The following is a 461373-nucleotide window of genomic DNA, read 5'->3' as shown; positions in this document are numbered from 1 at the left end:
GCTTCCGGCTTTGAACCCTGCAAAAAAGACCAGCTCGCATTAATTACCGAGCTAAAAAGGCTTTCTTGCCACATGGCTGTGTATCTCGTTGTGGAATACGCTTCTAAAAATTTCAGGGCAAAGGTGGATGCCACTTGCAGCAACAAAATTACGACGAGAACTGCCATAAGAGCGCCAAGTTCATTTGGAATACTGAGCACAGACAAAATGCGGGAGATACCCCCCTGCAATGCGCCACCTGCCTCCCCGCTCGCGTGATCTATCCCCAACTGGGAGAGGAGAGGTACAAGCATCGACAATCCTATTCCCTCCAACATTGAGGACACAAGCATCACCAGAGCCAGCAATGGCAATTTCCATCCCAACAATGACCAAGCATCCAACAATGTTGTCTTATACATTCAAAAAAAACCTAACGTTACTCACTTTGTCAAAATTCATTTTCTAAAATTCGCTTACATCGATTTAAGCTGAAACTGTCCAGCAACCCACTCAGAGCCAAAAAACTTTTGATCCTTAATAAGACTAAATGCTTGTTCAATCTGCTTTGACCTAGCCATGACACTGTGCTGCTCCAAAACAAGCGCACGTCCTGAGTCAGCAATTTCCTGCGCTCTATCCAAGTTAGAACTAAGCCACCAGTGTGCATCCATGACTTCTTCCGGGCGGCAGACTACCGCACTGATACGGTCTTCGAATCCAAGACAATCAAAACCCTTCGGTTTGTCGCATACAAGCACTGAGCCGTTTACAGGCACCTCGAAAAACTTTCTAATTGGCCACCGAAGCACACTACCACAGGTGTACGTAAATTTGGCTGAGCGTAGAGCCCGTCGGAATCCACCTTGAATGGCGGAAAGAGTCCAGTATTTATTATACATATTGAACCCAACCTTACTCGCGAGCGCGAAAGCAAGTGGCATCCACCTTCCTGGTCGCTGAAATCCCTCGGCATCCAGTATCTTTCTTGCAATTACGCGAGCGTTGTAATCCGCTCCCAGACAGGCCCAATCCCGTGATCTGCGATGTAGCGGCAGATCGCTTCCCTCGTCACGAGCAACGAACTGCGGACATGAAATAATTGCTTGGGGATTTTGCTTTAGAAAATCTAAATAGTTATCTTCCCATTTAGAATAGATATCGGCGTCCACACCCCAGATTGGAATGTTTTCCGATTCCAAAGCATATTTAGAAAAAATGAACTCTTCGCCCCAGGTAATGAAGTAGTCGCCTAACTCCTGAAGTCTTTCGATATGAACATTCGTAAAATTATAATAATCCGATTGCATCAAGGCAATCACCCGCGCCCCTTGATATGCACTTAGAAATTCTCGCCATTTTACTGCCTCAATTAGTAAACTTCGATCAAATCGGCAAGCATGGTTGACGAACCGGTTAGAGCTTATGTCTTCCATATTGAAAGACTGTAATACATATTCGTCGGTTATTATTATATCATAAGGGCCGTTGCACGCGACGTAGTCATCAATCCCCTTGGACAATATAGATGCGCTGGTGAATCCAGGGCCGTAAACATCAAGATCACAAGAAAATGACAACACTTTTAATAATAGCTCTCGTGTCGGATCCATAAATTTGACATTAAATGTTAGGTATAATGCCTTTATGTTGTTTACTTCCTCTAAACTTTTCGCCGAATTCATATCGGTAATCATCTCATATATTGAATATAACTAATAAGTGTATTTGATAGACTGGATGCATGCAGCTATTCGAATAGCTGCTCTGCCATCACCAAACAGATCTTTTTGCGGACCGCTCGGAGCAGTCGCAGACAACACACGGTCAACCAATTTTTCTGGATAGCGGCCGATCAACTGGTTCCATCCAGTCAGAACAGTTTCAGTCCACTCTGTCTCATCTCTCAGAGTTATACATGGCCTCGCTAAAAGATACGCCTCTTTCTGTACCCCTCCGGAGTCCGTGACGATGACACGCGCACGGGACTGCAACGCAATAAATTTAGTATACGAAAGAGGCTCAAGCAAACTTACATTAGAACGCTTAATACGCTCAAGTAATCCTGTTTCGATTAATTTTTTCAGAGTCCGCGGGTGAACAGGAAAAATAACATCAATACTATTTGAAAGCTCTATAATACCATTCACAAGATATCTGAATACATCATCATCATCCGTACTTTCAGCCCTATGCAATGTAACAAGCACGTATTCTTTATCTGTTATCTCGTGAAACACATCTAAATTAATATTATTACTGAGAACTGACCGCAGGCCGTCGACCATTATATCCCCTACGTTACATACCAGAGGCCCTTTTTTCAAATTCCAGTCGATTCGGCCATTAATTTGGGCAAGTTCGGCACTATTTTCGTCACCAGCGATACCCTCTCGTTTGAGGTTTTCAACAGCCACGGCATTAGGACACAATAAAACTGATGCCATATGATCAGTTAGCTTGCGGTTGATTTCTTCAGGCATCTCAGCACGAAAACTTCTCAATCCCGCTTCCACGTGAACAATAGGCATGGATAGCTTCACAGCAGCAAGTGCCCCGGCTAGCGTGCTGTTCGTGTCGCCAAACACAACCACAGCGTCTGGCTTGACCTCGCAAAAAACCTGCTCCAATTGCTCAAGCATTCGCCCCGTCATCTGCCCGTGAGAGCCACTTCCAATTCCCAAAGAAAACCGTGGAATCGGCAAGCCCAATTCTGAAAAAAAATTGCCTGCCATGGCAGGATCGTAATGTTGTCCTGTATCGACAATATACTCTTCAATCCCTACCTTAGAAAATTCTTTAGAAAGAGGAGCAGCCTTAATGTATTGGGGACGCGCGCCAACAACTGTAAGTATCTTCATTTCTGCCCCCAGGAAGTCAGCCTTCCATATAACTCCACCTCTGCCGCGATTGACGCCTTTGGGCTGTAATCTTGATCGTACAACACCTTAAGCTTAGCACCCATTTTCGTGGCACGATCAAAATTACAAATTAGATCCACAATAGCATCACACCACGCCTGCGGGTCTGTTGCGACCACCACCCTTCCTGTGTCACCGTCACAAATCATTTCGCGATGCCATTCAACATCACTGGTGACAACCACCTTTCCAAGAGACGCAGCCTCAAGAAGAACAAAACCCGACATCGGTACTAACACAATTCCCGCACTATTTAGATAATCGTGAACTTTTTCTCTTTGAGTCCATCCCACGAACTTAACTTGGCTGCAATCTTTAAATAATTCCTCTCCGGCCTCTTTAAGTGGACCATCACCGCAAAAGACAATATTCCACCCTTTGACGTCCATCTGATTCTGGCTGAACAGGAGTTTTAGTGCATCAAAAATCACATCGGTAAATTTATATTTATTCAAAAAACCCACGATAACGATTTGCTTGTGCTCTCCCCACTTGCTCTCATACGCGGATTTTTTTGTCACCGGATCTGACAACCAAGGGATTCTGACGCACTTTGTTTCTGCGTTTCGACTTCCAATAATCTTTGATACATATCTTGCGGTATATATATTCGGGACAATGATAGAATTAGCCAACTTGAGAACTAGCCATTCGATCCCATAGGACAGAAAGCGATTATTGTAGTTGTATTGCTTATTCTTTTCTTGAACAATTCTATTATCACCCCCAAGTGACACTACGAATGGAACACCTCTCAACCTGGAAGCAATGCCAGCCATCAAACTTCCAAGGTAGGGCAACCTTCCACGAACGATGTCGACCTTTTCAGATTTTAAAATTTTCCAGAAACGATAGGTTGTTCTCAATGCCTTAAGCGGGGAAAGCCCTTCAACGCCATGAGAGTAAACCTCAATACCATAAGGTTCTAAAAAGCCGCGTAACTGTAAGTCCCGCTCATGCGGGGTGAAATGCAACACTCTCTGCCAAGCTCCTTGTGGATTGTACAGACGGCAAACAGACTGAAGTACCCCTTTTCGCTCCAGATCAACGAGGCTTGAGTCCATAACGTTCAACACGACGGGCTTTGTTGTAATGCTCATTGACTTTCACTTACCTCAACTTGGATCTTTCTGAGGTAATATCGCCCATTTTCTTCCAAGGAAAACAGAATTTAATGTAAAAACTTTCAGGGACCCGGCCAATTTTTGTAAGGATGTAGAACAAGGGGCGAAGTCTTTCAAAAGTTTTCTTGTAAGTTTTAAAATCTCTCCAGCTTTTGAGCGGCTGGCTCATCACCTTCTCAAATTCTGCTCCAGAGAAGCTAAGGCGCTTTTTTACCAGATCCAGGATTTCATCTTCAAGATGCGGAGGCTCTCTCAGCGCTGCCAGAGCGTCAACGCGAGACATTTGACCAGATCTCGCCAGCGCCGCGTACCCGTTTGCCCTTTGATCCACGCCAAACCGTTTCGGCATGAAGTAACTATGATAAAAAGCCGTAAATCTATTCTCTAAGTGATGCCCTCCGTACCACTCCCAACCATATCGCTCAGCAAGAAGCTTCTTTGTTTCCGACTTGTCGTAGTCCATGTAATATAGCGGTCGTACTCTTTTGATACCGCGGACGATCACCCAGCGCAGAAAACGAGAAAGAGTCATATTAGGGTAAGTTTTCATCGGTAGCTTGCCGAATGCTTTATGCACTGACTCTATATATTTACCGTCCATATATAGCCAACCAAGAGGAGAAACTCCCTCCGTCCGGAATGAGTGACCTTCGACAAGGTGTTTAATTCCGTGTTTTTCCGCGGCCAGATAAAGCGCAGAGATAAAGCCTATGTCTGTAGGCGCTTCAATATCCGCGACCCCAGCTGCCATAAATGCTCTGTAGATGTCATCGTATTCTTTGTTGTTAACAACGTATGTCGACAACTCTATGTCAAGCGCACTGACTATCTTGTGGATATTCTGAGTCGCTACCGGTGAATTCCAGGTATTATCAAAATGTACAGCTAATGGACGCACCCCTTCTCTGACAAGGACATGCAATAAATAACTTGAGTCACAGCCGCCCGAAACACCGACAACGCAGTCGAACTTCTTTCCCTTCCCGGCTTGTTTCATTTCTGAAATGAGTTTAGCCAGTTCCTCTTGACCTTTTGCGCCTTTGTTCGGGTATTGATCTTCGAGGGAATCATGCAACTTGCAGAAATTGCACACACCCTCTTTATCAAAAGTGATATTCGGAACGTGTTCGTCATATACACAACGCGTGCAGATCTTTACCTCTACCTCATGCGTTCTAGCTTCAGTCATACTTTCTCCAGCGGCTGTATTGTACTGATATCATACAAATAATATGCATCAGATTTCATCAGTAGCCTCTCGCCCTTCATCCGAAGTTCTTCAGGGGCAACATATCTACTATCCAGCAATAATCGATTGACCCCATCTTTGACATAGTAGCTTAGGTCCTTCTTCAATACGGGAAAGAACTGCTCCAGTCGGACATCGAACACATCGCTATGGGTCCCCCAATAGACACGTTTCTGCGTTTTGTATGCAACAAAATCACAAAGATGGACTGGAAAACACATGACGCACACCTCACCGTCTTCCGCAATCGTGTGGAGGATGTCTCTCAAACTGTTATCAGCAGCCCCTTCTGTCGCAAGGTTGCTGCGCTTCATATTGGTTCTAAGAATCAATAAGTATTGGCGGCAAGTTAAAATTGCACAGCAGATCGTGAGCCCGATTGCAAACGCAGAACTCTCCCCCGAAATCCCAATTGCACAACCACACAATGCAGGGAACAACGAAAACTTAAAATACTGCCGCCCTAAACCAATTCCTCGTAAACACTTAAAGAAATGCACAGAAAAACCTAAAATGTACACAGACGACACCCACGCCGACAAGAAATACAAGAAATATTGATTTTCTCCGTAATTTCCTTCTACGAAAATAACAATGAATGGAAATAGAAAGTAGTTCTGATGAAGGGTATTTTTCAAGAAACCTATGGCACCGGCTTCATTTTTTTGGTCATAAAAACTGGTCGAATTATGATTTCCGCCATAAACCGGCGATTGACGAACAATATGTGCTCCCAAATTTTTCCAGTTTCTAGCCCAAAATAAAACGATGTTCCAATGACCGACAACTATCCTACGGGCTCCAGACGGCCAAATCACAAAAGGCAAGCAGTATATCGCAAGAACAATTAAAATAAATTCAAACTCCATCGTCATGAAAGACACGACTGGTAGAGTAAACCACAATTGCTGTAGCGACAGTTTGTGACTAAAGAATAATAAAACGCACACCAATAACAATAGAAATAGCAGTATACTGTCATATTCTCCGCGGTAAACACCCGCATACGACAAGCACATCAATACGTTAAACAGCAAAAGACCAAATGGTCTTACATTCAGAGCCGAAAACTCGATTACAAGACCTGCCGAGATCCCGTACAATAGCGCGAACAACAACGCCAACGGCACTCCCGCACCAAAATGTACGGCCACACCATATAGTACGAGCGCGGAAACACAGTCCACGATATGATTAACCACCCAAAAGTATTTATTTAAAATCTTTTTGGGGATTAACGCGCATAATATTATGAATCCTGGTGGATACCACTGCTCCGGTCTTTCCAGGACAAACAACTCCGGCTCAACAACGATAGGCAGTTTCCAACTTTTCCGAAAAGCTTCTGCATTTAACAAGATATTATATGCGTCACAGCCTTGATACCTATCCCCCAAAATCGGTAACACCCTAAGCATAACAAACATAGGGACCAGTAGAACCACACCTATTACGAATTCAAACATCACTAGACACAATTCGACTTATAAACACGGCTTCAACAATGCCTCGATCTCGTTTCTTTCTGGAAAGTTAATTAAAACTCCGCGCTCTTTACCAGAAAAAACAAATAAGCTTCCCGCTGCAGAAGCAGACGCTGCGCATTCTGAGATAGGTAGCAACAAATCTTCCCGACATCCAGCACCACTACAGGCCACAACAGGAACATCCGTAGCGGCTGTTACCGCGGAAATTAGTTTCAAATCATACCCTATCATCTCGCCATCACGGTTTACGCTTTGAAGCAAGATTTCCCCTGCTCCGGCATCGGCCAATTGTCGCGCTCGTTGGTCTGGTGTGACGTTCATGGGCTTAGTCCCGCCTAAAAATACACACTCGTATCCACCAAACATTTTTTGCTTCGCGTCAATACTGCCAACAATACACTGGGAACCAAATTCCTTTGCTGCATCCCTAACGAAATCGATATTTTTTGCCGCCTCTGTGCCAAGCACCACCTTTTCCACACCGGCTCGAATTAGCTTCTCTATATGATTTAAACTTTTAATACCTCCACCATAGGTAAGAGGCACCCAACATTCTTCTGCTACTTGCTCGACCAACCCCACGTCAGGCTCACAATTTAACTTGGAAGCTGCAATATCTAGTAACACTAGTTCATCTACTTCAAATTTATTAAATAGATTTATCACGTTTACCGGATCACCGAGGTAAGTCTTTTTTTTGAACTTACGTGTTTTTACCATTCCCCCTTGATCGATCAAAAGGCATGGAATGATGCGTGGGATCAGCATCCCTCGCCTCCCGGAATTGAACTTCCTGTAGATACAAGTAACTTGTGTAACGTTTTTTTATCATCGACCAAAAAGGTTCGCCCCTCATTCAGCTGATATACTCTGCGGATATTCTCGTAAATCTCCTCAACAGGCGCCGCAGCGCCGTCAATGTATTGTATAGTTCCGGGGTCAAAGAACCATTCAGAAGGCGCAGCCCCACGCGCCAAAGTCAACAAGCGCTCTACGACCGCTTTGGGGCTGACAGTACCCCTAGTATATGCTTCTGCTTTATCCCTAAAGCTTAGACGTAGTTTCTCGTCGGTTATCAGAGTTTCCAATACGGCTGCCAACTCTTCCGGACGAGTTCGAACTGTAGGCGCCCGAGCCCACTCCGGCACATAACTATCAAGGTGCTCGAAGGCGTAACCTCCGACTACGACGACTTTTTTGGCAGCAAGCCCTTCTAGCGCAAAAATCCCGGCATAGTTGTCACTATACATTTCATCAACGATGATATCTGAGGCTAAAATTTCTTCGATAACTTGTTTGTTTGAAACTCCCTTAAGTTCCTTGTATTCGAAGCAATAACCTTTTGATTTCAAGTCCATGATTGCACGGCGGATTACGTCAGTTCCTTTCAATAATGGATCACTCGGTGCGTGCAGCAATCTCAATGGCCGTCCCTCTTCACCAGCAATTTTTCGGCCCTGAAACAGATCATCTGGTACCGGGTTAAAGATGACTTGCCTAAGGCAGCATCGCTTTGCATGCAGATGAGCAGATGAGGGGCTGTCGATAATTACATCAGCCAGTTCCTCATTTTTTAGTAAAATAGCCTTGAAGGCCTCTAGTTCATTGAGCTTCTCTTGATAGTTTTCCCGAGTGCTTGTGTATCCCAGATAAAATGGTCGCGAGTCTGAACCATGATAGCTGTATATGACTTTACGACCTAAAAGCTTCGCAAGCCGAAGCTCTAGCCTCGAGTTAGTCAGACATGCACCAGATTTTATTAAAAGCACATCAAAGCTAAGAGCTATCCAAACAGAAAGAAGGATCAATGCCGGCTTATAGAGCCATTTTCCAAGCCAGCTTTGGAAAAATGCGCCCCCATCGGCCTCGCAGTGTGCAAGGTCGTAAGCTCGCCGGAAAACACTTGGGATCAGAGCTGTGTGAGAGGATCCGTGTCGAAGATCCGTTCCTAAATTGAGAAAATAGGCTCGATGCCCTTGCATTAGAAGAGATTGCTCAATGCTACGATAAACACCACAAGTGTCTGTAAAACCCAAAAAGACTCTTATACGTTCATTTCGGAAACCCATAGCACATTCCAACCAAAAACAATCGGTTGCCTCTCGGCAATTATGTAGACCTTTAGATCGCTCTTGTTATTCATTCTCGCCGAGTTGGTTTTTGAAGCAGAACTTCATATAAAAGCTTTCGGGTACACGCCCTGCTCTGACTAACACGCTAAATAGGGGGCGCAGCAACTCAAAGTGCTTTTTATAAGTTGGAAAGTCTGTCCAAGTTTTTTTGGGCAAGGACATAACTCGATCAAACTCTTCGTCAGTCCAATTCATACGCTTTTTAACAAGGTCAATAAATTCCGGCGGACATACAACTTCGTTTTCCAAGAGTTGGAGCGCCTCTTCTTGGGTCAGCTGGCCCGATCTGCAAAGAGCCGCATGCCCCAAATAACGGAGGTCGTAATTCCATCTTTTCGGGAAAATGTACTGATGAGCAAAGGCAACAAACCTGTTTTCCAAATGATGACCACCGTACCATTCCCAACCATACTCTTTGGCAAGCATTTCTTTAACCTGCTCTTTTGGGTACGACATGTTGTAAAGCGGCCGCACGCGCTTGATGCCTTTTACCGCTGTCCAATAAATGAATTGAGATAGCGACATATTGGGAAATGTTTTACGCGGGAGACTACCAAACTTATCATGAATGGAAGTGATATAACGACCATCCATATACGCCCAATTCAAAGGGGCTATCCCTTCTGTACGGAACGAATGTCCCTCTACAATATACTTCAAACCGTGCTTAGCTGCGGCTGCATACATCACTGAAGCCAGGCCAATATCAGTTGCAGCATTTACATGATTAGTACCTGCAAGCATAAATGACTTCAAAATATCATCGAATTCTTTACTATTTACTACATATGTCTCCAAATCGACATTGAGACTGTCCAACACTTTATAAATGTTCTGAGTGGCAATTTCTGAGTTCCATGTATTATCAAAATGAACTGCTAATGGCTTGAGTCCAAGTTCAACCAGACGAACAATCAGATATGATGAATCACAGCCACCACTAACTCCGACTACGCAATCATATTTTTTTCCTTTCGCAGACTCCTTAATCTTTACGACAAGACTTTGCAAAGCCGCTTCGCCATCTTTTCCATCAGGATATTGTTTGCACAATTTGTCGTGAATTTCGCAATAGTTGCACAAACCGTCTTCATTGAACTTTATCAAAGGGACAGTTTCGTCGTATATACACCTTGAACAACGTTGAATATTTGAAAATTCCATAACTTCCTCTTGCATCTCGTAGAAATATTCACGGAACACAGCCCTGTGAACAGATGTTACAGGCTAAACATAATTCCGTTTTAGCATAAATAGCAGGTCACATTTAATCCGCAGCTAAATCATGCGTTTCTAAATCCAGTCGTCGACGGAGAAGTCGACAATATTACTAAGTTTAATCACATCATCATGAAACAAGCGACGAAGTTGGGCCTGTAATCGGTCCGGGATTACGTGCGCCTCTTCAGTAATGTTTTCTTTTAGGCGGCTTAGAGCTTCTTCTTCGCAACTATTTCTTACTATAGAAGAACAGTCAGAATTTCGCGCTCTCACATACCTAAGTACTTCTCCAAAACGATCGCCGAACACGCTTCGGCATTGCGATTGGATTTCCGGGCTAATCACATTAGGACTGTTAAACTGCGGCATTTTCTTTGGTAGAAATGAATTCTCTACTCCAAGGAAGTCGAAGACTTTCTTGAACCCGCCAGCGCTATCTGCTCTAAAATCTTCAGACTTTAACACCAACAGCTGTTCCCGCGGGAAAACACGCAGAAACGCTTCTATTTGCTTACCGTACATACTCCTACCAGTATAGTCGAAAGGCTTAATAGTCTTCCAACGACCTTGAGCACTCGAATTTCTCTTGGATTCATATCTGATTGCATCTTCAAAACTATAGGGCTCCAAACCGTTGAGGGCAGTAAAACGGTAATTTGCCCAAGCCCGTTCAACTGGATCACGCAGCATCACAATCAATTTCACACTGGGTACAGCGTTGATTATACGCCGAGCTACAACCTCGCCGCCATAAAGATAAGATGATGATTTTTCGCCTATTGCATTCTCCGCCCCGACCCCTGAAAACCACTCTTGGAGATAACTGCCGAAACCCTTCTCATATTCCCAGTCCTTCAAGAAAAAATGGGGCTCCGGAGTAGTTTTAACAGGCATAAAAATCTCGGGATGCTCAGATATGGAAGTGCTGAGATAGCTAGTTCCCGCTTGAGCAGCACCACATACCAAAAAGGTTGGTGACTTAGGCATCTCGCAAATATTTGCAGGCTCTTCTTTCATGTCAGGATATCGCCGACTGCAGACCGCTTACAACAAATTCAACGTCAACTTCTGTCATGCCCTTTACCAAGGGCAGAGTAAGGCTCTGGTTCTGTGCAAAATATGATTCCGACAAGTCTCCCGGCCTATACCCAAACTTCGAAAATGCGGGTTGTGCATGCATGGCGTAGGTGCCAAGCATCGTTTCGATCCCCATCTGCCGCATCCGGTCTATAACAGCGTTTCTATCGATGCTTTGTTCCAAAAGAATAACGAATGATTGAAAAGAGCATGCGCTTTCGTCATCTGATAGCGGAATACTGACGGCACTCATTGGAGCAAGCATGTCCATGTATATCTTAGATATTCTCTTCCGCTCAGCAACGATTTCCTGAATCTTCTGGAGCTGCGCTATGCCGAGCACAGCCTGCAACTCACTCATTCGATAGTTGAAGCCATGTTCAATGAACTCAAAACCAACGTCGAGCTTCTGGCCTCCATGGCTCCTGAGAACCATCAGCTTCTCAAATAGCTCGTCATTGTCTGTCGTGATCATCCCACCTTCGCCGGTAGTCAAAATTTTGCGGGGATGAAAGCTAAAGCATCCAGCTCCACCAATTGCGCCGCATCTCGTGCCGTTAGAGGTGGCCGTCACGGCACAAGCTGCATCCTCTAGCACCCACAGTCCTGTTTCCAGAGAAAAGGCGTTAAGTTCAACCGATGAAACCGGTTGTCCAAAAGGATGCACAACCATGATCGCTTTAGTCTTTGCAGAAACCTTTCTGCGCGCGTCATCCAAATCTAGATCGAAGCGCCCCGGAATGCAGTCAACCAGCACCGGCGTTGCTCCACACTGCGCAATGGCATTGCCCGAAGCGGGAAATGTAAAGTCTGAAACCAAGACTTCGTCGCCAACGGAAATCCCTCTGGCAACTAAACTCATATGCAAAGCCGTCGTAGCCGAAGTAGTCGTCAGCGCATATTTTACACCTATGTATTCAGCAAATTTCTCTTCAAATTCCCTCACAAACTTGCCTGAGGTGAGCATACCGCTTTCGAGTACATCTTTGATGTCACTTGCGACTTCGCTGAAATTGATATCTGGCTTAATGAGAGGAATCATCTGCTATTTCGTCCCCGGTACCAATCGAGGGTTTGTTCCAGGCCTTGCTCAAGGGCTGTGGTTCCTACGGCTCCAATTGCGGATCGAGCTTTGTCAACCCCGGCCAAATGGCGACGGACATCTGCTGATCTCGCTGGTTGCCATTCTATTTCACCTTTATAATTGAAATAGCGGCAGATTTGGGTCACGAGTTCCTTAATTGTAGTTTCTCTTCCGCTTGCCAAATTATAAATTTGACCTCTGGTAGTATCGCCAGAAATGGCAAAACGCATCAGTCCAGCGACCGTATCAGTCACATACACAAAATCTCGAGTTTGCAAACCATCACCCTGAATAATAGGAGGCTTTCCCTCCATCAGCCTTTTAGCTGTGATAGGGATAATCGCCGCCAACTGTCCGTCATTTTGCCTCGGACCATAATTGTTAAATGGTCTAACCGTTGTAATATTCAAATTATATTGGTTAACGTACGACGCTAAAGCGAGGTCGGCAGCTGCCTTCCCCGCCGCATAAGTTGTCTCAGCAAGTAGCGGGTGATTTTCTGACATCGGAACAGTCATTGCTGTTCCGTATACCTCTGATGTGGATACATGTATTAATCGCTGGTATCTTTCCAACCTAAGTAATTCTGCCAAATTAAGCGCAATATCTAAATTTACTCGGCAAGCCCCTGCTGGGTTGAAGAATGAATACAATAAGGCTTTCGTGGCGAGATTAAATACAACATCAGGCTTCACTTCTCTCATTACAGCGTCTAGCGCAGAGAATTCAGCTGCATCCTCTCGATAAAACCGGAATTTTTCGCCGTAATTCTGAGCTTGTTCTAAATTCTCTAATTTTCCTAAAAACAAATTGTCCACAACCGCAACCAGAGCGCAGTTTGCTTCTAATAAGGAGTCCACTAAATGACTTCCAATAAATCCGGCTCCACCGGTCACCAGAACACGCAGCCCTTCAAAATCCTTTTTCAGAAATTCGGTCATTTTTACCTACCGCACGTAATAATATTTTGCATTTTCCAAACAACTTTAAGCGCATCCAAAGCTTGGTGCCCCGATACAAAAGGCTCCAAATCATGATTAATGATGTCGACAAAATGACTGAGCTCTAACTGCAAAGGTTCCTGCCGACGGATTTGCACACTCTCCATCGAAATCCCTGACGCATACTGTCCGAATGGACTACCGTCTCCTCTGTCAATTGTGGATGTTTTCAGATAAACGTCGGCACTCTGATTCTGATAATCCACTTCAACTGCACCTCGATCAGTCGTGACGGTCAGTTTGCGAACAGGATTTTGGGACATTCTACTTGCAATGACTGTTGCTGATACTCCGGATTCAAACTCTAACAATCCGGTCACGTAATCCCCGCCCGAAGTTACATCTGTTTTAACTTCGGAGGCGTAAACCTTGCTAACCGGACTGCTTGCCAACGCTAGTACAATATCTAAATCGTGGACCATGAGGTCCATAACGACGTCGACATCCTTAATTCTCGCACTGACTGAACTAAGCCGCCGGGCTTCGATAGCTTGGATTTTGGCTCCCTGCTGTAGCATTGAGAACACTTGTTGAACAGCGGGATTGAAACGCTCAATATGACCAACCAGCAGTTTAACACCCGCCTTCTCTGCGGATCGGATCAATTCCTCACACTCGGTTTGTGAAGCAGCCAGCGGCTTCTCAATCAAACAATGCACACCATTGCTAAGAAAGAATTGCCCGTACACATGATGAGTAACGGAGGGGGTACAGATGCTAACGGCGTCAACCACTCCGACGATATCCGTCAACTCATCAAAGGAGACGCAGTTATAGTGTTGTGCGAGGGTCGATGCTTTGTGCTTATCGACATCATACAAACCAACTAGTTTTACGCCTTTTAATCCCTCATAGACACGTAAATGGTTCTGGCCCATGACGCCCGTACCAATGACAGCAACGTTTAAGATGCCTTCTGATAGTTGCTTTTTTTGCATAGGCGGCATGTCATCCAACTTGTTTGTCATTCAATTTTCGTGGTTCAGGAATGGTTTCCAGATCTTGCACGTATAGCCGTTGGCCACTTATTGTCACGTAGTCAACAATGCGTGCCGGACAGCCCATAACCAAGGCATGCGGAGGTACATTTGCAGTGACAACAGCTCCGGCAGCAATCATACAATGCCGCCCAAGCTTGATGCCACACACAATAGTGGCATTCGCACCGATACTCGCACCATCTTCGACGATAGTTTCCGACACTTTCCAATTTTGATTGTGGGCACGCGGTGTTAGGTCATTTGTAAATGAAACATTGGGACCAACAAAAACGTCAGATCCGATAGTTACACCGTTGTAAACTGATACACCATTTTGAATCTTCGTGCGATCACCTACTTCAGTATTGAAATCAATGTACACACCCTGTCCAATGTTAACTGCGGATCCAATTGTCGCTCCCTCCCGAACCTTGGTCCAGTTCCAGATCGACGAACCACTACCAATCGAGCTCTTTGGACTAACCTCTGCTGTCGGATGTATGTATGTGGGTACAGTCATGAACCACCAAAATAATTTTTAAAATGCTCAGCGCTACCTGGACGACAAGGTGTTCTTCAGTCCTGTCATGATCTGAGTTTGTGTTTCTTCAGTTAGATATGGATGCATCGGCAAGCTAAATACGCGTTCTTGAAGATATTCTGTGTTCCGCAACCCTGTTGGAGAACGAATTGCAGAAAGGTAGGGTGTTTGTAGGTGGTTAGGCTTCGGGTAGTAAACAGCTGTGGGAATACCAAGCTTCGACAAACCGTCCCGAATAGAATCTCTTTCCTCGCAAAACACCGTATATTGTGCCCACACCGACGAAGCGCCAGACATCACCACTTGTCGACCTAATTCTTCGGGTATTTGTTGCGAGTAAAAGTGCGCTACTTTGTCGCGATTAATGATTTCAGACGGAAAAATTTTAAGTTTTTCCAACAAAATTGCAGCTTGGATAGTGTCCAAACGACTGTTGAGACCCACTTTCACGTTATCGTATCGATCGATACCCTGCCCGTGGTTCCTCAGCGACCTAACTTCAGATGCAAGTTCTTCATCGTCGGTGAAAATTGCCCCACCATCCCCATAACACCCCAATGGCTTTGCGGGGAAAAAACTCGTGGTTGCAATATGCCCCAGCTGCCCAACATTCTTTCCCCTGTAGCTTGCACCAAAACTCTGCGCCGCATCAGCCACTACTTTTAAACTGTAGCGATCAGCCACCTGAAGGATTTCATCATAGTCGGCTGGTTGTCCAAATAAATCCACAGGGATGATCGCCTTTGGATGCAACTCACCATCTTGGACTATTTTGCCCACAGCCGCTGCCAAACTATCCGGACACATGTTGAAAGTCTTTTGATCCACATCCACAAATACCGGCTGTGCACCAACCAACCTCACTGCCTCTACGGTTGCCACAAACGTAAAAGACGGAGCAAATACAGCGTCACCCGGCCCTACACCGAGTGCCATCAAAGCCAACTGCAAAGCATCTGTGCCATTTGCACAGGAAAAGACATATTTCGAACCGCTAAAAGATGCCAAATTTTCTTCAAGTTTAGTCACCTCAGGGCCCATGACAAATTGTCCATGATCCAAGACTTTTGTAATCGCGACATCTATTTCTGACGAAATTTTCTGTCTTTGGCTTTGAAGATCAATAAATGGAATCACGAAACACACTCTTAAACTTGGCTATCTTTGTATTGCTTGCTGAGCAATACGATCAATATTCTCGGCCTGCTCAGGACTGGTTGTATGATGCACAACCGAAAAATTCACAGGTTTTTCCTTTTGCATGGTAGGCAGGCCATACCCAGAACAAAGCTGACATATGTCAATACTTCCCTGGTCCTTTAGAATTTTATTTCGGAATTCACGCGCACGCTTTCCATTAAAAACCGCATGAAGCCCTTCCTCGAATACATTACCTAAAATATGTTTCCCATTTGGGTCTCTACAACATGGAACGGCATCCCCATTCCAGTTTATCTGGAGAGAATTCCAAATCCATCCACATTCATTATCGGGCAAAACTTTTGGTTTTAGTGTTCCCTTTTCAAATTCGACTTCATCATAGAACCAGTACTTACGATTTTTCGGCAGATAAGCATATGCTTCCAGCATATTGCGAACACATGGATCCACTATGTTCGCAATATCAACACCTATATTTTTTGCCCAATCAAGGAACTCATCGACTTCATGTTCGTTATGACGCATAACGATAAAGCCGACCTCAATCTGAACATTCGATTCTGGATGTTTTTTACGCTCTTCGATGAGTTCCAAGAGCTTTTGCTGTGCAGCTGCCAAACTCGTGCCCACGCGATAGCGCTGGTGAGTTTCCTCTGTCATACCACCTAATTGAAAACTGATTTTGTTGATATCAGAATAAATGACGCCTTTTGCATCTACGAAATCGCCATTTGTGCAAGTCTCGACGTAAATATCCCGATCTCTTGCATATCGGATCATATCGTATGCATGCTTATGCAAAAAAGTCTCGCCCATAAAATAAAGGAGCAAAGAATTAGTGGTAGGTGCCACTTGATCAATAAAACGTTCATAAACATCTTTATCAAGCATACCTTTCCGGCGGGACATTTCATTTTTTCCCGTTTCGCAAACTGGACACTTGGCATTACAAGCGTTGGTAGGCTCAATCGACAAGTACACGGGTGACATGAGTGGCCAAGTTAAGCCCATTTGGGCCATACCTGTGTTCCATACATACGACTTCCACCCTTTTGGGTTTGCACGCGCGATTCTGTAAACTGTACGCGCCTTACTCAGAACACCCAACGGCTACCCTCCAAATTTCAATTATCTTGGCCACTTACTGTGGCTAGCCAAAACTTTACTTAGCACATCGGCCAACATATCTTTGAGCTCACTCTCAGAGCTTATGCCATGCAATGATTTCTGATGAAGTAAAACCATTTCACCATCACGTCGAGCAATTTTCACTTCGAGCTCACCACGCAAATTTCCATTTTCATCTGTAGTAGTTTCATCTGAAATACTCACTACAGGCGCAGCACGACCACCAAAGCTCTCTTGATTTATAAGCCCAAGTATTTCGGTTAGTACGTTTTCAATCTTCACAACCGGCTACCACCCTGGTTTGCGACCGCAACTCTCTTACCGTTTTCAAATATCAAAACGGGCTCGCCGTCAGCCATTTCTACATGCCCAATTTTTTTTGCGGGACTGCCACCAACAATTGTATTATCCGGAACGTCTCTATTTACAAAACTATTCGCTGAAATCACGCAGCGGTCACCAATAGTTACCCCAGCAGAAATAATTGATTGGCTCGCGATGTAGCAGCAATTTCCAATTTTGACAGCACCTCTACGTGGCTGACTTTTCCCGCCGGACAATGCCCATCCCAATGTATCATGAGTGTAGATATATACTCCTGAAGAAATCGAGCATGTACTACCGATCTCTATCCCTCCACCAGAACCATCCAGGATTACATATGGGCCAATCCAGGTCCCGGAGCCAACGGCAACGTCGCTAAAAACAACAGCACTATTATAGATGCTTACTCCCTCATCGAACCCCAGCCGCCTCGCTCGCTCCCAGCGATCATCCAAAGCGTCTTGGAGCGGCAAGCTTCTTTTGAATTCCTCAAGGAGCTCATTATCTCGCACCAAGTAGGCACGCATCAGATCATCTGAAAATCTCTTTTCCACAGATCAGCACCCTATTGTCACTGAGTTATGCTTATCGACAAACCGCACAAAGTTCTCGAACAGCGCCAACCCAAACCGGTGGCTTTTCTCCGGGTGGAATTGAACACCAAAAATGTTTCCTTTTCTTATTCCCGCGGCAAATCTCACACCATGCACCACTGACCCGCAATAGTAATCGTCACGTTCAGCAATAAAACAGTAAGAATGATCGAAATAAAACCTCGGCTCCGAACCCATATTGTCGTACAGCACATTGTTCTCGAACTGTTCGATAATATTCCACCCCATATGGGGCACCCTAACCGGCACGCCCTCCACACCCACTTTGGGAATTCGCTTGAGCTCCCCTGGTATCCAGCCGAAGCCGGGCTCATTGCCTTCTTCACTACCGCTCGCCAACAACTGCATCCCTAAACAAATACCCAAAATAGGAGTATTTTTTACTAAGGCATGCTCGTTCAATACATCAACAATTCCCGCTGATTTAAATCTGCGTATAGCTGCGTCATAGCTACCAACTCCCGGCAGTAAAATCGCGTCAGCAGATTCCATAACCTTTGGGTCATCACTGATAGTTGCAACGACCTTCGCCCGCTTTAACATGTTCGCGACAGAACGAACATTGCCTACGCCAGTGTTGACGATAACGTATTTCATTGTTCACGCATAATTTTGGGAATGAGGAACAGATATTTTGGATGTTTCGTTTTTCATAAAAATATCAATCCACTCTTCAAAATACAGGAGCGACCAAATTAGCAGTCGCCTATTTGCGCGGCCACGAAGGTGATCTTCGACCAATCCCTGCACCGTTCGTCGATCCAAATACTCGTAAATTCCAGCATGCGGGTTCAATAGTTTTTTCCGCACGTATTCAATGCTTTCGCCTTTATACCAGCTAGCATCTGGTGCTGAGAACCCTTGCTTTATATTCTGGGTTATATCGCTCGGGATATAGCGTTCCATCGCCTCTCTGAGCAACAATTTCCCATCCCGGGTTTTCTGAAAATACATTGATGTTTTTCGTCCAGGCTCATTTTCGTTTAACGAAACCACATCCCTTAGGTTCCCTAACTTCATCTCAACCGGTAAAGCCATTGCGAAATCGACCAAATCGTTATCTAGAAAAGGGACCCTCGTCTCCAAACTGTGCGCCATCGACAACTTATCCTCGACCACCAATAGCCCGTTCAAGAATGTCTTGGCTTCGAAATAGAGTGAGTGGTTTACGTAATCTTGGGGAGTTATCAAAGTCTCTGCGTGAGATTTAAAAACCCCTTCAAAAATTTCCCTGGGATCATCAACACCTTTCTCTCTGTCCATTGGAGCGAAAAATTCTGAAGCGACTTCATCTGGAATTAATCGCTTCCAATAGTTGAAGTATTTCCCCACATAATGTTGAAAATCGTCATTCACGACGGCTCGGTAATAACGCCACGGGTATCCACCGAATAATTCGTCGCCACCGGTCCCAGACAAGACCACTTTCCCAAATTTACCGGCTAGTTTTGCTGCATGAAAATTCGGATAGCTTTGGCCGACACGAGGCTCCTCTAGATGCCAGACAAGATCCTTCATACAACGCTCCATGTCGCCAGCCTTCAGAACCATTTCATAATGTTCTGTACCCAGCTTATACGACATAAACTCCGCCATCTCGCGCTCGTCTAAGGCAACTTCTATCCCCGAGGCAGAGTACTTGTCAAAGCCAATTGTAAAGGTACGCAGATTACCTATCTCTCTAGAGGCGATGGCTGTTATTGAGCCGGAATCCATTCCTCCTGACAAATAACTCCCGATATCAACATCACTGACAAGCTGTCTTGAAACAGCTTGGACGAACAAACGGTCAAGTTCTTCGAGATAGTCAGCACGAGAGGCTACTGATTGGGGTTGCTCAAAATGGTAGTCCCAATACTGAACTGGCGTTCCAATTTTCTCGGCGCTCGCTTTCGCATCCACCCAAACAAAATGCCCAGGAGGCAACAAGCTCACATCTTTAAATAAAGTCTTATCCGAAAATAGATTTTGAAAAGTAAAGTATTCTTTTAGTCCACTTTCATCCAGACACACTTCAAATGATGGGTGTGGAAAAAATGATTTGATTTCTGAGCCAAATAGAAATGCATCATCCACAAGTCCTAGGTACAGCGGCTTGACCCCATAGCGGTCTCTGGCAAGAAAAAGGCGCTGGTATTCATTGTCCCAGACTGCGAATGCAAACATCCCATTTATCTTTTTAACAACTTCTTGCCCCCAAAACTCAAAACCACGCAATAAAACTTCGGTATCTGAATGGGATACAAAAGATAACCCTTTGGACTGAAGTTCGGCACGCAGTTCTTGAAAATTATATATCTCTCCATTGTATACAACGGTATATCGATTACATGGAGACACCATCGGTTGATGACCCGCTGACGAGAGGTCAATGATGGACAACCTGCGATGGGCAAGCGCTATAGACCCTGAAACATAGACTCCTGAATCATCTGGACCACGATGGGCAATGTTTTGTGCCATTGCTTGGACAAGTCGCGCGGAGGCCGGACTACCATTTAGGTTCAAATATCCCGTAAGACCACACATGTTCTCATACTTTTCGCGCTATAATAGATATCCCAGCCATCTCAACATGCTCGCGCTCAATCACAAGCCCGGCTTCTTCGCACCACCCTCGCACTTCTTCAATCGAGTGCCTATGTGCGTTTTTGGGCGCATACCAATCAAAGTTGATATGTTGCATTTCATCGAAAGTCAGATCTGTGCGATACATAATTTTAAATACATGCCAATAAAACAATCTTTGGAGATTAATTTTACCAGCAGGAATATCCAAAACATCAATATCCTTGGGGACATCTATTTCAATATTCATCTCCCCAAGAGCTATACCAAGTTCAGTCAAAGGCTCAATGGCAGACCAAGCGTCATCGGGTGACATCGTCTGTAATTTTTCACGAATATAGTCATCAGTGAATTCGCGGATCGGACCCTTTTTTCGGTATACATAAAAAACCATACGCCCACCTGACTTCAGGTGAGGCAACAAAGACATAAAAGCTCGTTTTGTATCATCGGTATGATGCAAGACACCTTCGGAAAAGATTACATCGACCGAGTTTTTGGGGAGCGGAATGTTTTGTAGATCAGATTGCACAAATAGAGCCTGACTACCGATTTCTTCAAAGCGCTGCTTTGCCACGTCTACAGCTTCGGAAATATCTACACCAACATAGCGCATACGCTTCAAAGCCGGCTCAAACAACGCTAACGCAGAAAGAGCGGCACCACAGCCTGCATCCAATACAACTACTTGATCACCATAATCCTTAAAGTATTTTGTATTGGGGACATCTCCATACTTTTCAATCAGCCATTCCCGCATACGAGCAGGCAATCCACCTTCAAAAGTTTCCCGCTTTTTCCACTTGTAACCAAACACAGACTCAGTTTGTTTTTGAGAAACAGATGCCACGGAGGGATTACGAAGCAATCCTCGCGCCATTACCATATCAACGCCGTTGATCTGCTTACGCTCACCTTCTTGGATAGAGGCGGCCAAATGCAGCAATCTCGAATACCAATCATCCATCTTAAGAATTTCCGATACTCTTAATTGCACTAATAACCCGTTTATAGTCGTCTGATGACATCTTATTATGCAATGGGATCGCCATAGTATTTCGATCGCAATCTCTAGCACCTGGAAAATCGTCTGGATGAAGAGCGAAGCGGTCTCGGTAATAATTTAGCATGTGCACAGCATGTGTTCCTGGGCGCGTCGCAATCCCAAGCCCCTGCAAACGCTCCATAATATCATTTCTACTAAATGGTGCTTTTTCTGGATCCACATACAAAACGAATGCTTGCCATGCATGCCTGCCGCCATCTGGTTCGTTTGGCACTGAAAGCCACTCAATCTCCGACAATTCCTCTCGGTAATATTTTGCCCAAACTGAACGCTCTTTAATAAAACCATCTAATTTTGACAGCTGAACAATCCCGATCGCACCTTGGATATCGGTCATTCTGTAATTGAAACCAAGGATATTGAATTCAGGAAGCAAATAAGGACGCGGCCCTGCGTGCCGTTGCTCTTCACTTACAGAAGCACCATGATTTCGAAGCATTTCTGCAAGACTGGCAATTTCCGTATTGACAGAGGTGAACATACCGCCCTCACCGGTCGTGATCGACTTTCGAGGATGAAAGCTAAAAGCAGCTGCATCACCCAAGGTGCCAGCACTTCTCCCATTGTAGATTGCGCCAGCGGCACATGCTGCATCTTCGATCACCTTTACGTGACTTGGCAATCCCCGTCTGAGTTTATCGATATCAGCGCACAAACCAAACAAGTGCACTGGGATGACAGCCTTCGTTTTCTCGGTTACTTTTGCAATAGCATCTGCAACATCAATATTAAATGTGTCACGATTTACATCTGCAAAAACGGGTGTAGCCCCGCAGTATAAAACAACGTTCGCTGTTGCAACCCAGGTGAATGCAGGAACAATCACTTCATCTCCCGGCCCCACTCCGATTGCGACAAGAGCTAAATGAAGTGCCGTTGTACAGGATGTGGTAGCAAGTGCGTGCGCGACATTATGCTTCTCAGCAAAGAGGCTTTCAAACTCCGCGACCTTCGGTCCCTGAGTAAGCCAGCCCCCCAAAATCGGGGCTTTCACCGACTCCCATTCCTCCTCGCCCGTGCATGGTAAGGCGATTTGTATATTCGGCTTTGACACTTGTTTGGTCATTTTTCTGATCCCTCAAAGCGTCAGTCGCGACTACGCGAACGGCGTTTTGCAACTTCCGCAATGTGTTTGGCACGCCAATCAATCAACTCCTTCAGTCCTTCCATCAAATCGATAGAGTAGTCAAAGTCGATTTCCTGACTGGCCCGGACTGGACATCCGATGCGATTTCTAACCAGTGTTGCTTGGCTACGCTCTTTGTATTGAATAGGCTTATCACAACCAGTCAGCTCTACGAGCATCTCCGCAAGCTCCTTCAGCGATGTCCTGACACCTGTGCCAACATTGTAATAGCGGCCAACGGCATCGGATTTCATTGCGCACACATTAGCTTTGGCACAATCCCTAACCGCAACAAAGTCAAATGCTTCTGATCCGTCACCCAAAATCGTCGGGCCTTCGCCGTTATCAATAGCGTCCAACATTTTCATTATCACAGCAATATATGCGCCGTGATAGTCCTGTCGGGGGCCATAGACATTCATGTAGCGCAATCCAACCACAGGCAAGCCGTAGCGATAGTGAAAAGCTGTCGCCATTGCTTCGCCAGCAATCTTGGTTGCACCGTAGAAATTTCGGTTGTTGAATGGATGATCTTCGTTCATCGGCTCCATCAAAGCGTCGCCATAAACCGAAGCGGAGGAAGAATACACCAAACGCTTCACATTATTCTGCACAGCAGCTTCCAAGACATTGAAAGTACCTTCAATATTTACGTTGAAGGCAGACCGAGGATATTCATGGCATTGTAGAAGCCAAAGGGCTGCAAAATGAAATACTCCATCAGTCCCTTCAAATGCAGAGTTAAGTATGTCTTGCTGGCAGATATCTCCCCCAACTTCATAAATTTTGACTCTGGGATCTTTGAGTGCTTCTCGAAGGTTTTCTTCCGAACCTCTGGAAAGATTGTCGTACACAACAACCTCTGAAACGTCTTCTTTGATTAGTTCGTCGACCGTGTGAGACCCAATCAGCCCTGCACCACCGACCACGACAAACTTTTTGCCACGAATATCCACTATCTTTTCCTTACATATTTTCCCTTGCTTTGCCCGGAGAGCGAGCAAAGTTTATCAGTGTACTTTGAGAAGTTTCCCGCTAGGTAACAGCTCGTATTGGGTCCCGTCGATCGGGCAAACAAGGTCTGATCCGAGTTTTCCGCCAGCTGCCGACATCCATCCTATTTGCTTTGCGGGAACCCCCGCCATCAGAGCAAATGGTGGCACATCGTCGGTTATGACGGCACCTGCGGCGACAAAACAGTATTCTCCCAGCGTATGTCCGCATACGATGGTTGCATTCGCACCAATAGTCGCCCCCCTTTTAACCAAAGTTTTTCGAAACTCGTCCCTACGGATGATAGTCGCCCGTGGATTGTTCACGTTGGTAAACACGCAGGACGGCCCGCAAAACACCCCTTCTTCGAGTTCAACACCATCAAACAAGCTAACATTGTTTTGAATCTTACAATTGTCCCCGACCACCACGTTTGGACCGACGACAACGTTTTGGCCCAGTACACAATTTTTCCCGATCGAAACATTCGATAAGATATGTGAAAAATGCCAAATTTTGGTACCACGACCAATAATACTTGGCTCATCCACATAAGAACTTTCGTGCACGAACACAGCAACACCGGCGCTATCTTTAGCCATTATCCTATCTCCTTTGAACCAAAGGATGACGCTCGCCTAAATTCGGTGCCAGTTCACAGGAGCGAATACGAGAAACAAGATCGATTGATGGGCGAACATCTTCAACACCAAACCCATCACCTGCTATGATTTTCTCATAACTTTTTGTATGCAAATCCGTGAACCCGCCGGAAAATTCAATCTCTTCACCATCCACGGTAATTGAGCGGTAAGTTGGTTGCTTACCCTGCACATCTTCAGGAAGGTCTGACGCGTCAACAGACATGTACCAACGCACGCGGGCCTTTTCGAATTCCAAATACCCGGCAGCTCGGGAGGGCTCCCTTAGGTGCATAACCGAATTTTGCAATCTACCGAAAACAAACGAAAGCATATCAAAAAAGTGGACGCCAATATTGGTAGCCACCCCCCCTGACTTGTGTTCGTCACCCTTCCATGAAACGTGATACCACCCCCCTCGAGAGGTCACATACGTCAAATCGACCTCATGAATGACATCAGGGTAACTTTCAACCCGCTTCTTAATCGCCAAGATCGCTGGGTGCAATCGCAGCTGGAGAATTGAGTAAACCCTGCGCCCTGTACTTTCCTCAATCTCCTTTAGACCATCAAGATTCCAGGGATTTAAAACAAGTGGTTTCTCACAGATTGCATCTGCATTTGCACGCAATGCAAATCGCACATGGGCATCGTGCAGATAATTAGGCGAACATATACTTACGTAATCAATTTTCTCGCCTCGACGACGCAACTTGTCGACATGCCGATCAAACCTCTCAAATTCGACAAAGAAGCGCGCGTCCGGAAAGTAGCTATCAATAATTCCAACAGAGTCATTTGTGTCGACAGCAGCGACCAAATTCCCATGCAATTCCTTGATAGCTTTCATATGTCGTGGCGCAATATATCCTGCAGCACCAATCAGCGCGAAATTCAAACCTTTGATCATAACAACATTCCCTTAAACTCTTAAAATTCCACTCGCCGAAAAAAAATCAGTCAAGCGCAACATACTTCTGCAAGAAATAAAAACATTTACAAAATTGCATTTCACATAAAAACATCAAAAACACGCAATAAAATCGGCCAATAAATTATTCATTTTCAAGTTTTTCATTTCACTTTTTCTTAAACTGTCATTGAACAATAACAATCCCAAAGATTACTTGACAGATTTAGAGCGGAAGACCGCCAACGTCTCCTCGCTGACATGGTGTTCTATCCCCTCGGCGTCGAATTCTGCGATTTCGGGGTCAACGCCGATGGATACCAGGAAGTTATAGACGATCTGGTGGCGTTCGCGACACTTTTTAGCGAGTGCTTCGCCTTTTTCGGTCAGAAAAATTGCACGATAGGGGCGTGATGTGACGAAGCCGTCGCGCTCGAGGCGCTTGATGGTGTTGTTTACGGTTGCGGCCGTCACGCCGAAGCGTTCGGCAAGGGCGACCGAGCGGGCCTCGCCTTCCTCGGCGATAAGGTCGCCGATCATTTCAACGTAATCCTCGGTCACTTCCCTGGCATGCGCGTCGCGCAGGCGGGCGAAGACTTCGGCCTTGTTGTGACGCGGATTTACCACGGCTTTGTCGCCCATTGATCTCTCCAATTTCTGTCCCGCAACCTTCATAACAACTAAGTTGGCAAAAATCAATTTAGCCTTGACTAACTTTAAAAGTCCGCACATAAATAGTGGGTATTCGCTGGACTGATTTCAATTTGCTTTCGGGACATCTGATGAGCCTTTTCCGATCCTCACGCCCCATTTTGCTGAGCGCCCTTATCCTTGCAGCCGGTCTTTTGGCCGGTGCCGGTCATGCCATGGCAAAGCCGCTGAATGTTGTTGCCACCACTTCCATGATCGCCGATGCCGCGCGCCAGGTTGCTGGCGACCGGGCCGAGGTCAAGGCCTTGATGGGGCCCGGGGTTGACCCGCATTCCTATCGCCAGACCCGAAGCGACATCGCCGCCATGGCGCGTGCCGATCTTGTTTTGTGGCACGGACTGTATCTTGAAGCGCAGCTTGAGGAATTCTTCCTTGATCTGGAAAAGCGCCGCAATGTCGTCGCGGTTGGCGAGGCCATCGCCAAGGACAAGCTTCTGAGCCATGCCGAATACAAGGGCCGTTATGACCCGCATGTCTGGATGGACCCGCAATTGTGGGAAACCGTCGTTCTGGCCGTGCGCGATGCCCTGATCAAAACCGATCCCGAGGGTGAAGCCACATATCGCGCCAATGCGGACCACCATATTGCCGAGATCGCCAAGCTGATCGACTATATGAAAAAGGTCACGGTCACCGTCCCGGAGAAAAGCCGGGTTCTTTTGACCGCCCATGACGCATTCAGCTATTTCGGGCGCGGCTATGACTTTGACGTGCTGGGCATCCAGGGCATTTCAACGGAATCCGAAGCGGGCCTGCGCCGGGTCGAAGACCTGGTCAACACCATCGTTGATCGCAAAATCTCGGCGGTGTTTGTCGAAAGCTCGGTGCCTGAGCGCAATGTGCGCGCCCTGATCGAAGGCGCGGCTGCGCGGGGTCAGAATGTGGTGATTGGCGGCACCCTGTTTTCCGATGCGATGGGCGAACCGGGAACCTATGAAGGGACCTATATCGGCATGATCGACCATAACGTTACCCTGATCACCCGTGCCCTTGGCGGCACCGCCCCACAAGACGGGTTTCAGGGTAAACTTGCGGCCGGGTCCTGATCAGACAATATTTGATGCCAGCCAAGACAATGTACGCACAAGCGAACAAGGAAGCCCCCATGAGCAATGCCAAACTGGTTGCAGAGTCCGGCAAAATCGTTGATGTCGCGGCCAAGGACGCGCCACTGACCGTGCGCGGTCTGACCGTTTCCTATGGCAACAAGCCGGCGGTGTTTTCGGTTGATGCCTCGATCCCGGCCGGGTCCATGACCGCGATCATCGGTCCGAACGGGGCGGGAAAATCGACCTTTTTGAAAGGTGCGCTTGGTGTTGTGCCGCGCCTGTCGGGCGAGGTCCGCATTTTCGGCAAACTGTTTGCCGAGGCCCGCGACCGGGTTGCCTATGTGCCCCAGCGCGCTAGCGTTGACTGGGACTTTCCGGCCCGCGTCATTGATGTGGTCCTGATGGGGCTTTACGGATCGGTCGGGCTGTTCCGGCTCTGGCGATCGCGCCACCGCGAACAGGCGATGGACTGCCTTGAGCGGGTCGGCATGGCCGATTTCGCCCACCGTCAGATCGGCCAGCTTTCCGGCGGACAGCAACAGCGTGTCTTCCTGGCCCGCGCACTGGCCCAGAATGCGGAATTCTATTTGCTCGATGAGCCGTTTGCCGGGGTGGATGCCGCCACCGAACGCGCCATTGTATCGGTTCTGAAGGAACTGAAGGCCGAAGGCCGCACGGTTGTTTGCGTGCATCATGATCTGTCGACCGTGCCGGAATATTTCGACCGTGTGCTTCTGATCAATGTCCGGCGCATTGCCGAAGGCCCGGTTGAAACCACCTTTACCGCCGAGAACCTTCAGGAAACCTATGGCGGGCGTCTGGCCGCAACCCATATCGACGAATTGCATCTGGCATAGACGGGCAGCGACGGGCAAAGGCAGATATCGTCATGAGTTTTATCGAGTATTTCATAAGCGCCCTGTTTCTTCAGGCCGGATATAACAGCGCCCTGGTCGCGGTTGGCGCAGGGTTGCTTGGCCTGTCTGCGGGCAGTGCCGGGGCGTTTATTTTCCTGCGCAAACGCGCCCTTGTGTCTGATGCCATCAGCCATGCGACCCTTCCGGGTGTGGGTCTTGCCTTTATGATCATGGTCGCGTTTGGCAGCGACGGACGATGGCTTCCGGGTTTGATCATCGGGTCAGCCGTGTCATCGGCGATCGGGCTTTTGATGGTCGAATGGATCACGCGCAAAACCCGCCTGACCGAGGATGCGGCAATCGGTGCGGTACTGTCGGTGTTTTTCGGGTTTGGCATTGTCCTGTTGACCGTGATCCAGACCATGTCATCGGGCCGTCAGGCCGGACTTGAAAACTTCCTTTTGGGATCAACGGCCGGGATGCTGATTTCCGAGGCCATGACCATCGCCATTGCCGGCGCACTGGCCGCCGCATTCGTGTTTCTGTTGCGCCGCCCGATGACGCTTGTGGCCTTTGATCCGGAATATGCCGCGACCACGGGCGTCAATGTGCGCAATATCGATCTGGCGATGATGGGGCTGGCGCTGATTGTGACGGTGATCGGGCTCAAGATTGTCGGGCTGATCCTGATTGTTGCCCTGTTGATCATTCCACCGGTAACCGCACGGTTCTGGACCAATCAGGTTGGACCAATGATCGGCATTGCCGCCGCGGTTGGCGGGCTTTCGGGATATATCGGCGCTGTTCTTTCCGCAGCCGAGGCATCACTTCCGACCGGGCCGATCATTGTTTTGATTGCCTTTGGCTTTTTCCTGGTTTCTGCCCTGTTTTCGCCGTTGCGTGGCGGGTTGGCATCGGCACTTCGTCATCAACGTTTCCAGCGCCGGGTCCACCGTCGCCAGGGGTTGCTGTCACTTGCACGGCGTGAACCGATCTATGACGGATTGACCCTGCGTATCCTGCGGCGGTCGGGCATGATCCGGCGTGACGGGGTTGCCACTGCGCGCGGCCGGGTCGCGGCACAAAAAGCCGCCCGTGACGAGGCACGCTGGGCGGTTGCGCGGCGCATGCTGCCCGATGATTCCGCCATTGAACGCTATGACGGGTTGACCCCGATCGAACGCATGATGACCCCCGACCAGATTGACGAGATCGATCGCATCATCGCAGCCCAAAACGGAGCAAAGGCATGATCGACGATCTTATCACAGCCCTTGGCCCCGAGTTTGTCCAGCTGAGCCTGAGTCCGATTGTAATCGGCATTCTGGCAGCAGTTGCCTGTGCGCTTCCGGGGAATTTCCTGTTGCTGCGTCGCCAGGCACTGATTGGCGATGCGATCAGCCATGTGGTTCTGCCCGGTATTGTCGGGGCGTTTCTGGTGACCGGAACCATCACCGCGGTTCCGATGATGCTTGGTGCCGGTGTGGCGGCAATCATCGCGGTTGTGATGATCGAAATCGTCAAACGCCTTGGCCGGGTTGAACCGGGGGCGGCGATGGGGCTGGTTTTCACCACATTGTTCGCAGCAGGCGTTCTGTTTCTTGAAGTCACCGATACCAGTTCGGTTCATATCGATGTGCAACATGCGCTTCTGGGCAATCTGGAAAGCCTGATCTGGTTTGATGCCGAGGGATGGGGATCGCTGTTTGATCCAGCAGCCCTTGCGACATTGCCACCGCAATTGCCCCGTCTGGCGATTGTTCTGGTCGGCATCGGGTTGTTTATCCTGTTGTTCTGGAAGGAGCTCAAGATATCGACCTTTGACGCCGCCTTTGCCGAGGCAATCGGCATTCGCACCAGACTGCTCAGCTTTGCGCTTGTAGTGGCAACCGCAATTGCCGCTGTTGCGGCGTTTGATGCGGTCGGTTCGATCATTGTCATTGCGATGTTTGTCTGCCCGCCGGCCAGTGCGCGCCTGATGACCAATCAGCTCGGCCGACAGGTTGGCTGGTCGGTGGTGTTTGCGGTTATTTCCGCAGTGCTCGGATATGTCTTTGCCGGATACGGGCCGGGCTGGTTCGGATCGCCCTATGCGGTCAGTGCCGCGGGCATGATTGCCACCATTTCGGGGATCATCCTGATCCTGACCTGCCTGTTCGGGCCGCAACGCAAACGAACCGGTCAGCGCGCCGAAGCCTGAGACACCCGAAATCGGTTACAAAACATCAAATGTGACCGATTGCTATCGTATCAGCCGGTCAAAGCCCCCATAATGAAGGGATGATCAAACATCCCCCACATCCGGCACGCCCGACTGTCAGGGCATTTTTCAGGACCAGTTTTAGGATCACTTTCACGGCCATCCTGACTGTCCTGATCGTGCTTTGGTCTGGCGTCCCGTCCGCGGTCGCACAACAGATCGGTAACGCCCCGACGGATGGCGACATCCGTGACGAATTGCAGCGGTTTGGCAATATCGATCTGTTTGTTTTCAGGGATCGTGCGGCGTTTCTGGCGCGGATGGATGAGACACTGGGACTTGCCAATATCAAGGACCCAGACAAGACATTTGCCAAATTGCCGCGATCACCCTTTACCGTTACCGGTCAGCAAAATGGCCAACAGATTGCCACCTGTCAGATTTTTGTCCCGGAAAATGTCACCCCGCAAAGCGGCAACGAAATATTTGCCGAACTGATGCGTGGCTGGTTTGGGAAAAGATTGTCCTATGGCACGGATCCCGCCGTAACATATCGCTGGCTGATCTATCATGAGATCCGCCATTGCCAGCCCGATCATTTTGGCGGTGACGATATAGAAAGCCACCGCGACGAACGCGATGCCGATCTTTTCGCACTGGATCAAATTGCAACGGGTCAAAACCGTGACGGGCTGATCGCTGATATCATCGCATTTCGCATGATCACATCAGCCCTGTTTGCCGACCGGTCGCATATGACCGGCCTGTCGGTGCGCTATGCGCTGGACCCGACATCAGATGGCAAAAGCATCACGACAGATCAGGAAGTGGCAGCGTTTCTGGCAACACGTCGCATGATCGGCGCACATGCCAAGGCCATTGCCGCCAATGTCACGCCGACCAATCTTGAACTTGTCCGCGCGATTACCGAACTTCGCAGCGCCGCCGAGGCCGGGACACTTGCACCCGTCATCGCCCATGCGCCCGAAATCCTGATCGGTCTGGATGATGCGATTGCCCATTTCGCCCCCACCCTGCATGCCAGGGTGGCAACAAAACGTTAGGCCATATCGGTCAGGCCTGGTCGGTCTTGCGCCAGAATGTCATGGCCGTGCATTGATCACGCCCAAGGCCAAGTTCCTTGCGCCAGTAGGTGTGGATCGGCTTGTAATCGGCATTTTCCACACCGGCCCAGCAATAGATTGCACGACCATCACGCGGCACTTCGACAGCGCGAATTGCATCCTGAATCAGGCTGTGGGTGACTTCTTCGACACTGTCGCGCAGGATCCAGGTCACCTTGATCCCGCTTTTGGTGGCAAGCGGAATAATGTCATCCTTGCTGCCCACTTCGATCAGCGCATGGCCCGTCACATCGGCAGGCATTTCATTCAGATAACGCCCGATCGCCGGAAGGGCCGTTTCATCCCCGGCAAACAGCATCCAGTCAGAAGCCGGCAGGTCATTGCCAAGCGGCCCGGTCATCGCCACCAGATCGCCCGGACGCGCATGCAGGGCAAAGGCCGAACCCGGCCCGTTATCACCATGCATGACAAAATCGACATCCACCCAGCCGCCCGCAGCATCAATGTCGCGAATGGTATAGACCCGCTGTTCGACCAGATCATCACCGCTTGGCCAGACCGGCATGCCATTTTCAGCCAGCGTCGGCCATTTCGGCTGGGCCTTGCCACTTGGCGGGATCAGAAGACGGACATGAATGCCTTCCTGCTCATAGGCGCCCATATCGACCCCGTGCAGACGCAGGCGTCGCATATGGGGCGACAGATCGGTGATCGCGCCAACGGTCAATTCGCGAAAGTTCGGAAGTTTGCCGTTGCTTTGCCCTGCCCCCTTCCAGCGGCAGTCGAAACTGGTACCCGGTGCAGCACCCTGTTGAAGCAGTGAAATGATCGCGGCCTTCATCTGGACCACGCCGACCTCTGTCGTTGCCCCGACTTCCACATCAAGACCGTTTTCACGGCTGCACAATTTGATATGCCCGATCGATACCGAAATGCGCGTTGCGATGTCATCCCCCTGCACATCGCAATCATGACTTTTGTAATAGTCGGCAGTCTGCCGGATCAAAGCGGCACTTTCGGGCAAATTGATGCGGGTGGTTGCAGTCAGGATGGAGGACGGCATTGGGGCCTCGGCGCGATGGTGTTGGGATAAAACCACGGAGGCCTATTGATAATAAAAGTGATAGGCATTCTCAACAATATTTATCAGGATTTTTCCGCCACCGTGAAAGGCCGGGAACCAGTTGGTCCGCTTGGAATGGCTGCGTTCATGTTTGTGAAACCATGGTGATATCACGCCAAGCCTATTGGCATTCGCACAAGGGGTTTGACGTCGGCGTTTGCAAATATAAACTTCGATCGACCATTCAAACCAAATTAACCGGCCCTGCCCCGGCTCTGCCACTGGATGTTTATCCGACGATCCTGTAAAGGGACGGGCTTGTGACCCAGTTGATTATCGATCCGGAAGATTGAAGACATCGCCATGACAGACAAGATCCGCCGCCTGAAATCATTCGAATTCCCGCTGGCCGTTGAATGGGCCGCCAATGAGGGCTGGAATCCCGGACTTGCCGATGCCGAGGTGTTTTACAATACCGATCCTGACGGTTTCTGGAGTGCCTTTGACAAACAGGGCATGGCCGCGGTGATTTCCGCGGTTCAATACAGTTCCGATTTCGGCTTTGTCGGGTTTTACATCTGCCGCCCGGACCGGCGTGGATCGGGTCTTGGTTATAAATTGTGGCAGACGGTTCTTGATGACAGCGTCATGAAAACCATCGGGCTTGATGGTGTTGTCGATCAGCAGGACAATTACCGCAAGTCGGGCTTTGAATTTGCCCATCGCAATATCCGCTTTGGCGGGGTGGTCCATGCCAGTGCCCCGGCTGATGATGATCTGTTTGCCCTGGCGATTGATGACATCGCCGTTGTCGATGCCTTTGAGCAGACCTGCAATCTGTTTGCCGAAAGCCGGATCGAATTCCTGCGTGGCTGGATCGGCAATGACAACCATACGGCACTGGCCCTTAAAGGGCCGATGGGACTTCGTGGCTATGGCGTGATCCGCCCGTGTAAAGAAGGTCACAAGGTCGGGCCGCTTTTCGCAACCAATGCACAAGATGCCCGGACCCTGTTTGGCGCCCTTTTGCAAAACCGCGACAATCAGGACGGCAAGGTCTATCTTGATATTCCCGAACCCAACCAGGCGGCCCGCGAACTGGTCGATGACCATCAGATGATTGCCGAGTTCGAAACCGCGCGCATGTATAAGGGAGCAGCACCCAAGCTGAACCTTGATATGACGTTCGGCATTTCATCGTTCGAGCTGGGATAACCTGCCAGCCGGGTCATCATACAGCCGGGCAATTGGGCAATCGGGCAATAGGGCTGACAATAAAAACAGCCCCATCCAATCACGCGACCGCATGATCGCGGCGATACCGGCCATGCGCTGTTCAGGGCCGGTTTGCCAGACTGTGCCTACATCGCTTGATCAAGTCGGATTATCCTTACGGCGGGGTTGACCGCGCGGCGATTTCTGGCAACAAACATTTAATGCCAAAGGTATAGCATCCCCTAACCTAATGCCGTAATTTTACAATCGGGCGGCTCTTTTTGTTTGGTCCATTCCGCGCCGTAACGCAGGAAGTTATCGTTTGGTTCTGGAAAACAGGTTGTAGAAACCCAATTTTGAGGAGTGCAGCACCTAAAATCCTGCTTTTATGTAATGGGGTCAGTATGGACTTTAGAAATGCAACCGCACGGCAATTGAAATTTACGCCCGCTGCCGCGCGTTCTTTGCCAATTTTCATCAAGCACGCTTCGAAACAAAAGTTTTAACGCCGGATACAAATAACCGACATGGATATAGCTACACTCATTGGGATTATCGCCGGGGCTGGCGTTATTTTTGGCGCCATCATGATGGGCGGCAGCCTTGATTCTTTTGTTGATATTCCATCCGTCATGGTTGTGTTCGGCGGGACTGCGGCCGCGACCCTGATCAAGTTCCCGATGCGCGACGTCATAAAGTCGCTGAAAATCGGGGTGGGTATTGCATTCAAGAACCCCAAGGAAGACCCGCTTTCGATCTATGAAAAGGCCATCGAACTTGCCGGTCTGGTCCGCAAGAACGGTCTGCTGGGGCTCGAAAATGTTGAAGTCGAAAACGAAATCATGGCGCGCGGCATCCGCATGTGTGTGGATGGTCACAGCGGCGAAGTGATCAGAAGTTCGATTTCAAGCGAAGTGGAAAAATCGATCCAGAATGACGAGCTTGGCGAACTGATGTTCCGCGGGATCGGCGATACCGCACCGGCATTCGGCATGATCGGAACCCTGGTTGGTCTGGTGCAGATGCTGGCCAACCTTTCGGACCCGGATGCGATTGGCCCGGCAATGGCAATTGCTATGCTGACAACATTCTATGGCGCGGTTCTGGCCAACCTGATTGCGCTGCCGATTGCCGACAAGCTGGCCCTTAAGGTCGATCGCCTGCGCAACACCAAACAGCTGATCATTGAATCGGTCGTCCAGATCCAGGCAAGCCAGAGCCCGATGGTGATGAAAGAAATTCTTGGTCCATATCTTCCGGGTGGCGTGCCCGCTGATGCGGAAGACGGAGAATAAGAATGCTGTCATCTGATCTTCAGGTAGCGGTATAGACCCATGGCCAAGAAACCCGCAGCAGGCGCACCGGCTTGGATGGCGACGTTCGCCGATCTGATGTCATTGCTGCTTGTTCTGTTTGTTCTGTTGCTGACTTTTGCCGAGATGGATGTCATCCGCTACAAGCAGATCGCCGGATCGGTCAAAGCCGCATTCGGCTTTTCCAAACAGGACCAGTTGGCCGGGGTGATCGAACTGGACGGGTCGATTGTCGGCAAGTCGCTTAAGGCGCCAACCCCCGACAGTCCGCGCGTGGTTTCGGAAATTCCGCAGGCAGAAACCCCGAAAATCGAAATCGAGAAAACCGACACCAAGGAACAAAAGGCCGAGGCCCTTGAAGAAACGCTTGAAAGCGTTCTTGAGAATATGAGCCTGGAAGATCAGGTCGGCCTAGAACGCATTGACGGCGAAGTCGTGATCCGCTTTCCGAACGAGCTGGCCTTTCCGTCTGGATCATCGGGCATGACCGAAGAATTTGCCGCCATCCTCAATCGGCTGGCACCGGTCATCAACCAGACAGAGGGCGAAGTTCTGGTGGCGGGTCATACGGATAATATTCCGGTATCGTCTTCGTCTCCCTATATATCAAACTGGGACCTTTCCGCAGCACGTGCGACATCGGTTTTGCATTTTCTGATTGATCAGAACGGAACGGACCCCAGACGGATGGTTATTCAGGGCTATGGTGACAGCCGCCCGATCGCCAGCAACGACACCCCCGAAGGGCGGTCCGAAAACCGGCGTGTGGAAATCACCATCCAGATGGTCGAAACAAATGCACCCGATGGTGCAACAGGAAGCGGAGAAAGCGTAAACGATACTGATGCGACGGACTTTGATGCGCCCGATACCGGCAGTTCCGGTTCAGGAACCTTCAGCATCGACAATCCCGGTGCAGGCGGGGCGGGTAGCGGCACAGGCAACACCGCCGACACGCCGGGCTCCACATTGCCGCGGCGCTCGTTCAGCATTCCGTCCGCACAGTAACAATTACGCGCAAAAAGGCCGGACATTCCCGGGACAGGAACCGGCTTGCGAATAAGGGAAATCGCGGAACATGGCGAGCAAGGACAATAAAAACAAAACGATCCTGTATGCCGACTACAGTGAACGGAACATGCTTGCCGCCCGCGAAGCAATCGAACCGCTTGGCTTTGGCAATTTCATCCATTGCGACGACCGCGAAAAGACTGTCGAGCTGATCGGTGAAATGCACCCGGAGCTGGTTCTTGTCGGATTGTATCTTGATGGCATGCGCGGCATTTCGACCATTCGCGCCATTCGCGATTCCGGAAGCGACGAAAACCCGATCGGCCGCACGGTCCCGATCCTTCTTGGTGCGCCAAAACTTGACCGCCGCGGCATGCGCGATGCGGTCGATGCCGGGATCGAAGGAGTGTTTCGTCAGCCGATTGATCCCAAACGGCTGCGCAAGATCATTGAAACGGTCATGCGGTCACCGCGCCGTTTCGTTCTTAAGGAAAACTATTTCGGTCCGGCCCGGCCACAGGACATGATCCGGGCGGGTACCACCATGCCCAAAGCCCCGGCGACAAAGACCCCGTCACAGACCACCACCCCGGTCGAAGAAACCACCCCGGAAAATCCCGGCCGCCGCAAGCGTGACCGCATCAAGGCCGCAATGCTTGAAACCCCGCCTGTCGCCAGTGCAAGTCCTGCCCCCGCGCGTCGTCGGGCGGCGGTTGGCAAGCCGGCCACCGCCAAAAGCGCACAGCCCGTGGAAACCGTTGCCGATATCGGCGATGACAAATCCCCCCTGGCCGGAATGAGCGACACCATCGAAGTTGCCAATGTGCAGGCACGGCTGAATGGCAGCGGGCAGGTCTTTGATGACAGCGACCTTCCCGAAGTGCCGATCGCCCATGACCGCGATACCGGCCCCCAGAATATCGAAGCCGTACAGTCCGCACGCGAGGCATTGTCCCCGGTTATCGAACCGGCCACCGAAGAGCCCGAGACCGAAGAACCCGATGACGACCCGATCGAAACCGCAGCAGATGACGACAGCGAAGAGCTGGTTGAAATCGATCTGCATGAAGCCTTGATCAGTCACAAGCTTTGGGTTGATACCGGTGGCAAGGAAGGCACGGTCATGTCGATTGACCATGCCGATCTGCGTGAAGCCGAACTTGAAGGCATTGATCTGAGCCGCTGCGGCCTTCCCTTTGCCAGTTTCAAGCGCGCCAATTGCAAGGATGCGGTTCTTCGGCGCTGTAACCTGACCGGGGCCGATTTCATCGAAAGCAATCTTGATAGTGCCAATCTTGCGGCAAGCCGCCTTTCGGGGGCACGTTTCAATGATGCGATGCTGCGCAACACGGTATTTCTGGGATCGGATCTTTCGAATGCCAGTTTCCGGGGCCAGCATTTGCTTAATTGCGATCTGAGCGGCACCAATCTGGCCGGGACCGATTTTCGCGATGCGGATCTTACCGGCACGCGCGGACTGTTTGCCGAACAAATTCAGCGCGCGCGGGTCAATGCCAATACCCGCCTTCCCCGCAATCTTAAACTGCGTGATTAAGGCGGCCCCTATCGGCGGCCGAACATCTTTTCGATGTCATGAAGTTTCAGTTCGACATAGGTCGGGCGCCCGTGGTTGCACTGCCCGGAATGCGGGGTGGCTTCCATCTGGCGCAAAAGTGCATTCATTTCATCGGCATTGAGTTTGCGTCCCGAACGCACCGACCCGTGGCATGCCATGGTCGCGCAGACATACATCAGGCGGTCTTTTAGCGCCATGCCCTGCCCCAGTTCGGCGATCTCGTCGGCCATGTCACGGACCAGGGCGGCAACATCGACCTTGCCCAGCATGGCAGGGACTTCGCGCACCACGATGGCACCGGGGCCGAACGGTTCGATCACCAGTCCGAGTTCGGCGAATTCTTCGGCGCGGTCGGCAATGCGGTCAGCCGATGCTTCGTCCAGTTCGACCACTTCGGGCAGCAGCAATCCCTGACGCTTGACACCATTGGCGGCAAGATCGGCCTTCATCCGTTCATAGACAATGCGTTCATGGGCGGCGTGCTGATCGACAATCACCAGACCGTCGCGGGTCTGGGCAATGATGTAATTGGCATGGACCTGCCCGCGCGCAGCACCAAGCGGATGATCGACAAACTTGCCTTCATCGGCAATATGATCAATGCGGGCCGACGGTGCGGCACTGTCATAGCCGCCCGACAACGCCGCGGCCGCCGCCGCGGCAAAACCGTCACTGCCGGTATCGCGCGCATCATCCGGTGTCCCGGCAAAATCCCGCCCGCGATCAAACAGACCGCCATATCCCGCCCCGGAATCGACCGGGGACTGGGCGGCATAATTGCGTTCGACCGCCGCATGGCTTGGAATACTGGGTTGATACTGCCCGATGTTAAAGCCGCTGCCGCCACCGCTGCGTGCAGCCCCACCATACGGAAGTGAGGGTCCCTCACCTTCGCGGCGAACCGCCCCAAGTGCCATATCGGCAACCGTGGTCGAGGCCCGGTGCCCCGCCCCGGCCAATGCATGTTTGAGCGCCCCGACAATCAGACCACGGACAAGGCCCGGATCACGGAAACGGACTTCGGTCTTGCCGGGATGGACGTTGACGTCAACATCGCGCGGCGACAATTCAAAGAACAGCGCCAGCAACGGATGACGATCCCGCGCCAGGAAATCCTGATAGGCACCGCGCACCGCCCCCTGCAACAGCCGGTCTTTGACCGGGCGGCCATTGACAAACATGAACTGCATCTGGGCATTGCCACGGTTCAGGGTCGGCACACCGGCATAGCCGGTCAAACGGATGCCTTCGCGTTCGGCTTCGATCTGAAGGGCATTTTCCTGAAACTCGCGGCCCATGACAGCGCCAAGGCGTTTGAGGCGCGCATCAAACAGATCGCCTTCACAGGCCGGGTAATTCAGGATCGATTTATTACCATCGCCCGTCAGGGTAAAACCGACATCGGGCCGTGCCATGGCAAGGCGGTCCATAATTTCGCGCGCATACATCTGTTCGGTGCGCGCGGTCTTGAGGAATTTCAGACGCGCCGGGGTGGCATAGAAAAGATCGCGGACCTCGACCCGAGTGCCATAGGGATGGGCGGCCGGTTCCGGTTCGCCCTTTGCCCCGCCTTCAATGCTGAGCGACCAGGCATTTTCAGAGCCCCGCACCCGGCTGGTCAGGCGCATCCGCGATACAGAACCGATTGATGGCAATGCTTCGCCACGAAACCCCATGAACCCGATATTGAACAAATCATCATCGGGCAACTTTGACGTCGCATGACGTTCAACCGCAAGCGACAGTTCCTCGGGCGTCATGCCCTTGCCGTCATCAGTGATCGACAAAAGCGTCCGCCCACCATCACGCAGATTGACATCGACCCTGGTGGCCCCGGCATCAAGCGCGTTTTCAACCAGCTCCTTTAACGCCGCAGCCGGGCGTTCGACCACCTCACCGGCGGCAATCTGGTTGATCAGGTTCTGGGGCAGGACGCGCAGGGTCATGATGAAGGCAATGCTCGTGATGTTCGGATTGTTTATCTTGGTTGCCTTGAACCTATCAAAGCACAAAGCGCGGCGAAATCCCTTTCACCGCGCTTTGACATTTTTAGATGTGACTGACGGATCAGAAGGCCAGATCGCCTTCGGGTTTGCCAACCACGGTCACCGTCACATTGGCCGGGTCCATCAGTTCGGCGGCAACGCGGTTGACGTCATCAAGGGTGACGGCATCAACAAGGCTGTTGCGACGATCAAGGAAATCCATGCCAAGGTCTTCTTTCTGCATGCCGACCAGCATGCCCGACAGATTGCCAAGACTGGTAAAGCGCAGCGGGAAGGCCCCGGTCAGATAAGATTTGGCGTTATCGAGTTCTTCCTGGGTAACGCCCTTTTCCTTCATCTTGGTCCATTCGGTGCTGATCAAAGACAGGCTTTGGCCAATCGCGTCATTGCGCGTGGCAACCCCGCCCATCACCATTTCGGCATGGTCCAGATTGGCAAGGTAGCTATAAACCCCATAGGCAAGGCCACGCTTTTCACGCACTTCTTCGGTCAGGCGCGATGAAAAACCGCCCCCACCGAGAATGTAGTTCATGACATAGGCCGCATAGAAATCAGGATCGGTGCGTTTGATGCCCTTTTGCCCCCAGATTGCCTGGCTTTGCGGGATGTCCTGATCAACCACATCAAGACCACCAAAGGCCGGGGTCACATCAGGAGTTTCAGGAAGGTCACTGTGTTCAGGCAGACTGCCAAAGGCCTCGTCAAGCAGCGGGCCGAGTTCGTCGGCCGTGATATCACCGGCAACACCAATGATCAGATTGTCCTTTGCAAAGGCACGCCCGACGAAATTGCGGAAATCATTGGCATTGAGCGACGCAACCGTTTCAAAGGTGCCCGAAACCGGACGGGCATAGGGATGATCGCCAAAGATCGAGCTGAAGAATGTCCGGCTGGCAATGTCACCCGGATCATTTTCCGCCCGTTTCAGACCGGCAATGATTTGCGAACGGATACGCTCGACCGCCTCGTCATCGAAACGCGGTTCGGCCAAGGCCAGACGCAGAAGATCAATTGCGGTATCGCGTTCGCGGGTCAGCGTGGTCAGGGACCCGGAAACATCATCGCGACCGGCATCAAAGGTCAGGCTGATTGAACGGTTTTCCATCTCGCCGCGGAAAGTCTGACTGTCCATGGCGCCGGCCCCTTCGTCAATCAGGCCCGAAACCATATTGGCAAGACCAAGCTTGTCAGCCGGATCGGTTGCCGCCCCCGCACCGGTAAAGGCGATATCCATCGTCATCAGCGGGTTCATATGGTCTTCGATCAGCCAGGCGCGAATGCCGCCTTTGGAAATGACTTCCTGGACTTCGACCGCGTGGGCAGACTGGCTGATACCGACAAAGGTCAGGGCCGCAACGGCAAGACCGGCGGCGTGTTTCACGATCTGGTTCATATCAATGTACTCCTGCGCCGGAATCGATGGGCAGTGCCGGACCCCGGCCGGAAACCGGTCCGTCTTTTGGCGGCATCAGCCAGCCGGTGACAGATTGCTTGTCATTAAAGACGCGCTTGGCGGCGTCGTTGACCTGATCAACAGTGACCGCCGAAATCCGGTCCGGCCAGCTTTCGACCTGATCGACCGTCAGACCAACCGCAAGCGATTTGCCCAGAACACGTGCGCCTGCCGAAAGTGAATCACGGGCAAAGACCGCACTATCAAGCAACTTCTGCTTGGCGCGGGCCAGTTCGTCTTCGGTCACGCCATTGGCAATGACATCGGCAATCTGGTCATCGACCGCCTTTTCAAGATCGGCCAGTTCGACATCGTCACGCGGCACGGCATAGACACCAAAACTGGCAAGATCGACCGCAACCGGGTCATAGAAGGTCCCGACGCTGGTCGCGATGGCCTGATCAACGACAAGCGACTTGAAGAAACGGCTGGTGGTGCCAGACCCGATAATTTCACTGAGCACTTCAAGCGGGGCGGCATCAGCCGCATTGTCGCTGTGATAGGACGGCGCAAGGTAATAGCGCGACATCGATGCCTGACCAACGCGCGGATCATGCATGGTGACTTTGCGCGGGGCGTGCTGGACCGGTTCCTTGACCCGGTTGCGGGTCAGAACATCACCACGCGGAATTACGCCGTAATATTTTTCGGCCATGGGCAGCAATTCATCCATGGTGATGTCACCGGCCACAACCAGAATGGCGTTATTGGGTGCATACCATTTGCGATAGAAATCAAGCGCATCTTCGGTCGAAAGCTGTTCCATCTCGTTGCGCCAGCCAATAATCGACCGGCCATAGGGATGGGCCATGTAAAGACTTGCCCGCATCTGTTCGCCCAGAAGCGCACCGGGATTGTTATCAATCCGCGACCGGCGTTCTTCGATAATCACATCGCGTTCGGGCAGAACCACATCGTCAGACAGCTGAAGATTGGTCATGCGGTCGGCTTCCATCTTCATCACCAGATCAAGGCGGTCGCGTGCGATATTCTGGAAATACCCGGTATAGTCCCAGGTGGTAAAGGCATTGTCATTGCCGCCATTGCGCGCAACAATTTTCGAAAAGTCGCCCGGGGCAATGTCGTTGGTGCCCTTGAACATCAGATGTTCGAGAAAATGGGCAATGCCCGATACGCCAAGCGGCTCGTCGGCCGAACCGACCTTGTACCAGACCATCTGGGTCACGACAGGCGCCCGGTGGTTTTCCACCAGCACCACCTGCATGCCGTTATCAAGGGTCGCTGTCTGGGGGCTGAAGACCGCGGCTGCGGACATATTCGGGATCAATGCCACCATGACCGCTGCCAGCAAGCCGGCAACTGTATGGTCGCGCATCGAGATTACGGAAAGTCTTGGAATTCTCATTACGTCATCCCATTCGATATCAGGCGTCTATCCCGAATTTCTTAAAAAGCGAATATGACAGAACAAGGGCGCGAAATCTCCGCGCCCTTGTTCATTCTGTTCAAATTTTCGTATGTCGCTGCAAAGCGGCCGGTCCGATCACAATCAGATCAGAAAATGTCTTCCAGCCAGCCTTTTTGCTTGCGCTCGATCACCGGGGTCGACCCACCGCCCGAGACATTATCCCCCAATGCCTGCTGGTCGCGGATGCGCTTTGCCTCGGCAGCCGGATCAACAACGGAATTCGGATCCTGTTTTTCCTGCCAGAACAGCAGATCGTCGATCACGCTTTCGCTTTCGGAAATAAAGATCGAGGTTTCACGATCGACGGTCGAACGGATTTCCGGATCGGCATATTGCGCGCCCGATGCAGACAACAGCGCAACCTGGCCTTTGCTGCCGGTGCCGGAAATGTCGCGTTTGACCTTGGTCGGGTCATCGCCAACCAGAATGCGGCGCGCCTGATCGGTGGTCGAGCCGGTCTGCGGACGGGACGCACCCGGTTCAGGAACGCGCATGGTGAAATCAGGCGGCAGGCTGAGCGGCGCACGCGAAACGACCTGGAACTCGTCCGGGGACTGTTTGTTCAGGCCAAAGGTTTCACGGGTCGATTCACAACCGGAAACACCAAGTGCAAGTCCGCCAAGCAGCGCAATTCTGAAAATACTGGTCGTAAGCTTCCGGGCCATTTGTGCCTCTTTACCACTCCGGGACCGGGATCAGATCACCCGGCCAAAAATTCATCAGGCAGATTTTTTACCGCCAAAAAGGGAATCGATCAACAGTAGCGCGGCACCAACCGTAATTGCACTGTCAGCGACGTTGAAGACCGGCCAGTGATAACCGGCAACATGCAGATCGATAAAGTCGGTCACAGCCCCGTGGCGCAAGCGGTCGACAAGGTTGCCGATCGCACCGCCGACAATCATGGCCAGCGCCAGACGCAGCATGGAATCACGCGTCCGCCACATCCAGACACCAAACCCGATGGTGATCGCAGCAGTCACCGCAATCATCACCCAGGGGGCCTGCCCCTGGAACAGGCCGAACGACACGCCCGGGTTCCATGCCAGAACAAAATTCATGAATGGCGTGACTTCAATCACCCGAAACGGATTGGACAAGCCGTCAATGGCAAGGGCCTTGGTCCACTGGTCGACACCAAACACAATCGCAATGACGATCAGACCAAACACAAAGGCACGATGTTTCATTGATACTCTTTCTGACTTGCCGGTATCAGCCTGCACCAAGGCAGGGCTGATACCAGAAACCACAGACCTTACTGGTCCGCGGTAATTCCCATTTCATCAACGGCATCTGCACAGCGGTTACAGACGGTTTTATGTTCTGCGTGGCTGCCGACTTCCGGCAAGGTCTGCCAGCAACGTTCGCATTTTTCGCCATCTGCCAGCGCCGGAACAACACCAACACCTGCAACATCATCAAGGGTATAGGCACCATCCGGTGCGTCACCCGTGATCAGTTCGATGTCAGATGTAATGGCGATTTCGGCAAGATTAAGGCCGTCAAGTGCTTCGACATATTCAGCCGTTGCGTAAACCTTGGGCGCGGCATCGAGGCTGGCACCAATGCGTTTTTCCGCACGTTCAAGTTCCAGCGCACCGGTGACAACACGACGCAGCTTGCGGATCTTTGCCCATTTGGCAGCAAGAGCTTCGTCTTTCCAGCCATCCGATACCGTGTTGAAGGTTTCCGAATGGACCGAGCTTTCCGCACCATAACGTGCACGCCATGCCTCATCGGCGGTAAAGCACAGAACCGGTGCCAGCCAGCGCACAAGGCAATCAAACACGCGATCCATGACCGTGCGGGCCGCACGACGGCGCAGGCTGCTTGGCGCATCGCAATAAAGCGCGTCCTTGCGGATATCAAGATAGAAGGCCGACATGTCGAGCGCACAGAAGTTGTGCAGTTCGATGAACATGGTGTGGAAGTCGAAATCAGCCGTCGTCTTGCGCACCATATCGTCAAGGTGGCTCAGACGATGCAGGACCCAGCGTTCAAGTTCCGGCAGTTCGTTATCAGCAACTTTTTCCGCATCATCAAAGCCGGCAAGGTTCCCCAACAGGAAGCGCAGGGTGTTGCGCAGACGACGATAGATGTCGGAATGGCGCTGAATGATTTCGTGGCTGATGCGCAGATCATCGTGATAGTCGGAACTGACGACCCACAGACGCAGGATGTCGGCACCAAGCTTGTTGATGATGTCATTTGGCGCAATCACGTTGCCCAGCGACTTGGACATCTTGCGGCCTTCACCGTCCAGAACAAAGCCGTGGGTCAGAACTGCTTCATACGGCGCGCGACCGCGGGTTCCGCATGATTCCAGAAGCGAGCTGTGGAACCAGCCGCGATGCTGATCCGATCCTTCGAGATAAAGGTCCGCCGGCCATTTAAGGTCCTGGCGTTCTTCGAGCACGAAGGCATGGGTCGAACCGGAATCAAACCAGACGTCAAGAACGTCGGTGACCTGTTCATAGTTCGCCGCGTCGTATTTGTCGCCCAGGAAGTCCTGCGGATCGCGGGTGAACCATGCATCAGCACCTTCTTCGCAGAAGGCTTCATACACGCGATCCAGCACCCCCTGATCACGAAGCGGCTGACGGGTATTTTTATCAATGAATACCGTGATCGGCACCCCCCATGCGCGCTGACGCGATACGCACCAGTCCGGACGGTTGGCGATCATGGAATGCAGACGGTTGCGACCGGCTTCGGGCACAAAGCGGGTTTCATCAATCGCCTTGAGCGCCTTTTCACGGAGGTCGTTATCCTGCATGGAAATGAACCATTGCGGCGTGGTGCGATAGATGATCGGGGCCTTGGAACGCCAGGAGCACGGATAGGAGTGCTTGAGACGGCCACGCGACAGCAATGCGCCAACTTCGATCAGTTTGGCGATGACGGCTTCGTTGGCGTCGGCTTCCTTGCCGTTTTCATCATAGATGCGCTTGCCGGCAAACATCGGAACGGTCGGGTAATAGGCACCGTCACCATCCACCATTTCCGGAATTTCCAGACCGTATTTCAGACCGGTCTGGTAATCGTCAGGGCCGTGGGTCGGTGCAGTATGGACAAAGCCGGTACCGGTATCGGTCGTGACATAATCAGCTGCGAGAAGCGGCACGTCAAAGTCATAACCCTGCCCGCGGAACGGATGGGCCGCAACCGTGCCGTCAAGGTCTGCACCCTTGAAGGTGCCGACAACCTTGTGCCCGGTGATGCGACCGTTTTTGCACAAGTCTTCAAGAAGGTCGGTACAAACCGCCATTTTCTCGCCAACGGTGGCCCATGCTTCTTCAGCCGTTTCGGTGACTTCGATCACCGCATATTCGATTTCCGCACCATAGGAAATTGCGCGGTTGCCCGGAATGGTCCAGGGGGTGGTGGTCCAGATGACGATGGTGGCGTCTTTCAGGACATCAACCTTGGTCTCGGTGACCGGAAAACGCACATGAATGGTTTTGGAGGTATGGTCGTGATATTCGACTTCGGCCTCGGCAAGGGCGGTCTTTTCGACCACCGACCACATGACCGGCTTGGAGCCCATATAGAGCGACCCGTTCATCAGGAATTTGCCAAGTTCGCGGGCAATCGATGCCTCGGCCTTGTAATCCATGGTGACATAGGGATTGTCCCAGTCACCCATCACGCCAAGACGTTTGAATTCTTCGCGCTGGACATCAAGCCATTTCTGGGCGAACTCGCGGCATTCCTTGCGGAATTCGGCAATCGGAACATCATCCTTGTTCTTGCCCTTGGCGCGATACTGTTCTTCGATTTTCCATTCAATCGGAAGACCGTGGCAATCCCAACCCGGAACGTAAACTGCGTTCTTGCCCAGCATCTGCTGGGAACGGGTGATGACGTCTTTCAGGATTTTGTTCAGCGCATGACCGATATGCAGATGGCCGTTCGCATAGGGGGGGCCATCATGCAGGACAAACATTTCACGGTCGGCAGAAATACCGCGAATTTTGCCATAGAGGTCCTCTTTCTTCCACTGCTCGAGCAGGGTGGGCTCCATCTTTGGCAAACCCGCCCGCATCGGGAAATCGGTCTGGGGCAGGATAACGGTTTTCTTGTATTCGACACTCATCGTGACGGTCCTGTCGTCTTGAACAAATTAAAAGGGCGAACCCCCGGTGAATCCGCAAAAAGCGCGCGGATCATAGCGGGTTCGTCGACAAATTCAAATCTTGCCGAGAATCTCTTTGGCTGCAATCACATCAGCCGCAATCTGGGCCTTAAGGGCATCAAGCCCGTCGAACTTCTGTTCGCCCCGGATAAAGCCGTGCAAACGGACCCGCACGTGGCGATCATAGATGTCCTGATCGAAGTCAAACAGGTGTGCTTCGAGCCCGGCATCGTCATCGCCGCCAAAGCTTGGCCTTACACCAATATTGGCGACTCCGGGCACCCAGCGTTCAACCGTCTGGCCATCCGCATCAGAAATCAGGCCAAGCTCGATGGCATAAACCCCGAATTTCGGACGCAAGTGATCGCCAAGCGCGACATTGGCCGTCGGGAAGCCGATCGTCCGACCACGCGCATCACCATGGGCAACAATCCCGGCAATTTCCCACGGACGCCCCAGAAGGTGGGCGGCGTCTTCGGGGCGGCCTTCGCGCAGGGCCTGACGGATGGCGGTCGACGAATAAATGATCCCGTTATCGTGGGTCACAGCTTCGACCGCGGTCACGCCAAATCCGGATTTCTCGCCGATGGCACGCAACAGATCGACATTGCCTGCCCGGCCCTTGCCAAAGCAGAAATCCCAGCCGACCACCACATGTTTGACGCCAAGTCCCTTGACCAGAACGCGTTCGATGAATTCTTCGGCACTCATGGCGGCGAATTTGCGATTGAACTCGGCCTCGTAAAACAGATCGATATCGATGCTGCCCGCAGCGGTTTCGCGATCCTCGGCCGAGGTCAGGCGAAATGGCGGATCATCGGCACGGAACAACATGCGCGGATGGGGCTCGAATGTCAGGATCGCAAGCGGCACACCGAGATCGCGGGCAATTTTGCGTGCCTGATCCAGAAGCGTCTGATGCCCCAGATGCAAACCGTCAAAATTGCCGATCGCCACAACAGCGCCGCGCGCCTCATCGGTCAGGTTTTCAAAAGATCGAAAAACGCGCATCCGCGCCGGTCTCTCTTTGCTGCTTTTACCCATGTCAGCCGATCGCATATCGGCAAATCCAGCAGGCAGCTATAAAGGTCCCGCCCCCGGAGCGTAAAGACTTTTCCGCTAAAAAAGCGCAGCCCGTCCTGCATGGCTGATACGACAGCCGTCAAGATCATCCAGATAAGGAAGCGTCTTTGGGGCTGCAAGCGGCAGGCGAACAAACATCCGCCTGCGCCAGATCATCGGTTAACCGCGGCTTGGCACCATGACGGTTGCTTCGCCCGAAATCACGCAGCGATCCCCGACATAGCAATTGGTTTCAAGGATCGCGCGCTTTTTACCGGCAATGATTTCACGCACGATAACCTTGGCCGTGACGGTATCGCCGATCCGTACCGGTGCCTTGAATTGCAGGTTCTGTGACAGATAAATCGTGCCGGGCCCCGGCAGGCGCGTCCCAAGAACCGTGGAAATGAAGCCGGCCGACAACATCCCATGGGCAATGCGGCCTTCAAACATCGTGGTCCGGGCATATTCATCATTGAGATGGACCGGGTTGGTATCCCCCGACAGGCCGGCAAACATGACGATATCGGTTTCCGTCACGGTTTTGGCATAGCTTGCGGCCAGCCCCACCTCGAGATCTTCGAGATACAGCCCTTCCAGTCCGTTCAAATCTTTCATTTCCTCACCTTCCTTGCCTGTCATGGTCGGATTTGACCAACGCGTTATCGCGCTTATGGTTAATTTTGCATCGCAGCATTTGTAACTTTATTGCGCAATTTGAAATTTGGGCAATCCCTATTTCGTCGAATAGGCAAAACTGTTGGACTTGCAATAAATGAAATCAGCGACACATCAGGTACTTGGCTGATGTGTGGGGCATCCGTCATAACCACAAAAAAGATGCCGCCAACCGGCCGCCAGCCCGAAGGAAACAACACCCGATGAACATGACAATTGCCGATACCTATGAAATCGCAATGGGCCGATGGAGCCGCCGTTTGTCGCGCAGTTTCCTTGATTTTGTCGCGGCCCCGTCTTGCGGGGCGCTGGTGGATGTCGGGTGCGGTACCGGCAGTCTTACATTGGCCGCGGCCACCCGTTATCCCAAGGCCGACATTGTCGGGATTGACGTGATGCCCGACTATATGACCGACGCGCTGCGCAATTCCGCGCCGAACGTACGGTTCGAGACCGGGGATGCCACCGCCCTTCCCTTTGCGGATGACAGCTTTGACACAGCCTTTTCCCAGCTTCTGTTGAACGATCTTGACGGACCGGCTGGTGCAGTTGGCGAAATGGTCCGGGTCACCCGTGCCAAAGGCCGGATTGCCGCAACCGTCTGGGACCGTGTCGGGGGCCTGACATTCATCCGGCTGTTTCTGGATGTGGCGGCGCTGCTTGCCGATGGCGAAGGCGAAGAATTGCGCGCCAAGGTCTTTGATGTTCCCTATCAGGATGAAGACGATCTTTTTGATCTTTGGTCCGATGCGGGACTGGAAGATGTTTCGACAGCCACACTGGCCGTCAGGATGGATTTTATCGATTTCGACGATTACTGGCAGGCCCTGATGGGGGCACACAGCCTGATCCGGAATTTCTTTGCCAACCAGCCCGCCGATCTTGCCCATGAAATCCAGCAGGCCACCATGCGGGCCTATCTTGGTGGCAAACCGGACGGGCGGCGGTCCCTTGTGGCATCGGCCCTTGCGGTGCGCGGGATCGTGCCGGCCTGATTATGGCTGACGGAACGGCAACCACAACACGCCAAGCAAGCTTTGGCTGTTGCGGTCACGGAATTCTTCAAGCCCGATCTGCATGTCATGATCATTGGTCCGGGTGTGATCGGTATAGCTGACAAACAGCCGATCCCAGACCGACAGGATGTTTCCATAATTGCTGTTGGTTTCATCCATGACGCTGGAATGGTGCACCCGGTGCATGTCCGGTGTGACGATCAATAACCGCAACGCACGATCCAGACTTTTGGGCAGATGGACATTGCCATGATTGAACAGGGCAAAACCGCTTAGCATGCTTTCATAAATCACCACCGCCCACGGGTCGGCCCCGATCAGCAAAACGAAAAAGGATTTATAAAGCGCCGAGGCCACAATTTCGAACGGGTGAAAGCGCACGGCCGTTGTGACATCAAATTCGACATCACAATGATGCACGCGATGAAACCGCCACAAAATCGGGATCATATGGGCCAGGCGGTGCTGCCAATATATGGCGCAATCAAGCACGATGATCGTAATCACCCCGCCCAGAAGTGCCGGCATCCCCACCAGGTTGTTCAGTCCAAGCCCCTGTTGCTGTGCCCAGATGGCCGTCGCAATCATCACCGCACCAATGGTAAAGCGCGCAAGTGCCGCACTGACCAGCAGCAACCCGAAATTGGTCAGCCAGCGCATAGGCCGCCGCACCACTTCCTTGGGACGATAGGGGGCGATGGCTTCCCACAAGGCCATGACAGCAAGAATGGCCGCGAAAATCCCCAGTCTCAGCAATCCGTTCTGATCCATTCCAAAATGCCCTGGTCGTTGGTCCGCACAGCTGTTTGACAAGAATTTGCCACCCCGGCGGGTTTGATCACCATATAGGAATTGATAGCGATACCTGCCCTTACGAACAATATCTTGCGCGTCGCAGATGCATCACCTTTGTGTTAGATAATAAGTGTTTCGTGATAAATCGCAGTTTTAAACAGTTTGATAATAACAAGGAGGCCCCATGCCACACCCATCCGGACATTTACGGACACTTTTTCTGACCGTGTTCGCAACCCTGTCCCTTGGTGGTCTGGCAAAGGCAGATGGGCCGCCCTTTGATCTTCCGGTCGATTGCCCGAACAATACATGTGACATCGTCCATTATGTCGATCACGATCCTGGCCCGGAAATCCGTGATTATGCCTGTGGCACCACGACCTATGACGGTCATCGCGGCACCGATTTTTCCGTTCCCGACGAAGCCACCATGCTCGAAGGTATTTCTGTCCGGTCTGTTGCCGATGGCACGGTGGTTGCCCTGCGCGAAGGGGTCGAAGACATTGATTCAGGCCGACTTGCCAAAAACAGTCTGGATGGCATCGAATGTGGCAACGGGGTTTTGATCGACCATGCCGATGGCTGGCAAAGTCAGTATTGCCATTTGCGGCGCGGCTCGATCGCGGTCAAGAAAGGCGACCGGGTCACACGCGGACAGATGATTGCCGAAATCGGCATGTCCGGTCAGGCAACATTCCCGCATCTGCATTTCAACTTGCGCAAGGATGGCCAGCTTGTGGATCCGTTCAGCGGATCGGCAATGGGATCAAGCGACCGCAGCCAGTGTTCGGCCGATCAGGCTGTACTGTGGTCGTCATCGGCGCGTGCCCAGCTGACCTATCATGACATCACGCTTTACGGGCACGGCTTTTCAATGGCGCGCCCGAACGCATCCGATATCAAGCGCGGCTATGGCAAGGAAACCGAACTGCCCCGCACAAGCCCCGGACTTTATTTCTGGGCTTATCTGATCGGGGCCAATAATGGCGACGTCATCCGGCTGAGCTTGCAGACCCCGACCGGCAAGGGCGGGCATCGCGACTTTGTAATTGATCAGCCCAATGATCAGGGACCACGCGCCAAGTGGTTCTATATCAATATGGACCGGCCGGGTGCTGCATGGCCATCGGGCAACTATACCGGCGAAGTCATTTTCACCCGCCCAGGCAAACAGCCAAGGACAATCGGGCAAACCGATCTGACGATCCGCTAGGCCGTTATACTTCAACCCAAATCAGTCCCCCACCGCGCCCGGCCAGACCGGGCGCGATCCATTTGGTATGCGCAAAACGCAACCAAATGAACCGCCGGTATTTTACTGCGTGATCTGCAATTGATACGCAGCCGTAAAACAGTAAACGTGGAATTTTACTAAACAAATTCCGGTCCGAATTCCTGTATTCGCGAAAACAATTGCACGGACATTACATTATCATTTGCGTTGATTGTAATTCAGGAATTAAAATCAAATCAGCAAGCGGCCTTACGCATTGAAACCATTGAATAATGAAATTTATCGGCGTCTGAATGTATAGAATATATGACTGCCTAGCGACCCAGCATGACATTGTATTGGTTCTGGTTGCCATCGCAATCGGCCTGGGCGGAATTCATACGGCCTTTAACCTGTATGCGCGCGCCTGTATGGGGCGGTTGCAGCAACGGTTTGCATGGCTGTTTCTGACCGGCGTAGTCACCGGTGGCGGCATCTGGGCCACCCACTTTATCGCGATGCTGGCTTATGACCCGGTCTTGCCGGTCGGATATGAGCCCGTTCTGACCGCAACGTCGCTTGTGATTGCCATTGGCGCAACCATGTTCGGCTTTTCGATTGCATCGGTCGCCGGACCGCATTTGTTGCTGTCGCGGCTGGTCGGGGGCCTGGTTGTCGGTCTGGGCATTTCGGCGATGCATTTCACCGGCATGATGGCCATGAGCGTGCCGGGCGTCATCAGCTGGCATATGGATATCGTCATCGCAGCCATTCTGATGGGGGCGGTGTTCGGGATGATTTCGCTGTGGCTGGCCGGCCCGGCGCGGACGCCCAAACAAAAGCTTCTGGGCAAGGTCAATCTGACCGTTGCCGTTGCAACCATGCATTTCAGTGCGATGGGTGCCCTTATTGTTACCCCGGACCCGACGGTTCCGGTTCCGGCCCAGCTGATTTCGCAGCAATATCTGGCGATTGGCGTTGCGATTGTCGCTGCCCTTCTGATTGCGATCGGCTTTGTCACCGCACTGGTTGACCGCCAGATGCGCGCCCATATCAACAACCGCATGCACATCCTTGGCGATTCCGCGATCGAGGCCCTGGTCCTGACCCAGAACGGGCGGATCATTGATGTGAATGAAAGCTTCCTGCGCCTGACCGGGACCAAACAGCATGACGTTATCGATCAGGACTTCTTGGCGCGCTGGCTTCCGGAAACGCCATTGGCATTTCAGCAGGGCAACCTGAATTATGTCGAGACGTCCTTGCGGCTGGAAAACCAGAAAGAGCTTCCGGTTGAAGTCATTCGCCGTGAAATTCCGGCCGATGACATTGCCGATGACACCACCATTTTCGGTCTGCGCGACCTGCGTGAACGCTATGCGGCGGAAAAGCATATCCGGTTCCTGGCCGAACATGATTCACTGACCAAACTTCTGAACCGGACGACCTTTAACGACCGTCTGTCAGAGGCGCTTCAGGAATCAGACGAAACCGGCGTTCCGACCACCGTGATGTGTGTCGATTTCGACCATTTCAAGGAACTTAACGACAGTTTCGGCCATATCGCCGGGGACCATGCGCTGCGTGAACTTGGTGAACGGCTGGGCAAACTGATCAGTGATGAACTGACCATTGCCCGAGTTGGCGGTGACGAATTTGTGGTGTTGTTGCATCATCAGAACCGCACCAACCCCAACAGCATCAAGACCCATACCCAGGAAGTTGCACAGAAGATCCTCGATTGCATCGCACTTCCGATCTTTATCAATCAGGAAAACCGCGCCAAATTGTCGGCCAGCATCGGGGTTGCCCATTATCCGCAAGACGGTGCCGATGCCGAAAGCATCCTGTTCCATGCCGATCTTGCGATGTATCGGGTCAAGCAATCGGGCGGCAATGATGTGGTGTTCTATTCTTCCGAAATGGATGAAGAATACCGTTTCAAGCGCCAGCTGGCGTCCAATCTTCGGGTGGCACTCGAAAACGAGCAGCTTGAACTTTATTACCAGCCGCAATGCCATGCCGATGACAAGGAAATCCAGTCATTCGAAGCGTTGCTGCGCTGGAAGGATGCCGAACTTGGCCAGGTTCCGCCGGGCCGTTTCATTCCGATCGCCGAGGAAACCGGCCTGATCATTCCGCTGGGCGAATGGGTCTTGCGCACCGCCTGCTTTGAGGCGGCCGGCTGGGACAAGCCGCTTGGCATCGGGGTCAATCTTTCAGCAGTTCAGCTTCAGAAACATGAACTGCCCGAAGTGGTTGCCGCCATCCTTGAGGAAAGCGGTCTTGATCCCAAGCGTCTTGAGCTTGAAGTCACCGAAACCGCCCTGATCCACAACCCGGCACGTTCGATGAAGATCCTTTCCGACATCAAGAAACTTGGTGTGCGGATCGCCATGGATGATTTCGGGACCGGCTATTCATCGCTGGCGACCTTGCAGAACTTCCCGGTTGACCGCATCAAGATCGACCAGTCCTTTGTCACCAAGCTGGTGGGCAATGCCCAGGCCGGGGCGATTGTCCGGGCCGTCATAAATCTGAGCCGTGACCTGGCGCTTGATGTCATTGCCGAAGGTGTCGAAACCGATGAACAGGCCAACTTCCTGACCGATCACGATTGCCGGGCAGTTCAGGGATACATGTTTGGTCATCCGCGCCCGATCAGCGATTACGCCCATATCGTTCACCCCCAGATACCCGCGCCCGAACCAGCGCCGGAACCCGCCAAAAGCGGCAAAAAACCGGCGAATCGGCAAAGCGGCATCGAAACCGTTTAATCAGGTTGCGGGCGATTCCCCCTATCCTCGGGGGGATCGCACTGCAAAAAGCCGATTTGTGACAAATTCGACGAGAAAAAAGCGACCTTTTCCACGCAGTTGAAAGTTTTTTGACGTTTTTTGACTCACAAGCCTTGTATCGCGGCCATTGCCCTGCATATATTTGTCGAGTGCCCTGTTGGCACGAACAAGCTACCTGTCAGAAGACGGAGTGAATATGATGAATAAGCGCAAAGCCGTTGCTATCGCCGTTGCTCGTGAACAGCAAATTGCCCGTTCGATGGAAATCCTGTTCGCAGGCACCATTGTGGCCCTGATTGCATCGCTACTGGTTCTCTGATCCAGTTATCGCCTTCATCATCCTGTGATCTGTTTCAAACCAGCCGGTTCTGAAATCCACCCTGCTTAGATAGCTTCATGACCAACCGCCACATTTTCACTGCCATCATTACGCGAATTATCTGCCCGGTTGTCTAAGGACACCGGGACGTACCTGTTCGCCTGTTTGATGCACTGAAAATCCGTGAGCATTGTCATGACCAATCATGGTTTTGCGGCGTCCCAAGAAGACGCACGCACCCCAAAATCCGTTTATTGCTTTTCTGTTCATGCGGCTGCTGAACCCGATGTGATGCCGCGCGTTCTTGAACTGTTTGCCAAGCGCAATCTGGTCCCGGCCAGTTGGCATTCCACCGTTGCCGACGGCAATCGCGGTTTCGAAGAACTGCAGATCGACATTCAGGTCCAGCAGCTTGAAACCAAGGTGGCAGAACATATCGCGCGCTGTCTGCGTCAGGTTGTGCACGTCAACACGGTGCTGACATCGGAAAAAGGCTATTCCAATTCTGCACTGAGCGCGTAGGCTGTCGCGGTCGCAGCGCTGCCCCACCGGGCAGCGCGTTCCACCCGACAGGAGTCCCAATTGGCTTATCTTGTCCATATCAATGCCTGCAACAACGCCAACCTGTCGCGCTATGCGCGGTTTCGCATTGATGATCAGCCGGTCGGGGCCATTCGGTCGGACTTTGCCACGGCACTTACCGCACTTGGATCGGATTTCATCCGCGACGAGAATGGCGAATACGGCTTTGCCGCGCATATCGAAACGCCGGAACATCGCAACGAAGTCCTTGTCGATGCGACCCGCCGCCTGTGCGAACAGGGGGTGATCAAACGGCTTCACGGTGAAAAGTTCGACATCCGCAATCAGTTGTCCGATCCCCCACTTTGTCAGTTGGACCGGTTTGCAATGCCCTATTTCGGGTGCCGGTCGTGGGGCGTGCATATGAACGGCTTTGTGCGCAAATCCGACGGGATTCATATGTGGATTGCCCATCGCGCCAAGGACAAGCCGACCTATCCCGGGATGCTTGACAATATGGTTGCCGGTGGCCAGCCGACCGGGCTTGGTTTTCGCGAAAACATGATCAAGGAATGCGCCGAAGAAGCCGGCATTCCCGAAAGCCTGTCCCGCCATGTCCGCCCGATCGGGGCAGTTTCATATCTTTATGAGACTGCCGAAGGACTGAAACCCGATGTCATGATCAATTTCGATCTCGAACTGCCAGAAGATTTCATTCCACAATGTACCGACGGCGAAGTTGATCGGTTCGAATTGCTGCCCCTTGCCGAGGTCGCAGAAATTGTCCGGTCGGGTTTTGATTTCAAGTTCAATTGCGCACTGGTGGTGATTGATTTCCTGATCCGCCACGGCTATCTGACCGCAGACAATGAACCAAGCTATGGCGAACTTCTAAGCGGGCTGCATCGCCCGTTAAATGTCTGACAGTTTGTCCCAGGCGTTCTGTTCCGTTCCGTCCCGGTTTCTGACCTGCGATCCCTGCCCCACCGACAAAAAAGCACCCGTAACCGGGTGCCATATGCAAATCCGTATCGAAACAGGGCGGCATTGATGCGTGCCTGCCCGGTTAGCTTGGTTATTGGCGCGTATTGGGTCCGCCCATCAACGCCCCCACCGCCATCACGGTCAGTTTGGCACGCAAGTCGGGATCGAGCCGGTCTAGATCACCCTGCTTGCTGCGCAGGGCCTTTACCGCCTCGTTGATCAGTTCCTGACGGCGTTCATCGGCTTCGGTCGGGATTTTGCTTTTTTGTTTGCCAAGTTTGGCATCAGCCGCATTCAGGGCCTTCATGATTTCGGTGTGCGGGGTGTCTGACTGTTCTGTCAGGGTCTCGGCCAGGGCAAGGGCGCGTGCTTCTTCAAGCGACATGCCTTCATCCTGATGGGCAAGGGCACGGTCTTCGATGCGCCGCGCCTGACGGGCCTGGGCGGCCGCCTGTTCGGCGGTCGCCGGGTCACGGACCTGAAGGGATTGCGCATCGTTATAGGCACGAATGGCATCGCGGCCCTTCTTGCCGACAAAGACGCGCATCAGCGTTTCCTTGAGCAATCCCATCAATTGATCCTTCGATTATTTTTCCCGCACGGGGATTCAACCATTATGCACATAAAGGGTTTCGAAATCATTGCCCGGCTTCGTGCGCGAAACCGGCAATGATTTAAATATGTTGTGCAACACGGCCTTCTTCAACTGCCAGAATATAGGCAATCAGCGCTTCGCAATCGGCTGTCTGAAGATGTTCAAGATCACAGACAAAATCGACATTCGCACGCGCCGGATCATCCGAATGGCCAACAATGCCGAATTTGACATATTCCGCATCCATCGCATCAAGTGCCGAGATCAGATCGGCAACACTGACCCGGTCCGGGGATGTCATGGATGTTCGGATCAGCACCAGCATGTCGGCATCGCAATCAATAACCTGGCGGGCAATTGACTGGGCATCGGAATGCGGCGGGGCGACATCCACATCAAAACCGCCATCGGCAAACAGGGTGGCGACATGTTTGTGATGGGCCTGTTCCTCGGACGAGGCGGTGGCCAGAAGAAGCCTTGGATGACGGCCTTCTATTTCTGCAAATCTGGCAAGATTGGTCGCGAGTTGGGGAGACGTCATGATACCTCGCTTGGTTGTGCCCGCGATTGCCAAAAGCGACAAACGCGGGACATATCTTTGCGGTATGCCTTTGCCACAGTATCCCTTTGATCGCCGGGGCTGACAAGCCTTGCGCTGCGAGTGCCCCTACCAACCGGCCAATTCAAGCGGATTGACCCCGATCACATGGGCATGCCCGCCCAGAAGCACGGCATAAATCACACAACCAAGCAGCAGATCACGCCACCTGATCGCCCCTTTGAGCAGCCCGGACGGCGAAAACCGCCGAGTCCCTTGTAAAATTGCATCCCGACGGGCCGCAGACATGTCACGCAGGCGGATTTTCTCCATGCGCCAAAATCCGATCAGGGCAAAGACTGCACTGCCGCCAAAAAAGATCACTGCCACCAAATCGCCATTGGCAACGACATGGCCAGCCCCCCACAGCATCACGCCCAGCAACAAAGGATGACGGCAAAAAAGATTGATGCCCGGACGGTCCGGATCAAAGCCGGATCGACGCCCGATTGACAACGGACAGGGTTGAAGAATGGCGCAGGCCCACAAAATAGAAGCGGGTAACATGATGATAATCAACAGTTTTGCACGCACAGGATGAAAATCCCAAAGCCATGACGACTCTGCTGCGATCACCTCGTGAATGACCCATGCAAACAGGATGGTCGAAACAAGTGAGAAACCAACAACATAGGCCCGATACCCGATCAGACCGACGATTTTACCCCTGAGCAGACCGGGAATGATATGTGCCCCAAGGAAAACCGCGAGCGAGATGAAAAACCAGACCAAAGTGCGATCCCCTCTTTACATTGCTGCTTCAACATGCAAATTGCGCTGTTCTCGCATACGGGCCGGGGTGCGAATCTCCAAGACCCTTGCGTTACGAGATATTAGCGGATACCTCTGTATCCCTGTTTGACATCGGACAATAAGCAACTGCTGACGGGAATAAAACCGTCCGGCAGGCAACGGAACACGGAATATACTCGAAATGAGCTGGACGCCGGAAAAGATTGAATTGCTGACCTCGCTCTGGAATCAGGGCTGGACCACGGCACGCATCGGTGAAGAACTGGGTGTTGGCAAGAATGCCGTCGTAGGTAAGGCACACCGCCTTGGCCTGCCCAAACGCCCGTCTCCGATTCAGCGCCGTGCAGAGGAAGCTGAACAGAAGAAAGCCCCGGCCCCCAAACAACAGAGCAAAGGTATCTCGATCTTTGATCTTGGTGCTGGCATGTGCCGCTGGCCGTTTGGCGACCCGGGCGATGATGACTTCCACTTCTGTGGCAAGAAGATCGTCCCGAGCAAGCCCTATTGCGAAGAACATTGCGCACAGGCTTATCTGAACGGTAAGAACCCGCGTGAAGACAACCCGCCTGCACAGCAGGGTCAGGGTGGCAAAGGTCCGCAGGCCGCCAACAAGAAATAACATTTGATCGGGATAGAATGCCCGCCCGAATAAAAAAGCCGCCCGTTTCGCCGGGCGGCTTTTCTTATGGTGCATTGTTATGATGCGAAACAAGCAGACAGACTATTTGGTCTGCAGGACATATTTGGCAAAGCCGTCCTGATCCTCACCGATAAAGCTGATATTGTCCGGGGCATTGGCGGCCGCCGATGCCTTGGGGCTGGTGACAAAGGTCACCTTGGACGCATCGCCAATCGGGGCAAAGGTCCAGTTGCCATCGGCCTTGGGATCGATTTCCTTTTCAGTCAGGATATAGTTGGCAAGAACCGTGCGGTTTTCATCGGGGGCCTCGACAATGATGGTCGATCCGTCCAGTCCCGGGAAATTGCCGCCACCGCCAGCGCGATAGTTATTGGTCGCAACGACAAACTGCTGATCTGCGGTAACCGGTTTGCCATCAAAGCTCAGATTGACGATGCGGTGACTATCGGCATTCACCACTTCACCGGCCTTGTTATAGCGGGCAGGTTTGGTCACATCGATCTGATAGGTCACCCCGTCAATCACGTCATAGTTATAGGTCGGGAAATCAGGGTTGATCAGCGGCTGTTCATCGCTGTTGTTCGGGTCAATCTGATTGAACTGGCCCGCCGACATTTCAAGCCATTCACGGACCTGATCACCATTCAGCAGAACCGCACGCACCGTGTTGGGATAGATATAAAGATCAGCCACGTTTTTAAGCGCGATCTTGCCTTCGGGGATGTCGGTGAAATAGTCCGGACCACCACGCCCGCCGGCCTTGAACGGTGCCCCGGCCGACAGGATCGGAATGCCGTCATATTCCGATCCGTTCAGGATCTTTTCCAGATACCATTTCTGGGCATTGGTCACGATCTGGATCGAGGGATCATCGGCCACCAGCGCAAAGAAACTGTTGATCGGGGCCGATGTCGTACCCACACCTTCGCGCATATAGGCGATCGTTCCTTCGTGCTCTTCCTTGACCGCGGCGATGATTTCGGGATCGGCTTCAACCAGCGGGGTGATGGTACGGCCTTCGCGCTGATAGATCGGGCGGGCGTCTGACAGGCTGTCAACGACGGTCCATTCCCCCGCATCAGAAACATTGAGCGTCAGATCAATCACGCCAAGATGACTGCCCCAGAAGCCCGGCATTACCGCGGCAACACCATTGATCGTGCCTTTGGCGATATCGACACCTTCAAGATCGGAAAAGGCATCGGACGGGAAGACCGTATGGGCATGACCAAACAGGATGGCGTCAATGCCATCGACCTTTGACAGGTAATAGGTAGCGTTTTCTTCCATGCCGTGGCGTTCCATGGTCGAAAGACCGGAATGCGGAACGGCAATGACAATGTCAGCCCCCTTTTCACGCATTTCCGGGACATATTTTTCGGCCATTTCAACAATGTCCTTGGTAAAGACCTTACCTTCCAGATTGGCCTTGTCCCATTGCATGATCTGAGGCGGGACAAACCCGATCACCCCGACCTTTGCCTTGTGGCTTTTACCTTCGTCATCGACAAATTCGCGATCAAGCAGCACATAGGGCTGGAAATAGGGTTTGTCATTTTCGGCATTGCCATCACCATCATCAACAAAGATGTTAGCGCTAACATACGGGAAGTTTGCCCCGGCAATCGCGGTTTCAAGGAACTCCATCCCGTAATTGAATTCATGGTTCCCGAGATTGGCCGCGTCATAGCCCAGCAGGTTCATTGCCTTGTAGACCGGATGGGTTTCGCCCTTTTTCAGGCCGCGTTCCTTGGCCATGTAATCGCCAAGCGGATTGCCCTGGATCAGATCACCGTTATCAACAAAGACGACATTTTCTGCCTCGCCGCGTGCGGTCTTGAGCAAGGTCGCGACCTTTGCCAGACCGACCGTGTCCGATTCACCATCACGGTAATAATCATAATTGACCAGATGGGTGTGAATATCCGTGGTTTCGAGGATACGCAGCGAAACCGTGCTGTCGGCCAGTGCTGTGCCGCTGAGCAATGCCAGCGAAAGTCCGATCGCGGATGCGCCAGCGGTGCGAAGGCCTGCCTTGTGGATGAATGTCATGGGTCTTTTCCCTGTTCGAGTGCTCGGTCGATCAACTTTATTCTTGTTCAGATGGTCAGGTTTTGAAGATTTTGCGAAAAAGATGGGGCAAATACAAATGGAAACGCCCGCGCATCTGCACGGGCGTTTCCGGATTTGAAACAAAGCGCCAAAAAGGCCATTGAGATCAGGCAGGAACGGCATGCGGCGATTTGTAGCCCCGCACCACTTCGTTCCCAGGTTCCGGATCATGGGGCACATTAAGCGCAAGCACCAGCGACACAGCCGCCATCGCCGCACCGGCCAGGAACACCGCACTTGGCGAAAACAGCCACAACAATCCGAATGCCGCAGGAATGAAGACCGCTGCGATATGGTTGATCGTGAAGCTGACCCCTGCTGTTGACGAAATATCGGCCGGATCGGCGATCTTCTGGAAATAGGTCTTGATGGCGATTGCCATGGCAAAGAACAGATGATCGATCACATAAAGGCCACCGGCAACCACATGGTTGTCAACAAAGGCATAGGAGACGAACACGATGAACAGACCGATATATTCAAAGGTCAGGGCACGGCGTTCCCCCCATTTGCCGATCAGCTTGCCGATCTTGGGTGCGAGGAACATGTTGATCGCGTGGTTCAGTAGATACAGCAACGTGATGGTTGCCGCGTCATATCCGAACTTTTCAACCATCAGGAAGCCGGCAAACACGGTAAAGATCTGGCGTCGGGCGCCGCTCATGAAGGTCAGCGCATAATAAAGCCAGTAGCGTTTGCGCAAGATCAGCTTTTTGGTTTGCGGATGGGCATCGGAGAATTTCGGGAAAGCGCCCCAGACAAACAACGCCGCAATCACCGTCAGCGCGCCGCCAAACAGATAGACATAACGATAGTCGACATCGAAGATTTCCAGCATCAGCCAGACAACCCCGAACATCACAAGCGATGAAATCGACTTCGCCGAAAGCTGTTTGCCCATCACCATGGCGGTGCGTTCCTTTTTGACCCACTGCAAGGAAAGCGCCTGTTGCATGGTTTCAAAATAATGGAAGCCAATCGACATCAGAACCGTGGTGCAATACAGACCAATCACCGTCGGGAAATATCCCGAAATTGCCACCCCGACCCCTAGGACCAGCAAGGACAGCAACGCAAATGTCTGTTCGCGCAGTACCAGCAAGACAAAGATCGCGGTAAAGGCAAGGAACCCCGGAATTTCACGCAGGGACTGCAAAATTCCGATCTCACGTCCCGTAAAGTCCGCCATCTCGATCGAAAAGTTGTTCAAAAGCGCCATCCATGTCGAAAAGGACAATGGCATGGCTGCGGCCATCACAATCAGAAGAACTTCCGGATTGCGCCAGCCCTTATAGACCGGGACACCGGCCGCCGCCGCGTCGGACACCTCACCGATCGGGGCCGCGTGGTTGGAGGCTTCGGGTATGATTTCTTCCTTGGACATTTTGTCTCCCCGGACTGGGCCGCATTGGTGGCGGTTCCGCTGTCACGCATCGTATGTTTTGGAATGAAACCAAATTAAACCTATTGCAGTCCGTCTGTCTTACGATAATCTGCCATCATATATCGCAAAACAGACACACGAGGCGTTCCGATGGACCGTCCAACCCCGATTGACGAAGCCAACCATATCCGTCCGCGCCCCTATGCGTTGCCGCGCCCGATCTATGTCCGTATGAGCGACGTGCCCGCCGGGCACAGCATCGGCGCGCACAGCCATGACTGGTGCCAACTGATTTACGCATCCGAAGGGACGATGAAGGTCATTACCGAAGCCGGGATATGGATCGTGCCGCCACAACGCGCGGTCTGGGTGCCGCCCCATCTTGAACACGCCGTGACCCATGCGACCTTTACCCGTGCGCGCCATATCTATATTGACCGCACTGCGCCGGTGAACCTGCCTGATCGGTGCATGGTACTTGATGTCAGTCCGCTGTTGCGTGAACTGATCCGTGCGGCAACCGAAATTCCGATCGAATATGACGAAGATGGCGCAGAAGGCCGTTTGATGCGGGTTCTGCTTGATCAATTACGGGCGCCGGACCAGGAAAACCTGCATCTTCCGGCCCCGAAGGACGCGCGGCTTGGCAAGATTTGCGACGCGCTGCTTGAAAACCCGGCAGATAACCGCACCCTGGATGACTGGTCGCGCATCTGCGGGGCGTCATCACGCACATTGGCACGGCTGTTTCTGCGCGAAACCGGGATGCCGTTTCGCGATTGGCGCCAAAAACTGCGCCTGCTTTATGCACTTGAAAAACTGGCGAATGACCGCCCTGTCACCGAGATCGCGCTTGATCTTGGCTACGAAACGCCATCCGCCTTCATCGCCATGTTCCGTAAGGTTACCGGACGCACACCGGGCGGCTATTTCCGCTGATCATCCCGCGATGCCAGCCCGGAAAACCCGGCCCGCCATCCCGTGCAACGTCAATCGTTACTGAAATTGCGCAGCGGCGGAAAGATGTCATTGTCGGGTTCGGGATCGATGTCATATCGGCGGATGGCTTTGGCGTGGGCCTGTCCGGATTTGCGGTTCTGGGCACACAGATTGTGAATTTCAACCATCATGTCCGATGACCAGCAAAGGGCATTTGCCTTGCCTTCTGCCCGGGCTTTTTCAGAAGCCTTGTCAGATGCGCTGCCGGTTTTGTCTCGAAGGGCTTCTTCATGCAGACTTTCGCCATCACGACCAACAAGCATCCGATCAAGGGTCGGCATCACATCGGCAATGCTTTTGAGAACCGAGACACTTTCACCGATGGTGCGGATCATTGCCATGGCCATTGCCTCATACGGATCAGAGGGCGGCGGTCCATCGGCAATTTCCTTGCTGCTTTCGGCGATCAGATCAAAATTGGACCGCGACCGCGCCAGCAAGGCCACCGGACTGTTCCCGGCCTTGTAATTGGGTTCGTTAATGCGGCGACCTGGCACAATATGGCAGGCCGGCCCCCAGTCACGTCCCGGATCAGAGAAGTTGCGCTCTCCTTTCCGACGTGCCGGGTGTGAATCGACTGAATTCATGTTCTCCCCCAGAGAGAAATCTCAGCGTTGCCCCGAATGCCCCGCTGTTTCTTCAATCGACCGCAGAGCTTTATATTTTGATGCGCTTGTTTAGCACAGCTTGTGGTTGTCCAATGCACACGGCGTCCAAATCGCTTTGCATTGAGTCCAAAAATCATCGAAAAACCGCCTGTTCCGTAACGTCCATACCTTTGGACCCACCCTTGGGGATAGGCAAATTGACGCCCGCTATACCAAAGGTCTTTTGCACCGGATGGCGATTGGCTGTAGTTAAATTAGAAAAGCTGCAAATTAAAAATGCGGCAAAAACAATGACCGTCATCACACATGGTTTCCTGCAATACGCAGCGTCGGGTAACGCGACGTATCACCAAGTGATGATCACGATCAGGCACATCGATGTCGGGGGGAAAGGAGGCGATCGGGATGTGTCATAGCCAATTACGGCACAGACCATTAAATCAGAATAAACTAATTTAAATTATCCGAATTTAATAGCTTTACCTCATTCGTTAGTTTACTTAATCTCGACCTGTGGATAGGCAAGTACGCCTGACCCAATCCACACCGCATACATTCGTTGTAAGTGTCCGCCACGTAGGCAATTGGGGTAGCAAGATGCAACCGGATCAAGATTCTGCTGGAACCACCAGCACGTTCTTCACTGTCGACAATCTGCCGATGCAGGACCGTTTTCCGGTCTGGAAAGAGTCGATATCCTGTCTTTTCGATGTAGATGCCGAAAAACAGGTTCGGGAAGATGATTTCCGAACAACGATCCGATCCCATCTGTTTGGTTCCTTGATGTTGATGGAAGTTGAGTCCCGCCAGCAGCAATGGCGCCGTGGCTATCAACAGATTGTCGGCAATGGCATGGATCATTACGGCATCGGCGTCTATCAGCGTGGCGAGATCGAATGCGAAACATCGCGTGGGCATGACAGGCTTAAACCCGGCGGCATTCTTATTTATGACCTGACCCAGCCCTTCACGGCACAGACAAGCGATCATCTGACACTTAATCTTGTGATTCCGCGGGCCCTGCTTGAAGACCATTTGCAGCATCCCGATGACCATTGCATGCGCTTTTTGGCGCCCGATGACCCGATGGTGCAGATCATCCGTGACATGGTTCTGTCGCTTCAGCGCAATGTCTGTGAACTTGGCCATCAGCAAGCCCAAATATTTGAAAAGATGTTCCCCACCATGCTGGCGACCTGTTTGAATTCGGTCAGCAGCCAGACCGCCGATAGCAGCCATGAACGCCAGAACATCCTGAGCATGGTCAAGATGCGGCGTTATTTCCGTGAAAATCTGTGTTCGCCGGACCTCAATCCACGGCGGGCGGCCCAGGATTTGGGGGTATCACGGTCCAAGCTTTATAACTATTTCGCGCCCTATGGCGGGGTTTATACCTATGTCCGTGACATGCGGCTGCGTAAGGCAATATCGCTTTTGAATGATCCGCATTCTGCGCGGTCTTCGATTTATGACATTGCACTGGAATGCGGCTTTTCGAGTGACGCCAGCTTCATCCGGGCATTTCGCGACAAGTATGACGCCACACCGGGTGAAGTCCGGAACGGGGCCGCGATCCATTCCCGCAAAACCCAGTGCATTGCCGGGCTGGTCAACAAACAGTTTGAAAACTGGATACACGGTCTTGGCTAGTGACCTGGTGCGGTCTTTGCAAGGCAACAGCACGCACTGATCAGATACGAAACGCAATCGCGTCAGATTTTCCAGATACCGGTAATCTTGGTGTCGGATTTGCAGATGGCGTCGTGCCCGAACAATCCTTCGATCGCCAGAATTTCCACGTCTTCGGATTTGAAAAGCTTGATCATCCGCAAGCCGATATAGGCATTGGGCACCAGAATGATATCGGCCAGTCCAAGATACTGATCGATCAGGTGGTCCAGATTTTCCTGATTTTGTTCAAGGATCACGACGGGCCGCTGATTGCTGAATCGGCCATATACCAGTGGATCATCACGACGCACTTCAGATACGTTCTGCATTTGCCGGTCTTCCCTACTTGGTTGACGACCTGCACCAATGCGTCATGAAACGGTTTCATTGCCATTGGTACTATTCGTGATCTCCGACAGTTTGGACCATTCCCGGGCCTGTCACTATTCCAGCGGTCCATATTTATGCGCAAAGCGTCCAGAATTTGTAACAAGCAGTCGCGGCATCCCCATTACAATTTCGACATGTAAATTTTTATCAGCCCAGACATGAGAATTTGTCATTCATCGAATGTCGCCAAACTCCGCTATTGATTACATCAGCGCCCCCGGAGTTATCAGCAATGAACAGTGTTTGGACCGGCATAGGATTACGTCTGGCAGCAACCGGCTTGTTTGCCATCATGAGCCTGTTTGTCCGCATGGCGTCCCTTGAAGCGCCGGTCGGCCAGATCATGTTCTGGCGCAGCTCTGTCGCGATTGTGCCGATCGTGCTGTATCTGATGTGGCGCCATGAATTTCCGCGCGCGCTCAGAACCAAGCGGCCTTGGGGGCACCTCAAACGCAGCACATTTGGTGGCGTTTCGATGTTTCTTTCCTTTGTGTCGCTGGCATATCTTCCGCTGGCACTGGCCACCGCGCTGGGCTTTCTGGCCCCGCTTGTGGTGATCCCGGTTGCAATCATTGTGTTGCGTGAAAATCCGGGCTGGCTGGTTACGGGCGCGACCGTTGCCGGGTTTGCCGGGGTGTTTCTGATCCTGTGGCCGATGATTTCAACACCGGGGCTTGATCATGAAACGATGATCGGGATCGGGGCCGGAATTGCCTTTGCAATTACCACCGCCTTTGCCAAGACCCAGATCAAGGCCCTGACCACGACCGAACCATCGGGCACGATTGCCTTTTACTTTGCACTTGTCTGTTCGATTGGCGGACTTTTGACCATTCCGTTTGGCTGGGCACCGGTGTCATCGGGCAATCTGGTCTGGCTGATCGGGGCGGGACTGACCGGCGGGCTTGCCCATATCGCCATGACAGAAGCATTGGCACGTGCACCGGTTTCAACGCTTTCGGCATTTGAATACACCGCGATGATCTGGGCGATCGCGCTTGATCTTCTGGTATTTGGTGTGCTGCCGGCCCCCGTAAGCCTGATGGGGGCGGTCCTGATCGTTCTGGCCGCGGCCCTGGTGATGTTCAATGACCGGCTTGTCGATTTGGCCAAACGCCAGCTTGCCAAAACCGCACCGGTAGTTGATGCGGGGACACTTTCAGATGCGCCCCCGACCGCACCGGCCAAGACACCAGCTGAATAGCGGCCGAATAACGAGCACCATCACGCCGAAGACAAAAAAGGGTCCGAAGACCCTAGATCGCCTTTTTGCCTTCCTGAAGCTTGGTAAGGGCATACAAGGTCAGATTGGTCGGGGTCGGAATGCCAAGTTCCCGGCCCTTGCGCACGATATAGCCGTTAAGATAGTCAATCTCGCTGGGCTTTCCGCGCGCCAGATCCTGCGCGGTTGAGGAAAATTGTGCAGGCATGGTGGCGGCAATTTTTTCGATCGCTTCCCAGACATTGCCCGGCACGGTGACACCATCGGCCTTTGCCACGGCAAGACATTCATCAACCGCATTACGCATCACATCCCAGACACCGTCCCCTTCGACCAGTTTTCCATAAGGAAGCTGGGTAATGGCAGACAGCGCGTTATAGGCACAATTCAGGATCATCTTGGCCCACAGGGCGCCGGGGGCGTTTTCGGAAATCTCGACCGGGATACCGGCCGGACGCAGGGTATCCGCAACCAGCTGGCTTTGATCGGACGGTCCGAAAACCAGTTCCCCGCGCCCGTGATGCTTGACGTGACCAGCCCCCCCCATGCTGGTGGCAACATAGACCACCACGGGAATGACAGGCTGCCCCAGAACAGCACCAAGCCGTTCGGCATTATCGACACCGTTTTGCAAGCTTAGAACAATGGTATCGGGCGAAATGAACGGTTTGATCTGTTCGCCAGCCGATTGGGTATCGGTCGATTTGACGCAAAACAGAACGAGTTCCGCCCCGGCAATCGCTGCGGCATCACTGGCCGCTGTTACCGCGACATATTCCTGCGACGTCCCGAAATCGAGCAACAGGCCATCGCGGTTCATCGCCTCGACATGGTTGGGACGCCCGATCAGGGTGACGTCGTGACCTGCACGCGCCAGCATCGCCCCGTAATAACAGCCAACGGCCCCTGCCCCCATAACCGCGATTTTCATATTGCCCGCTCCTGCATTTATTGATGTCCCGGCAATGGCATGGATGACCGTGCCTATTACCGGAAAACTTTCCTTTGGCCCTTCATCGCGCAAAACCTGCGATCAGACAACCGGGATCGCAGGTTTTTCACATCGTGGGGATGATTCAGCTTTCGTAAAGCCCACCACATCAGGGCCTTGGTCAAACGCCGTCATCCATGTTTGTGCACAGAAACATGCGCTGCCGACCAGCCGCCCGGCCAGACTTCGGCATCACCGTTACGCAGGGACCGGATCAGCCCGACAGGAACGTCTTCTGCGATCAGAAGCGGCCCGTCCGCGCCATCATCGAAACCGGGTTCTGCCCGGGCAAACAGGCCGCTATGACCCAGTTGTGGTTCGCACGGGGTAAAGACCGAACATCCCGAATAGTTGGTCGGGTTGTTGGTTGTGTTGATCGCCGTTCCCGTCGTGCCGCAAGCCGCAACAACGGTCATCAGTTCAACCGCGCGCGCTTTTGCGCAACCGAACACCCGGTTATAGCCCGACGGCGTCATGGTCATCGACGGCACGAGCAAAACATCAATATCAAGCGGCGCAAGCAAACAGGACAAAGCCGGCATTTCGATATCAAGGCAAATCAGAACGGCAACCGTCAGACCGCGCCATTCAATCACATTGAATGCCTTGCCCGGTGTCAAAAACCAGTTTTCCGGTTCCTGTTCCCCCGGGGTCAGTGACAATTTGTCCTGAATGATCGCATCCCCTTCCGGGGTAAAGATCATCGCACTATTGGTTTGGCCGCCTGCCGGATTTTTAGGGTCGATGTGCCAGGGCATGCTGCCCGCTACCAGAAGCATGTCGTGCTTTTTGGCAAGCGCAGCGGCGTGTTTGCGGGCCTCGGGGGCAAGGTCGGCCATCCATGCGATTTCCTGACCGGTTTGCAGACCGTCGGGCTTGAAAGCCAGCCATTGTTCGCTGGCATATTCCGGCAGAACAAAGATCTTTGCCCCTTTGGCGGCGGCCGTTGCCATCTGGGCATCAACATGCGCGGCCCAGTCGGCCATATCCGTGACCTTGCGGCCAAGATTGGTCGCCCAAAGTGCCAAAGTCACATGTTCGGTAAGAGAAGCCGCAGCGGTCATGATCAGGGGTTCCTGCCAGTTCAATTCACATCGTGTATTCAAAATTATGATCCAGCCCGAACATTGCCCGGGCCGGATCATCAAGACCGGCTAAAACCGGACCTAGTTTTTAAGTTTGGTCCAGACACGGTTACGCAAATCGCGCGCCTTGACCGAGCAGTTCTGTGACGGGATCAGAAGATCTGCATATTCTTCTGGCATGTTCACAGCCGGATCGGAATTGAGCGACGGATCCATGAATTCGCCAGTCCCCTTGATCGAGTTCATGTAACCGGCATAATTCGAAGCCTCTGCCGCGTTTTCCGGTTTCATCATCCAGTTGATGAAGGTCTTGGCATTTTCCAGGTTCGGCGCACCGGTCGGAATGACAAAGTGGTCAGCCCAATAGGTCAGACCTTCCTTCGGATAGACAAAGACGGCCTCCGGGATGCTTTCCTTGGTCCGATGGGCAGCGCCATTCCACTGCATATGCATCTGGACTTCGCGGGCCGACATGCGGTCAATCGTGCCTTCGGAGCTGTAAACCGCGATATAGGGCTTTTGCTTGAGAAGGACATCAAGAACCTTCTGGGCTTCGGCCGGGTCTTCGGTGCATTTTTCAACGCCTGCGTAATAGGACGCGGCATTGAACATTTCGACCTCGTCGTTCAAGGCACCGATCTTGCCGCGGAATTCTTCGCGCGGTTCAAAGAATTCTTTCCAGCTTCGTTCAAGTTCGCCATCAACCACCGAACCGTCATAGGTAAAGCCGGTCGTTCCCCACAGATAGGTGACCGAATATTCGCGGTCGGTATCATATTTCATGGTGTCATGGGGCTTTGCGACATTCTTGAAATTCTCAAGCGACTTGGCATCAAACTTGGTCGCAAGGCCTTCCTTGATCATGACATCGACCATGTAGTCGGATGCCACGGCAATGTCATAGCCAGATGCACCAGCTTGCAGCTTTGCCAACATGGTTTCGTTGGAATCATACACATCAAGGGTCACCTTGATGCCGGTTTCCTTTTCGAACTTTTCCATCAATGCAGGCGGGAAATAGTTCGACCAGTTATATAAAAACAGTTCGCCATCCGCCTTTGCCGACCCAACCGACAAAACGGCCATTGCGGATGCTCCCAGAATTACGGAACGTAGTTTCATTGTGAGACTCCCAATTAAGGACGGTTCATTGCTTGTTGTTCGGATGCCCGACCCGTCCGGAAACCGGGCGTCCATTTTTCGATCAATACCGAATGCGATCTATCAGGAACGAGATGCTGACAAACACGATCGAGACAATCAGCATCATTGCGGAAACCGCGTTGACTTCCGGGGTGATACCGATGCGGATCATGCCGAAAATATAGATCGGAAGCGTTGTCGCCCCGGCTCCGCCGACGAAATAGGAAATGACGAAATCATCAAGCGAGATGATGAAGGACAACATCGCCCCCGACAAAATCCCGGGCCAAAGCAACGGCATGGTCACGCGCCTGAAGGCCTGCCATTCATTGGCATAAAGATCATTTGCCGCCTCGGCCAATGCGGGGTCCATCCCTTCGAGACGGGCACGGATCGGCAAATAGGCAAAGGGAATGCAAAAGACCGTATGCGCAATGATCACGGTAATCAGGCCAAGCTTGATGCCAAGTGCCACAAAGAACAGCAATGTGGCAATCGCGGTAACGATTTCGGGCACCAGCAACGGCAGAACCAGCATTGCCGATACGCCGACTTCCCCGCGGAACCGTCCGCGCGCCATACCCATTGCAGCAAAGGTCGCGGCAACGGTGGCAAGAATGGTCGCCGAAACGGCCACAATGATCGAATTTTTGGCCGCACGCAGCATATCGTCATTGGAAAGGGCCGTGACATACCAGTCGGTGGTAAAGCCCGTCCAGATCGTTGCCAGCTTGTTTTCATTAAACGACAGCGCCAGCAAAATGACGATTGGCAGATAAAGATAGGCAAAAAAGAACATTGCCGTGGATGTGATCCCGCGGAAACGCCAAAGCGGGTTGGAAACATCGACTTTCATCGGCTTTCCTCCGGCAATGATTTGAATTTAAGCGAATAGACCATCATCGCGATCAGAACCAGGGCGAGAAGGACAAAACCAAGCCCAGCACCAAGCGGCCAGTTGCGCGCAGCCCCGAACTGGCTGCCAATCAGATTGGCAATCATCATGAACTTGCCCCCGCCCAGCAATTCAGGCGTGACATAGGCCCCAAGGCACGGAATGAACACAAGAATGCACCCGGCCGCAATGCCCGGTGCCGCAAGCGGCAGGATCACCCGGCTCATCGCGCGGCGCTTGTCGGCCCCCAGATCAAAGGCTGCCTCGACCAGACGATGATCAAGCTTTTCAAGGCTGGCATAGATCGGCAACACCATGAATGGCAAATAGGTGTAGGTCAGACCAATCGAGACGGCATAGGGCGTATACAGGATATCAAGCCCGCCGGTTTCGATACCGATCCAGCCCAGCATACCGTCGACCAGACCGCCATTGCGCAGCAGCAGCATCCAGGCATAGTTGCGGACCAGAATGTTGGTCCAGAACGGAATGGTAACCAGAAAGATCAGGAAATTTCGCCGTCCCTGGGGTTGGGTCGAAATATAAAAGGCCGTCGGGAACCCGAGGATCAGCGCAAAGACCGTGGTCATGGCCGACAGCCCGAAGGACCGGGCGAAAACCTGAAGGTAATCGGTGTTGAGCACCAGATTATCCATCAGATCGCGTTCAAACAGGAAACTGACATAGGCGTCCATCGAAAACACGCCCCAGTTCACCCCGCCATAATCGCCCCGTTCAAGGATCGAGACATAGGCCATCTGCACCAGCGGCACGGCCATGAAGAAGCCGATATAAAGAACCGCAGGTGCAATCAGCCAGAACCGTTTGGATCGCAGCATTGCTTTCATGATCAGTCCACCAACACCCGGATGGCATCGGCAGGCACATGCACCCCGACCCGTTCACCCCGGCCGAAATCATCCATGGCGCCGGTGCCGTTCTGGGTACGCACCTTGACTGTCTGATCATTGCCCAGATCGATTTCATAGGTCGTGTCCGTGCCAAAATAGATCACGGATTTGACTGATCCCATCAGATGGGTCTGATCGGCAAGGTTTTCGGCCACCAGTCCAAGCCGTTCCGGACGGATCGAAATGGTAACATCGCCGGTTTTCTGGCCTGACCTTACGGATGGAAGTTCGATGACATGCTGATTGGCAAGCGTCAGCGCATGTTTGCCATCCGCGGCCGCGACAAGATTGCCGGGCAAAAAGTTACTGTCGCCGATAAAGTCGGCAACAAAACGATCAGTCGGTTCGTCATAAATTTCGCGCGGTGCACCGATCTGCTGGATCTTGCCAAATTGCATGACCGCGATCCGGTCAGACATCGCCAGCGCTTCTTCCTGATCATGTGTGACAAAGACAAAGGTAATGCCGGTTTCGGTCTGAAGACGTTTCAGTTCAACCTGCATTTCCTTGCGCAGTTTAAGATCCAGTGCTGAAAGCGGTTCATCAAGCAACAGCACCTTGGGGGCCGGTGCCAATGCACGCGCAAGGGCGATGCGTTGTTGCTGACCACCGGAAAGCTGGCTTGGCACTCGGTCACCATATTGGGCCAGTCGCACCAGTTCGAGCATCTCGTCAGCCCGGTGGTTGGCCTTGGCGCGATCAATGCCCTGCATTTCCAGCCCGAATGTGATGTTCTGGCGCACAGTCAGATGCGGAAACAGCGCATAGGACTGAAAAACCGTGTTAATCGGCCGTTTATAGGGCGGCAAATCATTCAGTTCATTGCCTTCGAGCAGAATTTTGCCCGAACTTGCTTCTTCAAAGCCGCCAATCAAGCGCAACAAAGTGGTTTTGCCACAGCCCGATGGACCAAGCATTGTGAAAAATTCGTTCTGAAAGATATCAACCGATACCGCATCCAACGCGGTAACCTTATCTGCACCCGAGCCAAAAATTTTACTGACTGAGCGTGCCGAAATTACAACTTCTGACATGCACATCCCCGATATGTATTTTTTAAAATGATATAAAATCTTCGGAGAGTTTCAAATGCGGGATAAGGAGAACACCGTAGATTGTATAAATTCCGCAGCATCCGCCGCGAATGGCCGCTTTAAGTGACTGCAATTGCGTCAGGGCGACCCTTTACAAAATAATGTGCAGCGCACCATTCAACCATAGGAAGGCGCATCACCGGATCCAACAATCCAAAGGTGTTGCGCCGTTCCATCCGAAAATTCCAGATCAGACAATTCCTGCGTCGCGCAGTTTGGCAATTTGATCGTCACTCAGGTCGGCGACCTTGCGCAGGATTTCGTCGCTATGCTGCCCCAGCATCGGCGGGGCTTTTTCATCCGCAATCGGCGTTTTGGAAAACCTGATCGGATTGCCAACCGTCGGCACGGTGCCGGCCGTCGGGTGATCAAGATGTTTGACCAGCCCACGATGTTTGACCTGCGGATTGTCAAAAACACGATCAAGGGTATTGATCGGCCCGCACGGCACATTGGCCTTTTCAAGGGCCGCGATCCATTCATCGGTGGTTTTCAAAACCATGGCCTGACGGATCAATGGCACCAACGTATCGCGGTTGGCGACACGATTGCGGTTGGTGGCATAGCGTTCATCAGCCGGTAAATCGTCCAGCCCCGCCACCGCACAGAAACTTTTGAATTGACTGTCATTGCCGACCGCCAGGATCAGATAGCCATCGGCACTCGGGAAGGCTTCATATGGCACGATATTGGGATGCGCATTACCCAGACGCCCCGGCGCATTGCCGGTTGTCAGGTAATTCATCGCCTGATTGGCAAGAACTGCGGCCTGCACATCAAGCAGGGCAAGATCAATATACTGGCCTTCGCCGGTTGCATCACGATGACGAAGTGCCGCCAAAATGCCGATCGTCGCATAAAGGCCGGTAAAGATATCGGCAACCGCCACACCGACCTTCATCGGTTGACCACCCGGGGCGCTATCGGGTGCACCGGTGATGCTCATCAGGCCGCCCATGCCCTGGATCATGAAATCATACCCCGGGCGATCCTTATAGGGGCCATCCTGACCAAATCCGGTGATCGAACAATAAACAAGCTTGGGATTGATTGCCGACAGGGTCGCGTAATCAAGACCGTATTTGGCAAGACCACCGACCTTGAAATTTTCCAGAACCACATCGCTTTGGGCCGCGATATTGCGAACGATTTCCTGACCTTCGGGCTTGGTGATGTCAATCGTCAGCGACTTTTTGCCACGGTTGGCCGTCAGATAATAGGCGGCCTCGGTGGTGTCATTTCCGTTGGCATCCTTGGCAAAGGGCGGTCCCCAGCCGCGCGTATCATCACCGGCACCGGGACGTTCGATCTTGATGACCTCGGCCCCCATATCGGCCAGGGTCTGGCTGGCCCATGGTCCGGCCAACACACGCGAAAGATCAAGAACACGAAGCCCGGAAAGTGCGCCAGTCATTTGAATATCCCGAAAGTCGATTTGGAAACATGTCGCAGAATCAATACGGGCGGCAACATTGCTGCTGCCGCCCGGTCAAAACTTGATCAGCCTTCGGCGGAGAAGGCCTGAATGCCGGTCTGTGCACGGCCCAGGATCAGGGCGTGAACATCGTGGGTACCTTCGTAGGTATTGACCGCTTCAAGGTTCATCGAATGACGGATGACATGGAATTCATCCGCAATACCGTTACCGCCATGCATGTCACGGGCAACACGGGCAATGTCGAGTGCCTTGCCACAGTTGTTACGCTTCATCAGCGAAATCGCTTCCGGTGCGCCTTTGCCTGCATCAAGCAGACGGCCCAGCTGAAGCGCGCCCTGAAGACCAAGGGTGATTTCGGTCTGCATGTTTGCCAGTTTCAGCTGAATCAGCTGATTGGCGGCAAGCGGACGACCAAATTGTTTGCGATCAAGGGTATATTGACGCGCCGCGTGCCAGCAGAATTCAGCCGCACCCATTGCACCCCATGCGATGCCATAACGGGCCTTGTTCAGGCAACCGAACGGACCGCCAAGGCCCTTGGCATTCGGCAGCATGTTTTCTTCGGGCACGAAGACATTGTCCATGACGATTTCGCCGGTGATCGACGCACGCAGCGAAAACTTGCCTTCGATTTTCGGAGCCGACAGGCCGTTCATATCCTTTTCAAGGATAAAGCCGCGAATGACGCCTTCGTCATCCTTGGCCCAGACGACAAAGACGTCGGCGATCGGGCTGTTGGTGATCCACATTTTCGACCCGGTCAGGGTGAAGCCACCCTCGGTCTTGCGGGCACGGGTTTTCATGCCACCCGGATCGGAACCATGGTCCGGCTCGGTCAGGCCAAAGCAGCCAACGAATTCACCGGTTGCCAGTTTCGGCAGATATTTCTTGCGCTGTTCTTCGCTGCCATAAGCAAAGATCGGATGCATCACCAGCGAGCTCTGAACCGACATTGCCGAACGATAGCCGGAATCAACGCGTTCGACTTCACGTGCAACCAGACCATAGGCCACGTGGTTTACACCCGGTCCGCCGTATTCCTCGGGGATGGTCGGGCCAAGCAGGCCAAGTTCACCCATCTCGGTCATGATTTCACGGTGGAAAATTTCATGACGGTTTGCTTCGAGAACGCGGGTTTGCAGGTTTTCCTGACAATATGCACGGGCCGCATCGCGGATCATGCGTTCCTCTTCGCTCAACTGCTCTTCAAGCAGGAGCGGATCTTCCCAATGAAACGGTGCGCGGCTTGCCATTTGCCTGATCCTTTTATGAATTTTTCGATAGAAAGCAGGGGCAGCGCCATAGAAGGGCGAGATGACGCTACCCCTGTAAGCTTATTTGCTTATGCCGTTAAGCTAGGAATTGGCAGACAAAGTTGCAAATGATAAAAGCGATGTAGTTTATGCAAAAAACTCATAAACTTTGAGATATCCAACAAGTCAAAGGTGACGATTGAGCCGTCGTATCCCCAGTCTCAAGGCGCTAAGTTGCTTTGAACAAACCGCCCGGTTCGGCAGTGCGTCACGCGCGGCTGATGAGTTATATCTGACCCAAAGCGCGGTCAGCCGGCAGATTCAGGGGCTTGAAAACTGGCTGGGATGCAAGCTTTTTGCCCGCGAGAAGCAACGTCTTGTCTTGACACCTGAAGGGGAAAGTTACCTGCAATCCATCCGCCCGGCCCTTGATCAGCTGGAAAGTGCGACCCTGACCGTTCTTTCGGGCGGATCGGAAAGCGGGGTTCTGACGGTGGCCGCCCCGCCAACATTCGGATCGCGGTGCCTTATTCCATTATTGCCGCAATTTCGCACCAAGCATCCGGAAATCGCGATCAATTTCATCTCACGGATCGGAATGCCCGATTTTGATCGCGAACAGATCGATATCGCGGTTCTGTTTGGTCAGGGCAGTTGGTCCGATCTAGAAGCCCATATCCTGCATGGCGAGGAAATGGTGCCGATTTGCGGACCGCAATTGATCGCCAATCTGGATCATCCGCCTTCTGCCGATGACCTGCGCCATTTTCCATTATTGCATATTGCCACCCGCCCGCGTGGCTGGGCCGACTGGCTTGATGCCAGCGGGTTGCGTGATATCGACGGCGAAAACGGCCCGAAATTCGAGCATTTCACCATGGCCATGCAGGCCGCAGCAGCCGGACTTGGCGTCGCCCTATTGCCGACATTCGCGATTGAGGATGAACTTAAATCGGGCCGGATCGTTGCCCCGTTTGGCCCGCCAAAGGCAAGCCCGTTTCATTATTACGCCTGCTGCCCGTCATCACGCGCGCGCCTTCCCAAGATCCGCGCCTTCATGAGCTGGCTTGATCAGCTTGATACGGCATCACAGTTGGCGGGAAAAACGGCGGGTACGAAAACCTGATGGATGGCAAAGGCAAGGATCAAACGATCAGCTTGCCTTTTGGCTGGTAAGAGCGCGAATGGCCGACATGCCGCGACGGCGCAAAACATCGGCGTCTTCAGGGCCATCAACGATTTCAAGCAACCGCACTGTTGCCATCAGATTGCGTTGTGCATTGGGGATTTCTTCGGGCGTCAAACGGCCCATACCGTCAACACCTGCACGCCCAATCTGATTGAGCTTTTTCTTAAGCTCAACCACCGCCTTGGCAGCCGAACTTTGTGCGGCCAGCACGTCCGAAATCCGGGCAGTTTCCGCGATTGCTTCGGCCGACTTTTCCGCGGCCAAGACTTTTTCATCGTCAAAATCCTGCGCAAACAACGGTCGCGCCAAGCCCTTCACGCCGGAACCGGGCCCCTGCCGGACTTCCATTTTGGGCAGTGCGTCAATCACGCGTTCCGGGGTTGCGCCAAACATCGTATCAGCCAGGGCGCGCGATACTCGACGGCGCGTTTCCAGAAGCTTTTCACCCCAACGGCCATCCTTGCGAATTTTGAATTCGCGGGTGATGCGGGTGAATTCGGATGCGTACCAGCGCGCCAGCGACAGGATATGTGCCTCATCCTTGCCGGTGACAACACCCTGTTCGATCTCGGTCACGGTTTCAGCCAGCAGATCAATGATCAGGTCGCCGGTCTCGGCCAGATTGGTCTTTTCAATCGTGCTGTCATCGGCCTTTGTCGACAAGACACGGATCAGTTTGAACAGTTCACTTGGACGGAGCAACCGGGCAAGTACGGCCAACAGGAACATCGGCTCGAACCCGGGTTTGTTTTTTGAAATTTCCACAAACCGGTCACGCAGCCAGGTAACGTCGTTGGCATCAAGCCCCCTGATCGGCGCCGACGGAAAACGCGCACGCACCTGGGCGATTTCTTCGCCCACATTCAAAATACGGCCGACTTCGGCAAAGGCCTTCAGATGGACGCGCGATCCAAGGCTCGTTGCAAGGGCGCGTTCTTCCTTTATCCCGCCGTGGGACCGGGCGATCTGATCTTCGATGATCCGTGCGCCTGCCTTCCACAGCTTGCTTTCAGCTGCGGCAAGGCTTGTTGTATCGCGCTTGCCCGCCGCCGCATCAATTTCCTTCATGGCCTCGGCAAATTCCGGATCATTCGCACCGGTGACCACCCGCCAGATCGGAATCAGGGATGAACGACTGATGCGGATGCTTTTTTCACTGGCCTCGCCCGACGTCAGAAGGTCTTCGAACGGATCGCAGAATTGACGCATCGGGGTTGGATAGCGTTCGGGTTTGAGCGAAGCAAGACGCGGACGCAGGATTTGCAAAATGGTTTCATGGGGGAGCGGCAATTTGGGGTCTGCGCGATCGCTTTCAATCGCACGGGTAAATCGTGCGATTTCAGAACCGCTTAAGGATTCAAACAGTTGCCCGAGTTGCGAAACACCAAGATTACCTGCGTCTTCAATCTTCATGCAGACTGTCTCCTGAAGCGTTCGAGACGATCCACCATATCGGCATCAATTTCCCCACTGCCCAACTTGCGCAATTCACCGGCCCACAGCATCTGGTTGACGCGAATATCGATCCAGAATTGCTGTTCTGCGGTCGTAATTTCCTCGACCGGGAGTACAGGTGCGAAACTTGCGACTTCTTCGATGATCTCGCGCTGCTTAACCCGATCTGCCACCGGTCTTTTATGCCACAGGTCGATCATTTCCTGCCAGCCATCAAGAAGCCACCACAATTTTTCGATGGTCTTGCCGATATCCTGCTTGGCCCGTTCCCAATCGGTCAGAACCTTGCCCAGTTCGCGGTTCCAGCTATCGACTTCCTCGACACATTTCAGGGCGTGCTTATAGGTCGCGGTTGTCGCACTGGAAATACGCCCGGCCATAAAGCGGAAATCGGATTGTTCGGAATTCGCCCATTCCTCGACGTCATTTGCAAATTTCGCAAGACCGTTGGTCAGTACTCGTAACGGCCCCTTGCAGCCATCAAGCTCAAGCCCGACCGGGGCGATCATTGTGCTCCATTCACCAAGGCTGTCGATGATGGTGTCATTGGCGACTTTATGTTCGGATGCAAAGCGGTTCAGGGCCTTGCGCGCGCGGACCTGACCTTCCATGGTCAGCAATTCTTCGCGCTGCATATCCTGAACGGCGCTTCCGCCAAGCTGGCGCAGGGCCTGATGCAGGACAGCCAGCTGGCCCAATTCACGCGATGACTTTTCCGACCCGCCGCGCTCAATCGCAGTTCTTGCCAGTTCGACCCCGCCAACGCCGGTTACCGCAACCGCACGTGCCTGCTCAAGAACGGTGCCCGGGCGAATGTCTTCTAGTTCCAGCAAACGGTCAAACAGCATGCGGTCATGCACGGAGAGATCAAAAACCTCGCGCAGGGTATCGAGTGGCAATTCATAAGTCCCCAGACCACCGGCAAGGCCGGGCAGCATGATCATGGATCGCCCGCCCTTGCCCGCCGCCACACGCGCATAGCGCAGGGTTTTGGTCGTAAACGGCGTCCGCACCCCGCGCGACAGAAAGGTGTTGGGCAAACATGCCAACGGATCTTCCGGCGCCTGGGACGGTTCAGGAGTTTTATGACTGACGGATTTGACGATCTTCTGTTTGGTCATTCTGGACTTTGGTCAACCTGTGCGGCGCTATTGATTTTCGCCATATGATAAGCGTGTTACAGCCAGACGGCAGACTGTCGGGTGCAGTGCAGACCGGCCTGTGTAAACACACAAATCCTACATTTGTTACTCAGCATAAATTAACCCGACAAGTTGACAATAACATTAACAACCTTTCGCAAGTTTTGCGGCATCCGACTGCCGACCGAGAGTGCCATTCCCCCATGGGCGGGATCAAGACCTTATAGGGTTTCCTGCGACTTTTCCCAGGTTTTGACATAGGCCTTCCATTCCGCACCATCAGGGATTGAGTCGTCCACCGCCAGGAAATCGTGACTATCGATCATGACGGCCACTTCATCTGTTTCGACCGGCGCCTTGATCATTTTTTCCTGATAGGATTTCGGATGCGGACCGTGCGGAAAGCCACTTGGATGGAATGTTGCCATGCCGGCCTTTATTTCCCCGCGGCTGAAGAATTCACCACGATGATAAAAGACAAATTCGTCCATATCCTCGTTGGAATGATAAAACGGCACACGCAACATGCCGGATTGGCCTTCACCGACCTTGGGCACAAAGGTACTGACTGAAAACGTGCTGGCAACAAAGGTACAATAAGCTGCTGGCGGGACCTTGTGCCCCGACCCATTTTGCCGCCTGAGATCACGCCAATTCAGTTTGACGACACACAGATCACCTTCCCAGCCGGCGGCATCAAGCGGGTTATAGGGATATGTCAGCGTTGACACCTGACCTTTGCGTTTGATGTGAATTTCCCAGAATGCATCATCCTGCTGGGCGCGAAATGTGTCATCAATGCGCGGCACGGTGAACATCATCGGGTCCAGTGGCGTGCCACCGGCCATGGTGCCGGGTTCAGGCAATCCAAACGCATCGGCCGTTGCCTCGATCAGCATGAACTCGCAATGACCGGCCGGTTCCACCCGCCAGGCGGTGCCGCGCGGCAGCAAAATGTAATCACCATCCCGATAGGGCAAATGCCCGTAATCGCAAAATAGCGCCCCCTCGCCATTATGGACGAACATCAGGGTATCACCATCGGCATTGCGTGACAGGGCATGCATTTTGGCATCGGTTTTCCAGTAACGAACTTCCATACTGTCACTGCGCAAAATGCGCCTTGCCTGTAACGGGCAGGCCGGACCGGGGGCGAGCTTTGCCAGATCAAAGGCCCGCGGACGCAATGGCCCTTCAAAGGTTGCCCAACCGACCGGGGGATGGCGATGATAGATCTGGGCTGATGGCCCTTGAAAACCCTTGCGTCCGATGTGCCTTTGATAGGTTGGCTGATCAGATCGCGTATCGGATTGCGGCGTGCAGGCACCTTCGCTGTTGGGAAGCCTGATCCAGTTTGTCATTGTTTCCTCCCGGCCCTGTATTATGGCATTGCGGCCCGTTATGTTCAGAGCAGTCGCACATAATATGGATATGAGAAGAAACCTGATGGCTTTCAAGCTATAGGCGTGAAGACCAGAACGGATCAAAATCCGCACATCAAGGCCTGAAAGGATGGTGCGCCCGACAGGATTCGAACCTGTGGCCCCCAGATTAGGAATCTGGTGCTCTATCCTGCTGAGCTACGGGCGCACACCACAAAAGAGGCCTTCAATTAGCAGCAATTCTGCCGGTGATCAATCCGGGAGGTTATCATATGACCGATCGCAGGAATGCTTGGCTCCCCTCATACCAATCGGTGATGAAGACCGCAAAAGCAACAAGAGCCTTGGGAAGAAGTTTCTCTTTCCAAGGCTCTTGCTGATTATTCCATTCGGTCTTTTCAGACTGACGCAATATGCGTTGATCAGTCAAAAAGGCGATCAATCGGGAAGGAATAGGTCAGAGAAAGGATTTCTGTACCCGGGTTTTCGTCGCCGATGCTGGCGTTCGAAATGTGGGCAATCCCGAGGCTGAGACGTTCGTGGCTGTCGAAGCGGAAGCCAAGTTCAAGACCGGAACGGAATTCGATCCAGTGTCCGAGGTCTTCGCCATTTCCCTGGTGGTAAGCACCGACCGAGGTATAGACGCTCGAGACGAAATGGTCGCCCCAAAGCACGTCAACCGCAAGCCCGCCATACCCATGAACCGCACCTTCCGACGTTACCATCACGCCGCCAATCGGGCGGGTTACGTCAAACATCGCGTGCTGGGCGCGGTAATTGATGCGGAATTCGGCAGCTTCTTCATCCTGAGTGATATCGACCATGCCGGTCGAAAATTCGAGAAGCCCGGAATCTTTGTCATTGCCAAGAATTTCTTGCGCAGATGCCGCGTTTACAAAGCCAAAAAAGACGCAAACTGCAAGCAGTTTCCCCAAAGTCATTTTCATTAATCAAGTCCCCACTGGATCAATACGTCGGACATACTAACCAAGCATGCGGCAAACTCAACCACACATTGGTGTAAATACATCAATTTCCCGCAAAATTTTTGCCATCGAATGAATCGGTTGCCCGGACAAGCTCGCGAACAATCCCCGGTTCACTGGCTGCATGCCCGGCATCGTCGACAATCACCATCCTTGATCCGGCCCATGCATTGTGCAGTTCAAATGCCGACATTGGCGGACACACAACGTCATAGCGCCCCTGCACAATGACAGCAGGCAAATGGGAAATCCGGTTCAAATTCCGAAGAAGCTGGTCAGGTTCGAAGAAGCAGCGATGGACAAAATAATGATGTTCAAGTTTTGCCAGCGCGAGTGCGATTTCATCGCCTTCGAAATCTTCGACCAGACCGTGATCCGGCAAAAGAGTACAGCAGGTAGCTTCATAGGCCGACCAGACACGTGCGGCATCAATCGCGGCGTCCTCGCCATCCTTGCCTGCGAAAATCTCGGCATAGCGGTCCAGCATTCGTTGCCAGCCGGGATGCGCGTCAAATCCGGCGGTTGCCAAGAAACTGCGTTCGACTTCGGGGAAAAAGCGCCCCATGCCATCCATAAACCAGGCAATTTCGGTTTCACGACCAAGGAAAATGCCGCGCAACACAAAGGCCAGGACGCGATCCGGGCATGCCTGGCCATAGGCCAGCGCCAATGTCGATCCCCAGGACCCGCCAAAGACCAGCCATTTATCAATCCCCCGACTTTCGCGCAGCGCTTCGATATCACCGATCAAGTGGTCGGTGGTGTTGTTTTCAAGGCTTCCGAACGGCTTTGATTTTCCGGAGCCGCGCTGATCAAACAGAATGACGCGATATTTTTCAGGGTCGAAAAATCGGCGACTATTGGGAGAAATCCCGGCCCCTGGCCCACCGTGAAGAAAGATGACCGGAATACCGTCGGGGGTGCCGACTTCTTCCCAATAGATTTCGTGACCATCGTCACGTGACAACATCCCCGTCATTCGGGGCGCAATTTCGGGATAGAGCACGCAGGAACCTCTTTGTGTCTGAGCGGAAATGAGAATGTGCAATTTGCTGGTGGCAACGCATATCTAGAAGTCTCATGACCGGGGGAACAAACACAAGCTTCTATTCCGGTTGAACACAAAGCCAGTCCGGATTTTCCAAAGAGACATAGGGGCCACCGCGACTTTCAATAACGCCGCGCACCCGGACTTTCCGCCCGGACCAGCGATCCATCACCTTTTCGAAGTTGTCACCCCCTGCGATGCTGCGCCGGACTGCATCATCCAGTGCAATGGTAAAATCACTGCGCCAATCGCCCCCGAAATTCAGGTAGCTGCGCCATTCCTGATGCTCGACCGAGCGAACGACCCCATCAACAACCACAAACCGGCCAATCGCATCCTCTACCGACGGGATACCCGATGGTTGCGCATCATCCACATCTGCATTTGCGGCAACAAAATAAGCATGACGGGCATCCCGGATTGACCAGATACCTGCCCTTTGCCGGATCGCGGTATCTTCGGCATCCATCAAAGATCCGACATCAGAACCGGTCTGCGGCAATGCCATCACCAGGCCGGCCAAAAGCAACCGTTGCGACCATGGCACACTGTTGTCGCCACCAAGCCCGCCAGAAGGCCTACTTGTGATCCATGCCGGTCGGCGCCTCAGAAAATCCGGATCATCCAGAAGCAAAAGCGCCTTGTCACTTTCGCGAGACGTCGCCTGAAGCCAGTTCAATGCCAGATCTTGGTATTCCGGGACAAATTCGACATCGGCCAGTCGAAACGTCACATCTGGCAAGTCGGAAGCCGCTAGTTGATCAACGTGGTGAATATCGATTTGGGATATTTCATGCCAGTTGCGATCGGCCTGATCAGACTGCACGGATTTTGCAATGTCATGATTTGCCGCAACACCGCATTGCCAATCCGGACCGGCATGACCATCAATGGGAAACAGGGTCCCAATGGTCATTATTGTTGCGAGCAGAAACCGGCAGGAAAAACCGGCCTTTGGCATGACCGTAAAATTTCCCCATTTTGGATGTCTGTTCGAAAACTGTGAATCTGTTGAATGATCTTGGAACACGCGCTACCAATTCCCACTTGGTTTCGCTGACAATGACCTGCAGCTTACGCGGCAGAGCGACATGAGGAAAGGTATCAATGAGCTGGTTTAAGTTCAGTCCCAACAAGCACCTGATGGCACTTCTGACTGCTGTTGCGCTCAGCACGGCACTTGCTGGCTGCTCGACCAACCGCGCAACAGGTGAGGACAGCTTCACCGCCTTTATGTCGCCTGACGAGGAAAAGAAAATCGGGTCGCAGGAACACCCGAAAATGGTCAAGGAGTTCGGTGGCCAATATACGGAAAAGGATCTGCAAAGCTATGTCACCGAAATCGGTGAAAAGCTGGTTGCCGTTTCCGAAACCCCGAATGAGAAATTCACCTTCACGGTTCTTGATTCCCCGGTGGTCAACGCATTCGCCCTGCCGGGCGGGTATGTCTATATCACGCGTGGTCTGGCCGCCCTTGCCACCAACGAAGCTGAACTGGCCGGCGTCATTGCCCATGAAATCGGTCACGTTGTCGCCCGCCATTCGGCACAGCGATACAGCCGTGGTGTCCTGACCCAGATTCTGGCCGGTGGCCTGTCAATTGCGATTGGCAACGGGGCTGGCGAACTGATCAATACCGGGGCGAGTGCCTATCTTAAATCGTTCTCGCGTGAGCATGAATTTGAAGCCGACATGCTTGGCGTACGCTATATCACGCGGGCCGGGTACGATCCGGATGCCATGGCGACATTCCTTGAAAAACTGCGCGCCCATTCGCGCTTGCAGGCGGTTCTTGCCGGGCGTTCGGCCGATGATGTTGACCAGTATGACTTTATGGCAACCCACCCGAGAACCCTTGACCGTATCGAGCAGGCCCATCAAAGCGCCAATGTCACCGCAGTTCAGAATCCCGAACTGGGCACGGTCCGCTACATGACAGCGATTGATGGTATCCTTTACGGGGATGGCCCGGATCAGGGCTATGTTCGTGGCCGGGAATTCGTCCATGTTCCCCTTGGCTTCCGGTTTGAAGTGCCCGAAGGCTTTACCATCAACAACCAGCCATCCGCCGTCATTGCGACCGACGGCAAAGGGGCCCAAATTGTCTTTGAAGGCGCACCAAAGGCCAAGGACACCCGACTGGACCGTTATCTTGAAAGCGGCTTCTCAAGCAAGATTTCGCTTCGCGATGTCGAGATGATCGATATTAACGGGCTGGAAGCTGCCACCGGCAGCACGGATGTGTCCCTGCGATCGGGATCGGCAAGATTGCGCGTGGTGGTCATCCGCCATGGCGATTCCGCCTATCAGTTCCTGTTCATCACCCCGCTTGATCAAACCGAAAGTTATAACCTGCCCCTGCGGCATACGACCTATAGCTTCCGGTCGCTGAGCACGAACGAGAAGAAGATCTATACCCCGCTTCGGATCAAGGTCCGTGCTGTGAACCCGGAATATAGCTTGCAGACATTTATCGACGACATGCAGGTTGACCGCGCACCGGCGGAAACCTTTGCCACCATTAACGGATTGCGCGAGGGCGAAGCCCCTGAAACCGGATCCCTGGTCAAGGTTGTCCGTCACTAGACGCAAGCAGGCCAAAACAGCAAAAGGCAGCATGAAAATGCTGCCTTTTTTGGTCGAAACAGACCAGAGATCCGGGCGCACGATCAGGCGTCGCTTGTAACCTGTTCGATGATTTTGCCCTGACCATCAAGGGCCAGCGCGATCAGTACACCGCCCCGCCCGGCACCACCATCCACCGACAGGGTAAATTCACGTTCCTGAAGCCCGGTCTGCGAAAGTGATGCACCGCGGACAATACGCGCGCAGTCGTAATAACGTTCGGTAATTGCCTCAAACATCGAGCCGCCCCACCAGAACGTATCGGTCTGACCGGTAAGAGGGCGTGAACCATCAAGCCCGGCATGAACAAAGATCAGACGACCATCCGTGGTATAGGCCGCATGTTTGAGGTCGGATAGCAATGCGCTATGCCCGCTGTGGCGGCGCAATGCATCGGAAAACTGGGACGTCCATTGCGAAATGGCGTGCGCGCCCTGACGCATGATCGACTGGACATGCGCCGGATCAAAACCATAGGCACGGGTTGTTCCGGCAATACCGCGGGTCAACATCCAGTCAAAGACTTCGCCGGGATTGGGGGCAAACTGGATCTGCTGCAATTTCGACAGCATTTCTTCGGCCGCACCGCGCAAAAAGGCGATATCGGCGATATCAACCCCGTCCAGGGCGATGAAATAACGACGGAACAGAAGCAATTCGTTGATGGTCGCAACAACGGATTCCGCCGTGCCATCCCCCCAGTAATTGCCAAGATAGACAAGCCTGTCTCCGGGTGTGATACGTTCAGCAAGCTTCTGATGAACGGTACGCAACGCACCGTGATCGCCATTGATTGCGCCGACAACCCAGATTCTCTCGGCCGGTTTTATCGGCGCCAGAACTGCACTCATCGCTGTAACCTGCCTAAAACAAAAATAAAACCGGCCCAAGGATAGCTTGCGGGCCGGCTTTTATAAATAGTTGTATAGCTGACTTATTCAATCAGGCAGCTTTTTGCAGAAGCTTTTCGAGCTTGCCCGATGCCTTGTCCTTGTCGATCTTTTCGATCGCGGCCAGTTCGTCAACAAGGCGCTCGAAAGCAGCTTCATAGATCTGGCGTTCGGAGAAGGACTGTTCCGGCTGGGTCGCGCTGCGATGCAGATCGCGCACAACTTCGGCAATGGAGACCGGATCACCGGAATTGATCTTTGCTTCGTATTCCTGTGCACGGCGCGACCACATGGTGCGTTTGACACGTGCACGACCCTTAAGCGTAATCAACGCCGAGTCCATCTGCTTTTTGGAGGAAAGTTTACGCAGACCGGAGTTACCCACCTTGTTAACCGGCACGCGCAAAGTCATGCGGCTGGATTCAAAGGTAATTACATAAAGGCGCAATTCCTGACCCGCGATTTCCTGGGTTTCCAGGCCACCAACACAGCCAACGCCGTGTGCGGGGTAAACAACATAATCGCCAACAGCAAAGGGCAACTTATCCGACATCAAGCATCCTTCCGGCCCATTCAGGCCTGGTCATTCAACTGTAACAATATAGACCCAGTGACGCGAAGAGCTGCACACGACCAAGCTTTTGGCGAAGTCGCGGTTTCAGACAGGAATACAAAAAACGGAAATCCGGCAATTCGGAACGAGCCTGTCGAGCCCTTAACGCGAGTTGCCCACAATAGCACAACACGCCACTGGTTCACAGATTTTTTCGGCGCTAATGGCTCAATGCAGCCATGCATTTAACCCGCTGGCATATGCCAACGGGTTAAAAACCGTATGTAATCTGGGGGGTTAGTCCGACAATCAGTCGCCTTCGCCCGGCGCTTCGCTGAGCAATTCGGTCTTGCCGGTTTTACCGTTCCATTCATCAGCATCAGCCGGCGCATCACCTTTGCGGGTGATATTGGGCCAAACTTCCGCGAACTTTCGGTTGATTTCCAACCAGTTGTCCAGATTCGGCTCAGTATCGGGAATAATCGCTTCGGCGGGGCATTCGGGTTCGCAGACACCGCAATCGATGCATTCATCAGGGTGAATAACCAGGAAGTTCTCACCTTCATAGAAGCAATCGACGGGGCAAACCTCGACGCAGTCCTGATACTTACACTTGATGCAGTTTTCCGTCACCACATAGGTCATGGTGTAACTCCGTACAGGTTGCGAGGCCATGTTGCGGCTGCACCCGCGCTTGGCCTTGTTCTCTCTCTGGGGATTGGGTTATCACGCACAGCTGTTGTGTGCAACTCCAATAAAATCCCATTTTTTTGCGTAGTATAGATTACGTGATGCGATGCGGCGTGGCGACATCCGGTATTTCGGGACCGCACACGACAAAGCAGCGCAGAACATACAGATTTCTTCACAATTTTCCAGTTTGCAGACGCCGCGGATAATTGCTTTTACCCCCGCAAAGCCATAGTGTGCTTCTGATTGAGTGGGAACTGCGGATTTTTGGGGTTACGCGTGCCTGACAAAAGCCTTGATCAGCAACGGCTTAAATGGCGGGATCGCTTGTCTGTAAAACAGGCAAGGATCGCGGTTGCCCTTACCTTGCTGATCGGCCTGCTTTTCAGCGGCATCCAGATTGTCTGGGATTTGCGCGAAGAAAAGAGCCTGATTGACCGCACCGTCATGCAGGTTCTGGCGACATTGCGCGAATCCGCGACACAGGCGGCATACGGCCTTGATGAGACACTTGCCGCACGCGTGGTTTCCGGCCTTTTTGAATATGAACCGGTCTATGCGGCGGTTCTGCGGGACAATTTCAACAATATTCTAGCCCAAAAGACCGAACAGCAGGTCAGCTCCAACCGTACGGTCCTGACCAAACTGATGTTTGGTGAAAACCAGGAATATGAAATCCCGCTTGAAACCGGAAGCGGACGCGATCTGGTTGGCCATCTGAGCGTCAAGATCGATACGGACATGATCGCGGACGGGTTTCTTAATCGCGCCACCCGCATTCTGACATCGGGCATCCTGCGCAACCTGATTCTTGGTCTTATTCTGGTTGTCTTTTTCTACGTCACCCTGACCAAGCCGCTGCTGCGGGTTTCAAGTCTGCTGCGCAAAATTGATCCGCAAAACCCGACCCCCGATGCCATTGTCATCCCCGAAAATCATGACCGCGACGAACTGGGCATGATCCTTCGGACCACGCGGGGACTGATCGAACGTATTTCAGCAACACTTGATAAGCTGCGCACCACCGAACAACAGGTCCGTGACCGTGAAAACCAGCTGACCGCGATTGTACAGAACGTTGCGGACGGTATCCTGACAATCACCCCGACCGGCCGGATTGTTGAATATAACGGGGCAACCAAGCAGCTTCTTGGCCTGATGCGCGATGAAACGCCGCAAGGCCGAACATTGCACGAATTCCTGATGCCGCGCGCCATTCCGCTTTTGGAGCACAGTCTGGAAGAACTTGCAGCCCAGTCTTCGGACAATCAGACGACGGAAAAACGCCTGACGCTTCCGATCAGACGCGCCGACCAGACCGAAATTGATGTTTCGATTGCACTGCGCATGATCCCGGATGCGGCAACGCCGATGATGACCGCGGTCCTGACCGACATCACGGTGCGCAAACGCTATGAGGAACAGTTGGTCTATATGGCCAACCACGACACGCTGACCAACCTTCCGAACCGCAGCATGCTTGAATCCAGCCTGTCAAAGGCACTCGACAAGCACAAGGAAGCAAGCAGCACGCGGCACGGTGCGACGGCTGTGCTGTTTATCGATCTTGACCGGTTCAAGGTCATCAATGACAGTCTGGGCCATGACGTCGGGGACCTGTTGCTCAAGGCAGTCGCCGGACGCTTGCAGAAAGTGATCGGTCGCCAGGAAATCGTCGGTCGGCTTGGCGGTGATGAGTTCCTGATCATTATTCCCGATCTGAAAGAAACCCAGGACGCCGCCATTCTGTCACAAGCCGTACTTGATGCACTGGCACCGGCATTTGACATCAAGGGACGCGTTCTGTTTGTGTCGCCATCGATCGGGATTGCGCTTTATCCATCGGATGGCGAAGATTTCCCGGCCCTGATGCGCAATGCCGACACCGCGATGTATAGTGCGAAATCCGGCGGCGGGGGCACCTATCACTTCTTTACCAAGACGATGAATGAAAGTGCCATGGCGCGTCTGGTGATCGAAAATGATCTGCGCGAAGCCCTGGCCCAAAATCAGTTCGAGCTGCATTACCAGCCCAAGGTCGATCTGCGTACCAACCGGATTTCCGGCCTCGAGGCACTGATCCGCTGGAAACAGCCCGGGCGCGGCTATATTTCGCCGATGCAATTTATTCCGGTCGCAGAAGAAACCGGCCTGATTGGCAAAATCGGCGAATGGGTGATCGCGGAAGTCTGCCGCCAGATCGCAGAATGGGACGCGCAATCAGTCCCGCCACTGCCGATCGCAATCAACCTGTCGCCCCGACAGCTTATTGAAGGCAGAATTACAGAAACCATATCTCGAATATTGACCGACACAGGCACCCCGGCCGCACGCATCGTTCTGGAAGTAACCGAAACGGTGATGATGCAGGAAATCAAGAAATCGGCCGCCATTCTTGAAGAACTGCGTCATTTGGGGTTGCAGATTGCCGTTGATGATTTCGGGACAGGCTATTCGTCCCTTGCCTATCTGAAACGGTTGCCGATCAATTCGATCAAGATTGATCGATCCTTTGTGCGGGACGTGACAATCGATACCGATGATGCCGCGATTACGCGAACCATCATCGTTATGGGCCACAATCTTGGCCTTAAGGTCATTGCAGAAGGTGTGGAAACCAAAGAACAGATGGCATTCTTGCGCGAAAGTGAATGTGACGAAGTTCAAGGTTTCCTGATTGCCACCCCGCAACCGCCCCAGGAAATCGTCAAACATATCCTGCGACTTTCCGCAAATGCCGAGACTGAACTATAATCGCAGCCCCGATACACATTGAACCGGTTACCTGAGAAGACATATGGCCCAACAACGTTCCGTTCTGCTTGTCGATGACAGCAAATTTGCCCGCCTTCTGGTCAAGGCTTTCATTTCCAGCAACTTTACCGACTGGGAAATTGACGAGGCCGAAGATGCCAGCAAGGCGCTCGAAATGGTTGAAGGCAAGTCGTATGACTATTTACTGCTTGATTTCAACATGCCGGGGATGAACGGGCTGGAGCTGGGCGAACAATTGCGTGGACGGTTCCCGGACTCGGTAATCGCCCTTCTGACTGCCAACATTCAGCAGGAAATTCAGAAAAAGGCTGCAAACCTTGGCCTTGAATTCCTTGCAAAGCCACCGACCGAGGAAAAAATGCGTGACTTCATTCTGGCGCAGGAAGCGTCCAGATGATCGACCTTAGCGAACTTGAACATGACACCATCAGCGAATTGATCAATATCGGGGTTGGTCGCGCAGCGTCGTCATTGTCCGAGATGGTCGAACAGCCCGTCGAACTTACTGTCCCGCGTATTACATTTGTCGAACGTTTTTCCGATACGGAACTTGCCAAGGCCCCGACCGAGGTTGTCTCGGCGGTCAGTCAGACATTTGACGGCCCGTTCAAGGGCGAAGCCATGCTGGTCTTTCCCGAAGAACGCAGCCTGGAGCTGGTGCGCAGTCTACTGAAGGTCGAAGTGCCGCTTGATACCCTGACCGATCTTGAACAGGAAGCCCTGATGGAGGTCGGCAACATCATTCTGAATGCCTGTCTTGGCAGCATTTCGAATGTGCTTGGTGAACCGATCAACTGTTCAATGCCGTCATTTCGCAAACGTGAAAGCCGGTCGCTGCTTGACGTTGATCAGGCCGAACTTAATGCCGGCAGCATGCCGGTCCTGATGATCCTGCATGTTCAGTTTATGCTGCGTCATAACGACATTGACGGGTATGTTCTGTTTGTCATGGATCTGGATTCCATTCAGATGCTGCGTGAACTGGTTCGTCGCTTTCTTGCCAATTCGCTTGGTTAACCGGTGAGGTGAATGAAAAAGCCATCGTCCAAGCCCCAAAAGGACGCAACGCCGTCATTCGATCTTGATCGTGAAGGCAATGCCGCAGAATTGTTTGCCGCATTGCTTGATACGGCCGATACCGGTTTGGTTGCGCTTGCCCCGGACCGGACCGTTTGTCACTGGAACCAGTGGATGCAGACCCGTTCGGGATTGCGCGCCGACGAGGTTCTGGGCAAGGCGCTTCATGATATCTTTCCCGAAACACGGATGGGACGCGTCAGCCTTGCCATCGAGGATTGCCTGAAATTCGGAATGCCCGCGGTGATTTCACCGTCGCTTAATCAGGGGGCCTTGCCGCTTTCGCCATTGCCGCAATTTGCCGCAAGCTTTGATCGCATGGAACAATCGATCCGCGTCCATCCGATCAAAACCAAAAGCAATGGCACATTATGTTCGCTGATCATTCGGGACGTGACCCTTGCCGTACAGCGCGACCGTCTGTTGCGCAAACAGGCTGCTGAACTGGCCGAACTGGTTACCCAGTCAAAACGCAGCGAAGACCGCACAAAGGCGATTTTGCAAAACACCATCGATGCCATTCTTGTGGCGTCCGACGATGGCAATATCGAACCACTGAATTCCCGGGCACAGGAACTTTGCGGACCGGATGGCGATCCCGAATTGCGCAATATTATCCGGTTCCTGCTTCCTGACAGTGATCATATCGCAATCACGCCGCCCCCACCCAACCGGCTTCTGACCGATCTTGGTACTGGCGTCATCGAAGTCCTGGCTCTTACCAAAACCGGGCGCAGTGTCCCGCTGGAAGTTGCGATCAGTCATTTTTCGGCGGATCAGCGATATCATTACATCATCACCCTGCGTGACATTTCCCAGCGCAAGCGCCATGAGATGGAAATCCAGCGCACCATGGCCGAGCTTGAACGGTCCAACAGCGAACTTGAACAGTTCGCCTATGCGGCGTCCCATGACTTGCAGGAACCGCTTCGCATGGTGTCGAGCTATACCCAGCTTATTGCCCGGCGCTATGAGGGCAAACTTGATGATACCGCCGATGAGTTCATCCATTACGCGGTTGATGGCACCCAGCGCATGATTGACGATCTTCTGACCCTGTCGCGGGTCGGGCGCCACGGCAAGCCGTTTCACCCGGTACCGCTTGATGATCTGTTTGATGCGATTGTTGCCAACTTCAAACGCGCCGGATCGGCCCCGGAAGGCAACATCATCCGCGAAGATCACCTGCCAACGGTCATGGGCGATGCCAGCCAGTTGCTGTTGCTGTTCCAGAATCTTGTGTCGAACGGGTTGAAATACAGCGATCCGCAAAATGGCCGGGTGCGGATTTTTTCCGCCGACACCCCGAACAGTCACCGGATTTTTGTCGAAGATAACGGGATCGGCATTGATCCCCAGTATCACGAAACCATTTTCGAGATTTTCAAACGCCTGCACGGATATGGTGATTATGCCGGCACGGGAATTGGTCTTGCGATCTGTAAAAAGATCACCGACCGGCATGGCGGAATACTTAGCGTTACCAGCAATGTTGGCGAAGGCAGCACCTTCTGTGTCGAGTTGCCCAAGGAATTGCCGATTGTCGCGACATCCGAAAGCATGTAGCTTGCAGTTTACGTAAGCGTAAAGATGATTGAGCTACCATGACCGACAGTTACTCTATCACCGATCTTGCCCGCGAGTTCGAAGTCACCACCCGAACCATCCGGTTTTACGAAGATCAGGAACTGATTTCCCCCGAACGCCATGGCCAGACGCGCATCTATAGCCAACGTGATCGCGTGCGGTTGCGCCTGATCATGCGCGGCAAGCGGCTTGGCTTTTCGCTTAAGGAAATCCGAGACCTGCTTGATCTGTATGACGGTGATCGCAGCGAAATCACGCAGTTAACCACCCTTGTCGACAAGATCAATGAACGTCGCGAAACCTTGCGCAAGCAACGCGAAGACATCGACGCCACACTGGACGAGCTCGATAAACTGGAAGAAACCTGTCAGGAAGAACTTGGTCGCAAAAAGGCCGGTTAATTCGCCTCGTCCCGGTTATCGCCAACCGCTGTTACTGTCCGGGCCCGACCGACCCGGACGGGGATGCAGACGCCTTTGACAGGCTGACATCGGATGGCCGAGACAGGATAAAACAGCTGACCGGCAAGGCGACCAGCAACTGGATCATCACGATCCAGCGGTTTTCGATAAAGATCAGGGATGCGGTAATCACCACCAGAAAGGCCAGCATGGCAAGAAGCTTGGCCCGACGGTTGATCACGCCATGTTCATTCCATTGACGGATCGACGTACCAAAACGTGGGTGATTGCAAATCCAGTCATGCAGACGCGGCGATCCCTTGGCAAACAGCCAGGCCGCCAGCAACATGAAGGGTGTGGTCGGCAAAAGCGGCAAAAAGATTCCGATCACGCCAAGACCAACCGAAAGCCATCCAAGGGCAAGATAGATATGCGCTATACGCACCATAGATTTCCTGTTTACAGTCCGTTCCACCCCTGACAGGCTAGGAAAGGTAATTTAGGCGCTGCGATTGCGAAATTCAACAAATAGCCGACCATTACACTCAGTTATTTTTACCCTCTTTGACACCTTATGATTCCGAACGGTTGACCATGCTTGAAATTGAAAATGGCCTTTATCTGGATGAACGCCATCTGCATTTTCAGTTCGTCCGTGCATCGGGTCCCGGCGGGCAGAATGTCAACAAGGTGTCCAGTGCGGTCCAGATGCGGGTCCGCATTGATGATTTGACCGAACTGCCCCAACGGGTGCGCGACCGGTTGCGCGAACTGGCCGGAAGCAAGCTGACCAATGACGGTGAAATCATCTTTGACGCCCAGCGACACCGAACCCAGGAACGCAACAAGCAGGACGCCATTGAAAGGTTGCTGGCCCTGTTGCGCAAGGCTGCCGAGCGCAAGAAATACCGCGTCAAAACCCGCCCGTCCCTTTCGGCCAAGCGCAAACGCGTTGAAACCAAGAAAAAGCGCGGCGATATAAAGAAAATGCGCCAACGCCCGATCGACTGAGGCCCAGCTAGTGGCCAAAGGCACACAGCCCTTTCCATCCAGGCTACACCGGCTGTAACGGGCTTTTAAAACCGAACGGACATGACATTCAGGTTCAGAACATGATCATCGACTGGGATCACATCGCCAAAGCCCCCCTGCCGACCAATTGCGGTTGGAAAGGCACCTATCGTGTGCGCTATTCCGAAATTGGTGAAAACGGCAAAGTCATGATGCCAGCCCTTGCCGACTATATGCAGGATGCCGCCGGTTGGGGCGCGCGGATCCTGAAACTGGCTTATGACGATACGGTTGATCAGGGCATTGCATGGGTTCTGGCGCGTATGGTGATCCATATCCGCGACTATCCCGGCAATGGCGAGGAAATCCTGATTGAAACCTGGCCGTCAGGCGTATCGCGCCGGGTTGCGACCCGCGATTTCCGCCTGTCGAACAGCAAGGGGGATGTGATCGGCGTTGCGCAAAGTTACTGGGTGATGTTTGACCTGCGCGAACGGCGCGCAGCCCAATGGCCGGACTGGATTGAAGAACGCCTGCCTGATCCGCCCGGCCCCAAACTGATTGAACCGCCCTTGCGCCCGGCCTTTACCACCGATCCCCTGCCCGCAATTGACACGATCAAGGCACGGCCATCGGACCTTGATCTGTATGGGCATGTCAATAATGTGCGCCTGATGCAGTGGGTGCTGGGGGTTTCGGGGCAAAACAGCCGTCCTGATTTCCATCCCGAAAGTCTTGATATCCAGTTCAGAACAGAATGCCGGGTCCATGAACGGGTCGAGCTGCGCCATGCCAACGGCTTTGCCGCGGTCAGTCGCGAAGAAGACAGTACGGACCTTGTGCGTGCCCATATTGTCGCGCGCAATGCTCTGGCGCTGGCTTAGCGCCGACAAGGATCACGATAACCGGCACCCTGATCGCTTCAAGCCCGGTCCATCATGGCATCAAAAAGATCGGCAACCGGTTTGAAGCTTTTGCGGTGATGCGGGGTTGGTCCGACTTCGCCAAGCCCGGCCATGTGTTTTTTCACCCCGTACCCCGCATTGCCTTCCCAGCCAAAAAAGGGATAGCGCGTTGCAAGCCGTGCCATGGCGCGATCGCGCACGACCTTGGCCACAATTGATGCTGCGGCAATTGACAAGGATTTGCTGTCGCCCTTGACCACGGTTTCGACATGGCATGGCAAACCGGGATCACGATTACCATCCACCAGTGCCTGATCGGGCACCACTGCCAAACGGCCGACCGCGCGGCGCATGGCGACATAGGTTGCCTGCAAAATATTGATCTGGTCAATTTCACGAACAGATGCCGCCCCGATACCGACTTCGGCGCATTCCATGATCACGCCAAAAAGCTTGTCGCGCTTTTTGGCTGACAGCTTTTTGGAATCATTGAGTTCGGCAACCAGAATATCGGGCAATCTTGCATCCCGCGGCAAGATGACCGCGGCCGCCACCACCGGGCCCGCCAGTGGCCCGCGGCCGACTTCGTCGATCCCGGCAATACGCCCGCTATACTGATCTTCGATGGTAAAGTCCGGCATGTTTCTGGTCACTCTCTCTTTCCACCGTCATAGCAAGCTGCCCGGTGACCGACAATATCGCAGTTTGTCCGGGCGGCTTCCTTGGGGTGAATTCACGCACCAGCATAACAAAAAACGGCACCGGATAACCGGTGCCGTTTGATCAATTAAAGGTCCCCTGCCTTTCAGGTTTCCTTTTCCTTGTATTCTTCGCTTGGGTCGTAACCTTCGGGTCCGATCGGGTCAAAGGTGGCCCAGCCTTCATCCTGCTTGGATGGCGGAAGATCCTTGTGCGGATCGACATTCAGCAGCATATAGGCCTTGGCAATCAGATTTGCGGTGATGGGTGCTGTCAGGAAAATGAACAGCGTAATCAGCAATTCGTGAATGGTGAAATGGCCACGTTCAACCCAGAAGAACAGCATTGACGCGATCAACACGCCGCCAAGCCCGACAGTACTGGCCTTGGTCGGTGCGTGCAGACGCGGCAGCAGTTCTTTGAGTTTGATCATCCCGAAAGACCCGATCAGCAAGAAAGCCCCGCCAATCACGATCAGAAGCGAAATGATGAGTTCAACAACAAACGGCATCTTATCGCTCCCTTATTCGATGATGTCGCCACGCAAGACGAACTTGCAATAGGCCACAGTTGAAACAAACCCGAACATTGCAAACAGCAACGCGCCTTCGAAATACATCGCCGTTGATTTTCCGATGCCATACAGCACCAGAAGCGCAATCGCATTGATCGCCATCGTATCAACCGCCAGAACCCGGTCGGCCGTGGTCGGCCCCACGGTCAGGCGATACAGGTTCATCAAAAGCGCAAGCGCCACACAGACAAAGCCGAAATTCAGTGCATATTCGATCATTCGAAGATCTCCTTCAGACGGCGTTCGTAGCGGTTCTTGATGTCATCGATCACGCCCTGTGGATCGGGGGCATGCAGGCAATGAACCAGAAGGCTTTTGGCATCGGCACTCAAATCGATGGTCACCGTGCCCGGCGTCATGGTGATGGTTCCGGCAAGGGTCGTGATCGCCTCTGGAGAGGTCAGATCAAGCGGAACGACAACGCATTTTGACTCAAGGCTTTCGGTTTTGCGAAACAGGATCAAACCGGCAACAATGACGTTTGCCACCAGAATGTCCCACAAAACCACCAGACCATATTCGCAAATGGCATAGGCGTTGCCCACCTTGGGACGGGCCGGCCAGAAACTGGCGGTGATCAACGGAATGATGACCGCAAGAATAAGGCCGAAGATAACGGCACCTGCCGAAACCTCGTTGACCAGAAACACCCACACCACCAGCAAGGCCAGTGTCAAAAGCGGATGGGGGAGATAACGTTTCATCATTATGTTCCTTGTCCTTTCCGCTTACTGGCCCAGCAATGCCAGGGCACCTTCGCCCAGCACCGCCTGGATATAGCCCGATGTATCAAAGATCTGCGCAGCAACACCGTGCAGATAATCGGTAATCGGACCGGCAAAGACCGTCAGGGCAACCAGTCCACCCAGCATGCCGCACGTGGCAATGATCGGCAGAACCGGCCATTTCGCGCCTTCGACCGTGATTTCACCTTCGACCGACGCACTTTTCCAGAACAGGACACTGCCCGCCCGGCCAAAACCGATAATGCACAGCAGTGACGTCACCAGAATGATCGCCCAGATCCAGACCATGGCGTCACTTCCACGCGCCGCATCAAGGATCTGAAGTTTACCGATAAAGCCGCTTAGTGGCGGCATACCGGCCATGGCAATCGCCCCGACAAAGAACAGAACAGCCAGGAAGCCCGACTGATGGAATGTCGGTGCGGTATGCAGGCTGTCGCCAAACTGGCCGCGACGTGACACCACCAGATCAGCAATCAGGAACAGGGCCGCGCCCGAGAAGGTCGAATGCAACAGGTAATAAAGGCCCGCCGCAATACTTTCGGGTGTGAACAGGGCAATGGCAATCAGCAGTGTTCCCATCGACCCGATCACCGAAAAGGCGATCAGCCCGTTAAGACGTTTTACCGCGACCACGCCGACCATGCCCAGAACAAGCGTGATCAAAGCTGCCGGCATCAGATACGGCTGTGCAAGCCACGCCATGTCCCCGGCCGCATCGCCAAAGGCCAGTGAATAGACACGCAGTACGGAATAGGCACCGACCTTGGTCATGATGGCAAACAGGGCAGCAACCGGTGCCGGTGCATTGGCATAGGTTCCCGGAAGCCAGAAATGGATCGGAACCAGTGCCGCCTTGACACAGAACACCAGAAGCAAGACCAGCGCACCAGCCCGCAACAGAGCGGCATCACCCGGCGCGACATTGGCCACCTGAACCGCGAGATCGGCCATATTCAGCGTACCGGTCACGGAATAGATCATGCCAACCCCGATCAGGAACAGCGACGATCCCGTCAGGTTAATCACGATATATTGCATGCCGGCTTTCAGCCGTTCAGCCCCTGCGCCATGCAGCATCAGGCCGTATGACGCGATCAGCAGAACTTCGAAGAACACGAACAGGTTGAATACGTCACCGGTCAGGAACGCACCATTGACCCCCATCAGCTGGAACTGGAACAGGGCATGGAAATGCTTGCCGCGCTGATCCCATTCGCTTGAAGCAAACAGGACAACACCAAGTCCCAGAAGCGATGTCAGGAACACCATCATCGCTGACAGGCGATCCAGCACCAGCACGATCCCAAACGGTGCCGGCCAGTTCGACAAGGCGTACATTTCCGGGTCATTGCCATTGGCAAAAACCACCAGTGACAGCGTCACCGCCACAAGGGCCACGGTCGCCGTGATCGAAAATACGCGCTGCAACAAAATGTCGTGACGGACCGCCAGAACAATCAGGGCGGCCATCACGGCGGGCAGCACTATGGGAACAACAATCCAGTCACCCATCAGTTTTTATCTCCTGCTTCGGATGGCTCGCCAACCGGGCGACCGTCAACATGGTCATTGCCGATTTCAAGATAAGCCCGGATCGACAGAACAACGATCAGGGCGGTCATGCCGAACGAAATCACAATCGCCGTCAGGACAAGTGCCTGGGGCAACGGATCGGTATATTCGGTCACACCATCACGCAGGATCGGCGGCATATTGATCGTCAGGCGGCCCATCGCGAACAGGAACACGTTCACCGCATAGGACAGCAAGGCCAGACCGATCACCACCGGGAAAGTCCGCCCGCGCAGCAACAGATACGTGCCGCACGTGGTCAGAAGCCCAATACTGCTTGCTACAAGAAACTCCATATCAGGCCTCCTTTTCCGGGGTTGGTACAGATGCAGACGGATCGTGATCCATCGGATCAAGGTTCACATCGACATGTTCGGCCATGCGTTCAACCTGTGACAGTTTGGCAAGGGCCAGCATCACCGCCCCGACCACGGTCAGGAACACGCCAAGGTCAAAGCCCATGGCAGATGCCAGTTCAAATTCGCCAACAATCGGCAGATGAACATGGGTGAAACCGCTGGTCAGGAACGGAAGCCCCGCAACCCATGCTGAAACACCGGTAATTGCCGCTGCAATCACGCCCAGACCGATCATGCCGTGATAGTTCACCTTCATGCGGTTCTGGGTCCAGCCAAAGCCCGACGCCATATATTGCATGACCAGCGCAACCGAAACGACCAGACCGGCGATAAAGCCACCGCCCGGCTCGTTATGGCCACGCAGGAAGATGTAAACACCCACCATCAGCGACAGCGGCAACATCACGCGCGTTGCCACCACCATCATCATCGGATGGCGATCAGCCGACCGGCGATTATCGACAACCCAGTTGGCAAGACGCTTGGCGGCTTCGCCCTGGGTGACGGTTTCAATCAAGGCAAAGATCGACAGTGCCGCAATGCCCAGAACGATGATCTCGCCAAAGGTATCAAAGCCACGGAAGTCGACGAGGATCACGTTCACAACGTTCGTACCGCCGCCTTCTGTTTTCGAATTGGCCAGATGATAAGCCGAAATCGAGTTGGGCAGATCACGTGTCATGATCGCCCAGATGGCGCCGCCAATGCCAAGCCCCGCAGCAATGGAAACAATCCCGTCGCGCATCTTGCGGCCTGGCAGGCTTTCCTTTGGCGTTTCCTTGGGCAGGATATTGAGTGCCAGCAACATCAGGATGACCGTCACCACCTCGACCGAGATCTGCGTCAGGGCAAGGTCCGGTGCCGACAGATAGATGAAGCCAAGTGACACGATCAGGCCGATGACACCGACCAGAAGCAATGTCAGCAACCGGTTGTGATGCATGAAGACCGACGCGATACAGGTCACGACCAGCAACAGCCAGGCAATGGCCGCCGGCGGTGAAACTTCAAGAAGTTCACGCGAACCCGACAGGTAATCGGGTTTGGCATAAAAGCCCGAAACACCGATTGCCACAGCCGAAACCACCATGATCGCCAGATAACGCTGCAAGGAGCCATTATGCAGGTTGTCCGAGACAAAACGGCTGAGTGCCACCAGCTTGGCCATTGCGCAATCAAACATGGATTTGGCATCGGGACGCGACAGGTTTGCGGTCGCCGACAGAAGCCCCGCATGACGCATCAACAAAAGCGCCCCCAGAACCAGGGCAATCGCGCTCATGCCAAGTGCCGGGGTCAAACCATGCCAAAGTGCCAGATGATATTCCGGCAGTTCCCCGCCAATCACCGCACCGGAGGTCGCCGCTACCAGCGGACCGGCAATGGTTGCCGGGAACAGGCCGATCAGAACCACAAGAACGGTCAGGAATGCAGGCGGCGCCCACATGCCGAACGGCGGGTCATGCGGATGATGCGGAAGGTTTTCATCACGCGGCTTGCCCAGCCAGACATGGAAGATAAACCGGAAGGAATAGGCAACCGAGAAGATAGCACCAATCGTGGCAAGCAGCGGCACAAGCCAGTTCTGATCGAACCAGACCGTATGCCAAGCTTCTTCCAGCATCATTTCCTTGGACAGGAAGCCGTTAAACGGAATGACACCGGCCATCGATGCCGCCGAGATAATGCCGATGGTCCCGGCAATCGGCATCAGGTTCAGCAATCCGCCAAACCGGCGAATATCACGGGTTCCCGTTTCATGGTCGACGATACCCGCCGTCATAAACAGGGCTGCCTTGAAGGTCGCATGGTTGATGATGTGGAAAACACCGGCAACTGCCGCCATCGGTGTTCCGAAACCAAACAGCATGGTGACAAGACCAAGGTGACTGACCGTCGAATAGGCCAGAAGTCCCTTAAGGTCATGTTTGAAGATCGCGATCCATGCACCCAGAACCATCGTGACCAGACCAGCGGTCGCCACGATATAGAACCATTCCGGTGTGCCCGACAGAACCGGCCACATGCGCGCCATCAGGAAGATGCCGGCCTTGACCATGGTTGCCGAATGCAGATAGGCCGAAACCGGGGTCGGTGCGGCCATGGCATGGGGAAGCCAGAAATGGAACGGGAACTGTGCCGATTTGGTGAAACAGCCCAAAAGGATCAGAACCAGTGCCGGAACATACATCGGCGATGCCTGGATCAGATCGGCATTGGCAAGAATATCGGTCAGGTTATAGGAGCCGACAATATCGCCAAGGATCAGCATCCCCGCAATCATCGCCAAACCACCAGCACCGGTCACGGCAAGCGCCATGCGCGCGCCCTGACGGCCTTCTGGCAGATGTTTCCAGTACCCGATCAGCAGGAACGATGACAGGGATGTCAGTTCCCAGAAAATCAGCAGCAGCAGAATATTATCGGAAAGAACGATACCGACCATGGCTCCCTGGAACAGGAGCAGGAACACATAGAAGCGCCCCATGGGATCGTTCTTTGACAGATAGAACCGCGCATATATGATAATCAGCAAACCGATGCCAAGGATCAGTGTCGCAAACAGCAATCCAAGACCATCCAGGAAGAAGGTCACATTCAGACCCAGTTCCGGCAGCCAATTATAACTGACCTGAAATACCTCGCCGGCAATGACCGCTGGGGCCTTTGCCATCAAAAGGATCAGGGCAAGCAGTGTGACAGAACCGGTGGCAGTTGCACATGCATTGCGCCCGGCCCTGATCATTATGGCGGGCAAGACCGCCCCAATGAAGGGAAGCAAAACAATGAGGGTGAGACTCATGAAAGACCCTTATTTTTGGATAATCGCCGCATCGCCCCCAACGCGAGACAGCAAGAAAATTCCGGCAGAAGGTAATATTTGTTCAGAAAATGGTCAAGAAAACCCAAACGGCGCAGATTTTCACCTTCTGACTGTCAAGTGAAGATGATCACCCGTGATTTTGGCGTTTTCAACTGCCGGGTTATTTCCGCCCGCCAGCCAGAAGCGATGCTTCGGGCATCATGCGCAGACGGATCATGGCAATTGTGCCGGCCACCGGCCCGATCGACAGCATGGCAAACGCCCCCCACCAACCGGCCCAGTCAGCCACAACCGGCACCAGATGGATCGATACCAGCGCGATCAGGAACCCGATGGCATTTTGCAGGGTCAATGCTGTTCCGACCTGATGGGGATCGGCCAGTTCAATCACGCAGGATGAAAACTGTGCGGAATCCGCCACCACCGAAATACCCCAGACAATGCAAATCAGAAGAAGGACCGCAAACGGCGCATCCCCGAAGGCACCGGCAACCAGTGCGCAGGCACCACTGATGACCATGGCGGTAATTGTAACGGTCGTCCGCCCGATCCGGTCGGCATAATATCCCCCGGCAAGCGATCCGAACGCCCCGATCCCGACGATGGCAAAGGTGGATAATGCCGACCACATGCCGGGATTATCGACCATCCGGTCTGAATAGGCCCCATACAGGAACAACCCGATCCAGCCCCACATGGCATAAAGTTCCCACATATGCCCGAAATAACCATAACAGGCATGGCGCAATGGCTTGTTGGACCAGATTTTACCGACCATGCGCGGATCAAATCGCGGCGACCTTCCTGGTGTTCCCCCCAGATGCACAAACAAAACGGCAAAGGCCGCCAGATAGGCCGACACACTTGCCGTTACGATCACCAATCGCCAATCAAGGGGAACCGCCACCGAAAACAGATGCGGCAAGGCAGAGCCCATGGTCAACGCCCCAACCAGAAGCCCGACCAGAAATCCGGTATCGCCCCGCGACCAAGTCGCAACCATTTTCATGCCGATCGGATAGATGCCCGCCATGCATATGCCGGTGATCAAGCGCAGCAAGATCACCACCACACCATCAATCGGCACCACAAGGATCAGGATATTGGCGGTTGCGGCAATGATTGCCGACGCGGCCCAGAAACGACGCGGTTCGATCCGGTCGGCCAATCCGAAAACCGCACTGGTTACCGTCCCCAGCACAAAGCCAAGAAGAACCGAACTGGTAAACAGCGAAGACTGCAACGCGCCGATATCAAATTCGCTGCGCAATTGCGGCAGCACCGCGGTCGCCGAAAACCACAGGGCAAGTGCCATTAACTGGCAAACCGTAATCATTGTAACGGCAAAGCCTTTGCCCGTGCGCGCCATTGTCCCCCCGACATGTTTGATGTTTTGCACATCATACACAGATGCGGACAAAAACCTATCTTGGAACTCTTTGAAATTCTGACCGTTAGATGTTTATCCCGATGAATTTCCAATTCCGAGCGGACGGCAGAGCAGAAATGAACATTCTTGATCAATATGCAAATGGCGTTGTAACGGCCCTTGGTTTTTTCTGGAATGCGCTTTGGGCTTTCGTTCTTGGCTATGCCATCAGTGCTGCAATCCAGGTCTTTGTGCCCAAACGCCGACTGGTTGACCATATGGGCGATGGCGGTGCCAAAAGCATTTCACTGGCCGGGATGTTTGGCGCGCTTTCAAGTTCCTGTTCTTTTGCCGCGCTGTCCGCTGCGAGATCGCTTTTTCAGAAAGGCGCGCATTTTATCGCAACCGTCGCTTTTATGTTTGCATCGACCAATCTGGTCATTGAACTGGGCGTTCTGATCTTTCTGTTTCTCGGATGGCAGTTTCTGGTCGCAGAGATCGTCGGTGGCATCATCATGATCGTGATTTCGGCAATCCTGATCCGTCTGACATATCCGACCAAACTGATTGACAAGGCCCGCGATCATGCAGATGACGCGACCGGCCATGAGGATGACGATTTCGACTGGAAAAAACGCATTGCATCGATCGAGGGATGGCAACAGGTCGGCAACCGTTTCGTCATGGAATGGCAGATGGTTTGGCGTGAAATCCTGATCGGTTTTACCGTTGCCGGATTTATTGCGGTGTTTGTGCCAGACCATGTTTGGCAGACGCTGTTTCTTGCCGATGATGGCGCAAGCGGTGCCGATTTGCCGTTCCTGCGGGTGTTGGAAAACGCATTGATTGCCCCGTTTGTTGCCGCTGCGACCTTTATCGGGTCCATGGGCAATATCCCGCTTGCCACCGTTCTAAGTGCAGGCGGCGTCAGTTTTGCCGGTATTATGGGCTTTATCTATTCCGATTTGATGGTCCCGCCGCTGGTGAAAGTGAATGCACGCTATTACGGCTGGAAGACCGCGCTTTATATTGCGGGTGTGATGTATGTCAGTATCGTCGCAACGGCGTTGCTTCTGCATTATGCCTTTGCGGCACTTGACCAGGTCCCCGAAAGCAGCCGTGACATTGCCGAAATCAGCGCATTTGGCGTCAATTACACATTGTTCCTGAATATTGCGGCATTTGTACTGGCAGCCGTTTTGATCCGGTTGCGTGCACTGGCACAAAAAGCCGGCTCCGGCGGACATGGTCACAACCACGATCATGATCACGAACATGACCACGGACATGATCATCACGGCAGCAAGACATCGATACTGACCCCGAAAAATGCCCTGATCGGTGTGATATTCCTGATATTGGCAGGTGGACTTGTGGTGCAGATCGGAACAGCGGTGTCCTAAAAAAACACCGCCCGGTCAGACCGGACGGCGCAAGTTATCCCGAGCGGGAATAAAATTTGGCACTATCGGCGCGATTATCCGTGATCGCGCCGGTCATCAATGACCTTGCCGTCATTTGGCAATGTTCCGGACGGGTTAAAGGCAACCACGCCGCGCAGCTTGCAAACACCGGCCATGGTTTCACCAATCGCGTCCAGATCTGCTGATGCCTCGTTGCCTTCGCACAGAAGGGTCATGACATCATTGTCATTTTCACGGGTTACAACCAGACGTGCCTTGGTGATGGCGTCGTGGCGTTTGACGATTTCGGCAACCTGACTTGGATGGACAAACATGCCTTTGACCTTGGTGGTTTGATCGGCACGGCCCATCCATCCCTTGATCCGGTCATTGGTGCGCCCGCACGGGCTTTGCCCAACAGCAATCGCCGAAAGATCACCCGTGGCAAACCGGATCAGCGGATAATCCATATTCAGGGTCGTGACCACCACTTCGCCGACTTCACCATCCGCAACCGGTTCCCCGGTGCCCGGGCGCACGATTTCAAGGATAATGTCTTCGGCAATGATCATGCCGTCCTTGGCGTCACTTTCATAGGCAATCAGACCAAGGTCGGCACTGGCATAACATTGCAGCATCGCAATCCCGCGTTCCGCAAACCAGTCGCGCAACGACGGCGGCAATGCTTCGCCCGAAACAAGGGCACGCTTGATCGATGAAATATCGGCGCCGAGTTCATCGGCCTTTTCCATCAGGATTTTCAGGAAAGAAGGCGTGCCGCTATAGCCAGCCGGTTTGAGATCGCTGATTGCTTTGACCTGGGCTTCGCTTTGCCCGACGCCGGCCGGTACGACCACACAGCCACAGGCACGCGCCCCGCTGTCGAAAATGAACCCACCCGGTGTCAGGTGATAGGACAGGCAGTTATGCACGATATCGCCCGGACGGAAACCGGCCGCAAAGAACGCACGCCCCATGCGCCACCAGTCATCGCCTTTTCCCTGCGGATCATAGATCGGGCCGGGGCTTTGGAACATGCGCGCCATCGCCGGAACCGGCGTTGCATTCAATCCGGCAAGGGGAAGTTCCCGGGCCTGGGCATCGATCAGATCGGATTTGCGGGTTACCGGCAAGGTTGCCAGCGCATCACGCGATGTAATCGTTCGCGGGTCGATATCGGCAAGAATGCGGCCATAACCGGCCGACTTTTCCTTTGCATGATGAAGGATGCGCGGCAGTGCCGCCATCAGACCGGCTTCGCGGTCTGCGGGATTGCGCGTTTCACGTGCGTCGTAATATGTCGTCAGCATCCTGCCCGTCTTTCTTCAAAATTCCGTCACCAAAGCATTCAGGCCGTTACAGCCAACGCTTGCGGCGCTTGTAGGACTTGATGTTCTTGAAGCTTTTGCGTTCTTCGGAACCACCGCCAAGATAGAATTCCTTGACGTCTTCGTTGTTCAAAAGCTCGTCGCGGGTACCGTCAAGAACCACTTTGCCACTTTCCATGATATAGCCATAGTCGGCAACCTTAAGCGCAAAGTTGGCATTCTGTTCAACGATCAGCATCGTGATGCCCTGTTCGCGATTGATCTTTTCGATAATCCCGAACACTTCCTTGACCAGAAGCGGCGACAAACCCATTGACGGTTCATCAAGCAGGATCATTTTCGGACGCGCCATCAGGGACCGGCCGATTGCCAGCATCTGCTGTTCGCCGCCCGACAGATAGCCGGCAAGCCCGGTGCGTTCCTTCAGGCGCGGGAAATATTCAAAGACCATTTCGATATCGTCTTTGACGCCCTTGTCCTTGCGGGTATAGGCCCCCAGACGCAGGTTTTCGATACAGGTCATGTCTTCAATAATGCGGCGGCCTTCCATCACCTGGAACAGGCCGGAACGCACGATTTCTTCCGGGCTGCCATTGGCGATCTGCTGGCCCATGAAATTGATGTCGCCACGGGTGACTTCGCCGTCTTCGGTTTTCAGCAAACCTGAAATCGCCTTAAGCGTGGTCGACTTGCCAGCACCGTTCGGCCCCAGAAGGGTGACGATCTTGCCTTGCGGAACTTCCAGCGATACGCCGCGCAGGACAAGGATGACCTCGTCATAAACAACTTCGATGTTATTGACCGACAGCATCGGTTCGGCGGTCTCAATTTTGCGGGCGGGCTCTGCCATGGTGTCCCCTTCGAATTATCGCTTGGTGATCCCCCCTGTCGGGGACAAGGCATCTTGCGTCTTATGCCTTGCCCCCGAACAGACTGGGAGACATTCGTCTGTCTGGACTCAGGTCTTAGTAACCGAGCCAGTCGTCACGACGCGGCAGGGTAACGGTCGTTTCTTTTTTGACCGTGACTTCGCCACCTTTGGCGCTGCCGTTATAGATGTTGACGGTGTTGATGCCGCGATGGTCTTCGGCAGTCCAGGTTGCTTCCATGCACACACCTTCAAGGCCTTTGGGGACCCAGTTGGTGCGGGCATACATGCCGGCCTTGATGTTTTCACCGGTAATGCCGCCATTGGCCTTTGCCCATTCCATGGCTTCTTTCATGTAATAGGCCGAGCAAATGCCACGGATGTAATGGTGGGTGCGGAACTCGGTGCCCGAACGATCAGACATCTTGGAGATTTCGCGGACCAGATCCATGCCCGGAACGCCTTCGTCGGTCCAGAAGCTGGTCATGGCCGGGAAGACGTAGTTTTCAACATCGCCAATGGTTTTGAGCGTTTCGTAGTCACCCGCCCAGATGTTGGCCAGCCATTTCGGGGTCGCGCCAACCGTGTCACAGGATTTCACCAGCGACACAACCGACGGGCCAAGGTTGCCAAGATACCCATAGTTGGTCCCGGCTTCTTTCAGGGTCAGGCATTGTGCCTTGAAGTCACCCGGCTTCATCGAAACAACAACCGGTGCGGTTACTTCAAAGCCAAGCTCGTTGGCATATTCTGCACATGCTTCTTTCGGTGCGTTCGGATACGGGTGGTTGTCCCCGATATGCGAAAAGACCGGCTTGCCCGAACCACCGGAGTTTTTCCAGTCTTCAGCAGCCCACTGAACCATTGCACGGCAGGCATCGGAATAGGATGCGCCATAGAAGAAGTTATACGGTGCCGGTTTTGCCGTTTTCGGGTTTTTCGCGGTCGGGTCGGTCAGGTGACCGGAATAGGATGCCGAGTAGACAGGAACCTTGTCCTTGGCAACGAAGCTGATCAGTGCTTCGGTATCGCCTGTGCCCCAGCCCTGCATGGCAACCATGTTGTTGCGCGAACGCCATTTCTTGTAGTTCGCAATCGCCTGGGGAACCTTGTAGGCATAGTCAACCGATTCAGAATCCAGAACCGTACCGTCAATCCCGCCATGGGTGTTGATGTAAGACAGCGCATCACGCACACCATCAGCATAGAACTTGCCGATAAAGCCGGTCGCACCGGTAATATCCATCAGATGGCCGACAAATACTTCGTCTGCTTTGGCTGCCGAGAACGACAAGCCGGTTGCAACCATCGCGGTCGCAGCAATCAGTCTCTTCATAACGACGTCTCCCTTGGACGTTTTCATCAAAGATAGCCTCCCGGTCTCCCCGTTGTGGTCCCGGCCCTTTTTTGTTTTTAAGCGGGCCGGGTTCGGGGTCTTTATCAGTACGAGAAGGGATAAAGCTTCCAGTACGCCCTGATCTGTTGCCAGCGATGGGCAAGCCCATCCGGCTCAAAGATCAGGAACAGGATGATGGCCAGACCAATTGCCATCTCCTTGATATAAGCCAGCCCGTCGGTCACGGCCGTCGAACTTGCCCATTCAAAAACGCTTAATGCGCTGACACCGCTTTCCATGACTTCGGGCAGAAGCACCATAAAGACAGTTCCCATCAGGGTGCCTTTAACCGATCCGAGACCACCGATAATGATCATGCCAAGGAACTGGATCGACAGCAGAATGGTGAAACCTTCGGCCGAAACAAAGCCGAGATAATGCCCGTACATCGCCCCGCCGACACCGGCATAGAAGGACGAGATGGCAAAGCTCATCAGGCGGTATTTCGTCAGATTGATGCCCATGATTTCAGCCGACAGGTAATGGTCACGTACCGCAACAAAGGCACGACCATCACGGGTCCGCATCAGGTTGGTGCCCAACAGATACATCAGCACCAGGAAGAACAGCGACACATAGAAGAAGCTGAAATCATCAAGAATTTCATAGCCGAACACATTGATCGGGTTGGCCGCAGCCCCGTACGAACCACCGGTAAACCATTCGGCACGGGCAAAGAAATCTTCAAGAATGAACTGGGCCGCCAGGGTCGCAATCGCCAGATAAAGCCCCTTGATCCGGGCCGCGGGCAGACCAAACAGCATGCCAACAGCCGCCGTCATCAGCCCGGCTAGCGGAATGGACAGCAATACCGGAATACCGGTCGTGTTGTTGATCCAGGCCGATGCAAAGGCGCCAAAACCAAAGAACGCCGCATGGCCCAGGGAAATCTGACCTGTAAAACCGACCAGGATATTCAATCCAAGTGCCGCAATCGCAAAGTACGAGATCTGGATGAACAGGTTGACGTAATAGCCATCCAGAACAAACGGGATCATTGCCACCGCAAGAATGCCAAGGATCGCGGCGTTGCGGATATAGGTCGTATCGTAAATGCGGGTATCCTGACGATAGGTCGTTCGGAAATCACCGCAGGGACGCATCGAAAATCCAGCCATAGTACTTTTCCTCGTCCCTTAGATACGTTCGATGTCTTTGGTGCCAAACAGGCCATATGGCTTGATGCACAGAATGATAATCAGCACATAGAACGGCGCGATCGAGAACAGGTTGCCCCAGTTCAGATACTGGCCATCCACAAACTCGGCCGTGTTTTCAAGAAGACCGATGATCACACCACCGACAATCGCACCAACAATGGAATCAAGCCCGCCCAGAATAACCGCCGGGAACACCTTGATCCCGATCACCGACAGGGCCGAAGACACACCATTGACCATCCCGATCACGATACCGGCGATCCCCGACACCAGGGCCGAAATCGCCCAAGACATCGCAAAGACGGTTTTGACCGAAATGCCAAGGCTTTGGGCGACCTGCTGATCAAAGGCGGTTGCGCGCATTGCGAGGCCAAGCTTGGAATATTTAAAGAACCAGTAGAACCCGGCCATGATGAACAACGAGATCACGAAGCTCATGATGTAGGCGGTTTCGATCTGCATCCCCAGAAGGTTGATCGAGCGGGTCTCAAACACCTGCGGATAAGTTGCTGTGGTGGCCCCGAAAATCCATTTGGTTGCCGCCTGGAAAAAGATCGAAAGCCCGATGGTCACCATGATCACGGAAATGATCGGTTCGCCAATCATGGGCCGCAAGACAACCATCTGAAGAATGATGCCAAACGCCATCATAAACAGCAGCGTAAACAGGAAACCCAGCCAGAAGGGCATACTCATTTCCACAAGGAACGCATAGCAAACCCACGCGCCAATCAGCAGAAACTCGCCCTGGGCAAAGTTAACGATCTGGGTTGATTTATAGATGAGCACGAAGCACATCGCGACGACACCATACAGCGTCCCGACGATCAACCCGTTCAGCAGAAGCTGGAACAGAAGTTCGAAATTCATGTTGCCATCCCTGTAATGGCGGTCCGCGATCCGGTGATCGGGACCACAGTTTTGCTGCTGCCTTATTCGGCGGCTTTCGGGGCCGTCTGTGCGACCTTGTTATCTTCGAGATCGACGACCTTCACGCTTGTCTGGATGCGGGTCTTCGACCCGTCCTGGAAGGTGATCATGGTGTCGATATCAACCTTGTCATTGCCGGCATAAACCGCATCGATGATGTCGGCGTATTTTTCGGCAACCACGCCACGGCGCACCTTGCGCGTACGGGTCAGTTCGCCGTCATCGGCATCCAGTTCCTTGTAAAGAAGCAGGAAGCGTTTGATGCGCTGTGCCTCTGGCAGGGTCTTGTTCACCTCGCGGATTTCCTCGGTGATCATGTCATAGACCTGCGGCTGGGCGGACAGGTTGGTATAGTTGGTAAAGGCAATCCCGCGCTGTTCGGCCCATTTTGCCATGATCGAATAACGAATACAGATCATGGTCGACAGGAACGGAAGATCCTTGCCAAGGATCACGGCCTCGGCAATGAAGGGCGAGAATTTCAGTTTGTTTTCAATAAACTGTGGCGAATAGCGCACCCCGGTCGAGGTTTCCGCCAGATCCTTCATGCGATCAATCACAACCAGATGATTGTTTTCTTTCTTGAAGTAACCAGCATCACCGGTATGCATCCAGCCATCTCTGACATCTTCGTCATAGGCGGACTGGTTTTTGTAATATCCGGTGAACATGCCCGACGTACGGGCAACGATTTCGCCAACCCCGTTTTCATCGGTATTGATGACCTGGATGTCGGAATTGTCAAAGGCAACACCGACCGTATCAAAATCGATATCATCGGGCTGATGAATGGTGTAGGCGCCACAAAGTTCGGTCTGGCCATAAAGCTGACGCAGCGGAACACCCATCGCATGGAAGAACTTGAAGGTTTCCGGACCAATCGCCGCCCCGCCGGTTGCGGCTGACCGCAGGTTGGAAAAACCAAGACGGTCTTTGAGCGCATTCATCAAAATGACGTCGGCCATCTTGGAATGACCGCCATTGTCGAGTGCCGTGCGAGCCAGAGCCATGCCGAAATCAAACATCTTTTGCTTGAACGGCGTTGAATCCATCATCCGGGCCCGCACATCGGCGGCAATGGTTTCCCAGACGCGCGGCGCAAGCAGCACGAAGTTCGGTCCAATTTCGCGCAGGTCGGCCATCATGGTTTCCTGCTCTTCGACGAAATTGACGATCTGGCGACTGACCAGCGACTGACCAACCACATAGACCTGTTCCATAATCCACGGAAGCGGCAGGACAGATACATAGTTGTCACCCGGATATTTCGGGTCAGCACGCAGATACGCCGCGCAATGATCCAGAAAATCACCGGAATTGAGCATCGCCATTTTCGGCTTGGATGTCGTGCCCGATGTCGTGCACAGGATCGCGCACTCATCACCCTTGGTATCGGCGACCATCTGGTCATAGATACCGGGATTTTTTTCTTCGAGTTCGCGGCCAAGCTCGTAAAGCTTTTCGACATCCATCAAACGCGGATCGTCATATTTGCGCATCCCGCGCGGATCGCAATAAACGATATGTTCCACGGTCGGAATGTCGTCGCCAAGTTCGATCAGCTTGTCACACTGTTCTTCGTCTTCGGCGATCAGGATACGGGCACCGGAATAGGTGATCAGATAGGCGACTTCTTCGTGAAGGCTGTCCTGATACAGACCGACCGACATTCCGCGAAGGGCGTGGGCAGCAATTTCGCCCCAAACCCATTCCGGACGGTTTTCACCGATGATGCCGACGACATCGCCCTGCCCGATGCCAAGCGCACGCATGCCAAGCGTCATCCATTTGACGCGGTCATTGTAATCTTTCCAGGTGAATTCCTGCCAGATGCCGAATTCCTTTTCGCGCATGGCAACGTCACCACCCCAGTTGCGCGCATTATAGGCCAGCACTTTCGGGAAGGTATCAAGCGACTGCACGTCGGCATAATCGGGGATATTGCTGCTCATGATCAGGCCACCTGCTCGTCTTCATCCGTTTCGTCGTCTTCTTCACCCAGATAGGCCTTCTTGACGTGACTGTTGGCCATCACCTCGTCGGGGAGGCCTTCGGCAATCTTGCGTCCGAAGTCGAGAACCATGACCCGGTTCGAGATATCCATGACAACACCCATGTCATGTTCAATCATCACAACCGTCATGCCCCATTCTTCATTGAGGTCGATGATAAAGCGCGCCATGTCCTCTTTTTCTTCGAGGTTCATGCCCGCCATCGGCTCATCAAGCAGGATCAGATCAGGACGCAGTGCAACAGCACGCGCCAGCTCGACGCGTTTGCGCAGACCATATGAAAGCGTACCGGCCGTTGCCTTGCGGATATGGGAAATTTCAAGAAAATCGATCACGTCTTCGCAGAAGCGACGGTGTTCGAGTTCTTCCTTTTGCGCACCGCCAAACCAGTAAAGCGGCCCGTTCAGGAAGTTGTTTTTCAAAAGATGATGGCGACCGACCATGATGTTATCGAGAACATTCATATGACCAAACAGCGCCAGGTTCTGGAATGTACGACCGATGCCCAGTTCGGCACGATCATTGGGTTTAAGCCCCGTAACATCCTGACCTTTGAACGATACCGATCCGGTGGTCGGGGTGTAACGCCCGGACACGCAGTTCAGCATGGACGTCTTGCCCGCGCCGTTCGGGCCGATGATCGAAAACAGTTCGCCCGGCTGGACGGAAAAGCTGACATCACTCAGCGCACGTACACCGCCGAAAACCAGCGACACATCGCTGATCTGTAAAATAGGACTCTGTGACGTCATGCCGTCGCATTCCTCCCTGACTTGGGCCGCAAATGCCGCAGAACCACATTTCGGGTTCATCTTGGTGAAATTTGCGAACCGATATTCAGTTTCCCTGATGATGTGTCGGATTTTTTTGGGACCCTGACCTTACGGAAACCGGGCCTGACACATTTAATAGGCATTTAAGTACCAATTTCAGCATATTGCGTCAATGCAATGATCAGCAAGGGATTGAGACTTTTCTACAAATTCGCACTGCACAATTTAAATTCGCCTACCGCACAGTATCTTTCCACCCTTGATTACGTAACGTAATCTGACGGCGAGATCAGTTAGACAGCCCCGCGCACGTCGCATTGCAAAAAATTTTCGCGATCATGCACCGCACAATATTTACCGGGTGAATGCCCCCGAATAAGGCGGATCCAGATCAGCGCGATTGATCGAATCGGAACGGATTCGGGGCGGGCTTTTACGGCGTCTGGTATCCTCGTTCGCAATCGGCGCACCACCGCACCCCCGACATACCCCGAAAACACGCAAGCAATATGGTCAGCAACAGACTCGGCCCCCGAACAGCCCCTATTGAAAGGCGAAATGCGCCTTCACATATCGATCAAAGGTTTACCGATGCTTGTTGGACTTTGCCAATATGCTGTGATCAGCGGGTTTTACTGAATACCCCTTCACTGGGTCTGGACTTTCACAGGGAATTGTGGTGTAACCCCGGTGCACATGCATATGTAGCCGTGACCCGCGTCACGCAACACAGATAGCCCACCGCTCGGCGCTCCGACGGTCGGGGTGTCTTGTCACGACAAGCCCTTTTAACCACCTTGAGGAGGGTCTGATGTCCATTTGTGGCAAAGACAACCTGAAAACGCGCCGCACGCTGAAAGTCGGGGATAATTCCGTCGACTATTACAGCCTCAAAGTTGCTTCCGAAAAACTCGGCGACGTTTCCAAACTTCCCTTCACGCTGAAAGTCGTTCTTGAGAACCTTCTGCGCTATGAAGATGACTTCACTGTCAAAACCGACGATGTTCAGGCTGTTGTAGACTGGCTCAAAGCCCGCAAGAGCAGCCATGAGATCAACTATCGTCCGGCCCGCGTTCTGATGCAGGACTTCACCGGCGTTCCCGCCGTCGTTGACCTTGCCGCAATGCGCGATGCCGTTGTCAACATGGGTGGCGACGCCCAGAAGGTGAACCCGCTTTCACCGGTTGATCTCGTCATTGACCACTCGGTCATGATCGACTTCTTCGGCACCGATGATGCACTCGACAAAAACATGGAAGTCGAGTTCGAACGTAACGGCGAACGTTATGGCTTCCTGCGTTGGGGTCAGAACGCGTTCAACAACTTCCGCATCGTTCCGCCGGGCGCAGGCATCTGCCACCAGGTCAACGTCGAACATCTTGCCAAGGTCGTCTGGACCGGCAAGGACGAAGACGGCAAGACCGTTGCATATCCTGATACCCTGGTCGGCACCGATTCCCACACCACCATGGTGAACGGCCTTGCTGTTCTTGGTTGGGGTGTTGGTGGTCTGGAAGCCGAAGCAGCAATGCTTGGCCAGCCGATCTCGATGCTGATCCCGGAAGTCGTCGGCTTCAAGCTGACCGGCACCATGAAAGAAGGCATCACCGCAACCGACCTTGTTCTGCGCGTCGTTCAGATGCTGCGTGAAAAAGGCGTTGTCGGCAAATTCGTCGAATTCTATGGCGATGCACTTGACCACATGAGCCTGCCGGACCGTGCGACCATCGGTAACATGGCACCGGAATATGGTGCGACCTGTGGCTTCTTCCCGATCGATGACGAAACGCTTAACTACATGCGTTCAACCGGCCGTGACGAAGACCAGATTGCCCTGGTTGAAGCATATGCCAAAGAACAGGGCATGTGGCGCGAGCCGGGCTTCGAAGCAGAATACACTGCAACGCTTGAACTTGACATCTCGACCGTCGAGCCGGCCCTGTCGGGTCCGAAGCGTCCGCAGGACCGCGTTCTTCTTAAAGACGCCGTATCGAGCTTCAATGGCACCTTTGCCGACATGGCACCGGGTGTAGATGCTGATCGCTCCGTTCCGGTTTCGAATGAAAACTTCGAAATGAAAGACGGTAACGTCGTCATCGCCGCAATCACGTCCTGCACCAACACCTCGAACCCGAGCGTGCTGATCGCAGCCGGTCTGCTGGCGAAAAAAGCTGTCGAGCTTGGCCTGAACCGCAAACCGTGGGTGAAAACCTCGCTTGCACCGGGTTCGCTGGTTGTTGCCGACTACCTCGAAAAAGCCGGCCTTCAGGATTACCTGGATCAGCTTGGCTTTAACGTTGCCGGTTTCGGTTGCACCACCTGTATCGGTAACTCCGGTCCGCTTGCCGGTCCGATCGCCGAAGCAATTGACGGCAACGACATGCTCGTTACCGCCGTTCTTTCGGGTAACCGTAACTTCGAAGGCCGTATCAGCCCGCACGTCAAGGCAAACTACCTTGCCTCGCCGCCGCTGGTTGTTGCCTATGCCCTTGCCGGTAACCTGAAGGTCGATCTGAACAACGACCCGATCGGTACCGACAAGAACGGCAATGACGTCTTCCTCAAAGACATCTGGCCGAGCAACAAAGAAATTGCCGACACCATTGCGTCGTCGATTTCGGCTGCGATGTACAAAGAGCGTTACGACAACATCTTTGCTGGTCCGAAGCCGTGGCAGGCCATCGAAATCACCGAAGGCGAAACCTTCGCGTGGGATGGCAAATCCACCTACGTCCAGAACCCGCCTTACTTCGTCAACATGGCGGCAGAGCCAAACGACTTCGCAGAAGTCCACGGTGCGCGTCCGCTCCTGATCCTGGGTGACTCTGTTACCACCGACCACATTTCTCCGGCCGGTTCGATCAAGGAAGAAAGCCCGGCAGGTGAATACCTCAAGGCGAATGGCGTTGCGGTTCGTGACTTCAACTCCTATGGCGCACGTCGTGGTAACCACGAAGTCATGATGCGCGGTACCTTTGCCAACATTCGTATTCGTAACGAAATGGCACCGGGCACCGAAGGCGGCATCTCGGTCCATTACCCGTCGGGTGAACAGGGCTGGGTTTATGACGTTGCCATGCGCTATCAGGCCGAAGGCACCCCGCTGGTTGTCGTCGCCGGTAAAGAATACGGCACCGGTTCTTCGCGTGACTGGGCAGCAAAAGGCACCAACCTGCTTGGCGTCAAAGCTGTGATCGCGGAAAGCTTCGAACGTATTCACCGCACCAACCTGGTCTGCATGGGCGTTCTGCCGCTGCAGTTCAAAAACGGTGAGGGTCGTGCGACCTACAAGCTTGATGGTTCTGAAACCTTTGATGTCCTTGGCATCGGTGATGGTATCACCCCGCTTCAGGACGTTACGGTTCGCATCACGCGCAAAGATGGCAGCACCGAAGAATTCGTTGCCACCTGCCGTATCGATACCGAGAACGAAGTTCTCTACTACCAGAACGGCGGCATCTTGCAGTTCGTTCTGCGTAACATGATGAAAGCTGCCTGATTTCAGCACGAAGTCAGACGCTGACCAAAAGACACCCCGCCGGTTTCGTCCGGCGGGGTGTTTTATTTCCGGTTGATGTCAAAACCGGCGAAACAATTCCGGCATGTGTCCTTGATCCAAAACAATCCTAAACTGCTTGTTGTCTGCTAAGTCAGGTGCAATTCGAATTGTCTTCTGAGCAGGATCAAATGATACGCCCTACCCCAGCCGAAGACCGGTCTTTTGGTCTGACGGTCGGTACGCTGTCACCCGGAACTGTTTTAAGTTGCTCACCTGCAACGCCACTTGCGCAAGCCGTCACCAAAATGCGCAATGCCAACAGCAGTTCCATCATTGTGGTACAGTCGAACAAACCGGTCGGAATACTGACAGAGCACGACCTGTTGTCGTTACCAGCCAACAGCAAAGCTGTGCTGTCGCAACCTGTCGAGATGCGCATGTCGCATCCGGTTCACACCATATCCATCCATGCCAGCCCGCAATCAGCCATCGTCAGGATGCGCGAACGCAATGTCCGCCACCTGGTCACCGTCGATGAAAACGATTGTCTGGTCGGCATCATCAGCCGGACCGATCTGATCCGGCAGATCAGCAACAAAAAGCCGTTCAGCGCCAATGACGTTGCCGATGCGGTCCGACGGTCGACAATCTTTGTCGATGCCCGGATGCCTGTGTCGGAATTGCGACACCGCATGCATGGCGAAAAATGCGACAGCGCCATCGTTACCGGCTTTCCTGCCGACCTGCCGGTCGATCAGCAAACCGGTATCATTACCGAACGCGATATCCTGCGCGGGTTTGCCGACGACAATGATGGCCTGACAGCAGGTGATATCGCCACCCGCCCGGTTATGGTCATTAACGGGGATGTGAACCTTAATGATGCGCGCACCATCATGTTGCGCAAAAACATCCGCCACCTTGTTGTTCATAACCAGCACCGGGAAATCATCGGCGTTCTGTCCTTTGCCGATCTGCTTGAATTTATCGAGCAGGACTATCTGATCTATCTGAACAACATCAATGATGACAGCGACAGCGAACTGGTCAAGGCCCGCCAGTCACTTGCACTTGCCCGCAAGCTGATTGAAAACTCGCCGGACTGCGTCATGGTCTGTAACGCCCGCGCCGAGATCGAGGCCGTCAATCCCGCCTTTACCCGTGTCACCGGTTATCAGGCCGAAGAAGTCATTGGCAAGAACCCGAGCATTTTGCAGTCCGGTCGCCAAAGCAAGGACTTCTATCGCCAGATGTGGGTCGAACTTGCCCGGACCGGAAAATGGGAAGGCGAGATCTGGAACCGTCGCAAATCGGGTGAAACATTCCCGGAATGGCTTTCGATCATGGCCATCCGCGACAGCGATGGCACCATAAGCCATTATGCATCGATCTTTACCGACATCAGTGAACGCGAGAAAAACCGCGAAGATATCCTTCGGATTGCCTTTACCGACGAACTGACCGGCATGCCCAACCGCCGACGTTTTTCGGAATTGCTGTCGCTTCATGTCGGGCGCGCCCGACAGCATGGCCGGCCATTGACTGTCATGATGCTGGATCTTGATAACTTTCAGCGCGTCAACAACGCACTGGGGCACAATGCCGGGGATGATGTTCTGGTCGAAGTATCCCGACGCATCAGCCGAGAACTTGGCCATGATGCGGTCATGGCCCGTGTCGGTGCCGATGAATATGCCGCCATCCTGCCCGACATAAAAACCGAACAAGAAGCCCTGAACCTTGCCGAACGCGTTCTTGTCCGGCTTGGCGAACCGCATCTGACCAGCAAGGGTGATGACCTTTATCTTTCGGCCAGCATCGGCATTGCCTCTTTTCCCAAGGATGCCAATGACACCAGCAATCTTTTGCGCTGTGTTGAAATTGCCATGCTTCAGGCAAAGGAACAGGGACGCAACCGGGTCGGCCGGTTCAGCGTGTCGCTGCAAAGTCAGAAGGGTGCTGATCTGGCACTTGAAACGGCGTTGCGGCGCGCGCTTGATAACAATGAACTCCATCTTGCCTATCAACCGCAATTTGACACCAAAACCGGCCAGTTATGCGGTGTCGAAGCCTTGGCAAGATGGACAACGGCAAGTGGGGAACATATCCCGCCATCGACCTTTATCCCGGTTGCCGAAGAAATCGGCGTCATCGGCGAGCTGGGTCGCTGGGTCATGCGCACGGCCTGTCGTCAACTGGTCAACTGGCGCAGCGAAGGTCTGCACAATCTGCGGCTGGCGGTGAATGTGTCGGTTCAGCAATTCTATGGCACGGTCGATCTTGCAGAACAGCTGCGGGCCATTTTGGTCGACAAGGGGTTGTCTGCCGACCGGCTTGAAATCGAAGTCACCGAAAGCCTGTTCATGCGCGATATGGCCGACATGCGTGCCAAACTTCAGCGTATCCAGGATCTGGGCATTCGCATTTCGCTTGATGATTTTGGCACCGGCTTTTCCAGCCTGAGCTATCTGCGGACCCTGCCATTTGATCAGATCAAGCTCGATCGCAGTTTTGTCACCGACATCGATCGCGGCGAAGAAGGCCGGACATTGGCAATCACCATCATCAATATGGCGCGCAACCTTGGCAAAACCTGCATTGCCGAAGGGGTTGAAAACGACCGCCAGCTTGAAGTTCTGCGGGATGCCGGGTGCGACCTTGTGCAGGGTTACCTGCTTGGCCGACCAATGAGCGCACAGGATATTTCAAGGCTTGCCACCGCAACGGATGGCTAAGCCCAAAAGCAAAAGGGCGGGAATAATCCCGCCCTTTCAAACTTCATGAACCGGTTCTTCTGATCCTAGAAGATACCAAGCCCCTTCAGCAGGATGAAAGCAATCGCAACCGGGGCAACGAATTTGACAATCAGTCCCCAGGCATTGATCCACATCGGGACGATACCGTCATGCGCTGCGATTTCTTCTTTGGCCTTGCCCCAGATGACCCAGCCAACAAACAGCGAAATGAACAGGCCACCGATCGGCAACAGCAGGTTCGAACTGATGAAGTCCATCAGATCAAAGAAGCTTTTGCCAAAGATGGTGACATCCGACATCACGCCAAGCGACAGCGAAGACGGGATACCGAGCGCAAAAATGATCACGCCAACCACGATGGCCGCCGTTTTGCGGCTGACACCACGGTCATCAACGAAATAGGCCACAACCACTTCAAGGATTGATACCGCCGAAGTCAAAGCCGCAATCCCCAGAAGCAGGAAGAACATAAAGGCAAACAGCGAGCCCATCGGCATATGCGCAAACACAGCCGGAAGCGTGATGAAGGTCAGGCCGGGACCGGCACTCGGATCAAAGCCGAATGCAAAGACCGCCGGCAGGATCAAAAGACCCGCCATCACGGCAACTGCGGTATCAAGCAGCGTCACCCAACCGGCAGAACCGGCGATGTTTTCTTTCTTCGACAGGTACGAGCCATAGGTGATCATCGCCCCCATACCGAGCGAGAGCGAGAAGAATGCCTGCGACAACGCACCCGATACAGTTTCCCAGGTTACTTTGGAAAAGTCCGGCGACAGCAGGAAGGCAACACCTTCGCCACCACCAGGCAGCGTGACCGAACGGATGATCAGAATGATCAGAAGTGCAAACAGGGCCGGCATCAGGATTTTCGATGCGCGTTCAATCCCGGAACCAACACCGGCCAGAACCACGAAAATCGTCAGCGCCATAAAGATCGCATGGAAGATCAGCGGCGAAACCGGATCGGAAATGAAATCACCAAACAGGCTTCCCAGAGCGGCCGGATCTTCGATCGCCAGCGCACCGGTGATCGATTTGATCATATAGGAAATCGTCCAGCCAGCGACGACACTATAGAAGGACAGAATGATAAAGGCAGCAGCCACACCAAAGAACCCGATGACCGGCCAAAGACCGCCTTTGAGCTTGGCGAACGCGCCAATCGCATTCTTTTCAGACATGCGGCCAATCACGAATTCGGCCAGCATGACCGAAATCCCGATGGTAAAGACCAGTGCCAGATAAATAATCAGGAAGGCGCCACCGCCGTTTTCGCCCGCCATATACGGGAACTTCCAGATATTCCCAAGTCCGACGGCCGACCCCGCAGCTGCCAGAATAAAGCCGAGGCGCGAGCCCCAGTGTTCACGTTTCATCATTAACCTGCAAACCTTGTTTCGGACCGGAATTGCCGGATGAAGCTCCCGCCGGCAGACCGATTCCAGATTTTTATCATTTAACGCACAGGCGAATTCACCCGATGCGTTGCGACCGTTCCCTCAAGGTGGTCCCGATTGGTCCGCAGCTATTAACATCAATCTTTGGAAATCTCATTTCGAAATTCACCCAAAAAGCGCAAGAATCCGCCCTTTTGGTCTTCCCGTTGCTTTCAAGGCCTTGTGATTAGGGGTTGATGGCAGTTCTCGGGCATGATGATGGGCATGAAACATATTCGCCCCATCATCTGCATGCTTGCACTGGCGCTAATGATGCTTTCCGGCCCGGCATATGCCGCCGAAAGCACAACGCCCCACGCCGTGATAGAGCTTTACACCTCGCAAGGATGCAACTCCTGCCCGCCAGCAGATCGTGTTCTTTATCAGATAAATCAGGAACATACAGATCTTCTGGCACTGTCATACCATGTCGATTACTGGAACTATCTGGGCTGGACAGATCCGTTTTCCGATTCCCGATACAGCGACCGGCAACGCGACTATGCCAATCGGATGCGCGAACGGTATGTCTATACCCCTCAGGTCATTATCAATGGTGACAATGTGGTTCAGGCAACCGCAAAACGGCGTATCGAGTCGACCGCCGATTCCCTGCCCGGTTTAAAGGACATCTCGGCAATCACACTGGCATCAGACAGCACCGATCTGCCCACCCGCGGTACGGTCGCACTGCGCAACCTCACAATGCCGGGCTCGGGAAATGCCCATCGTATCTGGATCATCGGTTTTGACCGCGAACACCAGCGTGACGTTCTATCGGGCGAGAATGCCGGGAAACGGCTGGTACATGCCAATGTCGTCCGCGAGATGATCGACCTTGGTCCATGGGACGGATCATCAAAAGACATTCCGTTTGCCATGACAAAGGCCTGCGACGGTGGCATTGCTGTTCTGGTTCAGAACGGAAATGGTGGCCCGATCATCTCGGCATCTGTCATCCGCTATTAAAATCCGCTGCCCCCCGAACGCCTTTAACGCCCCCTTTTATATGTCATTTCATTTGCCCAAACATTCACCGGTTGGAAACCCGTCCCCTGATATGTCCGCACCAGTGCGTGCCAATCTTTCCCGACCTTGTTTGGATTGATTTGAAACAAAGCCATCGCGGCCGCGCTCGGTTAAAGAATGGATAATCAGCCTAAACGCGTTATAGAATACGGCGACCACGGCTGAGACACTGACTATTGAACGGGTTACATGGCAGATTTTAGCGGTTCTGATTTGACCTGCCTACGCGGCGAGCGACTGGTATTTGGCGGCCTATCCTTTGCCGCCCGATCCGGTGACGCGATTGTGCTGCGTGGCCGGAACGGTGCCGGAAAATCCAGCCTGTTACGGGTCATGGCCGGATTGTTGTCACCGCGCGCCGGGCAGATTTGCTGGGACGGTGAAAACATCCTCGAAGACCGCATCGGCCATCAAGCCCGGCTGCAATATCTTGGCCACCAGGATGCCGTCAAACCGGTGCTGTCCGTGCGCGACAACTTACGGCTTTGGGGACAGATGCGCGGGGTCGATGACCTTGATGGTGAAATTGATGCGGCCCTTGATGCGCTTGACATTCATCACCTGTCACGGGTCGCTGGCCGTTATCTTTCAAGCGGACAGAAACGCCGCACTGCCCTTGCCCGTATTCTGATCGGTCAAAGTGATCTTTGGCTGCTTGATGAACCGACCGTCGGACTGGATCGCGAAAGCTGTGGCGAAGTCGCCCGACTGATTGCCGAATTTCGGGCGCGTGGCGGCATTGTGATCTATTCGACACATATTGATCTGGATGTCGATGCGCCAACCGTGCTTGATCTGGATGAATTTGCCATTCCGATGGTCGAATGGCTAATCGAACATCCGGAAATGGACGGATCAGCCCCGATATCCGCACAGGAGGCCGCCCAATGAACGGTTTCCTTGCCATTTTACAGCGCGACCTGCGTCTTGCACTGCGTCAGGGGGCAGATTCGGTCATGGTGGTTGCCTTCTTTATTGTGACCACCACATTGTTTCCGTTCGGCGTCGGCCCGGAAGCCAATATTCTGGCCCGGATTGCATCCGGGGTGATCTGGGTATCGGCGCTTCTGGCAGCGATGCTGTCGCTTGAGCGGGTCTTTCAGACCGATTATGAGGACGGCACGCTTGAACTTTTGACCCTGTCGCCGGTTTCACTGGAATTGCTGGTCCTGGGCAAGGTATGTGCGCATTGGCTGACCACCGGCTTGCCATTGATCATTGCAGCCCCGTTGATGGCCGTGATGCTCAATATGGATCAGGACGGATTTGTTACCCTGATGCTTGCCATGCTGCTAGGTACTCCGGCTCTTAGTCTGATCGGAGCGATTGGGGCGGCACTTATTTTGGGAGCACGGCGTGGCGGGGTTCTGGTGTCGCTTCTGGTCTTGCCGCTTTATATCCCGGTTCTGATTTTCGGGGCCGGCGCGGTCGAGGCCGCCTTGCTGGGCATTTCGGCCACCGCACAGTTACAGATCATGGCTGCCATTTTGCTGATCGCACTGGCAGCAACGCCATTTGCCACCGCCCATGCGGTGCGTCAGGCAATGGAATAACGGACAGAAGAATATGCATCGTTTTGCCAAACCAAGTGTTTTTCTGAAGCTGACCGACCCGCTATTGCCGTGGCTGTCCGGGGCGACGGCGATCCTGATTGCCGCTGGGCTTTATTTTGCGCTTTTCGCATCCCCGGTTGATTATCAGCAGGGCGATACGGTCCGGATCATGTATCTGCATGTCCCGGCGGCCTGGATGGGGTTGTTCTGTTATGTCGGCATGGCGGTGTGCGGTGCCATGAGCCTGATCTGGAAACACCCGCTGGCCGATATCTGCGCGCGTGCCACGGCCCCGATCGGTGCCACCTTTACGGCATTGTGCCTGATTACCGGATCATTGTGGGGTGAACCGATGTGGGGCACCTGGTGGGTATGGGATGCGCGCCTGACCTCGATGCTGATTTTGCTGTTCCTGTATCTTGGCTATATCGCGCTGGTAAATGCATTTGATGACCCCGAACGCGGGTCCAAGGCCGGATCGGCACTGGCACTGGTCGGGGCGGTCAATGTGCCGATCGTCAAATTTTCGGTCGACTGGTGGAATACCCTGCATCAGCCGGCCTCTATCGTGCGCATGGACGGCCCGACGGTTGATCCCAGCATGCAGTTGCCGCTTGCGCTGATGATCCTTGGATTTACCTGCTATTACTTTGTCATGCTGATTTTGCGGGTACGGCTTGAACTCAATGAACGGCGTATCCGGGCATTGCAGCTTTCGGGGATGTTTGATGAACGATCCCCCGGCCAGAATACCGACACCCCAAGCTATGATGCGGGTCACAACGCGGAGGCCAGCCAATGAGTGAATTCTTCTCAATGGGCGGATATGGCGGCTATATCTGGGGCAGTTATGCCATCACGGCAATTGCCATGATTGCCTTGTTGGTGGCGACCTTGCGCAGTCTGCGCAACAGCCGCATTGAACGCGACCAGCTGGAAGCCGTGCTGCAATCGCGTCGGACACGCCGAAACAAAAAAGCCCCAAAGGCACCCTGACCGGAGAATAACTGTGTCACTTTCCCGTGCAAAAGCCCGCAAACGCCAACGCATGTATATCATCGGTGCGGCTCTTTTGGCCGTAGCCGGTGCAGCGGCACTCATACTGACCGCCTTTGAAGATTCGGTTGTCTTCTTCTTCAGCCCGACCGAAATCATCGAAAAATCCCCGATTGATCCGGACCAGCGTCTGCGGATCGGAGGACTGGTCGTCGAAGGGTCTGTTCAAAAGCTTCAGGACGGCAAAACCATTGCCTTTGCCGTAACAGACATGGCGCAAACCGTCCCGATTTCCTATAGCGGCATCTTGCCCGACCTTTTCCGCGAAGGTCAGGGCGTTGTCGCCGAAGGCCACATGTCATCTGACGGGACCTTTGTTGCATCGGAAGTTCTGGCAAAGCATGATGAAAACTATATGCCGCCCGAAGTCGCAGAATCGCTTAAGAAAAGCGGCTACTGGGAAGAAATCGAAGCCAAAAATGCGGAACAGATGCGCAATTAAGCCACATTCTGTGGTCATAAAGTCAAACCAAACGCGTAAGAAAAACCTGTCTTTGACATAACTGTGCCATCAGTGTCCCGTCACACCGCCAGATATGTCATCGGGGATCAATTCGGGGAAGCCTTAGACGGAGATGCTTGCAGAACTCGGACATTTTGCCCTGCTCCTGATTGTGGTGACAGGCTTTGGGCAGGCTGTGCTGTTCAGCCCGCTTTGGCTGCGGTCGTCCATACGCGCGACCTTGCAGGGACGCCCGACCGTTCTCGCCGCGACCGGCCCCAACGGCATTTCCCCTGAATTAAACGGATCAGGACCGGTTTCAGCACCGCTGCCATTTGACAGCCAGATATCCCGACCGGGGCACTATCTTGTTCTGCCTGCCGGATTATTGCTGATGGCAATCGTTGCACAGGCGGCGTTGCTGCATGCCTTTATCGTCAGCGATTTCAGCCTGCCGATTGTTGCAAATGTCAGTCACTCATCCACCCCGCTTCTTTTCCGGATCGGTGCGGCCTTTACCCCGGATGGCGGGGCGATGATCCTGTGGCTTCTTGCGGCATCACTGGTCAATATTGTGTTGGCCATGCAGCTTTTCGGGGCGGGTCAATCGACCTATGGACAGGATGATGACCGGACACTGTTTTACAATGCGATGTCCGTGCTTGGCCTGCTGGTTGGTGTGCTTGGCCTTGCGACCCTGATTGATGCTGATCCGTTCCTGCGTGTTGCCGTGGCACCGCTTGACGGGCGCGGGATGAACCCGCAAAGCCAGGATGTTCTGCGGGTTCTGCGTGAACCGTTTTTGTATCTGGGTCTTGCCGGACTCATGGTGATTTATGCCCTGACGCTATCAGGATTGCTGGGCCGGAAATTTGATCGCCGGATTGCAGAAACCTTGCGGTTTTGGGTGATTGCATCATGGGTTGCGCTGGGGGCGGCGATTGCGATCAATGCCTATCGATCCTATAGCCAGCAGGCATGGGGAAATTGGTGGTATTGGGACACAGCAGAAAACAGCCTGTTATTGCCATGGCTTTTGACCACCGCGCTTGTGCATTGCCGGGCGGTTCTGGAAAAAACCGAAACCCTTAAGGGCTGGACTGCGTTCCTTGGGCTTTCTGCACTGGCTGTTGGCTGGTTCGGGGTGTATCTGACGCGGTCCGATCTGTTTGGTCCGCTCAATGAAACCCTGATGAAGCCCAATGACAGTATTGCGCTTCTGGTCGGGTTTTGCGCGATATTTGCAGGGTCCTACTATCTGTTCTGGCGCCGGGGTGACGAACTCGGTGAACCGCGTCCTTTTGAATTGCTGTCGCGCGAAAGCAGCATGTTCATCAACAGTGTGATGCTGGCACTGATTGCTGCTGTGGTACTGATCGGGACGATTTACCCCCTGGTTTTGCGCTGGCTTGATGGTGAAAACATCACGGTTGGCGGCCCGTTCTATGTCGAAGTACTGGTGCCGATTGTTGTTCCGTTGCTGTTTCTGATGGGCTTTGCCCCGACCTTGCGCTGGCGACAGGATGAAATGTGGATGATCGGACGGCGCATGAAGCTGGCGGCAATCCTGTCGATCATCATCGTGCTGTTTGTATCGATCCGCTTTATCGATCTGTCACCCGCACCTTTGATCGGGATCGGACTGGCCGGATGGATTTTGACAGCGTCGCTGAGTGATCTGTGGGCCAGATTGTGGCGCCAACCCGATCACGGCGAAAGCAAATACCGCAATCTGCAACTGCTTGGCCCACGTTATCTGAGCATGACCCTTGCCCATATCGGCTTGGCCGTGATGCTGGCTGGCGGGGCGGCAAGCAGCGTCTGGGAAGAACAGGTTGTTGTTTCCGCACGGGCGGGTCAAAGCATTCAGGCTGGCCCCTATAACCTGCAATATGAGGGTGTGGCTTTGCTTGCCGGGGAAAACTATGCCACGCGTCAGGCGACCTTTATCCTGTATCGACATGCGCTGCCGGTAACCGAACTTTTCCCCGAAATCCGGTATTACCCGATCCGCGGCGTTGAAACACGCGAAGCCGGTATCTGGCATGGCCGTGACGGGGATCTGCATGTCTCGATCGGGGACAGGGGCGATGATGGCGGTCGGGTTGTTTCGGTCCGGTTCCTGCCAATGATGCCCTGGGTCTGGGCGGGCATGATTTTGATGCTGACGGGTGGAACCATAAGCATCCTTACGCGCATCTTCCTGCGTTTTCAGAAGAACGGAGTTTCCGCTTCATGAGATTTTCGATCGCCGTGATCCCGCTGGTTCTGTTTGCGGCACTCGCCGGGGTTTTCCTGATGAATATCGACAAGGACTCTTCTGTTGTGCCCTCTGTCCTGATCGACAAGCCTGCACCGGAATTCTCCTTGCCGCCACTTCCCGGGCGTGAAGCCGGACTGTCGCGTGCCGATGTTACCAAGGGCGAAGTTTCGGTTCTGAACGTCTTTGCCAGCTGGTGCATTCCTTGCCGTGCCGAACATCCGTTGATCAAACGTCTGTCACGCGAAGCCGATGTGCCGGTCTATGGCCTGAACTACAAGGAAAAAGACCCGCAGGACGGTGTCAAGTGGCTGGCTGAACTTGGTGATCCCTACGCCGCGGTCGGCATGGATTTGTCGGGACGCACCGGAATTGATTTTGGCGTCTATGGCGTGCCCGAAACATTCATCATCGATGGTGCAGGCCAGATCAGATACAAACATGTCGGCCCGGTAACCGCAGATGTTCTTGAAGATGTGCTTCTGCCCAAAATCGCGGAGTTAAAAGAATGACCCGTCGTCTTTTGACCATGATCGGTGCATTTGGCCTGGTTGTTGGGCTTATGGCCGGCACACCGGCATGGGCGGTTAATCCCGATGAAATGTTATCGAACCCGGTTCTGGAAAAACGTGCCCGCGACATCAGTCAGGAACTGCGTTGCCTTGTCTGTCAGAACCAGTCAATTGATGATTCCGATGCCGAACTTGCGCGCGATCTGCGTGTGCTTGTTCGTGAACGCCTGATTGCCGGCGACACCAACGAAGAAGCCATCGATTACATTGTCGCGCGGTATGGGGATTATGTTCTGCTTAACCCGCCGCTGAAACCGGAAACCTATATTCTGTGGGCAAGTCCGGCGGTTCTGGCAATTCTGGCGCTTCTGGCGGTTTTTGCCTTTTATCGTCGCAAGCAGCGCGAAGCATCAAACGCGACAACATCGCTGTCGCGTGATGAACAGGCCCGTCTTGACGAGATTTTGGGTACCTCAAACGGAGATAAAAAATCCTGATGCGGTGCCTTGTCGGGAAATATCACCATCCTGCCGGAGGTGACCGGTGACCTGGATTGGTCTGTCTTTACTGGCATTGATCGGAATTGCGGTTCTTTACGCAAGCCTTCCCAAATGCGGTGACAAGGTATTTTCACCGCGTCGGCTGACCATGGCCGTCGCGCCGGTGCTGGTGGCGTTTGGTATCTATCTGGTCATTGGCAATCCATCCCTGCCCGCCAAGCCGTTTGCCGAACGGGCTGGGGAACGCAACCTTGCAGCCGCCGCCGCTGTTGCCGGGAATGTGACCGATCCCAATTACAAGACCGATCAGCAAATCCAGCGACTGTTGAACCAGATCGTGCTGTCGCTTGAAGTGAATCCCCGCAATCTTCAGGGCTGGGTGGCCCTGGCACGCGGGTCATTGCGCCTTGGCAATATCGAACGTGCGGTTGCCGCCTTTGCCCAGGCCTATGCGCTTTCCGGGCATAATCCGTTACTGGCAATCGAATATGCCGATACCCGGATTACCGCCCAGAACGGTCAGATCGACAGTACGTCACGTGATCTGGTTCTGCATGCATTGGGTCAGATGCCCAATCATCTGCTTGCGCGGTATTATTACGGCATGATGCTGAAACAAAATGACAAACCCGAACAAGCTTTGCGCGTGCTTCGTGATCTGTATCGGGATTTGCCAAAGGATGATCCGCTGGCCAACGCCACCCAGGGCGAAATCAAGACGCTTCAGGCCCTTTCAGATGCCAGAACCGACACCCAGTAAAACAGCGACCTTTATCAGCGACTAGATCAGAACCGGGATCACGCCCCGAACAGATACAGTACACCAAGAAGCAGGGCGGTGATCATCAACAATGTCCCGCCAAGCGATACCAGCTTCATCAGCGGATGAAGCCCGGCAAAGTCGCTTTGACCGGTTTCCGGCCCCTGCCCGTCTGATGAATGACCGTTTTCATGAAACCGACGCAGGGCTTCTTCGCCGCTCATTGGCGGCATTTTGATACGATCAAGAACCGTTCCCTCATCCGGGGTACGGTTCTTGCTTTTGCTGCCGTTATCTTGCGGCGTGCTGGCGTTATTGCCGGTCATGAAAGGTATCTGGTGCTTAACGTTGCGCGGTCAAGCCATGATCGCTGTCACCATCTTGTGGCTGATATGTTGGCCACTGCCCGGCGGCAAGAAGATCAAGCGACGGTGCTTCCTGACCAAAGCGCGACCGATACATCCAAAGATTGGCCATCACACGTTCGATAAACAGACGCGTCTCGCGCGACGGGATGCTTTCGATGAAATACAGCGGATCAACATTGTCCTTAAGCGCCTTTTGCCAGCGGCCCAGATTGCCGATCCCGCCGTTATAGGCCGCCATCAACTGCAAAAAGCCGTTATCAACACCGTTCTGTTCAAGCAAATGGTCAACATATTTCTGCCCAAGCGACAGGTTGATTTCCGGTTCATACAGTTCGGCGCGTTTGGCACCGCGATAACGGGTATTGCCGATATAGCTTGCGGTGGCCGGCATCAGCTGCATCAAACCGCGCGCGCCGGCATGGCTGCGCGCATCGGTGTTAAATCCGGATTCCTGGCGCATGAACGCATAGATCAGCGCACGGTCGACCTCATAGCCGCCTTCGGGCGACCATGGCGGCACCGGATAAAGGGCGTTTACAAATACGTCCCCGGTTTTCTGCGCGATATAACTGCCAAGACGCATGGTCAGCGACGCGAAATTCGCAGTATCGGTCAATGCCAGAACAGCGCGGCGCAGGCCATCATCATCCTTGGCCGCAGCCTTGCGCAATTCGCGTTCGGCTTCATCACGTTGCCCCACCTGCAACAATGCCAGTGCACGACGACCATGCGGATCAAGCTTCAACTTGTTGGCACGGTTTTCGTCAAGCTCAAGACTGTCCCAGTCAAACACGTCATCCCGACCAAGGGCACGCATGGCAAGCTGCCCATAGAAGGAGCGCGGATATTCCGCCGCACGGTTCAGCATCTTGTCGGCTTCTTCAAAACGACCGGCCGCAAGATCGATACGCGCCGCCCAGAACGCACCGGCTGTGCGTGTCCAGCTTGATGCATATTTATTGGTGCTGAGTGCCGCAAAATGTTTGTGTGCGGTATCCATCTTGCCCAAACGCCATGCGGTAAGGCCCGCAGTCCAGTGGGCCTGCGGCAAATATTTGCCCGACCGCTTGGCCGCGTCACCCGCAAGTTTCAGCGCCAGGTCAGGCTTGCCGAAATAATAATATCCCGATGCAATAGATGCGCGTGCCTGATCCTGCTCATAGGCATCAAACAGGCGTTTTGCTTCCTGACTTTCGAGAACCTGAAGCGCGCCGGTCGGCCATCCACTGCCAATCCGGTGGCGGATACGACTTTTAAGCGTCGAAAGGCGGGAACGCTGTGGTGCTGACAGCTTCTTGGTCGATTTGTGGTAATAGGGCGAAATATCTTCGTAATCATACCCCGCACCCGAAACATAGCTTCCGACCGGCTTTTTCGGATAGCTGGCAGATCCGCGGCGCGTCAGGGCAAGCTTGTAAATGCGCGGGGCCTGCGGAAGATCGGCATAACTTGCCAGCCAATCCTTGAGTTCCTTGTAGCGGGAACGATATGCCGTCGGATGAAGATAACGTTGCGCCAGCACATGCCCCATCAGAACATCGTCAGACAGGCGCGAAATCAGGCGGTCTGCATCTTTCCAGCGCCCCTGTTCCTGAACGGCAAAAATCTGTTCGTAAAGTTCGGCGTCACGATCGGACAGCGGCTTGGGAATAAGGATCGACAGCGCATCGTCAAGTTCCGGCCCGCCCAAAGCAGCCTGTTCCTGCGTGTCAGCAACAGCAGGTGACGGCGCAACCATGACCGTCGTCATGGTGCCAAACATAGCGATTAAGAGGCCCTGCCTTAGTGTGCGTTTCACACCCGGCAGGCTTGTTCTTATTGCTTCGATCAAAATCAATATCCCCAACGAGGCTTTGCTTTAAAGCCGCGTATTTATCCCGAAGCAGTTTGGTCTCGCAACCCGTTGCCTGCGGTGTTCCCCCCGGTGCAACGGCGCCTTTTATACCAGCAAACGCCCAAACCGCGAAATCATTTATCTGGAATCAATCACTTGGCGTGACGGATTTCTGGCACCCGAACGGATGCATAGCACCCATGCGTACGCCAAATTTATCGCCATTTCCTTAAAGCTTTTGCGCAATCGCGCGCAAATCACGCCATGCAAGGCGCTTTTGTTCGGGCGTACGCAGCAAATATGCCGGGTGGAACATTGCCGTCAGATCGGCCTTTGCCCCATCGCCAAACATCAGCTCTTTCCATGTTCCGCGTAACCGCGTGATGCCGCGATCCTCTTCCATCAGGGTTTTGGCCGAACTGCCCCCCAGACAGACCACGACGCTGGGGCCGATCAGTTCAAGATGACGACGTACAAACGGCTCACATACCGCGACCTCGGCTGTGGTCGGCTGACGGTTGCCCGGCGGACGCCAGGGCAGAATATTGGTGATATAGACTTCCTCACGCGCAAGTCCGATCGACCGCAACATGGCATCAAGCAACTTCCCGCTTGGCCCGACGAATGGAAGACCCTGTCGGTCCTCCTCTGCCCCTGGCGCCTCGCCGACCAGCACCAGCTTGGCTTCAACATTTCCGGTCCCGAAGACCGTATTGCTTGCTGATTTCTTAAGCGCGCAGCCTTCGAACTTTTCAATCGCGGCCTTCAATTCGTCCAGATTGCTTGCCGCAGCAGCCGCATCACGGGCGGACTGACGGGCTTCGTGTGGTGTATCTGACAGCAAAAACCCGCCATCGGCCCCCGGGGGCACCGGTGCGGGACCGGCACCGGCCAATGCCGCAGGACGGGCTGCCTGTGCCGGACCACGGCGCGCGCCGGTCGGGGATTGCGGCGCAAATCCCGGACGATTGGCAGCATTGCGTGTCAGGCTTTCCGATGCCTTGAAACGATCAAGCGGCTCGTCTGCGATTGCTTCGTCCACGCCCATTTCATATTGCCAGACCAGGGCCTGAAACGGATCGAGATTATTTACATCAAAATCTGTAATTGGATTGCTCATCTACACAAAGGCGGTGTATGTTGCGGCGCACGCGTGATTGGTGCGATGGATTTTGACCGACTTTAACGATTTTGGTCCATATGTACCATATACAAACGCGCGTCAAATCGGTATAGCTATACCGATTAAGCGACAAATGTGAGAAATCAGGGCTTGGGCGAGACCCTGATCGGTGAATACCGGTCTGCAACCAAACGGACGAAAACAGTTCGAAAAAGGTGGCAGCCAAAGGAGAGAGGCCATATGGAACGCGAATCCATGGAATTTGACGTGGTTGTCGTCGGGGCTGGTGTATCCGGTCTGTCGGCTGCCATCAAACTGATGCAACTCGCCCAGGAACATGAAAAAGAAATCACCGTTTGTGTGGTTGAAAAGGGTTCCGAAGTCGGCGCGCACACCCTTTCGGGTGCTGTGATGGAGCCCCGCTCCATGAATGAACTTTTCCCGGACTGGAAAGAGCGCGGCGCACCGCTGAATGTTCCGGCTGGCGAAGACCAGTTCCTGATGCTGAGCGAAACCGGCGCGAAAAAGCTGCCAACCCCGCCGCAGATGCATAACAAGGGCAACTACATTGTCAGCCTTGGCAATGTGTGCCGCTGGCTTGGCGAACAGGCCGAGGCCCTTGGTGTTGAAGTTTATCCGGGTTTTGCCGCCGCCGAAGTTCTGTTTAACGAAGACGGTTCGGTCAAGGGTATCGCCACTGGCGATATGGGCTTGCAGCGTGATGGCACGCCGGGCCCGAACCATGAACCGGGCATGGAACTTCATGCGAAATATACCTTCTTTGCCGAAGGTTGCCGTGGATCGCTTTCCGAACAGCTGATCAAGAAATTTGACCTGCGCAAGAATTCCGATCCGCAGACCTATGGCATCGGCATCAAGGAACTTTGGGAAGTTGACCCGGAAGTTCATAAAGAAGGCCTGATCCAGCACACCGTTGGCTGGCCGCTGGACAAGAAAACCTATGGCGGGTCCTTCCTGTATCATCTCGATAACAATCAGGTGGTGGTCGGCTTTGTCATCGGCCTTGATTACGAAAACCCGCATTTAAGCCCGTTTGACGAGTTCCAGCGCTTCAAGACCCATCCGGAAATCCGCAAGATTTTCGAAAAGGGCCGCCGCATTTCCTATGGTGCGCGTGCATTGAACGAAGGCGGGTTCCAGTCGATCCCTGATCTTGTTTTCCCGGGCGGTTGCCTGATTGGCTGTTCGGCCGGTTTCATGAATGTGCCCAAGATCAAAGGGTCGCACACCGCAATGAAGACCGGGATGCTGGCCGCCGAGGCCGCGTTTGAGGCCCTGAGTGCTGATGAAGCCCCAGCTCAGATGGACAGCTATCCGTCGCGTTTGGAAAACAGCTGGGTCTATCCGGAACTGCACAAGGTCCGCAACATCCGTCCGAGCTTTGCCAAATGGGGCTTTTGGGGCGGCATGGCCTATAGTGCGGTTGATACATATCTGTTTGGCGGCAAGGCGCCCTGGACCTTCAAAAACCACGAGGATCATTCGTGCCTGAAGCCGGCAGCCGAAATGCCCAAGATCGACTATCCGAAGCCGGATGGCAAAATCAGCTTTGACAAGCTGTCATCGGTCTTCCTGTCAAACACCAACCACAGCGAAGACCAGCCCATTCACCTGACGCTGAAAGATGACAGCGTGCCGGTTAATACCAACCTTGCGGTCTATGACGGACCGGAAGCACGGTTCTGCCCGGCTGGTGTTTATGAATTCGTCGAAGACGAAGACAAGGGCGGCAAACGGTTGCAGATCAATGCGCAGAACTGCGTTCATTGCAAAACCTGCGACATCAAGGACCCGACCCAGAACATCGTCTGGGTGGTGCCCGAAGGTGGCGGTGGGCCGAACTATCCCAACATGTAAGCTGCTTGAAGCTTATCCTCATACAAAAGGGCCGCATGATGCGGCCCTTTTTCATAATAGTCTGATGATTGCAGTTTATTCCGGGGCATAGCCAAAAGCGGCCGGCGGATTTGCCGCTGTTTCGGTCCAGACACTTTTGGGCTGCATATATTCCATCAAGCCTTCCTTGCCGCTGGACCGGCCATAGCCGCTGGCACCGAAACCGCCAAATGGCGACATGACATTGATCGTCTTGTAGCTGTTGATCCAGAACGTCCCGGCCCGGACATTGGCCGCAACCCGATGCGCCCGGTCAACCGACTGGGTCCAGACCGCACCGGCCAGACCGAACTTGCTGTCATTGGCGATCGCCACGGCCTCGGCTTCGTCATCAAACGGGATCACCGACAGAACCGGACCAAAGATTTCCTCGCGTGCGATATTCATATCGTTGCGAACATTGCCCAACACGGTCGGACGCAGGAAATAACCATCCTGATAGGCATCCCCATCCGGGCGTTCACCACCAGCAAGCAACTGCGCACCTTCGGCCTGACCACTTGCGACCAGTCGACGGACCGTCTGATACTGGACATCATTGTTGATCGGTCCGATCTGGGTTGCGACATCCATCGGATCACCGACAGGGATCTGGTTCGCCCCGGCAACCAGCATATCAAGAAAACGATCAACCACGTTGCGCTGAACCAACAAACGCGAACCTGCCACACAGCTTTGACCTGCACCGCTAAAAATCGCGGCCTGTGCGCCAATCACGGCACGTTTCAGATCGGCATCGCCAAACACGATATTGGCCGACTTGCCACCAAGTTCGAGAACGCAGGGAACAACATTCTGTGCGGCCTGCCCGGCAATGATGGCCCCGGTCCGCGGCGATCCGACAAAGACCACCTTGCGCGTGGCATCATGGGTGGTTGCCGCAACACCGGTGGTCGCACCAAGCCCGGTCAGAACCGTGATCACGCCATCGGGCAGCCCGGCCTTTTTGGACAGAACACCAAGCGCAAGCGAGGTAAGCGGCGTCATTTCCGATGGTTTGAGAACCGCCGCATTGCCCGTGCAAAGCGCCGGGGCAAGCTGCCAGCCCGCAGTAAAGATCGGCGCATTCCAGGGTGTGATTTGCGTGACCACACCATATGGTTCCGGGCGGGTATAGTTCAAATGGCTGGTCGGAACCGGAATAACATCGCCATGAAGCTTGTCAGCCCAGCCGGCATAATATTCAAACATCTCGGCGACTTTAAGGACCTCGACCCGGGTATCGCGGATCGGCTTGCCTGCCGAAACAGTTTCAAGCAGTGCCAGTTCTTCAAGCTGATCGCGGACCAGCTGTCCGATCCGCCACATGATGCGACCGCGTTCTGCCCCGGTCATTCCCCACCAGACTTTCTGCCCGGCAACGGCGGCATCCATCGCCGCATTCACGACATCAGCCCCCGCATCCTTAAGCGTAAGAAACGCCTTGCCGGTTGCCGGGTCGATCAGTTCGAACATGTCGCCTGTGCCGTACATCATCGCACCATTGACCCAGCTTCCGATTTCAGTCGTGCCGAAAAACGGGTTCATTGCCTTGTGATAGTCGCGGGCAATCAGATTGGTTTCACCGGTCATGATTTGACTCCTGCATGGGTGGGATCGCATTCGGTGATGCGGTTGAAATCGGCATCGTCTGCCAGCAGCTCGGAACTGGCTGCCCAAATCTGCCCGGCCAGTTCACAAACCGGCAGTGCAACGTCCTTGTCCCGGGCCAAGGCCATGGCAAGACGGACATCCTTGCGCATCAAGCCCATGGTAAAGCCGCTGTCAAAGGCCCCGTTCATCACCCATTTCGGATAATTGACTTCGCTGATGGCGCTGCGCCCGGATCCGGCATTCAGGGCCGCAATCAGGTTTTCCGTTGTCACACCTGCTGCATTGCCGAGCCTTACGGCCTCGCTCATGGTCAGAAGATGGGATGCGACAAGCATGTTATTGACGATCTTGACCGCATGCCCGGCACCAACCGGTCCGACATGGGTGATCTTGCCACCCAACGATTCCAGAATCGGCATGGCGCGCGCAACATCGGCATCATCGCCACCAACCATCATGGTCAATTGACCACTATTGGCCCCCGCCGGACCGCCACTGACCGGGGCATCGATCAGGATATGCCCCAACCCGCGCAAGACCCCGTCGATTTCGCGAGTCACATCGGGCTCGGACGTTGTGGTGTCAATCACCAGTCGCCCGTCGATATCACAGGATGTCAGGCCGGCATCACCGGTCAGCACCATGCGAACATGATTTGCCGTTGGCAAAGACAGGATGACGGTTTTGCAGGCTGCATACAGTTCACTGACACTGGCAACAATGGTCGCCCCGGCAAGTGCGGCTTCCGCCTGGCGTTCCGCAGACAGATCAAACCCGATGACGGGAAAACCGTCGCGCAGCAGAGTCCGGGCCATGCCAAGCCCCATATTGCCAAGCCCGATGACACCGATGGTGCCGGTTTCTGGATTACTCACGAAAAATGCCTCTTTGGTTTCAGACAGCCGGGCTCAGCCGGTGAAGACCCAGGTCTTCCCGCCACAACACCGATGCGGTCCGATGTGATTTTTTGATTTTGCCCGTCGACTTTCCGGTGGATACCCGACGAACTCAAGATCAATTGGCGGAACATATTGTTGCCGAAACAGCAACACATATGCTCTGATTAGGTGATCACCATCACGCCAGCAGTCTGGCCAACCACATTTGCGCAGTATTTCATCATGAAGATCGACGACAAGCCGCTTCGTTATTTCCTGGCCGTTTTTGAAGCCGGATCGATCCGGACCGCCGCAGAAAATCTGCGTATTGCGCCATCAGCCATCAGTCGCCAGATCGCGGCCCTTGAAGCCCATCTCGAAACGCTTTTGATGGAACGAACCAAACGCGGTATCATCTTTACCGAAGCTGGCCACATGGTCGCAGCCCACGCCCGGCGCCGGTTTGAGATGGACGAAGCCTTTTCGGTTGAACTGGCGGCGGCACGAGGGGCGATTGCCGGTACTGTCCGTATTGCCACGGGCGAGGGATTTGTTGTCGATCTGGTCAATCATGTTGTGCGCCCGTTGCGTGACGAGTTCCCCGATATCCGCCTTGAAATCGATGTCGCCGGTACGGAGAAAATCACCCATGGAATCCTGCGTGACGACTACGATATGGGGCTTGTCTTCAACCCGCCCGGAACGCCCGAACTTGAACTTCTGGCAGAAGACCACGCACCGCTTTGCGCACTTGTGCCGCCGGGGTTCGAGTTGGCCAACAAGGAAAGTTGCACGCTGTCGGATACGCTGAATTATCCCAGCGCGCTCCTTAATCCGCATTTTGGCGTGGCCAAACTTCTGGCCAATGTCGATCAGGGTAACCGCGTTGCCCAGGACGCGTTTCTGATCGCCGATTCGATCAATGTTGCGGTTCATTTCGTGCTGTCGGGTGGCGGGATCACGTTTCTTCCGGCCTTTGCGGTATCGCGCCAATTGCGCCGCGGCGAGGTGGTGGCAGTCCCGATGACAGACCCGTTTCTGGCGCGTGTGCCATCACATCTTCTGGTGCGCAAGGGACGCCCGAAAACTGCCGCTGTAAGGGCCGTTACCGGCATGATCCGCGACCGGATGGAAGCATTCGGATCGGCCTGGTATCCCGAAGAGCATGCCTGAGCCCGACATACATGTTGCCATTTCGGCAACAGACGCATCCCAAAATGGCACTTGCCCAGCCCCCGCCTAGTTTTCATTGTCAGACAAAATTCCGGGTTCAGAAAATGGCAAAAATGTGAAATCTGCCAATACCCGGATGCCGCAGGGATGATGCAACAGTCTGGCTTCTTTCGAACTCCGGGCGAAGTTGCGTCGAACACGCCACGTCAAGGAGACTTGAAAATGAACGCGCTTCGGGGACAGTTGGAGCTTTGGCGGCTTCATCTTGCCGTTATCGTACTCGGCGCCATTGCCGAACTGATCGGTATTCAGAAAATTTCGTTTGGCATCGGGGCAATTCTTTTGCTGCCGCTGCTTTATGCCTTTGTGATGTCAGCGGTGCTGAACCCGAATGTTGTACCGGCACTCGGCAAGTTCATTCGCCAGAAAGAAGTCAAAGCCGCATCGCCCCTGATCGTGATTGCGATCATGCCGTTCATTGCGAAGTTCGGCACCACCATCGGCCCGGCAATCGAAACCATCATCGAAGCCGGCCCGGCACTTCTGTTGCAGGAACTGGGCAACCTTGGCACCATCATTCTGGCCTTCCCGCTTGCGGTTTGGGGCATGAAAATGGGCCGCGAGGCAATCGGTGCGACATTCTCGATCGCGCGTGAACCCAACCTTGCGATCATTGCTGACCGCTATACCCTGAAAAGCCCGGAAGGTACCGGCGTCATGGGTGTTTATGTTATCGGCACCCTGTTTGGCACCTTTATTTTCGCCATTCTGGCCTCGCTTTTCGCCAGCAGCGATCTGTTTGATCCGCGTGCACTTGCAATGGCCTGCGGTATTGGCAGTGGTTCAATGATGGCGGCCTGCACCGGGGCACTGACCGAAGTCGTTCCGACAATGAAGGACGAAATCCTTGCACTGGCTGGTGCAAGCAACCTTCTGACCTATGCGACCGGGCTGTATGCCGGCCTGTTCATCGCACTTCCGATTGTTGAAAAACTTTATAACGCGACTGCGGGCAAGAACGATCTCGCCAACGCAAGCAAGAAGGAGGCCTGATCATGTCCGATAGCGCAATCGCAATGGAACGCACCCGTCCGAACATTGATCTTGCCGATCATGCTGTCACCCTGATCATTGTCTGCCTTGTCGGTCTGGTCATGAATACGGTTGGTCCGGCCATTCCGCTGGCGGATGGCTTTGTCGGCATGGTGGTGATTTACCTGATCACCATGGTCGGCTTGCTGCTGACCCGTTTTGCACCGTTCTATCTTCCGAGTGTTGCTTGGATTTCGTTGGTCGGGATCGTTGCGACCCTGCCCTGGACACCGGGTTCGGAATGGATCGTTGCACAGGCCAAATCGGTCAACTTCCTTGCACTCGCGACCCCGGCCCTTGCCTATGCCGGTTTTGCGATCGCCAAGAAGGAAATCGAGGTTGCCAAACATTCCGGCTGGAAGCTGGCACTGGTTGCATGCCTTGTGTTCCTTGGCACCTATGCCGGTTCTGTTCTGGTGGCCGAGTTGATCCTGCGCCTTCAGGGTGCCTGATCACCTTCGAACACACTTCTTATGACCATATAAACGGGGGCAGCTTTGTCCCCGTTTATCGCGGATCAGAATGTGCCGCCTGGCAATGTCTGAAACCCGCCCTTGATGACACGCTATAGAGTATGCAGATGACTGACTCCAATCGCTCCCCTCATCCTCGTGCCACCCAACTTGCTGATGAGTTCAAATCCTGGCGTCAACATCTGCATGCTCACCCCGAAACCGCATTTGAAGAAACGCTGACCAGCGCCTTCATCGCGGAAAAGCTGACATCCTTTGGCCTTGAAGTTTCAACCGGCATGGCAAAAACCGGTGTGATTGCAACATTGAAAGGCAACAAGGGTGACGGCAAACGGATTGGTTTGCGCGCCGACATGGACGCGCTTGATATTCATGAAATGACCAATCTGCCCTATGCATCCAAACATCCGGGCAAAATGCATGCCTGTGGTCATGACGGCCATATGGCGATGCTGTTGGGTGCCGCCAAAATCCTGTCCGAGGCCCCCGACTTTGCCGGAACCGTCGATTTCATTTTCCAGCCTGCCGAAGAAAACGAAGGCGGCGGACGTGAAATGGTCAATGAAGGTCTTTTCGACAGCCACCCGGTCGATGCGATTTTCGGCATGCATAACTGGCCCGGACGCGATGTCGGTACCATGGCGATGAAAGCCGGGCCGATGATGGCAAGTTACGACGTTTTTGAAATCAACATTGATGGCAAGGGATGCCATGCGGCCATGCCCCATCTGGGTCGCGATCCGATCACGGCAGCCGGTCAGCTCCTGCTTGCCCTTCAGACGATTACGGCACGCAACGTCAATCCGCTTGAAAGTGCCGTCATCTCGCCAACCCAGATTTCAGGCGGTGACACCTGGAACGTCATTCCCGATACCGCAACCATTCGCGGGACTGTTCGAACATTCTCACCCGTGGTTCAGGATCTGGTGGAAGAACGGCTGAAGACCGTTGTAAACGCCACGGCCGAGGCATTCGGATGCAGCGCGCGTATGATGTATCAGCGCCGTTATCCGGCAACCATCAATAGTGAAGCCGAAACCGCAATTGCCCAAGCCGCGGCCTACAGGACCGTTGGCGAAGACAAGGTCGATCCCAATCCGGAATCATCAATGGCCAGCGAAGATTTCGCCTTCATGCTCAATGCAAAACCCGGCAGCTATGTCTTGCTTGGCAACGGGCCGACCGACGGCAATTGTTTGCTGCATAACGCGGCCTATAATTTTAACGACGATGCCATCCCTTATGGCGTGACATACTGGATCACGCTGGTGGATGAATATCTCGGCTCAGCCTGACGCCGGCAAGCCGCAGGGCCGTATACAAGTTTTTTCTTGTGCAGCTTTCAATCTGCGCGTTCAATAGCCGCCCTTTTCATTAGCGGTTAGACGGACATGAAGATTGCAATCGTGACACTTGACGGTTTTAACGAGATCGACAGTTTTGTCGCCTTGTCCATTCTGAACCGTGCAAAGGCCGATGGCGTCAGTGCTGCAATCACAGCCCCCGGTGACACGGTGACATCAATGAATGGTGTTTCCGTCACCGTGCAAAAGCCGCTTTCCTTTGTTCAGGAAGCAGATGCCGTGCTGATCGGAAGTGGCATCAATACCCGCGAACATATTGATGACGCTGCCCTGATCGGAGAATTGTCGCTTGATCCGTCGCGACAACTGATCGGCACGCAATGTTCAGGTGTGCTTTTCCTGTACCGGATGGGACTGTTGCCTGCAACCATCACCACGGATACCAAAACCCGGCCGCTTCTGGCGCGTACTGATACCGTGGTCGAAGACAGGCCTCTGGTTGCACAGGGCAATATTGTCACCAGTGGCGGCTGCCTGTCATCTGGTTATCTTGCCGGATGGTTCCTTGCCAAGGCACTTGGACTGGACAAGGCAATGTCGATCCTTGAAACAGTGGCCCCGGTTGGCCAGCGATCGCAATTTGGCAAACAGGCGCGCGAAATCATCGGCAAGCAGCTTGATATACCGGCCAAACGCCCGCTTTATTGCTAGGGCCCGGACCTGTTGCCCATAACGGTTTTTGCCAATTTTTCCGTGATTTTGACTTTGCATCGGCTTTGCACGTGATTACGTGTTGCAAATGCTTTGCCTTATAATTGCCGACTGAGTAGGCTAAACCCGAAATTCAACATGGTGTTGTTCAATACCTGACGGCACCGAACCCGAATTGCGGACGCAGGACAAGCCTTTGAAACGTCAACTGTTACACATCATCATCCCGATGACGGCACTTGCTCTTTCGGCCTGTAGCTCATTGCCACAGCATCCCGAACAGGCAGAATTCCAGTATCCGCAATCTGATGGTTTTTCGGGCAATTTCCTTGCCGGGAAAGCAGCCCAGCTTGAAAACCAGTCGAGCTATGCTGCGCAATATCTTTTGCGGGCGCATGAACTTGAACCTGCCAATGCAGAATTGCGTCGCCGGGCGTTTCTTGCCCTGATCAGTGATGGCCGGATTGCCGATGCCAGTTCAATCGCGACCGATCTGCAACGTGAAAATTCCGAAGACCTGTTTGCAGCACTGACTGTCATGGATGACGCCATCCGCGATGACAGGTTGCAAGATGCAATTGATGTAGTATCGGAACTGCCGCAACGGGGCATCAATGCCCTTATCGCGCCATTGGCCAAGGCATGGCTGTATGCGGGATTGAATGAAAAGTCCAAGGCGCTGTCGGCATTGAATGAAATTCAGGGCAATGGTGCGCTTAACCCGCTTTCGGAATATCATCGCGGCCTGATCCTGGCCTATTTCGATGATTTCGACGGGGCCGAACGTGCGCTTGCCAGTGCCTATGGTGATCCGGCGGATGCGCCCCTGCGCGCGGCCGAGGCCCTTGGCGCGGTATTCGAGCGCAAAGGTCAGGTCCAGAAGGCCGCCCTGCTTTATCAAAGCTATATGGATCGCCATCCGCAGTCACTTGCCATGCCGTTCCATCTTGAACGGCTTAAGCGCGGTGAACCGCCGCTTGCAACCATGTTGACGCCGGCCACCGGTCTGGCTGAGGCCTATCTGGATATTGCGACCCTTCTTAGTCAGGAAAATGCCGTTGATCCGGCGTTGCTGATGGCCAGATATTCGCTGTCATTGCGCCCCTATGACGACATTACCCGACTGCTTGTCGGCGAAGTAATGGAAATCCAGGGACGCTATGATGCGGCAATCACGATCTATGGCGCGATCCCGCATAGTTCGCCGCACAGCTGGAATGCCCGCCTTCGCACGGCATCCAGTCTTGAGCAGATCGGTCAGGCCGAACGCGCGATCGATATCCTCGAAGACATGGTTTCCGAACGCAAAGACAGACCTGATGCGCTGATCCAGCTTGGTGACATCCTGCGCATTCAGGGGGAATACGCCAAGGCGGCCGATGCCTATAACAAGGCGATTGAACGTCTTGGCGGTGATACCGTTGTCGGATGGCGTTTGCTGTATCGTCGCGGCATTGCCCATGAACGGGCCGGTGACTGGAAAAAGGCCGAAGCAGACTTCCTACTTGCTCTCGAAATTGAACCCGAACAGCCCTATGTCCTGAACTATCTTGGATATAGCTGGGTTGATATGGGAATGAATTTCGACAAGGCCGAAGACATGCTCAAACGCGCCGTCGAATTGCAACCGGAAGACGGCTATATCGTCGACAGTCTTGGCTGGGTCTATTACAAGCTTGGCCGGTTCGAAGACGCGGTTATCCAGCTTGAAAAGGCTGTGGAGCTTAAACCTGATGATCCGACCATCAATGATCATCTTGGTGATGCCTATTGGCAGATCGGGCGGTATCACGAAGCCCGCTTCCAGTGGCACCGCGCGCTTTCATTCAATCCGACAGAAGAACTTCGCGCCACCGTCGAAGCCAAAATCAATGGCCAGGTGCCAAGCGTTGCCCCAATTGTCGTGAACTGATCAATTCGGGAAGAAACATCCATGTCTGCGACCTATAGCGAACAGGCTCCAGCAAAGATCAATCTGTTCCTTCATGTCACCGGCAAACGCGATGATGGCTATCATCTGCTTGAAAGCCTTGTCTGCTTTACCGCGACCGGCGATGTGCTGAGCGGGGAATGCCGTGACGATGGTGCCATCAACCTGACCATTACCGGTCCGATGTCGGCAAGCTTGGCGCTTGAAGATACCGACAACAATCTGGTCGTTCGGGCCGCGCGCATGCTTCAGGCAGAAAGCGGTACCGAACTTGGCGCGGATCTTGTCCTTGATAAGCGCCTTCCTGTTGCATCGGGGATCGGCGGCGGTTCGGCCGATGCGGCAAGTGCCATCCGGCTTTTATGCGACATGTGGCAACTCGATATCGATCAGGACAGATTGGCGGAAATTGCACTGGCGCTTGGTGCCGATGTTCCGGTTTGCCTTCATGGCAAGACGTGTCTGATGTCGGGTATCGGTGAAGAACTTACCGATCTGCCCGATTTGCCGCCCATCCCGATATTACTGGTCAATCCCGGGAAGGCGGTGTCGACACCGGAAATTTTCCGGGCCCGTGAAGATGAAGGTTTTTCTATTTCCGGGCTTTGGGATGTCAGCCGCGTATTCACAAGCGGCGCATCGCTTGCCGATGCGCTGTCGGAATGCGGTAATGACCTGACACTTGCCGCAACCAGCATCCTGCCCGAGATTTGCGACGTGCTGAATGCTTTGGCACGTGAAGAAGGCTGTCTTCTTGCACGGATGTCAGGCAGCGGGGCGACCTGTTTCGGGATTTACGACACCGATGAACAGGCCGAAAAAGCCGCGCGGGCCATCGCAGAACAGCATCCTGACTGGTGGATTTCGCCCACCCGGATCGTGTGTCAGGAAGCGCGCGTTCTGTCAAATATCGGCGCATCTTTTCCCGACTGAGGCCCGGATAAAAAAACCTTCAAATAGAGGGTTGCACTCTTGTCGCGGGGACGCTATTTTCCGCGCCACACACGCTGATGGGGCGTGGCCAAGTGGTAAGGCATCGGTTTTTGGTATCGTGTACCGTAGGTTCGAATCCTACCGCCCCAGCCAAGACGAACCGCTTTGAGGTTTTCCTCAAAGCGGTTTTCTTTTTGACCCTAAACGGGTGACAGTTCAGCCCCCCCAAGCAATCAATCAAGTTCGCGTTGGCGAATGGTGTCGCGGCCGACCTGTTTGGATTCATACATCGCGATATCCGCGCGGGCGACAAGCGAATCAACAGTGTCATCAGGTTCGGCAATTCCCAGTCCGATGCTCAGGCTAAGCTGGAGTTCTTCGTCACCGGCATGGAAATCGGACTCGCGCACGCGATCAGTCAGGCGCTGAAGATATTTGAGCGCCCCGGCTGCCCCGGTTTCGGGCATCAGGATCAGGAATTCTTCATTCCCCCAGCGCGCAATGATATCGGTGTCGCGCATCAGGGCCGAAGAAACCTTGGCGAACAGTTTCAATGCCTTGTCGCCGGTATCGTGACCGTAATCATCATTAAGTTTTTTGAAATTGTCGAAATCCAGAAGCCCGACAACGAACTGCTTGCCATAGCGTTTGGTACGTTCGAGTTCGGATTTCAGGCAATCTTGCATATAGCGCCGGTTATAAAGCCCGGTCAGACTGTCACGGGTTGCAAGATGTTCAAGTTCCTTGCGCGCGGTTTCAAGCGCATGCAAATCCGCCACACGGGCAATGGCATGACCAAGCCAGGATGCAAACAGGCGAACCAGTTCGATATCTTCGCCGGTGAAGGGACGGGTCGGCTGCGGGCTTGAAAAGTTCAAGGTCCCGTACCGTTCGCCATCAACCATGATCGGCGCACCGAGATAGGCCTCAAGCCCGAAATTCTGATAGCAGGGATGCGTTTTGATGTCACTTTCACCGACATGATGGAAACCGCAAACGTCATCGGCCTGCACCACATGGGCGCAATAGGTATTCCCAAGTTCAAAACTGGTCCCCGGCGTCAGGGCATTTTCCGGATGCAGGGCCTGCTGAATCTCGTATTGGTCGTCGATAATCTTGCTGAAAATGCCAATCGGCAAACCGAAATGCCCGGTTCCAAGCTTGAGGATTGCATCAACACGTTGTTCAAAATTCAAATCGCGCGATGACGTGATCCGGTGCAACGCACTCAGGGCGTTTTCGGTTGCCTTCTGGTGTGCTGTTTCATTGGCCGCCCCCGTGACCGCACCTTTTTGTTCTGTATTCATTATCTCACCAAACGTTGCACCATTTACCACCAAAGCCGCCCGTCGGCGATGGCGCGCATCAGAAACGTAGCTTTAGGCCAGCCCCCTTAACGAACAATTACCGGCCCTGCCCTATTAAGATTAGACCCGTATCATACCTGTGAATAGGGGTTCCGTCCCGAAGATCTGCATCAAACAACCAAGCCGGCCGTTTGGCGTGATCAGATATCCATCGCGTTTTTAAGGGCACGCACGCGATCAGGGGCCACCTTAACACGGCCCGCCCCATCTTCTTTTGCTGCGACATCGGCCTTGCACGACGCATGAAGCTCGTGCGCGCCGGATTTGTTCAGGATGTCAGCGGCATTCGCTGACGATATCCCCGCCCCCGGAAGAATGACGATGCGCCCGGCCGCACGTTCAGTCAGCGCCGCAATCCGGTCAATGCCGGTGATGGCATCGGGTGCACCACCACTTGTCAATATCCGCTCAAATCCAAGATCTATCGCCTGCTCCAAGGCACCGAACTGATCATGCACTTCGTCAAAGGCGCGGTGCAAGGTGACTTGCAAGCCAGCACATTCCGCCATCAGATCGCGCAAGATGTCAGTATCAAGCTGCCCTGCATCATCCGTTGCCCCAAAGACAACACCGGCCGCCCCGCACGCACGGGCCATTGCGATTTCGTGCTTCATGATCGCGCAATCGTTGGCGTCATAGCAAAAATTGTCCGGACGCGGACGGATCATGACCATGCATGGGGCCTTGATGTTGCCGATCATTGCAAGCGCCCCGGGACTTGGCGTAAGCCCGCCCAGTGCCAGTGCAGAACAATATTCAATACGATCAGCACCCGCATCAACGGCCAGCACCGCGTCCTGAAAACTTTCAACACAAACTTCAAGTACCCGGCCAGCAACCCGATCCGGTGTTTCCGATAAAGTCATTTCCGCTTAAACCCCACCCTGCGCGGCTGACGGGCTTTGATTGGCATGCAGCATTGCCGCACCGCGCAGACCGCCATCCTTGGCGAAATGACCGGGAACAACCAGCCGATCATCATAACGCCCCAATACGCGGTCGCGAACCAGCCCATCGATCCGGGCAATCAATGCCGGTTCTGATGCCATCCCGCCACCAACCGGAATACAGTCCGGATCAATAACATTAACCATCAGCGCCAATTCGCGCGCCACCAGTTCGCAATAGATTTCAACCGAACGGCTGGCCACGGCATCATCGGTCCGCCAGGCATCGGTAATGTCGAAACTCGACGCAGGATTACCACTGATCTGACGATGGATATGTTCAAGACCGCGCGCCCCGCCCCAGGCATCAAGGCACCCGGTTTGCCCGCAACCGCACACCACCGGTGCCAAACCGTTGCGAATAAGGGTACCGGTAACGTCATTGCCATGGCCCCATTCGCCGCGTATGCCGCTGCGCCCGCCGATGAATTCACCATTCACGACAATGCCGCCACCAACCCCGGTGCCCAGGATAATTGCAAAAACCGTGCGTGCATCCTTGCCCGCACCGCTGATGGCTTCGGCAAGTGCAAAGCAGTCCGCATCATTTTCAACCAGAACATGGCGGTTCAGAATTGCTGAAAGTTCGCTTGCCAGTGACCACCCCTTGATCGCGGGTATGTTGGCTGAAATCACGGCACCGGTCTGTGGGTCCAGCCCGCCGGCAAAGCTGATGCCGATATCGGGACGGCTGCCAAATTCACGATCCGCGTCGTCGATAACATCACGGATGGTTGCTACGAACGCGTCACGGTCATCCCTTGGTGTCGGGGTTTTGCTATGAAGCAGGACTTCACCCGCCTCACCGAACACACCAAATTCGATTTTTGAACCACCAATATCAAAGGCGTATTGCATGGAGTTTACCCCGTCATCCTGATTGATATGGGGATACACCAGTAAGTGCCGGGCAGCAAAAAGAAACGGCACATGCCCGATTGGACATGTGCCGTCGAAAATCAAATATTCCGATACAATCAGCCGCGAAGACGGGCGGCAAGATCATCATATGCCGGCATCTGGTCAACCGGCCCAAGGGCGGTGATGGTTGGTTTGCCATCCAGAAGCGCCTTGCCGGAACGGCGAACACTTTCAAGATCAACCCCGTCAATCTTGGCGACGATTTCTTCCATGGTTTGCGGGCGGCCGAAAATCTGGATCTGACGGGCAAGGGTTTCACAACGACCGGAATTGCTTTCCATCGCCATGACCACAGATGCTTTAAGCTGTGCACGTGCGCGCGTGACTTCTTCTTCGGTCAGATCATCGGTCGCACGGACCAGCTCGTCACACATGACCGGCATCAGCTCGCCAATATCATTGGCCCCGGTCCCCGCATAGATCGAGAACAGCCCCCCATCAACATAATGCGACGAGAAACTATAGACCGAATAGACCAGACCGCGTTTTTCACGGATTTCCTGAAACAGGCGCGACGACATGCCCCCGCCCAGAAGGGTATTGAACACCTGAAGGTCATAGAAACTGTCATCGGTGTAGGACACGGTCGGAAGACCGAAAATCACATGCACCTGTTCAAGTTTGCGGTTTTCGATCCGGCTGCCGCCTTCGTATTTGAGCGGCTCCATCTCGTGATCTTCATGGGCCGGCAGGCTGTCGAATTTCGATGCCACCATATCGACGACACGATCATGTTCGACCTTGCCCGATGCCGAAAATACCATGCGTTTCGGGCTGTAACGGCGCGACATGTAATCAAACAAATGATCGCGTGTCAGCGACGATACATTTTCCGGACTACCCAGGATCGAACGGCCCAAAGCCTGATTTGGCAGGGCGGTTTCCTGGAAATAGTCGAAAATGATGTCGTCGGGGGTATCGTTGGCCTGACCGATTTCCTGCAAGATTACCTGACGTTCACGTTCCAGTTCCTTGGCATCCAGTGTGGAATGCTGAAGGATATCGGCAATCACATCGATCGCCAGTTCCTGGTCTTCGTGCAGGACCTTGCAGTAATAGGCCGTATTTTCACGCGACGTATAGGCATTCATCTGCCCGCCGACAGCTTCGATTTCTTCGGAAATCTGAAGTGCGGAACGCCGGCGCGTGCCCTTGAAGGCCATATGTTCAAGCATATGGGAAATGCCGTTGATATCAGGTGTCTCGTTACGCGCACCAACATCAACCCATGTACCAAGGGCAACAGACTGCACATGGTCAAGGCGGTCCGTCGCGACAATCATCCCATTGTCAAGCTGGGTAAGCTCGACTGTCATATAGCATTACTCCTGTTTTTCACGTCTTTCCCGATGTCTGCGTACCTTCAGGCCGCACGCCGGTTTTTACGGACATGCGCCATCAAGGCCGCCACATCATTGGACATGGGTTCGACCTTTTCTGGTCGGTCATATAGATCAGACAGACGCGGCGGCAAGTCCGGGTAGATACCCGATGCCTGCTTTACCGCGTCGGGGAATTTCGCCGGATGTGCGGTTGCCAGTGCCACCATCGGCACCGACTTGTCACGATTGCATTCACGGCCCGAAACAATGCCGATCACGGAATGCGGATCAACCAGTTCACCACTGGTTTCAAGGATGTCCTTGATTGCGGCCTTGGTCGCATCATCATCCAGACGGTAACCGTCAAAATGTTCACGCGCACGGGCAAACTGCCCCTGCGACATTTCCATCACACCGGTTTCACGGAACTTGGTCAGCATTTCGGCGATTGCCAGACCATCGCGGTCATACAGGTCAAACATCAAACGTTCAAAGTTCGAGCTGACCTGAATATCCATCGACGGGCTAAGCGATGGTTCGACACCTTCCATCTTCATCACACCGCTTTCAAAGAAGCGGGCCAGAATGTCATTGCGGTTTGCACCAACAACAAACTGCTTGATCGGAAGGCCCATCTGCATCGCGGCATAACCGGCATAGACATTGCCAAAGTTGCCCGACGGCACAGAGAACGAAATTTCGCGTTCCGGCGATCCAAGCTGCACACCTGCCCAGAAATAATAGGCGATCTGGCACATGATGCGTGCCCAGTTGATCGAATTGACCGCAGACAGGCCAACTTCATCCCGGAAGCCGTGATCATTGAACAGCGCCTTGACCAGATCCTGACAATCATCAAACGATCCTTCGACCGCAATGTTGTGGACGTTGTCAGACAGGATGGTCGTCATCTGACGACGCTGAACTTCGGAAACGCGGCCCTTGGGATGCAGAATGAAAATATCGATATTTTCACGATCACGGCAGGCCTCGATCGCAGCCGAGCCGGTATCACCGGACGTCGCACCAACAATCGTGATACGTTCGCCACGTTTGGCCAGAACATGGTCAAACAGACGACCAACCACCTGAAGCGCATAATCCTTGAATGCCAGGGTCGGACCATGGAACAGTTCCATCACCCAGTCATTGGCACCAAGCTGCTTGAGCGGTGCCACGGCTTCGTGGTCAAACCCGTTATAGGTATCTTCAAGAATGGCCTTAAGGGCATCGTCATCAACGGTGCCCGCAACAAATGGCTGGATCACCTTAAAGGCGACTTCGGCATATGTCAGAGTTCGCAGCGCACGAATGTCATCCTTGGAAAAGGTCGGCCAGGTTTCAGGGACATAAAGACCACCGTCACGGGCCAGACCGGCAAGAAGAACTTCATCGAACTGCAAAACGGGGGCACTTCCCCGCGTGCTGACATAGCGCACTAGACCTGCTCCTGCATAAGGCGAATACCAGTTCCGTGCGTCCGGACACAAATCGCGCCAAAACACACTCCAACGCCTGAGTTAGTGAGGGTTTGGGCCAATATAGTCAAGGGACAATCAAGCAGGTCTGCCGTGTCATACGCATTATCGCGCAAGGCATGTCACATGGCTGGCTGATATGCCGTCCTAATTGTCGATCGGAATGCCGTGTTCTTTCAGCTTGGCCTCGGCAAGGGCGGCACGCCGTACCACGGTCCGGTAGTTGCCAAGCAGGATTCGCAGGATCGCCTTGATGAAACGGTCCGATCCCGCCATCTTTTTTTCAAATGTCTGGCGGTTGATCGCAATCAGCACCGTGCGTTCGGTTGCCCGTGCCGATGCCATGCGCGGCTTGTTATCAACAAGAGCCAGTTCACCAAACAGTCCGCCGGCTTCGATCGTGCCAAGAATGACTTCCTCGTCACCATTAAGCGTCTTGAAGACTTCGACTTTGCCTTCCTGAACCACATAGGCCGCGTTTCCCGGTTTGCCTTCCCGGAAAATAACCTGATCCATGGCAAAGACCTGCCGGTCCATGACCTTCTTGTTACCGTCGGTTATTCCCATGTGACTGCAATGCCCATGACGCCTGAAAAGGGATAAGGCAACGGATAACCGCTTATCATTATTCGGAAATCCGTAGCCGCAAAAATGCTAGCACATTACCACATGCATTCAATCGAATTTACGCACCGTACCGGCTGATCATGTGGGCCTTGAAGGCATCAACACCAAGAGCACTTCCGGTCGCTTCTTGCAGGATTTCGTCGGTTGAACGGCTTGATGCCTGGCTATGGATATTCTGTTCAAGCCACTGCATCAGCGGACCAAACGCCCCGCGGGCCAAGGCCTCCGGGATTTCCGGATTGGCTTTTTTGGCAGCCGCAAAAATCTGTGCTGCCGCCATCGCACCAAGCGTGTAGGTCGGGAAATAACCCCATGCCCCGGACGGCCAGTGGATATCCTGCAAGCAGCCGTCACGATCATCGGGCGGCGTGATACCAAGCAGCTTCTGCATCATATCGTTCCAGGCACCGGGCAAATCGGCAAGCTTCATGTCCCCTTCAATCAGGGCACGTTCCAGCCGATAACGCAGGATGACATGGGCAGGATAGGTAACTTCGTCCGCATCGACCCGAATAAGCCCCGGTTCAACCCGGGTATAAAGGCGGTGCAGATTTGATGCACTCCAGGACGCATCGTCGCCGCCAAAGGCCTGTTTGAAGACAGGACCGGCATAGGTCAGGAATTCCTCGGACCGGCAGGCCTGCATTTCAACCAGAAGCGACTGGCTTTCATGCATGGTCATGCCGCGCGCCTTGCCCACCGGCTGGTTACGCCAGTCTTTGGGAAGTCCACGTTCATACATGGCATGTCCGGTTTCGTGCAGAACCCCCATGATCGCCGAGGTAAAATCATTCACATCATATCGGGTGGTGATCCGTACATCGTCGGGAATACCGCCACAGAACGGATGGTGCGAAATATCAAGGCGCCCGTGGTCGAAATCGAACCCGACCGCCTTCATCAAATCCAGACCGACCTTGTTCTGGGTTTCAATCGGGAACGGGCCGGTGGGCGAGATCGGCTTTTCTTCGGCCTTCTGGCGTTCGATCACATCGGCAGTAAAGTCGGGCAGGAACGCTTCAAGTTCAGCAAACAGGCTGTCAATCCGTTCGGAACGCATCATCGGATCATATTGATCAAGCAACGCGTCATAAACCGATGTACCAAGGGCTTCGGCCTTGGCTTTTCCAGCCTCGATCGACAGATCAAGAACTTCCTGCAATTTCGGAAGCAGCCCTTTGAAGTCGTTTTCTGCGCGCGCTGTGCGCCATGCAACTTCGCAGCCGGTTTCCGCACGCGACATTTTTTCGACCAGATCGGCGGGGACAGCTGTGCCATGCACCCATTCGCGTTTCATTTCGGCCAGATTGGCCTTCTGCCAGCGATCAAGATCCTCGTCTTCGGCCGCCGCCAACAGGTCCCCCATATCAGGTGCATTGATCAGTTCGTTATTCAGAACGCTTAGCGTCGCAAGCTGTTCGGAACGTGCTTCTGCGCCGCCATTCGGCATGATCGCAGCCATATCCCAATGCAGCATTCCACTGACATCGGACAACACATTCATGCGACGAAAACGGGCTTCGAGCTGTTGATATGCTTTGGTCATCGGGGCTCCTGTGCGCAGACCGGGTACGGACAACGCGCCTTTTGGTCTTTGGTAAACGGAAAATGTCGGGCAAATGATACCCTGACAGCAGGGCAATTTCGGTGGTCAGTTTTGCGGCTGACCACCGTTACGGCAGACACCGGCGGTCAGGCGGCATTACCGTTGCTGTTGTCTTCTTTGTTCTCAACCGGGCGGCGGTGATAGAACACGAAGATCACAATCAGCGACAGCGCAAGGCTGTACCAGGTAATCGCATATTCAAGGTGGTTGTTTGGCAGTTCGACCTTGGCCTGGCCGCCAATCGGAAGCCCGCTGGGAACCTCTGTTTCGTCAAGTTCCAGATAGTATCGGCTGGCAAGTTCCGCACCGCTGTCTTCGGCCATGTGATCAACATCGACATAGAACCATTGATTGGCAAGCGCGTCGTTTTCGGGCTGTGCCCAGTGTTTGGTTTTGGGCAGACGCAGCACACCGGTGACATGTACCGGTTCTTCGATCAAACTTTCCGGGCGGGTTTTCGGATCACGATAGTCGGTCGGAACCCAACCGCGATTGACAAGAATGATGCGGCCATCTTCCTGTTCAAGCGGCGTGATCAACTGGAAACCGACATTGCCGCGCCGGGTGCGCGCCATCAGGTATTTTTCCTGATCATTCAGGTAACGGCCTTCGGCAAAGGCGGCACGGAATGCCATATCGGGATCAACAGCTGTATCCACCGGAACCGGGATCGGCGGCAATTCGGCCTGGGCGTGGCGCTGATCAATCAGACCCTGTTTCCAGAAAAGTCTGTCCATTTGCCAGGTTCCAAGACCCAGCAGGATCACCAGAGACAATCCGACGCAAATTTTCATCGCCAGACTTGGGCGCGAAGTAAGTAAAGGCATTAACTGAAATCAGTCCTGTTGGGATGTCGATCTATGACGATATTGCAGCGCCACCATGAGACCTTTTAACGGTCGTAGCAAGACCAGTGTCACACCAACAATCACAGGGCCCCATAAAAGCGCGTGCAACCACAAAGGCGGCATATAGCGCATCTCCACCCAAAGTGCCATGGGAACGACCAGAAATCCGAGAATAAAGATCAGAAACACCGCCGGTCCATCCCCAGCATCATGTCCCCGCAAATCCAGCCCGCAGACTTCGCAACGTTCGCGAACGGTCAAATAGCCCTGAAACAATTTTCCCCCACCGCATCGGGGGCATTTGCATGCTAGCCCGGTCCGGATGGGGGAAATGTTTGGATAATAATCATCCATGATCTTTGACCCGGCAAAGCGGATCAGGGCGGCTTATTCGCCGCCCCAGATGTAAACGGCAAAGAACAGGAACAGCCACACAACGTCAACGAAGTGCCAGTACCATGCTGCTGCCTCAAGACCGAAATGATGATCCGGCTTAAAGCCGTCCTTCATCGCGCGGACAAGGCAAACTGCCAGGAACACCGTTCCGACAAACACGTGGAAGCCGTGGAAACCGGTCGCCATGTAGAAGGTCGAGGAATAGATGTTGTCGGCAAAGCCGAATGCCGCATGGCTATATTCATAAGCCTGAAGGCACAGGAAGATAACGCCAAGGGCCACCGTCAATGCCAGACCCTGTACCAGGTCCTTTTTCTTGCCTTCGATGATGCCATGATGCGCCCAGGTCAGGGTGCAGCCCGACAACAGCAGGATCAGGGTATTGAGGAACGGCAGATCCCATGGATCCAGAACCTCGACACCGGCCGGCGGCCATTCGGTCACACCGGGGCTGAAGATCACAAAGGCGTTGTGGAAGAATGCCCAGAAGAAGGCGACAAAGAACATCACTTCGGATGCGATGAACAGCGACATGCCATAGCGCAGGCCGATCTGAACGACCTTGTTATGGTAAATCTTTGACTCGCTGATCACGTTGCTCCACCAACGGAACATCACAAACAGGATGCCTGCAATCCCGATTGCCGCCAGCCAGAAATCGGCCGGTGCACGATCCGAATGCATGAACATGACCATGCCACCAGTGAAAAGACCGGCCGATGCTGCCGCAACAAGCGGCCACGGGCTTGGGTCTACCAGGTGGAACGGATGTTTCTGAGCATGATCACTCATTCCTTGCCCCCCTCAATCCTTACAAAAGAAACTCAAGTTCGCTTTGTTAAACCGAGACAACAGCACCCAAAAACGGGGTCTGTCAGCCTCCCTGATCTTCATTCCCGTCCGCCGCTTCGACCGAGGCTTCTGCCTTGAAGAAGGTATAGGACAGGGTAATTGTCTTCACGTCCTGGGTATTGATGTCTTCTGCAATGGCGGGATCAACATAGAAACTGACCGGCATGTCGACGCGCTGCCCCGGTTCAAGGGTTTGCTCGTCAAAACAGAAACATGCGATCTTGTTGAAATATTGCCCTGCCTTAAGTGGTGTAACATTGTAAACCGCCTGTCCGGTGATCGGCTGAACAGACATGTTTTCGGCCATGTAATAGGCCAGATTATCTTCGCCAAGACGAACCGTGATCTCGCGCTGTTCCGGTTTGAACTGCCAGTTCAGGCCGGAATTCACATCGGCATTGAACCGCACCTTGATGGTTTTTTCAGAAACCTCAACTGGGGCCTCCGTTGCCACCTGGGTCGTGCCGCCAAAACCGGTAACCTGGCAAAACAGTTTGTAAAGCGGGACCGACGCATAGGCCAGACCGACCATCGCACCGACAACAAACACGCAGCTAAACAGGATTTTCCTGTTCTGCGCCTTTGTTTTATCAATCGGCTTCTGATCGGTCATCGTGCCCTGGTTCCTAGCTCATCTTCAAAATCGTGATTGCAAAAAACAGAACCGCCAGACCACCAAGAATGATCAGGAAGACAAGGTTCTTCTTTTTGCGCTTGGCAAGAAACGCTTCAAGCTCGGCCTTGTTATGCTGTGCCTGTTCGCTCATGCCATAAATCCAACCAGCCAAACATCTGCAACCATCGCCCCGAACAGGACAAACAGATACAGGATGGAATATCCAAACATCTTGTGCGGTGCGCGTTCTTCAGCATCGCGCAGCACGCGGATCGCATGGCGCAAGAACAGCAGCCCGGTAAAGGCCGCCGTCGCACCATAAAAGACACCAAGCAACCCGGTTGCCACCGGAACAAACGTTACCGGCAACAGCAAAAGGGTATAGATCAGCATCTGCTTTTTGGTTGCCGCTTCACCGGCGACCACCGGCATCATCGGCACACCGACCTTTGCGTAGTCACCGCAACGGAACAGGGCCAGGGCCCAGAAATGCGGCGGCGTCCACATAAAGATAATCATAAACAGCGCAATCGAATTCAGATCGATCCCGCCTGTCACCGACGCCCAGCCGATCATCGGGGGGAATGCCCCGGCGGCACCGCCAATGACGATATTCTGTGGTGTGCTGCGTTTCAGCCACATGGTGTAAACGAACACGTAGAACGCGATCGACACCGCCAGCAAAACAGCAGCCGCAATATTGATGGCAACCGCCATCACGGTTACCGAAACAATCGACAGCGCAATGCCCAGTGACAGGGCTTCGTCTGCCGGAACCCGCCCGGCCGGGATCGGCCGGTTCTGGGTGCGTTTCATGTGGATATCGATGTCGCGGTCGTACCACATGTTAATCGAAGCAGCCGCACCGCTGGCAACAGCGATACAGGCGATTGCGACGAGTCCCAAAAACGGATGAATGGAACCCGGGGCAATCAACAGACCAACAGCACCGGTGAAAACCACAAGGGTCATTACACCGGGTTTCAGCAACGCTATATAGTCGCGCACCTCGGAAATCGGCAGCTGAGCTGCGTTTTCAAGCGCAAGGGTCTGGTCGGCAACCTGCTTGGTCATGGAACTCTGGTCTTCTCTTTTTGGGGCGGTAAGGCGCCCCCCGCAAAGCGCGGTTTGCGGGGGACTTAAACCAGTGTCACTTACTTGATACGCGGCAGTTCGTCAAAGGTATGGAACGGCGGCGGCGAGCTGACAGTCCATTCCAGGGTATCTGCCCCTTCGCCATACGGGTTTGCTTCGGCTTTCTTGCCACGGATGAAGGCATGCGCCACCACACCGAGGAAGAAGATGGTTGAAGCAAAGGAAATATAGGCACCGTAAGACGATACAAGGTTCCAGCCTGCGAACGCATCCGGGTAGTCGGCATAACGACGTGGCATGCCGGCAAGGCCCAGGAAGTGCTGCGGGAAGAAGGTCAGGTTGACGCCGATGAAGAAGAGCCAGAAATGGATCTTCGCACCAAGGTCGGAAATCTCGTATCCCGACATTTTGCTGAACCAGTAATAGAATCCGGCAAAGATCGAGAAGACCGCACCAAGCGACAGAACATAGTGGAAGTGCGCCACAACGAAATAGGTGTCATGCAGCGGCAAATCCATGCCCGAGTTGGCCAGCATCACACCTGTCACACCGCCCACAGTGAACAGGAAGATAAAGCCGATCGCCCAAAGCATCGGCGCCCGCAAGGTGATGGAACCACCCCACATGGTCGCGATCCACGAGAAAATCTTGACCCCGGTAGGCACCGCAATCACCATCGTTGCCGCGGTGAAATATGCACGGGTGTCAACATCCATACCGACCGTATACATGTGGTGCGCCCACACGATAAAGCCGACAACACCAATCGCAACCATCGCATAAGCCATGCCGAGGTAACCAAAGACCGGCTTGCGCGAGAAGGTCGAAATGATGTGGCTGATGATGCCGAAGCCCGGCAGGATCATGATGTAAACTTCCGGATGCCCGAAGAACCAGAACAGGTGCTGATACAGGATCGGGTCACCGCCACCGGCCGGATTGAAGAAGTCCGTGCCAAAGTTACGGTCGGTCAGAAGCATGGTAATCGCGCCACCCAGAACCGGCACAGCCAGCAGCAGCAGGAATGCTGTGACCAGCATCGCCCAGGCAAACAGCGGCATCTTGTGCAGGGTCATGCCCGGCGCACGCATGTTGAAAATGGTGGTGATGAAGTTCACCGCACCAAGGATCGAGCTGGCCCCTGCAAGGTGCAGGGCAAAGATCGCCATATCCACCGATGCATCGGGATGTCCGAGAACCCCCGAAAGCGGCGGATAAACCGTCCAGCCGGTACCCGCGCCACTGCCAACCACAGCCGACAGCATCAGCAGGATAAAGGCCGGAACAATCAGCCAGAACGAAATGTTGTTCAAACGCGGGAACGCCATGTCGGGCGCCCCGATCATGATCGGAACGAACCAGTTGCCAAAACCGCCAATCATGGCGGGCATGACAACAAAGAACACCATGATCATGCCGTGTGCGGTCACGAGCACGTTAAAGAACTGGTGGTCTTCAATGATCTGGGTTCCCGGATGCGCCAGCTCCATACGGAACCAGACGGAAAACGCGCCACCGATCAAACCGGCGATCACTGAGAAAACAAGATAAAGCGTCCCGATATCCTTATGGTTGGTTGACAGGAACCAACGGGTAAAGAAGCCGGGGGTATGATCGTGATCATGTGTGTCAGCGTGAGCCATCAATCTCTCCCTCACTCTGCCGATGCCACTGATACCGATGACGGCAGGTCAGCAGATGCGAACTGTTCTTGGGCCTTGGCTACCCAGGCCTCGTATTCTTCCATGGTAACAGCTTTGACCGCGATCGGCATATAGGCGTGGTTCACACCGCAAAGCTCGGAACACTGACCATAGAATGTCGTACCGGCATATTCGGCCGGGATGCGGGTCCAGGTTTCATTCAGACGGCCCGGTACGGCATCAAGCTTGATGAAGAGTGACGGCATGGCCCAGTTATGGATCACGTCATCGGATGTCATGATCAGACGGATATTCTGGTCCACTGGCAAAACAACCGGATTGTCGACATCCAGAAGGCGGTTCTTGCCTTCGGCGACAGCGGTTTCTTCGTCGATCATAAGCGAATCAAAGGTGAAGTTGCCGTTATCGGGGTACTCATAGGTCCAGTACCATTGCTTGCCGATGATCTTGAGCGTCAGATCGGCATCTTCGACACGGTCTGCGAAATACAGCAGACGGAACGACGGGATCGCAATGACAAGGAGGATAAGAACCGGAACAACCGTCCAGACCACTTCAAGAAGGGTGTGGTGCGTTGTTTTCGACGGCACCGGATTGCGTTTCGCACTGAAGCGGAAAAGCACATAAAGCAGCAGCAAAAGAACGATCACGGTAATGATCGTCATCAGCCACGTCAGCAAAATAAAGAATTCATGGCCTTCGACAGCCACAGGCGAAACCGGCTCCTGCAGCCCAAGCTGCCATGGCTCGGGCTGTCCAACAGCAAGTGCTGAACTGTCAAACCCGACGAGTACCGCCAATCCCAACAGAAAGATGGGAAATAGCTTCTTGATCGACATGCGAATCTGCCCCCTCGCATTACATCTCAAGGCGATATGCCTCAATCGTCTCTGCCTCTGATCCTGCGATGGCTGATCCGATATATATCGCCCCCTCTCAAGGACATTATCACGTCTCAACCAAAGATTACCAACAGATCAGACCAGAGCATTTCCTCTGACATATCTTATTCTTAATAAGCCTGCACCCGAAAGTACATCTGTAAGGCAGGCAAATAGCGTATCTTCGACACCTGTTCCAGAAAAAACCTCGCTGCGATGCACAAAAAATGTATTTGATAACACCTCAAATTATCGCTCTGGTTTCACTAAAAACGTTCGAAAATACCCACCCTTAGATAGAAAAACCGCCATTCCGGTCAGACATGATCTATTCGACCGTGAATTGCTGCCCTGCAATATAATCAGAAAGTCAGTTTAAAATCCCTTCAACCAATGGATAAAGCATCCGCGCGATCGGCTGCCATGCCAAAAGCGGTGTTTTGTTCCGTCCTGCCGCTACGTCATATTGAAGTTTGCATTTGCGACACCAGATTACGACGGTTCAAACGGGTAAGCGCCTGTTTGGGAACGCGATTCGCAATTCGGTCCCGTTGACCCGGCAATGATGGCTCCTGTGCGGAAATCACAGTCAGACACCTTGAAACACAGGGAAATTGTCGCATATCAGATAAATGAATTTGGTTGGCGTGATATGCTTTGCGGACTATTCTACCCAAACGTATGCATCCTGCCCCTCATCCGTAGTAATTCACTTCGCAACCGCGCGGCTCACCGGATGCCGACAGATAAAAGACAGAGGTTCGCCAATGGCACGTCAAGGCAGCAAAAGACTTTTTACCGCCGAGATGCGGCTTCTCAACAAGCTTGAGAACATGAGCGACATGGTCGCTTTCCCGACCGAGATGCCAACGGACGGCCAGGGTGGTGGTAGCGCGGATGTTTCATCGCTGCATACCGCGATCGAGGACCTCAAGCTTGAACTGCTTGCCGACATTCGCATCATGATCGAAGAGCAGAAAAAGGCCAATGCCCGTCCGACCGACAGCGAACAGGAAGATGCGCGAACTGAATTGCGACTTCTGAAAACCGAAATTCGCGCACTGGCCAACTCGATCCAGGAAACCAAACGCGAAATCGCAGCCCTTTATACCGCGCCCGAAGACAGCAGCGGCACGCGTATCAATATCGTAAAGGGCGAACTTGATTCGGTTGTTGCCGCGACCGAGGACGCAACGGCAAACATCCTTGAAACCGTCGAAAAAATCGATGCTGTTGCCCACAATATTCGCTCGGCTGCCCCGGATGAATATACCCAGGGTCTGGCAGACGACATCGTGGAGCTGGTGGTCAAGGTGTTTGAATCCTGTAACTTCCAGGATCTGACCGGCCAGCGCATTACCAAGGTCGTCAATACCATGAAATATATCGAGGAACGCGTGAACCGCGTGATCGAGATCTGGGGCGATGACGACTTCGGCGAATTTGATCTGCCCGCCGATCCCAAAGGGCTCGATAACCTTGACAAGACTGTCACCAAGGCACCGCAAAACGCCGAACGTGTCAGCCAGGACGAAGTCGATCAGATCTTCTCACAGGAAGAAATCGACGCCCTGTTCGACTGATCAGGGACAGAGCAAACAAAAACAACAAAGCCTGCCAAACTGGCAGGCTGTTTTTTTGCCAGATCTCTTTGGTTACTCTGATCCCGGCCATGATTGGCGCATTGGAAAAGATCAGGCGTGACCGGCTTCGCCAGACAGCAATTCGGGGGCAAAGCCCAGCTTGGAAAAGGCCTGTTCCCATTTGTCTTCGCAGTCGACATCAAACAGAAGATCCGGGTCGGCATCCACATGAAGCCATCCGTTGGCAAGGATTTCGCTTTCAAGCTGGCCACTGCGCCAACCGGCATATCCAAGTGCGAGAATGCGGCTTTTGGGGCCTTCGCCCAAGGCAATCTGTTCAAGAATATCAACCGTCGCCGTCACCGAAACGCCCGGATCGACATGCAGGGTTGCCTCGTTCGAGAAATCGGTGGAATGCAGGACAAAGCCCCGGCTGCTTTCAACCGGCCCGCCAAAATGGACCTGGATGTCTTCGATGGTGGGCGCAGGCCGGGCAATGCCAAGCTGCTCAAGAAGTTCGGGGAATGTGATGCTGTCAATCACACGGTTGATGACAAGTCCCATCGCCCCGTCCTGGTTATGTGCGCAGATATAGACAACACTTTGCGAAAAACGCGGATCACGCATGCCGGGCATCGCCACCAGCAGCTTCCCACCAAGATATTCGCCTGTATCGATACGCTCAGCCATCTCGTAACTCTTTCTGTCCTGTTTCATCAAGCCTAGCGCGATTGGTGTTCCATTACCATCAAGAACCCCGGAAAGGGCCACATAATATGCATATCAAAAGCCCTTTCCACCTATTGAAGATGTAGGAACGCAAAGGCCGGATCGCCAACTTTTTCGCGAAACTTTGATCGCCCAAAGCCCGCAAATTCGGGCGATGCCCGACCATGAATGATAAACCGGTCACATAGTCGTGGCTTGATTTGATCGCCACAGAGGATTACGCCTTCAAGTCAAAGATATCTGCCCATATTGCGCCACATCGACGGTGCAATCTCGGGATACCGAATATCGGCAATTCAAGGACCAAGACGTGCTGCGCCACCTGATCATTCGTTTTACAGTTCTTTTTGCGGTGACGATCCTGTCCGTCAGTTCGTTTGGCACCGCCAATGCGGCACAGGATATGACGACCGCCTGGACCGATGAGGATTTTGCATCGGTTCGCCTGATCAGTGCCCAAACCCGCACAAACGGCTCAGACACATTGCGTCTGGGGCTTGAATTCGAATTGCAGCCGGACTGGAAAATCTATTGGCGCAGTGCCGGCGATGCCGGGTTCCCGCCGCAACTTGACTGGACCGGATCGGAAAATATTGGCGATGCCACCATCCTGTGGCCGGCCCCTCACCGATTTTCGATCTTCGGGCTGGAAACATTCGGCTACAAAAACCAGATCATTCTGCCGATTGATGTTGCCATTCCCAACCCGGACCAGCCGGCATCCGTCCGGCTGAATGTGGATTATCTGGTTTGCAGTGACATCTGCATCCCGGCAAGTGCGAACTTCAATCTCGACATTCCGGCGACCGCAGCCGATAGCAGCGCGTCCGTTGCCAGCAATCAGGCCCATCAGATCGAAAAGTTCGTTTCGCGCGTACCGTTGCGGGGTACGGATCTTCCGATCTCGGTCAACAGCATTACAGCGCATAGCGGATCTGAACAGCCGGTTTTGCGTCTTGGTATTTCGGGCCTGACCGATGCCGATGTCAGCGTTGACGACATCCTGATTGAAAGCGATCTGCGTGCCGGGTTCGGGACACCAACGGCGGTTTCGGAGCCAGCAGGATCATCACCGGACCTGTCATATTTCGAACTACCTGTCTTCGGGCTTGCGGACGGGCAATCTCTTGATCAGGCTGCCCTGACCGTCACCGTGATTGCCGGGCCGCTGTCTATTGAACAACCCGTCACCGTTGGAACCGCCCAGTCATCGACCGCATCGACCCAAGCGGGCGTATCATCGGCGGACACCACCAGTATCTGGCTGATCGCGATATTTGCCCTTTTGGGTGGGCTTATTTTGAATGTGATGCCCTGTGTGTTGCCGGTTCTGTCGATCAAGGTCATGTCCGTGATCAATATGCGGGCCGAGGATACCAAGCATATCCGGTCGGGTTTCCTGGCCAGTGCAGCCGGGATCGTAACGTCTTTCTGGCTGATTGCCGCCGCCCTGGTCGCGATCAAGCTGGCGGGGGGATCAATCGGCTGGGGCATTCAGTTCCAGCAGCCACTGTTCCTGACCGTGATGACAATCATCCTTGCGGTATTTGCCCTGAATATGTGGGGACTGTTTGAGATTTCCGGTCCCAGCGAACTTGGCAACGTGGCAAATGATGCCATTACCGACCAGCAAAGCCGTGGCCGCCATCTGAGCAGCCACTTCCTGACCGGCATGTTTGCCACCTTGCTGGCAACGCCGTGTTCGGCGCCATTTCTTGGAACGGCAATCGGCTTTGCGCTGGCTGGCAGCCTGTTTGACATCTTTCTGATTTTCACCCTGCTGGGTGTCGGTCTTGCCCTGCCCTATCTTGCCATTGCGATCCGGCCCGGTGTTGCACGCCTTCTGCCCAAACCCGGACGCTGGATGAATGTGGTCAAGATTGTTCTGGGTCTGGCGCTGATCGGAACAGCCATTTGGCTTCTGGGTATTCTGTCTGTCCAGATCGGGTTTGGCGGCGCCATTGCGGTCGGTGGCGGACTTGTTGCTGGCAGTCTGTTTGTATGGGCACGTTCGCGCACAGAAAAATTGCGTCGGCGCTTTACCTTTACGGCACTTGCAGTGACCGGATTTCTGGTCGCGCTGTTTGCCCCGGGATTTGCCAAACCGCCGCAACAGGCAACCATGGCCCGCAGCAATGGTCAGCTTGAATGGCAGGCATTTGCCCCTGATACCATTCCGGCATTGATTGCAAATGGCAAAACGGTTCTGGTCGATGTTACTGCCGAATGGTGCGTGACCTGTCAGGTCAACAAGAAGCTGGTGCTTGAAACATCCGAAGTTGCCCGGGCACTTGGTGCAGACAATGTGGTGTTGATGCAGGCTGACTGGACCCGCCCGGATCAGGAAATCGCGGATTATCTGGCCTCCTATGGCCGGTTTGGCATTCCGTTCAATGCGGTATTTGGTCCGGATGCAACGGATGGCATTCTTCTTTCCGAGTTGCTAAGCGTTGATGCCGTCCTGGATGCGCTGCAAAAGGCAGGGGTCGGTGACGGGGCCAAGATCGCAAAAGGCGGTGCGTAACCACATTTGTTTGCGACCATGCATGATCGCCATCATGCATCGGCCTGAATCAAAGTTCCTAAAAACTCTGTTCGATGGCATTGAATGTCCTGCGAATTTGGTGTTTGATTCAGGTCCAAGAGTTCCACCGCGCAGTCAACGGGATTGCGCCATCAAACGGAGATACCCATGACCATCACAGTCGGCAACGAGATCCCGGACGTTACCCTGTTCCGCGCGACCAGTGACGGCCCCGAAGCTGTCAATTCCAAGGAATTCTTCGCAGGCCGCAAAGTGGTCCTGTTTGCAGTGCCGGGCGCCTATACCCCGACCTGTTCGGCAAAACATCTGCCGGGTTTTGTCGCCAAGGCTGACGAGATCAAGGCAAAGGGTGTTGATGAAATCGCCTGCCTGGCGTCGAACGATGCCTTTGTACTTCAGGCATGGTCGGTAAGCGAAAAGGCCGACAACATCACCATGCTGTCGGACGGTGATCTGTCATTTGTTGATGCCACCGGCCTTGAACTTGATCTTACCGGTCGTGGCCTTGGCAAACGCGCCAACCGCTTTGCCATGATCGTCGATAACGGCAAAGTCACCCATCTTGCTGTTGAAGAACCCGGTGTGTTCGAAGTTTCCAGCGCAGAAGCGGTTCTTGAGAAACTCTGATCCGATCCGGTCGATCTGATCACCACAACAGAGAAAGCTCCGCAGATACCTGCGGAGCTTTTCTTTTCATGCAATATGACAGACGATCATGCCCGCGCGACTAGCGCGGCAAAAGAACCGGGATCGGATCTTCGCTTTCGTCGTAATCACATTCAAAGGTCGGATTGGTGTGTTTTGCAATGAAATGCACAACGCCCTCGCGGAAGTTGCCCTTGATCGGCGACCAGCTCATGAAGACGCCACCACGGCCGTCATATTCACGAATGTCCGGATCGCGCATCAGTTCGGCAAAACTGTGCCCCAAATCCTCTGTCGCGCCGGCAACCAGCCATGATGGCTTCAGACCGCCATGCCACAACAGATAAACCCCGCCGACACCATCCAGACCGAGCTCTTTGATGTCGTCGATCATGAACAGGCGGTAATATTCTCCGCGCGGGCTCTTTCGCCATTTGATATCCTGAGCCTTAGGCTGGCGAATAGCACCAAGAGACCAAAATCCCATAGCAACCTCCAAGCACGCCAAAACGCGTGCAACCGTGTGTTACACGCATCCCAACAACGCTTCTTATTCTTATAGGTGTAAACCTATCCCAACATATGTAAACGATTAGTTGACGTCAGATCCTTAGTCACGGCCGTCAACCTTCTTCTTCGGAAGGATCGTGTACGTCTGTTACCGCAAATATAGGAATAAAAACAAGAAATTCATCCCTAATCGAACAATTTGTCGATGTCGTCCTGACTGATGCCTTCGCCCTCAAGTTGCGGACCATTCAACAAGTCGGCATCTTCGACCGGATTGTCCTTTTCAGAACTTTCAGGAACCGGAAGGTCTGCAAATGCATCCTCGCCCCAGATCAGGATCATGTTGTGGACGCGTTCTTCGACGAATTCGAGTGTGCGCACAACCTTGTTGATGCGCTGTCCGGTAATGTCCTGGAAGTTACAGGATTCAAAGATTTTGGTAACGATAAAGGCAATCTGTTCAACGTGATCGGCCACGAATTCGCTTGGTGCGGAATTCTTCAGCGTCATCGCCAGATCATCAATCTGTTCGGCAGATTCCAGAATGGTGTGGGTTGCCATTTCGGTATCTTTGACAATGGCATCAAGTTCGGATGCTGCACTGATCAGACGGTCATCAGACGCCTTTGGATGACGTAGCGACGCGATCTGGATCTTGGCCTTGTGAATATGTTCGTTCATTTCTGCGATCTGGGTCCGGATCAGTTCCAGATCATCGCGGTCGGGCTCGGAAGCGCCGGGACGGTTGCTGTGGGTGAAGTTGCTTGAAACCGGATCGGGCAGCTCGTCAACCGGCGCATCATTTGAGGCCACCGGTGCTGCGGCAACCGAATCTGCATTGATGGTTCCGCCCGATGCCACCGCTTCACGCAGTTGCGATACTTCCCCACGCAGCGCGCGGATTTCATCAAGAACTGCCTGTGTCAGTTCAGACGGTTCCGCAGCCGGCTTTGGCGATGGCAGGGATGCCGACATTGCGTCGCCTGCACCCATTCCGCTTTCAAGCGTCGGATCGAAAAAGGAATCCGACCAATCTTCAACGACCCCACCTGTTCGCTCTTTTAACCGACGTTCTGCAGTAAACACCTTCTGAACACGACGCGACATGATCGACTTCAAACCTCCAGAACGGGCAAGGCCCATTCACCAAATCCCCAAACGCACCGTTTGACGGTGTCGTTCATTACCTTTCGAACAAGTATAAGGGTGCAGATTGCAACAAGTCCAATGTGTTTCAAGTACAAGTCCTTGAAAAAGAACACCCCGGCGATTGGCCGGGGTGTTCGCAGACAGGTAGTAGCGTTGTGTATCAAGCCGTTTCCGGTTGCCAGCGCAAAACAGGCTTACGCGCAGCCGCCGTTTCATCAAGACGGCGACGCGGGGTCAGATACGGCGCATTCTTGAAGAATTCGGCATCACCCGACTCGGCTTTTGCCACCAGTGACAACACCGCATCACAGAACTGATCGATCGATTCCTTGGTTTCGGTTTCGGTTGGTTCAATCAGCAATGCCCCATGGACAACCAGCGGGAAATACATGGTCATCGGGTGGAACCCCTCGTCGATGATCGCCTTGGCCAGATCCAGTGTCGAAACACCGGTATCCTTAAGGAAGCTGTCATCAAACAGGGCTTCGTGCATGCAATAGCCCGGGAAAGCCACGCTGAGCTTTTCCTTGAGACGTGCGAGCAGATAGTTGGCATTGAGAACCGCATCACCGGATGCCTGACGCAGACCATCTGCACCGTGACTCTTCATATAGGTTAAAGCACGGATGAACATGCCCATCTGACCATGGAAACCCTTCAGACGGCCAAACGGCTTCATGCCGTCATTTTCGTCTGCGGTTTCAACCAGATGGAAGCCGTTTTCATTGCGCACGACATAGGGGATCGGCGCATAGGGTGCCAATGCCTCGGAAAACACAACCGGCCCGGAACCCGGTCCACCGCCGCCATGCGGGGTCGAGAAGGTCTTGTGCAGGTTGATATGCATCGCATCAATGCCAAGATCGGCCGGGCGAACACGACCGACAATGGCGTTGAAGTTCGCACCATCGCAATAGAAGTAACCGCCTGCTGCATGCACCAGATCGGCAATCTTGCGAACGTCACGTTCAAACAGACCACAGGTATTCGGGTTGGTCAGCATGATACCCGCGACATCGTCACCAAGCTTGGCTTCGAATGCGGCCAAGTCAACACGGCCATCTTCGGTTGCCGGGATCGAGTCCACAGTAAAGCCACAAGCAGCAGCCGTTGCCGGGTTGGTTCCGTGTGCGGATTCCGGCACCAGAACACGACGACGGTTTTCACCGCGCGCATCAAGGGCGGCACGGATCGCCATCATGCCACACAGTTCGCCCTGTGCACCGGCAGCCGGTGACATGGAAACCGTTGGCATGCCGGTCAGAACCAACAACCAGTGCGCACAGGTATCAATCAGTTCCAGTGCACCCTGAACGGTGCTTTCGGGCTGCATCGGATGCAGGTCGGAAAGACCGGGCAAACGCGCGACTTTTTCGTTCAGACGCGGGTTATGCTTCATGGTGCACGATCCCAGCGGGAAGAAGCCGGAATCAATACCGAAGTTTTTCTGCGACAGGCGGGTAAAGTGACGCACTACCTGCGGCTCGGACAGGCCCGGAAGGCCGACATTGCTGTCACGGTCAAGACCGCCAAGACGCGACTTGGTTCCTTTGGGTTCCGGAAGATCAACACCGGTACGGCCCGGCTGACCCTGTTCAAAGATCAGCTTTTCTTCCAGAATAAGTCCACGGTTGCCGGTATGGGTTGCGAACGTCATGCCAGCACCTCCTTCAATGCGCCCGCAAGGGCTGCGATATCTTCGTCGGTATTGGTTTCGGTAACCGCAACCAGAAGGTAGTTATCAAGATCCGAACGGTTCGGATAAAGACGCGACAGCGGAACACCGCCCAGAACGCCTTTGGCAACCAGTGCTTCGACCACCTCGGCCGCCGGCTTGGTCAGCTTGACAGTGAATTCGTTAAAGAAGCTGTCATTGACCACCGATGCGCCCGGAACCGCGTCAATCGCGTCTGCGGCCTTGCAGGCATTTTCATGGTTCAACGTTGCCAGACGGCGATAACCGTCTTCGCCAAGCAGGCTCATATGCACCGTGAATGCCAGCGAACACAGGCCCGAGTTGGTGCAGATGTTCGAGGTCGCCTTTTCACGACGGATATGCTGTTCACGGGTCGAAAGGGTCAGAACAAAGCCACGCTTGCCGTCCTGATCAACCGTTTCACCACAAAGACGACCCGGCATCTGACGGACCAGTTTCTGGGTGGTGGCGAACAGACCGACATACGGCCCGCCATAGTTCAGGGCGTTACCGATCGACTGACCTTCGCCGCAAACGATATCTGCGCCAAAGCTGCCCGGTGATTTGATCGCACCGAATGCAACTGCTTCGGTAAAGACAACAACCAGAAGCGCGCCCTTGGCATGGCAAAGATCGGCAAGACGGGTGTGGTCCTGAATGCGGCCAAAGACGTCCGGATACTGAACAACCACGCAGGCAGTCTGATCATCGATCAGTTCGCCAAGTTCTTCGACCGTTGCCTGCTGTTCGGGGTTGCCATCACGTCCGGCAACTTCGGTATCGCTATACTGGCAATAGGTTTCGGTAACTTCGCGGTAGTGCGGGTGCAGACCACCGGACAGAACAGCCTTTTTGCGACGGGTCGCACGGCAGGCCATCAGAACGGCTTCGGCACAGGACGTTGCCCCATCCCACATCGATGCGTTTGCCACATCCATGCCGGTGATCGATGCCACCTGGGTCTGGAATTCGAACAGATACTGCAACGTACCCTGTGCGATTTCCGGCTGATAGGGCGTATATGCCGTCAGGAATTCACCACGCTGAATGACATAGTCAACCGTCGCAGGAACATGGTGGCGATACGCACCGGCACCCAGAAAACTTGGCGCACTTGAAGTACCGATATTTTTAGCCGCCAGTGCCTGCATGTCGCGTTCGACCTGCATTTCACCGAGATGATGCGGCAGGTCAACCGGCGCATCAAGCAACGCGCCTTCGGGCACGTCACTGTAAAGTTCATCAACCGATGACGCCCCGATGGTTTCAAGCATCGCGGCGCGATCAGCACGTGTCAGGGGAAGATAACGCATACTTACAGACCTTCGACGAAGTCTTTATAGGCTGCTTCATCCATCAGCTCATCAAGCTGGGACTCATCAGTCAGCGACATTTTAAAGAACCAGCCATCGGTTTCCGGTGCTTCGTTCACCAGTGCCGGGTTGGCATCAAGTTCTTCGTTGATTTCAACAACTTCACCATCAAGCGGGGCATAAACATCGCTTGCGGCCTTGACCGATTCAACAACGGCGGCATCACCGTCCTTGGTCAGTTTCTTGCCGATTTCAGGAAGCTCGACATACACGATATCGCCCAGCGACTGCTGCGCGTAATCGGTGATGCCGACGGTTGCGATACCGTCTTCGAGCTCGATCCATTCATGTTCCTGCGAGAATTTCTTAGCCATGATCTTTGTCCCTGTTGATCGGTTGTCTGCGAGGCGGCACACGCCGCACATTCTCAAGATTTGCAGCAATCAGCCGCGGAAATAGCGATGCGGTGCGAACGGGAGTTCAACCACCTCTGCCGGACGGGCCTTGCCGCGCACCATAAGATCGACCTTGGTGCCCGGTTCGGAAAATTCAATTGCGACATAGCCCATTGCAATCGGGCCATCGACGGACGGGCCAAAACCACCTGATGTGATTTCGCCGATCTCTTCGCCGTCGCTGTTCAAAATCTGGGTATGTTCGCGTGCAGGCGCCTTGCCTTCGGGCTTGATGCCGACACGTTTGCGATCCGCCCCGTTTGCCAGCTGATCAAGAATGACATCCGCGCCTTTGAAACCGCCTTCTTCGCGGCGGCGCTTGTTGATGATCCAGTTCAGATCGGCCTCGACCGGGGTCGTGGTGGTGTCAATGTCATTGCCATAAAGGCAAAGCCCTGCTTCCAGACGCAGGGAATCACGGGCACCAAGACCGATTGCCTCGACTTCTTCCTCGGCCAGCAATTTGCGCGCAAGTTCTTCGGCGCGATCATTGGGCACGGAAATTTCATACCCGTCTTCGCCGGTATACCCCGAACGCGTGACAAAGCAGGCAATGCCGGCAATATCAATCTCGGCAAAGCTCATGAATTTCAGATCGGCAACAGCCGGGGCAAAGCGCGCCAGAACATTGGCTGCCTCTGGCCCCTGAAGCGCCATCAGCGCACGGTCATCAATTTCTTCAAGGGAAACGCCGTCACCAAGGTTGGCACGCATGTGAACAATATCGTCATCCTTGCACGCCGCATTGATCACCAGAAACAGGCTGTCACCGGCATTGGTGATCATCAGATCGTCAAGGATCGTGCCATCGTCCTGGGTGAAGGTCGAATAACGGGTGCGCCCCGGTTTCAGGATCGCGATATCGCCAGGCACCAGTTTTTCAAGTTCCGCGACACGGTTTTCACCGGTCAGACGAACCTGCCCCATGTGGGACACATCAAAAAGTCCGGCCTTGGCACGCGTATGAAGATGTTCGCCCTTAACACCCAACGGGTATTGAACCGGCATGTCATATCCGGCGAATGGCACCATTTTGGCGCCAAGTTCCACATGGAGGTCATAAAGGGCGGTTTTAAGCAGTTCTGGCTGATGATCGGCCATCAAGGTCTCCCGGACAGTCGTTGCGAAACATAGCCGACCAATGGCCAACCACATTCCCCCTCTGTCTTGGAGCCTGAAAGAATCACAGCCGACTTGTCGCGACGGTCTGCTTACATCTTCGGCGAGGCGGTCACCGGCAATTCAAATTGATGCCGCCTGCTTTCCAGAGTCCCATCTCCCCGCGGTCCGTTTGCCTGAGAGTTTCCGGGGTGGTTGCTCCTTCGGCGTCCGCGCAATCCGTTATGGACCGTGGCACTCTCCCACGGGGATCACTTGGGTATGCGTCCTTATACGTATTTCGTTCCCGGTCGACCAGCCCCAAAATTCGGGCAATCACCCGGGCAGGTTTTCAACCCGCCGCGGTCAGTTCGTACCGAAACGACGATTATAGTCGAGCTGATCGGCACTTAGCTGGAATCCGAGATAAATCTCGTAGTCGGGACCGGCCCAGACATCATCAAGCGGAACAGACAGGGTGACCTGCTCGTCACGGTAACGCGCCATATTAAGATTGTCCGCAAACGGCATTGTCACATCAAACACCGACTTCTGAACAAACTTTCCATCGGGATCGCGAAGGGCGACGAAATATTTGAACGATGCCGAACGCCCCTGTGCCGCCGGGCCCAATTCGGCCGTAATGATCGGGCTGATGATGACATCAAGCGTCTTGTCATCAAGGTCATAGCCACAGTCACCAAGATATCCGGTGAACTCTGCCTCGACGATCACATCGGTCAGATCCTTGCCACTGCCAGCGAACTGAACAAGCTTTGCCGTATCCTTTGGCAGATAGGCTGCCGGGCAGGTCGGAACAGGCTGCTCTTCAAACGGGTTACTGCTGCATGCTGCAAGCAATCCTCCAACCGAGACCATCCCCAATGCACAAACGCGCCGCAGTCCGTTACCGATCGTCATCCAAGCCTCTATCAAACCATCTGTTTTCTGACATATGCATGATCTGCACTGTCGTGGCGCAGTCTATTCTTTCGCCGTAAGCCGCACAACCCGCTTCGACGATTGCCACGAAATGAAAACACAAAATCGGGTGCAATTGTTCCCGAGGTGATCGGTGCTCAGTCATTGCGCCACAAGGTCAGGCAGGTTATGTAACGAGAACGTTTGAATAAGTGCAGCGGGCTTGTCCCGGCACAATTTGGAAACCGGACCCGTATCATGCCTGACAAAGCCAGTCTTCGGATCGTTCTTGCCAACCCGCGCGGCTTCTGCGCCGGGGTAGATCGTGCGATTGAGATCGTGGAAAAGGCGCTCGAAAAATATGGTGCGCCGGTTTATGTCCGTCACGAAATCGTCCACAACAAATTTGTCGTCGATCGCCTTCGTGATATGGGCGCTGTTTTTGTTGATGAACTGGACGCGGTTCCCGATGGTGTGCCGGTCATCTTTTCGGCCCACGGGGTCCCGAAATCCGTCCCCGAAGCCGCCGAAACCCGCAAGCTTGAATATCTTGATGCGACCTGCCCGCTGGTATCAAAGGTCCATCGCGGTGCGGAACGTCATTTTGCAGATGGCAAACATATTCTTTTGATCGGCCATGCCGGCCACCCTGAAGTCATCGGCACGATGGGCCAGCTTCCGGTCGGCAGCATGACCTTGATCGAAACCGAAGAAGATGCAGAAAATCTTGAAGTCGAAAATCCCGAAAACCTTGCTTTCGTGACCCAGACGACCCTGTCACTTGATGACACGGCCAAGATCATCGAGATCCTTCAGCGCCGCTTCCCGGCGATTTCGGTCCCGAAAAAGGAAGACATCTGCTATGCCACGACCAACCGTCAGCATGCTGTCAAACTGATTGCCGAAAAGGCCGATGCGATCCTGGTTCTCGGCGCACCGAATTCGTCAAACTCCAACCGGCTGGTTGAAGTCGCCAAGCGCGAAGGATGCACGCGTTCGGTTCTGGTCGAACGGGCGCATGACATTGACTGGAACAAGCTTGACGGTATCAGCACCCTTGGCATTACGGCCGGTGCCTCTGCCCCGGAAATTCTGGTCGAGGAAGTGATTGATGCCTGCCGCGAACGTTATGACGTCACGGTCGAAACCATTACCTTGACCGACGAGAACGTGACATTCAAATTGCCACGTCAGCTTGCCAGCTAAGATATTATAGCTGCTTACTTTTCAAGTTCAGGACCACGTTAAATCCAATGGCCGTCTATACCGACGTTTCAGACGAAGACATCGCCCGTTTTGTCGCCGAATATGACATCGGTGATGTTGTCTCGTTCAAGGGCATCGCAGAAGGTGTCGAAAACACCAACTTCCTGCTTCAGACGACCGAGGCGCCATTCATCCTGACCCTGTATGAGAAACGCGTTAATCCGGACGACCTGCCCTTTTATCTGGGCCTGATGGATCATCTGTCGGCCAAGGGGCTGAACTGTCCGACCCCGATTCATGGCACTGACGGTGTTGCGCTTCGTCGCCTGTGCGGCCGGCCCGCAGCAATCACATCCTTCTTACAAGGCATGTCGCCACGGCGCATCCTTCCCCATCATTGTGCGGGTCTTGGCACGGCATTGGCCAAGCTGCATATCGCCGGTCTGGATTTTGAAATGCATCTTCCCAACGCGCTGAGCGTCAAGGGATGGCGTGGTTTGGTCGAAAGTTGCCGGGAACATGCCGATGATGTCGAACCCGGTCTTGGCAAAATGATCGGTGACGAGATCGACTATCTCGAAGCAAACTGGCCCCATGACCTGCCCAAGGGGGTCATTCATGCCGATCTGTTCCCGGACAATGTTTTCTTCTTCCCGGGTAAGGAAGACGTATCGGGGCTGATTGATTTCTATTTCGCGTGCAATGATCTGCTTTGCTACGACATTGCGATTTGCATGAATGCCTGGTGCTTCGAACCTGACAACAGCTTTAACGTCACCAAGGCCAAGAACCTTTTGTCGCAATATGGCAAGGTACGGTCGCTTGGTGATGCGGAAATTGCCGCTTTGCCGGTTCTGGCCCGTGGTGCAAGCCTGCGCTTTTTGCTGACCCGTCTTTATGACTGGGTCAACACCCCCAAAGACGCCCTGGTTACGCCCAAAAATCCCCGTGAATACATCAATAAACTGCGTTTCCATCAACGGGTGGACAATGCTGCCGCCTATGGACTTGACTAAGGATACCACGAGATGAATTCACAAAATGGCGGCGACAATCACGTCGAAATTTACACCGACGGCGCATGCAGCGGCAATCCGGGCCCTGGTGGCTGGGGGGCGATCCTTCGGTTCAAGGGTGTGGAAAAGGAACTTTCGGGGGGTGATCCCGAAACCACCAATAACCGCATGGAAATGATGGCGGCAATCAGCGCGCTTGAGGCGCTTAAACGCCCCTGTGTGGTCGATATTTATACCGACAGCAGCTATGTCCGAGACGGCATCACCAAATGGATTTTCGGCTGGCAGAAGCGCGGCTGGAAGACGGCGGACAAGAAGCCCGTCAAGAATGTCGAGCTGTGGCAACGCCTGCTTGATGCCCTGAAACCGCACAAGGTTGAATGGCACTGGGTCAAGGGTCACGCCGGCCATCCCGAGAACGAACGATGCGACGAACTGGCCCGGATGGCGGTTCCAAAATCGTGATATTTTCGGTCTTGTGCCGACAAACGCTTGAAGCTTCAGCACTTCGCCCCAAAATAGACGATGCAGGTTGTTGCAACTATTTATTTATCAGGAAAATAAAATCAAACTTGCGTTTCGACCAACTTCCGGGTTGAGTCGACTCAATCATCGGAGTGTTGGCTCCTATAAGAACGTCGAGTAAAGTATATCTGACTAGCCAAAAGTTGGGTGTCCAGGAGAGAACGCTTGTCGCGCGGATCATACGGCTTTTTACAACGGAAGTCTTTGAGCAGTCGGTTGCTATTCATAGCATTGCCGCTGGTTTCCCTGTTCTCGCTCGCCCTGTTTATTGTGTTTGGCTATGTCAGTTACAAAGTTCTGCGCGATGATCTGAATGGCAAAGTTGAACAGACCGCAGACATCAATGCCCGCGTTCTGGCAACCCCGTTCTGGTATCTTGATGTCGACAATATCGAATCTGCTTTGAACGCGATGGCGCGGGACCGTGATATCGTCGCGGTGCAGGCTCTTGGTGCGGACGGCACCGAATTTGCCCATACCGGCGTTTCGCAATCCGAACTGGCCGATACATTGCGTCTGTCACGCCGCGTCTATTTCGAACGTAACAATGTGCGTCATGATGTCGGCGAACTGGTCATCTACTTTACTGATGCCCGTGTTCAGGACCTTCTGTTCCGCCGAATTGCCATTGACATGATCCTGTTTGGATTGCTGATCGCAGTGGTTGCCGCCAGCCTGCTGATCGCAAACAAACGGTCGATCAAGGAACCGCTGAACCGTCTTTTGCATTCCATTCGAATGACCAAGCATGGCCGCTTGCGCCGTCCGGTGGAATGGAACAGTTCGGACGAGCTTGGCCTTCTGATCCGCGAATATAACGAAATGGTCGCCCTGCAAGGTCAGGCACAGGAAGAAGCCCAGCGCAAGCAGGCCCTTCTCGAAGCGACCCTTCACAATATCGGTCAGGGTATCTGCCTGTTTGATCAGGACCTTAATCTTATGGTCTGGAACGAACGCTATATCGAGCTGCTTAATCTGCCGCGTGATCTGGTCAAGGAAGGCACGCCGCTTTCCGATATTCTGCGCTATAACGGCGAACGCGGCGAATATGGCGATGTCAGCATTCAGGCCCTGATTTCCGATCGTGTTGCCATTGCACGACGTCGCGAACCCTATCGCATGGAACGCACCCGCCCCAATGGGCGCGTTATTCAGGTTGATCACAACCCGATGCCCGGCGGCGGCTATGTCGCGACCTATACCGACATTACCGAACGCAAACAGACCGAAGCACGGATGCGCCATCTGGCCGTTCATGATGTGCTGACCAGCCTTCCGAACCGCACCCTGTTCCTTGACCGCCTGCGTCAGGCATTGCTGTCGGCCCGCCGGTTCCAGCGCGGTGTCACGGTTCTGTTTGTTGACCTTGACCGGTTCAAGGACATCAATGACCACTTTGGCCATGATGTTGGTGACCTGATGATTCAGGAAATGGGTCAGCGTCTGTCGCGGATCATCCGCGATTCAGATACCGCAGCACGCCTTGGCGGGGACGAGTTTGCGATCATTCAGACTGACGTTCAGAATATCGAAGACACCATCGCCCTTGCCCAGCGCATCATTGACGAGCTGTCCCAGCCGTTTGATTGCCGGGGCATCCGGCTGCATTCAACGGCCAGTGTCGGCATTACCCTGTTCCCGGAAGACGGCGAGAACCCCGAACAGCTGGTCAAAAACGCCGATATGGCGATGTATGCGGCCAAGGCAGAAGGACGCAACAATTACCGCTTCTTCCTGCCGTCGATGCATGAACGGGTCAAGGAACGCAAAACCATCGAGGAAGATCTGCGCAACGCGCTCGAACAGGATCAGCTCGAACTTTATTATCAGCCCAAAATTGATTGCCGGACGGAAAAGGTTGTCGGTGCAGAGGCGCTTGTTCGCTGGCATCACCCTGAGCGCGGCCTGATCCTGCCGGGCGAATTCATCTCGGTGGCCGAGGAATGCGGCCTGATCAACCGGCTTGGTGCATGGGTTCTTGAAAAGGCCTGCAAACAGACGCAGGCATGGCGTGATTCGTCACTGCCCGGGATGCGGATTGCGGTGAACCTGTCACCTGCGCAGTTCCAGGATGCCGAACTGGTCGAAAGTGTTACCAAAATCGTCAAGGACACCGCCCTTCCGGAAGGTACGCTTGAACTTGAGATCACTGAATCGATCCTGATGAACAACCCGGAAAAGGCGGTTTCAACGCTGAAGGAGCTTAAGGCGCTTGGCGTGATGATCGCAATTGATGACTTTGGTACCGGTTATTCGTCCCTGAACTATCTAAAACGCTTCCCGGTTGGCTCGATCAAGATCGACCGGTCGTTTGTGAATGACATCCATGTCGATCTTGATGACAAGGCAATTGTAGATGCGGTGATCGGTCTTGGCCACAGCCTTAATCTTGAAGTGGTTGCCGAAGGCGTGGAAGAAGTCGAACAGCTTGAATATCTGCGTGAAAAGGGCTGTGATTTCATTCAGGGCTTCCTGTTCTCCAAACCGCTCCCGGCCACCACATTCGAAAGCTGGGTCAGTGACCGCCACAGTCGCGTGCCCGAACGGGTTGCTGCAAAGTCCTGATCACACCCGATATTCTTGAAAACAGCCTTGGCATTGCTTTGGCTGTTTTTTCGTTCAAGGGACAAGACACCCCATGCGCCCGTTTCTCGAAATAGAACAAGTCGCCATCGCCCGTAAAGGAAGCGAAGCCGCACTTTCCGCGGCCCTCGTCACCCCCAGACCACGCAATGAAATCGCCGCGATTGCCAATGATCGCTGGCTGTCAGAATTCAGCAAATCGGTTTTTCAGGCCGGTTTCAGCTGGAAAGTGATCGAAAACAAATGGCCACGGTTTGAAGAAGTCTTTGACGGTTTCGATATCGGCCGACTGTCGATGATGCATGACGAAGATGTCGAACGCCTGCTTAAGGTTGACGGCATTGTCGCCCATGGGCCAAAGATCAAATCAATTGGTGAAAATGCCCGTTTCCTGCGCGACCTTGCCGACAACCATGGATCAGTCGGCGCATTCTTTGCCAGTTGGAAGCTTCCCGATTATTGCGACAATTTGCGCCTTGTCCAAAAAGGCGGATCACGGCTTGGCGGCAAAACCGGGCAGGTTGCCCTGCGCCGTATTGGTATGGATACGCCGATTTTTTCCAACGACGTCATTGAGGCACTAAAGACCGAAGGCGTGATTACCAAGATGCCGTCATCGAACAAGGATTTCGCATCAGTCCAGGCCGCCCTTGACCACTGGCACAAGGAATCCGGCCGACCCTTAACCCAGATCAGCCAGATTCTGGCATTTTCAGCGGGATAAAGGCCGCCTAATACACCGTTGCGCTGCGCCCGGCATCATCATTTGGGTGCGTGCCCGTTGACGATGGGCGGTCCGACGACTTGCGATCAACAAGATCGACAATCTCCGAAATCACCCGGACCAGCTGATAATCCTTGGGCGTATAGACGGCTGCCACCCCCATTTGCCGCAAAACAAGCATATCGGCCTCGGGGATGATCCCGCCGACCACGACGGGGATGTGACCGGCCCCTTCTGCGCGCAAGCCATTGACCACTTCGCGCACCAATGGCACATGCGACCCCGACAGGATCGAAAGCCCGATTACATGGGCTCCTTCGTCAATCGCATTGCGAACCAGTGCATCGGGTGTCCAGCGAATACCCTCGTAAAGAACTTCGATACCGGCGTCTCCGGCCTTGACCGCGATCTGTTCTGCACCGTTGGAATGACCATCCAGCCCCGGTTTCCCGACCAGCATTTTCATGCGTTCGCCAAGCCTGTCAGACACTTCATCAACCCGGTCACGAAGGGTCTGGATGTCCTGTGCATCGCCCGTGACAATCATCGACGTAATACCGGTTGGGGCACGATATTCGCCAAATACGTCGCGAAGCGTTTCCGACCATTCCCCGGTCGTTACACCGGCATGGGCACAGGCGATTGAACTTTCCATGATGTTGCGCCCTTCGCTGGCGGCGGATTTAAGGGCCTCAAGATTCTTGGCGACCGTCGCCTGATCACGGTCCGAGCGCCAAGCTTTGAGTTTTTCGATCTGCTCCTGCTCGGCCATGTCATCGACCGTCAGGATCGATTTTTCACCCGATGTCAGCGGCGATGGTTCGGTTTCGGTAAAGGCATTCACACCGATCACTTTGGTCAGTCCGCTTTCGATATCCGCCAAACGGCGGGCGTTGGAGCGCACCAGTTCCTGTTTCATGTACCCGCGATCAACAGCCGCAATCGCCCCCCCCATGGCATCGATCTTTGCCAGTTCCGCGCGCGCCCCTTCCTTAAGGGCACCGACCTTGCGCTCAACCGCCGGGTTGCCGTCAAACAGGTCCTCATATTCCAGAAGATCGGTTTCATAGGCCATGATCTGTTGCAGGCGCAGTGACCATTGCTGATCCCACGGGCGCGGGAGCCCAAGCGCCTCGTTCCAGGCGGGCAATTGCACCGCACGCGCACGCGCATTCTTGGAAAGCACCACGGCCAGCATTTCGATCAGGATGCGATAGACGTTGTTTTCCGGCTGCTGTTCGGTCAGGCCAAGCGAATTGACCTGCACCCCATACCGGAACCGGCGATATTTTGCATCTTCAATGCCATAGCGATCCTGCGTGATTTCATCCCAAAGTTCGCAGAATGCCCGCATCTTGCAGATCTCGGTCACAAAGCGAATACCGGCATTCACAAAGAATGAAATACGCCCGACAACCTTGGCAAAATCTTCTTCAGGGACCTGACCCGAATCGCGAACCGCATCAAGAACCGCAATCGCCGTTGCCAGTGCATAGGCCAATTCCTGTTCCGCCGTCGCCCCGGCTTCCTGCAGATGGTACGAACACACATTCATCGGATTCCATTTAGGCACCTCGCGATAGGTAAATGCCGCAACGTCGGTAATCAGTTTCAGGCTGGGTGCGGGCGGGAAGATATATGTCCCGCGTGACAGATATTCCTTGATGATGTCGTTTTGGGTCGTGCCCTGAAGGCTGTCGCGCGCTGTTCCCTGCTTTTCGGCAACCGCAATATAAAGTGACAAAAGCCAGGCCGCCGGGGCGTTGATCGTCATCGATGTATTCATCTGATCAAGCGGGATGCCGTCAAACAGCGTCATCATGTCCCCAAGGTGGGCGACCGGCACCCCGACCTTGCCCACTTCACCACGTGCCAGAATATGGTCCGAATCGTATCCGGTCTGGGTCGGCAAATCGAATGCGACGGAAAGCCCCGTCTGCCCCTTGGCCAGGTTTTGACGATACAGGGCATTGGAAGCCGAGGCCGAGCTATGCCCCGCATATGTCCGGATCAGCCAGGGCCGATCACGATCCTGCTTTGCTGCGCTGCGCTTATTTTCCATCGACATCACGACCTCTTGTATTTTTATTACCTTTTGGCTTTTCGATAATTACGCCTGAACGTTATTAAATTATATACTAGACATAACTTGGGTAATTATATAACAATTTGTGCAACGCGATAAAAGCGAAAACAAATATCGCCTCGGTTCATTCTGCATGCAAACCGCAGAAATCCGGGGAATGCCCAGGGAAAATAAAACAAATTCTGTGGCTTGGAGGTTTCGTCGACCGCAACGCAGCATAGGTAATTTTATTACCCTGCCATCCGGATCGACCCTGAAGAAGGAGTGAAGGCCATGAACACCACTGCTGAAGTGCTGCCTTTCCGTGGCGGTCAGGAAGAAAAAGATCTTTATGAAATCGGCGAAATCCCGCCGCTGGGTCATGTGCCCAAAAATATGTATGCATGGGCGATTCGCGAAGAACGCCACGGCGAACCCGATACCGCCATGCAATGTGAAGTTCTGCCGGTCACCCAGCCAGACAGCCACGAGGTCCTGGTTCTCGTGATGGCGGCGGGCGTCAATTACAACGGTATCTGGGCGTCCCTTGGTAAACCGATCTCGGTTTTCAATTCCCATGACTGCCCGTTCCATATTGCCGGGTCTGATGCGTCGGGCATTGTTTGGGCGGTCGGGTCAAAAGTTACCCGCTGGAAGGTCGGCGATGAAGTCGTCATCCACTGCAATCAGGATGATGGCGACGACGAAGAATGTAACGGCGGCGACCCGATGCTGTCCCCGACCCAGCGCATCTGGGGCTATGAAACCCCGGATGGGTCATTCGCACAGTTCACCTGTGTCCAGGCACAGCAATTGATGCCGCGCCCCAAACATCTGACCTGGGAAGAAAGTGCGTGCTACACGCTCACCCTTGCCACCGCATACCGCATGTTGTTCGGGCATCGCCCGCATATCCTGCGTCCGGGGCATAATGTTCTGGTCTGGGGGGCGTCCGGGGGGCTTGGTTCCATGGCGATCCAGTTGATCACCACCGCCGGGGCCAATGCGATCGGGGTGATTTCAGACGAAGCAAAGCGCGACTTTGTCCTTGGACTTGGGGCCAAGGCCGTCATCAATCGCAAGGATTTCAATTGCTGGGGCCAGCTTCCCACGGTCAATGGTCCGGAATTTGGCGACTATATGAAAGAAGTCCGCAAATTCGGCAAAGCGATCTGGGAAATCACCGGCAAGGGCAATGACGTTGATATCGTCTTTGAACATCCGGGCGAACAAACCTTCCCGGTATCATGCAACGTGGTCAAACGTGGCGGCATGGTCGTGTTCTGTGCCGGGACAACCGGGTTTAACCTGACCTTTGATGCGCGCTTTGTCTGGATGCGCCAGAAACGCATTCAGGGCAGCCACTTTGCCAACCTGAAACAGGCGGCACAGGCTAACAAACTGGTGATCGAGCGCCGCCTTGATCCCAGCATGTCCGAAGTTTTCAGTTGGGAAGATATTCCGCGCGCACATATGAAAATGATGCGCAACGAACATAAACCGGGGAACATGGCGGTTCTGGTTCAGGCCAAGCGGCCGGGCATGCGCACCCTTGAAGAAGCAGTCGAAGGTTAATCCCACATCGGGGCGCAGCCGTCCCGGCCTTTGACTGATTGCTGGCACCCCAAGCGCGTTCTCGCCCGATCCGCGTGCGGGGTGCCACCACCCTTTTCGACCAAGATATCCGTTTTCGACCAGTGCAATCGCCCCACACGATTGCCGGGCAAAGGACCAAGCCAATGACTGATACCGCCCTGCTTCCTGATCTTGACCAGCTTTGCGACGATGCACTGGCTGCACTGGCATCGCTTTATGATGCCACCGAAAATGCCATTCGCGCCCGGGTCACCATTGATGGCCGTATTGATGCCAATGCCTTTGACGAACATCAGTTTGCCGCCCATGGCTTTGCCTGGTTCACGACCTATGTCACCGCCCTTCAACAGATGAAGGCATGGTCGGACAAGCTGGTCACACAGGGCAAACGCGGGCATCTTGAAACCCTGATCCTGCAAGTCGCCTTTGGCGAATATCTTGCCCAGATCAAGGGCGGCATTCCTATGTCGCAGGGCGAAATCATTCGTCTGACCACACTGGGTGTTTCCGAAACCGATATTCAGACCTTCTGTTCAAGTCGCGCGGTTTCTGTTCTGTCAGCCCATGGTAATTCTGACGCTGCGCGCCGCGCCATTGCCACTGAAATCGAAGACAGTCTTGATACCGGTCGCTTTGGCGAAACCGGCCTGGAAGACGAAACACTGGATCTTGTCCGCGACCAATTCCGGCGGTTTGTCGAAGAAAAAGTAACGCCCCATGCCCATGGCTGGCATGAACGCGACGAGTTGATCCCGATTGAAATTGTGACTGAAATGTCGGAGCTCGGCGTTTTCGGCCTGACCATCCCCGAAGAATTCGGCGGACTTGGCATGGGCAAAACCGCGATGTGTGTCGTGACCGAAGAACTGTCGCGCGGCTATATCGGGGTGGGATCGCTTGGTACCCGTTCCGAAATTGCTGCGGAACTGATCCGCCTTGGCGGCACGGATGCACAAAAGGAACATTACCTGCCCAAACTGGCATCGGGTGAAATCCTGCCAACGGCGGTCTTTACCGAACCCAATAACGGCTCCGACCTTGCCCATCTGCGTACCCGCGCGATCAAGGATGGCGACACCTATAAGGTGACCGGGAACAAGACATGGATCACCCATGCGGCACGGTCCGATCTGATGACGCTTTTGACGCGCACCAACCATGATGAGGCCGGTTATCGCGGGTTGTCGATGCTTCTGGCCGAAAAGCCGCGCGGCACCGATGACGACCCGTTCCCCGCCAACGGCATGTCTGGCGGTGAGATCGAGGTTCTTGGCTATCGCGGCATGAAGGAATACGAGCTGTCCTTTGACGGGTTTGAAGTCCCGACCGCCAACCTTCTGGGCGGTGAAGAAGGCCAGGGCTTCAAGCAACTTATGGCAACCTTTGAGTCGGCCCGCATTCAAACAGCTGCACGTGCAGTCGGCGTTGCCCAGAACGCGCTTGAGATCGGCATGCGCTACGCCAAAGATCGCGTCCAGTTTTCCAAACCGCTTTTCAGCTTCCCTCGGGTGTACGGCAAAGTTGCATGGATGGTTGTTGAAACCATGATTGCCCGCCAGCTCACCTATTTCTCGGCACTTGAAAAAGATCAGGATATCCGCTGCGACATTGAAGCAGGCATGGCGAAGCTTCTGGGGGCACGGGTTGCCTGGTCAAATGCTGATAACGCGCTTCAGATTCATGGCGGCAATGGCTATGCGCTGGAATATCAGATCAGTCGCGTGCTTTGCGATGCCCGTATCCTCAACATTTTTGAAGGTGCCGCCGAAATTCAGGCGCAAGTTGTGACCCGCGGATTGTTGGGTCGATAACCGGCTAACAGATTGAAAGCCGAACCTTATTTTCATTGCGAACCGTGGCCCCTGTGATCAACGAGGGCAAACTTGGCCCGTCAACCTTGACGGGCCGCTTTTCTATATCAACCTAAAGTATGATATATTTACCACTTACCTGTGGTGATAGACTGAAATTAAGCAAACACAGAAGCCTAAAAATCTGTGCAAAACAGGCCCAATTGCCTTTTAGGGAAAAGGGGAGAGACGTTTCAATGAATTACGCCTCTGCAATGCCGGAAACCACAATCTATGCGCGAACAGGTGAAGCCAAGGACCTGTTCGATCAGCATGCTGATCAGATCGCAGAAGGCCTGGTGACCGAACTGCTTGGATCAGGACAAAGCAGCGTCGACAGGAATGCGCCGCAGACGCTTGTCTCGGGTCTTGCCCAGCAGTTTCGGGCAATGGCATCTGCCGGTTCTGCTGATGCTTTCAATCAGTGTTTTGCCAAACATGTTTTGGCAGAAGCCACCGCCAATCTGACACCCGATGCCATCGTGCTTGCCTATTACAAGTCGGCAGCAAATTGCGTCACGCTGGCGTCGCGGACCAAGGGCATTCGACCGTCGCCCGCCCTTAATGATGCGGCACGGTGTGTTCTGATGGCTGATATGGCCTGTCTTATGGCTGATCAGCAAAAACAGATCGCCCAGCATCGCGCATCGTCGGAAATCCAGTCGATGTCCGAGATCATCGAACGTGAAACCGACAACATCATTTCCGAAGTCGGCTTTCAGGCCGGGCGCACCAACGATGTGGCGCAAACCATGGAAAGTGATGCCGGTGAATTGTCGCAACTGGTCGAACGCATTACCGCCACCACGGAAGTCGCCAGCAGCAACGTTGCCACGGTCGCATCCGCGACCGAGGAATTGCAGGCATCCAGCCATGGCATTGCCGACCGCATCCACAAAACAAACGATATTGCCGGACAGGCCGTTATCCGTGCCCAGGAAACATCCCAGACGATGAACAGCCTGTCGGAAACCGCCAGTGAAATCGGCAAGGTTGTCGATATCGTCAAACGCATTTCCGATCAGACGAAAATGCTGGCACTGAACGCCACGATCGAGGCCGCCCGTGCCGGGGATGCCGGCAAAGGATTTGCTGTGGTCGCCAACGAGGTCAAAAACCTTGCGACACAGACCGAAAAGGCAATCCTTGATATCAATTCCCAGATCACAGCCATTCAGGGGGCAACATCAGAAGCCGTCACCGCAATCGAAGGAATCGGTGGCGCGATTGATGAAGTCAGCCAGCTTTCAGCGGATATTTCGGCATCGGTCGAACAGCAGACCGCCGCGATCGCCGAAATTTCAACTAGCGCACAGGAAGTATCAACCCATATGCGGGGCATTTCCGGTGATATCGAACTGGCCAGCGTGAAATCACAAAACGCCAGCGAAACCGCCGAGAATCTGCGCATTCTGGCTTCCAATATTCGCAAAGACATCAATGAAATGGAAAGCCGGTTCCGTACCGTACTTCGCAGTACCGAAAGCGCAAACCGGCGTCACGAAGAACGCGTCCCGATCGCGGTCGATCTTTCTTTCGATTTCGGAAATGGTGACGTCCGCAATGGCGTTACCGCCGATATGTCACTGGCCGGGTTGCTTGCGCGCATTGATGCCAGTGACAAGGACCGCAACAAGCACGTCACGATCACCATGGTGGATGGCACGGTTCTGCATGGCGTGATCAAGGCCGTTTCGGCACTTGGAACCCATGTTCAGTTTACCGAAGTCGACGACAAGGCCAACCAGGTCATTCTCAATCACCTCAAGAAAACCCACGATCACGACAGCAAGATCGCCGAACTTGGCAAACAACTGTCACAAGATCTGGCCAAGGTGCTTGAGAACGGCCTTCGCAACAATGAAATCAAACACGAAGACCTGTTCAATCCGCGCTATGAACTGATCGAAGGCAGTGACCCCAAACAGTTCATGACGCCCTATATCCCGTTCACGGATCGGCATTTCACCCCGCTTCAGGAAGCTATTCTTGAAAAGGACAAGCATATCGTGTTCGCCGCCGGTGTGGATATTAACGGCTATCTTCCGACCCATAACAAGATCTATAGCCAGCCGCAGCGCCCGGGCGAAGCCGCCTGGAACATGGGCAATTGCCGTAACCGGCGGATCTTTGATGACCGGGCCGGGCTGGTGGCCGCGCGCAACACCAAACCGCACCTGTTGCAGACCTATTTCCGCGACATGGGCGACAGTGTGGTCTTTATGAAGGAATGCGACGTCCCGATCATCGTGAATGGCGAACAGTGGGGCAACCTGCGTATCGGGTACCGCGCCTGACCCTTTGGACCGAGCAAACTATAAAAAAGCCCCCGACCATTTTTGGCCGGGGGCTTTAATGTTAGCGCTAACATCCTTGCAAGGGCGTGCCGCCGTCAACTGTGCGAATGCAGGATCGCCTCGGCGATTTCGCGTTCGATCTCGGCCGGGTAATCATAAAATCCCGGTTTGAACGCATTGGCCCCGCCCGATGCCAACCAGTCAATTCCGCGGATCAGAATTGCGGAAAACGGATCGAACAGATCCTTGCCCGAACCACCCATGCCCGGTGCCAGGTTCAAAAGACTGCCACGGTTGAGCAAATAGACTTCGCGGCTGTTATCGAATTCGAATTTTTCGATATAGCGGCGCATTTTGGTGCGCTTCTGGGTATCGAGCCATGCCACATCGATCTCGGTATTGGAATGACCGACATTAACCAGAATGGCACCGCGGCGGGCCTGCTTGATCTGCTTTTCACCCAGAATGCCCGAAAGACCGGTTGCGGTCACAATAATCGCGCATTCCTTGATGCCGTCTTCAAGGCTGACGACACGGCATCCGTGATGCTGGGCTTCAAGGGCGCGCACCGGATCGCATTCGGCAACCGAGACCACCGCACCAAGATTGCGCGCACGTTCGGCAACACCGCGCCCCACCGGCCCAAACCCGATCACCAGAACCGAACGACCATAAAGCGCCAACCCGGTTACATTGGAAAAGACCGGCCACATTTCCTGTGCCACGTGATGGCGGTTATGCAGGCGATCCTTGATCGCGATGTCGTTCCAGTTAAAGACCGGGAATGAATAATCAAGCTTTTCAACGCGGTGAACACCCGTCGTCGTGGCTTCAAGCGCACCATCGACCTTATGGCCCTTTTTGACAAAAGCCTCGATCAGCTCCCCACCCATGTCAGCGACAATATCAGCCGGCTCGGACGACAGGATATCGATGCTTTTGGCATATTCTTCGGGTGTCATGCCCGAAAAGGCATGAACCTCAACCCCGTTTGCCGCCAGATAGGCCGCCGCAACATCATCGGTACTGTCGGGGTTGCACGCCCCGACCTTGACCTTCGCACCCGCCTTCACAAACGGCAACAGGGTCGGAATGGTGTCTTCAAGCACGTGCTGGAAACTGACAATCGTTTTGTCGCGCAAATCGCGCTTGGCGACATAGTTTCCGTATTTCGCCGTTACCGGACAGATGACTTCGCGCCATGCAAGCGTTTCGTCATTGATCTGGGCGGCAAGTGCTGCGTCCTTGATGCGGCTGGTCATTAATCAATCTCTTGGGTTCAGTGGTGGCGTAACGAATAGTATCGTCCCCTAATTAATGATAGCCAGACCGGATGGAAAGCATTTCTGACCATCCGGTCAATTTTGAGACTGCTCAGGCAACCCGGACCTTATGGCCGTGCCGGGATATCAAGACCGCGCTGAACAGCAGGACGCGCAAGACCACGTTCAAGCCATGCCGGTACGTTTTTGAGCGTGTCATAAGCCACCAGATCACCTGCCTCGTAAAATCCGATCAGATTGCGGACCCAGCCAAGGATTGCGATATCGGCAATGGTATATTCATCGCCCATGATCCAGTCACGCCCGTCAAGACGGGTTTCTAGAACACCCAAAAGCCGTTTGGATTCATTTACATAACGGGTCAGCGGGCGTTTATCTTCGATCTCTTTGCCGGCAAATTTGTGGAAAAAGCCAAGTTGCCCGAAAATCGGGCCCAGTCCGGCCATCTGGAAATAGACCCACTGGATGGTTTCCATCCGCCGTGCCGGATCAGCAGGCAACAGCTTTCCGGATTTTTCGGCAAGATATTGCAAGATCGCCCCGGATTCAAAAAGGCCGAACGGTTTTCCATCCGGGCCGTTCGGATCAAGAATGGCGGGGATTTTGCCATTCGGGTTCAGCGACAGAAATTCCGGGGTCCAGGTTTCATCTTCACCGATTTTGATGGTGTGGGCTTCATAGGGAAGACCGATTTCTTCGAGCATAATCGAAACCTTTACCCCGTTGGGGGTCGGGAATGAATAAAGCTGCAGAATATCGGGGTTCTTTGCCGGCCAGCGTTTGGTGATGTCGAATGCGGAAAGGTCAGCCATCTGAATTTGATCCTTGTTGTTTGGCCGATACGCAAAACCAAATCAGGCATTGCATACAGGCAATTACATATCTTCAGGATTTAGCAGATCGCATCCTTTTCGCCAGTAGCATCCGACAAGACTTTCACAACACCCATACGGAGCAGGCCCGAATGCACATGCAAACGGGCCTGACCGGACTGCGGCATTCGATGATAACCACATCGGCACCGCCAATTCCACACCGGAAGATATCCTTACCAGGCGCGGTATTTCAGGAATTTGCCATCAAGGGTGATCACGACACGGTCACCTTTCGGGTCTTCCTTGCGTTCGATATACATTTCGTAATCGATTGCACTCATGATGCCGTCGCCGAATTTCTCGTGGATGATTTCCTTGATGGTTTCGCCGTAAACACCAACGATTTCATACAGACGATAGATGGCTGGATCGGTCGGGACCGCCTGGTCCCAGATTTTCATCGGGCATTCCTGAATGACTGCCGATGCTTCGGGCGGCAGGTCAAACAGGGCAACCAGCATGTCGGCCTTGTCCTTTGGCGCCGAATTCATGCCAAAGCATACGGAAGTTGTCCAAACCGGGGACATACCGATCTTGCTTGCGATCTCTTCCCAACCGAGCCCTTTGACCTTTTTCGCTTCGAGAATGAGTTCTTTGACGTCAGCTTTTTTCATGGGTTTTCTCCACTTCTGATACAGCACGTTGTTTTGATTAATCGGCACGATTGACCGCACGCTTGCGCGTGCCGGACTTGCTGCCTGTTTCTGATGAGATTTCCGCCCCGGCATTTGCCCCGAACCTGACGACTTTTGGTGCGGAATTCGCATCATCGTCCTGTTTCCCGGCAAGTTCGCGCGACCGTGTGGCCAGGAACTCCACCAGGTGATTGCGGATGTCGTAATAGTCTGGATGATGGATGATATTGGCCCGTTCACGCGGTCGTTCGATTTCGACCTGAACGGACTCGGCAACCCGGGCATAGGGACCGTTGGTCATCAACAAAATGCGATCCGCAAGCAGGATGGCCTCATCAACATCATGGGTGATCATAAAGACCGTCTGGTCCGATCCCGACCAGATGCGGATCAACTCGTCCTGGATGCTGCCACGGGTCAGCGCATCAAGTGCGCCGAACGGCTCATCGAGCAAAAGCAGTTCCGGCTGAATGGCAAAGGCACGTGCAATCGATACACGCTGACGCATCCCGCCAGACAGTTGTGATGGCTTGCGCAATTCCGCCCCGCCCGCAAGGCCGACCATTTCGAGATATTTCATTGAATGATCGTGAACCTGCTTTTTGCTCCAGGATTTGTAGCGCGCCTGAACGGCAAAAGTGACGTTCTTGAGTGCGGACAACCATGGCAGCAGGGAATAGTTCTGAAACACGATCCCGCGATCCAGACTGGGCCCGGAAACTTCCTTGCCATTCATGATGACCGCGCCGTCGCTTGGTTCATCAAGACCCGCAAGAATGTTCAGGATGGTTGATTTGCCACAGCCGGAATGGCCGATGATGCAAACAAACTCGCCCTTCTCAATCCCGAGATTGACGTTTTCAAATACCGTCAGGCTTTCGCCACCCTTGGGGGCCTGAAAACGTTTGGTAAGGTTTTGAACACTCAGGAATGGTGTCGACATATCTGGTCTCCTTATTCCTGGTACTGCACAAGGCGTGCGCAATAGGCGAAGGCCGTATCAAGCAACATGCCGACAACCCCGATCATCAGGATCGAGAACACCACACTGGTCAGATCAAGGTTGTTCCATTCATTCCAGACGTAGTAGCCAATGCCGGTACCGCCCACGAGCATCTCGGCGGCGACAATCACCAGCCAGGCAATCCCGATGGAAATGCGCATTCCGGTCAGAATGGTTGGTGCCGCAGCGGGCAGGATGACGATCCATGCGGTTTTGAAAGGACCCAGTTCGTGGGTTCGCGCCACATTGACCCAGTCCTTGCGCACCCCGGCCACACCGAATGCCGTATTGATCAGCATCGGCCAGATCGAACAGATGAAGATGACAAAGATTGCTGATGCCTGACTGTCCTGAATGACAAACAGGGCCAAAGGCATCCACGCCAGCGGGGAAATGGGTCTTAGCACCTGAATAAACGGATCAAGCGCCTTATACATCAGAGGCGACATTCCGATCAGGAACCCGACCGGAATGGCCAGCGCCGCAGCAAGGAAATATCCCGAAAGAACCCGATAAAGCGAATAGCCGATCTGGATGCCAATCCCCTTGTCGTTGGGGCCAGCATCATAGAAAGGATTGCTAAGTTCTTCCCATGCCTTGCCGATCACTGCCGAGGGTGGCGGCACGGCCGCCTTGGGTTCGGCCCCACCCATCAGAAGTTCATATTCTGTCAGTTCGCCAGAAATGTTCTGTTTCGGGCTGGCGGCCTCCCAAAGGCCAAGGAAGACCGCCAATAGCACGAGTGACAAAACCAAAGCCCTGGCATTCAACGATGCCAGCATGTCAGCTTACCCCTTTGCCAATCGCAAAGCTGTTGACATAGGCTTCGGGCTGATCGGGATCAAAGGTTTTGCCCATGATGGTATAGGACTTGTAGGTCGACGTCGGGGCTTCATAGCCAAGGTCTTTCATCACCTTGGCACAATCGGTCGCGACATAGACTTCCTCGGCGATTTTCTTGTAATCGATATCGCCTTCGATATAGCCCCAGCGCTTCATCTGGGTCAGAATCCATACACCCATCGAATGCCATGGGAACGGATCGAAATCGATGCGATCAGGGACGTTTTTCACTTCGCCCAGACCATCGGCATAACGTCCGGTCAGGACCTGTTCAATGACCGGAACCGGCTGGTTCAGATAGTTGGCCGGGGCAATCGCCGCCGAAATTTCCTTGCGGTTTTCGGGCTTGGCCGCGTATTGGGTCGCATCGACAATGGATTTCAAAAGCGCGCCATAGGTATTTGGCAGTTCTTCGGAAAAGGCCTTGGAACAGGCAAATGCACAGCACGGATGGCCTTCCCAGATATCCTTGGTCAGGGTGTGCAGGAAACCGATTTTTTCCCATACCGCACGCTGGTTAAACGGATCGGGTGACAGATACCCGTCAAGGTTACCGGCACGCAGGTTTGCCACCATCTCGGGCGGCGGAACAACGCGGATCTGGATGTCCTTATCCGGGTCCAGACCATGTTCAGCGACATAATAACGCAGCAGGAAGTTGTGCATCGAATATTCGAACGGCACACCAAACTTGAAGCCTTTCCACTGTTTGGGGTCGCGCTTATCCAGATGGTCATTGTGCAGCACGATGGCCTGACCATTGATGTTTTCAACAGCCGGCATCAGGAACGGGGTCGCGGTTGAACCCGCCCCCATCGAAATCGCCAGCGGCATCGGGGTCAGCATGTGCGACGCGTCATATTCATTGTTCAGCGACTTGTCGCGGGCCACCGCCCAGCCCGCGGTTTTGATGACATCAACATCAAGACCGTATTTTTCATAGAAGCCCATTGGCTGCGCCATGATGATCGGCGTGGCACAGGTGATCGGCACAAAGCCGATATTAAGCTTGGATTTTTCCGGTGTCCCCAGATCATCAAGGATCGCTGCCTTGACCTTGTCGATTGGCAATACCGATGCCAATGCCGCCATCATGGTGCTGCCGCCAACCATCTTGGCAAAGGAACGACGCGAAATTTCGTTGTGGCAGAAAACCGAACGGACAATCGCGCTGTCGATGGCGCGATCAAGGATTTCTTCGCTGCTTTCCGGTGCCTTTGCTGCCATATCGCTATGAGCAGGCATCGACGCCAGATCGTGCTTTACACCATGATCATGATCCGCTTGGTGATGCCCGCCCATTGACGCGCACATATCACAACCGCACGATTTGCTGTGCCGCAGGTCGGAATCACCGCTAAATGGATCGCCCAGACTTTTAACTGACATTTGATCACCCCCTGTGTTGTTTCGCTGTCCAGACCAGAACAGCACCAGACATTCAGTCAGGATAAGAGCAACCGTCGTGCCAGTTTGCTGCAATGCGGAACTTTCGTTGAAAATGCTGGACTCAGGGGATGATGACAGGCAGTCTTCACATATACGAAAAATCGTAATTTACGATAATTCGTAACCATAATTACGAATTATCGTAGGAAATTCGTATGAACCATGACGTAAACCAATCTGTTTCAACGTCTTTGGAGCCGCTCCATCTGCAGGCTCTTTTGGCGCATACGCATCCGACAATTCTGGTTCACCCCAAAACCGACAGCATCGTGTTCGCCAATGAGGCGGCGGCAAAATTGCTGGGCCGCAGCATAGACGCCCTCATATCCCTGAAAATGAGCGCCCTGCACAAGGGACAGGTGCCAAGCCTTGTCGTGTTCAGCGAAGCCGCCCTTTATCACGGATTTGCCTGGACCCGCGGACTGGACCTGACCCGACCGGACGGCACCCAACTGAAACTTGAACATGAAGCCCGCGCCATCACGCTTGGCGATGAAGAATATCTTACGGTGACGATATCGGATCTTGATGCCCGCCACCGCCGGGATGTTGACTCCGAGGCCGACGATTACCTGCGCGAAGGTATTGCCGAATGGCGACGCGCCGAACGGTTCTTCCGCGAGATCGAACGCGAGAACCAGCTGATCCTGGGGGCGGCAGGCGAAGGCATTTACGGCGTGAATTCGGACGGGGTGACCACCTTTGTCAATCCGGCGGCCGAACGCATGCTGGGCTGGACTGCCGAGGAACTGGTGGGCAAGGAAATCCATTCGATCATTCACCATTCCCATGTTGATGGCGAACCCTATCACGCCGAACACTGCCCGATTTACAATGCATTCCGCGAGGGCATCGTAAGGCGGGTTGATGATGAAGTCTTCTGGCGCAGCGATGGCAAACCGATCCGCGTCGAATACACATCCACCCCCATTCGCGACCATGGTCTGGTCATCGGGGCGGTGATCGTGTTTCGCGACATTACCGAACGCAAAATCGCCGAAGAAAAACTGCACGCCGCCCTTGCCGAGGTCGACCGTCTTCGTGAACGGCTTGAACTTGAAAACGCCTATCTTCAGGAAGAAATCCTGTCGACCAACAATCACCATGAAATCATCGGGCAATCGGATGCCATTCAAGGCGCGCTCAAACAGATTGATCTGGTTGCACCGACTGACGCCAACGTTCTGATCACCGGGGAATCCGGCACCGGCAAGGAATTGATCGCGCGCGCCATCCATCAGGCCAGCACTCGATCTGATCGCGTTCTGGTGCGCGTGAATTGCGCGGCCATCCCCCATGAACTGTTTGAAAGCGAATTTTTCGGGCATGTGCGCGGGGCCTTTACCGGCGCCATTCGCGACCGTGTCGGACGCTTTGAACTGGCCGATGGCGGCACCCTGTTCCTGGATGAGGTTGGTGAAATCCCGCTGGAACTTCAGGGCAAGCTTTTGCGGGTTCTGCAAGATCAGAAGTTTGAGCGCATCGGCGAAGAACGCACACGCGAGGTCAATGTCCGCCTGATTGCCGCCACCAACCGCGACCTTAAGGAAGAAGTCCGTCAGGGGCGGTTTCGCGAGGACCTTTATTTCCGCCTCAATGTGTTTCCGATTGAATGTCGACCGCTTCGTGAACGGCCCGATGACATTCCGCCCCTGGCCGCGCATTTCCTGCGTAATATCTGCCAGCGCCTGAACATTGCCCAACCCACCCTGACCAAGGGACAGGTTCATGTTTTGCAAAATTATGGCTGGCCCGGAAATGCCCGCGAACTTGAAAACGTGATCGAACGCGCAGCCATCCTGGCCCATGACGGAAAATTGCATTTCGATCTTCCCGATTTCAGCACCCGGGACGGCAAAAAACCATCCCCCGCGTCCAAAGCCGATCGGGATACCCAGCCCGCCCGGACCATTTTGACGCGCGCTGAAATGCAACAGAGCGAATATGACAATATCACCCATGCCCTGAGACAGACGCAGGGCAAGGTTTTTGGCCCGGACGGGGCCGCGGCACTTCTTGATATCAAACCAACCACGCTGGCGTCCCGTATCAAGAAATTCAAAATCGATCGCCGTGACTTTGCCGCACCGGAAAATCAAAATGCCCGATAATGTCGAAAAGTTTCTATCCACCAGTTGCCTGCGGTCCCGGTTTGGCGCAGCATGACGCCGCCCGTAAGATGGCATCAATAAATTCGACCTGCGGCAAGTTCGGCTTGTTCCGATTGCGGCCCCTGTTTTCAGGTGACCATCAGCAGGCAACAGACAGGGAAGAAGACAGATGACCGCATTTCTTCAAATTGGCGTGCTGGTCGCGATGGCCGCCGTTGCCGGTGTTCTCGTGATGGGGATCATTTCAATGGCCCGCGGCAAGGATGCACGCAAATCCAACAAACTGATGCAGCTTCGCGTGCTGCTTCAGGCCGTCGCATTGTTGCTTTTGTTCATTCTGTCGATGATGGCACTTGGCAAATAGGCATCTGCGACCGTTTTCAATTTTTATGACATCTTGCGCATTAATGGACGACACATGGTTCAACTGACCCGCATCTACACGAAATCCGGCGACAAGGGCAAAACCGCCCTTGGCAACGGGACACGCGTCCCCAAAAATTCAGTCCGCGTCGAGGCCTATGGCACGGTTGATGAAACCAACGCATTCATCGGTGTCGCCCGGCTGCATGCGGATGGCGACATAGATGCGATGCTCGCCCGAATCCAGAATGATCTTTTTGATCTGGGTGCGGACCTTTGCACCCCGGGTGACGGATCGGATGACAATCCCGAACAGCCCGCCCTTCGCATCACCGCAACCCAGACCGAACGCCTTGAACAGGAAATCGATCAGATCAATGCCGACCTTGATCCGCTGAAATCCTTTGTCCTGCCGGGTGGCAGTGCGCTTTCGGCACAGCTTCATGTGGTCCGCACCGTATCACGCCGCGCCGAACGGCTTATTGTTGAACTGGCCGGGGTCGAGCCGATCAACCCGGAATGCGTTCGCTATATCAACCGGCTGTCGGACCATATGTTTGTTCTTGCCCGCCACGCAAATAACGGCGGCAAGGATGACATTTTGTGGCACCCCGGCCTGACACGCTGACGAAAATATTTGGACAAACCCCTGTCATTTGGCGGCTTTGTGCCGTATCAAGGTTGCGAAGGGCATCAAAAAATCAGTAAAGAAGTTATCGTTAACGTCAACCTCTTTACGTAAATTGACAACCTGCGTAGCACCCCCTATTGTGCATCGCGGGGAAAACAGTAACATGCGGGCCGCAGCGAACTGCCTCGGCAGGGAGCAGAAAGCCCATAGTTTCGACAACAAAAACGAACAGGTCTGTCATGAAGGTTCTTGTCGCCGTTAAGCGCGTTGTGGATTACAACGTCAAGATCCGAGTCAAACAGGACCAGTCTGGCGTTGAATTGAACAACGTCAAAATGTCCATGAACCCGTTTGACGAAATCGCCGTTGAAGAGGCTGTCCGCCTCAAGGAAGCAGGTACCGCGACCGAAGTGGTTGCCGTATCGCTCGGCGTTAAACAGTGCCAGGAGACCCTGCGCACCGCCCTTGCCATGGGTGCCGATCGCGGCATTCTGGTCGAAACCGAGGATGAGCTGCAACCGCTTGCCGTTGCAAAACTCCTGAAAGAAGTCGTCGCCAAGGAAAGCCCGGATCTTGTGATCCTCGGCAAGCAGGCGATTGACGATGACGCCAACCAGACTGGCCAGATGCTGGCTGCTTTGCTGGATTGGCCGCAGGGTACTTTCGCATCCAAAGTTGCCGTTGCTGACGGCAAACTTGACGTTACCCGTGAAGTTGATGGCGGTCTTGAAACCGTCAAGCTCGACCTTCCGGCAATCGTCACCACCGACCTGCGCCTCAATGAGCCGCGCTATGCGTCGCTGCCAAACATCATGAAAGCCAAGAAAAAGCCGCTCGATACCCTGAGCCCGGCCGATCTTGGTGTTGATACCGCGCCGCGCCTGAAAACCCTGAAAGTGACGGAACCGCCGGCACGTCAGGCAGGTGTCAAAGTTGCCGACGTCGCAGAGCTTGTCGACAAGCTCCGCAACGAAGCAAAAGTAATCTAAGCGGGGATCAATCAAATGAGCATTCTTGTTATTGCCGAACACGACAATACCGAACTGAAGGGCGGCACGCTTAACACCGTTGCAGCCGCACAGAAGATCGGTGGCGACATTGCCATCCTCGTTGCTGGTGAAAACTGCCGCGGCGTTGCCGAAGCAGCCGCAAAAGTTGCCGGTGTTTCCAAGGTACTGATCGCAGACAATGCCGCCTATGGCCACTTCCTGGCTGAAAACATGGCCGGTCTGGTTTGCGAACTTGCCGATGGCTACAGCCACATTCTGGTTCCGGCCTCGACTTCCGGTAAAAACTTCATGCCGCGCGTTGCGGCATTGAAAGACGTCGCGCAGATTTCCGACATCACCGATGTTGAAAGCGCCGATACCTTTGTCCGTCCGATCTATGCCGGTAACGCACTGGCAACCGTGCAGTCGGCAGACAGCCTGAAACTGATCACGGTTCGTACCACAGGCTTTGATCCGGTTGCTGCTGAAGGCGGATCTGCTGCCATCGAAGACGTTTCCGTTGTTTCCGATGCCGGCAAGTCCAGCTTCGTCGGCCAGGAACTGACCGAGTCGGAACGTCCGGAACTGACCGCGGCAAGCGTCGTCATTTCCGGTGGTCGCGGCATGGGATCGGCTGAAAACTTCCATCTGATCGAACCGATTGCCGACAAACTGAGCGCAGCCATTGGCGCATCACGCGCTGCGGTTGATGCCGGATATGCTCCGAACGACTGGCAGGTCGGTCAGACCGGCAAAGTTGTTGCACCGCAGCTATACATTGCTGTAGGCATTTCGGGTGCTATTCAGCACCTTGCCGGCATGAAGGACAGCAAGGTCATCGTTGCAATCAACAAGGACGAAGAAGCGCCGATCTTCTCGGTGGCGGATTACGGCCTTGTCGGTGACCTGTTCGAAGCCCTTCCCGCACTGGCGAGTGAACTCGACAAATAATCTGATCCCGATTAGGGTCAAAGCAATGCATACTGTTGTTTTGACCCTAGGGGACGAGTGGGGAACAAATGGCTTCGTTGGAAGATATCAAAACCATTGGCGTAATTGGCGCCGGTCAAATGGGCAATGGCATTGCCCATGTGATCGCACTTGCCGGTTACGACGTCCGAATTCTCGACATCTCGCAGGACGCCCTTGATAAGGCGCTTGGCCTGATGGACAAGAACATGGACCGTCAGGTCAAAAAAGAACTGATTACCGCAGCGCAAAAAGATTCCGCACTTGCGCGGGTCTCAACCGGAACGGAATACAGCTTCCTTTCGGACTGCGATCTGGTGATCGAAGCGGCAACCGAAAATGAAGAGATCAAGAAACAGATCTTCAAGGCGCTTTGCCCGGTTCTTGGCCCCGAAGCCATCATCGCAACCAACACTTCGTCGATCTCGGTGACGCGTCTGGCATCCTATACGGACCGCCCGGCGAAATTCATGGGCATGCACTTCATGAACCCGGTGCCGCTGATGAAGCTGGTGGAACTGATCCGCGGCATTGCCACGGATGAAACCACCTATCGCACCATTCATGAATTGACCAAGAAACTGGGCAAAGACACGGCAAGTGCCGAAGATTTCCCGGCTTTCATCGTCAACCGTATCCTTCTTCCGATGATCAACGAAGCGATCTACACGCTTTATGAAGGTGTGGGGAACGTCGAATCCATCGATACCGCAATGCGTCTGGGTGCAAACCACCCGATGGGTCCGCTGCAACTGGCAGACTTTATCGGTTTGGATACCTGTCTTTCGATCATGCATGTTCTGCATGATGGTCTGGCCGACACCAAGTATCGCCCGTGCCCGCTTCTGGTCAAATATGTCGAAGCAGGCTGGCTCGGCCGCAAGGTTGGCCGCGGTTTCTATGATTACAGCGGTGATGAGCCGGTCCCGACCCGCTAGGGACTGCTTTAAAACATTCGCATTTTCAAATTAAAGCCGCTGTTTTGTTCAGCGGCTTTTTTTGTTGCAATCGGACCGCCAACCATCTGGAATAAGGTCCGTTAAAACCCGCACGGATGGAATGCGGGACAAAATGACAAAAGAAGTCTGGAGGCCGTCCGAAAATGTATCTCGGAATTGATGTCGGCACATCGGCCGTCAAGGCATTGCTGATTGACGAACACTCGGCCACGGTTGCCGAGACAGATATTCCTTTGTCGGTATCAAACCCCCACCCGTTCTGGAGCGAACAGAACCCCGATGACTGGTGGGACGCGACATTGCGCGCGATTGATGCCCTGCACCATCAAAATCCGGGGGCTGTTGCCGCCACCCGCGCGATTGGCCTGTCCGGACAGATGCATGGCGCGACGTTGCTTGATGAAAATGACAAACCGTTGCGCCCGGCAATTCTGTGGAATGACGGCCGTGCCAAGGCCGAGTGTGACAAACTTGATGCCATGCTGCCCGATCTCGGGACAAGGGCCGGTGTCGCGACCATGCCGGGCATGACTGCACCGAAAATGCTGTGGCTGCAAAAACATGAACCCGACATCTTTGCCAAAGTACGCACCATCCTGTTGCCCAAGGACTATATCCGGTTTTGCCTGTCTGGTGACAAGGTAACGGAAATGTCCGATGCGGCCGGGACCTTGTGGCTTGATGAAGAAAGCCGCAGCTGGAACAGGGCAGCGATCGATGCCTGCGGGCTTTCGATGGACCAAATCCCCGAACTGGTCGAAGGATCGGACATTACCGGAACTTTGCGGGCCGAACTTGTCAAACGCTGGGGCATGAAGGGTGACGTCATCATTGCCGGTGGCGGGGGTGATGCCGCGACCGGCGGCATTGGTGTTGGTGCCGTCAGTCACGGTGACGGGTTCATATCGCTTGGCACATCTTCACAGATTTTTGTCGCATCGGACAAATACCGCCCAAAACCCGAAGAACTTCTGCACAGCTTCACCCATGCCATTCCGGCCCACTGGTTCCAGATGGCCGTTCTGCTGAACGGGGCCAGTTGCCTGCAATGGGCGGCAAAGTTGCTTGGCGAAAGTGATATTGGCAGTTTGCTGAAACGGGTTGAGGCCCAGCATCATAAGCCCGCCGATATCGTCTTTCTGCCCTATCTGAACGGGGAACGGACACCGCATAACAATCCCTATGCGCGCGGGGTGTTTTTTGGCCTGGGCAGTGACACATCGCGCGAAGCCATGGTGCAATCGGTTCTCGAAGGAGTGGCCTTTGCACTGAGTGACGCACAATCGCGTCTGCATGCCGCCGGGACCCGCTGTGCCCTGCCCGGTGTGATTGGTGGCGGCGCAAGAAGCCGTTACTGGATCCAGTTGATATCCGACATCATGGGCACGCCCCTTGCCCGATATGAAGGTGCGGCCAAAGGTCCGGCATTCGGTGCCGCACGTCTGGCGCGACTGGCCCTGACACAGGAAGCAGTCGAAGATGTATGCCTGAAACCGGTTATCGAGGAAATTATCGAACCGGACACGTCACGACATGCATCCTATCAGCCGCGCTTTGCAAAGTTCCGCAGGCTTTATAATGCACTGGCCGATGAATTTACGCCCGATTGAAAATGACCTTCCCGACGCACCAACCGCACATATTTCCGAAGACGCCCGCGATCATGAGTAAATTAATCTCCTGCCTTCTTTAAACCAATGATTTAACACCAACATTAGTACGAGTATTAATTTTCGACCATTTGGATAGTCCATGAGTATTGCAGTTGTCGGAAGCTCGAACATTGATTTCGCAGCACGCGTAGCCAAGCTTCCGAAACCGGGTCAGACCGTCCCGGCAAAGGAATATATCTCGGGCCCCGGGGGCAAGGGATGTAACCAGGCGCTGGCCATCGCACGTCTTGGCGTTTCCCCCGTTTTCATATCAAAGATCGGTGACGATGCACTCGGCCGGCAACTGGTGACCAGCCTTGCCGCCGAAGGCATCGATACCAGCCACCTGATCATTGCCGATGCCGCACAGACGGGTACGGCCCTGATTTCAATTGATGAAGCCGGTGAAAACATGATCACGGTCGTTGGCGGTGCCAACATGACGATGACCCGTGGCGATTTGCATGAAAAACAGGATTATCTGCGCGACTGCGACTATTTGCTGCTGCAACTTGAATGCCCGGTGGTCGCTGTCGATTGCGCGATCAAATATGCGCGTGAAGGCGGGGCAAAAATCATGCTTGATCCCGCCCCCGTACCCGATCACATGGTGATGCGCGATCTTTTGGCGCTGACCGATATCGTCACCCCCAACAGCACCGAATGCCGCGCCATGACGGGCATCGAACCGGTTGATGAAGCCAGCGCAAAGAAGGCCGCAAAGGTCCTTCATGACATGGGTCCCAAAACCGTGATCATTAAAATGGGGCGTGAAGGCGCCTATTATTCAACACCCGACATGTCGGGGCTGGTCGCGTCTTTTACCGTCAGTGCCATTGATACGGTCGGTGCGGGGGATTGCTTTAATGCCGGACTTGCGGTTGCCCTGCATAACGGGCAGGCCCTTCCAGATGCCGTGCGGTTTGCATGTGCGACCGGCGCACTGGCAACCACCCGAAACGGGGCCGGCGATGCCGCCCCCACCCTTGATCAGGTTCTTGCCTTACTGGAACCAGGAAACTGATGGCGGCTTGCGGTTCTGAGATCAGGATGTCTGTTCGATCAGATCGTTAAAATAGGAAATGACATCGGGGGCATCCCAGCGCGCGATGCCTTCGAGCTTGCCGCGCACCACACCGTGACCATCAATCACGAAACTGGTCGGAAGACCGCGCGCCCCCATTTTGCGGGCGGTTGTCCCGCGCGGGTCAAGAACGACATCCAGATTGTCGATTCCATTCTTTTCAAAGAATTCCGTAACGGCAGCCGCCCCGCCACGATCCTGACTAAGGGCAAGAACACGGAACGGCTTTCCATCCATTTCCGCAGCCAGTCGGTCAAGTTCCGGCATTTCCTTGACACAGGGCACACACCAGGTCGCCCACAGATTTACCAGAATAACCTGACCTTTCAGTTGGTTAAGCTGTTTTTCATCGCCATTTTCATCAACAAAGGTAACGCCATCTGGCAAAGAACCATCATCAGATGGCGCCACCATCTTTGAAAGTTCTTGTGGTAATTGCGTATCTGCAAAGGCAGGGGTTGCATAAATGCCCGATATGGCGACAATCACGCCCAGTTTTACGTAACGAAGCAAAGCCTTCACAACACCCACCTTCCAATACTGCGGATCAAGATGACCGATCAAAACGCTACCGACCAGAAAAACGCCAACTCCCTGTGGGGAGGTCGCTTTGAAGCAGGACCGTCTGCCATCATGGAAGAAATCAATGCTTCCATCGGCTTTGACAAGCGCCTTTATGCCCAGGACATCCAGGGCTCCAAAGCCCACTGCGCGATGCTGGTCAAGCAGAACATCATCCCCGCAGAAGATGGCGAAAAGATAACCAATGGTCTAGACCAGATCCTTCAAGAAATCGAGAGCGGTCAGTTCAAGTTTTCGAGCGCACTTGAAGACATTCACATGAATGTCGAAAGCCGCCTGCGCGAACTGATCGGCCCGGCGGCTGGTCGCCTGCATACTGCGCGTTCGCGTAACGATCAGGTCGCAACCGATTTCAAACTGTGGGTCCGTGATGTTGCCCTTGCCGATCTCGAAGCCGGCCTTAAGGGACTTCAGGAAGCCCTGATTTCACAGGCTGAAACCCATGCTGAAACCATCATGCCGGGCTTCACCCATCTTCAGGCGGCCCAGCCGGTGACATTTGGCCATCATCTTCTGGCCTATGTTGAAATGTTTGGTCGTGACCGTGGTCGTGTGGCCGATTGCCGGACGCGTGTGAATGAAAACCCGCTGGGGTCCGCGGCCCTTGCCGGGACGCCCTATCCGATTGACCGTCACCTGACGGCAAGTACGCTTGGCTTTGATCGCCCGACGGCGAACTCGCTTGATGCGGTATCGGATCGTGACTTTGCACTGGAATATCTGAACGCGGCATCAATTGCCGCCATGCATCTGTCGCGCCTGGCCGAGGAAATGGTTATCTGGTGTTCGGCACAGTTCCGCTTTATCGGGATGTCCGACAAGTTTTCGACCGGTTCATCCATCATGCCGCAGAAACGCAACCCGGATGCCGCCGAACTGATCCGGTCGAAAATCGGCCGTATTGTTGGCTGCTATAATTCCCTGATGCTGTCGATGAAGGGGCTTCCGCTGGCCTATTCCAAGGATATGCAGGAAGACAAGGAACCGGTATTCGAGGCTCACGATCATCTGGGTCTGTGCGTTGCTGCCATGACCGGCATGGTTGCCGACATGAAGGTCTATGCCGATAACATGCGCGCAGCTGCCGGTGCCGGTTACACCACCGCAACCGATCTTGCTGACTGGCTTGTTGCCGAACTTGGCATGCCGTTCCGTGACGCCCACCATGTGGTTGGCGCAACCGTGAAACTGGCAGAGTCCAAAGGGTGCGATCTTGATCAGCTTTCCCTTGAAGATCTTCAGGGGATCGAGCCGAAAATCACCAATGCAGTATATGACGTTCTGACTGTCGAAGCATCGGTCGCCGCCCGCCAGAGCTTTGGCGGAACTGCACCGGTTCGCGTCAAGGAATCCGTCAAGGCAGCAAAGGAAAGGTTTCTGAAATGACCCCCGCCTTGCTTAAACGCGGCACCGTGATCACACTGGCAATCATGCTTGGTCTTTCGGTGGCGGCTTGCGGCAAAAAAGGCCCGCTCGAACCGCCAACCGATAAAGGTTATGAATATCCAAGGGACTACCCGGCGCAATGAACCACTTTGAATATATTAATGGCGTGCTTCACGCCGAAGGTGTCTCGATCCCGGAAATGGCAGAAAAAGTCGGCACGCCGTTTTTCTGTTATTCGACCGCGACGCTTGAACGTCACTACAATGTCTATGCCGATGCGTTCGAGGGGCTTGATGCCACCGTCTGCTTTGCGGTCAAGGCGAACTCGAACCAGGCGGTTCTCAAGACCCTCGCCAATCTTGGCGCTGGCGCTGATGTCGTCTCGGTTGGCGAGATGCGCCGTGCACTGCGCGCCGGTATTGATCCCGCCAAGATCATCTTTTCGGGTGTGGGCAAAGCCGACGCCGAAATGCGCGAAGCCCTTGAAGCCGGTATCGCGCAGATCAATGTCGAAAGCATCCCGGAACTGGTCGAACTTAACCGTGTTGCCATCGACATGGGGACAAAGGCGCGTATTGCATTGCGCATCAACCCGCATGTCGATGCCAAAACCCACGAAAAGATCGCAACCGGCAAGGCCGAAAACAAGTTTGGCATCGACTGGACCCGTGCGATTGAAGTGTACCGCGATGCTGCGGCCATGGACGGTATCGAGGTTACCGGCATTGCCATGCATATCGGATCCCAGTTGACCGACCTGACCCCCTTCCGCGAGGCATTTACCCGCCTTGCCGATCTGGTCGAACAGCTTCGTTCCGAAGGCATTGAAATCCGCAATCTTGATCTTGGTGGCGGTCTTGGCATTGCCTATCAGGGTGAAACACCGCCGCTTCCTGATGCCTATGGACAGATGGTGCGCGAAACGGTCGGTCATCTTGGCTGCCACATCACCCTTGAACCGGGCCGCCTGATTGCCGGCAATGCCGGGATCATGGTGTCACGCGTCATGTATATCAAAGACGGCGAAGCCAAACGCTTTGTCATCCTTGACGCCGCGATGAACGATCTGATCCGTCCGACACTATACAGCGCCTATCACGAAATCATCCCGGTTGATGAACAGGGCGAAGATGACGTACAGGCGACCGTCGATGTCGTTGGTCCGGTTTGCGAAACCGGTGACACCTTTGGCAAGGATCGCAAACTTCCTGATGACCTTAAGGCCGGTGATCTGGTTGCGGTCATGTCGGCTGGTGCCTATGGCGCGGTGATGTCATCAACCTATAACACCCGCGCATTGACGCCGGAAGTTCTGGTCAAGGGCAACAATTTTGCGATTGTGCGCCCGCGTCAGGAAATCGATCAGCTGATCAATATGGATCAGATCCCGGCCTGGCTTGGAAACTCATAAGCCATAAGACCGGTCCTGAAACACATCCGGGTGGTCCGTTGATTGCGGGCCACCCTTTTTATTTCCGCCACATCTTCGGGAATAGCTTGACCCGTCCTGCCAAAACCCCAAGCTTTAAAGGGTAGCATTGCGATTAATCTCGCAACTTTTGGCAATCAGGGACGACCGGTCGCATGTCGTTGATACCACCCTATCCCGGAATGGAACGCCATGTGCGCAGAACGCGCATGGTCATGATATGGGAAGCGGCCTGGCCCTGTCTGATCCCGTCATTATCGATCGTGCTTCTGACCGGTGGATTGACGCTTACCGGGACGTTCGAATTTTTGCCGGCCACCGGTCATATCATGTTGCTGTCGATTTTGTCGGTCGTTACCATGATTGCCGCAGTCGCCCCGTGGCGGAATTTCCGCTGGCCAACAAGACGCGATATCCTGCACCGGCTTGAAATCGAAAACGGGCTTTCAAACAACCCGTTGCAAAGTCTTGAAGATCATATTGATGAAACAGATGATCCGCTGACCAGTTTCCTGTGGCAACGCCAGTTGGGTCTGCATGAAAGGACGCTGGGGCAGCTTCGCCTGCCGCGGCCGATCCCGGCACTGACGCGCATTGACCGTTTCGGGCTGACCGCCATTCCCGTTTTATTGATCTTTGTCGGGCTGCTTGCCGGTCACGACCATATATCCGAACGGTTTTCAAAGGCGTTCAGCCCCCTGCAACGCCTTGGTGCCGCGGACTTTAGTGCGACACTCTGGGTCACCCCGCCGGCCTATACCGGACAGGTCCCGCGCGTATTGCGATTTAATGCAGTTTCATCTGACAGCGGGACGACTTCATCTTCAAGTGATACGGACACCACCCCAACGACCGAGAGCAAGGTCATTACGGTCAAGGTCCCGGTTGGATCAACACTGGATGGCAGCATTTCCAGCATCTGGCAACCAACCCTGACCGCGCCGGACGGGGCACGCGACTTCACCGAAAGCAGTGAAAACAGCTATGTTCTGTCAACAGCAATCGAACAATCCGGTGAGTGGCGCATATCTGTCTGGGGCAATGACCGGCTGACCCTGAATATCGAACTGGTGCCGGACAAGGCACCAAACCTTTCCTTTGTCAGTTCACCCGCCATAACCCGGCGCGACCATGTCCGGCTGGATTATACGGCCAATGATGATTACGGCCTGGCGAAGCTTGATCTTGTGATCACGCCTGCCCCCGATGACGGGTCATATGACCAGTATGGCCCGATTGAAAAGATCGTGATTGATGTTCGCGGCGAAGGCATCAGCCAAACAGCAATGCCAACCCGTATAGAAGGACCACGTTTCATTGATCTTGTTGCGCATCCCTGGGCGGGATTGCCGGTCAATATCCAGTTGGTGTCGCAAGACAATGCCGGTCAAACCGGACAAAGCGACATCAGGTCATTGATGTTGCCCGAACGCGAATTCACCCATCCGGTTGCGCAAAAGCTGATTGCCATCCGACGCGGGCTGTTACGTTATCCCGAGCGTGCACTTGAAATGCACCAGGCAATCTTGCCAATCCTTTATGCCCCACAGGCCTTCAATGGGCATATCGGAGTGTTTCTTGCATTGTCGGTTGCCGAAAACCGGCTGGCGGCAAATCTGCATGACCGTGCTGTTCATCAGGATGTCGCGGGCCTTCTTTGGCACATTGCCGAGGAGGTCGAGCGGGGCAGTTACGGCATTGCCGAACGCAACCTGATGGAGGCCGAGGAACGGCTGCTTGAAGCGTTACAAAACCCCGATATCACCGAAACCGAGATTGCCCGCCTGATCGAGGAATACCGTCAGGCGCTGAACGAATATCTGGCCGCATTGACCCGCGAAAGTCCCCAGATGGGCGAAGATCAGCCCGAAGCATCCGCCACCCTCGAACAGCAGGATCTTTCGCGTATCATTGATCAGATTGATGCGCTGATGCGGGCCGGTGCGCGTGATCAGGCACGCCAACTGATTGATCGCCTGCGCGAACTGGTCGAAAACATGCAGGTCACCACCGGTGAAGGCGGCATGGACATCACGTCCACCCTGCGCGAAATGCTTGATGGGATGCGTGATCTGGCGCGCCGCCAACAGGACCTTATGAACCAGGGCGACAATTCATCAGCCCAATCTGGCCCGGTTCCACGTGCCAATCAGCAACAGGGTCTTGCCGATGATGCTACCGACATCATGAACAGTCCGGGTATCAACCAGTTTGGTGATGTCAGCGGCATGAATACGGTCATTGATGCCATGCGCGGGGCTGCAGATGCGCTTGGACATAACCGCTCACACGAGGCATTGCAGTTCCAAAGACAGGCGATGGAAGCCTTGCAACAGGGCATTGGCGAGATCAGCCGCGCACTTGAAGGTCTGAGCCAGATGGCCCCGATGCTCGAAGATTTGGAAGGAACCGGCCGCCGGGACCCGTTGGGCCGCCCGGTCGGTGGCGATGGCACCACCATCATTCCCGATGTGAATACCCTGGAACGGGCATGGCGCATCCTTCAGGAATTGCGCCGCCGGTCCGGTGATCCAGATCGCCCGCAAATCGAACAGGAATATATCGACAGATTGCTGAAACGGTTCTGAGCATTACCAGCCCACCAACAAGGACCAAGGTACCCCAGACACAAAAAAGGCAGCGTATGACAACGCTGCCTTTTGATTTGATCGATCGGGTTCCTTACGGCTCGACCGCTTCGCGCGGATCAAGGAAGGTAACCTGCAACCGGGTTGCCGTCGGGTTCGGACGACGGATTTTGGTTTCGACCGTCAGGCTTTCGCCAACCGGCAACATTTGCTGTTCCATCGGCATTTCAGCACCGGCGGGCACTTTGGATTCGTCATAGATCAGCGGAACCTTTTTGCGCTGGACCACACGATCGAGCGGATCAAGCAGCTCGATCAGAAGATAGGGCAGTACGCGCGGTTCTTCGCTGATATTGACGATCTCGGCACGGACGACCAGAACATCAACACCGTCTTCATCTTCACGGGTCGGCGGCAATTCCCGAATATCAAGGCCTTCGCCAACATGGGGCACATCAAGCCCGATCATGTCATAGACCTTGGCAACCGGCGGCCACAGATTGATCAGGTAATCCTTGGCAAAATAGCCACCCGCACCAATGCCGCCAATCAGCAACAGGAAGATGATCCAGCCAACGATACCCTTTTTCTTTTTGGGTTCGGGCTTGGGATTATTGCGAATCAGCTGCTGGGGAATGGGCGGCGGATCGGGGATCTTGTCCGCTTCTTCAAATCCGGGATCAACTTGTCCCCCACCCATCTGGTCGGCATTGAAGTCCGCACCAAGCGAGCCTTCCTGATTGAAGGGTGGCGGAAGATCATTTTCCGGTGCTGCGGGCTGTGGCGCAGGCTTCTTTGCCCCCGGCGGGTCCTGATGCCAGCTATTGCCGCAGCTTTTACAGCGCACGGTTCGGCCTTTTGGACCGATTGCTTCTGTTTTAACTGAGTATTTCTTTGAACACTCTGGGCAAGTAATGATCATTGCAAACCTGGCATTTCGATGACAGCGGCATCAAACATCGGGGACAACAAAGCATGCACGACTGACGATCCCCCAATCACGTCAGCAGTGAATTACACTATATGTAAATAGCCGCGATTTAACAGACTGTTAAGTACAGATAACAGAAGCTGCCCGGATTTGGGTGTCTAATCGTTGCCTAATTGCTGCGAACATGGCATCCGAAAGCATACGAAATCCGGGTAAACCGATTTGGTCATTTCCGATATTGTCATGGCAAACGTGAATTCCAACCGTGCCAGACCATAGAGAAACCCTTGATCATTTGCCCCGGCACACGCCAATGTAGACCGTCATTCTGCCAGATGGAGCACCGATTTTGACCGAAGTTGTCAGTTTCAGGAATGTCGGGGTCCGATACGAATCCGGGCCGGAAATTTTGCGCGACCTGAATTTTTCTTTGGGCCGTGGTAGTTTCCATTTCCTGACCGGGGCTTCCGGGGCGGGCAAATCGACGCTGATGCGACTTTTATATCTGGCGTTGCGTCAAACCCGTGGCGAAATCAATATTTTCGGTCGCGACAATATCCGCATCCCGCGCGAAGAACTGCCTGCGATTCGCCGAAAAATCGGCGTCGTCTTTCAGGACTTCCGTCTGATCAATCACCTGACGACCTTTGAAAACGTTGCCTTGCCGTTGCGGGTCGCCGGGGTTGAGGATCTGCAAATCCGCAAAAACGTGACCGAACTTCTCGAATGGGTCGGTTTGGGCGATCATATCAATGCCCAACCATCACGACTTTCGGGTGGTCAACAACAACGTGTCGCCATCGCTCGCGCCGTGATCGGCCGTCCGGCCCTGTTGCTGGCCGATGAGCCGACGGGGAACGTCGATGACCGAATCGCCATGCGGTTGCTATATCTGTTTGAAGAACTGAACAAACTGGGCACCACTGTTCTGATCGCCACCCATAACCGGCAACTGGTCAGGCGATTTGGTCATACGCAGTGGCTTCTCGAAGGTGGCACCCTTCACGAGGTCACCCACAGCGGCTGACGACGACCTGAACGACAAGATCAAACCGATCAACAGGACCAAACGACGATCATGGCATTTCGCGCACATCCATCGCATCTACCGCTTGAAAGCGATTCATCCTCGCGCTTTTTGCCGAGCATCGTCGCCCTGATGGTGGCCTTGCTGACTTTTTCGATTGTCGGCCTTGCGGCCCTGCATGACAGCGTTGGTCAATGGTCTGGCCAGATCGAAGGCAGCCTGTCCATTCAGGTCCCGCCAACCGAACTTGCCAACCGGTCACCTGATGAACGTGAACAGGCGCTGCAAAATACCGTTGATGCAATCATTGATGATGTCTCCGACATGCCCGGCATTGCCCGGATCGAGGAACTCAGCCCTGATACGATGGCGGCCTTGCTTGAACCGTGGCTTGGCCCGGATGAAGTTGTCAGTGAACTTCCCATCCCGCGCATTATCGAAATCACCCCCGAAACTGGGTTCAATTACGACGCGCTTGAAAGCCGCCTTGGCGTCATTGCGCCCGAGGCGGTTCTTGATGATCATCGCATCTGGATCGAACGCATTGCCGATGTCGCTTTCTCGGTCGAACTTGCCTTGTCACTGCTGATTGTTGTGCTGTTCGGGGCCACCATGCTTTCGGTGGTTTTTGCAACCCGTTCGGGCCTTTCGATCCATCATCGGATCATTGAATTGCTCCATTTGATCGGGGCGCAGGACGGCTATATCGCCAAACAGTTCGGACGTCATAACCAGCGGCTGGCGTTTTTCGGGGCCTTGATCGGCCTTCTGATTGCCCTTCCTGTATCGGCCCTGATCGCCTGGCTTGGTCTGCGGGCTGGCTGGCCGATCCCGTCACTTGTCCTTAGCCCGACTTTCATTGCGCTGATTGTGGCCATTCCCTTTATCGTTGCGATGGTGGCCGGGATCACAGCAACACGCACGGTTCTTCGTGTATTGCACCGAATGTTGTAACCCGCCGCCCGGCTCCGTATAGTCCGTTTGTAGAGCTGCTTCCCTTTTGGGATCATGGCCTTGGCCACCTCAGGAGACCCGAACACATGCCCGCGCACTGCTATCCAGGCTCGCATTCATGAATAAGCCACCGCTCAGCGTGCAGCACCGTCGCCGGTTCCGCCGGTTTCGTTTTCTGCTTTCAATGTTGATTGTATGTGCACTGGTGTGGGCTGCCGGGTTTGTCTGGTATGTCAGCTCGATCCCGGTTTCCGTCGAAAACACCGATCAGCATACCGATGCCATTGTGGTTCTGACCGGGGGTAGTGAACGCCTTTCGGAAGGGCGCCGTTTGCTGACCCGTGGCATGGCTGACAAGCTTTTCATTTCCGGTGTGTATCGCGGTGTTGAAGTTGATGAACTTCTGTCGGTCGGAAAGTCAGACCCGCGCCTGATATCCTGTTGTGTGGTTCTGGGACATGTCGCTGAAAACACGCGCGGCAACGCACTGGAGACAGCGGTCTGGGTCTATGAAGAAGGGTATAAAAGCCTTCGCATTGTGACCGCGAACTATCACATGCCGCGATCGATGCTTGAATTCAAAAGTCTGATGCCCGATGTCGAGATCATCCCGCACCCGGTCTTTCCCGATAATGTCAAAATCGATAACTGGTGGCGGTTCCCGGGAAGCACGGCGCTGATTGCCAGTGAATTCAACAAATATATGTTTGCCAGCCTGCGCAACACGCTGTTGCAATGGTTGCCCGATGGCAATCATCCGGGCTTGCGCGGTCCCGGTGATGCATCCCCCGCCCCGCAGGATTATTCCGCATCGAATGCAACAGGCAAAGGCAGTTGAACAATCGGCATTTTCCGATTGCAATATAGCTGTTACAAAGCAGTAAATATCAAGATCATGTAAGTGGGTTTAGACCCAAGGCGTATGAAGGACTTTTCTGTATGAGAACCCTCCGCGCGTTACTGTTTAACGTGTTGTTTTTCGGTGGAACGGCGATTTTGTGCCTCAGCCTGATCCCGTTAATGTTGTTTGGGCGCAAGGCCAATCAGTTTGTCGGTCATGCCTGGTGTCGGCTGGTACAGTTCATGCTGCGCTATTCGGTAGGCATGCGCAAACGAATTACCGGACTGGAAAACCTGCCGGATGGTCCCTGTATTCTGGTGGCAAAGCATCAGTCTGCGTGGGAAACACTGACCTTCCATACCGTGGTTACCGATCCGGCCTATATCCTGAAAAAGGAACTGACGAAAATTCCGGTCTTTGGACAGTTCCTGACACTTTCGGGGCAGATTGCCGTTGACCGTTCGGCAGGTGGATCCGCCCTTAAGGACATGATCAAAGGTGCCGCCGAAGCACTGGCAGAAAACCGCCAGGTGGTGATCTTCCCGGAAGGAACGCGAACACCACCCGGTTCAGACCGCCCGTACCATCCGGGTATCTATGCGCTGTATAAAGCGTTCCCGCAATATAAGGTGATACCTGTTGCGTTGAATTCCGGCATGTTCTGGGGGCGTCACAGTTTCATGAAATATGGCGGCAAGGTCACGATGGAATTCATGAAGCCGATCGAACCCGATCTTGATCGCAAGACCTTTATGAAAGAAATCAAGAACCGCATCGATACCCGAACCCGGGAACTCGAAGCCGAAGCACAGCAGGAATTCAACCTGCCGATGCTGACATCCGATGACATTGCCGCGGAAAAGGCCGATCAGGCAGCCGCCAAACAGCAAGACACCCTTTCGGACAAGGCGTCCTGATCCGGTTTGGGCATGGCTGAAATCCATCACGGCCCGCCCAACCGATACAGCCACATCAGATACAGACCCAACAAATAAAAGGCCGGTGATATTCGTCACCGGCCTTTTTGATTGAATGCGGATCGCGATCCGTGCGGTCTATTTTTTGCGGCGCGTCGCCTGCCAGATGCCAAAGGCAATCAGAACAATCCCGCCCAGGTGATACATATGCAATTCTTCCCCAAGGAAGATGATCGCAAGCACACTGGCAAAGACCGGCATCAGATACAGGAACACCCCGGCATTGGCCGGACCAACCACCGAAACGCCCTTGTTCCAGAACAGATACCCAAGGAAGGCTGGCCCCGCACCGATATAGAAAATCTTGAGCATGTCGGGCCATGCCGGATCAAGATGGGTAAAGAACGGTTCCCCATCAATCAGGATCGACCAGATATAAAGCGGCGTCAAAAAGCACAAGCCGACCAGCGCGGAAACGAAGACAAGGCTCAGCGGATGAACCCCCTTGGGCGCACGTTTCAGCAGCATGGAATAGGCGGCCCACACCATCGCCGAAATCATCGCAAACACATCGCCCGACACGAAATCCATCCGCGCAAAGACCGAAAGGTCCCCTTTGGCAATGATGGTGGCCGTTCCGGCACCGGCGACAAGAACACCGACCCATTGCCCGAGCTTGGGCTTGTCAGCACTGAGGACTGCGGCAAACAACAACACCCAGACCGGGGTTGTCGCATTCAAAAGGCCGGTATTAACCGCCGTCGTGTTATAAGCCGCCAGATAAATCACGACCGAAAACAGGAACACGCCGGTAAAGCCGATCAGGAACATCGACATTTTGTGCTGTGCCATCAGCTTGAGGTCGCGGCGCAAATATTTAAAGCAGACCGGGAACAGCATCACGGCTGCCACGACCCAGCGCCAGAATGACAATGCTTCAAACGGCACGGTCGCATTGACACCGCGCGCCACCACATGGTTCGACCCCCACATCATCGCGCAGGCAATCAGCATCAGATAGGCGACCGTCATCGGGGTATGATCACCAGCCGAACCGGTTGTTGCCGTAGCAGAGCCCTGTGTAAGATTATTCCCCTGCGCCATCAGATACCGGCCCCCATATTGATCTCACCATATTCGCGCCGAACCAGATCCATCAGATCATGCAAGGGCGGGTCGACAATGCCCATCTCGTCAAGATGTTGCACAGTATTTTCAAGATATTCCAGATTGGGGCCAACATTGCCGTGTGCAGCAACAATGATCTCAACAGCCGTACGCACCGGAAGATTGCCGGCATATTGCTGATGGGTCGGATCGGCGACATAGGTATGCGCAATCACGGTTCGACCATCCTCAAGTTCGACTTCAACATCGGCCGGAATATAGGTATTGGTCACAAGTTCCCGTTCATCGAGATACGCCTTGACCGCGTTCCAGTTTTCCGGCGCGATACGAAATGCATTCCCGACACACTCGCCCCCGGCATTCAGGCCAAGAACAAGCCCCGGATTTTCGGGCGTTCCGCGATAATGATGGGAATAGATGCAGAATGACCGGTGATAGCCACGCAATAATGCACGCGACCGCTCGGTAAATTCAAAACCGGGCCGCCACAACAGCGACCCATACCCAAAGACCCATCTTTCTGCGTGCTGAACCAAAATTTCCTCCGGCGACAAGACCTTCCTGCCAGTGCACGCGCCTGATTACAGCGTCTTGCAAGCATCTGGTCAGCAAGGAAGGTGACCCTAATCATTTTCGACTTGTTTGAAAACAACCGAGCACAAAAGAAATGGCTTTCTTTGCCGACCCTGAAAGCAGCCCCGAGATATAAACACCCCGACCGGGTCAAATCACCGGTCGGGGTGCCATGTTTGGGCTGAAATAGGGACCAGGTTATCCCAACTAGCTTTGTGACGCCGCCTTTTGCCGTCCCTGAAGAACCATGCGCACAATCAGGAACCCGGAAAGTCCCAGCATGATTACCGCGATTGGCGATTTCAGAAGGAAGAGCGCATCACCACCACTGGCGGTGAATGCACCGCGGATCAATTGTTCAAGGGCCGGGGCCAACAAGAACCCGATCACGAATGGCAACGTTGAAACCTGAAGTCGTCTGATCAAATAACCGATGACGGCAAATACCAGTGCCGTACCCAAACCACGATACCCGCCATCCTGAACATAGGCAGCTGTCAGCGAAACAAGCAAGATCAGCGGCATGACGATATCTTTGGGAATGCGGGCCATATGCACCAGGAAGCGCATGACAAACCCGCCAAAGGTCCAGTTGAAGATATTGCCCATCACCATCAGCGTGAACAGCCCGAATGCCATGACCAGATCCTTGTTCATGATCATGCCATAGCCGTCAATTTCCTTGATCTCGGTGAATTTGAACACCGATGGACCAAACGAGAAATCGCCAATCGTCTCGACCGCAAGGATCAGGAACACAGCCGCGAAATTCCCCGGAATGCCCAAGCTCATCACCGGAATAAGGTTGGCACCCGATACCGCGGAATTGGCGGCCTCGGTTGCAACCACGCCTTCGGGCGTGCCTTTGCCGAATTCGTCGGGCTTTTTGGAAAGACGCTTGGCCGTGTCATAGGAAAGCGTTGCCGCCGTGGTGGTCCCGATGCCCGGCAGGGCACCGATGACAGTCCCGATGCTTGCCGAACGCAGGATTGCCGGCATCATTCGCAACCGTTCCGCCCATGTGAGCGAGGGCCCCATTTCAGGCGTTTGGGGCAAGCTTTCACGCGCCTTTCGGGCGCGCGACATATCTTCGACACTGATCAGAACTTCTGAAAGAACCAGAACGCCGAGGACCGCCGACGTCAAAGGCACGCCGGAACCAAGACCATCAAGGCCAAGGGTCAGACGCACACCATTCCCCGAAAGCGTTGTGCCAACCAGTGACAGCAGCATCCCCAAAAGCCCGCCAAGCAATCCTTTAAGCGGAGCATTCCCGACAACGGCCGCCATGAAACAAAGCGACAGGATAATCAGGGCCGACTTTTCCGGAAGGTCAAGAACACGTTCAACCGCCACCGCAAATACAGGTGCGGCTACAAACAGCACGATGTCGGAAAAGCTGTCGCCCATGACCGATGCAAAATGGCTGGTCTGGATGGCCTTGCGGGCCTGACCTTTTTGCGCCATCGGATAACCGTCAGCAGTCGTCAGGAACGCATCGGGCGTGCCTGGCGTATTAAACAGGATGGCCGGCACAGCACCGCCAACCGTCGCCCCCTTCATCAGACCGACAAGGCAGCCCAAAACCGGCAGCAATGCTTCGTTCGAATAGCCAAAAACAGATGTCAAAACCGGCAAGGCAAGGGCAAGCGCAAATGGCCCGCTCAGCCCCGGAATGGCACCAAAGAAGATCCCCGATATAATTCCGGTCAGAACCATCAGGACCGGCATCAGCCAGAACTGTCCATCGGCATCAAAGAACACCGAATGGATGCCCAGCCCGATATATTGAAACGCCAATTCCATGATCGTTCCTTAAAGATTACGGTTGGGCGGCAGCGACACGTCTTCGAGCAGGCCGTTAAAGACGAGAATCAAAAACAGCACGGTCAAAAGACAGATCAGCACATCACGCCAACGCAGACGATGCCGGGTCATGAAAACAAAGCCGCAGGTAATCACCATTCCGCCCAGGAAGAAGCCAGCGACATTGATCGGGAATGTGGTGGAAACCGCGCGATAAGACGAAATGACACCAAGGCCAAGACCGTTCCACGCCCATACCAGCGCCGGGCCGGTATTGGACATGAAGAACAACCCGACAAAAGTCAGCAACAGGAACTGCACCAGGAAAAAGATATTGGCGCCCGTGATTTCACCTGTCGGTTCCCCGGCATTGTCCGGACCGCGACGAAAGTGACCAAGCGTAAGCAACAAGCCAAGCGGCATCATCAGTCCGGCCAGGATCACCGGAAAGAAGGAGTCTCCGGGCGCAATCCGCCCGGAGATCGTACGTTCGATAATGCCGCCCCGAATGTCATTGGGAAACCAGACGGTGAAGCACAGAACACAGAAAACAAGTGTCCCCACCCCCAGCCAAAGGTTCCACCGCGCCTTTTTCTCTGGCGCTTCGAGACGGGAAGCACTCATTCTACCAGTGCTTTCATCATCTCGACATTGGCGGCATAGCCATCAATGATGGTTTTGCGCAATGCGTCGCCGGTTTCGATAACCGGTGCCGGCGGATACTGTTTTTCGATGAATTTCCGGGTTTCACTTTCCGGATTATTCAGGATTTCAGCAACCGCTTCCGCGATGGTGTCGCGAACTTCGTCAGACATGCCTTTCGGCGCAACGATGATGTATTTGTAGCCAAGATCAAGGTCGATACCCTGTTCTTTCAGGGTCGGGGTATCAGGGGCCTGCACCAGATGGGTGCTTTCGGCCGACGACAGAATGGTCAGTTCGCCAGCTTCGACCAGCGGACGCTGAACACCGCCGCCCCAGGACAGGTTGGCATCTTCGGCCACAACGGCGTTCAGGGCACCTTTGCCGCCTGCTGTGCGCAGGTGGTTAACAGTGATGCCAAGTTTACGTGCAATAACTTCTGCACCCGCTTCAACCTGGGTGCCCCAGTTGGCCCAGACAAGGGTTTCCCCGGCTTCTGCGGCGGCTTTGACGTCATCAAGCGATTTCCAGCCCGACGAAGTCCGCGCCAATACCGCCATCTGCGAACCGGCAGTGGTGGTGATATAGGTGAAGTCTTCGGGCGAGATATTGTCGCTGTTCATCGGCGCGAAGTTATAGGTCGTGGTGATGGCAAAGCCGAGAGTCTGGCCATCGGGCGCCTCGTTCTTGAGCTGTGCAGACATCACAGCGCCATCTTCGCCGGATTTGTTTTCCGGGACCAGAATCCAGCCACGGGTCTGTTCAAGTTCCTTGGCCAGCATACGGGCCTGAACATCGGTTCCGCCACCTGCGCCATAACCGATCCAAAGACGGATTGGTCCGTCGGGTTTCCAGTCTGCGGCGAATGCCGAACCGGTGCTCAAGGCCAGCATTGCAGCTGCCGCCAGTACCTTTTTCATTCTCAAACTCCTCGTTCTCCAGACGTGATAGGTTCCAAAATCTTTACGATTTTTTTCCTTCGATGATTTCCATCGGACGGTGCCCCCTTGGCAGTTCGAAACGCTGCACAAGAATTTGTTTTTCGTTGAAACTGCGATCTGTTGCTTCCCAGATCAGGCCAACATGCGGTGCCGCCAGATCAAGGTTTGCGCAGGCCTTGGCAGACAGTTCGTCCGCCGTGACGCGATGTGTGACCGACAAGGTCGGCAGATTGAATTTTTCTGCGAGATGACGGTGGACCGAAACCCCGTCAAAATTGTTCAGACCACCACGGTCTGACAGTCCTTCGGCGTGGGCCTTGCGCAGGAAAATGGAACTGAATACCGGGCGTTCGCCCTCGATCCAGACCAGACGATCAAGTCGCACGACCGGATCGCCTTCAAAGCCGGCGGCCAATGGTCCGAGTTCTTCGGTATGGGCTTCTTCGACCGAGATTCCCCGCGTATAGGGCAACAGGTTTTCACCCGTAACCGGATCGCGAAACCGATAGACGTGCACCTCGGGGACCTGATTTCGGAAATCGGCAATAAAAGTCCCGAGTTTGCGCCGACGCACAACGATGCCCTGCTCAACCAGCTGCGCCAGCGCCTTTTGCACGGTGCTTAAACCAACCGGAAGGACGTCGCACAGTTCCGTCTCGCTCGGCAAAGGATCACCGGGCAGGTAATGACCATCACGGACACAGCCGTAAAAGGCTTCGGCAAGGCGCGCATATTTTGGAAGCGAGCTGTTTGCATCACCGGCTTCCATTTCTGCGGCCACACGTTTCAGTGCGTTTGTTGTGCGTTCCTTGTTCATGACACAATCATAAAACTAACTAGTTATGACTTGTCAACTACGTAGTTAAAGAATAGAAACAGTTATGAAGATAACGGCGGTTGGGCGCGTTGCGTCCCGTCTTTGCTGTTTTGGAAAGACTTCAAGGAAAACCTATGAGTACCAATAACTTCGCCATTGCCACAGGCCACCCGATCGCCACAGAAGCAGCGGAAACAATGCTGCGCGCAGGCGGCAATGCCATCGATGCCGGCGTTGCTGCGGGGCTGGCACTTGGCGTTGTTCACCCCGAACTTGTGTCTGTTGCCGGTGTTGCCCCGATCATTTTGCGCGATGGCAAAACCGGACGGATTACAAGCTATGACGGGGTTGGTGTTTGGCCCAAAGCCGCCAATGTCGAATGGTTCCACAAAAATTTCGGCGATTCCGTGCCCGAGGGCATTTTGCGTACCGTGGTCCCCGCCGCCCCGGCCGCCTGGATTCGCGCCCTGTCCGAATTTGGCACCATGCGCTTTGGTGATGTGGCAGCCCCGGCGATCAAGGCAGCACGTGACGGTTTTCCGGTGTTCGAATTGCTTTCCGAATTCGTTAAATCCCGCCACCGCGAATATCAGCGATTTGAATCAACAGCCGAGATTTTCCTGCCCAATGGCAAACCGCCGGTCGTTGGCGAAACCTTTGTCCAGACGGATCTCGCCAACAGTTTGCAAATCATGGTCGATGCCGAACGCAATGCCAAAGGTGACCGCAAAGCCGGATTAGCCGCGGCAAGGGCAGCGTTTTACGAAGGTGAAATTGCCCAGCGCATCACCGCATTCCATGCTGAAAATGGCGGTCTTCTGACCATGGAGGACATGGCATCCTATGAAGTGCGCGAAGAAACAACATTTCCGGTGAAGTTCCGCGGCAGCGAAATTTACTGTTGCGGGGCATGGTGTCAGGGCATTTCAATGGCTGAAACACTGACCATGCTTGAAAAGGCTGGCAAGGAGCGGATTCTTACGCCAGATGGCGATATTGACCGGCATTTCCTGCTTGAGGTGCTTAAACGGGTTTTCGCCGACCGCGAAGCCTTTGTCACCGACCCCGATTACATGAAAGTTGATCCGGCGTCCCTGCTTGATGCCTCTTTTGTTGCCCAACGACTGGCAACGATATCAGAAACCCGTTCTGATCCGATGCCCGCCCCGGGCGACATGGATCACATCAATGCCGCGTATCGCAATAACGCCGGCGAAACTCCCGAATATGCGCGCGGTTCTGCCGACACGTCACATGTCAGTGTGATTGATGGCGACGGCAACATGTTTTCTGCCACGCCAAGCGACCCAAGCTCCGACACCCAGGTCATTCCCGGCACAGGACTGAGCGTATCGTCGCGCGGGTCACAGTCACGCGCCATCCCGGGGCATCTGAATGCATTGGCACCGGGTAAACGCCCGCGCCTTACGCCCAACCCGATCCTTGGCCTGAAAGATGGCAAACCATGGATCGCAATGGGAACCCCGGGCGGTGACATTCAGATCCAGGCAATGGCACAGGTTCTTATCCATATGATGGATCGCGGCAAAGGCCTGAAGGAAGCCATTCTGGAACCGCGCGTTTCAAGTTATGCCTATCCCGGCTCCTTTGCCCCCCACATCGCCTATCCGAACAAGGTTCTTTATGAACAGGACCTGCCGGATGCCGCGATCGCGGAACTGCAAGCGCGCGGTCATGACATGGAAGCCTGGCCGCAACAAACCTGGAAGGCTGGCGGGATCTGTGTCGCCATGTCTGATGAACACGGCAATCTGACCGCCTTTGCCGATCCCCGCCGTGCCGGCACCGCAACAGTCAACGCTTAACCCCTTCGCGCCACCACCACGCAGGAGACAGGCACCATGGAAATTCCGACCGAACTGTTTGCGCAACTGACCGATCCGGCGACGGCAGATACAGCGTTTCACGACCTTTGTGCGAACGCGATCCCAAACGAACTATACAGCGCCATGCGTTACCACCCCGCCACGATCGAGGTAGAACGCATAGCGTCAACCATGCCCGAAATTTACCCGGTCGGCGGTCGCAAACCGAAAAAGGACACGCCGTGGGGACAAAAGGTCCTGATAGATCGCCACATCAATCTTGGCAGCGGTGCTGACGATATTCGCTGGGCATTCTCCGACCACGAAACCATCCTTGGGCTGGGTCTTGATCAGGTTATGAATGTCCCGGTAATTTTGGGCGAACAGGTTGTCGGCACGATGAATTACCTGCGCCCGCAACAGCCGTTTAGCGTGCAGGAACAAGCCATCGCCCAGCTTCTTGCCGCCTGCCTGGCAGCAAGACTGGCCTGACCGGCCTAGCGTTTCATAATCACCAGCGCAACGCCAAGTGCCGCAACCCCGAAACCGGCAAATCCGAGCGCACCAAGATGTTCATCAAACAGAACCCACGCAAAGAAAGCAGCAGTCGGCGGCACAAGATAAAACATGCTGGCGACCCGGGTTGCTTCGCCCTGTTTGATCAGAACCATCAATAACATGATCGCACCGATTGACAGCACCAGCACAAGCCACGCCATCGCCAGAATGAAATTCATGCTCCATTCGACGGTCAGCTCATCCTTGAACAGTGAGACGACACCGACAAAGGCCGCAGCGGCAACATATTGAATGACCGTACCGCTCATCAGGTCCATGCCGGTACAGAAACGCTTTTGATATAATGTACCGGCGGTCATCCCCAGCAAGGCCATCACGGCCAGCCCGATGCCAAACGGGGTAATGCCAATGCCATCGCCAATTTTGGGCACAAGGACAAGGGCCACACCGACAAGTCCAAGAACCAGTCCACCCCACTGGCGCATCGAAACCCGTTCGCCAAGAAGACTGCCAACAACCGATGCCGTGACGACGGGCTGCAACCCGACAATCAGTGCGGCAAGGCCGGATGGCAAACCGGTATCAATCGCCCAGAAAACGCCGCCCAGATAAATGCCATGCACCAGAACGCCGGCCGTTCCGATATGCGATGCTTCCCGCCAGGAGGACGGCCATCTTGCCTTCATCAGCATCACAACCGGCACCATCAACAAAATGACAATCGCAAACCGGACAAACAGGAAAACAAACGGATCGGCATATGGCAGGCCGAATTTGGCGCCGACAAATCCGGTGCTCCAGAGAAACACAAAGACAAACGGCATGATCCGGCCAAATGCCGGGTGGTTGGTGGCAGACATGACTTCCCCTCTAACCGGCGGGCGGTGCAGAATGGGGCGCATCACCAACCGAATGACGGCCTGTAATAACAGGCCGTCTCGATATTATTCCGTGGGCTTTTTCTTGCCCTTTTCGTCGCTTTGGCGGTTTTCACCCTCGGCCGAGAAATTGGTGAAATACTGTCCGGCATCGACAATGCCACGGCGGATTTCACGCGTGCGGGTAAACAGATCAAACAGTTTGTCCCCCTCGCCCCAGCGGATGGCGCGCTGCAATGCCATCAGGTCTTCCTGAAAACGGCCAAGAACTTCAAGCACGGCTTCGCGGTTGTTCAGAAACACGTCGCGCCACATGGTCGGATCGGATGCCGCAATACGGGTAAAATCACGGAAACCCGATGCGGAAAACTTGATCACTTCCTGACGCAGGGCATCTTCAAGATCGGTTGCCGTACCGACGATGGTGTAGGCAATCAGATGCGGCAGATGCGATGTGATCCCCAGAATGCGATCATGATGGTCGGCATCCATGCATTCGACATACATGCCACAGGCTTCCCACAGGGCTTTGACTTTTTGGGTCGCACTTTCGGGTTCGCCCGCAATCGGGGTCAGGATGCACCAGCGTTCCTCGAACAATTCGGGAAAACCTGAATCCGGACCGGAATGTTCGGTCCCGGCAAGCGGATGGCCCGGAACAAAATGCACGCCTTCGTCAAGATGCGGTGCAATGTCACGAATGACCGATTGCTTGACCGATCCGACGTCAGAAACAATCGCACCCTTTTTCAAGGCACCGGTAAGCTGTGCGCCAATGGCTTCGTTGGCACCGACCGGCGCACAGATCATCACCAGATCCGCATCCACGACCGCTTCCTTGATGTCACAATAAGCTTCATCGGCGATGCCAAGTTCAAGCACGCGATCGCGGGTCTTTTCAGACCGCACGGCACAGGTGATCTTGTTGGCAAGGCCGTCACGTTTGATGCGACGCGCCATCGAGGACCCGATCAGGCCCATACCGATAAAGGCGACAGTATCAAAAAGCGGCTGGGATGCGGTATTGGTCATTTTACTGGTTCACAAAGTCTTTGATGGTCTGAAGGCAGATTTCCATTTCTTCCTTCGTGCCGATGGAAACACGAAGCATCTGCGGCAAACCATAGGCACCGATTTTGCGCGGGATCACGCCACGGGCCATCATGAAATCATTGGCGGCATCGGCATCCTTGCCAGCAACTTCCGGGAATTCGACCATGACAAAGTTGCCATAGCTCGGATGTGCCTTAAGGCCTGCAATCGCATTAATCTCGTCACGGAACCAGGCAAGCGTTTCCGCATTGTGGCGTACACATTCATTGACGAAATCATCATCATCAAGGGCCGCAACGCCCGCTTCCTGGGTCGGCAACGGCACGTTGAACGGATTGCGCAGGCGCTGCAACACATCGGCAATTGCCGGCGGCGCATAGCACCAGCCCAGACGAATGCCGCCAAGACCATAAATCTTGGAGAATGTCCGGGTCATCACGGTGTTGTTGCCGGCTTTGACCAGTTCTTCGCCCGCGCTGTAATCTTCCTGACCGGTCATGAATTCGGCATAGGCCGCATCAACCACAAGAACGATATCTTCGCGCAGGCCATCACGCAGACGCTTCATCTCGGCATCGGTGATATAGGTCCCGGTCGGGTTGTTCGGGTTGGCAACGAAGACGATCTTGGTTTTGTCGGTAACAGCGCCAAGCAATGCATCGACATCGGTCGTCATGTTGGTTTCCGGCGCGGTGACCGGGGTTGCACCAACACCCATTGCCGCAATCGGATACATCAAAAAGCCGTGCTGCGAATAAAGAACCTCGTCACCCGGACCGGCATAGGCACGGATCAAAAGCGTCAGCAATTCATCAGAACCGGCACCACAAACAAGCTGATCGACTTCAAGGCCGTATTTTTCGGCAAGCTTGTTGCGCAAAAGATCACAACCACCATCCGGATAACGATGCAGACGATCAGCGGTATTGCGAAGGGCCTCCATTGCCTTGGGGCTTGGACCAAGGGCACCTTCGTTGGACGACAGCTTGATCACGCGCTGGGCACCAGCAGAGCTGGATTTTCCGCCTTTGTAGGGCGCGATATCAAGAATTCCGGGGCGGGGGGTGGGCGCAGACATAACTTAGGTTCTCCCAGAGGAAGCGGCAGCCAATGGCAGCCTGCCAAAAATTGTTAACTCAGTGCGTCTTCTGAAATCGGCACCGCATAGGCACCGACCACACGCAAGCTTTCAGGGGCAAGTCCCTGTTTTGCGAGTGTGTCCTCGAACGCATCGGCGCGATTACAAAAGAATCCCGGCACATCAACAAGAACAAAACGCCGATCTGCGACCGTATCGTCAGAAAAGCCAAGGATTGTCGCCCCGTCGATACCATCCGCAATTTTTTTGCGCACCGTATCCATCGATATTTCTTTCGACAGGCTGACAACAAACAGAGTCCTGTCATCACCACTGTCTTCCAGATCAATCGCGGCAAGAACAAAACCCTCGGTCTGTTCGCCGCGCCCGACCGGGCGACCGCCAAATGGCAATTTGGAGACGACCTTGACTGCCGTATCATCCGTCAGCAGCGTCCACCACGGCATGGCTTCACCAAATTCGGGTTTGGGAAACACACCCACCGCCGCCCGGCCGTCTTCAAGCGCACCGAATGCTTCGCGCGGGGTATCAAATTCGATAATTTCGTTCAAACAGCCAAAGTTAAGGCGGGCAAGTTCCCAGCAATCCTGACCATCGGCGTTACGGCACAATGCAACCGTATATGGCGCTTCAAGCCTTGTGCCCGCCGCGATCATTTCGCGCCAGATCTGGATCAGTGCCGATTTCGGAAAGGCCCCGTCATGACGATTGACCAATGTCCGCATGATGCGGGCTTCGCGGGCCGGACGATAGGGCACCTTGACCTTGCCACCAGCAGCAATCACCCGGTCCTTATAGGCCCCGACGGCCTGGACTACTTTGGTACGCCGAATGATCAGCGATTGCAGCGCCTGATCGATTTCATCGATCTCGCCGCGCAAGCCATCAAGGTCAAGATTTGCCAAATTTTTATCGTCAGACGCCATAATCTACTCTTCTTTTGAACGGCGCACAGTATTAGGACAGGGCCGCCGAATTGCAAAGAAAAGATTGACTAAACCGGGTCTGCTTCATAGCTAGAACAAACGAATTTTCTGCAAACTCGGCAACAAATGCAAAAACACAACCGGGTTTTAACGAAAAGTCACGTTATGACAGGGAAACCAACGTCCATGAACACCGCCCTTAACAAAGACAAGCGCCCGCCGCTCCCCGGCCATCATATGGTTCTGGGAGAGACGGACAAGCTGCGCCTTGATAGCGGTGTCGAGTTTGGTCCCTTTACGCTGGCTTATCAGACCTATGGCGAACTCAATGCCGATAAATCAAACGCGATTCTGGTCTGTCATGCCCTGACCGGGGATCAGTATGTTGCCGATGATGTTCATCCGATTACCGGCAAGGAAGGCTGGTGGCGTGAAATTGTCGGGCCGGGCAAGATCATCGATACCGACAAATATTTCGTGATTTGCAGCAACGTGATTGGCGGCTGTCTTGGAAGTACGGGTCCCAAGGATATCAACCCGGAAACCGGTAAGCCTTGGGGGCTTGATTTCCCGGTGATCACGATTGCCGATATGGTGCGCGCCCAGACCATGCTGATTGATGCGCTGGGCATTGATACGTTGTTTGCAGTGATCGGCGGTTCCATGGGCGGAATGCAGGTCCTTGAATGGTGCAAAAGCTATCCGGAGCGCGTTTTTGCCGCAGCCCCGATTGCAACATCATTCCGCCATTCCGCGCAAAATATCGCCTTCCACGAAGTCGGTCGTCAGGCCGTCATGGCCGATCCGGACTGGTGCGGGGGCAATTATCTGCTCGAAGGCAAGAAACCGGCGCGTGGTCTGGCCGTTGCACGCATGACCGCACATATCACCTATCTGTCACAGCCGGCCCTGCATCGCAAATTCGGCCGCAAGCTTCAAAACCGCGGCGCAATCACATACAGTTTTGACCATGATTTTCAGGTCGAAAGCTATTTGCGTCATCAGGGCAAAAGCTTTGTCGACCGATTTGACGCCAACAGTTACCTTTATATCACCCGTGCGATGGATTACTTCGATCTGTCGATAGAATATGACGGCAGGCTCGCCGAGGCCTTTACCGGCTGCAAAACCCGGTTCTGCGTTATCTCGTTCTCAAGCGACTGGTGCTTTACCACCGCTGAAAGCCGGACCCTTGCCCATGCATTGAATGCGGCATCGTGTAATGTCAGCTGTGTCGAGATCGAAAGTGACAAGGGCCATGATGCCTTCCTACTTGATGAACCCGATTTCCACATGGTTCTGAGCGGCTTTATCGATGGTGCTGCCGAAAGCCGGGGACTGAAATAATCATGACCAATACTGTTTCAAATGCCGCCGGCAACCCGTCGCTTCCGGCACATAGCGACCGCATCCGTGTCGATCTTCAGCTGATCGCCGACATGGTCGAGCCCGGCACACGTGTTCTTGATATCGGGTGCAGTGACGGGGAGCTTCTTGGCTATTTGACCCGTACCAAAAATGTCGATGGCCGCGGTCTTGAACTTTCCAACGAAGGGGTGCGCAATTGCGTCGCACAGGGGCTTCCTGTGATGCAGGGGGATGCGGATCGCGATCTTGGCGATTATCCGGATGGCGCGTTCGATTACGCGATCCTCAGCCAGACCCTTCAGGCCACCCATCGCCCGAAAGAAGTCCTGTCGGAATTGCTGCGTATCGGCAACAAGGCGATTGTGTCCTTTCCGAATTTCGGACATTGGCGTGCGCGGTTTGACCTGATGTTCCGCGGTCGGATGCCGCAAAACCCGAACCTTCCGATCATGTGGTATGAAACGCCAAACATCCATTTCTGCACCGTACGGGACTTTGTCGCCTTGTGTAATGAAATGAATCTCAAGATCGAACGATCAATGGTTCTGAATGAAAGCGGATCGCGTGTTTCAATGGACAGTCATTCGGGCTTTGCCAATTTCTTTGGCAATCAGGCCCTGTTCATGCTGAGCAAATAGCCTATCTTTCCTGTTTCCGATCTGACAAACGCCGCAATTGCTGTTGCGGCGTTTTGTTTTGCATCACAAACCCGGTCTGTCCGCGTCTGATGACCATCAAATTCATCGCGGGGACAAAAGATGTTTTGCACATTCAAACGCATCATTCGTAACGGTGCCCTTGTCACCGTCATCGGTCTGCTTGCCGCATGCAGCCAGAAGGCCGAGACACTCAAACTTTCGGTCACACAGTTTGGCACGGCAACCGAAACCGCCTTTGACGGATATGATGCCGCCTTCAGTGCCCAGTTTGCCCCCTTCCCCAAATCGGCGGATGCACAGCGTGATGAATTTGTGCGCAACATGGCTGCATTCACCGGGCCTGTCACACCATCAAATATCGAAACACTTCTGGATCCGGATGCGGTCAAGATATCCCCGACCGTGCGCGATCAATGGACAGCAACGCTTCGTGATCTGCGCAATCAGTATCAGCAATTCGTCGCCATCTTTGACAATATCGAAGCCGGTTCCGCACTTGGTACATCTGCTGTTACCCAATCGGGACCGATACTGGAAAAGCTGCGCACGCAACTGGCAACCATCACCAGTGATTTTGCGCGCAATCCGCCGACATATCTGACAAGACGCAGCACACTGATCGCAGAGCTTAATACATTCCGAACGGATGACAGCAACGACCCCGAAGCGCGCGACCTGGAATACCAGATCTGGTGGCAACGCTGGCAAGGCCTTCTGGCAGAAGAACAGGCAATGCAGTCCAAAACTTTGCGGGCATTTTTGACTGCGACAAAACTTGGCGACAAATTGCAGGGACAGATCGACAATTACGCCAGACTGGATGTCGCATCCCTGATCGGGGCTGTTGAACAGGGCATCACCCTTGCCGATCAGATCAACAAGCTCAGTCCGCAAGAACTTGTCACGCAGGGCACGGGCCTGCTTGAAACTGCAACACAGTAAAGCCGGGGATCATCACATGACCGAGAATATCGACACCCTGATCTCAGCCGCCGAACAGGCCTATCAACAGGCATTGGTGACCTACCAATCCGCAAGCATTGATCAAAAGATCGCCACCAAACCCAAACTTGATCAGGCTGCGGAACTGATTGTCACCCTGCGCACCAAGCAGCTGCAAGGTACCATTACCGTAAGCGATCAGGATGTCGCCGCCATGCAGGATTTGCGGAACAAGGTAAATGATGCAGCCACGCTGCAAACCGCCTTGTCATCGATGGTGGCGCTGATTTTGAAATTCGTCTGATGGGTCTTAAGGGGCGACCTGGCCTCAGTTCCACCGATCGGCATCGGCGTCGTCCGATGCCTTTGCGGTGACCCATTTTTCACCTTCTGGCGTTTCTTCACGTTTCCAGAATGGTGCCCGGGTTTTCAGGAAATCCATAATGAAATCGCAGGCCTCGAACGCGGCACGTCGATGTGCGGACAAGGTGATGACGAGCACGATGCGATCGCCTGGCAGCATTTTGCCGAAACGATGAACAATGCGAACATCATCAAGCGGCCAGCGTTGTGATGCTTCGTCCGCGATTTTTTCAAGTTCGCGTTCTGTCATGCCGGGATAATGATCCAGCGTCAGGCTTGATACCCGATCATCGCCATGAAGATCACGTACCAGTCCGACAAAACTGACAGCAGCCCCGATGTCGGTGCGACCATCGGTCAGTGCAGACAGTTCTGCCCCCGGGTCAAAATCATGTTGTTGAACAGAAACGCGCGACATGGCCCCAGTCCGGTAATTCGAAACTCAGTCGAGATGCTTAAGCCCGGTCCGCAAATAGATATAGCCGGTCTGAACCGTCACAATCCCCGCAATCCACAGCAAGATATCACCAATCAGGATCGACGGGATCATATCGGGCGACGCATCCCCGACCAGAAGAAAGCCGATCGCCAGAATTTGGGCGGTTGTTTTCCATTTGGCAAGCACCGTCACCGGAAGCGGCACCTTCAGTTCGGCAAGATGTTCGCGCAAGCCCGAAACCATGATTTCGCGGCACATGATCACGACAGCCGGCAATACCGCAAGACCGGCAATGCGTTCAAACGCCACCATCATCATAAGGGCTGCAGCCACCAGTAACTTGTCCGCAATCGGATCAAGGAACCGGCCAAGCGGAGAAACCACATTCATGCTGCGCGCCAGATAACCGTCAAAGAAATCGGTCACCCCGGCAAAGGCAAACAGCGCAAAACCGATCCAGTTGCCAACCGGGCCGTCAATGTAAAACGATGCGACCAGTGCCGGGATCACGATGATGCGCGACAAGGTCAGCAGATTGGGAATCTGGTTTTTCATGAACAGGCCTGTTTGCGGGTATTTAGGGCGACAATTTCCGGCCAGAGGGATTTGCACCCCGAAGCCGCGCAATTATTAAAGCCTTGGGTCCATGACGACAAGGGCCGTGTTCAATGGCCATAAAACTGAGACACGGCCCAAGTCATTTACCTAAGCGGCTATGGCGTCTTTCTTTTTCCGGCCGATGCTCAGGACCTGATAAAGAATGATCGCAGCCAGAGTAGCCGTTCCAATCCCGCCAATCGCAAAACCACCGAACGTCACGGTAAAGTCGCCACCACCGAAAATCAGGGTAATACCAACCGTAAACAGGTTGCGCGGATCAGAAAAATCAACTTGGTTATCAACCCACAAACGGACCATTGCTGCGGCAATCAGTCCGAACACAGCCACACCAAGCCCGCCCAGAACCGGTGCCGGAATTGTGTGCAGCAATGCCCCGAATTTCGGAGAGAACCCAAGCAAAATGGCAATCACCGCTGCAATGACGAAAATCAGGGTCGAGAAAACGCGTGTGACCGCCATGACACCCATATTTTCAACATAGGTGGTCACACCCGTGCCACCGCCCGAGCCAGCCAGCATGGTCGCCAAGCCGTCGCCAACAAAACCGCGGCCGATATAACGATCCATATTCTGTTTGGTCATGCCGCCGATTGCCTTGATATGACCAAGGTTTTCAGCCACCAAAATGAAGGCCACCGGTGCGATCATGACCATGGCGGAACTTTCAAAACGCGGTGCGACGAAATCCGGCATGCCAAACCAGGCGGCGTGCGCAAGACCAGAAAAATCAACACCCGGCATCAGTCCCAGACCATTCCCCAGAACAAGAACCAGTCCATAACCCGCCAAAATACCGACCAGAATCGAAATACGGCGCAACGCAACAGGTGCATAGACAGAAACAGCAGCAACCGACAACAGGGTCAGAAGCGCCACCAGCATGTGCATATTGTCACCTGTGATGCCACTGATCCCCACTGGCGCAAGGTTCAAGCCAATGGCCGCACCGACGGCACCTGTCACCGCAGGCGGCATCAGTTTTTCAACCCACCCGGTCCCGGTTGCCATAACAACCAGACCGATGGCGACATAAAGCGCCCCGGCTGCAATGATACCACCAAGCGCGCCCCCGATATCGGGGTTCGGACCGGTCCCCGCATATCCCGTCGCAGCAATGACAACCGCGATAAACGCAAAGGACGAGCCCAGATAACTTGGCACCCGACCGGCAGTACAGATGAAGAAAATCAGGGTTCCGATACCGGAAAACAGAATGGCCAGATTGGGATCAAATCCCATCAGAAGCGGGCCAAGAATTGTGGCACCAGACATGGCAACAAGATGCTGCAATCCCATCGGGAACATCTCACCCCACGGCAGACGTTCATCAGGCATGACTGTTGAAGACCGGGTCAAAGACCAGGAAGGAAAATATCGCATTTGTTTCCTTAAGCTGAGATCGTTGATCGCACAAAAGCGCGCTGCCGGGACGGCAATATGCACACGGGGTATTACCCGCCTGCCGCCAAAAAGCAAGACATCAGCAACAGGTTATCAGTCATTTTCGTGGAAATGATCGTAGATCTTTCGCGCCAGGGCGGCACTGATGCCCTCGACTGCCTCAAGATCCGAAAGACCGGCATCGGCAACCCCGCGGGCCGATCCGAAACGATGCAAAAGCGCCTTTTTGCGCGCACCACCAACACCCGGAACCGAATCCAGAACACTTTTGCCGATCTGCTTGGCCCGTTTTGCCCGGTGGGTTCCGATCGCCCAACGGTGCGCTTCGTCGCGCAGGCGCTGGATGAAATAAAGAACCGGGTCTTTCATATCAAGACGTACCGGTGCCTTGCCCGGGATGTGAAGAACTTCCTTACCGGCATTTCGATCAACACCCTTGGCGACACCAACCAGCATCACATCTTCGATGCCAAGATCTTCGAGGACCTCGCGCGCAACGCCAAGCTGCCCCAAACCACCGTCAAGCAGACACAGGTCCGGCCAGGTGCCATTTTCACGATCCGGGTCTTCTTTTTGGGCGCGTGCAAACCGACGGGTCAGAACTTCGCGCATCATGGCAAAGTCATCACCCGGTGCGATGTCGCCCTTGATGTTGAATTTGCGATAGGCGTTTTTCATAAAGCCTTCCGGTCCGGCCACAATCATCCCGCCCACCATGTTGGTCCCCTGAGTGTGGGAGTTATCGTAAACCTCGATCCGTTCGGGCGTGCTTTCCAGATCAAGCTTGTCAGCAAGGTCTTCAAGCAGCTTGCGCTGTGTTGCACTTTCGGCAAGACGGCGTCCCAGCGCATCCTTGGCGTTGGTCAGGGCATGCTCGACCAGTTTGCGTTTGCCGCCCCGTTTGGGCACCAGCAACTCGATCTTGCGGTTGTTATTGATGCCCAGTGCATTTTCGACCAGTTCCTGGCCTTCGATCTCGTGAGACAGGAAAATCTGTTTGGGTGCGGGCTTATCGGCATAGAACTGCCCGACAAAGGCCGACAGGATTTCGGGAATTTCCGCAGACTGTTCATGGCGCGGAAAATAGGACCGGTTGCCATAGTTTGATCCAGACCGGAAAAAGAACACCTGCACACAGCTTTGTCCGCCTTCCTGATGCAGGGCAATGACGTCTGCTTCCTCGACGCCTTCAAGATTGATGTCTTGGTGCGATCTGATCTGGCTTAATGCCCGGATGCGGTCGCGATACATCGCGGCCTGTTCGAATTCCATGCGCTCGGACGCCGCCATCATATCAGCTTCAAGCTGCTTGAGGATTTTCTGGCTGCGGCCGGTCAGGAAGTCACGGCAGATATCAACAAGCCCGTCATATTCCGGCTTGGATATGCGGTCGACACAGGGTGCTGCACACCGTTTGATTTGATACAGCAAACACGGGCGCGACCGGTTCGAGAAAACCGCATCGGTACAGGACCGCAACAGGAATGCGCGCTGCAAATGGTTGATCGTATTGTTCACCGCCCAGGCAGACGCAAAAGGCCCAAAACAGCTGCCATCCTTGGCGCGTGCCCCGCGATGTTTGACGATGCGCGGGTAATCATGATCTTCGGTGATCAGGATATAGGGAAAGCTTTTGTCATCTCGCAAAAGAATGTTGTAACGCGGCTTGAGCTTCTTGATCAGGTTGGATTCAAGAAGAAGGGCTTCGGCCTCGGTATGAGTGGTGATGATTTCCATCCGGACCGTCTGGGCGACCATACGGGCAATCCGGATCGGCAATTGCATGATGCGGGTATAGGCCACCACACGCTTTTTAAGGTTCTTGGCCTTGCCGACATAAAGTACCCGGTCCTTGTCATCGAGCATCCGGTAAACGCCCGGTGCACCCGGCATGGTTTTCAGGGCGTATTTGATTGCCTCGACACCACGCGCGGCCCCGCCCCGGTTTTCGTCACCTTCAAGGGACAAACCGATTTCCCGCCCCGGGGCAGCTTCCCCGTTCGGGTTTTCGGAGGGGGCATCAGGCTTCATAAAGGCACTCCGCAATCAGACAAATACATCCAAAGTTGTGACGGCCGTCACAATCTGGCCGGGCTTTGGAACATAGCCGAAAAGATTAACATCGCAACACCGCGTCAGGGAATCGTGGCGGAAAAAAGATGTCCACCAAGACTGTGGATAACTATGTGGGTAATAGGGGGGCTTCTTCCTGCACCCCTTGAGAGTCTTAACTTTCTGTGAAGTGCCCAAATATTGAGCAAAACAGTTAAGTCATTGATTTATATATCAAAAATAACTGTCAACATGAAATCATTCGGTAATACAGCCGTAAAAATCGAATATTTTCCTTTGATTCCATCTCGCCAAATGCTTGTGCATAAGGACTGCTGCGATTCGCCCCAAGGGAATCACAGAGTCCCTTGGTCCGCCGGTTTGAAAAAGTAAATTTTTTAACGAAATCGGGCGTAAATCAACGCGCGATATTGTGCCGTTCGATTTCGACCCCGACCGCCGAGACGTCTTCAAAAACGTCGAGCTTTTCAACCCGGACGATCACCTTGCGCACGCGCGGATCAGCAAGGCACATATCCGCAAGTTTTTCCCCAAGGGTTTCCACAAGGTTCACATGACCATCCTGGCAGATGCGTCGGGTCCCAACCACAAGATCCTCGTAGCTCAGGACCGTGGTGATATCGTCATTCTGAACCCCGTCCCCTTCGAGGACTGCCAGATCAAGATTGATCCGGACCCGTTGCGGGGCTTCCTTCTCATGGTCATAAACACCGATCGAGGTATGAATGACCATATCGCGCACAAAGACACGGCGCAGGCTGCCGGCCCGGTCTGCATGGGGCAGATCGGCAAAAGGCAATGTCGTAATTTTGGCATCCTGTTTCAGGCCTGCGGTCATAGTCGGGTCTTCCTTGTGCTGCTTTTGGGTATGGGCGCCTTGTGCTGCCCTCCCCGTCCGGCCGATGTCAGACCATCATGCCTGACATCATTCGATTGGCTTGTCATTATTGCCACTGGGCGCCCAATCAAGGTGCTGCCCGCCGTCAAGGGCTAACATTTGCCCGGTGATGGCAGGCGCGGCAAGGAAAAATCGAACCGCGTCGCAAATCTCTTGCGGGTTTGTCCCGACTTTAAGCGGGGTTTTCTCGCACTGCTGATCGAAAATGTCCTGTGTTTGTCGGCTACTAGGCAAAGCCGGACCCGGCCCGATCGCATTAACACGAATTTTCGGCGCCAATGCCAGTGCAAGGGTCTGGGTCAAGGTCCACAACCCGGCCTTTGACAATGTATAGGTCACGAAATGCGGGTTCAGATTCCAGACCCGCTGATCGATAATATTGACGATCAGGCCTTTGACATCGTCGGGCAGGCGTTTGGCAAATTCCTGTGACAGAACAAACGGCGCCCGCAGATTGGCCTCCATATGGAGGTCCCAGCTTTCGCGGGTGGCCGATTGAATGTCATCATATTCAAATGTCGACGCATTATTGATCAGAACCGCAATCGGCCCCAAGGCCGCCTGTGCTTCGCGCACAATCCGGTGGGTGTCTTCTTCGTTGGCGAGATCGGCGGAAATCACACAGGCGCGTCGGCCAAATGCACGGATTTCCTCGGCCAGGCTTTCGGCATCCTTGCGCGAATGATGACAGTGCAGCGCTACATCATAGCCATTTCGCGCCAGATCAAGCGACAGGGCCCGACCGATGCGTTTAGCTGCACCTGTAATCAAAACGTTTTTGGGCACCTGTGCAGTCATTTTCTGCGGATCCCTTTATGCGTCTGTCAATTCAACCAAGCCGGTCTTCAGGCTGCTACAAGTTGGAAGACATAAACCAAATAGGCAATCACAAATGCACTTCCGGTAACGCGCGAAATTTTGCGAAACGCATAGGCAACAGCAAGCAACCCGACGGTTACCGCCAGCATGATCCACAAATCGGAATTCAAAATCTGTTCCGGCACCGGAATTGGCGCAATAAGCGACACCCCGCCAATAATCACCAGAAGGTTCAAAAGGTTCGAACCCAGCACGTTGCCAAGTGCAACGTCTGAATGACCACGGAATGCCGCGACCACAGATGCCGCAAGTTCGGGCAATGACGTTCCGAACGCAACCAGCGTCAAACCGATAACGGCCTCGGAAACACCGAACTGCCGGGCAACGGCAACGCCACCGTCAACAAGCCATTCCGCCCCGAACATCAGTGCGACAATCCCGATCAGGGTTGCCGCAAGCGGCTTGGCCCAACCTTTGGGCACCTCGCCAACTTCATCGACTTCTTCTTCATGCAAATGGCTGGCTTCGCTGGGCATGTTTTTGTCATGCTTGTAGGTGAAATACCAGATAGCCGCCAACACACACAGCATCAGGGCCCCGGCCCACCGGTCAATCGCCCCGAACATGCAAAGTGCGATGAACAAAACGGTGCCCAGCAGCATGGTGCCGCCATCGCGAACAACCGTGATGCGTCCTGCCGCAACCGGTTTAAGCACCGCAACCGCACCGAGGATCAGCAGGATATTGGCAATATTGGAACCGACCACATTGCCCATCGCAATATCGGCCGTTCCTTTGAGCGATGCGTTCAATGACACGACAAATTCCGGCGCCGATGTCCCGGCCGCAACGATCGTCAAACCGACAATGACTTTTGACACCCCAAGCAAAAGAGCCAATCCAACGGCACCACGCACGATAAATTCGCCACCAGCCGTCAACAGGACAAGACCGGCGATAATCTGAAGATAGGGGATAAGCTGTTCCAAGACGCGTTTGCTCTTATTGGGTGTCAATTATATGGACCTGATCAGGCCCGCGGAACATGGCATCTGGCACCGGGATTGGCAAGTCATCAGGGCATGACAATTTTCACAGCACACAATTGAATTCCCCGCCCGGCGCATTAGGTCAAACCAACAAGACAAGCCTTGAAACAGATCAAACCGGTACGGGTTAATTGCCTTGGCATCGTCAAATTTCCACAGGACGATACCGTTCAATTCCGCTATCCTGATCATCTCGTTGTTTTCAAATATTTATCTGCTTTGCCGGATCGATTCTGACCATGCATCACAGCGTTCTGTTCGAGCTGTTCCTGATCCTTGCTGCGGCTGTGGTTGCAGTACCCATCGCGCATCGTTTGCGCGCCAATTCGATTATCGGTTTTCTGATCGGCGGATTTTGCATCGGGCCATTCGGGTTTGGACTGATTACCGAACGCGAAGACATTTCCACAGTTGCCGAACTGGGGGTCGTCTTCCTGCTGTTCATGATCGGGCTTGAACTGTCGCGCGAACGATTGCGCGTCATTGGCGGGCGGTTTGCAGCACTCGGCCTGTTGCAGATCCTGGTTTCAATGGCTGCGATCATGGGCGTTCTGGCGCTGCTTGATCTGCCATTGGCGGCATCCCTTGTTATTGCCGGTGCGCTGGCCCTGTCATCAACCGCGATTATCCTTAAACAGTTGTCCGATGACCGGCAGCTCAATACCCGTTTCGGGCGGGCCGCCCTTGCAATCCTCCTGGTCCAGGACGTGGCGGTTGGTCCGTTCCTGATCATGGTTCAGGCGGCGGGCAATGCCGGTACCGAAACCAGCCCGTGGATCAGCATTCTTCTTGGCTTCGGTTCTGTCGCCCTGCTTCTGGTCGCAGGACGGTATCTTTTGCCGCATCTGTTTCGCTATATCGCGTCGCTTAAAAACCCGGAACTGTTTGCGATTGGCACCCTGTTCGTTGTTCTTGCCGCCAGCACCCTGACCGAAGTTTCCGGACTTTCGATGGCACTTGGCGCGTTCATTGCCGGTGTGATGCTGGCCGAAACCGAATTCCGCCATCAGATCGAAGCCGATATCGCGCCATTCCGTGGCGTTTTCCTGTCGCTGTTCTTTATGTCGGTCGGGATGTCGGTCAATGCCAATGTCGTCTATGAACAGTTTGGCAGTGTGCTGCTGTGGCTGATTGCATTGCTTCTGATCAAGACGGCCGTTCTGTTTGTCTTGTCCTTGGCGATCCGGTTTGAACGGGGTTCGGCCCTTCGTGTTGCGATGAGCCTGGCAGCAGGCGGTGAATTTGCATTCGTCATGTTTGCACTGGCGGCCCAGAATGGTGCAATTCCGCGTGATCTTGCCGCGATGCTGATCCCGGTGGTTGCCTTGTCGATGGCATTGACACCGACCCTGATCAATCTTGGTCACCGGATCGAGGAAAAGCTGCACCCCAAGGAAGACGACCAGCTTGGCCCGATCTCGGATGAAACCGAAGGCATCCACCAGCATGTTCTGGTCATCGGCAGCGGGCGTGTTGGTCGGGTTTTGGCGCGTCTTTTGAAAACCCGCGATATTCCGTTCATTGTTCTCGACAGTGATGCCCAACAGGTATCGCGCGGCCGTGCAGAGGGACTTCCCGTATTCTTTGCCGATGGGTCACGCCCGGAAACATTCCGCGCCGCCCACACCGATGAAGCCCGTATCGCGGTTGTTGCCATGGGTAACCCGCATGCAACCGAAAAGACCGTGGCGCTTCTACGTCAGCATTATCCGCATCTCAAGATCTTTGCCCGCGCCCAGGACATCACCCATATCGGTCCGCTGTCGCGCAGCGGGGCCGATGCGGCAATTCCCGAAGTACTGGAAACCGGCCTTCGGCTTTCGGATCATGTGCTGTCGGCCTGTGACGTGCCACAAGAAGACATTGATGCCGAAATCGCCAAGTTCCGGCGCGCCGACATGTTGTTGATGAACGAACTGGCACCAAGGACCCAGCGTAAAAAAGCCCCGGAACCGGCACAAGCAGCACCGGCATCAGAAGTCGCACCAGAGACGACATCATCCGCGGCACCTGCATCCGTGGCATCTGCATCCCCGGCGACCGCGAAAACAACAAAGGCATCTGGCACGGCTGCGCAAACCGCAAAACCCAAACCGACGGCAAAGAAACCTGCGTCGCGTGCCATGCCAAAGAAAGCAACCGCGCGCAAGGTTGCGACAAAACCCGCCGCAACCAAAACAACGTCGGGCAAAACCACATCGGCCAAAAAAGCAGCGCCCCGCAAACCGGCGACAAAGACAGCGTCATCAGACAAATCGGCAACATCCGGGTCAAAACGCACCACACGCGGCAAAGCTAAAGACAGCTAAATGCAAAACCCCCGCGGCCTGTGGCAACGGGGGTTTTGTTTGATCTGAGTGTCAGAATTTTTTCCGACGAGCCATCCAACTAGCCAGCAGCCCGGCCTTGTGGCCGGATCAATCAGGCCGCAGTTTCCGAGTCCAGCGCATAGCCGGCTGCCCGAACCGTCCGGATGATGTCGCGGGTACCTTTGACATCATTCAGGGCCTTGCGCAGGCGGCGGATATGCACATCAACCGTGCGGGTTTCGACATAAATGTTCGGCCCCCAAACAGCATTCAAAAGCTGCTCGCGGGAGAAAACACGCCCCGGATGTTCAAGGAAGTAACGCAGAAGACGAAATTCGGTCGGACCAAGGTGGATGGCCTTGCCATTACGGCTGACGCGATGGGCGGCAAGATCCATTTCGATATCGGAATAGACCAACTGCCCTTGTGGTTGCGCCGGACCGGATCGGCGCAGAAGTGCGCGAATACGTGCCAGCAACTCGCCAATCGCGAACGGTTTGGTGACATAGTCATCAGCACCGGTATCAAGGCCGCGAATGCGATCCCCTTCTTCGCCGCGCGCAGTCACCATGATGACCGGCAAATCGCGGCTTTCGGGTTTGCGGCGGATCTGACGGCAAACCTCGATCCCCGACATGACCGGCAACATCCAGTCCAGAAGGACAAGATCAACATGCGTTTCAGCAAGAATTTTCAACGCTTCGTCACCGTCACCGGCTTCGACAACCTGCATCCCCTCACGTTCGAGGTTGTAGCGCAACATGGTTACGATTGCAGCTTCGTCCTCGACGATAAGAACCGTTGGGTCCATCTTCCTATGCTCCAGTGTCACTCATTCGGTTCGACAACAGCAAAGTTCGCTGCATCATTTTTTGGCCGGTCGATTGCCGGCAGGTCTTCGCCCTTGATCCGGTAATAGATCGTTTCGGCGATATTGGTGGCATGATCGCCAATACGTTCGATGTTCTTGGCGATGAACAGCATGTGGGTCGATGCCGTAATGTTGCGCGGATCTTCCATCATGTAGGTCAGCAATTCGCGGAACAGCGAATTGTACATGTCATCGACTTCCTGATCGCGCGCCCAGACGCGTTCCGCCTTTTCGGCGTCACCTTCGATATAGGCGTCGAGAACATCTTTGATGATTTCCTGTGCAAGCTTGCCCATATTCGGGATCACCTGGACCGGACGGATCGGCGGGATCTGGTTCAGGACCTGGGCACGTTTGGCAATGTTCTTGGCCAAATCACCAATACGCTCAAGATCATTGGACAGCTTAAGCGCCGTCACGACCTGACGCAGGTCATCAGCCATCGGCTGGCGCAGGGCCAGAAGACGGACCGCAAAGTCCTGCACTTCCTGTTCGAGAACATCGATACGATGGTCTGAAAGAATGACTTTTTCAGCCAGTTCCGAGTCACGCTTTACAATAGAGCGGATCGCAGAGATCAGCTGACTTTCTGCAAGCCCGCCCATCTGCGAGATGATGTTGTTCAGACGGGTCAGTTCCTCGTCGAACGAACTCACGATATGTGTTTTGTCGTCAGCCATTTATGCGTTCTCCTCGTATCGCTTAACCAAAGCGACCGGTAATGTAACCCTTGGTGCGGTCGTCTTTCGGGTTGGTGAAGATCTGATCGGTTTCACCAACTTCTACCAGCTTGCCAAGGTGGAAAAATGCGGTCCGCTGCGATACACGCGCAGCCTGCTGCATGGAGTGCGTCACGATCACGATCGTGTAGTTCGAACGCAGTTCGTCAATCAGCTCTTCGACCTTTGCCGTTGCAATCGGATCAAGTGCCGAGCACGGCTCGTCCATCAGAATGACTTCCGGGCTGACCGCGACCGCACGTGCGATGCAAAGACGCTGCTGCTGACCACCCGAAAGACCGGTAGCGGGCGATTGCAGGCGATCTTTGACTTCCTTGAGAAGACCGGCACGCTCAAGCGAGGTCATGACAATTTCATCAAGTTCGTCACGCGAATTGACCAGACCATGAATACGCGGGCCATAGGCCACGTTGTCATAGATCGATTTCGGGAACGGGTTCGGTTTCTGGAACACCATCCCGATACGTGCGCGCAGCTGAACAACGTCGATCCGCTTGTCATAGATATCGCGGCCATCAAGGGTCACCTTGCCATTGATGGTCACACCATCAATCGTGTCGTTCATGCGGTTCATACACCGCAGGAAGGTCGACTTGCCACAACCCGACGGGCCAATCAAAGCGGTAACCTGACGTTCGACGATATCCAGATTGACATCGAACAGCGCCTGGTTGTCGCTATAGAAAAGATTAAGGTCACGTGCCGTCATTTTCGGGCTTGCGACCGACGGCTCTGCCGTCATTGCGCTCTGGGATACAGCAGCCATTTTACCACTTCCGTTCAAATTTTTTGCGCAGATACACAGCCAGTCCATTCATCAGGATCAGGAAGGCCAGCAACACCATAATCGCTGCCGAGGTTTTCTCGACAAAGGCACGTTCCGGGCTGTCTGCCCACAGATAGATCTGGACCGGCAGAACCGTTGCCGGATCAAGTGCACCACCCGGGATATCAACGATGAAGGCAACCATGCCGATCATCAAAAGCGGTGCCGTTTCACCAAGTGCCTGTGCCATCCCAATGATCGTCCCGGTCAGAATGCCCGGCATCGCCAGCGGCAGCACATGGTGGGTTACGGTCTGAACCGGCGAGGCACCAAGACCAAGGGCCGCCTGGCGTATTGACGGCGGAACCGCCTTGATCGCTGCACGCGACGCAATGATGATGGTCGGCAAGGTCATCAGAGCCAGGGTCAAGCCGCCGACAACCGGGGCCGAACGCGGCAGATGCATGACATTGAGATAGACCTCAAGACCAAGCAGACCGAACACAATCGACGGCACAGCAGCAAGGTTGTTGATATTGACCTCAACAATGGTCGTGAACCGGTTCTTCGGTGCGAATTCTTCAAGATAGACCGCGGCAAGAACCCCGATCGGGAAGGACAGGGCCAAGGTTACAAGCAGGGTATAGAACGACCCGACAGCCGCCCCCCAGATACCGGCAAGTTCCGGCTCGCGGGAGTCACCACTGGTAAAGAAGCGGGCATGGAACTGCTTTTCGACCGCACCGTCTTCGACCAGTGCATTGTACCATCCGATTTCCTGGTCATTGAGACGACGGCTGCTTTCATCAACTTCGGCATCGATATAGCCTTTGTTGAGCATGTCGAAATCGTCACCGGAAATCAGCCAGATCTTGCGGGTCTGCCCGATCAGGTTCGGGTTTTCCATAACCCGTTCACGCAGATCATAGGACGCACCACCTGACACGATGCCATACAGATCACGGCGATCGCGGCGGCTGGTTACTTCGGGGAACCGTTCACGCAGGGACTGCTTGATCAGGCCGTCAAAGTTGGCCTTGCCGATAACGGCCGGATCACCCGTCCTGTCAGGATCGATTTCCGCCGGATCAAAGTGAACTTCAAGCTGAATGTAGGTCTGGAAGAATGCGCTATAGCCTTTGGAGACAATAGAGAAACCCAGAACAAACAAGGCCAGAAGCGCAACACCGATCGCGCTTAGTCCATAGATTTTAAAACGACGCTCAGCTGCGTAACGCTTTTTGATGTTACGTGCGATCTTCGGGCTGTCCCAGTCTACGGGCTTGTGCATTTTGTCCGAAATCACCTTTGCTGCGGCTCTGTCTTCCATAAGGGATGCCATATCAGTCATATTTCTCGCGATACTTCTGAACTACCTTAAGGGCAAATACGTTCAAGCCCAAGGTGACAAGGAAAAGAACCAGCCCCAACGCAAAGGCTGAGAGGGTTTTTGCACTGTCAAATTCCTGGTCGCCGACCAGAAGAGTAACAATCTGCACAGTCACAGTCGTCACGGCCTGAAGCGGGTTGACCGTCATGTTGGCTGCAAGACCTGCGGCCATCACCACAATCATCGTTTCACCAATTGCGCGCGACACAGCCAGAAGAACCGCACCGACAATCCCGGGCAAAGCCGCCGGGAAAATCACGTGGCGGATGGTTTCGGATTTGGTTGCGCCCAAACCATACGACCCGTCACGCAGCGATTTGGGCACCTGTGACATCACATCATCCGAAAGCGACGATACGAACGGGATGATCATGACCCCCATGACAAGCCCCGCCGCCAGCGCGCTTTCCGAACTGACATCAAGACCAAGGATCGCACCATTGTTGCGCAGGAACGGCGCAACCGTAAGGGCTGCGAAAAAGCCGTAAACAACAGTCGGAACACCAGCCAGAATTTCCAGTGCCGGTTTGGCAACCGCACGGAATTTCGGGGATGCGTATTCCCCCATATAAATGGCCGAGAACAATCCAACCGGAACTGCAACACACATTGCAATCACGGTAATCAGAAGCGTTCCGACAAACAGCGGAATGGCACCGAATGCGCCTTCGGATGCGACCTGGTCGGCGCGAATGGCCGTCTGCGGGCTCCATTCCAGACCGAACAGGAATTCAAGCGGGTTGATCTTGCTAAAGAAGTGCAGTGCTTCGAACAGAAGCGAAAACACAATTCCGACCGTAGACAGGATTGCAATCGCCGAACAGGCAATCATCACCCAGCGCGAAATGCGTTCGACGTTGTTGCGTGCGCGCAGTTCCGGCGAAATTTTGCGATAGGAAAGCGAAACCCCGATAACCGCACCACACAGCATCACGACAATCAGTGCTGCGTTGGCAATCGACTGCAAATTCGCAAGACGGCGACCGGCATCGACAACTTCGGGTGAAACAGTCAGATGCTGACCATTCCCCGCCGCAATCAACGAAATGCTGTTGAGTGCAAGCGACAGCTGACCGCTGTCAGATGTGATTTCTGCAGGCAGATCGGCAATGATCATCGCTTCGATGACCGATCCCTGGAACGTGTGCCAGACGAACAGCAACAGCAAAGCAGGAAGGCCGCACCACAGGGCAACATATGTCCCGTAATGAGCCGGAAGAGAATGAAGATTGCTGTAGCGTCCACCCGAAAGGGCAACGGCCCGCTGGCGCCCGAAATAGAAGGACAATGCACAAAGTGCAGCAACCGCGAGCAACAGGAAAGACAGGGACATTACGTTAAATCCGTTTGCCAGGTGAGCCTGTAGTAATCAGATGAGAGGCCAATAGGACAAAAACAATAAATTAATCAAGCCTGGAAACAAAGAAACCGATGGCAGCATTAGCCGCCATCGGTTGAAAGATCGCGTTACATGCTCAGCGGCGAAAGGTTCATCGCAGCGTTGCGTACAGCTTCACGCTCGGCGGCATCCATCGGGATCAGACCGCGGTCAGCAAGGTAACCTTCGTCACCGAATGCTTTGTCAGAGGTGAATTCTGCGAGGTATTCTTTCATACCCGGGATGGTGCCGACGTGTGCGTTCTTTACGTAGAAGTAAAGCGAACGCGAAACCGGATAGTCACCAGCCGAGATGGCTTCGAAGGTCGGCGAAACGCCTTCGATTTTCGAACCCTGAAGCTTGTCGCCATTCTGGTCGAGGAAGGAGAAACCGAAGATGCCAAGCGCGTCGTGGTTTGCTTCAAGCTTCTGAACGATCAGGTTGTCGTTCTCACCAGCTTCAACATAGGCACCGTCTTCACGAACGCCGGCGCAAACTGCTTTGTGCTGTTCTTTGTTGCTGTCTTTCAGAGCAGCAATCGCCGGGAAGGCATCGCAAGCTTCTTCGAGTACCAGCTCGGTGAAGGCATCACGGGTACCGGAGGTCGGCGGCGGGCCGAGAACTTCGATTTTAACGTCCGGCAGGCTCGGATCGATTTCCGACCAGGTGCTGTAGAAGTTGTCTACAAGCGACTTGCCGTCTTTGGACGGAACGGTTTTGGCAAGCGCCAGGAAGATCTGTTCTTTGGTCAGATCGATTTCAGGTGCTTCGTTCGAGTTCGACAGAACGATACCGTCGTAACCGACTTTAACTTCGGTAACTTCGGAGATGCCGTTCTTTGCACAAGTTTCAACTTCGGACTTCTTGATGCGACGCGAAGCGTTGGTGATGTCCGGGTGCTGTTCGCCAACACCTGCACAGAACAGCTTCAAACCACCGCCAGAACCGGTCGATTCAATAACCGGGGTTTTGAACGAGGTGGTTTTACCGAATTCTTCTGCAACTGCGGTTGCAAACGGGAAAACGGTGGACGAACCAACGATACGAATCTGGTCACGTGCCTGGGCAGCGCCAGCAAAGGCAACGCTCATCAGCGCCGCAACAGCAAGAGTCTTCTTCATGGTATATTCCCCAATGGTTGTTCCACTTCGGAACGGTGCAACGATCTGCGAGGCGGACTCTAACGCTGGGTGCTTACGGTATTGTGTCGCTTTTGTTAACGTTATGTGACAACGTATCAGAGCAGTAAAAACGCCGTGATTTATCGATAAATATCAATGATATAAAAGAATCACGGCCCGGCAGAAATCACGTCAAATCCGACCGGTTTTCTGCCTTGGCGGGCCAATTGGCGACACACTGTAACAAAAACTGTCACATTTGATGGTTCCGGCTGATCGGGCAAAGATGCGGCCACACGGTTCAGGAATAATCCCGGCGCCCTCTTTACATGACAGGCAATCCACGCAACTGTGCATCAGGGACAGCAAAACGCCGCTCGCACGACCGGGCGGCATCATCAGGAGAACGACATGAGCAACGCATCGATCGACGAGATTCAGGAACTGATCCAGAAACTGTCAGGGGAACTCGGCGAAATGTCCGAAGCAGCATCCCGGCATATCGATGATCTGCATGTCGCAGTAAATAACGTGGCATCCCACGTTCTGGCGATCGAGGCGATTCTGGCGCTTGTCGCGCAAAAGGTCGAAATTGACGATGCCGCCGCAATACAGTGGATTCGCGACAAGACCGCAGCATATGCCGAAGACGGCAACGAAGGATCGGCCGCCGAAGGCATCGCACAAAGCCTTTTGGGCAAGGAAGAATCCTGAGCCGGCATTAACCGGCCGACACGCCAAGTGACCAGTTCGTGATCGCGCATTGCGATCCTTATGTAAAAAAGACGGCAGGATTCCCCGCCGTCTTTTTATATTTCGTCTTCTTTTATTAATGGCCCAGGGAAGTTTTTCCCCGCAGCATCCGGACCGGGGTCAGGACGCCAGGCTTGCTGCGCCAATCCGGTCGCGCAGCTTTTCGGGCACCGGCCCACCTGCCGCCCAGTCAAGCAACTGCACAGTATGAATGACCTTAAGGTCGTCGGTTTCAATCTGAACCATGCAGCCAATATTGCCCGTTGCCACCAGATCAGGTTGGGTCGCGCGAATATTGCCGCGTTTGCGTTCCTGGAGTTTGCCCGCAATTTCGGGCTGCAACAGGTTATAGACACCGGCCGAGCCACAGCACAAATGGCCTTCGGCAATTTCAAGCACCTCATACCCGGCCATTTTCAAAAGATCGCGTGGCGGGCGCGTGATTTTTTGGCCATGCTGCATCGAACAGGCGGAATGATAGGCAACGCGCGGACCACCATGTGTCGCATTGGCAAACACATTGTCTTCGATATCAAGCCCGGCAAGATATTCGGTGATATCCTTGGCCAAGGCAGACACCGTGGCGGCCTTTTGCGCATAGGTGGCATCATTGCGCAACATATGCCCGTAATCCTTGACCGTGGTGCCGCAACCAGATGCGGTAATGACAATGGCATCAAGCCCCTCGCCGTCGATTTCCGCACACCAGGCATCAATATTGCCTTTGGCCTGATGGTGGGATTTTTCTTCCTTGCCCATGTGATGGACAAGCGACCCGCAACAGCCCGCACCCTTGGCGACCACAACTTCGATCCCAAGCCGGGTCAATAGACGAACCGTCGATTCGTTGATTTCCGTTTCAAGAACCTGCTGGGCACATCCCGTCAAAATTGCCACCCGTCCCTTGCGCGGACCGATGGCCGGAATGATTTGCGGTTTGTCCACCCAGCTCGGCGGGGCCATGTGGCGCGCGCCCATTTTCACCATGCCCTTAAGACGGCCCGGCATCAGGCGCGCAAAAGGTGCCGCCATTTTTGCCCCGATCATCGACAACCGGAACAGGGTCGGGTTGGGCACGACAAGCGCAAGCAGTTTGCGCAACAGACGATCACCAAGCGGACGTTCATAGGTTTCTTCGATGTGGGCCCGCGCGTTGTCGATCAAATGCATGTAGTCAACACCCGACGGGCAGGTACTGGTGCAAGACAGACATGACAGACAACGGTCCAGATGTTTTACAACCCGATCCGTTGCCGGCTTGTCATTTTCCAGCATGTCCTTGATCAGATAAATACGCCCACGCGGACTGTCGAGTTCATCCCCCAACGTTACAAAAGTCGGGCAGGTCGCAGTACAAAAGCCGCAATGCACACATTTGCGCAAAATCTGTTCGCTTTCGGCAAACATCGGATTTTCAAGTTGGGCGGTGCTGAAATTCGTCTGCATTACGCGCCCTCCGCAATCTGGGTGCCGGGCATCAGTCGTCCCGGATTAAGGATGCCTTCCGGATCAAAGTTTTCTTTGATCTTGGCGTTGATGCGCGCAAGTGCAGGACTTTCGGGATGGAACACCGGCACTGTTTCACGCATCCTTTCAGGGGCCCGGACCAGATTGGCCTGCCCGCCTGCCATTTCTGCAATCTCGCGAATCCGGTTTGCCATCGCGTCGGCATCATCAAGCGCCAACCAGATCAAACCACCGGCCCAATCCATCATTGCCCGACCGCCCGTGACATCTTGCAACTGCGCGCAAACATCACCGCCGATTGCCGGTGGGACCGACACCCGCCACAAAAGGCTTGCCGCACCTGACGTTTCAACAAACGGTCTTGCATCGGCAACATATTGCCAGACACGGTGGCTGTAGCTGTCAGCCAGTTCATGGGTTTCACCAAAAGATGCCAATGCCTTGCAAAGCGCCTCGGCCCGCCAGGCGACGGATGGCTTTGGTCCTTCGACCCGCAAGACAACAAGCCCCGACCCGAATTCAGAAGCCACCGGAATTTCAAGCCCTGCGATATCAGCCGCCGAAATCCAGGCCGCGCCGGAAACTTCGTTCTCGCTTCCCATCGCGGCAGTCATTGCCTTGCCTGCCTTTTTCGGATCATCACAGGCAACGATAACGGTTGCCGACTGTTCGTCACAGGGCATGACCTTCAAGGTCACGGTATGCATGACACCAAGCGTTCCGAACGATCCCGACATCAGTTTGGACAAATCAAAACCGGTGACGTTTTTCATCACCCGGCCACCCGATTTGAAATCTTCGGCACGGCCTGACACTGCCTGGAACCCCAAAAGATGATCACGGGCCGACCCGACCTTGATCCGGCGCGGCCCAGCAAGGTTACATGCAACAAGGCCGCCGATCGTTCCGGCATCCGGCGCGTTCCCGCTGCCAAGAAGTTCCGGAAAGTTTCCGGGTTCAAAATGGAATTGTTGGTTCTTTTCAGCCAAAGCAGCCTTGATATCGGCCAGTGGCGTCCCGGCATGGGCCGATATCACCAATTCTTCGGGCTCATAAAACAGAATTCCGGACAATTTCGAACAATCAAGCACCGCATTGGTCTTTACGGCATGTCCAAACGCGCGTTTTGATCCTGATCCGATGATTTCAAGCGGGGTCCGGGAACCAAGCGCCCAGCCAACGGCATCGCGCAGTTGTTCCGGGGTGGTGGGTGTCAAAATTTCCGCCATGGCGGTCTCTCTTTTCCTCTCCTGAACCAGACATGCCGGATTTGCGGGAAACGACATGCTGATATTTGGCTTTATTGTTGCGTCTTATGATCGACGGTCTTGTTTGAATTCCGACCTAGAAGCGCGGGATATCCGGGAATTTGTCGGCGACGGCCTTGGCATGAAGTGTCTTGAGCTCGCCACAGCCATGCAAGGTCGGGAATACCTTGCCCGGATTAAGAAGCTGATCCTCGTCAAAGGCCATCTTGATCCGTTCCTGATGCATCATGTCGTCTTGGGTGAACATTTCGCCCATCAGATCACGTTTTTCGACGCCGATGCCATGTTCGCCAGACAGCACGCCGCCAACCTCGACACACAGTTTCAAGATGTCGGCACCGAATGCCTCGGCCTTTTCAAGATCGCCGGCCTTGTTGGCATCAAACATGATCAGCGGATGCAAATTGCCATCACCGGCATGAAAGACGTTGGCAACGCCAAGGCCGTGTCGCTTGGACAATTCCTGCATCCCGGTCAGGACTTCGGCCAGACGGCCGCGCGGGATTGTGCCGTCCATACACATATAATCGGGGGAAATGCGCCCGATGGCCGGAAAGGCATTCTTGCGCCCCGACCAGAACAGAAGCCTTTCTTCCTCATTCTCGGAAATTCGTGAATAGATCGCGCCACAATCGGTCGCGATCTTGCCGACCCGATCAATCAGGTAATCAACTTCGACCTGGGGTCCATCCAGCTCGACCAGAAGCAATGCCTCCACATCCAGCGGATATCCCGCATGGACGAAATCCTCGGTCGCCTTGATCGCCGGGGCATCCATCATCTCAAGGCCGCCCGGAATGATGCCGGCGGCAATGATGGCCGCCACGCATTTACCGCCTTCTTCCGATGAATTGAACCCAAGCAACAGCGCGCGTGCCGTTTCGGGTTTACGCAAAATACGAACCGTGACCTCGGTTACGATGCCAAGCAACCCTTCGGATCCGGTGATCAGACCAAGCAGGTCATATCCCGCCTGATCCAGGCCCTTGCCGCCGACGCGCAGGATTTCGCCTTCGATCGTGACCATTTCAACGCCCAACACATTATTGGTCGTCAAACCGTATTTCAGGCAATGCACGCCGCCGGAATTTTCGGCGATATTGCCGCCAATCGAACAGGCAATCTGGCTGGACGGGTCCGGCGCGTAATAGAAACCCTTATGTTCGACAGCGCGGGTGATCCCCAGATTGGTGACACCGGGCTGCACAACAGCCGCCCGGTTGTCCCAGTCAATTTCAAGAACGCGGTTGAACTTCATCATCGAAATCGTGATGGCATCAGCCATCGGCAAAGCCCCGCCGGAAAGTCCGGTACCGGCCCCGCGCGGGACAATGCGCACCTTGTTTTCGTGACAATATTTAAGAATGGCTGCGACCTGCCCGGTATTTTCGGGCAGGACCACAATCATCGGGAGCTGGCGATAAGCCATCAACCCGTCACATTCATAGGGCCTGAGCTGATCCTCATCGACGATTACGCCGCCGGTTGCGGGAACAATGTCACGCATGGCCGCAATAATGTCCTTGCGACGCGCAAGTGTGTTGTGGTTCGGCTCAGGCATCCTAAGCATCGGTAGTTACTCCTTCAATTCGACCAGCAAATCCTTGCTGTCGACCTGTGTACCGGCCGGTGCGTGGATTTTGGCCACGATACCGTCCTTTTCCGCGTGAACTGCGGTTTCCATTTTCATGGCTTCAAGTGAACACATCACGTCCCCGGACTTGACCTTCTGGCCTTCGGCGACATGTACCTCGACCACAAGACCCGGCATCGGGGCTGCGACATGCAGCTTGTTGCCGTCTTCGGCCTTCGGTTTTGCCTTGCCCGAAGCCGCCAGCGTCTTGTCCGCGACCTTGACTGTGCGGGGTTGGCCATTCAGTTCGAAGAACACTGTGCGATGGCCTTCTTCGTCACCGAATTCGGACGTCGCCAAATATCGGATGACAAGGGTTTTGCCCTTTTCCAGATCAACCGAGATTTCCTGATTCTGGTTCATCCCATAGAAGAAGACCGGTGTTGGCAGAATGGATACATCGGCGTGGTGACTGCGATGTTCGGCATAATCAAGGAACACCTTGGGATACATCACATAGGATACCACTTCGGCATCGCTGATGTTGCTGCGGTGCGTTTTCTTTTCGATTTCCTTGCGGGTGGCCTCGAAATCAATCGGCGGCAATGACTTGCCCGGACGATCTGTCAGCGCCTCGGCGCCCTTAAGCACCTTGCGCTGAAGGGCGGGCGGGAAGCCGCCGACCGGCTGGCCGATTTCACCGCGGAAGAACGAAATCACACTGTCGGGGAAGGCGATATCCTTTTTGGGATCAAGAACGTCTTCCTCGGACAGGCCCGATGTCACCATCATCAGTGCCATATCGCCAACCACCTTGGAGCTTGGCGTGACCTTGACGACATCACCAAACATCTTGTTGACCGCGGCATAGGCCTTGGAAACTTCGGGCCAGCGATCCTCGATCCCCAATGCACGGGCCTGCTGACGCAGGTTGGTATATTGGCCGCCGGGCATTTCATGGACATAGACATCGGACGTGCCGCTGCGAATGTCGCTTTCAAAGCCGGCATAGTAACGACGGACCTGTTCCCAATATGTCGACACTTCCTTAAGTGCCTCGGCCTTGAGCCCCGGATCACGCGGCTGACCGATATAGTTATTGGCAATCGAGCCCAGGCTTGGCTGCGATGTCAGACCCGACATTGAATCCATTGCGGCATCAACCGCATCCACCCCGGCATCAATCGCTGCAATTACCGTTGCCGCGGAAATGCCGCTGGTATCATGGGTGTGGAAATGGATCGGGATATTGACCGTATCCTTAAGCGCCTTGATCAGCTCGGTCGCCGCTGCTGGCCGCATAACCCCGGCCATGTCCTTAAGGCCCAGAATATGCGCACCAGATTTTTCAAGCTCGCGCGCCATATTCACATAGTAATCAAGGTTATATTTCGGGCGGCTCTTGTCATAGATATCGCCGGTATAACAAATGGTCGCTTCGCAAAGTTTATCGGTCTTAAGAACCGATTCCATCGCGACCTTCATGTTTTCTACCCAGTTCAGGGAATCAAACACACGGAAAACATCCATGCCATGTTCAGCCGCCTGTTTGACGAAGTAGTCCACCGCATTGTCAGGATAGTTGGTATATCCCACCGCGTTTGACGCCCGCAGCAACATCTGGGTCAGGATGTTTGGCACCCGTTCGCGCAGCTTGACCAGACGGTCCCACGGATCTTCTTTCAGGAAGCGCATGGCAACATCAAACGTCGCCCCGCCCCAGCATTCCAGCGAAAACAGTTCCGGAAGGCCGTGCGCATAATATGGCGCAATTTCAAGCATGTCATAGGTACGCATACGCGTTGCCAGAAGCGACTGATGCGCATCACGCATGGTGGTATCGGTAATCAGGACACGTTCCTGATCTTTCATCCAGCGTGAAAAACCTTCCGGCCCCAATTGATCAAGCTTTTGCTTGGTGCCCGGACGAATCTCACCCAGATCAATCGATTTCGGCATGACCGGATCATGCAGATTGGTCGGGACAACGCGGCCTTCGACTTCCGGGTTGCCATTGACCGCGACCTCGCCAATGAAGCGCAGCAAACGCGTTGCACGGTCACGACGGCGCACGAACTTGAACAGATCGGGCGTTTCATCAATAAACCGCGTGGTATATTCACCCGCGCGGAATTTCGGATGATTGATCAGGTTTTCCAGGAAGGCCAGGTTGGTCGCAACACCACGAATTCGAAATTCGCGCAATGCACGGTCCATACGGTCAACGGCTTCGCGCGGGGTGCTACCCCATGCGGTGACCTTTTCCAGCATACTGTCATAGAACGGCGTGATCACCGCCCCGGAATAGGCCGTGCCACCATCCAGACGAATGCCAAAACCGTTGGCCCCGCGATAAACCTTGATGATCCCGTAATCGGGGACAAAGTTGTTTTCCGGGTTTTCAGTCGTGATGCGGCACTGAAGCGCATGGTCACGCAGCTTGATCTTGTCCTGCCACGGAATACCGGTTTCTGACGGGAAACCGATGCGACCACCCTGGGCAATCAGGATCTGTGCCTTGACCAGGTCAAAGCCGGTCACGCATTCGGTCACGGTGTGTTCGACCTGAATACGCGGGTTGACCTCGATGAAATAGAATTTGGATGTATCAACATCCATCAGGAATTCGACCGTACCGGCATTGACGTAATTTGCCGCCGTCCCGAGCCGAATGGCAGCATCACAGATTTCCTGACGCTGTTCATCATTCAGATACGGGGCCGGTGCACGTTCGACAACCTTCTGGTTTCGGCGCTGAACCGAACAGTCGCGCTCATAGAGATGCACCAACGTACCGTGGGTATCTCCCAAAAGCTGAACTTCAACGTGGCGGGCACGGCGGATCAGCTTTTCGAAATACACTTCGCCATTGCCAAAGGCCGCCTCGGCCTCGCGGCGCGCTGCCAGAACCTGATTGGCTAGGTCCTTGCCATTTTCGATGACCCGCATACCGCGGCCACCGCCGCCCCAACTGGCTTTGAGCATCAGCGGATAGCCGATTTCCTCGGCGATGCGGGTGACTTCCTTCATGTCTTCGGGAAGCGCACTGGATGCCGGCATGACAGGCACGCCTGCACTTTCGGCCAGATTGCGTGCAGACACCTTGTTGCCAAGCGTGCGCATGACATCGGAATCAGGACCGATAAACTGAATTCCGGCCTCGGCACAGGCATCGGCGAATTCCGGATTTTCAGACAGGAAACCATATCCGGGGTGGATTGCATCCACGTCGGCATCACGTGCCACCCGCAGAATGTCTTCAATATCCAGATAGGCGCGAATGGGTTTGTTGCCCTTGCCCACCGTATAGCTTTCATCAGCTTTGAAACGGTGAAGGGCGAACCGGTCCTCGTCAGAGAAAATCGCAACGGTGCGAATGCCAAGTTCGTTGGCAGCTCGCAAAACACGAATCGCGATTTCGCCACGGTTGGCGACCAGAAGTTTACGGATACGCTTAGGTGCAGAACGCGTCATTGACACCGGGCTCCTACCACATTTTCCTGGCAGGAACGTGCCTGTGCGCGCCTGCCAAAACCAAGTGAAACGCCACGATATGGTCCCGGAATGCGCTGCGGTGCGGGATGCCTGCAACGCCATACCTTTTGTGGCGGAACAAGATGCCTGCACGCTGAGATCTTGTGCAATGCATCCAGAGCTTTTGGCGCCCGGTGGGCAGGCGTCGGTTCTGGTATATGCGCATTGCCCTCTCCCTGTCAAAGCATGATCTCATGAATTGGTAATACCAATCACGCAAAAGCAAGGCCAGCCGCTTTTCACCATGCGGAACGAAAATCGCCTTTCCACGTGAACGGTATCGTGCAAATCCGTGATCTTTGGGGACTTTTGTCACAGATATGTTATTGTCCGCCCACGCCTGAAACACCCAATTCCCAGAACGGTCGCGCCCATGCCGAAGCTCAATCTTCGACTAAAGTTCCTGCTGCTTTCCATTTTGCCACTGGTTCTTGCCGCATCGGCCATCTCATGGCTGGTCTTTGCGCAGGCTGAAAGACTGGCCGAAGCCGAAATCAGGACTTTTGAACGCAACATCCTTGAAGCCCGCAAGGAGGAGCTCAAAAGTTATCTTGAGCTCGCCATGGCATCGATTGACCATATCTATTCGGTGGCAAGCCCGCTGGATGCTGTTTCCAAGGAACGGGTAAAGGCGATTATCGAAGATCTGACCTATGGCGAGGACGGCTATTTCTTCATTTACGACCGCGACGGCACCGCGCTTGTTGAACCGCCCCAACCATGGCGGGTCGGGCGGACCTATTGGAACCTGCGTGACATCAACGGCAATTCGGTCATTCAGGGGCTGATATTCAATGCCGAAAAGGGTGGCGATTTCATGCGCCATGTCTGGGAAAAGCCATCAACCGGCGAGCCGACCGAAAAGATCACCTATTCGCTGATGCTTGATAAATGGGACTGGATGATCGGGACCGGCATCTATATCGACGACATTGCCGAACAGGTGACGGAAATCGAGGCAGAGGTCTCCACCCATATCCGCGAAACCACAATTTCGATCATCGGTGTCACCATTCTTGCGGTCTTGCTGGTTGGCATTTCCGGAACTGTGGTCACGCTTTCGGAACGCAAGCTTGCCGATTCCAAGCTCAAGGAACTGACCCATCGCGTGGTCGATGTCCAGGAACAGGAACGCCTTCGGGTGTCGCGCGAACTGCATGACGGCATCAGTCAGATTCTGGTATCGGTCAAATATTCGGTTGAAACCGCAATCGCGCGGATCGGGCAGAACCGCGAAAATGCGATTGAACCGATGGAAAAGGCCGCCAAACGGTTGCAGGACGCCATTCACGAAGTCCGGCGTATCTCGCGCGACTTGCGCCCCGCCGTGCTTGATGATCTTGGCCTGAAACCTGCAATCGAAAGCATGTGCGCCGAATTGCAGGACCGGTCGGGCATCCTCATGGAAGTCAAGATCGACAATATCGACAACCAGCTTGATATGGCCAAAAAGACAACGCTTTATCGTGTCTTGCAGGAAACACTGACCAATATTGAACGCCATGCCGACGCAACCGTGATCAAGATATCCATCAAGCGCGAAGGCACCAGCGTGGTCATGCGCATCACCGATAACGGTGTGGGCTTTGAAACCAACCGTTATATCCGTAACCGCGACCCGCGCGCCGGGATCGGATTGCGCAACATGCGCGAACGGATGGAGTTCCATGGCGGTGGTCTTTCCGTGCGCTCGGAACCCGATGACGGAACCAAAATTACCGCATTTATTCCCGCCACCAGCCAGAATGATCTACCCGACGGGCGAATCAGCGGTTAATCTGGGCTGGCAACCATACCCATCGACAGGACCAAGTTTCGATCAATGAACAGTGCCAATCAAATCTATTCCAATGACCGCCCGTTGCGTATCTTACTGTGCGATGACCATGCGCTTGTGATGGATGGCATTCGTTCGCGGCTGGAATGTTTTGATCACATCAACATCATTGGCGAGGCCAGCAACGGCGTCGAAGCCCTGTCGCTGGCCGGTGAATTACGCCCCGATGTCGTATTGATGGATATTTCAATGCCGGTCATGAACGGGCTTGAGGCCGCCGAAAAGTTCCGCGAAACGCTTCCGGATACCAAGGTTGTCATTCTGTCGATGCATGAAAACCCGGAATATCTGCGCACCGCCCAGCAGGCTGGCGCCAAGGGATTCATCCTTAAGGATGTTTCATCCAACGACATGGTTCGCGCGATTGAAACCATCGCCAATGGCGGCGAAGCATACAGTTCGACCTTTGATCGCATCAGTGCCGGCGAAGGCAGCAACAGTGACGGCGTGCCGCTGACGACGCGCGAACGAACCGTTTTGCGTCTTCTTGCCAAAGGGGCCAGTAACAAGCACGTTGCCCGCGAACTCGACATCAGTGTGCGAACAGTTGAAACCCACCGCCGCAACATCAAGCGCAAACTTGATATCGACAGTTCTGCCGGTCTTGTCCGTTACGCAATCGAAAAAGGTCTGGTCACGCTCGACACCAACGCCTGATCGTCCGGTTCCGATCTGGTTTGTGACGTGCTAGATACGACTTTATATTGATTTAACAAATGAAACCGGTACATTGGCCAATGGTTTGGATTGATTAAACTTTTCATCTGACGTCACGCTACCTGTATATAGCTCCTTGATAGGCGGAACGTGTGAACCATTCAGTAAGCTATACATTCCGACCCGACCTTGCGCGGTGCCGCGATTGTGGCGTGCGAAAGTTTGCGCTGTTTAACAATATGACGGACGAGGATTTCAAACTCGTTCATATGCCGGTCGAAGACATTACTCTTCCGAAACGCGGTACGCTTTACAATTCCGGCGATCAGGCCCAATCGATTTATACCTTGCGCAGTGGTCTCGTAAAACTTGTCCACTATCTTCCGGACGGCAATCAACGGGTTGTGCGACTTGTGCGACCCGGCGGCACCATCGGACTTGAAGCCATCGTCAGTGATTGCTTCACCCATCACGCCGAAGCCATTCAGGACAGTCAGCTTTGCCGCATTCCGATTGCCGTGATCGAGAAACTGGATCGCGAAAGCCCCCGTCTGCACAAACAGGTCCTTAATCGCTGGCATCAGGCAGTGATGGATTCAGATAACTGGCTGACCCAGATGTCGACCGGGACAGCCCGCGAACGGGTGGCCCGTCTGTGTCTGTTTCTGAACGATCCCGAAACCGGCACCTGTCAGTTGCCCGGCCGCGAAGATATCGGTGCGATGCTGGGCATCACCACCGAAACGGCCAGCCGGATCATTGCCGATTTCAGGCGGGCGGACTTGCTTGCATTCTTGTCGCGCAATGTCTTCCGACTGGACCTTGACGGGATCAGGGAAGTGGCTGGTCTTGATGAAACCGACACCTTGCCTGACGAGACTGGGTGATATCCCCACTACCGGATGGCTTGTTGCAAAACGGTCTGGAATGCTGAATTCGGACCGCAGGCCAGTGACAGTCGTTGATATTCTTCGGGGGTGTCGATCTGGCGCTGTTCTTCGCGACGGCGCCGGTCAATATCGCGCAGCCGGCGCTTGAAATCCCGACCATATTCCGACAACAGCCGCTTGATCGCGGATGGCACATTATCCGCAGAAAGCGGGAACATCGCACTGACCTTGCCCACGACATCATTGACCAGGTCATCAAGGGCGGCGCGAATATCGGCTTCCATGCCCTGATTGACTTTCACATGTTCGCCTTCATGGGCGTAAACCACATCATATTCGCATGACCCGCGTTCGAGCTCGGATGCGATATAGACCAGATGTTTGACGACATCGACCCTTGGGCTGACCCGCACCGGATCCAGACAATACCGCCCAAACCCGACTTCGCGCGGTTCAAACCGCATGTCAAATGATGCCCGCATTTCATATTCGGTCAGTCCGGCCACCAGATAACGCGATCCACCGCCCGCGCGACTATTTAACCATCGTACCGACCGGTGACGATCAAGCATCGGGTCCTTGTGATTGAACTCAAGCATTGCCTTGGGCGACCTTACCGGAGCACAGGTCCCTTGCGCATATGCGGGGCTTTGCCATGTCCATATGACAAGCAAAACCAGCAGACCAACAACTTGGTATCGCGATAACAGCCGGTATCGTTGATCGCATTGCGACACGTCAGTTCCCCGCGCTGATGCGATAAAGCCGGCTGCAAACCTCAGACATGACGAACCTTGTCTGCACATTCGACACAAAGCGGTGTGGTCGGGTCAAATTCCAGACGCCGTTTGTCGATGTCTTCCCCGCAATTATGACAATGGCCATATTCGTCATCGTCCATCCGCTTGAGCGTCTTTTCAATCCGGTCGAGTTCAGCACTGCGACGACGTTCCTGTTCCAGATGCATCTGCTGGTTCTGAAGCGCGTCCATACGTGACAACCGCCCAACCGCCTGCTGATCCAGCTCGACAGGTTTTCGATAGTCTTCTGAATGGCTTGAATGTGCCAAGATATCAGCACGCCTTTTTTCAAGACGCGCACGCAGCGAAGCCAGATCAATGTCTTTACGGTCCGTCATGCGAAACCTCGTGACCAGTTGTTGTTCTTCTTTATTCCATATGGGGATCGGCACCGCTGTTTCGCCAACCCCCAAACAGATTTGACCGGTTTGCCCAACCGCTCAGGCGCAATTTCCGCATGTATCGACAAGCTTTTCCAATGCTGCCTTTGCCTCATCGTCATCAAGACCTTCGGCTTTGATGTTTTTCTGGATTTTGCAGCAAAGCGCCGGCCCGTCGGGGAACGGCTTGTCGGTCCAGAACGGCGCTGTTGTGCCGAAATACCCCGCCTGATCAAGGAACGAAACACCGTAGTAATAAGCAGCCCCGACCGAATTATAAAAGGTCGGGTCATCGATAAATCCGCCATCGGGTGTCATCGACTTTGTCAAACACCAGTCCAGGACAAGTGCGATGTCAGATGCGGCGGCCTTTTGGGTATCGGCATCGACCTTTGACCAGCCCAGATCGAAGATCTTGGTCACGTCATAGTTATTGTGATTATTGAAATCGTCATTGTGCTTCCAGCCGAACGGATAAGCCTCATCGCGGATCGCCAGCGTGGTTTGGAAAATCTCGGTCCATAAATCGACCTTACCGTGCTGATAGGAAATATTGTGGAAGGTCAGGCTAAGATCGCTGCTTTTAAGCACGCCCTGATCGGGTGTATCGAACCACCCGCCCCAATAACCGCTTTGCCCGTCCTGCCAGCGATCAAGCCACTTTTTATAGGCATCGATGTAATCCTGGGTCAGATCAAACCCTTTTACATTGGCCTGGAAATAGTCGCGAATTTCGCTTTTGAAGCACATTTGTGAAAGGGCCGCGCTGACGGCCCCCAATGCATCGCGACGATCAAGGCCATCTGCGTAAATCTTTGATGTTTTTTGACTTTCAAGCCACGCGACCATTTTTTCCGGGGTGGCTATCGGAGCAAGAAATGCCAACGGGTATTGCGGTGCCTGCCCTTCATCGGCAAGGGTATTGACCGCATCGATCATGGCATCAACCTTTAGAAACCACTGATTGTAGCAAGGCCCCCAGGAACCATCGCTTGCAACCTGTTTCCCGGCCCAGTCCTGATCGCGATTATCAAGAGATGCCGCAAAGGCATCAATCTTGGTCGAAAGCGTTTTCCAGTCGGCTGTATACATCAACAGCCATTTGCATTCGATCATCTGCTGATCGGATGCGGCCATGCTGTTGCCGGTCTTCTGGATTTCGATCAACTTGTCCTGCAAAGGGGAAAGCTTGGCGGCAAAAGCCGATTGCTGCGTCACATAATCCGGATCAAATGCCGTGAACTGTTGTGAAATCAGTTTGGTAAAATCTGTCATTGGCCTTTTGCGCCCCCCGTTACGCGTGGAAGCCACCAGCATGACAAAAAATCACCTGTTGCCAAGGAATTATCGGAAGACAAACCGATGATGTCACAAATTTGCCGCCAACAATCACGCTGGTGGCGTGATCGGGTAACCCTATTCTTCCAAAAGCCAGTTCCGAATAATCCGAAGCGCCTGATCAGGATCCGTTTCAACAAGCTTTGTCGCGACATTTGCCTTTTTGCGGTCGATCATTCCTTCGATGCCCGCAACACTGATTCCATCAGCATCATTTTGGACCGGGACAATTGACGCCGCCGACGATGCGCCACGCAAACGATCACGCAAAACCGCATCCGAACCCGGTTCATATTTCGGAATCGGCGCCGCAGGTTTCGGACCGCCCATGAATGGGGCCGAAATGGACTGCGTTTGCTTTTTTGCACTTTCCGTCACGACCTGTCCTTCGTCAGATGGCAAACATGCTTCTTCGTCAAAATATGGCGACTCGTCGTTGGAACTGCACCGTCTTTCAATAATTTTGCCTTCCGGGAAGCCGAAAAACCTAAATTAGCGGATATTAAACTTTAGTAGGATATGTATGAGCAAACGATCCCGGTGACCAAAAAAATCTCAACCCAGGATAATACGCTCCGCACCCTCGAACGTTTTCAACTTGTCGTCAAAACCTTTCAGTTCTGCGGGGTTTGCCGTGATAGAGACCGAACCATTCGATACAACCCATTGTAAAAACACCAATAGAACAATCCAATTAAGTAAATTGTTTCGCAGGAGGAAAGTTCAATTCCTGTCATTTTGGGGTTTATCAAGCCCACTGGTGTATTTACCTTCGTATCCACTCAGGGTATTCACCACCTTTGAATAGTTTTGCCGATACCTTCGATCAAACGGCAACACGATGGGGGCTCAGTTTCTTTGAAGCAGTTTAAGTACATATTGATCGCCGCACTGGGGACCATTTTGGTCAACATCCCGGATGCGCGTGCTGTGGAATTTGGTGAATCCCCGGTCCTTGCGTCGCAAGTTGCCGCCGGAACGCTTCCCCCTGTCAAAGATCGTCTACCAACCACGCCGATGATTGTCACGCCAAACGATCGAATTGGTGTCTATGGCGGCACCTGGAAAATGGCCCAGCGCGATCAGCGCGACCAGGCATTGTTGATCCGCAACATCGGTTACGAGCCGCTTTTGCGCTGGACGCCGCAATGGACATCGACCATTCCGAACGTTGCCCTTTCCTTCCAGCCCAGCAGTGACGCGACCGAGTTCTTTTTCCGTCTGCGTCCTGGCATGCGCTGGTCTGATGGCGCGCCATTTACCGCTGATGACATTACGTTCTGGTACGAAGACATTCTGCTGAACCCGGCCTTTCCCGATGCTGTTCCCGAATGGCTGACGGCTGGCGGAAACGCCGTTCAGATTGATGAAGTCGACGAAAATACCGTCGCCTTCCGCTTCAGCACGCCTTATGGCCTGTTCCCGACCGCGCTTGCCCGGCCAGAAGGCGTTGAACCGGTCAGCTATCCGGCACATTTTTTAAAACCGCTTTTGCCCAAATATAATCCGAACGCCGATCAAGAAGCCCGTGCTCTTGGCTTTGCGGGTTGGAAAGATCGCTTCATTGATGTTTTTGGCAATCCTGGAACGATCGACGATCCGTCGCGCTGGCTTAATCCCGATGTTCCGACATTGAATGCCTGGGTTCTGACCGGTGTCTATGGCAAAGACGATCCATTGATCGCCAAACGCAATCCCTATTACTGGAAAATAGATCCGACCGGACGTCAGCTGCCCTATATCGACGAGGTATCCTTTACTCTGGTTCCGTCGAAAAGTGCCGCAGGGGATGCCGCGATTGCCGGCAAGGTCAATATGCAGGAACGCCATGTCAGCACACGCGCGGACGAAGTTCTGGCTGCCAATGACAATCTGTTGCCCTTCACGCTGATTGAAAGCGACATGAACACTCTGACCTTGTCATTGAACCTGAATGACAAGGATCCGGTACTGCGCAAGATTTTCCAGAACAAGGATTTCCGGATCGCGCTTTCGCATGCGATTGACCGTGACAACATCATTGCGCGTTTCGTGCCCGGTGCCCTGCCCCATCAGGCAGCACCGCGCCCGGAAAGCCCGCTTTACCACACGGTACTTGCCCGCCAATACATCCATTATGACCAGGCACTGGCAACGGACTATCTGGCCAAGGCCGGCCTGATGGAAAAGGATCAGGATGGCTTCTTGTTGCGTCCGGATGGCAAACGCCTGTCCTTCACCATCGATACAGAGGGTGCCGACCGGTTCGCGATGCTTGATGCCGTCATCCAGTATTGGCGTGATATCGGTATCGACGTAACCGCAAGAAACCTGCCCCGTGACGAATTCGTCTCGCTGCGTGAACGCAACGACCACGAAGCAAGTGCCTGGGGCGGTGATGGCGGGCTTGATGCCATGGTTATCCCGATCAACTATCTTCCGATGTCGGCCGAATCATCATGGTTTGCAACCGGCTGGGCCAACTGGTACGTCAACCCGAACAGCCCCGATGCCATGACGCCACCTGAAGCGGTCCAAAAGCAGCTGGCCCTTTATAACCAGCTCAAGGAAACCGCGAATGCAGAAAGACAAAATCAACTGATGCGCGACATCCTCGACATCAGCGCCGATCAGTTTTACGTTATGGGCATCGCTCTGCCGCCAAACCGGAAAGGCGTGGTCGCCAAAAACTTCCACAACGTTCCAAAGGTAATCCCGGCGGCCTGGAGTTATGCAACACCGGCACCGACCAACCCGAGCCAATATTATATTGAGCAAAAGTAATCGGCACGGGCTCGGATCATTGGTCAGGGGGGACGACTAGGCGTGAAGAAGCTGTTTGACCGAATGATCGGCAGCCTGGTTTTCAAGATCGCACTGGCGATTGTGATTGTCGAAACCATCCTGCTTGGATTGTTCGGCGGCTATTACGTTCAGTATTTCGGTGCCGAAATTGACCGGCGCATTGCAGAACAGATCAGCACCCCCGGCCGCCTGATTCAGGACGAACAGCTCAAGGTCTCCATTCTCAGTGATGCAAAGCAGATGAAATTGCTGCTTGGCGATCATTTGCAGCAAGCCATGGCAATCGGCTTTGACGGCACGATTTATCATGCGATTGATCCGCTTCTGATCGGCAGTTCAACCGACGTTCTTCCGGATTTCCCGTCCGATGAATTGCGCCCCAACATGACCGAACCGGCGCTGTTTACAGTCGATGACGTCGATGGTCACAGCATCGTTTCGATCACCCCGCTTTTCAGCCTGAATGCCAATCAGCCATTCATGTATGTGTTTCTCAAAGTCTCGACCAAGGGCCTTGAAGAAAGCCAGCGCCAGATGCAGTCGGTCCTGCTGATCGGATCGGCAATCTGTATTCTGATGACATCTGCGCTGATTTTCCTGTTCACACAGCAAACCGTTCTTCGACGCCTGATTTCAGCTGCCCAGTTCGTGAACAAGATCCAGCTTGGCAAACTGAGCTCGCGGCTGACACCGATGGGACGCGATGAAATCGGCACCCTTGAGCGCGGCCTGAATGCCATGGCCGAAAGTCTCGAACGGCGAACCCAGCAACATCAGATCGCCCAGGACGCCTTACGCGACAGCGAAGAACGTTTCCGTGACTTCACCCTGTCATCGGCGGACTGGTACTGGGAAATGGGTGCGGATCTCAAGATCGCGTTCGCATCCTATAAATTCTATCAGCTGATCGAAGAAATTAACGGCTCCCCACAGGGGCAGTCATTCGACAAACTTGGCCTGACATCCGAACATCCAGAAGGTTGGCACTATCTGCAACGCAGGCTTGATGCCCATATGGCGTTCCAGAATGTCGAATTTTCCTGGACGTCACGCAAAGGCGAAAAGAATTATGGCCGCATCAACGGCGTTCCGGTCTTTTCGCTTGATGGTCGATTTAACGGATATCGCGGCACCGGCAGCAACATCACCGCCCAGCACCGCGCCGCCGAAGAACAGCAAGCTCTTCAGCGTCAGCTTGCCACATCCCAAAAGCTTGAAGCTGTTGGTCAGATGGCCGGCGGGGTTGCCCATGAATTCAACAACTGCCTTGCCGGCATTCTGAGCTTTGCCGAAGTTGCCCGTGCAAAAATCGATGATCCCGAACGGGTTAAGGAATATCTTGATCACGTCATCTCGCTTGGCGAACGTGCAACCAGTGTTGCCGATCAGCTTCTGATGTTCTCGCGGCGGCGCATTGACCAGCCGACCAATATCCGCGTGCAAAGCATTTTCTCCGAGATGGAGAAACTTCTGCTGACACTGCTCGAACACCGGATCGAACTGCAAATCTGGTCGGACAATCCGGAACTTTACACCCGCGTCGACCCGACGCAGCTTTCGGCCTGTATCCTTAACCTTGCGATCAATGCGCGTGATGCAATGCCCGATGGCGGCACATTGCAAATATCGTCGCGCAGTGTCGAAATCCCGCCCCTTGCCCAGCGCAACCCGGACGAGGATGAAGATACCTATCCCGAAGATGTCGCAGGCGAATTTGTTGTCATCACGGTACAGGATACCGGTACCGGTATTCCCGACGACATTATCGAAAATATTTTCGAACCCTTCTTCTCCACCAAGGAACCGGGCAAGGGTACCGGTCTTGGTCTTTCAATTGTTCACAGCTGGGTCGAAGAATCACACGGCTTTATCAATGTCGAAAGCATCGAAGGCGAAGGCACGACCTTCTCGGTTTATCTGCCGCGCTCCGAAGCAGGCGGCGAGACTACCCTTCGTGTGGATGAAGTCGACAAATTCCCGGGCAATGGCGAGCGGGTTCTGATTGTCGATGACGAACAGGCACTGCGCACCACCGCACGTATTATTCTTGAAGATGTCGGCTTCAGAACCGAAACTGCCAAAAACACCGAAGAAGCGCTAAGCCTGCTAAGTGCAGCCGAACAGGATGACCCGTTTGACGTCATTCTGACCGATGTTGTCATGTCCGGTCGAAGCGGGCCGCAACTGGTCATCGAGGCATTGCGCAGCAACCCGCGTTATGGCGTTGTTTTCATGTCGGGCTATCCCGCGCGCTCGCGCAAGGAACTCGACAAGCTGCTCGGCAATTACGTGTTTGTCAAAAAGCCGTTCCGCCCCAGCCAGTTGCAAAAGGCCATCCATGATGCATTGGCCTTGCGTGCCGAACGGCAGAAAACCTGACAGCGGTGTATTAGAACAGGAAATCCGCCCCTTGATCGGACCCCAGTCCATCCGAGTCCTTCGCCAGACAACAGCATTTCAAACCGCGATCATCGCGCAAAGGTTAAAAAATTCTTTCGATACAGTTGCCCGCTAAGCAATTGGCGTGACTGCGGTTCTTTGTGTGAGGAGCTGCTCGTAACCAGCCCGGTGTGACAGCCGTCACTTTTTTTGATCTGTTTCATCCCTACCTTTATAAACAGACAGATTACGCACGAGCATGAAGAGGTCAGGATGATCGGTTCAGTACAAGGTTCAGGACTTGGTGCCGCAGCACAGGCTGTTAACGATGCCATCACCCCGAATGGTGGTGCTGACCCGTCCCTGCCCTTTGCCGCAGCAGAAGGTGCCATTAACAAGGCGACCGGCCTGGCCAAGGTTATCGGATCCATTGTGACCGAACATCAGCCCCTTGAAACCAGTGGCCATCGCGGCACCAAGGTTAATATCCTAACGTGATTTTCCCTCTCGTTAGCTTCCTCCGGGGGTGGTCTGCGACCACCCCTTTTTGTATTTGAATGCTTTCAAATACCCGGTCATGACAAGCAGTAAGCCCCGTGCTAAGGTTCGCGGATATTGCGCATTTGGACGGTATGATGGTCGCCAACAGAATTGGAACAGGTTCGTCCCAAACGGGACTTCAGGATGCACGATCCCGCCCCCAGGGTGTCCCGGGCATGGGTGGGCGTGTTACGGCCAATTCAGACCAGCCATCTTCTGACAGCTTCATTGCGGCACAGCTTGCGCGTCTGCGTAATCTGATTGCCACCGATCAGATTGATCACAATGCGCGTCGCGGGACCTATCTTAACATCCTGCTTTGACGCTCTTTTCGGCCATCTTTATGAATTGCCCGTCGTGAACCGATCCGTTGTTTGCGACGCCTTTGCACACCTTCCCGCAACATTGGCAACGTCACAAAATAAAAGGCGGACCAAAAGGCCCGCCTTTTTGCCTGCTCGCTCCATCCGTCACGAACAAAGAAAAGTGCCCCGTACCGAAGTACGGGGCCAGTTCAATTGTCCAGGTGTGTTGGACAAGGGAGCTTGCGCAAAAGCGTGATCAGATCACGCAGTTGCCTGGTTTTCGCTCTCGGAGCGAATAGGATGTTCCAGTTTGTCGACGATTTCCTTCGGCACGATCTGCCAGAAGTTGCCGCGTTCACGATCCCAGTTATCAAGGATCGTACGTGCATAACCGCTTTCGGTTTCTGCAACATGCTCTTCAATAAGCGAACGGCAATGTTCGTCCCAATACTGGGTTTCAATGCGCTGATACAGGATGGAGCCATCATTGACGACGTCTGCAAAGGTGCCTTCAACGTCATAGATGAATGCCATGCCACCGGTCATGCCGGCCCCGAAGTTTTCACCGACCGAGCCCAGAATAACTGCGGTACCGCCGGTCATGTATTCACAACCGTTCGAACCACAACCTTCGACCACGACGGTCGCACCGGAGTTACGCACACAGAAACGTTCACCGGCCTGACCCGCAGCAAACAATTTGCCCGACGTCGCACCATAAAGAATGGTGTTACCGATGATGGTGTTTTCATTGGTCTTAAGCGGGCTGGAAGGCCGCGGACGCAGAACAATCGTCCCGCCCGAAAGGCCTTTGCCGACATAGTCGTTGGCATCGCCCTGAACTTCGATCTTGAGCCCCTGAACCGCAAAGGCACCAAGTGACTGACCAGCCGAACCGCGCAGACGGACATGCAGATGCCCCGGTTTCAGGCCGGTCATGCCGTATTTCTGCGTGATCAGTGACGACATCCGGGTCCCGATTGCACGCTGGGTATTCTGAATGTTGTACTGAAGCTGCATCTTCTCGCCGTCTTCAAGAAGCGGACGGGCATCCTTGATCATCTGGGCATCAAGGGTATCCGGGACTTCGTTGCGGCCTTCGATGGTGCAGAAGCGTGCATGATCACCGGCATCAGCCTGTGCCAGCAGCGGGTTCAAATCAAGGTCAACAAGGTCTTTCGCGCCACGGTGAACCTGCTGAAGCAGGTCGGAGCGGCCAATTACGTCTTCCAGCTTGTCATAGCCAAGCTCGGCCAGAACGTCTTTGACTTCTTCGGCCATGAAGGTGAACAGGTTGACCAGTTTGTCGGCCGTACCAACGAACTTGGCACGCAGTGCCGGATCCTGGGTACAGACACCAACCGGACAGGTGTTGGAATGGCACTGACGGACCATGATGCAGCCAAGGGCGATCAGGGAAGCCGTACCGATACCGAATTCCTCGGCACCAAGCATCGCACCAATCACAACGTCACGACCGGTTTTGAAACCACCGTCAACGCGCAGTTTGACTTTGTCACGCAGGTTATTGAGCGTCAGAACCTGGTTCACTTCTGACAGGCCCATTTCCCACGGAACGCCTGCATATTTGATCGAGGTCTGCGGGCTTGCACCCGTACCGCCATCATAACCGGAAATCAGGATCACGTCGGCTTTTGCCTTGGCAACACCGGCTGCAATCGTACCAACACCCGAACGCGACACCAGCTTGACGCAAACGCGGCAACGCGGGTTGATCTGTTTGAGGTCATAGATCAGCTGCGCCAGATCTTCGATCGAATAGATGTCATGATGCGGCGGCGGCGAAATCAGGGTCACACCCGGCGTCGCATGACGCAGCTGTGCAATTTCAACCGTGACCTTGAAGCCCGGAAGCTGACCACCTTCGCCCGGTTTTGCACCCTGGGCGACCTTGATCTGAATTTCTTCACAGTTGTTCAGATATTCAGCCGTCACACCAAAGCGACCCGACGCAACCTGTTTGATCGAGGAACGCGCATTGTCACCGTTCGCACGCGGACGGAAACGTTCACGCGATTCACCACCTTCACCCGAGTTCGATTTCGCACCGATGCGGTTCATGGCAATCGCCAACGCCTCGTGGGCCTCGGTCGACAATGCGCCATGGGACATGCCCGGGGTGACGAAACGTTTGCGGATTTCGGTGATGCTTTCGACCTTGTCCTGGTGAACAGGGCTGCGATCGGAACGGAAATCAAGCAAGTCACGCAGATGCAGCGGTTCACGCGAACGCAGACCTTCCGAGAACTTGCGGAACGTGTTGTAGCTGCCCGTCGTGACAGAAGACTGCAATGTATGGATCAGCGGACCGGTCCAGACATGGCGTTCGCCACTGCGACGATATTTGTAAAGACCACCAACCGGAAGGCTGACGACATTGCCGTTAAACGCTTCTTTATGCTGGGCGATCGTGCGGCGCTGGATACCCTGAAGACCGATGCCCGAAATACGCGACGGCATGCCCGGGAAGAATTCGGCCACCAGCGAACGCGACAGGCCGATACTTTCAAAGTTATAGCCACCGCGATAGGAACTGATGATCGAAATGCCCATTTTGGACATGATCTTGAGCAAGCCCGCATCAATTGCGGCCTTGAAGCGCTGCATGACTTCGGCGGTGCTGTTCACATTCGGGAACAGGCCACGTGCATAACGGTCAAGCAGACCTTCCTGCGCCAGATAGGCGTTAACCGTGGTTGCGCCAACACCGATCAAAACCGCGAAGTAGTGCACGTCCATGCATTCCGCCGAACGCACGTTCAGTGAGATATAGGTACGCAGTGACGTCTTGACGAGATGGCTGTGAACACCACCGGTCGCAAGGATCATCGGGATTGCTGCACGTTCTTCGCTGATCGCTTCATCGGTCAGGATGATGTGCAATGCACCGCCACGAACGGCTTCTTCGGCTTCGCGCTGAATACGGGAAATCGCATCGCGCAGGGCCGACTGGCCACCATTGATATCAAAGGTGGTGTCAATCTCGACAGCCGTGTCACCCATATAGCCACGCATGGCGTCATATTCGGCGTTGGTCAGAACCGGGCTTTCGAGCTGAAGCAGATCACACTGGCTTTCATCTTCGTCCAGAACGTTGCCAAGGTTACCAAGGCGGGTCTTCAGGCTCATGACGCGCGCTTCACGAAGGGAATCGATCGGCGGGTTGGTCACCTGAGAGAAGTTCTGACGGAAGAAGTGATGCAGGCCACGATACCGATCCGAAAGGATCGCAAGCGGGGTGTCATCCCCCATCGAGCCAATGGCTTCCTTGCCGTCTTCACCCATCGGATGAAGGATCAGCTCAAGATCTTCGTGGGTCAGGCCCATCGCCTTTTGCAGACGCAGCAGACGTTCTTTTTCGATATGCGACGGCTCGGTATGTTCCGGTGAAATCAGGTCATCAAGAACCTTGGTGCGACCGACCCATTTCGACCAGTCACGCCGGTTGGCCAGTTTGTCCTTAAGCTCGCGGTCATGATACAGCTTGCCCTCTTCGAGGTTGACGGCAATCATCTGGCCCGGGCCAAGGCGGCCTTTTTCAATGCAGCTTTCTTCGTCGATATGCACCATACCGGCTTCGGAACCGGCGATCAGAAGGCCGTTACCGGTGACTGCATAACGCAGCGGACGCAAACCGTTACGGTCCGTACCACCCAGAAGCCATTTACCACCATATGCTGCAAGTGCTGCCGGACCGTCCCACGGCTCCATCACAGCGTTGCAATAGGCATACAGGTTTTTATAGCTGTCAGGCGTCGATGCCTTTTTTGACCATGCTTCCGGAACCATCATGGTTTTCACCATCGGAAGGTCACGGCCGGCACGGATCATCAATTCGAACACCGCATCAAGAGCAGCCGAGTCAGACGAGCCCGGCTGAATAACCGGTTTGAGGTCATCGATGCTGTCGGCGAACACTTCGTGCGCCATACGGGCTTCGTGACTTTTCATCCAGTTGACGTTACCGCGCAGCGTGTTGATTTCGCCGTTATGAGCAAGAACCCGGAACGGCTGTGCCAGCGGCCAGCTCGGGAAAGTGTTGGTCGAATAACGCTGATGATAGACGCAGAAGCTTGAAATAAAGCGTTCGTCGCGCAGGTCCGGATAGAAGGTATCAACATCTTCTGCCAGGAACATGCCCTTGTAGATGATCGAACGGCACGACATCGAACAGATGTAGAAATCCTTGATCGCTTCGGACAGAACTGCCTTTTCGATACGACGACGGATCGCATAAAGGTCGATTTCGAATTTCTCTTCGTCGACATCGTCACGGACACCGATCAGAACCTGTTCGATTTCCGGGCGGGTCTGGTTTGCCTTTTCACCGATGACCGAAACATCAACCGGGACCTGACGCCAACCAAGAATGCCATAACCCTGTTTGAGGATTTCGGTTTCAACGATCGCACGGCAACGTTCCTGTGCCGACATGTCGATACGCGGCAGGAACACCTGACCAACTGCAATCAGGCTTTCCGGGGCTTCCTGGTTGATCACCTTAAGGTAAGCCTTGAAGAAATCCTGCGGGATCTGAAGGTGGATACCAGCGCCGTCACCGGTTTTGCCATCGGCATCAACAGCACCACGGTGCCAGATTGCCTTCAGGGCTTCGATACCGGCTTCAACCACTTCGCGGCGCGGTTTGCCATCAATGGCGCCGACAAGACCCACACCACAGTTGGCGTGTTCTTCGGCCGGGTCATACATGCCACTGGCTTCAAGATGTGCCGCGTTTTTCTCAAAACGGGCGATCTCGGCAGCACCGCGGCCCTGATCCAATTTGTCCTGAACGATCTTGTTCATAACTTCTCTCTCCTAATGCGGCAGCGGGCTTAAGCAGCAGCTTCTTTGCGCGCCAGCAAATACTCATCAATTCGATCTGCCGCATCACGGCCATCACGGATCGCCCACACAACAAGCGACGCCCCACGGGCGATGTCACCAGCAGCAAACACGCCATCAAGATTGGTCATCATCGTGCGGAAATCGATTTTGACCGTGCCCCAACGTGACACACCAAGTTCCGGCGCATCAAACAGGGTCGGCAGATCTTCGGGCTCGAAGCCAAGTGCCAGGATGACCATGTCGGCATCCATGGTATAGCTCGATCCTTCGATGATTTCCGGGCTCTGGCGGCCACCGGCATCGGGGGCACCAAGGCGCATTTTCACGGCGCGAACACCGGTGACCTTGTCATCGCCGACAAAGGCTTCCGGGTTGGTCAGCCAGACAAACTCGACGCCTTCTTCCTCGGCATTGGCAACTTCGCGCTGGGAACCGGGCATGTTGGCACGGTCACGGCGATAGAGACATTTGACCGACTTCGCCCCCTGACGGATCGCGGTACGGACACAGTCCATGGCGGTATCACCACCACCGATCACGACAACATTCTTGTCCTTGGCGTTCAGCGTTCCGTCTTCATATGCCGGAACCTTGTCACCCAGACCATGGCGGTTGGACGTGGTCAGATATTCAAGTGCGGGATAAACATTGCCAAGACCGGCCCCCGGCAGTTTCAATTCGCGGGCCTTGTAAACGCCGGTCGCGATCAGAATGCTGTCATGCTTCTTGCGCAGATCATCAAGGGTCGCATCGCGGCCAACCTCGAATTCGGTGTGCATGATAACACCACCTTCCTCAAGAAGCTTGACCCGGCGCTCGACCACATCTTTTTCAAGCTTGAAGCCCGGAATACCATAAACCAGCAGGCCGCCCATACGGTCATAACGGTCATAGATATGGACTTCATATCCTTTGAGACGCAGCTGCTCGGCAGCTGCCATACCTCCCGGGCCACCGCCGATGATACCGACCGACATGCCGTTTTCCTTTGCCGGCTTCGGGGCCTTGACCCAACCGTTCGCAAAGGCGGTATCGGTGATGTATTTCTCGACCGAACCGATGGTGACAGCACCATGGGTTGACTGTTCGATCACGCAATTGCCTTCGCACAGGCGATCCTGCGGACAGATGCGACCCGTAACTTCGGGCATGTTGTTGGTTGCGGCCGAGATGGCATAAGCCTCCTCAAGGCGACCTTCGGTGGTCAGGCGCAACCAATCGGGGATGTTGTTATAAAGCGGGCAATGGGCCTGGCAGAACGGCACGCCACACTGGGAACAACGCGACGCCTGATCGGCAGCCTTGTCGTCCTCGAATGCTTCATAGATTTCGTTGAAGTCTGTCCGACGCTCGGACGCCTCTCTTTTGTGCGGATATTTTTGTTCGAGATGAACAAATTTCAGCATCTTTTCTGTCATGACGGCCCTCTGGAAGGGTTTTATGTTGCGGGTTTCGGTCTGTATACGTGCCAAATACGCAAGAATCTAGCACAAAATGCATTATAGGTCAGTTTTGCTGACATAAATATCCGCACAATTTTTCGGGTCTTCCAGAAATCACTGCCGGTTTGGCCCGCAATAAAGTTTCATTAGTACCGAAATGGAACTATTTATGCATTTCGCCGAATCACGCTAAACTGCTATAAGCGATGAGTTTTTAAAGCGAACAGGCACAGAGGCCGGCGTGACCTTACAGCACATTATTCTTCTGGCAGTCGTCCAGGGGATCACCGAATTTCTTCCCATCAGCTCATCAGGACATCTCATTCTGGCACCGGCCCTGACCGGCAGTCCGGATCAGGGTTTGTTGGTAGATGTTGCGGTTCATGTCGGTACTTTGGCAGCTGTTTTGATCTATTTCTGGCGCGATGTGTTCGCCATGCTCGGCGGATTCGTCCGGCTGTTTACCGGGCGAATCAACGCAGGTGCCCGTCTGGCAATTCACATTGTGCTTGCGACAATCCCGGTCGTCGCGGTCGGTTTCTATCTCAAGGTCTCGGGCATCGAGGAACAATTGCGTTCTGTCGAGATCATAGCATGGACCACACTCGGCTTTGGGATCCTGCTCTGGATTGCGGACAAGGTCGGGATGACGATCAACCGGCTCGAACATATGCGCTGGGGCGGCGCACTGTTTATCGGTCTGGCACAGGTCTTGGCCCTTATTCCGGGCACCAGCCGATCAGGCATCACCATGACCGCCGCCCGTTTTATGGGCTACGAGCGTTCCGACGCTGCACAGTTTTCGATGCTGATGTCCATTCCGGTTATTTTGGGAGCAGGTCTTCTGGCCGGTATCGACCTGCATCAGGCAGGGAACATCGCCCTTAACCAGGACGTGCTTCTCGCAGCCGGGCTTTCTTTCCTGACAGCACTTATCGCCATTGCAGTGTTGATGAGCTGGTTGAAGCGTTCAAGCTTCACCCCGTTTGCGATCTATCGCATCCTGCTTGGTGGTGGTCTGCTGATCTGGCTTTACGTTTATGGTGGCGCGCCGCTGCCCTTCATGAGCTGACCGGTTTTGTTATTCCGGCTGGCAGGCACCAAACAGAATGGTACATTCCCCCATCTACCTGCGTCCGCTTGATCCGGTTGCCGATGGCCCGGCATTGCACACCATATTCGGCGACCCGCAATGCTGCCTTTGGCTTCCGGAACCGGCCTTTGCAGACATTGATGCAACCATTGCAAAACTGACCGACTGGACCACCGGGTTCGAAAAGACATCATGGGCCATTGCCCGGACGCCCGACGGCCCGGCCATCGGGCGAATTTCGCTTTTTAACACTGGCCATGACAAGGATGTCTGGGAAGCCGCCTGCATGGTGTCGCCCGCCACACGGGGACAAAACATCGCTGCGCGTGCGCTATCTGTCGCCATTGAGTATCTTTTTGCCACGACAACAGCACGCCGGATCTATGCCGACATAGACCCGGACAATCATGCATCCGTCAAAACATTTGAAAAACTTGGCTTTACCCGGGAAGGCGTCCTGCGCGGGGAATGGGTTACCCATATCGGCATCCGGGACTCGGTCATTTACGGCCTGCTCAGAACCGACCCACGCCCGTCCATTCCTGACAAACCCGTGCTTGTCGAAACCGGTAAATAGCCCCCCTTAATCCTGCCAAACCGGACCACCGGCCAACACCATTTGTGCACGCGCCGGGTCTTCGGGCGCGTAATCGGAATCATCAACAAATCGCATCAGGAACGGCTCATGCGATAACAGAAATTCAAGTGCGCCAAGCTGCACTTCGTTTGACGTAATCCCGGCACGCAGATCATCCAGCCCCAGCCCGGTTTGCGCAACCAGCCCCTGCAGCAATTCATCATCCCCGGCGATATGTGCAATCGCCCGAATGGCCAGCGTCTCGGCGGCTTCCTTGTTCATTTGTCACCCTTATCTCATCAACATTCACGACACTACGCAATTCTTTACAGATATCCCTATCAGGCAGCAAAGCACCACCGCAGGATATTTCATCCATCAAACCATGACACTAGCGGAAAACCTTTGGATCGCCCGCTGTAATTTCAATGCGCAGACCACACATCAAGCAATGATGCCTTTCATTTGCAACAAACGCGGAATGTACTGACGCGGGCCGACCGTGTTCTTCTGCGCAAATCGGGCATAGATAAGAAAACTGATACATGCAGGTTTTCTATGGTCAAAATGCTGCTGATTGCACTGACCGTGATGATCATATCCATTGGCAGGGCCATGGCCGATGATCACACGATCAAGATTGCGTCCATCCAGCTTGCCGAAGGTTTGAACACCAACGACGGGCAAGGTTTTTATGCCGACATTTTGACGTCACTCGTCACAATCGAAAATTACCGCCCGGAAATTCGCATTAGACCTTTGAAACGGTCCGTTGTCGACTTTGCCGAACGCAAAGCCGACTGTATCTGGCCGGTTGACCGCACCCTGATCGTCAAGCTGGTCGGAAATGACATCGACATTCTTGAAAGCACCTTCGTCTTTGAGGCGACCCAGCATATTTTCACCGCCCCCGGAACTGCGCCAATTACATCCATGGAAGAAATTGCCGGCAGATCGATTGGACTGACAATCGGGTCAAATGTCGAACAGGAACTCCGCAACGCTGACGCACAGGTTGCCCTTATCCCGCTGCAGGATAACAAAGTAAGCATGCTGGTTGCCGGCCATCTCGATGCGATTGTTGGATGGTCTCCTGATTTTCAGATCACTTTTCAGGATCTTAAACTCGGATCACCGCAATACAGCCAATCGCTGATTCTGACAAAAACACGAAATGCGATTGTTTGTCATGTTTCCGACATAACACGCAGCTTTATCGCACAAATGGACACAACCATTACGACTTTCCGCCAATCCGAGCGGTTCAGAACGATCGCCCAAAAATACGGGGTCGCGCAGGCGCTGGGCCTTGAAGAAAGCACAAACTGATCGACGCCACACCTGACGAGAGCCGGAAGTTATTTAAACCATTTGGCCTTGGACATGGCCCGCCAGATCACCAGGCCAGCAATGACAATCACAGCAGCAGCAACACCACCCAGGCCGTTCCCCGCCATAAGCACCAGCCCCCAAAACCCCACTGTTCCGAACCCGATAGCAAGGCTCAGGAATGCGGACTTGGTCAGGGTATCCTGATTTTTCTGCGCAGCTTCTGCGCGCTTGATTTCATCGACAATCTCGTACCAGGCAAGCTGCTGCCAGCGGGAATATTTCAGCCCCTTTCGCGGACCTTTGCGCAGGAACTCGTCGAGTTGTTTTACGATGTTCGCAGCGCGCTCTTCGGGGGCAACATATTTGCCAATCCGTTCTTTTTTGCGCGGCGCATCATCTTCTTTCTCGATCATGTTCACTCGATCTTTTCCCCTGTGGCCGGCAAAGCCAGCCCCTGCCCGAAAACAGACCGTAGCCCCAACCGATTTACATCAGGTAAACCATCAATACGCGGGCTTTGAACAAGAAGGGCATCACCATGCATCACATCCCGAAAGACAACGCGCAGCTATGATGCCCTAAAACCTTTTCCAAGATTTTACCGCGCTGTTTTCCGTTTTTTCAAACACTTCCCGGACAGCAGGATTGAAGACAATCCGCAAGTATCGACTTCAGCCCTGTAAAGAGCCGACCACCCGCCATACATAAAAACAACAATGCATGAGACCGGGACCTTTGGATGCTGCGTAAATTGAAAATCATCGGATGCCTGATAACGGCATGCCTTTTCCTGCCCTCCGTCGGGCATGCCAGCGGCGAAACCGGCATCGAGATCGTCGCATCCTGCAGCCCGAGGCCACCATACGTTACCGAAGGCAACAGCCCCGGGGGCATTCTGGTCGATTATGTCGAAGAATTGCTGGCATCCTTCGGATACAAGACCAGGATCGAAATATACCCTTGGAAGCGCGCAATTGATGCGGCACGCAACGGGGATGTCGACGTCATCTTCTGCGCCGAAGCCGGACAGGCACAACATTATGGTCTTGAATACGAGTTCCCGATTTTGATCAGCGACACGGTACTGCTGTCGCACCGTGACTACCCGCTTCCGACGGATCAACTATGGGAACACCGCATCGCTCTGGGTGCGGGATATTGGTATGGCGATGAATTCGAAAACCGCCGCGACGAAGTCGACATCATGGAAGTGGTCGACGATTTTTCGATCCTGCGCATGGTGGCATCAAGGCGCGCCGATGGCGGGTTGATGGAAAAATCTGTGGCCGACGCCCTGATACAGGCGCACCCTGAACTTGGCCGTGTCATTCATATCAGCAACACGCCCGTTGCCACCCAAACGTTCTATTTCGCGACATCACCGGCATCTCGGCTGAACATGGAACACATTCGCCAGCACCTGGCAAAGGCCAAGCCGACACCACTCATACAGCAAATCCGGATTGATACGAATTAGAACGGATGCCGCCGATTGCTGAATTTGGCGGCAGATAAACTGGCCTCAGGCCACGGTCAGTGCTGTAAGGGCAATAACGCCAAATGCGATCAGATGGATCATTTTTCTGTCTCCTGAATTTGCGCAGCGCAAACCACGTCCAATGGCAAACACGGCCAAAGGACAGCGAAAGCAAACGCTAAAATGCAAAACAGGTAATTTAATGGCGCAATCAGGCCGATTTGATGCCCGGCTATCAAAGGCAACCGCTAAGGACAATCAAAAATGGTCGGTAAAAGATGGTGCGGGCGGCCGGACTTGAACCGGCAAAGCCTTTAGGGCCGGCGGATTTTAAGTCCGCTGCGTTTACCAATTTCGCCACGCCCGCATTGCGTGTCGCACCCGGCCTGTAACCGGAAAAAGGGTTCTAGCGCGGCTTTGAAATTGGTGCAACATCCTATTGCTGCTTTATCGCGTCACACAGAAATGATCCCCGATCAACAGCCACCAGATACTGATTACGGCAAAATTGCCCGCCTTACTCCATAATCCCTGCACTTTTGCCCTGCAACATGGTGCCAGATACCAATCAACGCGCTGTATCGCACATGCACCGGCATCTGAAAACTGCCCTCGCGGCCACGGTTTGCATCGCAACCGCTGCGCTGTATTACCACCGCGGGGTTCTCCCAAGAATGATCTCGCTGGCCTTTGCCGGCGACGGCGGAGCGCGCCCTGATTCATTGATTTTGCGAAGCGAAACCTTGAACCGTGCGGATAACCGCCGACGTCATATGAACCGGCTTTATGACAAGATCGACAACGATCTGTATGAAAGCACCATATCACCGCTGTTGTTTGACGATTTTGTTGACCCGGCCGATGAAACATCCCCGTCGCTGTATCTTGATACAAACACGGACCCGAGTGTCGAAGTCTTTGGCGGTCGCGCAGCACTAACGTCTCTTGCCCGGCGTATCGATTTTGACAGTGCGGCGGGAACCTTCCCCATGCAGTCACGCACCGTGCGCGTCCCCATCAGCATCTGGGTGGTCGGCAACCACACCGATCTTGAAAACCGCATCACCCGGGCCGGATATGATCCGGGATTAAGCGGTGATTCGGTTTCGATTGATAGTGGCGTTGACTATTTGCTTGATGACGGCCTTGTCGTTGGCCTTGGCATTGGCTGGGGCAATACTCTGGGCGAAACAGGGTCCCGGCAATTGCGATATCGCGAAAGCAACCTTGCAGTTTCCCCCTATTTCGTCGCCCGCATGACGGACTGGCTTAATCTGCGCGGCAGTCTGAGCTTTGGCAAAAGCATGATCAGCCAATCGGCCATCGCATCCCCGCCAAGTGATGTACCCTATGCCGAACGCCTTGAAAGCAACACGTTTTCCAACTCGATCGGGTTTGCCTCGAAATACGATTTTGGCGGCTTGCCGGTAAGCTTGCAGCTTGATGGCGATATGATCACCGCCCATGAATATATCGGCTCTGCGCGGGCGACCGATGGCAGCACCATCACCGCAAAAACCGCGACAACAAGGCTGTTTGATGCAGCACTTGAAGCACGATACGACCTTGATCTTGGCCGTCACAAAATCACGCCCTTTGCCGGTCAGGAAGAAACGATTTCGCTGTTGAACCAGAATTATGGACGCAGCGGATCAACACGTTATTACGGCGGATCGGAATACCGCTATGACCCGCTGAAATTTGATCTTAGCATCACCGGCTTCCGCGAAGTCGCAACCGACAGCGAACCGCTGGAAGGTATTCGGTCCGAAATCGCGCTGACCCGCGATTTACCCCAAAGCTATGTGACCCTGCAGCCGTTTCTGATGGTTGAAAGTACGAATATGTATCTCGATACGGGCGGCGGCATTACCCAGAACTGGGGCGCAATTCCCGGCCAGTTGAGTTTTGAAGTACGCCGAAAATTCACCTATGAAGTCCGGCACAGCGACTATTCCGGGCTACTTACCATCGATTTTCCGTTCTAGGATGTAACCCAAATCATTGGCGCAGCGCCAATATCACCAAAGACGGCATCTTGCTATTGGCGATCCCCCCTGTGACAGGTAGGGTGCAAACAGAAATACAGAAATCACGCCAATTCCAGCAGGTTTGCGCCATGAACAAGCCAGATCCGGGAAACCGGTCCACGGTGGATACCAAAACCCTGACCCCGCCGGTCTTTGACCGGAATTTTCAAAAACAGTTCATCGATCTGCTGCTGTGGCGGCGTGATGTGCGGCGGTTCCGCACCGACCCGATCCCGCAAGATGATATCAATGACCTGATCAAGGAAGCCTGCCTTGCGCCGTCGGTTGGCAATTGCCAGCCCTGGCGATTTGTAAAGGTCAATACCCCCGAACGACGCAAAGCCATTCGCGACAGTTTCGAACGCGCCAACAATGACGCGCTTAATGACTATCATGGTGAACGGGCAAAAATGTATGCGTCCCTGAAACTTCAGGGCATGGATCAAGCCCCCGTACAGCTTGCCGTTTTTGCCGACGAAGAAACCGAAGCCGGCATGGGGCTTGGCCGCAAGACCATGCCTGAAATGCTTGATTATTCTGCTGTGGCAGCGGTTCAGCTTTTGTGGCTGGCAGCCCGGGTAAAAGGCATTGGTGTGGGCTGGGTCTCAATCCTTGAACCCGATGTGGTTGGCAAAACCCTTGAAGTCCCCGATCACTGGCGACTGATTGCCTATCTGTGTATCGGCTATCCGGAAGAAGACCACATCGTTCCCGAACTGGTCCGCGAAGGTTGGCAGGATCGCATTGATCCCGATGCCCTGACCCTTGAACGCTGATAACGCCCGCATCTATTCCCATTTCATGATACAAGGATACCAGGATGTCCGCCGACAAAACCCAACCAAACACCCCCGAACAGCCTGAGAAGAAAGGCCTGTCAAACGGTGTCTATTTCAAGATCATGGGCTATTTGCTGACGGCTGGCTGGGTCGGTTTTATTCTGGCTGCATCGGGCGGCGACACCGCTCATCCACTGTTTGACTATATTTTTGTGGTTCCGTTGGCGGGCTGGATCATCGGGATGATCGTGGCACGTATCATCGTCAAAAAGTCCGGGGCAGACCGCCCGTAAGAAGGCATTTAAACAGGATATTTCACCCCAGATTGCAGCAAAGGCGCCGCTGGTCGGGCGCCTTTTTCTTGTCGATCCCACGGATCATGACCTTTTAATTTGGTTCGCGTAGCCGCTCGGGTTTGCGCTGGGCCGCCAAACGAAACCGCCGGAGAGCAGAAAGGAATCATTCAGGGTTTCGCGACGATGCATACCCTGCAGATATAAGCTCTGCCGCTCCGATCAAATTATCAGGTCCTGCCCCTAATCATCATGTCTTTGATTTCGGGATCGTTCATCCCGGTATCGGTCATCATCGGAAAAACCGCCAAGCGTCATAATCCCGATGCCAAGACTGATCCCGCCAAAGGTAACGAACAGTCCGAAAAACAGCAAAAACACAAAAATCGGCGCATCCCGCGATGCCATCGCAAGGCTGTATATGCCGCCAATGTCGAAATAAAGAACCAGCCCACCAAACACCAAGGCACCAAACCCGCCATAGGCAGTATGTTCGATCATGAAGCGCACGATCGACCGGGCCTCACGCGCAGCCTTGCTGTTGCGAATATCCTGTTCGGGACTGCGATCGGGGTCGTTGTGATGCTGTTCCATGCCCTGTCCTTTGTTCAAGGTCAGAACCATTCTAGACATCCATCCCGCGCGATGCTTTGACCAAACGCAATTGATCAAAGCTGACATGACGTAAAGGATCGAGGATTGAAGTCGGGGCTCGGGGCTAGGCGCTGACAGCACCGCTATCTTCGATGACCTCACGCCCGCTTTCGATAATTACAAGACGGATACGCTCGGCTGCGTGATTGACATCATCTGGGCTTTCCCCGCGCACAACCAAAGTCGTGCCAAGTTTCCCTTCGCGCAGGAACGGATAGGACCCGATATCGGTATCCGGGAAATCTCCCTGAATTTCTGCAAGCATCTTGGCGATTGTGCCTTCGGGGATATAACCACCGACAGAGCGCGACACCATCGGCTTGCCACCGACCAGTTGATGTTTGATGCCCTGGAACATGGCCTGCATGATCATCGGCACACCGGCCATGACATAAACATTGTCCATGCGGAAACCCGGCGCCTTTGAAATCGGGTTCTGCACAAGTTCGGCACCGACCGGTACATGCGCCATACGCAGACGCGCCTCGTTCAGGTCTTCGGGGTTTTCATAGTGGCTTTTAAGAAGTTCATGCGCCTTGGCATTGAGTTCAATTTCTACGCCAAACGCCTTGGCAACGCATTCCGATGTAATGTCATCATGGGTCGGCCCGATGCCCCCGGTGGTAAAGACGTAATCAAACTTCGCCCGGCATTCATTGACTGTGGCGATAATGGTGTCTTCGATATCGGGGATCACACGGGCCTCGGCCAGCCGCACGCCGATCTTGTTCAGCTCTTCTGCCAGATAGGGCAGGTTCTTGTCATGGGTACGGCCAGACAGGATTTCATTGCCAATAATAATCAAACAGGCACGGACCGGATCAGACATCACTTCCCCACAACTTCAATATCATTTTCAGACTCTAGACCTTACGCACCTAACAGGCGTCCGGGTCACAGGAAATCGCGCAACATCGCCACCAGCGGCACATCAGCCGGCGGCATCGGATAGTCACCCAGGCGCACCGGACGCACCCACTTTACCTGCTGGCCTTCCATCGGGGTAATTTCCCCTTTCCACACGCGGCACAGATAAAGCGGCATCATCAGATGGAAGTCATCATAGGTAAATGAGGCAAAGGTAAAAGGTGCCAGGCAGCTTTCGGTGATATCAATGCCAAGCTCTTCCTTCAGCTCGCGCACCAGTGCCATTTCCGGGGTTTCACCGGGTTCGACCTTACCACCCGGAAATTCCCAAAGCCCTGCCATGGATTTGCCTTCGGGGCGCTGCGCAATCAATACGCGATGATCGGCATCCACCAGTGCCACGGCACTGACAAACACTGTTTTCCCGGGTGTTTTACCCTGCCGCAAGTCGACCGACATGCAGCCTTTGTCTGGTTGTTGTATTGTCATGACAATGTTTTATCGCGGCCAATGTGCTTCGCCAAGTGCAGAAAAATCCATATGGCAACTTTGGCAATAAATCTAATGCTTCAATCTGTTATCCCTAAGGCAACGTATAGAAAAAACCTCTATTGCGTCCCCTGACAGGTATTGAATGTTCTTTTCTTTCAGATCTACAAAACAGCATGAAAACGGTTTCCGACGCTTCTTTGGCGTCACGGCCAATTCCCTTCTTGCGCTCTTTGTCCTGACGGGATGCGACAAACTTGGCGCCTACAACACCTGGCAGGCGGGAAGCTACGAACCCGATTTCAATGGTCTTTCTTATGGTCACGACATCAGGCAGGTTGTGGACCTTTATCTCCCAAACAGGACGGCCCGCCCGGCGCCACTATTGATCTGGCTTTATGGCGGATCATGGGAGTCTGGTGATAGGGCAAAGTACGCCTTCATCGCCAAAAGGTTCAACCAGCTAGGGTATGCGGTTGCCATTCCGGATTACCGGCTTTTCCCCAATGTGCGCTTTCCTGCTTTTCTTGAAGACACCGCATCTGCCATCGGTTTTCTAAGCCACTATGCTGCACAAAACCCTGATCAGTTACAGCAGAGCCCGGTCATTCTTGCTGGTCATTCTGCCGGGGCTTACAACGCGGTTCAGGTCGTTGCTGATCAGAATTATCTGAAATCAGTCGGCTTGCCCCCAAGTCACATTGCCGGGGTCATCGGGTTATCCGGTCCTTATGACTTTTATCCCTATGACGTCCGGGCAACTCAAAATGCCTTTGGCGACACGCCCCCCGAACGAAGTCAGCCGGTCGCAATGGACCTCTCATCCATGCCGCCACTTTTGCTCATCACCGGCAATCGTGATCAAACTGTTTTCCCGCGCAATTCCCGCAAGCTGGCTGACCTTGCCCCGGATGCAATATATGTCGAAATCGAAGATACCGGACATGCCGGAACTTTGATTGCACTGGGGTTTTATCTGACGACAAACAAGTCTGTGCTTGATCCGGTCGAACAGTTCCTGCGTGATAAACTGCCATCTTTACCCCAACGCTAAAATACCCCACTGAAACAAAAAAACGCGCATTCCGAAGAATGCGCGTTTTGTGATCGATATTACCAGATGCAATCAGGCAAGCTGACCATGGCAATGTTTGTATTTCTTGCCTGAACCGCACGGGCAGGCCTGATTGCGGGCGACACGTCCCCAGGTGGACGGATCGTTCGGGTTCACGGTGCCCGATGCCTGACGTGACTGAACAGTTGCGCTGTCCGATCCCTGTTCGCTGCCTTCAAGTTCGTCGCGGTTTTCGTGCATTTCCTGCTGCGGACGACGGGCTTCAAGGTCTTCGGGGCGCGGTGCGGATTGCAGTTCAACATGTGACAGCATCTGGGTCACACGTTCGCGCAGATTGGCCAGCATCCCTTCAAACATGTTGAATGCTTCACGCTTGAATTCATTCAGCGGATCGCGCTGTCCATAGGCCCGAAGCCCAATGCCCTGACGCAGATGATCAAGCGCCAGAAGGTGCTCTTTCCACGACTGATCGAGCAGCTGAAGAACAAGGCTTTTCTCGACCTGACGCATGATGTCCGCGCCGTAATTCGCAACCTTGGCAGCCATTTTTTCAGATGCTGCCTTTTCGATGCGTTCACGCATGACTTCCTGATCGATGCCTTCTTCCTTGACCCATTCCGAAATCGGAAGATCAAGGCCCAGAAGTCTCGTGGTTTCCTCATGCAGGCTCGCGACTTCCCACTGTTCCGGGTAAACCTTTGCCGGGCAGTATTTCTCGACAAGTTCTTCGATCACTTCGGCACGCATGTCGGCCACGTCTTCGGCGACATGCTTGGCCTGCATCAGATCACGGCGCTGCTCATAAACGACCTTACGCTGGTCATTCATGACATCGTCAAATTTCAGAACGTTCTTACGAATGTCGAAGTTACGTGCTTCAACTTTCTGCTGGGCCTTTTCAAGCGCCTTGTTGATCCACGGATGGTAGATCGCCTCGCCTTCCTGAAGCCCCAGTTTCTGAAGCATCCCGTCCATGCGCTCGGACCCGAAAATACGCATCAGATCATCTTCAAGCGACAGATAGAATTTCGAACCGCCCGGGTCACCCTGACGACCGGAACGACCACGCAGCTGGTTGTCCACGCGGCGTGATTCATGACGTTCGGTACCAATCACAAACAGACCACCGGCAGCCAGAACCTTTTCCTGATCGGCTTTGACTTCGGCTTTGATTTTTTCAATTGCAGCCGCGCGCTTGGCCTCGTCAGTAACGTCAGCCAGTTCATGTTCGACACGCATCTCGACGTTACCGCCAAGTTTGATGTCCGTACCACGACCGGCCATGTTGGTGGCGATCGTAATCGCGCCGGGCGCACCGGCCTGGGCAACGATCAATGCTTCGCGTTCATGCTGCTTGGCATTGAGAACTTCGTGCGGAATTTTCTTCTGCTTAAGAAGGTCAGACAGAATTTCCGATTTTTCGATCGAGACGGTCCCAACCAGTGCCGGCTGACCGCGTTCGTGGCAATCTGCAAGCTGTTCAGCAATTGCCACCCATTTTTCCTTGGCCGTGCGATAGATCTCGTCATCGGCATCCTTACGGGCAATCGGGCGATGGGTCGGGATTTCGACAACCTGCAGACCATAGATTTCTTCGAATTCCTCGGCCTCGGTCATTGCCGTACCGGTCATGCCTGCCAGGGTCGGATACAGACGGAAATAGTTCTGGAACGTGATCGATGCCAGCGTCTGGTTTTCGTTCTGGATTTTGACCTTTTCCTTGGCTTCAAGCGCCTGATGCAGGCCATCGGAATAACGGCGGCCTTCCATCATACGACCGGTAAATTCGTCAATGATGACGACCTTGTCGTCCTTGACGATGTAATCGGTGTCCTTCTGGAACAGCTTGTGCGCACGAAGGGCCTGGTTGACGTGATGGACAAGATGAACGTTGGCAACGTCATAAAGCGTGCCTTCGGTCAGGATGCCCATTTCCATCAAAAGCTGTTCGGCGTGCTCGGTCCCGTCTTCGGTCAGGGTAACGGCACGGGCTTTTTCATCTTTTTCGAAATCATCTTCGGTCAGTTTCGGGATCAGGACATCGATCGCACGATACAGTTCCGAGCTGTCTTCGGCCGGACCGGAAATAATCAGCGGGGTACGGGCTTCGTCAATCAGGATCGAGTCGACTTCATCAACGATCGCAAAGTTGAACGGGCGCTGTACCATGTCTTCAAGGCGGAACTTCATGTTATCACGCAGATAATCAAAGCCCAGCTCGTTGTTGGTCGCATAGGTGATGTCACACGCATATGCCTCGCGGCGCTGATCATCGGTCATGCCATGCATGATCACGCCAACCGAAAGACCAAGGAAGCCATACACTTCGCCCATCCATTCCGCATCGCGGCGGGCCAGATAATCGTTGACGGTCACCACATGAACGCCCTTGCCTTCAAGCGCATTCAAATAAACCGGCAAGGTTGAAACAAGCGTTTTACCTTCACCGGTTTTCATTTCGGCAATCTTGCCCTGGCACAGAACCATGCCCCCAAGCAGCTGGACATCGTAATGCCGTTCGCCGCGAACACGTTTGGATGCCTCGCGGATGGTGGCGAATGTATCTGGCAGAATATCGGTAAGAGTCTCGCCGTTTTTCAGACGTTCGCGCAGCCAGTCCGTGCGGGCGCGCAGTTCGTCGTCACTAAGCTTTTCGACTTCGGGTTCCAGGGCATTGATTTGCTCGACCGTGGCCCGCAGGGCTTTGACTTCACGATCGTTAGCTGAACCGAAAATTTTCCGGGCAATGGCGCCGAGCATTAATACGTTCCTGAACAAATGAATAAAGACACGATTAGGCAACGGCAGAAAGCCGAGCCCGATCACAGATAGAACCCTGCCTGCCATCTGTCAACGGAACGAACCAATATCGCTAATGTTGGGCCGAAAATAGGCACCGATCGAACCACCGTTTCACGCCCGATCACCATGCCAGGGAGAGTTGGCTTTGCCCCTGATCGCTTCTGACTTGAGAAATGCACAAAAAAACCGTATTATTTGGTCCACAGTTTTAAACTTCAAAGAGCATGTAGCTCAGTTCCGGCAATCAAAAAGGGTTTTGTCCCGATGCCTGAACGCATCCTCAGGAGGAGGAAATGGTAGATTTCTCCGCGCTTAATCCGTTCCGTCAAGGCCAATCCAGCCTGCAGGACGCGCGTCAGACCATTGCAAAACCCGGCACAGAAAACGGTCAGGACTCCGCACAGGCGAATGCCAATGCGCGCAGCCGTATGGACCCGGTTGCCCTGTCTGATGATGCGCTGGCCGCTCATACTGAAAGCCAGCAGCTCGCACCGGCCAATGGCAAAACCCTTTCAAACAAACCGCTGACGACCGAAGAATTGTTTGAGCGCGCCCTTGATGCGTCGCTTGACATGATCCGCGGCAGTGTCCAGGAAATGTTTGCCCTGTCCGGGATGAGCCAAGAAGACGCAATTGCCGCAACCGATGCCATGTTTGACGGCATTCGCGATGCCGCAAAGGGTCAGGACCAGTTTGAATTTTCCTTTGACCAGGCCATTGCAAGTCACAGCAAGACAGCGATTTCGTATGCTGGCGCGAATGGTGCCGCCGTTGGTGTTTCCGAAACTGCCATGATGGCCGTCCAATCGCTTGATATCAGCATCAATAACGATACCGGCGAATTCTCGTTCAATTATCAGGCCGCCAAAATCGAGGTTGTCCGTACCGAAGCTGTTGCCATCGGCAACAGCATGGGTGCGGCACTGGGTGCGCTTGGCACGGTAATGGACGGCCTTGGCGGCGGTTCCCTTGTTGATATGCTTGGCAACCCGGCCAATGCCGAAGATGGCGGATTGCTGTTTGATATGAATGATAACGGAGTCGCCGAGTTCATCCGCGAATTGATGAATGCAACAGTCGGTTCGGATGATAGCAAATCTGGCGACGGCGAAGACGCATCCGCAACCCCGGCAACCGGCCAGTCGATTGCAGCAGAACGAATGGCTGCACTCAATGCCCAGATCACCGAACAGTTCATGGAACAGGCGACATTGATCGTCCGTGGCATCCGCCAGTCCGAACCGCAAGAAGGTACTGACAACAATCAGTTGAAACTTACCGTCGACATGTTGATGCCGATGGGACGTTTTGGTCAGGACGGCGGTGATGCAACCTTCACCTTCCCGACCGGCGAAACCGTACCGGTGATCGACCCGTCACAGGAACAGGATGTTCTGATTTAACTGCAAACGGGATGCCCTGTGGCATCCCGCAGCCCTTCAGGAAGGAGGCGCTGAATGTTTGACCATACCAGCCTGACAAATCCGACGGCCCATCAAAATGCCGCCACGGCCGCAGTGTCGCAGGCCGCATCACAAAATGCGCTCAGCGTAGCCGCAAAGTCCGGTGACAATGACGCAGCCGACGGGGAACTTGCCCGTCAGCGCGCGATCGTCGATCAGATTGATCTCAGCATCGAAGCAAACCAGCGTATAGAACAAACGTTAGGCCAATTGCAGCGCCCGGTTTTCGAAGTTCAGACCAACGCCCTTGATGTGGTCAATGCCGTCAAACCGGCAATGGACGAAGCCCAGACGCGAATGAACCGCGAAGCTTTCATTGTGCTGGCAATGATGGGCATTCCCCCGGCCAAGGCACGCGCCATGGCAAATGCCATGACCGGTGGCGCCCCCGAAGATATGGCCGTTTCCGGTGCGAACGGTTCCGGTCGGGCGATTTCGGCACAGGAACTGTCACTGAACATCAGCAACGGCGCAAACCAGATTAATCTTGGTGCCCTGTCCGTTTCATCCCAACGGGTTGAAATCGATATCAGTGCCTTTGAAGCGAAATTTTCGCGCATCGGTGGTCAGGCAAATGTCTCGATCTCGGAATTCAAGGCACATATCGAAATGGTGCGGATCGAAATTGCCCAGATATTCCAGCAAGACCCCCTGATCCTTGACCTTGATGGCAACGGCATAGACATCACAAGCCTCAAGGACGGGCAGCTGTTTGACATTGATGGCGATGGCACGCTTGACCAGACCGCCTGGATAAAGGGCGCAGATGCCCTTTTGGCACTTGACCGCAATGGTGATGGTGAAATCAACGATGGTCGCGAATTGTTTGGTGACCAGCATGGCGCCAAGGACGGCTTCGCGGAACTGTCGAAATTTGACGACAATCTTGATGGCCTGATTGACCAGCAGGACGGCGTATTTTCATCCCTTGTCTTGCTGCGCGCTGATGGCAGCCAGCAAGGCCTGGCTGATGCCGGCATCAAATCCATTTCGCTTGCCATGGTAACCCCGATCGATAAACGCCTGATCGGGGGTGATCTGGTGGCACAGTCGAAGTTTGAACGCGATGACGGATCAACAGGTCAGGTCGGCGAAGTCTTTTTTGACGTGAAAGCCTGATCAGCCCCACCCCAAATTTCACAAATCGGTCATTCACCGGATTTGACATGCCCGCGCCCTTGAAACGGATTTTGATGACGCGGATGACCGCGGGCATTTTCACAGCTATTTGGCGCGCAAAGTCATATTTTTACTCTTGCATGTAAGGGTTTCACATTTTGGACAGATTGCTTTGCGAAAAAGCCCGACTTCCACGGCGAAGCCTTGTGCATGACCCGCTTATGTGATTTACCCGTGGAGAGAGGCACTGGGCTGAAAGCCCGCGAAATCAAAGTCTGGAGAAACTATGCTGCGCAATACCCTTCTTGCCGCGTCGCTGGCATCCGTCATTTTTGCATCCCCTGTTCTGGCACAGGATGCTGCACCGGCCGAAGACCCGGTTCTGGCAACGGTGAACGGCGAAGAAATTCTGGAATCTGAAGTCCGTGCAACCCAACAGGGCCTGCCGCAACAGTATCGCCAGCTGCCGTTCGAAATGCTCAAGGCCGATCTGCTGACCCGCGAAATCAACCAGCGCCTGCTGATGATTGCAGGTAGCGACGCCGGTCTTGCCGACGACGAGGAAGTCAAGGAACGCGTCGAAGCGCTTGAGCGCCGCGTGATTGCCGAAACCTATCTTGACCGTGCGCTTGACGATGCTGTCACCGAAGACGCGATCAAGGCAAAATATGATGAGTTCGTCGCAAACAACGAACCCGAACCACAGGTTCATGCCCGTCATATCCTTCTTGAAAACGAAGAAGACGCCAAAGCAGTCATCGCCGAACTTGATGATGGTGCGGACTTCGTAGAACTCGCCAAGGAAAAGTCGACCGGCCCGTCCGCCCCGAATGGTGGCGATCTTGGCTTCTTTAACCGTGCTGACATGGTTGCCCCGTTTGCCGAAGCAGCCTTTGCAATGGAAGCCGGCACCTATTCCAAAGAACCGGTTCAGACCCAGTTCGGCTGGCACGTGATCAAGGTTGAAGAAAAGAAAGAAGGCACCCAGCCTTCGCTTGACGAAGTTCGTCAGCAACTGACTGCCGAAGTCACCCGCGATGCCATCAACACCATTGTTGAAGGCCTACGCGAAAAGGCCGACATCGTGAACAATGTCGAAAAAGCAGCAGAAGAAGCTGCCAAGGACGCACCGGCAGAAGACAAGAAGAACTAATCAGCCCGGCTCATACCGACTGATCTTGAATTCACTTGAACCAAACGGGGTGCGGCCACTGGCTTCACCCCGTTTGTGTTGCCGATCACCGATCTGAATAAATGCATTCTGCTGCTTGCTTTTCGTCACCGTTGCGGCAGGATGAACCAAACTTGTCCATTTAAGGAAATTGCACTGATGGTAGCGACCTCGCTTTCACCGCTTGCCCCCGCAGGGTTCCCTGAACTCCCGGCTATTGCCGGTGTCAAACTGCATACCGCCACCCTTGGCATTCGATACAAGGGCCGCCCGGATGTTCTGTTTGCCGAACTTGAACCGGGCACCCAGGTTGCTGGTGTCTTCACGACATCGACCACCGCATCTGCGGCTGTTCGTTGGGGCCGCGAAGCACTCAAAGGCGGGACCGCACGTGCATTTTTTGTCAATGCGGGCAACTCGGTCGCCTTTACCGGCAAGGCCGGCGAAAAGTTCGTCGCAGATAAGGTCGAAAGCGCTGCCAAGGCCCTTGGCTGTGCCAAAAATGAAATCTTCACCGCTTCGACCGGGGTCATTGGCGAGCCAACCACCGCAACCCGCATTACCGATGCGCTGGACGATATTCTTGCCAATGATGCAGGTTGGCTTGATGCGGCCAAGGCCATCATGACCACCGACACCTTCCCCAAAGGGGCGTCGGCGACCGCGACCATCAATGGCACCAAAGTCACCATTGCCGGCATTGCCAAGGGATCAGGCATGATTGAACCGAACATGGCCACCATGCTCGGCTTTGTCTTCACCGATGCGGCCCTTCCGCACAGTGTCCTTCAGGCATTGCTGTCGGACTGCAACAATCGCAGCTTCAACGCGATTACGGTGGATAGCGACACCTCCACGTCTGACACCTTGCTGCTTGCCGCTACCGGCAAGGCCGGCAATGACACCGTGTCTGATGCCAATGACCCGGCGATCGCCGAATTCAAGGATGCTCTTGAAGGTGTTCTTCGTGATCTTGCCCATCAGATCGTTCGCGACGGCGAAGGTGCATCGAAATTCATCACGGTCAATGTCACCGGCGCAGTGAATGAAAAAGAAGCCAAAATTGCTGCCAAGGCGATTGCCAATTCCCCGCTGGTCAAAACCGCAATTGCCGGTGAAGACGCCAACTGGGGCCGTATCGTCATGGCTGTTGGCAAATGCGGTGTGACCGCGGATCCGAACAAACTGACCGTTTCCATTGGCGGCATTGAACTTGCGAAGAACGGCGAACGGGTCGCCGATTATGACGAAGGCCCGGTCGAAGCCCATATCAAGGGCCAGTATATCGACATTGCAGCGGATCTTGGCTTTGGCGATGGTGCGGCCACGGTATGGACCTGTGACCTGACCCATGGCTATATCTCGATCAATGCGGATTACCGCAGCTGATCGACGATCGTCTGATCAAACATTAAAAAAAACGCCGCCTGCCCGGGCGGCGTTTTGCATTTCACATGATGGTGTAATGCCCGATTACTTGCGGCCCGGGATATAGCCATTAAGGATCAGACCAACGTTTGATCCTTCAAGTTCGACTTCGGTCAAATCCGTTGCGCCAAATGCAACACCGGCAACATTCGCCTTGGTCAGATTGGCGCCTTTCATCTGGGTTTCTTCAAAAACCGAATTGCGCAAATCAGCCTGTTCGAAATTGGCATTGGTCAGATCGGCCCGCCAGACAGAGCCGGTTTTGGCCCCCTTCTTATCGCGCTGATCGACACCGCCGAATTTCACGCCCTGAAACACGGCCTCGGTGCAGTCGGCATTTGCCATACGCACCCCGTCAAGTACCGCCCCGTTCATGCGGACCTTGTGCATATCGGTATCGCGCATTGAACACATGGCAAGAATGGTGTCGACAAACAGCGCGCCGCGCAGGATGCATTTGTCAAAACACGCCCCCGAAAGATCAAGCCCCGAAAAATCAAGCCCGCTCAGATCGCGACCAACCGCAATCATCGGAACACCGCTTTTCCCGCTTGTCGAAAGCCATTCACTATGCCCGTTGACCAGATCGCGAATATCGTCAGCCAGCGGTGCGGACGGTGTTCCGCCACCGATCGAATAGGATGTATTCGCCTGACTGATATCGACATCTGTCATGTCCACATTGCGCAGGTTCGCCCCGCTCAGATCCGCACCAACCAGTTCACAGCCGGCAAGTTTCGCCCCCTTGAGGTTGGCATTGCGCAATTTCGCACCGCTGAGGTTACAGCCCGTAAGATCCGCACCTTCAAGGTTGACGGCAAACATGTTGGCATCGCTCATATCAGTGTGGGCCAGCCGCGAACCGGACATATTGGCCCCCGACAGATTGGCCCCCCACATCATTGCACCTTCAAGATCGGTGTTGCTCATGTCGGTGGCTTTTTTGACCGGGCGTTCCTGGCTGCCCTCGACCACGACCATGATGCCTGCACGCAGATCAATGCCGCTTAAATTGGCGTATCGCAATTTGCTGCGTGCCATGTTCGCACCACGAAGGTCGGCACGCAAAAAGCTTGATCCTTCAAGATCAGCTTCGACAAAATTGGCTCCGAACAGATCGCAATAATCAAAACAGACCTGGTGCGCGGTTGCCTGAATGAAGTTCGCGCCGGGCAGGACGGCCTCCTGCAAGCTGATTTTGCTCATCTTGATGCGCGACAGGTTGCCGTTGCGCACCTGCATGCGCCGGCCACCCGGTTTCTGGTTCAGATAAAGCTGATGCAATTTGATTGCATCAATCAGCTCGGCACGCGCTGTCATGTGACCAATTTTCCCCCACACCAAGATCACACTGTTTTGTATTAATCTAATAAACTGCAACAGTTAGCTGCAACGCAATGCAAATCGCACCGCACCTGTCGCTAAATTAGCTTTATAAGAAGAATTTCGGTTTTCGGACTATCCTGATGAACAGGAAGCCGACAAAAACACTATACTTGTTCGGGAATTGTGCCGCTAAGGATGGCGCCGATATTGGTTCCGGTCAGCTCAACTTCGGACAGATCGGTTTCCCCGAATGCGACGCCTGCGATATTTGCCTTGCTCAGAATCGCACCCTTCATCTGCGGGGCTTCAAATACAGAATTCCGAAGATCCGCATGTGAAAAATCCGCCGCCGTCAGATCGGCCCGCCAGACATCACCGGTCTTGTTGCCCTTGGCATCGCGCTGTTCCACGCCACCAAACCGCACGCCCTGGCAAATCGCCTTGGCGCAATTGGCATAAGACATCCGCACACCGTTCATGATCGCACCGCTCAGACGGGCATTGCGCAGATCGGCATTGCGCATTGATGTCATTGCCAGAATGGCATCCACAAACAATGCACCCTTAAGAATGCAATCATCAAAACACGCCGCCGAAAGATCCAGTCCCGAAAAATCAAGTTCGGTCAGATCACGGCCGGTGACATTTAACGGCACACCGGATGAACCGCCACTGGTCAGCCATTCGGTGTGGCTGTTGATCAGTTCGCGAATGTCTTCGGGCAAGGGGGTTACGGCCTTGCTGCCAATTGAATTGGCAATATTGGCCTGCGACAGATCAACAGACGTCAAATCGACATTGCGCAAATTTGCACCGGTAAGGTCGGTTCCAACCAGCAGACTGTCTTTGAGCCGCGCCCCTTTGAGATTGGCGTTTTTAAGCTTCGCCCCCGAAAGATTGCATCCCGTCAGGTCAGCCCCGGCAAGGTTGACGGCAAACATGTTGGCATCGCTTAAATCGGCATCGGCAAGACGCGCGCCTGAAAGATTGCTTTCGGCCATATTGGCCCCGGACAACATCGACCCTTGCAAATCGGCATTGGCAAGATCCGTTGCGCGTTTGACCTTTTTCTCGCGCCCGGCATCAACAATCACCATCACACCAGATCGAAGGTCAGCCCCCTTAAGGTTGGCGTGCCGCAATTTCGCCCGCGCCATATTTGCCCCGCGCAAATCCGCACGAACAAAACTGGATCCTTCAAGGTCGGCTTCGACAAAATTGGTACCAAACAGGTCACAGAAATCGAACTTAACGTCACGTATTACGGCCTGAATGAAGTTCGCACCCGGAAGCACTGCGTCTTCGAGGGTGATCTTGCTCATTTTGATGCGGGAAAGGTTACCGTTGCGCAGTTGCATGCGTTTGCCACCCGGCTGCTTCGTCACATACAGCTGGTGTTTTTTTATCGCGTCAATCAGTTCTGAACGCGTTGTCATCTATTAAACCGCACCCCGATCATTCATACGGCAATATACTTCTATGTTGTCCGCGAGCCACATAATTGTAACTGTCCCCGACCGGTTACAGTCTGACAAAATATGACATTTGCATAAAAAAGCACTGCAAATATAGATGCTTACACGCAGATAGCTATACCGAAGGATAAGTCATCCATACCTTATCCATCCGGATTGGACAATGCGTCAATGTTGTCTTGCCCGTCCACGAAACCGCATCACACGTCACACCCCGGCTGCCTTTTTTCAGCTTTCCCTGAATTAAACAGCCGATCTTGTGATCGCGCTGCAAAGCCCCCACCTGCAAAGCAAGAAAAACAAGGCGACCCTGCGAATGCATCACATCCTTTTTGTTGATGACGACACCAATGTTCTAAGCGGATTGCGCCGCTGGCTGCGCAGTGCGCGGCCGGAATGGAATCTCTATTTCGCGACCAGCGGCGCAGAAGCCCTGACACTTGCAAGCAAGATGAATTTCGATGTGATTGTTTCCGATATCCAGATGCCGGAAATGGACGGGATTACCCTGCTTGAAAAACTTCAGGAAACCCACCCCGATGCGGTCCGGATCATCCTGACCGGGCATGCTGACAACGCATCCTATCTGCGCACCATCGGCCCCGCCCACCAGTTTCTGAGCAAACCCTGCGATAATCAGACACTGATCGAAAGCATGGAAAATGCGTTGGGACTGCGCCAGTTGCTGCAAAGTCCGGAACTAAGAACACTGGTGGCCGATTCCAAAAGCCTCGCCTCCCCGCCCGATACCTATATACGGCTTGAGGACGCCTTTGCCGATCCGGACTATTCACTCGAGAGCATTTCGGAAATTGTCGAGTCTGACATTGCCCTGACGACCGAAGTTCTCAAACTGACCAACTCGTCCTATTTCGCAGTGACACAGACGGTGTCATCGGTCTCGCATGCGGTGCGCATGCTGGGCAAGGAAACGCTCAAGGCGCTGGCACTTTTTGTCGGGCTTTATCGCGGTTTTGAAGGCCCGCCCAATCAGGCCGCCAACCTCAAACGCCTGTGCCATCGCAGCCAGCAAATCGGTGTGACGGCGGCTCTTATTGCCGAATTCGAAGACCTGCCGCGCGAAATCTGCCACGCGGTGCCCAGTATCGGGATGCTCAGCCACATCGGAACATTGATCCTCTATGCCAACCGGCCTGACGAGATGGAGGCCGTCACCAAACGGGTCGAGACCGAAGGCATTTCAATTGCCAAGGCCGAAACCGAGCAATTCGGTGCCTGTCATGCCGAAATCGGTGCCTATCTTTTGGGACTGTGGGGGTTCCCGGCCCCGGTAATCCAGGCGGTTGCCTATCACCATCGCCCGATGGATCTCCCCCATAAGGAGATGAATGCCCTGACAGCGATTTATGTTGCCCAGCATCTCACCCGTGAAATCGCCGACCAGGAAAACGGACAAGATCCCGAAAGCCGAATTGATATGAACTATCTGGCACTGATCGGCAAAACGGGCCGGATCGAAGAATGGACAAACATTGCCCGAATTGTTTCGCAAAAATACAGTGAACTTACCAACAGCTGACACATCCGTCGCATCCCGGCGTTGCAGGCCAACCGCCATGGGTTTCCTGCAATTATCTGAACTCCCTCCTCAAATGCGGACTGTGAATGGACGGTCTGCAATCCCATCTAAACAATATGAAACGTGCGTAAGAGGGTAACCATGAGCATCATCCTGTTTGTCGATGATGAAACAAACATTCTGGAAGGATTGCGTCGACGTCTGCACTCTGTGCGTCCTGACTGGAAATTGTCATTTGCGGCGAATGCCGAAAGTGCAATTGCCCAGGCCGCGGAAACAGAGCCCGACGTCGTCATTTCCGATATGCGTATGCCCGGTACGGACGGGGCAGAACTATTGACTGTGATGCAGCAAAAGCATCCACACACGGCACGTATTATTCTTTCGGGCTTCAGCGAAGAAGAAGCCGTCTTGCGAACTGTCGGTCCGGCCCATCAATATCTGGCCAAACCTTGCGACGACAACATGTTGCTTGAAACCATCGACAACGCGCTTGATCTTCGCAATTTGCTGACCAATCCGGACTTGCGCTCGTTGGTCGGCGGGATTGATACGCTGGCATCCCCGCCCAGCACCTATACCAATCTGGTCAATGCCCTTGAAGACCCAATGGTCAGCAATGACAAGCTGACCTCGATCGTGGCGTCTGACATTGCCCTGACTGCCGAAATTCTGAAACTGACCAATTCGGCCTATTTTGCCATTCGTCAGAACATCACGTCTGTATCACTTGCCATTCGCATGCTTGGCATTGATACGCTTAAGGCGCTTGCACTTTTTACCGGCCTGTTTCGCAGTTATGACGGCCCAAAAACCGATGCGACGCGCATGATGCAACTGTGCCAGCGCAGCCAGCAACTTGGCGTTCTGGCAACCCTGATTGCCGAACAAGAAAAGCTCGCCCCGGAAATCATCAATGTCATGCCCGCGATCGGCATGCTGAGTCACACCGGCAGCCTGATCCTTTACGCATTCCGCGCCAAGGAAATGACCGAAGTGATCAAACGCGTCGAAAGCGAAGATATCCCGATCAACCTTGCCGAACGTGACCAGTTCGGTGCCGCCCACCCGGAAATCGGCGCCTATCTTCTGGGTCTGTGGGGGTTCCCCAGCGCGATGGTTCAGACGGTCGCCTATCACCACCGCCCCCAGGACACGCCCCACAATGAAATGGATGCGCTGACGACAATTTACGTTGCGCAACATCTTGCGCGCGAAGTCGCCATCGAACTCAGAACCGGTACAGCCCCGGAAAGCCGGATCGACATCGAATATCTTGAACGGATGAACAAGGCCGACAGACTGCCGGCATGGCGTGAAACCGCAAAGCTGGTCGAAGAAAAATATTCGGAACTCGCCAAGTAAGGGAGGGACATATCATGGAAGAGCCGCGTGTACTTTTCGTCGATGACGATGAAAACCTGCTGATGGGACTGAAACGCCGGCTGCGGGGCAAATTCAGTTTCGACACCGCCCTTGGCCCGCTTGAGGCCATCGAAAAGATCAAGGGCGGGGCAAAATACGCGGTTTGTGTTGCCGATATGCGCATGCCAGAAATGGATGGGGTCGAACTTCTCAGCAATGTCGCAAAACTCAGCCCCGATACCGTCAATATGATGCTGACGGGCAATGCCGACCAGAAAACAGCGGTCGAGGCCATCAACCAGGGGCGGATTTTCCGTTTTTTCAACAAGCCCTGCGAAGACGAAGAACTGCTTGTCGGGGTCAATGCCGCCTTGCGCCAGCATCAGTTGATCACAGCTGAAAAGGCCCTGATTGAACAGACTCTTGCCGGCAGCATCAAGGTCCTGACCGAAGTCCTGTCACAGCTGAACCCCGCGATCTTTGGCAAGGCCATGCGCGCAAAGGTCTGGTGTGACCAGGTCGCCAAGTCGATCGGATACCCGCACCCATGGGAATTGGGGCTTGCCGCCCTTCTTGCGCCAATCGGGTATGTTTCGTTGCCCGCCGATATCTTAAGCCGCCTTGGCGAGGAAAAGCCGCTTCAGCCCCTTGAACGCGATGTCGTAAGACGCACGCCAGAAGTTGCGCGCAGCCTGATTTCAAATATCCCCCGTCTCGAAAATGTCGCGCAGATTGTCTATATGCAATATCGCGATTTTGATGGTTCCGGCTTCCCGTCAGACGGCCCGAAAGGAACCGATATCCCGCTGGGATCACGGGTTCTTCGGATATTCAACGATCTCGGGAAAATCACGGAAAGCGAACTGGTGGTCAAACAGCATTTTGACGAACTGCGTCAAAAGCCGAAACGTTATGACATGAGCCTTCTCGACAAGATCGAAATGGTTCTCGCGGTTGTTGATCCGTCCTATGACAAAACCGCTTTCCCCGAAGGAACCGAACATGACATCTATCTCAAACATCTGCGGATGGGTGATTTCCTGCTGACCGACATCGAAACCCGTGACGGGCATGTCTTGCTGACCCACGGAAACTATATTTCCGAAGTTCAGATCCAACGCCTGCGTGTTTTCCAGAAACTGCATCAGTTTCATGAGCCGATCCGCGTTCGCCGCGGCGGCAAGGGCGCAAGCGGTTGATACCGCAACAATTTCGTGACGGAAAGAACCATGGCCGAAGATCAGGATAACATCGAAACGCCGAAAATCATGAGCGGCGGTGACGAGTTGATCACCAATGACGACTTGCTTGACGAAATCAGCAAGATCGAAGCCCCCGAAGAATTCCAGAAGCAATTCATGGAACTGTTCAACGAACAGAGCCGCCGCAAACTGGAAATCACCCAGCGCCTTAAAACGATCCTCGATACCGTGGTCGAAGGCATCCTGATTGTGGATGCCGCCGGCATCATTCAGGACTTCAACAAATCCGCCGAAGAAATCCTGCGTGCGCAAAGTGGCGAGTTGCTTGGAACATCAGTCGATGTGATGTTTATCGACCGCAAGATGACGGTGCGCCACCGGCTTTTGAACCGGTGTATCAATATCAGTTCCGGCGTTCTGAAATACGACTATACCGAAACCATGGCCCAGCGACTGGATGGCGACAGTTTCCCGATGGAAATCATCGTCAGCCCGGCCAATTTCAGTTCGGAAATGAGTTATCTTTATATTTTCCGCGACATCACCCGCCGCCGTCAGGCCGAAGATGCACAAAAGAAGCTCGAAGAAGATCTGCGTGAAGCTCTGAAGCTTGAGGCAATTGGCCATCTTGCCGGCGGTATCGCCCATGAAATCAACACGCCAAGCCAGTATATCCGCGACAATCTGAAATTCCTCAATGACAGCTATGGTGCGCTTTCGCGTGTCCTTGGACTGTCACTGCAAACACTGTGGAAAAACCGCGCATTTCTGCCCGACAACACCTTTGAGGAATTCGCCAAGCAATTGCGCAATTCAGATATGGAATTCCTGCTCGAAGAAATCCCGCATGCGACCCAGCAATCCCTTGACGGTATCAATCAGGTCGCGCGCATCGTCCTGTCGATGAAGGAATTCTCCCATCCCGGCGGGACGGAAAAAACAACAACCGACATCAACCGGGTACTGTCAAACGTCATTGTGATTTCGCGCAATGAATGGAAACACTATGCCGACGTGGTCGAAAAGTTTGACCCGGAAATCCCGCATATTCCTTGCTATATCAACGAGGTCAACCAGGTCTTTCTCAATCTGATTGTCAATGCGGTTCAGGCCATTCAGGAAGCCGGGCGCAAACCGTCCGAAGGCGAGATTGTCGTCAAAACCACATCCCTTGATGACAGCATCCTGATCAGCATTTCCGATAACGGCACGGGCATCGACAAGGAAAACAGATCGAAAATCTTCAACCCGTTCTTCACCACCAAGGAAGTCGGCAAAGGCACCGGTCAGGGGCTGTCGATTACCCATGACATCGTAACGGTGCGCCATGGTGGCAGGATCTGGTTTGAAACCCAGGTCGGCAAGGGAACAACATTCCATGTGCTGCTTCCGGGCGAGGACCGCACAGGCAAATCGGCAAGTGAATAAACAGATCGACGATCAAGGTCGCTGCAGCTGACAACCAACCACTCAGCGCGGTGCAAACAATATGATGCCCGCACCAAGCAGGCATACCATAAGCCCGGTCACATCCCAGCGATCGGGACTGCTGCGTTCAACAACCCACATCCATAATACCGACGCGGTGATGTAAACCCCGCCATAGGCTGCATATGCACGCCCGGCAAATTCGGCATCGACCTTGGTCAGCAACCAGGCAAACACAACAAGCGATGCAATCCCCGGCACGATCCACCAGATCGACTTCCCCGATCGCAGCCAGGCCCAGAAGGCAAAGCATCCGGCAATTTCAGCAATAGCTGCAAAGATATAGGCCGCGATGCTTTGCATATACTTTTCCGTTTATCCGCAATCAGAAAGCCGGACGTAAATCACCGGCATATTTGCCCGCCCAGTTGGTCAAAACCGGCGTCAGATAGTTTTTAAGAATTTCTGCCTTGGCATCGTCAATCACACCGTGCTTGCGCAACAGTCCGCCCATGGCGACTTCCGCGCCGCGCTGGGTCCCGTCATCGATCTTAAGGGCAACGCCCAACCCTTGTTTCGGGAAGGCCGCGCAATAGACACCCTCTGCCCCGACCTTGACCAATGCATCTTCACCGCATTCTTCCATGATCCCGGTACAGAAACGACCGGTGCCAGCGACCATGAAGGGCGCATTTGCACATCCCTTGCGGATGCGTTTGATCGCATCAATGCGCTTGGGATCAAGCCCGGCCGGGTCCGCCATTCGTGCCATGGCCAGTCCAAGGTCACGCAACCGCATGCCGATCACCGGAATGCCGCAGCCATCAATACCGCGCGGGGTCGATGACAAATCACAATCGCCCATTTCCTCAAGCACCTTGATCAGGCGCTGTTGGGCGGGATGGGCTTCTTCGATATATCCTTTGGGGTCTTCGCCCAAATGCGCAATCGTGCTGAGAAAACCAGAATGTTTGCCCGAACAATTATTGTGCGCCTTGGTCAGAGTCACGTGATCGGCTGCCTGCTTGATCCCGGCTGCTGCACTAAGTGAATAGTGCGGCGCGCATTCAAGCGTATCGACCGAAAACCCGATCTTTTCAAGCCAGGCTTTTACCGTCTGTGCATGTTCTTCTTCGCCATTATGGGACGAGCACGCCAGTGCAATATGTTTGTCCTCAAGCCCGAATGCCTCAACCGCGCCGCTTTCAAGAAACGGGATCGCCAGCAACGGCTTGATGGCGGATCGCGGATACATCAACGCATCGATATCCCCGCCCTGATCAATCACCGTGCCATCCGCTTTCATCACCACATAGCGTCCACGATGGAAACTTTCGACCATATCGCCACGGGTGGCTTCAACCAGGATCGGATTGGCGGCTTGGGTCATCTTGTTGCTCCGGCAGATGTGGGACTGTTCTTCCTATGCCCGAAACATGGGGCCAAAAGCAAGTCTCGCCAAGCACCCCCGATCATTTCCACCGTGCTACCCTGCCATTTCAGGGCAGTCTGGGCATCGGGATGGCGGTCAGATTCTTGTATTCCTTAAGAACCAGACTGGACTGCACATCACGGACATTGGGCATCGAAAGCAACTGATGGGTGACGAAATCGCCGAAACTTTCGATATCGCGTGCCACGGCAACCAAAAGGAAATCCTGCCTGCCGGTCATCGCCCAGCAGGACAGAACCTCCGGAAGATCGTTCATCGCACGGGCGAATTCCTCTGCCCCGGCTTCGGTGTGGCTTTGCAGACGGACCTGAATGGTTGCCAACACCCCGAATCCCAGTTTCTTGCGATCAAGCAGTGCGACCTGTCGTTTGATCACCCCGCTTTCTTCAAGTTGCTTGACCCGGCGCAAACAGGGTGACGGGGACATACCAACCATTTCAGCCAGCTGCACATTGCTGACCGAGGCATCCCGTTGCAGAACTTGCAGAATGCGGATGTCTGTTGTGCTTAAGGTTACATCGGTCATTTTTCACCCCAAAATATCAACCTATGGTCACATTATATCAATAGCACCCGATTTTGATATCTTATTGGCCCAAAAATGACATTTAAACTGATGTAGAATCGTTCTCATAAATCGGCACAAGAACCAAAATGAGGACGGCCATGGATCAGGGAAAAAATCTGCGCGGCGATTACAGCCACATCAATGATGATTACACCATCTTGCAGGACTGGGATGCCTACACAGAAGCAGAACACGAATTATGGCGCAAGCTTTATGCCCGCCAGTCGGCCATTCTGCCGGGTTATGCCGCCCCGGATTACATTCGAAATCTTGCCCGCCTTGATGCCGCGGATCAGATTCCGCATTTCGGCCGGGTCAGTGAACAGCTTCATCCCGCCACCGGTTGGCATCTTGTCGCGGTGCCGGGACTTGTTCCTGATGATGTGTTTTTTGACCATCTCGCCAACCGGCGGTTCCCGGTAACGGTCTGGCTGCGCAAACCCGAAGAAATGGACTATCTGGTCGAACCCGACATTTTCCATGACTTCTTTGGCCATGTGCCGATGCTTTATGATCCGGTCTTTGCCGATTACCTTGCTGCCTATGGCGCCAAGGGGGCCGAGGCCATCGCCATGGGCGGCCTAAAAAACCTGGCGCGGATGTATTGGTATATGGTCGAATTCGGCCTGATCATGACCGAACATGGCCTGCGCGCCTATGGGGCAGGCATGTTGTCATCGCAAACCGAAACCATTTATTCGGTAACCGATCCGACGCCAAACCGGGTGGCTTTTGACCTCGAACGGGTGATGGCGACCGACTATGCGATTGACGATTTCCAGAAAACCTATTTCGTGCTGGAAAGCTATGATCAGTTGTTTGACGCCATGAAAACATCAATGGCGCCGATCTATGAACGCCTTGTAAATCAGCCGTCGATTGATCCCGAAACCACCCTTCCGACAGACCGGCTCTATCACCTGCATGGCGACGCAGACGGTATCATTGCACTGGGCCCGCAAGGCAGCACGCATAACATCACCGCCAAACAACAACGCCCTGCATAAAGCAGGGCGTCCAACATCCACATACGATGGTTCGATGATAATGATCAGCAGGCGCTGATGGATTGCCCAAGAACACGGTTAAGCTGTTCAAGCACCACGGTCGGGCTGGCATCCTTGCTGATGAAATCAGCAGCGCCAAGCGCATCTGCCTGCGCGCGGGTATCGGCGTCATAATGGGCCGAGAAGAAAAATACCGGCACATTCACCGCATCGGGATAACGGCGGCGAATTTCACAAAACGCTTCAAAGCCACTCATGCCCGGCATTTCGATATCAAGGATGATGGCCCGGGGATACAGCCCGTCAAGCTGATCGATCAGGTCATCTGCACAATCAAAACCGGCCACGTCATATCCTGCCCGGCGCAACACTGTTTCAAGTGCGGCCTTGGCACTGGGACTGTCGTCGGCAAAGGCAACCAGTCCATCAGGACTGATTTGCGACGGCATGGCGCTAAGCGCGTTCATGGATGGCGATACTCCGAGAATTGGGACAGCCCCAAATTGGCAGATGAAAATGTCAAATTGGTTAAACCTGCCGATTTTTTGCCACATAGCTTTGGCAACAGGGATTCTGCCATCAAAGTACACGACGATTTTCTGACCGGCCTTACCCCCCCAAGCACCTATGTGCAGTGCAAGAAGATCCGCCGGTTTCCACGACATGACGTTACGGAACCATCATCTCTGACGTGGCGACTACGCCTAAATAGGTATTTCCATGCCTATTTACGGAATTACTGTCAGGTGCTATAAACCGCCCTGTCGCAAATGTGACCGGGAAATATCGTCGGGAATCCGGTGCGGTCTGGAGCAAATATGCTGTCGCCAAATCCGGAACTGCCCCCGCAACTGTATGTGCAAAGGCGGATTTTGCCGATGCACGAGTCAGAATACCGATACTGTTTCCGTGGTTTGAATTGGGCCGGGCGGGGTGTACCGGGTACAGGGAATCCGTAGTAAAATAATATTTGGAAACGTTCTGTCGGTTGCGCACCATCCCCATATACCGCGGATCAGACAGAAGTCACCAAGCCGGGAGAATCCATGTCCGACCCGCTTAAACTTGCATCTGAATTTCCATCTGCCGACTACGCAAGCTGGCGTAAACTTGCCGAGGACGCCCTTAAAGGCGCGCCTTTCGACAAGAAACTGGTGACCCGTGCACGCGACGGATTCTCCGTTCAGCCGATCTACACCCTTGATGATCAGGATGATGCAACCCGCTTGATCCACGAAGTTCTGACCGCAACGGTCGAACCGCGCGAAACCGTGACCGGCTGGGATATTCGCCAACTTCATACCCATCCCGATCCCAAGGTAACCAATGCCGCGATTCTTGAAGATCTCGAAAATGGCGCGACATCGATCACGCTAAAGCTTGATGCCGCTGCCCGTCAGGGGCGCGAAATTTCATCGGGCGAAGTCGGCGTTGACGGGATCGCGATCCATTGCCTGGCGGACCTTAAGGTCGCCCTTGATGACATTTATACCAATCTTGCCACCATCGGGCTGGATGCCGGGGCCGCCGGTGTTCCCGCAGCCGCCCTTCTGGCAGCTCATATCGCAAGCTCCGACGATGCCGACGAAGCAGCGCCGGCCTTTAATATCGACCCGATCGGCACCCTTGCCGCCACGGGTGCCCTGCCGTGTAGTGCCGAAGACGCCATTGGTCATGCCGCATCTGTTGCCTGTGATCTGATTGATCTGTTCCCGCTGGCAACTGCAATTTCGGTAAATGGCGCGCCTTATTACAATGCGGGCGCAACCGATGGTCAGGAACTGGCATGCTTGCTGGCATCGGGTGTGACCTATTTGCGCGCCCTGACCGATGCGGGCATGGCCGTTGATCAGGCGGCAGGGGCGATTGTCTTTAACGTTGCGATTGGGACGGATTTCTTTGCCGGGATTGCCAAGCTCCGTGCGCTTCGCATGATGTGGAGCCGCGTTCTTTCCGCATCCGGCGCACAGGATGCAACGATTTCGATCAACGCGATTTCCGCTGAAATGGCCCTGACCAAGGTTGATCCATGGGTCAATATGCTGCGCACGACCGTTACAAGCTTCGCGGCCGGTCTTGGCGGCGCCGATAGCGTCACCTGCCTGCCCTATGATCATCTGATTGGCCTGCCTGATGGTTTTGCCCGTCGTATTGCGCGTAATACCCAACTGATCTTGCAGGAAGAAAGCAACGTTCACCGTGTGATCGACCCGGCCGGTGGTTCATGGTTCATCGAAAACCTGACCAAGGAACTGGCCCAAACCACGTGGGGCAAGTTCCAGTCGCTTGAAGCGTCTGGTGGTATCCTTAAGGCGCTTGCCAACGGGTCACTGAAATCGGAAATCGAAACTGTCTGGCAGGAACGCGAAAAGCGTCTGGCGACCCGGCGTGATCCGCTGACCGGCGTTTCGGAATTCCCCAATATCGCCGAGGCCAAGGTTCAATGCGACACGCCTGACCTTGATGCGATTCAGGCCGACGCCAAATCCCGTCAGACCAAATATGACGGCACCGTTGGCAAAGATCTGGCTTCGATGATGGAGGCCGCCCGTGCCGGTGCCACCATCGGTCATATCTTTACCGATCTTTATGGCACCAGTGCCGCGGCCCGTATTTCACCACTGACGCCGCATCGTTTGTCCGAAAGCTTTGAGGCCCTGCGCAAACGTGCAGACGCGCATAAATCCGCATCGGGCAGCTTCCCGCAAATCTTTCTGGCCAATCTTGGCAAGGTTGCCCAGCACACCGCCCGCGCGACCTTTGCCCGCAACTTCTTTGAAGCCGGCGGGATCGAGGCGATTACCAATAACGGTTTTGATACTGCCGATGCCGCCGCAAAGGCCTTTGCCGAAAGTGACGCAAAGATCGCCGTCATTTGTGGATCGGATCCGCAATATGGCGACATGGCCGGTAACGTTGCCAAGGCCCTGAAATCGGCCGGGGCCAGCACGGTTTACCTTGCCGGGCATCCGGGCGAGGCCCGCGGCAGTTACGAGGCCGCCGGGATTGATGAATTTATCTATGTCGGGGCGGATGTTCTGGCGATTTGTGGTGCAGCACTTGACCACCTTCTTGGCAAACGGGGGGAGAAATAACCATGACCCGCATTCCTGATTTCTCCGACCTTCCGCTGTTTGACGGGGCTTCTGCCGGGGCAAAGGACCCGTTCCAGTCAAAACCATGGACCACACCAGAAGGCATTGACGTCAAACCGGTCTATGGCCCCAACGACCTTGACGGTATTGATCATCTGTCAACCATGCCCGGTATGCCGCCCTTCTTGCGCGGTCCCTATCCGACCATGTATGTGCAGCGCCCCTGGACGATCCGCCAATATGCCGGTTTCTCGACCGCCGAGGAATCCAACGCGTTCTATCGCCGCAACCTTGCAGCCGGTCAAAAGGGCCTTTCGATTGCCTTCGACCTTGCCACCCATCGCGGTTATGACAGCGACCATCCCCGCGTAACCGGCGATGTCGGCATGGCTGGTGTGGCAATTGACAGCATCTATGACATGCGAACCCTGTTTGATGGCATTCCGCTTGATCAGATGTCAGTTTCCATGACCATGAATGGTGCGGTTCTGCCGGTCATGGCACTTTATATCGCCGCGGCCGAAGAACAGGGTGTGAAACACGAACAGCTTTCGGGCACCATCCAAAACGACATTCTCAAAGAATTCATGGTGCGCAACACCTATATCTATCCGCCCAAACCATCGATGCGCATCATTTCGGACATCTTTGCCTTTACCTCGCAAAACATGCCGAAATTCAATTCGATCTCGATTTCCGGCTATCACATGCAGGAAGCAGGTGCGACCGCCGATCTTGAACTAGCCTATACCCTGGCCGACGGTATCGAATATGCCCGCGCCGGTCAGGCCGCAGGGTTGCCGATTGATAAATTCGCGCCGCGCCTGTCGTTCTTCTGGGCGATTGGCATGAATTTCTTCATGGAAATCGCCAAAATGCGTGCCGCACGCATGATCTGGGCCAAGCTGATCAAACAGTTTGATCCGCAAAACCCCAAATCCTTGTCACTGCGTACGCACAGCCAGACATCGGGCTGGTCCCTGACCGCGCAGGATGTGTTTAACAACGTCATCCGCACCTGCGTCGAAGCCATGGCATCAACCCAGGGCCATACCCAGTCCCTGCACACCAACGCACTGGACGAGGCACTGGCCCTTCCGACCGACTTCTCCGCCCGGATTGCCCGTAACACCCAGCTGTTCCTGCAACAGGAAAGCGGCACGACCAATGTCATCGACCCGTGGGGCGGATCGTATTATGTCGAACGCCTGACCCGCGATCTGGCCGAAAAGGCATGGGCCCATATCGCCGAGGTCGAAGAACAGGGCGGCATGGCCAAGGCGATTGAAGCCGGCATTCCCAAAATGCGCATCGAAGAAGCCGCCGCCAGAACACAGGCCCGCATCGATAGCGGCCGTCAGACACTGGTTGGCGTAAACAAATACCGTGTAACCGATGATCGCCCGGTCGACGTGCTTCAGGTCGATAACGCCGAAGTCCGCCGCCAACAGATCGCCAAACTGGAACGCCTGCGGGCCGAACGTGACAATGGTGCGGTTGAAAGTGCGCTGACGGCCCTTACCAATGCCGCAGACAGCGGTACGGGCAACCTGCTTGAACTTGCTGTTCAGGCCGCACGTGCCAAATGCACCGTCGGCGAGATTTCCGATGCACTGGAAAAGGTTTATGGACGCCATCAGGCGGTTATTCGTTCCATCTCCGGCGTTTACAAAACCGAAGTTGGTGCTGATAACGAGGCCCTGGCCAAGGTTGATCGCCTGATCACGGAATTCGAAGCCGCCGAAGGCCGCCGTCCGCGTATCCTGATCGCCAAGATGGGGCAGGATGGCCATGATCGTGGTCAGAAAGTCATTGCCACCGCCTTTGCCGATCTTGGCTTTGATGTCGATATCGGCCCGCTGTTCCAGACCCCGGAAGAAGCCGCAAAGCAGGCTGTTGAAAACGACGTTCATATTGTCGGTGCAAGCTCCTTGGCCGCGGGCCACCTGACCCTTGTGCCGCAGCTTCGCGCCGAACTGGACAAGCTTGGCCGTGAAGACATCATGATCGTTGCCGGGGGCGTTATCCCGCCACAGGACTTCGACAAACTGTTCGAAGCCGGCGCCGAGGCGATCTTCCCACCCGGAACGGTGATTGCCGAAGCCGCGGGCGACCTGCTAGAAAAGCTAAATCAGTCTGGCGAAGAAGCAGCCTGATCGGCTTGCTTCTTCCGGCTTTCATGCCCTAACCTGACGGCGGGCATATCTCCGTGATCTGGCATCCGCAAAGGAACCATCGGTGAAAGAAACGCTGCGCACCATACCCGCAGGCACGGGCGGCAATATCAGCCCGCGCAAGGCCGTGCGCAGACGTGTGCTATCAACTGATGAACTGGTTGATGGCGTGCGTGCCGGTGATCGCACCATCCTTTCACGTGCCATCACCTTGGTCGAAAGCCGCAATCCCAAACATTTCGAACAGGCCCAGGCGGTTCTCGCCCGTCTGATGCCCCATACCGGCGGTTCGCAGCGCATCGGCATTACCGGTGTACCCGGCGTGGGTAAATCCACCTTTATCGAAGCGTTCGGCAAGAACCTGACCGGTGCGGGCAAAAAGGTCGCGGTTCTGGCGGTCGATCCGACAAGTGCGCGATCAGGTGGCTCCATCCTGGGGGATAAGACCCGGATGAACGAGCTTTCGATTGATCCCAACGCCTATATCCGCCCGTCCCCCAGCAGCGGATATCTTGGTGGGGTCAATCGCATGACCCGTGAAACCATCCTTCTGTGCGAAGCCGCCGGCTTTGACGTGGTTCTGGTCGAAACGGTGGGTGCCGGGCAAAGCGAAACCATGGTCGCGCAAATGACCGATTTCTTCCTGGTGCTGATGCTGCCCGGTGCCGGGGATGAATTGCAGGGCATCAAAAAAGGTGTGCTTGAAATCGCCGATCTGATCGCGGTCAACAAGTCCGATGCCGACCCCGCCAAGGCGCGTGAAGCCAAACGTGAATATTCCTCGGCTTTGCGAATTTTGCAGCCGACCAGCAAACATTGGCGCCCGCAATCAGTGATGGTTTCCGCCCTGATCAATGACGGGCTTGATACCATCTGGGACCTGGTCAACCAGCATCGCGCCGTGATGGAAAAGGAAGGCGAATTCACCGCCAAGCGCGCCCGTCAACAGCGCGACTGGATGTGGACCATGCTGCGTGACCGACTGCTTGAAACCTTTACCCATCGTGATGACGTCGCAAGTCGCCTGACCGCGCTTGAAGCCGACGTTCTTTCGGGCACCACCAATCCGACCGCCGCGGTCGAGGAATTGCTGGGCCTGATCAAAACAACCGGACAGGCATGAACCGGCCATAACAAAAGGCCGCACCAGAAATGTGCGACCCTTTGAATTTTCAAACGCGGATGCGTTACTTGTTTTCCGGCTCGGCCTTGAGCTTGTCCTTGAGGATTTTAAGCTTCTCGACAGCATCATTGATTTCGCGATCAAGATGGGCAAGGCCTTCGCGCTTTTCGCGCGGCATTGCTTCGAGTTCGTCCAAAGCTTTTTCAACGATATAAAGCATTCTCAATCCTCCTTCATGCGTCTTGGCACTGACACGCATCGTGTCGGGCTGGCACGTAATGACCATAGCACCAAGCATGTACCTGTTCGTGTTGCAATTCAAAGATATAGATCAAACCTGCGGAAACACTTTGTGTTTGCCCGGTTAATCGGCTTTGAGGGAGCATCTCGATATGGTTTTAACGGATCAGGAGGCGGTCTGTTCCAGACGTTCTTTCAGAACCTGAAGGCTTTCAGACGTTGACTTCAACACCGTTTCAAGACCGGAAAGCTTTTCACGAGCTTCGCGCGAAACAGCTTCGACTTCATCAAAGGCACTTTCAAAAATATACAGCATCTTTTTTGGCTCCTGCCCTGTCAGATACCAACCATTGTCTAAGCAATGTCTGAGTCTGACCGGGCGTTTCATTGTTGTTTTTGATACTTTAAATGTGGCCCGCAAATCGGCTGGAAAGGTGTCAGCAATACGCTTTTTTCCGCCTTATTTCGGTGGTCGCGCACATTCCTGCTCTGTGATTTTTCAACGGCACGTTTGTGCGGTTTGTGGTAAAAGCCGCCCTCTGATTTCAGGAAACAGGATTAAACGGCGATGACGCATCTGGTGCTGGCACCGATGGAAGGACTGGTTGACTGGCGCGTTCGGCAATTGCTGACCGCGACGGGCGGCTTTGATCTGTGCGTCACCGAATTTATCCGCGTGTCGCAGAACCTGTTTCCCGCCCATGTGTTTCATCGCTATTGCCCGGAACTTCTGAATGGCGGCAAGACCCTTTCAGGTGTGCCGGTACTGGTCCAGTTGATGGGGCATGACCCGGAACTGATGGGCGAAAACGCCGCCTTTGCAGCAACACTTGGCGCACCGGGGATCGATATCAATTTCGGGTGCCCGTCCAAGACCGTCAACAAACGCGAAGCCGGTGCATCGCTTTTGAAATGTCCGGACAATCTGTTTCATATCGTTTCGGCGGTGCGCCGCGCAGTTCCGGCCGACATTCCGGTCAGTGCCAAGGTCCGCCTTGGCTTCAGTGACAAGGAGCTGTTTCTTGATATCGCCCGTGCGGTCGAAGCCGGCGGCGCGCAGCATCTGACGGTTCACGCGCGCACCAAGCTTGAAGGTTACAAACCACCAGCACACTGGGAATATCTGGCCCGTATCCGGGATGCCATTTCGATCGGCATGACCGGTAATGGCGAAATCTGGGACGTCGCCGATTACGAAAAATGCCGCGATATTTCCGGCTGCGACAGCTTCATGCTGGGCCGTGGTGCGATTGCAGCCCCGGATCTTGCCAACCGGATCAAGGCATTCGAAGGCGGATCCCGCCTGCCCAAGGAAAGCTGGGCGGATGTTCTGGCCATGTTGCTGGCCTATTGCGATCTGATGGACGAAGACGGCGCGTCGGAAAACCACCAGGCCGGGCGCATCAAACAATGGATGGCACTGATCCGCAAAAGCCACGCCCAGGGGGCGACCTGTTTTGATGAAATCAAACGGATACGGTCAATCGACGAACTGCGTGCCAAACTGCGCCACGATATGACGCTTCGGGAAAATCAGCGGCAAGACGTTCCGATTGCGGCGGAATAGCCAGCGCCTTCTTTCTCTCTGAAATGCAAAACGGGGTGGCCTTTGACCACCCCGTTTTTGTGTCTTCTGCGTTCCGTGATCAGCCGTCACTTAACTGCCAAATCCAAAATCATCGGCATCAAGGTCATCCGGATCATGAACCCCCATCAGGGTCACGGATGCATCATTGCCAAGTTCGATCACGACATTGCCGTCAACATCGACATGCATGTCGTTCTGGATCTGGTTGAAGTTGTTGTAGTTCCATTCCGACAGATCAATGATGTCTTCGCCCGGCGTAAAGTCGGTGATGATGTCATGACCATCGGTCTTGCCGATTTCGAACGTATCCCAACCCGTACCACCGGTCAGGGTGTCATCCCCGGCACTGCCATACAGATGGTCATTGCCCGCACCGCCCAGCAACAGGTCATCCCCGGCATTGGACCACAGGGTATCGTTGCCCGCACCACCATCAATCGTGACATTGCCATAGCTTTCAATATCGCTGGTCAGGTCGACAATATCGTTGCCATCACCGGCCTCGATCACCTCGATACCGCTGATACGGACATTGGCGCTGCCTTCGCTGACCGAATCACGCAGGAACAGGGCATCATCGCCACTGGTCATCTGCAGGGTGTCGACACCCTCGCCACCGATGAAGATGTCGTTGGACTGGTTGTAACCACCCAGATTGACATATTCGCCAGTGCCTTCGTCGCCACCGTCATGATGTCCCCAACCATTGCCATTATGGTTGTTGTGACCCCAGCCATTGTCGTGGTTGTGACCATCCTCGCTTGGCGAGCCGTCATTCAGCGCGTACCAGCTGTTACCCCAGGTATCGTCTGCATTGTATTGCAAGACATCATCGCCCGCGCCGCCATTGAGGATATCAACCCCGTTGCCGCCACTGATGGTATCGGCACCCGAACCACCCCACAGGGTGTCATTGCCTTCGCCACCATTGATAACGTCATCACCGGCGTTGCTCCAGACGATGTCATCGCCCGTACCGCCCAGAATGGTGACGTCACCATAAGACAGCGTATCACTGGTCAGATCGATAATGTCATCGCCGTTACCGGCATCAATGACTTCGACATTCGATATCCGCGGGCTGGTGCCCGGATCGGTAAAGGTATCATCCAGGAACAGCGCATCATTGCCGCTGGTCATCGACAGAGTATCGGTCCCGTCACCACCGTCAAAGATATCTTCCGAACGGTTGTAACCCGAAAGATTGATCTGTTCGTTGGTGCCATCCATACCCGGATCGCCAACGTTTTTCGCAGCATAGCTGCCGCTCCAGGTCGCGTCTTTCTGATATTCGATGGTGTCATTGCCCGCACCCGCATCAATCAGATCCGAACCCGAACCGCCATTGATCGTATCGTTGCCGGTACCGCCCCAGATGGTGTCATCACCATCATCGCCACCAAGAACATCATTTCCGTCCAGACCCGAAAGCAGGTTCGATCCATCATCCCCGAACAGATAGTCGTTGAAGTTCGACCCGATCAGGTCTTCGATCGAAGACAGAATATCATTGCCAGCACCACCAACGGCCGTGCCACTTTCAAGACTTACAGCAACTGCTGAAGATGCATTGGCATAGCTTGCCGCATCACGACCCGATCCGCCATTGAGCGAGTCATTGCCAGCACCGCCTTCAAGCGTGTCATTCCCGGCTTCGCCATACAATTTGTCGTCGCCGTTGCCACCGCTCAGCGTGTCGTTGCCGTCACCACCATACAGCTTGTCGTTATTTTCACCGCCATCAAGCACGTCATCACCAGCGCCACCTTTAAGGGTGTCGTCGCCGGTACCACCAAACAGGGTATCGTTGCCGGCATCGCCAAACAGCTTGTCCTGGCCCTGACCGCCCAGAAGCGTGTCATTGCCATCCCCGGCCGAAATGCTGTCATCGCCCGAACCGCCATCCAGCGTATCGTCGCCTGTGCCACCGGTGATCTTGTCCTGACCGCTGCCACCTTCGACAAGGTCATTTCCGGCATCACCCGACAGGGTATCGTCGCCGTCACCGCCATACAGGCTGTCATTGCCTTCCATGCCAGACAGGGTGTCCTGCCCGTTCAGGCCATAAACCGTATCGTCACCGGCAAGGGCCGCAATCGTGTCATTGTTGCTGGTGCCATAAAGCACATCATCATACGGGGTCGGGCCGCTTGATGCTTCAACACCGACAAACATGTCAGCGGTAAGTGCACCCATCGAAACACCGACCAGCGTCAACGATCCCTGACCGTTCAGATCAATGACCGTGTTGCCGTTGACTTCGCTCATCAGGCCGCGCAATTCGGTCCAGTCATCAACATCAAGCGATGCCAGGTTGATCTGGTCTTCCTGCGGGTTGAAGTCGGTAACAACCTTATTGCCGGAATTATTGGAAACAAGAATCTGATCAGCACCGGTACCGCCGGTATAGGTGTCATCACCGGCACCGCCATCAAGCGTATCGTTGCCCGAACCACCAATCAGGGTATCTGTCCCGTCGGTTCCGGTCAGGGTGTCATTACCGGCACCACCGTCAAGCAGGTCATTGCCCGCACCGCCAGACAGAACGTCATCGCCATCCCCGCCGCGCAGGGTGTCATTGCCGTCACCGCCCAGAAGCGTATCGTTCCCGGTGCCGCCATCAATCGTATCGTCGCCGGCATCCCCGGACAGAAGGTCATTGCCCGCACCGCCGGCAATGCTGTCATTATCGTCGCCACCGGAAATGACGTCGTCGCCACCTTCGCCATCAAGGCTGTCATTACCTGCCGATCCGTAAATGGTGTCGGTTTCGTCGCCGCCGGTGATGGTATCGTCGCCATCCATGCCATCGATATGGTCATCGCCGCCGCCGCCATCCATGACGTCGTTGCCGCTGCCACCGATAAGGGTATCGTTGCCTGCACCACCCGAAATCACGTCATGGCCTTCGTTGCCGTCAAGCGTGTCGTCACCGTCACCGCCCGAAACAACGTCATTGCCACTGCCGCCAGTGATGGTGTCATCGCCGGTACCGCCCGAAAGGTTGTCATCACCTTCCATGCCGTTGATCGTGTCATCACCGGCACCGCCATCGACAACATCATTTCCGGCTAGTGCGTCGATGTAATCATCTTCGCTGGTACCGATCAGAACATCGTCAAACGGCGTTGCGCCACCATCATTTTCAATACCGACAAACATGTCGGAAGAAACATCATTCAGACGCACGCCAAGCAGCGTGACCGATCCCTGATCACCCAGATCAATCACCGTGTTGCCATTGACTTCCGACAGAAGCGGCGCCAGTTCCGACCAGGTGCTGATATCAAGGGCATCGAGCGAAATCTGGTCAACACTGGTGTTGAAGTCGGTGACCACCTTGTCACCAATCAGGCTGCTGACCTGAATAAGGTCCGCACCCGAACCACCTGTCAGGGTGTCATTGCCTTCACCACCATCGAGGGTATCGTTGCCTTCGCCGCCAATCAGACGGTCCGTACCGGCACCACCATCAAGATAGTCGTCGCCCTTTTCACCATTCAGATAGTCATTGCCCTCGCCACCCGACAGGGTGTCCGAACCGTCACCGGTCCAGATGGTGTCATTGCCAAGACCGCCATCAATGGTGTCTTCGCTGACATCGGCTTCGACATTGTCAAACGTGTCATTGCCATCGCCCAGATCAACTTCGTTGTTCTGGCTGTTGCCATAAATGTAGTCGTCATGGGCCGATGCGATGACTTTTTCAAAGTTGGCAAGAATGTCACCGGCGGCATCACCGCCAAAGGCACGGCCGCCATCACCCGGGTTGCGGGCATTGGCATCGGTTTCGCCAAGATAAACCTCGACGCCCGCATCCGATCCTTCATAGCTGATCGTATCGCGGCCTTCGCCACCATCAAGGTAGTCGCCACCGGCACCGCCTTCGATGGTGTCATCACCGGCCCCACCCAGAAGGGTGTTCGCGCCGTCCGATCCGCTCAGAACATCATTGCCGTCCGAACCGATGACATTTTCGATGCTGCTGATTGCATCCGATCCGGTCGCATCCGAGCTTGCCGTACCGGCATCAAGATCAACCGTTGCACCGTTGGCCGCACCCATATCAAGGGTATCTTCACCCTCGCCGCCATCGATGCTGTCATCACCGGCAGCTGCGATCAGGCTGTCATTGCCTGCACCGGCATCGACAACGTCGTTGCCTGCACCGTCATTGATGGTATCGGCACCGTCGCCCGCCGCGATCGTATTCGCCGCGTCATTGCCCGTGATGGTGTCACCACCGGACGACCCGATGACGTTTTCGATATTGGCAAGGGTATCATTCCCGGTTTCGGCCGAGGATGCCGTACCCGCCGCCAAATCAATCGTCGCGCCGTTGCTGGTCGATGCATCGAATGTATCGGACCCGTCGCCACCGTCGATCGTGTCATCACCGGCACTGCCCGCTACGGTGTCGTCCCCTGCACCGCCATCGACAACATCATTGCCCGCACCGTCATTGATCACGTCATTGCCGGCACCGCCAAGCACAGTATCGTTGCCCGAACTGGTCCACAGGGTATCGTCACCGTCACCACCATCAACGGTGACATCACCATATGCGTGGGTCTGGCTGGTCAGATCGACAACGTCATTGCCATCACCGGCATTGATGACTTCGACATCTTCAAGGCGCACGTCATCGGTAACGGGCGTTTCAATGACCGCTTCATAGGAAATCGACTGGACATAGAAATCGCTGCTGTCACTGCCAACCGTGCCATCGGCATACGGTTCGGCCTGGAACGCAATATAGCGGAAATCAACCGGTGCACCCGATGCGTCGGTGATCGAAATGGTCGCGCTTCCGACACCGTTGGTGCCATAGGTTACCGTGCTGTCATCAAGAACGCCCGAACCGACAAGGTTTCCGTCGGCATCAAAGGCCTGCCAGGACGCCGTCTCGCCGCCGTGTTCGTTGCCATAGAAGGCAGAAAGTTGAACATTCGCGCTGCGGGCATCATTGCCAAGATCAACAACAATCGCCTCGCTGTTGCCAGATGGCGCATCATGATTGATTTCGCTACCGGCAACCTGACCACCGCTATTGCCAAGACCGGCACCAAAGAACCCGACGGTGTCATCCGCAGCCGACAGATCAAGCTTGCCATTTTCATCAACAAGCGACGTTCCGAAATCAAAGGCATACAGGTTGGCATCCGACCAGGCCGCTTCGACAGCCGATGCCGAACCGCTGCCCGACAGGCCAAGTGTTCTGGTTTCAAGCGTTGTGTCTGTTTCGCCCAGTTTGGCGCCATCAAGAACCAGCGCATCATCACCACCGGTCAGGTTCAGCGTGTCATTGCCATCCCCGCCGACAAAGGTGTCGTCACTGATATTCTTGCCACTGATGTCGGCAACATCACCGGTGCCAGCAACGCCCGGGCTGCCGTCATGGGTGGTTTCCGAATTGGTCGCGGCAACATCGTCGGCATCGAATTCAAAGGTGTCATCACCCGATCCGCCATCAAGCGTATCGTCACCTTCGCCACCCGAAAGCGTGTCATTGCCATCGCCACCGGAAACGGTATCGTCGCCCGCGCCACCGATCAGGGTGTCATTGCCGCCATCACCGGCAATCGTGTCATCGCCAGCAAGACCGTCAATGCTGTCATCGCCGCCCGTGCCGCTCAGATTGTCGTCTTCCGGTGTGCCGATGTTGGACACACCTTCAAACTGATCCGGGCCAAGCTGATCAAGCGCCACACCCACCAGCGTCACGGTACCGCCCGCCGGCAGATTGATTACCGTGTTGCCATTGCCATCATCGGCCAGAAGCGCCTTAAGGTCAGTCCAGGCATCGATGCCAAGATCAGGCAATGAAATAACGTCTTCGCCGATATTGAAGTCACTGACGACATCGTCATCGGTGCCATTTTCAAAGATCAGCGTATCGGCACCAGCACCGCCGGTGATGGTGTCATTGCCATCGCCTGCGGCGATCGTGTCGTTGCCCGCACCGGCATCAATCACGTTATCGCCCGACGATCCGGTGATCGTGTCATCACCGTCGCCGGTCGTCAGATTTTCAAAGCCGGAAATACTGTCAGTGCCGGTCTCGGTTGAGCTTGCCGTGCCCGCCGACAGATCAACTGTTGCACCGCTGGTGGCTTCAGACAGATCAAGCATGTCGGTGCCTGCACCACCCGACAGGGTGTCATCACCGGCACCGGCCATTACCGTATCGTTGCCAGCACCGCCCGAAATCGTGTCATTGCCAGCACCACCGTCAAGGACATCGTCCCCGCCATTACCGGAAATCACGTTGTCGCCGTCAGAACCGGTAATGGTATCCGCACCGGCACCACCAACTACATTTTCAAATCCGGAAATGCTGTCATTGCCGGTTTCGTTCGAGCTTGCCGTACCAGCCGAAAGATCGACCGTCGCACCATTGGTGGCTTCAGACAGATCAAGGGTATCGGTTCCGTCGCCACCGGCAAGGGTATCGTCGCCCGCCCCTGCAAGGACGGTATCGTCACCCGCACCACCATCGACAATGTCATTGCCCGCACCGGCATTGATCACATCATTGCCATCGCCGCCCGACAGGGTGTCTTCGCCCGCGCCACCATCAAGGGTGTCGTTTCCGGCACCGCCTTCAAGAACGTCGTTGCCATCATTGCCAACAAGCGTGTCATTGCCAAGACCACCGACCAGGGTGTTATCCCCGTCCGATCCGGTCAGCGTGTCATTGCCGCTTGATCCGATCAGGTTTTCGATGCTTGAAAGCTTGTCGGTTTCGGTATTGCCGATCTGGGCGGTTCCCGTCGACAGGTCGGCATTCACCGCACCGGATGCGTTGCTGTAATCAACGGTATCCGTGCCTTCGCCACCGCGCAAGGTATCGTTGCCCGCACCACCGACCAGCGTGTCGTTGCCTGCACCACCGTCAAGGATGTTGGCTTTGTGATCGCCCTTGATGGTGTCGTCATGGTCCGAACCGGTAACGTTTTCGACCTGATAGATCGCATCATTACCCGCACCGCCAGTGGCGGTATAGTTGGCCAGATCGACATCAACACCGGATGTCGCATCGTCATAAATTACGGTATCTGTGTCGGCACCGCCAACGATGGTGTCATCACCGGCACCACCGCGCAGTTCATCTTCGCCCGTGCCGCCAAGCAGGGTGTCATTGCCAACACCGCCATTGATCACATCATCGCCGTAACCACCATCAAGGTAATCATCACCGGCACCGCCATGGATGTTGTCATCACCCAGTTCGCCGCGAATGGTATCGTCGCCGGCGTTACCCCAAAGGGTATCGGCACCCGAACCACCATTGATGGTCACATCGCCATAGGAAATCGTATCGCTGGTCAGATCGACCACATCGTTACCGTCACCGGCATTGATGACTTCAACCCCGTCAAGGCGCGCCCCGTCAGTGGTTGTTTCATCAACAACCGTGTCATAGCTGATCGACCGGACAAAGAAGTCACTGCTGTCAGAACCGCTTGAACCGTTGGCATATGGTTCGCTTTCAAATGCCAGATAACGGAATTCGATCGGGTTGCCTGCACCGTCGGTCACACTGATGGTTGCCGTGCCAACACCGTTACTGGTGTAGTCGATCGTGCTGTCATCAAGCGTACCCGACGCAACAAGGTTGCCATCGGCATCAAAGGCCTGCCAGGAACCAACTTCGCCGCCACCTTCACCGGCCATCAGGTTGGAAACCTGAACCGTTGCGGTGGTTGCATCGGCACCAAGATCGACAACGATTGCTTCACTTTCGCCGGTTGCCGCATCGTGGTTGATTTGGCTGCCTGCCGGGCTGCCACCATTATTGCCGATACCGTTGCCATCAAAGGTCACGGTATCATCCGCAGCACCAAGGTTCAGCTTGCCGTTCTCGTCGACAAAAGATGTCCCGAAATCATAGGCATACAGGTTGGCATCCGACCAGGCTGCCTGAACATCGGCCGCACTAGCCGAATTCGTCAGACCCAGCGTGCGGGTTTCAACGGTTGGCGTGGTGGTTTGACCATCGCCCAGTTTCGAACCGTCCAGAACCAGTGCATCACTGCCACCGGTCATGTTCAGGGTGTCGTTGCCGTCACCGCCAATGAACGTATCATCGGAAATGTTCTTGCCACTGATGCCAGCCAGATCGCCGGTCCCATCAACACCCGGGCTTCCGGTATGTTCGGTCGTTTCGCCGGTGTCCGCGGTGCCATCGGCTTCGAAGTTCAGAACATCGTCGCCAGCACCGCCATCAAGGGTATCGTCGCCCGCACCACCGGTCAGGGTGTCGTTGCCATCGCCACCGGCAATGTCGTCATTCCCGGCGCCACCGGCCAGGGTGTCATTGCCCGAACCGCCGTCAATGTCATCGTTTCCGGTTCCACCATCAATGGTGTCCGAACCGTCATTGCCAAGAAGGGTATCGTCACCTGCACCACCGGTTACGGTGTCATCACCGGCCAGCGCATCGATGGTGTCGTCACCATCGGTGCCTTCGAGAACGTCATCATATGGTGTCGCGCCATCGGTGATGTTGGTGAAGTCATCTGCGCTCAGTTCGCTCAGACCAACACCGACAAGGGTCACTGTCCCGCCAGACGGCAGGTTCAGCACCGCGTCGCCATTGCCATTTTCACTTAGCATCGGCACAAGGTCGGCCCAGCGTTCGATGCCAAGATCATCAATCGAAAGCTTGTCTTCGCCGCGGGTGAAATCGCTGACGACATCGTCATCGGTGCCATCGGCAAAGACAAAGGTATCGGCACCCGCACCACCCGAAACGGTGTCGTCACCGGCACCGCCATCAATGGTGTCATTGCCTGCACCGGCATGGATGACGTTATCACCGTTCGACCCGGTGATCTGATCATCACCGGCACCGGTGGTTACATTTTCGAAGTTCGAAATCTGGTCATTGCCGGTTTCCGACGAGCTTGCCGTTCCCGCACCCAGGTCAACAACCGCATCACCGGACGCGTTCGACATATCAAGGGTGTCAACACCGTCGCCACCATCAAGGCTGTCATTGCCGGAACCGGCAACAACCGTATCGTCGCCCGCACCCGCCATGACAAGATCACTGCCGGCACCGTCGGAAATCACGTCATTTCCGGCACCCGCATCAATCAGGTCAATGCCATCGCCACCATCAATGGTATCGGCGCCGTCGCCGGTCGCAATCGTGTCATCGGATGCGCTGCCGGTTACCGTATCGTCGCCCGAACCGGTGATCAGGTTTTCAAAGCCCGAAACAACGTCCGATCCGGTTTCGCTGCTATTGGCGGTGCCATCATCAAGATTGACCGCGATATCCGCATCGACACCGGACATATCAAGGGTATCGGAACCATCACCACCGATCAGGGTATCGTTACCGGCATCCCCGACAACTGTGTCATCCCCCGCACCGGCATCAACGATATCATTGCCTGCACCGGCATTGATGTGGTCATTGCCGTCACCGCCACTGATGCTGTCATTGCCTTCGTTGGTCCAGACAGTGTCATCGCCCGCACCGGCATCAACCGTCACATCACCATAAGAATGAACCTGGCTGGTCAGATCGACGACATCGTCACCGTCACCGGTATTGATAACTTCGACATCAACGATGGACGGATTTGCTGCACCATTTTCATGATCGCCATCAAGAATGATCGCGTCCCCGCCGCTGGTTCCAACCAGCGTATCGGTGCCCGCACCACCGTCATAGACATCATTGCTGACACCAAGACCTTCGAGATCGGCGACATCGCCGGTACCGTCGACACCCGGGCTTCCGGCATGGTCGGTGCTGTCACCGGCCTGTGCCGTGCCGTCCGCGCCGAATTCAAGCACGTCATCGCCATCGCCACCGTCAAGGGTGTCGGTGCCGCTGCCACCTGTCAGGGTGTCATTGCCCGATCCGCCTTCAAGCGTGTCGTCACCTTCGCCACCACCGAGCATGTCATTACCGCCGCCGCCGGAAATCGTGTCATCGCCGCCGCCGCCATTGATGGTGTCATCACCATCGGTGCCACCAAGGCTGTCATTGCCTTCGGTCGGAACGTTATCGATGCCTTCAAAGTCGCCCGGACCAAGATCCTCGACCGCGACCCCCGAAAGGGTGACCGTGCCACCGGACGGCAATGTAATCACTGCCCCGTCGGGACCATTGGACAGCATGTCACGCAACTGGGTCCAGCTGGTCACACCGCTATCTGGCAGGGCGATCTGATCGGTTCCAACGGCAAAGTCGGTGACCAGATCATCATCCGTACCATCGGCAAAGACAAAGGTATCGGCACCCGCACCACCGGTCAGGGTGTCATCACCAACACCTGCATCCATCCGGTCATTGCCAGCACCACCGTCCAGAATGTCGTTTCCGGTACCGCCCAGCAGGCTGTCATTCCCGGCACCGCCGTCGATCACGTCGTCACCGGCACCACCATCGACGATATCGTCGCCGGCACCCGTTGCGATGGTGTTTGCGCCATCGCTGCCTGTGATGGTGTCTGCACCGTCACTGCCAGTTACATTTTCAAAGCCGGAAATTACGTCATTGCCGGTCGCGCTCGAAGATGCACTGCCCGCATCCAGATCAACCACCGCACCATCGGCACCGATCATATCCAGGGTGTCAGTACCTTCACCACCGGCAAGTGTATCATCGCCTGCACCGGCCAGAACCGTATCGTCACCTGCACCGGCGATGACGGTGTCGTTACCTGCACCACCATCAAGGGTGTCATTGCCTGCGCCGCCATCAATTTCGTTGGCGGCATCCGAACCGGTGATGATGTCATCACCAGCCGAACCGGTCACATTTTCGATGTTCGAAACGGTGTCTGATCCAAATGCACCGGACTGTGCCGTCCCGGCATCCAGATCAACATTCACGCCATCAGCATCCGACAGATCCAGAAGATCAATGCCGTCGCCACCGTCAATGGTGTCGTTGCCCTGGCTGCCTTCGATGGTGTCATTGCCCGCACCGGCATTGACGATATCATTGCCCGCACCGTCATGAATGACGTCATCACCGTCACCGGCATTGATTTCATCATTGCCCGCACTGGTCCAGACCGTGTCATTGCCAGTCCCGGCATTGACGGTCACATCACCATATCCATCGGTCTGGCTGGTCAGATCGACAACATCGTCGCCCGCGCCCGTATCAATCACTTCGATACCGCTAATCGACGGGGTATTCGAACCATCGACGTGATCGTTATCAAGAATGATGGCATCCGCACCAGACGTCCCCAACAGGGTATCGGTACCAGAACCACCTTCGAACTGATCGTCGCTCAGACCAAGACCTTCGAGGTCGGCAACATCCCCGGTGCCATCAACACCCGGGCTGCCGGCGTGGTCGGTGCTATCGCCAGCCTGGCCGGTACGATCGGCTTCGAACTGAAGAACGTCGTCACCGTCGCCACCATCAAGGGTGTCGGTTCCGCTGCCACCGCTCAGGGTGTCGTTGCCGCCACCGCCTGCAACCGTGTCATCGCCCGCGCCGCCGCCGACAGAATCATCCCCATCGCCGCCATCAACGGAATCGTTGCCATCACCGCCATCGACCGTATCACTGCCGCCGCCGCCCTGAAGGGTGTCATCACCGCCGCCACCAGCAACGGTATCATCACCGTCACCGGCATCGACCGTGTCATCACCTTCGCCGCCACCAAGTGTATCTTCACCCGGCGTGCCGACATTTTCGATGCCGTCAAAGTGGTTCGGTGTCAGATCGGCAACCGAAATGCCCGACAGGGTAACCGTGCCACCGGACGGAAGCGTGATCACCGCACCATCCGGTCCGTCTGACAGAAGCGGCTGCAAGTCGGTCCAGGTCGAAACACCGGCATCCGGCAGCGAAATCACATCGCCATTCAGATCAAAGTCACTGACAAGATCGGCATCACTGCCATCTTCGAAGACAAAGGTATCCGCCCCGTCACCGCCCGACAGCGTATCGTTGCCGTCGCCCGCAACAAGCGTGTCATTGCCAGCACCACCCGACAGGATGTCGTCGCCAGCACCGCCATCGATCACATCGTCGCCAGCACCACCATCAATGACGTTGGCATCATCCGAACCGGTAATGGTATCGGCATCATCCGATCCCGTAACATTTTCAAAGTTGGCAATCGTGTCCGAACCGGTATTGGCCCCACTTGCCGTACCTGCGCCCAGATCAACCGTAACCCCGCCGGTCGTTCCGGACAGATCAAGGGTATCGATACCCGCGCCACCGTCGAGATCATCATTCCCGGCATCCAGCGTCACACTATCGTTGCCAGCACCGGCATCAATCGTGTTGTCACCGTCCGACCCGGTAATGGTGTCGTTACCATCGGTCGCAATGACGTTTTCAAATCCGTCGATGCTGTCGCTGCCGGTTTCATCGCTGCTTGCCGTGCCCGCGGCAAGGTCAATGGTCGCGCCATCTGCACCGGACATATCAAGGGTATCAGAACCGTCGCCACCGATCAGGATATCGTCCCCGGCACCGGCCACGATCGTGTCATTCCCGGCACCACCGTCGATGGTGTCGGTCCCTTCGCCGCCATCAATGATGTCGTCATCGGCACCGCCATCAATAACGTCGTTACCCGCACCACCATGGATGTTATCGGAACCTTCGCCACCGGCGATGACGTCATTGCCATCATTGGACCAGATGGTGTCGTCACCTGCGCCACCATCAATGGTCACATCGCCATAGGAATGGGTTTCGCTGGTCAGATCGACAACGTCGTTGCCATCACCGGCATCGATATTTTCAATATCGACAATTGCCGGGTTGGCCGATCCGCCACCGGCGTGATCACGGTCGAGAATAATCGCATCGTCACCGGAACCGGCAACCAGGGTGTCATTGCCTGCCCCACCGACAAAGCTGTCATCGGAAATGTTCTTGCCGGAAATATCAGCTACGTCACCCGTACCATCCGTGGTCGGGCTGCCGACATGATCGGTGGTTTCACCGTCCGCACCAATGCGATCACCTTCGAACGACAGAACGTCATCACCCGCGCCGCCATCGACAAGGTCAGCACCCTCGCCACCGGCAAGCGTGTCATTGCCTGCACCGCCACTCAGGGTGTCATCACCGGCACCGCCATCCAGAATGTTGTCGCCGCTCGACCCGGTAAGGGTGTCATTGCCCGCACCACCAGTCGCACCTTCGATACCGTCAAGGGTATCGGTGCCATCGGTCGCAATGCCGGTACCGGTTTCAAGATCGACTGCAACACCGTCAGTATCGTTGGAATAATCAACGATGTCGGCACCATCGCCACCGATCAGCGTGTCATTGCCCGCACCACCCGAAAGCGTGTCGTCACCGGCACCGCCATCAATGACGTTATCGGCATCATTGCCGGCAAGCGTATCGTCATGATCCGACCCGATCAGGGTTTCGAAACCGTCAATGACGTCATTGCCTGCGCCACCGGTTGCGGTTCCGGCATCGAGATCGACATCTACACCGCCTTGGGCATCTTCATAGGACAGGACATCGTCGCCGTCGCCACCGATCAGGGTGTCATCACCGCCATTGCCGTAAACGGTGTCATTGCCTGCGCCACCGTCAAGGATGTTGTCATTGTCATCACCAACAAGAACATCATCACCAGCACCACCGGTAACGTTTTCGATGCTTTCAAGGGTGTCATTGCCTGCTTCGCCGGTCGCGGTCCCCGCGCCCAGATCAACCGTCACACCTTCGGTCGTGTCGGAATAGTCGGCCGTGTCGCTGCCATCGCCGCCGCGCAGGGTATCATTGCCCGCGCCACCAATCAGCGTGTCATTGCCTTCATTGCCGTAAATGTCATCATTGCCGGCCTGGCCATCGACGATATCGTCGCTTTCAAGAGCGTGGATTTCATCGCTGATCTGACTGCCGATGATGTTGTCTTCGAATTCGGTGCCATAAATGACGTCATAGCCAAAGAAGTTCTTTGGCGACAGGTCATCAACCGACACGCCTTCGAGCGTGATGCTGTCCCCATCATCAAGTGTGATGACCGCATTGCCATTTTCGTCATCGGCCATCTGGTCACGCAAGGTGGCGTAATCTTCGATGCCATAGGACGACAGATCGATCATGTCTTCATCGACATTGAAATCGGTTGCGGTGTCATGGCCGCCACCCGGCTTCAGAACGATCATGTCTTCGCCGTCACCGGTGATGATGACGTCATCACCCGCGCCACCAAACAGGGTGTCGTTGCCCGATCCGCCATCAAGGGTGTTGATGCCGTCGCTACCGACCAGCGTATCGGCATAATCGGTACCGATCACGCGTTCGAAGTTGCGCACGATGTCATCACCGCCCGCACCGGTCGCGTATTCCTTGATCAGGTCAACCGTGACGCCGCCATCGACATTGGAATAGTCGACCGTATCAAGATCGCCATCGCCACCATCCAGGATATCATCCCCGGCATCGCCATAGACCCAGTCATCACCGCTGCCGCCTTCGACAATGTCATCGCCGTCGCCGCCGCTCAGCGTGTCGTCGCCTGCTTCACCCAGAAGGATGTCGCCACCGGCACCGCCTTCGATGGTGTCATTGCCGTCACCGCCGCTGATTTCATCGGCACCGTCACCGGCATCGATCACGTCATCCCCGGCACCACCATCTACCGCGTCGGCACCGGCGCCCGACGAAATGGTATTGTTCGCGGCATCACCACGGATTTCATCATTGAAGTCCGAACCGACAACATTTTCGACATCGTTCAGGCGGTCTGTGCCCTGACCGGTTGCCGTTCCTGCATCCAGATCGACATTAACGCTTTGGGTTGCGGTGCTGTAATCAACGGTATCGGACCCTTCGCCGCCATCAATGACGTCATCACCGGTCCCGCCGACAAGGATATCATCCCCATCCAGACCAGACAGCGTGTTGTTCTGATCATTCCCGATCAGGGTATCATCATGCAGCGTGCCGGTAACATTCTCGATCCCGTCAAGAACGTCGTCGCCGTCACCGCCGGTAACCGTGCCGTTTTCAAGATCGGCGACAATGCCTGCACCTTCGGTCGAATAATCAACCGTGTCGCTGCCTTCGCCACCGACCAGCACGTCCGAACCCGAACCGCCAACCAGCGTATCGTTGCCGGTCCCGCCATCAAGGGTGTCGTTGCCGGAACCACCGATCAGGCGGTCGTTGCCAATGCCGCCTTCGACGGTGTCATCGCCGCCCAGCGCATTGATAATGTCATCGCCGTCACCGCCGATCATTTCATCAGCATCATCGGTACCCAAACGGACATCGACACCAATGAAGTTGTCTGCACTAAGCTGGGCTGCCGACACGCCTTTAAGCGTGATGGTATCGCCGCTTTCAAGATTGATGGTCAGATCGCCGTTGGCATTGGTGCCAAACATTTCCTCAAGCGCGTCATAACCGGCAATGTTGAAACTGGTCAGATCGATCTGGTCGGCACCGACATTGAAGTCCGTGATGGTGTCATTGCCGTCACCCGGATTGAAGATGACCTGATCGGCACCGCCACCAAGGCTCAGCGTGTCATTACCGGCACCGGCATCAAAGGTGTCATTGCCTGCACCACCGATAAAGGTGTCGCTTTGACCGCCGCCGATAAAGGTATCGTTGAATTCCGAACCGCGGACCACTTCGATCCCGTCAAGGGTATCAGTACCGCTTGATGTGCCGCTGACAGTATTGTTGCTGGTGTCAACGGTGACGGCGGATTCTGAATCGATATAGCTTGCGGTATCAACGCCGTCGCCACCGATCAGAACATCATCACCTTCGCCGCCGCGCAGGGTATCGTTGCCTGCACCACCATCAAGGGTATCATTGCCGCTTCCGGCCGAAATGGTGTCGTTTCCGGCCCCGCCCTCAACAAGGTCATCCCCCGCGCCAGACGAAATGACATCATTGCCATCACCGCCCAGAACGGTATCGGCACCCGCACCACTATTAATGGTGTCATTACCTGAACCGCCATCAATAATGTCTTCGCCGTCACCGGTGCTGATGGTATCGGCACCCGCACCGCCATTGACGGTATTGTCGCCATTGCCGGCATCGATCACGTTGCCGTTGCCATCGCCGGTAATCAGGTCATCGCCATCACCGGTCGTGACATTTTCAATATTTCTGAAGCTGTCGGTATCCGTGCCATTCGTCGCAGTACCAGTAGTGAAATCAACGGTCTGGTCACCATCAATATCCGACAGATCCAGGGTATCAATACCGGTGCCGCCATCAAGGGTATCACTGCCTTCACCACCGCGCAGGGTATCATTCCCCGCCCCGCCGGACAGAACATCATCACCGCCACGACCATCAAGAACGTCGTTGCCCTGTCCACCTTTCAGGGTATTGCGACCTGCATCGCCCCGAAGGGTGTCATCACCAAGCGAACCGGTAATATTTTCGAAGTTGGAGATAATGTCGCCGGTGTTTGTCACACCGGTTTGCAAGTCAACAGATACGCCAGATTCACCTGCAAACGATACGGTATCCTCGCCCGCGCCGCCGTCAAGCGTGTCACGGCCGGATCCACCCGAAATCGTATCGTCGCCATCTTCACCAAACAGCACATCATTGCCAGCACCGCCGGTGATCGTATCATTCCCGTCGCCTGCCAGAACTGTATCGTCGCCTGCACCGCCGGTAATCACATCGTCGTGGTCGGATGCAATAACCTGTTCAATGCCGCTAAAACTATCCGTCCCGGTATCGGCACCGGTCGCGATATTTGTCTGCAAATTGATATCCAGACCCGAGCCGGCATCCGAATAATCAAGCGTATCAGCACCTTCGCCACCGAAATAGGTGTCGTCACCAAGTTCACCGACAAAGCTGTCATCACCTGCACCACCGCGCAGGGTGTCGTTGCCAGCGCCACCAGTCAGAAGATCATTACCCGCACCGCCGTCAATAACGTTGGCGGCATCGTCCCCGGTAATCGTATCCCCGTATTCGGTCCCGACGACATTCTCGAACCCGGAAATGGTGTCATCGTCATCCGCGCCGCTTGCCGTGCCGGCCGCAAGATCAATGGTCTGTGCACCCGTTGCATCGGAATAATCGAGTGTATCCGTACCCTGACCACCAGCAAGGGTGTCATTACCTTCACCACCCGCGATCAGGTCGTCTCCGGCACCGCCATCAATGGTATCGTCGCCAGCCCCGCCCACCAGGGTATTGGTGTCAGCCGATCCGGTAATGCTGTCATTGGCATCCGAACCAATAACATTCTCGATGTTGCTCAGACTGTCGGTGCCGTTGGCCTTGTCTGCCGTCCCCGCACCAAGATCAACATCCACGCCGGTCTGACTGTCACTGTAATCGACGGTGTCGATACCGGCACCGCCGTCAATCACATCATCGCCGGCACTGACATTGAAGGTATCCTGACCACCGCCGCCAAGCAGGGTGTTATCCGCATCGGATCCGGTAATGACATCGTTAAAGCCGCTACCGACGACATTTTCAACATTCAGGACGGTGTCACCGGTATTCTCGTCGGTTTCGCCGGTCCCGAGATTGATCTCGATACCTTGCTGTTCACCTGCATAATCGACGGTGTCGATACCATCGCCACCATCAATCAGGTCATTGCCCCTGCCACCGACAAGGGTATCGTTGCCAGCCCCGCCAAGCAGGGTATCATCGCCATTGCCGCCCGACAGAATGTCGTCGCCACCTTCGCCAGACAGAATATTGTCGAGCTCGTTACCACTGATCGTATCGTTGTAATCCGATCCCGTCAGGTTCTCGATATTTTCAAGCTGATCGGTGCCAAGACCGGTTACCCGACCAGCCTCAAGGTCAGCCGTGATGCCACCGGTTGCATTGCGATAATCGACAGTGTCCGATCCCGCACCACCGCGCAGCACATCATCGCCGCCTGTTGCAACAATGGTGTCGTTGCCAGCCCCGGCATTGATGCTGTTATCGCCGCTATCCCCTTCGAGCATGTCGGCATGGCCGGAACCGACAATGTTTTCGATCCCTGAAAGGGTGTCTTCGCCTGCGGCACCGCTTGCGGTCTGATCTTCAAGATTGACCGTCACCCCGCCGCCGGCATTGGCATAGCTGACCGTGTCGCGCCCCTCACTGCCAACCAGGGTGTCGTTACCATCCAGTCCTTCAAGGACGTCGTCGCCTTCGCCACCGACAAGAATATTGTCCGCATCAGAACCGGTCAGGTGATCATTGCCCGCACCGGAAACGATGTTTTCGATGTTGCGAAGCGTGTCATTCCCGCCATCTGTCGTGGCCGTCCCGGCGTTCAGGTCGACAGCAACCTGTTCGGTGTCGTCGCTGTAATCAGCAGTATCGACACCATCGCCGCCATCAAGGACGTCATCTCCGTCCCCGCCAACCAGCGTATCATCACCGTCGCCGCCATAGATGCTGTCATCATCTTCAAGACCATAGATGATGTCATTACCGTCAAGCCCCGACATCGTGTCCTGGCCGTCGGTACCATACATTGTGTCATCGCCGGTGCTTCCGACAATGTCACGTACCCCGATAAAGTTGTCGGCAGAAATGTCATCCAAACCGACCCCTTCAAGGATCATCGACGTGCCTTCACCGAAATCGATGACAAGGTCACCGTTTTCGTTCTCCGACATCAGTTCGAACAACTGGCCATAAGTATCTATACCCAGGCCGGTAATATCGATCTGATCTTCACCAACAGCGAAATCGGTTACTGTATCGGTTCCGTCATTCGGACCAACAACATAGACATCAGCACCAGCACCACCGGTCAGGGTGTCATCGCCCGCCCCACCGGTGATGGTATCTGCCCCGCCACCGGCTTTGATAATGTTGGCACCATCATCACCCGTAATCGTGTCGGCCTGGTTCGAACCGATGACATTTTCTACGCCGCTGAGACGATCTGTTCCATCTGCACCGGTTGCGACACCTTCTGACAGGTCAATATTAACAGCACCACCGGTTTCATAGCTGACCGTATCAACGCCTTCACCACCTTCAATCGTGTCATTCCCGACACCACCAATCAGAAGATCGTCACCAGCCCCACCGTCAAGCACATCATCACCGAGGCCGCCGGCAAGCGTGTTGGCACCATCATCGCCGACAAGCGTGTCGTCGTGATCGGAACCAGTAACATTTTCGATGGTTGCAAGGGTATCATTCCCGGACGCACCGCTGGCTGTGCCCGCGGCCAGATCGACAGTAACCCCGCCATCGGCGGAACTGTAGTCGGCAAGGTCAACGCCCTCGCCACCGACTAGTGCATCGTCGCCCGCACCGCCAACCAGCTTGTCATTTCCGGTGCCGCCCAGAATGACGTCATCACCTGCACCGCCCGAAATCGTATCATCACCGGCCCCACCGAAAAGGGTGTTGGCACCGTCATCCCCTGAAATCACATCTTTCAGGTTTGAACCGCTGACATTTTCAATGCTGACAAGAGTGTCTTCACCATTAACACCGCCAGTGCCCGCAGCCAGATCGACTGTTACGCCGCCGCTACCGTTGTAATCGACGGTGTCTTCGCCGTCGCCACCATCAATGATGTCATTGCCCTGACCGCCGGAAATTGTGTCATCACCACTGTTCCCGTATATTGTGTCGTCTCCGGCGCCACCACTGATCGTGTCGTTGCCATCAAGCCCGTCAATGATTTCTTCGGCGGATGTACCCTCAAGGACATCATCACCGTCGGTGGCACCCAGGCTGTCGATATCGACAAAATTATCCGCACTCAGCTCGTCCGGGGAAACGCCGGTCAGTGTCATTGTTCGATCATTAATCGAAATGACCGCGTCACCATTGTCGTTGCTGGTGATCAGCTTCTTGAGTGCTTCGAAATTCGGAATGCCGAAATCACTAAGATCAATTTGATCTTCGGCAGGGTCAAAATCGGTCACCACCACGTCGTCACTGATATTGCTCAGGACGAAAGTATCTGCCCCGTCGCCGCCCGATATCACATCCTGCCCGGCACCGGAATTGATGGTGTCATCACCGGCACCACCGATAATCGTGTTATCAACAGACGACCCGGTTAAAACGTCGTCATAATCGGATCCGATAAGGTTTTCGATTTCGACAAGTTTGTCTTCACCGTCTGCACCGGTTGCGGTCCCAGACGCAAGGTTAACGTTTACGCCACCCGTTGCATCCTCGTAGGTAACGGTATCGAAGCCAGCTTCACCATTGAGGATATCATTGCCTGCACCACCGGCAAGCGTATCCGCACCGGCACCACCAATCAGTTCATCGTCACCGCCGCGCCCCTCAAGCACATCGTTCCCAAGGCCACCCTTCAGGATATTGGCATTGTCATCGCCCGATATGTTGTCGTTATATGAGGACCCTGTGACATTTTCGAAATTCGATATCGTATCGCTGTCACTGCCCGACACGGCCTGATTGGTCTCAAGATCGACACTGACCCCTGATGACTGGCCTTGGTAGAAAAGCGTATCAACGCCGTCGCCACCGTCCAGAACATCACTGCCCGATCCACCATTGATGGTGTCATTCCCATCACCGCCGGTAATGGTATCGGAACCTTTGCCGCCAGATATCAGATCATTGCCCGATCCGCCGTCAATGATGTCATTACCGTCACCACCGGTAACAGTATCGTCACCAGCCTTTGCCGTAATGACGTCGCTGCGACTTGTACCGTCCAGAATGTCTTTCTGATCCGTGCCTTCCAGCGACCGGATACCCCGGAAGTTTGCATATGTCAGGCTATCGGGATCAACACCTTCAAGGGTAATTACCGCATCACCAACCGTGATCGTCGCATTACCAGCAGCATCCTGGCCGATGAAATCGGTGATGTCCGAGAACAGTTCAAGACCATCAATGCCTTGAATATCGATGACGTCCACCGCCGGATTGAAGTCAGTGACGACATCGTTTCCGCTTTCCGGGGACACAACAAAAGTATCAGCGCCTGAACCGCCTGTCAGGGTATCGTCACCACCGCGCCCATCGATGGTGTCATTACCCGCACCGCCGATGAAAACATCATTGCCGCTGCTACCCAACATGGTATCAGCGCCAACGGAGCCCTCTATTTCCTCAAAACCGGAAATCTGGTCGACAAAGTTGCGCCCGGTAACCGTGCCAGCCTCAAGATCAACTGAAACACCAGATGCAAGGGTACTGTCCGCGCCAGAATTGTAGCTCAGGGTGTCTGTGCCGTCGCCACCGATCAGGGTGTCGATGCCACCACTTCCGTAAACGGTATCATCACCGGCACCGGTATCGATAATGTTGCCCTGACTGTTCCCGACAACAACGTCATCACCGGCACCTGTGACAACATTTTCGATGTCGGACAAACTGTCGGTGCCATCCCCCTGGGCAACGCCGCTTACAAGGTCGACCTGAACACCACTTGCGACATCTGAATAGTCAACTGTGTCAATTCCGTCTCCACCCAGCAGGGTGTCATTGCCACCGCCACCGGCAAGGGTGTCATCACCAGCCAGACCGGAAAGAACGTTGTCACCATCATCGCCGGTAATAATGTCATCATTGCCGGTGCCGACCACGTTCTCGAAATTAGAGATTTGAGACGTACCGGAATTGGTAACCGCAACACCGGTCTCCAGATTGACATTCAGCCCGCTTTCGCTGCCAAAGCCAATGGTGTCGGTTCCTTCGCCGCCATCAAGGGTGTCGTTGCCACCAACACCACGGACAAGATCGTCACCTGCGCCGGTGGAAATGAAGTTGTCATCCCCGCTGCCAATGACCGTATCGTTGCCCGCACCTGTGATGATGTTTTCGATGCCCGAAATGCTGTCGCTTTCGCCAGTTTCGGAATCGCGTGCGGTCCCCGTATTCAGACGCACATCTTGCGCGGTGTCACGCGCACTGAGATCAAGCGTATCTGATCCGTCACCACCGATGATGGTGTCATTGCCGTCTTCACCGACAAACAGATCATCACCCGCGCCACCATCAAGGGTGTCATTCCCGCCACGGCCGACAATCGTGTCATTGCCAGCCCCGCCGGCAAGAACGTTTACGCCACTATCGCCGTAAATTTCGTCGTCATGGTTTGAACCGGTGACGTTTTCGATACGATCAAGAAGATCGTCTCCGTCCGCACCGCTTGCGGTGCCGGCTTCAAGGTCGACGCGAACACTGCCATTCGCACCGGAATAATCGACGGTGTCGATGCCTTCCTGACCGCGCAGCGTATCATTACCCGCACCGCCCGAAACGGTGTCATTGCCAAAGCCGCCGGAAATGACGTCGTCTCCGTCGCCACCGCCAAGCGTGTCATTGCCCCCGTAACCGTAAACAGCATCATTGCCGCCGGTTCCGAATTCGATGTCATCATCTTCGGTTTCAAAGATACGACCGAAACCGCGGAAATCATCGGCAACAAGGCTGTCGCTGCTTACTCCTTCAAGGGTAAGAACGCCCTGTTCACCGAAATCGATGACGGTATTGCCGTTGCCATCGTCCGACATCATGGTTTGCAGGGTCGCGAAATCCTGAATGCCCAGACGCGACAGATCGATGATATCTTCAGAACCGTTGAAATCGGTGATGGTGTCACTGCCGAAATTCTCGGTCAGTTCGAAGTCATCCTTGCCCGCGCCACCGCTCAGCGTGTCATCACCCGCCCCGCCGGTCAGGGTATCGATGCCCGCACCGCCTTCAAGAACGTTGTTGCCGTCGTCACCCTTGATGTGGTCGTCGAAATCCGACCCGACGACATTTTCAACCATCTGGACAACGTCATTGCCCGCCGCACCGGTCGCCGTTTCATTGGAAAGATCGACCGTCACTGCACCGGTTGCATCGCTGTAATCGACGGTATCGGTGCCGCTACCACCCTGGATGTGATCATCCCCGGCGCCACCGGAAAGGGTATCATCCCCCGATCCACCGGCCATAACGTCATTACCGGCCCCGCCGATCAGCTGATCGTTGCCCGATCCCCCTTGGAGGACATCGTCGCCCGTGCCGCCATCGAGACTGTCATTGCCTTCGCCGCCCTGAAGAATGTCGTTCCCGGCTTCACCGCTCAGGACGTCATCACCGGCCGCCCCCTGCAAAAGGTCATCGCCGGTACCGCCCACAAGGGTATCGTCGCCACCATTGCCCTGAAGGGTGTCATTGCCCGCACCGCCGCCAAACACGTCTGCATCTTCGCCGCCCTGCACCAGGTCATCACCTGCGGTCGGGACGTTATCAAACGAAATTGCCGTGCTGTCGCCATCGCCAGCATCGCCAGAGGCCGGAGCATCCCCGTCGCCATCGGTGGTTTCTTCACTGGTTTCGTCACCGGTACCGGTATCGCCGGTCTGCTCGGTTTCGTCGCCAGAGGACGCAGTATCTTCGTTGGTTTCGGTATTGGGATCGGCTTCGTTCGATCCGGTTGTTTCTTCGCCCTCGGCGGCACCTTCGGTTTCACCATCAGTTGGTGCACCTGCTTCGGCATCGCTGGTCGCATCACCGCCAGCGCCTGCACCGGCCTGCGCGCCCGGGGTCGTATTGTCTTCCTGGGTGGTGGTGCCATCACCGGCACCCGCATCCCCCAGCGGGTCGGAACCGTCACCACCGGCAACAGGATCTGTTCCATCCTGCGCACCGGTTTGCAGCGCACCGTCAGATCCTTCGCCACCTTCGAGGCCGGTATCACCGGTATCAACAGTGTCGCCGGCATTGCCGTCAGCACCGCCGAGCGTGTCCGAACCATCGGCACCATCAGCACCATCAGAGCCGCCAGTACCATCGGTGCTATCGGATCCATCCGAACCGCTACCGGTTTCAGCTTGCGTGCCGCTGCCTTCCGCACCCGAAGTTTCATCACCGGCACCGGTTTGTGGCTCCGAACCGCTTTCGGCCCCGGAATCACCCGCAGACTGATCTGCCCCGGTATCCGTACCGGCATCTGCACCCGCATTACTGCCGGCGTCAGCAGAACCGCCATCTCCAGATGTGCTGTCGCCAGCATCTGATCCGCTGTCACCCGATGCGGTCTCGCCCGAACCCGCATCGTTACCCGCGCCGTCATTGCCGGCATCGCCACCAGCTGTGTCACCACCGTCGGAACCGGCTGTTTCATCCGTACCGGAACCGCTATTTACGCCATCAGAACCACTGGACGCAGTTTCGTCTGCACCACCGGCTGATGCACCGGAATCAGAAGATCCGCCATCTGATGAACCACCGTCCGAAGAACTGCCATCTCCGGTCGCATCATTCGAACCGGATCCGGTTTCGGCGGGTGTATCACCATCGCCGCCCGATGCCGCATTCGTACCGTCATCTGCACCGGAACCTGTTGAACCGCCTGTTTCACCAGTTTCTGCACCACCGGTTTCACCAGATGCATCAGAACCGCCGGACGTTCCGGCATCCGCGCCGGATTCCGTGCCAGAATCTGAACCAGAATCCGCACCGTTGCCCTCTGCCCCGGCAGAAGTGCCGTCGCCGCCAGCGCTGTCTGTACTGTCACCGGAATTCTTTGCGTCGGTCTGATCGGACGTCGTGTCATCCGATCCGCCACCGGAACCTGCATCGGAACTCGTATCGGAACTGGCATCGCTGCTGCCTGCGCCGGACTCCACCGGGTCCGCGCCGTCCGATCCACTGGCATCATCGCTTGCGGAACCGCCACCTGTCGTATCGCCGCTTGTATCGGTTTCAGATGAATTGCCCGTATCCGTGCTGCCCTCGCCGGACGCGCCCGCATCACCGGCATCCGGATCAGTTGCACCTGCATCGCCTGATGCGGAGTCACCCGTACCGGTTTCAGACGCACCGGACTCAGACGTGCTGTCGCCGCCGGTCGAACCGCCGGTATCGCCAGAAGCAGAATTTTCGGACGTCTCATCGACGTCATTGCCTTGCGCAGCACCCGAACCAAGGTCAACGCGAACGCCCTGCTCGGAACTGCTGTAATCAAGGGTGTTCTCGCCCGTACCGCCGTCAATGACATCGCTGCCGTCACTGACCTTGAACGTGTCGTCGCCAGCACCGCCGACAAGCGTGTTGTCACCGGAATCACCGGCAAGCACATCATTGCCCGACGTGCCGCGGATATTTTCAAAATTGCTGAACGAAACACGGTTGGCACCAAGATCATCGGTCGCCAGCCCCTCGCCGAGATCGGCCCGCATGCCATCAGCAGCACCATCAAGCGACAGGGTGTCTTCACCCGCGCCACCGTCGATAGTATCCGCCCCACCGCCCGACGAAATCATGTCATCGCCGTCAGACCCGGCAATTGTGTCATCGCCCGAAGTACCGTCGATGACACTGGCCGTCTCGTCGGTTGCCGCATCGCCACCGGCATCGGAACTGTCATCGGAAACCACGGTTACCGGGGAAATTTGCGGTGCTTCGACAATGGTTGCACTGGCAAGCTGCGCCTTGGTCACCCCTTGCAGCACCAGAACATCGCCGGTAGCAAAGGTCACAACCACATTGCCCGCACCATCATCGGCCGCCAGCAACATCAGGTCGTTGATACTGTCGACGCCAAGATCGGTAAAGGCCAGCTCGTCTTCGTCGACATTGAAGTCGGTGATGGTGGTTTTCTCGAACCCGCTTTCAAGCACAAAGGTATCACGCCCGGCACCACCGGTTACGACATCCTCACCCTCGCCCGATTCGAGGATATCGTCGCCTTCGCCGCCGATCAGCGTGTTGTTTGCACCATCCCCAACCAGAACATCGTCATAGGCGCTGCCGATGACGTGCTGAACATTGGTGAAAACCTGATTGGCCAAAGCCGGGGAATTGCCGCCGCCCTGCGCGCTGGTTCCGGAATCGGAATTTGCCGCTGCAGAATCATCTTCTGCGCGGTTATCAAGAACCTGTTCAATATCGGTGTCGGTAACACCAACACCATCATCTTGATTGGCGGGCGAGGCCACGAGAGTTACTCCCTACTTGGGAATTATATTTACCTGATTCGAAAGCAGCGGCGCTGACAGCAGAATCGATTTATACACTAGTATAGATCACTATCTGCAACCCATCAACCACTGAAAGGCTGGAAACCAACCTGTTTTAGTTTTTTTTCATGTTTTTTCGGGATTTGGAAGCTCTAAATACAACCTGTCAGATTCTGTCAGGTTGTATAGGTCGAACACCGCATCCAATCAGAGCACAAAAATCGTTATTGCTCGCGGAAAGCGCGCTCGAAACTGGTGGTAATCGGGGAAAACAGATAGGCCAAAATCGTCCGGGAACCGGTTACGATCTCAAGCTGGGCAGGCATACCAGGGGATAGGATCATGCCTTCATGTTCGGCAAGACTGTCTGCATCGATCTCGACCATGGCCTGAAAATACGATCTGCCTTCCGAATCGGTAAGGCGATCGGGCGATACATCGGTGACAACCCCTTTGACCGGCGCGAACCAGCGCTGACTGAAGGCGGTGACACGGATATTCACACCAAGCCCGACAGAAACCACGTCGATATCATTGGGCGAAACACGCGCTTCGATCACCAGACGGTCATCAAGGGGCACAATTTCAAGAACCTGCGCACCGGGCGGAATAACCCCGCCAACCGTCGTGAACTGCATGTTGGTCACAGTCCCGTTGCGCGGTGCCTTGATGTCGGACCGCACCAGAACATCCTCGGCCGAGCGCAACCGTTCATTCAGATCGGAAATCTCGCTCTGGACATCGCGAAGCTCGGTATTGATCGATTGCAGATGGTCGCGCATCAATTGTGACTGGCTGGCTTTGACCTGCTGAATTTGCTGCTCGATCCGGGCGATATCGGCGGAGTAGCGACCGATATTGCCAAGCGTCTCGACCAACCGGCTTTCAAGCTGCAAAAGCCGGGTGCGGCGCGCATAGCCAAGTTCGACCATCGGCTTGACCATTGCAAGCTCTTCCTTGACGATCCCGACTTGCTGTTCGGCGGCTGTTTTCTGTTCGCGCGTGCCAACGATTTCGCGGCGCAATTCCTTGATCCGCTCGTCATACAGCTCGACCTCGCCCTTGAACGCACTGCGCCGGCTTTCAAACAGCGTGGTTTGCGCATCCGTAATCGAAAAATATCGCGGATCGTTCAGAACATCGGGGAATGTCAGTTCGTCTTTTTGTGCCCGTTCGGCAATCAGGCGCGTCTGGGTCGCCAGCGCATTCAGATAACGGTTATTGAGCAAATCATAACTTGCCCGCGACCGCGTATCATCCAGACGCACCAGAACGTCCCCGGCCTTTACCCGCGTTCCGTTACGCACAAGGATCTCGCGGATGATGCCGCCTTCAAGATGCTGCACACTTTGCCGCCCGGAAAACGGGGCCACGACACCACTTGCGGTTGCTGCCGAATTGACCTCGGCCGTGCCCGCCCACAGCAGAACCGACCCGACCCCGAGAAACAGGATAAGCAGCCCGATCCGCACAAGCGGCTTCACATCGGTATCAAGCTGGCGTGCGGTTGGTAATTCTACTCCGGACATCAGGCCCCACCTTGTCGACGTTCAGCCGATCCTTCGACAACCCGCAATTGCGGGCGACCACGACGCGGCGCATCCCCCGATGTGGCGGGTGCTGTCGGTTTCTTGCGGGTGGCGGCACGCTGTGCGGCGGCGCGTTCGGCATCTTCGCGAACCTTTCGCATGCGCATTGCCGCCTCTTCACGTGCCCGTGCGATGGCTTCGGCTTCGCTCATCTTGCGTTTCGGCGCTTCCGGCTTGGCCGGTTTGCTTACAGCTTTCCGGCGACCTGGTTGCTGACGCTCGGCGCGCGGCTTTTGCGCAGCAGTCTTTGCTTTTGCAGCCGTCTGCTCAGATTTTTCGTCTTCGGACCAGCTGACCGATTTTTTCACCGGCGCGGATTTTTCCGCCTTTTCCGCCTTTTCAGCCTTGGGCACGACCGGGCGCATGGTCATCATGGTTCCACCCGGGGTCGGCTGCGGTTTCATTTCCGGCTTGGCAATTCCGGCGGCCTGTTTGGCGGCCCGTGCGCGGTCCGATCCGGCATCACTGCTGCGCCCGAAATCCTCGATCTCGGGCATTGCATCGGCGATTTCCGGTTCTTCGATCACGCTTGCAGGGTGTTGTCCGGCACTGGAATTCTTTTCAACAATCGGGCGCGGTGCGTCGGGGTTGGGGACCTCGATCTGTTTGGGCGTGATCCGCATCTGCCCGTCTGTGGTGCCCGCTGCGGCAACGGCCGCCGGATCGGCATTCTCAACCGGGCGGGCCACAGGCGGCAGACCGCGCGCGATATCTTCGGTCTGGACGGTCGGCTTGCCGGTCGCGACACCGGCCGGGTTTTTGACCGGAACCACCTGAATCTGCCCGTCTGCAAGCGCAAGGATCGCATCCGCCCGGGCCAGGATGGCGCGTTCGTGACTGACGATAAATGTCGTAATGCCGTTCTTGCGCAGAATGTCGATCAGATCACTGATATGGCTGACCCCGGTGTCATCAAGGGCGGTTGTCGGCTCATCAAGCAACAACATGCGCGGCCGCGAAAACAGGGCCGCGGCCAATGCAATCAACTGGCGCTGCCCACCCGAAAGGTTACGCCCGCCGCGATCAACGCGCGTGTCATACCCATCCGGAAGATCAAGAATAAACTGATGCGCCCCGGCCAGTTCGGCGGCCTGGATGATATCGCGCATTTCCGCATTGCCAAGGCGCGCAATATTTTCGGCAATCGTGCCCGGGAACAGAAACGGGTTCTGCGCAAGATATCCGATCTGCGCCCCGATTTCCGAACGGTCGACACGCGATGCTTCGACATCGTCAAGCTTGACCGACCCCGATCCCGGAAGCCAGATCCCCATAATCAGCTTCAACAGCGCAGTTTTGCCAACACCGTTAAACCCGGCAATCGCAATGATCTGGCCCGGTCCGGCTTTGAAGGAAAACCCCTTGAACAGGACGTTGCGACTGTTGGGCGGCGCAAAAACCAGCCGATCCACACTGACAGCCATGCCCCGACCACGCGGCAGCGGTGCCGGAACGGTCTGTCGCTTATCGAGCAAAATCTTGTTCAGACGTTCAAACGAATTGCGCGCCGCATTCCAGCTGCGCCAGGCACTGACCGCACCATCAAATGGCGCAAGCCCGCGCATGCCCAGGATCATCGACGCCACCATGATCCCGATCGTGATGCTTTCGGACAAAACCAGATAGGCACCAACCCCGATAAAGCACACCTGCATGGCAAGCCGGATGAAATGCGAAAGCGTGGTTGATGTCCCGACCCGGCGGCTTGCCTGACCTTCCCAGTAAAGGGCGTCCGACTGGTCTGCCTGCCAGCGCTGGCGGGCAGACTGGGTCATGCCCATGGCTTCCATGGCCTCGGCATTGCGCACATAGGTTTCTTCCTGCGCGATGCCGCGGTTCTGGCTTTCTTCGGACCGGTCGACGGAAATCTTGGCTGCGGCTTCGTTGGCAATGGCGATGGCAATCAAAAGCACCGCCCCGCCACAGGCAACAAGCCCAAGCCGGACATCAAAGATAAACACAACCCCGATATAAACCGGCGCCCACATGAAATCGATCAGCGCAAAGGGCCCGCTGCCGGTCAGGAACCCGCGAAGCCCGTACAAATCGCGCAACGGACGCTGGCGCATCTGGGCACCGCGTGCCGATTGCTGCACGACATGGGCAAACAGATCCCCGCCAAGACGCAGATCAAGGGCCGTTCCCACCCGGATCAGAACCCGGGACCGCAATTGCTCCATCGAGGCAATGAACAAAAGAACAAGCCCGATACCAACGGTCAAAAGTGCCAGCGTATCGACACTGCGGCTTGAAAGGACGCGATCAAATACCTGCATGGAATAGATCGGGATCACCATGTTGAGCATGTTGATCACCATCGAGAATCCGCCGACAAGCGCGATCGACCGCCAGAACAACCGTTCAAGCGGGGTCCGATCCCCCTCGCGTCCCGCATCCGCTTTGCGGGTTGGCCGGATTTTATCGAGCAGGCCCATGCATTCCTTCCGTTTTGTCGCCTTTGGCAACTGCCTTATCATATCATGCCGCTGCGCATTGGCATCTGCCTATTGCGCATGGCAAACGCCCCGCGCAACAGTGCTGCGACGGGTAACCTAGCCAATGGCATACTGCCACTATTCTGGTTGAATATATAAGGATGTGTTAAAATCCTGCCCGAAATCCCTTTATTTCATTGCGCTATCCTCTGCCTGGCCGCCCTGCCTGACCACGGTTCGCACAGGAACGACATCCGATATTTCCGCCATCACAAATGTCATAGATCAATGCCGGCAACGCCTTGTCATTCATACTTGTTTGACAATTCAGCCGATCGCGATTTGCGCAAGGCCCGTCTCCACCCCCATCTATAGATCAGGGCCGGATATCGCGACCGCTTCGCGCATCGGCACCCTCAACGCCCAAGTGCCGTAATCGCCCCCGGAAATACTGCCACCGGGCATGTCACCCCAAAGACTCGCAACATGCGGAATGCCAATGACAAACGAAACCCCGCAACTTCCTGACTTCATCCAGCGATTTCTTGCCATCGAACCTGGCAGCACATCCCATGCCGGTACGCTGATGGTCTGCATGATTGGCGTTCTGGCGGCATGCGCCTGGATGCTTGGCGGGTTTTCGATGATGATTTCGGCCGGTATTGCCGTGTCGCTGATGCTGTTTCTGACACCGATGATATCGCCCGAAATTCTGATGAAGATGCTGCGCGCCAATCCGCTGCGCCCCAAAGACTATCCCGCGATCCATGAAATGATGCATTTGTTGTGCGAACGCGCAGGGCTTGATCACACGCCCAAGCTTTTCATCCTGCCGGGCAAGGGCGTGAATGCAATTACCACCGGCACCGATGCGCAAACCACCATCGCCATTTCAAGTGACGCGCTCCATGATCTGTCTCCGCGACAGATGCGGGCCATTCTGGCCCATGAAATCGCCCATGCCTGGCATGGGGATACGCGAATTTTGCTGATGACGGATGTTTTGTATCGCGCAACATGGACCATTGCGCTGTTTGGTCTGGCGATCTTTATCTTTGGGGATTTCAATCCGCCGGCATGGATGGTTGTTCTGTTTGGCGCGGTGCCAACCATCAGCTTTTTGCTGCAACGCGCGGTCATCCGTGATCGCGAATTCGCCGCCGATCACGGGGCCAGTGATTTGCTGAACGGTCCCGAAGACATGATTGATGCCCTGCTTCATATTGATCAGATCAATCGCCGCCGCCTGGGACTTATCCCCTATCGCAGCACGCAGCCGCCAACACTTCTCGACACACATCCATCGGTCACCGCCCGGATAAAGGCCTTGCGCGCACTCAAACCCGGAACCTGGCAGAAATTTTTTGAAAACCGGCGCATGCCCGGACAATAATGGGTCATGGCGTCGCACCGTGACAAAACCGATACCGACCTTGGCCCCTGCCCGATCTGCGGCCGTCTGATGATTGCCGGGCCAAGTGTTGATCGCCATCACTGGCGACCCAAATCACAGGGCGGCACCGATACCCAGTGGCTCCATCGGGTGTGCCATCGCATGATCCACCGCCTGTTTGACGAAGCAACGATTGCGCGTGATTACGACACACCCGACAGGCTGAAAACCCACCCCGACATCGTCAAATTCATCACATGGGTTCGCAAAAAGCCCGTTGATTACATCGACTGGCCCGAAAGTGCCGGCCGTTATGGCAGGAACCGGGGAAAACGTCGTTAAGGCCGGCGGCAATTGGCAAAAAAACATTTACCTGCCAGACTATGCTCGCTACTTGTCCAGCCCACCGGGCTTATGGTGATCCTGCCCGATTGCACCGCAACTGTCGTTTTCAGGAAAAGCCGATGCCAAGCTTTGACATGCTCAATGAACTGATCCCGGTCTTTGTCACGCTTTTCGTGATCATTGATCCGCTGGGTCTGGTCCCGGTTTTCATTGTCCTGACCCAAGGCACAAGTGCCGCCCACCGTCGGCGCATGGCGATCCGCGCCTGTATCACCAGCTTCTTCATCCTTGCCGCCTTTGCCCTGATTGGCGAAGGATTGCTGGGCATTTTCGGCATTCACATGCCGGCCTTCCGCATTGCCGGTGGCACGCTTCTGTTCCTGATCGCGCTTGAAATGCTGTTTGAAAAGCGCAGCCAGAAACGAAATGAGCGCGCCGAACAGGTTCATCAGGAACTCGAAGACGACCACGACGGCGAAAAGACCAAACCCGACAGCACATCCGCCCCGCAAACAGCCGGACATACCATCGCCGACGAAGAAGCTGACGACATCTCGATCTTCCCGATGTCGATCCCCTTCCTGTCAGGTCCCGGTGCAATTGCCTCGGTCATGCTGTTGATGGGCAAGTTTGAAAACAACATCGCCATGCAGGCCAGCGTGATTGGCGTGGTTGCTGTTGTCATGCTGATCGCCTTTGCCTTTTTCCTGGCATCGAACGTTGTTGCCAAACGCCTCAGCCCGACAGTGGCAACCGTGGTATCACGCCTGCTTGGCATGATCCTGGCCGCCCTTGCGGTTCAGTTCATCATTGATGGCGTCAAACAGGCGTTTTTCCAGTAACCGGAAACCCGGGCCGTTCAAACTCTATTGCGCGGCCCAGACATAAACGCCGTAACCGATCAGCATCACCAGACCGACCGGACGCCCGATTGACGGGCGCCTCAGCAATACGGTCAGTAACAGCGAAACGGCAATCATCACCGGCAAATCAAAGCTCAAAAAACGCGCGGCAACCGGGATCGGGGATATTGCCGCCGTCAGGCCAAGTATGCCCAAAATATTGAAAATGTTCGATCCGACGATATTGCCGATGGCAATTTCGGACTGTTTGCGCAGGGCGGCGATCAATGATGTCGCAAGCTCTGGCAGGGATGTGCCCACCGCAACAATCGTCAAACCGATAAAGGCTTCTGAAACACCAAACGATCGGGCAATCGTGACCGACCCGTCGACCAGAAAACGGGCACCAACCATCAAAAGAACCAAACCGGCAACCACCCAAAGTACCGACACCCACAAGGCCCCGCCGGGCACTGACGGATCGGTTGGCGCATCCTCATTCACCGGCTGGCTTTGCGACTGGCGATAGGCCACCAGCAAATACGTCACCAGCCCGGCAAACATCACACATCCGGCAATGCGCCCGACGTCACCCAATGCAAATATTGGTATCAGAATAATCGCTGCTGCCAGCATGACCGCGGTGTCACGACCAAGGGTCCCTCCCGAAACCGCAATCGGCCAGACAAGTGCCGAAACCCCGACAATCAGCAGAATATTGGCAATGTTCGATCCCACCACATTGCCAAGCGCAATATCGGGCACCCCGCGCAAGGCCGCATCAAGGGATACCAGAAGTTCGGGCGTTGACGTCCCGAAACCGACCACAGTCAATCCGATCAGCAGGGATGACATCGAAAGCCGGCGCGCGATGCCGACACTGCCGCGGACAAGGGCCTCTCCCCCGAAAAACAGCCCCGCCAAACCACCCAGCAACATCAAATATTCCACAATCGACGCCTTTTCATCTGCCGACCAATGACTTTGCCCCAGATGGGTCCGAAATGCCCCCACATGGCCGCAACGCCGAGATGTGTGTTACGCCCGACCCGTTTGCAAGCAATACAGATCACAGCGCAAAAATAAAAACGCGACAGGGCCAAAGGTACCGTTCAAACCATGCAGTTCCCTAGCCCGCCATGGTCAGCGCAACCAATTCGTCATGCAGGGCCTTGGGGATCGTCACCCCGTTTTGACGGCTGCGTTCACGCGCTTCGAACCGGCGCTGCGACGGCAGACGGGCACCTTGTGCCATGATCCGTTCAAACAGGTCTTCGGCATGATCAAGATGTTGTTGCGCCTCTGCCCCCAGGAAGGTTTCCGGGGAAAAGGCAATAATGATCTCGCCATGATGCGGATTGCCCGGCGCATCTTCGGACGCCGCATGGGTTTCATGGCCCAGCACATCACCGATCAAGGGTCCGGCCAGCAAACCGATCATGGTCGAAAGGGCCGAACCCTTATGCCCGCCAAATGTAAGCATCGCACCTTCAAGGGCCTTGGTGGCATCGGTGGTCGGCTGACCATCGGCATCGATCGCCCAGCCTTCCGGAATGTCCTTGCCCGCCCGGCGATGCAGTTCGATCTCTCCACGCGCAATGACGCTGGTCGCGAAATCAAACGTGTATGGCGTCTTGCCCGGTCGCGGCCATGAAAAGGCAATCGGGTTGGTTCCCAAAAGCGGCTTTGTGCCACCCGCGGGTGCGACAAAGGCATGGGTCGGTGTCATTGCAATTCCCACAAGACCATGGGCGGAAATCTGCTCAACCTCGGGCCACAGGGCCGAAAAATGGAAACTGTTATTGATCGCCAGAACCGAAATCCCGCAATGGCGCGCCTTTTCCACCAGATAGGACAAACCGGTTTCAAACGACAATAACGAACAGCCTTTATGGGCATTGACGCGCGTGATCGCCGGGGCCTGATCGATCACTTCGGGAAGAACCCGGGTATCAAGCCCGCCATTGCGCGCGGTTTGTACGCACCCGATAAGTCGATACAGCCCGTGGGAATGGCATTCGTCAATTTGTGCTGACATAACACTGCGCACAATGGCACCGGCATGTGCGCTGCTAAAACCATTGTCTTCAAGCACGGCAAGACCAAGTTTCTCGGCCTGATCAATCGATAGGGTGACGGTATCGGTCATAGGGGCTTCCAACTTCTTAAAACACGTTCAATTCGATTAAATTTGGCGGGCTTGATCACTGCCAAGCCCCGCATGGGCAAGGGCGGCAATCAGATCGGTACGGGTGACAATGCCGATGATCTTGCCATACTCGACCACCGGCACCGCATCACAGGCCCCGTCCGCCATCAGGGGCAAAAGGGCCGCAATCGGCGTGTTTGCCATCGCACGCGGTTCGGTCACGGACATGATTTCAATTGCACGCACCGGTACGCTGCGCTTCCGGTCAATCAGACGCCCCATCGCCGCCATCAAGCCACGATCAAGACGCAGGGCGTCATCGCCCGCGCGCCGGATGAGATGGATCTGGAAAATCACACCAAGATAACGCCCGTTATCATCCACAACCGGAAGCGATGTAAAACTGTGGCGGCGAAACAGATCGGCAACCTCGCCAAGGGCGGTATCAGCACCGACCGTCACCAGATCGCGCGACATGATGTCTCCCGCAGTCAGCGGGCCGGTGCGATGGGATGCGACCTGCAATTCCGCAGCCCCGATCAGCCGTGCCAGATCCTCGACGCCAAGATTAAGCGACTGGCGATACCGGGCCAGAATGCCATTCAGCTCGTCTTCATCAAGGCCCAGCCGCTCAATCGCCGGGCGGTCTGTTGTCTGATGCGTGCCCTTGCCCTCAAAATGACGAAGCGGGTATTTGCGCCCGGTGGCACGCGCATAGACCATCGCAATCACCACTAGGGCCGCGGTAATCGCTGCCACCGGCGTTACGGCAAACCGAAAACCAAGTTCACGTGCGATATCGGGGCTAAGTGCTGCAACCATGGCAACTGCGCCGCCGGGCGGATGAACCGCACGCACCAGGATCATCACTGCAATGGCAAGCCCGACCGCAAGCGCCACCGCCAGAACCGGATCATCAATCAGCAAACAAACCGCAATCCCGGCAAGGGCCGCAACACTGTTGCCAATGATCGCCGACCATGGTTGTGCCAATGGACTGTTGGGCACAGCAAACAGCAACACCGACGTCGCCCCGAACGGCGCAATCAGGTAAAGCCCGGCATCATGAAGATCAAAAAGTGACAGAAGAAAACCTGCCACCCCCAGACCGATCAGCGCACCAACCCCGGCACGGACGGCTTCAACAGGTGAACTGAACGGCATCGCAGGCATTAACCCGCGAATGTAATTGTGTCTCATTGGTACGTTTCATCACCCGACCCGCCATTCAACAGGCCATAAGTGTTTAATTGTTATAAATTACTTTCCTCCCTCGTACGTTGAAACGACCATGCGGTCAATCGCAACACCACACCTGCCCGAAACCTGCCCGAACAAAAAAGGGAGGGCAATTTGCCCTCCCTCAAATCAAGTCATATACGCAACCTGAACGCTGATCAGTCCCAACGTTTTGCCGCACGCAAGATGGCATCGGTGCCGATCTGGTAGTGATCATAAAGCGCGATGCTGTCGCCGCACTGGCCAAATCCGTTCACACCAAGCGGTGCGACCGCGTGACCACGGACCGAGCCAAGCCAGGCAAGCGCGGCCGGATGGCCGTCAATCACCGTGACAAGGCGCGCATCGGATGCCAGCGGTTTAAGCAGGTTTTCAACATGCGACATTTCGCCCTTTGCCTTGCCTTCAAGTCGGGCGCGTTCCAGATCCTGCCATTCATTGTAAAGCCGGTCGGTGGAGGTCACAGCCAAAAGTCCCAAACCCGGATGGGTTTCGGAAAGCTTTTCCCAGGCGGCGATTGCCTCGGGCGCCATTGCCCCGCAATAGGCAATGACCATTTTGCAATCCTTGCCCGGTTCACGCAGCCAATAACCACCGGAAACAATTTCCGCCTTGGTGGTATCAGAAAGTTCGCGTTCGGGCTGTGCCAGCGGTTTGGTCGACAGACGCAGATAAACCGACCCGCCCTTGGGTGCCTGCATGTGATCGAACGACCAGCCCATGATGGTTGCCAGTTCATCGCCAAAGCTTGGCTCAAAACTGGTCAGGCCCGGCTGCCCCATGCCGATCATCGGGGTCGAGATCGACTGATGCGCGCCGCCTTCCGGGGCAAGGGTAATGCCGCTTGGCGTGGCCACGACCATGAACCGCGCATCCTGATAACAGGCATAATTAAGCGCATCCAGACCACGCGCAATGAACGGATCATAAAGGGTGCCAATCGGAAACAGGCGCTGCCCGAACAGGCTGTGCGACAGGCCAAGGGCGGCCAGGTTCAGGAACAGATTGTTTTCGGCAATGCCAAGCTCGACATGCTGACCACCCGGCGATCTGATCCATTTCTGGGCCGAGGGAACTTTGCGTTCACGGAATTCATCGGCCAGTTCTTCACGCCCGAACAGGCCGCGCTGGTTCACAAATCCGCCAAGGTTGGTCGAAACCGTCACGTCGGGCGATGTGGTAACAATGCGATCGGAAAGATCGCTGTCTTTCATCTTGGCCAGTTCATTGAGGATCTTGCCAAACACTTCCTGCGTGCTTGATGTCTCAACCCGGGCATAGGGCATTTCGGGGATGGTGATGACCTCGGCCATCTTGTGACGCGGGGCACGGTCATTGAACGGTGCATTGGCAATATAATCGCGCACACGCTCGGCACTGACATCAAGGCCCGCCGCCATATCCCATTCCTGCCCGTCGGCGATGTTGTTTTGCAGCTTGAAGGCATCCATTTGCGGGATGTTCATCAAACCGGCATGGTTGTCCTTATGGCCCTGAAGCGGGGTGGCATAGCCCTTGACCGTATAGGCAATAAACACGGTCGGTTTATCGTTGGGAACTGCATCAAAGGCATTAAGCACCGCCTCCATGCAATGACCACCCAGATTGGTCATCAGGTCATGCAGGGCGTCATCATCATAATCCCCCAGAAGATTGGCCAGCGCATTATCGCCGGGCATATCGGATGTGATCTGTTTGCGCCATGCGGCCCCGCCCTGGAAGGTCAGAGCCGAATAGATGTCATTTGGCACATCATTAAGCCATTTCTTAAGCGACTTTCCGCCGGGCTTGGCAAAGGCATCATGAAGCTTGCGACCATATTTGATGGTGATGACGTTCCAGCCAACCGCGCGGAAGAACCGGCCGATGACGCGGAACAGATGCGCATCAATCATGCCATCAAGGCTTTGACGGTTATAATCGATCACCCACCAGACATTGCGAATGTCATGCTTCCAGGTATCAAGCAGGGCTTCGTAAATATTGCCTTCATCAAGTTCGGCATCCCCGACAAGGGCGACCATGCGGCCGGGCTTCTCGCCCTTGGGCAGCATGTTTTTATAGCGCAGATAATCCTGTGTCAGGGCCGCGAAATTGGTCACCGCCGCACCAAGCCCGACCGAGCCTGTGGAAAAATCAACCTGATCGCCATCCTTGGTCCGCGACGGATAGGATTGCGCGCCGCCAAATGAACGGAAGTTTTCAAGCTTTTCCTTGGTCTGACGTCCAAACAGGTAGTTGATCGCATGGAAAACCGGACTTGCATGCGGCTTAACCGCCACCCGGTCCTGCGGACGCAGAACATTGAAATAAAGGGCCGTCATCAGGGTCGTCATGGACGCACAGCTGGCCTGATGGCCGCCAACCTTGATGCCGTCGCGTTTCGGACGCAGATGGTTGGCATTATGGATCGTCCAGCTTGATAGCCAGCGCACCTTCTTTTCGATCTGCCCCAGCATCTCAAGGTCTTCGGCTTTGACATTGCCGGTGCTGGTGGCTTCGATAATTTCACCGATTTCGGGTGCGGCATCCTGTGCTGACATTTTCCTGATCCCTTGTTCGCGCCTGCTGTTCCGGGTCTTTTGCAGGCCTTTTATCGGCCCGCGACATTCCGGTATTGGATTACCGATTTTTAAGGGGAAATGACGGAAATCAAGGGACGCCACCTGCATTTCACACAAGATTCGTCACTTTTGCCTCAAACGTGGAATCGGCTGCGACAATCCCGGTCAAACATTCGAATTTCCCGTCTGAAACAATATTTCGTGGTCGCGAATTGGCACATTTATGACAGCGATTCGTCATGCATATCGCGAAACTTCGCCGCAAACCGGGTTTAAGGGAACAATAACCAATTCAAGGCAATCTCGCCAATCGTGTAGTAATTCTACCATTCGTATAGCATGCGTCTTCGCCCATTCTTTCGCCCCGGAATTTAATTGATCAGATTTCATTTTCCCCCAATGGCGATTTCAATCTTCAGGCACAGGCCCCTGAAGATCATGGCATCTGCCGCCTTGGCGCTGTTTCTGGGGATCGGGCAATCCGCACAATCGACGGCCACCGCACAGGATGCATCCAGCGATCTTGAGATCACGCTGCCGATGGATCATCAGTCGGCCTATTGTCAGGGACAAATTCCGTGGGAACAGCATTCGGAATATCACATTGATTTGTTGCGGCTTGCCGCCCGGCTAAGCGGTCGTGACATCACCATCACCCCGGTCTGTATGGATTACCCGACCGAAGAACGCCGCATTTCGATGCTGCTGACGGCAAACCAGATCAATACTGTCTTTTTCGGGACGTCTTCAAACCGCGAAGAAAAACTGCTGCCGGCCTATGTTCCGATATATCTTGGCACGACCGGTCTGCGTCTTTTTATGGCGCGCCCCGAAACCCTGCCAGCGCTGCGCGATGTCGAAACCATAGACGACCTGCGCACCTTTTCGATGGGACAGGGCCTTGGCTGGCCGGATTCCGCCATTCTGATCGAAAACGGCTTTACCGTCGCCGATGGTCGCTACAAGACATTGCACCGGATGCTTGGTGCCAACCGGTTTGATCTGTATCCCCGCGCGTTCTGGCAGATCATTGGCGAATGGACCTGGATGCAAAGCCAGGCCCCCAATATCGCTGTATCACGCGACATCGCCCTTTATTACCCGCAACCGATCTATTTCTTTTTCAGTCCGACGACACCGGCCCTGCGTGATGCCATTCAAACCGGACTGGAGCGGGCCTATTCCAACGGCATGTTGCTTGAACTGCTGAAATCACATCCGGAAACCGCCCCGTCCTTTAACGGGCTGGACCTCGGCAGCATCCGCATCATTCACGGCACAAACGAAAACCTTCCGGAAAAATCACGCCAAATCATGAAACAATACGGCCTGTTCGAATAATCCCGGCAAATCAATCTTCCAAACACCAAAAGGCCGATCTGCGAAAACAGACCGGCCCTGTTACCCCCGTGCCCAAATACAGCACCGGGTGATTTTTGGTTTGATTGCTCGACTTGTTATTCGGCGGCAATCGCCATTTCGCCACCATCAAGCGCATTGCCCAGATCGGCCAGAATGTCATCGATGCTTTCAAGACCGGCCGACAGGCGGATCAACCCATCGGTGATCTGATATTCGGCGCGTTCTTCGGCGGTATAGGTCGAATGGGTCATTGATGCCGGATGCTGGATCAGGGTTTCGGCATCGCCAAGGCTGACCGCACGGGTAATCATGTTAAGGCCGTTCATCAATTTGCGCCCGGCTTCGATCCCGCCTTTAAGTTCGAACGCGATCATGCCACCGAAACGGTCCATCTGCGCCTTTGCGAGTGCATGCTGCGCAAAGCTTTCAAGACCCGGGTAATAAACCCGCTCGACCTTGGGATGGGAGTCAAGGAAGGCCGCGATCTTTTCGGCATTGTCGCAATGGCGTTCCATCCGCAGTTCAAGCGTCTTGAGCCCGCGCATCACAAGATTGGCATCCTGTGCCGACAGAACCGCACCGGTCATGTCCTTAAGCCCGACCAGACGCACCTGTGTCATATCTTCAAGCGATCCGATCACTGCACCAGCCATAAGGTCCCCATGGCCGCCCAGATATTTGGTGGCGGAATGCACAACGATATCGGCACCAAGTTCAATCGGGCGCTGCAAATACGGGGTGCAATAGGTGTTATCAACCACCACCTTGGCACCATGTTTATGGGCAATCTCGGAAATGGCTTTGATATCGACCAGACGCATATTCGGGTTGGCCGGCGTTTCGAAATAGACAATCTTGGTCTTGTCCGAAATCGCCTTTTCCAGTTCGGCCGGATCGGTCAGGTCCACATGGGTGTGCTTGATCCCGAACTTTTCCAGACCATGACGGAAATAGGCAAATGTGCAGCCATAAAGGGTGCGATCCACAATGATCTCGTCACCCGGCTCGATAAAGGTCCAGCAGACCGATGTAATCGCCCCCATGCCCGACGCGGTCGCAAGGGCGGCTTCACCGCCTTCAAGCACCGCCAGACGCTTTTCGAGAAGATCAAGCGTCGGGTTGGCAATACGCGAATAGATAAAGCCCTGCTCGTCACCGGCAAAGAACCGCCCGCCCTGCTCGGCCGTCTCGAACGCAAAGGTCGAAGACATGTAAACCGGCGGGTTCAGCGCACCATTATGGCTTTGCGGATCATATCCGTGATGGATCGCACGGGTGGCGAAACCGGTTTTGGCGACATTGCTGTTGCGGCTGTCATTGGCAGACATGTGAGGCTCCTGAAAATGCGTTTATTCTGCCCCGATAACCGCAAACCCCGTGCCAGATCACAAAAGCCCCGGTTTTCCGGGCTTTGCGCAAATCTGGTCGCCCCTTGGTGTAAATATTTATTTACACTTATTCGCCCGGATTTCGCCTTCACGACAAAATCCCTGGAAATCAGCGACATGCGAGCGTACAATTTTCGTTACAGTGTAAACTTTCCGGTACAGTCATGCGGTTTGAAATTCGCGGTGAAAACAGGGTCGGCATTACGCGCGACGTGGTCAATGTCCTGACCGATCAGGGGCTTGACATCCGCGCCTTTGAGGTCACGACCCATCACATCTATGCCGATATTCCGGCCATTCGCCCCGGTCGCTTTCCGCTTTTGGCCCATGCCCTGAAACAAATTCCGGGCATTTCCGACATTCGCGAAATTGACCGCCTGCCCACCGAACGCAGACGCGCACAGCTTCATGCCACCCTTGCCGCCCTTGGCGATCCGGTGATTGCGGTTGATGCCAATGGCCAGATCGCCCAGGCCAATCCGGCGGCCCAATCGATCGCAGGCACCAGTGAAAAACCGCTTCGCGATCAGGAGATTTCCACAATCCTTGCCGAACCAAGCATTGAAGATTTGCGCCAAAGTGGCTTTCGCATGCCCGAACATGAAGTAATCCTGGGCGGGCAGACATATCTATTGCAGGTCGAACCGATCGGTCATGTTGATGATGGCTCGGACGCGGCCGACGATGAACCGTGGGGCGGGGTGATGGTCTTTCACCGGGCTGCGCGACTGGGACGGGTCATTACCGCCCTTCAGGATCGCAGTCATACCGGTTTTGACGACATCATCGGCACCAGCCGTGCAATGGCGCGGGTAAAGTCACAGGCGCAAAGGCTTGCCGCGATTGATGCGCCGCTTCTGATCCTTGGCGAAACCGGAACCGGCAAGGAGCTTTTTGCCCGCGCCTGCCACCGTGCCAGCACACGCGCCGATCAGCCGTTTCTGGCGCTTAACTGTGCCGCCATGCCCGAAGGTCTGGCTGAAAGCGAACTGTTTGGCTATGCGGCGGGTGCTTTTACATCGGCACGGCGCGGCGGCAAGCCCGGCCTTCTGGAGCTTGCCGATGGCGGCACCCTGTTTCTTGATGAAATCGGTGAATTGACCCCCTATTTGCAGGCCAAACTTTTGCGCGTCCTGCAAGACGGCCGGTTCCGCCGGGTTGGCGGCACGGACGAGATTGCCGTCGATGTCCGGATCATCAGCGCCACCAACCGCGACCTTGAAGCCATGTCGCATGACGGCACATTCCGCGAAGATCTTTATTTCCGCCTCAATGTTCTGGCCATCACCCTGCCACCGCTTCGCGACCGGATCGAAGATATCGCGGACCTGGCAAGGTTCTTTATCGACCGCACCGCCCAGCAAACCGAACGCCCGGCACCCTACCTTGCCAGGGACGGGCTTGACTGGCTGCGCGCCCATGACTGGCCGGGCAATGTCCGCGAACTGGAAAACACCCTGTTTCGTGCCGTCGCCCTGCTGGACGGGGATGTTCTTGGTGCGGGCGATCTGACCAGTGCAGCCACCGGCACCATGAATTCAGCTGACGCACCCCCATCCGACAATCCCCCCAGCCTGCCTGCAAACCACCAAAACAATATCGCGACCAGTTCCGACCCGATTGCTGCCGCCCTGGCACAAAACGATTTCAATGCCGGCCTTGATCTTTTGGAACGTGAAATGCTGATGCGGCTTTATCCGGATTATCCAAGTTCGCGCAAATTGGCAGAACGACTGGGCGTTTCGCACACATCGATCGCCAATAAACTGCGCAAATACGGCATTGGACAGTAAACCGCCCGGATACCCCGCCACGATCAAGTTTATGGCGATTGGTCACGCCACTTCTTGCCAGCTTGGTTGCAGTGCGGCATGATCTTCCTAAATCAAGGGGTGGAAAGCCCCGAAAACAGGGAGAAGAAATATGCTGACAGGAAAACGCGCACTCGTGACCGGCTCGACCAGCGGGATCGGCCTTGCCATGGCAAAGGCGCTTGCAGGTGCCGGCGCTGATGTGATGCTCAATGGCTTTGGCGACGCGGATGAAATCGAGGCAACCCGCAAGGGCCTTGAAACCGATTATGGCGTCACCGCGCACTATAACGGTGCCGATCTGTCCAAACCCGACGAGATCGAAGCCATGATGAAGGATGCCGAGGCCAAATTTGGCGGCATTGATATCCTGATCAACAATGCCGGCATTCAGTACACCGCCAATGTCGAAGATTTCCCGCCCGAAAAATGGGATGCGGTAATCGCGATCAACCTGTCATCGGTTTTCCACACCACCCGCCTTGCCGTTCCCTATATGCGCAAGAAAAACTGGGGCCGGATCATCAATACCGCGTCTGCCCACGGTCTTGTCGCCTCGGTCCAGAAGGCGGCCTATGTCGCGGCCAAACATGGCGTGATCGGACTGACCAAGGTCACAGCCCTTGAAACAGCTGAAACCGGCATCACGGCAAATGCCATCTGCCCGGGCTGGGTCCGCACCGAACTGGTCGAACGCCAGATCGAAGCGCGCGCCAAGGAAAACAACATCTCGATTGAAGAATCCGCAACCCGCTTGGTCTCGGACAAACACCCGTCCAAACAGTTTGTCAGCCCCGAACAGATCGGCCAGACCGCGCTCTTCCTGTGTTCTGACGCCGCATCGCAAATGACCGGCACGCATCTGTCAGTTGATGGTGGCTGGACGGCGCAGTAAGCTTGATCACGCACTAGAGCAGAAAGCTTCCGTCCAGAGTTCGTTCTTTTCCTATGCACCTTAGGACGCACATGATAGGTAGAGAAGAGATCATCAAGAAACTAAAGTTGCCCAACCAATGGTAGATGCCGTTCGCATTATCCTTAGCAAAGTAGCACTGAAACTTGCACCTGCTCTTTATAAACGACGGGCAATTGCATGGGCAGAAAAACACCTGAAAAACAATGCTTCATTTCTGCTGTCATTTGACTGCGACACAAGCAGAGACGCCGATGCCTCCATTAAGATTCAGAGACAACTTCATCGCGCAGGAATTCGCGCCGCCTACGCCATTCCAGGACAATTACTGGAAAAACACTGGGATAAATACAAAGAACTCCCCTCACTCGGCGGGTATTTTATAAACCATGGCTATAGAGAGCACGCAGCCGTTGATCCTGCGACAGGCAAACCGTATTCGACATTCACATATCGAGACGTCGACAAAAACACATGGCAACAAGACATACTCGCCGGACACGAAGCCATAGCATCGCTAACCGGAGAACCTCCGATTATATTTCGAACACCGCATTTTGGCGAGTTCAACAATACAAACCAACTTCGCCAACTGTATGACTTCCTCTCCTCTCTCAATTACCAGATATCTACGTCCACCACACCGGCGTTCAGCTTCTCTTACGGGCCGCTACACAAACCCCACGCAAGCTTAACCGAAATACCTCTTAGCGGATGCCTTGGACAGCCAACGCAACTTATGGACAGCTGGGGTTTTCTCTCCGCGCCAGATGCAGCTGGGCGCCAGGCACTCCTGAATGAACTCAAAGGTTACAAGATAGAACTCGCAGCCGGGAAAAGCCTCCTAGTGAACATTTATTTTGATCCGGCTGATATCGCCTATGATCAAGAAATATTAGATTTACTTACCAGCTTTAAACCGTATTGTAATATACACTATGATAACCTTGTCCCAGGCAAGAAAAACTGAGAATACACACATGACTTCCAGCCCACGGATTCTTGTCATTGGATACTGTTACCCACCCACGGCAACCCCAGAAGCATTTGTAACAGCAAAACTTCTCCGCAACATACCCGACTGCGAAATCGACATACTAACCTTGGAAGATGGCTTGGTTAGCTCTTATTCTGACCCAGAGATGGGAGAATACGCTGAGTGCATAAACGGGCAAGTAATAAAGGTAACACCTTCGTGGCTGACCAGGAAGCTGTGCCGCACCCCCAGACTACCGATCCGCCCTGATCGCTGGATCCTTGCCAACCGAAGCGTCCGCCAGAAAGCAATCAAGATTGCACCACAAAACTACGACTGCATTATAACAAGGTCGCAATACCACTCTGCGCATCTTGTAGGACTGTATCTGAAGAAAAAATTTCCACAGTTGCCATGGATTTCATGCTTCTCCGACCCCTGGTCGTCTTCAGATCACCAAAAAGATGTGCCGATATTTTCAAATTACAGTGCACACCAAGAGAATAAAGTGCTTCAAGCGTCTGACCATTTAGTATTTCCGACGGAGGGACTACTTGATCATATGTGTCAAAATAGAAAGAACTTGATCGAGAAATCCTCCGTTGTACCGCACTGCTTTGACCCTAAACTTTACAGCGCCGAAAGCTGTGTCACTTTTGAAAGCTGTAAAAATGAACTAGTATGGCGGATTTTTGGCTCGTTTTATGGGAACCGCAAACCGGATACGCTTATTCAAGCACTTGACATTTTGAAAGTACCCAATGGAAAAAAAGTTCGAATAGAAATCTTTGGAACCGCCCATCCGCGGTACGAAAACTTCAACGATTTCAACAGAAGACACGAAGATCGTGAAATAATCTATATGGGACAAATCCCTCATAAAAGGGCTCTCAGGCTGATGCAAACGTCTGACCTTTTAATCGTTGTCGACAGCACTGAACAGCAAGAAAGCTTCTATCTACCATCAAAAATTATTGATTACATCGGGAGCGGAACGACTATACTTTCGATTTGCGGACCCGGCACAGTAGAAGAGGTCACAATCAAGAATGGCCACCTCATTGCAAACATAGAAAATCCATCATCCATCTCACTTGAAATGGAAAACATCTTAAGAGTCCCCAAACCTATTCAAATGAAACAGGCACACAGCCCTGAATACAACTCAGACCACGTGTCTAAAACATTTCTCAAAATAATTAATTCAACAATCAAAAAATGAAAACCAATTACAATATAAATTCAACTATACTAGGAACTATAACATCCCTATTTATTATAGTTCCGTTTCTAAGCGTAAACATAAACAACGAAAAAATATTCACAGAAAACAAATATCAAATATTAATATCAACAATATTATTATTATTAATTATATTTAACATATTTCAGAACAAAAAAACAAATAAAAAATTAAATAAACCCAAAAATTTACTTATATTTTTCTCATCATACTTGCTTATATGCTTGATAACATCAATTAACTCTGAAAACGCCAACTTATCTATATATAGAGTCGCAATATCATTCCTAACCCCAGGACTGATACTCATAATAACCTCGCAGATCAGAGACATTGAACAATTTACAAAAGGATTTATGACGGGAGTAGTCTTAGTATGCATCACATCAGTCGGATATTCATTTATAGGAGCAATTGCTGACAACCACATTGTGACCACGAGACCAAGCGAAACGTTAACTTTTAGATTACTTGGAATAGAAATAACTCAAAAAATATCCCACAGGGCATTTTTCTATGAAGATGAGAAATTTTATATTTCACGATATAGCGGACTATTCTCCAACGCCAACGGACTCGGTCTAATGAGTGCCATATCTTTTTTTATGGCCAACTCAAAATCATTCAATTCAAAAATAAAAATATCAATACAAATAATATCCATATTAGGACTAATACTATCCGGATCAAGAATGGGAGCAGCTCTATTCATAACATCGCTCATTTACACAACCATAAAAAGAACAACATACCAAAAATTATTTTCATTAACCATTATTTTATTACTTTTTACTTTTACAACACTTACATCAACAGGCGACAACCTTGAAAAAATTACATCTAAAATATTTTCCAACATGCCGAGCCATGAATTTTTGCATCTTGGAGAGCGTAGCAGCTTGCTCAGGACCGCATGGAACGGATTTTTAGATAATTGGCTGCTTGGCGTCGGCTTCGGTCTTGGATCCGAGTATCTGTTTCCCGCAAGCCCTGATACTCAAGCCGTTCATTCAGTAGTACTAAACTCACTGGTAGAAACTGGCATCATTGGTACGTTACCATTGCTGGTTTTGTGGCTGTACCCGATCCTCGCCAATAGCCGGAAAACATCAGAAAATGAGCACTATCCCACTCAATCTCATCTCATCTCAGGCATCTTGCTCGGACTTTTTGTTGCTGAAGCATTTGATTTGAGTATAACCCGATTCCACTACATCCATTTAATATTCTTTACCTTGTTGGGGATATGGTTCTCACTGCAGCAAAAATCCGAACAAACAGTTGAACAAGATGCTCAAAGTTCTCGACCGCCAAAAATGCCCTAAAGACCTTTGGAACAAAGCAGTCGATGAATTTTCTGGTGCGTGGGCTTGGCATCGGTGGGAACTGCTTGATGCAAGGGCGACATGGTCCAGGACAAATGACAAGTCGTTTGCAGTGCTAGATGAACAAGATGCTTCCAGGTTAGTTGCGCTAATCCCTCTCGCTCTTGTCTTGACCAAGTCTGCTGGGTTTATTTTCGGCCCGCACCTTGAAGGAACAGGTGGCCCGATCATAGATGACCGCATTCCCCGACGAACAAAGGATAAGGTACGTGCCGTTATAGCTGGAGAACTTGAGCGCCTTGCACTTATGGAGAAAGCACGAAGAATTGACTTTTCTTGCCCCCCCCTTGCGACCAATTTTTTGAGTGCTTCAACCTTACTTCCCAATCCATTATGTCACTTCGGATACACAGATACGTCTACTCAGACTTGGCTGCTAGATTTTTCGGACAAAAATGAGGAACAGCTCTGGAATAATCTTGAGCACCGATGCCGAAAACAGATCAAGAAGGCACGCAGGAATCAGCTAAGCGCAAGTTTAGTTACCCCTGATCGATCTATGCTGGACTGTTACTATGCATTGCACTTGGAAACCTGTGGCCGCAATAACATCCCGCCGCATCCAGTAGATTATTTCTCCGAAATATTTGGCCCTATATCTAGCGCAGGATTGGTTAAAAGCTGCGTGGTCAAAAGCGACACCAGAACTTTAGCAATACACAATTTTCTCATATATAAAAATAGCGCACTCTATTGGACGACAGCAGGAAGCAATGATGCTTTAAAGCTTTGCGCAAACGATTTCGGGATATGGCATGCAATTACCGAGTTCTCAAAATCTTCAATTGACTATCTCGAGTGTGGAGAAGCATTTCCCGGCGCGGCGGACGGCAAACTCAAGGGACTGAACGACTTCAAAAAATCATTCGGGGGAACATTATACCCTTACTTCCGGGGACAGATGATATATCGACCTGTTACGGAATCCCTGATGAACATTGCAAGACATCTGCGGCAGGGCAGGACTAAAAAGTGACATCTACAGAACAAAAGCATTTTAATGAGCGTGCGGCAGGGTACGAAACCGAAATTGGCGAAGAGTATACTCAGGCTCTTAAATGGCAACTTATTGAGAAATATTCAGAAGCGGGCCAGACTGTCATTGATGTTGGTGGCGCCAATGGCCGACACGCCGTAGACCTTTCCTGTCTTGGGCGGAAAGTTATATGTGTTGATTTAAGTCCCGGCATGCTCAAGCAGATGTGTAAACGCAAAGAATTCCTTGCAATCACGCAAGAACAGCGACCAATCCCTGTTGTTTCAGCTGCACAGTCCCTTCCGATCACAAACAATTCGGCAGACATGGCTTATTGTTTTGCCACACTTCTCCTTATGCCGGATCAGGGAAACGCAATTGCCGAACTTGTTCGCACTGTCAAGCCAGGGGGATATATCATCCTGGATATCGCCCGTCCCTGGAACATCGGATGGCTTTATTGGCGAAATCACTACAAGAAGATAGGATTTCCGGGGATTTTTCCCCTCTCGGCAGGTAACACCCGAAAACTCTTCAGAGATTTGAAATGCACTGTAATCGAAAGCATCGCAACAGGCTTCCTGAGCCAATTATTGTATCTTCCATTTGTTGAAAGCAGAACACGCCTGCGTAGCTTGATCCACTCCACGCGGCAGGCTCCCGATCTTGATGGCAAAATTTCTGCACGGATACCCACCTTCGCCAATCGCGAATATATCGTTCTGCAAAAGGCCTTTGAAACTTGATCGATAACGTATCAAGGAAAATGATCACATTTTTCAAAAGCGACCTTGGCGTGAGGTTTGTCGCAGAAGGTGTTGTGCGCTCAAACGCATTTATCCTAACCCCACTTCTCTCATGGTCTCTTGGTGCTGTTGTTTTTGGCAGTTACCTTCAGGTAATGAGCCTTGCCTTTGCATTTGTACCGTTGGTATCAGCCGGTCTCGGATTTACCGTAATTCGCAAACTGGCAGGTCGGACCGATAGCTCTGATGCCCCGAATCTTTTGCTGACAGCGATAGGAATCGTAAGTTTTTTGTGCCTATCTCTCATGCTGATTCTTGCATTCACAGCCGAAAACGTACTGATATTTCTATCTCTCAACACTATTTTAGCCCCCAGCTGGCTTACGATAGTGGTGCCAAGCCTTGCATGGATTTTTGCCGTCGAAGCATTAATCGGCGAATATATGCGCGCAATGGTCAAAGCGCGACTTTCTCTTTATATTCAAATTGTCAGTTTCGCACTTCAAATGGCATTCTTAGGTGTCGTTCTTACGTTTGACAAACTGTCTTTGGGATCGACGCTGCTGTCGATTGCAGCTGCCAAGGTCGTAGTAATTGCATACTTACTCATACCGATCCTAATTCGTATAAAGAAGCACAGCACCAAGAACAAAAGCTCTCTTTTACAAGTCGCACTCAGCGGATTACCATTTATGCTGGCAGGGCTTGCAGAATGGGCGGGAAACTTGGGCGATCGACTGATTGTGGGGCGCTTTCTTGGCCCCGAGGCCGTTGCACATTACGGCGCATCGATCATGATTTTGTCCGTTCTGGCTGCATTGGGGGCACCAATTTGGTGGTTGCTTTTTCCAACCGTCTCCGCCCACGTGCGTAATGGTGAAACTGAGCATTGCCGGGTTACTGTCAGGCAACGCACCATGCTGTTTACAGAATTGGCTCTACCGATATTGGCTCTGGCCATTCTGGTCGTAAATCCCGCGGTGTCACTTTTATTGAACAGCCCAGTAAGCAACATGACGGCGGTCATACTCCTTGCCGGCTGTGCAATTCTGATATCGCAGATGACCACCGGCTGGGAATACTACCTGGTCTGCGTTTCATCCGGAAAAAGGCTAATGACAGCTTCGGTTATTTGCTCCTTGCTGAGCTTTGGCTCTGCTTGGCAATTAGCTCCCTCCTGGGGATTGGTCGGAGTTGCGTCTGGAATGCTGATTGGCAAGGCAACGCTTGGGCTATTTTTCGCAATAAGCGCCAATCGAAACGGATTTGTAGGTTGTGCTTGGCCAATGCGCTCATTCGTGACGCTGGTGACCGTTAATGGTATCACGGCAATCACAACATACTTCTTTGCACATCAAATACTTACGATATCTTCGCTCTTCTACCAAATTGCGTTTTCTGCTGTTATTTTTGCAGCAACGTACGGGGCAATCCGTTTTTTGCTTACACCAGTTCTGCAACGGTTAAACGCGCAATAAGAATCTTTGATATTGCTTCTGCCGCCTTGCCTTTTCCCTGAATACTCTGCCAGCGCTCAACTGCCCGTCCATCTACACCAAGAGCAAGCAATCTCTCCAGCTCATCAGGGAGACTTGCTCCACACGCCCCGGCAAGCTTGCCCAAACCCAGATCAATGATCTCGGGCCGTTCGGTGACATCGCGCATCACAATAATGGGCACACCACAATATGGTGCTTCTTCCTGCATTCCCCCGGAATCGCTGATGACGATGCGAGCTTGCGGAAGCAGAGCCATCATTTCGTCATAGGGCAGCGGCTCAACAAAATACATATTTGGGAGCTTGGCAACGAAATGGCGCCCGACAGTATCGCGAACCTTCGGGTTCGGGTGCACGGGCCACACAAAGTCAATTTCGGGATGTCTTTTTATGGCAAGCTCGAGGTTCTCACAGAACGCGTCCAGTGCACCCTGAAGCGCCTCACGTCGATGCATTGTCACAAGCGCAAAAGGCTTGTCTCCCGGGCAATAATGCTCAACCACACCAACACGCGAACTTGTTGAGTTGATTTTTTGGGTCGCAACCAGGCTATCGATACCCGGGTTCCCTACAACATGAATGCAATCGTCAGAAATGCCCTCAGTAAGAAGATTTTGTTTTGCTATAGGTGTTGGAGCCAAGTGGATCGATGCAATCCGCGCGATCATCTGCCTCAACCCTTCCTCAGGCCAGGGATTATTTATGTTATGGCTTCTCAGCCCTGCCTCAACATGAGCAACCGGAATATGGTTAAGAAATCCGGCCATTGCACCACCAAATGCAGAGATCGTATCGCCTTGAACGACAACAATATCTGGTTTTCTCGCCAGAAATTCGCGGTCCAGAGCAGATATAACTCGACGCTGTATCTCAGCTGCGGGCTGCGCATGCGTCATCAAATCAAAATCAACATCAACTTTTAAATGCAAACTGTGGATTGCCTGATCCATCAGGCTTCTGTGTTGACCGGTTGAATAGACCCTAACACGGGCTTCCCCCAATTTTGCACGCAGAGAACGAATAACGGGAGCCAGCTTGATGAACTCTGGTCGCGTGCCTGCAACAACGGCAATCTGTTTCGGTGCAATATCAGTCACGCAATCCTATTCCTCGTTCCACGGGCGCAGACAATCATTCTCGCTCTGCGATAGTAGATCAGCCATCATTTTTCCAGCAAAAACAGGCTCAAACCATCTTTCGAAATGCTTTCGCGTGCTATGGCCTATTCCCTGCCACTTTTCCCGACAAGCCCAAAAATCCTTAAAGGCATTATAATAGCCGTCTGCGTTCGCATTAGCCCAAAAAATCGGCGCATCGACGTACTCTCGGGATGCTGTTGCAACAGGCTGGTTTAAAATAATTGGCAACCCGATCAAGCCTGCTTCGATCACTGTCTTGGGGATCTCGGCGTAACTTGTGTGCGCTACGAACAAGTCAAAATCCTTTAAAGAAGCAATAAGTTCTTTATTGCGCATGGATGCAATGAACGTGACATTTGTTTCCTTGCCATGCTTCATGACCCACGTTCTTATTTCTCCTTCGCACGGCCCGCTACCGACAATGGTCAAGTGCCACTGATCAAGCTTAAGAAGTCCTTCCAGGATTGGCAGCAAACTTTTCCCCGGAACAAGCCGACCCACGGATATGATTTTCAGGTCGCCCGAGCGGGAAAAGTCTGTTTTTCTGTCGCTTTTTTTAACGTCAACGGCGTTGGGCACAATGTAGGTTTTATCGTGATATGAAACCGAAATGGATGCCATAATCGGGCTATAAACTGGAGCAAGTGCATCAATATGCCGGTGTGCATATTCTCGCGACCATCCCTCAAGAATTCTGATGATCTTGCTCTTTGGTGTCTGGACCTCTTGGGGTGGTAAATGGGTGAATGTGGTGTGAATACTGGCAACAGATCGGCACCGCAGAAAATGCGCAAGAATTGCCGCAAACTTGCCCGAAAATGTATCCCCGTATGACCGCACAACAAACTCGCGGTTCGTCGGTAATTTCGGCACAACCCACTTCTTTATATAAAAGCCCGTCAGGTATGCGTTAAATGCTGCCGAACGCAGTAAACCGGAAGTCGATAAAAAGTTCAGCGGCACAAACAAACATTCCGCATCACCACACAAATATCGAAGCATGCCTTGCCCCGCAGCGTCTTGGACCAGCGACACAATGACAATTTTCTCAAATCTACTGTCTGGATTGAAATACCCTGGGGAAACCTCCCCTTTCTCAACCCATTCTGTGATGCGCGCGGCAACAACGACAATCAGCGTTTTCGTCAAAACAGGGACCTTTTAACGGCAGCTCGCAATCTTGCTCCACTCCGAACCAAAACATCGGGTAACGACTTTGACATCAATCCAAAGCCGTGAAGTTCAGTATAAAACAATCAAAACCTGATAAAAGAAAGTCCAAATCCCCTCGAACGAGTTCAAACTTCATCAAAGACCGTCATCCCAAATACCGCCCCAGATGCTCCACCAGCATCCTGATTTTCGGGCTTAGGTGCCGGTTGGTCGGATAGATCGCCCAGATGCCTTCGTCTGAAGGCTGATATTTGGTCAGGACCGGGATCAAATCGCCGCTGGCGATCCAGGGATCGACGTAATAGTCGGGCAATTGCACAATCCCGATGCCCTTAAGCGCCGCATCGAGAAGCGCCTGCCCGCTATTGGCATGGATGGAGCCATGGATACGGATGGTGCGTTCGCGCCCGTCTTCTTCAAAGCGCCAGTAATCAAGCGTCCCGACAAGGCAATTATGATGGTTAAGCTCGGACAGTGAATGCGGCTCACCACGTTTGGCGATATAGCTGCGCGCCGCACAGGCATAAAGACGGCGGGTCGAAAGTTGCTGGGTCATCAGGCTTCCGGTCGTGCCTTCCAACCGGCCAAGACGGATCGCCATGTCATAACCTTCAAGCACCAGATCAAGCTTCTGGTTGGTGAACCGGCACTGGACTTCAAGATCGGGATAGCGCGCGACGAAATCATTGACCAGCGGGGCGATCACGGTTTCCCCGTAGGTCGTCGGCGCGGTCAGTTTAAGCTTGCCGCGCGGCACCTCGCTCAGATTGCCAATGGCGCGCTCCGCCTCGCCCAGACCATCAAGCAACTGACGGCAATGCTGGTAATAAATCTGCCCGGCCTCGGTCACACTGACCTTGCGCGTGGTGCGGTAAAAAAGCTGTGTGCCAAGCTTTTCTTCAAGGGCGGTGACCTGACGGCTCACCTGGGCAACCGAAATGCCAAGCTGTTTGGCCGCCGCGGTAAAGCTTTGATGTTCGGCAACCGCGATAAATTCGCTGATTCCGTTCCAGGTATTCATGCCAGCATCCGATTAGATTATTACACGTTGGTAAAAGTCATTTACCAAAATACCGGATTATCGGATCAGAAGAAATAAATAGACTGGGCATATTCAAAATATTCATCTGCCGGAGAAGCGTCATGAGCCTTGAAACCATCACCTGCAAAGCCGCCATCGCATGGGAAGCGGGCAAACCGTTGTCGATCGAAGAAGTCCAGGTCGCCCCGCCCAAGGCCGGCGAAGTGCGCGTCAAAATCGTTGCCACCGGTGTTTGCCATACCGATGCCTTTACCCTGTCGGGTGACGATCCCGAGGGTATTTTCCCGGCCATCCTTGGCCATGAAGGTGGCGGCATTGTTGAATCCATCGGCGAAGGTGTGACCAGCGTTGCGGTCGGCGATCACGTGATCCCGCTTTACACCCCGGAATGCGGCGAGTGCAAATTCTGCAAATCGGGCAAAACCAACCTGTGCCAGAAAATCCGCGTCACCCAGGGCAAGGGCCTGATGCCCGATGGCACCACCCGTTTCTCGCAGAATGGCAAGCCGATCTATCACTATATGGGGTGCTCGACCTTCTCGGAATACACCGTGCTGCCGGAAATCTCGCTGGCCAAAATCAACAAATCCGCCCCGCTTGAAGAAGTTTGCCTGCTTGGCTGCGGGGTCACCACCGGCATGGGGGCGACGGTCAACGCCGCCAAGGTGCAAAAGGGTGACTCCGTGGCCGTCTTTGGCCTTGGCGGCATTGGTCTTTCGGCGATCATCGGTGCCCAAATGGCCGGTGCCGGCCGCATCCTTGCCATCGATATCAACGAGAAAAAATTCGATCTCGCCAAACAGCTCGGCGCGACCGATTGCATCAATCCCAAGAAATTCGACAAACCGATCCAGGAAGTCATTGTCGAGATGACCGACGGTGGCGTCGACTGGTCGTTTGAATGCATTGGCAATGTCAATGTCATGCGATCCGCGCTTGAATGCTGCCACAAGGGTTGGGGTGAATCGGTGATTATCGGTGTTGCCGGTGCCGGTCAGGAAATCTCGACCCGTCCGTTCCAGCTTGTCACCGGCCGCGTCTGGCGCGGCACCGCATTTGGCGGCGTCAAAGGCCGTTCGCAGCTTCCTGATTATGTTGAACGCTACCTTGCCGGTGAGTTCAAGCTGTCTGACTTCATCACCCATACCATGAAGCTTGAAGACATCAACGAGGCTTTCGACCTGATGCATGAGGGTGAAAGCATCCGTTCGGTTATCCATTACTGATCATCGATTATTTAATTGAACTATCACGCCATTGCCGGACACCATCCGGCAATGGCCGATCAGAAGGAGCCCCGAAATGGGTATTGAAAACGCGTCAAGCAACAAGGTGTTTGGTGGCTGGCAAAAGCAATACACCCACCCGTCCGCGGTACTGGGCTGTGACATGCGCTTTGCCATCTTCCTGCCGCCACAGGCGGGCAACGGCACCAAGGTTCCGGTGATGTACTGGCTTTCGGGCCTGACCTGTACCGATGAAAACTTCATGCAAAAGGCCGGTGCGTTTCGCGTTGCAGCCGAACTGGGCATTGCGATTGTCGCCCCGGATACCAGCCCGCGTGGCGATCACGTCCCCGATGACGAGAACGAAGCCTATGATTTCGGCAAGGGTGCGGGCTTTTATGTCAATGCCACCCAGGAACCCTGGGCACGCAATTACCGCATGTATGATTACGTGACCAAGGAACTGCCCGAATTGATCAGGGATCATTTCCCGGTCAGCGACGATGCCGTCATTTCCGGCCATTCGATGGGCGGGCATGGTGCCTTGATGATTGCACTGCGCAATCCCTGCACCTTCAAATCGGTTACGGCCTTTTCACCGATCACCAACCCGATCAATTGCCCGTGGGGCCAAAAGGCGCTTGGCAATTATCTGGGCGATGACAAATCGGTCTGGAAGGCCTGGGACAGTTCGGAACTGATGAAGGCGGCCACCGCATCCGATGCCCAAACCCCGGCACTGGTGGATCAGGGCGATGCTGACGGCTTCCTTGGCGAACAGCTTAAGCCAGAGGCGCTAGAAGCCGCCGCCAAGGCATCAGGCTATCCACTGACCCTGCGGATGCAGGATGGCTATGACCATAGCTATTACTTCATCTCAAGCTTTATCGAAGATCACATCCGCTTCCACGCCAAGCATCTTGGCCTGAGCTGATTGCACCCCTGATCTTCGAACTCCCCCGGCACGTCGCCATGCACCCTACCCCCCTGACGTGTCGGGGCTTTTTCTTTTTTCATGCACGAATGATCGCCTAATCAAAGCTGCGCGCTTCAATCGCATCGGCAACATCATCGGCCATTTTAAGGGTTCGGATGATCAGTGGTACGATCATCGCAAGGATGGATCGATCAAGGCCGCGCGCACGCTGGGCATCACGGATTTCCGATGCGACCGTGGCAATCACCGGGATAAACCGCAGCACCATTGAAATGGCAAGGCTGACCTTTTCCGGGTTCACACCAAGTGGCTTAAGCGGACGTAGGGCGCGCTCAAGGGAAGCCAGCATATCCGATGTTTTGGTGGTCAACGTGATCAGGGAAGCAAACATGACGATGGCCGCAATCCGGGTAATGACAAGCAACCCCGCCTGCCAGTCATTCAGCCACAGCTGAACCGCAAAAAAGATCGCCAGCAACCACACCATCGGCCTGATCTGGTCGATGATAACCCGCCAGCCAAAACCCGAAAGCCGATAAAGCGCAATCACACTTGCCAGGACAAGACTGACAACCGGCCAGTCCGGCACCATGAAAACACCGGTACCAAGGGCAACCATCGCAAAGATCTTTGGCCCGGCCTGTGCCCGATGGAGCACCGAATTCCCGTCGATATAAAGCCCGGCGATCATGCCATCATCTCGCGATATCGGGCGATGGCAACGGCCGGGCGGTCATCAACGGCAATCCGGCCATTTTCGATCACCAGAACCCGGTCGTAATCTGCAATCAGATCAAGATCATGCGATACCGTAATCACCGTCTGGTCCAGATCGGCAATGGCCCGTTCAACGCGGTTGCGATTGCGCAGGTCAAGCAAGGTGGTCGGCTCGTCAAAAACGACGTAGCGCGGCGCCATCACCAGAACGCCGGAAATGGCCAGAAGCTGTTTCTGCCCACCACTGAGCAGATGGCTGGGATGGGTTTTGAAATCCGACAGATCATACCGCGCAAGGATTTCATCAATGCGACGATTGATCTCGTCCCTGGGCAGTTTCAGGGCCTTGAGCCCGAAGGCCAGGTCTTCTTCGACCACCGGATAGACGATCTGATTATCGGGGTTCTGAAAGACAAAACCGACATGGCGGCGGACCTTGCGGCCATCCTTGGCCGGATCAAGGTCATCAACCAAAACCCGTCCGCTGGTCGCGGTCTGAAGCCCGTTCAGAAGACGCACAAAGGTGCTTTTACCCGATCCGTTGGCCCCGATGATCCCGATCCGCTTTTCACCAAGCGCGAGGTCGATATTTTCCAGCACCCTGCGCTGATCGAACTGCACGGAAACATTATCAAAACGGATCATGGGGTTGTCGGTCCGGCCTGTTGCGGGAAGTGATCGGCAGTTGTCTGGTCATAAAACGGGCGCAAGCACACCGCAAAGGCGACTGCTACTTGCGCCCATCAAACGTCAGGCTGATTTGGAAATCAAGGGATAGGACTTACGTACCGCAAGACAGGCCGCGGTCGCAATTGCAACCTTGATCACATCACCAATCAGGAACGGTGCGGCACCCACGGTGGCCTGCCAATAGCTGATTTCAGCCACGACCGCGACCCAGGCATTGCCAAGCGCATAAAGCACAACAATCCCGCCAAAGGCGATCGACAGAGCCGCGTTGATGACATTCAGGCTGTTCCAGAATTTCTCGATCAGAAGCCCGATGACAAAGGCCGAAACGGCCCAGCCAAAAATAAATCCGCCGGTGACCCCGATCATCACGCCAAAACCACCGCGACCACCCGACAGTAACGGCAGGCCAAGTGCGACCAGTACCAGGAACAGCACGATCGAAAGGCCGCCACGACGGGCCCCCAGAATCGCACCGGCCAGCATCGGCCCCAATGACTGGGCCGTCACCGGCACACCGGTAATCGGAAGTGTGATTGGCGGAAACAGGCCAAGAACAGCGGTCAAAGCTGCGAACAAGGCGATATAGACGATATCTTTGGTCTTCATGTAACGGTTCCCATTGCCGTTATAAAGCATCCCTGCATCAACCCCTTGCGCAAGGATGCTTTCGTTAACCGGTCCGCCCGACCGGCTCAACGCGCTATGGGATAACCGCAAATTTTCATCCCGCCAAGCAAAATGACACCGGGCTTTTGCCCCTGATATCGCAGCGCACCAATTATGCGATGAATATCAAAAAGTTAGCTATCATCGCCTTCGACAAAGGTTTTAAGCCGCATCAGGGCCGTTTCCCAACGTCCCGCCACCTGATCAAGATAGGCACGCGCCTGCGCCAGCTGTTCGGGGCAAAAGGCATATTGGCTTTCACGCCCGACCTTGTGGCTTTGCACCAGACCGGCGCCTTCAAGCACCCGCAGATGTTTGGTCACCGCCTGGCGCGTCATATCGGCATCATCGGACAGAACCGAAATCGAACGCGGCTTGCCATCGGCCAGTCGATCAAAGATCGCCAACCGTGTCGGATCGCCCAATGCGGCAAACATGACCGAAAAATCACGGTCATGTTTGCCATTCGCAGGATTTTGTTCAGCTTTCGACATATTTCTTGATGTTTTCCAACTGGAAGCCCCAGCCATTTGTATTGGCCCGCAACGCATCGGCAATGCGATGGGGTGGTAAATTGTCAAATCCGGTTTCGCGCACCCGGACCGATGTCTGACCTCCGGTTTCTTCCAGCCAGAATTCGACAAGCGTTTCGGGTTCATTGCCGTAATCCACGGCGGGATCAACCGCATATGGATGCCATGTATAGGCGAAATAACCCGGTTCCTCCATCGCCTTGATCGTCGATGTCCATGGAACGTGTGTGAATCCTTCGATGGTGATTTTTCCCGACGACACTTTGCCCACCGCAAACGGTGCATCGATATCAACACCAAACCACGCGCCGAACTGGCGATGATCGGTCAGGGCCTTCCAGACACGCGACCGCGATGCTTTGATCTCGATCGACTTTTCAATGCTATTTGACATAACGCAACCTCTTGGTTGCATTTAATCTGCCAGAAGACATCCCGTTACGCAACTAAAAAGTTGCGTATTTGATTTGATCGCCGAATGCACAAACGCCCGACCGTTTCCGGCCGGGCGATGCGTGCTCCCGTCATCCTTGGGTCAGTGCCGTTGACAATGCAACGGACAAAGCCCGTGGAGCTTTCCTTATATCCCCATATCAGGATGCTGCGGATTGGCGGAGCCCCCCTGTCTCGATAATGAAATTCTTGACGTCTTCAAGACCATCCATGGCCTTGAGATTGGTAAACAGGAACGGACGATCCCCGCGCATTTTCCTGGCATCGCGGTCCATCACGCCCAGATCGGCACCAACAAGCGGTGCCAGATCGGTCTTGTTGATCACCAGCAAATCCGATCGTGTAATGCCCGGTCCGCCCTTGCGCGGGATCTTGTCCCCGGCCGATACGTCGATGACGTAAATGGTAATGTCGGCAAGCTCCGGCGAGAAGGTCGCCGACAGGTTATCACCACCCGATTCAATAAAGATCGCCTCAAGCCCGGCATGTTTGGCAGCCATATCTTCGACCGCCGCCAGATTGATCGAGGCATCTTCGCGAATGGCGGTATGCGGACAGCCGCCCGTTTCAACACCGGCAATCCGATCCGGGGCCAATGCGCCCGACCGGGTCATGAATTCGGCATCTTCGCGGGTATAGATATCATTGGTGATGGCCGCGATATTGAACTCGTCGCGCATGGCCTTGCACAGGCGCTCCAGAAGTGCGGTTTTGCCCGAGCCAACCGGCCCACCAATTCCGATACGAAGGGGAGAGCTCATGATCTAAATAGCCTCGTATATTGGGTTTCGTGTTTCATCGATGTCCAGTCGATCAACGGCGCAGATGCCCCGAGATCGGCAAGTTCGGCCGCCATTGCGTGATCGACCGCGATGGATACCGCGTGATCAAGCGATGACAGGGACCGGACACCATCGGTCTGACCAAGCGGCACCAGACGCACCGCACTGGAAACAAGGTTTGCCGCCATGGCATGCAAATAGGCGGTCAGAGCATCACAGAGCGGCACTTTGACCTCGGCCGCCGCAATACCGACCGCCACCGGATAGGATGGCAACCGATCATCACCGCGCATCCGGCTGGCCCAGCGTGACAGCATCCCGTCCCCCCAGACCTTTTCCACCGTCGAGACAAAGGCACGTCCCTGTGCGGTTGCCTCCAGCGCCATTTCAGATGTCCCGCGCCAGCAATCGGCTTCGATACCGATGTCAAAAAGCGCGTCCTCATCCCCGGCCAAGGCCGCCCGCCATGCCGCACAAAACAGCACAGCATCAATCCGCCCGGCCCCGAATTCCAGTACCCCTTCAACCCAGTTGATCAGGCTTTCAGCCGAGCTGACCCGTCCGTCTTCCACCGCATATTCCACGCCATGGGAATAGGTATAGGCTCCGACCGGAAATGACGGGCTCAGCCAGGTCATTAGCCGCATCAGGCCCGCGGGGTTAAGGGTCAGGGTTTCAGTGGTCATGCGGTTTCCCTGCGGCATGGGCGTGGGAATGGCTGTGATCACCGTGGCTGTGGGGGGAATGGGAATGGGAATGGTCATGATCCTCATGATCGAAATGATCATTGCCGTGGCTATGGCCATGCGCCCCGCCAAGACCGTGATAGGCCCCGTTTAGCGGATTGAAGGGCGCGATTTCATTTTCGACCACCCCGCCAAGGCCGGTAATCATATCGCGCATCACATGATCATCAATGATCCGCAACCGCCCGTCTTTAAGGACCTCGACCGGGGTATGACGGTTACCGATATGCCAGGCCAGCTTGGCCGCGGCAATCGGGCCGGATGCAGTAATGGTCAGAACCGGTTCCTCGGCCGCGCGCACCACAATCACCCCGCCATCAACAAGGCGCAACCGATCCCCGTCGGCCAGTCGCACCGCATGCGGAAGATCAAGCAGGAAAGGATCCCCCGCATCATCATGCAGGCGAATGCGGCGACGGTGACGGTCGGAAAAGACCAGTGTCACCGTTCCTCGAACCTCGGATGTATCGGTGCGATCAACCGGGATATGTTCAATGGCATGACGCATAAAACTGATCCGATCAGAACAGGAAGTAACGTTGCGCCATCGGCACAACATCGACCGGCTGACAGGTCAGAAGTTCCCCATCCGCCGTCACCTGATAGGTTTCCGGGTCAACTTCCATCACCGGAAGCGCATCATTAAGCTTCATGTCCTTTTTGCCGATAGTGCGCGTGTTCGATACGGCCAGCAATTCCTTTGAAAGCCCGAACTCGGCAGCAATTCCGGCATCAATGCCGGCTTGCGATACGAACGAGAAACTCGATTTCGCAAGCGCATTGCCATAGGCCCCAAACATCGGACGGTAATGAACCGGCTGTGGCGTCGGGATCGAGGCATTCGGATCGCCCATCGCCGCAGCAATGATCATCCCGGCCTTAACCACCATGTCGGGTTTCGTGCCAAAGAACATAGGTTTCCAGACTACAAGATCGGCAATCTTGCCAACCTCGATCGACCCGACATGGGACGCAATGCCCTGCGCGATTGCCGGGTTGATGGTGTATTTGGCGACGTAACGCTTGGCGCGGAAGTTATCATTCCCTTTGCCCGCATCTTCGGGCAGTGCGCCGCGCTGTTTCTTCATCTTGTCTGCCGTCTGCCAGGTACGGGTGATGACTTCACCCACACGGCCCATGGCCTGACTGTCTGATGAAATGATCGAAAACGCGCCAAGGTCATGCAGGATATCTTCGGCGGCGATGGTTTCGCGACGAATGCGGCTTTCGGCAAAGGCGACGTCTTCGGGAATTTTCGGATCAAGGTGATGGCAGACCATCAACATGTCCAGATGCTCGTCAATCGTGTTGACCGTGAATGGCCGGGTCGGATTGGTCGAGCTTGGCAGGACGTTGGCTTCGCCACACAGCTTGATGATATCTGGCGCATGGCCACCACCAGCACCCTCGGTATGGAAGGTGTGAATGGTGCGCCCCTTGAACGATGCGCGGGTATGTTCGACAAAGCCGCTTTCATTCAGCGTATCGGTATGGATCATGACCTGAATATCAAGATCATCGGCAACCGAAAGGCAGGTATCAATGGCGGCCGGTGTCGTGCCCCAGTCTTCATGAAGCTTAAGGCCACAGGCGCCTGCCTTGATCTGTTCGATCAGCGACCCCGGAAGGGTTGCATTGCCCTTGCCAAAGAAACCGATATTCATCGGAATGCCGTCGGCGGCCTGCAACATGCGGGCAATATGCCAGGGACCGGGCGTACAGGTGGTGGCGTTCGTACCCGCCGCCGGGCCGGTACCACCGCCCAGCATGCTGGTCACACCGGAATAAAGCGCATCTTCAACCTGTTGCGGGCAAATCCAGTGAATATGGGCATCAATCCCGCCCGCGGTGATGATATTGCCTTCACCGGCAATAACCTCGGTCCCCGGGCCGATGATGATATCAACACCGGGCTGAACATCCGGGTTTCCGGCTTTGCCGATCCCGGCAATGCGCCCCCCGGTGATGCCGATATCGGCTTTGACAATCCCGGTATAATCAAGGATCAGCGCGTTGGTGATCACGGTATCAACCGCACCTTCGGCGCGGGTTGCCTGTGACTGGCCCATGCCGTCACGGATAACCTTGCCACCGCCGAATTTGACTTCTTCGCCAAGGGTGGTGAAATCCTTTTCGACCTCGATGATCAGATCGGTATCGGCCAGACGGACTTTGTCGCCAACGGTCGGACCAAACATCGCCGCATAGGATGGACGATCAATTTCATATGCCATGTCTCGTTCCCTTGCTTAGAGCTTGCCGTTGATTTTGGCGTTAAAGCCGTAAACCGTGCCGGACCCGGCATATTTCACCAGATTGACCTCGCGCGACTGGCCCGGCTCGAACCGAACTGCGGTCCCGGCCGGGATATCAAGGCGGAAACCGCGGGCGGCTTCGCGGTCGAAATCAAGCCCCGGATTGGTTTCATAGAAATGATAATGCGATCCGACCTGCACCGGACGATCCCCGGCATTGGCCACCATGATGGTTTTGGTTTCGCGCCCCTCGTTAAGAATAAGGGTGCCTTCCTTGGTAATGATTTCACCTGGAATCATGTGCTTACCCCCTTAACGGATCGGTTCGTGAACGGTCACAAGCTTCGTCCCGTCCGGGAACGTTGCTTCGACCTGGATTTCATGGATCATTTCGGCAATGCCATCCATCACCTGATCGCGCGAAATCACGGTGGCCCCGTCGCGCATCAAAGCCGCAACAGATTTGCCATCACGCGCCCCTTCGACGACATAATCCGTGATGATTGCGATGGCTTCGGGGTAATTAAGCTTTACCCCCCTTTCAAGGCGATTGCGTGCGACCATGGCCGCAACCGAAACCAGCAGCTTGTCCTTTTCGCGTGGCGTCAAATTCATGCCTGCCTACTCCCTGGATCCACCGTTTTAAATCTCCCACAAACGCGGCAAACGTTCGGGAAGCCCCCGTGTCTTGTGGCGGAACTGTTTCCACCAAGCACCGTATACCCGGCGCAATTTCATCGGTTCACGCGCCATGAAACGCGCAATCACAATGCCCTTCATCGCAGTCGCCCCGCACAGGACATCATCCTTGGCAAGCCCCGCTGATGCCTGTTCAAGGCAATCGCGCGCATCATCAAGGTGATCTTCGACCCCGTGCCCGACCAGAATGGCCGTGGCATTGGCGCGTGCCCCGTCAAAGGCCGCCGCGTGATCAAGAATACGCAACACATCGCCTTCAAGATGCAGCGCATCCCGCCACACCGGACGTCCGTCAATCGACACATCCCATGCGTCGCGCGCCAGTCCGGTTTTAAACACTTCGCCGCGCGCAAGGCGCCCAAACACCATCATCTCACCGGCAAGAACCCGGCCTGATCCGGCCGCTGCAATCGTGGTTTTGCGCTTTAACCGTGCCTGATCAAACAGGATCGATTCATGGGGCAACCATTCAAGCCAACCGCCATCTTCAACCGTCAGATCAACCGACATTTCACAATCGGGCCCGACAGATCGATAAATTTTCTCGGCGGCTTGGGCAGTGAAAAGGGCGGATGCACCCGCCTCGACCTTGCCGGCAAAGGCAAGCTTGTCACCGCCAACCATCCCGCCCGACGTTGTCACCAGAACCGCCGTCGTCAAATCCCCGGCCACCGGGCGCGGGAACAGGATTTTCATCGGATCACGGTAATAAAGATGATCAAGTGCCGCATGCCCGCCCTGATGGGCCGGACCGGAACCCTGACGGAACGTTACCTCAGCACGGCCATCGGTAATGATGCGCGCGGGCGTTCCGTTCGTTGCTGTATCTGCATTCGGGGACGCAGATATCGGGGTTTCGAGTTTGCTAAGCTGCACAAAGCCACCTGATCATTGCGGTTCGTTTGATGAACCTGATACCGTTTTCCGGCAATTCCAAGGGCCGTAACAGCAAGATGCGGGCCAACCGCCCGATCCCCGCCAGCCCCCGGTTTTGGCGGGGATCGGGCGGGCAATGGTCTGATCAATCACGCGAAAGTTGCGCAATTTTTTGGCAAATGCTGATCAAACAGTCAGATAGGCGCGCACTTTTTCCCGATCGAGCGTTTCCTTCGCTCCGGACAAAACGACCTCGCCACGTTCCAGCACGACAATCTCGTCGGCCAGTTCATGGGCAAATTCGAAATATTGCTCGACCAGCAAGATCGCCATGTCGCCACGATCGGCCAACTGTTTGATGACGCGCTGAATATCCTTGATGATTGATGGCTGAATACCTTCGGTCGGTTCATCAAGCACCAGCAACCTTGGACGGGTCACAAGCGCACGCCCGATGGCAAGCTGTTGCTGCTGCCCGCCCGAAAGGTCGCCACCACGACGACCCAGCATGTCGCGTAAAACCGGGAACAGTTCGAATATTTCATCAGGGATATGACGCAAGGCACGCGGAAGGGCGGCAAATCCGGTTTCCAGATTTTCCTTCACGGTCAGAAGCGGGAAAATCTCGCGCCCCTGCGGCACAATGGCAATCCCGTTGGCCGACCGACGCCAGGACGGATCGCGCGAGATATCCTTGCCTTCCCATTTGATGTTGCCCTCGGTTATCGGATGTTGGCCGACAACGGCGCGCATCAGGGATGTTTTACCAACCCCGTTCCGCCCCAAAACCGCGGTTACCTTGCCGGTCTGGGCATTCAGCGACACTTTGCGCAAGGCATGGGACGCGCCGTAAAACAGATCAATATTGCTGACATCAAGCATGTTCCAGCACCTCCCTAGCGGCCCAGATAGACTTCAATGACCCGCGGGTCTTTTTGCACATGATCAAGTCGGCCTTCGGCCAGAACCGATCCTTCGTGCAGAACCGTCACCTTGCAATCAAGGTCACGGACAAATTCCATGTCATGTTCGACCACGACGACCGAACGATCCTTGGCAATCGACCGCAAAAGCTTTGCCGTTTCCTCGGTTTCGGAATCGGTCATCCCGGCAACCGGTTCATCGACCAGAAGAAGTTCGGGCTCCTGCATCAACAGCATCCCGATTTCGAGCCACTGCTTCTGACCATGTGAAAGATTCGCGGCCATTTCATCGCGCTTGTCCTCAAGCATGATGGTGATCAGGGTCTTTTCGATCCTGATCTTTTCGACATCGCTCAGGCGATGGAACAGTGCCTGAAACACCCCGCGCCCGCCCGAACAGGCCAGAAGCAGGTTGTCAAAAACCGTGTGGCTTTCAAACACGGTCGGCTTCTGGAATTTGCGCCCGATGCCAAGATTGGCAATTTCGGCCTCGTCCATTTTGGTCAGGTCGATTTCGCTTTTGAACAAGACATCGCCGGTATCAGGACGCGTCTTGCCGGTGATGATATCCATCATCGTGGTCTTGCCCGCGCCGTTCGGACCAATGATGGCGCGAAGTTCGCCCGGCTCGACATAAAAGGACAGATTATTCAGTGCCCGGAACCCGTCAAAGGTCACCGAAACCCCGTCAACATACAAAATGGTTTCCGCCCGCGCCGATTTGACCTGCGGCTCCATCGAGGCACTTTTTTCCATGACAGCAGCTTCGCTCATGCCTTGCCTCCTTCATTTGCGCGGCGTTCGGCAATACGTTTGCGCCATGTCGTGAACAATGACTGGCGATCTGCCGCACCAAATGCCGGAACCGCACCAATCACCCCTTTTGGCAGGAACAGAGTCACGGCAATGAACAGACCACCCAGGAAGAACAGCCAGAAATCCGGCATCACCCCGGTAAAGAAGGTCTTGGCATAGTTGACAATAAACGCGCCAAGCACCGCCCCATAAAGGGTGCCACGCCCACCGACCGCAACCCAGATGACGATTTCAATCGAAAGCGCCGGGGCAAATTCGCCCGGATTGATGATGCCGACCTGCGGCACATAAAGCGCCCCGGCAATCCCCGCCATGACGGCAGAAACGGTAAAGACAAACAGCTTGTAATATTCCACCCGGTAGCCGGTGAAACGCACACGGCTTTCGGCATCACGAATGGCAATCAGAACCTTGCCTAGACGTGACTGGGTAATGCCGCGCGCCACGATATAACACAGGCCTAGGAACACACAGGATGCCACAAACAACCCAGCACGCGTGCCATCGGATTGCAACGAGAAGCCCAGCAAATCCTTGAAATCCGTCAGGCCGTTATTGCCGCCAAAGCCCATATCGTTGCGGAAGAAGGCAAGCAACAGCGCATAGGTCATGGCCTGCGTAATGATCGAAAGATAAACACCCGTCACACGCGACCGGAACGCCAGGAATCCGAACACAAAGGCCAGAAGCCCCGGCACAAACATTGCCATGACAATGGCAAACCAGAACATGTCAAAGCCGTACCAGTACCATGGCAGTTCCTTCCAGTTCAGGAACACCATGAAATCCGGCAGGATCGGATCGCCATAAACCCCGCGATCGCCGATCTGGCGCATCAGATACATGCCCATGGCATAGCCGCCCAGCGCAAAGAACGCGCCATGCCCCAGCGACAAAATGCCACAAAAGCCCCAGATCAGATCGACACTTAACGCCAAAAGCGCATAGCAAAGATACTTGCCCAGAAGGCTGACCATCCAGGTCGGCACATGAAAGGCCGAACTTTCAGGAACCAGCAGATTGCCAACAGGCACCAGAATCGCCGCCGCAATCAGGATCGCCAGAAGCGTCATCCCGCCCCGGTCATTAAGGAGCCAGCCAACAACCGGCGTCATTTTGTATTTTTGACGATAATCGGTCATGGATCAGGCCTCCACCGCGCGACCTTTAAGGGCAAACAGGCCCTTGGGTCGCTTCTGGATAAACAGGATCAGCGCGATCAGGACAAAGATCTTGGCCAGAACCGCCCCTGCCATCGGCTCAAGGAACTTGTTGACGATGCCAAGGCTGAAGGCGCCCAGAACCGTCCCCCACAGGTTTCCGACCCCTCCAAACACCACCACCATGAAACTGTCGATGATATAGGTCTGACCAAGGTTCGGGCTGACGTTTGAAATCTGGCTCAGTGCCACGCCGGCAATCCCGGCAATCCCCGAACCAAGTCCGAATGTCAGCGCATCGACGTAACCGGTGCGAATGCCAACCGATCCGGCCATGCGGCGGTTTTGCGTTACCGCGCGCATCTGAAGCCCAAAGGCCGTGTAACGCAGAACCGCGGCAATCCCGGCCACCACAATCACGCTGAACAGGATGATCCAAAGACGGTTATAGGTCAGGACAAGACCGGTCGAAAATTCAATCGCGCCACTCATGAAATCGGGTGCGGTAACCTGCTGGTTGGTTGCACCGAAAATCGACCGGATGGCCTGCTGAAGAACAAGGCTTACCCCCCATGTCGCCAGCAGGGTTTCAAGCGGACGGCCATAAAGGAACCGGATCACGCACCGTTCAATGACCACCCCGACCGCCCCGGCCACAAGAAATGCCGCCGGAACAGAAATGGCAAGTGACCAAGCCGATCCCGATGACAAAAACGGCGCCAGCGCCTGCTGCACCACAAAGGTGGTATAGGCACCAATCATGATCATCTCGCCATGCGCCATATTGATAACCCCCATCACACCGAATGTGATGGCAAGACCGACAGCCGCCAGCAACAGGACCGAGCCCAGGCTGATACCGCGATACACATCACCAACCGTCTGCCATGTCGACAGGCGCCGTTCGACCGAGGCAAGCGCGTCTTTGGCGGCGGCGACGACTTCGGGCTGGTATCCTTCGGCCTCGGCACTGGAAACAAATTGCGACAGCACCGCGCGAATTTGCGGGGTGGTCTCACTGGCCAGAACGGCAATAGCGGCCAGACGTTCATCGGTGGTTTCACCAGCCGCCAGCGCCATGGTTGCTTCGGCCAGTTGCATGCGGGCCAAAAGGGTTTCGTTCTCTTCGCGATCAATTGCCCGCAACAGCAATGGCAACATCGCCGGATCACGGGCATCCATGATCTGTTCGACCGCCGCACTGCGCACGGCCAAGTCCGGACTGAACAGGTTCAGTGTCGCCAACGCATCACGCAGCGCCCCGCGCAAACGGTTATTGATCTTGATCTTCGACAGCTCCTTGGAACTACTTTCACCGGCCACTTCGCCGCTGACAATGTCGATATGGGTGTAAACCTTGCCCTTTTTGGTGGCGATCACGACATGCTCGTCGCTGTCACGCACATAAAGATCACCATCAAGCATCGCTTTCAAGATCGGCGCCACACGCGGATCACCATCGGCCGCCATTTCTTCGATCACCGCAACCTTTTTGGTCGCACTTTTATCGTCAAGCTGTTCGGCAATATTACGAAGTTCTTCGTCGCTAAAGGCCTGTGCGGTATCGGGAACAAAAGCCGCCAACACCACAACAAATCCTAGCACCCCCATCACACGGGTGGCAATTTCATGCATCTTGCACATTGAAAACGGAGAACGGCGCAGCACTGATAAAATGTCATTGCGCATGATCACCAAACCTTTGAATTCAAATTGGAAAATCAAGAAAAGAAATCATCAGGATCCGGGATCTGATCCCGCCCCGACACAGAACGGGCCGGTCGCGCGTTCACGACCGGCCCGTCCCAAAACCAATTAGTACATCGGTTTTTCACAGTTGCCGCAGACCCACGGATAGGTCCAGTCGGCGGTCAGCTTTGCGCTTTCGGGCAGGAAGTCCGACCATGCATCGCCAACGACGGTGCCTTCGGTTTCCCAAACAATGTCGAACTGGCCATCATCCTGGACTTCACCAATCAGAACCGGCTTGGACAGGTGGTGGTTGGTGTTCATGACAGCCGTGCCACCGGTCAGGTTGGCAACTTTCTGGCCATACATTGCCTGGCGAACCGCATCGACATCGGTGGTGCCAGCCTGCTCGACAGCCTGTTTCCACATGTTAAAGCCGATATAGGTTGCTTCCATCGGGTCGTTGGTCACGCGGCTTTCATCACCGATGAAGGCATGCCACTTTTCGATGAAGGCAGTATTGGCATCAGACTCAACCGACTGGAAATAGTTCCAGGCAGCCAGATGACCAACCAGCGGCGCGGTATCGATACCGGCCAGCTCTTCTTCACCGACCGAGAATGCAACAACCGGAATGTCTTCGGCCTTGATGCCCTGATTTGCCAGTTCCTTGTAGAACGGAACGTTCGCGTCACCATTGATGGTCGAAACAACGGCGGTTTTCTTGCCGGCCGATGCAAATGCCTTCACATCCGCAACAATCGACTGCCAGTCGGAATGACCGAACGGGGTGTAGTTCTCCATGATGTCTTCATCGGAGATCCCCTTGCCGTTCAGGTAGGAACGCAGGATTTTATTGGTGGTACGCGGATAGACATAGTCCGTCCCCAGAAGAACGATACGTTCTGCAGAACCGCCATCTTCGCTCATCAGGTAATCAACAGCCGGAATGGCCTGCTGGTTCGGCGCGGCACCGGTATAGAACACATTGCGCGAGCTTTCCTCGCCTTCATACTGAACCGGATAGAACAGCATGCTGTTGAGTTCTTCAAATACCGGCAGAACCGATTTGCGCGAAACCGAGGTCCAGCAACCGAAAACGACCGAAACCTGATCTTTTTCGATCAGTTCACGTGCTTTTTCGGCGAAAAGCGGCCAGTCCGATGCCGGGTCAACGACCACAGCTTCGACCTGTTTGCCAAGCAAACCGCCATTCTTGTTCAGATCATCCACCAGCATCAGGACGGTGTCCTTGAGCGTGGTTTCAGAAATCGCCATCGTACCCGAAAGAGAGTGCAGCACACCGACCTTGATGGTATCTGCTGCCTGTGCGGCTGACATGGCCATTGCCGACCATGCCAGGGCCCCAGCGCCGACAAGCGCCTGAAGCTTCTTATTCATTTATAGCCTCCACTGCGAGTTTATTGCACCGCAGTGATACTTGCTAAAACCGTGCCAGATTCTTTTGGCGGTAGAATAAAATCAAGAATCGAGGGATTCCCACGCAATATGCGACTATTTTACACCCGATTTAAGGATAATATTTGCGCCATCCGCATTTTTGATGGTTATTTTTCAATCACAGATTAAAAAATGATTACTTTTTAATCACATTGACGCCACATTCTTCGCCGCTTATTTGAAGGGTGGAAGTTTCGGGTCAGACCACGATCTGACCTCGCCTTCATTGCGGTTGTTGCACCACAATCTACCACCTTGCGGGCAGCTTCCCGCCCCGCCGGTCCCCGGTGGGGCGTCATTTCAGGGGGCTAGCCCCTCGATCCACCTGCCCAAAAACACAAAAAAGGCGACCACCAAACGCGATCGCCTTTCTGCTGATCAACAAACGGGTGGGACCCCGGCCTATTCCGGCATGCCCGCACGGATCCACTGGCCAAGCTGGGCACGTTCCTCATCGGTCATTTCGGTGATATTGCCAAGCGGCATGGCCCGCCCGATTACGGCTTGCGCCAGAATACGCTGGGCATTGGCTTCGATCTGGGCCAGATCATCAAACATTACCCCTGCCGGGGCCTCGTCAAAGCCTTCATCGCGCGGATTGGCGGAATGACAGGTGCTGCAACGGGTCTGCACAATCGCCAGGGCATGATCGGCCGTGATGATATCCTCGTCTGCCAGCTTGACCGCATTGGGGTCATAGGATGCAAACATCGCCAAAATCGCCATGCCGACACCGGCGGCGGGCAGTTGCCAGACAATTGCCTTGCCCGTCCCACCGGCATTGCGGGTATTGAAGAAATGGCGCACCAGACCACCGATGATCAGGATCAGACCAACGATCAGCCACGACTGATCATGGGAAAACAGCATCGAATAATGATTGCTGATCATCATCAGCAACACCGGCAGCGTCAGATAGTTATTGTGCGTTGAACGCTGCTTGGCCTGAAGCCCAAGTTTGGGATCGGGCTTTTCACCGGCCATCAGGCTGGCGACAACCTTTTTCTGGTTCGGGATGATGATGCGAAACACGTTGGCTGCCATGATCGTACCGATCATCGCACCGACATGAATAAACGCGCCACGCCCGCTAAAGACATGGGTGAACAGATAGCTCGCCACCATGATCAGGATAAACAGCGCAATCGCCAGCGTATCGGTACGCTTGCCGATCGAACTTTTGCAGATGATGTCATAGATCACCCAACCGGCAAACAGGCTGCCAAGCCCGATCAGGATCGCATCCATCTTGGTCAGGGCCAGAACGCCCGGATCAATCAGATAGCTCTCAGCACTCCAGTAATACATGGTCACCAAAAGCGCAAAACCGGTCAGCCAGGTGAAATAGGCTTCATATTTGAACCAGTGCAGTTCCGGCGGCATCGAACTTGGTGCGACCATCCATTTATTGACGTGATAGAACCCGCCACCATGGACCATCCAGGCTTCGCCATAGACGCCTTCATCCATGCCCGGACGTTTGCGCAAACTCAGATCCAGCCACACGAAATAGAACGAAGACCCGATCCAGGCGATGCCCGTAATCAGATGCGCCCAGCGCAGGATCAGATTGATCCAGTCCTGAAACAGAATATCCACGGTGTCTGAAACCTCCGTCTCGCCCGCCTGCGGATGATCAAGATCCGCGCCCGGGCCGCCCCTCTGACAGTTATGATTCCGGCTGCAATTTCCCCATACAATCCGGAATCATTCAAAATAATCTCTTACATTCTCCTAACATAGGCATGCGGTCGCCTCTATTATTAAGGGATCGAGCGTAATCGAAATGACTTTCAAACTATTCTTTAAAATGGCACAGTGCGGCCATGGGTTTCGACCCTAGAATAGAATATCAAACGATAATAAACGCCAAAACAACGTCATATCAGGAGCCTCCCGCGTCATGTCCGATTTTGAGGACATCCAGATTTTTGTCCGTGTTGCCGAACTGGGAAACCTGTCTGCTGCCGGTCGCGAGTTGCGTCATTCCGCAGCCGTCGTCTCGAACCGGATTGCGCGCCTAGAAGAACGTCTTGGTGTGCGGCTTCTCAATCGCACCACGCGCCGGGTCAACCTGACGACCGAAGGCGATGTTTATTACCGTCATTGCCTGCGTATCCTCAGCGAAATGCAGGAAGCCGAAAACGCCATCGCCAATCAGAAAAACACCACACGCGGTCCGGTAACGCTGACCTGCCCGGTGGCGTTTGGCAATAAATATATCGCCCCGATCATTCCGAAATTCGTTGAAATGAACCCGGATGTGCAGATCCGGCTGCACCTGTCCGACCGGCTTCTCGATCTGTTGCAGGACAAGGTCGATCTTGCCATCCGCATTGCCGAGCTTAAGGAAAGCTCCCTGATCGTCCGCAAACTTGCCGCCAACAAGCGCATGCTGGTCGCAAGCCCCGATTATCTGGCAAAGCACGGCACGCCGCAAATACCCGCCGACCTGATGAACCACAATTGTCTGCTGCTGCGTTTTCCGGGATCGCGGCAATATCAATGGACCCTGACCGGCCCCAACAGTGATGATGCACCGGTCACACTGGCCGTATCGGGATCAATGGATTCAGATAATGGCGAAGTGCTGACCCGCTGGTGTCTTGACGGGCATGGCATTTCACTGAAATCGAACTGGGAAGTCGGCGAATATATCCGTGATGGCAAACTCAAGGTCGTATTGCCCGACTACCAACCACCGTCACATGCGGTCTATACGCTATATCCCGAAAACCGCTACCTTCCGACCCGTGTACGGGCCTTTGTCGATTTTCTGGTATCCGAATTTGGCGGCACCCCACCCTGGGAACGTTAAGCTGCATTAGCGCTATCTTCAGTACAGAAGTTCGTTGAAGCGATTTCACCGACTGCACGGAGACAACTAATGATTTATGAGTCCTACCCATACTTTGAGAGCTTAAGGGACTACGTGAGCACACATGAATACCCCACGCTCACCTCTCTTACAGAGGCTCAAGAGGAGGAGTATCTGTGTAATTTGGAACGAGATACGTTCTATGCGGCTTTTGTTTTGAGAAAGCTCATAGAATGCAAGAAGATTGCTGCTTCGTTTGCAGACAAAGAAATTAACCTACGATGCTACCAACCGCGCGAAATAATCGGTGACTTGAGTCTTCACGATATCGATAAGCATTATGACCTATCTGAAAAAAGGTCATATATGGAGACCCAAAAGGTAGGTTTTCTCTGCAACCAACTAGTTCATTCAAAAATATTTACGTTCTACTTTAATTCTACTGAAGCTAGCGAGCAACAAGAAGCTGGGGACCAAATAGTCGGCTTTTTTATCAACTCAGATCATACCTCAAAAAAAGTACTATTCCTCGTTTTATGGGCGGATTGGATAAAAATCCTAAGCAGCACAAAGAGCTACCATATTGATTTTATGTATAAATTCAAAAACGAAGATGGCTCTACAACTGAGCACAGACTCAATACCGGAGCGGATAAAGAGCTATATAACAAGCTGACCAGAGACAATTGAATACATCATTTCCTACTCACACAACTGTCAGGAAATTAATCTCAGCGCTTCGCCTGATCCAGATATCCCGAAAGTACTGCGGCGACATTCAACCCGATCACATCATGGGCATAGCCGCCTTCCATGACAAACACGGTCTTAAGGCCCAACCGCCCGATCATCTGACCGATCCGGTTGAAATCATCGGTCTGGAGTTTGAAATCACAGATCGGTTCGGCCTCATGCGCGTCAACGCCAAGCGCGATCACCAGCGCATCGGGTTGCCAGGTGACTAGCTTTTGCATCGCCTTGGCAAAGCCCTGTCCCCAGGCCCCGAAATCGCTTCCCCCGGCAAGCGGGATATTCAGGTTGGCACCAGCCCCGTCATTGCGTCCGGTTTCGTTGGCATAGCCCATAAAGAACGGGAACTGATGGGTAGGATCCGCATGGATCGAGATGGTAAGAACATCACCACGCTCATAGAAAATATCCTGCGTGCCGTTGCCATGATGGTAATCGATATCCAGGATCGCGACCTTTTTCGCACCCTTGGTGATCATCTGCTGGGCGGCGATCGCCGAATTGTTCAGAAAGCAATATCCGCCATAACGGTTGCCATGGGCATGATGCCCCGGCGGACGGGTCAGGGCAAAGGATGCCTCGCCATCATTCCAGGTCGCATCGGCGGCTGATGTTACGGTCTGCGCGCCCCAATAGGCCGCTTTCCAGGTGCCTTGCGTAATCGGGGTATCGCTTGAAATGGCGAACTGCCCCAGACGCGCACTGATATGCTTTGGATTGCCACCCGAAAAACCGGCCGTCGGCCAGACATAGGGAAAGGCATCGCCGGTCTTGCCGGCCCTGGTCCACTCGGCCCAGGCATTTTCGATGAAATCGAGATAGTCGGGATCGTGAATGGCGCGGATCGGGTCCATTCCGTGATCGGCCGGATCAACCAGCTGCGCCTTGACCGCATGGGCCACCGCATCACGAATGATCGGAATGCGCCGGGCATTTTCAAAACAGGGCACCATGCGTCCATGATGCATTTCGCCTGCACCGTCATGGGCATCGTGGCGGGAATTGAAAAAGACGCGCATCGCCCCGTTTCCTTGTTTCAAGATAACAACAGGGTGTCACACTGACACCCTGTCTATGTGTTGCACGGTGAAAGCGGCTATTTCTTGGCGGTATAAAGCAGCTTTTCGATGGTATCGAGGAACCCGCCCAGATGCTTGCGCAGATTTTCAGACTGCTCTGCCAGACGGTCTGCCATTTCACGTGTGGTATCTGCGGCCTCACCGGTACGTCCGGCCATGTCGGAAACAACCGTGATGTTATCGGTCACTTCCTGTGCGCCGCTTGATGCCTGTTCGACATTGCGCGTGATGTTCGATGACAGATTGGCCTGCGTTTCAACATTGCCCGAAATCGTATCGGACCGCGCGGCAAGATCATCAATCACACCGGCAATCTCGCGGATTGCTGCAACCGACTGTCCGATCGCATTCTGGATGTCCTGAACCTTTTCCTCGATGCTTTCGGTTGCCTTGCTGGTCTGGTTGGCAAGGCCCTTGACCTCGTTGGCAACCACGGCAAAGCCTTTGCCTGCTTCGCCAGCACGCGCAGCCTCGATGGTCGCATTCAGCGCCAGAAGGTTGGTCTGGGCGGCGATATCACGGATGAAGCTGACAACTTCGACAATTTCGCCGGCTGCGGCTTCAAGTTCGCCAATGCGACCGTCAGTTTCCTGGGCAAGGCCGTTGGCGCGATTGGCAATCTGAACCGACTCACGCGCCTGTTCGGAAACTTCGCGGATCGACTGGCTGAGTTCTTCGGAGGCCGCGGAAACTTCGGTCACGTTGCTTGCGGTCTGCCGCGCAGCAGCAGCCACATTGGTCGAGCGGGAACTGGTTTCATGGGCGATGGTGTTGGCTTCGCCCGATGCTTCGGCCAGTGCCGATGCCGCATGGGCAATATCATCAACCGCTTCGAACGATCCGCTTTTGAATTCATCAAGAATTTCGGCAAAGCCCGACAGTTTCTGTTCGATCGCAGCTGTCGCCGCGTTGATGCGCTTGGCCGAAGACAGATATTCCCCGACCAGCCCGGTTTCGACGATACGGCGATAATAACGGTTTTCTGAAACCGCCCCCATCGATGCCGCACTTTCGCGCAAGAACGCGTCATTCCGATCGATCAGACGGTTGATCGCAATAAACAGGTCGCGCATGTCGGGATGACTGTCGACATTGGTGATACGGGCTTCGTAATCACCTTCTGCCGCAGCCAGAACCACGTCCAGCGCCTTTTTGATTCCTGTTTTCGAACCACCAAATATCGCCATTGCGAACCTCGAACCTTCGATTTGGGAGTACCCTGGGTCCTGACCCTAGAGACTTTGGATGAACTGGTCATATGCCATGCCGGCATCTGACAATTTTTTGGCAAGCGCATCGGATGCGGCATTCATGCCGTCCTTCCGGTTGCTTGTACTTTCTTCGATTTTACGAAGCTCCGCATAAAGCGGAATGATCTTGGTTTTCAGAATTTCGGGATCTGCGACACGCCGGTTCGAATGATATCCGATCACCTTGTGCTGGGCGTCAAAGGTCGGCGTCACATGGGCATAAACCCAGTAATGGTCGCCCTTCTTTCCCATGTTCAGCACATAGGCAAAGATCTCCTTGCCCGAACTGATCTGATCCCACAGCAGCTTGAAAACACAGCGCGGCATGTCCGGATGACGGACCAGGGAATGCGGTTTACCAAGAACTTCCTTCTCGGTGTAATCCGACAAACGCAAAAACACTTCGTTAGCATAGGTAATATGACCCTTAAGGTCGGTCTTGCTAACAATCAGCTCTTCTGGCTTGAAATGGCGTTCCTTGCCGGATGGCTGAACGCCCGGACGCTTTTCGCTCACCTTGATACCCCGTCTTTTCTGATCCAGCCCTACAATTATGACATGCAGGCAAGTTTGACATTTCGATTATCACGTAACCATAGTTCCGCGAAGGAAAAATGTAAATTTTTCATATGCTTCATAGCTGATTTACAATGATAATTTTTAGAATTCTTCTAATCGCATTGACCATTTTACCCCCTCATTTCGGGGCGAAATATTTGTAAAATTTGCAATATTTCCAATCTGGCCATCGGGTGGTTCGACTGATCCCCCGACCGGGGGATGCGCGGCCCCTGAAATTGACCTTCAATCCCCTGACAAGCATCCCGGCCCCTACAAACTTTCATCAATGACTGCCGGGTTCAGCATATCAGGAGAACCAGATGAAGAAGCTCGTCGTTTCATGCGCGCTGCTTGCCGGTTTGGCAGCATGCCAGACCACGGACAATGTCGTCCGCAACACCAATGTCAATCTGCTGTCGCTTCCCAAGCCGGAACTGGCCGTCGGTGACAGCTATGCCTATTACCGCAATGGCGACCATGAAATTGCGACCGTCACCGCCAAGGGGGATGGTGTTTACAGCTTTGAGGTAACCGAAGGCCCGGGCGCTGGTTGCAGCTATGAGGGCGAAGGTTTCCTGTCGCCGGACGTCAAATGGGAAAATTGCGATGGGTCGACCGGGACACAGACCTTGACGCAGACCGGTGAAATCTGGCCACTTAAGGTCGGAAACACCGTCTCTTATGCCGGCGAAGGCACTGACGGGGCGGATTCCTGGTCCTTTAAGCGCGATTGCAGCGTGATCGGCACCGCGATGGTCACCATCGGCACCGGCACCATTCCGACCTATGAGGTTGTCTGCAAGGACGGCTCGAACACCCGGACCTGGTTCTATTCGCAAAGCCACAAATGGCCGGTCAAATACACCAAGGTGCACAAAAAGCGCGGTCTTGTTGACCAGCGCGAAATCGATCTTGGTCAAAAGGCCGGCTGATCGACGCAATGAAATGTTAATGGGGCCTTGTCTGCAAATGGGCGCCATTCGGGTCTGGTTTCCGGTTTGACCGGAAATCAGACCCCCACCCGTCTGACATCAAGGCCGGTTACCCTGAAATGATCTGGTCTTCGCGAAGCGGGATGATCATTTGAACGGCCAGACGCACCAGTTCCAGACGATCCTTGACCCCGGTCTTGCGATAGACACTGGCAAGCTGGGATTTGACGGTTTCCGGCCCCTTGCCCAGATGATCGGCGATTTCGCTGTTGCTAAGCCCGCGCAACACCGCGTCAAAAACGTCGGTTTCGGTCCGGGTCAGGGCAAAATGCCGGTTCAAAAGGTCGGTATTGATATCGGTGTACCAGAACGGATCGACGACCGTTGCCAGCACCCCGGTAAACTGCCCGCCAAAAGTTCCGTGCTTTTCGCGCAACGGCGCAAGATCAAGCAGATAGGCACTGCTTTCATTGATCCGGCTGTTCAGACGCAGGTTTTCCGATGACTTTTCAATAAACGCCATACGGCCAAGCTTTTGCACTGCCTGGGACAGACGCCGGGCATCCTGACCATCACGGGCGGTCAATTTTTGTCCCGCCCCGACGGTCAATGCATCCTTGCTGTCAAGAATGCGGGTAAATTCTTCGTTGATGATGACGATTTCACCATTGGCATTAAGGATCGCAACCCCGATCCGCAACCGGTCAAGCACATCAAGAAACGCCCCATACCGGTGACGCAACAGATGAACCGGCCGGTTCATTTCCAGAACCTTGGTCAGATGGGGACCGATAAACCGCAATTTGTCCGATGCCGCGGTCGGCTCGAACAGCCCGTCATCGCGGTAATGGACCGTCAGGATATCGTAACCCGCCGCATCCTTGGACACACACATCCCCGCCGCCTGATTACAGCCGGTGGTTTTTTCAAGCCACGGATAAAACCGTGACGGTGTCGTGTCGCCATTGCTGTGGCGGACTTCGTCACCGACGGAAAAATCATACAGGTCCTGCTGATGGAAATAGGCTGACCCGTCATTCTGGTTCAGACCAAGGCTGAGATATTCGGCAATTGCTTCGCCCGGTACCCAGCTGTTGGCATGAAATGAATATTCGGAAATTTCGGGGCGAATGTTTTCGATATGCATGATGATGGCATTTTGCGTCTGCAACATCCCGGCAAGACAATCCAGCCTCTCACACCACAGTTCAGGCGAAATTGCTGCCTCGTACAATTGCGGAATGAACTTGTTATATTCGTCCAGTTCTTTCGCAGACCACATAAAGCCATTATCCATATTCAACTATCTTTTTAGTCAAACACGGAAAAACACTATATATCAAGAAGTACTGAACCACCCAGATCATCGGGCGCGGGCCCGCAAGGGAAAACAAGATGACGAAAGACCTGCGAAATTTTCCATATCGCGTGGTGATACACGAAAAACATTCTGCCCAGGCGGTGCTGGACTGGCTTGATCTGAATGTGCGCAGTGACATGTGGACGATGGGAATTCGCAACATCGAACTGCCGCGCTCGGACCAATCGGCACCGTTTGTCGATATGGTGATCTATTTTTCGCGCCGTGATGACATGGACCTGTTTCGCGAACGCTGGGCGGGCAAGGCGCGCGAACACAAGGTCAAGCTTCGGGGATTGCGCGCGGCACTCTATGCGCTGATGCATCCGCACACCGAAATGGTCGCTTATGAAAAGTCCGATGACACACCGGCACGTCCCGCGCGCACCAAACCATAGACCCGATAAAAAAAGCCCCGCGCAAATCAATGCACGGGGCTTCGTCATTTAGCCAATCCGCATGGATTGGAAATCAGACTTATTTCGGCAGTTCGGCATCGATGCCCTTGATGTACCAGTCCATGCCAAGCAGCATGCCGTCATCAGCAACTTCGCCTTCTTTCACACGCAGCTCGCCAGCCTGGTCATAGATCGGGCCGGTGAACGGGTGGAATTCGCCCGATGCGATTTTGGCAGCAGTTTCTTCTGCCAGTGCTTTCACATCGTCAGGCATGTTGGTGTAGGGTGCCAGTTCGACCATGCCGGTATTGATACCGCCCCAGGTGTCCATCGACTCCCAGGTGCCATCAGCAACGGCTTTGGCGCGTGCGACATAGTAGCTGTCCCAGTTATCAACAATCGCGGTCAGCTGTGCCTTCGGTGCAAACTTGATCATGTCAGAAGCCTGACCGAAACCAAGAACGCCGCGGTTTTCAGCAACCTGAAGCGGTGCCGGGCTGTCGGTGTGCTGAACCATGATGTCTGCACCCTGGTCAATCAGCGCCTTGGCAGCATCGCCTTCCTTGCCCGGATCATACCAGGTGTTTGCCCAGACGATTTTCACTTTGACGTCCGGGTTGACCGACCATGCACCCATCATGAAGGAGTTGATGCCACGAACAACTTCCGGAATCGGGAAGGAGCCGACATAACCAACGATGTTCGACTTGGTCATTTTACCGGCGATCACACCAGCAACATAACGGCCTTCATAGAAACGTGCGGCATAGGTCGACAGGTTGTCGGCGCGCTTGTAGCCGGTCGCATGTTCGAACTTCACGTTCGGGAACTGCTTGGCAACTTTTTCGGTCGGGTTCATGTAACCGAACGAGGTGGTGAAGATCAGGTTGTGGCCGGTCTGGGCCATCTGACGGATCACACGTTCGGCGTCCGCACCTTCCGGAACGCTTTCGACATAGCTGGTCTCTGCACCGAGTTCGGCTTCGATGGCCTGACGACCGATGTCATGGCGATAGGACCAGCCATGGTCACCAATCGGACCAACATAGACAAAACCGACTTTGACGTCTTCAGCCTGGGCTGCACCCATGCCGGTTGCAAGCGCACCAACGGCTGCAACAGCGGCAATCGTGCGCTTCATGAAACTTGCATTCATTCGTTAGGTCTCCCTGTTAATCAGCAGATCAGGATTTAAACACAATCCACTAAGCAATCAATGACACGTTCACACCGAAACCAAGACTCAGTCAAACCGATCACACTTTTCGCCAAATCCCCCGATCAGCTTGTGTGAGTTTTGGTCCGGTATGAGCTTTTCCTCCCGACAGGCCGGAACGTCATTTGACGCGTTCCGGTCCAGCAAGCAGACCGGCCCTTATTGGGCCGGTCGGAACGCCTGACCAATACAGGCAGGCGCATTCAGTCTGATTTTCGCACGGTCGCTGGAAATAATCACCAGCACAATCACGGTCGCCAGATATGGCAGCATCGACATGAACTGGCTGGGCACATGAATACCGGCCCCTTGGGCATGAAGCTGCATGACCGAAATCAGGCCGAACATATATGCCCCTGCCAGCAAACGGCCAGGACGCCAGGTCGCAAACACCACCAGCGCCAGTGCAATCCAGCCACGACCAGCAGTCATGTTTTCCGCCCACATCGGCGTATAGGACAGTGAAAGATACGCCCCGCCAAGACCGGCCATCGCCCCGCCAAACATGGTGGCAAGATAGCGGATCTTGATCACGGAATAGCCGATGGCATGCGCCGAGTGATGCGAATCCCCAACTGCCTTAAGCACAAGACCCGCCCGCGATTTTGCCAGGAACCAGCCAACCCCGATCACAACGGCAATCGAAAGATAAACCAGGAAATCCTGCCCGAACAGAATCGGACCAATTACCGGAATGGCACTGATGCCCGGGATCGAAAGGGCCGGCAGCGGATCAATCGCAAAGCCGACAAACTTCGAACCGACAAGGGCCGAAAACCCGATCCCGAAAATGGTCAGCGCCAAGCCTGTCGCCACCTGATTGGCCATCAGGCTCAGGGTCAGAAACGCAAAGATCAGCGACATCAGAACGCCTGCCACAACCGCGGCCAGAATGCCAAGAATGGCCGATCCACTTGATGCGGTCACCGCAAAACCGGCAATCGCACCGACCAGCATCATGCCTTCAACACCAAGGTTCAGAACCCCGGACTTCTCGGTCACCAGCTCGCCCGATGCCGCCAGCAAAAGCGGCGTCGATGCGGTAATCACGGTCAGGATAAAGGGTACAAGCCATTCCATTATGCGGTTCTCCCTTTGGCCGCGATTGAACCGAAACGAATGCGATATTTGGTCAGAACGTCACAGGCCAGCAGGAAGAACAGCAAGATCCCCTGAAACAGTCCCGTCACCGCATTGGGCAGACCAAGCGTGATCTGGGCAAGCTCACCTCCCAGATAGGTCAGCGCCATGATCAGACCGCCAAACAAAATGCCGACCGGATGCAACCGCCCAAGGAAGGCCACAATAATCGCGGTAAAGCCGTAACCGGGCGATATTTGCGGCTGCAACTGGCCGATCGGACCCGATACTTCGAACAGACCGGCAAGACCGGCAAGCGCCCCGCCCAGAAGCAAGGTGAACCACACCATGCGTTTCTGACGGAAACCGACATGGCGGGCGGCCTGCGGGGCCTTGCCGACAACGCGCAACTGGAAACCGATCACGGATTTTGACAGCAACAACCAACCGGCAATCACCACAAAGACCGCAATGGCCGTGCCAAGGTGCACACGCGTGCCGTCATAAATGATCGGCAGCAACCCGGCATCCGGGAACGGACGCGATTCCGGGAAGTTGAACCCTTCGGGGTTACGCCACGGACCATGCACCAGGAAGCTTAAGAACAGTGTTGCCACATAGGTCAGCATCAAACTGGTCAGAATTTCATTGGCATTGAATTTGGTGCGCAGCAAGGCCGGGATCGATGCCCAGAACGCCCCGCCAATCGCGCCCAGCACAAACATAGCTGGCAGCAAAAGCGCGCTTTCGCTGTCATGGAAATAAAGCGCCAAACCACCGCCGAAAATTGCCCCCATGGTCAGCTGGCCTTCGGCCCCGATATTCCAGACATTGGCCCGGAACCCCATGGCAAGACCGACCGCAATGATGACAAGCGGGGTGGCCTTCACAAACAGCTCGGAAATGCCATAGCTGTTATTGATCGGCAGAATGAAGAAGGTATAAAGCGCATCAAACGGGTTCTTGCCCATAAAGGCAAAGATGATCCCGCCAACCACCAGCGTCATGAAAATTGCCAGAACCGGCGACAGATAAACCATCGCCTGGGAATGCTGGCGACGGGGTTCAAGCCTGACCAACGCGACCTCCTGTTTCTTCCATGTCGTTCGCCGGGGTCGCGTTGCCTTCAAGATCATGAAGGCCCCCCATCAACAAACCGATCTCTTCAATACTGACATCGGCCATCGGACGCGGTTTGGACATTTTGCCTTCCGACATCACCACAACCGAATCACAAATGGCAAAAATCTCGTCCAAATCCTGTGAAATCACCAGAACCGCCGTGCCCTTGGCCGCCAGATCAAGCAGGGCCTGATGAATGGCACTGGCGGCACCGGCATCCACACCCCAGGTCGGCTGCGAAATCACCAGAACACCCGGATCCTGAAGGATCTCACGCCCGACGATGAATTTCTGAAGGTTGCCGCCCGAAAGCGATCCGGCCTCTGCCCCCGCCCCGGTCGTGCGCACATCAAATGTCTTGATGATGTTATCGGCAAAGGACCTTGTCGGGACTTCGCGGATCAAACCGCGCGCGGCGAGCGCCATGCGTCGAAACGCCGTCAGGAACCCGTTTTCCGACAGGCTCATATCGGGCACAGCACCATGTCCGTTGCGTTCTTCGGGTACAAAGGCCGCCCCAAGACGACGACGGCGACGCGGGCCGAAATGGGCCACCGATTTGCCATCGATCTTGATGCTGTCGGGGGCAGCTTCATGCTCGGTTTCGCCGGCAAGCGCCTGGAACAGTTCGTTCTGACCGTTCCCGGCAACCCCGGCCACGCCCATGATCTCGCCACCGCGGACCTTGAGATTGATGTTCTTAAGGTGGGTGCCAAACTGCTCGTCACTGATCAGCGACAGGTCGGTAACGTCAAGGCGCACATCGCCAAATTCACGCTGTTTGCCCCGATCCGGCGCGGTCAGTTTCTGGCCGATCATCATTTCGGCCATGGATTTTGCGGTTTCCTCGCGCGGGTCACAGCCGCCAACCACCTTGCCGCCGCGCAGGACGGTCGCGCGCTGACACAGCGCTTTGACCTCGTGTAGCTTGTGGCTGATATAAAGGATCGCACAGCCTTCATCGGCAAGACGACGGAGCGTCTCAAACAGCTTTTCGACTTCTTGTGGTGTCAGGACCGAGGTCGGCTCATCAAGAATAAGCAGCTTGGGGTTCTGCAACAGGCACCGCACGATCTCGATGCGCTGACGTTCGCCAACCGAAAGCGTATAGACATGACGATCCGGATCAAGCGGCAGGCCATAGGTCTTTTCGACTTCGATCACTTTCTGGCGCAGGACGGCCATATCGCGCACATCATTCATGGCAAGCGCGATATTTTCCAGAACCGTCATGGTTTCAAACAGCGAGAAATGCTGGAACACCAGACCAACACCCATTTCGCGCGCGTCATGCGGGCTATGGATGGTTACCGGTTTGCCTTCCCAGATCAGGTCGCCCTGATCGGCCTGAAGCACACCATAAATGATCTTCACAAGCGTACTTTTGCCTGCGCCGTTTTCCCCGAGCAGCGCATGGATTTCGCCAGGCTCGATACGGAAACTGATATCGTCATTGGCCAGACAGCCCGGAAAGGCCTTGGTCACGCCGCGCACTTCCAACTGCGCAGGTGCATTCCCCTTCATTGCTTCTGCCCCGGCATCACCGGTCATTGACGTCACTGTTGCCACCCCTATTTAGCGATATGATTTACAAGGCCCCGGCGGTTTTACCGCATAACGGTTTGCAATCAAACGGTCTCAATATTCGATCTTGTCGGTTTTGGCATCCCACGCGGCAAATACTTCGCGCGCTTCGGGCAAATCGACATGGACAATCGGCAAGGAACGATCATGGATCGGCTTTGCCACTTCATCATACAGGAACTGATCATCAAAACCGATGGCAGCAGCATCCTCGCGGCCATTGGCATAATAGATCTTGTCAAGACGGGCCCAATAGATCGCCGAAAGGCACATCGGGCAGGGTTCGCAACTGGTATAGATTTCACAACCCGACAGATTGAAAGTCCCCAGCTTGGCACAGGCCGCACGAATGGCGCTGACCTCTGCATGGGCAGTCGGATCATTGTTGGAGGTCACATTGTTCCACCCTTCTGCAATCACTTCGCCATTGCGAACAATGATTGCGCCGAACGGACCACCGCATCCCTCTTCCATTTTTTGCCGCGACAAATCCACGGCGTGGCGCATATGGCCTTTGGCGTCACACACAGCCAAAATCTCCTTTACGAAACCCCTGATCTGGTCCCCAGATCACCTGACTGGGCCGTCATTTCGCGGCCCTTTATCATTAAAAAGTCCTTCAATGAAGGCTTTATAATCGCACGACCCCGTCTGACGCGGTTTTGGTCGTCTGATTTTGTGCCATCTGTGCTTCGCGCACGGACAACAATTGCGCGGCAACCGATGCCGCAATCACCACCGGCTGTTTTCCGGTAATGCCTTGAATCCCAATCGGGCATGTCAAACGGCTGATCTCAACCGCCCCCAACCCCCGATCTGAAAGCCGTCGAATGAAACGTGCCCGTTTGGTTTGGCTGCCAATCATGCCAACAAAACCAAGGTCGTCGCGCATGATCGCGGCCCGGCAAATGTCAAAATCCAGCGCATGGTTATGGGTCAGGATCAAAACATGGGCACCAGACGGGATGTCGGACACCTCCAGCTCTGGCCTATCACTTTGAATGATATGAAGTTTTTCGCTTTCTGGCAGATCAAGATACGCATCGCGCGAATCGACCAGATGCACATCAAACGGCAAGGGTACCATGGCCTGTACGATTGCCTTGCCGACATGACCGGCCCCGAAAATCCACATCGGTGTCAGCGCTTCATCAAGGCGCAAACACAGCATATCCAGACCATTGATCGCCATGATCCCGCCGCGTGCTGTGCCAAATCCGGATGCCAGCATCGTGGCATTAGTCGTGTCTGTCCCCACCAACTTGGTGCGGCCCTGATCGCCATCGACCGGCAACATCACCCAGCGCCCGGATTGTGAAACAGGGCGCGCAACAATATCGGCCAATACTGTTCTCAGATCGGCGCGATCGCCATCGCTTAACAGATGGAAACCAACTTCGACCGAACCGCCACAACACTGGCCCAACCCCGGCCCCAGCGGAAAGCGTTTGATCCCGGCAACGGGCATGTTCGCAACATCGCTTTCCAGCACGCTGCGCACCTGCAAGGTCACCTGATATTCAAGATTACCGCCGCCAATCGTGCCCGCTATTTTGCCAGACGTAATCAGCATGAATGCCCCGACCTCGCGCGGGGTCGATCCCTTGATCGCCGCCACCGACACCAGCACCACCGGATCGGATCCGGACAGAACACTGATATGATCACGCAGTGACAGGGTCATGGCTTCATTCCCCTGCGGCCGAAACCGGCTGCCCGGCCTGTTCGATCATGCGTTTGGCAACATCGGCCACCGCATAAAGAACCGCCTCGGGCGTTGCCGGGGTATCAAGGTTTGGCACCACCTTGTGATCGGCAACCGATGCCACCGCATCGGCAATCGCACGGTGCACCGAAATTGCCAGCATCAAGGGCGGCTCGCCAACGGCCTTGGACCGATGAATGGTTTTTTCCACGTTTCGTCCGGACGACCATAATTGCATCCGGAAATCTTCCGGACGATCCGAACAGGCCGGGATTTTATAGGTCGATGGCGCATGGGTCCGCAGGTTGCCCTTGTCATCCCACCATAATTCCTCGGAAGTCAGCCATCCCATGCCCTGAATGAAACCGCCTTCGATCTGACCACGGTCAATCGCCGGATTAAGCGACCGCCCGACATCATGAATGATATCGACCCGCGTCACCTTGTATTCACCGGTCAGGGTATCAATCAGAACTTCGGAACAGGCCATGCCATAGGCAAAGTAATAGAACGGCCGACCCGACGCGGTTTCGCGGTCATAATGGATTTTCGGCGTCGCGTAATAGCCGGTCGCCGACAGTGACACACGCGCCAGATAGGCCTGCTTGATCAGATCGGCAAAGGCAAGCTCCGCCACATCCCCTACAATGATCTTGCCCGGCACAAAGCGCACGGCACTTTCCGCAACACCGTATTTTTCCGCCGCAAAGGCAATCAGGCGGTTCTTGATCGTCATCGCCGCATCACGCGCAGCCATACCGTTCATATCCGCCCCGCTTGATGCGGCGGTTGCCGATGTATTGGGAACCTTGCCGGTATTGGTTGCGGTGATCTTGATCTGATCCAGATCGATCTGGAATTCTTCGGCAACGACCTGGGCCACCTTGATGAAAAGCCCCTGCCCCATTTCCGTGCCACCATGGTTCAGATGCACTGATCCATCCTGATAAATATGGATCAGCGCGCCCGCCTGGTTAAGGAAGGTGGTGGTAAAGGAAATGCCGAACTTCACCGGCGTCAGGGACAGGCCCTTTTTCAGAACCGGGCTTTCAGCATTGAATGCTTCGATCTCGGCGCGGCGCTTGCGATAATCACTGGCTTTAAGGATGTCGTCGGTCAGTTCCGGCAGAACATTGTCTTCGACCACCATATGATATGGCGTCGTATTGCGATCCTTGGTCCCGTAATAGTTGGCAATGCGCACATCCATCGGATCACGCCCGATGGTCATGGCGATTTCATCAATGATGCGCTCAATCGCCACCATCCCCTGCGGCCCGCCAAACCCGCGGAATGCGGTATTGGACACAAGGTTGGTTTTGCAGCGATATGATCTGATTTCGACATCGCCAAGGTAATAGGCATTGTCGGTATGGAACATCGCGCGGTCGGCAATCGCGGCAGACAAATCGGCGGAAAACCCGCAATTGGCCGCGTATTGAAGATCAAGGCCGCAAATCCGCCCGTCATCATCAAAGCCGACATCATAATCAACGATAAAGTCATGACGCTTGCCGGTCATGACCATGTCATCATCACGGTCCAGACGGAATTTGGCCGGACGTCCGGTTTTCACCGCCACAATGGCGGCCAGTGCCGCCCATTGTGATGCCTGCGTTTCCTTGCCACCAAAACCGCCGCCCATACGGCGGACCTCGACCGTCACCGCATTGGCCGGGCGGCCAAGGACATTGGCGATATTATGCTGGACCTCGGACGGATGCTGGGTCGAACAATGCAACAGAACATCACCATCCTCCTGCGGGATGGCAAAGGTGATCTGACCTTCGAGGTAAAAGTGATCCTGCCCGCCAATTTCCATCCGCCCGGCACGACGATTTTTGGCCTTGGCCAGGGCCGATTTGGCATCGCCCTGTTTCATCACATGTGGCGGGGCGACGAATTGCTGCTTTTCCAGTGCATCTTCAATCGACAGAACTGCTGGCAGTTCTTCATATTCGATTTCCGCAAGCTTGGCGGCCGCACGGGCCTGTGCGCGGGTTTCGGCCGCGACGCAAAATACCGGCTGCCCATAGAACTGCACGATACCATCAGGCAAAACCGGATCATCATGGGTGTGGGCGGGTGACACGTCATTCACACCGGGCACATCATCCGCGGTCAGAACGCAAACCACACCGGGGGCGGACCGGACCTTGGACAGATCCATCTTCCTGATCTTGCCATGCGCGATGTTTGCCGCACCCGGGGCCAGATGAAGCGTGCCATAAGGTTCGATAATGTCATCGATATAGACCGCTTCGCCCGCCACATGTTTCGGGCCGCTATCATGTTTGGAACTGGACCGCACCCCGCCCGAAAGACCGGCGGTCGGGGCGATCACTTCATCGGTTTCGGTTTGGCTGATCTGATCAGACATGGGCTGCCTCCTTGCCGACAAGGCGGGTGGCAATTTCGGGTGCGTTGGTTTCGATAAACAGCTTGGTCAAAAGGTTCTGGGCCACCAGCATGCGGTATTCCTTTGATGCCCGCATATCGGTCATTGGTGCGAAATCCTTGGCCAGTGCCAGTTGGGCCGCATTCAGGCTGGCTTCATTCCAGTCCTTGCCGATTATGGCCGCTTCGCATTTGGCTGCCCGCATCGGGGTGCCGGCCATGCCCCCAAACGCCGCACGGAATTCCGCGATTTTGCCCTCAACGACCTTGATCGCAAAGGCGCCAAGCACCGCGGTAATGTCCTGATCAAACCGTTTGGAAATCTTGTAGGCCTTGAACACCACACCTTTGGCCGGTTTGGGCACGATCACGCTTTGCACAAACTCGCCCGGATGACGGTCCTGTTTGCCATAGGTCACAAAGAAATCTTCAAGGGCGACTTCGCGTCTTACATCACCCATGCGCAAAACAATCTTGGCCCCCAGCGCAATCAGGGCCGGTGGTGTGTCACCAATTGGCGATCCATTGGCAATATTGCCCCCCACGGTTCCGGCATTCCGGATTTGCCGCGAACCGATCCGGCGCACCAATTCCCCGACATCAGCAGCAACCCGGCCCAGCGCATCATGGGCGCGGCTATAGGTCACACCAGCCCCGATAATCAGGGCATCTTCGGTTTCACTGACCGATTTCAGGTCTGCGACATCGCCAATATAAATGATCGGGTCCAGACGTTTGAGCATCTTGGTCACCCAAAGTCCGACATCCGTCCCGCCGGCCAGAACCGTGGCATCGGGATGCTGGACCAGAAGTGCGGCAAGTTCATCAGATGTTTGCGGCGCGTAATAGCGCCCTGCGGGATGTTCAAGCGCAAGCGTACCCGCACCATCAACCATCGCACTCAGACGGGCCGCAATATCCGAACGACGCTTTTGCTCTGCCGCGTCGTTGGCAGCAACCCCGCCAGCCTTGCGGGCGGCCTCGATGATCGGGCCATAGCCGGTGCACCGGCAAAGATTCCCCGCCAGCGCATCATTGATCGCACCGCGGTCATCTTCGCCACCATCAAGCCACAACTGATAAAGGCTCATGACAAAGCCCGGCGTGCAGAACCCGCATTGCGATCCATGGGTATCGACCATCGCCTGCTGTACGGGATGAAGGGTGCCGTCGCTTGATTTAAGATGCTCGACCGTCAAAAGCTGCTTGCCATCAAGGGTCGGCAAAAACTGGATACAGGCATTGACCGTGCGATACGCCATGCCGCCCTTGCCGTCCGGCTCCCCCAGAACGACGGTACAGGCACCGCAATCGCCTTCGGCACAGCCTTCCTTGGTGCCGGACTTGCGTTCGGACAGACGCAGATATTCAAGAACCGTCATCTGCGGATCCACATCACGCAGGCTGCGTTCTTCATTGCCCAAAAGAAAACGGATATCAGAACGGAAAGAACCGGTCGCGTGCGCCATGATCAACCTCAGCTTCCGCGATAGGTGGAATAGCCGAACGGCGACAGCAACAGCGGCACATGATAATGCGCCTGCCCGTCAGAAATACCGAACCGGATGACAACCTGATCAAGGAATTTGGGATCGGGAAGATTTTCCCCGCACGCATCAAAATACGCCCCGGCATGGAACACCAGTTGATATTCACCGGGTTTGAAAGAGGCACCTTCAAGCATCGGCGCATTGGTGCGGCCATCGGCATTGGTCACGGCCTCGGCAACCAGATCATCATGACCATTGCCATAGCGGTGCAGCTCAATGCGGATTCCAGCAGCCGGGCAGCCTTTTGCCGTATCCAGTACATGGGTAGTCAGTCGTCCCATGCCGGGCCTCCTCTCTCTTATTCTTACTTTTGTGGTCGGTCGCTTCTCCCGTGTTCGACATTCTTTTTGGGGCGGGCCCTTTGGTTTTGTGTCGAACTTTATAGCGCTTCAAAAGGGTCGCATTCCGCCTGCCCTCGGGAAAGAGGGGATAAAGTGAAACTATATCAATAATTCTTTGAAAAACGAATGTATCAGTTTAAGGCACTATAACATGCAACCGTGGCAAAAAGCCTTGGAAGACCGCGTAAAACGTGGCCCTACTTACCTTCCGTCCAGGAACATTATCAAAACCGTCTTGATAGTGCGGCACTTATCAGGTCCGGCAGGCACGGGTTTATCCCTTGCTGCACCGCGACCTATGGTTAATTGTAACCACAAAGATGCTACACCAAACGGTCCCCACAACAAAGCCGGGCGTTAGGCACAGGACCGATTAGAATTCAGGAGAAGGCCCAGATGAACGACCAGACATATGCGCGCGACTTGATCGGATATGGCGAAAACCCGCCCAAGGCCAATTGGCCCAATGGCGCACGCGTGGCTGTTCAGTTTGTCCTGAATTACGAAGAAGGCGGTGAAAACTGCATCCTGCATGGTGACCGCGCGTCCGAGGCGTTCCTGTCTGAAATCGTCGGTGCCGACATGCGCGAAGGTGTGCGTCATATGAGCATGGAGTCGATTTACGAATACGGCTCGCGCGTTGGTGTGTGGCGCATCCTGAACCTGTTTCGCGAACGCCAGATCCCGATCACCATCTTTGCCGTCGCCATGGCCCTTGCCCGCCATCCAAAAGTTGGCGAAGTCGCGATGAAGGATGGACACGAGATTTGCTCGCACGGCTATCGCTGGATTGACTATCAGTATGTGCCCGAAGATATCGAACGCGAACATCTTCACAAGGCGATTGATATCATCAAGGACGTCACCGGCGAACGTCCGCTTGGCTGGTACACCGGCCGCACCAGCCCCAATACCCGCCGCCTGGTCAATGAGGAAGGCGGCTTCCTCTATGACGCTGATGACTATAGTGACGAACTTCCGTTCTGGAGCACCCAGACCGAAAAGCCGCATCTGATCGTGCCCTATACCCTTGATGCCAACGACATGCGTTTTGCCGCCCTTCAGGGTTTCAATTCCGGCGAACAGTATTTCCAGTATCTCAAGGACAGCTTCGACACCCTTTACGAAGAAGGCGCACATACCCCGCGCATGCTGTCACTTGGTCTGCATTGCCGACTGGTCGGGCGTCCGGGCCGCTTTGCCGCGCTGAAACGTTTCGTCGATTATGTCCAAAGCCACGATGACGTCTGGTTTGCCCGCCGGATCGATATCGCCCGCCACTGGCGTGAACATCATCCGTTCGCTGGCTGAGACAGACGCAGGAACACCAATATCATGACAGAAACCACCAAATCCCTGTTTGAAACCCGCCCGCCCAGCACATTGGCCAAAAGCGCCTTTGTCTCGCTTTATGGCGGGGTTTACGAACATTCGCCCTGGATCGCCGAACAGCTTTATGATCGCGGCATCACCGATGCCCATAACACGCCGGCTTCCTTGGCTGATGCGATGGCAGCCATTGTCAACGGGGCGGTTGATGCCGACAAGCTGGCACTTTTGCGCGCCCATCCCGACCTTGCCGGGAAACTGGCCCTTGCCGATCTGACGACCTCGTCCCAGAACGAACAGATGGGGGCGGGTCTTGATCAATGCAGCGCCGATGAGTTGGCCCGCTTTACCGAACTCAATGACCTTTACAAACAGAAGTTCGGTTTTCCGTTTATCTTTGCGGTCAAGGGGTTCCATCGCACCGATATTCTTGCCGCCTTTGAACGGCGGGTGAAAAACGACGTCGAAACCGAATTTAACGAGGCGATCAATCAGGTCCATCGCATTGCGAAATTGCGCCTGGAAGCGCTGTAAACCGGACCTCCGACAAACCGGATTGATCACCGAATAATAAACGACCATTTCAGGATTTTACGACCATGAGCCATCAGGAAAATCACGACGCACCGGAATTTACCCGGAAGTTTGTCAACCTTGCCGATGAACGTCTTGGCGCAGAGGCCATTTTTGCGACAGATGATTTCTTTGCCGACAAACAGCGGATGCTGCAAACCGGTGATGCCGTATTCTATCCGGATCGCTATGACGATCATGGCAAATGGATGGATGGCTGGGAAAGCCGCCGCAAACGGGTCGAAGGCCATGATTACTGCGTTGTCCGCCTGGCGACGTCGGGGCGGATTTACGGTGTGGATATAGACACCAGCCACTTTACCGGCAACTTCCCGCCAGCCGCATCGCTTGAAGGCTGCTATTGCCCGAATGGCGATCCGGCCGATGATGCCAAATGGGATGAAATCGTTGCCCCCATGGGCCTTGGTGCCAGTGCCCATCACTATGCCGACGTGACATCGGACGCCATTTATACCCACGTTCGCCTGCATATTTACCCTGACGGCGGTGTTGCCCGCCTGCGTGTCTATGGTCGTCCAAACCGTGACTGGACCGAAATGGCGGCCAAGGGCGAACAGGTCGATCTTGCCGCCATGATCAATGGCGGCGTGGTTGTTGCCTGGTCCGATGCCCATTACGGCAACCCGAACGCCATTCTGGCACCGGGCCGCGGGGTCAATATGGGGGATGGCTGGGAAACCCGTCGTCGCCGCGAACCGGGTAATGAATGGCTGATCGTCGAACTTGGCCACCCCGGCGAGATCGAAAAAATCATCGTTGATACCTGCCACTTCAAGGGCAACTACCCGGACCGCGTTTCGATCCAGGGGGCCTATGTGGACGGCGAAAAGGACAAGTCGCTGCGCGCACGGTCCATGTTCTGGTCAACCATCCTGCCCGAAAGCAAAATGCAGGCTGATCACATCCACGAATTCGACGCATCGGCCCTGACCGTCAATGGGCCGGTCACCCATTTGCGGGTCAATTCGATCCCGGATGGCGGCATCAGCCGTCTGCGCATCCTTGGCAAACCGGCCACCAGATAAACCGCCACCAACCAAAAGGATTGTGCAGGTATGAAGCTTCCGGTCGAACACCTGACCCAAGATGCCTTCGCCCCGTTTGGCGAAGTCATTTCGATCGCCACCGCGCGCGACAGCTACAAGATCAATCAGGGCACCACCACCCGGTTTCACGACATCTCGCGCGTTGATGTTGCCGACGAAGGCGGGGCTCCGATCATCAGCATCTTTCGCGGCACACCGCGGCCAAAACCGATTGAAATCACGATGATGGAACGTCATCCACTGGGCTCGCAGGCCTTCATGCCGCTGTCGGGGCAGAAATTCCTGATCGTCGTGGCATCGGGTACGGATGATCCGGCCCCGGGAAACCTGCGCGCCTTCCTTTCGGACGGAACGCAGGGGGTGACCTATGCCAAGAATGTCTGGCATCACCCGCTTCTGGTGCTGGAAGAAGACAGCGATTTTCTGATCGTGGATCGTTCCGGTCCGGGCAACAACCTTAATGAAGTTGATCTGCCGCTGGTCGATGGCGACGTCATCACACTGGACTGGGCTTAACCCCTACCATCGCGATTCCGGCTGATCAGACCCAACTCACGCAGGTAGCGGTGCAAATCCGCGCTGCTTCCTGCAACATATTCCGCCCCGGCATCGCGCAGGATACCTTCGTCCCCGGCATTGCGATGCGCCCCGCCAAGAAACCCGACACACCGCATCCCCGCCGCACGGGCTGCGATCACTCCGGACGGGCTGTCTTCAATCACAAGGCAGCTTTCCGGTGCCCATCCGCAAGTTTTCGCAGCAAGCAGAAAAACATCCGGCGCGGGCTTGCCCCGTGTCACTTGTTGGGCTGAAAAAATGCGTCCTTCAAAGAATTCTGACAGTCCGGTTATCGAAAGACACTGATCAAGCCGCGCCAAGTCACTCCCCGAAGCCAGGGCAAAAGGCACAGTCAGGCACCCAAGCAGCTCAGTCATCCCGGCAATGGCCCGCAGATCGGTTGCAAACAGGCGCACCAGTTCGGCCTCGCACTGTTGCTGATAGGCAAGCGGATCAATGCCGGTGCCGAATCGCGCATTAAGCTCGGCCACCATCTCGCGATAGGCAACACCACCGAATGTGCGTGCAAGTTCTGCAGCCCCAAGGGTAATGCCATATTCGGGCAGCATCCTTTCATCGACCGCAAAAGACAGAATTTCGCTGTCGATCAGGACACCGTCGCAATCAAAGATGATATGCCGGGTCATTGCGCGGGCTGGATATTGCCACCGCTATTAAGATCAAGCGCCAGAAGGCGCTTCTGAATGGTTTGCGACAGAACCGGGCCCGCCCCGGCCTGCAATGCGCGCTGATAGGCCGCGCGCGCCATATCGGTTTTCCCCATCGCCAGGGCATTATCGGCGAAATGGGCAATATGTTCTGCGGTCGGCATCGCCTTGTTGACCCGAATGAAAACTTCCTCGGCCTCGGCATAGCGCCCCTGGCGGTACAGGATCAGCCCATAGGTATCAAGTGCCCCGGGATCATCGGGCGCCACCGCAAGCGCCTGTTTCGAAAGTCTTTCCGCCTCATCAAGGTTTTCGCCGCGCACCGCATAGTGATAGGCAAGCCAGTTCGCCGCCCCCATATTGCCCTGGCCTGCCGCCTGATAGGCCTCGGCCGTCATGGTATCGCCATAGGACTTGATCACGCTTTCAATGGCAGCCTGATCAAGGCCATCCACCCATGTCAGCCCGACCCGCACCGCCTTGCAGCCTTGTGCATTGGCCTGGCTGCACATGGCAACCGCCTCTTCGACGGCGCCCATGACGGTGGCCTTGGGACCGGCGGCATATTCCTTGCCTGTCTCGTCGCGCGCCATCGCCTTGAAATCGATCATCGCCCGGTAACGGTCATCAAGCTTGGCCTCAGTGGGGGCTGCAAACATATCCTGCGGTTCCCAGTTCGGACTGGTATCCCCGCAGGCCGCAACGGCCAAAACCATTCCAAGCCCGATAACGGAACGCAAAGGTGCAAATTCAAACTGGCGGCGCATAAACAAGACGGTCATTCCCCATGTTCGAGCAAAAGAGCCGGAAGCATCATAACCCAATTGCGTAATTGCAGAGTTAACATCCTGATCACAGACGAAAAAGCCGCCGGGATCATCCGATCTCCGGCGGCTTTAACATGCTGGCGTAAAACGCCAATATCAGGGCAACACAGCCTGCGGCTTAGGCGCGGCGTTCTGCGATCATCTTTTTGATTTCGGTGATCGCAAGCGCCGGGTTCAGGCCTTTCGGGCAGGTGTTGGTGCAGTTCATGATCGTGTGGCAACGATACAGGCGGAACGGATCTTCGAGTGCATCGAGACGTTCACCGGTATATTCGTCGCGCGAGTCTGCCAACCAGCGATATGCCTGAAGCAGAACAGCCGGGCCGAGGTAACGGTCGGAGTTCCACCAGTAGGACGGGCACGCGGTCGAGCAGGAGAAGCACAGAATGCATTCCCACAGACCATCAAGCTTCGCACGTTCTTCACGCGACTGAAGACGTTCGCCATCCGGCGGGGTCGGGCTGTCAGCTTTAAGCCACGGCTCGATCGAAGCAAGCTGTGCATAAGGCTGCGACAGATCAGGCACCAGATCCTTGACCACCGGCATATGCGGCAGCGGATAGATTTTGACTTCGCCCTTGATGTCTTCGATCGGCTTCAAGCACGCAAGCGTGTTGCGGCCATCGATATTCATCGCGCACGAACCGCAAATGCCTTCGCGGCATGAACGGCGGAAAGTCAGGGTCGCGTCGATCTCGTTCTTGATCTTGATCAGCGCGTCCAGAACCATCGGACCACATTTGTCGAGATCGATATCGTAGGTGTCCGTACGCGGGTTATCGCCGCTATCGGGATCATAACGATAGATCTTGAACGAACGGACATTCTTCGCGTCAGCCGGAGCAGAGAACGACTTGCCCTCTTTCACGACCGAATTGGCGGGAAGATTGAATTCTACCATCTCTCAAATCCTCTCTTGCCGCGCCTTAATAGACGCGCTCTTTCGGCTCGATATACGACACTTCATCGGTCAGGGTGAAGGTATTGACCGGACGATAGGTCAGATCAACGCCATAGCCCTTCTCGGTGTCGACCTTGGCGATCGTGTGCTTCATCCAGACTTCGTCATCACGCTTCGGATAATCTTCGTGGGCATGTGCACCACGCGATTCATGACGCGCTTCTGCCGAATTCATGGTTGCTGCGGCACAGGTCATGAGGTTCTCAAGCTCGAGAGTCTCGACCAGGTCCGAGTTCCAGATGAGCGAACGATCCGAAACGCCGACGTCGGGAAGCGTCTTTGCGGTTTCGGCCAGTTTGCCAACGCCTTCCTTGAGGATTTCCGAGGTCCGGAACACGCCGCAGTTGCCCTGCATGACGCGCTGCATTTCCAGACGGATATCCGCAGTCGGACGCGAACCCTTTGCCCAGCGCAGACGGTCGAAACGTGCAATCGCTTCGTCGCCATCGTTGGTTTTGAGTTCCTTGAACGATGCTTTGCTGTCGACCACTTCGGCGGCATGAAGACCACATGCACGGCCAAACACAACAAGGTCGAGCAACGAGTTGGTGCCCAGACGGTTTGCACCGTGGACCGACACGCAAGCTGCTTCACCCGCCGCCATCAGGCCCGGAACGATTGCGTTCGGATCATCAGCGGTCGGACGCAGAACTTCGCCCTTATAGTTGGTCGGAATACCACCCATGTTGTAATGGACCGTCGGAAGAACCGGGATCGGCTCCTTGGTCGCATCAACACCGGCAAAGATTTTTGCGGTTTCGGTAATACCCGGCAGACGTTCCCACAGTACTTCCGAACCAAGATGTTCAAGATGCAGGTGGATATATTCGCCATGTTCGCCAACGCCGCGACCATCACGGATTTCCTGTGCCATGCCACGCGACACAACGTCACGCGATGCAAGGTCCTTAACGGTCGGCGCATAACGTTCCATGAAACGTTCGCCTTCGGAGTTGGTCAGGTAACCACCTTCGCCACGGGCACCTTCGGTGATCAGGCAGCCCGAACCGTAAATGCCGGTCGGGTGGAACTGAACGAATTCCATGTCCTGAAGACCAAGACCCGCACGGGCCACCATGCCATGACCGTCACCGGTACAGGTATGGGCCGAGGTGCAGCTGAAGAATGCACGGCCATAACCGCCAGATGCCAGAATGACCATCTTGGCGTTGAAACGGTGCAGTTCGCCGGTATCAAGATCCCAGGCAACCAGACCTTTGCACGAACCATCGTCATCCATGATCAGATCAAGGGCGATATATTCGACAAAGAATTCGGCTTTGTGCTTCAGGCACTGCTGATAAAGGGTATGCAACATGGCGTGACCGGTACGGTCAGCAGCAGCACAGGCACGTTCAACCGGCGCCTTGCCGTGGTCGCGGGTGTGGCCACCGAACGGACGCTGATAGATTTTGCCATCTTCGGTCCGCGAGAACGGCATGCCGTAATGTTCAAGTTCATGAACCGCCGGAACGGCGTTACGGCACATATATTCGATCGCGTCCTGATCACCAAGCCAGTCGGAACCCTTGACGGTGTCATACATATGCCACTGCCAGTGATCCTCGGACATGTTGCCAAGCGATGCACCGATACCGCCCTGGGCAGCAACAGTGTGCGAACGGGTCGGGAAGACCTTGGTGATACATGCGGTTTTCAGGCCGGCTTCAACCGTGCCCAGCGTCGCGCGAAGACCAGCGCCGCCCGCACCCATAACAACGACGTCGTAGTTATGGTCGATAATTTTATATGATTCAGTCATTGGCTCAGGCTCCGGCAAAAACGATACGCAGGACTGATACGATGGCTGCAACCGACAGGAACGCCGCAACAGCTTTGATCAGCATCAGCGAAATCACTTCTGCTTTACGGTTATGCACATAATCTTCGATCACGACCTGCAGGCCGTGCGTGAAATGCACAGCAACGCTGATGATCAGAAGGATCATCATGGTCGAGTGGAAGTAAGAGCTCAACCAGGCGTGAACGGCATCGTAATCGGCCGTGTGCCCTGCAAGAATCGAAAGAATGAACCAGATGCCGAGCGGAAGGTTCGCAGCAGCCGTAACGCGCTGGGTCCACCAGTGCGAAGAGCCACTTTTGGCAGAACCGAGACCGCGGACACGGCCTAGATCGGATTGCATCTTCATGACAAGTTTGTCCCCTCTTGCCCGGCCTTAGGCCAGACCGATGATCCAGGTGATAATGGTCAGCACAACTGCCGCGCCAAGGACGATCGGGTTGCCTTTGGCAGCACCCTCATTCGTCAGGCCGCGACCGGTATCCCAGATCAGGTGACGGATACCGTTGCAAGCGTGGTAATAAAACGCCGCCGTCCAACCGAACAGCAGCAGCAGACCAAACCACGAGGTGAAAAATGCGTGATAGCCGTTAAAGGCGTCACGACCAGCGCCGGCACCAATCAGCCAGGACGCCAAAAATACGAAACCAATGGCAAGGCCGACACCCATCGCGCGGAAGGAGATGGACATCTTTGCCGTCATCGGAAGCCGGTACACCTGCAAGTGCGGAGACAGCGGCCGATTGGCTTTGCTCATAGCGGAATTGCCTCTTCTCAAAGTAGCTGGCGGGAAAGCAGGGTTTATTTACCCATGCAGCGGGTTTGAGTCAATCTGAACCCCTTCTAAATCCAAAGAATTCAGGACAAAAACGCCTCAACTGCCTCCGTTTAACTACGTAGGTTGACCTCTCAGACGCCGTAAACACCCCCGCGGGAAGGGTTCAATGAACAACACAGGGTCATCCATTTGACGCGCATACGACGTAACGTGGATTTAGCAATTGCACAATTAGACCTTCTTACGCAAGGAAACTGCCCCTGGTTCAGGCCGAATTTATTGCAAACACATGTGGATGCGATAACGCCTGATCAAGATCAGAACGCCAGACCGCGTCAAATTACCCCCGACATCACAAAAGAACGGTTAAGGAAAGCCGACCACAGCCCCGGACCAACACAGGGTCGGAACTGGGGCCGGAACAGGGGCCCGCACAAGAATCACCGCGGCATCAGCACCGTGTAATCGAAATCAAGCAACACATCGGGATGATATTTGCCATCCTCGCTACGCAGCGGAAAATCACTGGCCTGACGGTTGCGCACCGCAACAAGACGCAGGCGCAACGCCCCCAGATCCCGCCTGCCCGGCAGCTCGAATTTTCCAAGCACCTCGGACCAGGCAAATACCGTATCCCCGGCAAAGGCCGGGTTGGCATGGGCCCCGGCATTGATCGCGGCAATCCGGAATGCGTTGCCAAGCCCGTTGAATGAAAGTGCGCGCGCCAGTGAAATGATATGTCCGCCATAAATCAGGCGTTTGCCAAACCGGCCTTCATTGGCCGCAACCTGATCGAAATGGACCTTGGCGGTGTTTTGATAGAGTCGCGTCGCAATCTGATGTTCGGATTCTTCAAGCGTCATGCCATCAACATGATCGATCTTCTCGCCGACATAATAGTCATCCCAGCGATGCGGCGATCCGGCCAGCTGCGTTTCATAGGATGTCATCGCAAGACCGACCGGGATCTGAAACGCCTCGGGTGCGACCATCCCGGGCAATTCGGGCAAAACGGTTGCAGGGGCCGGGGCATTTTCATCGCGCTTGCGCACCATGACCCACCGATTGTAATCCAGAACCATCTCGCCGCGCTGATTGCGTCCGACGGAATTGACATAAACCACACCGGTCTTGCCGTTTGAATTTTCCTTCAAGCCGATCACGGTTGAGACCGAACTGACCGTATCACCGGGATAAACCGGCACACCGAACACCCCGCCCGCATAGCCAAGATTGGCCACCGCATTAAGCGACACATCCGGTACGGTTTTGCCAAACACCATGTGAAAGGCCAAAAGATCATCGACCGGGGCCGACTGGAACCCGATAGAACGGGCAAATTCGTCCGATGACTGCACGGCAAAGCGCGGTCCGTAAAGCCCGGTATAAAGGGCGACATCACCACTGGTAATCGTACGCGGTGTGGCGTGGCGGATTTCCTGTCCGATCTGGAAATCCTCAAAATAATTACCCGGATTGGTCTTTGACATTTCTAGCCTCCCTGAATGGCAAAGTTCCTGCAATTACGGTCCGCAATGATCCCGGCCGGCCTTTTTCATGCCTGTTTTCGGGGATCGGACGCGGACCGTTTGGCCCGATTTCAGCCAGCATCCATTTCGGAAATCAGATCGGCCATTGCCACCAGCTTCTTGGCCGACACCACATGCAGGTTTTCAATCAGCTTGCCATCCACCACGACAACCCCCTTGCCCGCGGCTGCGGCTTCTTGGTGGGCGGCAATGATTTTCCGCGCCCAGTCAATTTCGCTTTGGGCCGGGGCAAAGGCCGCATTGGCCGCCGCAATGGTTTTGGGATGAATAAGCGTCTTGCCATCAAAGCCAAGCTCGCGCCCCTGCTTGCAGGATGCCGCAAACCCGTCATCATCGCCCAGATCAAGATGCACACCATCAAGGATCGCCAATCCATAGGCCCGCGCGGCCAACAGGCAAAGACCAAGACTTGTGATCATTGGCAAACGGTCCGGCGTGTGGGCACAGTTCAGATCCTTGGCCAGATCCGACGTCCCCATGACAAAACCGCCCAGTCGCGGGTGCGCAGCAGCTATTTCCTTGGCATTCAGCATCGCAAGCGGCGTTTCCATCATGCACCAGATGGTCATGCCGGCGTGCGCCCCCTCGGCCTCCATGATATTGGCGACCTGACGGACTGTATCGGCACTTTCGACCTTGGGCAGCAGGATCGCATCGGCAGACGTCTTTGACGCCGCAACAATATCGGCATAGCCCCACGGGGTATTCAGGCCATTGGTTCTGATCTGGATTTCACGTTTGCCATATCCGCCCTCGGCAAGGGCGGCGACGATCTGGTCGCGCGCGGTGTCCTTGGCATCGGGGGCAACCGCATCTTCAAGATCAAGAATAAGGCCATCGGCCGGAAGGCTCCTGCCTTTTTCCAGTGCACGGGCATTCGATCCCGGCATATAAAGCACAGAGCGGCGCGGACGTGGGGCAGCAGCCATCAGATTTCTCCCGTTTGATAATTTTTGTTCAATATTTGACGTTAATTTTTACGAAAATTACCCAAACTTGTTTTGCACTGCAAGTCACTTTTTGCACTGCATCATACCAAAATCACCGCACAGGATCAGAACAGCCTGCTGATGTTCAGCCCGCCATCCGACGGGGCACTTTCCTGTTCGATGGCAACGACCGCACTCCGCCCGGCGACCAGCTTCACACCTTCGGGCACGTGATCAAGGGCAACGCGAACCGGAACGCGCTGGGCCAACCGGACCCAGCTGAAGGTCGGTTTGACCTGTGCCAGACCGGCAGAACTGCCCGACCGTTCGCTATCCTGAATGCCGCTTGCGATGCTTGCGACATGGCCGTCAATCGGGCGATCTTCACCCATCAGGCTGACTTTGACGCGATCGCCAATCGCAATGCGCGGTAATTTGTTTTCTTCGAAATAGCCCGCGACATAGAACGAACTGCTGTCAACAAGGGCGGCAATCGCGGTTCCGGCACCAACATAATTGCCCGGACGCAGCGAAAAGTTGGTAACCACACCATCCACCGGCGCCACAACGCGGGTGCGCGAAAGATTTAATTCCGCCAGATCAAGATCGGCCTTGGCCAGATCAAGGGCGGCCTGTGCGGTTGCAAGGCTGGTTTTGACCTGTTCCTTTTTCTGAGCGGACACCACGGCACTATCAAGCCCGCCATAACGATTGACCTCGCGCGCGGCCTGATCACGGGCCGCCTTGGCACTTTCAAGTTTTGCGCGCGCCTGATCGACCGCTACCTGATAGCGCGCGCCATCAATGGTGAACAAAACGTCCCCTGCCTTGACCGGCTGGTTGTCGGTGACCTTTACCTCGGCTACGAGCCCGGCAATGTCGGGCGCAATCGACACCACATCGGCACTGATCCGACCATCACGGGTCCAGGGTTCGTTCATGTAATAATCATAAAGATGCACACCACCGGCAATGGCGGCGACAACAAGTAAAAGCGTAAATCCGATACGCAGGCTTTTGGTCAAAGCGGTTTTCATTTCATCACCTATTGAATGAACAGCGCCGAAAGTCCGGTCAGGATCAGCACATAAAGCGCAAGATCGGTCAGGGCGGGATGAACAGTTATTTTGTAAAAACCGATCCGCATCAGACCGATACGGGCAAGCGAAAGACATGCCCATGCTGCCAGTGCCAGTCCAAGCAATGCCGGAACAAACAGGCCATAGATATTAAGAGTTGGCGCAATCATGCGATTTCTCCGATTTCGGGGGACAAGGGCATCGGGCTGTTCGCATTCCCGGCGGCGCGATCAAGTTTCGGCGCATCGGTTTTCGAAAGTGTCCGGCGCAATGCCACAAGCGGGATCAGAAGTTTTTGCCGCTGCTCGTCATCCCGCATGACGGTAACCAGGCCAAGGATGTTATCGACCTCGGCCAGGATTTTGGGATCCGGGGCACGGTCAAAATCATCAAGGCGGGCTTCGAAATGCCGGGCAATATTGCGCAACAGAACATCGATACGCGCGCTGATATCGCGATCAACAAACAGCCTGATCCGGCGCAGGTCATACAAACTTGCCGCAATCGAAACTTCGGGCATCACCCGGATCAGGGTTTCACGATGGCGTGTCGCCATGGCAAGGCGTGGCAAAATCAATCCCTGACGATCCAGAAGCCGGCGGATCATCACCATACGGGCAATGTTCAACGTGCCCCGCGCGATCCCGGCAATATCACGCCAGTTGGCCTGCACAAGTCCGCGGATAAAGCTGTCGACGGGTACCACCCGGACAAAGGCCGTGACAATCGCTGCCACACCAAACCCCGCCAGTGACGCAATCCCCCCGCCCAGCAAGGCAGACACATTGCTGCTATAGGCCGTATCAACATTCAGGATCATCACCACATTGACCAGCATCGCCAGTCCAAACCCATAGGTTTGCGGCGTTGCCATCAACACACCAAGCAAGATGAAATAAGGCGCAAAGGCCATGACCAGCAACGCAAACCCGTCAATCCCGGGCAGGATTGCCAGACTGTAAATCAGCACCACCGCCACCGACAGCGCGGTATAGCGAATGAACCCCTTAAGGGCCGGCACCGGGTTATCCAGAAACGACATGATGCTCGCCCCGACGGCGGCCATCATCGCTGCTGTCGATCCGCTTGGCCAACCTGATGCGATCCAGAAACCGCACACGATGACTGTGGCAATCAATGCAGTCAGCCCGCTGCGAAAGGCGGCACCATAATCGCGATGCAGGGCCGATGCCCTGGCCCCTTCCTGCCAGCGATCAAGAACATCTGCCGGCACCTCGCCAGCACGGATACCGTCCCAAAGAGTGCGGCAATCATCATGGAAATCAAGAAAACGGTGCAGCCGGTTGGCCAGATTGATCTGAAGCAGCCCTGCCCAGTCGCGCTCCTGTGCAACCCGCGCGGCAAAGACATCAATATCATGGTGAAGTGCACCTAACCGCACCTGGTCATGGCTGGGGGCCTTGATGTGGGCCGTGATATTTTCAAGGATGGCTGTCACATCATCTGGCAGGGTGCCAAGTTCGCCCTTGATCGCAATCAGCCGGTCGTGAATGCCATACAAAACCGGAAGCAAAGCCGCGACCACGCTTTGCAGGGCATGCAACTGTCGGGTCCGCCCGGCAAAACCGGATTTTTCATATCCCAGATGCAAGGCAAGCCCGTGCAATTCCCCAAGATCAGCCGCAATGCGCGCGCGTTCATTATGCAGGCTGTCCGCATCGGTATCGGGATCAAAGCTTTGATCGGCCAGCTTGGCGATATCACCCATCCAGCCGTCAATACGTGCGGCAATCACCGGACCGATATGACGGGGAAAAACGATATGGCTGACCAGCGTCGCACAGATAATGCCAAGACTGATTTCCTGGCAACGTGCAATCGCGGTCGTGAAAACCGCGGTCGGATCGCCAACGCACGGAAACCCGACAATGGCGGCTGTATAGCCCGCCAACATGAAAAGATAACTGCGCGGCGTACGATCAAGGCGCGACAGGAACAAACATCCCCCCACCCAGATCGCCAGCACCAGCGACAGCAAAACCGGCGCACTGACAAGATTGGGCACAAAAATGACCGCAGCCACCCCGCCCAGAATGGTGCCAAGAACGCGATAAACCGCCTTTGATGCCAGAACACCCGATAACGGGTGGGCGACGATATATACCGTCGCCATTGCCCAGACCGGGCGGTCCAGATCAAACGCAAGCGCAATGAAAAGTGCGAGGATCGATGCGGCAAATGTTTTAACGGAAAACAGCCAGTCGGTCGCTTTGGGGCGCAATGAAAGGATTGTGCTTAACATGCCACATCCTCCTACTCGGCCTTGTCACGCTGCGCCAACTGGTCAAGCAGGGCGCGCATGACTTCAAGGGTAATGTTGAGTTTTTCGGATGGAATATCGGCCGTAATTTCCCCGCGCAATGCACCCAGCAACACTTCGATCTCGGATGCCTTGTCTTTGCCTGCATCGGTAAGCGCCACCATCTTGGCCCGGCGGTCCGTCGGGTCGCAGACCCGCGAAATCAATCCGTCCCGTTCAAGCTGATCGATGACCCGCACAAGTGACGGGCCTTCAACACCGATTTCGTCGGCAATCACGCCTTGCCGAACCGCACCGCGGCTGCGATGCAAAACAATCAGCGGCATCACCATGGTTTGTGAAAGACCATGCGCGGCAAGGGTACGATTGACTTCGCGCTGCCAGCAGCGGGCGACGCGCATCAGCGCACTGCCAAGGGTCAAATAAGGGGTTTCAAGGTCAATGTTTTCCATGACCCTGATGATATCAGAAAATTAGTTAGGATTCTAACTATTATCATTCTATCAGTTATGCGCCGAATGCATGATGAAATTTAGCAACCACTAATGGTGGTCAAACAGATACCCCGTCACCACATATAAGCGCAGAAACGATCCGGCATCGCCGTATGCCCGTATCATCAGAAAAAGCCGGTAAAAATACCGGGTGGGAGAATAGCCTGGCTCCATCACCGGAGCCAAAATGTTCGCATCACTACCCATCACGCGATCTGGAATAACAGCCGCGATCCTGACCTTTTTCATACTGTGCCTGTGCGCACAGATGGCAACGGCCAGACCCCTTAAATTCAGCCTGATTTCCAAGGATATCGAAGATGTCAATTTCATCACCGCCTGGCGCGGCTGCCATGATGCGGCCCTGCGCAACGGTGATGAATGCCTGCATATGGGCGACACACAGATCGGCTATTTCCGCGGACAGCGCGATGCCATTCACAAGGCCATCGACATGAATGTCGACGGTATTGCGATTTCGGTAACCAATTCATCTTTCATCGCCCAGGACGGCCTGCCAAAAGCACGCGCCAACAAAATCCCCGTCATCACGTTTGATTCCGATCTTGAAAATCCGGACCGCCATTTGCGCCGGACCTATATCGGGCCCAACAATTTTGAAATCGGCACCCGGCTTGCCGAATTGCTTAAATCTGTCCGTCCTGATGGTGCACGGATCTGCATCATCAGCGGCGGACGCTTTGACCCCAATCTCAATGAACGGATTGCCGGCATTCGCCATACCTTGCGCGGGACACTTCCGGTTCCCGATGACATGCCAGCCCCCCTTCATCCGCCAGCAGCCCTTAAGGGGGAAAATGGCTGGCGAGAAGATGAACGCTGCCCGCTTTTCAATCGCGGTGACGAGGAACTCGGCCTTGCACAATTGTCCCAGGCAATTCAGAACCCGACACTTGATTTCATTGTGCCGGTCGGTGACTGGCTTCTGGGCGATACCAAACGGCTGAGCAAAATCATCACCGCATCGGGCCCGCGCGCGCCCAAACTGTTCATGGCAACCGGCAGCCCGACCGACGAACAGGAAGAATTGACTGCCAATGGCACGATTGACGGCTATGTCGCCATTGACTTCTATCGGATCGGGGAACTGGTTTACCGCCAATTGCGCAATTATGCACTGGGGCAGAATGTCGTAATTGCCGAAGAACCCGCCCTTCAGGTCCGCCAAAGCAGCGCGCTTCTTGATCAAGAAAGCCAACCACCAATGTGACCATCCATTTGATCGGCACCGCAATGGCCTTCGCACATTTTGCACATATGGCTATTGCGGCTTGCCAAATATCCCGGTCATCAGCATCCCCGTGACATTGGGGACCTCGTTAAGGGCGCGGCCATTTGCCAGAAAGACCACCACCGTATCCTGATCAGGGAACCACGAAAATTCGGCGGAATAACCGAAATAGATCCCGTCATGCCCCCAGACCGGCCCCCAGTCACTTGACCCGATCATAAGCCCATAGCCATAAGACCCTTCACCGGCAAAGGCCGCATCAGAAGTCGCACGCTTGATCGCATTTGGACCCAGCAACACCCCGTCAACAAACAGGGCACGGGCAAACTTTACCATATCCTCGGCCGTTGAAATCACCCCGCCATCGGCCAGTTGATCGCCGACATCGAAATCCGTGACATCTTCAAGCTGCCCGTCCCCGTCCGCATCATCAAATCCATGGGCCAAAAGATCCGGTCGCGGATAGCGGCCAAAGGATGTATTGGCCATTTCGGCCGGCTCGAAAATGCGGCGGTTAAATACCTTTTCGATATGATCGCCCTCGACCGCTTCGATCATCACGCCGAGCAGGATGAAATTGCTGTTTGACGGAGCATAACTTTTCCCCGCTTCGAAATAGGCGTCCCGATCGGCAATCAGTGGCAGCAACTCGACATTTCGCCAGCCATGCTGCGGATCACGCCCGACAAGCTGGAAAAAGAATTCCCCGTCAAGATAGTCGGGAATGCCTGAACTGTTGCGCAAAAGGTCACGAATGGTCGCATTTCGGGCATTGGCAATCCGACCTTCGAATTCTTCGGGCAGATATTTGGCAATCGGATCAGACAGATTGATCCGTTTTTCCGATGCCAGTTGCAGGGTCACAACCGCCGTCATCATTTTGGTCAGCGACCCGATATAAAACTGCCGATCTGCCGTCATGCCGACATCGGGACCAACCGTTGCATATCCGCTGGCGGCATAGCGCACCTGTCCCGTGCCATATCCGATGCCGATCACCCCGCCCGGAAGCCCCGCATGTTCAAGATATTGATGCAAAAAGATCTCAAGCGGATCACCCGGATCCTTGCCATTCCCCTGGGCGCTGGCCGTTCCGATACCCGCGCCAACCGCCATCACAGCCATCAGCCCGACAACACAGATCCGCGTTGCCAGTCGCCCGATACCGCCTTGTGCCTTTGTGAAAAACAGCCCCATCTGCCGCCCGCATTCCTTTTCCGGTCCGATCCGACCTGACAAACACGCCATTTTACGATGCGCCCTGCTCAATCCGCTCAATCCAGGCTGCCAATGCCGCCATCAGGTCCGCGGTCGCAACCTCGACCGGATCATCCCCCATCGCGTCATCGGCTGATGATATGCCTGATTTGTCTTTGCCCACAGTAAGGATATGGGCATTCATTACCATTTCCCAACCACTTGATGTCCCTGTAACAACATCCTCGATCTCGCGCGCGACCCGGCCTGCCCATTGCGGTGCATTGCCAATATCAAGAACCAGCATCGCGGCAATCCGGTCATGGCCCGGATCATCGGCCCGCCGCCCCGGCCAATCGGGAACCTTAAGGTCACCCGTCCTGTCTGCGCTCATCACCCGATCCCCCTGATCCTGATCCTGCCCCTGATCCTGAACCTAGCGCAGCGGAAAGGCGGTGTTGATCCGCCCGTCACGCAGCAACCCGATCGCGATCATGAAAACCCCGTCGGGATCATCACCTACACAAAGCCCGGCAGATGACGCGGCCTCCATCGGCCGGTTCAGTCCGCATTGCCACCAACCAGGCGATCCCGCCGGACAGTCCGTACGATTTTCATAGGCATAAAGGATCGATGCCACGATCTGATCATCGTCACAGCTGTCGGGAAAGATGCTTGAAAACTTCACCGGATCACGCCCACCCGATCCGCCCGACTTGGTATGGGGATTGGCGAAAGTCACCATGCCGGCATACACCCCGTTCGCATTGGCGGGCTGGGTGATGTCGACCGATCTGACCGAACCCGGATTAACCCCGCCCGGCCGTGCATGAAACCCGGCGGCACGGCCATTGGATTTCACTTCGCCACAAAACACATGCGCCAGATTGATCGCAGGCTCGGTATCGCTCCAATGCGGTTTGGCCGGGCAAATCTGATCAGCCCGAGCAATCCCCGACAGCATCAGAACGCACGATACCGCCCCGATCTGCAAGATCTGCGAGATCATTGAGACCCGTACCATCATCCGAGACCCGAACATGCCCAACGGAACGCCTCCTGATCGGCAAGGTTAAAGCTGTGAAAATTCGAGCCCGATCCGCAGTGCCAGAACACTGGCCGGCTCAAACCGCATCGGCACACCACCCAGTTTTCCGCCATGCCATTGCGCCTTGGTCAGAACAAACGCCCCCAACGGCAAGGCATGACTGCCCCGGAAATTGACCAGTGCCCGGATTTCCTTGGGCTTGCGGATCGCCTCATCGCGCCACAGACAATGATAGGCAAATAACGGCGTGCCCGACCGGCGATCAAGGAACACAAACGGCACCTCGTAATGGCCCCAGCGCGCATAATACAGGCTTTCCATCCCGACACTCGATGTCAGAAACTGGGTCTGGATCGCGGTTTCGGCCAGTCGCGTGATCGTCGCACTATCAGATGCCCGCCCGCCAATCAGACCACTGCGCAATCCCGGATGGATCAGATGGACCTTGAACGCCACCGCACGCTGGAACGGCTTGGCATCCTGATCAACACGTTCCAGACGGCGCACAAGCCAGGCACTTTCAAGATATTCCAGATACCGGCGCAACGTGTTTTTGGCGATATCAAGTTCGCGCGCCAATGTCTCGATCGAGAATTCCGACCCGGTATTATAGGCCAGAAGCGCAAACAGACGATGCAGGTCCGACGGGCTTGAAATCCCGTGCAGCCCCGGCAGATCGGAATGAAGGGATCGGTGAATGGCCCCGGCTTCGCCATTGGCATCGTGGAAGCCGCCTTCATTGATGTAATCTTCAAACAGATCATTGAGCGCAACCAGCCCGTCCGGCACATCGGCGGTATAACGCCCGACATTTGGCGTTTCGGGCAAAACGTCACTTGGGGCAATGCCCTTTTGCTCCAGATATTCGGCAAAGCTGAAGGGCGGTAAAAACAGGCTTTGAATATGCCCGGCACTGTCGGCACCGGGTGCCAGTGCACTGACCGCCACCACGCGCAGCATCGGATCGGCAACGATCAACCGTGCAAGCCGGTCCTCCCAATCACGCTGATAGGAAACCTCGTCGATAAAAAGCCATAACGGATGATCAGCCGAAATACCGCGCATCGATCGCAGTAATTTTGGCAAACGCGGCAGATCAATCTCCAGAAACAGCGGATGTTCAAGCGAGATATAGCAAACATGGCGCCTTGGCGTATCGGCATTCAAAAGTTCGGCCACCGCCTGACGCAACATCACGGTTTTGCCAACCCCGCGCGGCCCGGTCAGAACCACGGCCTTTTGCCCGTCATGCTTTTCAATGGCCGACCAGAACCGCTTGAAAAAGGCGCGCTGGGGCAATCCCTGCACCACATCATCGGTGACCCCGTCCCACCACGGATTATCCAGCAGCAACCGGTGCAGGAAATCCTGTTCGCCGGGATGTTCAATCATGGTCGCCATGCATAATTCCCCAAAAGCAGCATCCCATATATGGGCCTTTTCGCCGACTTTGCCGGTAAAACCTTTAAATTAGGTATAGTGATAAACGCTATTTGGGAATTTTTCCGCAAGGAACTGCGAATAAAAAGAAAAACCGGACCACACATGTGATCCGGTTTTATGTTTGACGGCGACCTCATTGCGTTAAAACGCGAGAGGGGATTGGGGAAAGCTGAAACCGCCGTCAATCTTCTGGACCGTCAGGCCAAAGACTTATGCCTTTGGTTCTTCGGGTTTATTGGCATCATCACCGTCCTTTTTGGCGGCGTGCGATGCGTCGTCTTTTTTCATTTTCTCAAGTTCGGATGCGACCTGATAATCGCCGGACGCCACAAAGCTTTCCATCGATCCGGTGCGGCGTTCCAGATCGTCAAACTGCTCGCGCAGTTCTTCCATCCAGCTTTCTTCGTAATCGACACCCACGGTCGGGTTGTCATGCGTGTCATCGGTTTTGCTCGCACGGGCCTGGGCTTTGGCCTGGGCACGGCGTGATGATCCGCGCAACTTGCCGCGCAATCCGTCAAACCATTCCGGATGATGCACATAGGCCCATGCAAGACCAAACAACATCACACCGACCGGGAAACTGAAAATCAGGATCAGAATGAAAGCAACCAGAACCCCTTTGCGCGGAATGCCAAAGGCCTGGGAAATTCCCCGCGTGGTCCGCCCGATCACCCCGTGGCATTTCTTGCCATCGTGACCGTGATTGGCAAACCGGCATCCGTGACGCGCGTTTTTCGTGTGACCGCGCCCAAATCCGTTTCCGGCAGCAGCTTGCTGGGCAGTCATATCCTGTTCCTCCATTCGGCAACCTCGGCATCTAACAGGCGTTCAAGTGTTTCGACACGGGATTCAAGCTTCGCTGCCCGCTTTTTGAGCCCCGCCACCATTTCCTGTTCACGGGCGGTTTGTTCGGGGTTCTGTGCGCGTTGCTCTGCCTTCATCCGTTTCCAGACGGTGATGTAATGAAACACCACCCAGACCGGGCCAACAACGGCAACGAATACAATCAAGGGTACGGCAATCGCCCACATATCTGACAGCTTCTTCCTTGTGCTGGCCTACGTGCCGAAACACACAAACCAATGATTATTTATCTTTCTTTACGCGCGCCTTAAGCTCTTTGAGATCATCTTCGATCCCGAGCTCGGCTTCAAGATCCTCGAACTGCTCTTCAAGGCTCTGCCCGCGACCAAGGTCCCAGGAGTCCGCATTGGCTTCAAGCTCGTCAATCCGGCGTTCCATCTGCTCATAACGCAGAAGCGCTTCGTCAATCTGACCGGAATGAAGCTTTTCTTTCATTTTGACACGCTTTTCAGCGGTCTGCATACGGATTTCCACCGCACGCTGCTTGCCTTTTGCTTCATTGAGCTTGTTCTGCAACTTGTTGAGATCCTCGTCAAATTTGCCAAGGGTTTCCTCGATCACTTCAAGCTCGCGCTCAAGCACAACGCTCTGATCGGCCAGACGGCGGCGCGCCATCAGCGCCCCCTTGGCCAGATCATCACGGCCCTTGGAAACGGCAAACTCGGCTTTGGTTTCCCATTCAAGCTGACCGTCATGCAGCTTTTTAAGCTTGCGCTCGACTTCCTTCTTGTCGGCAATCGCCTTGACGGCAGCGGACCGGACTTCAACCAGCGTATCTTCCATTTCCTGGATCATCAGGCGCACCATTTTTTCCGGATCTTCGGCACGATCCAGAAGCGCGTTGATGTTGGCATTTACGATATCGGACAAACGCGAAAACACGCCCATTGTCTGATCTCCTTACTTCATCGGGGGACGGTAAAACTTCTGCATTCTCTATTTCAAATGCCGTGCCAGTTTTGGAAGTTAATAAAATCAATGACTTACAAATTCCCCAGCTCAGGGCATTACATTTATCGCGACATTATTGTCGTTTTCCGATAACGTTTTTCGCGAAATGGACAGCTTGCAACCGATATTGGGCGAAGACCCCGTATTTCTGGCCGCCCTCGAACATGTTTCACGTCTGGCGCCGATTGATCGGCCGTGCCTTGTCATTGGTGAACGCGGATCAGGCAAGGAACTGATTGCCGCCCGCCTGCATTACCTTTCACGCCGCTGGGGTGGCCCGCTGGTCAAGGTCAATTGTGCCGCCCTTTCCGAAACGCTGCTTGATACCGAACTGTTCGGCCACGAAGCCGGCGCCTTTACCGGGGCGACCAAACGCCATATCGGACGGTTCGAGCGTGCCCATGGCGGCACCATCATCCTTGATGAAATCGCCACCGCCAGCCCCGTGGTTCAGGAAAAACTTCTGCGGGTTGTCGAATATGGTGAAATCGAACGCGTAGGCGGGTCGGACACCATTGATGTTGATACCCGCGTCATTGGTGTGACAAATGAAAATCTGCGCGAACTGGCCAAAACCGGGAAGTTCCGCGCCGATCTTCTGGATCGCCTGGCTTTTGACGTCATCGCCGTTCCGCCACTCCGCCAAAGGTCTGATGATATCCTTTTGCTGGCCGAACAGTTCGCGCTTGATATGACCAAGCGCCTTGGCCGCACGGTTTTTGCGGGCTTTTCCACCCATGCCACCCATCAGCTTTTGCATCATGACTGGCCGGGCAATATCCGCGAATTGCGCAATGCGGTTGAACGCAGCATCTATCTTGCCGATGATGAAGACGCCCCGCTTGCCACCATCAAACTCGATCCGTTTGAGAACATCTGGTCTGAAACCGAAAGCAGTACAACCAGCCAACCCAACCCGATTGAAACCCCCGCCCCCGACAGCAGCCCGGACGGCACCATCGACTTCAAATCACAGGTCGCAAATTTCGAAATAAAACTGCTGCAACAGGCCCTTCGCCAAAACGCCAACAACCAGACCGAAGCCGCAAAGCTGCTCAATCTGAATTACCATCAGTTCCGCAGGCTTCTGGAAAAACACGGGCTTTCCCCTCGCGGCTAAGCACCACAATCTGTGCAATTCCACCGCTATCGGAGAATTTCGGATTTTTATTGCACAGCAAAACACTTATAGGTTTAATTACATCAAATAATTCAACTAATTATATGAGATTTGTTTGATGTTGCCGTTTTTGCAGTTGCCGAAAACACACAAACCCGGTCGGAAAGCTGCTCGGATTCCTGTTTTCGCGACACTTGGCGTTTTCGCACTAACCACAACAGCAACTGCCGAAGAATGGCTGCCTACCCCCTACCTCCGCGCCGATCTGGGCTATTCAAGCACGATTGATGATGATGCTGATTCGACTGATTCGATCCGTGATACATGGGACACCGACCCACATACAGGCACGCGATATCAAGCTGGCGCCGGATTGAAGCTCAACAATTACCTTAGAACCGATCTGACGATTTCATATCGCGATAACATGGCAAATATGGATTCTTTCACCTTCAACAACAACACCGGTTCAACGCGTCAGGCTACCGGAGGTCGCCACAACACGTCTAATGTCACAACCATGTTGACTGGATATATCGATCCGCTTGCAGCTTATGGCATCAATACCGGGGCCTTTTCGCCCTACATCCAGGCTGGCATTGGCTGGGCCCACAACAGCACGAAATCGACGGGTATTGGAGGCACCACCAATACAATTGATGGGGCGCAACATGATGATGTCGCCTGGCAGGCAGGCGCTGGCCTGAATTACGCGCTAACCGATCACTGGAAGATCGATTTTTCCTATCGCTATATCAATATGGGCGAAGCGCGCGCCAGCAAACATTTTACATCAGGCTCCGTCCCAAACGGCAGACTAACGCAGGAACTACGCTATGATCTGCATGCGCACGAAGTCATGCTGGGCCTGCAATATCAGTTCTGATCACGCCAAACGACGACATCCTGATATCACCTGATCTATGCAGACACCCCGGACCACGATATTCTCGCGGTTCGGGGTGTTTTGTTTTGGTATTTGAAAAGCAGATCACCTCGGGCCACCTGCCGCCCCAAGGAGCCCCCATGCCTTCAGATCATCTTTCACCCCAAATCCCGCTCCGTGCCGTTTTCATGCGCGGCGGCACAAGCCGGGCACTGTTTTTCCGGTCCGAAGACCTGCCGGAAGCCGGATCGAGGCGCGATTCCATGATCCTGGCGGCCATGGGCAGCCCCGATCCCAACAAGCGCCAGCTTGATGGCATGGGGGCCGGAACATCGTCGACGTCAAAAATCGCCATCATCGCCAAATCATCGCGCGAAGATGCCGATATTGATTACACATTCGGACAGGTTTCCGTCGATGCTTCGGTGATCAGCTACAAGGGCAATTGCGGCAATATCTCCTCGGCTGTCGGCCCCTATGCGGTCGAGGAAGGTCTGGTCAAAACCACGGGTGATCAGGCCATTGTGCGCATCCACAACACCAATACCGGCAAGATTATCGTCGCAACCTTTGCGCTTCAGGATGGCTTGCCGATGGTCGATGGCGATTTCGCCCTTGATGGGGTCGGCGGCACCCATGCGCCGATCGCGCTTTCCTTCCTTGAGCCGGGCGGTTCCAGCACCGGCAAAACCCTTCCGACCGGCAAGGCATCAGAGCTTCTGGAAACCGACGGATTTGGCGCGATTGAAGTATCCCTGATCGATGTCAGCAACCCGATTGCCTGCGTGCGCGCATCCGATCTGGGTCTGACAGGTCGCGAAAGCCCGGCCGGGATTACCGAAACGCCGGACCTGCTCGATAAAATCGAAACCATCCGAATTGCCGCTGCCGTCCGCATGGGGATTTGTAGCTGTGAAGAAGCCCAGACCAGCGTGCGGAACCTGCCACAAATTGCCATCGTCTCAGCCCCGACCGGTCAGGACAGCCCAGATGTCAATCACGGCACCAATATCGTTTTGCGGATGATTTCAACCGGACAGGCCCACGCATCAAGCCCGATCACCGGCGGCATGTGCCTGGCAGCTGCGATGCGCCTGGCCGGCTCGATTGCGCATGAAGTCGCCTGCCCCAACACCAATCCCGATCAACCACTGACCATTGCCCATCCATCGGGCACACTGGTGCTTGATGCCGATATCACCGGCACCACGGCCGATGACTTTACGGTCAATTCCGTCACCGTCTTCCGATCCGCCCGACGCCTGATGCAGGGCGAGGTGATGGTGCCGCGCCACCGGATAACCGGTGACGCCTGATCGCCCCTAGTCGGCCAGCGACCGCGCAATCACCATGCGCTGGATATCGGATGTGCCTTCATAGATCTGGCAAACGCGGACATCGCGATAGATGCGCTCGACCGGGAAGTCTTTGAGGTAGCCATATCCGCCATGGATCTGGATCGCGGCTGAACAGACTTCCTCGGCAATTTCGGATGCAAACATCTTGGCCATGCAGGCCTCTGTCAGACAGGGGTTGTGATCATCGCGCAATTCGGCCGCACGATGAACCAGAAGCCTTGCGGCATCGATCTTGGTTGCCATATCGGCAAGGCGGAATGCCACGGCCTGATGTTCAATGATCTTTTTGCCGAATGTCTCGCGCTCATTGGCGTAGTCACGGGCCGCTTCAAATGCCGCACGCGCCATGCCGACCGACTGGGCGGCAATGCCGATGCGCCCGCCTTCCAGATTGGCCAGTGCGATTTTATAGCCCTGCCCTTCCTCGCCCAGCATATTTTCATCGGGCACCCGGCATTCGACAAAGGTGATCTGGCAGGTATCGGATGCATTCTGACCCAGCTTTTCCTCAACCCGCGACACGACATAGCCCGGTGTATCGGTCGGCACGATAAAGGCTGAAATGCCGCGTTTACCGGCATTGGGGTCGGTCACCGCAAAGACGATGGCAATGTCACCTTCGGAGCCGGATGTAATAAATTGCTTTGCCCCGTTGATGATCCAGTGATCGCCATCGCGCACTGCCCGGGTTTTAAGCGCGCTGGCATCGGACCCGGCCTGTGGTTCTGTCAGGCAGAATGCACCGATCTTTTCGCCCTGCGCCATCGGGACCAGGAATTTCTGTTTCTGTTCTTCGGTGCCGAATTTCAGGATCGGCATGCAGCCGACCGAATTATGCACCGACATGATGGTCGATGTTGCACCATCGCCCGCAGCAATTTCTTCGAGCGCCAGCGCATAGGCGACATGGTCCATGCCCGCCCCACCATATTCGTCGGGCACCAGCATGCCAAGAAAGCCCAACTCGCCCAGACCGGCTATCGCCTCGGCCGGGAAAGTGTGATGGGTATCCCATTTTGCAGCATTGGGTTTGAGTTCATTTTCGGCGAACTCGCGCGCAGTATCGCGCACCATGATCTGATGTTCTTCCAACCGCATGGCGGTGCCCCTCCCGGTTGGGCGACGCACCGGCCATGCGATCAAAACAGGCTGTGACCCCGTGGGTCACCCGCAGATCAGACCGGGCTTATTCTTCGCCCTTGATAAACTTGTCCTGTTCGGCGTCGAAACGCCACAGGATGCCTTCTTTCATGCCGTACCACCAACCATGAAGGTTAAGATCGCCGGCTTCGACCCGTTCCTTGATGAATGGGAACGACATCAGGTTTTGCAACGAATTGCGAATTGAATGACGCGAAACCTTGTCGACATCAGGGCCATGATGCAGGCAGCATTTTGCGATGCTGACCCATTCACCGATAAAGTCGCGGTCCGGCACTTTGCCGGCCTCGCCATGTTCGACCAGTGCCGCCATGCCCCCACAGGCCGAGTGACCGAGAATGACGATATCCTTGACCTTAAGGTCGCGGACCGCAAATTCGATCGCCGAGGAGGTGCCGTGATAGTTTTCATCGGGCTCGTAGGGCGGAACAAGGTTTGCCACATTTCGGATAACAAACATTTCGCCCGGTTCGGCATTGGTCAGGATGGCCGGATCAACCCGGGAGTCCGAACATGCAATCAGAAGCACTTCGGGCTTCTGGCCCATATTCACCAGATCTTCAACGCGTTCAGGGCGCTGTTCGTAATACATCGCCTTGAAGCTTTTAAAGCCGGCAAGCATCCGATCCACAGTCGACTTTGTCATCGCGCGAATTCCTCTATTCCATCGTTATGTCTGGCGACAAAATAAGGTGAATTCGCGCAAGTTGGTAGCCCCCAATCTCAGACTTTTTAGAACCGGTTTAAACTAAATCACAACGCCGTTCAGATCAGCTCGATCGCAACCGCCGTTGCCTCACCCCCACCGATGCAAAGTGACGCCACGCCCTTTGACCCGCCGTGGGTTTTCAGCGCATGGATCAGGGTCACCAGCAAACGCGCACCGGTTGCGCCAATCGGATGGCCAAGTGCACAGGCACCGCCATGGACATTGACCTTGCCGTGATCAAGCTCAAGATCGCGCATCGCGGCCATGGCAACAACGGCAAAGGCCTCGTTGATTTCCCAAAGATCGACGTCATCCTTGCTCCAGCCGGCCTTGGCCAGAACCTTTTTGATCGAGTCAATCGGGGCGGTTGTGAACCAGCACGGCTCCTGGGCGTGGGTGGCCTGACCAACGATCTTGGCAAGCGGCGTCAGCCCGCGCTTTTTGGCCTCGGACGCACGCATCATCACAAGGGCAGCGGCCCCATCGGAAATCGATGCCGAATGCGCGGCGGTCACCGTGCCATCCTTGGCAAAGGCCGGACGCAGGGTGGGGATTTTTTCCGGTTTGGCTTTTGGCGGCTGTTCATCGGCATCAATGGTGACCTCGCCCTTGCGGGTACTGAAGGTTACCGGGGTGATTTCATCCTTGAAGTGACCGGCGCTGGCCGCATTCTGCGCACGGGTCAGGGACGTGATGGCATAGTCATCCTGTGCCTCGCGGCTAAAACCGTATTTTTCCGCCGTCGCCTCGGCAAAGGTGCCCATGGCCCGGCCCTTGTCATAGGCATCTTCAAGACCATCAAGTGCCATGTGATCATAGACAACGTCATGACCATATTTGTTGCCCGACCGCATTTTCGGCAGAAGGAACGGCGCATTGGTCATGCTTTCCATACCGCCGACCACCATGACATCGGCCCCGCCGGCAACCAGCGTATCATGGGCAAACATCACGGCCTTCATGCCTGATCCGCACATCTTGTTGATAGTGGTCGCCCCGGCCGAACGCGGGATACCGGCATTCCAGGCCGCCTGGCGTGCCGGGGCCTGTCCCTGCCCGGCGGGAAGGACATTGCCCATGATGACTTCGTCAATGTCATCTGGCGCAACACCACCGCGCTCAAGTGCTGCCTTGATGGCGACACCGCCAAGCTCGGCAGCGGTAACGGTGGCAAAATCGCCCTGCAAACCGCCCATGGCGGTACGGGCGCACGATACGATAACAACCGGATCGGAACTGGTCATGATGTGGGTCCTTGTGGTCTTTCTGGGGGATCAGTTAACGTGAAACCGCAATTATGCGGTTTCACCAAACAGTTCACGGCCAATCAGCATACGACGGATTTCGCTGGTACCTGCCCCGATTTCATAAAGCTTGGCATCGCGCAGCAACCGGCCGGTCGGATATTCATTGATATAGCCGTTGCCACCAAGGGTCTGAATGGCTTCAAGCGCCATCCAGGTGGCCTTTTCTGCGGCATACAGGATCACACCGGCCGCATCCTTGCGCGATGTTTCACCGCGATCGCAGGCCTTGGCGACCTCATAGACATAGGCACGACAGGCATTCATGGTCGTGTACATATCGGCGATTTTGCCCTGCATCAGCTGGAATTCGCCAATCGCCTTGCCGAACTGTTTGCGTTCATGGATATAGGGCACAACCACATCCATGCAGGCGCGCATGATCCCGGTGGGACCCGCCGCCAGAACCGCACGTTCGTAATCAAGGCCGCTCATCAACACGCGGACACCGCCATTGAGCTGACCGAGGACGTTTTCTTCGGGCACTTCGCAATCTTCAAACACCAGCTCACAGGTGTTCGAACCGCGCATGCCCAGTTTGTCGAGCTTTTGCGCCGTCGAGAACCCCTTGAAGGTTTTTTCGATGATAAAGGCGGTAATGCCCTTGGGTCCGGCATCGAGATCGGTTTTGGCATAGACCACCAGCGTGTCGGCATCCGGGCCGTTGGTGATCCACATCTTGTTACCATTCAGGATGAAACGATCGCCCTTTTTCTCGGCGCGAAGCTTCATCGATACCACGTCCGAACCAGCTCCCGGCTCGCTCATGGCAAGGGCGCCGATATGTTCGCCGCTGATCAGTTTGGGCAGGTATTTGGCCTTTTGTTCGGCATTGGCGTTGCGTTTGATCTGGTTGACGCACAGGTTGGAATGCGCCCCATACGAAAGCGCAACCGAGGCCGAAGCCCGACTGATTTCTTCCATCGCGATCACATGTTCGAGATAGCCAAGACCCGTACCGCCATCTTCTTCGGGAACCGTCATGCCCAAAAGGCCAAGATCCCCGAATTTGCGCCACAGATCGTTGGGGAACTGGTTGGTTTCATCAATTTCTGCCGCGCGCGGGGCGATTTCGGCCTCGGCAAAGGATGAAACAGTTTCGCGGATCGCGTCCGCGGTTTCGCCAAGATCAAATTTCAATCCGGGAAATTCGAAAAATGCCATGATGACGTTCCTGCCTGACTGGGTTTGATTATTAGGTAAATTTTATCAATCGATGGAATTATGCAGCGCTATCTAATAGTTCCGGCGGCAGCTTCATGACCTTGAGCGTCTGAAGCGAGGTCGCGCACAGAACCGGCTCGCTATTCCTCATACCAAAGATATCGATGCGGGTGACGATGATCGATCGCCCGCGCGAGACAACCTCGCCGACGGCACGCAAATGATCACCCTGCCCCGGGGCAACGATATTGAGCTTGTATTCAATCGTCAGCATCCCCTGATCAGCTTCAATCAGGCTCCATCCGGCAAAACCGCCGGCAATATCGGCAAGTCCTGCGATCAGACCGCCATGGAAATAGCCGTTATGCTGGATCAGATCAGCCCGCGACGGCACGATGACTTCAACCCGGCCCGGCGCAACATCGGCGACTTCAGCCCCGATCGACAGATTATAGGGCTGCTGTGCGAAGCGTTTGCGGACTTCAGCATCAAAATCGGGATTTTGCGGTTCGAACTGTGCCATATCGCGGTCCTAAGAAGTCACGGTCCTGAGAAGAAGGCAGATACCCGTTGCGGGCATCGCGGGAGAATGCGACTCCCTTGTAGTTGACGTTAACGTTAACGTCAAATCAAATCCGCATAGCTATACCACTTTATCTCAAAGCCCGCCCTTGCCAGCACTTCCGAGCCCTTATCAACCGGAAAACGGGCCGTTTCGCGACTTTCAAACTCCAACTCCCCCGATCACGCTGTCCCGGCGACAACAGGCATCCGGTTTGATGCGCAGGGCGTCGTATCGGCGTGGTGGGACAGGCGGTTCCCCGGGCATACAATTCTGGGACAAGCAACTGGTGGGTGAGCAATGGTTTGGGGAGTAATGGCTTGGGATGCAGGTGTGGGTGTGGGCGCGGGTTTGTGGCCATGGGTTTGTGCGCAACGGATTTTTCGCGATCCGCAAACTCCATCCCCCCCGATCACGCTGTCCGGCGACAACAGGCATCCGGTTTGATGCGCGAGGCGTCGTATCGGGTGTGGCGGGACAGGCGGTTCCCCGGGCAAGCAATGCCGGAACAAGCAATTGCTGGGTGAGCAATGATTTGGCGAGTAGTGGCTTGGGGGGTGGGTGTGGGGCCATGGGTTTTGGGGCGACGGATTTGGCGCTAATTTGCTGAGGCATCATTCCCGCAAGGCGACGACTGGTACCGGGTGGATTTGGGTGGCGCCGCATGATGTGGCGTGACGCCGCGTGGTGTTGGATGGTGTTTTGGGTGGCGCGGGGAAACGGATGGTTTGGGTGCCCGATGAAAGGCGTTCCAGGTGCATTTCATGCGGCGGGCATCGGAGAGCTGCTGGAGACGGCAGGCGGGTGATGCGGGCTTTTGCGCCGTTGCACGAGGGTCGAGGGTCGAGGACCGAGGCCGCGGATCTTTGAACGGTGAACAGATGCCGGAGAGCGTTGGTCGAGGGTGGCTTGGTGGCCGGAGGGCGATGGTCGCCGGTGTGTGTCGGAGGGCGATGGCCGACGGCGTATGGTGCTCAGAGGGCGTTGGCCGCCGGTGGCTGATGGCCGCAGGTGCGTGATGGTCAGAGGTCGCAGGCTGGTGGCTGGTGGCTGGTGGCTGGTGGCTGGTGGCTGGTGGCTGGTGGCTGGTGGCTGGTGGCTGGTGGCTGGTGGCTGGTGGCTGGTGGCTGGTGGCTGGTGGCTGGTGGCTGGTGGCTGGTGGCTGGTGGCTGGTGGCTGGTGGCTGGTGGCTGGTCGGCATGTGACGAACCGGCACGCAGGTCAACCGTCCGCTTTGCGTTAATTGGTGTTTTCGCCCCAGCGGCGGATGCTGACTTCGAGCATGTTTTGCATGGCGTCATCGGCAAGCAGTTTGAGAATCGCCTGGGTGATGCGGCCGCGCAATGCGCCGGTATTGCATTCGGAGCGATGCGACATGGTCAGATAGAGATTTTCGGTACTGACCGGGGTCTCGTAGCTGCGGATATTGGTGATATGTTCGCGCGCCGCCACGGCCTTGCCGGGGAATTCTTCGTAAATCAGATATTCACCGCGATTGTAGGACAGCATGCGCAAGCCCTGTTCGAGGCTGGGCACTTCGGTAATGCTGAGATTTTGCGCCGCATAGGTATCAAAATCCTGACCGAAGCTGTTATTGATCACGGTCAGACCTTCGAGCCCGCGCAAGTCAGACCAGTGCTGATAATTGAGATCAAGATTATCGCGGGTCCAGATGACGGTACGCGTCCCCTGAAACGCCGGATAGAAATAATCCATATATTCGAGCCGCGGCAGTGTCAGGAAGGCCCCGGCAATCATATCAAGGGTGCCGTCACGCATGCTTTGCTGCACACGGCCCCAACTGCCGGCATGCAAGACTTCGATCCGCACCCCGGCCAGTTCACCAACCTGTTTGAGAAAGTCGGCCGCCGCCCCTTCGAGGTGCTGTCCATCAGCCGATTGCCATAGATAAGGCGGGTAGTCCGGATTGCCCGATGCCAGAAGATGGCCGCAATCGCGCGATCCGTCAGCATTCCGTTTGAAATGCCCGGTTCGCTCATCTGCAAATGCGATATCTGCACCAAATGCACAGGCCATCGCCGCAGCCAGGACGACCAACATCCTTTTCATGCAGAGCCAACTCCTTGTTACCTCAGCCATGGCACGCCGACATTCCCCATATATGGTGAGACACCACCGGAATTTCCCGAGGGGCCGATCGATTATTTTGACCTGCCAGCCATCCGCCGTGCCGATCCGTTCCGCCAAACCGCGCCAGGCCCCGTATCACGGCCCCAAATCACTGGTCCAAATCACTGGCCCGAAACTTGGTCCGGGAATCGGCATCGAACATCAAAACCATGGCAGCAAATCCGCACACCAGACCGGTTTTCAGTCAAGTCGCCATCAAGCCATCTGCAACCTGATCGCAACCTGACTGCAACCCGGCTGCAAACCATCCGTAAATCGCCGACCATCCCCCTATAAAGGATAGGTATTCGGGTTGGAATTTACAGCTTTTGTTTTCAACCAGGAATCGAAAACGAAAAAGCCGGCCATAACAGCCGACTTTTTCTTTGATATCCGGACGTTCCGAAGCGCAAAAGCTGGGCTGTGGAACGTTATATCCGTATGCGATCGTGCGAGATCAGCCTGTAATCAGGCCGAACGACGCTTCATGCCCTGATTGCCACCACGGCCTTCGGAGCGGCGCGGGCGATCAGAGAAATCACGGCGTCCGCCGTCACGACCGGCATCACGGCCACCATCGCGACCACGGAAATTGCCACCGCGATCACCACGCGGCTTGTCGGCAAAACGACGTTCGTCACGGTTGCCGCCTTCGCCGCGACCTTCACCACGGGGGCGGAAGTTGCCACCGCGATTGCCGCCGCGTTCTTCACGATCACCGCGCGGTGCACGATCATCATTGTCAAAGCGCGGCTTGCGATCATTGCGGAATTCGCGGTCATCACGACGCGGACGATCGGCGAAATCACGACGGCCACCGTCACGGGCACCATCGCGACCGGCATCACGACCGCCGCCAAAGCCGCGACCACGACCACCGTCACGGCCACCGCCGAAACCACGACCACGGCCACCATCGCGACCGCCGCCAAAGCCGCCACGACCGCGACCACCAAAGCCACGACCAGCGCCTTCACGGCCACCACGACCACCACCGGAACGCGGCGGCGGGGGCGGAGCATGGAATTCGTGATCTTCGTCGATATCGACATCCTGCTTGATGATGCGTTCGATATTGCGCAGCAGACGAATGTCACGCGGTTCGCAGAACGAAATCGCGGTACCTTCGGCACCACCACGACCGGTACGGCCGATACGGTGGACATAGCTTTCCGGATCGTGCGGCAGGTCATAGTTGATGACATGCGTGATGCCCGGAACGTCAATACCACGTGCGGCAACGTCGGTCGCAATCAGAACCGGGAAACGGCCATTGCGGAAGTTGCGCAGGATTTTCTGACGGATGCGCTGCTGTTTGTCGCCATGGATCGCATCACTGTCGACACCTTCATCGCGCAGCTGGAACGACAGTTCGTCCGCATCGGCCTTGGTTTTGGTGAAGACCAGAACGCGTTCGACTTCGTCACGGTTCAGCAGCTGAACCAGAAGCGACATCTTGTCATGGCGTTTCACGAACATGCCACGCTGGGTCACACGTTCGGTCACGCTTGATTGCGGGGCAGTTTCGACCTTGACCGGGTCTTTGAGCAGACGGTCGGTCAGATGTTTGACTTCGGCCGGCATGGTTGCCGAGAACATCACCGTCTGGTGGTTGTTCGGCAGCAGTTCGGCAACGGTCAGAACGTCTTCGGAGAAGCCCATGTCAAGCATACGGTCGGCTTCATCAAGGATGAAGACTTCGACATCGTCAAAGCGAACCGTGTTGCGCGACATATGGTCAAGCAGACGACCCGGGGTCGCAACCAGGATATCAACGCCACGGCGCAGTTCCTGAATCTGCGGGCCCATCGGCGAGCCGCCATAGACAACAGAAGAAAACAGGCGGATGCCTTTTTTAAAGTCACGCAGGCACTGGCCGATCTGGGTCGCCAGTTCGCGGGTCGGCGCAAGAATAACGGCGCGCGGCTGCCCCGGTTTCGGGCGCTGCGGGTTTTCAGCAAGACGCTGCAGCAACGGCAGGCAGAAAGCGGCAGTTTTGCCGCCACCCGTATGGGAAATACCCATAAGGTCACGCCCTTCGAGAAGTGCCGGGATCGTCGCAGCCTGGATTTCGGTCGGCGCGGAGAAACCAGCAGCTTCAACATTGCGCAGCAGGGGCTCGATCAGGTTGAGCCCATCAAAATTCGTCATAAAGGATAGCCCTTCGTTTATCCGGTCGGCGCCATGTTCACGCCAATGGTGCCTGCTCAAACGCAGTCGAGACCGGTGCATGGCAAAGCAGCCACTGCGTCGGACCCTGCATGAGAGGCAAATGATGTGAGGTTACGACGTCATCACGTCGAAACCGCCCTCGCCTTGTTCATACAGTTCCTGACAGCTCATTCTGTCTTTGCAAGCGAAGGAATGAGCCGGGTGATACAGATGTCTTGCGCATAAGTCAATCAAATGCCTGCGCCGGGCAGCCATGCAAAAACGCGCAGATGACACATTCAACCAAGGCGATTTACGGTTTCGTTTACGATTTGCGGTAAATAATTCAATCGCCACAATCGCTTGTAAGGGGAAAGTTATGCGGTTCCGGGTTGTTACGGGGATATTTTCCATTCCCGCCATTTGTTTACTTGTGCTGCTTGCCATCATCGCAACGGTCGCACTGAATTACCAAACCAGCCTTCGTAACGGGAAATTCGAACAGATTTCCCATCTGACCGAAGGCGCTGTGACCATCGTCAACAGCTATGTCGCCAAAGCCAAAAGCGGCGATATGAGCGAGGACGAAGCCAAGGCTGCGGCATTGGCAATCCTGAATGCCTACCGGTTTGACGGGGCGAACTATATCTATGCGTCTGATTACAGCCATTGCATGGTGCTTGATCCGTTAAGCCCCGAAGATGTCGGCAAATGCAACCCCGACAGCAAGGTTCGCAACATGATCGTCAATACCGCCAAGGCCGGCGGTGGCATCATCACCTATGAAACCAAGAAACCCGGCGAAGGCGACAAGCTGATTGAAAAGGCCGCCTATGTCCGCCCGATCAAGGAATGGGGCTGGGCGCTGGGTGCGGGTGTCTATATGGATGACGTGCAGTCGGAATTCATGTCGATCATCCAGCATATCGCGGTCATTTCGATCATTGCCATTGTCATTGCAGGGTCCCTGTCCTGGGTTGTCGGCACGCGAATCACGCGCAGCATCGTCGGTTTGAACAGTTCAATCCGCACAATCGCCGAAGGCAATTACGATGCCCCGGTCGAAGTCGAATCGCGTTTCGTTGAAATCGGCGATATGGCGCAGGGCGTTCTGGCCTTGCGTGACAAATCCGCACAGGCACAGAAACTTGAATCCGATGCGGCCGTTCAGAAGCAGAAAGCCGAAGAAGAACGTCGCAGCAATATCCGGTCAATCGCCCAGAAACTTGAAAGCGAAGTTGGCGGCATTGCCGGGGCACTTGACCGTTCGATCCAGCGCAGCAACGATCTTGCGATCAGCATGGCCCACAATGCCGACGGCATCCTGGGTCAAAGCCAGCAGGTGGCATCGGCCGCCGGTGAAGTATCGCAGAATGTCGATGCGGTGGCCGCCGCGACCGAAGAACTTTCATCCTCGATCACGGAAATCAACGTTCAGATTTCCCAGATGTCGCACACTGTTGAACGGGCAACCGATGAAAGCCAAAGCGCATCAAACGATGTTGCCGGCCTGTCGGAAACGGTCGAGAAGATCAAGGAAATCATCGGCCTGATCAATGACATTGCCGGTCAGACCAACCTTCTGGCCCTTAACGCAACCATCGAGGCGGCCCGTGCGGGCGAAGCCGGCAAAGGCTTTGCCGTGGTGGCAAACGAGGTCAAGAACCTTGCGACCCAGACCGCCAAGGCAACCGATGAAATTGCCGCCCAGATCAATGCCATTGTTGATGGAACCGAACGTGCCGTAACCGGCATTTCACGGGTTTCGGAAACCATCGAACAGGTGCGCAGTGCATCCACCGCAATTGCCGCGGCCATCGAAGAACAGGGTGCGGCGACCCAGGAAATTTCGGGCAACGCAAACCGCAGTGCGGATGGCGTGAAACAGATTTCCTATAGCGTTGATGAAACCATGAAGAACGCACAAAGCACCACCGATGATGCCGACGAACTGAAATCGGCATCGGCCGAACTTTCGAACCGTTCGGCCGAACTGACCCAGATCATTCACCGGTTCTCGGGCGATCTTTTGAAACAGGCCGGGGATTGATCCCGACCCGATCAACCGACTTTGAACGACATTAAACAAGAAAGGGCCGAACGATTTCGTTCGGCCCTTTTTTCATGTCTGACGTCAAGGGTGCCAAGCACACCGCCCCAATGATCATTCCGCGGGAAGGTCATTTTCCTTGCGGAACGGGTGGGCCGGATAAACGCCCAAAATGCGAACTTCGTGCGAGAAGAATTGCAGTTCTTCGAGCGCGTGGCGCAGGCCAAGCTGTTCGGGATGGGCTTCGACTTCGGCAAAGAACTGGGTCGCGGTGAAGTGGCCTTCGACCATGTAGCTTTCAAGCTTGGTCATGTTGATGCCGTTGGTGGCAAAACCGCCCAGTGCCTTGTAAAGGGCGGCGGCAACGTTGCGCACCCGGAAGACGAAACTGGTGACAACCGGGGTGCCGTCATTGGCGATATCAAGCGGCTCCCGGGCGAGAATGATAAAACGCGTGGTGTTGTGGGCGGCGTCTTCGACCTCGGTACGCAGCACATCAAGGCCGTAAATTTCAGCCGCCAGAACCGGGGCAATCGCGGCAATGGATTTATCGCCGCGATCGGCGACTTCCTTGGCACAGCCGGCCGTATCGGGACCGACCACCGCATTGACACCGAGTTCCTTGCGCAGTTTGCGGCATTGGCCAAGGGCGTGCACGTGGCTGTGGATTTCCTTGATGTCTTCGATCTTTGTGCCCGGTACGGCGACCAGCGCATGGTTAATGCGCAGGAAGGTTTCACCAATAATATGCACGCCCGATTCCGGCAGGATGTGGTGCACATCGGCGACACGCCCGGCCAGGGTGTTGTCAATCGGGATCACCGCCAGTTCGACTTCGCCTTCTTCCAATGCACTAAAGGCGCCTTCAAAGGTCCTGTAGGGTACTGTCGTTGCACCCGGAAAGGCGCGACGGGCTGCCTGATCTGAATAGGCACCGTGCATTCCCTGAAAAGCGATCCTTTGTTGCGCAGTCATCTGGCTGTTTCCTGATAGTTTAGACGGACTTGTATCAACCGCCCCGAACAGGCGGCCTGATAGAAAACCCCAATTGGGGCGCGAACTCAATCCAATGTTTGGAAATCAGGCCCCGAGAACCTGACGGGCCCGTTCGAGATCTTCGGGCGTGTCCACGCCAAGCGGCACGCCATCCACCAGCGCCACCGCAATCACCATGCCGTTTTCAAGCGCACGCAACTGTTCGAGCTTTTCACGGCTTTCAAGTTCGCCCGGCGGCAGGGCAACAAAGCGGTCCAGTGCCGCACGGCGATAGGTATAAAGCCCGATATGATGATAAAGCGGCCCGTCACCATATGGCGCGGTCGCGCGCGTGAAATAAAGCGCACGGGCAAAACGCCCCTTGCCAAAGGCGGCGACCGCCTTGACCACGTTGGGGTTGGTGCGTTCTTCAATGCGGGTGATTTCAGCAGCCAGCGTTGCAATATCGACCGCCGGATCATTGAGCGGTTCAAACACGGCGCGGATATCGGCGGCATCAATGGTCGGCAGATCGCCCTGCACATTGACGACCGCATCATATTTGCCGTCGGGATCGAAAGTTTGCAGCGCCTGATGAACACGATCCGATCCGCTGGGCAGATCCGGGTCGGTCAGAACCGCGATGCCGCCCGCGGCTTCGACCGCATCGGCAATTTCCTGTTCGGCACAGGCCACCAGAACCGGGCCAATCGCGGCCTCGTTCGCGCGTCGCCAGACCTGAACGATCATGGGTTCCCCGCAAATATCGGCCAACGGTTTGTTGGGCAGGCGGGTAGAGGCCATGCGGGCAGGAATTACAACAACAGGATTGCGCGGCGTCGACATTTTGGAACTCCGGTCAGGCATAAATTCCCTGTGTTTGATCTCGCGCAATGCGTGTTCGATCAACGCGATGGCAAAACACGGGTGTGAATCGGCGCGACATTAGCCGGTTTTGGGGAGTTTACGAAAGACGGAAATGTTTTTCCGATGCTACTAGACGAAAGTTCTAGAGCATCCGTTTTCGCCTTGGTGTTTAAGAAAGGTTGATGCAAATCGCTGAAACGTATAGTTTCCCACCGAACAGTTTTGCCTGCGGTAACATGTGTGTTTCTCAACTACGAGGATTGCCAGGGGGGCGCATGGATGAACTGACTATAATGAGAAACCTGAGAGTGATTAGGCTGTAACGGGGTCCCGTCATGAACACGATGGAAATCAACAAGATCGTCGCCGGAGTCATCTGCGCCGTACTTCTGGTAGTGGTTGTCGGCAAAATTGGTGGCGCACTGGTTCATCCCGATGAACTGGAAGCACCGGTTTATCCCTTCTCCGAGGATCTGATGGCGGGTGCGAGTGCCACGACCGCAGCAGCACCGGCTGCGCCGGCCGGCCCGGAACCGATTCTTGCGATGCTGGCATCGGCTGATCTTGCCGAAGGCGAAAAAGTCTTCAAGAAATGCGCATCCTGCCACGATGTCGAAAAAGGCGGCCCGAACAAGACCGGCCCGAACCTTTATGGAATCGTTGGTGCGGCCTTTGCGCATAAAAGCGACTTCTCCTATTCCGATGGCATGGCCAACCATGGCAGCAATTGGGGCTTTGAGGAGCTGAACGAATTCCTTTACAAGCCGCGCGATTACATCGATGGCACGAAAATGAGCTTCGGCGGCCTGAAAAAGGCATCTGATCGTGCTGCTGTCATTGCATGGCTTAATACCAAATCCGACAATCCGCTGCCGCTGCCCGATCCGGCAGAAGCTGCTGCGGCCGAACAGGGTGCCGCCGAAGAAGCTGCTGCACCGGCAGAAGGTGAAGCTGCTGCGCAGTAAGCGGATGTGACGTCATCAGATTTTTCTGATCAGACATTGATTTTTCACAGGGGACAGGTAACTGTCCCCTGTTTGCGTTTGGTGGTCGCGTTTTTGCCGGGACCAGCAGGCAGATGTTATTTGCCGGCCCGATATCGGGTGTTTTGGCAGGCCCTTTGATGCCAACTTCATTCAGGAATGTGCTTTCATGGAAAATCTCGACCGCTTTTTAGAGATCGCCCACAAACTGGCCGATGCGGCCCGCCCGGTTGTGCGCAAATATTACCGCACCCCGGTTGCCGTGGACGTGAAAGCAGATGACAGCCCGGTCACCATTGCCGATCGCGAAGTCGAACGCACCATGCGCGATATCCTGAATGCCGAATTGCCCGATCACGGCATCCTTGGCGAAGAACACGGGCGCGAAAATATCGATGCCGAATATGTCTGGGTTCTTGATCCGATTGACGGCACCAAATCATTCATTTCCGGCAAGCCGAGCTTTGCCACCCTGATTGCGCTTTGCCACCGGGGCAAACCGGTGATGGGCATTATCGATCAGGCGATCACCGATGAACGCTGGGTCGGGGTGATGGGCAAGCCCAGCACCATGAACGGTGCCGAAATCAGTGCGCGCGAATGTGAAGACCTGGCGAGTGCGACCTTCTTTACCACCGCGCCCGAACTTTTCCGCGACAAGACGTTTGCCGCCTATCAGGCGGTTTCCAAACAGTGCCGGGTTCCGATGTACGGGGTTGATGCCTATGCCTATGGGCTGACCGCGCTTGGTCTTGCCGATACGGTGGTTGAATGCGGGCTTCAGGCCTATGATTTCTGTGCGCTGGTGCCGGTCGTCGAAGGGGCCGGCGGGGTGATGACCGACTGGTCGGGCAAGGAACTTGGCATCGACAGTGCCGGTGATGTTGTCGCAAGCGGTGATGCGCGCTGCCATGCCGATGTTCTTGCCACCATCAAGGGCGCGATGGCGTAATCGCGCGCGGTTTCCGACCCGCCAAACAATCAACGACCCGACCCGCCCGGTTGCCGGGCGGGTCCACTGTTTGCTCTACTGTTAACTCCCTTGGCTTCGGCCCGTCCCGATCCGTCGGCGCAATTGTTATTTCACGGTTTTTCGGGCACACTTTTGCGATGAAACAACCAGTCGGGGAAACAACCAGTCGGGTCGGGCGATGTTTGAATGGGTGATCATTCTTTTTCTGGGATCGGGGCTGGTTTACGGACTGTTTTCCCGCCGCCTGCAACGGCGCAATATTTCATCACCGATGATGATGGTTCTAAGCGGGGCACTGATTGCCTTGCCGCTGGGCATCTGGCATGAGGCACCGCTTCGGGCGCTGAGTGGCGGGCTTCATTTCGCCACCCGTTTTGCCGAGATGACGCTTGCGATCATTCTGTTTCTTGATGCTGCGGTTCTGAATTATCGCAAGGAACAGGCGGCCAAGAACATTGCGTTGCGGCTGCTTCTGATTGGTTTACCGCTGACCATTTTGGCGACCTGGGGCTTTATTGTCGGGCTTGATGACAGTGTGCGGCTGATCCCGGCACTTATTCTTGCACTGATTGTCAGCCCGACCGATGCCGCCCTTGGCCGTCCGGTTCTTGAGAATCGGGACGTGCCCGACCCGGTGCGCCAGGGCATCAATATCGAAAGCGGGCTTAATGACGGGCTGGTCTTGCCGGTCTTTACCACGGCGGTTTTGCTTGAAGCCAATCTTCTAAGCAACGGGCATCAGGGCTGGATCAAGGAAGCGTTGCTTGAAATTTCGGCAGGTGCCGGGATTGGCATCGGATGCGGGTTCGTTCTGGGCAAGATCGTCAATCATGTGGTGACCCGCGACATGATTGTTGACCGGTTTGAACGGCTGCTTGGTGTGCTTGCCGCGATCCTGATCTATCTTTTGGCCGAACAGCTTGGCGGCAACGGCTTTGTCGCGGCCTTTGCCGGGGGGCTGTCGCTTAATATTTCCAGTGACCGGGTGCGCGACACCATCGAAAGTTTCGGCGAGGCAGAGGCAGAACTTCTGACCATGCTGACATTCTTTGTGTTCGGGATGATTGTCGTGCCGGCGGTGTATGAAAGCTGGACTTGGGAGATGCTGGCATTTTCGGTTGCAAGCCTTGTGATCCTGCGCCCGCTTTGTGTGTGGATCTGCATGATCGGGTCGCCCTACAGCCCGGGGGAAAAGCTTTATATCGGGTGGTTCGGGCCGCGCGGGATTGCCTCGGTGATCTATATGCTGATCATGGCGACCCTGATTGATCCGGGCGAATTCATGCCACTTTTTGCCGCCGGAACCATGATCATCTGCATCAGCATCGTCGCCCACGGCATCAGTGCCGCCCCCGCATCGCGCGCCCTTGTGCGCTATCTGGCAAAAAGATCCGCCAAGGATTGAGATGCCATCATTGAAATGTCACCGGGCCGGGATGGGGGGCCGGGGTGGAGAATTGGCATGTCTTTCGCCAGCATCCCATAACAGGCATGTGACCGGACCTTCATGACTGATGCATGTGGCCGGTGCTTGTAGCCGGTGCTTGTAACCGGTGCCGCCCTCCAACATCTGCGGCCAATAGCTGAGGCCAATACATACCGGGCGCGCACGACAAATCACGGCACAGCATCGCCCCGCGAGATGCCGGATGGCTCGGGATGGTGATGGCGCAGGGTGGTGGATGGCGATGGATTATGACGGATGGCAAAGGAAGTCTTCCGGGTGCAAGGCCGGACTATTGCTGGCTGATGGCCAGCCGTGCGCCAAGGGCAATGAACATGGCACCAAGGGCGCGCTGCAACCATGCGCCAAGTTTTTTGTGGCCCCTGATCCGAATGGCTGCCGCCGCGACCATCAGGACAAGCGTGCTTTCAACCACAAGCCCGATCAGATTGACGACAGATCCCAGCACCAGAAACTGCATCGCGCCATCACCGCTGTGCGGATCAACAAATTGCGGCAGAAACGCCATGAAAAAGATCGCGACCTTGGGATTAAGCACATCAATCATCACGCCCTGTCGCCATGCCTGAAAGACCGTCATCGGCCTGGTGGAAATCGCAATGGCCGGGGTACTGGTACTGTCTTCATTCCCATCACGGCCCGGTTTACCTGCAAAGCTTGCGCGCAATGCCCCGATGCCCAGCCACACCAGATAGGCCACCCCGACCCATTTGACGATGGCAAAGGCAAGGGCCGACGTCGCAAGGATCGCCGACAGACCAAGAGCCGCAGCCAAGACATGCACAAAGGCACCCGACACCACGCCAAAACTCGAAAACAGTCCGATCTTGCGGCCATGCACGGCGGTTTGGCCAACGATATAGGCCATATCAGGCCCCGGCGAGATATTGAGTAAAAAGGCCGCTATCAGAAACGGGCCATATTGCACCAGAAGGTCGAACATCAAAGCTGCTCGCGGCCATAATAGATCAGATCGATTTCAAGCGCCTTGCCACCGGCCTCAAGCACCATGTTGGAAACCTGTCCGCGATGGTGGGTTTGATGATTGAACATATGACCCAGCACCAGATCACGCGGCATGGTATAGGCCCCGGCGGTAACCGACTGATAGGTCAGATCCGATGCAATCACCTCGTCAGTCAGGGTTGCGATGAAATCGGCAATGTCCCGATCCTGTGCGACGCGCGCAGCACGCAAATCATCAAAATCGGCAAACAGAATGGTATCAAGCGCCATGGCAACCGGTACGCCACTGAGCCGCGACAACCACAAGCGATCAGCGACCAAAAGATGGTTCAGGGTACGCATGATCGACGGAAAGAACGCCCGGCGCGGCGCATCAAGTGCATCAGGCGGCAGGGCGGCACAGGCATCATAGACATGCCGGTTGGCCCAGGCATTGTAATCTGCCAGACGCTTGAAATAGGCCACACTGTTCATTCTGATCTCCGTTGACGGGCGGTTGCGCGACCGCAGTGCTCAGGGCTTGAGCCCGGTCGGACTACCGGCAACCTGTTCAAGCACGACCGCCGCCGGTTTGGGAACACGTTTGGTCAGAATAACCACATTGCCCACCAAAGTCAGGCCCACACCCCAGATGACGTGGCTGGTCCAGTGGAAATCCTCAAACCAGGTCGACAGCAACAGTGCCACCACCGGAAACATCACCGAACTGTAGGCCGCCCGATCCGGCCCGATCTTGCCCAGAAGGGTCAGATAGAAGCCGAATGCCAGCACCGATCCAAACAGCGACAGATACACAAGGGCGGCAATAAAGCTTGGGCTGGTATCGAAGGTCACCGGGATTCCGGCAAGCCCGATATAGGCAAACAGCAGAACCGAGCCATAGAGCATGCCAAAGGCATTGGCCTGCAACACCGGAATACCGCGCGCATGGTTGCGCGCCGAAGCCATATTGCCAAGAGATGCGATATAGCTTCCGGCAAGCGACACCAGAAGGCCGATGCTGCCCCCGGTCGCCAGATCGAATGCCGCAAGATCATCGGCAAATACCATCGCAATGCCCGAAAGCCCGATCGCCGCCCCGATCAGGGTGCGGGTTTCAGGACGACGGCGGAAAAAGATCACGCCATTGACCATGTTCATGATCACGATGGTCGAAAACACCACCGCCAGCAGACCTGATGTCAAATGCGCACTGGCAACATAGATCAGAACATAGTTCAGCGAAAACAGGCACACCCCGAGTGCCGCCATGAAGAAATGATCGCGCAGACCAAACCGCATCGGCAAACGGCGCACCACACACCAGGCCATCAAAATAAACGTCGCCAGCGCAAAACGCAGGGCCACGGCGACTTCCGGCGCAACGGTAAGCTGATACTGAATGGCGATCCAGGTCGATCCCCAGATTAAAACGACAGCGGCATAAAGACCGAACATGGTCGGGGTGCTCCAAAAAAATTGAAGCAGCAATTTAAGCCAGAACCCACCACGCACCAAACCAGCATTTTTGATCCACACATTAGTACATCTAATGCAAATCCGCCCAATCTAATGCATCAGGCATCGAGGTTTGGCGGTGCACTGAATGGGGCGTGGGTTGAGGGAGGCGCGGGTTGGGTTGGTTCCGGTTCCGGGTGTAGGTCCGGGGTGCAGGTGCAGGTTTGTCTATTCCCTGCACCTGACTGATCAAGGTGATTTATGGCCGGTTTCAGGCTTTTTTGCCCGGTGCCTTGGTCGTCGATGATGTGTCTGCGACGTCTTTTGCCGCCGTCGGGGCGGGTGTTTTCGCAGCGTCGCTAGATTTGTCATCGGGTGCCGAGAGGTCGGATGGGCTCGACGCGCGGTCCGGATCGGGATTTGCATCCTGATCCGGATCCGTAACCGGGTTTTCGGATGGGTCACCGGTGAGTTCATCATCGCTGTCTTGATCATCCGTCGGCAGCGCCGTGGCCGGGGTTCCGGCAGTCAAAGCCGCATTCTTTTCCGCGCGTTTGCGTTTCTGCCAGTCTTTCCAGATTTCAAGCAATTCGGCGCGCGACTGGAAGATCGGAATGCGGCGTTTGGGTTTGGCTTTTTGCTGTTCAACGGCAAGGCCGACTTCGATCACGCCATGTTCATCATCGGTCCGGCGCACGATCAGCTCAACCGTTCCGTAAGGCACACGGTCGCCGAGTTCGACATCACCAGACAGATCGCGTTTGAGGATATCGGCCACCGTCAGTTCGGCATCGTCTTCGTCGACGGCAAAGCCGTAAAGACGGCCGATATCGGCAATATGGGTATCGGGCGGGAAGCTGAAATCGCCAAACAGGTCGATGTCATTGGCCCCCTCTGCCGGGCCGGCAAACAGCTGATCAAGCAGCTCGACATGGCGCGGCGGGGTGATGATATAGACCTGATCACCCGCCTGAATATGGCCGGCCGAATGCGGGCGCAAAGAAGCACCATCGCGCAAAATCAGGCTGGGTCGGGCCCAGCGCGGAATGCGCTGACCGGTGGCAACCGCACTGGCTTCGTGCACCCGATAGACCACGATTTCCTGATTGGCATTGCCCGGCAATTCCAGATCAATACGATCGACCGGCCCGTGACGGGGCGGCACGATAATGCCCAACCATTTCGCAACCCGCCGGATCGTCCAGCCCTGCAACAGAAGCGACGTGATCACGACGATGAAGGCGGTATTAAACAGAAGCTGGCCTTCGGGGATGCCTTCGACCATCGGCACGATGGCAAGCAGGATCGACACCGCCCCGCGCAAACCGACCCACGAAATAAAGGCGGTATCATTGCGCGAGAAATTAAAGAACATCAGGCACAGCCACACCGCGACCGGCCGCGCGACAAAGACCAGCACCAGTGCCAGGATCACACCCGGAACAATCACCGCCCCGAATTCGGATGGTGTTGCCAGAAGACCGAGCGTGACAAACATCGCGATCTGGGCAAGCCAGGTGGTGACATGCTGAAAACGCCGGACGCCGACACTCATATGCATCTTGCTGTTGCCGGCAAACAGACCGGCGACATAGACGGCAAGAAATCCGCTGCCGCCCAGAATACTGGTCGCACCAAACAGGGCCAGCGCACAGGCCATGGTAATGATCGGCACCAGACCCGGTTCAAGTTTGACACGGTTGATCATCTGAACCAGCGCATAGCCGCCCGCCACACCAAACACCGTGCCAAGCCCGATTTGCAGGATGAAGCGTTGCAGCAATTCAACAGCGATATTGTCGCCACCGCCCAGAATGATCAGTTCGACCAGCGAAATGGTCAGAAACACCGCCATCGGGTCGTTCGAACCCGATTCAACTTCCAGCGTGCTGCGCGTACGATCACGCAGATTGATCCCGCCAACCCGCAACAGGAAAAACACCGCCGCGGCGTCCGTCGAACTGACAATCGCCCCGAACAGCAATGCCACCAGCCATGGCACATCGAGCACCAGCCAGGTCACGCCGCCAATCACAAAGGTCGTGATCATCACCCCGATCGTGGCCAGTACCAGTGACGGGGCAGCGGCAATTTTCAACGTTCGAAGCTGGGTTTCAAAGCCGCTGTCAAACAGGATCAGGGCAAGCGCGATCGAGCCGATAAAATAGGCCAGCGGCGCATTGTCAAACATGATGCCGCCAATGCCGTCTTCACCGGCACCAAGGCCGACAAACAGAAACACCAGCAGCAAAGGCGCGCCGACCCGGAAACTGACAAGGCTTGTGAAAACCGCGACCACAACCAGAATCGATGCAATCAGGATTACCAGATTCATCGATTCAATCATGTTGGGGCTCCTCTGTCGGGAATGTCAGAACGGGATCAGTCGGCAATTCGCATCGCAATATCGCATCAGATACTTAGGAAATGATGACCGGAAATGCCACCACAGCAGATAGTTCCGAATTTCGTCCGAATTATGAAAGCCGATCAGTCATTTTCCAGTTGAGCCGGAACAAACATGGTTTCCTTTGCCGTCGACAGGGCAATTTCCGGAAGCACTTCGACAACGCCGGGCATTTCCTTGATCGTGTCGGAAACAAAGCTTTCGAGATGGGCGGTATCGCGCAAACGCAATTTGACCAGAAAATCAAACCGTCCGGTCATGTGATGACATTCAAGTACCTCGTCGGCCTTGATCAGCGATTTGACCAGTTTCTTGTTGCCCTTGGCCGGGTCGGTGCGAAGCCAGACCATGGCGGTCAGTGCGCGGCCGATTGCCTGCGGATCAACCGCAATGCGATAGGCCTGAATGACCCCCTGTTCGCGCAATTTGCGCACCCGATCATTCACCGCAGAAACCGACAATCCCACCTTGGTCCCCAAAACCGAATAGGACAGCGATGCGTCTTCCTGCAGGATGTCGATCAATTTGCGATCAATAGCATCCATTTATCTTCCCCCTGATGGATTATTGTCGACGGCCCTGATCTTACACGAAAAGCCGGCTTGCGCGAACTGTTCGCCAAAATCGGTGGGGCTGCCATGCGCAATTAGTATGATAAATCGCGCCGTGCAGACTGGATTTTTTCCAAAATCACGCTTATTCGTTGAGGATAATGGTTTTTTCACGCGTCACCACCGACAACACAGCCCTTAAGGGCGCCCTGCTGATGATCACTGCCGCGCTGTGTTTTGCGGCGATGGCGGTGCTTATCCGGTATGTCACGCGCGATGTTCATCCGTTCGAGGCGGCATTTTTCCGCAACTTTTTCGGCCTGTTGCCGATGGTACCCTGGCTGATCGGCAATGGCCTTGGCGGATTGAAAACCGAACGGTTCAAGTTGCATTTCCTGCGCGGGGCATTGGGGTTTGGCGCGATGTCGTGCCTGTTTACCGCGCTTGCGATCACGCCGGCCGCCCAGGTGATTGCGATCAACTTTACCCTGCCGATCCTGACCACGGTGCTGGCTGCGATCATTGTACGCGAAACAGTACGCGCACGGCGCTGGAGTGCGGTTGCCATCGGCTTTGTCGGGGCCATGGTGATTATCCGCCCGTTCGGACAGGATTTTGAAACCGGTGCGATCCTGGCACTTTTTGCGACCCTGTTCATGGCGTGCGCGATGACGACGGTCAAAATGCTGTCGCGTACCGATAGTGCCAATGCCATCGTGACATGGATGGGGCTGGTCATGACGCCCTTGTCACTGCCGCCTGCGATCTATTTCTGGCAAACGCCGAGCCTGTGGCAATTGTTCATCATGTTGCTGATTGCGGTCACGGGAACGGCTGGCCAGCAGCTTCTGGTGCGGGCCTATCGCACGGCCGATCAGTCCTATGTGATGATTTTCGATTTCCTGCGCCTGCCCTTTGTCGCGGCCATGGCCTTTGTGATGTTTGGCGAGGTGGTTGATCTTTGGACCTGGGCCGGGGCGGCATTGATTATTGGATCGGCGCTTTATATCGCGCGCCGAGAAGCGGTTCTGGCCAAGCGTGCCAAGATGGCCGCCCGCGTCCCAACCACGGCCCCGGCCGATCCGCAAGCCATTCCGGCGACCAGACCGGATCGCCCCGAACAAGGCCCGGCTGATACCGATCAGCACAGTAATACCGGCGACAACAGACAGGAAAGAACACCCGATGCGTGATCGGTTCAACGCCCTTCCCCCTTATTTGCAGGCATCCGTCTTTGGGGTGATGGCGTCGATCAGTGCAGCGATCTTTTCGGTGTTTGTCCGACTTGCCACCGAACATATCGATCCGCTTCAGGCGGTGTTTTTCCGCAATCTGTTCGGACTGATCCTGATTGCGCCCCTGGCTTTTCGAAGCGGTCTGGCGCCGCTCAAGACCAGGCGTCTGCCGATGTTTGTGTTGCGCGCCGTGCTGTCGATGGGGGCAATGAGTTTCTGGTTTTCCGCGATTGCGGTGATGCCGCTGGCCGAGGCAACGACATTGAATTTTACCGTGCCGCTGTTCGGAACGGTTCTGGCGGCGATTTTTCTGGGTGAGCGGATCCGAAGATACCGGGTTGCGGCCCTTCTGGCCGGTTTTTGCGGGGTCCTGATCATCATCCGCCCGGGCAGCGAAACCATGCAGGTCGCCAGCCTGCTTCCGATTGCAGCAGCAATTTGCATGGCCAGTGCGGGATTGACGATCAAATCACTGTCACGCACCGAAAATCCGACGACGATCATTCTTTACATGATGGCCCTGACCACGCCGATGACCCTGATCCCGGCCTTGTTTGTCTGGCAAACACCAAGCTGGACGGCGATCGGCCTTATGGCGGCGGGGGCGTTCATGGCCAACATCACCCAGATTTGCAACACCAACGCATTCCGGGTTTATGATTACGGCTTTGTCATCGGGTTCAATTATTTGCGCCTGCCCTTTGTGCTGGTGATTGCATTGGTGATGTTTGGCGAAGTGCCCGAAATCTGGCTTGTGCCCGGTGCGGGACTGATTATCGGGGCGGCCCTGTTCATTGCGCGCCGCGAGGCCAAGCTCAATCGCGAAGCCAACCGGATCAAGCGCGGCCCGTCATCAACCGCAAGCGATCTTGACCCGCCACCAGCCAAATCCTGATCGCCCCCCAACGCAAAGGTTCCCTGATGATGCCCGGTTCAGTGACAACATGGTTTGAAGGCCAGCCTGCATCGATCCGGGCCAGTTTCTTTGCGCTTGCCGCGGCTGTCCTTGCGGCCTGTTTTACCCTGACCATCCGGTTTGCCACCGCGGAAATCCATCCCTATCAGGCGGTGTTTCTGCGTTTTGCCTTCGGGCTTTTATTGATGGTGCCGATGGTGATGAAGGTCGGGGTCGCAACCCTTGTCACCAGGCGCTTGCCCTTATTCGGGGTGCGCGGGGTTCTGTCAGCCGCCGAGATGAGTTTGTGGTTCATGGCCGTGCTGTATCTGCCGCTGGCCGAGGCGACGACGCTTAATTTCACCGTGCCGCTTTTTGGCACCATTCTGGCGGCCCTTGTCCTGCGCGAGACGGTGCGTATTCACCGCTGGCTTGCGGTTGTGATCGGTTTTGTCGGGGTGGGACTGATCATTCAGCCCGGAACCGATGCCATGCAACCGGCCAGTCTTTTCCCAATTGCGGCGGCCATGTGCATGGCCTGTGCCGGGATGATCACCAAGCAACTGGTCAGCACCGAAAGCACCACGTCGCTGTTGTTTTATCTGATGGTGATTACGACCCCGGTGTCATTGATCCCGGCACTTTTTGTCTGGCAGACGCCAAGCTGGACGGCCATCGGCCTGATGGCGGTAGCGGCCCTGATGATGAATGTGATGCAGATCTGTAACGTCAAGGCATTGCAGCTTGCCGATTACAGCTTCTTTGTCGGGTTTTCCTATTTGCGATTGCCGATTATCGCCATCCTTGCCCTGATCCTGTTTGGCGAAGTGCCCGATATCTGGATCATTCCGGGCGGGGCGATGATTATCGGGGCGGCAATTTATGTTGCCCTGCGTGAACGCAAACTTGCGCGTAAAATGGCCAATGACAACAGCGTGACCATCCCGGCCCAGGACCCGCAGGGCGAAACAATCCCGCGCAAATAACCCGGTTTCACACGATTCCCGCACCGCCAAAATGGGGTGACAGAATAGCCTTGCCCGTTAAAGATATAATTTGGTATAGGAATACCAGATTAAGTGAAATCATCAAAAAAACGGGAGGCTTCACGCCATGCAGATCAAGGGTTCCATCGCCATTGTAACCGGGGCGGCATCGGGGCTTGGTGCGGCGACGGCCGCCGTTCTGGCCGGGGCCGGGGCGAAAATTGTTGCCTTTGATCTGAACGAAGCCGGGGCGAAGGCCACCGCAGAAAAGCTTGATGGTGTCGGATTTGGCGTTGATGTGTCCGATGCCGTCAGTGTCGAAAAGGCGGTGTCTGATGTGGTTGCGTCGGTCGGCACACCGTCCATTCTGGTCAATTGCGCCGGGATCGTGCATGGCGAACGCATTGTCGGACGCGAAGGACCGGCCGATCTTGCGGCCTTTGCGCGCGTGATCAATGTCAATTTGATTGGCACATTCAACATGATGCGGGTTGTGGCAAACGCCATGAGCAACAATGACCCGTCGGCCAGTGGTGAACGTGGCGTGATCATCAACACCGCATCCATCGCCGCCTTTGAAGGGCAGATCGGACAGGCGGCCTATGCCGCATCGAAGGGCGGGGTGGCGTCCCTGACCTTGCCGGCGGCGCGCGAACTTGCCCGCCACGGCATTCGGGTCGCATCGATTGCGCCCGGCCTGTTTGGCACGCCGATGTTGATGGGACTTCCCGACGAGGTTCAGGAAAGCCTTGCAGCCAATACACCGTTCCCCAAACGTCTGGGCGATCCGGCGGAATATGGCCGGTTGGCGATGCATATCTGTGAAAATGAAATGATCAATGGCGAGACCATCCGGATTGATGGCGCGGTACGACTGGAACCGAAATAGTCCCGCATAACCGGTTCCGGATATGCTCCAATCACCGCAGCCACATGCACCCTGCCGTCCCCCACCGGCAGGGTGTTTTCGTTTTCAGGCGCCTACTGGCCCGATGCCTTGTCACAGAAACTTGCCAGATCAATGTCCTTTTGCGTGACACCGCCGGCGTCATGGGTGGTCAGGGTCACCGCGACCTTGTTATAGACATTGAACCATTCGGGATGGTGATCCATCTTGTCCGCCATCAGGGCGACCCGGGTCATGAAACCGAAGGCCGCATTGAAATCGCCAAATTTGAAGGTCCGTTCGATTGACAGCCCGTCTTTGGCAAGCTGCCAGTCCTTCAGGGATTTCAGCGCCGTTTCGATGGCGGATTTTTCAAGTTTTTTCATATCGTTGCCTCCTGACTGTTTTCCGGCATGGTGACCGGTAAAACCTTGCGGTATCAGACCATAAAAGGCCATCTAACCCAACAGATGATGCACACGGTCACGCAAGACCGGCAAAAGATCGGCTTCGAACCACGGGTTCTTTTTCATCCAGGCGGTGTTGCGCCAGCTTGGATGGGGCATCGGCAACAGATTGTCGGGCAGATAATCGGCAAAGCGATGCACGGTTTCGGTCATGGTTTTGGCCCGCTGTCGCCCCAGATAGTAGCTTTGCGCATATTGCCCGATCAGCAGGGTCAATTCGATATCAGGCATATGATCCAGCAATGCACGATGCCAGGCCGGTGCACATTCGGGTCGGGGTGGCAAATCCCCGCCGCGCTCAAACCGGCCCGGATAACAAAAGCCCATCGGCATGATCGCAAGCTTTGCCGGGTCATAAAAATCATCGACTGACAGATCAAGCCAGTCACGCAACCGATCACCGGACGCATCATTCCAGGGCAGACCGGTTTCATGAACCCGGGTGCCCGGGGCCTGCCCGATGATCAGAATGCGGGCGCCCTTTGCCATGCGGATCACCGGACGCGGTCCCAACGGCAATGCGTCGGCACAGATGCGGCATGCCCGCACATCGGACAACAGCGCATCAAGTGCCCGATCCCCGCCCGGCGGGTCAATTTCTGGCAAATCACCACGCAGACCGGGCATGGGTTATTTGACCTCGGACTCTTGGATCACCCATTCCTCGGCGGCGGCATCGGCGTACCATTCCTTCATCGCAGGCAGATCAAGGATCGCCTGCATATAGGCATTGCCAACCGGGTCAAGATCGACGCCATAGGTTTTGAACCGTGTTACCACCGGGGCATACATCGCATCGGCAATCGAAAAATCGCCAAACAGGAAATCCCCGCCCTGCCCATATTGCGTGCGGCACATTTTGAAAATCCCGGCGATGCGGGCAATGTCCGTGTCCACGCCATCTGCCCGCCCCAGCCCCGGCAGGCTTTGGCGGCAATTCATCGGCATATGGGTGCGAAGGGCAGAAAACCCGCCATGCATTTCAAGCGACACCGCCCGCGCAATCGCGCGCACATCGATATCAAGCGGCCATAGCAAGGTGTCCGGGCGGCTATCGGCGATATATTCAAGAATGCCCAGGGCCTCCCAGATGGTTTTGGTGCCATCATAAAATGCCGGGACTTTGGCCGTCGGCGAAAAGACCGGGGCCTTTGCCGCCCATTCATCGGTTCGCAGCGGTACCAGCCGTTCTTCGAAATCGATCCCGGCCACTTTGAGGCCGAGCCATGCGCGCAGCGACCAGGATGAGTAATTCTTGTTGCCGATATAAAGAACGGGGCGCGTTTCCATGATGATGTCTTTCTGTTCGGGGACGATGATCCCGTGGCCGGGACACCGGAACTATCGGGTGTTTGGATTTCGGGTTCAAGCCCATCTCGGGAATTTGATTTACCGTTTTTGATGCCCCGGACGTCGTAAAGATCAGAGGCGGCATCATTTCAGTTTGCCCCGTATGCATCATCTGGTTCAGGGGGCTTTATGCCGGTATCACTTCGTCGATTTGTCTTTACCGCCGCGTCGCTGTTTGGTGTTGTCCATGCAGGTATGGCAATTGCCGATGACCAGCCCAAAGCACCAACCATCATGGCCCCGACCGAGGTGATTTATGAACATGTGGTGCATTCGGATCTTTTGGGCCGTGACATGCGGCTTCTGGTCTGGAAACCCGATCATGATGCGCCCAAAGACGGGTTTCCGGTGATTTACAGCTTTGACGGGGAAACATCGATCACGGCCTTTGCCGAATTTGCCGCACAGGCCGGTGTTCTTGGCGCAAGATACAAACTCAGCGCCCCGATGATTGTTGCCTTTGCCGAAATGCCCGGCGCGCACAGCAATGACCAGCGGATGTATGATTTCACCCCGTTTGCCGAAACCTATGAGCTTCATGAACGGCCCAATATGCTTGAATGGCCGAAACTGGGCGGCGGGGATATTTACCTTGATGCGGTGATGACGGAATTCAAACCGTTCATCGCCGCGCAATATGCCATTGATCCGGATCGCGAAACCCTGTTTGGGCATTCACTTGGCGGGATGATGGTGTTGCACACGCTTGCCACCCGGCCCGATGCGTTTGATGCCTATGTCGCGGTCAGCCCGTCGCTTTGGTTTAACCGGCCGCAACGGTTTGACGAAATCCGCGATCTGATTGCCAATCCCGATTTCGCACCGGCCCGGCCAATACCGGTCATGATCACGGTCGGGGCCGATGAGTCGGACCTGACAGCATGGGACAAGATGCGCCTTCCCTCAGATCATCAGGAACGGCGCCTTAAATGGAAAAAGATCAATGCCATGGTCGATAATGCCCGCGCATTGGCGGCCCTGATCGCGCGTGATAGCAGTGCCAAGATCGATCTGGATTTCTCGGTGCTTGATCGCACCAACCACCATACCGCCAAGCCGATCACGATGTATCGGGCAATCGAAATGGCCATGACCCCGCGCGAGACCCCGTAACAGGCAACGGCAAACGCAAGCGGCGTGAGTGGCGCATCGGACGCGAGAAGCTCAACCGCGGCGAAAAACGCGGTGAGTGCATCAGGCGCAAAAGACTCAACCAGTGCGAAAAGCGCGGGGAGCTCGAGAGGCGTGGGCGGCTCAACCGCGGCCAAAAACGCGGTGAGAGCAAAAAGCGTGAGAAGCTCAATCGGTGCGAAAGGCGCGGCAGGAGCGAGAGGCGTGGCGGATACCGGGGGACTGGGGGCTGCATGACCGCGTCGCCGCATTACGGCATTACGGCGCTTCGGCTTTGCGGGGTTGCGGCGTGGCAGCATGATCGCCCAACCGCCGAAGGGTCACTTTGTGCAGGCAACCATGATTGTCATCGTTGCACCCCCGCGCCCGATATGACCGATGGGGCCAACGGGCCCAATGCCGGCGGTCGGCCTGATCGGATGGATCTGTTCAATCGGGCTGGCGGGGTTTTGTTTTCTGGAATTGCCCTGTGACGGTGGCAGCCTTAAGATCGCGACACATATCTTGTTCTGACAGCCGGGCTGTGCCCGCAAATCTGTCAGCCATCACCCGTCGCATGTCACCAGCAGGGAAGTCTGAAATTGTTCGACCACATTATCGCACGCGATCATTCCACAAACCCGATCACCATCACCCCGATTGCCGAGGGCGATTTCCAAAGCTGGCTTTCGGATCAGTCCGAAAGCACCAAGGCCTGGGTGGCGGCAAACGGCTATGAGGCAAAGCGCGGTACGCAGCTTGCCCTGCCCGGCACCAACGGGGCGTTTGGATCGGTCCTGATCGGTTATGTCGATGATGCCAAGGCGATCTGGGATTTTGCCGGGCTTCCGACCAGCCTTCCCGAAGGTGTTTATGGCCTTTCGGCCAGCATTTCAGACAATGCGGCCCTTTATGAAAAGGCAGCCCTTGGTCTTTATCTTGGCGGATATCACTTTGACCGGTATCGCAAGGATGACGGCAAAAAGGACAAGCGCGCCAAAATCGCCCTGCACGACAACGACGCCACCAAGCGTGCGGAAAATGTCGCGCGCGGCATCGGGCTTGCCCGTGATCTGATCAATATTCCGGCCAATGACATGGGCCCGGCCGAACTTGAAGCCGCGGCACGGACACTGGGCGAAGAGTTCGGCGCCAAGGTCAGTGCGATTGTCGGTGAAGAGCTTTTGAAACAGAACTTCCCGGCCATTCACACGGTCGGTCATGGCAGCGACCGCGAACCGCGCCTGATTGATCTTGTCTGGGGCGATGAAAATGCACCGAAAATCACCCTGGTTGGCAAGGGCGTGTGCTTTGACACCGGTGGCTATGACCTTAAGCCGTCCAGCAACATGCTTTTGATGAAAAAGGATATGGGGGGTTCGGCACAGGTTCTTGGCCTTGCGCGGATGATCATGGCGGCCAAGCTTCCGGTGCGTTTGCGCGTTCTGATCCCGGCAGTCGAAAACATGGTTTCGGGTCGCGCCTATCGCCCGAGTGACATTTTGCAAACCCGCAAGGGCATCACGGTCGAGGTCGGCAATACCGACGCCGAAGGCCGTCTTGTCCTGTCCGATGCACTGACCCTTGCCGCGGCAGAAGATCCGGAAATGCTGCTTGATTTTGCCACCCTGACCGGGGCGGCGCGCGTTGCACTTGGTCTTGGCCTGCCGGCACTGTTTTCCAATGATGATGATCTGGCCAACGGGCTTATGGAAAACGGGTTGGCGCTGAACGATCCGTTGTGGCGTCTGCCGCTGTGGGATGATTACCGCAGCCAGCTTGATAGCAAGGCTGCCGACATGAACAACATTTCCGGATCACCGTTTGGCGGGGCGATCATTGCCGCCCTGTTCCTGGACCGCTTTGCCGAAGGTGCAAAAAGCTGGGCACATATCGATCTGATGGCCTGGAACCCGACCGACCGTCCGGGTCGCCCGACCGGTGGCGAAGCCCAGGGAATTCGCGCTGCTTTCAAGCTGATCGAAGATCGTTTCGGTAAGTAAACAATCATAAAAACCATCGGCAACGATTGTTGCCACCGCACGGATCAGGGATCACGGGCATATTACCTTCATGCTTTGTGATCCCTGGCTTACAGCCCGAAAACGGGTGGCCGCGCGACCGTTTCAACCCAGAGCAAAAAAGCATCGGGCTGCATATTTCCCAATAAGACCTTTGACATATGCGCAACCGTCAGGTAGACAGATTACGTATTCGTAACAAATTAATTGTTAGGCACAAGCATGTCGATCGAGATCAAACCGTCTCAGGCGCTCGACCTTTGGCGTATCGCGATTGTAGAAAGTGTGCGTCGGGATTCACCCGATCTTTCTGCCCGGCAAATGGCCTTGTTGCTTAATGTTTACCTGACCCCTGCCCCGCATACAGTGCGCGGCCTGTCAGAAGCCCTGAACATCTCCAAACCCGCAATTACCCGTGCACTGGACCGCCTGAGTTCGCTTGGCATGGTCAAACGCAAGGTCGACGAAGAAGACCGCCGTTCTGTCCTGATCCAGCGGACCGTCAAGGGATCGGTTTTCCTGCGTGAATTTGGCGATATCATCGTTTCGGCGGGCAAGGAAACCGAATGACCTGATCACACTGGCCGGTAAAACACCGCCAGATCATCGATCAAAAACCCCGGTCATGCTAGGTCATGAATGACATTCGGGGTCGCCGAAACCAAGAACCGGCATTTAGGACAAGATCCCTTCCCCATTTTACATCCGCATCATCTGATATGGCGAAAACACGCTATATACAGACCAGTCGGTTTGTATGGCGTCCTTTTACGTCATATTGGCCCGGCGCGTTTTTATCAATGATAACAGATTGTTGCAGGCAGATCGGTCAGACGGAACTCATCCCACACATCGCAGATACCCGAACACACAGATCACAATGCCAATGATCAGTGACGGGTGCCCGCGACACTTTCGGGCATCTCGATCAGCGATAAAAGCCCGGCTGCGATGATCAAAATGCCACCAGAGACACGCGCAATGACATTTGTGCCGCCGCGTCTGATCAGCCAGGGCATGATCCGCGCGGCCCCCATCGCGTAAATCATTACGAAAGTGTAATCAAGAACCACAAAGGTTGCCCCCAGGATCAGCAATTGTGGTGCAAGCGGTGCCGTCGGGTCGACAAATTGCGGGAACAATGCCCCGAAAAAGGCAATTGCCTTGGGATTGCCAGCGGCAACAAGGAAGCCTTCGCGGAACAGCTTGCGCCTGCTGACCAGCTCATAAACACCGGTATTTTTTATTTCGATACCGGTTTGGTCCTTGTTTTTCGGGGACTTGCGAAAGAATGACATCAAACCGATGACCAGTAGGAAAGCAACACCGCACCATTTCACCACTGCAAAGGCGGCTGCCGATGTTGCAAGAACCGCCCCCAACCCGACAGCCGCAATCACCATCTGGATCATGTTGGCGCTGACATCCCCAAGGGCGGTCATCAGGGTTGGACGCGCGCCATAGCGCAAGGCGTGAGACATGCCGATCAGAATACTGGGGCCCGGTGTCAGGACCATCAGAAAGACAAGGACAGTAAAACTCAGCCAGATTTCGAACGACATGGTGGGGCTCCGCTAAATTGCTTGCACCGGAATAGCACAGCGGGCCGGTCACACAATTGCATCCTGCGCAATCGCCCCATGCGTCCGTCGGCGCACGCCAGATGTGGCAGACAAGACGCGCTGCCACAGACACCCCCGGGGCCATGCATGCCACGGCAATACCGCGAAGGGCCAATACGGGGTGCTTGAGGCGTCCAGGAAAGCCGTGAAGGAGGAAGAGGGGAGCTTGATGGCCTGTTGCCTGAGGCCAGAGGCGGGAGACGGAAATTGGACGGTGGACGGTGGACGGTGGACGGTGGACGGTGGAGGGAGGCATATGGGCGATGTTTTGCAAATCACGGTCACACGATCACACGATCACGACCGCTGCCTGTTCCGGTTTGTCTGGAAGTGGGCCCGACACAGGAATGCCGTTGCTATCCGGCACAGGTCAACACGCAGTCACGATCGGGGCGGATTGCGATCAAGGGTAATGGCGTAACGTCGCAACCAGTTGAGGATCATGCAGGTACGAGCCGCACCTTATTCCATCCCACAGCATCAGTGATCAGGATCGGGGCACACCGGCGGCAGAGACACGTATCTGGCAGGCGAGATGAGACAGGCCGAGGCATTGCCCCACCCCCTTTGATGGCGGTGACGGGTAACGCAAAGCAGGCACATCACAGGACAGCCCCCGCCTAGCGTTTTTGGGCGTCACCCGGCCAGTGATCATAGAACATCCGGACCTGCACCGAGCGCAGGGTATCAGGCGGCAGGAAGCTTTGCCCGGTACGCAGAAGCTTGTTCTGGAGGGCTGCGAAATAGCGATTGGTAACCGGCGCAAACGGGCTGAAGGGCGGCTCGGGAACGATTTGCTCGCCCTTTTCCTTGGCGGCTTCGATTGCGTCGGCCTCGGCGGCAAGTTCTTCTTCGGTTTTGGGTGGCGGCGGGGGCAGCAATGCCGGGCCGCTATATTTGAAGGACCGCTTGCCCGCCGGACGGGTTTCAAACCGTTGCTTGGTATCGCGATACATCAGACGTTGCAGATCAACGAGGAAACCATTGATGATCTTTGGCAGGTTATGTTCGATCAGCGGCACGGCTTCCCTGCTTTGGGCTTCCAGCCAGATATGGAAAACGATCTGGCGGATCGCACCGCTTTTAGGCAGCAAAACCGTCAATGAAACCGGATCGGGTACAATGACGGTTTCGGGGATTTCCGGTTCGGCATTGGCCGGTTCTTCGGATTCCTTGGCGTCGGTCTTTTCACTGCTGGCAAGTGCCGGGCCCGACAGGGAAACAAACGCAAACAGCGCAAGGGATATCATTGCCCAAAAGGCCGTATCCCATAGGCGATTAACGTTTGACCGGTTGCTCCTGCGCGCAAGCATGATGACTTACCACCCTGTTATCATTCCCTTTTCTGACACTGTTGTAACATGTCTGATGGCGAAATGTCGCGATCACTTACTGACAAATTCTGCCCCGGCAGCCTTAAGATCGAGTGCCGCGGCCAACAATGCCTTGGTATAGGGCTGTTGCGGACGATCAAACACATCCGCCGCCGCCCCGCTTTCGACCAGTTTGCCGCCTTGCATGACCATCACACGGTGTGACAGGGCGCGAACCACGCGCAAATCATGGCTGATAAACAGATAAGCCATTTTGTGGCGCGCCTGCAGGTCCCGCAGCAATTCGACAATCTGGGCCTGTACTGACATATCAAGTGCCGATGTCGGTTCATCAAGTACGATGAAACGCGGTTTTAGGACCAATGCGCGTGCAATCGAAATGCGCTGGCGCTGTCCGCCAGAGAATTCATGGGGATAACGATCCATCGCATTTTGCGGCAGATCGACTTCTTGCAGGGCTTCGGCAATGCGGGCTTCGCGTTCGGCAATTGTCAGATCGGGCTCGTGAATTTCAAGCCCCTCGCCAACGATCTGGGCAATCGACATGCGCGGGCTGAGCGATCCGAACGGGTCCTGAAACACCACCTGCATGTCACGGCGCAATTTGCGCAAATCCGCACCGGCATATTTGCGAATATCCTGTCCGCCAAACCGGATATCCCCATCCGATTTCAAAAGACGCAGGATCGCCATGGCAAGGGTGGTCTTGCCCGATCCGCTTTCCCCGACAATGCCAAGTGTTTCACCCTGTTTAAGGGTCAGGGATATCTGATCGACCGCATCAAGATAGCGTTCCGGACGCCCCAGAATACCCTTGCGGCCAATCGGGAACCGCACGTGAATGTTGCTGGTTTCCAGAAGATCGGCGGCATTTTCGGGCAAGGGTGGTGCCGAACCGCTTGGCACCGCCGAAAGCAGCTTTTTGGTATAGGGATGCTTGGGATTGTCAAACAGGCTGTGCCCGACCCCGCGTTCGACAATTTCGCCATCCTTCATGACACAGATGCTTTTGGCCATTTTCTGCACGATTTGCAGATCATGGGTAATCAGCAACAGCGCCATGCCAAGCTTGTTTTGCAAATCCTGAAGTAGTTCAAGGATCTGGGCCTGAATGGTAACGTCCAGGGCCGTGGTCGGTTCATCGGCAATCAGCAATTCCGGTTCATTGGCAAGCGCCATGGCGATCATCACGCGCTGGCGCTGACCGCCGGAAAGTTCATGCGGAAGGGCCTTGAGCCGTGATTTCGGATCGGGAATGCCCACCAGATCAAGCAGTTCGAGAATGCGTGCACGCGCCTTTGCACCGCGCAGTCCCTTGTGGAGCAACAGCACCTCGCCGATCTGTTTTTCGATGTTATGGAGCGGATTAAGAGATGTCATCGGCTCCTGAAAGATCATCGAAATCCGATTGCCCCGGATTTCGCGCAGGGTCCGTTTGTCGGCCCCGACCAGTTCATGCCCGTCAAAGGTGATGGAGCCGGACGGGTGGCTGGCACGCGGATACGGCAGCAATTGCAGGATCGAAAGCGCGGTTACCGATTTGCCCGATCCGCTTTCGCCAACCAGTGCCATGGTTTCGCCACGCGCCATGGAAAAGGACACGCCCTTGACGGCCTGCACATTGCCGAAATTGACCGAAAGGTTGCTGACATCAAGGAGCGGCTGATGGACGGATTGATCTGTCATGGTTCAGGTCCCCTAAAATGTCTTGCGCGGATCAAAGGCATCGCGGACTGCTTCGCCGATGAAAATCAAAAGACTGAGCATGATGGCAATCGCAAAGAAAGCCGTCATGCCAAGCCAGGGTGCCTGCAGGTTGTTTTTGCCCTGTGACAGCAATTCACCCAGCGACGGCGACCCCGGCGGCATGCCCAGCGACAGGAAGTCGAGTGACGTCAGCGCGACAATCGACCCGTTAAGCACAAAGGGCAGGAAGGTAATGGTCGCCACCATGGCGTTGGGCAGGACATGGCGATACATGATCCGGTAATCGGTCATGCCAAGTGCCTTGGCCGCGCGCACATATTCAAAGTTACGCGCCCGCAGGAATTCGGCACGGACAAGTCCGGTCAAACTCATCCAGCTAAACAGCACAAGGATGAACAAAAGCGTCCAGAAGCCCGGTGCAAACAGGCTGGCCAGAATGATCAGAATGAACAGCTGTGGCAGGCCCGACCAGATTTCGATCACGCGCTGGAACCCAAGATCGACCCAGCCGCCAAAATAGCCCTGCACCGCACCGGCGGCGATCCCGATGACCGAACTGACCGCGGTCAGCGCCAGACCAAACAGGATCGAAATCCGGAAACCGTAAATCAGCCGCGCAAGAACATCGCGCCCCAATTCATCGGTGCCCAGCAAGTGGCGCGAAGATGGCGGTGCGGGTTGCGGTTCGCGCATTTCGAAATCGATGGTCGAATAGGAAAACGGGATCAGCGGCCAGATGGCAAAGCCGTGATGGTCGATCTTGCCCTGAATATAGGGATCATAGAAATCGGTCTCGACATCGAAATCCCCGCCATAGGTGGTTTCCGGATGGTCGGAAAAGATCGGCATGTACCAGTTATCGTCATATTTGACGAAGATCGGCTTGTCATTGGCAAGCAGTTCGGCAAACAGGCAGATCACAAACAGGATCGTAAAGATCACAAGCGACCAGTAGCCGCGCTTGTTGGCCTTGAAATTCGCAAGACGACGTTTGTTAAGAGGAGAAAGGGCCATCAATGTCATGATCAATTCTCCCGCGCTTCAAAGTCGATGCGCGGATCGACGAAATGATAACTCAGGTCGCTGATCAGGTTCAGCACCAGCCCGAACAGCGTGAAGAAATACAGGGTCGCAAACATCACCGGATAGTCACGCGTCATCACGGCGTTAAAGCCAAGAAGACCCAACCCGTCGAGCGAGAAGATCACTTCGATCAGGACCGATCCGGTAAACAGCAACCCGACCAGGGCACTCGGAAAACCGGCAATAACCAGCAACATGGCATTGCGAAAGACGTGGCCATACAGCACACGCCGTTCTGTCAGGCCCTTGGCCCGCGCAGTGACGACATATTGCTTGTTGATTTCATCAAGGAACGAGTTTTTGGTCAGCATGGTCAGGGTCGTAAAGCCCCCGATGGTCAGGGCAATGATCGGCAACGTCAGATGCCAGAAATAATCGCCGATCTTGCCCAGAAGCGACAATTCATCAAAGTTCGATGACGTCAAACCGCGCAACGGGAACCAGTCGAAATAGGTCCCCCCGGCAAAGACGACAATCAGCATCACCGCAAACAGGAAACCCGGAATGGCATAGCCGACAATGATGGCCGCCGACGTCCAGATATCGAAACTTGATCCGTCACGCACCGCCTTGGCAACGCCAAGCGGCACGGAAATGATATAGATGATCAATGTCGACCAAAGCCCGAGTGATATCGACACCGGCATTTTATCGAGCACGATATCGACAACATCGCGATCCTGAAAATAGCTTTGGCCGAAATCGAAGGTCAGATAGTTCTTCATCATCATCCAGAACCGTTCATGGGCCGGTTTGTCAAAACCGAACTGGACTTCGAGCTGTTTGATGATTTCGGGATCAAGCCCCTGAGCGCCACGGTAGCTGGAGGTCGAGGAGAAATTGTTCCCGGCCCCGGATGAGGATGACCCACCGCTGTCGCCCCCCTGATTGGTGATGCGCGCGGTTGATGAAACGTCGGTGCCCTGAAGCTGGGCGATGACCTGTTCGACCGGGCCGCCAGGTGCGAATTGGATAATCACGAAGTTTAGCAACATGATGCCAAACAGCGTGACCGGGATCAGAAGAAGACGCCGCAGGATATAGTTCAGCATGGTCTAGTTCCCCCCCATCGGCAGTTTTGCGGCTTTTTGCGGATCAATCCACCAGCGCATGACCGACTCGCCCTTCAGCGGGACGGTATCGGGCCGACCAAAGATGTTCCACCAGGCCAGCCTGTCCCCGCCAAGGTAATATTGCGGGATCACGTAATAGCCCCACAGCAACACCCGATCGAGCGCATGGGTCGCGGTGACCAGTTCGTGCCAGCTGTCAGCAGTTGCGACCTTATCGACCATCGCATCGACGACCGGGTTTTTGATGCCGGCGAAATTGCGGCTGCCGGGCTGATCGGCGGCCTCGCTTGACCAGAAGACGCGCTGTTCATTGC

At 54.6% G+C, this 461373-nt stretch carries 395 protein-coding genes, 3 tRNA genes and 3 riboswitches (2 of these 401 running past the window's edge); of the genes, 150 read left to right on the top strand and 248 right to left on the bottom strand.

Going from position 1 to position 461373, the window contains the following annotated elements:
• The 26 genes from WA429_RS03610 to mntR form a co-directional block, all read right to left on the bottom strand.
• A protein-coding gene (locus WA429_RS03610) for an ABC transporter ATP-binding protein (RefSeq protein ID WP_287464243.1) crosses the window boundary here: on the bottom strand, positions 1-401 show its 5' end (the start). It extends 1402 nt beyond the left edge of the window; 401 of the gene's 1803 nt are visible here — the first part of the coding sequence; the start codon lies at positions 399-401; its stop codon lies off the left edge, out of view.
• Between the two features lie 54 nt (positions 402-455).
• Entirely contained in the window at positions 456-1664 is a 1209-nt protein-coding gene (locus tag WA429_RS03605; RefSeq protein ID WP_287464244.1) for a glycosyltransferase, read from the bottom strand.
• A 30-nt stretch (positions 1665-1694) separates the two neighbouring features.
• Complete coding sequence (locus WA429_RS03600) at positions 1695-2840, bottom strand: UDP-N-acetyl glucosamine 2-epimerase (protein WP_287464245.1); 1146 nt, start codon at positions 2838-2840, stop codon at positions 1695-1697.
• Entirely contained in the window at positions 2837-4000 is a 1164-nt protein-coding gene (locus tag WA429_RS03595; RefSeq protein WP_287464246.1) for a glycosyltransferase family 4 protein, read from the bottom strand. The genes WA429_RS03600 and WA429_RS03595 overlap by 4 nt, the downstream gene beginning before the upstream one ends.
• 10 nt (positions 4001-4010) lie before the next feature.
• Positions 4011-5213 (bottom strand): N-acetyl sugar amidotransferase, encoded by a 1203-nt coding sequence (locus tag WA429_RS03590; RefSeq protein ID WP_287464247.1) that lies wholly within the window; start codon positions 5211-5213, stop codon positions 4011-4013.
• Positions 5210-6739: a hypothetical protein gene (locus WA429_RS03585; RefSeq protein ID WP_287464248.1), complete on the bottom strand. Its 1530-nt coding sequence runs from the start codon at positions 6737-6739 to the stop codon at positions 5210-5212. The genes WA429_RS03590 and WA429_RS03585 overlap by 4 nt, the downstream gene beginning before the upstream one ends.
• Before the next feature lie 18 nt (positions 6740-6757).
• Positions 6758-7528, bottom strand: coding sequence for an AglZ/HisF2 family acetamidino modification protein (locus WA429_RS03580; protein ID WP_287464249.1), 771 nt, complete (start codon positions 7526-7528; stop codon positions 6758-6760).
• The gene (locus WA429_RS03575) at positions 7522-8829 is read right to left on the bottom strand and encodes a glycosyltransferase (RefSeq protein WP_287464250.1); all 1308 of its coding nucleotides are present in this window, start codon (positions 8827-8829) and stop codon (positions 7522-7524) included. The genes WA429_RS03580 and WA429_RS03575 overlap by 7 nt, the downstream gene beginning before the upstream one ends.
• A gap of 66 nt (positions 8830-8895) precedes the next feature.
• The gene (locus WA429_RS03570) at positions 8896-10056 is read right to left on the bottom strand and encodes an N-acetyl sugar amidotransferase (protein WP_287464251.1); all 1161 of its coding nucleotides are present in this window, start codon (positions 10054-10056) and stop codon (positions 8896-8898) included.
• A 129-nt stretch (positions 10057-10185) separates the two neighbouring features.
• Positions 10186-11130, bottom strand: a complete 945-nt coding sequence (locus WA429_RS03565) for a sulfotransferase family protein (RefSeq protein ID WP_287464252.1) — start codon at positions 11128-11130, stop codon at positions 10186-10188.
• Position 11131: 1 nt separating this feature from the next.
• Positions 11132-12232 carry a DegT/DnrJ/EryC1/StrS family aminotransferase gene (locus WA429_RS03560; protein WP_287464253.1) on the bottom strand — a complete coding sequence of 367 codons (1101 nt, stop codon included), beginning with the start codon at positions 12230-12232 and terminating at the stop codon, positions 11132-11134.
• Positions 12229-13215, bottom strand: a complete 987-nt coding sequence (locus WA429_RS03555) for a GDP-mannose 4,6-dehydratase (RefSeq protein WP_287464254.1) — start codon at positions 13213-13215, stop codon at positions 12229-12231. The genes WA429_RS03560 and WA429_RS03555 overlap by 4 nt, the downstream gene beginning before the upstream one ends.
• A gap of 2 nt (positions 13216-13217) precedes the next feature.
• Positions 13218-14243, bottom strand: a complete 1026-nt coding sequence (locus tag WA429_RS03550) for a Gfo/Idh/MocA family oxidoreductase (protein ID WP_287464255.1) — start codon at positions 14241-14243, stop codon at positions 13218-13220.
• Positions 14224-14637 carry an acyltransferase gene (locus WA429_RS03545; protein ID WP_287464256.1) on the bottom strand — a complete coding sequence of 138 codons (414 nt, stop codon included), beginning with the start codon at positions 14635-14637 and terminating at the stop codon, positions 14224-14226. The genes WA429_RS03550 and WA429_RS03545 overlap by 20 nt, the downstream gene beginning before the upstream one ends.
• Before the next feature lie 171 nt (positions 14638-14808).
• Entirely contained in the window at positions 14809-15933 is a 1125-nt protein-coding gene (locus tag WA429_RS03540; protein ID WP_287464257.1) for a DegT/DnrJ/EryC1/StrS family aminotransferase, read from the bottom strand.
• Positions 15934-15954: 21 nt separating this feature from the next.
• A complete protein-coding gene (locus WA429_RS03535) occupies positions 15955-16947 on the bottom strand; it encodes a radical SAM/SPASM domain-containing protein (protein ID WP_336107180.1) in 993 nt (330 codons plus the stop codon).
• Between the two features lie 138 nt (positions 16948-17085).
• The gene (locus WA429_RS03530) at positions 17086-17367 is read right to left on the bottom strand and encodes a hypothetical protein (RefSeq protein ID WP_287464259.1); all 282 of its coding nucleotides are present in this window, start codon (positions 17365-17367) and stop codon (positions 17086-17088) included.
• Entirely contained in the window at positions 17364-17963 is a 600-nt protein-coding gene (locus WA429_RS03525) for an acyltransferase (RefSeq protein ID WP_287464260.1), read from the bottom strand. Before WA429_RS03525 ends, WA429_RS03530 begins: the two co-directional genes overlap by 4 nt.
• Before the next feature lie 3 nt (positions 17964-17966).
• The gene (gene hisH, locus WA429_RS03520; RefSeq protein WP_287464261.1) at positions 17967-18620 is read right to left on the bottom strand and encodes an imidazole glycerol phosphate synthase subunit HisH; all 654 of its coding nucleotides are present in this window, start codon (positions 18618-18620) and stop codon (positions 17967-17969) included.
• 3 nt (positions 18621-18623) lie between these two features.
• Positions 18624-20552: an asparagine synthase (glutamine-hydrolyzing) gene (asnB, locus tag WA429_RS03515; protein WP_287464262.1), complete on the bottom strand. Its 1929-nt coding sequence runs from the start codon at positions 20550-20552 to the stop codon at positions 18624-18626.
• Between the two features lie 4 nt (positions 20553-20556).
• Complete coding sequence (locus tag WA429_RS03510) at positions 20557-21558, bottom strand: class I SAM-dependent methyltransferase (RefSeq protein WP_287464263.1); 1002 nt, start codon at positions 21556-21558, stop codon at positions 20557-20559.
• 1 nt (position 21559) lies between these two features.
• Positions 21560-22723 (bottom strand): DegT/DnrJ/EryC1/StrS family aminotransferase, encoded by a 1164-nt coding sequence (locus tag WA429_RS03505; RefSeq protein ID WP_287464264.1) that lies wholly within the window; start codon positions 22721-22723, stop codon positions 21560-21562.
• A 20-nt stretch (positions 22724-22743) separates the two neighbouring features.
• Complete coding sequence (locus tag WA429_RS03500) at positions 22744-23739, bottom strand: NAD-dependent epimerase/dehydratase family protein (protein ID WP_287464265.1); 996 nt, start codon at positions 23737-23739, stop codon at positions 22744-22746.
• A gap of 54 nt (positions 23740-23793) precedes the next feature.
• A complete protein-coding gene (locus WA429_RS03495; RefSeq protein ID WP_287464266.1) occupies positions 23794-24378 on the bottom strand; it encodes an acyltransferase in 585 nt (194 codons plus the stop codon).
• A 4-nt stretch (positions 24379-24382) separates the two neighbouring features.
• A complete protein-coding gene (locus tag WA429_RS03490) occupies positions 24383-25327 on the bottom strand; it encodes a Gfo/Idh/MocA family protein (protein ID WP_287464267.1) in 945 nt (314 codons plus the stop codon).
• Between the two features lie 213 nt (positions 25328-25540).
• The gene (mntR, locus tag WA429_RS03485) at positions 25541-25969 is read right to left on the bottom strand and encodes a manganese-binding transcriptional regulator MntR (protein ID WP_287464268.1); all 429 of its coding nucleotides are present in this window, start codon (positions 25967-25969) and stop codon (positions 25541-25543) included.
• A gap of 140 nt (positions 25970-26109) precedes the next feature.
• Here mntR and WA429_RS03480 point away from each other — a divergent pair, with 140 nt between their 5' ends.
• From WA429_RS03480 to WA429_RS03460, 5 genes are all read left to right on the top strand, one after another.
• A complete protein-coding gene (locus tag WA429_RS03480; RefSeq protein ID WP_287464269.1) occupies positions 26110-27084 on the top strand; it encodes a metal ABC transporter solute-binding protein, Zn/Mn family in 975 nt (324 codons plus the stop codon).
• A 59-nt stretch (positions 27085-27143) separates the two neighbouring features.
• Positions 27144-27944, top strand: a complete 801-nt coding sequence (locus WA429_RS03475; protein ID WP_287464270.1) for a metal ABC transporter ATP-binding protein — start codon at positions 27144-27146, stop codon at positions 27942-27944.
• Between the two features lie 32 nt (positions 27945-27976).
• Entirely contained in the window at positions 27977-29197 is a 1221-nt protein-coding gene (locus tag WA429_RS03470) for a metal ABC transporter permease (protein ID WP_287464271.1), read from the top strand.
• Positions 29194-30144: a metal ABC transporter permease gene (locus WA429_RS03465; RefSeq protein WP_287464272.1), complete on the top strand. Its 951-nt coding sequence runs from the start codon at positions 29194-29196 to the stop codon at positions 30142-30144. The genes WA429_RS03470 and WA429_RS03465 overlap by 4 nt, the downstream gene beginning before the upstream one ends.
• A 179-nt stretch (positions 30145-30323) precedes the next feature.
• A complete protein-coding gene (locus WA429_RS03460; protein ID WP_287464273.1) occupies positions 30324-31208 on the top strand; it encodes a hypothetical protein in 885 nt (294 codons plus the stop codon).
• A 10-nt stretch (positions 31209-31218) separates the two neighbouring features.
• Here the strand turns inward: WA429_RS03460 and WA429_RS03455 are convergent, their stop codons facing one another.
• Positions 31219-32292 (bottom strand): siderophore-interacting protein, encoded by a 1074-nt coding sequence (locus WA429_RS03455; RefSeq protein ID WP_287464274.1) that lies wholly within the window; start codon positions 32290-32292, stop codon positions 31219-31221.
• A 363-nt stretch (positions 32293-32655) separates the two neighbouring features.
• Here WA429_RS03455 and WA429_RS03450 point away from each other — a divergent pair, with 363 nt between their 5' ends.
• The 4 genes from WA429_RS03450 (at position 32656) to WA429_RS03435 (ending at position 37386) form a co-directional block, all read left to right on the top strand.
• Positions 32656-33507, top strand: a complete 852-nt coding sequence (locus WA429_RS03450) for a GNAT family N-acetyltransferase (protein ID WP_287464275.1) — start codon at positions 32656-32658, stop codon at positions 33505-33507.
• Between the two features lie 527 nt (positions 33508-34034).
• Positions 34035-34802, top strand: coding sequence for a motility protein A (locus tag WA429_RS03445; RefSeq protein WP_101245518.1), 768 nt, complete (start codon positions 34035-34037; stop codon positions 34800-34802).
• A gap of 39 nt (positions 34803-34841) precedes the next feature.
• On the top strand, positions 34842-35828 hold the full coding sequence (locus WA429_RS03440) for an OmpA family protein (protein ID WP_287464276.1): 987 nt from the start codon (positions 34842-34844) through the stop codon (positions 35826-35828).
• Positions 35829-35898: 70 nt separating this feature from the next.
• The gene (locus WA429_RS03435; RefSeq protein ID WP_287464277.1) at positions 35899-37386 is read left to right on the top strand and encodes a pentapeptide repeat-containing protein; all 1488 of its coding nucleotides are present in this window, start codon (positions 35899-35901) and stop codon (positions 37384-37386) included.
• An 8-nt stretch (positions 37387-37394) separates the two neighbouring features.
• Here WA429_RS03435 and mutL read toward each other — a convergent pair whose 3' ends face one another.
• The 8 genes from mutL to WA429_RS03395 form a co-directional block, all read right to left on the bottom strand.
• Positions 37395-39353, bottom strand: coding sequence for a DNA mismatch repair endonuclease MutL (mutL, locus tag WA429_RS03430; RefSeq protein WP_287464278.1), 1959 nt, complete (start codon positions 39351-39353; stop codon positions 37395-37397).
• A gap of 121 nt (positions 39354-39474) precedes the next feature.
• Positions 39475-40806: a M16 family metallopeptidase gene (locus WA429_RS03425; RefSeq protein WP_287464279.1), complete on the bottom strand. Its 1332-nt coding sequence runs from the start codon at positions 40804-40806 to the stop codon at positions 39475-39477.
• Position 40807: 1 nt separating this feature from the next.
• Positions 40808-42232, bottom strand: coding sequence for a M16 family metallopeptidase (locus WA429_RS03420; RefSeq protein ID WP_287464280.1), 1425 nt, complete (start codon positions 42230-42232; stop codon positions 40808-40810).
• A 149-nt stretch (positions 42233-42381) separates the two neighbouring features.
• On the bottom strand, positions 42382-42960 hold the full coding sequence (locus tag WA429_RS03415) for a DUF3035 domain-containing protein (RefSeq protein ID WP_101245513.1): 579 nt from the start codon (positions 42958-42960) through the stop codon (positions 42382-42384).
• Between the two features lie 54 nt (positions 42961-43014).
• Entirely contained in the window at positions 43015-43485 is a 471-nt protein-coding gene (gene lspA, locus WA429_RS03410; protein WP_101245512.1) for a signal peptidase II, read from the bottom strand.
• Positions 43486-43553: 68 nt separating this feature from the next.
• Complete coding sequence (gene ileS / locus WA429_RS03405; protein ID WP_287464281.1) at positions 43554-46394, bottom strand: isoleucine--tRNA ligase; 2841 nt, start codon at positions 46392-46394, stop codon at positions 43554-43556.
• Positions 46395-46487: 93 nt separating this feature from the next.
• Positions 46488-47444: a bifunctional riboflavin kinase/FAD synthetase gene (locus WA429_RS03400; protein WP_287464282.1), complete on the bottom strand. Its 957-nt coding sequence runs from the start codon at positions 47442-47444 to the stop codon at positions 46488-46490.
• Positions 47445-47675: 231 nt separating this feature from the next.
• Positions 47676-48113, bottom strand: coding sequence for a MaoC family dehydratase (locus WA429_RS03395; protein WP_206926814.1), 438 nt, complete (start codon positions 48111-48113; stop codon positions 47676-47678).
• A gap of 263 nt (positions 48114-48376) precedes the next feature.
• Here WA429_RS03395 and WA429_RS03390 point away from each other — a divergent pair, with 263 nt between their 5' ends.
• On the top strand, positions 48377-49168 hold the full coding sequence (locus WA429_RS03390) for a class I SAM-dependent methyltransferase (RefSeq protein WP_101245510.1): 792 nt from the start codon (positions 48377-48379) through the stop codon (positions 49166-49168).
• Here the strand turns inward: WA429_RS03390 and WA429_RS03385 are convergent, their stop codons facing one another.
• Positions 49169-49960, bottom strand: coding sequence for a sterol desaturase family protein (locus tag WA429_RS03385; protein WP_250281902.1), 792 nt, complete (start codon positions 49958-49960; stop codon positions 49169-49171).
• 208 nt (positions 49961-50168) lie between these two features.
• On the opposite strand from WA429_RS03385, the gene WA429_RS03380 reads away from it, so the two are divergent.
• The 4 genes from WA429_RS03380 to WA429_RS03365 all read left to right on the top strand — a co-directional run bounded on the left by WA429_RS03380 (position 50169) and on the right by WA429_RS03365 (position 55760).
• Positions 50169-51197, top strand: coding sequence for a M23 family metallopeptidase (locus WA429_RS03380; protein ID WP_287464283.1), 1029 nt, complete (start codon positions 50169-50171; stop codon positions 51195-51197).
• Positions 51198-51511: 314 nt separating this feature from the next.
• Positions 51512-53974: a bifunctional diguanylate cyclase/phosphodiesterase gene (locus tag WA429_RS03375; protein ID WP_287464284.1), complete on the top strand. Its 2463-nt coding sequence runs from the start codon at positions 51512-51514 to the stop codon at positions 53972-53974.
• 535 nt (positions 53975-54509) lie between these two features.
• Positions 54510-54836 (top strand): hypothetical protein, encoded by a 327-nt coding sequence (locus tag WA429_RS03370; protein WP_101245506.1) that lies wholly within the window; start codon positions 54510-54512, stop codon positions 54834-54836.
• 60 nt (positions 54837-54896) lie between these two features.
• Positions 54897-55760, top strand: coding sequence for an NUDIX hydrolase (locus WA429_RS03365; protein ID WP_287464285.1), 864 nt, complete (start codon positions 54897-54899; stop codon positions 55758-55760).
• A 151-nt stretch (positions 55761-55911) separates the two neighbouring features.
• Here WA429_RS03365 and WA429_RS03360 read toward each other — a convergent pair whose 3' ends face one another.
• The 3 genes from WA429_RS03360 to WA429_RS03350 form a co-directional block, all read right to left on the bottom strand.
• Positions 55912-56391: a hypothetical protein gene (locus WA429_RS03360; protein WP_287464286.1), complete on the bottom strand. Its 480-nt coding sequence runs from the start codon at positions 56389-56391 to the stop codon at positions 55912-55914.
• A 103-nt stretch (positions 56392-56494) separates the two neighbouring features.
• Positions 56495-56956, bottom strand: coding sequence for a hypothetical protein (locus WA429_RS03355; RefSeq protein ID WP_101245503.1), 462 nt, complete (start codon positions 56954-56956; stop codon positions 56495-56497).
• Positions 56957-57082: 126 nt separating this feature from the next.
• The gene (locus WA429_RS03350; RefSeq protein WP_287464287.1) at positions 57083-57745 is read right to left on the bottom strand and encodes an NnrU family protein; all 663 of its coding nucleotides are present in this window, start codon (positions 57743-57745) and stop codon (positions 57083-57085) included.
• 202 nt (positions 57746-57947) lie between these two features.
• On the opposite strand from WA429_RS03350, the gene WA429_RS03345 reads away from it, so the two are divergent.
• Positions 57948-58385 (top strand): GcrA family cell cycle regulator, encoded by a 438-nt coding sequence (locus WA429_RS03345; protein WP_101245501.1) that lies wholly within the window; start codon positions 57948-57950, stop codon positions 58383-58385.
• Positions 58386-58487: 102 nt separating this feature from the next.
• On the opposite strand, the gene WA429_RS03340 is transcribed toward WA429_RS03345, so the two are convergent.
• Together WA429_RS03340 and WA429_RS03335 are read right to left on the bottom strand one after the other, a co-directional pair.
• Positions 58488-60458, bottom strand: a complete 1971-nt coding sequence (locus WA429_RS03340) for a bifunctional 2',3'-cyclic-nucleotide 2'-phosphodiesterase/3'-nucleotidase (RefSeq protein ID WP_287464288.1) — start codon at positions 60456-60458, stop codon at positions 58488-58490.
• Positions 60459-60624: 166 nt separating this feature from the next.
• Positions 60625-61902, bottom strand: coding sequence for an MFS transporter (locus WA429_RS03335; RefSeq protein WP_287464289.1), 1278 nt, complete (start codon positions 61900-61902; stop codon positions 60625-60627).
• A 150-nt stretch (positions 61903-62052) separates the two neighbouring features.
• Here WA429_RS03335 and WA429_RS03330 point away from each other — a divergent pair, with 150 nt between their 5' ends.
• Entirely contained in the window at positions 62053-62841 is a 789-nt protein-coding gene (locus WA429_RS03330) for an AraC family transcriptional regulator (protein WP_287464290.1), read from the top strand.
• A gap of 50 nt (positions 62842-62891) precedes the next feature.
• Here the strand turns inward: WA429_RS03330 and WA429_RS03325 are convergent, their stop codons facing one another.
• Both WA429_RS03325 and WA429_RS03320 read right to left on the bottom strand, forming a co-directional pair.
• Complete coding sequence (locus WA429_RS03325; RefSeq protein WP_287464291.1) at positions 62892-63488, bottom strand: hypothetical protein; 597 nt, start codon at positions 63486-63488, stop codon at positions 62892-62894.
• Between the two features lie 154 nt (positions 63489-63642).
• On the bottom strand, positions 63643-63810 hold the full coding sequence (locus WA429_RS03320; RefSeq protein ID WP_170310072.1) for a hypothetical protein: 168 nt from the start codon (positions 63808-63810) through the stop codon (positions 63643-63645).
• A 296-nt stretch (positions 63811-64106) separates the two neighbouring features.
• Between WA429_RS03320 and WA429_RS03315 the strand changes: the two genes are divergently transcribed.
• The gene (locus WA429_RS03315; protein ID WP_287464292.1) at positions 64107-65159 is read left to right on the top strand and encodes a helix-turn-helix domain-containing protein; all 1053 of its coding nucleotides are present in this window, start codon (positions 64107-64109) and stop codon (positions 65157-65159) included.
• Between the two features lie 62 nt (positions 65160-65221).
• Here the strand turns inward: WA429_RS03315 and WA429_RS03310 are convergent, their stop codons facing one another.
• Positions 65222-65509, bottom strand: a complete 288-nt coding sequence (locus tag WA429_RS03310) for a hypothetical protein (protein WP_287464293.1) — start codon at positions 65507-65509, stop codon at positions 65222-65224.
• 293 nt (positions 65510-65802) lie between these two features.
• On the opposite strand from WA429_RS03310, the gene WA429_RS03305 reads away from it, so the two are divergent.
• Positions 65803-66774, top strand: coding sequence for a DMT family transporter (locus WA429_RS03305; RefSeq protein WP_287464294.1), 972 nt, complete (start codon positions 65803-65805; stop codon positions 66772-66774).
• A 52-nt stretch (positions 66775-66826) separates the two neighbouring features.
• Here WA429_RS03305 and WA429_RS03300 read toward each other — a convergent pair whose 3' ends face one another.
• The 8 genes from WA429_RS03300 to WA429_RS03265 all read right to left on the bottom strand — a co-directional run bounded on the left by WA429_RS03300 (position 66827) and on the right by WA429_RS03265 (position 75602).
• On the bottom strand, positions 66827-67723 hold the full coding sequence (locus tag WA429_RS03300) for a ketopantoate reductase family protein (protein WP_287464295.1): 897 nt from the start codon (positions 67721-67723) through the stop codon (positions 66827-66829).
• A 191-nt stretch (positions 67724-67914) separates the two neighbouring features.
• Positions 67915-68847, bottom strand: coding sequence for a nitrilase-related carbon-nitrogen hydrolase (locus WA429_RS03295; protein WP_287464296.1), 933 nt, complete (start codon positions 68845-68847; stop codon positions 67915-67917).
• A 102-nt stretch (positions 68848-68949) separates the two neighbouring features.
• Entirely contained in the window at positions 68950-69990 is a 1041-nt protein-coding gene (locus WA429_RS03290; RefSeq protein WP_101245491.1) for an extracellular solute-binding protein, read from the bottom strand.
• Positions 69991-70072: 82 nt separating this feature from the next.
• Complete coding sequence (locus tag WA429_RS03285) at positions 70073-70867, bottom strand: ABC transporter permease (RefSeq protein WP_114112894.1); 795 nt, start codon at positions 70865-70867, stop codon at positions 70073-70075.
• Positions 70864-71754, bottom strand: coding sequence for an ABC transporter permease (locus tag WA429_RS03280; RefSeq protein WP_101245489.1), 891 nt, complete (start codon positions 71752-71754; stop codon positions 70864-70866). Before WA429_RS03280 ends, WA429_RS03285 begins: the two co-directional genes overlap by 4 nt.
• Before the next feature lie 2 nt (positions 71755-71756).
• Positions 71757-72851 carry an ABC transporter ATP-binding protein gene (locus tag WA429_RS03275; protein ID WP_206926803.1) on the bottom strand — a complete coding sequence of 365 codons (1095 nt, stop codon included), beginning with the start codon at positions 72849-72851 and terminating at the stop codon, positions 71757-71759.
• A gap of 250 nt (positions 72852-73101) precedes the next feature.
• Entirely contained in the window at positions 73102-74325 is a 1224-nt protein-coding gene (locus tag WA429_RS03270) for a CaiB/BaiF CoA transferase family protein (protein ID WP_287464297.1), read from the bottom strand.
• A gap of 86 nt (positions 74326-74411) precedes the next feature.
• Positions 74412-75602 carry an acyl-CoA dehydrogenase gene (locus WA429_RS03265; RefSeq protein ID WP_114112891.1) on the bottom strand — a complete coding sequence of 397 codons (1191 nt, stop codon included), beginning with the start codon at positions 75600-75602 and terminating at the stop codon, positions 74412-74414.
• 199 nt (positions 75603-75801) lie between these two features.
• Between WA429_RS03265 and gcvA the strand changes: the two genes are divergently transcribed.
• Positions 75802-76728, top strand: coding sequence for a transcriptional regulator GcvA (gene gcvA, locus WA429_RS03260; protein WP_287464298.1), 927 nt, complete (start codon positions 75802-75804; stop codon positions 76726-76728).
• A gap of 27 nt (positions 76729-76755) precedes the next feature.
• On the opposite strand, the gene WA429_RS03255 is transcribed toward gcvA, so the two are convergent.
• The 7 genes from WA429_RS03255 to WA429_RS03225 form a co-directional block, all read right to left on the bottom strand.
• Positions 76756-78204 carry a hypothetical protein gene (locus WA429_RS03255; protein ID WP_206926800.1) on the bottom strand — a complete coding sequence of 483 codons (1449 nt, stop codon included), beginning with the start codon at positions 78202-78204 and terminating at the stop codon, positions 76756-76758.
• On the bottom strand, positions 78201-79367 hold the full coding sequence (locus tag WA429_RS03250; protein ID WP_228194536.1) for a hypothetical protein: 1167 nt from the start codon (positions 79365-79367) through the stop codon (positions 78201-78203). The genes WA429_RS03255 and WA429_RS03250 overlap by 4 nt, the downstream gene beginning before the upstream one ends.
• Positions 79368-79609: 242 nt before the next feature.
• On the bottom strand, positions 79610-80749 hold the full coding sequence (locus WA429_RS03245; protein WP_114112888.1) for a homogentisate 1,2-dioxygenase: 1140 nt from the start codon (positions 80747-80749) through the stop codon (positions 79610-79612).
• A 152-nt stretch (positions 80750-80901) separates the two neighbouring features.
• Positions 80902-80978 (bottom strand) — tRNA-Arg (locus WA429_RS03240).
• Positions 80979-81192: 214 nt separating this feature from the next.
• Positions 81193-81717, bottom strand: coding sequence for an acyloxyacyl hydrolase (locus tag WA429_RS03235; protein WP_101245482.1), 525 nt, complete (start codon positions 81715-81717; stop codon positions 81193-81195).
• Positions 81718-81799: 82 nt separating this feature from the next.
• Positions 81800-82762 carry a prolyl aminopeptidase gene (gene pip / locus WA429_RS03230; protein ID WP_287464299.1) on the bottom strand — a complete coding sequence of 321 codons (963 nt, stop codon included), beginning with the start codon at positions 82760-82762 and terminating at the stop codon, positions 81800-81802.
• Between the two features lie 100 nt (positions 82763-82862).
• Positions 82863-83720 carry a hypothetical protein gene (locus WA429_RS03225; protein ID WP_287464300.1) on the bottom strand — a complete coding sequence of 286 codons (858 nt, stop codon included), beginning with the start codon at positions 83718-83720 and terminating at the stop codon, positions 82863-82865.
• A 191-nt stretch (positions 83721-83911) separates the two neighbouring features.
• Between WA429_RS03225 and WA429_RS03220 the strand changes: the two genes are divergently transcribed.
• Positions 83912-85390, top strand: coding sequence for a M48 family metalloprotease (locus tag WA429_RS03220; protein ID WP_101245479.1), 1479 nt, complete (start codon positions 83912-83914; stop codon positions 85388-85390).
• An 83-nt stretch (positions 85391-85473) separates the two neighbouring features.
• Here the strand turns inward: WA429_RS03220 and WA429_RS03215 are convergent, their stop codons facing one another.
• The 3 genes from WA429_RS03215 to fdxA all read right to left on the bottom strand — a co-directional run bounded on the left by WA429_RS03215 (position 85474) and on the right by fdxA (position 87517).
• Entirely contained in the window at positions 85474-86280 is an 807-nt protein-coding gene (locus WA429_RS03215) for a hypothetical protein (protein ID WP_101245478.1), read from the bottom strand.
• 91 nt (positions 86281-86371) lie between these two features.
• Positions 86372-86872 (bottom strand): CarD family transcriptional regulator, encoded by a 501-nt coding sequence (locus tag WA429_RS03210; protein WP_101245477.1) that lies wholly within the window; start codon positions 86870-86872, stop codon positions 86372-86374.
• 309 nt (positions 86873-87181) lie between these two features.
• Positions 87182-87517: a ferredoxin FdxA gene (gene fdxA, locus WA429_RS03205; protein WP_101245476.1), complete on the bottom strand. Its 336-nt coding sequence runs from the start codon at positions 87515-87517 to the stop codon at positions 87182-87184.
• A gap of 324 nt (positions 87518-87841) precedes the next feature.
• On the opposite strand from fdxA, the gene WA429_RS03200 reads away from it, so the two are divergent.
• Genes WA429_RS03200 through WA429_RS03180 form a run of 5 tightly spaced genes read left to right on the top strand, consistent with a single transcriptional unit; the run spans position 87842 to position 93402 of the window.
• Entirely contained in the window at positions 87842-90316 is a 2475-nt protein-coding gene (locus WA429_RS03200) for an EAL domain-containing protein (RefSeq protein WP_287464301.1), read from the top strand.
• Between the two features lie 43 nt (positions 90317-90359).
• The gene (locus WA429_RS03195) at positions 90360-90734 is read left to right on the top strand and encodes a response regulator transcription factor (RefSeq protein WP_101245474.1); all 375 of its coding nucleotides are present in this window, start codon (positions 90360-90362) and stop codon (positions 90732-90734) included.
• Entirely contained in the window at positions 90731-91354 is a 624-nt protein-coding gene (locus tag WA429_RS03190; RefSeq protein ID WP_101245473.1) for a chemotaxis protein CheC, read from the top strand. The genes WA429_RS03195 and WA429_RS03190 overlap by 4 nt, the downstream gene beginning before the upstream one ends.
• 12 nt (positions 91355-91366) lie before the next feature.
• Positions 91367-92980 (top strand): ATP-binding protein, encoded by a 1614-nt coding sequence (locus WA429_RS03185; RefSeq protein ID WP_287464302.1) that lies wholly within the window; start codon positions 91367-91369, stop codon positions 92978-92980.
• 38 nt (positions 92981-93018) lie between these two features.
• Positions 93019-93402 carry a MerR family transcriptional regulator gene (locus WA429_RS03180; RefSeq protein ID WP_101245471.1) on the top strand — a complete coding sequence of 128 codons (384 nt, stop codon included), beginning with the start codon at positions 93019-93021 and terminating at the stop codon, positions 93400-93402.
• 31 nt (positions 93403-93433) lie between these two features.
• Here WA429_RS03180 and WA429_RS03175 read toward each other — a convergent pair whose 3' ends face one another.
• Complete coding sequence (locus WA429_RS03175; protein WP_206926792.1) at positions 93434-93850, bottom strand: YbaN family protein; 417 nt, start codon at positions 93848-93850, stop codon at positions 93434-93436.
• A gap of 146 nt (positions 93851-93996) precedes the next feature.
• Here WA429_RS03175 and arfB point away from each other — a divergent pair, with 146 nt between their 5' ends.
• Together arfB and WA429_RS03165 are read left to right on the top strand one after the other, a co-directional pair.
• A complete protein-coding gene (arfB, locus tag WA429_RS03170) occupies positions 93997-94413 on the top strand; it encodes an alternative ribosome rescue aminoacyl-tRNA hydrolase ArfB (RefSeq protein ID WP_101245469.1) in 417 nt (138 codons plus the stop codon).
• A gap of 101 nt (positions 94414-94514) precedes the next feature.
• Positions 94515-95297: an acyl-[acyl-carrier-protein] thioesterase gene (locus WA429_RS03165; RefSeq protein WP_287464303.1), complete on the top strand. Its 783-nt coding sequence runs from the start codon at positions 94515-94517 to the stop codon at positions 95295-95297.
• A 38-nt stretch (positions 95298-95335) separates the two neighbouring features.
• On the opposite strand, the gene WA429_RS03160 is transcribed toward WA429_RS03165, so the two are convergent.
• The 8 genes from WA429_RS03160 to WA429_RS03125 form a co-directional block, all read right to left on the bottom strand.
• Positions 95336-95959: a ribonuclease HII gene (locus WA429_RS03160; RefSeq protein WP_114112879.1), complete on the bottom strand. Its 624-nt coding sequence runs from the start codon at positions 95957-95959 to the stop codon at positions 95336-95338.
• 164 nt (positions 95960-96123) lie between these two features.
• Positions 96124-96528, bottom strand: a complete 405-nt coding sequence (locus WA429_RS03155) for a Na+/H+ antiporter subunit G (protein WP_101245466.1) — start codon at positions 96526-96528, stop codon at positions 96124-96126.
• Positions 96529-96540: 12 nt separating this feature from the next.
• Positions 96541-96810 (bottom strand): K+/H+ antiporter subunit F, encoded by a 270-nt coding sequence (locus WA429_RS03150; RefSeq protein WP_101245465.1) that lies wholly within the window; start codon positions 96808-96810, stop codon positions 96541-96543.
• Positions 96807-97295, bottom strand: a complete 489-nt coding sequence (locus tag WA429_RS03145; RefSeq protein WP_233432970.1) for a Na+/H+ antiporter subunit E — start codon at positions 97293-97295, stop codon at positions 96807-96809. Before WA429_RS03145 ends, WA429_RS03150 begins: the two co-directional genes overlap by 4 nt.
• A 24-nt stretch (positions 97296-97319) precedes the next feature.
• Positions 97320-98852, bottom strand: a complete 1533-nt coding sequence (locus WA429_RS03140) for a monovalent cation/H+ antiporter subunit D (protein ID WP_287464304.1) — start codon at positions 98850-98852, stop codon at positions 97320-97322.
• Positions 98852-99208, bottom strand: a complete 357-nt coding sequence (locus WA429_RS03135) for a Na+/H+ antiporter subunit C (RefSeq protein ID WP_101245462.1) — start codon at positions 99206-99208, stop codon at positions 98852-98854. The genes WA429_RS03140 and WA429_RS03135 overlap by 1 nt, the downstream gene beginning before the upstream one ends.
• A 1-nt stretch (position 99209) precedes the next feature.
• Positions 99210-102074, bottom strand: coding sequence for a monovalent cation/H+ antiporter subunit A (locus WA429_RS03130; protein WP_287464305.1), 2865 nt, complete (start codon positions 102072-102074; stop codon positions 99210-99212).
• Positions 102075-102255: 181 nt separating this feature from the next.
• On the bottom strand, positions 102256-103464 hold the full coding sequence (locus WA429_RS03125; protein WP_228194546.1) for an MFS transporter: 1209 nt from the start codon (positions 103462-103464) through the stop codon (positions 102256-102258).
• Between the two features lie 137 nt (positions 103465-103601).
• Between WA429_RS03125 and WA429_RS03120 the strand changes: the two genes are divergently transcribed.
• The gene (locus WA429_RS03120) at positions 103602-104867 is read left to right on the top strand and encodes a permease (RefSeq protein ID WP_287464306.1); all 1266 of its coding nucleotides are present in this window, start codon (positions 103602-103604) and stop codon (positions 104865-104867) included.
• Positions 104868-104941: 74 nt separating this feature from the next.
• Here WA429_RS03120 and WA429_RS03115 read toward each other — a convergent pair whose 3' ends face one another.
• The 7 genes from WA429_RS03115 to WA429_RS03085 all read right to left on the bottom strand — a co-directional run bounded on the left by WA429_RS03115 (position 104942) and on the right by WA429_RS03085 (position 113313).
• Positions 104942-106177, bottom strand: a complete 1236-nt coding sequence (locus tag WA429_RS03115) for a phenylacetate--CoA ligase family protein (protein WP_287464307.1) — start codon at positions 106175-106177, stop codon at positions 104942-104944.
• A 46-nt stretch (positions 106178-106223) separates the two neighbouring features.
• Entirely contained in the window at positions 106224-107006 is a 783-nt protein-coding gene (locus WA429_RS03110) for an ABC transporter ATP-binding protein (protein ID WP_206927130.1), read from the bottom strand.
• 154 nt (positions 107007-107160) lie between these two features.
• Positions 107161-108399 carry an ABC transporter substrate-binding protein gene (locus WA429_RS03105; RefSeq protein ID WP_101245457.1) on the bottom strand — a complete coding sequence of 413 codons (1239 nt, stop codon included), beginning with the start codon at positions 108397-108399 and terminating at the stop codon, positions 107161-107163.
• Between the two features lie 104 nt (positions 108400-108503).
• Complete coding sequence (locus tag WA429_RS03100; protein WP_101245456.1) at positions 108504-109577, bottom strand: branched-chain amino acid ABC transporter permease; 1074 nt, start codon at positions 109575-109577, stop codon at positions 108504-108506.
• A gap of 18 nt (positions 109578-109595) precedes the next feature.
• Positions 109596-110489, bottom strand: a complete 894-nt coding sequence (locus tag WA429_RS03095) for a branched-chain amino acid ABC transporter permease (protein WP_101245455.1) — start codon at positions 110487-110489, stop codon at positions 109596-109598.
• A 62-nt stretch (positions 110490-110551) separates the two neighbouring features.
• The gene (locus WA429_RS03090; RefSeq protein WP_101245454.1) at positions 110552-112501 is read right to left on the bottom strand and encodes a long-chain fatty acid--CoA ligase; all 1950 of its coding nucleotides are present in this window, start codon (positions 112499-112501) and stop codon (positions 110552-110554) included.
• 2 nt (positions 112502-112503) lie between these two features.
• Positions 112504-113313, bottom strand: coding sequence for an ABC transporter ATP-binding protein (locus WA429_RS03085; protein WP_114112980.1), 810 nt, complete (start codon positions 113311-113313; stop codon positions 112504-112506).
• An 832-nt stretch (positions 113314-114145) separates the two neighbouring features.
• Here WA429_RS03085 and acnA point away from each other — a divergent pair.
• Entirely contained in the window at positions 114146-116833 is a 2688-nt protein-coding gene (gene acnA, locus WA429_RS03080; RefSeq protein WP_101245453.1) for an aconitate hydratase AcnA, read from the top strand.
• Between the two features lie 188 nt (positions 116834-117021).
• Positions 117022-119568, top strand: coding sequence for an EAL domain-containing protein (locus WA429_RS03075; RefSeq protein ID WP_206926786.1), 2547 nt, complete (start codon positions 117022-117024; stop codon positions 119566-119568).
• Positions 119569-119633: 65 nt separating this feature from the next.
• Here WA429_RS03075 and WA429_RS03070 read toward each other — a convergent pair whose 3' ends face one another.
• Entirely contained in the window at positions 119634-120968 is a 1335-nt protein-coding gene (locus tag WA429_RS03070) for a sodium-dependent transporter (RefSeq protein ID WP_228194550.1), read from the bottom strand.
• A 285-nt stretch (positions 120969-121253) separates the two neighbouring features.
• Between WA429_RS03070 and WA429_RS03065 the strand changes: the two genes are divergently transcribed.
• From WA429_RS03065 to WA429_RS03020, 10 genes are all read left to right on the top strand, one after another.
• The gene (locus WA429_RS03065; RefSeq protein ID WP_287464308.1) at positions 121254-121997 is read left to right on the top strand and encodes a DUF1223 domain-containing protein; all 744 of its coding nucleotides are present in this window, start codon (positions 121254-121256) and stop codon (positions 121995-121997) included.
• Between the two features lie 249 nt (positions 121998-122246).
• Positions 122247-122948 (top strand): heme ABC exporter ATP-binding protein CcmA, encoded by a 702-nt coding sequence (gene ccmA / locus WA429_RS03060; RefSeq protein WP_206926784.1) that lies wholly within the window; start codon positions 122247-122249, stop codon positions 122946-122948.
• On the top strand, positions 122945-123610 hold the full coding sequence (ccmB, locus tag WA429_RS03055) for a heme exporter protein CcmB (RefSeq protein WP_101245448.1): 666 nt from the start codon (positions 122945-122947) through the stop codon (positions 123608-123610). The genes ccmA and ccmB overlap by 4 nt, the downstream gene beginning before the upstream one ends.
• A gap of 13 nt (positions 123611-123623) precedes the next feature.
• Positions 123624-124412 (top strand): heme ABC transporter permease, encoded by a 789-nt coding sequence (locus WA429_RS03050; protein ID WP_114112871.1) that lies wholly within the window; start codon positions 123624-123626, stop codon positions 124410-124412.
• Complete coding sequence (gene ccmD, locus WA429_RS03045) at positions 124409-124606, top strand: heme exporter protein CcmD (protein ID WP_114112870.1); 198 nt, start codon at positions 124409-124411, stop codon at positions 124604-124606. The genes WA429_RS03050 and ccmD overlap by 4 nt, the downstream gene beginning before the upstream one ends.
• 13 nt (positions 124607-124619) lie before the next feature.
• Entirely contained in the window at positions 124620-125108 is a 489-nt protein-coding gene (ccmE, locus tag WA429_RS03040) for a cytochrome c maturation protein CcmE (protein WP_101245445.1), read from the top strand.
• 133 nt (positions 125109-125241) lie between these two features.
• Positions 125242-127347 (top strand): heme lyase CcmF/NrfE family subunit, encoded by a 2106-nt coding sequence (locus tag WA429_RS03035; RefSeq protein ID WP_287464309.1) that lies wholly within the window; start codon positions 125242-125244, stop codon positions 127345-127347.
• Positions 127344-127880: a DsbE family thiol:disulfide interchange protein gene (locus WA429_RS03030; protein ID WP_101245443.1), complete on the top strand. Its 537-nt coding sequence runs from the start codon at positions 127344-127346 to the stop codon at positions 127878-127880. The genes WA429_RS03035 and WA429_RS03030 overlap by 4 nt, the downstream gene beginning before the upstream one ends.
• Positions 127877-128377: a cytochrome c-type biogenesis protein gene (locus WA429_RS03025; protein WP_114112867.1), complete on the top strand. Its 501-nt coding sequence runs from the start codon at positions 127877-127879 to the stop codon at positions 128375-128377. The genes WA429_RS03030 and WA429_RS03025 overlap by 4 nt, the downstream gene beginning before the upstream one ends.
• A gap of 46 nt (positions 128378-128423) precedes the next feature.
• Entirely contained in the window at positions 128424-129140 is a 717-nt protein-coding gene (locus tag WA429_RS03020; RefSeq protein ID WP_114112866.1) for a tetratricopeptide repeat protein, read from the top strand.
• Between the two features lie 38 nt (positions 129141-129178).
• On the opposite strand, the gene WA429_RS03015 is transcribed toward WA429_RS03020, so the two are convergent.
• The 3 genes from WA429_RS03015 to WA429_RS03005 all read right to left on the bottom strand — a co-directional run bounded on the left by WA429_RS03015 (position 129179) and on the right by WA429_RS03005 (position 132462).
• Complete coding sequence (locus tag WA429_RS03015; RefSeq protein WP_101245440.1) at positions 129179-129466, bottom strand: hypothetical protein; 288 nt, start codon at positions 129464-129466, stop codon at positions 129179-129181.
• 16 nt (positions 129467-129482) lie between these two features.
• Entirely contained in the window at positions 129483-131270 is a 1788-nt protein-coding gene (locus WA429_RS03010) for a lytic transglycosylase domain-containing protein (protein ID WP_287464310.1), read from the bottom strand.
• 301 nt (positions 131271-131571) lie between these two features.
• Positions 131572-132462: a uracil-DNA glycosylase gene (locus WA429_RS03005; protein WP_287464311.1), complete on the bottom strand. Its 891-nt coding sequence runs from the start codon at positions 132460-132462 to the stop codon at positions 131572-131574.
• A gap of 243 nt (positions 132463-132705) precedes the next feature.
• Between WA429_RS03005 and WA429_RS03000 the strand changes: the two genes are divergently transcribed.
• Positions 132706-134343 (top strand): electron transfer flavoprotein-ubiquinone oxidoreductase, encoded by a 1638-nt coding sequence (locus WA429_RS03000; RefSeq protein WP_286888187.1) that lies wholly within the window; start codon positions 132706-132708, stop codon positions 134341-134343.
• A 75-nt stretch (positions 134344-134418) separates the two neighbouring features.
• Here WA429_RS03000 and WA429_RS02995 read toward each other — a convergent pair whose 3' ends face one another.
• Together WA429_RS02995 and WA429_RS02990 are read right to left on the bottom strand one after the other, a co-directional pair.
• On the bottom strand, positions 134419-135954 hold the full coding sequence (locus WA429_RS02995; RefSeq protein ID WP_287464312.1) for an aldehyde dehydrogenase family protein: 1536 nt from the start codon (positions 135952-135954) through the stop codon (positions 134419-134421).
• Positions 135951-136850, bottom strand: coding sequence for an NAD(P)-dependent oxidoreductase (locus WA429_RS02990; RefSeq protein WP_287464313.1), 900 nt, complete (start codon positions 136848-136850; stop codon positions 135951-135953). Before WA429_RS02990 ends, WA429_RS02995 begins: the two co-directional genes overlap by 4 nt.
• 246 nt (positions 136851-137096) lie before the next feature.
• On the opposite strand from WA429_RS02990, the gene WA429_RS02985 reads away from it, so the two are divergent.
• The 8 genes from WA429_RS02985 to WA429_RS02950 all read left to right on the top strand — a co-directional run bounded on the left by WA429_RS02985 (position 137097) and on the right by WA429_RS02950 (position 144622).
• A complete protein-coding gene (locus WA429_RS02985; protein ID WP_114112861.1) occupies positions 137097-138026 on the top strand; it encodes a LysR family transcriptional regulator in 930 nt (309 codons plus the stop codon).
• Between the two features lie 222 nt (positions 138027-138248).
• Complete coding sequence (locus WA429_RS02980) at positions 138249-139079, top strand: DUF3100 domain-containing protein (protein WP_287464314.1); 831 nt, start codon at positions 138249-138251, stop codon at positions 139077-139079.
• Positions 139080-139081: 2 nt separating this feature from the next.
• Positions 139082-139570, top strand: a complete 489-nt coding sequence (locus WA429_RS02975) for a hypothetical protein (protein WP_101245434.1) — start codon at positions 139082-139084, stop codon at positions 139568-139570.
• Between the two features lie 128 nt (positions 139571-139698).
• Positions 139699-140886 (top strand): M20 aminoacylase family protein, encoded by a 1188-nt coding sequence (locus tag WA429_RS02970; protein WP_287464315.1) that lies wholly within the window; start codon positions 139699-139701, stop codon positions 140884-140886.
• A gap of 96 nt (positions 140887-140982) precedes the next feature.
• Positions 140983-141606: a DJ-1/PfpI family protein gene (locus tag WA429_RS02965; RefSeq protein WP_114112860.1), complete on the top strand. Its 624-nt coding sequence runs from the start codon at positions 140983-140985 to the stop codon at positions 141604-141606.
• A 196-nt stretch (positions 141607-141802) separates the two neighbouring features.
• Positions 141803-143518 (top strand): tetratricopeptide repeat protein, encoded by a 1716-nt coding sequence (locus WA429_RS02960; RefSeq protein WP_287464316.1) that lies wholly within the window; start codon positions 141803-141805, stop codon positions 143516-143518.
• Positions 143519-143539: 21 nt separating this feature from the next.
• Positions 143540-144469 carry a 4-(cytidine 5'-diphospho)-2-C-methyl-D-erythritol kinase gene (locus WA429_RS02955; RefSeq protein WP_287464317.1) on the top strand — a complete coding sequence of 310 codons (930 nt, stop codon included), beginning with the start codon at positions 143540-143542 and terminating at the stop codon, positions 144467-144469.
• A 78-nt stretch (positions 144470-144547) separates the two neighbouring features.
• A tRNA-Gln gene (locus WA429_RS02950) sits at positions 144548-144622 on the top strand.
• 80 nt (positions 144623-144702) lie between these two features.
• Here WA429_RS02950 and WA429_RS02945 read toward each other — a convergent pair.
• The 15 genes from WA429_RS02945 to coxB form a co-directional block, all read right to left on the bottom strand.
• Entirely contained in the window at positions 144703-145776 is a 1074-nt protein-coding gene (locus WA429_RS02945; protein ID WP_287464318.1) for a sensor domain-containing diguanylate cyclase, read from the bottom strand.
• 200 nt (positions 145777-145976) lie between these two features.
• Positions 145977-146702, bottom strand: a complete 726-nt coding sequence (locus tag WA429_RS02940) for a copper homeostasis protein CutC (RefSeq protein WP_287464319.1) — start codon at positions 146700-146702, stop codon at positions 145977-145979.
• 6 nt (positions 146703-146708) lie between these two features.
• Positions 146709-147641, bottom strand: a complete 933-nt coding sequence (locus WA429_RS02935) for an ROK family protein (RefSeq protein ID WP_287464320.1) — start codon at positions 147639-147641, stop codon at positions 146709-146711.
• Positions 147642-147760: 119 nt separating this feature from the next.
• Positions 147761-149020, bottom strand: a complete 1260-nt coding sequence (locus WA429_RS02930; protein ID WP_287464321.1) for a M16 family metallopeptidase — start codon at positions 149018-149020, stop codon at positions 147761-147763.
• A 47-nt stretch (positions 149021-149067) separates the two neighbouring features.
• Complete coding sequence (gene thrC / locus WA429_RS02925; RefSeq protein ID WP_228194574.1) at positions 149068-150465, bottom strand: threonine synthase; 1398 nt, start codon at positions 150463-150465, stop codon at positions 149068-149070.
• A gap of 186 nt (positions 150466-150651) precedes the next feature.
• Positions 150652-151071 carry a cyclic nucleotide-binding domain-containing protein gene (locus tag WA429_RS02920; RefSeq protein ID WP_101245421.1) on the bottom strand — a complete coding sequence of 140 codons (420 nt, stop codon included), beginning with the start codon at positions 151069-151071 and terminating at the stop codon, positions 150652-150654.
• Positions 151072-151189: 118 nt separating this feature from the next.
• Positions 151190-152677: a carboxypeptidase M32 gene (locus tag WA429_RS02915; RefSeq protein WP_287464322.1), complete on the bottom strand. Its 1488-nt coding sequence runs from the start codon at positions 152675-152677 to the stop codon at positions 151190-151192.
• 146 nt (positions 152678-152823) lie between these two features.
• Positions 152824-153564, bottom strand: a complete 741-nt coding sequence (locus WA429_RS02910) for an SURF1 family protein (RefSeq protein WP_287464323.1) — start codon at positions 153562-153564, stop codon at positions 152824-152826.
• Between the two features lie 9 nt (positions 153565-153573).
• Positions 153574-153939 carry a DUF983 domain-containing protein gene (locus tag WA429_RS02905; protein ID WP_101245418.1) on the bottom strand — a complete coding sequence of 122 codons (366 nt, stop codon included), beginning with the start codon at positions 153937-153939 and terminating at the stop codon, positions 153574-153576.
• A 33-nt stretch (positions 153940-153972) separates the two neighbouring features.
• Positions 153973-154773 carry a cytochrome c oxidase subunit 3 gene (locus WA429_RS02900; protein WP_101245417.1) on the bottom strand — a complete coding sequence of 267 codons (801 nt, stop codon included), beginning with the start codon at positions 154771-154773 and terminating at the stop codon, positions 153973-153975.
• Between the two features lie 82 nt (positions 154774-154855).
• A complete protein-coding gene (locus WA429_RS02895; RefSeq protein WP_101245416.1) occupies positions 154856-155446 on the bottom strand; it encodes a cytochrome c oxidase assembly protein in 591 nt (196 codons plus the stop codon).
• A gap of 13 nt (positions 155447-155459) precedes the next feature.
• Positions 155460-155600 (bottom strand): hypothetical protein, encoded by a 141-nt coding sequence (locus WA429_RS02890; RefSeq protein ID WP_170310068.1) that lies wholly within the window; start codon positions 155598-155600, stop codon positions 155460-155462.
• Complete coding sequence (locus tag WA429_RS02885; RefSeq protein ID WP_101245415.1) at positions 155597-156523, bottom strand: heme o synthase; 927 nt, start codon at positions 156521-156523, stop codon at positions 155597-155599. The genes WA429_RS02890 and WA429_RS02885 overlap by 4 nt, the downstream gene beginning before the upstream one ends.
• A gap of 80 nt (positions 156524-156603) precedes the next feature.
• The gene (gene ctaD / locus WA429_RS02880; RefSeq protein ID WP_101245414.1) at positions 156604-158187 is read right to left on the bottom strand and encodes a cytochrome c oxidase subunit I; all 1584 of its coding nucleotides are present in this window, start codon (positions 158185-158187) and stop codon (positions 156604-156606) included.
• An 11-nt stretch (positions 158188-158198) separates the two neighbouring features.
• A complete protein-coding gene (gene coxB / locus WA429_RS02875) occupies positions 158199-159047 on the bottom strand; it encodes a cytochrome c oxidase subunit II (RefSeq protein WP_101245413.1) in 849 nt (282 codons plus the stop codon).
• An 809-nt stretch (positions 159048-159856) separates the two neighbouring features.
• Between coxB and WA429_RS02870 the strand changes: the two genes are divergently transcribed.
• Entirely contained in the window at positions 159857-160672 is an 816-nt protein-coding gene (locus WA429_RS02870; RefSeq protein WP_170310067.1) for a hypothetical protein, read from the top strand.
• 111 nt (positions 160673-160783) lie between these two features.
• Here WA429_RS02870 and WA429_RS02865 read toward each other — a convergent pair whose 3' ends face one another.
• Positions 160784-161362, bottom strand: a complete 579-nt coding sequence (locus WA429_RS02865; RefSeq protein ID WP_101245412.1) for a YqgE/AlgH family protein — start codon at positions 161360-161362, stop codon at positions 160784-160786.
• 349 nt (positions 161363-161711) lie between these two features.
• Between WA429_RS02865 and WA429_RS02860 the strand changes: the two genes are divergently transcribed.
• A complete protein-coding gene (locus WA429_RS02860) occupies positions 161712-163925 on the top strand; it encodes a protein-disulfide reductase DsbD family protein (protein ID WP_287464324.1) in 2214 nt (737 codons plus the stop codon).
• Positions 163926-164093: 168 nt separating this feature from the next.
• Entirely contained in the window at positions 164094-164573 is a 480-nt protein-coding gene (locus WA429_RS02855) for a peroxiredoxin (protein ID WP_101245410.1), read from the top strand.
• Between the two features lie 100 nt (positions 164574-164673).
• Here WA429_RS02855 and WA429_RS02850 read toward each other — a convergent pair whose 3' ends face one another.
• The 7 genes from WA429_RS02850 to WA429_RS02820 all read right to left on the bottom strand — a co-directional run bounded on the left by WA429_RS02850 (position 164674) and on the right by WA429_RS02820 (position 171733).
• On the bottom strand, positions 164674-165078 hold the full coding sequence (locus WA429_RS02850) for a hypothetical protein (RefSeq protein WP_228194580.1): 405 nt from the start codon (positions 165076-165078) through the stop codon (positions 164674-164676).
• A gap of 209 nt (positions 165079-165287) precedes the next feature.
• Entirely contained in the window at positions 165288-166208 is a 921-nt protein-coding gene (locus WA429_RS02845; RefSeq protein WP_287464325.1) for a protein phosphatase CheZ, read from the bottom strand.
• A gap of 202 nt (positions 166209-166410) precedes the next feature.
• Complete coding sequence (gcvPB, locus tag WA429_RS02840; RefSeq protein ID WP_287464326.1) at positions 166411-167907, bottom strand: aminomethyl-transferring glycine dehydrogenase subunit GcvPB; 1497 nt, start codon at positions 167905-167907, stop codon at positions 166411-166413.
• Positions 167904-169259 (bottom strand): aminomethyl-transferring glycine dehydrogenase subunit GcvPA, encoded by a 1356-nt coding sequence (gene gcvPA, locus WA429_RS02835; RefSeq protein ID WP_206926763.1) that lies wholly within the window; start codon positions 169257-169259, stop codon positions 167904-167906. The genes gcvPB and gcvPA overlap by 4 nt, the downstream gene beginning before the upstream one ends.
• A gap of 2 nt (positions 169260-169261) precedes the next feature.
• Entirely contained in the window at positions 169262-169633 is a 372-nt protein-coding gene (gene gcvH, locus WA429_RS02830; protein WP_101245406.1) for a glycine cleavage system protein GcvH, read from the bottom strand.
• A gap of 69 nt (positions 169634-169702) precedes the next feature.
• Complete coding sequence (gcvT, locus tag WA429_RS02825; protein ID WP_287464327.1) at positions 169703-170815, bottom strand: glycine cleavage system aminomethyltransferase GcvT; 1113 nt, start codon at positions 170813-170815, stop codon at positions 169703-169705.
• Between the two features lie 59 nt (positions 170816-170874).
• A riboswitch (glycine riboswitch) is annotated at positions 170875-170984 on the bottom strand.
• Positions 170985-170987: 3 nt separating this feature from the next.
• Positions 170988-171088, bottom strand: a riboswitch (glycine riboswitch).
• Positions 171089-171178: 90 nt separating this feature from the next.
• Positions 171179-171733 carry a hypothetical protein gene (locus tag WA429_RS02820; RefSeq protein WP_101245404.1) on the bottom strand — a complete coding sequence of 185 codons (555 nt, stop codon included), beginning with the start codon at positions 171731-171733 and terminating at the stop codon, positions 171179-171181.
• 258 nt (positions 171734-171991) lie between these two features.
• Between WA429_RS02820 and ispH the strand changes: the two genes are divergently transcribed.
• The 5 genes from ispH (at position 171992) to WA429_RS02795 (ending at position 177787) form a co-directional block, all read left to right on the top strand.
• A complete protein-coding gene (gene ispH / locus WA429_RS02815) occupies positions 171992-172939 on the top strand; it encodes a 4-hydroxy-3-methylbut-2-enyl diphosphate reductase (protein ID WP_101245403.1) in 948 nt (315 codons plus the stop codon).
• 47 nt (positions 172940-172986) lie between these two features.
• Positions 172987-173955, top strand: coding sequence for a homoserine kinase (locus tag WA429_RS02810; RefSeq protein WP_101245402.1), 969 nt, complete (start codon positions 172987-172989; stop codon positions 173953-173955).
• Positions 173956-173967: 12 nt separating this feature from the next.
• Positions 173968-174420 carry a ribonuclease HI gene (gene rnhA, locus WA429_RS02805; RefSeq protein ID WP_101245401.1) on the top strand — a complete coding sequence of 151 codons (453 nt, stop codon included), beginning with the start codon at positions 173968-173970 and terminating at the stop codon, positions 174418-174420.
• A gap of 276 nt (positions 174421-174696) precedes the next feature.
• Positions 174697-177045, top strand: a complete 2349-nt coding sequence (locus WA429_RS02800; protein WP_228194586.1) for a putative bifunctional diguanylate cyclase/phosphodiesterase — start codon at positions 174697-174699, stop codon at positions 177043-177045.
• Positions 177046-177118: 73 nt separating this feature from the next.
• Entirely contained in the window at positions 177119-177787 is a 669-nt protein-coding gene (locus WA429_RS02795) for a DNA-3-methyladenine glycosylase I (RefSeq protein ID WP_287464328.1), read from the top strand.
• Between the two features lie 7 nt (positions 177788-177794).
• On the opposite strand, the gene WA429_RS02790 is transcribed toward WA429_RS02795, so the two are convergent.
• Complete coding sequence (locus WA429_RS02790) at positions 177795-179855, bottom strand: protein meaA (RefSeq protein ID WP_287464329.1); 2061 nt, start codon at positions 179853-179855, stop codon at positions 177795-177797.
• A 291-nt stretch (positions 179856-180146) separates the two neighbouring features.
• Here WA429_RS02790 and ccrA point away from each other — a divergent pair, with 291 nt between their 5' ends.
• The 3 genes from ccrA to WA429_RS02775 all read left to right on the top strand — a co-directional run bounded on the left by ccrA (position 180147) and on the right by WA429_RS02775 (position 185595).
• The gene (gene ccrA / locus WA429_RS02785; RefSeq protein ID WP_287464330.1) at positions 180147-181427 is read left to right on the top strand and encodes a crotonyl-CoA carboxylase/reductase; all 1281 of its coding nucleotides are present in this window, start codon (positions 180147-180149) and stop codon (positions 181425-181427) included.
• 164 nt (positions 181428-181591) lie between these two features.
• The gene (locus WA429_RS02780) at positions 181592-183259 is read left to right on the top strand and encodes an acyl-CoA dehydrogenase family protein (protein ID WP_287464331.1); all 1668 of its coding nucleotides are present in this window, start codon (positions 181592-181594) and stop codon (positions 183257-183259) included.
• Positions 183260-183495: 236 nt separating this feature from the next.
• Positions 183496-185595, top strand: a complete 2100-nt coding sequence (locus WA429_RS02775) for a methyl-accepting chemotaxis protein (protein ID WP_101245397.1) — start codon at positions 183496-183498, stop codon at positions 185593-185595.
• Between the two features lie 95 nt (positions 185596-185690).
• Here the strand turns inward: WA429_RS02775 and WA429_RS02770 are convergent, their stop codons facing one another.
• From WA429_RS02770 to WA429_RS02745, 6 genes are all read right to left on the bottom strand, one after another.
• Positions 185691-186857 (bottom strand): adenosylhomocysteinase, encoded by a 1167-nt coding sequence (locus WA429_RS02770; RefSeq protein WP_287464332.1) that lies wholly within the window; start codon positions 186855-186857, stop codon positions 185691-185693.
• 128 nt (positions 186858-186985) lie between these two features.
• A complete protein-coding gene (locus tag WA429_RS02765; protein ID WP_114112840.1) occupies positions 186986-187690 on the bottom strand; it encodes a glutathione S-transferase N-terminal domain-containing protein in 705 nt (234 codons plus the stop codon).
• Positions 187691-187926: 236 nt separating this feature from the next.
• Complete coding sequence (cynS, locus tag WA429_RS02760; protein WP_287464333.1) at positions 187927-188367, bottom strand: cyanase; 441 nt, start codon at positions 188365-188367, stop codon at positions 187927-187929.
• A 37-nt stretch (positions 188368-188404) separates the two neighbouring features.
• Positions 188405-189331 (bottom strand): ABC transporter ATP-binding protein, encoded by a 927-nt coding sequence (locus WA429_RS02755; protein ID WP_101245393.1) that lies wholly within the window; start codon positions 189329-189331, stop codon positions 188405-188407.
• Between the two features lie 11 nt (positions 189332-189342).
• Positions 189343-190173: a nitrate ABC transporter permease gene (gene ntrB, locus WA429_RS02750; protein WP_114112839.1), complete on the bottom strand. Its 831-nt coding sequence runs from the start codon at positions 190171-190173 to the stop codon at positions 189343-189345.
• A 1-nt stretch (position 190174) separates the two neighbouring features.
• On the bottom strand, positions 190175-191623 hold the full coding sequence (locus WA429_RS02745) for a CmpA/NrtA family ABC transporter substrate-binding protein (protein ID WP_287464334.1): 1449 nt from the start codon (positions 191621-191623) through the stop codon (positions 190175-190177).
• A 215-nt stretch (positions 191624-191838) separates the two neighbouring features.
• Between WA429_RS02745 and WA429_RS02740 the strand changes: the two genes are divergently transcribed.
• The 8 genes from WA429_RS02740 to rbsK all read left to right on the top strand — a co-directional run bounded on the left by WA429_RS02740 (position 191839) and on the right by rbsK (position 200381).
• Positions 191839-193794 (top strand): sigma 54-interacting transcriptional regulator, encoded by a 1956-nt coding sequence (locus WA429_RS02740; RefSeq protein ID WP_287464335.1) that lies wholly within the window; start codon positions 191839-191841, stop codon positions 193792-193794.
• 169 nt (positions 193795-193963) lie between these two features.
• Positions 193964-194158: a twin transmembrane helix small protein gene (locus tag WA429_RS02735; RefSeq protein WP_114112836.1), complete on the top strand. Its 195-nt coding sequence runs from the start codon at positions 193964-193966 to the stop codon at positions 194156-194158.
• Between the two features lie 54 nt (positions 194159-194212).
• Positions 194213-194785, top strand: coding sequence for a cob(I)yrinic acid a,c-diamide adenosyltransferase (locus WA429_RS02730; protein ID WP_287464336.1), 573 nt, complete (start codon positions 194213-194215; stop codon positions 194783-194785).
• A 242-nt stretch (positions 194786-195027) separates the two neighbouring features.
• Positions 195028-195777 carry an electron transfer flavoprotein subunit beta/FixA family protein gene (locus WA429_RS02725; protein WP_101245387.1) on the top strand — a complete coding sequence of 250 codons (750 nt, stop codon included), beginning with the start codon at positions 195028-195030 and terminating at the stop codon, positions 195775-195777.
• A 15-nt stretch (positions 195778-195792) separates the two neighbouring features.
• Positions 195793-196728, top strand: a complete 936-nt coding sequence (locus tag WA429_RS02720; RefSeq protein WP_287464337.1) for an electron transfer flavoprotein subunit alpha/FixB family protein — start codon at positions 195793-195795, stop codon at positions 196726-196728.
• A 68-nt stretch (positions 196729-196796) separates the two neighbouring features.
• Positions 196797-197684 carry a 3-hydroxybutyryl-CoA dehydrogenase gene (locus tag WA429_RS02715; RefSeq protein ID WP_101245385.1) on the top strand — a complete coding sequence of 296 codons (888 nt, stop codon included), beginning with the start codon at positions 196797-196799 and terminating at the stop codon, positions 197682-197684.
• 164 nt (positions 197685-197848) lie between these two features.
• A complete protein-coding gene (gene xylB, locus WA429_RS02710) occupies positions 197849-199315 on the top strand; it encodes a xylulokinase (protein WP_287464338.1) in 1467 nt (488 codons plus the stop codon).
• A gap of 142 nt (positions 199316-199457) precedes the next feature.
• Entirely contained in the window at positions 199458-200381 is a 924-nt protein-coding gene (gene rbsK, locus WA429_RS02705) for a ribokinase (RefSeq protein WP_287464339.1), read from the top strand.
• Positions 200382-200402: 21 nt separating this feature from the next.
• On the opposite strand, the gene WA429_RS02700 is transcribed toward rbsK, so the two are convergent.
• Entirely contained in the window at positions 200403-200963 is a 561-nt protein-coding gene (locus WA429_RS02700) for a TlpA disulfide reductase family protein (RefSeq protein ID WP_287464340.1), read from the bottom strand.
• Between the two features lie 30 nt (positions 200964-200993).
• Here WA429_RS02700 and argH point away from each other — a divergent pair, with 30 nt between their 5' ends.
• From argH to WA429_RS02680, 4 genes are all read left to right on the top strand, one after another.
• A complete protein-coding gene (gene argH, locus WA429_RS02695; protein WP_101245382.1) occupies positions 200994-202409 on the top strand; it encodes an argininosuccinate lyase in 1416 nt (471 codons plus the stop codon).
• On the top strand, positions 202406-202552 hold the full coding sequence (gene lptM / locus WA429_RS02690) for an LPS translocon maturation chaperone LptM (protein ID WP_170310066.1): 147 nt from the start codon (positions 202406-202408) through the stop codon (positions 202550-202552). Before argH ends, lptM begins: the two co-directional genes overlap by 4 nt.
• Positions 202549-203820, top strand: coding sequence for a diaminopimelate decarboxylase (gene lysA, locus WA429_RS02685; RefSeq protein WP_101245381.1), 1272 nt, complete (start codon positions 202549-202551; stop codon positions 203818-203820). Before lptM ends, lysA begins: the two co-directional genes overlap by 4 nt.
• A gap of 173 nt (positions 203821-203993) precedes the next feature.
• Positions 203994-206426 carry a DUF4175 domain-containing protein gene (locus WA429_RS02680; RefSeq protein WP_101245380.1) on the top strand — a complete coding sequence of 811 codons (2433 nt, stop codon included), beginning with the start codon at positions 203994-203996 and terminating at the stop codon, positions 206424-206426.
• A gap of 94 nt (positions 206427-206520) precedes the next feature.
• On the opposite strand, the gene WA429_RS02675 is transcribed toward WA429_RS02680, so the two are convergent.
• The gene (locus tag WA429_RS02675; RefSeq protein ID WP_101245379.1) at positions 206521-207348 is read right to left on the bottom strand and encodes a DUF3426 domain-containing protein; all 828 of its coding nucleotides are present in this window, start codon (positions 207346-207348) and stop codon (positions 206521-206523) included.
• A 358-nt stretch (positions 207349-207706) separates the two neighbouring features.
• Between WA429_RS02675 and ftsE the strand changes: the two genes are divergently transcribed.
• From ftsE to WA429_RS02655, 4 genes are all read left to right on the top strand, one after another.
• Complete coding sequence (gene ftsE / locus WA429_RS02670; RefSeq protein WP_287464341.1) at positions 207707-208384, top strand: cell division ATP-binding protein FtsE; 678 nt, start codon at positions 207707-207709, stop codon at positions 208382-208384.
• Between the two features lie 51 nt (positions 208385-208435).
• Positions 208436-209338 (top strand): cell division protein FtsX, encoded by a 903-nt coding sequence (locus tag WA429_RS02665; RefSeq protein ID WP_101245377.1) that lies wholly within the window; start codon positions 208436-208438, stop codon positions 209336-209338.
• Between the two features lie 118 nt (positions 209339-209456).
• Positions 209457-210176: a YdcF family protein gene (locus WA429_RS02660; RefSeq protein WP_101245376.1), complete on the top strand. Its 720-nt coding sequence runs from the start codon at positions 209457-209459 to the stop codon at positions 210174-210176.
• 101 nt (positions 210177-210277) lie between these two features.
• Positions 210278-211096, top strand: coding sequence for a lysophospholipid acyltransferase family protein (locus tag WA429_RS02655; protein ID WP_101245375.1), 819 nt, complete (start codon positions 210278-210280; stop codon positions 211094-211096).
• A 138-nt stretch (positions 211097-211234) separates the two neighbouring features.
• Here WA429_RS02655 and WA429_RS02650 read toward each other — a convergent pair whose 3' ends face one another.
• The 6 genes from WA429_RS02650 to WA429_RS02625 all read right to left on the bottom strand — a co-directional run bounded on the left by WA429_RS02650 (position 211235) and on the right by WA429_RS02625 (position 217003).
• On the bottom strand, positions 211235-212200 hold the full coding sequence (locus WA429_RS02650; protein WP_101245374.1) for a DMT family transporter: 966 nt from the start codon (positions 212198-212200) through the stop codon (positions 211235-211237).
• Positions 212200-212760: a gamma-glutamylcyclotransferase gene (locus WA429_RS02645; protein WP_114112827.1), complete on the bottom strand. Its 561-nt coding sequence runs from the start codon at positions 212758-212760 to the stop codon at positions 212200-212202. The genes WA429_RS02650 and WA429_RS02645 overlap by 1 nt, the downstream gene beginning before the upstream one ends.
• Before the next feature lie 244 nt (positions 212761-213004).
• A complete protein-coding gene (locus WA429_RS02640; protein ID WP_287464342.1) occupies positions 213005-214603 on the bottom strand; it encodes a tripartite tricarboxylate transporter permease in 1599 nt (532 codons plus the stop codon).
• Between the two features lie 9 nt (positions 214604-214612).
• Positions 214613-215227, bottom strand: a complete 615-nt coding sequence (locus tag WA429_RS02635) for a hypothetical protein (protein ID WP_101245372.1) — start codon at positions 215225-215227, stop codon at positions 214613-214615.
• Positions 215224-216165 (bottom strand): tripartite tricarboxylate transporter substrate binding protein, encoded by a 942-nt coding sequence (locus WA429_RS02630; RefSeq protein ID WP_206926744.1) that lies wholly within the window; start codon positions 216163-216165, stop codon positions 215224-215226. Before WA429_RS02630 ends, WA429_RS02635 begins: the two co-directional genes overlap by 4 nt.
• Positions 216166-216208: 43 nt before the next feature.
• Complete coding sequence (locus tag WA429_RS02625) at positions 216209-217003, bottom strand: GntR family transcriptional regulator (protein WP_287464343.1); 795 nt, start codon at positions 217001-217003, stop codon at positions 216209-216211.
• Between the two features lie 134 nt (positions 217004-217137).
• On the opposite strand from WA429_RS02625, the gene WA429_RS02620 reads away from it, so the two are divergent.
• Positions 217138-218829, top strand: coding sequence for a gamma-glutamyltransferase family protein (locus WA429_RS02620; protein WP_287464344.1), 1692 nt, complete (start codon positions 217138-217140; stop codon positions 218827-218829).
• Positions 218830-218865: 36 nt separating this feature from the next.
• The gene (locus WA429_RS02615) at positions 218866-219321 is read left to right on the top strand and encodes a GAF domain-containing protein (protein WP_287464345.1); all 456 of its coding nucleotides are present in this window, start codon (positions 218866-218868) and stop codon (positions 219319-219321) included.
• A gap of 5 nt (positions 219322-219326) precedes the next feature.
• Here the strand turns inward: WA429_RS02615 and WA429_RS02610 are convergent, their stop codons facing one another.
• The 4 genes from WA429_RS02610 to WA429_RS02595 all read right to left on the bottom strand — a co-directional run bounded on the left by WA429_RS02610 (position 219327) and on the right by WA429_RS02595 (position 223304).
• On the bottom strand, positions 219327-220208 hold the full coding sequence (locus WA429_RS02610; protein ID WP_287464346.1) for a DMT family transporter: 882 nt from the start codon (positions 220206-220208) through the stop codon (positions 219327-219329).
• Between the two features lie 84 nt (positions 220209-220292).
• Complete coding sequence (locus WA429_RS02605; protein WP_287464347.1) at positions 220293-221258, bottom strand: prephenate/arogenate dehydrogenase family protein; 966 nt, start codon at positions 221256-221258, stop codon at positions 220293-220295.
• A 1-nt stretch (position 221259) separates the two neighbouring features.
• Entirely contained in the window at positions 221260-222357 is a 1098-nt protein-coding gene (gene hisC, locus WA429_RS02600) for a histidinol-phosphate transaminase (RefSeq protein ID WP_101245367.1), read from the bottom strand.
• Positions 222358-222410: 53 nt separating this feature from the next.
• The gene (locus WA429_RS02595; RefSeq protein WP_101245366.1) at positions 222411-223304 is read right to left on the bottom strand and encodes a chorismate mutase; all 894 of its coding nucleotides are present in this window, start codon (positions 223302-223304) and stop codon (positions 222411-222413) included.
• Between the two features lie 237 nt (positions 223305-223541).
• Here WA429_RS02595 and metX point away from each other — a divergent pair, with 237 nt between their 5' ends.
• The 4 genes from metX to WA429_RS02575 all read left to right on the top strand — a co-directional run bounded on the left by metX (position 223542) and on the right by WA429_RS02575 (position 226577).
• A complete protein-coding gene (metX, locus tag WA429_RS02590) occupies positions 223542-224651 on the top strand; it encodes a homoserine O-acetyltransferase MetX (RefSeq protein WP_287464799.1) in 1110 nt (369 codons plus the stop codon).
• A 2-nt stretch (positions 224652-224653) separates the two neighbouring features.
• Complete coding sequence (gene metW / locus WA429_RS02585; RefSeq protein ID WP_101245365.1) at positions 224654-225310, top strand: methionine biosynthesis protein MetW; 657 nt, start codon at positions 224654-224656, stop codon at positions 225308-225310.
• A gap of 120 nt (positions 225311-225430) precedes the next feature.
• Positions 225431-226273 (top strand): hypothetical protein, encoded by an 843-nt coding sequence (locus tag WA429_RS02580; RefSeq protein ID WP_286887370.1) that lies wholly within the window; start codon positions 225431-225433, stop codon positions 226271-226273.
• A gap of 16 nt (positions 226274-226289) precedes the next feature.
• Entirely contained in the window at positions 226290-226577 is a 288-nt protein-coding gene (locus WA429_RS02575) for a hypothetical protein (protein WP_287464348.1), read from the top strand.
• Between the two features lie 24 nt (positions 226578-226601).
• Here WA429_RS02575 and moaE read toward each other — a convergent pair whose 3' ends face one another.
• From moaE to WA429_RS02540, 7 genes are all read right to left on the bottom strand, one after another.
• Positions 226602-227054, bottom strand: a complete 453-nt coding sequence (moaE, locus tag WA429_RS02570; protein ID WP_101245362.1) for a molybdopterin synthase catalytic subunit MoaE — start codon at positions 227052-227054, stop codon at positions 226602-226604.
• Positions 227055-227078: 24 nt separating this feature from the next.
• Positions 227079-227630, bottom strand: coding sequence for a CDP-diacylglycerol--glycerol-3-phosphate 3-phosphatidyltransferase (gene pgsA, locus WA429_RS02565; protein ID WP_101245361.1), 552 nt, complete (start codon positions 227628-227630; stop codon positions 227079-227081).
• 150 nt (positions 227631-227780) lie between these two features.
• Positions 227781-229031, bottom strand: coding sequence for a uracil-xanthine permease family protein (locus tag WA429_RS02560; RefSeq protein ID WP_287464349.1), 1251 nt, complete (start codon positions 229029-229031; stop codon positions 227781-227783).
• A gap of 159 nt (positions 229032-229190) precedes the next feature.
• Positions 229191-231128, bottom strand: coding sequence for an excinuclease ABC subunit UvrC (gene uvrC, locus WA429_RS02555; RefSeq protein ID WP_287464350.1), 1938 nt, complete (start codon positions 231126-231128; stop codon positions 229191-229193).
• Positions 231129-231567: 439 nt separating this feature from the next.
• Entirely contained in the window at positions 231568-232008 is a 441-nt protein-coding gene (gene folB / locus WA429_RS02550) for a dihydroneopterin aldolase (protein ID WP_101245358.1), read from the bottom strand.
• Positions 232009-232095: 87 nt separating this feature from the next.
• Positions 232096-232866: an SDR family oxidoreductase gene (locus tag WA429_RS02545; RefSeq protein WP_287464351.1), complete on the bottom strand. Its 771-nt coding sequence runs from the start codon at positions 232864-232866 to the stop codon at positions 232096-232098.
• 47 nt (positions 232867-232913) lie between these two features.
• Complete coding sequence (locus tag WA429_RS02540; RefSeq protein WP_287464352.1) at positions 232914-233876, bottom strand: calcium/sodium antiporter; 963 nt, start codon at positions 233874-233876, stop codon at positions 232914-232916.
• A 299-nt stretch (positions 233877-234175) separates the two neighbouring features.
• On the opposite strand from WA429_RS02540, the gene WA429_RS02535 reads away from it, so the two are divergent.
• Positions 234176-236245 (top strand): cation:proton antiporter domain-containing protein, encoded by a 2070-nt coding sequence (locus WA429_RS02535; protein ID WP_287464353.1) that lies wholly within the window; start codon positions 234176-234178, stop codon positions 236243-236245.
• A gap of 112 nt (positions 236246-236357) precedes the next feature.
• On the opposite strand, the gene phoB is transcribed toward WA429_RS02535, so the two are convergent.
• The 6 genes from phoB to WA429_RS02505 all read right to left on the bottom strand — a co-directional run bounded on the left by phoB (position 236358) and on the right by WA429_RS02505 (position 242511).
• Positions 236358-237056 carry a phosphate regulon transcriptional regulator PhoB gene (gene phoB / locus WA429_RS02530; RefSeq protein ID WP_101245355.1) on the bottom strand — a complete coding sequence of 233 codons (699 nt, stop codon included), beginning with the start codon at positions 237054-237056 and terminating at the stop codon, positions 236358-236360.
• Between the two features lie 17 nt (positions 237057-237073).
• Complete coding sequence (gene phoU, locus WA429_RS02525) at positions 237074-237796, bottom strand: phosphate signaling complex protein PhoU (RefSeq protein ID WP_101245354.1); 723 nt, start codon at positions 237794-237796, stop codon at positions 237074-237076.
• A 22-nt stretch (positions 237797-237818) separates the two neighbouring features.
• Positions 237819-238622 (bottom strand): phosphate ABC transporter ATP-binding protein PstB, encoded by an 804-nt coding sequence (gene pstB, locus WA429_RS02520; protein WP_170310064.1) that lies wholly within the window; start codon positions 238620-238622, stop codon positions 237819-237821.
• Between the two features lies 1 nt (position 238623).
• Positions 238624-239913: a phosphate ABC transporter permease PstA gene (gene pstA, locus WA429_RS02515; RefSeq protein ID WP_228194620.1), complete on the bottom strand. Its 1290-nt coding sequence runs from the start codon at positions 239911-239913 to the stop codon at positions 238624-238626.
• A 52-nt stretch (positions 239914-239965) separates the two neighbouring features.
• Entirely contained in the window at positions 239966-241345 is a 1380-nt protein-coding gene (gene pstC / locus WA429_RS02510) for a phosphate ABC transporter permease subunit PstC (RefSeq protein WP_101245352.1), read from the bottom strand.
• Between the two features lie 134 nt (positions 241346-241479).
• Positions 241480-242511, bottom strand: a complete 1032-nt coding sequence (locus WA429_RS02505) for a PstS family phosphate ABC transporter substrate-binding protein (RefSeq protein WP_206926736.1) — start codon at positions 242509-242511, stop codon at positions 241480-241482.
• Between the two features lie 411 nt (positions 242512-242922).
• Between WA429_RS02505 and WA429_RS02500 the strand changes: the two genes are divergently transcribed.
• Positions 242923-243225, top strand: coding sequence for a hypothetical protein (locus WA429_RS02500; protein WP_101245864.1), 303 nt, complete (start codon positions 242923-242925; stop codon positions 243223-243225).
• 159 nt (positions 243226-243384) lie between these two features.
• Here WA429_RS02500 and glcF read toward each other — a convergent pair whose 3' ends face one another.
• The 4 genes from glcF to pyc all read right to left on the bottom strand — a co-directional run bounded on the left by glcF (position 243385) and on the right by pyc (position 251046).
• On the bottom strand, positions 243385-244710 hold the full coding sequence (gene glcF, locus WA429_RS02495) for a glycolate oxidase subunit GlcF (protein ID WP_287464354.1): 1326 nt from the start codon (positions 244708-244710) through the stop codon (positions 243385-243387).
• Entirely contained in the window at positions 244710-245960 is a 1251-nt protein-coding gene (gene glcE, locus WA429_RS02490) for a glycolate oxidase subunit GlcE (RefSeq protein ID WP_287464355.1), read from the bottom strand. Before glcE ends, glcF begins: the two co-directional genes overlap by 1 nt.
• A 115-nt stretch (positions 245961-246075) precedes the next feature.
• Positions 246076-247560: an FAD-linked oxidase C-terminal domain-containing protein gene (locus WA429_RS02485; protein ID WP_287464800.1), complete on the bottom strand. Its 1485-nt coding sequence runs from the start codon at positions 247558-247560 to the stop codon at positions 246076-246078.
• Positions 247561-247575: 15 nt separating this feature from the next.
• Positions 247576-251046, bottom strand: coding sequence for a pyruvate carboxylase (gene pyc / locus WA429_RS02480; protein ID WP_287464356.1), 3471 nt, complete (start codon positions 251044-251046; stop codon positions 247576-247578).
• A 433-nt stretch (positions 251047-251479) separates the two neighbouring features.
• Between pyc and WA429_RS02475 the strand changes: the two genes are divergently transcribed.
• From WA429_RS02475 to WA429_RS02465, 3 genes are all read left to right on the top strand, one after another.
• Positions 251480-252883 (top strand): cache domain-containing protein, encoded by a 1404-nt coding sequence (locus WA429_RS02475; protein ID WP_101245346.1) that lies wholly within the window; start codon positions 251480-251482, stop codon positions 252881-252883.
• Positions 252884-252928: 45 nt separating this feature from the next.
• Positions 252929-253600: a response regulator transcription factor gene (locus WA429_RS02470; RefSeq protein WP_101245345.1), complete on the top strand. Its 672-nt coding sequence runs from the start codon at positions 252929-252931 to the stop codon at positions 253598-253600.
• A gap of 152 nt (positions 253601-253752) precedes the next feature.
• Positions 253753-254487, top strand: coding sequence for a Crp/Fnr family transcriptional regulator (locus WA429_RS02465; RefSeq protein WP_114112810.1), 735 nt, complete (start codon positions 253753-253755; stop codon positions 254485-254487).
• 8 nt (positions 254488-254495) lie between these two features.
• Here WA429_RS02465 and WA429_RS02460 read toward each other — a convergent pair whose 3' ends face one another.
• The 4 genes from WA429_RS02460 to WA429_RS02445 form a co-directional block, all read right to left on the bottom strand.
• Positions 254496-255089, bottom strand: a complete 594-nt coding sequence (locus WA429_RS02460; RefSeq protein WP_258548164.1) for a hypothetical protein — start codon at positions 255087-255089, stop codon at positions 254496-254498.
• Between the two features lie 179 nt (positions 255090-255268).
• Positions 255269-255628: a TraR/DksA family transcriptional regulator gene (locus WA429_RS02455; RefSeq protein WP_287464357.1), complete on the bottom strand. Its 360-nt coding sequence runs from the start codon at positions 255626-255628 to the stop codon at positions 255269-255271.
• A gap of 102 nt (positions 255629-255730) precedes the next feature.
• Positions 255731-256945 (bottom strand): hypothetical protein, encoded by a 1215-nt coding sequence (locus WA429_RS02450; protein WP_287464358.1) that lies wholly within the window; start codon positions 256943-256945, stop codon positions 255731-255733.
• A 141-nt stretch (positions 256946-257086) separates the two neighbouring features.
• On the bottom strand, positions 257087-257386 hold the full coding sequence (locus tag WA429_RS02445) for a hypothetical protein (protein ID WP_287464359.1): 300 nt from the start codon (positions 257384-257386) through the stop codon (positions 257087-257089).
• A gap of 480 nt (positions 257387-257866) precedes the next feature.
• Here WA429_RS02445 and WA429_RS02440 point away from each other — a divergent pair, with 480 nt between their 5' ends.
• The 4 genes from WA429_RS02440 (at position 257867) to WA429_RS02425 (ending at position 263034) form a co-directional block, all read left to right on the top strand.
• A complete protein-coding gene (locus tag WA429_RS02440) occupies positions 257867-259771 on the top strand; it encodes an ABC transporter substrate-binding protein (RefSeq protein ID WP_287464360.1) in 1905 nt (634 codons plus the stop codon).
• 42 nt (positions 259772-259813) lie between these two features.
• On the top strand, positions 259814-262171 hold the full coding sequence (locus WA429_RS02435) for an ATP-binding protein (protein WP_287464361.1): 2358 nt from the start codon (positions 259814-259816) through the stop codon (positions 262169-262171).
• 273 nt (positions 262172-262444) lie between these two features.
• A complete protein-coding gene (locus tag WA429_RS02430; protein WP_101245338.1) occupies positions 262445-262669 on the top strand; it encodes a hypothetical protein in 225 nt (74 codons plus the stop codon).
• Positions 262670-262887: 218 nt separating this feature from the next.
• Positions 262888-263034, top strand: a complete 147-nt coding sequence (locus tag WA429_RS02425; protein WP_233432961.1) for a hypothetical protein — start codon at positions 262888-262890, stop codon at positions 263032-263034.
• A 243-nt stretch (positions 263035-263277) separates the two neighbouring features.
• Here WA429_RS02425 and gltB read toward each other — a convergent pair whose 3' ends face one another.
• Positions 263278-267843 (bottom strand): glutamate synthase large subunit, encoded by a 4566-nt coding sequence (gltB, locus tag WA429_RS02420; protein ID WP_250281721.1) that lies wholly within the window; start codon positions 267841-267843, stop codon positions 263278-263280.
• 29 nt (positions 267844-267872) lie between these two features.
• A complete protein-coding gene (locus WA429_RS02415; protein ID WP_287464362.1) occupies positions 267873-269303 on the bottom strand; it encodes an NAD(P)-dependent oxidoreductase in 1431 nt (476 codons plus the stop codon).
• Between the two features lie 265 nt (positions 269304-269568).
• Here WA429_RS02415 and WA429_RS02410 point away from each other — a divergent pair, with 265 nt between their 5' ends.
• Both WA429_RS02410 and WA429_RS02405 read left to right on the top strand, forming a co-directional pair.
• On the top strand, positions 269569-270399 hold the full coding sequence (locus tag WA429_RS02410) for an undecaprenyl-diphosphate phosphatase (RefSeq protein WP_101245335.1): 831 nt from the start codon (positions 269569-269571) through the stop codon (positions 270397-270399).
• A 37-nt stretch (positions 270400-270436) separates the two neighbouring features.
• Entirely contained in the window at positions 270437-270997 is a 561-nt protein-coding gene (locus WA429_RS02405; RefSeq protein ID WP_287464363.1) for a GNAT family N-acetyltransferase, read from the top strand.
• A gap of 6 nt (positions 270998-271003) precedes the next feature.
• On the opposite strand, the gene WA429_RS02400 is transcribed toward WA429_RS02405, so the two are convergent.
• On the bottom strand, positions 271004-271279 hold the full coding sequence (locus WA429_RS02400) for a DUF3572 domain-containing protein (protein ID WP_101245334.1): 276 nt from the start codon (positions 271277-271279) through the stop codon (positions 271004-271006).
• Between the two features lie 276 nt (positions 271280-271555).
• Between WA429_RS02400 and WA429_RS02395 the strand changes: the two genes are divergently transcribed.
• A complete protein-coding gene (locus tag WA429_RS02395) occupies positions 271556-272326 on the top strand; it encodes a substrate-binding periplasmic protein (RefSeq protein ID WP_287464364.1) in 771 nt (256 codons plus the stop codon).
• 29 nt (positions 272327-272355) lie between these two features.
• Here WA429_RS02395 and WA429_RS02390 read toward each other — a convergent pair whose 3' ends face one another.
• Positions 272356-272742 carry a hypothetical protein gene (locus WA429_RS02390; RefSeq protein ID WP_228195133.1) on the bottom strand — a complete coding sequence of 129 codons (387 nt, stop codon included), beginning with the start codon at positions 272740-272742 and terminating at the stop codon, positions 272356-272358.
• 326 nt (positions 272743-273068) lie between these two features.
• Here WA429_RS02390 and WA429_RS02385 point away from each other — a divergent pair, with 326 nt between their 5' ends.
• The gene (locus WA429_RS02385) at positions 273069-273806 is read left to right on the top strand and encodes a substrate-binding periplasmic protein (RefSeq protein ID WP_287464365.1); all 738 of its coding nucleotides are present in this window, start codon (positions 273069-273071) and stop codon (positions 273804-273806) included.
• Between the two features lie 279 nt (positions 273807-274085).
• On the opposite strand, the gene WA429_RS02380 is transcribed toward WA429_RS02385, so the two are convergent.
• Positions 274086-274173: transfer RNA gene (locus tag WA429_RS02380), tRNA-Leu, on the bottom strand.
• Positions 274174-274480: 307 nt separating this feature from the next.
• Here WA429_RS02380 and WA429_RS02375 point away from each other — a divergent pair.
• The 3 genes from WA429_RS02375 to WA429_RS02365 all read left to right on the top strand — a co-directional run bounded on the left by WA429_RS02375 (position 274481) and on the right by WA429_RS02365 (position 276908).
• Positions 274481-275794, top strand: coding sequence for an autotransporter domain-containing protein (locus WA429_RS02375; protein WP_287464366.1), 1314 nt, complete (start codon positions 274481-274483; stop codon positions 275792-275794).
• A gap of 131 nt (positions 275795-275925) precedes the next feature.
• On the top strand, positions 275926-276612 hold the full coding sequence (bluB, locus tag WA429_RS02370; RefSeq protein ID WP_287464367.1) for a 5,6-dimethylbenzimidazole synthase: 687 nt from the start codon (positions 275926-275928) through the stop codon (positions 276610-276612).
• A gap of 44 nt (positions 276613-276656) precedes the next feature.
• Entirely contained in the window at positions 276657-276908 is a 252-nt protein-coding gene (locus WA429_RS02365) for a hypothetical protein (protein ID WP_101245329.1), read from the top strand.
• Positions 276909-277151: 243 nt separating this feature from the next.
• Here WA429_RS02365 and WA429_RS02360 read toward each other — a convergent pair whose 3' ends face one another.
• From WA429_RS02360 to mutT, 3 genes are all read right to left on the bottom strand, one after another.
• Positions 277152-277502, bottom strand: coding sequence for a hypothetical protein (locus WA429_RS02360; protein ID WP_228194635.1), 351 nt, complete (start codon positions 277500-277502; stop codon positions 277152-277154).
• Between the two features lie 124 nt (positions 277503-277626).
• Positions 277627-278391, bottom strand: coding sequence for a competence/damage-inducible protein A (locus WA429_RS02355; RefSeq protein WP_287464368.1), 765 nt, complete (start codon positions 278389-278391; stop codon positions 277627-277629).
• A 65-nt stretch (positions 278392-278456) separates the two neighbouring features.
• Complete coding sequence (gene mutT / locus WA429_RS02350; RefSeq protein ID WP_114112799.1) at positions 278457-278888, bottom strand: 8-oxo-dGTP diphosphatase MutT; 432 nt, start codon at positions 278886-278888, stop codon at positions 278457-278459.
• Positions 278889-279063: 175 nt separating this feature from the next.
• Here mutT and WA429_RS02345 point away from each other — a divergent pair, with 175 nt between their 5' ends.
• On the top strand, positions 279064-279972 hold the full coding sequence (locus WA429_RS02345; protein ID WP_287464369.1) for an alpha/beta hydrolase: 909 nt from the start codon (positions 279064-279066) through the stop codon (positions 279970-279972).
• Positions 279973-280044: 72 nt separating this feature from the next.
• On the opposite strand, the gene secA is transcribed toward WA429_RS02345, so the two are convergent.
• Entirely contained in the window at positions 280045-282753 is a 2709-nt protein-coding gene (gene secA / locus WA429_RS02340) for a preprotein translocase subunit SecA (protein WP_287464370.1), read from the bottom strand.
• A gap of 335 nt (positions 282754-283088) precedes the next feature.
• Between secA and WA429_RS02335 the strand changes: the two genes are divergently transcribed.
• The 4 genes from WA429_RS02335 to argJ all read left to right on the top strand — a co-directional run bounded on the left by WA429_RS02335 (position 283089) and on the right by argJ (position 287937).
• Positions 283089-284198 carry a hypothetical protein gene (locus WA429_RS02335; RefSeq protein ID WP_287464371.1) on the top strand — a complete coding sequence of 370 codons (1110 nt, stop codon included), beginning with the start codon at positions 283089-283091 and terminating at the stop codon, positions 284196-284198.
• A 54-nt stretch (positions 284199-284252) separates the two neighbouring features.
• Positions 284253-285377, top strand: coding sequence for a hypothetical protein (locus WA429_RS02330; RefSeq protein ID WP_287464372.1), 1125 nt, complete (start codon positions 284253-284255; stop codon positions 285375-285377).
• Positions 285378-285663: 286 nt separating this feature from the next.
• Positions 285664-286530 (top strand): peptidylprolyl isomerase, encoded by an 867-nt coding sequence (locus WA429_RS02325; RefSeq protein WP_101245322.1) that lies wholly within the window; start codon positions 285664-285666, stop codon positions 286528-286530.
• A gap of 177 nt (positions 286531-286707) precedes the next feature.
• Entirely contained in the window at positions 286708-287937 is a 1230-nt protein-coding gene (gene argJ / locus WA429_RS02320) for a bifunctional glutamate N-acetyltransferase/amino-acid acetyltransferase ArgJ (RefSeq protein ID WP_287464373.1), read from the top strand.
• Between the two features lie 84 nt (positions 287938-288021).
• On the opposite strand, the gene WA429_RS02315 is transcribed toward argJ, so the two are convergent.
• Both WA429_RS02315 and WA429_RS02310 read right to left on the bottom strand, forming a co-directional pair.
• Positions 288022-289296 (bottom strand): pentapeptide repeat-containing protein, encoded by a 1275-nt coding sequence (locus WA429_RS02315; protein WP_101245320.1) that lies wholly within the window; start codon positions 289294-289296, stop codon positions 288022-288024.
• A 170-nt stretch (positions 289297-289466) separates the two neighbouring features.
• Positions 289467-290738 (bottom strand): pentapeptide repeat-containing protein, encoded by a 1272-nt coding sequence (locus WA429_RS02310; protein ID WP_101245319.1) that lies wholly within the window; start codon positions 290736-290738, stop codon positions 289467-289469.
• 355 nt (positions 290739-291093) lie between these two features.
• On the opposite strand from WA429_RS02310, the gene WA429_RS02305 reads away from it, so the two are divergent.
• The 4 genes from WA429_RS02305 (at position 291094) to WA429_RS02290 (ending at position 296312) form a co-directional block, all read left to right on the top strand.
• Positions 291094-292317, top strand: a complete 1224-nt coding sequence (locus WA429_RS02305) for a response regulator (protein ID WP_101245858.1) — start codon at positions 291094-291096, stop codon at positions 292315-292317.
• Positions 292318-292458: 141 nt separating this feature from the next.
• Positions 292459-293682: an HDOD domain-containing protein gene (locus WA429_RS02300; RefSeq protein WP_101245318.1), complete on the top strand. Its 1224-nt coding sequence runs from the start codon at positions 292459-292461 to the stop codon at positions 293680-293682.
• A gap of 14 nt (positions 293683-293696) precedes the next feature.
• Positions 293697-294881 carry an HD domain-containing phosphohydrolase gene (locus WA429_RS02295; RefSeq protein WP_228194643.1) on the top strand — a complete coding sequence of 395 codons (1185 nt, stop codon included), beginning with the start codon at positions 293697-293699 and terminating at the stop codon, positions 294879-294881.
• Between the two features lie 30 nt (positions 294882-294911).
• Entirely contained in the window at positions 294912-296312 is a 1401-nt protein-coding gene (locus WA429_RS02290) for a two-component system sensor histidine kinase NtrB (protein WP_101245316.1), read from the top strand.
• A 42-nt stretch (positions 296313-296354) separates the two neighbouring features.
• Here the strand turns inward: WA429_RS02290 and WA429_RS02285 are convergent, their stop codons facing one another.
• The 3 genes from WA429_RS02285 to WA429_RS02275 form a co-directional block, all read right to left on the bottom strand.
• Positions 296355-296675 carry a YnfA family protein gene (locus tag WA429_RS02285; protein WP_101245315.1) on the bottom strand — a complete coding sequence of 107 codons (321 nt, stop codon included), beginning with the start codon at positions 296673-296675 and terminating at the stop codon, positions 296355-296357.
• Between the two features lie 22 nt (positions 296676-296697).
• Entirely contained in the window at positions 296698-297702 is a 1005-nt protein-coding gene (locus WA429_RS02280) for an asparaginase (RefSeq protein WP_287464374.1), read from the bottom strand.
• Positions 297703-297811: 109 nt separating this feature from the next.
• Entirely contained in the window at positions 297812-298291 is a 480-nt protein-coding gene (locus WA429_RS02275; protein WP_114112790.1) for an Lrp/AsnC family transcriptional regulator, read from the bottom strand.
• Positions 298292-298431: 140 nt separating this feature from the next.
• On the opposite strand from WA429_RS02275, the gene phhA reads away from it, so the two are divergent.
• A complete protein-coding gene (phhA, locus tag WA429_RS02270; RefSeq protein ID WP_287464375.1) occupies positions 298432-299340 on the top strand; it encodes a phenylalanine 4-monooxygenase in 909 nt (302 codons plus the stop codon).
• Between the two features lie 44 nt (positions 299341-299384).
• On the opposite strand, the gene WA429_RS02265 is transcribed toward phhA, so the two are convergent.
• Positions 299385-299807 (bottom strand): response regulator, encoded by a 423-nt coding sequence (locus WA429_RS02265; protein ID WP_114112788.1) that lies wholly within the window; start codon positions 299805-299807, stop codon positions 299385-299387.
• 323 nt (positions 299808-300130) lie between these two features.
• A riboswitch (cobalamin riboswitch) is annotated at positions 300131-300238 on the top strand.
• Positions 300239-300386: 148 nt separating this feature from the next.
• Here WA429_RS02265 and WA429_RS02260 point away from each other — a divergent pair.
• The 3 genes from WA429_RS02260 to meaB all read left to right on the top strand — a co-directional run bounded on the left by WA429_RS02260 (position 300387) and on the right by meaB (position 305732).
• Positions 300387-302435: a methylmalonyl-CoA mutase family protein gene (locus WA429_RS02260; protein WP_287464376.1), complete on the top strand. Its 2049-nt coding sequence runs from the start codon at positions 300387-300389 to the stop codon at positions 302433-302435.
• Positions 302436-302437: 2 nt separating this feature from the next.
• Positions 302438-304591 carry a methylmalonyl-CoA mutase gene (gene scpA / locus WA429_RS02255; protein WP_287464377.1) on the top strand — a complete coding sequence of 718 codons (2154 nt, stop codon included), beginning with the start codon at positions 302438-302440 and terminating at the stop codon, positions 304589-304591.
• 82 nt (positions 304592-304673) lie between these two features.
• Positions 304674-305732 (top strand): methylmalonyl Co-A mutase-associated GTPase MeaB, encoded by a 1059-nt coding sequence (meaB, locus tag WA429_RS02250; protein ID WP_287464378.1) that lies wholly within the window; start codon positions 304674-304676, stop codon positions 305730-305732.
• Between the two features lie 64 nt (positions 305733-305796).
• On the opposite strand, the gene WA429_RS02245 is transcribed toward meaB, so the two are convergent.
• Positions 305797-305952 carry a hypothetical protein gene (locus tag WA429_RS02245; protein WP_170310062.1) on the bottom strand — a complete coding sequence of 52 codons (156 nt, stop codon included), beginning with the start codon at positions 305950-305952 and terminating at the stop codon, positions 305797-305799.
• Positions 305953-306138: 186 nt separating this feature from the next.
• Entirely contained in the window at positions 306139-306288 is a 150-nt protein-coding gene (locus WA429_RS02240) for a hypothetical protein (protein ID WP_170310061.1), read from the bottom strand.
• 252 nt (positions 306289-306540) lie between these two features.
• Between WA429_RS02240 and WA429_RS02235 the strand changes: the two genes are divergently transcribed.
• Positions 306541-307539 (top strand): tRNA dihydrouridine synthase, encoded by a 999-nt coding sequence (locus tag WA429_RS02235; RefSeq protein ID WP_287464379.1) that lies wholly within the window; start codon positions 306541-306543, stop codon positions 307537-307539.
• 90 nt (positions 307540-307629) lie between these two features.
• On the opposite strand, the gene WA429_RS02230 is transcribed toward WA429_RS02235, so the two are convergent.
• The 3 genes from WA429_RS02230 to WA429_RS02220 form a co-directional block, all read right to left on the bottom strand.
• Positions 307630-333414, bottom strand: a complete 25785-nt coding sequence (locus WA429_RS02230) for a M10 family metallopeptidase C-terminal domain-containing protein (RefSeq protein ID WP_287464380.1) — start codon at positions 333412-333414, stop codon at positions 307630-307632.
• Positions 333415-333659: 245 nt separating this feature from the next.
• Complete coding sequence (locus WA429_RS02225; protein WP_101245304.1) at positions 333660-334964, bottom strand: HlyD family type I secretion periplasmic adaptor subunit; 1305 nt, start codon at positions 334962-334964, stop codon at positions 333660-333662.
• Complete coding sequence (locus tag WA429_RS02220; protein WP_114112783.1) at positions 334964-337459, bottom strand: type I secretion system permease/ATPase; 2496 nt, start codon at positions 337457-337459, stop codon at positions 334964-334966. The genes WA429_RS02225 and WA429_RS02220 overlap by 1 nt, the downstream gene beginning before the upstream one ends.
• A 499-nt stretch (positions 337460-337958) precedes the next feature.
• Here WA429_RS02220 and WA429_RS02215 point away from each other — a divergent pair, with 499 nt between their 5' ends.
• The 3 genes from WA429_RS02215 (at position 337959) to WA429_RS02205 (ending at position 340039) form a co-directional block, all read left to right on the top strand.
• Positions 337959-338852: a M48 family metalloprotease gene (locus WA429_RS02215; RefSeq protein WP_114112782.1), complete on the top strand. Its 894-nt coding sequence runs from the start codon at positions 337959-337961 to the stop codon at positions 338850-338852.
• A 6-nt stretch (positions 338853-338858) separates the two neighbouring features.
• Complete coding sequence (locus WA429_RS02210) at positions 338859-339194, top strand: HNH endonuclease signature motif containing protein (RefSeq protein WP_114112781.1); 336 nt, start codon at positions 338859-338861, stop codon at positions 339192-339194.
• Between the two features lie 122 nt (positions 339195-339316).
• Positions 339317-340039, top strand: a complete 723-nt coding sequence (locus tag WA429_RS02205) for a MarC family protein (protein ID WP_287464381.1) — start codon at positions 339317-339319, stop codon at positions 340037-340039.
• A gap of 24 nt (positions 340040-340063) precedes the next feature.
• Here WA429_RS02205 and WA429_RS02200 read toward each other — a convergent pair whose 3' ends face one another.
• From WA429_RS02200 to WA429_RS02185, 4 genes are all read right to left on the bottom strand, one after another.
• A complete protein-coding gene (locus WA429_RS02200; RefSeq protein WP_287464382.1) occupies positions 340064-340990 on the bottom strand; it encodes a calcium/sodium antiporter in 927 nt (308 codons plus the stop codon).
• 178 nt (positions 340991-341168) lie between these two features.
• Positions 341169-342188, bottom strand: coding sequence for an Ldh family oxidoreductase (locus WA429_RS02195; protein WP_287464383.1), 1020 nt, complete (start codon positions 342186-342188; stop codon positions 341169-341171).
• Positions 342189-342224: 36 nt separating this feature from the next.
• On the bottom strand, positions 342225-343388 hold the full coding sequence (locus WA429_RS02190; RefSeq protein ID WP_287464384.1) for an HPP family protein: 1164 nt from the start codon (positions 343386-343388) through the stop codon (positions 342225-342227).
• Between the two features lie 197 nt (positions 343389-343585).
• Entirely contained in the window at positions 343586-345970 is a 2385-nt protein-coding gene (locus tag WA429_RS02185; protein WP_101245298.1) for a hypothetical protein, read from the bottom strand.
• Between the two features lie 459 nt (positions 345971-346429).
• On the opposite strand from WA429_RS02185, the gene WA429_RS02180 reads away from it, so the two are divergent.
• A complete protein-coding gene (locus tag WA429_RS02180; protein WP_287464385.1) occupies positions 346430-347332 on the top strand; it encodes a hypothetical protein in 903 nt (300 codons plus the stop codon).
• 116 nt (positions 347333-347448) lie between these two features.
• Here WA429_RS02180 and WA429_RS02175 read toward each other — a convergent pair whose 3' ends face one another.
• Positions 347449-348681 carry a methionine gamma-lyase gene (locus WA429_RS02175; protein ID WP_287464386.1) on the bottom strand — a complete coding sequence of 411 codons (1233 nt, stop codon included), beginning with the start codon at positions 348679-348681 and terminating at the stop codon, positions 347449-347451.
• Between the two features lie 224 nt (positions 348682-348905).
• Between WA429_RS02175 and WA429_RS02170 the strand changes: the two genes are divergently transcribed.
• The 8 genes from WA429_RS02170 to WA429_RS02135 all read left to right on the top strand — a co-directional run bounded on the left by WA429_RS02170 (position 348906) and on the right by WA429_RS02135 (position 358269).
• Positions 348906-350534 carry a sigma-54-dependent transcriptional regulator gene (locus tag WA429_RS02170; protein WP_287464387.1) on the top strand — a complete coding sequence of 543 codons (1629 nt, stop codon included), beginning with the start codon at positions 348906-348908 and terminating at the stop codon, positions 350532-350534.
• Positions 350535-350664: 130 nt separating this feature from the next.
• The gene (locus tag WA429_RS02165) at positions 350665-351447 is read left to right on the top strand and encodes a 3-hydroxybutyrate dehydrogenase (protein ID WP_101245294.1); all 783 of its coding nucleotides are present in this window, start codon (positions 350665-350667) and stop codon (positions 351445-351447) included.
• Positions 351448-351565: 118 nt separating this feature from the next.
• Positions 351566-352435 (top strand): polysaccharide deacetylase family protein, encoded by an 870-nt coding sequence (locus WA429_RS02160; RefSeq protein ID WP_287464388.1) that lies wholly within the window; start codon positions 351566-351568, stop codon positions 352433-352435.
• A gap of 10 nt (positions 352436-352445) precedes the next feature.
• Positions 352446-353663 carry a hypothetical protein gene (locus tag WA429_RS02155; protein ID WP_287464389.1) on the top strand — a complete coding sequence of 406 codons (1218 nt, stop codon included), beginning with the start codon at positions 352446-352448 and terminating at the stop codon, positions 353661-353663.
• A complete protein-coding gene (locus WA429_RS02150) occupies positions 353660-355009 on the top strand; it encodes an O-antigen ligase family protein (protein ID WP_287464390.1) in 1350 nt (449 codons plus the stop codon). The genes WA429_RS02155 and WA429_RS02150 overlap by 4 nt, the downstream gene beginning before the upstream one ends.
• Positions 354975-356045, top strand: a complete 1071-nt coding sequence (locus WA429_RS02145) for a GNAT family N-acetyltransferase (protein WP_287464802.1) — start codon at positions 354975-354977, stop codon at positions 356043-356045. Before WA429_RS02150 ends, WA429_RS02145 begins: the two co-directional genes overlap by 35 nt.
• Complete coding sequence (locus WA429_RS02140) at positions 356042-356791, top strand: class I SAM-dependent methyltransferase (protein ID WP_287464391.1); 750 nt, start codon at positions 356042-356044, stop codon at positions 356789-356791. Before WA429_RS02145 ends, WA429_RS02140 begins: the two co-directional genes overlap by 4 nt.
• Positions 356792-356811: 20 nt before the next feature.
• A complete protein-coding gene (locus WA429_RS02135) occupies positions 356812-358269 on the top strand; it encodes a lipopolysaccharide biosynthesis protein (RefSeq protein ID WP_336107147.1) in 1458 nt (485 codons plus the stop codon).
• Here WA429_RS02135 and wecB read toward each other — a convergent pair.
• The 3 genes from wecB to WA429_RS02120 form a co-directional block, all read right to left on the bottom strand.
• Positions 358235-359386 (bottom strand): non-hydrolyzing UDP-N-acetylglucosamine 2-epimerase, encoded by a 1152-nt coding sequence (wecB, locus tag WA429_RS02130; RefSeq protein ID WP_287464393.1) that lies wholly within the window; start codon positions 359384-359386, stop codon positions 358235-358237. The genes WA429_RS02135 and wecB overlap by 35 nt on opposite strands.
• A gap of 6 nt (positions 359387-359392) precedes the next feature.
• On the bottom strand, positions 359393-360577 hold the full coding sequence (locus WA429_RS02125; RefSeq protein ID WP_287464394.1) for a glycosyltransferase family 4 protein: 1185 nt from the start codon (positions 360575-360577) through the stop codon (positions 359393-359395).
• Between the two features lie 169 nt (positions 360578-360746).
• On the bottom strand, positions 360747-361622 hold the full coding sequence (locus tag WA429_RS02120) for a LysR substrate-binding domain-containing protein (protein ID WP_287464395.1): 876 nt from the start codon (positions 361620-361622) through the stop codon (positions 360747-360749).
• Between the two features lie 122 nt (positions 361623-361744).
• Here WA429_RS02120 and WA429_RS02115 point away from each other — a divergent pair, with 122 nt between their 5' ends.
• Positions 361745-362869 carry an S-(hydroxymethyl)glutathione dehydrogenase/class III alcohol dehydrogenase gene (locus tag WA429_RS02115; protein WP_101245291.1) on the top strand — a complete coding sequence of 375 codons (1125 nt, stop codon included), beginning with the start codon at positions 361745-361747 and terminating at the stop codon, positions 362867-362869.
• 76 nt (positions 362870-362945) lie between these two features.
• Entirely contained in the window at positions 362946-363803 is an 858-nt protein-coding gene (gene fghA / locus WA429_RS02110; RefSeq protein ID WP_287464396.1) for an S-formylglutathione hydrolase, read from the top strand.
• Between the two features lie 97 nt (positions 363804-363900).
• Here the strand turns inward: fghA and WA429_RS02105 are convergent, their stop codons facing one another.
• From WA429_RS02105 to WA429_RS02020, 18 genes are all read right to left on the bottom strand, one after another.
• A complete protein-coding gene (locus WA429_RS02105) occupies positions 363901-364497 on the bottom strand; it encodes an energy-coupling factor transporter transmembrane component T family protein (protein ID WP_114112769.1) in 597 nt (198 codons plus the stop codon).
• Positions 364494-365168 carry an energy-coupling factor ABC transporter ATP-binding protein gene (locus tag WA429_RS02100; protein WP_287464397.1) on the bottom strand — a complete coding sequence of 225 codons (675 nt, stop codon included), beginning with the start codon at positions 365166-365168 and terminating at the stop codon, positions 364494-364496. Before WA429_RS02100 ends, WA429_RS02105 begins: the two co-directional genes overlap by 4 nt.
• 105 nt (positions 365169-365273) lie before the next feature.
• Positions 365274-365822: a biotin transporter BioY gene (locus WA429_RS02095; protein WP_287464398.1), complete on the bottom strand. Its 549-nt coding sequence runs from the start codon at positions 365820-365822 to the stop codon at positions 365274-365276.
• 194 nt (positions 365823-366016) lie between these two features.
• Positions 366017-366376 carry an ArsR/SmtB family transcription factor gene (locus WA429_RS02090; protein WP_287464399.1) on the bottom strand — a complete coding sequence of 120 codons (360 nt, stop codon included), beginning with the start codon at positions 366374-366376 and terminating at the stop codon, positions 366017-366019.
• Positions 366363-366809: an SRPBCC family protein gene (locus WA429_RS02085; RefSeq protein WP_287464400.1), complete on the bottom strand. Its 447-nt coding sequence runs from the start codon at positions 366807-366809 to the stop codon at positions 366363-366365. The genes WA429_RS02090 and WA429_RS02085 overlap by 14 nt, the downstream gene beginning before the upstream one ends.
• 199 nt (positions 366810-367008) lie before the next feature.
• Positions 367009-367629, bottom strand: a complete 621-nt coding sequence (gene ureG, locus WA429_RS02080) for an urease accessory protein UreG (RefSeq protein WP_101245285.1) — start codon at positions 367627-367629, stop codon at positions 367009-367011.
• The gene (locus WA429_RS02075) at positions 367626-368336 is read right to left on the bottom strand and encodes an urease accessory protein UreF (RefSeq protein ID WP_287464401.1); all 711 of its coding nucleotides are present in this window, start codon (positions 368334-368336) and stop codon (positions 367626-367628) included. Before WA429_RS02075 ends, ureG begins: the two co-directional genes overlap by 4 nt.
• The gene (locus WA429_RS02070; protein ID WP_287464402.1) at positions 368326-368904 is read right to left on the bottom strand and encodes an urease accessory protein UreE; all 579 of its coding nucleotides are present in this window, start codon (positions 368902-368904) and stop codon (positions 368326-368328) included. Before WA429_RS02070 ends, WA429_RS02075 begins: the two co-directional genes overlap by 11 nt.
• 13 nt (positions 368905-368917) lie before the next feature.
• On the bottom strand, positions 368918-370630 hold the full coding sequence (gene ureC, locus WA429_RS02065) for an urease subunit alpha (protein ID WP_287464403.1): 1713 nt from the start codon (positions 370628-370630) through the stop codon (positions 368918-368920).
• 15 nt (positions 370631-370645) lie between these two features.
• Positions 370646-370951 carry an urease subunit beta gene (locus tag WA429_RS02060; RefSeq protein WP_287464404.1) on the bottom strand — a complete coding sequence of 102 codons (306 nt, stop codon included), beginning with the start codon at positions 370949-370951 and terminating at the stop codon, positions 370646-370648.
• A gap of 12 nt (positions 370952-370963) precedes the next feature.
• Entirely contained in the window at positions 370964-371266 is a 303-nt protein-coding gene (locus WA429_RS02055; protein ID WP_101245281.1) for an urease subunit gamma, read from the bottom strand.
• A gap of 27 nt (positions 371267-371293) precedes the next feature.
• On the bottom strand, positions 371294-372226 hold the full coding sequence (locus WA429_RS02050; protein WP_287464405.1) for an urease accessory protein UreD: 933 nt from the start codon (positions 372224-372226) through the stop codon (positions 371294-371296).
• A gap of 186 nt (positions 372227-372412) precedes the next feature.
• Entirely contained in the window at positions 372413-373108 is a 696-nt protein-coding gene (urtE, locus tag WA429_RS02045) for an urea ABC transporter ATP-binding subunit UrtE (RefSeq protein WP_101245279.1), read from the bottom strand.
• 14 nt (positions 373109-373122) lie between these two features.
• Positions 373123-373923, bottom strand: a complete 801-nt coding sequence (gene urtD, locus WA429_RS02040) for an urea ABC transporter ATP-binding protein UrtD (RefSeq protein WP_443082672.1) — start codon at positions 373921-373923, stop codon at positions 373123-373125.
• Entirely contained in the window at positions 373920-375107 is a 1188-nt protein-coding gene (gene urtC / locus WA429_RS02035) for an urea ABC transporter permease subunit UrtC (protein ID WP_114112762.1), read from the bottom strand. Before urtC ends, urtD begins: the two co-directional genes overlap by 4 nt.
• Positions 375108-375110: 3 nt before the next feature.
• Positions 375111-376736, bottom strand: a complete 1626-nt coding sequence (urtB, locus tag WA429_RS02030; protein WP_443082674.1) for an urea ABC transporter permease subunit UrtB — start codon at positions 376734-376736, stop codon at positions 375111-375113.
• A 204-nt stretch (positions 376737-376940) separates the two neighbouring features.
• Positions 376941-378215: an urea ABC transporter substrate-binding protein gene (urtA, locus tag WA429_RS02025; RefSeq protein WP_206926685.1), complete on the bottom strand. Its 1275-nt coding sequence runs from the start codon at positions 378213-378215 to the stop codon at positions 376941-376943.
• 462 nt (positions 378216-378677) lie between these two features.
• On the bottom strand, positions 378678-379874 hold the full coding sequence (locus WA429_RS02020) for a urate hydroxylase PuuD (RefSeq protein ID WP_114112759.1): 1197 nt from the start codon (positions 379872-379874) through the stop codon (positions 378678-378680).
• A 304-nt stretch (positions 379875-380178) separates the two neighbouring features.
• Here WA429_RS02020 and WA429_RS02015 point away from each other — a divergent pair, with 304 nt between their 5' ends.
• Positions 380179-381093: a LysR family transcriptional regulator gene (locus tag WA429_RS02015; protein ID WP_101245275.1), complete on the top strand. Its 915-nt coding sequence runs from the start codon at positions 380179-380181 to the stop codon at positions 381091-381093.
• 114 nt (positions 381094-381207) lie between these two features.
• Positions 381208-381783, top strand: coding sequence for a hypothetical protein (locus WA429_RS02010; RefSeq protein ID WP_287464407.1), 576 nt, complete (start codon positions 381208-381210; stop codon positions 381781-381783).
• A 41-nt stretch (positions 381784-381824) separates the two neighbouring features.
• Here WA429_RS02010 and WA429_RS02005 read toward each other — a convergent pair whose 3' ends face one another.
• The 3 genes from WA429_RS02005 to WA429_RS01995 form a co-directional block, all read right to left on the bottom strand.
• Positions 381825-382862, bottom strand: coding sequence for a histone deacetylase family protein (locus WA429_RS02005; RefSeq protein WP_228194675.1), 1038 nt, complete (start codon positions 382860-382862; stop codon positions 381825-381827).
• 77 nt (positions 382863-382939) lie between these two features.
• Complete coding sequence (locus tag WA429_RS02000; RefSeq protein ID WP_101245273.1) at positions 382940-384109, bottom strand: methyl-accepting chemotaxis protein; 1170 nt, start codon at positions 384107-384109, stop codon at positions 382940-382942.
• A 45-nt stretch (positions 384110-384154) separates the two neighbouring features.
• Positions 384155-384688, bottom strand: a complete 534-nt coding sequence (locus WA429_RS01995) for a PAS domain-containing protein (protein WP_287464408.1) — start codon at positions 384686-384688, stop codon at positions 384155-384157.
• A 365-nt stretch (positions 384689-385053) separates the two neighbouring features.
• Between WA429_RS01995 and WA429_RS01990 the strand changes: the two genes are divergently transcribed.
• The gene (locus WA429_RS01990) at positions 385054-385665 is read left to right on the top strand and encodes a hypothetical protein (protein ID WP_287464409.1); all 612 of its coding nucleotides are present in this window, start codon (positions 385054-385056) and stop codon (positions 385663-385665) included.
• A gap of 109 nt (positions 385666-385774) precedes the next feature.
• Here WA429_RS01990 and WA429_RS01985 read toward each other — a convergent pair whose 3' ends face one another.
• Entirely contained in the window at positions 385775-386947 is a 1173-nt protein-coding gene (locus WA429_RS01985) for a helix-turn-helix transcriptional regulator (protein ID WP_287464410.1), read from the bottom strand.
• A 113-nt stretch (positions 386948-387060) separates the two neighbouring features.
• On the opposite strand from WA429_RS01985, the gene WA429_RS01980 reads away from it, so the two are divergent.
• On the top strand, positions 387061-387423 hold the full coding sequence (locus tag WA429_RS01980) for a hypothetical protein (protein WP_114112754.1): 363 nt from the start codon (positions 387061-387063) through the stop codon (positions 387421-387423).
• A 79-nt stretch (positions 387424-387502) separates the two neighbouring features.
• Here WA429_RS01980 and WA429_RS01975 read toward each other — a convergent pair whose 3' ends face one another.
• From WA429_RS01975 to uraH, 9 genes are all read right to left on the bottom strand, one after another.
• The gene (locus WA429_RS01975; protein WP_101245851.1) at positions 387503-388564 is read right to left on the bottom strand and encodes a BMP family ABC transporter substrate-binding protein; all 1062 of its coding nucleotides are present in this window, start codon (positions 388562-388564) and stop codon (positions 387503-387505) included.
• A gap of 234 nt (positions 388565-388798) precedes the next feature.
• Positions 388799-389719: an ABC transporter permease gene (locus WA429_RS01970; RefSeq protein ID WP_101245268.1), complete on the bottom strand. Its 921-nt coding sequence runs from the start codon at positions 389717-389719 to the stop codon at positions 388799-388801.
• Positions 389719-390798, bottom strand: a complete 1080-nt coding sequence (locus tag WA429_RS01965) for an ABC transporter permease (protein ID WP_101245267.1) — start codon at positions 390796-390798, stop codon at positions 389719-389721. Before WA429_RS01965 ends, WA429_RS01970 begins: the two co-directional genes overlap by 1 nt.
• Complete coding sequence (locus WA429_RS01960) at positions 390785-392392, bottom strand: ABC transporter ATP-binding protein (RefSeq protein ID WP_228195137.1); 1608 nt, start codon at positions 392390-392392, stop codon at positions 390785-390787. The genes WA429_RS01965 and WA429_RS01960 overlap by 14 nt, the downstream gene beginning before the upstream one ends.
• A gap of 87 nt (positions 392393-392479) precedes the next feature.
• The gene (locus tag WA429_RS01955) at positions 392480-392953 is read right to left on the bottom strand and encodes a nucleoside deaminase (RefSeq protein ID WP_220153943.1); all 474 of its coding nucleotides are present in this window, start codon (positions 392951-392953) and stop codon (positions 392480-392482) included.
• A 103-nt stretch (positions 392954-393056) separates the two neighbouring features.
• Positions 393057-394109, bottom strand: coding sequence for a xanthine dehydrogenase accessory protein XdhC (gene xdhC, locus WA429_RS01950; RefSeq protein WP_287464411.1), 1053 nt, complete (start codon positions 394107-394109; stop codon positions 393057-393059).
• Positions 394110-394113: 4 nt separating this feature from the next.
• Entirely contained in the window at positions 394114-396510 is a 2397-nt protein-coding gene (xdhB, locus tag WA429_RS01945) for a xanthine dehydrogenase molybdopterin binding subunit (RefSeq protein WP_287464412.1), read from the bottom strand.
• Entirely contained in the window at positions 396503-397996 is a 1494-nt protein-coding gene (gene xdhA, locus WA429_RS01940; RefSeq protein WP_287464413.1) for a xanthine dehydrogenase small subunit, read from the bottom strand. Before xdhA ends, xdhB begins: the two co-directional genes overlap by 8 nt.
• An 8-nt stretch (positions 397997-398004) precedes the next feature.
• On the bottom strand, positions 398005-398358 hold the full coding sequence (gene uraH, locus WA429_RS01935) for a hydroxyisourate hydrolase (RefSeq protein WP_287464414.1): 354 nt from the start codon (positions 398356-398358) through the stop codon (positions 398005-398007).
• A 456-nt stretch (positions 398359-398814) separates the two neighbouring features.
• Between uraH and puuE the strand changes: the two genes are divergently transcribed.
• The 4 genes from puuE to WA429_RS01915 all read left to right on the top strand — a co-directional run bounded on the left by puuE (position 398815) and on the right by WA429_RS01915 (position 401903).
• The gene (puuE, locus tag WA429_RS01930; RefSeq protein ID WP_101245262.1) at positions 398815-399729 is read left to right on the top strand and encodes an allantoinase PuuE; all 915 of its coding nucleotides are present in this window, start codon (positions 398815-398817) and stop codon (positions 399727-399729) included.
• Between the two features lie 24 nt (positions 399730-399753).
• Positions 399754-400281: a 2-oxo-4-hydroxy-4-carboxy-5-ureidoimidazoline decarboxylase gene (uraD, locus tag WA429_RS01925; RefSeq protein WP_287464415.1), complete on the top strand. Its 528-nt coding sequence runs from the start codon at positions 399754-399756 to the stop codon at positions 400279-400281.
• A 65-nt stretch (positions 400282-400346) separates the two neighbouring features.
• On the top strand, positions 400347-401366 hold the full coding sequence (gene alc / locus WA429_RS01920) for an allantoicase (RefSeq protein WP_287464416.1): 1020 nt from the start codon (positions 400347-400349) through the stop codon (positions 401364-401366).
• A gap of 30 nt (positions 401367-401396) precedes the next feature.
• Positions 401397-401903: an ureidoglycolate lyase gene (locus tag WA429_RS01915; RefSeq protein ID WP_287464417.1), complete on the top strand. Its 507-nt coding sequence runs from the start codon at positions 401397-401399 to the stop codon at positions 401901-401903.
• Here WA429_RS01915 and WA429_RS01910 read toward each other — a convergent pair.
• From WA429_RS01910 to WA429_RS01855, 12 genes are all read right to left on the bottom strand, one after another.
• Positions 401900-402592: an HAD family hydrolase gene (locus tag WA429_RS01910; protein WP_287464418.1), complete on the bottom strand. Its 693-nt coding sequence runs from the start codon at positions 402590-402592 to the stop codon at positions 401900-401902. The genes WA429_RS01915 and WA429_RS01910 overlap by 4 nt on opposite strands.
• Positions 402589-403395, bottom strand: a complete 807-nt coding sequence (locus tag WA429_RS01905) for a tetratricopeptide repeat protein (protein WP_228194685.1) — start codon at positions 403393-403395, stop codon at positions 402589-402591. Before WA429_RS01905 ends, WA429_RS01910 begins: the two co-directional genes overlap by 4 nt.
• A 163-nt stretch (positions 403396-403558) precedes the next feature.
• Positions 403559-404341: a succinate dehydrogenase iron-sulfur subunit gene (locus WA429_RS01900; protein WP_101245257.1), complete on the bottom strand. Its 783-nt coding sequence runs from the start codon at positions 404339-404341 to the stop codon at positions 403559-403561.
• A gap of 25 nt (positions 404342-404366) precedes the next feature.
• A complete protein-coding gene (sdhA, locus tag WA429_RS01895; RefSeq protein ID WP_101245256.1) occupies positions 404367-406163 on the bottom strand; it encodes a succinate dehydrogenase flavoprotein subunit in 1797 nt (598 codons plus the stop codon).
• Between the two features lie 4 nt (positions 406164-406167).
• Positions 406168-406551, bottom strand: coding sequence for a succinate dehydrogenase, hydrophobic membrane anchor protein (gene sdhD, locus WA429_RS01890; protein ID WP_101245255.1), 384 nt, complete (start codon positions 406549-406551; stop codon positions 406168-406170).
• 27 nt (positions 406552-406578) lie between these two features.
• Entirely contained in the window at positions 406579-406959 is a 381-nt protein-coding gene (sdhC, locus tag WA429_RS01885) for a succinate dehydrogenase, cytochrome b556 subunit (RefSeq protein WP_101245254.1), read from the bottom strand.
• A 461-nt stretch (positions 406960-407420) separates the two neighbouring features.
• Positions 407421-408470: a MaoC family dehydratase gene (locus WA429_RS01880; RefSeq protein ID WP_287464419.1), complete on the bottom strand. Its 1050-nt coding sequence runs from the start codon at positions 408468-408470 to the stop codon at positions 407421-407423.
• 110 nt (positions 408471-408580) lie between these two features.
• On the bottom strand, positions 408581-409459 hold the full coding sequence (locus WA429_RS01875; RefSeq protein WP_287464420.1) for an HpcH/HpaI aldolase/citrate lyase family protein: 879 nt from the start codon (positions 409457-409459) through the stop codon (positions 408581-408583).
• A 125-nt stretch (positions 409460-409584) separates the two neighbouring features.
• Entirely contained in the window at positions 409585-410496 is a 912-nt protein-coding gene (locus WA429_RS01870; RefSeq protein ID WP_287464421.1) for an HlyD family secretion protein, read from the bottom strand.
• Positions 410497-410504: 8 nt separating this feature from the next.
• Positions 410505-410708 (bottom strand): DUF1656 domain-containing protein, encoded by a 204-nt coding sequence (locus WA429_RS01865; protein WP_101245250.1) that lies wholly within the window; start codon positions 410706-410708, stop codon positions 410505-410507.
• Positions 410705-412801 carry an FUSC family protein gene (locus WA429_RS01860; protein ID WP_287464422.1) on the bottom strand — a complete coding sequence of 699 codons (2097 nt, stop codon included), beginning with the start codon at positions 412799-412801 and terminating at the stop codon, positions 410705-410707. The genes WA429_RS01865 and WA429_RS01860 overlap by 4 nt, the downstream gene beginning before the upstream one ends.
• Before the next feature lie 11 nt (positions 412802-412812).
• Complete coding sequence (locus WA429_RS01855) at positions 412813-413271, bottom strand: MarR family winged helix-turn-helix transcriptional regulator (RefSeq protein WP_101245248.1); 459 nt, start codon at positions 413269-413271, stop codon at positions 412813-412815.
• A gap of 229 nt (positions 413272-413500) precedes the next feature.
• Between WA429_RS01855 and WA429_RS01850 the strand changes: the two genes are divergently transcribed.
• Positions 413501-414544 (top strand): substrate-binding domain-containing protein, encoded by a 1044-nt coding sequence (locus WA429_RS01850; protein ID WP_287464423.1) that lies wholly within the window; start codon positions 413501-413503, stop codon positions 414542-414544.
• 51 nt (positions 414545-414595) lie between these two features.
• On the opposite strand, the gene WA429_RS01845 is transcribed toward WA429_RS01850, so the two are convergent.
• From WA429_RS01845 to pspA, 7 genes are all read right to left on the bottom strand, one after another.
• Positions 414596-415762 carry a serine hydrolase domain-containing protein gene (locus WA429_RS01845; RefSeq protein WP_287464424.1) on the bottom strand — a complete coding sequence of 389 codons (1167 nt, stop codon included), beginning with the start codon at positions 415760-415762 and terminating at the stop codon, positions 414596-414598.
• 52 nt (positions 415763-415814) lie between these two features.
• A complete protein-coding gene (locus WA429_RS01840) occupies positions 415815-416156 on the bottom strand; it encodes a hypothetical protein (RefSeq protein WP_101245246.1) in 342 nt (113 codons plus the stop codon).
• Between the two features lie 42 nt (positions 416157-416198).
• On the bottom strand, positions 416199-416771 hold the full coding sequence (locus tag WA429_RS01835) for an EndoU domain-containing protein (RefSeq protein ID WP_287464425.1): 573 nt from the start codon (positions 416769-416771) through the stop codon (positions 416199-416201).
• Between the two features lie 63 nt (positions 416772-416834).
• Entirely contained in the window at positions 416835-418211 is a 1377-nt protein-coding gene (locus WA429_RS01830; protein WP_101245244.1) for an ATP-binding protein, read from the bottom strand.
• A gap of 252 nt (positions 418212-418463) precedes the next feature.
• Positions 418464-419042, bottom strand: a complete 579-nt coding sequence (locus WA429_RS01825; protein ID WP_250281583.1) for a hypothetical protein — start codon at positions 419040-419042, stop codon at positions 418464-418466.
• The gene (gene pspB, locus WA429_RS01820; protein ID WP_101245243.1) at positions 419039-419287 is read right to left on the bottom strand and encodes an envelope stress response membrane protein PspB; all 249 of its coding nucleotides are present in this window, start codon (positions 419285-419287) and stop codon (positions 419039-419041) included. Before pspB ends, WA429_RS01825 begins: the two co-directional genes overlap by 4 nt.
• 55 nt (positions 419288-419342) lie before the next feature.
• On the bottom strand, positions 419343-420008 hold the full coding sequence (gene pspA / locus WA429_RS01815; protein WP_101245242.1) for a phage shock protein PspA: 666 nt from the start codon (positions 420006-420008) through the stop codon (positions 419343-419345).
• 169 nt (positions 420009-420177) lie between these two features.
• Here pspA and pspF point away from each other — a divergent pair, with 169 nt between their 5' ends.
• The 3 genes from pspF (at position 420178) to WA429_RS01800 (ending at position 423393) form a co-directional block, all read left to right on the top strand.
• Positions 420178-421191, top strand: a complete 1014-nt coding sequence (gene pspF, locus WA429_RS01810; protein ID WP_287464426.1) for a phage shock protein operon transcriptional activator — start codon at positions 420178-420180, stop codon at positions 421189-421191.
• A gap of 118 nt (positions 421192-421309) precedes the next feature.
• Entirely contained in the window at positions 421310-422077 is a 768-nt protein-coding gene (locus tag WA429_RS01805; RefSeq protein ID WP_287464427.1) for an outer membrane protein, read from the top strand.
• 140 nt (positions 422078-422217) lie between these two features.
• Positions 422218-423393, top strand: a complete 1176-nt coding sequence (locus WA429_RS01800) for a 2-methylaconitate cis-trans isomerase PrpF family protein (protein ID WP_287464428.1) — start codon at positions 422218-422220, stop codon at positions 423391-423393.
• 6 nt (positions 423394-423399) lie between these two features.
• Here the strand turns inward: WA429_RS01800 and WA429_RS01795 are convergent, their stop codons facing one another.
• The 5 genes from WA429_RS01795 to WA429_RS01775 all read right to left on the bottom strand — a co-directional run bounded on the left by WA429_RS01795 (position 423400) and on the right by WA429_RS01775 (position 428296).
• On the bottom strand, positions 423400-424533 hold the full coding sequence (locus tag WA429_RS01795) for an acyl-CoA dehydrogenase (protein WP_287464429.1): 1134 nt from the start codon (positions 424531-424533) through the stop codon (positions 423400-423402).
• Between the two features lie 88 nt (positions 424534-424621).
• Positions 424622-425242 carry a carbonic anhydrase gene (locus WA429_RS01790; protein WP_101245236.1) on the bottom strand — a complete coding sequence of 207 codons (621 nt, stop codon included), beginning with the start codon at positions 425240-425242 and terminating at the stop codon, positions 424622-424624.
• 119 nt (positions 425243-425361) lie between these two features.
• Positions 425362-426549 carry an acetyl-CoA C-acyltransferase gene (locus WA429_RS01785; RefSeq protein WP_287464430.1) on the bottom strand — a complete coding sequence of 396 codons (1188 nt, stop codon included), beginning with the start codon at positions 426547-426549 and terminating at the stop codon, positions 425362-425364.
• 51 nt (positions 426550-426600) lie between these two features.
• A complete protein-coding gene (locus WA429_RS01780) occupies positions 426601-427773 on the bottom strand; it encodes an isovaleryl-CoA dehydrogenase (RefSeq protein ID WP_287464431.1) in 1173 nt (390 codons plus the stop codon).
• 58 nt (positions 427774-427831) lie between these two features.
• Complete coding sequence (locus WA429_RS01775; protein WP_206926657.1) at positions 427832-428296, bottom strand: PaaI family thioesterase; 465 nt, start codon at positions 428294-428296, stop codon at positions 427832-427834.
• 1085 nt (positions 428297-429381) lie between these two features.
• Here WA429_RS01775 and WA429_RS01770 point away from each other — a divergent pair.
• On the top strand, positions 429382-429540 hold the full coding sequence (locus WA429_RS01770) for a hypothetical protein (RefSeq protein WP_287464432.1): 159 nt from the start codon (positions 429382-429384) through the stop codon (positions 429538-429540).
• A 34-nt stretch (positions 429541-429574) separates the two neighbouring features.
• Here the strand turns inward: WA429_RS01770 and WA429_RS01765 are convergent, their stop codons facing one another.
• Both WA429_RS01765 and WA429_RS01760 read right to left on the bottom strand, forming a co-directional pair.
• Entirely contained in the window at positions 429575-430405 is an 831-nt protein-coding gene (locus WA429_RS01765) for a substrate-binding periplasmic protein (RefSeq protein ID WP_287464433.1), read from the bottom strand.
• A 528-nt stretch (positions 430406-430933) separates the two neighbouring features.
• On the bottom strand, positions 430934-432616 hold the full coding sequence (locus WA429_RS01760) for a DEAD/DEAH box helicase (RefSeq protein ID WP_287464434.1): 1683 nt from the start codon (positions 432614-432616) through the stop codon (positions 430934-430936).
• A 379-nt stretch (positions 432617-432995) separates the two neighbouring features.
• Between WA429_RS01760 and WA429_RS01755 the strand changes: the two genes are divergently transcribed.
• Positions 432996-434666, top strand: coding sequence for a methyl-accepting chemotaxis protein (locus WA429_RS01755; RefSeq protein WP_101248200.1), 1671 nt, complete (start codon positions 432996-432998; stop codon positions 434664-434666).
• 114 nt (positions 434667-434780) lie between these two features.
• Here the strand turns inward: WA429_RS01755 and WA429_RS01750 are convergent, their stop codons facing one another.
• Both WA429_RS01750 and WA429_RS01745 read right to left on the bottom strand, forming a co-directional pair.
• Positions 434781-435641, bottom strand: a complete 861-nt coding sequence (locus tag WA429_RS01750; RefSeq protein ID WP_114111946.1) for a prephenate dehydratase — start codon at positions 435639-435641, stop codon at positions 434781-434783.
• A 105-nt stretch (positions 435642-435746) separates the two neighbouring features.
• Positions 435747-436487, bottom strand: a complete 741-nt coding sequence (locus WA429_RS01745; RefSeq protein ID WP_287464435.1) for a 3-deoxy-manno-octulosonate cytidylyltransferase — start codon at positions 436485-436487, stop codon at positions 435747-435749.
• 356 nt (positions 436488-436843) lie between these two features.
• Between WA429_RS01745 and WA429_RS01740 the strand changes: the two genes are divergently transcribed.
• From WA429_RS01740 to WA429_RS01730, 3 genes are all read left to right on the top strand, one after another.
• A complete protein-coding gene (locus tag WA429_RS01740; protein WP_114111948.1) occupies positions 436844-437473 on the top strand; it encodes a c-type cytochrome in 630 nt (209 codons plus the stop codon).
• Positions 437474-437660: 187 nt separating this feature from the next.
• Positions 437661-438443 (top strand): histidinol-phosphatase, encoded by a 783-nt coding sequence (gene hisN / locus WA429_RS01735; protein ID WP_101248203.1) that lies wholly within the window; start codon positions 437661-437663, stop codon positions 438441-438443.
• A 199-nt stretch (positions 438444-438642) separates the two neighbouring features.
• Positions 438643-439869 (top strand): cation:proton antiporter, encoded by a 1227-nt coding sequence (locus tag WA429_RS01730; RefSeq protein ID WP_114112336.1) that lies wholly within the window; start codon positions 438643-438645, stop codon positions 439867-439869.
• A gap of 331 nt (positions 439870-440200) precedes the next feature.
• Here WA429_RS01730 and WA429_RS01725 read toward each other — a convergent pair whose 3' ends face one another.
• From WA429_RS01725 to WA429_RS01705, 5 genes are all read right to left on the bottom strand, one after another.
• Entirely contained in the window at positions 440201-440872 is a 672-nt protein-coding gene (locus WA429_RS01725; RefSeq protein ID WP_287464436.1) for a LysE family translocator, read from the bottom strand.
• Entirely contained in the window at positions 440872-441369 is a 498-nt protein-coding gene (locus WA429_RS01720) for a DinB family protein (RefSeq protein WP_287464437.1), read from the bottom strand. Before WA429_RS01720 ends, WA429_RS01725 begins: the two co-directional genes overlap by 1 nt.
• A gap of 39 nt (positions 441370-441408) precedes the next feature.
• Positions 441409-442332, bottom strand: a complete 924-nt coding sequence (locus WA429_RS01715) for a DMT family transporter (RefSeq protein WP_287464438.1) — start codon at positions 442330-442332, stop codon at positions 441409-441411.
• 271 nt (positions 442333-442603) lie between these two features.
• Positions 442604-444679 carry a potassium/proton antiporter gene (locus WA429_RS01710; RefSeq protein ID WP_287464439.1) on the bottom strand — a complete coding sequence of 692 codons (2076 nt, stop codon included), beginning with the start codon at positions 444677-444679 and terminating at the stop codon, positions 442604-442606.
• 143 nt (positions 444680-444822) lie between these two features.
• Positions 444823-445284, bottom strand: coding sequence for an Lrp/AsnC family transcriptional regulator (locus WA429_RS01705; protein ID WP_101248208.1), 462 nt, complete (start codon positions 445282-445284; stop codon positions 444823-444825).
• A 167-nt stretch (positions 445285-445451) separates the two neighbouring features.
• Here WA429_RS01705 and WA429_RS01700 point away from each other — a divergent pair, with 167 nt between their 5' ends.
• The 4 genes from WA429_RS01700 (at position 445452) to WA429_RS01685 (ending at position 449295) form a co-directional block, all read left to right on the top strand.
• Positions 445452-446483 (top strand): DMT family transporter, encoded by a 1032-nt coding sequence (locus WA429_RS01700; RefSeq protein ID WP_287464440.1) that lies wholly within the window; start codon positions 445452-445454, stop codon positions 446481-446483.
• The gene (locus WA429_RS01695; protein ID WP_287464441.1) at positions 446476-447420 is read left to right on the top strand and encodes a DMT family transporter; all 945 of its coding nucleotides are present in this window, start codon (positions 446476-446478) and stop codon (positions 447418-447420) included. The genes WA429_RS01700 and WA429_RS01695 overlap by 8 nt, the downstream gene beginning before the upstream one ends.
• 41 nt (positions 447421-447461) lie before the next feature.
• The gene (locus WA429_RS01690) at positions 447462-448406 is read left to right on the top strand and encodes a DMT family transporter (RefSeq protein WP_287464442.1); all 945 of its coding nucleotides are present in this window, start codon (positions 447462-447464) and stop codon (positions 448404-448406) included.
• A 127-nt stretch (positions 448407-448533) separates the two neighbouring features.
• Complete coding sequence (locus WA429_RS01685; RefSeq protein WP_287464443.1) at positions 448534-449295, top strand: SDR family NAD(P)-dependent oxidoreductase; 762 nt, start codon at positions 448534-448536, stop codon at positions 449293-449295.
• Positions 449296-449387: 92 nt separating this feature from the next.
• Here the strand turns inward: WA429_RS01685 and WA429_RS01680 are convergent, their stop codons facing one another.
• From WA429_RS01680 to WA429_RS01670, 3 genes are read right to left on the bottom strand one after another with little or no spacing between them, the layout of a single operon-like run.
• On the bottom strand, positions 449388-449750 hold the full coding sequence (locus tag WA429_RS01680) for a 4a-hydroxytetrahydrobiopterin dehydratase (protein WP_287464444.1): 363 nt from the start codon (positions 449748-449750) through the stop codon (positions 449388-449390).
• Positions 449751-450386: a uracil-DNA glycosylase family protein gene (locus tag WA429_RS01675; protein ID WP_287464445.1), complete on the bottom strand. Its 636-nt coding sequence runs from the start codon at positions 450384-450386 to the stop codon at positions 449751-449753.
• A gap of 3 nt (positions 450387-450389) precedes the next feature.
• Positions 450390-451049: a glutathione S-transferase family protein gene (locus WA429_RS01670; RefSeq protein ID WP_287464446.1), complete on the bottom strand. Its 660-nt coding sequence runs from the start codon at positions 451047-451049 to the stop codon at positions 450390-450392.
• 189 nt (positions 451050-451238) lie between these two features.
• On the opposite strand from WA429_RS01670, the gene WA429_RS01665 reads away from it, so the two are divergent.
• From WA429_RS01665 to WA429_RS01655, 3 genes are all read left to right on the top strand, one after another.
• The gene (locus tag WA429_RS01665; protein ID WP_287464447.1) at positions 451239-452222 is read left to right on the top strand and encodes an alpha/beta hydrolase; all 984 of its coding nucleotides are present in this window, start codon (positions 451239-451241) and stop codon (positions 452220-452222) included.
• A gap of 599 nt (positions 452223-452821) precedes the next feature.
• Entirely contained in the window at positions 452822-454222 is a 1401-nt protein-coding gene (locus tag WA429_RS01660) for a leucyl aminopeptidase family protein (protein WP_287464448.1), read from the top strand.
• Positions 454223-454462: 240 nt separating this feature from the next.
• Positions 454463-454810, top strand: a complete 348-nt coding sequence (locus tag WA429_RS01655) for a MarR family transcriptional regulator (protein WP_101248215.1) — start codon at positions 454463-454465, stop codon at positions 454808-454810.
• A gap of 320 nt (positions 454811-455130) precedes the next feature.
• On the opposite strand, the gene WA429_RS01650 is transcribed toward WA429_RS01655, so the two are convergent.
• The 6 genes from WA429_RS01650 to WA429_RS01625 form a co-directional block, all read right to left on the bottom strand.
• Positions 455131-455802 carry a LysE family translocator gene (locus WA429_RS01650; RefSeq protein ID WP_287464449.1) on the bottom strand — a complete coding sequence of 224 codons (672 nt, stop codon included), beginning with the start codon at positions 455800-455802 and terminating at the stop codon, positions 455131-455133.
• Positions 455803-456482: 680 nt separating this feature from the next.
• Positions 456483-457175, bottom strand: coding sequence for a hypothetical protein (locus WA429_RS01645; protein WP_336107144.1), 693 nt, complete (start codon positions 457173-457175; stop codon positions 456483-456485).
• Positions 457176-457247: 72 nt separating this feature from the next.
• On the bottom strand, positions 457248-458882 hold the full coding sequence (locus WA429_RS01640) for an ABC transporter ATP-binding protein (RefSeq protein ID WP_287464451.1): 1635 nt from the start codon (positions 458880-458882) through the stop codon (positions 457248-457250).
• 12 nt (positions 458883-458894) lie between these two features.
• A complete protein-coding gene (locus WA429_RS01635) occupies positions 458895-459926 on the bottom strand; it encodes an ABC transporter permease (RefSeq protein WP_101248218.1) in 1032 nt (343 codons plus the stop codon).
• Positions 459927-459928: 2 nt separating this feature from the next.
• Positions 459929-461038 (bottom strand): microcin C ABC transporter permease YejB, encoded by a 1110-nt coding sequence (locus WA429_RS01630; protein WP_101248219.1) that lies wholly within the window; start codon positions 461036-461038, stop codon positions 459929-459931.
• 3 nt (positions 461039-461041) lie between these two features.
• Positions 461042-461373: the 3' end of an extracellular solute-binding protein gene (locus tag WA429_RS01625; protein ID WP_443082673.1), read on the bottom strand. Its footprint extends 1279 nt past the window's final position; the window shows 332 of its 1611 coding nt (coding positions 1280-1611); its start codon lies off the right edge, out of view — the gene reads right to left on this strand; the stop codon is at positions 461042-461044.

Origin of the sequence: Thalassospira sp. CH_XMU1420-2 (assembly GCF_037029325.1) — a bacterium.
GTDB lineage: Bacteria > Pseudomonadota > Alphaproteobacteria > Rhodospirillales > Thalassospiraceae > Thalassospira > Thalassospira povalilytica.
Note: the sequence above shows the minus strand (reverse complement) of the source record. Positions and strands in the feature narration are given on the sequence as shown.

Bases quoted from the DNA above. Each gene is read 5' to 3' on its own strand.
- WA429_RS03355 (WP_101245503.1), bottom strand. From the start codon at position 56,956: ATGACGTCTCCCCAACTCGCGACCAATCTTGCCAGATTTGCAGAAATA.
- WA429_RS02385 (WP_287464365.1), top strand. From the start codon at position 273,069: ATGCTGCGTAAATTGAAAATCATCGGATGCCTGATAACGGCATGCCTT.
- WA429_RS03595 (WP_287464246.1), bottom strand. From the start codon at position 4,000: ATGAGCATTACAACAAAGCCCGTCGTGTTGAACGTTATGGACTCAAGC.
- WA429_RS02120 (WP_287464395.1), bottom strand. From the start codon at position 361,622: ATGAATACCTGGAACGGAATCAGCGAATTTATCGCGGTTGCCGAACAT.
- WA429_RS03315 (WP_287464292.1), top strand. From the start codon at position 64,107: ATGCAACCGGATCAAGATTCTGCTGGAACCACCAGCACGTTCTTCACT.
- WA429_RS02845 (WP_287464325.1), bottom strand. From the start codon at position 166,208: ATGTCGCGTCGTGTTCAGAAGGTGTTTACTGCAGAACGTCGGTTAAAA.
- WA429_RS02240 (WP_170310061.1), bottom strand. From the start codon at position 306,288: ATGCTGTATATTTTTGAAAGTGCCTTTGATGAAGTCGAAGCTGTTTCG.
- pstB (WP_170310064.1), bottom strand. From the start codon at position 238,622: ATGGCTGCTGTATCCCAGAGCGCAATGACGGCAGAGCCGTCGGTCGCA.
- WA429_RS01875 (WP_287464420.1), bottom strand. From the start codon at position 409,459: ATGGCTGCTGCCCCACGTCCGCGCCGCTCTGTGCTTTATATGCCGGGA.
- moaE (WP_101245362.1), bottom strand. From the start codon at position 227,054: ATGTCGCGCGTTTCTGTTCAACAACATGATTTTGACCCGGGGGCAGAA.
- WA429_RS02485 (WP_287464800.1), bottom strand. From the start codon at position 247,560: ATGCCTGAGCCGAACCACAACACACTTGCGCGTCGCAAGGACATTATT.
- WA429_RS03465 (WP_287464272.1), top strand. From the start codon at position 29,194: ATGATCGACGATCTTATCACAGCCCTTGGCCCCGAGTTTGTCCAGCTG.
- WA429_RS02865 (WP_101245412.1), bottom strand. From the start codon at position 161,362: ATGGCTGAGCGTATCGATACAGGCGAATATCTTGGTGGGAAGCTGCTG.
- alc (WP_287464416.1), top strand. From the start codon at position 400,347: ATGAGCCATCAGGAAAATCACGACGCACCGGAATTTACCCGGAAGTTT.
- mutT (WP_114112799.1), bottom strand. From the start codon at position 278,888: ATGTCGGTCGACTTGCGGCAGGGTAAAACACCCGGGAAAACAGTGTTT.
- WA429_RS03275 (WP_206926803.1), bottom strand. From the start codon at position 72,851: ATGTCAGAAGTTGTAATTTCGGCACGCTCAGTCAGTAAAATTTTTGGC.
- WA429_RS03295 (WP_287464296.1), bottom strand. From the start codon at position 68,847: ATGACCGCTGCGGCTTCTCTTACCGAACATGTGACTTTGGCACTTTGG.
- WA429_RS02630 (WP_206926744.1), bottom strand. From the start codon at position 216,165: ATGAAAAAGGTACTGGCGGCAGCTGCAATGCTGGCCTTGAGCACCGGT.
- ccmB (WP_101245448.1), top strand. From the start codon at position 122,945: ATGAACGGTTTCCTTGCCATTTTACAGCGCGACCTGCGTCTTGCACTG.
- WA429_RS02660 (WP_101245376.1), top strand. From the start codon at position 209,457: ATGAATAAGCCACCGCTCAGCGTGCAGCACCGTCGCCGGTTCCGCCGG.
- WA429_RS03190 (WP_101245473.1), top strand. From the start codon at position 90,731: ATGATCGACCTTAGCGAACTTGAACATGACACCATCAGCGAATTGATC.
- WA429_RS02335 (WP_287464371.1), top strand. From the start codon at position 283,089: ATGGTAGATTTCTCCGCGCTTAATCCGTTCCGTCAAGGCCAATCCAGC.
- WA429_RS03575 (WP_287464250.1), bottom strand. From the start codon at position 8,829: ATGGGTTTCCGAAATGAACGTATAAGAGTCTTTTTGGGTTTTACAGAC.
- rnhA (WP_101245401.1), top strand. From the start codon at position 173,968: ATGAATTCACAAAATGGCGGCGACAATCACGTCGAAATTTACACCGAC.
- WA429_RS02070 (WP_287464402.1), bottom strand. From the start codon at position 368,904: ATGCGTCATGCCATTGAACATATCCCGGTTGATCGCACCGATACATCC.
- WA429_RS01630 (WP_101248219.1), bottom strand. From the start codon at position 461,038: ATGCTGAACTATATCCTGCGGCGTCTTCTTCTGATCCCGGTCACGCTG.
- WA429_RS01750 (WP_114111946.1), bottom strand. From the start codon at position 435,641: ATGACTGCGCAACAAAGGATCGCTTTTCAGGGAATGCACGGTGCCTAT.
- phoU (WP_101245354.1), bottom strand. From the start codon at position 237,796: ATGGCTGACGACAAAACACATATCGTGAGTTCGTTCGACGAGGAACTG.
- hisN (WP_101248203.1), top strand. From the start codon at position 437,661: ATGGAAAATCTCGACCGCTTTTTAGAGATCGCCCACAAACTGGCCGAT.
- WA429_RS03440 (WP_287464276.1), top strand. From the start codon at position 34,842: ATGGCCAAGAAACCCGCAGCAGGCGCACCGGCTTGGATGGCGACGTTC.
- WA429_RS01655 (WP_101248215.1), top strand. From the start codon at position 454,463: ATGTCGATCGAGATCAAACCGTCTCAGGCGCTCGACCTTTGGCGTATC.
- WA429_RS02975 (WP_101245434.1), top strand. From the start codon at position 139,082: ATGTCCGATAGCGCAATCGCAATGGAACGCACCCGTCCGAACATTGAT.
- WA429_RS02310 (WP_101245319.1), bottom strand. From the start codon at position 290,738: ATGACAACGCGTTCAGAACTGATTGACGCGATAAAAAAACACCAGCTG.
- WA429_RS03110 (WP_206927130.1), bottom strand. From the start codon at position 107,006: ATGCTGTCGGTCAATAACATCGAAGTTGTTTATGACGAGGTCATCCTT.
- WA429_RS02755 (WP_101245393.1), bottom strand. From the start codon at position 189,331: ATGTCGACACCATTCCTGAGTGTTCAAAACCTTACCAAACGTTTTCAG.
- WA429_RS02450 (WP_287464358.1), bottom strand. From the start codon at position 256,945: ATGACAGATTTTACCAAACTGATTTCACAACAGTTCACGGCATTTGAT.
- WA429_RS02505 (WP_206926736.1), bottom strand. From the start codon at position 242,511: ATGAAGAAGACTCTTGCTGTTGCGGCGCTGATGAGCGTTGCCTTTGCT.
- WA429_RS03510 (WP_287464263.1), bottom strand. From the start codon at position 21,558: ATGGATGATTGGTATTCGAGATTGCTGCATTTGGCCGCCTCTATCCAA.
- WA429_RS02315 (WP_101245320.1), bottom strand. From the start codon at position 289,296: ATGACAGCGCGTGCCGAGCTGATTGATGCAATCAAATTGCATCAGCTT.
- WA429_RS03030 (WP_101245443.1), top strand. From the start codon at position 127,344: ATGAGATTTTCGATCGCCGTGATCCCGCTGGTTCTGTTTGCGGCACTC.
- WA429_RS02910 (WP_287464323.1), bottom strand. From the start codon at position 153,564: ATGCCTTTACTTACTTCGCGCCCAAGTCTGGCGATGAAAATTTGCGTC.
- WA429_RS01795 (WP_287464429.1), bottom strand. From the start codon at position 424,533: ATGCGGTTGGAAGAACATCAGATCATGGTGCGCGATACTGCGCGCGAG.
- WA429_RS03560 (WP_287464253.1), bottom strand. From the start codon at position 12,232: ATGATTCCTCTCATTAAGCCAGATATCAATTTCAGCGAAGTCGCAAGT.
- lspA (WP_101245512.1), bottom strand. From the start codon at position 43,485: ATGAAACATCGTGCCTTTGTGTTTGGTCTGATCGTCATTGCGATTGTG.
- WA429_RS02145 (WP_287464802.1), top strand. From the start codon at position 354,975: ATGCTCAAAGTTCTCGACCGCCAAAAATGCCCTAAAGACCTTTGGAAC.
- WA429_RS02355 (WP_287464368.1), bottom strand. From the start codon at position 278,391: ATGTCTGATCCGGTCCGTGCCTGTTTGATTATTATTGGCAATGAAATC.
- xylB (WP_287464338.1), top strand. From the start codon at position 197,849: ATGTATCTCGGAATTGATGTCGGCACATCGGCCGTCAAGGCATTGCTG.
- WA429_RS02325 (WP_101245322.1), top strand. From the start codon at position 285,664: ATGCTGCGCAATACCCTTCTTGCCGCGTCGCTGGCATCCGTCATTTTT.
- WA429_RS03015 (WP_101245440.1), bottom strand. From the start codon at position 129,466: ATGACCGGCAATAACGCCAGCACGCCGCAAGATAACGGCAGCAAAAGC.
- WA429_RS02970 (WP_287464315.1), top strand. From the start codon at position 139,699: ATGACTGACTCCAATCGCTCCCCTCATCCTCGTGCCACCCAACTTGCT.
- WA429_RS03335 (WP_287464289.1), bottom strand. From the start codon at position 61,902: ATGTCCAAGGAAGAAATCATACCCGAAGCCTCCAACCACGCGGCCCCG.
- WA429_RS03320 (WP_170310072.1), bottom strand. From the start codon at position 63,810: ATGACGGTCATTGTTTTTGCCGCATTTTTAATTTGCAGCTTTTCTAAT.
- WA429_RS02580 (WP_286887370.1), top strand. From the start codon at position 225,431: ATGTTTTGCACATTCAAACGCATCATTCGTAACGGTGCCCTTGTCACC.
- WA429_RS02290 (WP_101245316.1), top strand. From the start codon at position 294,912: ATGGCCGAAGATCAGGATAACATCGAAACGCCGAAAATCATGAGCGGC.
- WA429_RS01835 (WP_287464425.1), bottom strand. From the start codon at position 416,771: ATGATCTCGCAGATCTTGCAGATCGGGGCGGTATCGTGCGTTCTGATG.
- WA429_RS03150 (WP_101245465.1), bottom strand. From the start codon at position 96,810: ATGATCGAATATGCACTGAATTTCGGCTTTGTCTGTGTGGCGCTTGCG.
- WA429_RS01970 (WP_101245268.1), bottom strand. From the start codon at position 389,719: ATGGAATGGCTTGTACCCTTTATCCTGACCGTGATTACCGCATCGACG.
- WA429_RS01640 (WP_287464451.1), bottom strand. From the start codon at position 458,882: ATGACAGATCAATCCGTCCATCAGCCGCTCCTTGATGTCAGCAACCTT.
- WA429_RS02135 (WP_336107147.1), top strand. From the start codon at position 356,812: ATGATCACATTTTTCAAAAGCGACCTTGGCGTGAGGTTTGTCGCAGAA.
- WA429_RS02965 (WP_114112860.1), top strand. From the start codon at position 140,983: ATGAAGATTGCAATCGTGACACTTGACGGTTTTAACGAGATCGACAGT.
- WA429_RS02920 (WP_101245421.1), bottom strand. From the start codon at position 151,071: ATGGGAATAACCGACGGTAACAAGAAGGTCATGGACCGGCAGGTCTTT.
- WA429_RS01685 (WP_287464443.1), top strand. From the start codon at position 448,534: ATGCAGATCAAGGGTTCCATCGCCATTGTAACCGGGGCGGCATCGGGG.
- WA429_RS02210 (WP_114112781.1), top strand. From the start codon at position 338,859: ATGGCGTCGCACCGTGACAAAACCGATACCGACCTTGGCCCCTGCCCG.
- gcvT (WP_287464327.1), bottom strand. From the start codon at position 170,815: ATGGCCGATCATCAGCCAGAACTGCTTAAAACCGCCCTTTATGACCTC.
- WA429_RS02390 (WP_228195133.1), bottom strand. From the start codon at position 272,742: ATGATCGAGAAAGAAGATGATGCGCCGCGCAAAAAAGAACGGATTGGC.
- WA429_RS03400 (WP_287464282.1), bottom strand. From the start codon at position 47,444: ATGCGCGTTTTTCGATCTTTTGAAAACCTGACCGATGAGGCGCGCGGC.
- WA429_RS02000 (WP_101245273.1), bottom strand. From the start codon at position 384,109: ATGGCGATATTTGGTGGTTCGAAAACAGGAATCAAAAAGGCGCTGGAC.
- mntR (WP_287464268.1), bottom strand. From the start codon at position 25,969: ATGGGCGACAAAGCCGTGGTAAATCCGCGTCACAACAAGGCCGAAGTC.
- lysA (WP_101245381.1), top strand. From the start codon at position 202,549: ATGAACCACTTTGAATATATTAATGGCGTGCTTCACGCCGAAGGTGTC.
- phoB (WP_101245355.1), bottom strand. From the start codon at position 237,056: ATGGACCCAACGGTTCTTATCGTCGAGGACGAAGCTGCAATCGTAACC.
- WA429_RS02680 (WP_101245380.1), top strand. From the start codon at position 203,994: ATGTCGTTGATACCACCCTATCCCGGAATGGAACGCCATGTGCGCAGA.
- pspB (WP_101245243.1), bottom strand. From the start codon at position 419,287: ATGTGGGCGATTGCCGTACCCTTGATTGTATTCGTTGCCGTTGTTGGC.
- WA429_RS01825 (WP_250281583.1), bottom strand. From the start codon at position 419,042: ATGACTGCCCAGCAAGCTGCTGCCGGAAACGGATTTGGGCGCGGTCAC.
- WA429_RS02055 (WP_101245281.1), bottom strand. From the start codon at position 371,266: ATGAATTTGACGCCACGCGAAAAGGACAAGCTGCTGGTTTCGGTTGCG.
- WA429_RS03265 (WP_114112891.1), bottom strand. From the start codon at position 75,602: ATGGCAAGCCGCGCACCGTTTCATTGGGAAGATCCGCTCCTGCTTGAA.
- WA429_RS03050 (WP_114112871.1), top strand. From the start codon at position 123,624: ATGCATCGTTTTGCCAAACCAAGTGTTTTTCTGAAGCTGACCGACCCG.
- WA429_RS02500 (WP_101245864.1), top strand. From the start codon at position 242,923: ATGAGCAACGCATCGATCGACGAGATTCAGGAACTGATCCAGAAACTG.
- WA429_RS03445 (WP_101245518.1), top strand. From the start codon at position 34,035: ATGGATATAGCTACACTCATTGGGATTATCGCCGGGGCTGGCGTTATT.
- WA429_RS03475 (WP_287464270.1), top strand. From the start codon at position 27,144: ATGAGCAATGCCAAACTGGTTGCAGAGTCCGGCAAAATCGTTGATGTC.
- WA429_RS03535 (WP_336107180.1), bottom strand. From the start codon at position 16,947: ATGTCACCCGTGTACTTGTCGATTGAGCCTACCAACGCTTGTAATGCC.
- WA429_RS03565 (WP_287464252.1), bottom strand. From the start codon at position 11,130: ATGAAAGAAGAGCCTGCAAATATTTGCGAGATGCCTAAGTCACCAACC.
- WA429_RS03140 (WP_287464304.1), bottom strand. From the start codon at position 98,852: ATGGGTGACTGGATTGTTGTTCCCATAGTGCTGCCCGCCGTGATGGCC.
- WA429_RS01745 (WP_287464435.1), bottom strand. From the start codon at position 436,487: ATGTCGACGCCGCGCAATCCTGTTGTTGTAATTCCTGCCCGCATGGCC.
- WA429_RS01740 (WP_114111948.1), top strand. From the start codon at position 436,844: ATGAACACGATGGAAATCAACAAGATCGTCGCCGGAGTCATCTGCGCC.
- WA429_RS03145 (WP_233432970.1), bottom strand. From the start codon at position 97,295: ATGAAACGTTATCTCCCCCATCCGCTTTTGACACTGGCCTTGCTGGTG.
- WA429_RS02745 (WP_287464334.1), bottom strand. From the start codon at position 191,623: ATGTCAGTTAAAAGTCTGGGCGATCCATTTAGCGGTGATTCCGACCTG.
- WA429_RS02470 (WP_101245345.1), top strand. From the start codon at position 252,929: ATGAACAGTGCCAATCAAATCTATTCCAATGACCGCCCGTTGCGTATC.
- sdhC (WP_101245254.1), bottom strand. From the start codon at position 406,959: ATGAGCAAAGCCAATCGGCCGCTGTCTCCGCACTTGCAGGTGTACCGG.
- WA429_RS02985 (WP_114112861.1), top strand. From the start codon at position 137,097: ATGAAGATCGACGACAAGCCGCTTCGTTATTTCCTGGCCGTTTTTGAA.
- WA429_RS02220 (WP_114112783.1), bottom strand. From the start codon at position 337,459: ATGGGCCTGCTCGATAAAATCCGGCCAACCCGCAAAGCGGATGCGGGA.
- WA429_RS03070 (WP_228194550.1), bottom strand. From the start codon at position 120,968: ATGAAACGTGAACACTGGGGCTCGCGCCTCGGCTTTATTCTGGCAGCT.
- WA429_RS01755 (WP_101248200.1), top strand. From the start codon at position 432,996: ATGCGGTTCCGGGTTGTTACGGGGATATTTTCCATTCCCGCCATTTGT.
- argJ (WP_287464373.1), top strand. From the start codon at position 286,708: ATGGTAGCGACCTCGCTTTCACCGCTTGCCCCCGCAGGGTTCCCTGAA.
- WA429_RS03600 (WP_287464245.1), bottom strand. From the start codon at position 2,840: ATGAAGATACTTACAGTTGTTGGCGCGCGTCCCCAATACATTAAGGCT.
- WA429_RS02770 (WP_287464332.1), bottom strand. From the start codon at position 186,857: ATGACCAGCCGCATCAAGGACGCAGCACTTGCCGCCCAGATCAATGAC.
- WA429_RS03505 (WP_287464264.1), bottom strand. From the start codon at position 22,723: ATGACCAAACAAGTGTCAAAGCCGAATATACAAATCGCCTTACCATGC.
- WA429_RS01700 (WP_287464440.1), top strand. From the start codon at position 445,452: ATGGTTTTTTCACGCGTCACCACCGACAACACAGCCCTTAAGGGCGCC.
- WA429_RS03605 (WP_287464244.1), bottom strand. From the start codon at position 1,664: ATGAATTCGGCGAAAAGTTTAGAGGAAGTAAACAACATAAAGGCATTA.
- WA429_RS02455 (WP_287464357.1), bottom strand. From the start codon at position 255,628: ATGACGGACCGTAAAGACATTGATCTGGCTTCGCTGCGTGCGCGTCTT.
- WA429_RS03120 (WP_287464306.1), top strand. From the start codon at position 103,602: ATGAACATTCTTGATCAATATGCAAATGGCGTTGTAACGGCCCTTGGT.
- WA429_RS01665 (WP_287464447.1), top strand. From the start codon at position 451,239: ATGCCGGTATCACTTCGTCGATTTGTCTTTACCGCCGCGTCGCTGTTT.
- WA429_RS03130 (WP_287464305.1), bottom strand. From the start codon at position 102,074: ATGAGTCTCACCCTCATTGTTTTGCTTCCCTTCATTGGGGCGGTCTTG.
- WA429_RS02995 (WP_287464312.1), bottom strand. From the start codon at position 135,954: ATGACCGGTGAAACCAATCTGATTGCCCGCGACTATCACAAGGCAATG.
- WA429_RS03175 (WP_206926792.1), bottom strand. From the start codon at position 93,850: ATGGTGCGTATAGCGCATATCTATCTTGCCCTTGGATGGCTTTCGGTT.
- WA429_RS02150 (WP_287464390.1), top strand. From the start codon at position 353,660: ATGAAAACCAATTACAATATAAATTCAACTATACTAGGAACTATAACA.
- WA429_RS01845 (WP_287464424.1), bottom strand. From the start codon at position 415,762: ATGGGGCTGTTTTTCACAAAGGCACAAGGCGGTATCGGGCGACTGGCA.
- WA429_RS01840 (WP_101245246.1), bottom strand. From the start codon at position 416,156: ATGAGCGCAGACAGGACGGGTGACCTTAAGGTTCCCGATTGGCCGGGG.
- WA429_RS02915 (WP_287464322.1), bottom strand. From the start codon at position 152,677: ATGACCAAAGCATATCAACAGCTCGAAGCCCGTTTTCGTCGCATGAAT.
- WA429_RS02605 (WP_287464347.1), bottom strand. From the start codon at position 221,258: ATGACCAATACCGCATCCCAGCCGCTTTTTGATACTGTCGCCTTTATC.
- WA429_RS02900 (WP_101245417.1), bottom strand. From the start codon at position 154,773: ATGAGTGATCATGCTCAGAAACATCCGTTCCACCTGGTAGACCCAAGC.
- WA429_RS01780 (WP_287464431.1), bottom strand. From the start codon at position 427,773: ATGGCATTTTTCGAATTTCCCGGATTGAAATTTGATCTTGGCGAAACC.
- WA429_RS03330 (WP_287464290.1), top strand. From the start codon at position 62,053: ATGGACCGTCCAACCCCGATTGACGAAGCCAACCATATCCGTCCGCGC.
- WA429_RS02890 (WP_170310068.1), bottom strand. From the start codon at position 155,600: ATGAGCGAACAGGCACAGCATAACAAGGCCGAGCTTGAAGCGTTTCTT.
- WA429_RS03010 (WP_287464310.1), bottom strand. From the start codon at position 131,270: ATGTTTGGCACCATGACGACGGTCATGGTTGCGCCGTCACCTGCTGTT.
- WA429_RS03155 (WP_101245466.1), bottom strand. From the start codon at position 96,528: ATGCCGTTTGTTGTTGAACTCATCATTTCGCTTCTGATCGTGATTGGC.
- WA429_RS01910 (WP_287464418.1), bottom strand. From the start codon at position 402,592: ATGACCCGGCATATCATCTTTGATTGCGACGGTGTCCTGATCGACAGC.
- WA429_RS01645 (WP_336107144.1), bottom strand. From the start codon at position 457,175: ATGCTTGCGCGCAGGAGCAACCGGTCAAACGTTAATCGCCTATGGGAT.
- WA429_RS03585 (WP_287464248.1), bottom strand. From the start codon at position 6,739: ATGTTTGAATTCGTAATAGGTGTGGTTCTACTGGTCCCTATGTTTGTT.
- WA429_RS02620 (WP_287464344.1), top strand. From the start codon at position 217,138: ATGAGTACCAATAACTTCGCCATTGCCACAGGCCACCCGATCGCCACA.
- WA429_RS02225 (WP_101245304.1), bottom strand. From the start codon at position 334,964: ATGTCCGGAGTAGAATTACCAACCGCACGCCAGCTTGATACCGATGTG.
- pyc (WP_287464356.1), bottom strand. From the start codon at position 251,046: ATGACGCGTTCTGCACCTAAGCGTATCCGTAAACTTCTGGTCGCCAAC.
- WA429_RS02935 (WP_287464320.1), bottom strand. From the start codon at position 147,641: ATGCAATACGCCTTTGATATTGGTGGTTCAAAAATCGAATTTGGTGTG.
- WA429_RS02085 (WP_287464400.1), bottom strand. From the start codon at position 366,809: ATGTCAAATAGCATTGAAAAGTCGATCGAGATCAAAGCATCGCGGTCG.
- WA429_RS03210 (WP_101245477.1), bottom strand. From the start codon at position 86,872: ATGTCGGATAAGTTGCCCTTTGCTGTTGGCGATTATGTTGTTTACCCC.
- WA429_RS01765 (WP_287464433.1), bottom strand. From the start codon at position 430,405: ATGAAAAGGATGTTGGTCGTCCTGGCTGCGGCGATGGCCTGTGCATTT.
- WA429_RS03310 (WP_287464293.1), bottom strand. From the start codon at position 65,509: ATGCAGAACGTATCTGAAGTGCGTCGTGATGATCCACTGGTATATGGC.
- WA429_RS02720 (WP_287464337.1), top strand. From the start codon at position 195,793: ATGAGCATTCTTGTTATTGCCGAACACGACAATACCGAACTGAAGGGC.
- puuE (WP_101245262.1), top strand. From the start codon at position 398,815: ATGAACGACCAGACATATGCGCGCGACTTGATCGGATATGGCGAAAAC.
- WA429_RS01960 (WP_228195137.1), bottom strand. From the start codon at position 392,392: ATGACCGGTGATGCCGGGGCAGAAGCAATGAAGGGGAATGCACCTGCG.
- WA429_RS03255 (WP_206926800.1), bottom strand. From the start codon at position 78,204: ATGAAGATTGAAGACGCAGGTAATCTTGGTGTTTCGCAACTCGGGCAA.
- WA429_RS03285 (WP_114112894.1), bottom strand. From the start codon at position 70,867: ATGAAAGTCGATGTTTCCAACCCGCTTTGGCGTTTCCGCGGGATCACA.
- WA429_RS03390 (WP_101245510.1), top strand. From the start codon at position 48,377: ATGAACATGACAATTGCCGATACCTATGAAATCGCAATGGGCCGATGG.
- coxB (WP_101245413.1), bottom strand. From the start codon at position 159,047: ATGTCGATCAAGAAGCTATTTCCCATCTTTCTGTTGGGATTGGCGGTA.
- WA429_RS02575 (WP_287464348.1), top strand. From the start codon at position 226,290: ATGACCGAGAATATCGACACCCTGATCTCAGCCGCCGAACAGGCCTAT.
- WA429_RS02790 (WP_287464329.1), bottom strand. From the start codon at position 179,855: ATGTCGATGGAAAATAAGCGCAGCGCAGCAAAGCAGGATCGTGATCGG.
- WA429_RS02360 (WP_228194635.1), bottom strand. From the start codon at position 277,502: ATGGAACAGCATCACAACGACCCCGATCGCAGTCCCGAACAGGATATT.
- WA429_RS03580 (WP_287464249.1), bottom strand. From the start codon at position 7,528: ATGCTGATCCCACGCATCATTCCATGCCTTTTGATCGATCAAGGGGGA.
- WA429_RS02375 (WP_287464366.1), top strand. From the start codon at position 274,481: ATGATCTCGCTGGCCTTTGCCGGCGACGGCGGAGCGCGCCCTGATTCA.
- WA429_RS03105 (WP_101245457.1), bottom strand. From the start codon at position 108,399: ATGAAGAGACTGATTGCTGCGACCGCGATGGTTGCAACCGGCTTGTCG.
- WA429_RS02175 (WP_287464386.1), bottom strand. From the start codon at position 348,681: ATGTCTGCCAATGACAGCCGCAACAGCAATGTCGCCAAAACCGGTTTC.
- WA429_RS02005 (WP_228194675.1), bottom strand. From the start codon at position 382,862: ATGCGCGTCTTTTTCAATTCCCGCCACGATGCCCATGACGGTGCAGGC.
- WA429_RS02625 (WP_287464343.1), bottom strand. From the start codon at position 217,003: ATGAACAAGGAACGCACAACAAACGCACTGAAACGTGTGGCCGCAGAA.
- WA429_RS01860 (WP_287464422.1), bottom strand. From the start codon at position 412,801: ATGTTAAGCACAATCCTTTCATTGCGCCCCAAAGCGACCGACTGGCTG.
- WA429_RS03025 (WP_114112867.1), top strand. From the start codon at position 127,877: ATGACCCGTCGTCTTTTGACCATGATCGGTGCATTTGGCCTGGTTGTT.
- uraH (WP_287464414.1), bottom strand. From the start codon at position 398,358: ATGGGACGACTGACTACCCATGTACTGGATACGGCAAAAGGCTGCCCG.
- WA429_RS01870 (WP_287464421.1), bottom strand. From the start codon at position 410,496: ATGAAAACCGCTTTGACCAAAAGCCTGCGTATCGGATTTACGCTTTTA.
- WA429_RS02780 (WP_287464331.1), top strand. From the start codon at position 181,592: ATGACTGATACCGCCCTGCTTCCTGATCTTGACCAGCTTTGCGACGAT.
- WA429_RS03095 (WP_101245455.1), bottom strand. From the start codon at position 110,489: ATGAATTTCGAACTTCTGTTCCAGCTTCTGCTGAACGGGTTGATCGTC.
- WA429_RS01695 (WP_287464441.1), top strand. From the start codon at position 446,476: ATGCGTGATCGGTTCAACGCCCTTCCCCCTTATTTGCAGGCATCCGTC.
- WA429_RS01800 (WP_287464428.1), top strand. From the start codon at position 422,218: ATGCCTTCAGATCATCTTTCACCCCAAATCCCGCTCCGTGCCGTTTTC.
- WA429_RS03385 (WP_250281902.1), bottom strand. From the start codon at position 49,960: ATGGATCAGAACGGATTGCTGAGACTGGGGATTTTCGCGGCCATTCTT.
- WA429_RS02945 (WP_287464318.1), bottom strand. From the start codon at position 145,776: ATGAATACAGAACAAAAAGGTGCGGTCACGGGGGCGGCCAATGAAACA.
- WA429_RS02740 (WP_287464335.1), top strand. From the start codon at position 191,839: ATGAACCATGACGTAAACCAATCTGTTTCAACGTCTTTGGAGCCGCTC.
- WA429_RS03345 (WP_101245501.1), top strand. From the start codon at position 57,948: ATGAGCTGGACGCCGGAAAAGATTGAATTGCTGACCTCGCTCTGGAAT.
- WA429_RS02365 (WP_101245329.1), top strand. From the start codon at position 276,657: ATGTCCGCCGACAAAACCCAACCAAACACCCCCGAACAGCCTGAGAAG.
- WA429_RS02635 (WP_101245372.1), bottom strand. From the start codon at position 215,227: ATGAGTGCTTCCCGTCTCGAAGCGCCAGAGAAAAAGGCGCGGTGGAAC.
- bluB (WP_287464367.1), top strand. From the start codon at position 275,926: ATGAACAAGCCAGATCCGGGAAACCGGTCCACGGTGGATACCAAAACC.
- WA429_RS03455 (WP_287464274.1), bottom strand. From the start codon at position 32,292: ATGCCGTCCTCCATCCTGACTGCAACCACCCGCATCAATTTGCCCGAA.
- pstC (WP_101245352.1), bottom strand. From the start codon at position 241,345: ATGTCCCTGTCTTTCCTGTTGCTCGCGGTTGCTGCACTTTGTGCATTG.
- hisC (WP_101245367.1), bottom strand. From the start codon at position 222,357: ATGTCTGCGCCCACCCCCCGCCCCGGAATTCTTGATATCGCGCCCTAC.
- WA429_RS03195 (WP_101245474.1), top strand. From the start codon at position 90,360: ATGGCCCAACAACGTTCCGTTCTGCTTGTCGATGACAGCAAATTTGCC.
- gcvH (WP_101245406.1), bottom strand. From the start codon at position 169,633: ATGGCTAAGAAATTCTCGCAGGAACATGAATGGATCGAGCTCGAAGAC.
- WA429_RS02955 (WP_287464317.1), top strand. From the start codon at position 143,540: ATGTCTGCGACCTATAGCGAACAGGCTCCAGCAAAGATCAATCTGTTC.
- WA429_RS01730 (WP_114112336.1), top strand. From the start codon at position 438,643: ATGTTTGAATGGGTGATCATTCTTTTTCTGGGATCGGGGCTGGTTTAC.
- WA429_RS02155 (WP_287464389.1), top strand. From the start codon at position 352,446: ATGACTTCCAGCCCACGGATTCTTGTCATTGGATACTGTTACCCACCC.
- lptM (WP_170310066.1), top strand. From the start codon at position 202,406: ATGACCCCCGCCTTGCTTAAACGCGGCACCGTGATCACACTGGCAATC.
- WA429_RS02400 (WP_101245334.1), bottom strand. From the start codon at position 271,279: ATGAACAAGGAAGCCGCCGAGACGCTGGCCATTCGGGCGATTGCACAT.
- WA429_RS03065 (WP_287464308.1), top strand. From the start codon at position 121,254: ATGAAACATATTCGCCCCATCATCTGCATGCTTGCACTGGCGCTAATG.
- WA429_RS03480 (WP_287464269.1), top strand. From the start codon at position 26,110: ATGAGCCTTTTCCGATCCTCACGCCCCATTTTGCTGAGCGCCCTTATC.
- WA429_RS03420 (WP_287464280.1), bottom strand. From the start codon at position 42,232: ATGAGAATTCCAAGACTTTCCGTAATCTCGATGCGCGACCATACAGTT.
- WA429_RS02190 (WP_287464384.1), bottom strand. From the start codon at position 343,388: ATGAGACACAATTACATTCGCGGGTTAATGCCTGCGATGCCGTTCAGT.
- WA429_RS03415 (WP_101245513.1), bottom strand. From the start codon at position 42,960: ATGGCCCGGAAGCTTACGACCAGTATTTTCAGAATTGCGCTGCTTGGC.
- WA429_RS03085 (WP_114112980.1), bottom strand. From the start codon at position 113,313: ATGACGTCACAGAGTCCTATTTTACAGATCAGCGATGTGTCGCTGGTT.
- metX (WP_287464799.1), top strand. From the start codon at position 223,542: ATGGTTCTGGGAGAGACGGACAAGCTGCGCCTTGATAGCGGTGTCGAG.
- ureG (WP_101245285.1), bottom strand. From the start codon at position 367,629: ATGAGCTCTCCCCTTCGTATCGGAATTGGTGGGCCGGTTGGCTCGGGC.
- WA429_RS01985 (WP_287464410.1), bottom strand. From the start codon at position 386,947: ATGTGGTCTGCGAAAGAACTGGACGAATATAACAAGTTCATTCCGCAA.
- WA429_RS02855 (WP_101245410.1), top strand. From the start codon at position 164,094: ATGACCATCACAGTCGGCAACGAGATCCCGGACGTTACCCTGTTCCGC.
- gcvPB (WP_287464326.1), bottom strand. From the start codon at position 167,907: ATGACGTTCGCAACCCATACCGGCAACCGTGGACTTATTCTGGAAGAA.
- WA429_RS02905 (WP_101245418.1), bottom strand. From the start codon at position 153,939: ATGGATGATTATTATCCAAACATTTCCCCCATCCGGACCGGGCTAGCA.
- WA429_RS02405 (WP_287464363.1), top strand. From the start codon at position 270,437: ATGGTACATTCCCCCATCTACCTGCGTCCGCTTGATCCGGTTGCCGAT.
- WA429_RS02090 (WP_287464399.1), bottom strand. From the start codon at position 366,376: ATGTCGAAAGCTGAACAAAATCCTGCGAATGGCAAACATGACCGTGAT.
- WA429_RS03280 (WP_101245489.1), bottom strand. From the start codon at position 71,754: ATGAAAGCAATGCTGCGATCCAAACGGTTCTGGCTGATTGCACCTGCG.
- WA429_RS03180 (WP_101245471.1), top strand. From the start codon at position 93,019: ATGACCGACAGTTACTCTATCACCGATCTTGCCCGCGAGTTCGAAGTC.
- asnB (WP_287464262.1), bottom strand. From the start codon at position 20,552: ATGTGTGGTCTTACGGGATATTTGAACCTAAATGGTAGTCCGGCCTCC.
- WA429_RS01710 (WP_287464439.1), bottom strand. From the start codon at position 444,679: ATGATTGAATCGATGAATCTGGTAATCCTGATTGCATCGATTCTGGTT.
- WA429_RS02095 (WP_287464398.1), bottom strand. From the start codon at position 365,822: ATGAAGACCAAAGATATCGTCTATATCGCCTTGTTCGCAGCTTTGACC.
- WA429_RS03305 (WP_287464294.1), top strand. From the start codon at position 65,803: ATGAACAGTGTTTGGACCGGCATAGGATTACGTCTGGCAGCAACCGGC.
- WA429_RS01715 (WP_287464438.1), bottom strand. From the start codon at position 442,332: ATGTTCGGTCTTTATGCCGCTGTCGTTTTAATCTGGGGATCGACCTGG.
- WA429_RS01725 (WP_287464436.1), bottom strand. From the start codon at position 440,872: ATGTTCGACCTTCTGGTGCAATATGGCCCGTTTCTGATAGCGGCCTTT.
- WA429_RS03160 (WP_114112879.1), bottom strand. From the start codon at position 95,959: ATGCCGGACTTTACCATCGAAGATCAGTATAGCGGGCGTATTGCCGGG.
- WA429_RS01830 (WP_101245244.1), bottom strand. From the start codon at position 418,211: ATGGCGACCATGATTGAACATCCCGGCGAACAGGATTTCCTGCACCGG.
- ccrA (WP_287464330.1), top strand. From the start codon at position 180,147: ATGAACACCACTGCTGAAGTGCTGCCTTTCCGTGGCGGTCAGGAAGAA.
- WA429_RS03290 (WP_101245491.1), bottom strand. From the start codon at position 69,990: ATGAAACTACGTTCCGTAATTCTGGGAGCATCCGCAATGGCCGTTTTG.
- WA429_RS02165 (WP_101245294.1), top strand. From the start codon at position 350,665: ATGCTGACAGGAAAACGCGCACTCGTGACCGGCTCGACCAGCGGGATC.
- rbsK (WP_287464339.1), top strand. From the start codon at position 199,458: ATGAGTATTGCAGTTGTCGGAAGCTCGAACATTGATTTCGCAGCACGC.
- WA429_RS03100 (WP_101245456.1), bottom strand. From the start codon at position 109,577: ATGGCTGGATTTTCGATGCGTCCCTGCGGTGATTTCCGAACGACCTAT.
- WA429_RS02300 (WP_101245318.1), top strand. From the start codon at position 292,459: ATGAGCATCATCCTGTTTGTCGATGATGAAACAAACATTCTGGAAGGA.
- WA429_RS02160 (WP_287464388.1), top strand. From the start codon at position 351,566: ATGGTAGATGCCGTTCGCATTATCCTTAGCAAAGTAGCACTGAAACTT.
- WA429_RS03165 (WP_287464303.1), top strand. From the start codon at position 94,515: ATGATCATCGACTGGGATCACATCGCCAAAGCCCCCCTGCCGACCAAT.
- gcvPA (WP_206926763.1), bottom strand. From the start codon at position 169,259: ATGCGTTATCTTCCCCTGACACGTGCTGATCGCGCCGCGATGCTTGAA.
- pstA (WP_228194620.1), bottom strand. From the start codon at position 239,913: ATGCACAAGCCCGTAGACTGGGACAGCCCGAAGATCGCACGTAACATC.
- sdhD (WP_101245255.1), bottom strand. From the start codon at position 406,551: ATGAAGATGCAATCCGATCTAGGCCGTGTCCGCGGTCTCGGTTCTGCC.
- uraD (WP_287464415.1), top strand. From the start codon at position 399,754: ATGACAGAAACCACCAAATCCCTGTTTGAAACCCGCCCGCCCAGCACA.
- WA429_RS03125 (WP_228194546.1), bottom strand. From the start codon at position 103,464: ATGGCGCGCACGGGCAAAGGCTTTGCCGTTACAATGATTACGGTTTGC.
- WA429_RS03035 (WP_287464309.1), top strand. From the start codon at position 125,242: ATGCTTGCAGAACTCGGACATTTTGCCCTGCTCCTGATTGTGGTGACA.
- WA429_RS02185 (WP_101245298.1), bottom strand. From the start codon at position 345,970: ATGTCAGCACAGGATGCCGCACCCGAAATCGGTGAAATTATCGAAGCC.
- WA429_RS03005 (WP_287464311.1), bottom strand. From the start codon at position 132,462: ATGAGCAATCCAATTACAGATTTTGATGTAAATAATCTCGATCCGTTT.
- urtE (WP_101245279.1), bottom strand. From the start codon at position 373,108: ATGCTTGATGTCAGCAATATTGATCTGTTTTACGGCGCGTCCCATGCC.
- WA429_RS03360 (WP_287464286.1), bottom strand. From the start codon at position 56,391: ATGGGATTGCTCAAGGAAACGCTGATGCGCGTCTTTGTCGGCAAGAAG.
- ctaD (WP_101245414.1), bottom strand. From the start codon at position 158,187: ATGGCTCACGCTGACACACATGATCACGATCATACCCCCGGCTTCTTT.
- WA429_RS01900 (WP_101245257.1), bottom strand. From the start codon at position 404,341: ATGGTAGAATTCAATCTTCCCGCCAATTCGGTCGTGAAAGAGGGCAAG.
- WA429_RS02595 (WP_101245366.1), bottom strand. From the start codon at position 223,304: ATGGCGTCTGACGATAAAAATTTGGCAAATCTTGACCTTGATGGCTTG.
- WA429_RS01790 (WP_101245236.1), bottom strand. From the start codon at position 425,242: ATGACAAAGTCGACTGTGGATCGGATGCTTGCCGGCTTTAAAAGCTTC.
- WA429_RS01855 (WP_101245248.1), bottom strand. From the start codon at position 413,271: ATGGAAAACATTGACCTTGAAACCCCTTATTTGACCCTTGGCAGTGCG.
- WA429_RS03250 (WP_228194536.1), bottom strand. From the start codon at position 79,367: ATGACCAAACAGAAGATCGTCAAATCCGTCAGTCATAAAACTCCTGAA.
- WA429_RS03090 (WP_101245454.1), bottom strand. From the start codon at position 112,501: ATGAGCAGCAATATCCCCGATTATGCCGACGTGCAGTCGCTTGATACC.
- WA429_RS01865 (WP_101245250.1), bottom strand. From the start codon at position 410,708: ATGATTGCGCCAACTCTTAATATCTATGGCCTGTTTGTTCCGGCATTG.
- WA429_RS03245 (WP_114112888.1), bottom strand. From the start codon at position 80,749: ATGACAAACTGGATCAGGCTTCCCAACAGCGAAGGTGCCTGCACGCCG.
- WA429_RS01650 (WP_287464449.1), bottom strand. From the start codon at position 455,802: ATGTCGTTCGAAATCTGGCTGAGTTTTACTGTCCTTGTCTTTCTGATG.
- WA429_RS02205 (WP_287464381.1), top strand. From the start codon at position 339,317: ATGCCAAGCTTTGACATGCTCAATGAACTGATCCCGGTCTTTGTCACG.
- fdxA (WP_101245476.1), bottom strand. From the start codon at position 87,517: ATGACCTATGTGGTGACGGAAAACTGCATCAAGTGTAAGTATCAGGAC.
- WA429_RS03270 (WP_287464297.1), bottom strand. From the start codon at position 74,325: ATGACTGGCGCACTTTCCGGGCTTCGTGTTCTTGATCTTTCGCGTGTG.
- WA429_RS02560 (WP_287464349.1), bottom strand. From the start codon at position 229,031: ATGCCTGATGAACGTCTGCCGTGGGGTGAGATGTTCCCGATGGGATTG.
- glcF (WP_287464354.1), bottom strand. From the start codon at position 244,710: ATGCAGACGAATTTCAGCACCGCCCAACTTGAAAATCCGATGTTTGCC.
- fghA (WP_287464396.1), top strand. From the start codon at position 362,946: ATGGGTATTGAAAACGCGTCAAGCAACAAGGTGTTTGGTGGCTGGCAA.
- WA429_RS02980 (WP_287464314.1), top strand. From the start codon at position 138,249: ATGAACGCGCTTCGGGGACAGTTGGAGCTTTGGCGGCTTCATCTTGCC.
- uvrC (WP_287464350.1), bottom strand. From the start codon at position 231,128: ATGAAGCCTGATGCCCCCTCCGAAAACCCGAACGGGGAAGCTGCCCCG.
- WA429_RS03490 (WP_287464267.1), bottom strand. From the start codon at position 25,327: ATGATCAAAGGTTTGAATTTCGCGCTGATTGGTGCTGCAGGATATATT.
- WA429_RS03000 (WP_286888187.1), top strand. From the start codon at position 132,706: ATGGAACGCGAATCCATGGAATTTGACGTGGTTGTCGTCGGGGCTGGT.
- WA429_RS02305 (WP_101245858.1), top strand. From the start codon at position 291,094: ATGCATCACATCCTTTTTGTTGATGACGACACCAATGTTCTAAGCGGA.
- gltB (WP_250281721.1), bottom strand. From the start codon at position 267,843: ATGAACAAGATCGTTCAGGACAAATTGGATCAGGGCCGCGGTGCTGCC.
- WA429_RS02650 (WP_101245374.1), bottom strand. From the start codon at position 212,200: ATGGCGCAGGGGAATAATCTTACACAGGGCTCTGCTACGGCAACAACC.
- argH (WP_101245382.1), top strand. From the start codon at position 200,994: ATGACCGATCAAAACGCTACCGACCAGAAAAACGCCAACTCCCTGTGG.
- WA429_RS02105 (WP_114112769.1), bottom strand. From the start codon at position 364,497: ATGATCGCCGGGCTTTATATCGACGGGAATTCGGTGCTCCATCGGGCA.
- urtB (WP_443082674.1), bottom strand. From the start codon at position 376,736: ATGGGGGTGCTAGGATTTGTTGTGGTGTTGGCGGCTTTTGTTCCCGAT.
- WA429_RS02180 (WP_287464385.1), top strand. From the start codon at position 346,430: ATGGCATCTGCCGCCTTGGCGCTGTTTCTGGGGATCGGGCAATCCGCA.
- WA429_RS03325 (WP_287464291.1), bottom strand. From the start codon at position 63,488: ATGAATTCAGTCGATTCACACCCGGCACGTCGGAAAGGAGAGCGCAAC.
- pspF (WP_287464426.1), top strand. From the start codon at position 420,178: ATGGACAGCTTGCAACCGATATTGGGCGAAGACCCCGTATTTCTGGCC.
- WA429_RS02675 (WP_101245379.1), bottom strand. From the start codon at position 207,348: ATGATCATTACTTGCCCAGAGTGTTCAAAGAAATACTCAGTTAAAACA.
- WA429_RS02100 (WP_287464397.1), bottom strand. From the start codon at position 365,168: ATGATCCGTTTTGATAATGTTTCCGTGCAGTTCGATCAGCGCAGGGTG.
- WA429_RS03235 (WP_101245482.1), bottom strand. From the start codon at position 81,717: ATGAAAATGACTTTGGGGAAACTGCTTGCAGTTTGCGTCTTTTTTGGC.
- WA429_RS02535 (WP_287464353.1), top strand. From the start codon at position 234,176: ATGCATCACAGCGTTCTGTTCGAGCTGTTCCTGATCCTTGCTGCGGCT.
- WA429_RS03380 (WP_287464283.1), top strand. From the start codon at position 50,169: ATGCCACACCCATCCGGACATTTACGGACACTTTTTCTGACCGTGTTC.
- ccmA (WP_206926784.1), top strand. From the start codon at position 122,247: ATGGCAGATTTTAGCGGTTCTGATTTGACCTGCCTACGCGGCGAGCGA.
- WA429_RS01915 (WP_287464417.1), top strand. From the start codon at position 401,397: ATGAAGCTTCCGGTCGAACACCTGACCCAAGATGCCTTCGCCCCGTTT.
- WA429_RS02810 (WP_101245402.1), top strand. From the start codon at position 172,987: ATGGCCGTCTATACCGACGTTTCAGACGAAGACATCGCCCGTTTTGTC.
- WA429_RS03470 (WP_287464271.1), top strand. From the start codon at position 27,977: ATGAGTTTTATCGAGTATTTCATAAGCGCCCTGTTTCTTCAGGCCGGA.
- WA429_RS03340 (WP_287464288.1), bottom strand. From the start codon at position 60,458: ATGACATTCATCCACAAGGCAGGCCTTCGCACCGCTGGCGCATCCGCG.
- cynS (WP_287464333.1), bottom strand. From the start codon at position 188,367: ATGAAAAAAGCTGACGTCAAAGAACTCATTCTCGAAGCGAAAAAGGTC.
- WA429_RS02195 (WP_287464383.1), bottom strand. From the start codon at position 342,188: ATGACCGATACCGTCACCCTATCGATTGATCAGGCCGAGAAACTTGGT.
- WA429_RS01635 (WP_101248218.1), bottom strand. From the start codon at position 459,926: ATGACATTGATGGCCCTTTCTCCTCTTAACAAACGTCGTCTTGCGAAT.
- WA429_RS03115 (WP_287464307.1), bottom strand. From the start codon at position 106,177: ATGCTGACGACATATTACGACGCACGTGAAACGCGCAATCCCGCAGAC.
- xdhA (WP_287464413.1), bottom strand. From the start codon at position 397,996: ATGGCGCACGCGACCGGTTCTTTCCGTTCTGATATCCGTTTTCTTTTG.
- WA429_RS03450 (WP_287464275.1), top strand. From the start codon at position 32,656: ATGACAGACAAGATCCGCCGCCTGAAATCATTCGAATTCCCGCTGGCC.
- WA429_RS03220 (WP_101245479.1), top strand. From the start codon at position 83,912: ATGAGCTGGTTTAAGTTCAGTCCCAACAAGCACCTGATGGCACTTCTG.
- WA429_RS02245 (WP_170310062.1), bottom strand. From the start codon at position 305,952: ATGCTTTATATCGTTGAAAAAGCTTTGGACGAACTCGAAGCAATGCCG.
- WA429_RS02795 (WP_287464328.1), top strand. From the start codon at position 177,119: ATGCGCCCGTTTCTCGAAATAGAACAAGTCGCCATCGCCCGTAAAGGA.
- WA429_RS02265 (WP_114112788.1), bottom strand. From the start codon at position 299,807: ATGAACGCGCTTAGCGCCATGCCGTCGCAAATCAGTCCTGATGGACTG.
- WA429_RS02235 (WP_287464379.1), top strand. From the start codon at position 306,541: ATGACGCATCTGGTGCTGGCACCGATGGAAGGACTGGTTGACTGGCGC.
- WA429_RS01975 (WP_101245851.1), bottom strand. From the start codon at position 388,564: ATGAAGCGCACGATTGCCGCTGTTGCAGCCGTTGGTGCGCTTGCAACC.
- WA429_RS02655 (WP_101245375.1), top strand. From the start codon at position 210,278: ATGAGAACCCTCCGCGCGTTACTGTTTAACGTGTTGTTTTTCGGTGGA.
- WA429_RS01775 (WP_206926657.1), bottom strand. From the start codon at position 428,296: ATGGCACAGTTCGAACCGCAAAATCCCGATTTTGATGCTGAAGTCCGC.
- pgsA (WP_101245361.1), bottom strand. From the start codon at position 227,630: ATGAAAAACCAGATTCCCAATCTGCTGACCTTGTCGCGCATCATCGTG.
- WA429_RS01680 (WP_287464444.1), bottom strand. From the start codon at position 449,750: ATGGCCTTTTATGGTCTGATACCGCAAGGTTTTACCGGTCACCATGCC.
- WA429_RS01785 (WP_287464430.1), bottom strand. From the start codon at position 426,549: ATGACCAGTTCCGATCCGGTTGTTATCGTATCGTGCGCCCGTACCGCC.
- WA429_RS01670 (WP_287464446.1), bottom strand. From the start codon at position 451,049: ATGGAAACGCGCCCCGTTCTTTATATCGGCAACAAGAATTACTCATCC.
- WA429_RS01720 (WP_287464437.1), bottom strand. From the start codon at position 441,369: ATGAACAGTGTGGCCTATTTCAAGCGTCTGGCAGATTACAATGCCTGG.
- WA429_RS02075 (WP_287464401.1), bottom strand. From the start codon at position 368,336: ATGACCACTGAAACCCTGACCCTTAACCCCGCGGGCCTGATGCGGCTA.
- WA429_RS01850 (WP_287464423.1), top strand. From the start codon at position 413,501: ATGTTCGCATCACTACCCATCACGCGATCTGGAATAACAGCCGCGATC.
- WA429_RS01905 (WP_228194685.1), bottom strand. From the start codon at position 403,395: ATGACCGTCTTGTTTATGCGCCGCCAGTTTGAATTTGCACCTTTGCGT.
- WA429_RS02425 (WP_233432961.1), top strand. From the start codon at position 262,888: ATGGGTGGGCGTGTTACGGCCAATTCAGACCAGCCATCTTCTGACAGC.
- WA429_RS03555 (WP_287464254.1), bottom strand. From the start codon at position 13,215: ATGACCGAATTTCTGAAAAAGGATTTTGAAGGGCTGCGTGTTCTGGTG.
- WA429_RS02725 (WP_101245387.1), top strand. From the start codon at position 195,028: ATGAAGGTTCTTGTCGCCGTTAAGCGCGTTGTGGATTACAACGTCAAG.
- WA429_RS02715 (WP_101245385.1), top strand. From the start codon at position 196,797: ATGGCTTCGTTGGAAGATATCAAAACCATTGGCGTAATTGGCGCCGGT.
- WA429_RS02260 (WP_287464376.1), top strand. From the start codon at position 300,387: ATGTCCGACCCGCTTAAACTTGCATCTGAATTTCCATCTGCCGACTAC.
- WA429_RS03135 (WP_101245462.1), bottom strand. From the start codon at position 99,208: ATGGAGTTTCTTGTAGCAAGCAGTATTGGGCTTCTGACCACGTGCGGC.
- WA429_RS02850 (WP_228194580.1), bottom strand. From the start codon at position 165,078: ATGGGATTTTGGTCTCTTGGTGCTATTCGCCAGCCTAAGGCTCAGGAT.
- WA429_RS03185 (WP_287464302.1), top strand. From the start codon at position 91,367: ATGAAAAAGCCATCGTCCAAGCCCCAAAAGGACGCAACGCCGTCATTC.
- hisH (WP_287464261.1), bottom strand. From the start codon at position 18,620: ATGAAATACGTTATCGTCAACACTGGCGTAGGCAATGTTCGTTCTGTC.
- WA429_RS02640 (WP_287464342.1), bottom strand. From the start codon at position 214,603: ATGGAATTGGCGTTTCAATATATCGGGCTGGGCATCCATTCGGTGTTC.
- WA429_RS01705 (WP_101248208.1), bottom strand. From the start codon at position 445,284: ATGGATGCTATTGATCGCAAATTGATCGACATCCTGCAGGAAGACGCA.
- WA429_RS02665 (WP_101245377.1), top strand. From the start codon at position 208,436: ATGGCATTTCGCGCACATCCATCGCATCTACCGCTTGAAAGCGATTCA.
- secA (WP_287464370.1), bottom strand. From the start codon at position 282,753: ATGCTCGGCGCCATTGCCCGGAAAATTTTCGGTTCAGCTAACGATCGT.
- WA429_RS01990 (WP_287464409.1), top strand. From the start codon at position 385,054: ATGAAGAAGCTCGTCGTTTCATGCGCGCTGCTTGCCGGTTTGGCAGCA.
- WA429_RS02115 (WP_101245291.1), top strand. From the start codon at position 361,745: ATGAGCCTTGAAACCATCACCTGCAAAGCCGCCATCGCATGGGAAGCG.
- acnA (WP_101245453.1), top strand. From the start codon at position 114,146: ATGTCCATTTGTGGCAAAGACAACCTGAAAACGCGCCGCACGCTGAAA.
- WA429_RS02060 (WP_287464404.1), bottom strand. From the start codon at position 370,951: ATGATTCCAGGTGAAATCATTACCAAGGAAGGCACCCTTATTCTTAAC.
- ureC (WP_287464403.1), bottom strand. From the start codon at position 370,630: ATGGCATATGAAATTGATCGTCCATCCTATGCGGCGATGTTTGGTCCG.
- WA429_RS02395 (WP_287464364.1), top strand. From the start codon at position 271,556: ATGGTCAAAATGCTGCTGATTGCACTGACCGTGATGATCATATCCATT.
- scpA (WP_287464377.1), top strand. From the start codon at position 302,438: ATGACCCGCATTCCTGATTTCTCCGACCTTCCGCTGTTTGACGGGGCT.
- WA429_RS03495 (WP_287464266.1), bottom strand. From the start codon at position 24,378: ATGGCTAAAGATAGCGCCGGTGTTGCTGTGTTCGTGCACGAAAGTTCT.
- WA429_RS02415 (WP_287464362.1), bottom strand. From the start codon at position 269,303: ATGACAGAAAAGATGCTGAAATTTGTTCATCTCGAACAAAAATATCCG.
- WA429_RS02870 (WP_170310067.1), top strand. From the start codon at position 159,857: ATGGCACGTCAAGGCAGCAAAAGACTTTTTACCGCCGAGATGCGGCTT.
- WA429_RS01980 (WP_114112754.1), top strand. From the start codon at position 387,061: ATGACGAAAGACCTGCGAAATTTTCCATATCGCGTGGTGATACACGAA.
- WA429_RS01880 (WP_287464419.1), bottom strand. From the start codon at position 408,470: ATGTCAAAGACCAATCCGGGTAATTATTTTGAGGATTTCCAGATCGGA.
- WA429_RS02215 (WP_114112782.1), top strand. From the start codon at position 337,959: ATGACAAACGAAACCCCGCAACTTCCTGACTTCATCCAGCGATTTCTT.
- folB (WP_101245358.1), bottom strand. From the start codon at position 232,008: ATGACCGCAGGCCTGAAACAGGATGCCAAAATTACGACATTGCCTTTT.
- WA429_RS03550 (WP_287464255.1), bottom strand. From the start codon at position 14,243: ATGACAAACAAGTTGGATGACATGCCGCCTATGCAAAAAAAGCAACTA.
- sdhA (WP_101245256.1), bottom strand. From the start codon at position 406,163: ATGACTGAATCATATAAAATTATCGACCATAACTACGACGTCGTTGTT.
- WA429_RS03225 (WP_287464300.1), bottom strand. From the start codon at position 83,720: ATGACCATTGGGACCCTGTTTCCCATTGATGGTCATGCCGGTCCGGAT.
- mutL (WP_287464278.1), bottom strand. From the start codon at position 39,353: ATGACCCTGCGCGTCCTGCCCCAGAACCTGATCAACCAGATTGCCGCC.
- ntrB (WP_114112839.1), bottom strand. From the start codon at position 190,173: ATGCTGGCATCGTTGAATGCCAGGGCTTTGGTTTTGTCACTCGTGCTA.
- WA429_RS02730 (WP_287464336.1), top strand. From the start codon at position 194,213: ATGGTTCAACTGACCCGCATCTACACGAAATCCGGCGACAAGGGCAAA.
- WA429_RS02170 (WP_287464387.1), top strand. From the start codon at position 348,906: ATGCGGTTTGAAATTCGCGGTGAAAACAGGGTCGGCATTACGCGCGAC.
- arfB (WP_101245469.1), top strand. From the start codon at position 93,997: ATGCTTGAAATTGAAAATGGCCTTTATCTGGATGAACGCCATCTGCAT.
- WA429_RS02280 (WP_287464374.1), bottom strand. From the start codon at position 297,702: ATGACCCAAGCCGCCAATCCGATCCTGGTTGAAGCCACCCGTGGCGAT.
- WA429_RS02475 (WP_101245346.1), top strand. From the start codon at position 251,480: ATGCCGAAGCTCAATCTTCGACTAAAGTTCCTGCTGCTTTCCATTTTG.
- xdhB (WP_287464412.1), bottom strand. From the start codon at position 396,510: ATGTCTGATCAGATCAGCCAAACCGAAACCGATGAAGTGATCGCCCCG.
- WA429_RS03435 (WP_287464277.1), top strand. From the start codon at position 35,899: ATGGCGAGCAAGGACAATAAAAACAAAACGATCCTGTATGCCGACTAC.
- WA429_RS02545 (WP_287464351.1), bottom strand. From the start codon at position 232,866: ATGACTGCACAGGTGCCCAAAAACGTTTTGATTACAGGTGCAGCTAAA.
- WA429_RS02015 (WP_101245275.1), top strand. From the start codon at position 380,179: ATGTCCGATTTTGAGGACATCCAGATTTTTGTCCGTGTTGCCGAACTG.
- WA429_RS03425 (WP_287464279.1), bottom strand. From the start codon at position 40,806: ATGAACCAGATCGTGAAACACGCCGCCGGTCTTGCCGTTGCGGCCCTG.
- WA429_RS02765 (WP_114112840.1), bottom strand. From the start codon at position 187,690: ATGGCTGACCTTTCCGCATTCGACATCACCAAACGCTGGCCGGCAAAG.
- WA429_RS01805 (WP_287464427.1), top strand. From the start codon at position 421,310: ATGTTGCCGTTTTTGCAGTTGCCGAAAACACACAAACCCGGTCGGAAA.
- WA429_RS03075 (WP_206926786.1), top strand. From the start codon at position 117,022: ATGATACGCCCTACCCCAGCCGAAGACCGGTCTTTTGGTCTGACGGTC.
- WA429_RS02940 (WP_287464319.1), bottom strand. From the start codon at position 146,702: ATGACTTTATCGGAAACACCGGATCGGGTTGCTGGCCGGGTACTTGAA.
- WA429_RS02275 (WP_114112790.1), bottom strand. From the start codon at position 298,291: ATGACCGATGTAACCTTAAGCACAACAGACATCCGCATTCTGCAAGTT.
- WA429_RS03395 (WP_206926814.1), bottom strand. From the start codon at position 48,113: ATGAAAGATTTGAACGGACTGGAAGGGCTGTATCTCGAAGATCTCGAG.
- WA429_RS02460 (WP_258548164.1), bottom strand. From the start codon at position 255,089: ATGCTTGAGTTCAATCACAAGGACCCGATGCTTGATCGTCACCGGTCG.
- WA429_RS02330 (WP_287464372.1), top strand. From the start codon at position 284,253: ATGTTTGACCATACCAGCCTGACAAATCCGACGGCCCATCAAAATGCC.
- WA429_RS03370 (WP_101245506.1), top strand. From the start codon at position 54,510: ATGACCAATCATGGTTTTGCGGCGTCCCAAGAAGACGCACGCACCCCA.
- WA429_RS02285 (WP_101245315.1), bottom strand. From the start codon at position 296,675: ATGCAAAGCATCGCGGCCTATATCTTTGCAGCTATTGCTGAAATTGCC.
- WA429_RS03375 (WP_287464284.1), top strand. From the start codon at position 51,512: ATGTATAGAATATATGACTGCCTAGCGACCCAGCATGACATTGTATTG.
- pspA (WP_101245242.1), bottom strand. From the start codon at position 420,008: ATGGGCGTGTTTTCGCGTTTGTCCGATATCGTAAATGCCAACATCAAC.
- WA429_RS02430 (WP_101245338.1), top strand. From the start codon at position 262,445: ATGATCGGTTCAGTACAAGGTTCAGGACTTGGTGCCGCAGCACAGGCT.
- glcE (WP_287464355.1), bottom strand. From the start codon at position 245,960: ATGGCGGAAATTTTGACACCCACCACCCCGGAACAACTGCGCGATGCC.
- WA429_RS02610 (WP_287464346.1), bottom strand. From the start codon at position 220,208: ATGTCTGCCACCAACCACCCGGCATTTGGCCGGATCATGCCGTTTGTC.
- WA429_RS03215 (WP_101245478.1), bottom strand. From the start codon at position 86,280: ATGAGTGCAGTTCTGGCGCCGATAAAACCGGCCGAGAGAATCTGGGTT.
- WA429_RS02885 (WP_101245415.1), bottom strand. From the start codon at position 156,523: ATGACCAAGCAGGTTGCCGACCAGACCCTTGCGCTTGAAAACGCAGCT.
- urtD (WP_443082672.1), bottom strand. From the start codon at position 373,923: ATGAGCGAAGCTGCTGTCATGGAAAAAAGTGCCTCGATGGAGCCGCAG.
- WA429_RS01760 (WP_287464434.1), bottom strand. From the start codon at position 432,616: ATGACGAATTTTGATGGGCTCAACCTGATCGAGCCCCTGCTGCGCAAT.
- WA429_RS03570 (WP_287464251.1), bottom strand. From the start codon at position 10,056: ATGGAATTTTCAAATATTCAACGTTGTTCAAGGTGTATATACGACGAA.
- ccmD (WP_114112870.1), top strand. From the start codon at position 124,409: ATGAGTGAATTCTTCTCAATGGGCGGATATGGCGGCTATATCTGGGGC.
- WA429_RS03590 (WP_287464247.1), bottom strand. From the start codon at position 5,213: ATGACTGAAGCTAGAACGCATGAGGTAGAGGTAAAGATCTGCACGCGT.
- ispH (WP_101245403.1), top strand. From the start codon at position 171,992: ATGCCTGACAAAGCCAGTCTTCGGATCGTTCTTGCCAACCCGCGCGGC.
- metW (WP_101245365.1), top strand. From the start codon at position 224,654: ATGACCAATACTGTTTCAAATGCCGCCGGCAACCCGTCGCTTCCGGCA.
- WA429_RS02735 (WP_114112836.1), top strand. From the start codon at position 193,964: ATGACCGCATTTCTTCAAATTGGCGTGCTGGTCGCGATGGCCGCCGTT.
- WA429_RS02295 (WP_228194643.1), top strand. From the start codon at position 293,697: ATGGAAGAGCCGCGTGTACTTTTCGTCGATGACGATGAAAACCTGCTG.
- WA429_RS02345 (WP_287464369.1), top strand. From the start codon at position 279,064: ATGTTCTTTTCTTTCAGATCTACAAAACAGCATGAAAACGGTTTCCGA.
- phhA (WP_287464375.1), top strand. From the start codon at position 298,432: ATGGATCAGGGAAAAAATCTGCGCGGCGATTACAGCCACATCAATGAT.
- WA429_RS03300 (WP_287464295.1), bottom strand. From the start codon at position 67,723: ATGAAAATCGCGGTTATGGGGGCAGGGGCCGTTGGCTGTTATTACGGG.
- urtA (WP_206926685.1), bottom strand. From the start codon at position 378,215: ATGAATAAGAAGCTTCAGGCGCTTGTCGGCGCTGGGGCCCTGGCATGG.
- ileS (WP_287464281.1), bottom strand. From the start codon at position 46,394: ATGAGTGTCGAATACAAGAAAACCGTTATCCTGCCCCAGACCGATTTC.
- WA429_RS02775 (WP_101245397.1), top strand. From the start codon at position 183,496: ATGAATTACGCCTCTGCAATGCCGGAAACCACAATCTATGCGCGAACA.
- WA429_RS02930 (WP_287464321.1), bottom strand. From the start codon at position 149,020: ATGACAGTCGAGCTTACCCAGCTTGACAATGGGATGATTGTCGCGACG.
- urtC (WP_114112762.1), bottom strand. From the start codon at position 375,107: ATGACCGATTATCGTCAAAAATACAAAATGACGCCGGTTGTTGGCTGG.
- WA429_RS02615 (WP_287464345.1), top strand. From the start codon at position 218,866: ATGGAAATTCCGACCGAACTGTTTGCGCAACTGACCGATCCGGCGACG.
- WA429_RS02820 (WP_101245404.1), bottom strand. From the start codon at position 171,733: ATGACGATCGGTAACGGACTGCGGCGCGTTTGTGCATTGGGGATGGTC.
- xdhC (WP_287464411.1), bottom strand. From the start codon at position 394,109: ATGACCCTGTCACTGCGTGATCATATCAGTGTTCTGTCCGGATCCGAT.
- WA429_RS02895 (WP_101245416.1), bottom strand. From the start codon at position 155,446: ATGACCGATCAGAAGCCGATTGATAAAACAAAGGCGCAGAACAGGAAA.
- WA429_RS01675 (WP_287464445.1), bottom strand. From the start codon at position 450,386: ATGCCCGGTCTGCGTGGTGATTTGCCAGAAATTGACCCGCCGGGCGGG.